The sequence below is a fragment of the Pseudomonas sp. KSR10 genome, from assembly GCF_022355455.1.
Taxonomy (GTDB): domain Bacteria; phylum Pseudomonadota; class Gammaproteobacteria; order Pseudomonadales; family Pseudomonadaceae; genus Stutzerimonas; species Stutzerimonas stutzeri_E.
In genome coordinates, this window is the sequence record NZ_JAKOEN010000011.1 from 57,430 (window position 1) to 416,144 (window position 358,715).

Consider the following 358,715-nt stretch of genomic DNA (forward strand, 5'->3'; position numbering starts at 1 on the left):
CGCACGGATGATGGCGAAACTGTGGCGCTGAACGGCGCAGTCGCAAAACCGTGGTCGAGCGGTTGTCTCAACCGCCGCGGGGTCGATGTAGCGCTGCTGCGCTGGACCCCGGCCTTGCTATGGAGGTGTGTTTGGAAGGGCTAGGCTGGTTTGGCTTCCTTGGTCAAAGCGCATGACGGTACTGCAGGAAGCCGGAACGCTCGGCGATGCGCTCGTAAAGTTGCATCCCGGTGTGGTTGCTCTCATGAGTCAGCCAGTGCACTTTCGAGCTGCCAGCGGCGCGGGCCTCGGCGTAGACGTGCTCGATCAATCGACGTCCGACGCCAGTGCCGCGCAGTTCCGGGCTTACGAACAGATCTTGCAGATAACAGCTGTCTTCGACCGTCCAGTTGGAGCGGTGAAAGATCCACTGCACCAGACCGAGCGCTTTTCCATCCTGCCAGGCCAGTGCGGCGTGGGTGGGTTCGGTGGGGTCGAGGAAGCGTTGCCAGGTGTTGGCGCTGGTCTCAGCGGGCAGCTCGGTTTGGTAGAAGCTCAGGTAGCCCAGCCAGAGCGCCAGCCAGGCGTCGTGATCATCGGGCGTTACGGGGCGGATCTGGATAGACGACATGAGAGGGTTCCGTCTGGCGTTGATCGGGACACTGGAAGGCCTACGGCAGGGGCTGGGATGGACTGTGATGATCACCGTCTGCCTGGCGTCTGTAGCCTACGGCGCAATTGGCCGGCGCGGCAATGCACTGGCGTGCCGCGACTTTCTCCACCCATAGGGCCTATATGCAAAGCCTGTTGAGCGAAATCCTCGATGAAGTCCGTCCGCTGCTCGGTCAGGGCAAGGTAGCGGACTATATTCCCGCACTGGCGGACGTGCCGGCCAATCAATTGGGTATCGCCGTTTGCAGCGCGTCCGGCGAGCTCTTCCATGCCGGGGATGCCAAGACACCGTTTTCGATCCAGAGCATTTCCAAGGTATTCAGCCTGGTTCAGGCGATTCAGCATGGTGGCGAGTCGCTGTGGGAGCGGCTGGGCCACGAGCCGTCCGGCCAGCCGTTCAACTCGCTGGTGCAGCTGGAATTCGAGCGTGGCCGTCCCCGGAACCCCTTCATCAACGCCGGCGCGCTGGTGATCTGCGATATCAACCAGTCACGCTTCGCCGTGCCGGCGCTATCCATGCGTGATTTCGTTCGGCATCTGTCGGGAAACCCCTTGATCATCTCCGATACGAAAGTCGCCGATTCGGAATATCAACACCGAGCACGCAACGCGGCGATGGCCTACCTGATGCAGGCGTTCGGCAACTTCCACAACGATGTCGAGGCGGTGCTACGCAGCTATTTTCATCATTGCGCGTTGCGCATGAGCTGCGTCGACCTGGCGCGAGCGTTCGCCTTCCTCGCCCGCGATGGCGCTTGCCCAGAGGGCGGCGCCCCAGTGCTGAGCCCACGGCAGGTCAAACAGGTCAACGCCATCATGGCTACCAGCGGGCTTTACGACGAGGCTGGCAATTTCGCCTACCGCGTCGGCCTGCCTGGTAAAAGCGGTGTCGGTGGAGGAATTGTCGCGGTGGTGCCGGGCCGTTTCACCGTCTGCGTCTGGTCGCCGGAGCTGAACCAGGCCGGCAACTCGCTGATCGGAATGGCGGCACTGGAGAAACTATCGCAGCGCATCGGCTGGTCTATCTTTTGAGGCGCCTCGATATCTGTTCCATCGAGCCGGGAGATGGCTTCCCGGCTTTCGTTACGGTCTGTCACACCTTCGCGGTGTCTGGCCTTGAGCGTGCAACGTCGTATCCAACCAAACCATAAAGAGAGATTGCCATGAGTCTCGAAGACAAGACGACCGAAACGGCGCAGGAGGCGCTCGATAACCTGATCGCGGGGGTCATGCAGTTCCGCGAAGATATCTATCCGCAGCAGCGCGAGCTGTTCAGCAAGCTGGCCAACGAACAGACGCCGCGTGCGATGTTCATTACCTGCGCCGACTCGCGCGTCCTGCCGGAACTGATCACTCAAAGCTCGCCAGGCGATCTGTTCGTTACACGCAACGTCGGTAATATCGTGCCGCCTTACGGAGTCATGAACGGGGGCGTATCGACCGCCATTGAGTTTGCCGTGATGGCCCTCGGGGTCCATCACATCATCGTCTGCGGTCACTCAGACTGTGGCGCAATGAAAGCGGTGCTGAACCCGTCCAGTCTGGACAAAATGCCCACCGTAAGAACCTGGCTGCGGCATGCCGAGGTGGCTCGCACGGTGGTGGAGGCCAACTGTGGTTGCGCTGACCACAATACCCTGGGGGTGCTGATCGAGGAGAACGTACTGGCTCAGCTCGATCACCTGCGCACTCATCCGTCGGTTGCGGCGCGACTAGCCAGTGGTGAGTTGTTCATTCATGGCTGGGTGTACAACATCGGCACCAGCGAGATTCGTGCCTACGATGCGTCGCGCGGTGAGTTTCGCCTGATTGGCGATGGCCCGCTGCCGATGGCCACGCCCAAGTCACGCTACGTTTGACGACTTTCGACCCAAGGCGCCTTTAGGGCGCCTTGCGGTCGCGGATCAGGTAGCAGAGGTCCGGCGTCTTGCTGCAGCCGGCATATCCTTCGCTGATGACCTCATTCAGCGCCTGTTGCAGACGACTTACCGCTTCGTCCGGGGTGTCCTTGTTCAGCGCCAGATAGAGATCGGTCGGTTGGAAACTCAGTACCTGCTGTAAGCCTTCCGCGCCGTGCTGTTTAGCTTGGTAGCGCCAGACCGGATCGGCTGTCGCCCAGAGGTCGATGCGTCCGCTGAGCAATTTGCGCAGGTTCTCTTCCTCGCTCAGGCTGTCGATTGGCTGAAAACCCTGGCTCGTCAGCAGCTGGCTGACGCCGCTGCTTTTCTCGGCGCCGATTTCGTAGTGCTTGGCCTGGCTCAGATCCGTCAACGATATCGCCGCACCCGGCGCGGCGAGCAGAACGCTCTCGTAGCGGGCGAGCGGTCCGACCCATTTGAATTGCGACTGGTTCTGCGGTGTGCGGGTAACCGAGAACAGCCCATGACCGGTGTCGCTCAGGGTCTGGGTGTAAATACGGTCCCAGGGCGAACGTAGCGTCAGGCTGTAGGCAATCCCGGCGCGCTTGAAGATTTCCCGCACGGTGTCCGTGCTGATGCCCTCGACTTCGTCGCCACGGGCAAAACTCTTGTGGTTCGGCCCCATGTTGAACGGCGGGAAGTTATCGGTCTGCAGGATGATTTTATAGTTGCTTGGCAGTTCAGCATAGGCAACGCCCGTTCCGGCGAGCAGAACAGCGAGCAATAGCATGAATTTATGAAGATGGCCCATGGTATCGGCTTCCTTGACGCTGTTTTTATTGTTGGCCCGCCAAGGGTAGTCGCGCGATGTCTGCGTTGCTAGCGCGGAGGCCTCTCGACGTGAGCCAAATCGAAACGCTCCGCCATGCGCCTCTCGACGGCCGTCGAGGCGAGTTGAAACAGGCGAAGGATGCGGGACGCGGTACGTAAGGGCTGCGGAGTGGACGGTGCCGTCTGGCTCGACACGCTGGCGGTGCGCCGCACGGAAAGTCGGCGCACCGATTTGGAGCGGATCGCGGTGGGGGTGCTACTTGTGCAGGACGAACTGGCCGGTAAAACGCACGGCGTCGCGGCCGTCGGCGGCGAGGATCCGGCTGGTCAGCGTGAGACGAGAGCGGCCACGTCGACGATAGATGGTTTCGAAGCGATTCCAGGCCTCGTCGTCCGGTGCGGAGCAGATCGCGGTGGCGTCGTCTACAACCGGGAGCGGATAGTCGATCTGACCCTCATGAATGACGATGTGGCCGTCCTCGATCCCTGCCTCGCGCAGGCGCAGATGCAACCAGCCCCAGCCAGCCAGCACCGACGCACAATACAGGCTGCCGCCGAACATGCTGCTCTTGTGGTTGATGTTCGCTTGCAGCGGGACCTTCAGGCGCAGCTCGTGATTTTCCCATTGCTCGACACGCAGGCCCATCGCCCGGGTCAGTGGGATGTCGTGATGCAGAATGGCTTCCAGGTAGCGGCTATCGCGGCTCATGCCGGGTGGATTCCTAAACGTTTGCAGATACAGGCAGACGTCAAGCATGACTGCTGAGTCACGAGATTGCCAGTTTCCACATGCGCTTTTTTCCCGGTTTCCAGGCGCCACTCGACGGTCGGAGGAGGTGCGTAGGTAGCCTGCTTCAGCGAGCGGCGGTTTTCTGCTGGTAGGCGCAGTAGCCGGGGCGCGGGCCGATCCTGGGATGGTTGCGGCAGGTGTCCGGGCGCTTGGCATAGACCGTGCACAAGCGTGTCTTGCGATCGAGGTAGAGACAATCACCGTTGGCCAGCCGCGTCAGGGTGAAAATGCCATGCTTCTGATTGAAGTGCTCGACGATGCCGGCTTTGCTCAGGCGCTTGGCGACGTTTTTCGGCGGCTCGTCACGCTCGAAGGCATCGACCAATTCCAGGCGGATCAGGTCATCGATGCGCACCTCGACCGGCAGCGTGCAGCACGTGGCCTGGCAATCGCGGCACAATCCGTTGCTGTAGCGGGCCCAGGTTTCCAGGCGGTCGGGGTCGGCGGAAGCGATCAGTCGGGTCTTCAATGCGGCGGTATCGGTAATGGCGGCGCGCGATGATAACGGCCCACGGTGGAATTTCCAGCGATTCCGACGAGTCGAACGCCGGACAGACGGTCGCGCAGGTTCAGTTGAAACCTGCAAACCTGTCTGTATTGCCCTTTGTAGCGGTGAGTCGGTGCCGCCAAGAACCCTCATCCCCTATTCCCAGCTTCACGAGGTCTGTCCATGTCGCAAGAATCGACTGCTCCCAATGCCGATGACGTAGCTACCTTTCGCAACGCGATCATCAGCAAGCTGACCTACTCGATCGGCAAGGATCCAGAACACGCCTCCAACCATGACTGGTTCGAGGCAGTCGCACTCGCCACTCGCGACCGTATGATCGATCAGTGGATGGATCGTACGCGCCAGGGATATCGCGAAGGCAAGAAGCGGGTGTATTACCTCTCGCTGGAATTTCTGATCGGCCGGCTGCTCACTGACAGCCTGAGCAACCTCGGGTTGCTGGACGTGGCTCGCGAGGCGCTGGCTGGCGTGGATGTGGATTTCGAGCGCATCCGCCTGGCTGAGCCGGATGCTGCGTTGGGCAATGGCGGTTTGGGGAGGCTGGCGGCCTGCTTCATGGAAAGCATGGCGACGCTGGGCATCGCGGCGCATGGTTATGGGATTCGTTACGATCATGGGCTGTTCCGCCAGGCCATCGTCGACGGCTGGCAGCACGAGCAGACCGAAACCTGGCTGAATTTCGGCAACCCCTGGGAATTCGAACGCCCCGAAGTGAGCTATCTGATCGGCTTTGGTGGCAGTGTCACGGCCATGCCGCACGACGCTACCGGGCCGGACCAGCCCAAGCATTTCTGGCACTGGGCCGAAGGCGTGCGCGCCATCGCCTATGACACGCCGGTAGTCGGCTGGCGCGGGGCGAGCGTCAATACGCTGCGATTGTGGCGGGCCCGCGCCGAGGCGGATTTCCATCTGGAGCGCTTCAACGCCGGTGACCATATCGGGGCTGTCGCCGAGGAAGCCCGTGCCGAAAGTATCTCGCGAGTGCTGTATCCCGCCGACAGCACCGAAGCCGGTCAGGAGCTGCGCCTGCGTCAGGAGTACTTCTTCGTCGCTGCCTCGTTGCAGGACCTGATACGGCGTCACCTGGACCAACGCGGTACGCTACTGAACCTGCCGGAATTCGCTGCCATCCAGCTCAACGACACGCATCCCGCTATCGCCGTGGCGGAGCTGATGCGGCTATTGGTCGACGTGCACGACATACCCTGGCGCAAGGCGTGGGAGCTGACCGTCGGTACGCTGTCCTATACCAACCACACCCTGCTGCCGGAGGCATTGGAAACCTGGCCGGTGGGGCTGATGGAGCGCCTGCTGCCGCGTCACATGCAGATCATCTACCTGATCAATGCGCAGCATCTCGATGCCTTGCGGGAGCGGGGCGTGCATGACCTCGACCTGCTGCGCTCGGTATCGCTGATCGAGGAAGGGCACGGTCGGCGGGTGCGCATGGGCAACCTGGCATTCCTCGGTTCGCATTGCATCAACGGCGTCTCGGCGCTGCACACCGGACTGATGCGCGAGACGGTATTCACCGATCTGCATTCGCTGTACCCGAAACGCATCAGCAACAAGACCAACGGGATCACCTTCCGTCGCTGGCTTTACCAGTCCAATCCGCAGCTGACCCGGTTGCTAGTCGACCACATCGGTGAGGAGCTGCTCGACGCGCCAGAAACAATGTTGCGGAAACTGGAGCCCTTCGCCGACCAACCGGACTTCCGGGCGCGGTTCGCTGCCCAGCGGCTTGGCAACAAGCAGCTGCTGGCGCGGATGATTCAGGAGCGGCTGGGTATCAGTGTCGATCCGAATGCGCTGTTCGATGTTCATGTCAAACGCATCCACGAATACAAGCGGCAGCTGCTCAATTTGCTGCATACCGTGGCGCTGTATCAGGCAATTCGCTCCGACCCGGGCGGCAGCTGGGTGCCACGTGTGAAGATCTTCGCCGGCAAGGCAGCCGCCAGTTACCACACGGCCAAGCTGATCATCAAACTGACCAACGACATTGCTCGGACCATCAATGATGACCCGACAGTGCGCGGCCTGCTCAAGGTGGTGTTCCTACCCAACTACAACGTCAGCCTGGCCGAGCGCATCATTCCCGCCGCCGACCTGTCCGAGCAGATTTCCACTGCGGGACTCGAGGCCTCGGGCACCAGCAACATGAAGTTCGCCCTCAATGGCGCGCTGACCATCGGCACGCTCGATGGAGCCAACGTCGAGATGTGCGAGCAGATCGGTGCCGAGCACATGTTCATCTTCGGCATGACCGCCGAGGAGGTCGAGGCACGCAAGCAAGCCAACGAATACAACGCCGAAGCCATCATCATCGACTCTCCGCGGCTCAATGAGGTACTGATGGCGATTCGCAACGGTGCCTTCTCAGCCGATGATCCGGCCCGTTACACAGCGCTGATCGATGGCCTCAAATGGCATGACACCTTCATGGTCTGTGCCGATTTCGAGGCTTACTGGAAGGCGCAGTTGGACGTCGAAACACGCTGGCGCGACGCTGATAGCTGGTGGCGTTCGGCTGTGCTGAATACGGCGCGCACGGGCTGGTTTTCGTCCGACCGGACCATCCGCGAATACGCCGAGGAAATTTGGAAGGTGCTCTGAGCGAAGCGGGGCGATCGTCTGCAGCAGTCCTACGCGCACTGCAGGCGCCCGGCTCGTCAGGGGAGCAAAGCGCCCGCCAGAGCGGCTGCTTGATGAACGCTGCAGGCACTTTGCCGCTGCGCTGAACTCTGCCGCCCCTGGGTGGGTCTGAGGGAGGGTTAGTTTCCCCCTGGCCTGCTAAACTGCGCGGGTTTTTCCATCCTCCGGAGTCATTTTCATGTCACGCGTAACCCTGAGTCGCTACCTGATCGAGCAGACCCGCAGCAACAATACTCCTGCCGATCTGCGTTTCCTTATCGAGGTAGTGGCCCGAGCGTGCAAGGAAATCAGCCACGCCGTTTCCAAGGGCGCATTGGGCGGCGTACTCGGTTCGACCGAAACCGAGAACATTCAGGGCGAAGTGCAGAAGAAGCTCGACGTGCTGTCCAACGAAATCTTGCTCGAAGCCAACGAGTGGGGTGGCCACCTGGCCGGCATGGCGTCGGAGGAAATGGACAACGCCTACCAGATTCCCGGCAAGTACCCGAAGGGTGCTTATCTGCTGGTCTTCGATCCACTGGACGGTTCCAGCAACATCGATGTCAACGTCTCGGTCGGCACCATTTTCTCGGTGCTGCGCTGCCCCGGTGAATGCTTCAGCCAGAACGATGCGCTGGGCGAAGAAGCCTTCCTTCAGCCGGGCACCAAGCAGGTCGCGGCGGGGTACGCCATCTATGGTCCGCAGACCATGCTGATGCTCACCTTGGGCAACGGCGTGATGGGCTTCACCCTGGACCGCGAGCTGGGCAGCTTCGTGCTCACCCATGAAAACATCCGTGTACCGGAAAGCACCGCCGAGTTCGCGATCAACATGTCCAACCAACGCCACTGGGAAGCACCGGTGCAGCGCTACGTCAGCGAACTTCTGGCTGGTGCCGAAGGCCCGTTGAACAAGAATTACAACATGCGCTGGATCGCTTCGATGGTGGCTGACGTGCATCGCATCCTGACCCGCGGTGGCATGTTCATGTATCCCAAGGATGCACGCGAGCCAGGCAAGGCCGGCAAGCTGCGATTGATGTACGAAGCCAACCCGATGTCCTTCATCATCGAGCAGGCCGGCGGCGCGGCAACGACAGGCACTCAGCGTATCCTCGATGTCCAGCCCGAATCGTTGCATCAGCGCGTGCCGGTCTTCCTGGGTTCTAAGGAAGAAGTCGAACGCATCACCGGCTACCATCAGGGCTAACCGATGCAGCGGATGCCCTGGCTGGAATTGCTGAACTGGTGGTTCGGCGAGGGCGTCACCGTCAGTGAAATTTCTGAACAAAAAAATGGCTTGTGGTTCGGCTACAAGCCCGAGCAGGACGCCGAAGCCCGAGCCCGCTTCGGTGAGTTGGTCGACCGGGCGCTGGCTGGCGAGCTGACCGACTGGGCTGAGTCGCCCCATGGCTGGTTGGCGCTGGTGCTGTTGCTCGACCAACTGCCCCGCATGATCTATCGCGGGACACCGCAGGCATTCGCCGGGGATGAGCGCGCCCTGCAGCTGGTGCGCGACGGCATGGCCCATGGCGGCGATGTGCTGCTCGCCCCGATTCAGCGCGTGTTCATTTATTTGGTGCTCGAGCATGCGGAGGATCTTCGGGTACAGGATCAGGCCGTCGCGCAGTTCCAGATGCTCCACGGCCTCGTCGGGACCGAAGACCAGGCGCTGTTTGCCGATTTCCTCGACTATGCAGTGCGCCATCGCGATGTGATTTCCAGATTCGGCCGCTTTCCCCATCGCAATGAAGTGCTCGGCCGGGAAACCACCGAGGCCGAGCAGGTATTCCTGACCAAGCCTGGATCCCGCTTCTAGGCGATGCACGCGCCGCCTTACGACCCGCTCCGAATCGTTAATTTGACCGGCGTGGCCAAGCAGGGCCAGCCACCGACCGACCCAAGGAAATCTGCCATGTCGTTGCGTTATCTATCATTAATCGTCGCCGTTGTGCTGGTGGCTGCCTGTAGCCCGATCACTCAAGAGAACTTCGCCAAGCTGAAAGCCGGCATGCCCCGCTCGGAGGTCGAAGAGTTGTTGGGTAAGCCGGGCGAATGCGCTGGTGCGCTGGGCATGTCCAGTTGCACCTGGGGCCAGAAGAACAGTTTCATCAGTATTCAGTTCGCCGGCGACAAGGTGATGATGTTCTCCGGCCAAGGCCTGAAATAGGACCCTCTATGCGTCTCGTCGTGACCCTGTGCTGTGTCTTGTCGATCATAGGCTGCGTACGTCAGGATGCGCGTGAAACGCCCGAAACGACCGGGCAGGTCGACCTCCAGCGCTATCAGGGGACCTGGTATGAACTGGCGCGTCTGCCGATGTTCTTCCAGCGTAACTGCGTGCGGTCCGAGGCCCATTACGAGCTACGGGACGATGGCCGCGTGGCGGTGACCAACCGCTGTGAAACCGCTGATGGCGAATGGCAACAGGCTCAGGGCGAGGCGGCACCTCAGCAACCAGGACACACCGATAAGCTCTGGGTTCGTTTCGACAACTGGTTCAGCAATCTCTTCCCGGGGCTAACCAAGGGCGATTACTGGATTCTTTACCTCGACGATGACTATCGCGTGGCGCTGGTGGGGAGTCCGGATCGCGACTACCTCTGGCTGCTGTCACGGGAGCCGGAAGTCGACTCGGCGATGCGCGACAGGCTGCTCGATGAAGCCCGTAGGCGCGGCTACGACGTCAGTGGGCTGATCTGGCGCGGCAAGTCTTGACCCCCTGGGCGTCGGGCCCGCTGAGCGGCGCCGCTCTCGCTCTGGCAAGCGAGTTGCCATTATTCCCAGTGCAGCCGTGCCAACAGCCACTCGCCGTCCTCCCGCCACCACTCGAGTCTGACTTGATAGTGACCGACGCGTTGGGGAAGCCAGCGCTCGGCACCGGTTAGCGCCACCTGTGCCTCGCTGTAGCCCTTGTTCGAATAGTTTGGGTCGATCCAGCTATGGCGGTTGAGCGCAATTACCCGCACATTTTCATGACGTAGGAACATCAAGCCGGCCGTGCGCCGCACCCAGTCTCGATCGAGGTGCTGATTGGCGCTGAACTCAGGATGAATCCGCGCGATCAGTTCGCCGGCGTCCTTGTTCTCGATACTGTCCTGCAGTGACTGCGCGGCGATATTCAGCGCGGCTTGCGGATCATCGCGACCACAACCGGCCAGCAGCACCAGTGCCACGGCAGTTGCGGCTAATTTCCATAGGGGCATGCCGAACCTCTCGAACCTCGTTATGATGCCGGAAACGTCAGGCGGGCCGTTGAGCCCGCGCCACGACTATGGAGTGTGCCATGCAGACCTTGTACCCGGAGATCAAACCCTACGCCCGGCACGAGCTGGCGGTCGAATCACCGCATGTGCTTTACGTCGACGAGAGTGGATCACCGGAGGGGCTGCCCGTGCTGTTCGTGCATGGTGGCCCAGGCGGCGGTTGTGATGCGCTAAGCCGGCGCTTTTTCGATCCCAACCTGTACCGCATCATTACCTTCGACCAGCGTGGTTGTGGTCGCTCCACCCCCCACGCCAGCTTGGAAAACAACACCACCGCTCACCTTATCGCCGATATGGAGCGCATTCGTGAATCCCTCGGTGTCGATAAATGGGTACTGTTTGGCGGTTCCTGGGGGTCGACACTGTCCCTGGCCTACGCTCAGGCCTATCCCGAGCATGTACATGCGTTGATTCTGCGCGGGATATTTCTCTGTCGTCCGAAGGAGTTTTCCTGGTTCTATCAGGAGGGCGCCAGCCGCCTGTTCCCCGATTACTGGCAGGATTTCCTCGCTCCGATTCCGCCGGAAGAGCGTGGGGATCTGATGCAGGCCTATTACAAGCGCCTGACGGGCACCGATCAGATCGCCCAAATGCACGCGGCCAAGGCCTGGTCCTGCTGGGAGGGCCGCACCGCCACACTGCGCCCCAACACCCAGGTGGTCGATCGCTTCTCCGACACTCATCGGGCGCTGGCGATGGCGCGCATCGAATGCCACTACTTCGTCAACAACGCCTTTCTCGAGCCCGACCAACTGCTGCGTGATATGCACAAGATCGCTCACCTGCCAGGCATCATCGTACATGGGCGCTATGATGTCATTTGCCCGCTGGAAAACGCGTGGGAACTGCACGAGGCGTGGCCCAACAGCGAGCTGCAAATCATCCGAGAGGCGGGCCACTCGGCGTCGGAATCAGGCACCTGTGATGCATTGGTCCGAGCCGCCACTGACATCGCCCAGCGATTGCTCCACCTTCCCCCCGAGGAGGCCTGATGAAGGGACTGATCCAGCGCGTGCGGCATGCGCGGGTCGAGGTGGCGGGCGAGGTGGTCGGCAGCATCGATCAGGGGTTGCTGGCGCTGGTCGGTGTTGAGCGTGAAGACGACCGTGCCCGGGCCGACAAGTTGTTGCACAAACTGCTGCGTTACCGGGTATTCAGCGATGAGCAAGGCAAGATGAATCGCTCCTTGAGCGACATCGGTGGCGGCCTGCTGCTGGTTTCACAGTTCACCCTGGCGGCCGATACGCGCAGCGGTCTGCGGCCCAGCTTTTCCAGCGCAGCGCCGCCCTCCCTCGGCGAAGAGCTCTACGAATACCTGCTCGCCCAGGCGCGCCGGCAGCATTCGCAGGTCGCCGGCGGCCGTTTCGGCGCCGAGATGCAGGTCCACCTGCAGAACGATGGGCCGGTGACTTTTCTGCTGGAAAGCTGAGACGCCCCGCCGCGGTGGCTCAGCGCTTCGACGGCTCCAGGCCGTTCTCATGCAGCCAGGTCATCGCATACTCGCGCAGCTGTACGGTCTGGTAATCCAGCCAGGCCTGGCGAACCTCGGGGAAGTCTTCCAGCTTGAAATCGAAGGTTCGCAACGGCTTGCGACCCTGCAAGGCATGGCTCAGCACGGCATGGGCGTTGGGATCGTGCTGGGTGAACAGGAACGCTTCACGCATGGCGATCGATTGCGCGAGCCCGAGCGGCTCGATATGCAGAAACCGATCTTCCTGTACGTCGTATTTCTCGTCCGCGCCCGGCACGGTTTCGCCCGGAAACACTGCGAGGATTTGGCCGGACTCCAGATCGAGGTAATGCTCGCTGGCGTCGCGGCTGTCCAGCGCGTATTCCAGGCGGTGAAGATCAATGGTCAAAGGTCGCATGGCAGTTGCCGCTGTCTTGGGGTTCAGTAGCTCTGACCTGCATGTTCCAGATGGGTGCATTACGTTCATCGGTCGCATGGTGGCAGCCGGTCTGAAGTGCCGGGCCGCGATCAGAACAGACGCGCCAGCAACGCGCTGACGGCGGTTTCCACGCGCAGGATTCGCTCGCCCAGTTGGACCGGCTGTAGCCCTGCCTCGGTGAGTTTGTCGACTTCGTAAGGAATCCAGCCACCTTCCGGTCCGATCGCCAGCGTCACCGAGTCGGAGATGGCGCGCGGACAGTCCGGATAGTCGCCTGGATGACCGACCAGCCCGCGAGTGCCAGCGGCCAGCTGCGGCAGACGATCTTCGACGAAGGGTTTGAAGCGCTTCTCGATGCTTACCTCGGGCAGCACTGTGTCACGTGCCTGTTCCAGACCGAGCAGCAGTTGTTCGAGAATCGCCGCCGGTTCGAGGAACGGAGTCTGCCAGAAGCTCTTTTCCACCCGGTAACTGTTGAGCAGCACCAGTCGTGGCACGCCCATGCAAGCGACGGTCTGCAGCACTCGGCGGAGCATCTTCGGCCGGGGCAGCGCCAGCAGCAGGGTGACCGGCAGCTTGGCCGGAGGTGGTTGGTTCAGCTCGACGTCCAGCTCGGCTTCGTCGGTGCTCAGTCGCAGCAGCCGACCCTGGCCCATCTCACCGCCTAGCAGGCCGACGCGCAGGCTTTCGCCCGCCACGGCACGGTGCACGTCCTGGATGTGTTTGAGGCGGCGATCACGCAGGACCACGCGGTTGGCGGCCACAAAATCGGCCGCCTCCAGCAGCAACAGATTCACGGGCGGGGAGCGGGTGGCTGGTCACCGCTATGCACCTGGCTGTCGTCAGCATCCCCGCGGAATTCCTCTTCGCGCTTCTTGACCATGCTGCCGCAGATCAGTCCGGCTTCGAACAGCAGCCACATCGGCACGGCCAACAGTGCCTGGGAAAACACGTCTGGCGGGGTAAGGACCATGCCAACCACGAAACAACCAACCACCACATAGGGCCGACTCTTGCGCAGCGTGGCGACGTCGACGATGCCCACCCAGATCAACAGGAAGGTCGCCACCGGGATCTCGAAGGCCACACCGAAGGCGAAAAACAGCGTCAGGACGAAATCGAGGTACTGGCCGATGTCGGTCATCATCGCCACGCCTTCGGGCGTCACGCTGGCAAAGAAACCGAACATGATCGGGAACACCACGAAGTAGGCGAAGGCCATGCCGCCGTAGAACAGGAAGATGCTGGAGATCAGCAGCGGCACCGCCACCCGCTTTTCATGCTTGTACAATCCCGGTGCGATGAAGCTCCAGATCTGATGCAGGATCACCGGCATCGACAGGAACAGCGCCACCATCATGGTCAGCTTGAACGGCGTCAGGAATGGCGAGGCCACTCCAGTGGCGATCATCGTGGCTCCTTCCGGCAGATAGGCGCGCAGGGGGGCTGCCACCAGCGCATAGATCTGCTGGGAGAAATAGAACAGCCCGCCGAACAGCAACAGGATCGCCACCACGCAGCGCAGCAGGCGCTTGCGCAGTTCCGTCAGGTGGGCAACCAGCGGCATTTCCTGATCATCGATGGAGTTATTGCTCATGGCTCAGCGGGTCTGTCCGGGCGGGGTACGGGGGCCGTTTCGGCGGGTTTGGCTTCGCTGGGCGCCGGCACATCGAGCGTGCCCGCCTCCGGTGCAGGCGTGGCGGACTGCGGAGAGGCGCTGCCGCTGGCGGTCGGTGAGCTGGGCATGATGCTCTGCTTCATTTCCCGCTCGAGGTCGAGGATGCGCTCGTTATGCAACTGACGGCGAATCTCGTCGGCGCCAATTTCGCGCTCGACCTCGGACTTGATGTTGGCAAAGCTGCGCTTGGCCCGGCCGATCCAAAGCCCGGCAGTGCGTACGGCACCCGGCAAGCGTTCCGGGCCGAGCACGAACAGCGCGACCAGGCCGATCAGCAGCAGTTCGGTGAAGCCGATATCGAACATGGCGCCTCAGTTCTTCTTCGTCGGATCTTCGACCTTGCGGGCCTCGGCATCGATGGTGTGGTTCTGCTTCTCCTCGACACTGGGCTTTTCCTCATCGGTGCCCATGGACTTGCGGAAGCCCTTGATCGCATCGCCAAGGTCAGAGCCCAGGCCCTTGAGGCGCTTGGTACCGAAGAGCATGACCACGATGAGCAGAATGATCAGGAGTTGCCAGACGCTGATTCCACCAAAACCCATGCTGCGTTACTCCAGTTGAATGTCAGGATTGTGGGCGCGCGGCTTTTTCCGCGTGCCCGGAGAGGCCGAAACGTCGGTCCAGTTCGTCCAGTACCGCCTGCGGGTGCTGGTCAAGTGCGGCCAGCATCACCAGACTGTGAAACCACAGGTCGGCGGTTTCGTAGATCAGATCGCTGGCGTCGCCACTGACGGCGGCGTCCTTGGCGGCCAGGATGGTTTCCACCGATTCCTCGCCGACTTTCTCGAGGATCTTGTTCAGGCCCTTGTGATACAGGCTGGCCACATAGGAGCTGTCCGCAGCGGCGCCCTTGCGGGCTTCCAGCACCTCGGCCAGACGGGCGAAGGTGTCACTCATGTGTGTGCTCCGCATAGATCGCGCCCGGGTCCTTGAGGACCGGCTCGACGGTTTTCCATTCGTCGTTCTCGAAGACCCGGTAGAAGCAGCTTTCGCGGCCGGTATGACAGGCGATGCCGCCAATCTGCTCGACCATCAGCACGATCACGTCGGCGTCACAGTCCAGGCGCAACTCATGCAGCTTCTGCACATGGCCGGACTCCTCGCCCTTGCGCCACAGCTTGCCACGCGAACGTGACCAGTAGATGGCGCGGTGTTCCGCTGCGGTCAGGGCCAGTGCTTCGCGATTCATCCAGGCCATCATCAGGATGCGCCCGGTCCGATGGTCCTGGGCGATGGCCGGTACCAGGCCGTCTTCGTTCCAGTGTATGTCGTCCAGCCAGTTCATCGAATTCTCCGCTCAATGCGCCAAGTGTGCCAGCCTCACCGACTGCTGGCTATCGGCGCACCACGATGTAGATGCCGGCGCTCAGCATCACCCAGGCCGGCCAGGTGGTGACGGCGGTAATACTGTCGGCCGTGGCGGCCAGGGTGGCACCGCCACCCAGCAGCACGGCACCGACGAGGCGCAACGGCCAGTTCCGATGATGCTCGTGCCACGGCGGCGGCGGGTTGTTCGCGTGGGGGTTGGACATGCGTTCGAGCAGCTCGCGGGTCATGCCGGCCAGGTGCGGCAGCTGCTCGATCTGTGCCTGAGCGTTCTTCAGCAGCTGCTTGGGGCTCATGCGCTCGCGCATCCAGCGCTCCAGGTAAGGCTGTCCGGTGGCCCAGAGATCGAGCTCGGGATACAGTTCTCGGCCGAGCCCCTCGATGTTGAGCAGCGTCTTCTGCAGCAGCACCAATTGAGGCTGGACCTCCATGTTGAAGCGCCGCGCGACCTGGAACAGGCGCACCAGCAACTGGCCGAAGGAAATGTCCTTCAGTGGCTTCTCGAAGATCGGCTCGCAGACGGTGCGAATCGCCGCCTCGAACTCGTTCACCTTGGTTTCCGCCGGCACCCAGCCCGAGTCGATGTGCAGTTGCGCGACCTTGCGGTAGTCGCGCCTGAAAAAGGCCATCAGGTTGCGCGCCAAGTAGTCCTGGTCTTCGGGCGTCAGGCTGCCGACGATGCCGAAATCTACGGCGATGTACTGCGGATTCCAGGGTTGATGGGTACTGACGAAAATGTTGCCGGGGTGCATGTCGGCATGGAAGAAGCTGTCGCGAAAGACCTGGGTGAAGAAGATCTCCACGCCACGCTCGGCCAGCTGTTTCATGTCGGTGCGCTGTTCGGCCAGCCGCGCCATGTCGGTCACCGGCACGCCGTAGATGCGTTCCATCACTAGCACCTGGGGCCGGCAGTAATCCCAATGGACCTGGGGCACGTAGAGCAGCGGCGAATCTTGGAAGTTGCGCTTGAGCTGGCTGGCGTTGGCGGCCTCGCGCAGCAGGTCGAGCTCGTCATAGATGGTCTTGGCGTAGTCCTCGACTACTTCCACCAGGTGCAGCCGGCGGGCTTCGGTGGACGCGCGCTGGGCGGTCTTGGCCAGCAGGAACAGCCAGGCGATGTCCTGGCTGATCACCGGGCGCAGGTTGGGTCGCACCACCTTGACCACCACCTCTTCGCCGCTGCGCAGCCTGGCGGCGTGGACCTGGGCCACCGAGGCGGACGCCAGCGGCTTGCTGTCGAAGCGGGCGAAGATCTGCCCCACCGGTGCACCCAGCTGGCGCTCGATCAAGGCCGTGGCGACGGCCGAGTCGAAGGGCGGTACGCGGTCCTGGAGCATCGCCAGTTCCTCGGCGATATCTGGCGGCAGCAGGTCGCGTCGCGTCGAGAGGATCTGGCCGAACTTGATGAAGATCGGGCCGAGGCCTTCCAGGGCCAGGCGCAGGCGCGCGCCACGGGACAGCACGGTACGCCGGCGTGGCAGCCAGCGCCAGGGCAGCAGGTAGCTGGTCGCACGCAGCCACCAGGGCATCGGAAGATCGAGGATGATGTCATCCAGGCGGTAGCGGATCACCACCAGCAAGATGCGAAACAGGCGGCGGGCGGCGGCGAACAGCTTCATTCGGGTTGGTCTGGTTTCAAAGATTGGTTGAGCCGTTCGACTCGGGCTTCGAGTCGGTCGAGGTCGAGCTTGAGACGATCGAGTTCGACGAAGCGTGTTTCGGCCTCGGCGATGCCGACCAGAGCCCGTGATTCTTCGCTGAGGTAGTCCGCCAGGTCCTGGCGCAGGCTGTGCGCGCTTTGCCGTGCCCAGGCGGCCTGGCCACGGACACCGCTGCCGAGCAGCTGAGCAGCGACCGGTCCAAGCCAGCGCGAGACTTCGTACTCCCAGTCCAGCTCCAGGTCCTGCAATACGTCGGCGAGATTCATCAACGGCGCGCTGTCACCTTCGATCTCGACGTCAGGCCCGTGCAGGATGGCGGTCTTGTTGCGGCTGGTGGCCAGGCGCATCAGGCTCGCGGCCGAGGCACGCAAGCGGCAGTCCGGCTCGATGCCCCAGTCTTCGGCGAGTCTCAGCCCTTCGGCATCGGCGAGGATGAACAGCCGCCAGCCCGGCGCGATACAGTCGACTTCGATGATCTGCCCGCTGAGTTTGGCCAAGCGTGGCAACGCCGTCGGATCCAGGCGCAGCACGCGGTTTATTCCGCGCTCGGCGCCGGCCAGGAGGGCTGCGCGCAGCATCAGGGCTTGATGCCGCGATGCAGGGCGACGATGCCGCCGGTCATGTTGTGGTAGGTGACGCGCTCGAAACCGGCGTCGGTCATCATGCCCTTCAGGGTTTCCTGGTCCGGATGCATACGGATCGACTCGGCGAGGTAACGGTAGCTCTCGGAATCGTTGGTGATCAGCTTGCCCATCATTGGCAGCAGGCTGAACGAATAAGCATCGTAGGCCTTGGAGAGCATCGGGTTGGTCGGCTTGGAAAACTCCAGCACCAGCAACCGGCCGCCGGGCTTGAGCACGCGCAGCATGGAGGCGATGGCGTCTTCCTTGTGCGTCACGTTGCGCAGGCCGAAGGCGATGGTCACCACGTCGAAATGGTTATCCGGGAAGGGCAGCTTCTCGGCATCAGCCTGGACGAACTTCACGTTGCCCGCCACGCCCTTGTCGAGCAGTCGGTCACGGCCGACCTTGAGCATCGAGGCATTGATGTCGGCCAGCACCACTTCGCCGGTCGGCCCGACGATGCGCGAGAACTGACGCGTCAGGTCGCCGGTACCGCCGGCGATGTCCAGCACGCGGTTGCCGTGGCGTACGCCGGACAGCTCGATGGTGAAACGCTTCCAGAGGCGATGCACGCCGGCGGACATCAGGTCGTTCATCAGGTCGTATTTGGCGGCCACAGAATGAAACACCTCGGCCACCTTCTGCGCTTTTTCGCTCTCCGGCACGTTCTTGTAGCCGAAGTGGGTGGTGGGCTCTGCGTCACGCTCTTTGCGGGGATCGGTCATGTCACTGTCACCGGAAGAATGTGCCGGCATTCTAAACCTAAAAGGCCGAAAGCCGACAAAAGCCGAAGCGCGACAAAAGCGCTGGTCGGCAAGAATCCGCGCCGTAGGATCTCGCGGAGATTGCTTCCGTCGACACCATCCGGCGCGTTGCGGGGGGCGGATGGGGCAGGCGCCGTGATTGACCCGGGTGTATCGCCAGCCGGTAGCCGCCAAGGAAGGTGCATCGACATCACTGCCAACAGGGTCACGGCTGGCTATGCACCCGCCCCAGGAAGTCTCTGGACAGCTGGGCGACCTGCTCCAGATGGGTTTCCAGGAGCCAGTGGCCGCCGTCGTCGAACAGATGCAGCTCGGCGTCCGGCAGGTCACGCAGGTAGGCTTTCGCCGAGCCCTGCGGCATATAACCGTCGCGAGGACCCCAGACGATCAGGGTGGGCGGCTGATGCTCGCGCAGATAGGCCTGGTAGCGGGGAAACCAGGCAAGGTTGTCCTTGAGCCCCGCGATCACTTGCGTTGCGATTTCGTGGCGACGAGGCGTCATCAGCGCCCAGTGCAGGTGCCAGAGGTCGGGGGGGATGCGCAATGCCGTCGCGGGATCCACCTCGTTGAGGAATTCTTCCTCGAACCCTTTCAAGCTGACGGCCTCCACCAGCCCTGCGCGGGCCTGCGGCGTCGGATTGGCGAAGAACTGCTGCAGCGCGGCATATTTCGGGCCTAGCTGATCTTCGTAAATATCACCATTCTGCAGGATCAACGCGGCGATGCGCTGCGGCTCGGCAATCGCCAGGCGCAGGCCGATCTGCGAGCCGAAGTCGTGCAGGTAGAGCGCGAAACGCTCGATGCCCAGGCGCTGGATAAAGCGTGCGAGGAAGTCGGCGTAACCGTCGAAGTCGTAGGAGAATCCTTCCGGGGTCGCGCTGTAGCCGCAGCCCGGGAAGTCCGGCGCGACCAGCCGCCAGCGGTCGGCAAGCAGCGGCATGTAAGCCCTGAACTCATAGGACGAGCAAGGATAGCCGTGGGGCAGCAGCACCACGGGCGCGCCTTGCGGTCCGGCGGCCCGGTAGAACACCTCGATACCGTCGAGGTCCAGGCGGTGATGGGTGACACTGCTGGCGTGCATGGCGATCGCGCTCCCGGCAGCTCGTGGTGGATGATCCGTCGATACGCAATCTTCGACCGTACCGCCACCCGCGTGCTCCGCCATGGGACTGCCGTTGGGCGGAAAGCCGATGCCGCCTCGCCCGGGGCCCGCTCGTCGAGGCGGCGCTGCTAGAGCATCAGCTTGACGGGGGAAATGTCAGGATCGCGCGACTTGCCGGCTTTGGCCAGCGCCTCGAGATACTCATCCCACAGCTGTTGCTGGTTGCTGGCCAGGTAATGCAGGTAATCCCAGGTATAGAGTCCGCTGTCGTGGCCGTCGCTGAAGGTCAGTTTCAATGCGTACTGCCCGGCCGGCTCGATACCCTCGAGCGCGACATTGATCTTGCCCGTCTGTAGGATCGGATTGCCATGGCCCTGCACCTCGGCGGACGGCGAGTGCACCCGTAGAAATTCGGCGGGCAGGACGTAGCGCTGTTCGGCGCCATACTCCAGCTCCAGCGTTTTCGACATCTTGTGCAGCTTGATCGCGGTAGGGATGCGCATCGGGTACTCCGGGTGCCGACGCCGGGCGCTCATGGTGCCCAGTGTCGGCCGCGTGCTTGCGTTTAGAGAATGTAGCGCGACAGGTCTTCGTCTTCGGCCAGTTCGCCGAGATGGCTGTTGACGTAGGCGGTGTCGATGCGGATCGGCTCGCCGTTCTGCTGGCCGGCCAGGTCGCCGGCGCTGAACGAAACCTCTTCAAGCAGCCGCTCGAGCAAGGTGTGCAACCGGCGTGCGCCGATGTTCTCGGTCTTCTCGTTGACCTGCCAGGCGATCTCGGCCAGACGCTTGATGCCGTCCTCTGCGAATTCGATGCCCAGCCCTTCGGTCTTCAGCAGCTCGCGGTACTGCTCAGTGAGCGAGGCGTGCGGCTCGGTCAGAATCCGCTCGAAGTCCTGCGGTGACAGGGCCTTGAGCTCGACGCGGATCGGCAGGCGGCCCTGCAGTTCGGGCACCAGGTCGCTGGGCTTGGACAGATGGAAAGCACCACTGGCGATGAACAGGATGTGGTCGGTCTTGACCATGCCCAGCTTGGTGTTGACCGTGCTGCCTTCGATCAGCGGCAGCAAGTCGCGTTGAACGCCTTCGCGGGACACGTCGGCGCCGCCGGTATTGCCGCGCTTGGCGACCTTGTCGATCTCGTCGATGAAGACGATGCCGTTCTGCTCCACCGCTTCGAGGGCGCGGGCCTTGAGCTCTTCCTCATTGACCAGCCGTGCCGCTTCCTCGTCACGGACCAGCTTGAGCGCGTCCTTGATCTTCAGTTTGCGGCTCTTCTTCTTGCCCTTGCCCATGTTGGAGAACAGGTTCTGCAGCTGGCTGGTCATCTCTTCCATGCCGGGCGGTGCCATGATTTCCACGCCGCCAGGGTTATCCGCGACCTCGATGTCAATCTCCTTGTCGTCCAACTGGCCTTCGCGCAGACGCTTGCGGAACAGCTGGCGCGTGTTGGAATCGTTGCTGTGCACCGGCTCTTCGCTGAAGCCGGTGGGGCGCGCCTGCGGTAGCAGGGCGTCGAGGATGCGCTCCTCGGCGGCATCCTCGGCGCGATGACGCATCTTGCCGACTTCCTGCTCGCGCATCATCTTCAGCGCAGCATCGGCGAGATCACGGATGATCGATTCTACATCGCGTCCGACGTACCCGACTTCAGTGAATTTGGTGGCTTCGACCTTGATGAAGGGCGCGTTGGCCAGTTTGGCCAGGCGGCGAGCGATTTCGGTCTTGCCGACGCCAGTCGGGCCGATCATCAGGATGTTCTTGGGGGTGACTTCCGGGCGCAGCTCGGCGGACAGCTGCATGCGCCGCCAGCGGTTGCGCAGGGCGATGGCAACGGCACGCTTGGCGTCGTCCTGGCCGATGATATGGCGATTGAGTTCGTGGACGATCTCGCGGGGCGTCATGGACATTTTTTCGTTACTCCCGAAGCTGGGCAGGATACAAACAGGCCGTTTGAAAAACGTAGGCGAGGCCGGCAAGTCGAGGCAAAAACAGGCGAGGAAGCGGAGTTTAGTGGTCTAAATGAGCATTCCGAGCCTGTTTTTAACGAAGGATTGCCAACGCAGGTAGTTTTTCATCGACCTGTCAGATCGCGCTGTCCAGTTCCTCGATGGTCAGATTCTGGTTGGTGAAGACGCAGATGGTGCCGGCAATGTTCAGCGCGGTTTCGGCGATGTCCTGTGCGGACATGTCATCGCCGCCTTTTTGCATCAGGGCCATGGCGGCGGCCTGGGCGAAACCTCCGCCGGAGCCCATGGCGATCAAGTCGTTTTCCGGCTGGACCACGTCACCGTTGCCGGTGATGATCAGCGAAGCGTCCTTGTTGGCCACGGCCAGCATGGCTTCCAGGCGGCTCAACGAACGGTCGGTGCGCCAGTCCTTGGCCAGCTCGACGGCGGCACGCACGAGATGGCCCTGGTGTTTTTCCAGTTGGCCTTCGAAGCGTTCGAAAAGAGTGAAGGCATCGGCGGTGGCGCCGGCGAAACCAGCCAGTACCTGGCCGTGATACAGGCGCCGGACTTTTTTGGCATTGCCTTTCATGACGGTATTGCCGAGGGAAACCTGGCCGTCGCCGCCCATGACGACTTTGCCGTTGCGGCGTACTGAAACGATGGTGGTCAAGGGAAAATCTCCACGCAGCGGGGCGATGAATGCCCGAATGCGCTTGATATGGGGGACGCTGCCGCGCATTTCAACCGACACTCGGCCTGCCAGCCGAATAGACCGAAACCCGGCCGGCCCGAAGGCGGGTCATCGGGTCGAGCGCCGCCTGCCTCGCGTCGTATGTTTGCGCGCCTGCCGCCGATACGTGGCGGCGAGGTGTCTGGCTATGACGTGCCCTGAGCTGGCCGGCTGTCGTGCGGATGGCGGGTTTCAGCCAGACGGCGCTTCACTCGAGCGCAAAATCCAGCTGTCGCCAGGCCTCGTATACCGCGACGGCGACGGTGTTGGACAGATTCAGGCTGCGGCTGTTCGGCCGCATCGGCAGGCGCAGGCGCTGCTCGTTTGGTAATGCGTCGCGAATCTCCGCTGGCAGGCCGCGGCTTTCCGGGCCGAAGAGAAAGGCATCGCCGCGCTGGAACTGCACCTGATGGAAGGGTTGTGAACCTTTTGTGGTGAACGCGAACAGTCGCGGCTGGTTGAGGCTTGCCAGGCAGCTGTCGAGGTCGGAATGACGTTTGAGCGGCGCATATTCGTGATAGTCCAGGCCCGCGCGGCGCAGACGCTTGTCGTCCAGCTCGAAGCCCAGCGGCTCGATCAGGTGTAGGCTGCAACCGGCATTGGCACAGAGCCTGATAATGTTGCCGGTATTCGGCGGTATCTCCGGCTGAAAAAGGATTACATGGAACATGCGCGTCACCGACTCTGAAAACGACCGGCATTCTACTGCGGCAGGCGACCCTGCGGCAGGCGCCCCTGCGCGGCGCGATCCGCTACCTCGCCTGCGTCGGCGCTTTTTTGGCTCGCTGATGCTGATCGGGTTGCTCGTGGGTGCCATGATCGGTCGGGTCACCGCACCCGGTCCGGTGCAGCTACTGCGTGTCGAGCCAGCCACCGATGGTTTGCAGCTCTGGTTCGATCGTGAGCCGGAGCTGTACAGCCAGGATGTCGATGGCGCGGTCGGTATGTTGTTTCAGGCACAGGGCCGCGACGGTAGTGGACGGCTTGATCCGGGCGGCACGAACATTGGTTGGCGCCTGCAAACGACCGAGAAGGGGTTGCTGCTGCACTTCGTGGCGACCCGACCGCTGGCAGCCGAGTGGGACGCCGAGAAGCGGGACGGCGATTGGCTATTGAAGGTGCGAGTCGCACCGCGTTGAGTGCGACCCTCGGCGCACCGGCGGTCAGGTGTCCTCGCCTTCGTCGTCGTCGGCTCCCTCCACGCCCATGCCCAGCTCCTTGATCTTGCGCGTCAAGGTATTGCGCCCCCAGCCGAGCAGCAGCGCCGCATCGCGACGGCGCCCGGCAGTGTGCTTGAGGGCGGTCTCGATCATGATCCGCTCGAAAGCCGGTACCGCTTCATCGAGCAGGTTCGATCGGCCGCGCGCCAACGCCAGGTCGGCCCACTGGTGCAGCGCCTGCTCCCAGTTGTTCGCCGGCAGGGCGTCGGCGGGCTGGTTGAGCAGCTCGGGCGGCAGGTCGCTGACATGCACTTCGCGCCCAGAGGCCATCACCGTGATCCAACGGCAGGTGTTCTCCAACTGGCGAACGTTGCCCGGCCAGGGCAGGTTTTTCAGGTAGTCCTCGGTTTCCTGCTTGAGCAGCTTGGTCTCGACGGAAAGCTCCTGCGCGGCGCTGGCGAGGAAATGCCGGGCCAGCGCGGGGATATCTTCGCGCCGATCGGACAGACGCGGGATGTGAATGCGGATGACGTTCAGGCGATGGAACAGGTCTTCGCGAAACTTGCCGGCCTGCACCAGGGTTTCCAGGTCCTGGTGGGTGGCGGCGATGATCCGGACATCGACCTTGACCGGCGTATGACCACCGACGCGATAGAACTCACCGTCGGCCAGGACCCGTAGCAGACGGGTCTGGGTGTCGGCCGGCATATCACCGATCTCGTCGAGGAACAGGGTGCCGCCATCGGCCTGCTCGAAACGCCCGCGGCGCTGGTTGGCCGCGCCGGTGAAGGCGCCTTTCTCGTGGCCGAACAGCTCGGATTCCATCAGGTCCTTGGGGATAGCCGCCATGTTCAACGCGATGAACGGCGATGCCGCACGCGGACTGTGGCGGTGCAGGGCGTGCGCCACCAGTTCCTTGCCGGTGCCGGACTCGCCATTGATCAGCACGGTGATGTTGGAATGGCTGAGGCGGCCGATGGCGCGAAAGACTTCTTGCATCGCCGGCGCCTCGCCGATGATTTCCGGCGTCTGGTGCTGGTTGGTCGGCTCCTCCAGATGCTGCTGTTCCTGCGCATGCTGGTTGGCCCGCTTGACCAGCGACACGGCGTCGTCGACGTCGAACGGCTTGGGCAGGTATTCAAAGGCGCCACCCTGGTAGGACGCCACCGCGCTGTCGAGGTCTGAATGCGCGGTCATGATGATCACCGGCAGGCGCGGGTGTAGTTCGCGGATCTGCTTGAGCAGGTCCAGGCCGCTGGTGCCGGGCATGCGGATGTCGGAGATGATCACGTCCGGTTGTTGCCGCGCCAGGCGGGCGAGCACGCTGTCGGCGCTGTCGAAGCTCTGCGTGGCCATGCCTTCCTGCTGCAGCGCCTTTTCCAGTACCCAGCGGATGGAGCGGTCGTCATCGACGATCCAGACGTTTTCGCTTCGGCTCATAGGGAAGAGGCTCCTTGTTCCAGCGGCAGGAAGATCGAGAATGCGGTGTGGCCGGGATGGCTTTCGCATTCGATCAGGCCCTGATGCTGACTGATGATGTTCTGGGTGATGGCCAAGCCAAGTCCGGTTCCGTCCGGACGGCCACTGACCATCGGATAAAAGAGGGTGTTCTGCAGTTCGGCCGGGATTCCCGGACCGTTGTCGATGATTTCGAGACGCGCGACCAGACGATGCCGGACGTGTCCGATGGTGAACTGGCGCAGGGTGCGGGTGCGCAAGGTCAGGCGACCGAGGCCCAGCTCGCACTGTCCGGCCAGTGCTTGCATGGCGTTACGCATGATGTTGAGCACGGCCTGGATCATCTGTTCGCGGTCGAGCAACACTTCGGGGATGCTCGGATCATAGTCGCGCACCAAAATGAGGCTTCCCTGGCTTTCAGCCTCGATCAGGCTGGCCACATGCTCGAGCACTTCGTGGATGTTCGTCATTGACAGGGAGGGCAGCTTATTCGAGCCGAGCATCCGATCGACCAGGTTCCGCAAGCGGTCGGCTTCCTCGATGATCACCCCGGTGTAGTCCTTGAGATGCTCTTCGGGCAGCTCTCGCGATAGCAGCTGTGCGGCGCCGCGGATGCCGCCTAGCGGATTCTTGATCTCATGAGCAAGGCCGCGTACTAGCATCTTGGTGGTTTCGTGAGCGGACACCTGCGCTTCTTCCTTGGTGATGCGCAGCAAGCGATCGCGGGGCAGCACCTCCAGCAGCAGCATGGTTTCCTGGCGGGTCAGTATCGGCGTGACGGCGTAATCGACGGTCAGTGTCTGGCCATTGGTTGAGGTCAGCGTCGCTTCGCGCTTGGTAAACGGATGTGCCTGTTCCACGGCCTGGCGCAGCGCGGCCAGCGCTTCGGCTGATTCGGTGAAAAGCTCGCTGATGAACTGGCCGTGGCTACGCTGGCCGCTCACGGCGAGCAGCATCTCTGCAGCCGGATTCATATATTCCAGCCGCAAGCGCGAGTTAAGCAGCAGCGTCGCGGTGGTCAGGTTCTCGATCAGCAGGCGCTGTAGGGCTTCGTTGATCATGGCTGTCTGCATCCGATGGGTAAGACGGGAAATGCAAGAAGCAAACCAAGGCGCTCTTTTTCGGCGCGGCGGCGTGCGCGCTAGCGCTCCAGAGCGGGGCGTCGTGAAAAACGAGTGAAGCGGATCGGATCGGTCCGGCTTATGCACCATTCAGGTGCATAGCATGGTCACAGAAAGGGCACGAAGGGAATATCTTTCTTTTCCTTGGGTTTATCCTTCAGCGGGCATTCGGGGCGGACGCCGTAATCGTCCTTCTTGCAGGGATTGACCATGCGTCGCTGGGCCAGCGAGGTGCGCATCATATGAAAGGTGCGCGGTAGGCTGCTCTGCAGGGGCTGGCCGTTCTCATCGATCACTTCCACAGTGAGCTGGTGGGTGCCGCGATCGATGTTCTGCAAAACGAACTGCGAGCCGCCATCGGCCAGGCCGGCGGCGTAGCCGTCCATCAGCAGGCGGTAGCGGTGGCCCGGCAACAACCCAGGCGTGCTGGCGACCTTGACCAGCAGGCCGCCGGCATTGTCGCGAATCGTGGCGTCTGGTTGCGGCGCAAGGATCTCGAGCAGGCTGTAGTGGTGCTTCGCAGTGTCGACCGTCGGCGCCGGCTCTGGTGCTTGCGGACGGTGCGTTTCGACTGCGGGCATGCGGTTGGTCGGCCCGGGTTTCACCGACTCGACCGCCCGCCCGCCGGGGCGATCGGTGAACACGCGGTTGCCCTGTTCGTCCGTATAGCTGTAGATCTCGGCGACAGCAGGCAGGGCGCAGGCCAGCAGGGCGGCCGCGAATATTCGATGACTGACGTTCAAGACGCAGGTTTCGGTTTGGGGGTGGGTGTCGGTTTGGGTTTCGGCGGAACTGTCGGTTTGGGTCGCAACGCGGGGCTGGAGGTGTTGACCCGCTGCACGGTGAACTGCTCCTGGGCACGCTGAATCACCTGTCCGCCGCTCAGCACTTCGGCTTCGATGACATGGGTGCCGCGATCGACGTTGGTCAGCTGCAGCGACGTATTGCTGCTCGGTTCTCCCTGGGGCTCGCCATCGAGCAGAAAGCGGATCCGATGATTCCTGCGCAGTGGTGGATCGAGTTGAGCATTGACCACGAAGGTGCCGTTGTTCGCCCGCAGCGCCTGTTCGTCCGGTATGCCGCCGATGGACAGGCTGCGGTAGGCCTGCTGTCGGTCCGTGCCGTTCTGCTCTTCGGGTAAGGGTGGCGGTGCGTTCGGCACCTTGATGTCCACGGTATTGGCAGGCGGCAGATCGATGGTCTCCGCCGTCACGCCTTCCGGTGGCTGGTTGGTGAAGACCGTGTTGCCCTTGTCGTCTGTGTATTTGTAGATCTGCGCCATGGCCGGGGCCGTTAGCAGTACGAGCAGGCTGAACAATGCGATGCGCATGGGAAGCTCCGCGGAGTGAATGCGGGAAGCCTTGCACTGTGTTGGTGGACAGGCAAGTGCCAACGTTGCGATTTGCGATCGATGCCCGCCGGTCGCAGCGCAAACGCATGTTGTCCTGCCCTGCGATATCGCAGATATAAAAAAGGCCTCCCGAAGGAGGCCTTTTCTATCATGCGGACTGGCTTAGACGCTGTAGTACAGGTCGTATTCCAGCGGGTGCACGAAGGTGCGGACTTTGATTTCTTCCTCGCTCTTGAGCTCGAGGTAGGCGTCAATGAAGTCGTCGGAGAACACGCCGCCCTTGGTCAGGAATGCACGGCCCTTGTCCAGCTCTTCCAGAGCTTCCTTCAGGCTGCCGCACACCTGCGGGATCAGCTTGCCTTCTTCCGGCGGCAGATCGTACAGGTTCTTGTCAGCTGCATCGCCAGGGTGAATCTTGTTCTGGATGCCGTCCAGGCCAGCCATCAGCAGTGCGGCGAAGCACAGGTAGGGGTTGGCAGCCGGGTCCGGGAAGCGCGCTTCGATACGGCGGGCTTTCGGGCTGGATACGTACGGGGTACGGATCGAGGCGGAGCGGTTGCGGGCCGAGTAGGCCAGCATCACCGGTGCTTCGAAGCCCGGAACCAGACGCTTGTAGGAGTTGGTCGACGGATTGGTGAAGCCGTTCAGCGCCTTGCCGTGCTTGATGATGCCGCCGATGAAATACAGGGCGGTATCGGAAAGGCCGGCGTAGCCTTCGCCTGCGAAGGTGTTCTTGCCATCCTTGGAGATGGACATGTGTACGTGCATACCCGAACCGTTGTCACCGTACAGCGGCTTCGGCATGAAGGTCGCGGTCTTGCCGTAGGCATCGGCGACGTTGTGTACGCAGTACTTCAGGGTCTGAACTTCGTCAGCCTTGTTAACCAGCGTGTTGAACTTGACGCCGATTTCGTTCTGGCCGGCAGTGGCCACTTCGTGGTGGTGCACTTCAACGACCAGGCCCATCTCTTCCATGGCGTTGCACATGGCGGTACGGATTTCGTGGTCGTGGTCGCACGGCGGAACTGGGAAGTAACCGCCTTTGACGGCCGGGCGATGGCCCTTGTTGCCGCCTTCGATGTCTGCGTCGGTGTTCCAGGAGCCTTGCTCGGAGAAAATCTTGAACATCGAGCCGGAGATGTCGGACTTGAACTTCACTTCGTCGAAGATGAAGAACTCAGGCTCCGGACCAACGAATACGGTGTCACCGATACCGGTCGACTTGAGGAATTCTTCGGCGCGCTTGGCGATCGAGCGAGGGTCGCGGTCGTAGCCCTGCATGGTGCTCGGCTCGACGATATCGCAGACCAGGATCAGGGTCGGCTCTTCGGTGAACGGATCCAGTACGGCGGTTTCATCGACCGGCATCAGGATCATGTCGGAGGCTTCGATGCCCTTCCAGCCATGAATGGACGAGCCGTCGAACATTTTGCCGTGCTCGAAGAAGTCTTCGTCCTGAGCGTCACGCGCCGGAACGGTCACGTGGTGCTGCTTGCCTTTGGTGTCGGTGAAGCGCAGATCAATCCACTTCACATCGTAATCTTTGATCAGTTGAAGCGACTTCGACATGGTGCTCTCCAAGTGGTGGAAGCGTTGGCAGACAAAGCTTCCGAAATCTAGGGGTGAAGCCGAGCGGGGATACTCCGTCAAGGCGACCTGCCTCACAAGGGAGCAAATTGCATGCCAGTGCTCCGTGATGGGTCCGGACGCCTGAAAACGGCGGCTCCCTGACAACTTGGGGCGTTTGGCCAGCCGTATTCTCATTATTGCGCCCCATAGTGGTGCGATATGGAGTGGCGTCGTCCTGTTTTGGTGCAACTCGTGTGGCATTGAGAAAACTGACTAAAGCTTGATCAATTTCCGATATACTCCGCCCCCCTCTTTTTACGCCTTGCCGGCGCTTGCGCTGTTTTCCATGAAACTGATCGTCAAAGTATTCCCAGAAATCACCATCAAGAGCCCGCCGGTGCGAAAGGGGTTCATTCGCCAGTTGGCGAAGAATATCCGCACCGTGCTGCGCGACCTCGATCCCGACTTGCGGGTGGAAGGGGTGTGGGACAACGTCGAGGTGGAAACGGCGCTCAGCGATTCGAAGTTGCTGAAGGAAATGATCGAGCGCCTCCGCTGCACGCCGGGCATCGCCCATTGCCTGGAAGTGCATGAGTACCCGCTGATCGGTCTGGACGACATCGTCGACAAATGCAAGGCGCACTTCGCCGACCGGCTGGCCGGCAAGATATTCGCCGTGCGCTGCAAGCGTGCCGGCAAGCATCCGTTCAGCTCGATGGACGTCGAGCGTCATGTCGGCAGTGAGCTGCGTGTGCACTGCGGCGCCGCCGGCATTTCGCTGAAAGCGCCGGAAATCGAAGTGCGGATGGAGATCCGCGACCAGCGCTTGTTCATCGTGCATGCCCAGCATGACGGCATTGGCGGCTATCCGCTGGGTGCGTTGGAGCAAACACTGGTGTTGATGTCCGGTGGGTTCGATTCCACCGTGGCCGCCTACCAGATGATGCGCCGCGGACTGATGACGCACTTCTGCTTCTTCAACCTCGGCGGTCGTGCCCATGAGCTGGGTGTGATGGAAGTCGCCCACTATTTATGGAAGAAGTACGGCAGCTCTCATCGCGTGCTGTTTATCAGCGTGCCCTTCGAAGAAGTCGTTGGCGAGATTCTCGAGAAGGTCGACAACAGCCAGATGGGCGTGGTGCTCAAGCGCATGATGCTGCGCGCCTCGACCGAGATTGCCGAGCGTCTGCACATCGATGCACTGGTGACCGGTGAGGCGATTTCCCAGGTGTCGAGCCAGACGTTGCCGAACCTGTCAGTGATCGATTCGGCCACCGACATGCTGGTGCTGCGCCCGCTGATCGCGAGCCACAAGCAGGACATCATCGACACCGCTTTCGAAATCGGCACGGCCGAGTTCGCCAAGAACATGCCCGAATATTGTGGCGTGATCTCGAAGAATCCGACCACCAAGGCCAAGCGCTACCGTATCGAACACGAAGAGAAACAGTTCGACATGGCAGTCCTCGAGCGTGCCATGGCCAACGCCCGTCAAGTCGCCATCGACCGGGTGATCGACGAGCTGGGCCAGGACCTGCAAGTCGAAGAAGTCGCCGAGGCTTCTGCAGGCCAGGTGGTGCTGGACATCCGTCATCCCGATGCAGCCGAGGACGAACCCCTGCAGCTGGATGGCATCGAAGTGCAAACGTTGCCGTTCTATGCGATCAACAACCGCTTCAAGGAGCTGGACGTGAATCGCCAGTACCTGCTGTATTGCGATAAAGGTGTCATGAGCCGCCTGCATGCTCATCATTTGTTGAGCGAGGGGCATATCAATGTGCGCGTTTATCGTCCGGCATAAGATGCCCGGGCTGAATGGCGGCAGTATCCGTCACCGCCCTCCCGACCCGCACCGCGGCCTGTAACGGCCGCGACACCTCGTCAATTGTCAGCTTTTATCAAACCGATTTTTCGCGTAGGGCGCTGAACGCATCCGCTCCACCGCCCGACCCAACTACGAGACCACTACTGTGATCGAGAATCTACGTAACATCGCCATCATCGCTCACGTTGACCATGGCAAAACCACCCTGGTCGACAAGCTTCTGCGTCAGTCCGGCACCCTGGAGCGCGGCGAGCTCAACGACGAGCGCGTGATGGACTCCAACGACCAGGAAAAAGAGCGCGGCATCACCATCCTGGCCAAGAACACCGCCATTCGCTGGAACGAATACCGGATCAACATCGTCGACACCCCCGGCCACGCCGACTTCGGCGGTGAAGTAGAGCGTGTGATGTCGATGGTCGACTCCGTGCTGCTGCTGGTCGACGCCCAGGACGGCCCGATGCCGCAAACCCGCTTCGTGACCAAGAAGGCCTTCGAAGCCGGCCTGCGCCCGATCGTGGTGATCAACAAGGTCGACCGTCCGGGCGCGCGTCCGGACTGGGTGCTGGATCAGATCTTCGACCTGTTCGACAACCTGGGCGCCACCGAAGAGCAGTTAGACTTCCAGGTCGTCTACGCCTCGGCCCTGAACGGCATCGCCGGTCTGGACCACACCGACATGGCCGAAGACATGACCCCGCTGTATCAGGCCATCGTCGACCACGTACCGGCCCCGCAGGTCGATATCGACGGCCCGTTCCAGATGCAGATCTCCGCACTGGACTACAACAGCTTCCTCGGCATCATCGGCGTAGGCCGCATCGCCCGTGGCCGCGTCAAGCCGAACACCCCGGTCACTGCCATCGACATGCATGGCAAGAAGCGTAACGGCCGTATCCTCAAGCTGATGGGCCACCACGGTCTGCACCGCGTCGACGTCGACGAAGCCACCGCTGGCGACATCGTCTGCATCAGCGGTATGGATGAACTGTTCATCTCCGATACCCTGTGCGACCAGAACCACGTCGAAGCCATGAAGCCGCTGACCGTTGACGAGCCAACCGTATCCATGACCTTCCAGGTCAACGATTCGCCGTTCTGCGGTAAGGAAGGCAAGTTCGTCACCAGCCGTAACATCAAGGAGCGCCTGGACAAGGAGCTGCTGTACAACGTGGCCCTGCGCGTCGAAGAAGGCGACTCGGCTGACAAGTTCAAAGTCTCCGGTCGCGGCGAGTTGCACCTGTCGGTGCTGATCGAAACCATGCGTCGTGAAGGCTTCGAAATGGCCGTGGGCCGTCCAGAAGTGATCATCCGTGAAGTCGACGGCGCCAAGCATGAGCCGTTCGAGAACGTCACCATCGACATCCCTGAAGAAGCGCAGGGCAAGGTGATGGAAGAGATGGGCCTGCGTAAGGGCGACCTGAGCAACATGGTGCCGGATGGCAAGGGCCGTGTTCGCCTGGAGTACAACATCCCGGCCCGTGGTCTGATCGGTTTCCGTAACCAGTTCCTGACCCTGACCAACGGCGCAGGCATCCTGACTTCGATCTTCGACCGCTACGACGTGATGAAGTCCGGCCACATGTCCGGCCGTCAGAACGGCGTACTGGTATCGGTCGAAACCGGCAAGGCGCTGACCTATTCGCTGGAAACTCTGCAGGCGCGCGGCAAGCTGTTCGTCGAGCATGGCCAGGAAATCTACAACGGCCAGATCGTCGGCCTGAACAGCCGTGACAACGACATGGGCGTGAACCCCACCAAGGGCAAGAAGCTCGACAACATGCGTGCTTCGGGCAAGGACGAAACCATCGCCCTGGTTCCGCCGGTCCGCTTCACGCTGGAACAGGCTCTGGAATTCATCCAGGACGACGAGCTGTGCGAAGTGACCCCGAAGTCGATCCGTCTTCGCAAGAAGATCCTCGACGAAGGCGAGCGTAACCGCGCTGCGAAGAAAGCCAAGGCTTGATTCCGGCTTAGCTACAACGAAAAGGCGCCTTAGGGCGCCTTTTTGCTGTCTGTAATTCCCGGCTGGACGTTAGTCGTTTCGCCTTTCCCCCCGTATAGAGATCAGGGGCCTGCTCATCATTGCAGTTCGCGATAACTAGAGCTTCCCTCGCTCCGGCCCCTTCAATGCAAATTGCTTCGGCCAGTCACGATGGTTGAAGACTTGGCCCTCGGCGCGAATGCGGGCGATCTCGCGCAGGTCGACGGTTGCAAAGACCCAGCGGGGCTCGTCGTCCGTGCCTTCCGCCAGGATGCCGTCGTCGGGAAAGCCGTAATCGACTGGCGTGTAGACACTGGCGCGGCCAGTATTGACGTCAACCGCTTCGGACCAGGGGGCATGGCCGACGGTGGGCGCCTGGACCACATAGCATTGATGTTCCAGCGCGCGGGCCTGGCAGCCGATACGTACCCGATGGAAACCCGCCTGGGTATCGGTGCAGCTGGGAACCAGCAGCAAATCTGCTCCGGCTGCAACCTGCTGGCTCGCAATCATAGGAAACTCAGAGTCATAGCAAATCAGGATGCCGATACGGCCCAGTTCGGTATCGATTACCTCAATGTGGTTGCCACCACTGATACGCCATTGCTCAGTCTCGAAGCGAGTCATCATCAGTTTGTCCTGATGCCCTAGCTTTCCTTGCGGGCCAAACAGGGTTGCCCGGTTTACGACACGGCCAGCCTGCAATTCAGTCGGGAAGGAGCTTGCCAGAATCAGGACGTCATAGCGGCTGGCAAGGGTCTGGTGTATTTCGTGCCACTTCGGCAGCAAGGTCTGCATCGTACGGAGCTGCTGCTGCAGGTCGCTGTAAACCGCCTCGCCGAACAGCGAGGCCAGTTCCATGCTGCCGTATTCGGGAAACACCAACAGTTTGGCGCCTTGCTGCGCGGCGTTGGCGATCCAGGTCTCCAGTTTTTCAGCGAACTCATCCCAGTGTGAAAAAAAACCGATATCGTACTGGGCTGTCGCCAGCTTAAACGCGCTCATTGCAAATGTTTCATCCAGAAGATCATGGGTTTGAGTGACTCCCGCCCATCGCCAAGGTCTTTCCAGCTGAAGTGCGTCGTCAGCTCCGGGTGTTTTTTGTACCCACGATGACGCCAGAACTCATCCAGTGGCTGGTAATCGGCAGGGCGAGCAGGATGGGTAGCGGGCCGCTCCACCCCACAGAAGCAGGAATACCTCATGCCGCCAATGGCGCGCGCATGCAGCTCACGTTGTTCAAAAAACGCCACTCCCGCCCCCTGCCCGCGGTATTCAGGCAGTAACACGGATTCGCCGCAGTAAAATATTTCATCAATGTTGTAATCCGCCTCGCGGAAGGGCTGCTGGACTTCATCCGTCTCATGGGACATCGGTAACCCGGTAGACGCACCTACGACCCTGTCGCCATCGAATGCCAGCACCACCACACTGTGCGGTGCTTCGATGTAGGTTTGCAGATAGCGCGCCTCGTAATCCGCGGCACCGTCATACAGGTACGGAAAGTCGCGGAACACGCGCATGCGTAACCGAGCCAGTTCAGGGATGAACCGATGAAGCGCTGCGCCAGACAAGCGCCGGAAGATCAACTTGGCCATTACACGGAAACTTGAGCGATCCAGTCTTCAAGGTTGTAGTAGTTGGTGACCCGCGCCACTTGGCCGTCTCTGATCACGAAGAAAGCCCCAGCCGGAAGGCGGTAAGTCTGGCCCTTCGCTTCGGGCAGCCCTTCATCGGTCGCCAGGTATTCCCCGATGACCGTGAACTCGACCGCTGCTCGGTCGCCGGCTTCATTCGTGGTGATGGAGAGGTCCACGATAGTCTCCCGGTAGTTGCGGTTCATGCGCTCCATGAACTTCGCAAAGGCCGCCTTGCCGACCTCACGTCCACTCTGGTTGATGTCGTGAATGACATCGTCCGTCAGCAGCGAGAGAAAGGTATCCATGTCGCCGGCGTTAAAGGCATCGTAGTAGCGTTGCAGTAGATGTGCGGTGGCCTGATGCATGAGTGAAGTGTCCTGAATTGATACGTCGTCCGATAGTAGTCAGTCGCGGCGGCCAGGCGAAAGAGCATGCGTTCGGGCTGGCAAGATCAAGTATGAGAGGGTCGCAACTGGCTATATCGACCGCTAAGGCTTAGCCGGCTCGGCATTATTTTCCCGGCCTCGCTCAGCGATCCCAGTCCGGCTGTTCAGCAAGCCGCTCGATCAGAAAATCCAGCAAGGCGCGTAGTGCTGGCGGCATTTGCCGGCGTGTGCCATAGAGCGCATGGATACCCAGTTCCTGCGGTTCGTACTCGGGCAGTAGCTGCACCAGTGCCCCGGAACGCAGCAGCGCGCTAACTGAGTAAAGCGGCTGCAAACTGATACCCGCATCGGCCAGCGTGGCCTCCAGCAGCACCATGGACTCGTTGGCGCTGAGGTTACCTCTGACGGCCACGGCGAAGGGCTCGCCGGCGCGTTGGAACTCCCAGATGCTGCGGCCGAAATAGGCGTAGCTCAGGCAATTGTGCTGCGCCAGATCCGTAGGCCGCTGTGGCGTGCCATGGCGCTTGAGATAGGTCGGTGTCGCGCACACCGCCGAACGACATACGGCGAGCTGGCGGGCGATCAGATTGGGGTCGAGCTGGTTGGTGATGCGCAACGCCAGATCGACCCGCGCTTCCACCAGATTGACCGTTTGACTGTCGATCAGCAGATCGAAATCGACCTGCGGATACATAGCCATAAATGCGTTGAGCTGGTGCACCAGCCAGGCCTGGGCGAATGACTGGCTGCAGGCGATACGCAGGTTGCCACGTGGGGCGATATCGCTACTCGAACTGATGCCCTGCATGGTTTCGGCTACGGCGAGCATTTCCCTGCACTGCGGCAATAGCTGCTCGCCAATGCCGGTCAGGCTCAGTTTGCGCGTGCTGCGGTGCAACAGACGCGCGCCGACCCAGCTTTCCAGTTCGGCGAGATAGCGCGAAACCATCGCCCGCGACATTTCCAGCGCCTCGGCAGCCGCTGTTTGGCTGCCTCTGTCCACCACTTCGACAAATACCCGGGTTGCCGTCAGTCGATCCATTATTCGCTCGATATGCGCAACAAATATGCGCGAATTAAGGGGCTTTTTGAGCCATTTAAAGCAACTAATATCCCTCCGTCACTCAAAAACGGAGGCTCTCATGTTCCCAACCCGTATCGTTCGCCAACTTCTCGCCGGTGCTGCTTTGCTCGCCGGTGCCAGCGCCGTCCTGGCGCAACCGCTCAGCGTCGAGGTGTACAACCCCGGCGAAAGTGCCGTTTTTCCAGTCGCGTCTACGCTGATCAGCGGCGAGCGCGACGCGATTTTGGTCGACGCGCAGTTCTCCACTCGCGAAGCCCAGGAGCTCGTCGAACGCATCCAGGCCAGCGGCAAAACCCTGACCACCATTTTTATCAGCCACGGCGATCCCGATTTTTACTTCGGCCTCGATACCCTGACCCGCGCCTACCCCGAGGCCAAGGTGCTGGCGACGGCGGAGACCGTCGCCCATATCGAAAAAAGCCGCGCGCCCAAACTGGCGTACTGGGGCCCGATCCTCAAGGACAGCGCGCCGCAGCGCACCCTGGTGCCGGAAGTTCTGCAGGGCGATAGCCTGACCCTGGAAGGGCAGAGCTTGCAGCTGATCGGCCACGACCCCAAGCACACCAGCCTGTGGATTCCCAGTATCAAAACCGTGGTCGGCGGGGTGCTCACCTACGCCAACATCCATCCCTGGATTGCCGATGCGCAGACTGTCGAAGCGCGCCAGTCCTGGCTCAAGTCCCTTGACGAGCTTGAAGCCCTGCAACCGACCATGCTGGTCCCTGGCCATTACCTGGGCCAACCCAAGCTGAACCTCGACGACCTGCGCTTCACCCGCGACTATCTGCTGACCCTAGAAGCCGAGCTGCCGAAAGCCAAGGACAGCCAAAGCCTGATCGCGGCGATGAAAGCCAAATACCCGGCATTACTCGACGCCAGCAGCCTCGAGCTGAGCGCCAAGGTGCTAAAGGGTGAAATGCAGTGGCCCTGACAGGTCGGTGAAAGAACTACCTGCATTGGCCCTTTTGATAAAAGACAGGGCGTAAACACAGGCTCGGCAAGTCGCTCGCGACTAACGCGCTGCAGCGCGGAGCCGTTGACTGGTATTTCGCTGCGCTGCGTTTCTCGCCTGTTTTTGCGGGCCGCCATCGGTATTATCCTTGGCTACCTCGCCTACGCTCTTCAACGGCCTGCCAGCGGCACGATAACGAGCCGACCGACCAGACGAACATTGCGGCATAGTCGCCGGCCTCGCGCCAATGGATATGTCGCAATTGCCCCGCTCCAATCTGCTGATTTGCCCCTGTTGCGCCGATTAACCCCATCGTCCGCGTCAGCATGAACCTGCCTGCCGAGTGACGCGGAACGCAGCCGTCGCAAGCCCGACGCATTTCTTTAAAGCCTTCGCGGTTATCTCAATGCTTCCTTCCACTATTTCAGCGGTCCGAGCCCCATGAGTCAGGAATGAGACGCTACGCACATGGCCGTGGTCTGGTATTTGCTCAGTCGTGGCTGTTAGCCATCGCTGGGTGGTTAATTCCCAGAATCAGACCGTCACAGAAGGCAGGTGGACTTTATGAAACGTTTAATGGGCTGGATGCTCACGCTTTCCCTGACTTGCGCCGGGAACCTGCAAGCTGCCGAAACAGCGCGCTGTGAGCAGGTCCGGTTGTCCGACGTCGGCTGGACCGACATCACCATGACCACAGCCGTCACGCGGCTTCTGCTCGGCGAGCTAGGCTACCGCACGCATGTCGCGCGGCTATCGCTTCCAGAAACCTACGCTGGCTTGGCAAAGGGAAAGGTAGATGTGTTCCTCGGCAACTGGATGCCAGCGCAGGCCGCGTTGGCCCAGCCGCATCTGGACGCGGGGCTGATCGAAAAGCTGCAAACGAATTTGCCTGTCGTGCGCTATACCCTGGCCGTACTGCAGCCAGGTTACGAGGCCGGGCTGCACGATTTCGCCGATATCCAGCGTTTCGAAAAAGAGCTCGGCGGGAAAATCTATGGGCTCGAGCGCGGGAACGGCGGCAACAAGATGGTGCAGGGCATGATCAAGGACAATGTTTTCGGCCTGAAGGGTTTCACCCTGGTGGAGTCCAATGAAAACGAAATGCTCAATTACGTTGAGCGCGCCCAGCACCTGGGCCAGTTTGCGGTATTCCTGGCCTGGGAGCCGCACCCTATGAATAAACGCTTTCGTCTGTCCTACCTGTCAGGCGGCGACGCCTATTTCGGCCCCAACTACGGTGCCGCACAAGTGAATACGGTGGCGCGCGGCGGCTTCTCTAAAGACTGCCAGAACCTTGCAAGGCTGTTCAGCAACATGACGTTCACCATCGCGTCGGTCAGTGAGCTGATGAGCGCGGTGCAGGAAAGCAACACCAATCGTCGGCGGGTCGCCAAGCAATGGATCAAAGCCAATCCGCAGATTGTTGCCACCTGGCTCAAAGGGGTCACTCACCGCGAAGGCGGACCGGTCACAGCGATATTCGGTGCGTCATTGGCTTCCACTAATTAGGCGTCAACCGCATACGAACGGACGCGGCGCTCGGCCAGGCGGTCCAGTATCCCGATACGGCGTGGGCCGATAGCCGCCGTGCGGCCTGTTACCTTTCGTAATGAAGGAAAGCTAACAGGCGATAGCCCGCCTTTTTGCAGGCGTGAACGTGGTTGACCTGGGGCTCACCTGAGGAGAGGAGAGCCCTATGCGGCATCGAGCAAGGCTGCTGCTGCCCGGGGTGCCGTCGCATTGGAAACAGCGATTCAAAAAGGAGATAGAGCAGGCTTTTGGGCGTCGAGCGGGGCGGGGGCGGCGGGAGGCCGAAGTGCTCGATATGGCTAGACCTTCCGTGAAGTCGTGTCGGCCCTATTACTCCAAACGACACCGCCATTCTAGAAAACGACCCCTTTGAAGCCGATTCAGGCAGTCCAGCTAAAAACAATTGCCATGCGGTCGACAGAGTGAGAGACAGACATCTATGGCCAGTGGCCATTTCATTTGCCACACCTCGAATGGAAGATGACGATGCTCGGTTTCGCAACGGCCAGACTGGCCAATTTGGGAACGGCCACGAAGCTCGCCCTCGGTTTCGGCCTGGTCTTGCTGTTAACCGCCGTGGTCGCCGTCGTTGGACTGACAGCCTTGCGTTCGGTAGATATGCGATTCGACGAACTCAAGCGCGTGTCGTCGATAAAAACCGAGGTCCTGTACATCCGCAGCATCGAGCAGCATTTCACCGCAAGCGGCAACGCTAAGCATGTAAAGGCGCTCAACGACAAAGTCGCCACTACCCTGGCCAACGTCGCGGAACTCAAGTCGCAACTTGGTGAGGCCCAGCAAGAGGGCCTCACCAGCGTTGAGCTAGCGCTCGCTGAATACCAAGATGCATTCACCCGTTTCGTGCAGGTTTCAGACGCCAAGGCCATTGCGCTCGACTCCGCCTACTGGTCAGTGGTGAGCGCTTCCAACAGTCTCGATATCCTGCAGAGTGGGCTGGTGGAAGACGGCCTCTATGATTTAAAGGAATCCCTGGGGCAGCAAGGCGCCGAAATGGTCGGCCAGGGCCAGCAGATCGCTCAGTTGTACAGCTTGATTCTTTCTGCACTGAATGAAGCCCGCCAACGCCTGCAGCAGAGCGACGAAACGTCTGCTACAACCATCCACCAGGCCCAGGCAGCGCTTGACCTCGCTAACTCGCTCATGGAGGCGCTGGACCGTGGCATGTACGGTGCGGTGTTGACCGAGGTGGTGGGCAACATCAGGTCGTTCAACGACAGATTGGGGGATTACACCCAAGCATTGGAAGACGGTGCCCGCCTTTACACTGAAATGAACAATCGTGCGGAAGGCGCGCTTGAGGCTGCGGATAAGGCCTATCAGGCTCAGCAAGACGCCATGCAGGTCGATCTAGTCGCGAGCAGCCGCTTGATTTTGCTTGCTTCCGGATTGGCGCTAATCGTCGGCATTCTCGCTTCGCTGTTGATAACCCGCCTCATCGTCCGCCCCCTGCGCGAAGTGATACAGGCCGCCAATCAAATCGCTCGGGGAGACCTGAGCGCGCAGATTGTGGTTAACCGTCGTGATGAGTTCGGCCAGCTAATGCAGGCGATGCAGGAGATGTCGAAGAGCCTGCGTGGGATCGTAGGCCGCCTGCAGGGCGCGGTGACGCAAATCGCTGACTCTGCGGAGAAGGTCGCGGGCGTTACCGCCAAAGCGAGGGACGGCGTGTTGCGGCAGAGAGTCGAGATCGATCAGGTTGCCACCGCGATGAACGAGATGTCCGCTACCGTTCACGAAGTGGCTCGCAACGCCGAGGAGGCGGCTGGTTCAACTCGAATGGCCGACCGCACGGTTGGCAACGGGCATGCGATGGTCAAACAAAGCCTGGAGCGGGTGACTCAATTGGTCGACTCGGTCCAGGAAGCGGTCCGAGGCATCGATGCGCTGAGCGAAGAAAGCCAAAACATCGGCGCTGTGCTCGACGTCATCAAGAATGTTGCCGAACAGACCAACCTGCTCGCGTTGAACGCCGCCATCGAGGCGGCGCGCGCCGGCGAGCAAGGGCGGGGCTTTGCCGTGGTGGCCGATGAGGTCCGCTCGCTCGCCCGACGCACCCAGCAATCGACGGCCGAAATCCAGCATCTGATCGATGCGCTGCAGAACGGCGCGAAGGTGTCGGTGCGGCAGATGCAGCACAGCAACGATCTTGTCCAGTCGACCGCCACCGACGCGAACCAGACGGCACTCGCTCTGAGCGAGATCGCCGCCGCGGTATCCATCATTCAGCAGATGAACCAGCAGATCGCCACGGCCGCCGAGGAGCAGACCGCTGTGGCCGAAGAAATCAATCGCAGTGTCATCAGCATCCGGGACGTCGCAGACCTGTCGTTCACGACGATGGAAGAAACGACAAACTCGCTCGATCAGTTCAGGGAACTCAGCCATGAACTGCAGACGCTGACGGGACATTTCCGTGTGAATTGAGCGTTGGGCAGCGGGCCCTAGGGGTGCTGTAGCCGGAAAATACGGCACGCCATGGGCATTGTTTCAGCTGTGACCACAATCACGTCGCGCCTGGACTCACCGACTAGTGGCGATTGAGTATCACAGTGTTATCCGCAAGTATGCGCCCCTCTTTGACCCGTGCTGACAAGCAAGTCAGCGCATGTCGTCTGTAATCATCGAACGGATGCCTTTCCCCATGTCTCGTCTTGTTGCGCTCGCGATTGCTTTTGTCTTGCTCAGTGGTTGTGCCTACGGTCGAAAGGCCGATTACGCACATAGCTATCCGACCCTTTCAGCCGCTCCCGTCCAGGCGGTCGAAGTGCAGGTGACGGACGCACGACCGTACGTGCTATCAGGTAACAAGAAAGGCACCTTCGTTGGCCTTGTGCGCGGCAGTTATTACATCCCCTACGACGTGAACACCCGCTCGGGTCTGCCATTGGCCGAAGATCTGCAAGCTGCGTTGGTCGGTGGGTTCGAGCGCAAGGGCGTCTCGACGCACTTGGCTGAGGCAGACGCACGAAAGGCATCGAAATCGGAAACCTTGCTGCTTGCCGTCTTTGTACACGAATGGAAAAGCGAAGCCGCCTTTGGAGAAATCCTGACCTACTCGCTACGTGCGGAGCTGATCGACCAATCCGGACAGCGCCTGGCGACGGCACAGGCCAGCGGGTCGGACCGTGTTTACGACTACACTCAAGCAGGCCAGGCGGCGCTCGCTTCGCTCCTGGCGCAGCCAACGCTCATGCAGGTGTTCGGCGGTGATGCCGTGACCGACACAGCACAAGACGAGCCGGTACAGATCGCGCCGGTGCGCAAGGCGGCGGCCGAACTGTATATACCGGGCTTCGGGCGGGATGGCGTTTATTGATCGTCGCCGGCGCCTGCTTCACCGACCATCTGCCATCATCCAAGCGCCCCGCGCCAGTAACGGAACGGGGTGCTTACAAACAACCGAATGTTCGGCTACCCCGAGCCGGTCGCGCCGAGCCGCCAGCCAGGGGGCCTGCCAGGACGCCCCGGTAGAGGTTTAAGCTTACTGGCGAACCCAGGTCTGGGTGCGGCCCAGCGCTTCAATGCCGACGTACCCGCGCATCTCCAACTTATCTCCGCCTTCGAGCAGCGTCACCTTGGCGCGGTAAGTCTTGCCTTTGGCTGGATCGAGGATGGTGCCGCCGGTCCATACACGTTCGCCGTCGGGCTTGAGACCCCAGAGAATGGTCATGCCGGTGATCGGCTGGTCTTTGCGCTCGCCGTCGCAGGCACTGCATATCGGATTCTGACCATGGTCCGATTGCAGGATGTCCGCCACTTTACCGCTCAGTGTTCCGTCGGCGGCCTCTTGAATGTCGACGATGGACTTGGGCTTGCCGGTTTCGTCATCGATGGTCTGCCAGCGGCCGGCGGGTGACTCGGCGGCAAGGGCCAGTGACGAGAGCGAGAGTGGCAGGGCCAGCAGCAGGGCATTGAAAAGAGGACGCATGGTGTCTCCAGTGATGGAAAAGGCAGCGCCGACTCTAGCATCGGACATTTGCCTGCACTTGCCCTGGCCGGCTGACCGGTCGGTTCTCGTCGCTTTCGTCATCTTCAGTCGTCCTGATCGCGGGATGGCTGGCGTCCGATCGCGGCCGCCAACACCAGTGCCACGACCGAGCTGTGTGCGGCGTTGGTGCCGTGGTTGGCTCCCGGAAACAGCTGGAATGCGCTGTTCAGGCCGTGGCCGGACAGCCGCTGCAGACGGTCGACCAGATCCCGGGCATTGCCGACCATGCGCCGCTCGGCCATATGGCGCTGGCGCGGGTCGTCCATGTCGGCATCCGCCGCGGGCTCTTCGGCACCGCCAGCGGTGACCAGCAGGCGCGCGGCGACAGGCTGGTCCGCGAGCTGCCATTCGAATGCGGCGAGTGTGCGTTCGACATAGCCCTGGTACCACCAGATCGACGGACTGGCGGCCACATAGCCCTGAAATGCCTGCGGATTGGTGAACAGTGTGTAGAGGGTGAACAGGCCGCCGTAGGAATGGCCGAACAGGGTCTGCCGTCGGGCGTCTACCGGGTAGCGCTTGGCGATCACGGGTTTGAGTTCGTGCTCGATAAAGGCCAGAAAGTCATCGGCACCGCCCGATGGCGGTGGTTCGCGGCCCGGCAGGCGCTGGCGATCGTCGGCTTTGGGCGTGTAATCCTCGGCACGCGCCTTGAAGTCGTACAGGGCCTCGCCGGTGTAGCCGATGCCGACCACCAGTACCGAATCGCGAAGATTAGGGGCGGGCCGATCCTCTAGGGCCTGGGCCTGGATCGCCAACCCCGGAAACAGGGCGTTGCCATCCAGCACATAGAGCACCGGATAGCCACCCGGCGGTGGCGCGTGTCGCGGCTCCGAGACGAAGATGCGGTAGTCCTTGCCAGTGCGTTGCGAATGCAGGTCACGCTGGCTGCTGTGCGGTAGCTGAACTGGCTGCCAGCCGGCTTGTTCCCTGGCGTGTGCCTGTACGGCGGCAAGTCCCAGAATGGCGAGCAAGGCGAGCAGGGCGCCTTTCATGGCTCGGCCTGCCTGTGGCTTGGCGGTAGCGGCCCGTCCAGCCAGTTCACCTTCAGTGCTTCGTCGCCCGAGAAGCGATGGAGGTGGTCGTCGATGACGAAGCGCAGGCGCTTTTCCGCCTCGCCGGCCTCGGCCTGGCAGTCGATCAGCAGTCGCTCGTCATCGGCGAGCATCCGGCACTGGCCGAAGGCGAATTCGACCTGCGCCTGACGCTCATCCAGCTGGACTTCGGCCTTGTGCGCGAAGTGTTTGCACAGCCGCATCATGTTGCGGGACGCGCGGGGTGTCGCCACCTGGGCGTGAAAATGGGGCATGGTGATCTCCGGAAGTCAGCCGCCGACGCCTACGGGCGCAGGCGGCCAGGTGGATCAGAACTCGTAACGGGCGCCCACCGTGAAGCTGCGTGACGGCCCGTAGAAGTTGAAGGTGCCGACGCTGCCAACTCGCGAAACGTATTTGCGGTCGAGCAGGTTGTTCACGTCGAAGGTGCCGGTCAGCTTGTCGGTGATCGGGTAGGACAACTTGGCATCCACCACTGCATATCCCGGTGCGCTGAGGCGCGGGCTGCCGGCGCGTTCGATGTAGTAGTCGCTCATCGCGGTCACGCCACCACCGATCCCCAGGCCGCGCAGGGCACCGCCGGGCAGGGTGTACTTGGTCCACAGCGAGGCCTGGTGCTGGGGCATCAGCGCGAAGAGCGCGTTGTCGTCACCGGCCAGGTTCTCGGTCTTCATGTAGGTGTAGCCGGCCAGCACTTCCCAGTCGGAGGTCAGGTAGCCGCTGATTTCCAGTTCGCCACCGCGGATGCGGGTCTTGCCGGTGGCCTCGTAGACGCCGCTGATCGGCGCGCCACTGTCATCGATGGCGCCGGCCGCGCGGTTCTCGTCGGTGAGCTGGAAGGCGGTGATGCGCGCGTTCAGGTCGCCGCCGAAATAGCTGCCCTTGATGCCTACCTCGTACTGCTCGCCTTCGCGCGGGTCGATGATGCGGCCGTCGGCACCGGCCTCGCTCTGTGGCTTGAATACCTGCGAGTAGCTGGCGTAGAGGGAGTGCTGGTCATCCAGATCGAACACCAGGCCGCCGTAGGGCGTGATATAGCCGGACTCGCGCACATCCTGCGTGGCGCTGCTGTTCTCGCCTTCGAAGCTGCTGACCCGCGCGCCACCGATCAGCGCCAGGCGCTGGATCGGGCGGAAGGTCAGCTTGGCGTAGAGGCCGGCTTCGCGCTCATCGGTTTCGGTCGGTGTGCCGAAGGTGACGTTCGGCTTGCTGGTGTCGCCCGGCTGGTAGCTGGCGACGTCGATGGCGCCGAGATTGCCGCGGGCGTCCGCGTACTCGGTCTCGTAGCGTTTGAAATCGCTGCCGATGACGAACTCGCTGACCTGCCCGAGCAGCTCGAACGGCTGGCTGTAGTTGGCATCGACGGCGAGGGTGTCCTGCTCCAGATCGCGGGCGGTGTAGGCCAGGCTGGTGGCGCCGCTGTTGACGTTGCGCGCGGTGAAGGCATAGAGGTAATCGGTCGCGCGCCTGGAGCCGCGCACCGCCACGCGACCGTAGCCGCCATTGTCGAAGCGATGGGTCAGCTCGGCGACGACGTCGGTGCCGCGACTGTCGAAATCACCCCAGTCGGCGCCCAGGTAGGTCGAGCGGCTGAAGTCTTCCAGGCTGCCGTCGATGGCGGCCGGATAGCCGTTGTGCGGAAGGATGTCCTTGGTCTGGTGGATCAGCCCGAAAGACATGACGGTGGCGTCGGACAGGTCGATGTCCAGTGCGCCATAGAAGCTCTCGCTGGTGTTGGCGTTGTAGTCGACCTCGCCGTTGGTGTCGGCGCGGGAGATGACCGTACGGCCGCGCACGCGCCCCTGCTCGTCGAGCGGGCCGGACAGGTCCGCTTCCAGGTAATGGGTGTCCCAGCTGCCGTAGCGCCCGGTCAGGCTGCCCTGGACCTCGCGAGTCGGGCGCTTGCGCACCATGTTGACGATGCCGCCCATCTCGCTGGTGCTGTTGAACAGCCCGGACGGCCCGCGCATGACCTCGACCCGATCGAACGGCGACAGCGACGGCAGCGTGCCGTTGATGCTGGCCATCGGCGCGGGCAGTCCATCGATGTTGAATTCGTCGTACTCGTAGCCGCGTGCATAGATCGACGAGCGCCCGCTGTCGTTGCTCAGGGTGCGCAGGCCGGTGGAGTACTTAGCCAGGTCATCCAGGTTCACGAACTGGCGGTCGCGGATGTAATCGCTGGTGTACACGCTGATCGACTGCGGGATGTCGCGCAGTTCGGCCGGCGTCTTGGTGCCGACGGTGGCGGCCGGCACGGTGTAGCCGCCGCTTTGCTCCGAAGACGGCATGTCGTACAGGCGGTTGCCTTCGACGGTGATGCTCTCCAGCTGCACCGGTTCGGCCTGAGCGGCGACACTCTGCGCCAGGGCGCTCAACGGAAACGGGGCGAGCAGGCCGGCAAGCAGCAATGGCCTGAGGCTTGAGGTGCGGAGAATTCTGTCCATGGGCGGCTCCTGTCGCAGCGGCGGCGACGTGTTGGCAAACGTTCGCGCTGCTTAATGATAATTATTTGCATCAAAAGATGTCGACGCGTAGTCTGCCACCCAGTCGCTTCGCGAACCTTTGCGGGGCCGAACATTTGCTTTGCAATCCCGTCAGTTCGAGGCGCAGCGCCGCATGAATCAAGCTGATCACATCATTCGTGGCGATGAGTTGCCGGCCATGAGCAGGCCGGGGCTGCGCCTGTCCAACGAGGATGACGACCGCCTGCTCTACGGCCGAGTGAAGTGGGCGCAGCTGCGTGATGGCCTGTCGCTGCACTGGTCCGATTGCGAAGAGCTGCAGGATTTCGTCACCGAAAACGTGGTTGGTCCGCGGGTATCGTTCGTGCTCTTTCTGCAGGGCCAGAGCCGGGTCAGCTATGGCGATCTGCCGCTGACGCTCGGTCAGCCGGCGTCGCGGCAGGCACCCGAGGGCGTGGCGGTTTCGATGAACGAACCGGTGCTGTTCCGCCGCCAGGCGCGCCGCGGCAGTCATATCCGCAAGCTGGTGGTGAGCCTGACGCCGGACTGGTTCGAAGGGCGCGGGGAGGGTGTCGGCTCGAGCGATGGCGCGATCCGTCGCTTCATGGATAGCCACCTGGCGCCGCGTGTCTGGATGCCCTCGGCGCGGCTGCTGACGTTGGCCGACCAGATGCTCAACCCGCCCGGCTACGACACGCTGCTTCAGGGCCTGTACCTGGAAAGCCGCGCACTGGATATCGCCTGCGAGGCACTGATCAGCCTGGGTGATCGCTCGGCGTCGGTGGAACAGGGCCTGCGCCCGCAGGAGTACCGCCGTCTGCAACGCCTCCTTGCGCTCCTCGACAGCGGTGAGGCTGACGACTGGACGCTGGAGCGCATCGCCCGGGAGGTAGGCGTCAATGCCACCACGCTGCAGCGGCAGTTTCGCCTGTTCAAGGGCATGACCGTGTTCGAGTACCAGCGTGCCCGCCGGCTGCAGCTGGCGCGGGAGGCTTTGGAGCGCGAAGGTGCCAGCGTCAACGAGGCCGCCTGGCGCGCCGGCTACAACAGTCCGGCCAACTTCGCCACGGCATTCAAACGCCAGTTCGGCATCAGCCCGCGGCAGGTGCGGGCGCGGGTTTGAATGCTCGGAAGGTGTGCCGTAAGACTTTTGCCCGCGGCCACATCTCGCGGCTGCTTGTTAAGCCGCCACCGCCGCGCCATGCTCGCCACCGGTATTCAAAGGAGCGATTCGATGAAACAGGGATTGTTGGCTACGGTGCTGCTGGCTGTGTTAGTGACACAGGCGCAGGCCGGTTTCCAGAAGGACAGGGAGGCGTTCGACATGCGCCAGGCCGAGCTCGACCAACGTTGCGAGTCGGCCCGGGAGGCGAAGCTGGCGCCGCTGCGCGAAGCGGCGTTTCAGGACTGCATGAGAACGACCCGCAACAGTCGCGCCGAGACCGAGTGTCGGCGCAGGACCGCCGGTGAAAACGGCAACCGGGCCGGTGGTGCGCCTCGCTTCTATGACGCGCCTGCCTGTGTAGAGGCGTTCGAGCACAAGCGACAGCGGCCCTGAGCGGGAACCGCGGGCGTGCCGCGTAACGCGTAATATAGCCCGGCTGACGATTGAACAAGCTGGCCCGGCGATCTACGCCATGTGAGCGGCGTCTCTTCCCCCACATTCCCGCCCCCATCGGGCTCGCCATACGTCGGAGAGCTGTGGACGGGCACGCCCATCTGCTCAAGTGTGATGGGCTGGCGCCGACAAAGGGGGTATCTGATTGATTCTAGTGGCCTGCCCCCGATGCCGGCCCGGGTTCCTTGATCCCTCCGAGGACACTGCATGCGTTCGTCCTGTCTCCGCGATCTGAGCGTCGCCCTTGTCCTGCTAGTGTCCGGGGCCTATAGCGCGCTCACCTATGCCCATGCAATCACCGCGGTCACCGAAGAGCTGCCCCCCTACAACATGACCATCGACGGCAAGCTGACCGGCATGGGTACCGAGGTGGTAGAGGCTGTTCTGGAAGAGGTTGGGGAAACCGCGCACATCCAATCGATGCCCTGGGCGCGCGCCTATGACATCGCGCTCAATACCGAAAACGTGCTGATCTATTCAATTGCCAGAACTCCGCAGCGCGAGGCGCTGTTCAAGTGGGTGGGCGTCATCGCGCCGACGCGCTGGTACCTGTTCTCGCTACCTGGCATGCACTTCAATCTGAAGAGCCTTGAGGACGCAAAGCAATATCAGATCGCTACGGTCAAGGAGGATGTCGGAGAGCAGTATCTGATCAGCAACGGCTTTGCCGTGGGGCGCAATCTGCAGTCGAGCAATAAATACGAACACAACTACCAGAAGCTCAAGGCCGGGCGGGTAGATCTATGGATTTCCAACGAGCTCAACGCCCACTATCTGGTGCGCCAGGGCAGCGGTAATCCAAACGAAGCTGCCGTCCCTCAGTTAAGCCTGGACGACCTCGGTGGCACCAATGGACTGTGTTTGGCGTTCAGCCGCAAAACCTCGGATGAGCGCGTCGAGCAGTTCCGCCAGGCTTTGGCGCGTGTACGCGCTGATGGTCGCTATGACGCGATCGCCGCTAAATGGCTGAAATGAACGCGCACGACAGTCCTGACCCCGCAGCCCTTTTGCAGCGACGGACTGGCTCGCTCGGACGTCGTCTGGTGCTGGCCACGCTCGGTTTTTGCCTGCTGTTTACGCTGGTCACTGTCGGGGTGCGGACCTGGTCGGCCTGGCAGACCAGCCTGGCGGCGATGAATGCGGAGCTGGTGCTGATCGACCAGGTGTTTCAAAGCAACCTGGCCAAGGCGATCTGGGAGATGGACAGCGATGCACTGCGGACGCAGATCGACAGCGTCGCCAAGGCAGCCCCGGTCGGTCGCGTCGAATTGCAGATCATCCGTGCCGGGCGCGAGCCGCAAATCATTCAGCGCGAGCGCGCGCAGCAGCAGGTTCGGCACCGAGCGCCGACGTTGCAGCATTCCCTGACGTACGAGCCTTATCCGGGGGCCCTTGAGACGGTGGGCGAGCTGAAGCTGGAAGGCAATGAAGGACTGCTCTGGGAGCGGTTGATTGATGAGATCACCAACATTGTCATCACCCAGATCATTCAGTCGCTTTTGCTGGCCGGGTTGATCATGTGGATGTTCAATCGCAGCGTCACTCTGCATGTGCGCCGGATTGCCCGTCACCTGACTCGCCTGACGCCTGAGAATCTGGATCAGACCCTGCGACTCGAGCGCCCCTTGAAGCGCCACGATGAGCTGAGCCTGCTGGAATCCGGCGTCAACGGCCTGCAGGCGAAACTTTCGGCATACCTCGAACGACAACATCTGGATGAGCTGGCGCTAGCCGCGCATCGAGATCGCCTGGCCGAATTGGTCGAAGAACGTACCATCGAGTTGAGTGCCGCCAACGTGTTGCTCGAAGAGCTGTCGCGCAGCGACCCGCTGACCGGGCTGGCCAATCGTCGACATTTCGACGAGATCAAGGAGGTCGAATTTCGTCGTGCGCTTCGGTTGGGCCAGCCCCTTGCGGTGCTGATGTGCGACGTCGACCATTTCAAGCGCTACAACGATGCCCACGGCCACGCCTCCGGTGATCGCTGCTTGCAGATCGTGTCCGAGACCCTGACGAACACCTTTGGTCGGGCCGGCGAGTTAGTTGCGCGCTTGGGTGGCGAGGAGTTCGTGGTGCTCCTGCCAGGCTCGGATCGGGACAGTGCCAGGCGCGCGGCTGAACGCCTGCAACAACGGTTGGCCGAGCGGGCCCTGCCCCATGGCGACTCACCGGTTTCGTCACAGGTGACGCTGAGCATTGGCGTTGCCGCACTCGATGCCGAAACCATGGATCATTTCGACCTCTTGCTGCACAGCGCCGACGAGGCCCTCTATCGGGCCAAGGCGCAGGGCCGCGATCGGGTTGCCGACTAAGATACCGAGGCTCATATGATGCTCCCGTTTGTCGTTCGTATCGCCTTGCTGTGGACCTGTCTGGTGCCCTGCGTTCAGGCAGAGACAATCCGTGTAGTCACAGAAGAGACGTCGTTCAGTTACCTGCGACAGGGCCGGGTGGTCGGTCCAGCGACCCAGGTGGTGGAGGCAACCCTTGCGCGTGCGGGTCTGGATGATTACCGCATTGGCCTGTACCCCTGGGCACGGGCCTATGACATGGCGCTGCGCGAGCCGAACGTGCTGATCTATCTCATCGCTCGCACCCCCGAGCGCGAAGGTCAGTTTCATTGGGCCGGAGAAATCCTGCGAATCGACTACCACCTGTACCGGCTGCCCTCACGGAAAGACGTCCAGATCGCGCAGCTGGAGGATGCCAAGCAGTACCGTATCGGGGCGTTGCGCGGGGATGTCCGCTATCGCTATCTGCAGGACGAGGGATTTACCAAACTGGTGGTAACTGTCTCGAACGCAGACAGCTTCAAGCTCCTGAGCAACGGTCAGGTCGATTTGGTACCGATGTCGGAACAAGGCGTCAGGATGTTCTGCACTGAGGAGGGGCTCGCTGATGGCTGTCTGGAGCGCGTCCTTACTCTCAACACCGCCACGAGCCTTTATATGGCTTACAGCCTGCAAAGCGGTGAGGACGTGGTGCTGCGCACCCAGGCGGCTTTCGAGTCTCTGCAAGCGGATGGGACAGTAGCCCGCCTCATGGCAGGGCAGCGCTGAACGAGGCCGGCGCTGCCGACGTTACGCCCGTCTCGCTCAGCCCTGCAGGTCGGCCAGCATCGCGGTGGCCACCGCTTCGGCGACCTTGATGCCATCGACACCGGCGGAGAGGATGCCGCCGGCGTACCCGGCGCCTTCACCGGCCGGGTACAGGCCGCGGGTGTTGATGCTTTGCAGGGTCTCGTTGTCGCGCTTGATCCGCACCGGTGAAGAGGTTCGTGTTTCGATGCCGGTAAGCACCGCATCGGCGCGATCGAAACCGCGGATCTGCTTGCCGAAGGCCGGCAGTGCTTCGCGAATGGCCTCGATCACGTAGTCGGGAAGCGAAGGTGCCAGGTCGCCCAGCCGAACGCCCGGCTTGTAGGACGGCTCGACCTCACCGAATGCGCTCGACGCCCGGCCACGAATGAAGTCGCCCACCAGCTGCCCCGGCGCGCAGTAATCGCTACCGCCCAGCTCGAATGCGCGCGATTCCAATCGTTCCTGCAGCTCGACGCCAGCCAGCGGACCGCCGGGGAAATCTTCATCCGGATTGATGCCGACGACGATGCCGGCGTTGGCGTTGCGCTCGTTGCGCGAATACTGGCTCATGCCGTTAGTGACCACGCGGTTGGGCTCGGAGGTCGCCGCCACCACAGTGCCGCCCGGGCACATGCAGAAGCTATAGACCGCTCGGCCGTTCTTGGCGTGGTAGACCAGCTTGTAGTCGGCCGCGCCCAGTTCCGGGTGCCCGGCATATTTGCCCAGGCGGGCCTGGTCGATCAGTGACTGCGGGTGCTCGATACGAAAGCCCACGGCGAAGGGCTTGGCCTCGATATAGACGCCGCGCTCGTGGAGCATGCGGAAGGTGTCGCGTGAGCTGTGGCCGAGCGCCAAGACGACATAGCGGCTGCGCAGCTCTTCGCCGCTGGCCATGCGCACGCCCTGGATGCGGCCGTCTTCGATGATGAAATCGACCACGCGGCTGTCGAATCGCACCTCACCGCCCAGCGCCTTGATTTCTTCGCGCATGGTCGAGACGACGCCGGTCAGGCGGAAGGTGCCAATGTGCGGTTTGCTGACGAACATGATCTCTTCCGGCGCGCCGGCGCGGACGAACTCGTGCATCACCTTGCGGCCGTAGAACTTCGGGTCCTTGATCTGGCTGTAGAGTTTGCCGTCGGAGAACAGCCCGGCGCCGCCTTCGCCGAACTGCACGTTGGATTCCGGGCTCAGCACTTTCTTGCGCCATAGTGCCCAGGTGTCCTTGGTGCGGCTGCGTACATCACGCCCGCGTTCCAGCACGATCGGCCGGAAGCCCATCTGCGCCAGCGTCAGCGCGGCGAACAGGCCACACGGGCCGAAACCGATCACCAGCGGACGTTCGTTCAGCCCCTCGGGTGCCGTGCCGACAGGGTAATAGCCGGTGTCCGGCGAGACGCGGATATTTCGGTCATCGGCCAGGCGTTCGAGCACTTTGTCTTCGTTCGCTACGCTTGCGTCGATGATGTAGACGAAGGTGATCTCGCTGTTCTTCTTGCGCGCGTCATAGCTACGCTTGAATACACTGAAGTCGAGCAGCTCGTTGTCGCTAATCTTCAGGCGCGCAACGATGGCTTGGCGCAGGGCCTCGGCGGGGTGATCGAGCGGCAGTTGCAGTTCGTTGATGCGAATCATGGCGAGTCCTGGCCGGTAGCCCCGGCAGAGGTGAGGTGAGCGGGCGTAAACCGACGATTTGCGCGGCGCGCAGTGTAGCGGTGACGGCTCCCACTGTCATGAATTCGGAATGCCACGAACGAGCCGGCCATCGCTGATGCGACGCCCGGCTGAGCGAGTTGATCTATTGCAGGATCGTTCGCGCGTTAACGGGTTGTAGCGGACGGTTGTTGGCATGTCCGACGGCCTTCGTGAGGGCTTCGATCTGTGCATGGGATGCCGCGATAGGTTGCTTGAGAACCAGCCAGCGGACCCCTTCCGAACAGGGCGGCGTGGTGAGTGAGCCGTTGAAGCGGTAGTAATCCAGATCGGCTGGCAGCATGTCTCCGATATTCACTCGCTGCGGCAAGAGCTGCTTCGCGCCTTCGGCCGGCGGGGTGTTCCAGAGGCTGGCCAGCACGGTGTTCTGCTTGCCCTCCTTGAACATCACTGCGAGCACGACAAGGTGTCCCATCTCATCGGAATGAACCAGATGCCCTTCTAACGGATAAGAATGTCCCTTGATCTGGTTTTCGCTGGGCATGTGGAAGTGGAACTGGATGAGCTGATACTGCTTGCCGTCCAGGGTGAGGGTGCTCCCCGGCTCGTAAGCCACTTGTACGGTGTGACCATTATTGACGACCTCGCTCGCACCAGCGGTGTAGTCCAGCTTCAATGGCGTAAGTTCTGCCTCGATGAATCCGTCCAGGTTGACGGGCGATTGGTTCTGCCCCGCACAGGAATGGAATTCAGGAGTTAGTTTCGCCCAGTTCTGCGGACCTACTTCGCCCGAATAACCCCAATGCGTACCTGGCGTGACGGCCCAGGCATTGGCGCAGGCAATCATTACGCCGATCGCAAGTGCGGCTTTTCTCATGCTCATTTTCCTTTTCTGGTTATTGATTCAACAAGCTCGAAGCGGCAGCTCTGAAATAATTTGAAATAGGACATTGCAAGCTTGACGGACCATTTACTGAGCAGCAGTCGTCTTCGACGCAATTGCTTTAGGGTCGAGGAGCAGCAGGAGCGCTGATGCAGTCGCCTGGTAATGGCCTGGGATGACGCTACGCTGTGATATAGCTCACGTTTCAATGTAGTTCATGCGCGCAGCTGCGCAGGCGCCGAGCACAACAATAAACCTCGTCCAGCGAGACGATTCCTCAATGAGGTTGGTGCCCATGAAATATGCTCCCGTTAGCTTGATCGCCTTTGCCATGTGTGTGGCTGGAGCTGCCTTGGCTGCGCCCACCAGCGACGAAGCGTTGGAGCGCATGCGGTCGATGAAGACGACCGGCCAGTCGCTCGACATGAAGACCGTGCCGCAGGACGGCGAGATCGCCGATGCCATTCGCCAGAACCTTAAGCGCATCAAATTACCGGAAGGCTTCAAGATCGAGCTGTACGCGGTGGTACCCGGCGCGCGGCACATGGCGGTGGGACCGTCCAGCGGCGTGGTGTTCGTCGGCACGCGCAAGACCGATCTCTGGGCGGTCACCGATCGCACCAAGAACCGCACCGCCGATGAAGTGAAGCGCTTCGCCCCGGCGATTTCCTTCACGCAGCCAGGGCCCTGTTTCAGTCCGGACGGTTTCCTTTTCGTCGCCGAGCACAACCGCGTACTGGTGTTTCCGGCGGCGGAATTTTTCTACGAAGGTCCGGATGTCGCGGCCGACATCGTGGTGCCGACCGGCGAGCTGATCCCGACCGACGAGGAGAGCTACAACCATGGCGCGCGGGTGTGCGCTGTGGGGCCGGACAACAGACTCACCGTCTCTCTGGGCCAACCGCATAACGTGCCGCCGAAAGACAAGCTCGAGCTGTACAACCAGCACGGCATTGGCGGCATCGTGCGCATGGAGCGCGACGGTAGCAAACGTGAGGTTTATGCCACCGGTATACGCAACTCGGTGGGGATCACTTACCACCCGACCAGTAAAGAGCTGTGGTTCACCGACAACCAGGTGGATGGCATGGGCGACGACAGTCCGCCCGGTGAAATCAATCACGCGCCGAAGGCTGGGATGAAGTTCGGTATGCCCTGGTACGGCGGCGGTCAGGTACGCACCACTGAGTACGCCGACGAGACTCCGCCGGAGGGCCTGACCTTCCCGGTGGTGGAAACCGTGGCCCATGCGGCCGACATGGGGTTGCTCTTCTATACCGGCAAGATGTTTCCAGAGAAATACCGCGGTGGCCTGTTCAGCGCGCAGCGGGGCAGCTGGAATCGCACCGTGCCGGCTGGTGCGCGGGTGATGTTCACCCCATTTCCCGCCGACGGCTCGGCACCGGCCGGCGAGACGCAGCCCTTCGCTGAAGGCTGGCTGGACGAGGAAACCGGCGAATACTACGGCCGCATCGTCGATGTGGCGCAGCTGAAGGATGGCTCGCTGCTGGTCAGTGACGACACTGCTGGGGCGATCTATCGGATTTCCTACGAGGGCGGTTCGGACTGACGTCAACCTTTTCTGCCTGGCCGTCTGGTTCGCTCATCCGAGCTCGGCGGCGTCGTTCACGGGAGACACTCGTATGGTTAGAAATCGTCGCGGCGGGATGCTCGTACCCTGGCTGATGCTGCTGACGCTGCTGTTCACGACCGAGGCGAGGGCGGCGGATATCAATGCTGGGCAAGCCAAGGCCGGGATGTGCACGGCCTGCCATGGCCTCGACGGATTGAGCAAGGTCGCCGATGCACCGAATCTGGCGGGCAACGGCGAGCTCTATCTGGTACGGCAGCTCAAGGCCTTTCGCAGCGGTGAGCGCAAGCATCCACAGATGTCGCTCGTCGCCGCCGGCCTGAGCGATGACGACATCGCCAATCTGGCCGCCTGGTACGCGGCGATCAAGGTCAGTGTCGAGCTGCCGCAATAGCACGCGCGCGCATTGCCCAGCCGTGGGCATTGATCGCAGCATTTTCCTGAAATGCCCTGCCTATCCTCTATACTCGCGGCCCATTCAGGCCGGCCTGCTTTCATTGCTGGCATCAGACCGACCCGCCGGTGACCGTTTGACGGCCGCTCGCAACGAATCAACAGATCGAGCCGCGGCGTCGCGCGCTCTCATCCACGAAGAAGGATTGCCCATGGTCAATAACGATGTGTTGCGCAGCCTGCGTTACATCCTGAACGTAAGCGACGCGAAGCTCGTCGAGATCACCCGTCTGGCCGGCTACGAAGTTGGCGAAGCCGATATGGTCGCCTTCCTGAAGAAAGATGACGAGGAGGGCTACAAGCTCTGCAGCGACGAAGTCATGGCGCACTTTCTCGATGGCCTGGTGATCTACAAGCGCGGCAAGGACGAAAGCCGTCCGACCCCGCCGATCGAGTTGCCGGTGACCAACAACATGGTGCTGAAGAAGCTGCGCGTAGCCTTCGAGTTGAAGGAAGACGACATGCACGCAGTCCTCAAGGCGGCCGACTTTCCGGTATCCAAGCCGGAGCTCAGCGCGCTGTTCCGCAAGGTCGGGCACAGCAACTACCGGGTCTGCGGCGACCAGCTGCTGCGCAACTTCCTCAAGGGGCTGGCGCTGCGCGGTAACTGATCGGACGGTTTGTTCGCCGGGCCATTTCCCGGACCGAAAAAGCCCCGCCGATGCGGGCGGGGCTCGTTGAACCTGCGATCGCTTAGTTCTGAACCATCGCAATGACCCGGTCACGCAGTTGCGGGTCGTTTTGTACCGCCTGGTTGATGGCGTTGTATTCCTCGATGCTGAGGTCGTTTTCCACCACGGTGTTCATCATTTTCTCGTTGGCTTCTTGCTGCAACTGCTGGGCCTCGGCTGGGTCACCGGTCTTTTCCAGCTTGGCGGTGAAATCCTCGCGGATCTCCATGATCTCGCCCAGCGAGTCGGCGAACTTCTCCAGCTTCTTGTCGCTGATGTCTGCTGCCTGCACCCCGGGTGCGGGTTGTGTGGCCGGCGCCTGATTCGCTTCCTGCGCCACTACCTGAGAGGCACCGGCGGCGATAAGAAGGGCGGCGAGGCTGGAAACGAGGCGGGCGTTTAGCTTGGTCATGTGCGGTTCATCCTGCGATTTAAAAGACACAAGGCGCAGTGCATCAGCCATGCCAGACCGGGTCGTTAGTTCCAAGCTATTGATACCAAAAACATTTCTCCATCCGTCCTGACGCCCTCGACGCTGTGGGACACGACCTGTATCGTGCCAGAATGGCACATGTAGCAGTTTGGCAAAGAACTTCGACGTTACGCGGCGCGCTGTTGTTGAAGGTAGTGGTGCCCCTGGTGGCGATCATGCTCGGCTTCAGCTATCTGCTGCTGTGGACGGTCGAGCGCAACAGCGAGCGGCGTTTGCAGGAAGAGGTCGAACTGGTGGCGCGGGCGGTTCGGCTGCCACTCAGCGACAGCCTGGAAAAGCAGCACGACCGCACCTCACAGCAGGTATTGGAGTCGGTGCTCGGCGTCGGCCGCGTCTACGGCGCCTATCTCTATGACGATCAGGGCGAGCTGGTGGCTTTTGCCGGGGCCATCGAACCGGATCAGGATCAGTCCTCCATTCAGGAACTCACGGCCGACGGTAAGCGTCGCGGTGGTTATCAGCGCATCCGCGGGCGCGAGGTCTATTCCTATTTTCTCCCACTTGAACAAAGTGGCGGGCGCATCAACGGCCTGTTGCAGGTCACCCGGCGCTGGAACGATTTCGAGAGCGATACCCGGCGCTTGCGCATGATCGCGGGTATTTCCGCCGCGGTGCTGGCGCTGGCCGCGGTCTGCATCGTTCTGCTCGGCCACTGGTCGGCGATCGGGCGCCACTTGCAGCAACTGACGCAGAGCATGGCGAGGGTCGCCTCCGGTGATCGTCAGCATCGCGCGCCGCGCAGTGGCCCGCAGGAAATCGCCGTGCTCGGCCGCGCACTGAACCGCATGCTCGACAGTATCGCCGACGCGGAGCAGCGCATGGCCGAGCAGAAGGCGCGCGAGGCGGAACTCGAGAGTCGGTTGCGGCGCACTCAGCAACTGGCGGCGGTAGGCCGCTTGGCTGCAGGCGTGGCGCATGAACTGGGCAGCCCGCTCAGCGTCATCGATGGCAAGGCCCAGCGCGTCTTGCGCAGTGAGACGCTGGAGGACGGCCAGCGCAAGGGGCTGCTGCAAATCCGCAGTCAGGTGCAGCGGTTGAGCGAGATCGTCCGTCAGTTGTTGGACTTTGGCCGCGCTGCCGGCCGCCCGCCACGGCGCATGCCCGCCGATGTGCTGGCGCATTCGGCGGCCGCCGCGGTGGCCGACGAGCTGGCCACGTTGAAGGTCGAGCTGCAGCTCCAGGCACCAGCGGCTGCCCTGTATTGCGAGGTGGACCCGCCACGTTTCGAGCAGGCGTTGACCAACCTGCTGCGCAACGCGGCCCAGGCCAGTCCGGGCGGACGGGTGGTGCTGCGCTGGTGGCAGGAAGCCGATTGCCTGATCTTTCAAGTCGAGGACGACGGGCCGGGTGTGGCCGAGCAACACCGCGCCGCGCTGTTCGAGCCGTTCTTCACCACCAAACCGGTGGGTAAGGGCAGTGGGCTCGGACTGGCCGTTGCGCATGGCGTAGTGGCCGAGTGCGGTGGCCGTCTCGAGCTGGTCGAGAGCCCGCTGGGTGGCGCGGCGTTTCGTATTTCCCTGGCGCTCGCCAATGAGGATGACACTCATGCAAATGGATGAAATCGCCCCGCAGCGGGTGTTGGTCGTGGAGGACGACGACAGCCTGCGTCAGTTGCTGGTCGAAGAACTGGAGGATCGCTCACTGCAGGTGCGTGCCGTGGCGAGCGCAGAGGACGCCGTGCCGCTGCTCGACAGTTGGGAGCCGGAACTGCTGATAAGTGACCTGCGGTTGCCGGGCGCTGATGGTATGGCGCTATTGCGGCGGGTCAAGGCGATGCAGGCCGCGCCGGCGTTTGTGGTGATCACCGCGTTCGGCAGCATCCAGCAGGCGGTGGCGGCGTTGAAAGAGGGCGCCGATGAATTCCTCACCAAGCCGCTGGATCTCGAACACCTCGGGCTTGCCGTGTCGCGCGCGCTGGAGACGCGGCGGCTACGCGACGAGGTGCGGCGCTTTCAGCAACTGCTCAGCGATGACCGCTTCCACGGCATGCTTGGCCGCAGTCGGGTGATGCGGGAACTGTTCGACCAGATCAGGCAGTTGGCGCGTGCCGCCGGGCCTGTGCTGGTGATTGGGGAAAGCGGCACCGGTAAGGAATTGGTCGCTCGCGCTGTGCATGCTGAGAGCGAACGGGCGCAACGACCCTTCCTGGCGATCAACTGTGCAGGCTTGCCGGCCGAGCTGCTGGAAAGCGAATTCTTCGGTCACGCGGCCGGTGCCTTCACCGGTGCCAGCCGCGCGCACAAAGGGCTGTTCCAGCAGGCCGACGGTGGCACGCTATTCCTCGACGAAATTGGCGAAATGCCGTTGCCGCTGCAGGCCAAACTGCTGCGCGTATTGCAGGAGGGCACCATTCGGCCAGTGGGCGGCGAGCGCGAACTGAGCGTCGATGTGCGCATCATCGCGGCCAGCAACCGGCCGCTGGAAACCGCTGCCGGCCGCGAGTCGTTTCGCGAAGACCTTTTTTTTCGCCTGGAAACCTTCATCCTCCAGGTGCCGCCGCTGCGCGATCGCGAGGAGGACCGCGAGTTGCTCGCCGCCGGCTTCGTCGCCCGCTTCGCTGCGCGCGACGGTCGGCCGGTGCGCGGTCTGTCGCGCACAGCCCTGGAACAGCTGAGGTGCTACCCCTTTCCCGGCAATGTGCGAGAGCTGCAGAACGCCATGGAGCGGGCGGTCACCTTCTGTCATGGCCGCAGCATCGAGCTGGAGCACCTACCAACGCGCATCGCCAGCTACCAGGAGACCGCGCCCGAAGCCCGCTCGGATGAACTGCTCGGGCTGATGATCGACGGGCCCTTGCTGCCTACGCTGGACGAGCTGGAAATGCGCTACATCCGTCACGTGCTGGAGCGGGTCGAGGGCAACAAACGACGTGCCGCTGCATTGCTTGGGATCGGTCGGCGCACCCTGTATCGCCGGCTGGGCGAGAAGGAGCAGGACGAGGCGTAAGTCAGCCGTTAACTTCGCCCATGGTTCGCGGCTTCGAGCGGGGCTCGGCATCCTGATGCCGCACCCGATTAGCCCCCCTGCGCCTGTCAGCGCAGGGCGACCATCTGCGGTTCCAGCTGCAGTTCGGCCGAGCGATTGCGGATCGCCACCCATTCAAGCAATGCGGTTACCGAGCGCGGCGGTGAAATCAGGTAACCCTGAAACAGATCGCAGCCGGCCTGCAACAATGCGGACTGCTTTTCCAGCGTATCCACGCCTTCGGCATTGACCCGTTTGCCCTGGGCCTGACAGAACGCGATGATCGCCTTCAGGCTCTCCTGCATTTCAGTACGGGTCAGACGTTCGACGATCGCCATGTCCAGCTTGATGGTATCGGCCGGGTATTCGAGCAATTGCTGGATCGACGTGTAACCGACACCGAAATCGTCGATGGCCACTCGGAAGCCGGCCATGCGGATCGCGTGCACCACTTCCATGGTGTTACGGCTCAGCTCGGCGGCGTAGGTCTCGGTGAGTTCGATCTCGATGCGGTTCGGGCAGATGCGGTAATGCGCGGCGCGCTCTATCAGGTAGTTGCACAAACGGTCATCGGTCAGCTGCGCCGAGGACACGTTGATCGCCAGAATCACCCCCTCGCCAAACAGACGAACCAGTTCTGGGTAGCCCGCCAACGCATTGTCGATCACCCAGCTGTCGATCTTCGGAAACAGCCCGGCGCGCTCGGCGATGGGAATGAACTCTCCCGGCGATACCGTGCCCAGCAACGGCGAATGCCAGCGCAGCAACACTTCGCAGCTGGCCACGGCCCCTTGGCGATCCACCGCAGGCATGTAAACCAGGCGGAACTGCTCGTCGCCATCGAGCAGGCGCAACTGTTCCTCCACCAGGCGGATGCGCTGGTTGCGTTGCTCGAGCTCCGCCGAAAAGGCCACCGCGACGTTCTTGCTCTCGGCCTTGGCCTGATACATCGCGGTGTCGGCACGGGTCAGCAATTGGGTGATCGTGTTGGCATCGGTGGGATAGCGGGCAGTGCCGATACTGACGCTCACCGGATAGATGCGATCGTCCAGGTGGAAGCCGCCTCGGCACAGGCCCAGCAACGCGTCGGTGAGTGCCGGCAAGGTATCGTTGCCGGCATCGGCCATCAGCAGTACGGCGAATTCGTCGCCGGAAAGGCGTGCGAACGCGGCCTCGGTGTCCGGGTGGGCCTGGTGGTGATGTTCGAGCACGCCCTGCACGCGTTTGGCGAAGATTTGCAGCAGCGCATCGCCTGCATCGTGGCCGTGCTGGTCGTTGACCTGCTTGAAATCGTCCAGATCGAGAAACAGCAGTGCCAGTTGTCGACCGCTTTGTGCGCACTGATCGTACATGGCGGTGGCCAGTACGCCGAAGTGGGCACGGTTGCTGATGTGGGTCAGGCTGTCGGTCCAGGAAATCTCCTGGATACGCTGCAGCGCGGCGGTGTTGCGCTCGTGGAGGGTCTTCATGTTCAGTGTCAGGCGACCGATCTCACCGCCGTCGCTGGGCTCGTCCAGGGCGTCGCGCTTGCACAGCAGCAGGTCGGTGAGCTGGCTGTCGAGGTGGCTGATGGGGTCGGTGATGTAGCGGCGGATCAGCAACAACAAGAGCCCGATGGATATCAGGCAGATGAGCGAGCCGCCGACCAGAAAGGCCAGGCTCAGCGTTTGCAGACGTGCGGCAATGTAATCGGCCGGCGGCGTCAGCCGTGCATGCAGCGAACGTGACAGCTCGATATCGGCTGACAGACCCGGCGGGGCCGACGGCAATTTGGAGGCGATCTCGATTTGCGCGCCGTATTCCTTTTCCAGGCGCTGCTTCAGCGCGACGAAGCGGTCCGGTCGCACGGCCAGTTGCACGGCAAAGGCCTCCGTGCGCTGGCTTGGTAATGGCCGGCTGTTGGACGCCGACAGCAGAAAGTCGGTGTCCAGCAGTAGCGGTCCGCCATCGGCGCCGTCCAGGTAGCTCATAATGCCCGTGTCGGCAGCCTGCCTGGCCTCGCGAACGAGCTGTTGCTGCCTGGCGCTCATGGTGGCGAATGGCGACAGGCTGCTTTCGAAGTAATACGCCGCCTCACCGTCGGGCTGGACGATGGCGAACGAGACGAAGGACAGCCGGCTTGTGGACAATGAGCGGATGCTTTGTTGAATACGCAAGCCCAGTGTCTCGTTGCGGTAGCCGGTATTGGTCTCGCGCAGAAACAACAATAGCGCCTCGCTCTCCATGATCGAGTTGAGCACGCTGCGGTTGAACGCCTCGTAGTCCAGGTACGCGGACTTCAGCATGGACAACTGTTGTGCCAGACGCGCCTCTTCGAGGCCGAACAGGGAAGCCCGCTGGGTCAGGTAGGCAGTGGTCGCGGCCAGCAGCTGAATGATCAGGATGACCGGAAAGATCACCAGCAGCGCGCGCTTACCGAGCGTCATGGGCGTTTATCAGTGCGCTGATGATGCGCCGCCGCGTCTGCGTGGCTTGCGGTGGGCGCGTCTCGAACGTCTGGCTGCGCTCCAGTACGTCCTCTGGCGGATAGATGGTCACATCCTGGCGGATCGCGTCCGGCAACAGGGCTCGGGCCGCGGCGTTGGGAGTCGCGACGCCCAGTTCGGTGGCGTTCAATGCGGCGATCTCGGGATCGCTGATGAAGTTCAGGAAGCGGTAGGCCAGGTCCTTGTTCGGCGTGCTTGCCGGAATCGACAGGCAATCGACCCACAGCAACGTGCCTTCTTGGGGCACTACATAGCGCCAGGGCTCCCCTTCGATGCCCTCGGTCTGGTTGAGTACCTGCTGATCGCCGCTGTAGGCCAGCGCCATGTCGGCCTGGTCGAGGTAGCGCCGCCGCCCCAGCGAGGTGATTGCGTATTCGTAGGTCAACACAGCGCTGGCCTGCGCCCGGAGCAGCTCGAACGCCGCCTTGAGTTCGTCATTATTCGAGGTGTTGATTGAGCGCCGTTGGAAGAGTAACGGTGCGGCGAGAATATCCTCGTGATCTTCCATCATGATGATGTGCGGCTTCTCGCGTTCGGTCGGCTGCAACAGTTCAGCCCAGGATTGCGGCGCCTCGGCGAGGCGATCCGCGCGATAGGCGATGCCCAGGGTGCCCCACAGGTAGGGCATGCTGTAACGCCCGCAGCTGTTACGCCAGCGCTGCGAGACGTTGCTCAGATTGGGTAGTGGCGTGTCGCTGATGGGCTCGAGCAGCCCGCGTTGGCCGAATCGATCGGAGCTGATCAGCTCGGTCAAGGCAATGTCGATCTGATGGTCCGGTTTGGCAAGGATCTCGTCGCGCTTGTCCCCGCTGTCGAAATAGATCTGCTGGATGCCCACGCCGGTTTCATCCTGCCAGCGCTGTATTACTGCTTCGCTCAGGTATTCCTCCCAGTTGAGCAGCGTCAGGGTCTGCGCCGCGCGAACGCCGGTCGATGGAAACATCAGGCCGAGGGCGACCAGCGCCGCGACGCCGAGGCGTCGGCTGTAAGAAGAGCCCAGGTTCTTGTTGTTCATCCATTGCTCCATTCGCTATGGCACTGCCCGACCTCGCCCTTGGTTTCCCGGCGGGGCGTGGCGGTGCTCGCCTGCTTTCAAACACCTGCGTATCGGCTCGAGAAGTACCGAGGGCTGAGCACGCGGGCATCAATCGGCTATCGGCTCACCTAGATGGCACTTTAATGGCGTCAGACGAATGGCGACAATATCTTTGTGGGCTGTTCCGATCAGCGGACAGGAGCCGCTTGTTTGCCGTGGCGAACGCGCGGGCGAGGCGGTGTCTGTAGCCAGGCGGTCAGCAGGCGGGTGGAGAGTGGGATGAATAGATAAGTCATCAGCGGCGTCAGCGCCAGCGTGGAAACCAGGATGCGCATTACCAGGCTGAGCTCGCTGAGTGCGCCGCCAAACAACAGGTTGAACAGCAGCGACACGGGAAAGAACGCCAACCAGATCGCCACGCTCTGCTTCCAACGAGGCGGTGTTGGGCTGTCGACGCCGCCGAACCAGGCGTCGATGCCGCGAGCGCGTTGCTCGTGGGGCTGGCCGAACAATTCGCCACCACGCTGCAACCAGGCCCGGCGTGAAGCGGAGTGCTCCCAGGTGTCGAGGGTTTGTTCGTCGGCGAAGCGGAAGACGATCTGGAATTCGTCGTCTCCGGGCGGCGGGGCCAGCACGCCGGAGCCGAGGTAGCCGGGAAAATCCGCAGCCAGCTGTTCGCCTTCGTGCAGCCAGGCGAGTAGATCTTGGTAGCGGCCATCACGCACACGGCGGGCCACCATCAGGGTGACGGGTTCGGTAGACATCGTGTATCTCCAGCATCGGACCGGCTGCCCGGATAGGGTTTTCGGCAAACGCAGCGCCGGGGTGATGGGCTGCGTTATGGCTCAGGCAAGGATCATGCCCTGGTCTTCAGCACGCGCCAGACCTTGTGAGGTCGGCGCATCCGAAGGCGACGGCGCACTATACGGAGAATTTTTGCACTTGGAAGGGGCGTTCACGCCGAGGAATGGGGCGGCGGCACCCAGCGTCTCGGGCCAGTACCGATTCCGCTACGCGTTTCGGCGAGATGTTCGCCGGTAAACCAGGACCGCCCCGCCTCCGCGTGCTGCTGGATACATCGCGGAACCGCAACGTCGGATGCGCACTTTGTGAACGACGCGCTTGAAACGACGCCTGCGCTCAGTCCTACTAGCAGCCATGGCGCGTGCCTATCCGGTGACGCCAACCGACGCCCTGCAATGGGCGGAAACTTCCAACCAAGGATGGTGGAAACAATGAGTGGTTACGTACCCAATATCCCGAGGGCCAAGCGCGACGCCGAGCTGAAGGAGGTCCAGCCCACCGAAATTCATGCCGAGCGCTGGGCCGAGTACGAGCTCCACAGCAGCCAACCGGCCAAATCACCCGAGAAGATCAAGCTGGCCTTGCGTATCGGCGTGTTCTTCGACGGCACGCTCAACAACGCCACCAACGCCGCGCTCGGTCTGGCATGTGGCGCCCATCACCCGATAGCGGCCGAAGATCTGAATTCCACCTGCAAGCCATATATGGCCGAGCCGGACAGCAGTTACGGAAATGATGTGACTAATGTGCGGAAGCTGATGGACTTGTATTGGGTACCGTCCACGCTGGAAGGCGCAGGTTCCAACAAACAGGGGTATCGCAAACTATACGTAGATGGAGCGGGCACCGAGGCCGGCAAACAAGACAGCAGTCTGGGCGCTGCGGCGGGCCGCGGCGGTACAGGCGTCGCGGGACAGGTTCAGGACGCGTTTAACCGGATCAGCGAACTTATTCAAACCACGCATCAGGACTATCCGGACCTCGAAATTAGTTCGTTGATCTTCGACACCTTTGGCTTCAGCCGCGGTGCTGCTGCGGCCAGGCACTTCGCCAACGAGGTTGTCAAAGGCAAGCAGGGACCTCTCGGTGCGGCATTGCAAAGCAACGCGGGTGCCTTCAGTAGAGGCTTCGTCGACCGCTACGGACGCGATATCAACGTTGGCTTTATCGGTCTGTTCGATACCGTCGCTTCTGTTGGCGGCTTGAAGAACATAGGCAATATCCGAAGCTCTATCACGCCTTGGCTGAATCTCTATTTACCGCGTAAGTACTTCGCGAATGTGGTTCAGTTAGTGGCGCGCGACGAGATACGCGCGAATTTTCCACTGAGCGAGGTCAGTCCGGACCACCCTGAGATCGTTCTGCCGGGCGTGCACTCAGACATCGGCGGAGGCTATCTGGAAGATGCCGAAGCGCGAGTGCTGGTCAGCCCGATGCAGGCGCTGGTGGTGGGTCAGCGCGTCGATGTGGCGACAACGTCCATCTACCAGGACGCGGTCGAGGCCAGGCAGCGGATGCTTGCCGAGGGTTGGCCGTCGGCCATGCTGGAGATCATCACCCCGGAGGCGCTACTACTGCCGGTCGATCCGCAAGATCGGTTGGCGCCTCGGCAAAAGCGGGTATATGTCGGTCTGCAACTCAAGCGCAGGGTGAGTAATGCGCTATCGCGCGTCTATCTCCGAGTCATGCACGAGTTGGCAAGAAAGAATGGCGTTAGGTTTGATGATATTCCCGATGAGCCGCAATATCTCATTCCCGATGAGTTGTCAGCGATGTCTGACCGGTTTATTCGGGGCGACTACGCTCTGGCTGATGAGGAAGAACGTATTCTTAAATATCGTTATATACATGTTTCCGCCCATTGGAATAACCCGCGGGGGAAGCGAACTCCGAGCGGTCTTAAGGTGCTTTATATCAATGCTCCAAATTCTGGGGGTGTTCGCAATCGACACCCTCATGCTCCTAACTGGACTCTATTTTGAACAAGTCATTTTTTTTTCTCATCCCGATACTGCTGTTGATCGGCTGTAAGGCATTAGGGCCAGTAAACGAGTCGAACGGTTCAAAGTCTCCTTGGTGGAGTTTGGAATTTGTTGCGCCCCCCTACATGGTAGGTTGGGTTGAGGCAAGCATCGTCGAAGACGTTGAAGGCAGGCTCTTCGATCATGGTGGAGGCGGTGTTGTGGGGAGCGGTGACCCCGGATATGCAACCGAAGTAGCCCGGGGGTGGCCACATGGGTTGGCGGGCGGCCAGCGGGCGGTAGTGGGCGCTGGCTTGCCCAAACGAATCTTTGTCCGCTGGCAATCGGTGGTGGAGCCGCAGACATATAGAGGGTGGATTGAAATACCCGATGATGCTCGGAAAATCATGCAGGACTCGACAAATCATCGCTGTTCTGCTGAACGGCCCGCGCGTTATATGGCTTCACTCTACTTAGGGCTGGCGCCGGGAGGGGTCGTGCAGGCATGGGTCAGAGATCAATGTCACAACGCTGTCAAAATCGCCCGTGCGCAAGCTGAAATCGAGCCGCTCGGTCCTTCGCAAGGGAAGACTGATGGGCGATACGCTTACAAGATCAATGAAAAAACCAAGCGATACATCGACAAGTACGGCATTCCTTACGGAAGTTGGTAAGAAGAAAGGGGTCAGGTTCAACGAGATCGATGGGAATGATCCAAGTTATTCGATTCCAGCCGGTCTAACTTCTCTTTACGAACGGTTTAATAATGGCAACTATCAGGTTTTGCCTGCTGAGGAGCAACTGCTGAAGACGCGTTATATTCATGTCTCTGCGAATTGGAACAGCCCGCTCAAGGAGCAAACGCCCAGCGGCCTCAATCAACGCGCCGAATGCTGGCGAGGTTCGCCAGTTCCAACCTCATGTCCCTGAATGGACTTTATTTTGATCAAACAAATCTTGGCGCTGTTGGGCGCATTGGTTCTGAGCGGCTGCCAAATCGCAGATCCGCTATCTGGTGATAAGGATCCCAAGGATCCGTGGTGGAGCCTGGAGTTCTTCTCACCGCTCTACATGGTGGGGTGGGTCGAGGCGAGTCTGGTCGAAGATATCCAGGGCAGAATGTTCAATAAAGGTAGCAGCGGTATCGTCGGCACCGGCATTGATAATTACGAAACCGACTTCGCGAGAGGTTGGCCAAGAGGCAAGTCCGGTGGAATTGACGGAGTAGTAGGTGCGGACCTGCCGAGACGTGTCTACATACGGTGGCAGTCGGTGGTGGAGCCGCAAACCTATCGGGTATGGATCGATATCCCCGAAGAAGCTCGGCAGCTCATGCATAGATCAACCCATCGACGCTGTCCGGAAACACCGGAGCGACCAGCGCTCTATCTAGCGGCGTTGCATATTGGGCTGGCGCCGGGCGGTGTCGTCCAGGTCTGGACACGCGATGAGTGCAACGTGCCAGTTGTAGTCGCTCGCGCTCAGGCAGAGGTAGAGCCACGTGGTCCACACCTCGGAAAATCAGGCGGAAAATACTACCCGTTATCAGACGACTCCAAGCGCTATATCGACAAGTACGGCATTCCATACGGAAGTTGGTAGTAAATATAAGGGTGCGCAAATAGGTATGCCTTTCTTCTTTGAAACGGCATGACTAACCGGGCTGGGCTGGGCACTATTTTCAATAGAAGCCAGATACAGCCGTCGCTGTAAATTCAAACATCGATAACTATCAGGTGAGGGAACACCGAATGCAAGACAACCGAAGACCCGTTACATCTCGATCTCAGCGTTGGGCAATGAACCTTGCCACGCATCTGATCAACCAAGGCGTCTCCCCTAATCAAATTTCAGTTGCGAGTATCGGATTCGCGGCAGCGGCGGCTGCCAGTATGGCGGCGTCTATCGGTGTACTCGCTTCGCTTGTGGCGATCACATTCATCCAACTCAGGCTGGTATGTAACCTGCTCGATGGGATGGTGGCCATCGAAGGCGGGAAGCAATCGGCGCTGGGCAGCCTGTATAACGAATTTCCGGATCGCATCGCAGACAGCCTGCTGATCGTTACGTTTGGGTATGCAGCGGCCAATCCTTCGCTTGGCTGGTTTGCCGCGCTCGCCGCTGCTTTGACTGCCTATGTGCGGGTGTTTGGCGGAGCGCTAGGGCTTAAGCAAACCTTCGTCGGTCCCATGGCCAAGCAGCATCGCATGGCGGTCATGACGGCTGGCCTGGCGCTTAATATTCCAGAGTCTCTTTTGTTCTCCACACACCATAGCCTGTTTGTCGCGCTGATCACTATCGCGGCGGGCTCCGTCGTGACTTGTATCTCCCGCACCCGAATAATCGCTGGTCAGTTGAAGGAGGCCCAGTGATGTGGATCTCCGCCCTGTTGATTTCGATTTTGCGGCTACTGCTGGGGGCCAGCGCTCGCTTCGAAAGCACGCCAGACCTGTCCGGTCAGCGCATCTATTTCGCCAATCACACAAGCCATATCGACACGCTGGCGATCATGGCGGCCCTACCGAAGGAGGCGAGGCTCAACACGAAGCCCCTTGCGGCAGCCGATTACTGGGGCAAAAACAGGTTTCTGAGATACATCGCAACGCGTGGGCTCAACTCGGTACTGATCAATCGCCAATCGAAAGACGGTGAAGATCCGCTGGAGCCGGTGCGTCAGGTGATGGAGCAGGGTTGCTCGGTCATCATCTTTCCGGAAGGGACACGCAGTTTTCAGGCACTTCCCGGCGAGTTTAAATCCGGTCTTTACCGACTCCATAGGGCGTTTCCGCAGGCGCACCTGGTCCCCATCTATCTGGACAACCTTTATCGCTCGATGCCGAAGGGTAAGCACGTGCCCCTGCCGATCATCTGCACCATTCGGATCGGCGATCCGCTTGCGGTTCTAGAGAACGAAGAGATCGGCGACTTCTTGAACAGAGCCCGCGAAGCGGTGGTGAGGCTTGCCCGATGATGATCGAGAACAAGTTCTACCTGTTGATGGCCGGGGTCGTTTCCCTTTTGGCGGTCGCCACCGTCACGGGGCTGATCCTGAAGCGCTTGGTCAAGACGGAAGGCTCGATTGCGACCGTCGACAACCTGAATCTGAGAGTCAACGCCTGGTGGTCGATGATCGCGATTTTTGTCGCCTCATACCTGATGGGCAACACGGCGACGGTGGTGCTGTTCGCATTCGTGTCGTTGTTTGCCCTGCGAGAGTTCATCACCCTGACTCCTACCCGGCTAGGCGATCACAATGCGCTGTTCGCAGCCTTCTTTATTCTCATCCCCTTGCAGTACGTCTTCATCGGAATCCACTGGTATTCGATGGTCACGTTGCTGATTCCGGTTTATGCGTTCCTTTTCCTGCCGTCGATTGCCGTGCTGTCACAAGAAACCGATGGCTTTCTCGAGCGCGCGGCCAAGATCCAATGGGGCGTCATGATTACGGTGTATTGCATCAGCCATGCGCCCGCGCTGCTCATACTCGACCTTGAGGGGTTCGAGGGGCAGAACGCCCTGCTGCTGTTCTACCTCATGTTCGTCGTTCAGATCAGCGACGTATTGCAGTACGTGTTCGGAAAACTGTTCGGGAAAACCAAGGTTGCGCCTGTCGTCAGCCCCTCCAAGACAGTTGAAGGGCTGGTTGGCGGCGGCTTGGCGGCAACGCTGGCGGGCGGCGGCATGTACTGGCTCACGCCGTTCAGCTTCTATCAATCGGTAGCCATGTCCTTCGTGATCGTGGTGATGGGTTTTCTGGGCGGCCTGACGCTCTCGGCGATCAAGCGCAGCCTGCAAGCCAAGGATTGGGGCACCATGATCAAAGGCCACGGGGGCATGCTGGATCGGATGGACTCGGTGTGCTTTGCCGCGCCGGTATTCTTTCATCTCACCCGTTATTTCTTCTCGGTTTGATGTCCATCCGCATCTGCAGTGACGGCCTTTTTCGGTTTGGATTGATCACTGCGTCGTGATGCGCTGTCGGGCGGTATCGTTCTATTCCAACAGCCTGCCGAACGATCGAGCGCCGTCCCGCCGGGCCACACGTCACGGCTGACGGACGCGACCTGACTGGACTGCCGCGCTCAGCGAAACGCGAACCCTGGGCGACGGTTCAGGTCCGTTGAAGGACGAGCCTGATTCACCGGAGCCTGTCATGGACCGCCTCACGCTGCTGTCGCTGGGCAGCATTAACGCCGATTTCCAGGTGCGAGTCGATGAGCCGCTTGGCCATCGCGAAACCCTGCTGGCCCATGATCTGTGCCGCCTGTCCGGCGGCAAGGCCAGCAATACCGCCTACCTCGCGGCGGGCTTCGGCCACCGCAGCATCCTGCTAGGCCGAGTGGGTGACGACGCATTGGCCGAGCAGGCGCTTGGGCCGCTGCGCGAGGCTGGCGTTGAGGTGAACTGGGTCGGGCATGCCGAAGGGCGATCCACCGGCGTGTCGATGATCATAGTGCCGCCGGACGCGAAGAAGCAGATCGTCCTGGCCACGGAGGCCAACGACTGCTGGGATGACGCGGCTGCCGACGCCATGGCCGCCTGCATTGACGGATGCGAAACGCCGGCCAGCCTGGTGCTCGATTATGAAATTCCGGGTTGGGTCGTACGACGCGCCATCGAGGCTGCGGCACGCAAGGGTGTGCAGACGGTGCTCGATCCGTCCTTCCCCGTTCGTCTCGAGCGCGACCTGTTGGGCAAGCTGCACGCCATCACGCCGAACCTGGCCGAAGCCGAGGGGTTGGTTGGACGTGCCATCGGCTCGGTAACGGAGGCTGCCAGCGCTGCGCGCGAACTGCAACGGTCAGGCACGCCCATCGTCTGCATCAAGTTGGCCGATGGCGGCTGCGTGCTAGCCCACGAGCAAGAACTGCTGCATATCCCGCCGGGCGAGGTGGAGCCGGTGGACACAACCGGTGCTGGGGATGCCTTCACCGGCGTCTTCGCCATCGCGCTGCTGGAAGGCCGGTTGCCTCGAGAGGCCGCTGCCTGGGGCGTGGCGGCGGCCAACCTGGCGGTCACCGGCTATGGCTCGCAACCGAGTTACCCGGCACGTAAACAGGTGGAGCAGATGGCGAACGGTCTGCTGGAGCGAGCGAGGGCAGTCGATGGGTAATCGGCAGGTGCCATGCAAGCTGCTCTTCGATCATTACGATCCGGCCGATGAGCGCCGCCGCGAGGCGCTGTTGGCCCAGGGCAACGGCCTGTTGTCCTGCCGCGCCAGCGCACCGGAAGCGTCTGCGTGGCCTGCTGCCCGCGAGGGCGATCACTACGCCGGCTTCTATCGCGCCGGCTGGTATGACCAGGCGCCGCGGGAGGTCAACGGCAGCGAGGTGCAGATGGCGGCGCTGGTCAATCTGCCCGATCCCTTCGGACTGAGCTTTGCGCTAGATGGCGGCGATTGGTTCCGCCTCGATGGCGTCGAATTGCATGAGTATCGCCAGTCGCTGGCGTTGGACAGCGGGCTGCTCGAACGCGAGCTGGAATTCGAGCTGGGTGGTCACAGGTTGCGTCTGCATGAAACCCGCTTCGTCAGTATGGCCGCCTCGCAGCTCGTGGTGTTGCGTTGGGAGCTGAATATCCCGCCGCAAGTCGGCCGGCTGCGCTTGCGCACTGTCCTGAACGGCGGCGTCACGAATGCCGCTATCCGGCGCAATCAGGCTTATGAAGGGCCGCGGCTGCGTGACGTCGTGCTGCAGCACGAAGAGGACGGGCGCGCCGCGCTTGGCGCCGGATTGGCCGATGATCAGCGCCGGCTGGTGATGGCCACCCAGGTACTCACGCCGGGGATGGATCTGCGTTGGCAGGGCCGGCAGGCCGAGCAGAGGCTGCAGCAGGAGGCCGAATGCCGCCGTCTCGCTGACGGCCGGTTGATCATCGAGAAACGGGTACTGGTTCGGGTCGATCAGGAGCGGCCGGCGGAGGATCGCGTGGCGCTCGCGCAGCTACTCGAGCAACTGCCGGGCGACAGCTTCATCCATTTGCAGCGGGCGCACAGCACTGCCTGGGCACGGCTCTGGCAACGGATGCGCATCGATGCCGATGACGCGCGGCTCGAGCTGACGCTGCGCTTTCATGCCTTCCATCTGCTACAAACGGTGTCTCCACACAGCGTCGGGCATGACATCGGCTTCCCACCGCGCGGATGGACGGAGGGCTACTACGGTCAGGTGTTCTGGGATGAGCTGTTCGCTTTTCCGTTTCTCGTCACACACTTCCCAGAACTGGCGCGCAGCCTGCTGGATTACCGCCATAGACGCCTGGATAAGGCCCGTGAGCGGGCGCGTCGGGCCGGACTGCGGGGCGCCCTGTTTCCCTGGCGCAGCGCCCACAGTGGCGAAGAGGAAACGCCGCCCCGGCAGTTCAATCCGATGTCCGGGCGCTGGATGGCCGATCACACCTACCTGCAGCGACACATCGGCTCCGCGGTGGCCTACGACGCCTGGCAACTGTACCTGGCGACCGGCGACGAGGCGCTGCTGGCCGGGGCTGCCGGGGAAATCATCATCGAAGTTGCGCGTTTCTGGGCCAGTCTGGCGCGCTTTGACCCGGCGCGGCAGCGCTACCTGATCGGCGGCGTGATCGGCCCGGATGAGTACCACAACGGCTACCCCGACGCCGCCGAGCCCGGCCTGGATAACAACGCCTACACCAACCTGATGGCGGTCTGGACCCTATGCCGTGCGCTGCAGGTACTGGAGCTGTTGCCTGAGTCCCGGGCTGCCGAATTGGCCGATCGGCTGCAATTGACTGCGGATGAGCTCAGTCAGTGGACGCAGATCAGCCGTCGCATGTACCTGCCGTTCATCGACGAGGATGTGCTCAATCAGTTCGACGGCTTCGAGCAGCTGCAAGCGCCGCCGCAGCAGTGGCTGCACGGGGATCGGCCGCGTCTGGATTGGATGCTCGAAGCACGCCACGACAGCAGCGACCGCTACCAGCTGACCAAGCAGGCGGATGCGCTGATGGCTTATCACCTACTGTCGCCGCCGGCACTGGAGGCGTTGTGCGAACGGCTCGGCTATCACCATGACGAAAAGAGCCAGCGGCGCACGCTTGCCTATCACCTGGCGCGTATCACCCATGAGTCGAGTCTGTCCAATGTGGTCTGTGCCGGTGCCCTGGCGGCGGTCGACGGGCCGGCGTCGTGGACCTATTTCCAGCAGGCGCTGAACACCGATCTGCATGCGCCGGGCAACTCGGGGACCCAAGAGGGCGTGCATCTGGGAGCGATGTGTGGCGCGTTGGACGTGTTGCAGCGCCACTATCTCGGGGTTCGCCTGGAACTCGATGGGCTGCACATCTTTCCGGCAGCGCCGCCAGCATTGGGTGATCTGACCTGGCAGTTGGTCTACCGCCAGGCCTGGATCGAACTGCAATTGCGCGGTGGACAGCTGCGGGTGACTTCCCATGGCGACAATCAGCGGTCGGTACCGGTGCAGCACGCCGCGGGGCTGTCGCTGCTTGAACCTGGCCAGTCGCTGCTGGTGCCATGTCGGGTGGACGTGTGAGGCGCGGCATGCGGCCGTCTTGCCGACAACGCAGCGATCCCAGCCAGCGCCAATCTCGACAGAGCGCCGCGGCGACCCTTTCGGAGTCGGCCTGCTGCAAGGAGCAACAGTGATGGTACAGATCGGGATAGGCCGCTGGGTCGATGGGCTGGGTTGGGCGCTGCTCTACGCGGCGCTTTGGGCGCTGTTCGCCGAGGGTGGCGGTTGGGCGCTGGGGGTGCCGAGCATTCTGCTCGCTGTCGCGCTGTCACTTCGGCTTGGTTCGCGGCCCTGGCAGCCCGCCTTGCGGGCGCTGCCGGGCTTTGCCTGGTTCTTCCTCGGGCGCATGACGCTGGGCGCCTGGGACGTGGCGGTGCGCGCGCTGCACCCTCGACGGTCATTGCAGCCGGCCTGGCTCGACTACCGGCTACGCAGCGAATCGCCACGGGTACGGCTGCTGCTGTCGGCATTGGTCGGGCTGCTGCCGGGCACCCTGGCTTCGCGGATCGATGCCGACTGCATGCGCGTGCATGTACTGGATCGACGGCAGCGGTGGGAGCCGACGGTGATCGAACTCGAGGATCGTCTGATGCGACTGGTCGGCGACGGAGACAACCGCTGATGGCGTTGTACTCGGCGCTGTTGCTGCTGACCATCGTCGTCGGCCTGGGCCGCGTGGTGCTGGGGCCGGGGCGGGTGGACCGGCTGCTGGCGATCCAGCTGTTCGGCACGGCCGGCACGGCATTGTTGCTGGTCCTGGCGCAGTGGCAGGAGCAACCCGCACTGCGTGACGTGGCGCTGCTGCTGGGCTTGCTGGCGGCGGTCGCCAGTGCCGCACTGGTGCAGCTGCTGCGACGGAGCCGTCATGATTGATCTGCTGCTGGCAGTGTGGAGCTGGCTGCTGCTGGTTGGCGGCCTGCTTTTCTTCGCGGCCGGTAGCATCGGTCTGCTGCGTTTTCCCGATACCGTCAGCCGCCTGCACGCCCTGACCAAGGCCGATACGCTTGGCCTGGGGTTGGTGATCGCCGGTCTGTCGCTTCGCGCCGACAGCCTGCTGGAAGTCGGCCAGATGCTGTTGATCTGGCTACTGCTGCTGGCCTCCAGCGCCACCGCCTGCCAGCTGCTGGCACGCCAGGCTGGCGAGGAGCCGGACGATGACTGAGTGGCTATTCGACGGCGCGCTCGGCCTACTGTTGCTCGGCCTTGCCTTTGGTGCGCTGCATGGACGCAACCTCTACGCCAGCGTGCTGCTGTTCATTGCCTTCGGCTTGGCGCTGGCGCTGATCTGGGCGCGCCTGGGCGCGGCAGACCTGGCCCTGGCCGAAACGGCCATCGGGGCGGGGCTGACCGGGGTGTTGCTGTTCGCAGCGTTGGCACGCCAACCGGGGCCGGCGGAGCTGCCGGATATCACCCCGGTCCGGAAGCGCCTCGCCGCGTCGATGGTGGTGCTGCCCTTGCTGATCATGCTCGTGCAGGGGCTCGCGCCGATGGCCGATCGCACATCGGCGCTGCCGGCAGCCATTGACCGCGTGTTGCCGCAGACCGGTGTCAGCCATCCGGTCACCGCCGTGCTGCTTAACCTGCGCGCCTGGGACACGCTGCTGGAACTGGCAGTCCTGCTGCTGGCGCTGCTCGGCGCGCGCCAGCTGGGGCCGCGCAGCCTCGATCTGGCTGAACCCTGGCCGCTGTTGCGCGCCTGGGCGCGGGTACTGGCGCCGTTGCTGGTGCTGGCGGCGGGTTACATCCTTTGGCGTGGCGCCAGCGCGCCGGGCGGTGCCTTTCAGGCGGGTTCGTTGCTCGCGGCCGGGGTGGTGTTGCTGCGCTTGTCCGGGCTGCTGCCGAGGTTGCGCTGGTCCTTCGCGCCGCTACGGCTGCTGGTGCTGGGCGGCCTGCTGGTATTTGTCGCCGTGGCCGTCAGCACTGCCTGGCTGGGGGAGGGCTGGCTCATCTACCCGGACGGATCGGCCAAGTACCTGATCCTGCTGGTCGAGGCGATGGCGACCCTGTCGATCGCGGCCAGCCTCAGCTTGTTGGTGATTGGTGACGGCGAGGAATCACCATCATGAGCAGTGCGCTGTTCTGGATGGGTGTCGGCGCCGCGCTCTGGCTGCTCGGGCTGCATGGCCTGCTGACCCTACGCCAGGCGCTGAGGCGGATCATCGCCTTCAATCTGATGGGCAGCGGCGTGTTTCTGGTGATGATTGCGCTGGCAACGCGTAGCCAGCCGAGCGATCCGCTGCTGGTGGCATTGGTGGTGACCGGCCTGGTGGTGGCGGTCAGCGCCACGGCATTGGCTTTGCGGCTGGCTGGGGTGGTGCAGGGCGATGGGGAGCGGCGCCTATGAGCCTGGCGCTCCTGAGCCTGATCCTGCCCTTGCTCGGCGGACTGCTGCTGGTTCTGCTGCAGCCGCGGCATAACGGCCTGTGGGTGATCGCCATCAGCCTCGCCAGCCTGCTGGCCGCGTCTGCCGCACTGCACCAGGCGATGCAACTGGGCCCGCAATTGCTGCACGTCGGTGGCTGGGATACGCCCCTGGCGATCCGCTTCCAGCTGACTCCGCTGACCGCCTTGCTGATGGTGTTTACCGCAGGGTTGCATTTGCTGGTGGCGCTCTATGCCGCGCGCAGCCCGCATGCCACTGGCAGTGAGGATTATTGGCCGCTGTCCTGCCTGTTGCACGTCGCGCTGGTGGCGCTGTGGCTGTCAGCGGATCTGTTCAATCTCTACGTCACGCTCGAATTGCTCAGCCTCACGGCGGTTGCGCTGGGGGCGCTGGCCGGGCGCAAGGCCTACCGGCCGGCGTTCAATTACCTGATGCTGTCGCTGGCCGGATCGCTTGCCTATCTGTTCGGTGTCGCGCTGTTCTACGGCCGCTACGGCGTGCTCGATGTGCTGTTGCTGGCGGAACTGGCCGAAGCGGACGCCAGCACGCGACTGGCGCTGCTGCTGATGAGCGTCGGCCTGATGCTCAAGGCGGCCCTATGGCCGCTGCACCTGTGGCTGCCGCCGGCACATTCCGGCGCACCGACGGCGGTCAGCGCGCTGCTCTCGGCGTTGGTGGTCAAGGGCCCGATCTACATTCTGTGGCTGGTCTGGAGCCAGATCGCCCCGCCGGAGCTGGGCCGCCAGGCGGGTGGGCTGTTCGCGGCCGCCGGCATCCTTGCGCTGATTTCCGGCGGCTGGTCGGCGTTGCGCGCGCCGCGGCTGAAGATGCTGGTGGCTTATTCGACCGTCGCGCAGCTGGGCTATGCGTTGCTGGCGCTGGGACTGTTGTTGCGGTGGCAAGAGCCGCGCATGACGGCGGCGCTGTGGCTGTTCATCCTTGCCCACGGCCTGGCCAAGGTCTCGATGTTTCTTGCCGCGGGTGAGTTGCAGCGGGTGCTCGGCACACGTCGGGTGCGCGCGCTGAAGGGCGCCAGTCAGAACATGCCGGTGGCCATGGCGGCTTTCGCGGTGTCCGGCGCCAGCCTGATCGGCTTGCCCCCCAGCGGCGGATTTCTCGCCAAATGGCTGTTGCTGCAGCCGCTGTTCGAGCAACCGCAGCACTGGCCCTGGGCCTTTGGCGTACTGCTCGGCACGCTGATGTCGGCCGCTTACGTGTTTCGCGTGGTGGCGCTGGGGTTCGATCGCGCCAAGCCGAATCCGCCGAGTGTCGTGCCGGACCGCCTGGCGCAATGGCTGGCCATGCTGCCGGCCCTGCTGGTGCTGAGCCTGGCGCTCATCAGCGAACCGCTGCTGCTCTGGCTTGGTGGGGTGGCGCGATGAGCTGGACCAACTGGCTGCCGTTGACGATCGTGCTCAGCTCATTGCTGCCGGGACTGCTGATATTCACCCTGCGCGAAGACCAACAGCGGACCCGAGTGGCGCTCAACCTGTGCGGAGTCGGCGTCAAACTGGTGCTGGTGGGAGCGATGATTTACGGGGTCAGTCGCGGCCTGGAGTTTCGCTTCAGTCTGCCGTTCCTGCCCGGCGCGCCGCTGGTGTTGCAAGGCGATGCGCTGTCGCTGCTGTTCGTTGCGCTGTCCTCGGTGCTGTGGATGGCGACCACCGTCTACGCCATCGGCTATCTGGAAAAGTCACCGCTGCGCTCGCGCTTCTTCGGCTACTTCAGCCTCTGCGTCAGTGCCACCGTGGGGCTGGCGCTCGCGGGAAATCTGGTCAGCTTCCTGCTGTTCTACGAGATGCTGACGCTGGCCACCTTCCCGCTGGTGGTGCATCGCGGCACGCCCGAAGCGCTGCGCGCCGGGCGGGTCTATCTGGCCTACACGGTGGGCGGCGGTGCGCTGGTGCTGATGGGTGTGGCGCTGCTGCATGGGCTGGCCGGTGGACAGGATTTCCAGCCCGGCGGCTATCTCCTGCAGGCGGTGGGCGAGCACGGTCTAACGCTGCGCGTCGCCTTTGTCCTGTTGGTCGCCGGGCTCGGCGTCAAGGCGGCGCTGATTCCGCTACATGGCTGGCTACCGCAGGCGATGGTGGCGCCCGCGCCGGTCAGCGCGTTGCTGCATGCAGTGGCGGTCGTCAAGGCCGGCGCTTTCGGTATCGTCCGGGTGGTCTATGACGTGTTCGGCGCCGAGGCGCTGTTAAAACTGGACATGGCCGGGCCGCTGCTCTGGCTGGCCGCGGCGACCATCCTCCACGGCTCGTGGCGGGCATTGCAGCAGCAGGAACTGAAGAAACGCCTGGCGTACTCGACCATCAGCCAGGTGTCTTACGTGACCCTTGGCGTAGCGCTGCTCGGGCCGATTGCGGCGGTCGGTGGCCTGGTGCATCTGGTGCATCAGGGCCTGATGAAGGTGACGCTCTTCTACTGCGCCGGCAATTTCGCCGAAACCTTGGGGATTCACCGCATCCGCGAGATGGATGGCGTGGGCCGACGCATGCCGCTGACCATGACCGCCTTCAGCATCGGCGCCCTGGGTATGATCGGCATTCCGCCGATTGCCGGTTTCGTCAGCAAGTGGGCGCTGGGGATGGGCGCACTGGAGGTCGGCCAGGACTGGGTGCTGCTGGTGCTGATGGGCTCGGCGCTGCTCAATGCCGGCTATTTCCTACCGCTGCTGTGGCGCGGCTGGTTTGCCGCCCCGGCCGACTGGCATGAAGACAACTGGCGCGAGGAGCGCTGGGAAACGCATTGGATGTTGTTGCTGCCGGCGTTGTTCACCGCAGCGCTGTCGGTGGTGGTCGGGTTGCTTGCCGGCACCGCGCTAAGCCCGCTGGGCTGGGCGCAGCTGATCGTCCGGCGGGAGTTCGACATATGAGTTCCTGGCTGTGGCTCCTCGTCCCGCTGGCTCCATTGCTGGTCGGCTTGGGCCTGCTGATCTGGCGCGAGCGGGCCCTCGGCTGGCTCTGGCTCGGTTGTGGGCCGGCGCTGGCGATGGTCGTCTGGCCGATGCCGACGCTGGATCTGCCAATGCTCTGGGAAGGCGTACGCTGGGGGGCGGATGATGAGCTGAGCCGCGCCTGGCTGGGCTTCACAGCGCTACTCTGGGGATGCGCCGGGGTATTTGCCGTCAGCAGTCAGCGGGACGACCCCAAGCGAATGCGTTTCTGGACGTTCTGGCTGCTGGCGCTGTCCGGCAACCTGCTGCTGATCATCGCCACCGATGCGCTGAGCTTCTATCTCGGTTTCAGCGCCATGAGCCTTTCCGCTTACGGATTGATCGTGCATCAGGGCGGCCCGGGTCCGCGCCGTGCCGGACGGCTGTACCTGCAACTGGCGATCTGTGGCGAGATGGCACTGTTGGCAGGGCTGATGCTGCGCAGCCATGCCGCCGATGGCGACTTTGCCTTTGCCGCCTGGCGGACACTGCCGATTGATGGTCTGACGCTACTGCTGTTGCTGATCGGCCTCGGGCTGAAAGCCGGGTTCTGGCCGCTGCACGTGTGGCTGCCACTGGCGCACCCGGCGGCGCCGGCACCGGCCAGTGCGGTGCTCTCCGGGGCAATGCTCAAGGCGGGCTTTCTCGGCCTCTGGCGCTGTTTGCCGGAAGCGGATCCGTTGCTGTCCGGTTGGGCCGACGGGCTGCTTGCCGTCGCTATTTTCGGCGCCCTCTACCCAGCACTGCTGGGCCTCTGTGCAGGTAAAGCCAAGGCGGTTCTGGCCTATTCCTCGGTCAGCCAGATGGGCTATCTGCTGATGCTGCTGGCGCTGGTTTGGCGTCACCCGCAGCAAGTGCAGGCGCTGACTATCGTGCTGGTTCTCTACGGCGTGCACCATGGGCTGGCCAAGGGGGCGTTGTTTCTCGCGGCCGGCCTGATCCATGCCGGACGGCTGCCCCGTACCGGCTGGCTGCTGCTGGCCGTGCCGGCACTGGCGATCATCGGGCTGCCCTTGACCAGCGGCGGGGCGGTGAAGACGGCACTGAAGGAGGCCTGGCACGGCGGTTCGTTCGAGGCCTGGCTGCCCTGGTTGAGCCTCAGCAGCCTGACCACCGCTCTATTGCTGACGCGCGCCCTGTGGCTACTGCGCCGAGATGCAGCAGATGCGCCGCCGTCGCGGCCGCCGTTGGCGCAGCTGTTGCCCTGGGCACTGCTGAGCGGCCTGGCGCTGCTGCTGCCCTGGTTCTGGCCCGCCTTGCGTGCGCCCATGTTGCATGGCGTTTATCCAAGCGGCGTCTGGTCTGCGCTGTGGCCGCTGCTGTTGGCGCTCACGTTGGCGATGCTGGCGTTGCGGCTCGGCTGGAACGTCCCGTCACGGCTGGCTGCCGGTCCGAAGCTGACGCTCTGGTTATCGCTATGGCTCAAGCGGCTGCTGCAACGGCCGCCCTTGGTGGTGCCGAACGCGAACCCGGATCGGCCCCGTTGGCGGCGGCGGGAGCGACGCTGGAACCGCTTGTGGAATACCGGCACGCTCGCCATCAGCGCCTGGTTGCTGATGGCGCTGCTGTGGTTGGGATGGTTGTGGTGAGTCTTCTCACTATACGGGGGATGATGGGCATCCTTTTTTCATAATGTGACAAACTTGCTGAAGGCAACATTCGTTGTTAGGCCGATAACTATGTTTCGTTGCCGCTACGTTAGTTGCATATTCCTATGGCTCTAAATTCTATAACCCTAAAGTAATTATGCGTTTCAAAATGTTAATAACGCATCCGCAATAAAAAAGGCGCCAACGGCGCCTTGAGTGAATCGTTTGTTTCATGTCCGTCCCAAGTGGGTTCGGTCACTGCCATCTTCTGCAAGCAGCTGACCCAGCGGCGTACGGTCGAAACCATCGTCCGCCAATCGATCGGCGTGTGGAGTCAGATCGAAACCGTCCTCGGCAAGCTGTTCGCCAAGTGGGGTAAGATCAAAGCCATCTTCTGCCAGTTGTTGCCTTAGCGGCGTGCGTTCGGAGCCGTTTTCCACCAACGTGCGATCGCTCTCAACATGCTGGCGCACGGTGTCGCTGTCATGAGCTTCACCCAGCAGGGGTTGCGGATGGCTCGGCGGAACAGCGAAGGCGGTGGAGGCGGCGCTCGCCAGAATCAAACTTGCAAGTAACGTTTTCATAAGTTGTCCTCGGTAGGAGCTAGGTACGGGCCTATGCTACGGGCGAGAACTACATGGGCAAACGCGAGCGTATCAATAGTGAACATCGACAGTCGTGATAAATCGATTGATCTTTATATATATCGATTCGGCTAATTATATAAATCGATCGAGGCGATAGTTAAACGAGTGGCCGAATTAACTGAATTGCGCTGTGTACGTTTCTTTTAATTAGGCGAGAGAGGTTTATAGCGGCTATGCATGCGAACCGGAAGCGGATCGCGAAACCGAGGCGAAGACTGCCACGAAGGGGATAAAGCGTCGGGTTGTGGTTGACCGTGTCAGTCAGGGCAGGGCTTTTTCAGCGTAGGTGCGTGTCGGCAGTCCGAGCTGAGAGCGGAAGCTTTCCATGTCGAACATGGTGCAGATGTCGCGAATCTGCCCGCTCGGTGTCAGGGTCCAGAACGCCATGGCCGAGATGCTCAAGACCTTGTCGCTGGGCGGATATCCCAGGGCTGGATTCTCGATGGTGCCGATCAGCGTGCTCCAGGTGACCACTTTGTCGTCCTCGGCGATGCAGTCCTCTATCACCACTTCGAGATCGGGCATGGCGGTGCGGATCTGCATGATCATCGCGGCGAACTCGGCGCTGCTCAGGGGATGGCCAACGAACGAGCTCTTGTAGAGAAAGTCCTTGCTGTGGAACTGCTCGGCGAGGGCCATGTGGCCGCGGTTCCAGGACAGCTCGATGTGTTTGCGAACCAGCTTTTTATTGTCGCTCAATGACATTTCGATCATCCGTTGCGCGGCGGTGGTTCTACTGTAGCAGCCACTGGCGACGGGCAGCCACCGCATGCGCTTCGGCAAATCAGTCGATAGGCAGACTAAGCCTGAACGCAGCGCCGCCCAGGCTGGAATCGTCGAGCCGGAGCTCACCGCCATAGCTGTCGAGAATGTCCTTGACCACCGCCAGGCCGATACCCTGGCCGGGGTGCTGGGCATCCAGACGTTCGCCGCGACGCAGGATACGTGCGCGTTGATCGACCGGCACGCCTGGGCCGTCGTCTTCGATGCTCAGCCACAGCCGATCAGCGTCCTGCTTCAAGCTGACGCGCACCTGATACAGGCAGAGGCGGTAGGCGTTTTCGAGCAGATTGCCGAGCAGTTCCATCAATGCACCCTGCTCCAGCGGTAGGGTCGCATCCTGCGGCAGCTGCAGGTCGATCTGCACCCGCTTGTCCTGGTAGACCTTGTCCAGCGTGCTGCACAGCCGTACCAGCAGCGGATGCAGAGGGACTCGGTGACGCACCAGGCCGCTCTGGCCCAGGCTCGCACGTTGCAGCTGATAGCCGATCTGTTGGCTCATTCGCTCGATCTGCGCATGCATGACGCGGGCTTGCTCGCGATTGCCCGGCTGCGCGCTCATCACCTCGCCCACGCTCTGCAGCACGGTCAGCGGGGTTTTCAGGCTGTGCGCCAGATCGCCGAGCGAGTTGCGGTACTGCTCACGCTGGCGGCGCTCGCCGACGAGCAGTCTGTTCAGTGACCGGGTCAGACGCAGCAATTCTTTTGGATGCTGTTCGCTGAGTCTGTCCAGCCGGCCGGACTCGACCTGATCCAATTCGTGGCTCAGTCGCCTCAACGAACGGAAGCCCCAGGTCAGGCCCAGCCAGAGCAGCGTCAGCAACACCAGTAAGCCGCCGCCCAGCCACAGATAGAGCTGTTGGCGGAATTCCTCGAACAGGCTGCGGTATTCGCTGGTGGGCTGCATGGTGACGAAGCTGAACGCCTGGCGCGGCTCATCGGTCAATCGCAGCTCGACGTCGTAGACGAAGTACTCGAGGCCATCGGCGTCTCGTACCCGTTTGAACTCCGTGAGGTCGCCGCCCGGGCGCGGCTGGTAGTCGATGCTTTCGTCCTCGGCCGAGCGCGACTGCCAGAGCCGCTTGCCTTGCGGGTCGAAGATGTAACCGAGCAGCTTGGCGTTCGGCAGGTTGAATTCCTCGTCCGGCAGCCGATCGGGCATCACCAAACGTCCATTCTCCAGGTGCGATGCGGTAATCAGGGTATTGGCATCGGCAGCCAGACGCTCCTCGATGACGCGTTCGAAGGCGAGGCTAAATGCCGCTTGCAACACCGGAAGCAGGGCCAGCATGAACAGAATGGCCAAGCAGGTGGCGCCGAGCATGAGCCGCAGGCGCAGCGACAGGCTGCCTCGACGGGAGGTACGCGCCAACACCCGCCAGCGGCGCCAGCGCCGACTCACCGGCAGCGCTCGGTAAACAGATAACCCAGTCCGCGCACGGTATCGATCGGTTTCAGTCCGCCGTGGGCTTCCAGCTTGCGGCGCAAACGACCGACCAGCACTTCGATGACATTGGCATCGCGCTCGTTGTCGTCCGGGTAGAGCTGCTCCATCAGTCGCTCTTTCGCGACTACCTGCTGCTGGTGGCGCATCAGGTATTCAAGAATGCGGTACTCGAAGGCGGTCAGTGCCAGCGGCTCGTCGTTGACCAGCGCCTGCTTGCGGTTGAGGTCGAGCCTCAGCGGGCCAGCCTCGATGCTGGCCTGGGTAAAGCCGGACGAGCGACGCAGCAGCGCGTTGAGCCGTGCCTCGAGCTCCTCGAACTGGAAGGGTTTGACCACGTAATCGTCGGCGCCGGCGGCGAGTCCTTCGACCTTGTCCTGCCAGTTGCCGCGCGCGGTGAGGATGAGGATGGGGAAGCGCTCGCCATTGCTTCGCAGCTGCCGGATCAGGTCTAACCCGCTGATATCAGGCAGCCCGAGATCAACTATCGCCAGATCATGGTTGTATTCGCGGGTCTGATACAGCGCCTCTTCGGCATTGGCCACCGCATCGACGATATGGCCGCTTTCGCTCAGGCGAGTCAGTAGGTGGTGGCGCAGCAGCGCCTCGTCTTCCACCACCAGCACTTTCATTGATTACTCCCGTCATGAAAACGGCCGGGACGATCCCGGCCGTGGCTCTTCTTGAGGCAAACCGTGCGGCTTAGAAGTGATAATTCACGCCGAGGTAGGCCTGCTTGCTGCTGTGCACATCGATCGACCCGACCTTGCCAACGCCACGCTCGGACACCTCGGTGCCGGCATTGCTGCGCAGGTAGCGGTAGCCGGCCTCGATTGACGCGTTACTACCGACCTGCTGCAGCACGCCGGCTTGCAAGCCGACCAGGTAACCGATGTCGCTGTCGCGGCGGTAACCGCTGGACTCGTTCTCAAGCTTGGTCACACCGGCACTGGCACCGCCGAACAGGCGGGGGTATCGCCCACCGGCAGAAACAGGTCGTAGCTGCCGATCAGGTTCTGCTGGCGTAGCTTGAGCGAGCTGCCGTAGTCGTCGGAGACGTTTTCGTAGGTGGCATAGTAGCGCGCTTCGTCGGTCATCTGACCGGCACGGACACCCCAGGTGCCGCTGTTCTTGATGATGTCATCGAAGCGATCCGGGCCCATGTTCTGTTTCAAAGTGCTGGAACGGTCGACATTGACCGTGCTCTCGCCCCAGGTGAGACCGGCGAAGTTATCGGCGGCGTGGGCGCCAAGGGTGAACAGGCTCAGGCTGGTGGCGATGGCCAGGGTATGCAGTTTGTTCATGTGTCGCTCCTTTGCAGGCATGGATAAGTCACGTATCCATCCTGCTTGCGACCCCCTGAACCGCGCCTGAACCCTGGCTGAACCTGAGCTGAACGACCGAGAAAAACGGCGCAGCGGGCGCGGCGCCGTCCAATTGATCAGCGGCTGCGGCGCCCTAGCAAGGCGACCAATGCGGCGGCGCCTACCGCCACGGCCGCCGTGGTTGCCACCGGGTGTTGCGTGGCGCGGGTATAGAGGCTGCGCGTCAGCACTCTGCCGGGATAGTCTCCGCTGGCCTTGCCGTCACCCGCTCGACCGACGTCGCCGGCGTACAGCGCGCCGTCGCGGTGGCGGTCCGGGCGGTCGCTCTGAAGGGCGTCGTAAACGAAGGTGCGGTTGACCCAGTCGGCCAGTCGCGGCGCATTCTGGGCCAGCCTCGACAACAATTTGGCATTGCCGATATAGACGTCGCGTTGCGGGTGCTCGGCTGCATGCAGAATCGCCCGGGCAACCACCTCTGGCGCATAGACCGGCGGTGGGAAGACCGGGGCGCTGGGGAGGTAATTCTTCGAGTGATCGATGAACATCGTATCTGTGGAGGAGGGCCGAACCAGGGTCACAGAGATCGGTGTGCCGGATTTCTGCAGCTCGACCCGCAACACGTCTGTCATGGCCTTGATCGCGTGCTTGCTGGCGCTATAACTGCTATGAAACGGCAGAGCATTGGCGGACTCGACACTGCCGATGTTGATCAGCGCACCGCCCTTGTCGCGCAGATGCTTCACCGCGATCGAGGAGCCGTAGTGGGTGCCCCAGAAGTTGGTCTGCATGACCTGCTGGTGATCGGCGTCGCTGACCTCGTCGAAGCGTCCCCAGACCGAGCTGCCGGCGTTGTTGATCCAGGTGTCGAAACCGCCAAAACGGGCAATGGTCTCGCTGGCGACGCGTTCGAGCTGCGCGCGATCACCCACATCGGCCATCACGTGCAACACGCGGTCGCTCGCATTGAGGTCGCGCTCGATATCCGCCAAGGTCATTTCGTTGCGTGCGACCAGCACGACGCGGGCACCTTGCTCGACGGCGAGGCGGGCGGGGGCCAAGCCGATCCCGCTCGAGGCTCCGGTAATGACGATGACTTGTTCGTGCACGGGTTTGAGAGCAATGCGCATCGGGATCTCCTCGGATAGCGGTGATGTGGGTTGGCTCGGTAGAAGCCATATCGCCGCTTCCGGTTCCGGGCAAGCGATGGATGGCAGCGGCAACCGTAACGATCGCCGTGCTAAGCGCTCGCTGTGCGAGCAGACGTTCAATCGAGGCGGATGGTGGTCCCTGCTGGCAGATGTTTGATCATTCGATTGCCTTCGAGCAGGCTGCCGATCTGATGGACGTTGCGGACCTTCGCCTCCGTCGGCAGTTGCAAGCTGATGCCGTCGATGGGCTCGATGGCATTAAGGCTGATAACGATCGCGGACTCGTCGCGTTCGACATCCAGGCTCAGCTGATCACGAGCAGCCCACCACTGGCCTGCCGAACCAAGCGAGGGGCTTGAGGCGCGGCATCCAGCGCAGCCAGACATCTATCGAGGGTTCGTAGCCATTGGCATAGCGGCGATAGCTTTGATCATTGCGGTCGCCATGGGCGCGCATGATGTAAGAACCGGTTATGGACCGTACGGGTAAACCGTGCCGGCGTCCAGCCTGAGCCTTTCGGAAAATCCGCAGCTCGCTATCGAAAACCCGGAACTCTTTTGATGGCCAATTGATCTCAGTCTGGCTCGGAAGTTTCCGGCGTTTATTTCGTTGGCTAGGAAGCCTGCACAAGCATAGTGCAGCGGTATGTCTCGACGTCGAGAAAGGTGAAGGAATGAAGCGCTTTGTCGCATTGGATAGCTTTCGTGGTGTTTGTGCCGTTGCGGTGGTGTTGTTCCATACCCAGATTCTGCTGAGTTTCTCCGAGCTCAGCTTCTTTCGGCACGCTGATTTATTCGTCGAGTTCTTCTTCGTGCTCAGTGGTTTCGTCATGTTCCATGCGTACGGTACCCGCGAGTTCGACCCACCGATGCTGAAACGCTTCGTCATCAGCCGGACATTCCGCCTGTATCCGCTGCATCTCCTGATGCTGGTCGTCTTCATAGGCTTGGAGTTCGGCAAGCTCTGGGCCGAGCACCATGGATTCTCGTTCAACGACCCGGCGTTCAGCGGCAAGACCGCCCCGAGCGAAATCCTGCCCAATGCCTTGCTGCTGCAAAGCTGGATCAGCAATTTCAATAGCCTCTCGTTCAATACCCCAGCGTGGAGCATCAGCATCGAATACTACCTGTACATGCTGCTGGGCTTGGTGATGTTGTGCGCTCCACGTTACTGCGGGCAGATACTGGCGTTGGCCACGCTGGTGTCCTTCGCGGCCCTGTATGTCGAGCTGGATGTGATCAAGCCATTCATCTGGCGTGGCGCTTCGTGCTTCTTCGCCGGCGCCCTGACCTATCGGCTCTATCGACGTCTGGAGCCGGCGATCAGTCGTCTGGACGACCGGCTATTCTTCAGCGTGCTTGAGTTGCTCTGCCTGCTGCTTGTATACCGCACGCTCACCCACGAGGCACCGCATCAGGGCATCATCGCCAGTTTGCTGTTCTGCCTGGTGGTGCTGGTATTTGCCCATGAGCGCGGCGCGGTGTCGCAATTGCTGCAGCGGCGTGGTTTCGCCCGCCTGGGAGAGTTGTCCTTTTCCATCTACCTGACCCACGCGGCGGTAATCTTTGCCTTCACCAGCGCCGCGGTGGTGTTGTCCAAACTCACCGGAGCAGACTACACGGTCATCCTGCATCAACCGGACAGCGACCAGATCATGCGATATATCAGTTCGGGTAGCCTGCTAATTGATGATTTGCTGACGCTGCTGGAGTTGGCGATGGTGCTGGCGGTATCGACCTTGACGTACCACTACGTCGAGTTGAAGGGCATCGAGGTCGGACGCCGTCTCACGCGCAACGAGTCGCTGCGGCTATCGCAGGTGTGAGTCGGTGTCGACAAACAATTCGTCAGGTGCCTGCGGTTGTTCGATCGGCGTCGGGGCCGGTTCAGGAGGTGCCGGGCCGGTCGGTTGAGTCGAGGGGTAGGCCTGGTGCAGCGGTGGCTGTTCTTCGCCATCGACGGACCAGGTCAGCGTCGCCTCGATTCGACTATCGTCTGATAAACCGAGACGATTATTCAGTGGACATTGCGCCACGGGTCCGCTGACAAGCTCGCCTGATTGGCGGCTGCGGCTGGTACCGGCGCGCCCGCTAGTACGCACTTCGAGCTGGTAGGTGAGTGGGCGGGGTTCCGAGCTGCTGAAGCACAATCGCAACCGAAGCCGATCGTCGTCAGGGCTCAGCTCCAGATGCGCCTGGACCGGCGCGGCGGCTGTGAGCATCAAGGTCGCCAGGGTGAGCGTAAGCATGGATGGACGACCCGCGGTTCAGCCAATGCGGCTTATTGCTGAACGATGGTGGCTTGGTTGCCGCTGCCCGACTGCTGGATCACGGCGTGCATGCCCGCGGCGCTCTGAATGATTACCGCCTCGTTCGCCGTCCCGATCTGGCTGACGCGGGCTTCGTTGTATTCGGCCAGTTGGCGGACATCGGCCAGGTTGCCGTCGCCGTTCTGTACGACGCTTGCCTGGTTGCCATCGAACCATTGCACCAGTTCGACGCTATTGCCATTCCCGGTCGTTGAACCCCTGAAATCATGGCCTCGCCCGCTTTGTTCGATGACCAGCAGGTTGTCGTCGCCCGCCTGATTGAACATGACCTCGCCGAACAGCGTGTTCTGGCTGATCTGCGCACTGTTCCGATTGCCATTTTGGGCGAGTGTCAGGTGGCCAGCGTCGCCCTGGTCGATGGTAGCCCGGTTTTCGTCACCGACCTGGTAAACGGCCAGCTGGGTGCCGTGGTAGATGCCGTCTTGGGTAAATGTCACCGAATTGTCGTTACCGATCTGACGCGCTTCGGCCTGAGCGAATCCTTGTTGGACGCCGGATACGTAATTACCGTCGCCGATGCTGCTGATCTGCAGCTCGTTGGCATACCAGGTTTGCTCGACCTCGGCGCGGTTACCTGTGCCTTGCTGATACACGCTGGCACTGGCGAAGTGACTTTCAGGCCCCTGATAGATGGACGCATCGTTGTCGCTGCCGAGCTGCACGATAGCGGCTTGGTTCGACTCGCCGGCCTCGAGCTGGTAGATCGTGCCGGTATTGCTCGTGCCGTTCTGCCTGATCAGCGCTTCGTTGAGCGAACCGGTCTGATCGACGATGGCGGAGTTATCCGTGCCGGTCTGATCGATATGTGCGCTGTTGTCAGCATGGAGTTCGCTGGTAGCAGCCAGCAGGAGGGCGAGTGCAACGAGTGGCAGGCGGCTGCGCATGGAAATTCCCTTTGTTCTAGTGTTGGACGATCTGAATCTGCTGACCGCTTCCGTATTGAATGACGCTGCTGCTCAGGCCACTGCCCACTTGTTCGATGCTGGCGTTGTTGTTGGAACCGACTTGGGCGATTGCGGCTTGGTTGTCGCTGCCGATCTGGGTGATCTCGGCCAGGTTGCCCTGGCCGATCTGGAGGATGCTGGCGAGCTGGTTTTCGCCTTGCTGAAGAATGAAGGCCTGCTGATCGCTGCCCTGTTGGACAATGCTGGCCAGTTGGTGTCCGCCGATCTGCCTGAGATCGGCCAGATTGTCGTTGCCTTGCTGCAGTACTTGGGCGGCCTGGCCGGCGGGCAGCTGAAGCGTAAGTGCTGCCGGGTTTTCCAGGCTGAGCGAGCCCTCGGCGAGATCGCCATTGTCCAGCAGGTCCGCTGCATGAAGCGAGGCGTGGCCAGTAAGCAGCAGGGCGGCAAGCAAGCCGCGGCGAAACAAGGCTAAACGATCCATGCGGGCACCTCGAAAGATTGCTCGGATTCTTGACTGAACACGAAGCGGTGAACATCCATCGAACGGTTCAAAGCAGCCGTTGCGCGATGAGTGGGACGGATTAATCCTTCTGTCAGTTCAGAGTTCATCGCGATCCATGTCGAACGTGTCTTGGAGCAGATTCTGCAGTTTGCTGCGGTTGATCTCTTCCAACACGAGTTGTGCCGCCTGCTCGGCGATCGACTCGATCTCCGCAACGTTGGGCTGCAGGAATCGGCGATAAACGGTGCGCTGGCCGTACTCCACCCAGACCAGGCTGCCCCAGCGCGCCGAGGGGCGTTCACGAATCACCAGGTCGTTTTCGAGCTCACTGGCGTCTTGCAGCTGGAAGCTCAGGTAACGGTGAAAGTCATGGCCGAAGCGGGTGATCGTGTTATCGATAATCAGGCCGCTCAGCTCCGCCTCGGCTTCCGCCTGTTCCTGCGGCTCCTCCTCCTGCGCCTGTAGCGGGCTGAGCAGCAGGCACAGGAGCAGGCCGAGCGTCAGGCGTGGCACGACTCGGACCAGTCCAGCCTGCCGCGCAGCAGGAAGGCCGCTTCGGCACGGTTGGAGGCGCCGATCTTGCGCAGCAGGTTGTGAATATGGCTCTTGATAGTGTGCGGACTCAGGCACAGCTGCTCGGCAATTTCCGCGTTGGATAGTCCCTTGCCGGCGAGGCTGAGAATCTCGCGCTCGCGTAGGGTCAGCGACGGTTTGCTACCGGCCAGCTGGCGCATGCGCCGCCATTGACCGAGCAGGCGCTCGGTCAGTACTCGTGGCAACCAGTCGCCACCATCGAGCAGTACCTGAATGCCATCGAGCAGATGTTCGCGGGTAGCATGGCTGTAGAACACACCGCGAATGCCGGGGTGCTTGTCCACCAGGTGCTCGGCCTGTTCGGGTGCGATATTCACCAGCGCTACGGGCGTCTGCTCATCGAGCCGATCGAGCAGCGCCGAGAGTTGCTCGGTCTGGCTATTGCCCGCGTCGACCAGATAGAGATCGGTGGTCTCTCTGGCGGTCTTTTCGAGCCCGGCCAGCGCCACGTCCAACTGAGCCTGTTCGCCAAGAAAATGTTTGAAAAAAAGCCCCAGCAGTTCGTTGCCGGTAAGCAGGGTGACGGTGGGCCGGTTACGTTCCTGGTGGGTGAGATCCGCTTCGTCCATGTTCAATCCTTGGTTTGGGTGCCGTTATACCGCGTAGAAAAGTTACTAAACGACCGACGTAAAATGATGAAGTTCAGCGTTTACGCTGCGATTGAGGGTCGATCTGCGCTGGCGCGAAGACAAACCGACGAGTGGTTGTTTAGGCGGTCGGGGGGACTGGATGGGCTAAGGTGAGTCAATCACCCATTCGATGGAGCCGGCATGAGCGAAACCCCACGCGAACTGACTCTCCGTGCATTGCTTACGGGCCTGCTGCTCGGCGCCCTGCTGACACCATCGAACGTCTATTCGGGACTCAAGATCGGCTGGTCTTTCAACATGTCGATCATCGCGTTGCTGATCGGCTTCGCCTTCTGGCAGAGCCTGGCGCGAGCCATGCGGCGACCGGCCTGGTCGCTGCAGGAGAGTAATATCAACCAGACCGCCGCTTCGTCCGCGGCCTCGATCATCTCCAGCGGGCTGGTGGCGCCGATACCCGCTTACACGATGATCACCGGTCAGCAACTGGACACGTTGCCGTTGATGGCCTGGGTGTTCTCGGTGAGCTTCCTCGGCATCTGGGTGGCCTGGTATCTACGGCCATCGCTGATCGTTGAAGGTGGTTTGCGGTTCCCCGAGGGGATGGCAACGTTGGCGACCATGCAGCAGATCTATAGCCACGGCGCCGAAGCGACGAGACGTCTGCTGGTGCTCAGTGTCGCCGCATTGCTGGCGGCGCTGAGCAAACTGGTCGACAGCCTGCTGTGGTCGTTGCCGCGCTGGGCACCGGGACCCCAGCTGGAGCGGTTGACGTTCAGCCTCGAGCCATCACTGCTGCTGCTGGGCTTCGGGGGGATCATCGGGCTGCGGGTCGGGTTATCGCTGTTGCTCGGCTCCGTATTGGCCTGGGGAATGCTCTCGCCCTGGTTGATCGCCGAAGGACTGGTGGCGATGCCGGCGAATGCCAGCGGCCCACAGTTCGCGTTGTTGATCGAATGGTTGCTCTGGCCGGGTGTGAGCCTGATGGTGTGCGCTACTTTGACATCGCTTGGCTTGCGCATGCTGCAAGCGCACCGGGAAGATTCGACACGGCGAGTGAAGCTGACTCGACCCGAAAAAGTGCCACTGCTTGGCCTGGCATCAGCCGCGCTGTTGGTGGTAGCCATGCAAATCATGCTGTTCGATATCCATTTGCTGATGGCGGCATTGTCCATTCCGCTGGCCGTCCTGCTGGCCATGGTGGCGGCGCGGGTAGTGGGGAGCACAGGCATTCCTCCGATCGGCGCCATCGGTCAGTTGTCGCAACTGAGCTTTGGCGTGATCGCGCCCGGCCAGGTGGCAATCAATCTGATGAGTGCCAACACTGCTGGCGGTGCGGCAGGGCAGTGCACAGATCTGCTCAACGACTTCAAGGTAGGCCATGCCATCGGCGCGGCGCCGTCGCGCCAGGCCGTTGCGCAATGCTTGGGGATTCTGGTTGGCAGTCTGGTCGGGGTAACCGTCTACCAGCTGCTGATCCCTGATCCACAGGCGATGTTGATCACCACCGAATGGCCCGCGCCTGCGGTGGCTACCTGGAAGGCCGTGGCCGAAACCCTTACCGCCGGAATGGACTCGATCGGCACCGACATACGCTGGGCGATGGCGGTCGGCGCGCTGATCGGTTCCGTGCTCGGAGCACTGGAAGGGCTGTTGCCCATCTCAAGGCTGCGTTGGTTGCCGAGTTCCGCGGCGCTGGGGCTGGCCTTCATCATCCCCGCGTCGATTTCGCTGATGATGGCGTTCGGCTCGCTATTGGCTTGGCTGTTCGCCGCGCGTTGGGGCAGCCTCGCCGAACGATTCGTGATCGTGGCCGCAGCCGGGCTGGTTGCTGGAGAAAGCATGGCTGGCGTGGGCATTTCGTTGTGGCAACTGCTGCGCTGAAGCGAGCGTGGAGGGTTCTCCAAGGCGATATTGGGGCGACGAGCGGTCGTGGCCGTAATTTGACGACGAACGGTAGGCGTGCCGAGGGCAGCTGACACGGCCGTTTGGACCGGTCGAGGCAGAAATTCCATGGCCTCCGATGCAACCCCTGCGGTAGCCGGATGCTCGAATAGATGTAACCCATGGAATGAGGAGAGCGAAATGCAAATGTCAAAAATAGCTGCTTTAACTCTGGCGGGTCTGATGTCCACGGGTGTCTTCGCAGCGGGCACAGCTGACAACGACAGTGCCACCAGCAGCGAAACCATGCAGGAGTCGATGGATGGCAAAACCACCGACGACACCAACCGCTCGGGCATGACGACCGGTGCAGGTACTACCACCGAGTCCGGAGCCGAAGCAGGGCCCGGCACTGGCACCGGTACCAGCGTGGGCAACACCACGGGTACTGGAAACAGTGCAACCGGTACGGGAACTGGTTCCGGCACTGGCAGCTCTGGTGGCACGGGCAACTGATGCGGTGCAGCTAGATCAAAGCCCCGGCCACTGGTCGGGGCTTTTTCGCTTTCAGGCAGCGCTGATGACTGGCGATCTGTTCCACTGACGCGAGGCGCCCAAGCTGCCTTATTTTCAGGAGGTGAGCCATGGATCTGCGTCTTCCGATCTTGGTTGCGGGCCTGGTATTGGCATCTGCCGTGTTGGCAACCGGCACCGGCCCGACCCTGCCGGAAAAAAGCCGCGAGCATCCGCTGGACAATCGCGAGCCGCGACAGGAGGTCATCGAGCGTCAGGACGACACCCCGAGCCAGCCACGCCCGCCGACTCTCGATGCGCCGCCCGCAATGCCACCGGTGGAGCCCATCGAGCGTCGGTCCCCCTCGGAACGGCCCGAACCCCGCGGCACTGGTGCCGGCACCAAATCCGCGCCAGCCAGCTGATAGCAGAACAACTGGTAATAAAAAGGGAGGCCGAAGCCTCCCTTTTTCGCTGGCGTTCCGCTTAGAACAGGACGCGGCTGCGGATGGTGCCGTTGACTTGCTGGAGCTTTTCCAGGGCCAGATCCGAATATTCCGCATCGACGTCGATCACCACGTAGCCGACGCGCTCGTTGGTCTGCAGGAACTGGCCGCAGATGTTGATGCCGTTGTCGGCGAACACCTTGTTGATTTCGCTCATCACGCCGGGGATGTTCTCGTGGATGTGCAGCAGGCGATGCTTGCCCGGGTGCGACGGCAGGGCCACCTCCGGGAAGTTGACCGAGGACACCGAGGTGCCGTTGTCGCTGTACTTGACCAGCTTTTCGGCGACTTCCAGGCCGATGTTGGCCTGTGCTTCGGCCGTTGAGCCGCCGATATGCGGGGTCAGGATCACGCGATCCAGGCCACGCAGTGGGCTTTCGAACTCTTCTTCGTTGGACTTCGGCTCGACCGGGAACACGTCGATCGCGGCGCCGATGAGGTGTTCGTCCTTGATCGCTGCGGCCAGGTGATCCAGCTCGACCACAGTGCCGCGGGCGGCGTTGATCAGGATGCCGCCCTTTTTCATCGCGCGGATTTCCTTCTCACCGATCATCCACTGGGTAGACGGCAGTTCCGGCACGTGCAGGGAGACGATGTCGCACATGCCCAGCAGTTCGTACAGCGAGCCGATCTGCGTGGCGTTGCCCAGCGGCAGCTTGGTCACCACGTCATAGAAATAGACCTGCATGCCGAGGCTTTCGGCCAGTACCGACAGCTGGGTGCCGATGGAGCCGTAACCGATAATGCCCAGCTTTTTGCCGCGAATCTCGAAGGAGTTGGCGGCGGACTTGATCCAGCCCCCGCGGTGGCAGGAGGCGCTCTTCTCCGGGATGCCGCGCAGCAGCAGAATAGCTTCGGCGAGCACCAGCTCGGCCACCGAACGGGTATTGGAATAGGGCGCGTTGAACACCGCGATACCGCGCTCGCGGGCGGCGTTGAGGTCGACCTGGTTGGTGCCGATGCAGAAACAGCCGACGGCGATCAGCTTCTTGGCGGCATCGAAGACTTCCTCGGTGAGCTGGGTGCGCGACCGGATGCCGATGAAATGGGCGTCGGCGATCTTCTCCTTCAGCTCCGCATCGGTCAGCGCGGTCTTGAGGTACTCGATGTTGGAGTAGCCGGCGGCCTTGAGGGTGTCGACAGCGTTCTGGTGAACGCCTTCGAGAAGAAGGAACTTGATCTTGCTCTTGTCGAGTGAGGTCTGGCTCATCTGCATTTAAACCTTAAGGCCGAAGGGTAGGACGAAGTGTCCAGCGAAGGCTGGCCGACCCGGTATCAGCGGTGTCGGGAGTCTGCCGAGGCACGTTTCAAAAGGGTGCGTATGCTAGCATACGGGCCCCTCGAAACACCCTATGTCCTGAGCTGAAGCGTACTCAGGATGACCATGAATCGAATGAGAGTTCCCAAGATGACCGATCCCGCCCTGATCGACGAGCTGAAGACCCTGGTCGAGCCCGGCAAGGTGCTGACCGATGCCGATTCGCTGAATACCTATGGCAAGGACTGGACCAAGCAATTCGCTCCGGCACCCTCGGCTATCGTGTTTCCGAAAACGGTCGAGCAGGTACAGGCTATCGTGCGTTGGGCCAACGAGCGCCAGGTCGCCCTGGTGCCCTCCGGCGGGCGTACCGGCCTCTCCGCCGCGGCGGTCGCCGCTAGTGGCGAGGTGGTGGTCTCCTTCGATTACATGAACCAGATCCTCGCCTTCGACGAGATGGACCGCACCGTCGTTTGTCAGCCGGGTGTGATCACCGCTCAGCTGCAGCAGTTCGCCGAAGACAAGGGCCTCTACTACCCGGTGGATTTCGCCTCGTCCGGCTCGAGCCAGATCGGCGGTAACATCGGCACCAATGCCGGCGGGATCAAGGTGATTCGCTACGGCATGACCCGCAATTGGGTGGCCGGGCTGAAGGTCGTCACCGGCAAGGGCGATCTGCTCGAGCTGAACAAGGACCTGATCAAGAACGCCACCGGCTACGACCTGCGTCAGCTGTTCATCGGCGCCGAAGGCACGCTGGGTTTCGTGGTCGAGGCGACCATGCGCCTGGAGCGTCAGCCGACCAACCTCACCGCCATGGTGCTGGGCACGCCTGACTTCGAATCGATCATGCCGGTGCTACATGCCTTCCAGGACAAGCTGGACCTGACCGCCTTCGAGTTCTTCTCCGACAAATGCCTGGACAAGATTCTCGGCCGTGGCGACATCCCGGCGCCGTTCGAGACGCGCACGCCGTTCTATGCGCTGCTGGAATTCGAAGCGACCACCGAGGAGCGTGCCGAACAGGCGCTGGCGACCTTCGAGCACTGTGTCAACGAAGGCTGGGTGGTTGATGGCGTGATGAGTCAGAGCGAGCAGCAACTGCAAAACCTGTGGAAGCTGCGCGAGTACATCTCCGAGACCATCTCGCACTGGACGCCCTACAAGAACGACATCTCCGTGACCGTTTCAAAGGTGCCGGCCTTCCTTGCTGACATCGATGCCATCGTCACCCGCAACTATCCTGATTTCGAGGTGCTCTGGTACGGCCACATCGGCGACGGCAACCTGCACCTGAACATTCTCAAGCCCGAGGCGTTGGCCAAGGAAGAGTTCTTCGACAAGTGCGCAGCGGTCAACAAATGGGTGTTCGAGACAGTCGAGAAATACAACGGCTCGATCTCCGCTGAACACGGTGTCGGCATGACCAAGCGCGATTACCTGACCTACAGTCGCTCCGAGGCGGAGATCGGCTACATGAAGGCGATCAAGGCGGCATTCGACCCGAATGGCATCATGAACCCGGGCAAAATTTTCAGCCTGAAGCCTGAAGCCTGAAGCCTGCGCTTGGCCATTCGCTTCCAGCTTGCTGCTCCCTGAGGAATCCGCAATGAACTACAAGCATCAATACACCGACGGCACACCTATTCATTACCCACTGGGCAAGGTGGTCTGCATCGGCCGCAACTATGCCGAGCATGCCAAGGAATTGAACAATCCGGTGCCGACCGAGCCGCTTCTGTTCATCAAGGCCGGCAGCTGCACGGTGCCGCTGGAAGGCGGCTTCAGCGTTCCGAGCGATCGTGGTGCGGTGCATTACGAGGCGGAGATCGCGGTGCTGATCGGCAAGCCGCTGTCGCGAAAGCCGAACGAGGAAGAAGTACGCGATGCGATCTCCGGCTTCGCCCCGGCGCTGGACCTGACCTTGCGTGACGTACAGGCCAAGCTGAAGGAAAAGGGTCATCCGTGGGAAATTGCCAAGAGCTTCGACGGCGCCTGTGTGTTGGCGCCCTTCGTGCCAGGCGATGCGGTAAGCGACCTGACTGATATCGGCATTCGTCTGACGATCAACGGTGAGGTGCGCCAGGACGGTAACAGCAGTCAGATGCTCAATGCCATTCTTCCGCTGCTGCAGCACATCGCCGGTCATTTCAACCTGCAGCCGGGCGACGTGGTGTTGACCGGCACGCCCGCTGGCGTAGGCCCGCTTGGTCAGGGTGACCAACTGACGCTGGAGCTGGTCGGGCTGTCGCGTTTCGAAAGCCGCGTGCTCTGAACCGTCTGGCCGGATGGGTGCAACACCCCTCCGGCTGCGTTTTGCCAGTATCGCCCGTCTGATCCCCGTGCTGTAATCCGTGCCTCGCTTCGGATCAGCCTTCCATGTCAGCCAAGCCTTCTCGTCGTCCACGTCTGCACTGGTTTCTCTATACCCTGCTTGCTTTCTGCGTCGCCGCCGCCGCGATAGCGGGTGCGCTGTTGCATTGGGACAATCAGCTGGAACTCTACTGGCAAGAGCAGTCGGTGAATGCCAAACAGCGCGCGGCCAGCATCTGGTTGCCAGACTACGAGCTGGTCCTGGAGACGACACTGGTGGGGCTGGACGACGACCAGACCTCGGGGCTGACCTGGAACCCTGCGACAGGCACTCTGTTTACCGTAACGGGGCGGAACCCGCAGCTGATCGAGTTCTCCCCCGGTGGCGTGGTGCTTCGGCGTGTTCGGTTAATCGGCTTCTCCGATCCCGAAGCGGTCGAGGCGCTGGACGATGGACGCATGGCCATCGTCGATGAGCGTCGGCGGCTGGTCGCGGTGTTCCGATTGTCCCTGGACGTAGAGAGCGTCGATCTCGCGGATATAGCCAGCTATGACCTGGGCTTCGAGGGCGCCGGCAACAAGGGCTTCGAGGGGCTGGCATGGAACCCGCGCACCCGGCGCCTGCTCCTATCCAAGGAGCGCGATCCACAGGGTCTGTTCGAGCTGTCGATACCGGATGACGGTGGACTCGCCGGAGCCCTGAAGTCGCTGCCGGATCAGCCATTGTTGGTGCGCGACATCTCATCGGTGGCTGTCGATCCACGCACCGGGCATACGCTGATGCTGTCTGACGAGTCGCGACTGCTGGTCGAGCTCGATCTGCAGGGCCGGCCACGCAGCTTCATCAGTCTGTTCGGCGGGCTCAACGGGCTGGTGGACGGCATTGACCAAGCCGAGGGTGTAGCTATGGACGAACGCGGCGATATTTACGTCGTTGGCGAGCCGAATCGCTTCTACGTCTTCAGCCGCCGGCGGTGACACCGGCGCGCCGTGTGCTCATGGCGTTTCGCTTCGCCCGTTAAGTTTCGGGTAAGCGAGGCGGTGGATAATCGCGTTTCCCTTCCGGCTACTGAGTGGCTCCATGCGTCGTACTTCCAAGATACTGGCTGCGCTGGCCAGCCTCGCTCTGCTAGTAGTCATCGCGGCTGGCCTGCATTACCAGTCGTTCGAGCGTGCCTGGTTCAACCTTGCCCAGTGGTACCACGCCGATGCGCGCCAAGCGGCTTCACTGTGGCTCCCTGACTACCGGGCGGTCATCCAGGCCCGGCAGGTCGAGGGTATCGCTGACGACCTGTCGGCGCTGACCTTCGATCCCGACCGCGACAGCCTGATCGCCATCACCAACGGCACGCCACAGTTACTCGAACTCAGCCTTCAGGGGGAACTGTTGCGAGCCATTCCGCTGACGGGATTCGGCGATCCGGAGGCGATCGAATATATCTCCCGTGGCGTCTATGTAATCAGTGACGAGCGACTGCAGCGCCTGTTGCGCGTGGAGGTTGACGAGCGCACCGAGCGGATCGACGCGGCGGCCAGCCAGCAGTTTTCGCTCGGTATCGGGCAGAACGGCAACAAGGGCTTTGAGGGATTGGCTTATGACGTCGCCGGCAATCGGCTTTTCGTCGCCAAGGAGCGCGACCCGGTACGCATCTACGAGATCCAGGGCTTTCCCTATGCCGAAAATGGCCAGCCACTGGCCGTGCACGTCAGCGAGGATCCCGAGCGCGATGCCGGTTTGTTCGTACGTGACCTTTCCAGCCTGCAATACGACGAGCAGACCGGTCACCTGCTGGCGCTGTCGGACGAGTCGCGCTTGATCGTCGAGCTGGATACTCGCGGCAAACCCATCAGCACACTGTCGCTGAGGGCCGGCGAGCACGGGCTTGAAAAGCACGTGCCGCAGGCCGAGGGCATTGCCATGGGGCCTGACGGCACCTTGTATCTGGTGAGCGAACCGAATCTGTTCTACGTATTCCGCAAGGGCGATTAGCCGTGCTGCCCCTGCTTACTCTGCCTTCAGCGTCTGTACGCCATCCTTGGTGCCGAGTAGCAGAATATCGGCGGGGCGCGCCGCGAACAGGCCGTTGGTGACCACGCCGACGATGTTGTTGATCTGCGCTTCGAGATCCGGGGCGAAGCCGATCACCAGGTTGTGCACGTCGAGGATGATGTTGCCGTTGTCGGTCACCACGCCTTCGCGATAGACCGGATCGCCGCCCAGCTTGACCAGCTCGCGAGCGACATGGCTGCGCGCCATGGGAATGACTTCCACCGGCAGTGGGAAGGCGCCGAGGCGATCGACCAGCTTGCTGCCATCGGCGATGCAGACGAAGGTCTTGGCCACTGCCGCGACGATCTTCTCCCGGGTCAGCGCCGCGCCACCACCCTTGATAAGCTCCAGATGGCTGTTGGTTTCGTCGGCCCCATCGACGTAGAACTCCAGCTCGGACACCGTGTTCAGGTCATACACCGGAATGCCGTGGCCTTTGAGGCGTTCGGCCGTGGCGTCGGAACTGGCCACCGCGCCGTCGAAGACGCCCTTGTGCTTGGCCAACTGGTCGATGAAGTAGTTGGCGGTGGAGCCGGTGCCGACGCCGACAATGCTGCGGTCATTGAGCTGCGGGACGATGAGGTCGACGGCGGCCTGGGCGACGGCCTGCTTGAGTTGGTCCTGGGTCATGGCGTAAGGGTCCGGGCGGAGAGGAATCGAGGTGCGAAATTATAGCGGGGCCGCGACGACGGGTCTTGTGCAGTGAGCTGTACCTGTATTTTGTGTCCTGATTGCCGGTGGTCGTCGGGTTTTCCGCAGAGTAGACTCGATGGCCCCGCAAAGCCCGCCAAGATAGCCCACGATGCTCGAACAGTACGTCAAGAAGATCCTCACCTCGCGCGTCTATGACGTCGCGGTGGAAACCCCCTTGCAGCCCGCGCGCCAGCTTTCCGAGCGACTCGGCAATCAGATTCTGCTCAAGCGCGAGGATCTGCAGCCGGTGTTCTCGTTCAAGATTCGCGGCGCCTACAACAAGCTGGCGCAGCTGTCGCCCGAGGAGCTGGCGCGTGGCGTGGTGACCGCCTCGGCCGGCAACCATGCCCAGGGCCTGGCGCTGGCGGCTCGCGAACTGGGCATCAAGGCCACCATCGTCATGCCGCGCACCACGCCGGAGCTTAAGGTGCAGGGCGTACGCGCCCGCGGCGGAAAGGTCGTGCTGCAGGGCGATGCCTTCCCCGAGGCGCTCGCCTATTCGCTGAAGTTGGTCGAAGAAAAAGGCTACGTCTACATCCACCCGTACGACGATCCGCACGTGATCGCCGGGCAGGGCACGGTGGCGATGGAAATCCTCCGTCAGCACCAGGGCCGGCTCGATGCGGTGTTCGTGCCGGTGGGCGGCGGCGGCCTGATCGCGGGCGTGGCCGCGTACATCAAATACCTGCGCCCGGAGGTCAAGGTCATCGGTGTCGAACCGGACGATTCCAATTGCCTGCAACAGGCCATGGCGGCCGGCGAACGCGTGGTGCTGCCGCAGGTGGGACTGTTCGCCGACGGCGTGGCCGTGGCGCAGATCGGTCAGCACACCTTCGATATCTGCCGACACCATGTCGATGAGGTGATCACTGTCAGCACCGACGAGATCTGCGCGGCGATCAAGGACATCTACGATGACACCCGCTCGATCACCGAGCCGGCCGGCGCGCTGGCGGTGGCCGGGATCAAGCGCTACGTCGAACGTGACGGTGTGGCGAATCAGGTATTGGTGGGCATCGATTCGGGCGCCAACGTCAATTTCGACCGCCTGCGTCATGTCGCCGAACGCGCCGAGCTGGGCGAGAAGCGCGAGGCGATCATTGCCGTGACCATCCCCGAGCAGCCGGGCAGTTTCAAGGCCTTCTGCGAGGCGCTGGGCAAGCGTCAGATCACAGAGTTCAACTACCGTTACCACCAGAATCGCGAGGCGCATATCTTCGTCGGCGTGCAGACCCATCCGGAAAACGATCCGCGTGCAGCCTTGGTCGAAGGTCTGCTGGCCAAGGGGTTTCCGGTGCTCGACCTCACCGACAATGAACTGGCCAAGCTGCATACCCGTCATATGGTCGGCGGGCATGCGTCCGGCGTCAGTGACGAAGTGGTGTTTCGCTTCGAATTCCCGGAGCGGCCGGGGGCGCTGTTCAACTTCCTCAACAACCTGGGCGGGCGCTGGAACATCTCGATGTTCCATTACCGCAACCATGGCGCGGCCGACGGTCGCGTGGTCGCCGGCTTGCAGGTGCCGGCCGAGGAGCGTCATCTGCTACCGGCCGCGCTGGACAAGATCGGCTATCGCTACTGGGACGAGACGGACAATCCGGCCTACCAGCTGTTCCTCGGCTAGCGCCGTGTGGCTGTAGCCGCTGGAGCCAGACAGGCGCCGACCCACTAACCGAACAGAGCACTGGCGAGAACAATGGAACACTATCAGCTGTTGAATATCGCCCACGCCGCGCTGGCGATTCTCCTGACACTCGGGCTGATCGCCCACATCGCCATGCTGTGGAAGGCCTGGCGCCGCGCCGATACAGCGGTGCTGCAGCAGAAGCTGCGACGCACGCGGCTGTTTTCCCTGCCCCTGTTGGCGGCCCTGGCGTTGCTGCTGCCGCTGACGGGCTGGTGGCTGGTGCATCTCGCCGGTTTCCCACTTGGGCAGCTCTGGCTGCTGGCCAGCTCGATCCTGTTCCTGATCATGGTGCCCCTCGCGTTGCTGCTCGGAGGACGTTTGCGTGCCTGGCAAGGCCTGGGTGATACACCGGCACCGGTCAAGCTGCCGCGCTTCGCGCTGGTCTACGCCGGGCTGATTCTGCTGATACTCGTCGCGATCATGGGGCTGATGGGCGCCAAGCCTGTCTGATCCGGGGACGCAGGGCGATCAGGCAGCCTCTCCGGTAGTCGAGCGATACCACCAATACCCCGCGAGCAAGGCGAACAGCAGGCTGCCGCTTGCGTAGAGCCAGCCAAAGCCGCCGGTCAGGCTGAACAGAATGTACGCCAGTAGTGGACCGCAGGCGGCACCGAGGTCCTGGCCGATGGAATAGCGGGTCATGAACCGCACCGCATCGAGGCGGCTGGCGGTCTCGGCGGCGAGCGCATCGCCGAGCGTGGTCAACGCCGTAGCGGCCAGCAAGGCCAGTAGCGCCACCAGCAACCATAGGGACAGTGGCAGGCTCAGTGCCATCGGCGCGAAGCTGGCTGCTCCCAACAGAAGGGTGCCGACCAGCAACGGCAGGCGTCGCTGCGGCTTGTCCGACCAGCGTCCTATCCGGCGAGCCAGCCAGGGCTCCCAGGCCCAGCGCAGCGCTTGCAGAACGCCGGCCGCCGCGGTGGCGCTGAGCAGCAGGCCGAACAGTTCCAGTTCCACGCCTTGGTAATGGCCGATCAGCGCGCTCAGCGTCGAGGCGAAGATGCCTTGTATGAGCAGGGCGATCACGAGTCCGGTGAACATCACCGGCCAACTACGCCCGCGGCTGCCGAAGCGGCTGCCGGATGTCTCGGTCGTCCGTGGCTGCACATCGACCGCGGCGGGCAGGTTAAAGCCGAACAGCAGCAGCGGCAGCCCCAGCAATGACAGCAGGCCAAAGGCCCAGGCCAGGGCCGGCAGCCCGATGAACGCCACCAGCAAGCCGCCCAGCAGCATGCCGAACAGGCTGCCCAGACGATACAGGCCGTTGTATAGCCCGATCGCATGACCCTGACCGCAAGGTTCGGCGCAGCGCACCACGGCGGTCAGCCCGCCGATGCGAAACAACGACCAGGCGACGCCCCAGAGTGCGCGTAACAGTAGCCAGGCGACGAAACCCTGGGCCCAACCGTAGCCGCAGGTGCTGATGGCGCCGAGCAGAACGGCGAGCAGTAGGCCGGTACGCAACGAGATTCGCTGGTAGAGCAGCCCGATCAGCGGATTGATGGGCAGACGAACCAGGCGATTGATCGCCAGCAGCGCGCCGACCTGCCACAACGAGTCCAGCCCTGCTTCCTGCCAGTGCAGGGGCAGAGCGATGTAGAGCATCGAGTCGCCCAGCAGGCTGAGAGCCGTGGCCAGCGACACCATCACCACGGGCTGCATGCCCGGTTTCCTTGTGTCTGAGCCGATCATGGAGCCTCCTCGATCAGCGCAGGCTGATGACCTCCCAACCACGCTGTTGGGCGATTTCGCGCAGAATCGGGTCTGGATCGACCGCAACCGGATGACTGACCCGCTCGAGCAGCGGCAGGTCATTGCGCGAGTCGCTGTAGAAATAGCTGCCCTCCAGGCTCTGTCCGGTCTCCTTCAGCCAACGTTCGATGCGCGTGACCTTGCCCTCCTGAAAGCAGGGCACATCGGTGAGACGACCGGTGTAGCGGCCGTCTAGCATCTCGCACTCCGTGGCGAGCAGCGTGTCCACGCCCAGTCGCGCAGCAATAGGTCCGGTAATGAAGCGGTTGGTCGCCGTGATGATCACCACGCGGTCGCCGGCTTCATGGTGCTGGCGCACCAGTGCCTCGCCCTTGGCTAGCACGATGGGCTCAATGAAGTCGCGCATGAATTCGCCGTGCCATTGCTCCAGCTGTGCCATCTCGCTGCGACCGAGCAGTTCCTGGCAGAAATTCTGGTAGGCCTCGACATCCAGCGTGCCCGCGAGGTAGTCCTGATAGAAGGCATCGTTACGCGCCCTGTAATCGGTGGCGTCGACCAGGTCGCGTTGGCAGAGGAATTCACCCCAGGCATGGTCGCTGTCACCGGCCAACAAGGTGTTGTCGAGATCGAATAGAGCCAGGCGCACGCCGCGTTCCTCGGAGCGATAAAAGGGACGCGAAGCATAGCGGGATTGCCCGGTGCATGGCACCCTCAAGGCACCAAACCGCAGTCTGGAGCCGGTTGATCAACGGCGGTGCAGCGTGCTTTCTGCTTTTCGCCTTTTTGTGGAACAATGCCGCGACATGCGTTTGCGAGGTTGTATGCCGTGATCGACTCCGATGGTTTTCGCCCCAACGTCGGCATCATCCTGACCAATGATGCCGGGCAAGTACTATGGGCTCGACGGATTAATCAGGACGCCTGGCAATTCCCGCAGGGCGGCATCAATCCGCGCGAGACACCGGAAGAAGCGCTTTACCGTGAACTCAACGAGGAGGTAGGGCTGGAGCAGCAGGATGTGAAGATCCTCGCCTGCACCCGGGGCTGGTTGCGCTATCGTCTGCCGCAGCGACTGGTACGGACCCATAGTCAGCCGCTGTGCATCGGGCAGAAGCAGAAGTGGTTTCTGTTGCGCCTGACCGGCACCGAGGACCGAGTACGCATGGATCTCACCGGCAAGCCCGAGTTCGATGGCTGGCGCTGGGTCAGTTACTGGTACCCACTGGGTCAGGTCGTCACCTTCAAACGCGAGGTTTATCGTCGCGCCTTAAAAGAACTCGCCCCGCGCCTATTGGCGCGGGACTGACGGGAGAAAGCCCCTGAGCATGCTCGGCACGCTGCGCAAGATTGTCCAGGAAGTAAACGCCGCCAAGGACCTCAAGGCGGCCTTGGGCATCATCGTGCTGAGAGTCCGGGAGGCCATGGCCAGCCATGTTTGCTCGGTCTACCTGCTCGATCCGGAATCCGGCCGATTTGTCCTGATGGCTACCGAAGGTCTGAACAAGAAGGCCATCGGCAAAGTCAGCATGGCGCCCAACGAGGGCCTGGTCGGTCTAGTCGGCACGCGGGAGGAACCGCTCAACCTCGAGCACGCTTCCGAACACCCACGTTACCGATATTTCGCTGAAACGGGTGAAGAGCGCTACGCGTCCTTCCTCGGTGCGCCGATCATTCACCATCGGCGGGTGATGGGCGTTCTGGTCATTCAGCAGCGAGAGCAACGCCTGTTCGACGAGGGCGAAGAAGCCTTCCTCGTGACCATGAGCGCGCAGCTCGCTGGCGTCATCGCCCATGCAGAGGCGACGGGTTCGATACGCGGCCTCGGCCGGCAGGGCAAAGGCATTCAGGAAACCCGCTTCATCGGAATCCCCGGTGCGCCCGGCGCTGCCGTGGGTACTGCGGTAGTCGTGCTGCCACCTGCCGACCTGGATGTGGTGCCGGACAAGACCATCACGAACATCTCGGCCGAACTCGAACTGTTCGAAGCGGCGCTCGAAGCCGTGCGTGCCGACATGCGCGCATTGTCGGAGAAGCTCGCCACGCAGATGCGCAAGGAAGAACGCGCACTGTTCGATGTCTACCTGATGATGCTCGACGACTCCGCCCTCGGCGGCGAGGTCTCCAAGGTGATCCGCACCGGCCAGTGGGCGCAGGGTGCCTTGCGCCAGGTGGTCAGCGACCATGTTGGCCGCTTCGAAATGATGGACGACGCCTATCTGCGTGAGCGTGCCTCTGACGTCAAGGACATCGGCCGCCGCCTGCTCGGCTATCTGCAACAGGCCCGCCAGCAGACGTTGACCTATCCGGATAACACCATTCTGGTCAGCGAAGAGTTGTCTCCGGCGATGCTCGGCGAAGTGCCCGAAGGCAAATTGATGGGCATGGTTTCGGTGCTCGGTTCGAGCAACTCGCATGTGGCGATCCTGGCCCGCGCCATGGGTATTCCCACGGTGATGGGTGCGGTCGATCTGCCTTACTCGAAGGTCGATGGCATCGAGATGATCATCGACGGCACGCGCGGCGAGATCATCACCAACCCGGCCAAGGTGCTGCGCGAGCAATACCTGGTCCTGGCCGAGCAGGAACGCCAGCTCTCCGAAGGCTTGGACATCCTGCGTGAGCTGCCTTGCGAAACCACCGACGGTGTGCGCATTCCGTTGTGGGTCAATACCGGGTTGCTGGCCGATGTGGTACGGGCGCAGGAGCGCGGTGCCGAAGGCGTGGGCCTGTATCGCACCGAAGTGCCCTTCATGATCAAGGAGCGCTTTCCCAGCGAGAAGGAGCAAATGGCGATCTATCGCGAACAGCTGCAGGCCTTCCACCCGCTGCCGGTGACCATGCGTAGCCTCGACATCGGCGGAGACAAGAGTCTGCCGTACTTCCCGATCAAGGAAGAGAACCCCTTCCTCGGCTGGCGCGGCATCCGCGTCACCCTGGACCACCCCGAGATTTTTCTGTTGCAAACCCGCGCCATGCTCAAGGCCAGCGCCGGGCTCGACAACCTGCGCATCCTGCTGCCGATGATTTCCGGCACCCGCGAACTGGAAGAGGCGCTGCACTTGATCCATCGCGCCTGGGGCGAGGTGCGGGACGAGGGCACCGACGTCGAAATGCCCCCGGTGGGCGTGATGATCGAAGTCCCGGCGGCGGTCTACCTGACCCGGGAGCTGGCGCGTCAGGTGGATTTCATTTCGGTCGGCTCGAACGACCTGACCCAGTATTTGCTGGCGGTCGATCGCAACAACCCACGCGTGGCCGATCTCTACGATTACCTGCACCCAGCCGTACTCGAGGCGCTGCAGCGCATCGTTCGCGAGGCTCATGAGGAAGGCAAGCCGGTGAGTATCTGCGGCGAGATGGCCGGTGATCCGGGCGCGGCCATCCTGCTGCTGGCGATGGGCTTCGACAGCCTGTCGATGAACGCCACCAACCTGCCGAAGGTGAAGTGGATGCTACGCCAGATCAGCTCGGCGACGGCGCGTGAACTGCTGGCCAAGGTGATGGTGATGGACAGCCCGCAGGTGATTCATGCCACGGTGCAACTGACCTTGCGTAACCTCGGTCTGGACCGCATGGTCAATCCTTCGGCGGCGCTCTAGAGACGAATCAAACGTGCATCGGACCGCTCACCTGGCTGAGCGGCGGCAGGTTGATGCGACTCTCCCCCAACCGGCCAGCAGGGCCGAAGCAGCGCTCGATGAGCTCCGTCGAGCCATCCGCGCGGCGGATCAGGACGGTACTGGCACGGGTTCCGTACTCGGCGCTGGCGATAAACACGCTCGATAGCCGCTTTTCCCACTCATATGGCACGCCGGTGCTGGGCAGTTCGGCGTCCGCAGCGGGCTGTGGATCGCTCAGTAGCTGTAGCAGCTTTTCCGCTTCCGGTGTGCACAGACATTCTTGCAGTGCTGAGCGTGCGCGCACGAGTTTCGGCCATGGCGTGTCCAGAGCCGCATTGGACAAACCGTAGATTCCGGGCAGCAGCTGTTCCGGTGCACCTGTGGCCGAGTTGAGATACCACAATTCGCGCGTATCGCCGACCAGCAGATTGAAGCCTGAATACTGCTGCAGGCGACCTGTCAGTTCCGTCAGATACGCCTGGGGAGACAGCTGGCCTCGCAGATAACGCTCGGGCAGCTCGCCCCGAGAGCGAGCCCCGAGCGGTGCGCCCGGTGCGCGAATGTTGGTCAGCGCGGCGAAGCGACCGGCAGCTCCGATCCCCATCCAGGTGCCGCCGGCCTGCAGGTCACGTCCGGCAATGACGTGGGGCGCGTCTTCCCAGACAGCTAACGGCAGGCTGGGACGTGCATGGAACTCATCGCGATTGGCGGCGACGATCAGTGGCAGCGCCTGGTTTGGGCGCCAGGCGAAAACGATCAGGCACATAGGTATGTTCAGCTGGAAGCTCGAAGCCGAAAGCTTGAAGCCAAGCACCCTGGCTCGGCAACCTCTTCCAGCTTCCAGCTTTTCCGCTACCATGCCGCTTTGTTTTCCAGGGTGGCCTGATGGAGTTTGTGCTTTATCTGCTTCTCGGCGGATTTGCCGGTGTGCTGGCCGGGCTATTTGGCGTGGGCGGTGGGATGATCATCGTTCCGGTGCTGGTCTTCAGCTTCACCCTGCAAGGCTTCGATCCGCTGGTGCTGACCCATCTGGCCGTGGGTACGTCGCTGGCCACCATTATCTTTACCTCGCTGAATTCGGTCAGGGCCCATCACCGCCGGGGCGCGGTGCGCTGGCCTGTAGTGCTGTGGATGACGGTCGGGATCCTGCTCGGCGCGGCATTGGGAAGTCTCACCGCGGCCGCGATCCAGGGGCCTATGTTGCAGAAGATCATCGGTGTGTTCGCCATCGCCATGGCGATCCAGATGGCCTTTCCACTGCAGCCCAAGGCCAGCCGCGGCGTGCCCGGCAAGCCAGGCCTCACGCTGGCGGGCATCGTGGTTGGCTGGGCTTCGGCGATCTTCGGTATTGGCGGCGGTTCCCTGACAGTACCCTTTCTCAGTTGGCGCAGCGTGCCCATTCAGCAAGCGGTTGCGACGTCTGCGGCTTGTGGTATGCCGATCGCCATTGTCGGCGCGTTGAGTTTTGTGATGGTCGGCTGGCAGGATGCGCATCTGCCGGAATGGAGTCTGGGCTTCGTTTATTTGCCGGCGGTGCTGGGCATTGCCCTTACCAGCATGTTCTCCGCGCGCATCGGTGCCCAGCTGGCACATCGGCTGTCGGCCCTTATGCTTCGGCGCCTGTTTGCACTGTTACTGCTCAGCGTTGGTATCAACTTTTTGATCTGAGGAAACCCGGATGCTGCCTTACCCGCAGATAGACCCTGTGGCCGTTTCGCTAGGCCCACTACAAATCCACTGGTATGGCCTGATGTATCTGATCGGCATCGGTGGCGCCTGGCTGCTGGCGTCGCGCCGGCTGCAGCGCTTCGAACCCAGCTGGGACAAGGACAAGCTCTCCGATCTGGTGTTCTGGGTCGCCATGGGCGTGATCGTCGGTGGGCGGCTGGGCTACGTGCTGTTCTACGATTTGTCGTCCTACCTCAGCGATCCGACACTGATCTTTCAAGTGTGGAAGGGTGGCATGTCGTTCCATGGCGGGCTGCTCGGCGTGCTGCTGTGCACCTGGATATTCGCCCGCCGCAACGACAAGAAGTTTTTTGAGTTGATGGACTTTATCGCGCCCTTCGTTCCGATCGGATTGGGCGCCGGACGTATCGGCAATTTCATTAATGCCGAGCTCTGGGGCAAGGCGACTGATGTGCCTTGGGCGATGGTATTTCCGACCGACCCGCAGCAGCTGGCGCGGCATCCGTCGCAGCTCTATCAGTTCGCGCTGGAAGGGGTGGCGTTGTTCGTTATCCTCTGGATTTATTCCAGCAAGCCGCGACCGACCATGGCGGTGTCCGGCCTGTTCGCCGTCTGCTATGGGATCTTCCGCTTCATCGTCGAATTCGTGCGAGTCCCCGATGCCCAACTCGGCTACCTGGCGTTTGGCTGGTTGACCATGGGGCAGTTGCTCTGCGTACCCATGGTGCTGCTCGGCCTCGGCATGATCGCCTGGGGCTATCGTCACGAGACGGCCAAGGCGCCGGCCTGATCGGAGCCATCCGGCTTGTCGCCTAGTGCGCGACAAGCCGGACGCCGCCTTTTACTATGTCCTGCTTCCTTGTCACCGCGCCTCGGCGCCCGCTTCGAGCCCATCGATGAAACAGTATCTCGACCTGATGCGCCACGTGCGCGAGAACGGAACCTTCAAGAGCGACCGCACCGGCACCGGCACCTACAGCGTGTTCGGCTACCAGATGCGCTTCGACCTGGCTGACGGCTTCCCGCTGGTGACCACCAAGAAGTGCCACCTCAAATCCATCATTCATGAGCTGCTGTGGTTCCTCCAGGGCGACACCAATATCAAGTACCTGCAGGAAAACGGCGTGCGGATCTGGGACGAGTGGGCCGACGAGAACGGCGAGCTCGGCCCGGTCTACGGCTACCAGTGGCGCAACTGGCCGGCCCCCAATGGGGAGTCGGTGGACCAAATCGCCAAGCTGGTAGAGATGATCAAGAGCAAGCCGGACTCACGCCGGCTGATGGTGTCGGCCTGGAACCCGGCACTGGTCGATCAGATGGCACTGCCGCCGTGCCACGCACTGTTCCAGTTCTACGTTGCCGAGGGCAAGCTCAGCTGCCAGCTGTATCAGCGCTCGGCGGATATATTCCTTGGCGTCCCCTTCAATATTGCCAGCTATGCGCTGCTGACGCTGATGGTCGCTCAGGTCTGCGATCTGCAGCCGGGTGACTTCATCTGGAGCGGCGGCGACTGCCATCTATACGCCAACCATCTGGAACAGGCCGATCTGCAGCTGACCCGCGAACCGCTGCCACTGCCGACGATGAAGCTCAACCCGGCGGTAAAAGATCTGTTCGCTTTCCGCTTCGAGGACTTCGAGCTGGTGGGCTACGAAGCCCATCCGCACATCAAGGCTCCTGTCGCCGTCTGAATGCGGCTTTGGTCGGGTTTGTCCCTGCGGGTAACCCGACTGTCACATTTGCCGTATAGACTCGACCGTTCAGGGTTTCGAGGGTTTGGCATGCGCAGGGTCGTATTCAATCAGAAAGGCGGCGTCGGGAAGTCCAGCATTGCCTGCAACCTGGCGGCGGTGAGCGCGGCGCAGGGTTATCGCACGCTGCTGATCGATCTTGATGCGCAGGCCAACTCCAGCCACTACCTGTCAGGCCTGACGGGAGAGGCGTTGCCCACTGGCATCGCCGACTATTTCAAACAAGTGCTGGCGGGCGGCGCGTCCGGCAAGAAAGCACGGCCGCCGATCACCGAGACGCCATTCGAAAACCTGCACCTGATCACCGCGACGGCGGAACTGGCCGACCTGCAACCCAAGCTCGAAGCCAAGCACAAGATCAATAAGCTGCGAAAGCTGCTGGAAAGCCTTTCCGAAGAATACGAGCGCATCTATCTGGACACGCCACCGGCGCTGAACTTCTTTACCGTCTCGGCGCTGATTGGTGCCGATCGCTGCTTGATTCCTTTCGACTGCGACAGCTTTTCCCGCCAGGCACTGTACAGCCTGCTCGACGAAATCGAGGAGTTGCAGGAGGACCACAACGAGGGACTGATGGTCGAAGGCATCGTGGTCAATCAGTTCCAGCCGAGAGCGGCGCTCCCGCAGCAGATCATCGACGAGCTGCTGGCCGAGGGGCTGCCGGTGTTGCCGGTGCACCTGATGAGCTCGGTGCGGATGCGCGAGTCGCACCAAGTCTGCACACCGTTGATTCACTTCGATCCGCGGCACAAGTTGACCCAGCAGTTCGTCGAATTGCACGAGTACCTGGAACGCCAGGCCTGAAGCGATTCAATCGTCGCGCGAGCGCTCGATCTTGCGGCCCAGGCGTGAGGCATAAAGCTCGCCGATGATGCCGCGGCGGAAGATCAGTACGCAGACCATGAAGATGATCCCGGTCACCAGGGTGACGGGCAACTCCGAGGTCGCAAAATAATTGCCCAGTGTGGTCACCAGCGCCGCGCCGAACACAGGGCCTACCAGGGTGCCGATTCCGCCGAGCAGCGTCATCAACACCACCTCGCCGGACATCTGCCAGCTGACGTCCGTGAGGGTCGCGAACTGGAACACCAGAGCTTTGAGCCCGCCAGCCAGCCCCGCCAGGGTCGCCGACATGACGAAGGCGCCGAGCTTGTAGCGCGACACCGTGTAGCCGAGGGAAATCGCCCGGTTTTCGTTCTCGCGAATCGATTTGAGGATCATGCCGTAAGGCGAGTTGATGATTCGCCAGATCGCCAGCATGCCGAGCAGGAACACCGTCAACACGAAGAAGTACATGTTCAGCGGCTCTTTCAAATCGATCAGGCCGAACAGGTGACCACGTGGAATGCCCTGAATGCCGTCCTCGCCATGGGTGAAGGGTGCCTGCAGGCAGAAAAAGAAGAACATCTGCGACAGCGCCAGGGTGATCATCGTCGAGTAGATGCCTTGCCTGCGGATCGCCAGGAAGCCGATCACCAGCCCCAAGAAGGCGGCGCCGACCACCCCAACGAGAATGCCCAACTCCGGCGTCAGTCCCCATTCTTTGACCGCGTGCGCGGTGAAATAGGCGCCGCCACCGAAGAACGCGGCGTGCCCGAACGAGAGGATGCCGGTGTAGCCCAGCAGCAGGTTGAACGCGCAGGCGAATAGCGCGAAGCACATCACCTTCATCAGAAACACGGGATAGAAATGCAGAGGAGCGAGGACCAGGCCGAGGATGCCGATGAGGATCAGGATCGTCTCGGCATTCCAGCGCTTTCGCTTTGCTGCGGAAATTGCGGTCGTTTGCTGCATGTCAGCCATCCCTTCCCATCAAGCCCGCAGGGCGCACGAGCAGCACAATCGCCATGACCACGAAGATCACGATATTGGATGCCTCGGGGTAGAACACTTTGGTCAGCCCCTCGAGGATGCCGAGCATGTAGCCCGTGATGATCGCTCCCAGAATGGAGCCCATTCCTCCGACCACCACCACGGCGAACACGACGATGATCAGGTTCGAACCCATCAGCGGACTGACCTGATAGATCGGCGCCGCGAGTATTCCCGCCAGCCCCGCCAGGCCGGCGCCCAGCCCGTAGGTGAAGGTCAGCAGCAGGGGTACGTTGATGCCGAAGGTGCGCACCAGTGTGGGATTCTCGGTGGCGGCGCGCAGGTACGAACCGAGTTTGGTCTTTTCGATCAGCAGCCAGGTGCTCAAGCAGATCAACAGTGACGCCAGCACGACCCAGGCACGGTATTTCGGTAGAAACATGAAGCCCAGGTTGTAGCCACCCGACAGCAGGCTCGGTACCGCATAGGGTTGTCCGGACGAGCCGTAGTAATAGCGGAAGGCACCTTCCAGCGCGAGGGCCAGGCCGAACGTGAACAGCAGGCCGTAGAGGTGATCGAGGTTGTACAGCCGAGACAGCGCCAGCCGCTCGACGGCCGCGCCGGCGAGGCCGACGATCAGCGGCGCCAGGATCAGCGCCGGCCAGTAGCCGATGCCGAGCACCGCCAACAGAAGGTAGCCGGCGAAGGCGCCCATCATGTATTGCGCGCCGTGGGCGAAGTTGATCACCTTGAGCAGGCCAAAAATAATCGCCAGGCCCAGGCTGAGCATGGCGTAAAAGGAGCCGTTGATCAGGCCGATCAGCAGCTGCCCGAGAAAAGCCTGAATAGGTACGCCGAAGATCTCCGTCATCAGACCCCCAGGGTTTCGTTGAGTATGGTCATGCGATCCGACAGCTCGCTGACATGGAAGCTGTCGACGATCCGCCCGTGGTCGACGAGGTAGAAGCGGTCGGCGACTTTACTGGCGAAGCGGAAGTTTTGCTCCACCAGCAGGATGGTCATGCCGCGTTGCTTGAGCGTCAGCAGTACGTCCCCGATGCGCTGTACGATCACCGGCGCCAGCCCCTCGGTGGGTTCGTCGAGCAACAGCAGCTTTGCCCCGGTGCGCAGTATGCGTGCGATTGCCAGCATCTGTTGCTCACCGCCGGACAGTTTGGTTCCAGCGCTGTTACGACGCTCCTTGAGGTTGGGGAACAGCTCGTAGATCTCGGCGGTGGACATGCCACCCTTGGCGATGATCGGCGGCAGGTTGAGGTTTTCGTCCACCGTCAGGGTGGCGAAGATACCGCGTTCCTCCGGCACGAATCCCATCCCGGTGTGGGCGGCTCGGTGCAGCGGTACACGCATCATGTCATGGCCATCGAAGTGGATGGTTCCGGTCCGTTTGCGGATGATGCCCATGATCGAGCGCAACGCGGTGGTCTTGCCGACCCCGTTGCGGCCGAGCAAGGTAACCGTCTCGCCCTGATGGACATCCAGATCGATGCCGTGCAAGGCGTGGCTTTCGCCGTACCAGGCGTTCAGCTCGCGAACGCTCAGCAGCGGGGTGGCGTCATTCATCTTCCGTCCCCATATAGGCTTCGCGTACACGTGGGTCCTGACTTACGCTGCGGTAGTCTCCAGAGGTGAGAATTTCCCCACGCTGCAGCACGGTGACCTGATCGCAGAGATCGGCGACGACTTTCAAGTTGTGTTCGACCATCAGCACGGCTCGATCACGGGCGACCTCGCGGATCAGGTCGGACACGATGTGCACGTCTTCGTGACCCATGCCGGCCATCGGTTCGTCGAGCAGCAATACGTTCGGCTCCAGCGCCAAGGTGGTGGCGATTTCCAGCACCCGCTTGCGGCCGTAGGAAAGATCCGCCGCCGGACTTTTGTACGCATCCTGCAGGCCGACCGACTCGATCAGCGCCATGGCCCGCTCGTTCAGCCGGTTCAGCGAGCGCAGCGGCAACCAGAACTGGGTCGCCAGTCCGCCGGGCCGTTGCAGCGCCACGCGGACGTTCTCCAGCACGCTCAGGTGCGGAAACACTGCAGATATCTGAAAAGAGCGCACCAGTCCCATACGCGCCACCTTGGCCGGGTCGGTGCGGGTGATGTCATGACCGAGCAGGCGAATGGTGCCGCTCGACGGTTGCAGAAATTTAGTCAGGAGGTTGAACACCGTCGTCTTGCCGGCGCCGTTAGGTCCGATCAGCGCATGGACCCGGGCGTGGTGTACGTCCAGGTCGACATTGTTCACCGCCACGAAACCGCCGAAATCGCGGCGCAGCCCACGCGCCGAAAGGACGACGCGCGGCTGATCGCCAGTGGCCGGGGACGCCGCGGCGTCCCCGGCGATGCTGCCACTGATGGTCGCCATGCTATTGCTTGGCCAGGTCGCAGCCGCTCTCGGCTGGCTTGATGTAGGCCTCGTCGCCCGGAACCGTGGCGAGCACCTTGTAGTAGTCCCAGGGCTGCTTGCTTTCGTCGGGCTTCTTCACTTCCATCAGGTACACGTCGCTGATCAGACGGCCGTTGGCGCCGACCTTGCCGTTGCGGGCGAAAAGGTCGTTCACCGGCATCTCGTGCATGGCCTTGGCCACCGCTTCGGTTTCATCTGTGCCGACCTTGTCGATCGCCTTGAGGTACTGCATCACGCCCGAATAGGTGGCGGCGTGGACCATGTTGGGCATGCGCCCGGTGCGTTCGAAGAAGCGTTTGCCGAATTCGCGGGACTGCTCGTCGCGATCCCAGTAGAAGCTTTCGGTGAGGGTCAGCCCCTGCGCGGCTTCCAGGCCAAGACCATGAACTTCCGAGAGGGTGAAGAGCAACGCCGCCAGACGCTGACCACTGGCGACAATGCCGAATTCAGCGGCCTGTTTGATGGCATTGGCGGTATCCAGCCCGGCGTTGGCCAGTCCGATGACCTGGGCGCCGGACGACTGCGCCTGTAGCAGGAATGAGGAGTAATCGTTGGTTGCCAGCGGGTGGCGCACAGCGCCCTTGATTTCGCCGCCCTTGGCTTTGACGAACTCGCTGGTCTGCTCTTCCAGCGAATAACCGAAGGCGTAATCGGCGGTGAGGAAGTACCAGCTGTTACCGCCTTGAGACACTAGCGCGCCACCGGTGCCGACCGCCAGTGCATGGGTGTCATAGGCCCAATGGAAGCCGTAGGGCGAGCACTGCTTGCCGGTCAGCTCCACTGTCGCTGCACCGGTCACCAGATCGATCTTCTTCTTTTCCTTGGAAATACCTTGGACCGCGAGCGCTACGGAAGAAGTGGTCAGTTCCATGATGGAGTCGACCTGCTCGCGGTCGTACCACTGACGGGCAATGTTGGAGGCGATGTCAGGCTTGTTCTGGTGGTCGGCGGTCACGATCTCGATAGGGACGCCTTGCACTTTTCCACCGAAGTCCTCGGCCGCCATCTTCGCCGCTTCGTAAGACCACTTGCCGCCAAAGTCGGCGTAGACGCCGGATTGGTCGTTGAGAATGCCGATTTTTACCTTGCCATCGGATATCTCGGCAGCCGTCGCGGGTATCGCCGCCGCGGCGCTCAATGTTGCCGTTGCAATTGCCAGAAGCTTCATCATCGCCTATCTCCTTGCAGGGGTTGACCGCTTACACGACGGCCCATGCTGGGCTGCCACACTGGACGGTGCGGTGGTAACGGGGACCGGCAGACAGGGCTGCCGACCATCAACGATCTGGCGCCGGTTGGCGCTGCGGTAACGGTTCAGAGCGCGATCGACGAGATCCATCGGTCGCGGAAAATGGGGGTGGCGGCAATCGGGGTGGTACCGAAAGAAATGGTTTGGCGTCGTGCCGGGCGCGCACTGAAGGTCGAGGGGGTCCGGTGTTGTGCTCATTCGGCCTGGCATAGGGTTTTTCTAGTTATTGTTCAGCACTAAACGTAGCAGGGGATCGGCCAGACGCAACTGGCCAATTCGGAGGAACCGAGCGGCCTCGGCTGCTTGCTCGGCGCAGTGCGCGAGCTTGACGCTCCCGTTAAGGGTAAGCAGGAAAGCAAATAGGCGCGGCGTTTTCCGTGTGCGTCGTGTCGAGCTGCTGGCAAGGTTGCTTTGTCCAACACATGAAGCCTGAGTCAGTCGAACGTCCCTTCCGGTCGCGAGCGACGGGCGAATGGCGGCTGATGGGCACGCGAGGGCATAGTGCCACGTTGGTCGGCTGTGCTTTGTTCATCCGGCCGCTAACGCTATGCTGACGGCCATTCAGGCAGGAGCAATAGATGAGCAAGGTCAGTGTGCTGGTGGTGGATGACGCGCCCTTTATCCGGGATCTGGTGAAGAAGGGGTTGCGTAGCCATTTCCCCGGTATCCGCATCGAAGATGCGGTGAACGGCCGCAAGGCCCAGCAAATGCTCGATCGCGAAAGCTTCGATCTGATTCTCTGTGACTGGGAAATGCCCGAGATGTCCGGGCTCGAGCTGCTCACCTGGTGTCGTGCACACGAAAAGCTCAAAACCACACCGTTCATCATGGTCACCAGCCGTGGCGACAAGGAGAACGTGGTCCAGGCGATCCAGTCCGGTGTTTCCGATTTCATCGGCAAACCGTTCTCCAACGAACAGCTGACCACCAAGGTGCGCAAGGCGCTGGGCCGCGCCGGCAAGCTCGATGCGCTGGCCGCCAGCGCGCCGGCTCGGCCAACGAACACCGGGATGGCCAATGACTCGCTGGCCGCATTGACCGGTGGTAAGGCCGACGTGATCAAGCCCGCGTCCGCTGCACCGGTCGCATCGCCGGCACCCGGATTCGCTGCGCCGTCGGTTCAGCCGGGCGCCGCCAAACCGACGGCGGCCAATGGAGGCCGCGGCCAGGGCCAACTGCGCCTGCCGAGCGGGACGCTTCCCTGCGTGATAAAGGCGTTGAGCCTCAAGGAGGGCCTGCTGGTAGTCAAGCGCAGCGAGAACCTGCCGCAGGTGCTGGAAAGCGCGGTACTCGATCTAGAGCAGGGGGAGGGCGGCGAAGTGGCTCGTCTGAACGGCTACCTGCATGCCGTGGCGGCATTGGAGCCGAAGCCGGACAGTGAGTGGCTGCAGCTGACCTTCCGTTTCGTTGACCGCGACCCACAAAAACTCGACTATTTATCGCGGCTGATTGCCCGCGGCACCGCGCAGCGGCATTTCGTGCCGGGTGCCTGACCCGGCTCCATAACGATTCAGGTGGATGGCGCAATAGGCCGTTCATCCGAAAAGAGGCGTATCGAGGGAACGATTTCACAGCCCGACAGTCGGTGGCTCGCGCATGCCCCGTTGCGCTGCTAGTCTGCATCGCTCTGAACACATAACCACATGAAGTCTGCCGTTATGTTGGGGCGCATCATTCTTAGTTTCGGGTTGTTCTGGCTGGCCTCGTCCGCCTCGGCCCTGACCATCTACAAATACACCGACGCCAACGGCGTGGTCACCTACAGCGACCAGGCCGCGCCGGGCGCGCGGGTATTCACCTTCAACGATCGCATGGTCGAGAAGCTCGACACCCAGGTAAAGCTGGAAACCCGCAAGCATGCCGCCGGCGAGACCCTGCTGGTGCGCAATGACCTGTTTGCGCCGGTGGACATCGAGCTCAAACTGACCGGTGTGAAGAACGCCGTCGGCGCGCCGGACAAGCCGATCCGCTGGGTGCTGCCCCCGCGCAGCCAGATTCGCCTGGCGACGCTGGCCCCGCTGGACCCGACCCAACCACTGAAATACACCCCCAAGCTGCGCCACGCCCTCGGCGATCCGCGCCTGCTACCCAAACCCTACAAGTATCCGCTGCCCTGGCGCGGCGGCCCGTTCCGTCTGACCCAAGGCGCCAACGGCAAATATAGCCATTTCACCCCGAAGGGCCGTTATGCGGCCGACATCGCCATGCCCGAGGGCACGCCGATCATCGCGGCGCGCGGCGGTATGGTGGTCAAGATCGAAAACAGCCAGAGCGGGCGCGGTAACAACCCCTCCGGCAACTACGTGCGGATCCTCCACGACGACGGCACCATGGGCGTTTATCTGCATCTGATGAAGGGCTCGGTCGATGTGCGTGAGGGTCAGCGTGTCGAAACGGGAGCCCGCATTGCGCGCTCCGGCAATACCGGCAACAGCACCGGCCCGCACTTGCATTTTGTGGTGCAGCGCAACGTTGGGCTGGCGATCGAATCGATTCCCTTCGACTTCTCCCAGCCGGTCAATAGCCTGCCGAATTTCGCTGTCGGCGGAGATTGACTAGAAGCCACTAGCCGGACGGGTGATATCGGAAAATAAAAAGGCACCTCAAGGGTGCCTTCTGCGGTCTGTCACCTGGCTAGCTTTTCAATACCTTGGCCAGCACGATCTTCGGGCCACGCATCTTCTTGATAACGATCTGCAGACCCTCGATGTATAGCACTTCGTTTTCCTCCGGCACCCGCTTCAGGGTTTCGTAGATCAGGCCAGCCAGCGTATCGGCCTCGATGTGGTCAAGATCGACGTCCAGCAGCCTTTCGACCTTGAACAGCGGCGTGTCGCCGCGGACCAGCAGTTTGCCGGGCTGATAGGCGAGGATGCCGCGCTCTGTCTTGCGGTGCTCGTCCTGGATGTCACCGACCAGCACTTCGAGCACGTCCTCCATGGTCAGGAAGCCGACCACCTTGTGATCGCCTTCTTCCACCAGCACGAAATGCGCGCCGCCCTGGCGGAACTGGTCCAGCAGTGCGTTCAGCGGCAGGGGCCGGGGTACCCGTTCCAGCGGACGCAAGAGAGCTGCAAGTTCGAAGCGCTGCGCCAGTTGCTCATCGCCGGCCAGCGCCAATAGCAGGTCCTTGATATGCAGCAGGCCGATGTAATCGCCCTGCGTGCTATCGAACACCGGGTAGCGGCTGTATTTGTGTCGGCGGATCACTTCGAGGATCTCCGCCAGCGACGCGTCGTGCTCCAACTGCAGCAGGTCTTCACGCGAGTTGGCCCAGTCGGCCACTTCCAGTTCGCTCATTTCCACCGCGGACGCCAGCACCTTGATGTCCTGATTGGCCGGGTCCAGCGCGCGGTTCGAGTGAAGGATCAGCTTCAGCTCGTCGCGGCTGTAGTGATGTTCGTGGTGCCCCCCCGGCTCCCCCTGGCCGGCCACGCGCAAAATGGCGTTGGCACTGGCATTGAGCAGGTAGATCGCCGGGTACATGGCCCAGTAGAACAGGTACAGCGGCACGGCCGTCCACAGCGACAGCAGCTCGGGTTTGCGGATTGCCCAAGACTTGGGTGCCAGCTCGCCGACGACGATGTGCAGATAGGAAATGATGAAGAACGCCGTGAAGAAGGCAATGCCATGCACGACGGCTTGCGACTGGATGCCGACCGCAGCCAGTAGCGGCTCGAGCAGATGGGCGAAGGCCGGTTCACCAACCCAGCCAAGGCCCAGCGAGGCCAGGGTGATACCTAGCTGGCAGGCCGACAGGTAGGCGTCCAGCTGGCTGTGCACCTTGCGCAGGATATGCCCGCGCCAGCCGTGCTGCTTGGCAATCGCCTCGACCTTGGTGGCGCGCAGCTTGACCATGGCGAACTCGGCGGCGACGAAGAAGCCGTTGAGCAGAACCAGAAACAGAGCGAAAAGGATCAGGCCGAAATCGGCGAAGTAGGAGGAGGCGGCGTAGCTGCTTGCGAAACTGGGGGAAGGGTCCATTGATGTGTCAGGTAGTCGAAGACGGCCTCAAGGATGGGGCCGGCTCCCGGTTATTTCAAGGCGCCAGCGGTAACGCCGGTCGCAGCTGATGGACGGTGCTTAGCGAACGGTGGCTTGGGTCAGTGGGAAGTGGCAGGTGAAAATGCTGCCCTTGTTCGGTGTGCTGTTGACGTCCAGGCGGCCCTGATGGCGCAGCAACACATGCTTGACGATGGCCAGGCCCAATCCGGTACCACCGGTATTGCTGGCGCGACTCGAATCGACCCGATAGAACCGCTCGGTCAGGCGCGGCAGATGCTTGGATTCGATACCGATTCCCGAATCCTGCACCGCGAGATGTGCGCCATGTTCGTTGCACCACCATCGAATTCGAATTTCACCACCATCCGGGGTGTATTTCACCGCGTTGAAGATCAGGTTGGAGAACGCGCTGCGCAGTTCGGCCTCGCTGCCCTTGAGCAGCAGGGTGGGATCGGCTTCGAGGCTGATGACATGGTTGCGCTCGGCGGACAGCGCCTGGGCGTCACCCTTGATCGATTGCAGCAGGGTGGCGACGGCCACCGACTGGGTGTTGGTTGGCGGGCTGGTGGCTTCCAATTTCGCCAGTAATAGCAGGTCGTTGAGCAGGTGTTGCATGCGCCCAGCCTGTTGATTCATCTGGTTCAGCGCGCGTGGCCAGCGTGCTGGCATCTCGTCGGTGTGCTCGATCATCGTCTCCAGATACCCGGCGATAACCGTCAGCGGTGTGCGCAGCTCGTGGGATACGTTGGCCACGAAGTCTTTGCGCATCTGCTCCAGCTGGTGGAGCCGGGTGATATCGCGCACCACCATCAGGTGTTCGCTGTTGCCGTAGCGGGTGATGGTGACTTGTAGCCAGAGTCGATCGTTGACCGGCGAAGACAGCTCCAGCGGCTCTTCGTGGCGGCCGCTGTCGAAATATTCCTTGAAGCTTGGATGGCGTACCAGGTTGGTTACCGGGTGGCCGGTATCCTGCGGCTTCTTCAGGCCCAGCAGGCGCTCGGCGGCGGGGTTCCACCATTCAAGGTTGCCGTCGCTGTCGAGCATGATCACGGCATCCTTCAGCGCCGCGGTCGAGCCTTGGACCCGGTCGATCACTGACTGCAGCTGCCCGCGCTGGCGTAGGTCACGGCGCTGCATCTGATAGAGATTGTCGAAGATGTCTCCCCAGGGGCCATGGCCGTCCGGCGGCGGCTCGTCCGGCTGGCTGCGTTTGAGCCACTGCTGCAGGCGTCGCATCTGATGCAGGGTCCAGCCGAGATAGCCGGTCAGGCCTGCAACCAGCGCCCAGGCGTACTCGCCGGTGATCAAGCCGACCAGCAGGCAGCCGGCTAACAGCAGAAGCAGCTGGCGCACCAGCGCGCCTTGCCAGTCTTGGTTCACCGCTAACGCTCCTTGAGGCAGCTTGGGGCCGGCCGGAAATGACGCTGTGAAACGCCGGCACAGGCTCGGCGGCTCGGACCTGAGTGAACGGCTGCCTGATGCTGCAGCGTTTCACCCGGTCGCAGGCGGTTTCGTTCAGCTCTTGGTGGAAAAGCGATAACCGGTGCCGCGCACGGTCTGCACCAGGTTTTCGTAGGTTTCGCCGAGCGCCTTGCGCAGGCGCCGAATATGCACGTCCACGGTGCGCTCCTCAACATACACGTTGCCGCCCCAGACCTGGTCGAGCAACTGCCCGCGGGTGTAGGCGCGCTCCTGGTGGGTCATGAAAAACTGCAGCAGACGATACTCGGTCGGGCCCATGTCGGCTGGCGTGCCGTCGATGGTGACGCGGTGGCTGATGGGGTCGAGCAACAGACCCCCGATCTCGATCGGCGTTTCGTTGTCGCTGGGCGCGGCGCGGCGCAGCACCGCTTTCAGGCGCGCGACCAGTTCACGGGGCGAGAACGGCTTGGTGATGTAGTCGTCGGCACCCACCTCCAGACCCTGGATCTTGTTGTCCTCGGCATCCTTGGCGGTGAGCATGATGATGGGCGTATTGGCCGTCATTTCGTCGCGCTTGAGGCGTCGGGCCAGCTCGATGCCGGAGGTGCCGGGCAGCATCCAGTCGAGCAGGATCAGGTCGGGTTGACGGTCGACGATCAGCGCGTGGGCCTGCTGGGTGTTTTCCGCTTCGAGGCATTCGTAGCCGGCCATTTCCAGCGCCACCACGATCATCTCGCGGATCGGTGCTTCGTCATCGACGATCAGTATGCATTTGCCGTTCATGTCCGCTCTCGGTCCGTTTCTTGTCGCTCGGCATTAGATAACGGAAATATTGCAGGGATGTGACAGAAAAGCGTTTCGCCGTCTCAGTGGCCGCAGGCGAGGGCTGCTCTAGCTCGCCTTCGTCGCATAGTCGAGGATGATCCCGACGAGGATCGCCAGCCCGGCACAGTGGTTGTGCAGAAAGGCCTTGAAGCAGGCCTGCGGCTTGCGCGAGCGAGTTTTCCAGAACTCCCAGGCGAAACAGGCCGCGGCGATCGTTAGCCCGAGGTGGAACCATTGCCCCAGCTCGAAACGCACGCCAGCCAGGATCAGGCAGAACAAGGCGAGGCCCTGAAGGGTGGCAATAATCACCCGGTCGGCTTCGCCGAATAGGATGGCGGTCGATTTGATGCCGATCTTCAGATCGTCCTCGCGGTCGGCCATCGCATAGTAGGTGTCGTAGCCCACCGTCCAGACCACATTGGCGATAAACAACAGCCAGGCTTCGGGCGGCAGCTCACCGCGTTCGGCGGTAAAGGCCATCGGCATGCCCCAGGAGAACGCCGCGCCTAGCACCACCTGCGGGTAGTAGGTGTAGCGCTTCATGAAGGGGTAGAGGGCGGCGACGCCGAGCGCGCCAAACGACAGCCAGATGGTCGCCGCATTGGTCAGCAGCACCAGGCCGAAGCTCAGTGCAACGAGGATAGCGAAGAGGATCCAGGCTTCCTTGGGGCTGATCTTCCCGGTGGCCAGCGGACGGCCCTTGGTGCGGCTGACATGGCCGTCGAAGTTGCGATCGGCGAAGTCGTTGATCACGCAGCCGGCGGCGCGCATCAGCACGACGCCGAGCACGAAAATCACCACGTTCTTGACGCTGGGCGAGCCCTCGCCAGCGATCCACAGGGCCCACAGCGTTGGCCATAGCAGCAGATAGGTGCCGATCGGGCGATCCAGGCGCATCAGCTGAATGAAATCCCAGGCGCGCGGGTGGAGGCGATTGCTCGATTGCAGAAGCTTCTGATACACGGCGGTCTCCGATCGGTGGGCGGGTAAGGGGCAGTCTGTGCCGGGCTCAGGTCACAATCCGTGCGGCTCGCCACAGGGCGGGCAGAAAGACCTCGGCGACCAATACGCGCAGGTCACCCTGGCTGAAACAGGAGCGACGCGCCCAGAGCCGGGCTTGATGAACATCCTGCGGCAGCCAGCTTTCGGGGTATTGGCGAGCCTGCAGCGGGCCGCGGCTGAACGCTGGATCGGTGAATAGCAGTTCGCCCAGCGAGCGGCTGCCCAGGTGCAGGAGGTCCAGCCCGGGCTGCTCCAGCGCGCTGCGCGCGGCGACGCTGCGGGCGAATACCCAAGGCTCTTCATGCCCGCACAGATAGACCTCGCGAACCCAACCCTGGCTCCCCTCGGCTATACCCAGCGCGGCACACTCGTCATCGCGCAGCCGCTGCCAGCCTTCGTCGAGCGGCATCACACTGAAGGCGCCTTCCGCCAGCGCGGTGAGGCGCCGTGTCAGCGAGCCTTTGTCCACGAAGAGCCAGTCGTGCAGGGCGGGATCGAGCGGGGCGGGAAGACGGTCGGCGGGTAGCCAGGCTTGAAAGTCGGACACGAGCGATAGCGGCAGCGGAAAAAAGAAGCGGCGAGTCTAGCAAGAAAGCCGAGGCAGGCGCTGGAGGCTGAACCAGCAGAGCACCCCAGCACCCCGCCCACCCTGAAGTGCCGAGCCTGAAGCGTCTTATCAGGCCCAGCCTTCCAGTCGCATGGTCGCGCGCACCAGGCGTTGCTCCTCCTGCTCGATCTCCTTGAGGTTGTCGCGAATGCTGTGGATGTGATCGCGTGCGGCGCGCTGGGCCTGGTCCGGCAGGCGCTCGGTGATGGCGTGAAACAGCCGCGAATGCTGCCGGTCGATCTGCCGTTTCTGCATCGGCCGGTGGTAGAGGTTGTTCACCGAGGCGAAGACGGTGGAGAGCATCAGGTCGGTCAGCGACTGCAGCGTATGCACCAGCACCGGGTTGTGCGAGGCCTCGCTGACGGCCAGGTGGAAGGCGTGGTCGAGGCGCGCATGCTCACGCGGGTCGGCCTCTTCGGCGGTGTGGGCTGCGAGCATTTCCTCGTAGCGACGGCGCAGCAGGATGAAATCGGCATCGGTGCCGCGCAGTGCCGCCAGTCGCGCCGATTCGCCTTCCAGCAGGGCGCGTACTTCGAGCAGATCGTAGAGGGTGCGCGGCTGCGAGTTGAACAGGTGCATCAGCGGGCTGGCATCCTGCTCTCCGGACAGCCTCGCCACGTGCGATCCGCGGCCCTGCGCGGTCTCGATGATGCCGCGACCGCGCAGCACACGCAGGCCTTCGCGCAGCGCCGAGCGCGAGATACCGAGCTTTTCGCATAAGCGGCGCTCCGACGGGAGTGTCTGGCCTACCTTAAGTACGCCGTCGACGATCAGCCGCTCGATACGCTCGGCCACCACGTCCGCCAGCTGGCGGCGCTCCGTATTTTCGATCAACATATTTCAGCCTCCGTAACTGGTAGGACCAGTTTGGTGGAAGTCTAGCGCAACAGACGTTCGTATTGTGTGGGGCCATAATATCAGGGCCATTCGGCTCGATCAGTTGAAAGCTTGTTGAAAGAAACTGGTAGGACCAGTGGTTTTCGAGATGGACGAAAAGGCGTAGTCGGGCTAATGATGCGTCAAACCACCGCAGCTGGCCGTGCTGACGGTGAACGAAAGAAGAGCCCCGATTGCCATGAATATCCTCTACGACGAACGCGTCGACGGTGAGCTGCCCAAGGTCGACAAGGCGGCGTTGCTCGCCGAGTTGCAGGCGCGGCTGCCGGACCTGGACATCCTCCACCGCGGCGAAGACCTCAAGCCCTACGAGTGTGATGGTCTGTCTGCCTACCGCACCACGCCGATGCTGGTGGTGTTGCCCGAGCGCATCGAACAGGTCGAAACCCTGCTGAAGATCGCTCACAAGCGCGCCGTGCCGGTGGTGGCGCGTGGCGCCGGGACCGGGCTGTCGGGCGGTGCGCTGCCGTTGGAACAAGGCATCCTGCTGGTCATGGCGCGCTTCAACAAGATTCTCGAAGTCGACCCGGCCGGTCGCTTCGCTCGTGTCCAGCCCGGCGTGCGCAACCTGGCAATCTCCCAGGCCGCGGCGCCCTATGATCTTTACTACGCGCCCGATCCTTCTTCACAGATCGCCTGTTCCATCGGCGGCAACGTCGCCGAGAACGCCGGCGGCGTGCACTGCCTGAAATACGGGCTGACGGTGCACAACCTGCTCAAGGTCGAGATCCTTACCGTCGAGGGCGAGCGCATGGTGCTGGGCTCCGATGCATTGGATTCGCCGGGCTTCGACCTGCTGGCACTGTTCACTGGCTCCGAAGGCATGCTCGGCATCGTCACCGAGGTCACGGTCAAGCTGTTACCCAAGCCCCAAGTAGCCAAGGTGCTGCTGGCGGCGTTCGACTCGGTGGAGAAAGCCGGGCGCGCCGTGGGCGACATCATTGCCGCCGGAATCATTCCCGGCGGGTTGGAGATGATGGACAACCTGTCGATCCGCGCGGCCGAGGACTTCATCCACGCCGGTTACCCGGTGGACGCCGAGGCGATCCTGCTCTGCGAACTGGACGGCGTCGAGGCTGACGTCCACGACGACTGCGCCCGTGTGGGCGAGGTGCTCAAGTTGGCCGGCGCCACGGAAGTGCGGCTGGCCAAGGACGAATCCGAGCGCGTCAAGTTCTGGGCCGGACGCAAGAATGCCTTCCCAGCGGTCGGGCGGATTTCGCCCGACTACTACTGCATGGACGGCACCATTCCGCGCCGCGAGCTGCCCGGCGTGCTCAAGGGCATCAGCGATCTGTCGGACGAATACGGCCTGCGCGTGGCCAACGTGTTCCACGCCGGCGACGGCAACATGCACCCGCTGATCCTCTTCGATGCCAACACCGAGGGCGAGCTCGAACGCGCCGAGGCGCTGGGTGGCAAGATTCTCGAACTGTGCGTGAAAGTCGGTGGCTCGATCACCGGTGAGCACGGCGTTGGGCGCGAGAAGATCAACCAGATGTGTTCGCAGTTCAATGCCGACGAACTGACGCTGTTCCATGCGGTGAAGGCTGCGTTCGATCCAAGTGGCTTGCTCAACCCCGGCAAGAACATTCCCACCCTGCACCGCTGCGCCGAATTTGGCGGCATGCATGTACATGGCGGGCAGTTGCCCTTCCCTGAGCTGGAGCGTTTCTGATGACGGTTTCCTTCGACGACAGCCAGCAGCTGCTCGACCAGGTCAATCAGGCGTTGGCCAGCAACACCCCGCTTCATATCCACGGCGGCGGCAGCAAGGCGTTTCTCGGCCGCGAGGTGCAGGGCACGCCGCTTGATACCCGCGCGCATCGCGGCATCGTGACCTACGACCCGACCGAACTGGTCATCAGCGTTCGCGCCGGCACGCCGCTGGCGGAACTGGAAGCTGCGCTCGACGAGGCCAACCAGATGCTGCCCTGCGAGCCGCCGCACCTGGGTGAAGGCGCCACCGTGGGCGGCATGATCGCGACCGGTCTGTCCGGCCCGCGGCGCCCATGGTCCGGCTCGGTACGCGACTTCGTGCTGGGCTCGCGGGTCATCACCGGCCATGGCAAGCACCTGCGTTTCGGTGGCGAGGTGATGAAGAACGTCGCCGGTTATGACTTGTCGCGGCTGATGGCCGGCAGCTTCGGCTGCCTCGGCGTACTCACCGAAGTCTCGTTGAAGGTGCTGCCCAAGCCGCGCCTGTGCCGCAGCCTGCGGGTCGAGATGCCGGTCGACCGCGCGTTGCTCAAGCTCGCCGAGTGGGGGCAGCAACCGGTGCCGATCACGGCGGCCAGCCATGACGGTCAGGCCCTTCACCTGCGCTTGGAAGGCGGTGAAGGCTCGGTCAACGCCGCCTGCGACCGTATCGGCGGCGAGGCGCTGGATGTCGGTTACTGGAATCAACTGCGCGAGCAACGCCTGGATTTCTTCGGTGATGCCCGTCCGCTCTGGCGTCTGTCGCTGCCTACCGATACCCCGGTGCTGGCGCTACCCGGCGAGCAGCTGATCGACTGGGCCGGCGCCCAGCGCTGGCTGAAATCCGATGCCGATGCGCAAACCATCCGCGCCATCGCCAGCGAAGTCGGCGGTCATGCCACCTGTTTCACCGCTGGCGCCACGGCGAGCCCGTTCCAGCCGCTGGCCGAACCCTTGCTGCGCTACCACCGCCAGCTCAAGGCCGCGTTGGACCCGCAGGGGATCTTCAACCCTGGCCGCATGTATTCCGAGGTCTAGGTCGTGCTCAGCGCGATTGGCCGCTGCGACGCTGCGCCAGAAGGCGCAAGACAAGGCGTGAGGAGAGAAGTTTGGTAACTCCAAATGAACGACGAACAACGATGGATTGCGCCTTCTGGAGCGCGTCCCAACGGGTTGGCGCGAAGCGTCAACGCAAAGAGTCATTCGCGTTGAGAACGACCTCATGCAAACCAATCTGAGCGAACAAGCCAAACTTCACCCGCGTGCCGAGGAAGCCGAGAGCATCCTGCGCTCCTGCGTGCACTGCGGCTTCTGCAACGCCACCTGCCCGACCTATCAACTGCTCGGCGACGAGCTGGATGGCCCGCGTGGGCGTATCTACCTGATGAAGCAGATGCTCGAGGGCGGCGAAGTCACCGAGGCCACCCAGACCCACCTGGACCGTTGTCTCACCTGCCGCAACTGCGAAACCACTTGCCCCTCCGGCGTGCAGTATCACAACCTGCTGGATATCGGTCGTGACTTCATGGAGCAGCAGGTGCCGCGCTCGGCTGGCGAACGTCTGCTGCGCACGGGCCTGCGCACGGTCATTCCGCGTCCAGGTCTGTTCAAGAGTCTGCTCAGCACCGGCAACATGCTGCGTCCGCTGATGCCGGCGACGCTCAAGGCGCACATGCCGCGCAAGGTCACCCCGGCGAAGCCACGGCCCCAGGTGCTGCACGCTCGCCGCGTCTTAATTCTGGAAGGTTGCGTACAGCCGAGCCTGTCGCCCAACACCAACGCCGCGACGGCACGGGTTCTAGATCGTCTCGGCATCAGTGTGACGACCGCGCGTGAAGCCGGCTGCTGCGGCGCGGTGGACTACCACCTCAATGCCCAGGAAGCAGGGCTCGACCGCGCACGACGCAACATCGACGCCTGGTGGCCAGCGATCGAAGGCGGCGCCGAAGCCATCGTCCAGACGGCCAGCGGTTGCGGTGCCTTCATCAAGGACTATGGTCATCTGTTGCGGAACGACCCGGCCTACGCGACCAAGGCCGCGCGGGTGAGTGCGCTGGCCAAGGATCTGGTCGAAGTGATGCGCAGTGCCGAACTAGAGCGGCTGAAGGTCGAGACTGACAAGCGCATGGCCTTTCATTGCCCTTGCACGTTGCAGCACGCACAGAAGCTCGGCGGCGCGGTCGAAGACGTGCTCACCCGGCTCGGCTTCCATCTCACGGCAGTACCGGATGCGCATCTGTGCTGCGGTTCTGCAGGCAGCTATTCGATCACCCAGCCGGAGATTTCTCATCAGCTGCGCGACAACAAGCTCAACGCGCTGGAAAGCGGCAAGCCGGAAGTGATCGTCACCGCCAACATCGGCTGCCAGACGCACCTCGACGGTGCTGGCCGGACGCCGGTGCGGCACTGGATCGAGATCGTCGAGGAGGCGATGCAGTAACCCCTAACCCCAATCGCGCCGTGACGCACATCGAATCGACAGGAGAGAACATGAAAACCAAAGCCATGCTGACCCAGACCGAAGTGACCGCCATCCTGGCCGCCGCGCGCAGCGAAGCGCAGAACAACGGCTGGGCCGTGACCATCGTGGTCGCTGATGACGGCGGCCATCCGCTGGCGCTGGAGCGTCTGGACGGCTGTGCGCCGATCGCCTCCTACATCGCCACCGAAAAAGCGCGTAGCGCCGCGGTGGGCCGTCGCGAAACCAAGGGCTACGAGGACATGGTCAACGGCGGCCGCAATGCGTTCCTGTCCGCCCCGGTGGTCTGCTCGCTGGAAGGCGGCGTGCCGGTGATCGTCGATGGACAGGTGATCGGTTCGGTCGGCGTTTCCGGCGTAACCGCTACCCAGGATGCCCAGGTCGCCAAGGCTGGCGTCGCCGCTGTCGCCAACTGATTCGGATAGGAGAACAACATGACCGAGCGTGTAACTCTGGGCCGTCTGCAAGTGGCGGCCAACCTGCAACGCTTTATTGAGGACGAGGTCCTGCCCGGCACTGGTGTCGAGGCCGCCGCTTTCTGGAAAGGTTTCGACGAGCTGGTGCATGACCTGGCGCCGAAGAACCGCGCCCTGCTCGCCGAGCGCGACCGTCTGCAGGTGGAACTGGATAACTGGCACCGCAGCAACCCCGGCCCGATCAGCGACATGCCGGCCTACCGCAGCTTCCTCGAGTCCATCGGCTACCTGCAGCCCGAACCGGGCGAAGTGAAGATCAGTACCAGCAACGTCGACAGCGAAATCGCCACCCAGGCCGGCCCGCAGCTGGTGGTGCCGATCGGCAACGCCCGCTATGCGCTGAATGCCGCCAACGCCCGCTGGGGCTCACTGTATGACGCGCTCTACGGCACCGATGCCATCAGCGAAGAGAACGGTGCGCAGAAGGGTCCGGGCTATAACGAAGTACGCGGCGCCAAGGTCATCGCCTTCGCGCGCAACTTCCTCGACCAGGCCGCCCCGCTGGCCGAGGGCAGCCACGCCGATTCGGTCAGCTACCGCGTGCAGGACGGCCAGCTCAAGGTCACCCTGGAAAACGGCAGCGTCACCGGCCTTAAGCAACCTGAAAAATTTGTCGGCTATCAGGGCGAGGCCGTGGAACCGACTGCGGTGCTGCTGAAGAACAACGGCCTGCACGTCGAAATCCAGATCGATCCGAACAGCCCCATCGGCCAGACCGATGCCGCCGGGGTGAAGGATCTGCTGCTCGAAGCGGCCGTCACCACCATCATGGATTGCGAAGACTCCACTGCCGCAGTCGACGCCGACGACAAGGTGCTGGTCTACCGCAACTGGCTGGGTCTGATGAAGGGCGATCTGGTCGAAGACCTGGAGAAGGGCGGTAAGCGCATCACTCGTCGCCTGAACGACGACCGTGAGTACACCGCTGCCGACGGCTCCAACCTGAAACTGCATGGCCGTTCGCTGCTATTTATCCGCAACGTCGGTCATCTGATGACCAACCCGGCGATCGTCGATGGCGAAGGTCACGAGATTCCCGAAGGCATCATGGACGGGGTGGTCACCAGCCTCATCGCCTTGCATGACCAGCAGCGCAAGGGCAACTCGCGCACCGGCTCGATGTACATCGTCAAGCCGAAGATGCATGGCCCGGCTGAGGTGGCCTTCACCGACGAACTGTTCGGCCGCGTCGAGGATCTCATCGGCCTGCCGCGCCACACCCTGAAGGTCGGCATCATGGACGAGGAGCGCCGGACCAGCGTCAACCTCAAGGCCTGCATTGGCGCCGCGAAGAACCGCGTGGCCTTCATCAACACCGGCTTCCTCGACCGTACCGGCGACGAGATGCACACCATCATGGAAGCCGGCGCCGTGCTGCGTAAGGGCGACATGAAGAGCACCGCCTGGATCCAGGCTTACGAGCGCAACAATGTGCTGGTTGGCCTGAACTGCGGCCTGCGTGGCAAGGCCCAGATCGGCAAGGGCATGTGGGCCATGCCGGACCTGATGGCCGCCATGCTGGAGCAGAAAATCGCCCATCCCAAGGCTGGTGCCAACACCGCCTGGGTACCGTCGCCGACCGGCGCCACGCTGCACGCGCTGCACTACCACCAGGTCGACGTACAGGCCGTTCAGGCCGAGCTGGAGAAGATCGACCTGGCGGGCGAGCGCGACAAGCTGACCAACGATCTGCTGACCATCCCGGTCGCGCCGGAGCGCAACTGGTCGGCCGATGAGATCCAGCAGGAGCTGGACAACAATTGCCAGGGCATCCTCGGCTACGTGGTCCGTTGGGTCGAACAGGGCGTCGGTTGCTCTAAAGTGCCGGACATCCACAACGTCGGCCTGATGGAGGACCGCGCCACGCTGCGTATCTCCAGCCAGCACCTGGCCAACTGGCTGCGCCACGGTGTGGTCGACGAGGCGCAGGTTCGCGAGACGTTGGAACGCATGGCCAAGGTGGTCGACCAGCAGAATGCAGGCGATCCGGCTTACCGCCCGATGGCTGCGGACTATGCGGGCTCGGCGGCCTTCCAGGCGGCTTGCGACCTGGTGTTCAAGGGGCGCGAGCAGCCGAGCGGCTACACAGAGCCGTTGCTGCACGCCTGGCGTCAGCGCTTCAAGCAGCAGGTCGGTTGAGCGGTATCAGCAGGACAGCCGGCAGTCAGCGTGAGCTGACCACCGGCGCGATTTGACGAGCCCCGGGCGCCTCTAGCGCTCGGGGCTTTCGAGCAAGTGGGGGCAGCTAACGTGACCCGTTAGTCAGTTCCTCGGACTGGAGTGAGCGGATCATTCCAGTCATGCGTGGGACCGGGTTTTCCCGGAAAGAAGTGGTTCACAACAAAAAACAAGGAACCCAACAATGAGTCAGACACTGCTGTCCATACTGGCCTTCGTGCCGCTGGTGCTGGCGGGGGTACTGCTGATCGGCTTTCGCTGGCCGGCCAAGTACGCAATGCCGCTGGTTTTCGTCCTCACTGCGTTGATCGGCCTACTGGCCTGGGACATGACCTTCAACCGGGTCCTGGCTTCCACGCTGCAAGGTCTCATCCTGACCGCCGCGATCCTCTGGATCATCTTTGGCGCCATCCTCCTCCTGAACACGCTCAAACATTCCGGGGGCATCGCCTCGATTCGCCGCGGCTTCGCCAACGTGAGCCCGGACAAGCGCGTCCAGGTGCTGATCGTGGCCTGGTTGTTTGGCTGCTTCATCGAAGGCGCTTCGGGCTTCGGTACGCCGGCTGCGGTGGCGGCTCCGCTGCTGGTCGCATTGGGCTTCCCGGCGCTGACGGCGGTGGTGCTCGGCATGATGGTACAATCCACACCGGTCTCATTCGGTGCGGTGGGTACGCCGATCCTGGTGGGTGTCGCCGGTGGTCTCGACCAGGCTACCCTCGGCGGTCAGCTGGCGACGGTGGGCAGTAGCTGGGAGGTGTTCTTCCATCTGATCTTCTCCCGTGTAGCCATCATCCATGCGCTGTGCGGCATCCTCATGCCGCTGATCATGATCTGCATCATGACGCGTTTCTTCGGCCGCAACCGCTCCTGGAGCGAAGGCCTGGCGATGGCGCCGTTCGCCATCTTCACCGGTCTGGCGTTCGTCATCCCGTACGCCGCGGCCGGTGTGTTCCTCGGCCCGGAATTCCCGTCGATGATCGGTGCGCTGGTGGGCCTGGCCATCGTGGTGCCAGCGGCGAAGGCGGGCTTCCTGCTGCCCAAGTCCAGCTGGGATTTCGCCCCGGCCAGTGAATGGCCGGTGGAGTGGATGGGCAAGATCGAGATGAAAATCGACGATGTCGCAGGACGCACACCGATTTCCGTCCCGATGGCCTGGGCGCCCTATCTGCTGCTGGCGATCTTCCTGGTGATGTCGCGGGTGTTCCCGCAACTGAAAGCTGCGCTGATGTCGGTCAGCTTCGGTTGGAAGGACATCCTCGGTGAAACCGGTGTGTCCGGCACCCTAGAGCCGCTGTACCTGCCGGGCGGGATTCTCTGCATGGTGGTACTGGTGACCTTCTTCCTGCATCGGATGAAGGCCGCCGAGCTGGGTGCCGCGATTTCCGAGTCGAGCAAGACGCTGCTGGGCGCAGGTTTCGTGCTGATCTTCACCATCCCGATGGTGCGCATCCTGATCAACTCGGGCGTCAACGGCTCGGACCTGGTCTCGATGCCCGTGGCCATGGCACAGCTGGTGGCCAACAGCGTGGGCAGCGTGTATCCGTTCTTCTCGCCTGCCGTCGGTGCATTGGGGGCGTTTATTGCCGGTTCCAACACGGTCTCCAATCTGATGCTCTCGCAGTTCCAGTACAACACCGCCAGCTTGCTGGGCATTTCCGGTGCGCTGATGGTGGCACTGCAGTCGGTGGGTGCCGCGGCGGGCAACATGATCGCCATTCACAACGTGGTGGCGGCTTCGGCCACAGTCGGTCTGCTCGGGCGCGAAGGCATCACGCTGCGCAAGACCATGCTGCCGACGCTGTATTACCTCGTGCTGGCCGGTAGCATTGGCCTGATCGGCTTCTACGTAATGGGTATCAGCGATCCGCTGGTGGGGGTTGCGACCGCCCGCTAAGCAGGCGGTGAACGACTACGCTTGGTCAGGCCGCGTTTTTGCAAGGCTTTGATCGGCGCAGGTGAACCCGAACGGGCGGCTCAGGCCGCCCGTTCTGTTTTGTCCTGGATCTTCTGCAGGTCTATCGTCGGGTGCAGGCGTTTGGCGGTCCGTCGCGTTCTGGTATAGCGTGCAGCGCAACCGAGACTGATCGAGGTGAACAATGAAAAAATGGCAATGCGTGGTGTGCGGATTCATCTATGACGAAGCCGAGGGCTGGCCGGACGATGGCATTGCCCCGGGAACCCCCTGGGAAGATGTGCCGGAAGACTGGCTCTGCCCCGACTGCGGCGTCGGCAAGATGGATTTCGAAATGATCGTGATTGGCTGATATGAACGACTCGAACCATAAAGGCGCGCCGCTGGTAATCATCGGCACCGGCCTGGCGGGCTACAACCTGGCCCGGGAATTCCGCAAACTCGACAGCGAGACGTCGCTGTTGCTGATCACCGCTGATGACGGCCGCTCCTACTCCAAGCCGATGCTCTCTACCGGCTTCGCCATGAACAAGGATGCCGATGCTCTCGGCATGACGGTCGCCGGCCCGATGGCGATTCAGCTCAATGCCGAAATCCGCACCCATACCCGGGTCACGCGTCTCGATCCGGCGAACCGGCGGGTCTGGATCGACAACGAGCCCGTGCCTTACCGCGATCTGGTCATCGCCTGGGGTGCGCAGACAGTGAACGTGCCGGTTGCCGGCGATGCGCAAGATGCAATCTTCCCGATCAACGATCTGCTCGACTACGGCCGTTTCCGCGAGGCGGCCCATGGCAAGCGGCGCGTGCTGATCCTCGGCGTCGGGCTGATTGGCTGCGAATTCGCCAACGACTTGTTGCAAGGCGGCTATGAGGTCGAACTGGTGGCGCCTTGCGAGCAGATCATGCCTTCGCTGCTACCAGTCGAGCCGGCGGCGGCGGTGCAGCGTGGGTTGGAATCGCTGGGCGCGCGCTTTCATCTGGGGCCGGTGCTGAAACGTCTCGAACGACAGGGCGAGGTCCTGCAGGCGCAGCTGTCGGACGGCCAGCGAATCGAATGCGATCTGGTGGTCAGTGCCGTAGGCCTGCGTCCTCGCACCGAGCTGGCCGAGGCAGCCGGCTTGCAGGTCAATCGTGGGATCGAGGTCGATCGCCTGTTGCAGACGTCGGTCGAGCACGTCTATGCACTGGGCGACTGCGCCGAGGTCGAAGGGCTCAATCTGCTCTACGTGATGCCATTGATGAGCGGTGTGCGTGCGCTGGCCAAAACCCTGGCCGGCCAGCCTACGCCGGTCACCTACGGGCCCATGCCGATCACGGTGAAAACCCCGGTTTGTCCGTTGGTGGTATCGCCACCCGCCGCGGGCAGCGAGGGCCGCTGGAGCGTGGAAGGTGAGGGCAACGATCTGAAAGCATTGTGCCGCGCCGCCGACGGCCGGCTGTTGGGCTATGCGCTAACCGGAACGGCCGTGCGAGAGCGGCTGGCGTTGAATAAACAGCTGCCGCCGGTGTTGGCGGAACTGCCTCAAGTTCTGTCGCTAAAGTCTCCAGAATGATCCGGTAAAGCGCTGGCGGGGGCTGGCGCGAGTGCTAGCAGCGTGCCATGCTCCCTGTGGCGCTGCCGCAGTGTAGAGCTGTTGTAGTGCGTCGGAACGCTGTTCGGAGAACAGCGAACAAAAACAATAAAGTCTTAGAGGCTACCCATGCGCAAACCGGAACTCGCAGCCGCCATCGCCGATAAGGCCGATCTCACCAAGGATCAGGCCAACCGTGTACTCAACGCCGTACTGGATGAAATCACCAACGCGCTCAACCGCAAGGACAGCGTGACTTTGGTCGGTTTCGGCACCTTCATTCAGCGTCACCGAGGTGCTCGTACGGGCAAGAACCCACAGACCGGAGAGCCCGTAACCATCAAGGCCAGCAACACCGTGGCTTTCAAGCCGGGAAAGATGCTGAAAGACGCGATCAACTGACGCCGCGTCACCCGGGGCCGACCAGGCTCCGGGTCAGCCTGACTGCATAGTCCCCTCCAGACCCGTCTGTTCTGCTGCTTCCGCCATTCAGACCAGCCGTTACAATGCCGCTTTTTCGTCAACGGTCGGCTAACTTCATGAAATTTCGCTTTCTTCTCTGGATGCTTGGTCGCCTGATGGCCAAGGCCAGCCGCAACAACACCGAATTTCAGAAACAACTCGGCGACAAGGACCTGACCTTCCAGCTTCACACCCTGGACGGCAAGGTGGCTCGCCACTACAAGGTCACGAATCAGCGCGTTACCAGCCACGGCGGCCCCGCAACCGAACCGGCCTTCGCAATCGGCTTCAAGGACAGCGCTTACGGCTTCGCCACCATGAACGCGAAGAACAAGCAGCTGGCCTTTATGCAGGGCATTCAGAACAAGGACATCCAGATCCAGGGCAACCCCGCGCTGGTGATGTGGTTCCAGGGCCTGACCAAGTACCTCAAGCCGCGGAAGAAGAAGCCGGAAGCGGCGTGATTATCCGGCTTTGCCTGCCCGGCGAGGCGGCGAAGAGCATCAGCTCAAGTGATCGGTGAAGCGCCTCTGTCGGTCGGTGGCGACTATTGCTGCTGCGCCATCCAGGCTTGCGCTTCGTCCAGCAGCCAGTCGCGAAAGGCATTCATGGCCGCCGACTCCACCCGCCGTTCGGGAATCATCAGGTGATAAGCCTGATCCTCGCGGCGATAAGCGTGCGGATGCGCGATCACCAGGCGCCCCTCAGCCAGTTCGCGCTGGATCAAAAACGCTGGGATCAGCGCCACGCCCATGCGGTGTTCGGCAGCCTGGGCCAGCATCGAAAACAGTTCCAGGCGTGGGCCGGTCATGTCGCGCGCGATCTTCATCCCCAGCGAGTCGAACCACTGCCGCCAGGCGTAGGGGCGAGTTGTCTGCTGCAGCAAGGGCATTTCAGCAAGAGCCTGGGCACTCAGCTGGCCGGTTTCGCCCAGTAACACCGGACTGCAGACGGGCAGCGAATGCTCCGGCATCAGCGGATGGGCGACGGTCCCGGACCATTCGCCGTCGCCGAAGTAGATCGCCGCGTCGAATTCCGTGTCGGCGAACAAGAAGGGGCGGGTGCGGTTGGTCAGGTTGACGGTGATTTCCGGATGCAGCGTCTGGAACTGCTGCAATCGCGGCAGCAGCCACTGGGTGCCGAACGTCGGTACCAGCGCCAGTTCGATGGTTTGAGCGCCCTGTTGTCCCATCACAGATAGGGTGTCGCGCTCTACCGCGTCCAGTTGCGTGGCGACCCGCCGTGCATAGGACTGGCCGGCCTCGGTCAGTTTCACGCCACGGCGCGAGCGGCGGAACAGCTCCAGCCCGAGAAATTCTTCCAGCCCACCGATCTGACGGCAGATCGCGCTCTGGGTCAGCGCCAGCTCTTCGGCGGCACGGGTGAAGCTCTGATGGCGCGCTGCGGCTTCGAAGGCGACCAGCGCGGCGGTACTGGGAATCTTACGGCGCATTATGCGGCTACCTCACTAATGAATGGGCATTAAGGCCGTTCAGCATACCTTTGGAGTGACTAAATCGCACAGGTCATTGCGAATTACTCGTTTGCCGCCAGGCGCTGCAGCTTCTAGGATCAGCTCATTCCGAATGCTGCATCGGGCACTGCGCCCGGTTCACCGTCTACGACAAGAGGACCACTCATGGCCGGCAAAGCAAGCTTCAACTGGATCGACCCGCTGCTGCTTGATCAGCAGCTCACCGATGAAGAGCGCATGGTGCGTGACAGTGCCCAGCAGTTCGCCGCCGACAAGCTGGCGCCGCGGGTGCTTGAAGCGTTCCGCCATGAGCGCACCGATGCGGCAATCTTCCGTGAGATGGGCGACACCGGCCTGCTTGGCGCGACCATTCCCGAAGCCTATGGCGGCAGCGGCCTGAACTACGTCTGCTACGGCCTGATCGCGCGTGAGGTGGAGCGCATCGACTCCGGCTATCGCTCGATGATGAGCGTGCAATCCTCGCTGGTGATGGTGCCAATCAATGAGTTCGGCAATGAGGCAACCAAGCAGAAGTACCTTCCCAAACTGGCCAGCGGCGAATACATCGGCTGCTTCGGCCTGACCGAGCCGAACCACGGTTCCGACCCGGGCTCGATGGTCACCCGCGCGAAGAAGGTCGACGGCGGCTATCGCCTGTCCGGCGCCAAGATGTGGATCACCAACAGCCCGATCGCCGATGTCTTCGTGGTCTGGGCCAAGGATGACGAGGGCGCGATTCGCGGCTTTGTACTGGAGAAGGGTTGGGAAGGACTGTCTGCCCCGGCGATCCACGGCAAGGTCGGCCTGCGTGCGTCGATCACCGGTGAGATCGTAATGGACAATGTGTTCTGCCCGGAAGAGAACGCTTTCCCTGATGTGCGCGGCTTGCGTGGTCCGTTCACCTGCCTGGATTCAGCCCGTTACGGCATCAGCTGGGGCGCGCTGGGCGCCGCCGAATTCTGCTGGCATACGGCACGTCAGTACACATTGGACCGTCAGCAGTTTGGCCGCCCGCTGGCTGCCAATCAGCTGATCCAGAAGAAGCTGGCCGACATGCAGACCGAGATTACCCTGGCCCTGCAAGGCTGCCTGCGCCTCGGCCGGATGAAGGATGAAGGCACCGCGGCGGTGGAGATCACCTCGATCATGAAGCGCAACAGCTGCGGCAAGGCGCTGGACGTGGCGCGCCTGGCCCGCGACATGCTGGGCGGTAACGGTATCAGCGACGAGTTCGGTGTGGCGCGGCATCTGGTCAATCTCGAGGTGGTCAACACCTACGAAGGGACCCACGACGTGCACGCGCTGATTCTCGGTCGCGCGCAGACCGGTATCCAAGCGTTTTACTGAGCCGTGGCCGTAGGGTGGAGGACGCTCTTTTCATCCACCTTCCGCTCCGCCAATAGCCCCAACTCCGATTGGTGGATGGGTGAAGCGTCATCCACCCTACGTAGTCGACCGGTCTGGTAGGCGCGAGCAAGCTCGCTCCTACACGAAACCCAACGCCCGTAGGCGGTAACCGTTTGGGTTTGCCGCTTTAGCGCTTCGTCCATCTCAACCGCCTTACCGAGAAATAGCCATGTCTGGTGCCTTGTCTCATATCCGCGTCCTCGACCTGTCGCGCGTGCTCGCCGGCCCTTGGGCTGGGCAGATCCTGGGTGATCTTGGCGCCGAGGTGATCAAGGTCGAGCGCCCGCGTACGGGCGACGACACCCGTCACTGGGGACCTCCGTACCTGAAAGACCAGCAGGGCGAGAACACCTCAGAGGCGGCCTATTACCTGTCGGCCAACCGTAACAAGCAGTCGCTGACGCTGGACTTCACCCAACCCGAAGGCCAGCGGATCATTCGCGATCTGGTCGCCAGCTGCGATGTGCTGCTGGAGAACTTCAAGGTAGGGGGCCTGGCGGCTTACGGGTTGGATTATGAAAGCCTCAAGGCAATCAATCCGAAGCTGATCTACTGCTCGATTACCGGCTTCGGCAGTGATGGCCCTTATGCCAATCGTGCCGGTTACGACTTCATGATCCAGGGCCTCGGCGGCCTGATGAGCCTGACCGGGCGTGCCGTGGACGAGGAGGGTGCCGGGCCAGTCAAGGTCGGCGTGGCGCTGACCGATATCCTGACTGGGCTCTATGCGACCGTCGGCGTGCTGGCGGCACTCAACAGTCGCGAGCAGACGGGTGTGGGCCAGCATGTCGAGCTGGCGCTGCTGGACGTGCAGGTCGCCTGCCTGGCCAACCAGGCGATGAACTACCTCACCACCGGCGTGGCGCCCAAGCGCATGGGCAACGCGCACCCGAACATCGTGCCCTATCAGGATTTCCCCACCGCCGACGGCGATATCATTCTCACCATCGGCAACGACGGACAGTTCCGCAAGTTCGCCGAAGTCGCCGGGCATCCGGAGTGGGCGACCGATGACCGTTTCGCCAGCAACAAGGCGCGCGTGGCCCATCGCAAGGAGCTGGTGCCGCTGATCCGCCAGGTCACGGTGTTCCGCACCACGGCCGAATGGGTCACGCTGCTGGAACAGGCCAGTGTGCCCTGCGGCCCGATCAACGACCTGGCCCAAGTATTTGCCGACCCTCACGTGCAGGCGCGCGGATTGCGCCTGGACATGCCGCATCCGCTGGCGGGCAGCGTGCCGCAGGTGGCCAGCCCGATCCGCCTTTCGGAAACCCCGGTGGCCTATCGCAAGGCGCCGCCGGTACTGGGCGAACACAGCGAAGTCATCCTGCAAGGGCTGCTTGGCCTGAGTTTCGACAAGATTCTTTCCTTGCGACAGTCCGGCGTGATCTGACGAGCGGAAGCCGGGCAGCCTGTAGCCCTGCAGGCTGGGATCCTTAGCTGGACCGGTTGTGGCTGAACTCTCTCGCCGTCAGGCCATCCTTATTGCTGTACCCTGGCTTTTTGGATGGACGAGCGAATCATGCAGACGCAGCGTTTACGTACTACCTGGCAACTCACGGTTGTCCTGTTCATGTCCTGGCTGCTGGCCGGTTGCGGCATCAACAACATTCCTCAATACGACGAACAGGTCAAAGCGGCCTGGTCACAGGTGGAAAACCAGTACCAGCGCCGCGCCGATCTCATTCCCAATCTCGTCGAGACGGTGAAAGGCTTTGCCCGTCAGGAGCAAGAAACCCTGACGGCCGTTACGGAGGCGCGCTCCAAGGCAACCTCCATTCAGATCAGTGCCGAGGATCTCGACAATCCTGAAAAAATGCAGCAATTCCAGCAGGCACAGAATCAGCTGACCGGCGCTCTGAGCCGGTTGATGGCGGTTTCCGAGCGTTACCCGGACCTCAAATCCAACCAGAACTTCCTCGCCCTGCAATCGCAGCTCGAAGGCACCGAGAACCGTATCTCCGTGGCGCGTCGGGATTTCATCACCGCTGTCGAGCGATATAACACCGAGATTCGCACCTTCCCTGGGCGTATCTGGCACACCTTGATGTACAGCGACATGCCGATCCGCGAGAACTTCGAGGCGACGGCCGAGAACGCCGATCAGGCGCCAAAAGTGCAGTTTCAATGACACGAACGCTACCCCTGTTCCTAGCACTGCTGTTCTGGGCCGGCAGTCTGCTGGCCCAGACGTTCGAAGTGCCCGCGTTGACAGGCCGGGTGGTGGATCAGGCTGAATTGCTCGATACCCAGACCAAGGCGAGACTGACCAGTATGCTTGCCGCCCACGAGCAGGCCACCGGTGAGCAGGTGGTGGTGGTGACGCTGCCCGATTTGCAAGGTCGCAGTATCGAGGAGGTTGGCCTGCAGCTGGGACGCGAATGGGGGATCGGTCAGAAGGACGAGGACAGCGGCGCGCTGCTGATCGTCGCCCGGGATGATCGGAAAATTCGTATCGAGGTGGGTTATGGGCTCGAGGGACGCCTGACCGACGCGCAGTCCTCGGTGATCATCAACAGCATCATTGCCCCCGCTTTCCAGCAGGGCGACTTCGCTCGCGGCATCACCGATGGCACCGCGGCGATCATTCGCGTGCTGGGTGGCGATCCACTGCAAACGGCCGGCATGCAGCCGGCGATGCCCATGGGTCAGCAGGAGCCCGGCGGGCTCGGCATTCTTGGCTTCTTCCTGATGCTGGTGGCGATCTTCATGATCGGCGGTGGGCGTGGCGGACGCGGCGGTGGTCGTGGCGCAGGTCGCGCGCTGCTGCTCGGCGCGTTGCTGGGCGGTATGGGCCGTGGCGGTGGCGGTGGCGGTTTCGGAGGCGGTGGTTTCGGCGGCGGCGGTGGCGGCTTCGGCGGAGGGGGTGCTTCCGGTGGCTGGTGAGATGACGGGCCGCGCGGCGAACCCCAACGAATCACGGACAGGATCGCATGGCGGGCTGGCATCCAGCCACCGAGTCCTCGAACCGATCAGCGCAGCACAACGAGAATCCTCATCGATGATGACCAGGCAATGACCCTACTGACCGAAAGCGAACTGCAACAGGTCGCCGAGGCGATCGACCGAATTGAACGCGACACCGATGCCGAACTGGTGACGGTGCTGGCGGCCCAGGCCGACGACTATCGCTACATCCCGCTGCTCTGGGCCAGCCTGCTGGCATTGCTGCTGCCGGGCGCGCTGCTGTTCTTCAGCGGATGGCTGGCGGCCTGGCAGATGCTGCTGGTGCAATGGCTGACCTTCATCGTACTGGCGGCGGTGTTCCGCGTCCCGAGTCTGACCAGCCGGCTGATTCCACGCGGGGTGCGGCACTGGCGAGCCTGCAACCTGGCGCGGCGGCAGTTCATCGAGCTGAACTTGCACCACACCGCTGCGGGTACCGGGATGCTGATCTTCGTCTCCGAAGCCGAGCGCTACGTAGAAATCCTGGTGGACCGTGGCATTTCCAGCCGTATCGATGACAGTGTCTGGCAGTCGATCGTCGACGCCTTCTCCGAAGACGTGCGCAACGGCCAGGTGCTCGAAGGCTTCCTTCGTTGCATCGAGACCTGCGGTTCACTGCTCAAGCAACACGTGCCGGCGACCCACGAGCGCAACGAACTGCCGAACCATCTGGTGGTGCTGCCGTAACGGAGGGCGGCATGGCCGCCGCCCCCTTGGCTTACTGCATGCGACGCTGCTGGGCGAGCAGCTCGCGCTCACGGATGAGGGCACGCGCCAGGCTGTTCTGCCCGCTGCGGCGCGCGGCGTGGATCAGCGTCTGGTCCAGCAGGTCACGCTGGGCGTGGCTGCCACCGAACAGATGAGCCTGACTGCGAACGGGCCGCAGCCGCTCCACACACTGCCCATATTGCCCGGCCACGAACGCCACGACGGCGTCCACTCCTGGCTCGCCGACCAGGCGGGTGAAGCGGGCGTTGTCGTCCTCCCGACTGCAGGCGCGCCGCTGTGCCTCGCGCAGCCGCTCAAGCAGGTCATCGCGGCCGCTACAGGCGAATGCCATCGCGGCATGAAAATCGTTGAAGGCGTAATTGCCGTCCGAGGCCATCGCGGACCAGCGCTCGGCCACAGCGCTCCAGCGATTACCGACGTCAATGTCCAGCAGGTGCAAGCGCCACAGTAGCGCGCTGGCATCGATCAGCTCCAACGCCAGCGTACCCTCACTGCCTGCGATGGGGCCGTCGAACAGGGCCAGTACCCGGTCGGATTCGCCCTGCTCCAGATAATGCAGCGCCAGGTGCCACCAGTTGTGCACGGCGAGCATGCTGTCCTGTTGCCAGGCCGAATTGCCATGCATCCACGCAATGCCTTCTTCTCGCCGGTCCTGCATTTCCAACACATGCGCGACGGCATGCTGAGCCCAGGCATCGTCGGCTTGCAGCGAAATCGCCTCACGGCCGAAGCGTTCCGCGTGGCGATAGTCGCCGGTCTCTTCTAGGCCGAAGGCATACATGCCGAGCAGCGCGTGGTAGCCGGGCACGTCCATGGACCAGTCCGGCAGCACCCGTGCGACACGATCGCGCAGCATGCGCGCGTCACCGGTGAAGAAATCCAATTGGTGCCCGGCCTGCAAGGCCAGCAGGTCATGCGGATACTCAATGCTGAGGTCTTCCAGCGTGCGGCCGGCCGCGTGCCAGCGCCCGCCGATGAGCTGCCCCAGCGCCTGAAGATGACGGGCCTCGCGGTCGTTATGCGGCAACGCCAGGGCGCGCTCCAGCGAGGCTTGCGCCACCGGTAATGCGGCGGCTTCGGTACCCAACATATATAGCCAGGCACGCAGGATGTATCCCATCACCAGTTCGGGGGACGCTTCGAGCGCGGCTTCGGCGGTGGCCAGCGGATCGGTGCGAAGGCAGCGCAACTGCGTGAGACCGAGGTCGAGCAGGACCTGCGCCTCACTGTTGCAACCGGTCAGTTGGTATCCATGTGCGTCTTTCATTGTTCTATGCTCCAGGAGTCCAGTTCGCTGGCAGGGGCCAGCGGAGCCATAGTCGTGGTTACGGGCGAGTCGGACCAAAGCCATCCTGGAAACAAAACGGCCATTTCCGCCATGACTCGTTCAGATAATGCTGAAAGCCTGCCACCCCTCACTGTTGCCCTGCTGGCAACTCCGGATACCACTGCCTCGACGCTGTTCGGACTCTACGATTTGCTGCTGGGAACCCGCCGTGACTGGCAGCAGTTGATGAACCAGGATGACGTCGAGTCGCCTTTCGCTCCGCTGATCATCAGCCGAGACGGCTTGCCGTTGCAGGTGTACAACGACGTGCCGGTGCATCCTCATGCGAGTCTTGACAACGCCCCGCCGCCAGACGTGGTGATCATTAGTAATCTGGCAATCAGCCCTTGGGAGCCGCTGGATGATCGTTATGATCGCGAGGCGCGTTGGATGTGTGAGCGCTACGAGGCCGGCGCGACACTCGCGGCCGCTTGTTCCGGGGCGATATTGCTGGCGCGTACGGGGCTGCTGACAGGTTGCGAAGGCACTTCTCACTGGGGCTACTGCGAATGCCTGCGGCGGGAATATCCGGACGTTCACTGGCAGCCGGACAAGGCATTGGTCAATGCCGGTATCGGGCAGCGGCTGGTAATGTCCGGCAGCGGTAGCAGCTGGCACGCGCTGGGGCTGTTTCTTATCGCCCGCTTCGTGGGCGCCCGGGAAGCCATGGAGGTGGCGCGAATGAACCTGTTCGACTGGGATGCGACCAGCCCGTTGGCCTATGCCGCGATGATGCGCAGCGGTCAGCTTTCCGATCCGGTCATCGCACGTTGTCAGGAATGGGCGGCCCAGCATTACGAGGCCGACGCGCCGGTGGCGGCGATGGTGCGGATCAGCGGACTGCCGGAGCGGACCTTCCAGCGCCGTTTCGCCCAGGCGACCGGCCTGTCGCCGCTGGATTACGTGCACACCCTGCGGCTAGAAGAGGCCAAGCAGTTGTTGGAAAGCGGTGACCTGCCGGTGGAGGCGATCGCCTGGGAGGTGGGTTATCAGGATGCCGGCTTTTTTGGCCGCCTGTTCCGACGCAAGGTCGGCTTGACGCCCGCCCAGTACCGCCGACGCTTCGGTGTGTTGGCGCGGCGTCTGGCCGGCGTGGCGACACTGCAAGATACGGCACTGGGTGCGCACTGAGGGTGAAGGGCGGTAGGGCGTGTCGTTTGTACGGTACCGATTGATGATCTGAGCCAGGCGCCCGCCGTCGTTACCGGCGGCGGGCGTCTGCGTCAGAGCATGCCCGGGCCGTCATCTTCGGGTTGCTCAACCGGAGTCAGGTCGAGGAATGGGGCGTTCTCCATGGCGCTGGCCGCGACGCGATCGATGCTGCTCATGGCATGGCCGATGATCGAGCTGACGCTGGCTTCGTGATGGTGCTCGGGCAGCCGGTCGATGGCCGCGAGTACCTCTTCGCCGGGCACCGTTTCCTCGGCCAGCAGACGCTCGGCGATTTCGTCCAGTGCAGGCTTCAAGCGCTGCAGCAACGCCATGCAGTCGCGGTCCAGCTGCTTGAGCAGGGTGTCCGCCGCGCGGATGGATTCGCCCGAATCGTATTCGATATGGGCATCACGTACTGCCTGCAGGCTCAGCAGCGAACCGTTCGGGCCCATGCCCAGCGCACCGACCATCGACAGAGCGATCTTCGAGGCCTCCTGCAGATCCTGACCGGCGCCGGACGACACCTCATGGAAGTACAGCTGCTCGGCGCCACGGCCGGCCAGCAGCATCTGGATGCGGTTGCGCAGCTCGGACTCCATGTGCAAGCGCTTGTCTTCCACCGGCGTCACCAGCGTCACGCCCAATGCCTGGCCGCGCGGCAGAATGGTGACTTTTTCAACCCGGCCGACTTTCAGCGCGGCGGCCACCAACGCATGACCGGCCTCGTGCACGGCGATGCGCTTGCGATCGTTGGCCGACATCGGTGTGACGCCCGATGGTTGTTCGCCAATACGACAGGTTTCCACGGCATCAACGAAGTGCGACATGCTGACTTCGCTAGCGCCGCCACGCGCCGCGAGCAGGGCGGCGTGGTTGGCGATATAGGCGATGGCGGCGGGCGTCAGGCCGACGGTGTTGCGTGCAAGCTGAGGGAAATCCAGGTCCTGGCTGGCGCGGATCTTCCCGGCGTAGAGGCGGAACAGCGCTTCCCGATCACCGAGCCCCGGCAGGCCCACCGCAATCGAACGGTCGAAGCGGCCTTCGCGGACCAATGCCGGGTCCAGCGAGTTGGGGAAGTTGGTCGCGCCCAGCACCAGCACGCCGCTGGCGCCGTCGAAGCCATCCATCTCGGCAAGGAACTGGTTGATGATGCGGTTGCTCTCGGCGTCGCTGGAGCGCTGTTGCTCGGCGCGCTTGCCGATGCCGTCGATTTCGTCGATGAAGATGATGCACGGCGCCTGCTTGCGCGCGGTGCGGAACAGCGCCTTGACCTTCTGGATGCCAACGCCGAAATACATCGAGGAAAAGTCGCTGCCAGTGACTTGAATGAAGCTGGCATTGGACTCGGTGGCCAGGGCCTTGGCCAATTGCGTCTTGCCGGTGCCGGGCTCGCCGGTGAGCAGCACGCCCTTGGGCGGGCGGGCGCCCAGCGCGACGTAAGCGGCGGGGTCGCGTAGATAATCGGTGACGTCGGTGAGCGCCTGCTTGGCTTCGCTGGCGCCGATCACATCGGCGAACCCGATGCCGCTGCCTTTACGCTGCACGGGGAAGGCCTGGCTCTTGAATGCCAGGTAGCTGAGCGCACCGACCAACAGAAGAATAAAGGGGGCATAGGGCACCAGCGCCTTGTACCAGGGCGCCTCGCCATCGGTTTCGAACAACGTCAGCGGGAACAGTTGGCCTTCGTTGCTGACGTAATGATTAAGCAGCAGTTGGGCTACACGGCCGGACTGGTCCGGTATCCAGTAACGCAAGCCGTCGTTCAGGCTGACATAGACGGCGTTCTTGCCCAGCGCAGCGCTGGCGATGCGGTCGCCGCGCAGGTCGGCCATCAACACCGAGAGATCCTGACGATTGGCTTCCCAGGGGTCGGTGGATGCCTGAAGCGCTTCGAGCATGCTGGCCGCCGCACCTGTGGCAGGTGCGGGTGGAGCGGCGGATTTGAATTGCCAGTAGGCCAGGCAAGCGGCAACGGCGAGTACCAGCAATACGGAGAGCACAGGGCCGCGGCGACCTTGTAGCAGACGTGGTGTTTTCATTTCACATCCAATCGGGGAAGCCCGATGTTTTGACAAACAACCGCCTTGGGCGGACCACAGTTGTTCACGGGGAAGTCCCGTTAGCGCCAATTGGGTGACGCTGGGCAGTACGGGCTTGCGGGATGCGATTTATATGCCGGACTGCGATTCGGGCGCTTCGGCTCCGATAGCCGGCGAGGATACGGCAAGTGCCATCATGCGCGCGGCTTCGCGACGAATGGCGGTCTGGTTTACGACGAATGACCGCCCGGGCGCGGAACGAAGCGGCAGCAATGAACTACGCGTTGCGCGGGTGTGGTGGGGCTCGACGGGGCTTGTCGGCCCGCTCGGAAACGCCGTCGGCAAGCCTCTCCGGGATGAACAGCAGGACGTCCCTGGCGTGACCGCGAGATGGCCGTGTGCCAGGTGACGTTCAGCGTCAGGAAGTGCGGTCCCCGCACCAGCGCATGCAAGGGGCCTCGGCGCCATCGGCGCCGAGACCGGATCCCATGCCGAGCTTTGCCTGGTTCAGTGCTTCTCCTGGCGTCGCTCGGCAATAGTCTCGGGTGTCAGGTCGCCCGGTTGCGAGCCGAAATGGCTGAGCATGAAGTTGCTCAGGGCCGAGACCTCACGATCATTGAAGTGGCGATCGAAGGCGGGCATCAGATGATGCCCGGTCGGCCCGTACAAGGCATCGCCTTTGAGGATCACCTGGACCAGATTCAGCCCCTGCGGATCGTTCAGCGTGCGTAGGCCACGCAGCGCGGCGTAGTCGCTCTGGCGGCCACTGCCGTCCCACTGGTGGCAACTGGCGCAGGTGTCGGCGAACAGCTTCTGCCCCAATGGATGTTCGGTCTCGGCCGGCGGCTCGTTCGCCAGTGGTTTGTTCTGCGGCCGTTCGACATCGGCCGGCTGGCCGGGCACGGACTTCAGATACACCACCATCGCCTGGATGTCTTCCGGCGTCAGGTAGCGCAGGCTGTGGTTGACCACTTCGGCCATCGGCCCACCCGCCAGGCCGTAACCCGGCGCGGCGCCGGTCGCCAGGTAACGCGCCAATGCCTCGTCCGGCCAGCCGCCGATGCCGCTCTGTTGGTCGCCGGTGATGTTCCATGCCGCCCAGCCCTGGATGGTGGCGCCACCGAGCGCTTTGGACCCGCTCTTGGCTTGCAGCAAATTGCGCGGGGTATGGCATTCGCCGCAGTGACCGGGGCCCTCGACTAGGTAGGCGCCACGGTTCCACTGCCCCGTTTGCTCAGGGTTTGGCTCGAAGCGTTCGTCATCCAGGAATAGCAGGTTCCACAGGGCGATGCCCCAGCGCTGATTGAACGGAAAACCGATGTCATTTTCCCGATTCGGCTGGCTCACCGGCTCCAGGCTGAACAGGTAGGCCTTGATCGCCAGAATGTCTTCGCGTGGCATCAAGGTGTAGGAGGTGTACGGAAAGGCCGGGTAGTAGTGTTTGCCGTCCGGGCCAACGCCCTGCTGCATGGCTTCGACGAATTCGTCGTCGCTCCAGTTGCCGATGCCGGTCTCCTTGTCCGGGGTGATATTGGTCGTGTACAGCGTGCCGAACGGCAGCTTTACCGGCAGGCCGCCGGCATAGGGCTCGCCGCCTTCGGTGACGTGGCAGGCTAGGCAGTCGGCGGCGCGAGTCAGGTACTCGCCGCGCTCGATCAGCGCCTGATCAGCGGGCTGCGCCAGCACGGCCGCAGTGGAAGTGGCAAGCGCGACACCCAGCAGGCCGCGAAGGGGGACTCGAATCGTCATACTGGGCTCCTCAGATCACGTAATAGCCGGCGCGCGCCAACGGCAGGCGACGGATGCGCGTGCCGTTGGCGGCCGCCAATGCATTTACCAGCGCCGGCGCGATCATCGCCGTGCCTGATTCGCCGACCCCGCCGGGCGCCTCGCGGCTCTCGACGATGTAGGTTTCCACTGGCGGTGCTTCGCTGATGCGCAGCTGGCGATAGTCGTGGAAATTGCTCTGTTCAACGCGCCCTTCGCTGACGGTTATTTCGTTGAACAGCGCGGCGGACAGCCCGAACAGCGTGCCGCCCTCGATCTGCGATTTGACCGACACCGGGTTCATCACCTGGCCGCAATCGATCGCTACCACCAGACGCTTGAGCTTGATGCCCTTGTCCTCGCTCACCTGCAACTCGACGACCGTGGCCAGGAAACTGCCGAACACCTCCTGCACCGCCACGCCGCGGCCATGCCCCGCCGGTAGAGGATCGCCCCATCGGGCCTTTTCCGCGGCAAGGCGCAATACCTGCTGGGCGCGCGGGTGGCTGCCCAGCAGCGCCATGCGGTATTGCACCGGATCGCGGTCGACGCTGCGCGCCACTTCGTCGATGAAGCTTTCCAGCATGTAGGTGCTGCGCAGCGCTCCGACACCCCGCCACCAGGACTGATGCAACGCCTTGGGCGGGACCGGCACGTAGTTCACGCGCAGATTCGGCAGGGCGTAGATCGGGTTCTGAGCCACCTCGACGGCATCGCTGTCCAGACCGCTTGCTGGAACCGCTGCAGGGGCGAAGCGCGCCAGCACCGAGGCACCGGCAATGGTGTGGCGCCAGCCTTGCAGTCGCCCCTGATCGTCCAGCGCCGCCGCAAAACGGTCGATGTAGTACGGGCGGTACATGTCGTGAGTGGTGTCTTCCTCTCGACTCCAGGTCAGCTTGATCGGGTAGTCCACTTTCGCCGCGATGGCCACGGCCTGGCTGATGAAATCCACTTCCAGACGCCGACCGAAGGCGCCGCCGATCAACTGGTTGTTAACGATGACCTGCTCCGCCGGTCGCCCGGAGGCTTCGGCGGCCGCGGTCTGCGCACGTACCGGTACCTGGGTGCCGACCCAGAGCTCCACGGCATCGGGGCGGACCTGGGCCACGCAGGTCATGGGCTCCAGCGCCGCATGGGCGAGAAAGGGCATTTCGTATTCGGCCTCGAAGGTTTTCGTCGCATCCTTCAGCGCCTGGTCGATATCGCCCTGTTCGGTGGCCACGGCGCCGGGCTTGTCCAGCGCCTCCTTGATCTCGCGCTCCATCTGCGCCGAATCGATGCCGGCGTTGTCGCCGTAGTCCCATTCGATTTCCAGGGCCCGCAAACCAGCGAAGGTGGCCCAGGTGTGTTCGCCGATCACCGCCACGGCATTGTCCAGGCGGATCACGTCGATCACCCCACGAACCTTGCGTGCGGCCCGATCATCCAGGTTGAGCAGGGTGCCGCCGATGACCGGGCAGGCGCGTGCCGAGGCGTACTTCATGCCGGGCAGCACCAGATCAATAGTGAAACGCGCCGTACCATTGACCTTGGCCGGCGTGTCCAGACGGCGGGTCGGCTTGCCGATCAGCTTGAATTGTTCGGCGGGCTTGAGCGGGATGTTTTCCGGCACGGGCAGCTTCGATGCGTCATCGACCAGCTCGCCATAGCCAAAGCTTCGTCCGTCCGGCCCGAGCACCCGCCCATTGTCGGCACGCAACTGGTCGGCGCCGATCTGCCAGCGCTGCGCGGCGACCTGGATCAGCAGGAGCCGCGCCGCCGCCCCGGCCTGACGCAGCGGTTCCCAGTTGCTGCGGATCGAGGTCGAACCGCCGGTGGCCTGGAAGTTGAGCAGCTTGTCGTTATAGATCGCCTCGTTCGGCGGCGCTTCCTTGAGCGTGATCTGATCGAGGCCGATCTCCAGCTCTTCGGCCACCATCACCGCCAAGCCGCTTTGCGCACCCTGTCCCATCTCGATCTTCGGCACGGTGAAGGTCACCTGCCCGTCGCGGTCGATGCTGATGAAGGCATCCAGCGCCGTAGCGTTGGACATCGGCTGATCTTCGGGGCCCTCGTTGAGCACTTGCTCGGCGAAGCTTCGGCCGGCGAACGGCATGCTGAAACCGATCACCAGACCGCCCAGGGCGAGGCTGCCGACCTTCAACAGATGTCGGCGCGAAGGGGATTGCAGCCTGTTGTCAGGGTTGGCCATCTTGCGCCTCCTCATGCCTGGGCGACGCGCTTGATGGCGCTGCGAATGCGGGTGTAAGTGCAGCAGCGGCAAAGATTACCGGCCATGCCCTGATCAATGGCCTTGTCATCGGGCTGCGGATTTTTCTCCAGCAGCGCGACGGCCGACATGATCTGCCCGCACTGGCAATAACCGCACTGCACGACCTCGTTGTCCAGCCAGGCCTGCTGTACCTGCTGGCCGAGCTCGGTGTTGCCGATGCTTTCGATGGTCAGGACTTTGCGATCCTTCACCTCACCGACAGGCAGCACGCACGAGCGTGCTGCCTGTCCATCGAGGTGAACCGTGCAGGCGCCGCATTGGGCGATACCGCAACCGTACTTGCTGCCCGTCAGCCCCAGCACATCGCGTAGGACCCAGAGCAGGGGCATGTCTTCGGGAACGTCGACCTCCAGGTCGGCGCCGTTGATCGAAAGTGTCAGCATGAATCGGGACCTCGCATCAGGCTCTAAAGCGAGCGCGCGTTATGGTTGGTTTGGTGCGCGCCTTAGAACGAGACAACGGGAGAAGCGAAAGTTGCCCACATCGAGGCAACTAATTGGCTCGCGGAGCACGGGCCGGTTCAGGCCTCGACCACCGCTGGCAACGCCGCCGATGCCCGCTGTGACCGCAGCGACAAGCACACCATCATCGGCACCAACGCGAATACGCATATCCAGCGGCAGCTCGCTGAGCAGCGACGGCCGGGGGCCCCCGTGGGTGGCGGATCGACAGCGAAAAAGGAAGCAAAAAGGCCTATCCGATGAACGGTCTGCTGAGCGTCGGACCATCAGCGAAATCATCGAGGATTCGTAGTAAATAGCCTGCCTTTCGCATTCAGAGCAGTACCCGGCCCATGTCCACCCTCACCGAACTGGCGCAGCAGATCGCCGCGTTGTACCCCCTTCAAGACAAAACCGCCGGCAAGCGCTATCGCATCGTCAGCCAACTGGCCGGCATGACCGAGTTGGAAGAGATCAATGGCGTCCCGCGCTATGTCGACACTCGTCAGCTCGATGATCGACAGCTATGGGACAGCGCGCCTGCGCGGCCTGTTGATCGAGTCGCCAGCGTCTAGTCGAAATACCGTTCCCAGCGTAACGAGACTGAGCAAGACGGCGCTCTGCGGGGCAGGCCTCCCGTTGCGCTTGTATTTGCCGAAGGCCATCCGGCATTCTGCGACGTCAGCCTGACGGGCGTGTCAGGCCAAGGCATGGGCCTGAGCGGGCCTTACGGAGACGGGAATGATGATGTGCGAAAGCGGCTTCACCGTGCTGCAGGGCGTCCGGCCATTGTTGATTGCCGGCTTGCTGACGTTGGCCCCGGTGGGGCAGGCGCAAGAGTTGATCGAGCCGATCGGCTACATCATGAAGGTGCAGGGCGAAGCGACGGTCACCAGCCGCGGCCAGACCATCGATGCGGCCCTCGGCCAGGCGGTGATCCTCGGCGCGGTCCTGCGCACCGGTGCGCAAGGCTCTATGGGCGTGACGCTCAGCGACAATACGGTGCTGTCCTTCGGTCCCAACAGCGAATTCGCCGTCGACGAGTACGCGTTTGAGCCGGCCCGCGAGGAGCTGCGGCTGAGCGCCCGCATCACTCGCGGTACGCTGAATTTCATTTCCGGCGTGATCGCCAAGCTCAGGCCGGAGGCGGTCGAGTTGAAAACGCCCACCGGAACCATCGGTGTTCGCGGTACGCATTTCCTGGTAAAGGTCGGCCAGTGACCATGGCGCGCCGACTAGCCCTGGCGTTGCTATGCAGTGTGCTGCTGTCAGGTTGCGTGAGCGGAGATTACGTAGTGCTGCTGGAAAGCCCTGACGGCACCACCGGCGCGGTTCTGGTGGAGGACGCCAGCGGCCAGACCCGGCTCGACCGTTCGCATCAGGGTGTAACGATTGGCAGCGGCGGGGCCGGAGCCAGGCCGTTCACCGTCGGTGAGCTACGAATCTCCCGCGACTTCTCGGCGGCGCTGGCGGCGCAGCCGGCCTTGCCACAGCGCTTCCAGCTCTATTTCAAGATCGGCAGTGCCGAGCTGACCGAGGAGTCGCAGCGAGCCTTCGAGCAGGTCGTCGAAGCGATCCGTCTGCGCGGGCCCTCCGCCGTCTCGGTCATCGGCCATACCGATACGCTCAGCGGCCCGATCTGGAACGAGCAGCTGGGGCTTATCAGGGCTAAGGCCGTGGCTCACAAGCTGCGCGGCCGAGCCATCGAAGTGATCGACCTGAGGGTGTCTTCCCATGGCGAGCGCAACCTGCTGATCCAGACGCCGGATGGTGTGTCCGAACCGCGCAATCGTCGGGTCGAAGTCAGCGTTCGCTGAGCCGCCTCACTTATCCGTCATCAATATCCGCTCGCCACGCTGTCCGGTCCGTAGCCGCTGCAGCTGATAGCGCACCAGGGCATCGTCCGGTCGCTCGGCATGTAGCCGTTCGAAGGCCTCGGTAGCATCTTCGTGTTCGCTGGCGAGCAGCCTGTAGGCCGCGTCGTAATCGTTATCTTGCGTGGCTTCGCAGGGTTCGTAGAGGCGGATCGGTCGGCTCTTGCCCTTGAGCAGCACATGGCCAATGTCCCGCATCGGTACGCTCGGATTGGCCGCGCGGACCGTTTCCGAAACGCAGAGATCGGTGCCCAGGTACCGGTTCAGGCCTTCCAGACGCGCCGCCACGTTGACCGCATCTCCTAGCGCACGGTAGTCGAACAAAGTGGCACCACCGAAATTACCGACGACCACCTCGCCGCTGTGCGCGCTGATGCGCGTGCGCCCCAGAGGAATGCCGAGGGCATGCTGGGTGGCGGTGTAAGTTCGGGTGAAGCGGCGAATCTCCATGGCGCAGGCCAGGGCGCGGCGTTGGTGGTCGGCCTGCATCAGCGGCGCTGAGAAGAGAATCGCCATGCCGTCGCCGACGATGCGCTCGAGCGTGCCCTCATAGAGGAAGGCAATCTGAATGATGCCCTCCAGGTACTCGTTGAGCATGCCAACCACCTGTTCTGGTGACTGACGCTCCATCAGGGTGGTGAAGTCGGTGATATCGGTGAAGACGAAACTGCAGCAGCGCCTTTCGCCGCCGAGCTGCAGCTGTTCGGGGTGGCGCACCAGATGCCTGACCAGGTTCGGTGAGATGTAGCGCGAAAAGGCCTCACGCAGCCAGCGCTGTTGATGCTCGCTGGCGCGGTGCCGCGCCAGGCTGACGCCGAGGTAGACCAGCAGCAGGCCGATCGACAGAGTGAGGGCATCGAGCAACAAGCCGTGACGCGAATAGGCCCACCAGGCGAGGACGTTCAGTGCCGTCAGCATGATCGCGACGACCCAGGCCCCGGTGAGCGCCCCGCTACCGAGCGTGAGGGCGCCGAGCAGTAATCCAGCGAGCAGGAGCGTCAGCGCTTCCAGTGGACTGGCCCAGAACGGGCGTTGCAGCAGCGTGCCGTCCAGCACCTGCTCGATTGCCTGGGCATGTATCTGGACACCAGGAAGTATTTCGCCGAGCGGGCTGAAACGCAGGTCCTGCAGGCCCTGCGCCGAGCTGCCAATCAGCACGATGCTGCCTTGGAACCGCGCAGCGGACGCCTCTTGCAGCACGCGCCACGCCGGTACGCTCTGACCGCTCGGGTCGCGACGATAGTGCAGCCAGAGTTCACCCTGACGGTTGGTGGGCAGCGTCAGCGGGCCGATGCCGACCTGCTCGACTGCGCCACCGTCAGTGGTTTCGATGCGGTAACGATTCTGTCCGAGGTAGATTCGCAGCGCTTCGGCAGACAGTGAAGGAAACAGCTGTTCACCGACGCGAATCATCACCGGCACGCGTCGCACCACGCCATCCGCATCGGGCTGAAAGGTCATGGCACCGCTGCCGGCTGCGGCCCTGTCGAGCAACGGCAAAGCGCTGACGGTTCCTGCGTAGGTGGCAAAACGGGGTTGCTCGGCCTTCGCGCTCGACTGGACGCCGAAGCGACTCGACGGTGAGGTTTGCGAAGGCGAGCGTGTGGAGGCGAAACCCAACACGCTGGGCTGCCGTGCGAGCGCGGCGGCGAACAGCTGATCATGATCGGGCAGGGCGCTTAGCTGTCTGGCCAGTTCAGGCGAGAGCGTCGGCAGGCTCAGAAGCCGCCGCGGTGAGCTGCGGTCCGGCTCGGCGAAGAGCACATCGAACACCACTACCGCGGCGCCGGCCCGGTGCAGGTGCTCCAGCAACTGGGCCAGCAGATCGCGTGGCCAGGGCCATTGGCCAAGGCGGGCGAGGCTGGCTTCGTCGATATCCACCACCCGGACCGGCGTCTGCGCCGGCGCCGCTCGCGGCTGCCAGCGTTGGTATTGATCGAACAGGCTGTTGCGCAGGCTTTGCAGCATCAGCGGTTCGGCTAGGTACAGCGCGCAGGCGGCGAGCAATCCGGCCATTGCCAACAGCAGGCGCGGGGCCAGGGCGCGGGGCGATATCATCAGCCGCGCTCCCTGCAACCGCTCGTGTTGGCTAGCCTGCCGAGGTTCAGTCGAGTACCAGAATCGCGTCCATTTCCACCTGTGCGGCCTTCGGCAGCGCAGCGATGCCGATGGCGGCGCGAGCAGGATAGGGCTGTTGGAAGTAGCGGCTCATGACCTCGTTCACCGTGGCGAAGTTGCCGAGATCGGTGAGAAAGATGTTCAGCTTGACGATGTCTTTCAGCGAGCCACCGGCGGCTTCGGCCACGGCCTTGAGGTTCTCGAACACCTGCACGGTCTGTGCTTCGAAGCCTTCCACCAGCTCCATGGTTTTCGGATCCAGCGGGATCTGGCCGGACATGTAGACGGTATTGCCAGCCTTGATTGCCTGGGAGTAAGGGCCGATGGCGGCGGGGGCGTTGTCGCTGTGAATCACGGTCTTGCTCATGGGGTGCTCCGATAGAAGAGTGCGGTCCCAGAGGATACGGGCTGAAGCGAGCGGGCAAAAGCCCCGTGACGAGGGTGGAACTGGCGGAGTCGCTAGGCCTTCATCCGGGTGATACGCATGACGCCCTTGATCGCCCGCAGCTTCTTGATCACCCGGGCCAGATGCACGCGGTCATGCACGCTGACCACCAGTTGAACGACGCTGATCCGGCCGTCGCGCTCGTCCATACCGATCTTCTCAATATTGCCATCGGCGGCATTGACGCTGCCGGCCAGCAGGGCGATCAGGCCGCGCTGGTGCTCCAGCTCGACGCGCAATTCGACGTTGAACTCGCCGGTGACGTCCTTGGACCAGGACAGCTGAATGCACTTGTCAGGGTTGTGCCGAACATCGGCAATGTTCCGGCAGGTATCAAGGTGCACCACCATGCCTTTGCCGGCAGACAGATGACCGACGATCGGGTCGCCTGGGATCGGTGTGCAGCATTTGGCGTAGTTCAGTACAAGACCTTCGGTGCCTCGAATCGCCAGCGGTCCCTCGGCGCTGGGTGCTTGTTCGCCTTCGCTTGCGAGCAGTCGGCGGGCGATGACGTAGGCCATGCGATTGCCTAGCCCGATGTCTTCGAGAAGATCCTCGACGACATCCATGTGATATTCATTGAGCACGGCCTGGATACGTTCCGGCGAAACCTTCTGCAGACTGGTTTCGAAGCCGGTCAGCGCTTTGTTCAAAAGTCGTTCGCCGAGGTTGATCGACTCAGAGCGGCGCTGCAGCTTGAGCGCGTGACGAATGTGCGTGCGTGCCTTGCCGGTGACCACGAAGTTGAGCCAGGCCGGGTTCGGGCGTGCGCCCGGCGCGGTCACGATCTCCACAGTACAACCGCTCTCCAGAGCTTGTGACAGCGGTGCCAGGCGACGATTGACGCGACAGGCGATGCAGGTATTGCCGACGTCGGTGTGCACCGCGTAGGCGAAGTCCACCGCGGTCGAGCCCTTGGGCAACTCCATGATGCTGCCCTTGGGTGTGAAGACATAAACCTCGTCCGGGAACAGGTCGATCTTCACGCTTTCGATGAACTCCAGCGAATTGCCGGCCCGCTCTTGCAGTTCCAGCACGCCCTTGACCCATTGCCGTGCGCGGGCATGGGTGCCCTTGGGGGCTTCCTCGTCGTTGGATTTGTACAGCCAGTGCGCGGCGATGCCGTTATTGGCCATCTCTTCCATTTCGCGGGTGCGGATCTGGATTTCGATGGGCACGCCGTGCATGCCGAACAATGTGGTATGCAGCGACTGGTAGCCGTTGGCTTTGGGAATCGCGATGTAATCCTTGAACCGACCGGGCAACGGCTTGTAGAGGCTGTGCACCGCCCCGAGCACGCGGTAGCAGGTGTCGACCTTGTCGACCACGATGCGAAAGGCGTAGACGTCCATGATCTCGTTGAACGCCTTGCGCTTGCCGCGCATCTTCTTGTAGATGCTGAACAGGTGCTTTTCGCGGCCCACTACTTCGCCGCCGAGGCCTTCGCGTTCGAGGCAGTGGATCAGTGACTGCTCGATCTTTTCGACGATCTCGTTGCGGTTGCCCCGTGCGCGACGGACCGCGGCGCGGATGCGCTCCGAACGCATCGGATGCATGGCTTTGAAGCCCAGATCTTCGAATTCCACGCGCATGGCGTGCATGCCCAGCCGGTTGGCGATGGGCGCATAGATTTCCAGGGTTTCCTTGGCGATCCGGCGGCGTTTCTCGCCCGCCAGCACCTCAAGCGTGCGCATGTTGTGCAGACGGTCGGCGAGCTTGACCAGGATCACACGAATGTCGCGCGCCATGGCCATGGCCATCTTCTGGAAGTTCTCCGCCTGGGCCTCAGCCTTGGTTTCGAATTTCATCTGGGTCAGCTTGCTGACCCCATCCACCAGCTCAGCGACGGTTTCGCCGAACTGCGCGGTGAGCGCTTCCTTGGCGATGCCGGTGTCCTCGATGACGTCGTGCAGCATCGCGGCCATCAGGCTCTGATGGTCCATGTGCATGTCGGCGAGGATGTTGGCTACCGCGAGGGGGTGGGTGACGTAGGCTTCACCGCTGCGTCGACGCTGGCCGTCGTGGGCCTGCTCGGCGTAGAAATAGGCTCGGCGCACCTGGTTGACCTGGTCTGCGCCGAGGTAGGTCGACAGGCGATCGGCAAGAGCGTCTATGGCTGGCAAGGGATTGCTCCTTGCCGGCTGGGCGCTGTGTTTGCGGTTCGACTTCGACCTGGCATTTAATCAGAGGGCCTCGTTGGACTCTTCCTCGTACTGCACGAACAATGGCTCGTCGTCGACGATGTCGTCTTGGGCAATGACGTCGTAGTCCACCAGCCCGGAGGCGATTTCACGCAGAGCGACCACGGTCGGCTTGTCATTTTCCCAGGCCACTTTAGGCTCCTTGCCGCCAGTAGCCAGCTGACGCGAGCGCTTGGTGGCGAGCATGACCAGCTCGAAGCGGTTATCTACGTTGTCCAGACAGTCTTCAACGGTAACGCGGGCCATGGTGTTCCTCATCAATAACGGTAAAGCATGCCCGAATGGGCGAGCGGACGGGATAGTCTAAAAAATCACCAGCCATTAGGGAAGCGGTAAAACGTTTCCGCAGCTGCGCTGGCGGGCAGCCAAGCCTCATCAGCACTCGCGTAGCCGGCTGCTGCGGCCGGCCACCGCGACAGGTTCAGGCCAGCAATTCTTCCAGGAGGCCGCGAAAACGCTGCTGCTGTGACGCTTGCAGCAGCTGATTGGCGCGGAAGATCGCCTGCAGATCGATCAGGGCGTGAGCGAAGTCGTCGTTGATCACGAGGTAGTCATATTCGACGTAATGGGTCATTTCGCTGACCGCCTCGCGCATGCGTTTTTCGATTACCTCATCACTGTCCTGGCCGCGGTTGGTCAGGCGTTGGCGCAGTGCTTCCTGGGTGGGAGGAAGAATGAAGATCGACTTGGCCTGCGGCATCAGTCGACGGACCTGCTGGGCGCCCTGCCAGTCGATTTCCAGGATCAGATCGTAACCTTCGCCCAGCGTCTGTTCGAGCCAGCGCTGCGAGGTGCCATATAGGTTGCCGAAGACTTCGGCATGTTCGAGAAACTCGTCGTGTTCCAGGCGTTCGAGAAACTCTTCCCGGCTGACGAAGTGGTAGTTGACGCCATCCACCTCGCCCGGGCGCATGGGGCGAGTGGTGTGCGAAACCGAGACTCGGACCTGCGGTTGCGCATCGAGTAGGGCTTTGACCAGGCTGGTTTTGCCGGCCCCGGAAGGCGCGGAAACGATGTAGAGCGTACCGGTGGAGGCTGACATGGGGTTCTCTGTACGGTTGCTGGGGTATGCCTGGCGGCCTATCGCCATTCAAGACCAAGCGTAGTTGCTATTCGATGTTCTGGACTTGTTCGCGCATCTGCTCGATGAGCACTTTCAGGTTCACCGCCGCTTGGGTGCTGCGCGGATCGAACGCCTTGGAACCGAGAGTATTGGCCTCACGGTTGAGTTCCTGCATGAGGAAGTCGAGACGCCGACCGGCGGCGCCGCCGGACTTCAACACTCGTCGCACTTCGCTGACGTGTGTGCTGAGGCGATCCAATTCTTCGGCGACGTCGCTTTTTTGTGCGAGCAATACCAGTTCCTGCTCGAGCCGTTGCGGGTCCAGTTCGACACGCATCTCGGCGCAACGATCGAGAATTTTCTGTCGCTGAGCGGCGAGCATCTGCGGGACCTGGGTGCGAAGCGTGGCTGTCTCTTCGGCGACCGCGTCGAGGCGCTCGTTGATCAGGCGGGCCAGTTCCTCGCCCTCGCGCTGGCGCCCGCTCTTCAGCTCCGCCAGCGTAGCGTGGAACAGCTGCAGGGCGGCGCTGTTGAGCGCCTGAGGATCGGCCGAGTCGCCGACCAATACGCCCGGCCAGGACAATATCTCCAGGGGGTTGAGGGGCGCGGGCTGCTTGATCAGTGCGGCGACGCTCTCCGCCGCTGCTATCAACTGGCTGGCGCGCTGGCTATCCACCTGCATCGAGCGTCCGGCGGCGTCCTCGGCAAAACGCAGCGTGCATTCGACCTTGCCGCGCGATAAACCCTTGCGCAATGTCTCGCGGACAAGACCTTCCAGATCCCGGAAGGCTTCCGGGAGACGCAGATGCGGTTCCAGATAGCGATGGTTTACCGAGCGGATCTCCCAGCTGAGGGTGCCGTGGTCGCCGGCCTGCTCGGCACGTGCGAAGGCGGTCATGCTGTGGATCATTGGGTAACCCCTCGGTACGGTGCGAAAGGCGAAGGATTGTAAAGGAAAAACCAGATATTGGCGTCGCGCATCGTCTTCCGTCGTGTCGGGCCGATGGCGTGATGGCGGGGGTCTTTACGTACGCGACTGCCGAATGGCTCGGCAGTGGCCCTTATTGTTGGCCGGGACCTCTATAATGGCGGCTACTCATTCCCAGAAGCAGGACAAGCCTCATGAAACGACCCAGTGGCCGCACCGCCGACCAGCTGCGTTCGATCCGCATCACGCGCAATTACACCAAACATGCCGAGGGGTCGGTGCTGGTGGAGTTCGGTGATACTAAGGTGATCTGCACCGCCAGCATCGAGAACGGCGTGCCGCGTTTTCTCAAGGGGCAGGGGCAAGGCTGGTTGACCGCCGAGTACGGCATGCTGCCCCGCGCCACGGGCGAGCGTAACCAGCGCGAAGCCAGCCGTGGCAAACAGGGCGGTCGCACCTTGGAAATCCAGCGGCTGATTGGGCGTTCGCTGCGTGCATCGCTGGATATGAGCAAGCTGGGCGAGAACACCATCTACATCGACTGCGATGTCATTCAGGCCGATGGCGGTACCCGCACTGCTTCGATTACCGGCGCGATGGTGGCGCTCGTCGATGCCCTGAAGCTGTTGAAGAAACGCGGCGGACTGAAAGGCGGCGATCCGCTCAAACAGATGGTCGCGGCGGTTTCGGTGGGTATGTACCAGGGCGAGCCGGTGCTCGATCTGGATTATCTGGAAGATTCGGCAGCCGAAACCGACCTGAACGTGGTGATGACCAGTGCCGGTGGTTTCATCGAGGTGCAGGGCACTGCCGAAGGCGCGCCGTTCCAGCCGGAAGAGCTCAACGCCATGCTCGCGTTGGCGCAAGAAGGCATGAAAGAGCTATTTGCGCTGCAGTTGGCCGCGCTCGCCGATTGATCTGAGAAAGGAGAACGCCATGTCTGGTCAGGAGCTGATACCTCAACCCTCTTCGCAAGCGCGGCAGTGGGCGATGTTCTGTCATTACTCGGCGTTCTTCTGGTTTCTGGTGCCGATGATCGGCAACGTGCTGGGGCCGCTTATCGTCTGGCAGCTGAAGAAGGACATGGATCCTTTTGTCGACGAGCAAGGCAAGGAGGCACTGAACTTCCAGATCACCTTCAGCATTCTGCTGATGATCTGCGGCGTGCTGGCCTGGATCCTGATCGGTTTTCCGCTGATGGCGTTGATCAGCGTGGTAGCGTTGGTGCTAGTGGTGATTGCCGGCATCCGTGCCAATGGAGGCAAGCCTTATCGCTACCCGTTTTGCTGGCGGATCGTCAAATGAACGCTGGCGTCTGTCTATAGACGAAGAAAGAACCGGGTAGACGGCCCTGCGCTTTCCGGCAGCGTCCAGCTTGGGCTTAAAGGCTCAGGGTCCAGTCGTAATCCACCACCAGCGGGGCGTGCTGGGAAAAGCGCGGCTGCCGGGGCAGACGGGCGTTACGCACGAAGCGGCGCATGCCTGAGGTGAGGATCTGGTAATCGAAGCGCCAGCCCAGATTGAGCATCTGCGCCTGCTCGGTGTCAGGCCACCAACTGTAGAGGTCGCCCTCCCGGCTGGCTTCACGCAGGGCGTCGACATAACCCATGTTGCCGAATATCTCGTCGAGCCAGGCGCGCTCAGGCGCCAGGAAGCCGGTGGCCTGCTGACAGTCGCGCCAATTCTTCACGTCCAGCTTCTGGTGAGCCACGTACAGCGAGCCGCAATAAATGTATTCGCGACGCTTGCGACGTTGTTTGTCCAGGTAGTGGGCAAAGTCGTCCATGAACTTGAATTTCTGGTTCAGGTCTTCATCGCCGCCGCGGCCGGTTGGCAACAGCAGACTGGCGATGCTGACCTTGTCGAAGTCGGCCTGGAGGTAGCGACCGTAACGGTCGGCCGTTTCGAAACCGAGCCCCATGATTACGGCCTTGGGCTGCAGTCGGGAGTAAAGCGCAACGCCACCCTGTTCCGGGATTTCAGCGTCGACGGTATAGAGGAAATAGCCGTCGAGCTGGTAGGCCGGATCATCGAGTTCTACTACGGAGGCGCGGGTATCCTGCAGGCAGATGACATCGGCATTCTGCGCTTGCAGCCAGCTGAGAAGACCCCGCTGTGCCGCCGCTTGAATGCCATTCACGTTGACGCTGATGATCCGCATAAATGGCCCCTAAAAACACGTGCGTGTATGATAACCCAAGCTCTTCGCAATTAGCTAAGCCAGTGTCTTCCGGGAATATTCTTCATGCAGGCGTACCAGCGCGACTTCATTCGCTTCGCCATCGAGCGCGGGGTTCTGCGCTTCGGTGAGTTCACTCTGAAATCCGGGCGCACCAGCCCCTATTTCTTCAATGCCGGTTTGTTCAATACCGGCTCGGCGCTGGCGCAACTGGGGCGCTTCTATGCAGCCGCCGTGGCTGACAGCGGTATCGATTTCGACGTGATCTTCGGTCCGGCGTACAAGGGCATTCCCCTTGCGGCAGCGACGGCGATTTCGCTGGCCGAACATCATCAACGCGATCTGCCCTGGTGTTTCAACCGCAAAGAAGCCAAGGATCATGGCGAAGGCGGCACCCTGGTGGGGTCGCCACTCGCTGGTCGCGTGCTGATTGTCGATGATGTGATTACCGCCGGCACGGCGATCCGTGAGGTCATGCAGATCATTCGTGCCCAAGGCGCGGAAGCGGCTGGCGTGCTGATCGCGCTCAATCGACAAGAGCGTGGTCAGGGCGAGTTATCGGCCATTCAGGAAGTTGAGCAGGACTATGGCATGCCCGTGGTGAGCATTGTTTCGTTGGCTCAGGTGCTGGAGTTTCTGGCTCAGGATCCGCAGCTCAGTCAGCACCTGCCGGCGGTTGAAGCGTACCGCGATCAGTACGGGATCTAAGCTTTGCGCCGATCAGTCATCGGCTTCGAAGACGTGGTCGTGTGTGATCGCCTTGGAGGTTATCCAGTCTGCTGGTCTGCTTTTGTCAGCAACTGACGAATTGCGACGGTTCGCGTCTCAAAATCGAGTGGTGGTGCGGATTTTCCGTTTGATTTTTTCAAAAATCGAAGCTGAGCGCGCGCTTCGTTCTGGCCATATCCGCGCGATTATGGATCGGGCGATCTCTGCGTGGCGGCAGCTCATACAGGTCGGTCGCTCAGTTGGTGTGCTTATTGCTGCACGAGTGTGACGGGTTTTGTATAAGCTGAGTCCCTTCGGACATTAAAAGAATCAGGCGTTTCGAGTGGCTGTGCCGAACGCACCGAATACGGAAGAGGCTGGAATATGCATAGAGGGAGCCGCGCGCTGTTGCTGTTGGGTCTGTTGGGAGCGGCGGTTGCGCAAGCTGACCTGTATCGCTATGTCGATGACAAGGGTGTCGTGGTGCTCAATCGTCAAGGCGTTCCGCCCCAGCATATCGGCAAGGGTTATGAGGTGCTCAATGACCAAGGTCGCGTGACCAGGGTGGTGCCGCCTGCACCTACCCCGGAAGAGCGCCAGCGCTTGCTCGAAGCCAAGGCGCGCGCCAGCTCGGATGCCCAGCTGCTGCGTTTGTATGCCAGCGTCGAAGATGTCGAGCGCGCCAAGGTGCGAAAGCTGTCGGAGCTCGACAGCGTAATCGGTATCACCCACGGCAATTTGCAGTCGTTGCGCGATCAGCAGGCCAATCTGCAGAGGGAGGCTGCGAATCACGAGCGCGCCGGTCGAGAGGTGCCCAAACAGCTGCTGACTCAGATCCATAACCTCAACAAGGAACAAGCCAGTCTGCGGCGTGACATCGATCGCTACAAGCAGGCCCGCACGCAGGCTGAGGTCAGTTTCGCTAAAGAACGCCAGCGGCTCGGCGAGCTGCTCGGGCAATCGGAATAGATCCGCGAGCAAGCCGAAAATAAAAACCCCAGCGCTTCAAAGAAGGCTGGGGTTTCTATTGGTGGCCCGAAAGCTACTTGCGGTTGGTGATCAGCGTGCCGACACCAATGTCGGTGAAGATCTCCAGCAGCACTGCGTTGGGTACGCGACCATCGATGATATGGGCACTGTGTACCCCGCCCTGCACCGCTTCGAGTGCGCAGCGGATCTTCGGCAGCATGCCGCCGTAGATGGTGCCATCGGCGATCAGTTCGTCGACTTGCGTCGTGGTCAACCCAGTCAGTACCTGACCCTGCTTGTCCATCAGGCCGGCAATGTTGGTCAGCAGCATCAGCTTCTCGGCTCTCAATGCTTCGGCCACTTTGCCGGCGACCAGGTCGGCGTTGATATTGTACGACTCGCCATCAGCGCCGACACCGATCGGGGCAATAACCGGAATGAAGTTGCCATGAACCAGCATCTCCAGCAGCTCGGTGTTGACGCCAGTGACTTCGCCGACATGGCCGATGTCGATGATCTCCGGTGAGGTCATCTCCGGTGTCTGACGGGTCGCCCTGAGCTTCTTCGCGCGGATCAGTTTTGCGTCCTTGCCGGTCAGGCCGATGGCCGCGCCGCCGTGCTGGTTGATCAGGCTGACGATGCTCTTGTTAACCTGCCCGCCGAGTACCATCTCCACCACGTCCATGGTCTGGCTGTCGGTGACCCGCATGCCGTCGATGAAGTGGCTTTCGATGTTGAGGCGCTTGAGCAGATCGCCAATCTGCGGGCCGCCGCCGTGCACCACCACCGGATTGATGCCCACCGCCTTCATCAGCACGATGTCGCGGGCGAAGCCGGTTTTCAGCTCCTCGCTTTCCATCGCATTACCGCCGTACTTGATGACCAGCGTCTTGCCGACGAACCGGCGAATATAGGGCAATGCTTCGGATAGAACCTGGGCGAATTGGGTGGCGGCTTCACGGCTGAGGGTCATGCAGGGCTCCGCAGGTCAGAACGGCAGGGTGAGATCAGGCGCGACAGTATAAAGCTGGGCGCGGAAGACTTCCTGTATGCGTTTGAGCTCTTCCTCGTTTTCAGCCTCGAAACGCAGCACCAGCACCGGCGTGGTGTTGGAAGCGCGGACCAGCCCCCAGCCTTTTGGATAGTCGACACGCACGCCGTCGAGCGTGGTGATGTTGGCCTCACCCCAATGGGCGTCGCGGTGCAACGCGTCGATGATGGTGAACTTGCTTTCCTCGGTGACCTTGATGTTGATCTCCGGGGTGGACAGGTCGTTGGGGAATGCCGAGAACACCTGTTCGGCATTGCGCTTGTCCTGGCTGAGAATCTCCAGCAAGCGAACGGCGCTATAGATGCCGTCGTCGAAGCCGTACCAGCGCTCCTTGAAAAAGATATGGCCGCTCATCTCGCCCGCGAGCAGGGCGCCGGTTTCCTTCATCTTTTTCTTGATCAGCGAATGGCCGGTTTTCCACATCACCGGACGACCGCCGTAACCGCTGATCAATGGCGTCAGGCGGCGCGTGCATTTGACGTCGAAGATAATGTCCGCACCCGGGTTGCGTGACACCACGTCCTTGGCGAACAGCATCAGCAGGCGATCAGGGAAGACCACGGTGCCGGCATTGGTCACCACGCCGACACGGTCACCGTCGCCGTCGAAGGCCAGGCCCAGGTCGGCGTTTTCCGATTTGACCTTGGCGATCAGGTCTTCGAGGTTTTCCAGCTTGCCCGGGTCCGGGTGATGGTTGGGGAAGTTTCCGTCTACATCGCAGAACAGCGGGATGACGGTGCAACCCAGGGCTTCGATCAGCTGCGGCGCGATGACGCCGGCGACGCCGTTGCCGCAGTCGACCACTACCCTGAGCGGCTTGGCCAGGGCGATGTCGTCGCGGATACGTTTGAAATAGCTCTCCAGTACGTCAACCTGTTCGGCCTGGCCAACGCCTTCGCTGAGGTTGCCGGTTTCGATGCGCTGGCGCAGAGCCTGAATCTGCTCGTTGGCCAGAGTGTCGCCGGCGATGACGATCTTGAACCCGTTGTAATCCGGTGGGTTGTGGCTGCCGGTGAGCATCACCCCGGACTTGCCGGCCAGAACGTTGGCCGCGTAGTAGAGCACAGGGGTGGGCACCATACCGACATCACTGACGCTGCACCCGCTGTCCACAAGGCCTTGGATAAGGTGTTCGACCAGCTCTGGGCCGGACAGACGGCCATCGCGGCCGACCGACACATTCGGCTCGCCTTTAGCCAGGCTTTCGGAACCGACCGCGCGGCCTATCCAGTAGGCGGTGTCGTTGGTCAAGGTGTCACCGACTACGCCACGGATATCGTAAGCACGAAAGATGCTGGCAGGCAGTTGCGGGGCTTTGGGGGCACTCATTGCGGTTTCTCGCTCCTTGGGATCGAGGCCAAGCCAGTCCTGGTCCTCGTCGAGAATGTCGATGTCGAGAATATCGGTGTCCTGGTACAAAGGGTCGACGTACTCGGTGGATTGGGATTGCTGAGCTGCCGGCTGCGGTGTGGCAGAGGCTTTGGTCGTCACCGTTCCGGCGGTTCGCAGCGGCAGGCGAACCAGACTCTTGGCCAGCGCGTCGAGCGCCGGCAGGCTCAAAGTCGGTGTTTTGATGGTTCTGCCGGCGGAGAGTTCCTGGACCATTCGACCCAAATGCATGACATCGTCGCGAAGCCTTCGCTGCTGCGTGCTCAGTACCAGTTGCAGGCCCAGCAAAAGGCCACCGAGTGCTGCGAGAGCCGCGGCCAGCAGCAGAAGCGGAGGCAGCGTCGTGGTACTCAGCGCTGCGCCGGGCAGAAAGCTGAGCTTCCAGTTCGGATTGGCCGAAGGCAGGCTGATAGCCTCGCTTTCCAGGCCCGCACCGCCGCGTTGGGCGAGCAGTTGCGCGGGGCTGTTGCTGAATTGCTGAACCAGCCGCAGTTGGCCGGCGTTGGCGGGCAGCTTCGGCAGCGTAGCCAGGAAACGATCCAGGCTGGTCACCAGCAGCAAAGTGCCTTCGGCCGGCTGTTGCGGGTTGGAGCGCAGTGCTACGGCGCTGTACAGCAACCATTGTTTACCGACCCGGAACGCCTCGGGCGGCGGTGGGGTACCGTTTTCCGCCCGTTGCAGCAGGTCGAGTGCGGCGAAGTTCAGAGGGGCCTGGCGCCCCGTATTCTGTTGGGCCCGGCCGCGCAGGTTGATATGTGCATCGACCACGCCGTCGCGATAGCTCAGTTCACGCTCGGCCGCCCGCACCCGTTCGGGTTGTTCGCTGCGCAGGGCCTCGAGCAATTGAGGGTCCCGAGCCGCCGCCTGGGTGTCCTCTGCAAGCTGCTGCAGCGCCTGCTCGACTGCCGAAGCCTGGCTCTGGCCCCAGGCCTGGACCAGCTCGGACGCATGTTCTTTCTGGCTGGATTGATAAGCGATCCAGAGCAGCACGCCAGCGACGACGAGTCCCAGCAAGCCGGGTAGCACGCCTGGTAGCAGCGTCCCCAGACCGGCGCTACGGCGACGTTGTGATGATGTTGTTTCGGCGGGGTTGAATACACCGGCGTCCCTGGCGGTGCGCTTGAAGAGTTTCATGGAGCTCCTCGATCGTCCTGAAAAAGCGAATCTGAATCAGTGGCTACCAGAGTGGCCGAAGCCGCCAGCGCCACGGTCACTGCTGTCAAACTCGTTGACCAGTTCGAACTGTGCCTGGATCACCGGCACCAACATCAGCTGCGCGATGCGCTCGCCTACTGCGATATTGAAGGGCGTCTGGCCGCGGTTCCAGCAGGACACCATCAGCTCTCCCTGGTAGTCCGAATCGATCAACCCGACCAGATTGCCGAGCACGATCCCATGCTTGTGTCCAAGCCCCGAACGCGGCAATACCAGCGCTGCCAGGTTCGGATCGGCGATATGAATCGACAGGCCGGTGGGAATCAGCAGGGTCTGGCCCGGCTCGAGCATGGTGTCGTTTTGCAGCATGGCGCGCAGATCGAGCCCTGCGGAGCCGCTGGTGGCGTATTCAGGCAGGGGAAAATCCCGGCCGAGGCGTGGATCGAGGATTTTCGCTTGGAGTTTGTGCATGGTCGGTCAGGCCTGGTGGAAGCGGTCGGCGATAAAGGCAATCAGTTGACGGGCAATATGCCCCTTGCTGGCCTGGCTGAAGCGGGTTTCGTGCTGCTGACGGTCGATGACCGTCACGGCGTTTTCTTCGCTGTTGAAGCCGATGCTGGGGTTGGCCACGTCGTTGGCTACGATGAGATCCAAGTTCTTGTCCCGCAGTTTGCGCGTTGCGTACTCCAGTAGATTCTCGGTTTCAGCGGCGAAGCCGACGCTGAACGGGCGGTCTTCGCGGCCGGCCAGCGTGGCGAGAATATCGGGATTGCGGACCATCTGCAGGAGTAAGCCGTCACCTTTGCTGGGGTCTTTCTTCAACTTGTGCGGTGCGATCATTTCCGGGCGGTAATCGGCGACGGCGGCCGCGGCAATGAACAGGTCACAGGGCATGGCGGCTTCGCAGGCGGTAAGCATATCGCGAGCGCTGACCACGTCGACGCGTTGTACGCGGTCGGGTGTCGGCAGGAACACCGGGCCGGCTACCAGCGTTACCCGGGCGCCGGCTTCGGCGGCGGCTTCGGCCAGGGCGAAGCCCATCTTGCCGGAGCTGTGATTGGTGATGTAGCGCACCGGGTCGATATTTTCCTGAGTCGGCCCGGCGGTGATCAGCAGATGCAGCCCGGTCAACAGGCTGCGCTCGAAGCAGTCGGCAGCTGCCTGGGCCAGATCGTCCGCTTCCAGCATGCGGCCCATGCCGACGTCGCCGCAGGCCTGGCTGCCGGACGCGGGACCAAACAGGCGTATGCCCCTCTGCTGCAGCAAAACGCGGTTGGCCTGGGTCGCAGGATCAGCCCACATTGCCTGGTTCATTGCCGGGGCCAGGGCGATGGGCGCATTGGTGGCCAGCACCAACGTCGTCAGCAGATCGTTGGCAACGCCCTGCGCCAGGCGCGCCATCAGATCGGCCGTGGTGGGTGCGATCAGCACCAGGTCCGCCCAGCGTGCCAGCTCGATATGGCCCATGGCGGCTTCAGCGGCCGGATCGAGTAGGTCCAGATGGACCGGGTGGCCGGAAAGGGCCTGGAGTGTCAGCGGGGTGATGAATTCGCGACCGCCGCTGGTCATCACGACGCGGACTTCGGCGCCCTGGTCGCGGAGCCGGCGAACCAGCTCGGCACTCTTGTAAGCAGCGATGCCGCCGCCGACGCCCAGGACGATGCGTTTACGATAAAGCCGCTGCATAGGCCTGCCTTGTTACGGGTGAGAACTGGTTCCGGCAGGGGCCGGGTACCGTGAATAAAAGGCCGCTAAGATAGCACAGCGCCCTCAGCGGACGAGGGCCACGCTCGACAAGGAGGTGACATGAGCATTCGTGATTGGCCTGCGGCGGAACGACCGCGGGAAAAACTCCTCCAGCAGGGTGCGATGGCCCTGTCGGATGCGGAGCTGCTGGCCATTTTTCTACGCACCGGCGTGGCTGGCAAAAGCGCGGTGGATCTGGCGAGGCATCTGCTCAGTGAGTTCGGCAGTCTGCGGGCGCTGCTCGAAAGCGATCTCGAGCAGTTCAGTGGTCACCTGGGCTTGGGCCCGGCCAAATTCGCTCAACTGCAGGCGGTGCTGGAAATGGCCCGACGGCATCTGGCCGAGCGTATTCGCCGCGACTCTGCACTGGAAAGTCCACAGGCGGTGCGTGACTACCTCAAGGCGCGGTTGCGGCACGAGCCGCATGAGCTGTTCGCCTGCCTGTTCCTCGATTCGAAGCACCGGGTGTTGGCCTTCGAAGTGCTGTTTCACGGCACCATCGACGGGGCCAGCGTCTACCCGCGGCAGGTGGTCAAGCGGGCGCTGGCGCAGAATGCGGCGGCGGTCATTCTGACCCACAATCACCCCTCGGGTGTCGCTGAGCCGAGCCAGGCCGATCGGCAACTGACCCGTAAACTGACCGATGCGCTGGCGCTGGTCGACGTGCGAGTGCTCGATCACTTCATCGTCGGCGATGACGAGCCATTGTCCATGGCCGAATACGGCTGGATGTGAGGCCCGATGCTCACGCCAGCAGCGGTATCAACAGTAGCGGGAGCAGAACCCTGAGCACGAAACGGCCGTTCCAACCGACAGCGATGCGCCAGGGCGACAGCTGGGCGTGACGTGCCAGCAGCAAGGCTGAGGGGCCGTATGGCGAGAGCAGCATCGCCAGGGAAAAGCCGAACAGCAGCGCTACCGCCGGTTGCATCACCGCCAGGCCCTGGCTCGCCAGCTGCGCCAGCAGGGCCGCACACAGATTCAGCGAAATCAGCGGGGCGACACCGAGCAACGCCAGCGCCATCACCGCCAGTGCACCGAAGGCCCCCAGTGCGAACAGCGCCAACGGTGTACTGCCGAGCTGGTCTGCCAGATGATGCACCGGCAGAACCGCCGCGACGAGGCCGGCGAGCAAGGCCGCGCTGGCGAAAATGAAAGTCTCGTTGCGCATGCCGATGAGTGTTTCGCTGACCTCGCTGAACACTTGCCGCGGCGCGATCCCTTGCCAGAACAGGATCACGATCACCGCCATCGGCACCAGCAGCATGGCGGCCTGGGTGGCGGACAGCCAGGTCAGCGCTGCGAGCAGGGCGATCAGTAGGATGCCAATCAGGCTGCCAAAGAGCAGCCCGCGCAAGCTGCCACTGGCCTGGCGTGAATCCGCCCCGGGCTCGACGGGCGGCTGGTCGGTCAGTTGTAGCAGGCGACGGTTTTCGGTTGGCCAGCCGAACAGCAGTAGAAGCAGGCCGCCGAGCAGGCCGAACGGTAGCAAGGTGCTCCAGCTCAGACCGGGAAGTTCGCGGGTCAGAATCGCCACCGCGACGCTGGTGGGTGCCAGCAACGGGACCAGGGCGAACCCGCGCAGCGCGGTGACCATAACGCCGCGGCGGCCTTCGCGACGTTGGCTGTCGCTATACGGGCGGCGCTCGAGGTGGCTCTCCAATGATCCGCAAATCAGGTTGAGCATGCCGAAGCTGAGCACCGAGCTGATTGCGAAGGTACTCATCAGGTAGCCGGGATAGAGCCACGCGCGCGGCCCTGACAGCAGCAGGCGATGCAGCTCGCTGAGCTGTTTCAGGCGCTTGACCAAGCAGTGCATCAAGCCCAGAGCGCCGATGAAGGCCGCGTAATACGCCGCCGACGACAACAGACGCGCGCCCTGTTGCCAGTTCGCCTCGTCAGACAGCAGCCAGTAACCGAGCACGGCCAAAGTGACCATCCCGAGCCGCCGCGGATAGGGCATCAGCGAACGCCAATGGCGGACAAAGAACAGTACCAGCAAGGTGCCGCTGATGACGCTCAGCGGCTGCAGTTGGGTGAGCAATGCCAGGAGCTCGAACAGCAGCGCCAGTGGCAATAGCACGGTCATCTAGGCAGGCAGCTCGCGCCGTCGGGCGCCACGCTTGAATACACCTTCGCCGAAGGCAATCAGCCGGTCCCCTTCATCCAGCAGGTCGCAGCTGGCCATGAATACTTTCTGCCCGGCGGAGCGGCACCGGGCGACGGCTCTGATCCGGCTACCCGCAGCGGCGGGGGCGCTGAAGTTGATGTTCATCGACAGGGTTAATGCGACTCGGCGTTCCGTCGGGTCCGCCTCCCAGGTGCCGCATAAGCCCATGGCGACATCTATCAGGGTCGCCATGACGCCGCCGTGCATGTTGCTGGCATTGTTCAGGTGCCGCGGCAGTAGATCCAGTGCGAGGGTGGCATGCTGTGGTTCATAGGCCAGCAGCTCGCAGCCGACATCTTGAAAGAATCCGGTCACGGAAGCATGGACCTGCTGCAACTGTGCGGGTGAATAGTCGGAAGTGGGCATGGTGGTTGGTCACGGATGGCTTGCTAAGCAGACTGGCAGTCTTTAGGCTCTTGGTCAATAAAGGCGGAATGTCATTTCGCACTGCGGAATGCGAGGATCGGTTCAGGTAGACGCAACGCCATCCATTGAGGAGGTTCGCATGTTTTCCCGTATTGGCATCATCGGCGCCGGCGCCATGGGGCGCGGTATCGCGCAATTATTCGCCAGCGCCGGCCAGCAGGTCTGGCTGTACGACAGTCGCCCCGAAGCCATCGAGCAAGCCCTGCAATTCAACCGTGAACTGCTCGAACGCAGTGTCGCCAAGGGCCGCTTGAGTGCCGATGAGTTGACTGCGATTCTGGCGCGCATGCAGCCGGCTCATCAACTGGCCGAGCTATCCGCCTGCGATTTGCTGATCGAAGCCATCGTCGAGAATCTCGAGGCCAAACAGAGTCTGTTCGTTGAGCTCGAAGGGCTGGTCGCTGAGGAAGCCGTGCTCGCGACCAATACCTCGTCCCTCTCGGTGACCCGCATCGCCAGTGCCTGCGCCCGTCCCGAGCGGGTGGCGGGCTACCATTTCTTTAACCCAGTGACGTTGATGAAACTGGTCGAAGTGGTCCGTGGCGAGCGCACCGATCCGGGCGTGATCGACCGTCTGGTGCAATTGGCCGAGCACGCCGGACACTTCCCCGCCATCACCCCGGACACGCCCGGTTTTCTGGTCAACCATGCCGGCCGTGCATATGGTACCGAGGCCCAGCGGATCCTCAGCGAGGGGATCGCCACGCCGGAGCAGATCGACCGCATCCTGCGCGATGGCCCCGGCTTTCGTATGGGGCCGTTCGAGCTGTTCGACCTGACTGGCCTGGACGTCTCCCATGCGGTGATGGAGTCGGTGCACGACCAGTTCTACTACGATCCGCGCTATACGCCGTCTTACCTCGCCGCGCAGCGGGTGGCAGGAGGCTTGCTCGGTCGCAAGACCGGTCAGGGTTTCTACCGTTACGAGGATGGCCAGCAGATCCGCCCGCCGGAGCCTCGCTTCGAGACGGTCACCATCGATCGGCCGTTTTGGCTCGACAGCATCGAGCCCGAAGTACGCAATTATCTCGGCTCGATACTGCAGCAGGCCGGTGCGCTGCTTGAAGAGGGCGCCGAACCGTCGAGCCAAGCGATCTGTCTGATCACTCCACTGGGTGAGGATGCCAGCAACTGCATCGAGCGCCTGGCGCTGCCGGCGGTGCGCACCATCGCCCTGGACCTGTTCAGTGACCTCGACAAGCGCCGCGTGCTGATGCGCCAGCCCGCGCTGGATCCGGCGCTTGAGGCCCAGGCGCGCCAGGCGCTGGGAGCCGATGGGGTGCCGGTCGAGGTGATCAACGATTCTCCAGGCTTCGTCAGCCAGAGAATCGTCGCCAGCATCGTCAACCTTGGCTGTGAGATCGCACAAAAGGGCATTGCCTCGCCAGAGACCCTCGACCGCGCCGTGACGCTTGCGCTCGGCTATCCGAAGGGCCCGCTGGGGTTCGCCGATTATTACAACCCCGCTCGAATTCTCAACATTCTGGAAGGCATGCAAACCTGCTACGGCCATGAGCCTCGCTATCGCCCCAGCCCCTGGCTGCGGCGACGGGTGCAGCTCGGGCTGCCGCTGACGGCGCCGGATGCGTCGCGCTGAGGCGAAGCGAGCCTGGTATCAGCAGCGTCAGCGCGATTGAAGATTGGCGGTATACGGCCGTTAACCCGGTAAACCCGGCCTTCCGGGCGATAAAAAACGCTTGCACATCGTTTTTATCGCCCGGTAAAAGCCGTTTGCCACCAAGGAACAATGTTCATGGGTGGCAGAGGTGGTACAACACCTTTTTATCGGATGAAAACAAGAGGCCACCGATGCGCCCTTCCTTCCGCCTTCACCCCAAGGCCTGCCTGCTGCACGCAGCCGCCTTGCTGGGGCTGTTGTTGTTTCATGACTGGATGGGACTGCCGTTCTATCTGACCGTGATCTCGATCATGCTGCTCGCTCTGTGGCCCTGGCTAGGTCCATGGCGTGCCGGTAGCACCGCCCCCGCTTCGGTCGATACCGGCCTGCAGAGCTCCGCCGCGCTGAGCAAGAGCCTTTCTCGTCATACCTGTCACAACGCACTATCGGCCGCGCAAGTATCGTTTAGCGCCGAGCAGTTGGCCGCGCGCCTGCAGTCGCAGCTGACAGCGATCAGTGAGGTTGCCAATGGCGCAGAAGCGATGACTGCGACCGAGCAGGGCAGTGCCTCCCGGGCCCGCCAGGCGCTGGAAGCCGCGGAAGCCGTCCGCCGTAGCAGCGACAGCGGGCGCGCCGAGCTGCAGCATGCAATCGAGCGTATGCAGGCGCTCAGCGCGCAGACCCAAGCCAGTCGTGAGCTGCTCGACGGGCTCTCGGCGCGCACTGAAGAAATACGACGAATCACCGATGTGATCCAGTCCATCGCCAGCCAGACCAACCTGCTTGCGCTCAACGCCGCGATCGAGGCTGCGCGTGCCGGAGAGGCTGGACGCGGCTTTGCGGTGGTAGCCGACGAGGTGCGCAACCTCGCTGGGCGTACCAGCAGTGCCACCGACGAAGTCGGGCGGATGGTCAGCGATATCCGTGAACAGAGCGGGGCGGTGGTGAGCCACATCCAGAAACAGGCAAGCGAACTCGACGAAGCCGCGGCGCAGATCGCCGGTACCGGGACCCAGCTCAGCGGTATCGCCGACCTGGCCGGCAATGTCGAAACCCAGGTGGCGGAAATCACCTCCGGCACGGCCAATAACCATGAGCGGCTCGCACAGCTGTTCGTGGCGCTGGACCAACTGCGCGGAGACGCGCTGGAGAGCGAAGCTCAGACTCGCCAGCTGGAACAGGCGGCAGAAGCTCTCGTCGGTCAGGCAGAAGCCGTCAGCGAGCAGCTCGCCGAAGTGCAGCTCGATGACTATCACCAGAGCATCTTTGACCTGGCGCGTGAAGGCGCAGCCGCCATCGGTGCGCGTTTCGAGGCTGATCTGCAAGCCGGACGGCTCACGCTCGATGACCTTTTCGATCGCAATTACCAGGCGCAGCCGGGGACCAATCCGGTTCGCTACAGCACCCGCTTCGACCGCTATGCCGACGAAGTCCTGCCGGCGATTCAGGAGCCACTGCTCGAGCGTAACGATGCGCTGGTCTATGCCATCGCGACTACACCGGACGGCTACGTACCGACCCACAACCGCGCCTTCAGTCAGCCCCCGGTTGGCGACCCGGAGATCGATAAGGTCAAGAGTCGCAGCAAGCGGCTGTTCAATGACCGCACCGGTGGGCGCTGCGGCAGCCACCAGCGCAAGGTGCTACTGCAGACCTACAGCCGCGACACCGGTGAGCTGATGCATGACCTGTCGGTGCCGATCATGGTGGGCAACCGTCATTGGGGTGGCCTGCGATTGGGCTACCGCCCCGAGCCCTAGCGGGTTAATGGTGTGTTGGCACAAGCGCCTTGGCCTTTGGCAGCCATCTACCATAGGCGGCCCCCCTACAGATCGACAGGCTGGCTAAGCTTGCAGCACAAGGCCTTCCGGAGCGCACCCATGAAAACCCTGACTGATCACCTGGCGCAGTACGCCGCTTATCACCGTGATCCGCGCAATCTGCTCACGCATTTCATCGGCATCCCGATGATCGTGCTGGCCGTCGCGGTCCTGCTGTCGCGACCCGGCGTAGAGGTTTCCGGGCTTTGGTTGAGTCCGGTTGCTGCGGTTGCAGTGGGCGCCACCTTGTTCTATCTGCGGTTGGACTTACGCTTCGGCGTACTCATGGGGGCCCTGCTATTACTTTGCGTCTGGATCGGCGCGCAGCTGGCGCAGGCGTCGACGACGCTTTGGCTGAGCGCGGGGATCGGGTTGTTCGTGGTGGGTTGGATCTTCCAGTTCGTCGGGCATTACTTCGAAGGGCGCAAGCCGGCGTTCGTCGATGATCTGAGCGGGTTGATCATCGGGCCATTGTTCGTCGCGGCTGAACTGGGTTTCATGCTCGGCCTGCGTGAGCCGCTGCGTCAGGCCATCGAGGCCCGGGTCGGGCCGGTACGGCTGCGCCAGCGTCCGATCGACGCCTGAACGTTTAATCCGGCGCGAGCGCCATCCACTGATCGCTGAGGCTGCGGGCATGGCGATCAACCATGATCGGCGCAAAGGCCCGGCCCGAGGCCGTGTTGAAACTGTTGTTGCCACTGTTCATGTCTTCGAGCGCCACCTTGAGAAAATCCCAGCGGGTCTTCAGCTTGGCGATAGCCGGATTCGACTGGCCGTCCAAGGCGGCGAGCTGCTTGTCGATCGAAGGCACCAGGAGCCGTTCATCCTGGCCGAGGTAAGTGTCCGGTTGCTCCCGGGCGGTTTCGAAGGAGCCGACGTAGGCACGGCTCAGGTACTGAACGGTCAGGTATTCCACCTTGGCGGGCAGTTCGGCGCGGACATCGGCGCCCTGCTGGCTGCGCACCGCCGTCAGGAAGTCGCGCAGCGCCTTGCTCATGTGCAACGGCCAGCCCCAGGGCACATCGTCTTCTTCGTAACCGAAGCCTGCTCCCTCGCGCAGTGTGGCCTGCAAGGCCTGATGCAGTTCGCGCAGTTCGTTGCTGGCGCCGGGGAAGTTGTCTACGGTGTCGGCCAGCGCCTTGAGGTCGCTTTCCATGCGGGCCAGGTGTGCTTTCTGAAAGCCTTCGCCGCGGTAGAGAAGGAGGCTGCTGGTGGCTCGGTTGGCATGAATCTGCATGCTTTCCAGCGCGGTGAACGTCTGCGCCTGCGCAGAGTTGAGCAGTGCTGGGAACCAGCTCGCCAGTACAACCGCCATCCATATCCATCTGCGATGCATGTCGCGCTCCTTTTTTATTCTTATAGAAGCAATGTGCCGTACTCGGCATCGGTACGGCAGCCTATCCAGCTGAAGGCATCTTGGTATCACTCGAAGGGGTGAAATCAAGCGGAGCGGCCATTTGGCCGGCAATCTTGGCCGGATCGCCATGAAACGCTGTCGATGTGCCGCTGTCGCCTAGAGCATTCGCTCCAGCCCGATAAGCTGGCTGAACCAGGCATTGATCCGCCGCCAGGTGCCGCCGGGCTCATTCAGCAACACCTTGCGTCGCTCGTTGTCTTCGGCAATCCAGGCCAGTCGCTTGCGGCCGTCAACCTCGACCAGCCGCACTTCGTAGCTCACGGTGGGCGAGGTGCCTTCGAGGGTCAGCCGCTGTACCTCGCTGGCCAGCTCGCGACTTTTGATCAGGACGCCGACTTCGGTATTCCAGAGAATCGAACGAGGATCGAAATTCAACGAGCCGAGGAAGACTTCCTGCCGGTCGAACACCGCGGCCTTGCTGTGCAAGCTCGACTCCGACTCGCCGCCCAGGTTGTACGAGGCCTCTTGATCGGGTTGCCGGCGCAGCTCGAACAACCGCACCCCCGCCTCGAGCAGTGGGCGACGATAGGGCGCATAACCGCCATGGACCAGAGGCACGTCAGTCGCTTCCAGAGAATTGGTCAGGATGCGGATTGCTACACCACTCTCGGCCTGGCGACTGAGGTAGTCCACGCCGTCCTCCGTGGGGACGAAATAAGCGGAAATCAGCGTCATCTCGCGGGTTACGGCTTCCATGCTCGGGCGCAGGCGAGCGGTCAACAGCAGGTGCTCATCGGGAATCCCGCTGGCGTTGATCTTATCCGGGTGATCCCACATCGCCTCTCCGGGCGCCCAGATCAGATCCTGCAACCACTGCGTGGACGCCGGTCCCTCCAGATCGGCCATCAGATGATAGTAGCGTCGCGGGTCCTTCTGCCGCTCGGCGTCGAGATAGCGTGTGATCTGCCGACGGGCCTCATCCAATGCCTCGGTACGAGGCGGGCTGCGCAGAAAGTGCTGAATAGGGATGCTAAGCGGATGGTTCCAGTATTGGTCGAAGCTAATCGCCAGCTGCCGGGCAACCGGTCCGGCACCGAGCAGGTCGATGTCGGTGAAGTTCAGGCCTTTGTCGGCATCGAAATATTCGTCGCCGAGGTTGCGACCACCGACGATGGCGAGGCTGCTGTCGGCCAGCATTAACTTGTTGTGCATGCGTCGGTGCTGTTGCGAGAGGTGCAGCAGCCGCCCGAGGGAGCGGGTGATGAAGTTGCTGCGGCCGAGATGCAACGGGTTGAATACGCGGATAAGGATGTTCGGATGCGCCGCCAGGGTTGCGATCTGGTAATCGCTGCCATCGCTGGCGGTGTCATCGAGGAGCAGACGGACCCTGACGCCGCGGTCGGCAGCCTCGAGCAATTCATCGATCAGCGCCCGGGTGCTGAGGCCGTCGTGAACGATGTAGTACTGCACGTCAAGGCTGGTCTCGGCCGCCCGAATCATCCTCACCCGCGCCGCGAACGCTTCGGCACTGGTCGGCAGCAGGCGGAAGCCAGAATGCCCGACCGGCTGGCGCGCGGCCAGCGAATCGACTTGTCGGGTCAGTTCAGAATCCTGACTCGACAGTGCATAGGACGGGGGTGCGGGCACAATCTGCCCGGCGCAGCCAGCCAGCAACAGCATTGCCACAAGCACCAAATGTATGCGCAAGGTCCGCTCCTTTTCGTTGTTGTCGGTCCTTGGCAATTGGACGCCAGCGCAACGGCGAAATTCAGAACTGGTCCTTGAGCCGGTACCACAGCATGCCCAGCGCCAGCAGGGGTGAGCGCAGCCGCTGACCGCCCGGGAAGGTCGGGTGCGGTACGCCGGCGAACAGATCGAAACGGCCCTGGGCCTGGCCGCTGATGGCCTCGGCGAGCAATCGGCCGGCCAGGTGGGTGGCGTTCAATCCATGGCCGGAATAGGCCTGGGCGTAATAGACGTTGGGGTGATCCGACAGCCGTCCGATCTGCGGCAACCGGTTCGCACCGATGCCGATCATGCCGCCCCATTGGTAATCGATGCGGGCGTCCCGCAACTGCGGGAACACCTCGAGCATCTTCGGCTGCATGTAGGCGGTGATGTCTTTCGGATCGCGACCGGAATAGTGGCAGGCACCGCCGAATAGCAGGCGACCGTCGGCCGAGAGACGGAAGTAATCGAGCGCCACCCGCTGATCGCAGACCGCCATGTTCTGCGGCAGCAATTCGCGCCTTAACGTCTCGGGCAACGGCTCGGTGGCGATGATATAGCTGCCGGCGGGCAGCACTTTGCCTGCCAATGTCGGGTTGAGGTTGCCCAGATAGGCATTGCAGGCCAGCACCAACTGTCCCGCGCGGACACTGCCCTGTGCGGTATGCGCGCGCACCGTGGGACCGTATTCGATGCGCTCTACCGCCGAGCCTTCGAACAGTCGCACGCCCAGCGATTGCGCCGCGGCCGCTTCACCCAGCGCCAGATTGAGCGGATGCAGATGCCCAGAGCCCATGTCGACCAGTCCGCCGAGATAGCGATCGGAGCCGATCACTTGGTGTATTTCGGTCCGAGGAACCAGGCGCAGCGAATGCTGATAGCCGAGGCGTTCGAGATCGGCATGCTCTGCCTTGAAACCTTCGACATGCCGTGGCTTGGTCGCCAGATCGCAATAACCCCAGGTCAGGTCGCAGTCGATGGCGTAGCGCTCGATGCGTTGGCGAACGATGTCGACGGCTTCGAAACCCATGCGTTTGAGCGCGTCTACGCCATCGGCTCCCAGCACCGGTTGGAACTGCTCCACATCGTGGCCAACGCCGCGGATCAGCTGGCCTCCGTTGCGGCCGCTAGCCCCCCAGCCGATCCGATGCGCTTCCAGCAGGACCACCGAAAGGCCGCGCTCGGCCAGTTCAATGGCCGTATTGAGGCCGCTGAAGCCCCCGCCGACGATGCAGACGTCCGCCTCCTGCTCGCCCTGCAGCGGGGCGAAGTCGAGCGCGCGATTGGCGCTGGCAGCGTAATAGGACGGGGCGTGTTGCAGCGCCTGGACGATCGTGTGCCGGGTCATGATGGTCGAGCCTTGGACTGGGTGCCTGGCCCGAAGGGTAGACCGGGGCGTGACCTCGAGGCAAAGCTGCGGACTCGCTGTCGTCAATCCGGTACCGGCAGTTCGAGTGACTCCTTCACCTCTTCCATGACGATGTAGCTTTTCGATTCGCGGACATGCGGCAGCTTGAGCAGGATGTCGCCCAGCAGTTTTCGATACGACGCCATTTCCGAGATGCGTGCCTTGATCAGGTAATCGAAGTCGCCCGATACCAGATGGCATTCGAGCACGTGCGGCAACTTGAGCACGGCGCGGCGGAACTCTTCGAAGATATCCCCGGATTTGTAGGCCAGGCTGATCTCGACGAATACCAGTAGCCCGCCCTTGAGGTGCTGCGGGTTCAGTCGCGCGGTGTATCCCATGATGATGCCCTCGCGCTCCAGGCGGCGCACGCGCTCGGTGCAGGGCGTTGTGGACAGGCCGATGCGCTCGCCAAGCTCGGTGAAGGGCATACGTCCTTCGGCTTGTAGCAGGCGCAGGATCTGGCGGTCGAGTTTGTCCAATTCTCGGCGGGTCTGATGCTTGGTGCGCATAGGCGTATCGCCTCCAAATAAGGCTTTTCTGGCGTGAATAAATCGCAAAGATAGCGTTTTATATGGTGAATACCACTAGGTTGCGCTTTTTATACTCCGCATTAATAGTGACTCGAACAGTCCGGTCGAGGCCGGGCGGGAGGCGGCGATGCGTGTTCTGGTGATGGGTGGCGGCGTAATTGGCACTACCAGTGCCTATTATCTGGCGCGTGCGGGGTTTGAAGTGGTGGTTGTCGACCGCCAGCCCGCCGTGGCGATGGAGACCAGCTTCGCCAACGCCGGCCAAGTGTCGCCTGGCTATGCCTCGCCCTGGGCTGCACCGGGTGTGCCGCTGAAGGCCATGAAATGGTTGATGCAGCGCCATGCACCGCTGGCCATCAAGCTTACCGGTGATATCCAGCAGTACCTGTGGATGGCGCAGATGCTGCGCAATTGCACGGCGGCGCGCTACGCGGTGAACAAGGAGCGCATGGTACGGCTGTCCGAATACAGCCGTGATTGCCTCGACGAGCTGCGTGCCGAAACCGGTATCGACTACGAAGGCCGGCAGTGCGGTACCACCCAACTGTTCCGCACCCAGGCCCAGCTGGATAACGCGGCCAAGGACATCGCCGTCTTGAAAGCATCGGGCGTGCCCTACGAGCTGCTCGATCGGGCCGGCATCGCCCGGGTCGAGCCTGCCCTGGCGCGTGTGGCGGACAAGCTCAGCGGCGCGCTGCGTCTCCCCAACGATCAGACCGGCGACTGCCAGCTGTTTACAACCAGGCTGGCGGGGATGGCGCGCGAGCTGGGCGTGGAGTTCCGCTTCAACCAGGACATTCAACGTCTGGAATACTCAGGCGACCGCCTCGACGGTGTCTGGATCGACGGCAGGCTGGAAAAGGCCGATCGCTACGTGTTGGCGCTGGGCAGCTACAGCCCGCAGATGCTCAAGCCATTGGGCATTCATGCTCCGGTTTATCCGCTCAAGGGCTACTCGCTTACCGTACCGATCAGCGATCCGGCCATGGCGCCGGTGTCGACGGTGCTCGATGAAACCTACAAAGTCGCCATCACCCGCTTCGATCAGCGGATCCGCGTCGGTGGCATGGCCGAAATTGCCGGGCACGATCTGTCGCTGAACCCGCGCCGGCGCGAAACCCTGGAGATGGTAGTCGGTGACCTGTTCCCGCTGGGCGGCAATCCGGGCAGCGCTGAGCTCTGGACCGGTTTGCGCCCGGCGACCCCGGACGGCACGCCGATCATTGGCGCCACCGCCTATCGCAACCTGTATTTGAACACCGGACACGGTACCCTTGGCTGGACCATGGCCTGTGGTTCCGGGCGCGTGCTCGCCGACTTGTTGGCGAAAAAACGCACCCAGATCAGTACCGATGGTCTGGATATCTCTCGTTACGGCACGACCAAGGAGTCCCGCAAGCATGCCCATACAGCGCCTGCACACTAATTCACGCATGAGTCAGATCGTCATCAACCGCGGAACCGTCTATCTGGCCGGACAGGTGGGTGAAGACATGAGCGCGGGCATCGAACAGCAGACCCGCGAGACACTCGATAACATCGAGCGGCTGCTGCGCCAGGCCGGTACCGACAAGCAGCACATCCTATCGGCGACCATCTATCTCAAGGACATCGAAGCCGATTTCGCCGGCATGAACGCAGTATGGGACACCTGGTTGCCCGACGGGGTGGCGCCGGCCCGCGCTACCGTCGAAGCCAAGTTGTGCGAGCCGGAGATTCTGGTCGAGCTTTCGGTGGTCGCCGCGCTGCCGGAATAAGTGGTCTGGATCTAACCCGTCAGCATTTCGTCCTGGTGTGTTGAAAATACTGAACGCCCTCGCCATCATAGCGCCTCTGTTTATCGCGCTTGATTGGGGGCTCCCGTATTGGACGTCGGCGTTCGACTGCAAACCATCCGCAAACTCAAGGGCCTGTCCCAGCGTGAACTCGCCAAACGTGCAGGCGTCACCAACAGCACGATTTCGATGATCGAGAAGAACAGCGTCAGCCCTTCGATCAGCTCCCTGAAAAAGGTCTTGAGCGGCATTCCGATGTCGCTGGTCGAGTTCTTCTCGCCCGATTTCGAGCAGGAAAGTGACACCCAGGTGGTCTACAAAGCGGGCGAGCTGATCGATATTTCCGACGGCGCGGTAAGCATGAGATTGGTGGGCAAGGCCCATCCAGGACGTGCCATCGCCTTTCTAGCCGAGACCTATCCGCCCGGTTCGGATACCGGAACGGACATGCTTTCACACCAGGGCGAAGAGGCGGGGATGCTGGTCGAGGGGCGTCTGGAACTGACCGTGAACGGCCAGGTATATGTGCTGGAAAGTGGTGACAGCTACTACTTCGAAAGCAGCAAGCCTCATCGTTTTCGGAACCCGTTCGAGGCGCCCGCCAAGCTGATCAGCGCCACGACACCGGCCAATTTCTGAGCCTCGGCGGACGTTTCGCTGCGGCAAAGCGTCGCTGAGGATGGCTGGGTCGTTCGTATTGTTTCGGCCAGCATGGCTTGCCGTTATACTGACCGCCGCTCGCGATACCGTGGCCGCGGGCGTGTCTAGCCACATGAGGGTATAAGGTGAACCTGATTAAGAAGATCCTGGTAGCACAGACTGCCGTAGTGGCCCTGTGGGCAGTGAGCGCTCAGGCTGCGACCAACGACGACATCGCCGAGCGACTCAAGCCGGTGGGCGAAGTATGTATTCAAGGTGAAGAGTGCGCGGCTGCTGGTGCCGCTACAGCTGCCGCTGGCGGCGGAGCTCGCAGCGGTGAAGACGTGGTCGGCAAGTTCTGTACCGCCTGCCATGGCACCGGTCTACTGAACTCGCCGAAAGTGGGCGACACGGCCGCCTGGCAGGCGCGCGCTGACAAGGAAGGCGGTCTCGATGGCCTGCTGGCAAAGGCCATCAGCGGTATCAACGCCATGCCGCCGAAAGGCACCTGTGGCGACTGCTCGGATGACGAGCTGAAGGCCGCCATCCAGCATATGTCCGGCCTGTAAGCGTCAGCCGGTCAGCAAGCAAAGCCGCCTTCGGGCGGCTTTGTCGTTTCCAGAGGGGAGAAAAACCACGGGGCGCCGGGTCGAATCTTGAAACCCGATCCTGGGCTACGGCGACATCGGTCCAGGCAAGCTGATGAGGTGCCCATGACCAGTTCCGCCCCGCAACCCGAGCAGTTGCGCTTTTCCAGTGACGGCCGCACCCCCAACAGTCCGCATCCGGTACTGATATACCGCCAGCTGCTGTTGGCCGGTGGTGATTATGCCGACGCGTTCGAGAATCTGTTCGGCAGTCACCTATGGCCGGCTCAGTGGCGTGCTGGCGTTTACGACTATCACCACTTTCATTCCACCGCACATGAGGTGCTCGGCGTTTCACGCGGTTCGGCGCGGCTGATGCTTGGCGGCGAGCAGGGCCAGGAAGTGGCCGTGCAGGCGGGAGATGCGCTGGTGTTGCCAGCAGGCACCGGCCATTGCCAGCTCAGCGCCAGTGAGGATTTCGAGGTGGTGGGCGGCTATCCGGTGGAACAACAATACGATCTGCTGCGTCCGGACGAAGCCAGCCATGACGAGGCGCAGGCACGCGCGCTAAAGGTCGGCGTGCCGGTGAGCGATCCGATTGCCGGCACCCAGGGCGCGCTGGTCGATCTATGGCGCAAGGAGTAGCGTGGGGCGCTTACTCGACGAACACCACCTGGCCATCGCTGAGCGCGGCGACGCGGGCCAGCGACTCGACGCGAAATCCCGCTTCTTCCAGTTCCTGGCGGCCCGCCTGGAACGACTTCTCGATGACGATCCCCAGTCCGGCGATGCTGGCGCCGGCCTGTTGGATGATCGAGATCAGGCCCTTGGCGGCTTTGCCGTTGGCCAGGAAGTCATCGATGATCAGTACCCGATCGGCGCTGGACAGGTGATTGGTGGAGATCGCGATGGTGCTTTCGACCTGCTTGGTGAACGAGTACACCGAGGCGGTCAACAGGTGGTCGGTCAGCGTCAGCGACTGGTGTTTGCGGGCGAAGATCACCGGCACGCCGAGTTCCAGGCCCGCCATGATTGCCGGGGCGATACCGGACGCTTCGATGGTGACGATCTTGGTGATGCCCTCGTCGCGGAACCGCCGGGCGAATTCCTGGCCGATCTGCTGCATGAGCACGGGATCGATCTGGTGGTTCAGGAAGGCATCGACCTTGAGTACACGGTCGGAGAGTACGATGCCTTCATTGCGGATCTTCTGTTTCAGCTGTTCCACGAACGCGCTACCTCAAGCGTGGGCGGCCCGGTGCCGCTGACGATTCGCCGTCCCGAAAACCGACTGGGCGCTGCGCCATGATGGCGAGCGCCCAGCCCGTTTCGATCCTGCATCCATTCGCCCGCGTTTCCCGCAGCCTGGAAAGCCGCGCATTCTCGCTCAAATCCGTGCCGCGGTCCAAGTGGGTCGTTCAGTCAGGCGTTTCGATCGACAAGCGGCGAAAGCGCGCGGCCTCGCCGTGGTGCTGCAGCACGATATGGCCTTCAACTGCCTGGGCGAAGCGTGGAAAGGCGGCGAATTTGCTGCGGGCGATGCCGGCGTGCAGTGCTGGATCGTCGAGTCGAAAGCGGACCACGCAACGGCCACGCAACCAGTGCTCGACCACAGCGCCACGGACGATCAACGCCGCCTCAATGAATTCGCCAGGCTCCAGCGATGTTTCCGGCTCGGCCGCCAGCAACCCGTACAGCGCGCCGTTGCGCGTGGTGGGTTCATTGCCGTCGGCATGGCCGGCATGGCCGGCATGGCCGGCATCGTCGAGCAGCTGCATCTCTGGGCCGCTGTGCCAGCTGAGCTCGACCGCTTCTTCGACCCGGTAGAGCACGCCGGAATTCCCGGCGATGGGCAGGGCGAATTCGAAGCGCAAGGCGAAGTCCCTATAGCGCTGCAGAGACACCAGATCGACCCTCGGGGCACCGGCGATGGCCTGCAATTCATCGTCACTGCGCCGCCAGCTACCCGAAGGGAACGCGTCGGCATGCCAACCGCGCCACTGCTCGGCATCAAGCGTCCGTTTCATCTAGCCGAACAACTGCTGTTTGCGGCGCAGCCAGCGATAGCCATAGCCGGTCAGGCGTATCCGCAGCGGATGGCCCTGGGGTTGTTCGTAGTCGCTGTCGGCCAAGACATCGACCATGTCCTGCAGGTCCTCCTCGACGATTTCGACTTCCACCTCCTGATCCGCCAGGTTCACGAGCATCAGCACGGTCGAGTCGTTGTCATGGCGTATGGCGAAGACCGACGGGCAATGGGTCTCGACGGGGCGATGCTGGCCGCCGCCGATCTCGCGCAGACCGATACGGGTGCGAATCATGGTGCCGGTTCTGGATAACAGAGAGTCGTCGCGCAGGGTCTGGGCGTAGACGTTTCTCTGTTCGTAACCGAACTCATCTCCGTCAATCAGCGGAGCGGCAAGCTGCGGGGCCTCCGCGCAGGAGAACCCGGCATTGGGCTCGTTGGACCATTGCATCGGCGTGCGTACCGCCAGGCGCTCGGGTCGCGACAGATCGTCCCCCATGCCGATCTCTTCGCCATAACGAATGATCGGCGTGCCGGGTAATGCGAAGAGCAGGGCATGGGCCATGGCGATGCGCCGTTCATTACCGTCGAGCATCGGCGCCAGGCGTCGGCGTATGCCGCGGTTGTAGGCACGCATGTCGGGATCGGGGGCGAAGGCTTGCATGACTTCCTCGCGGTCCTCATCAGTCAGCCGCTCCAGATCCAGTTCGTCATGGTTGCGCATCCAGATGGCGTACTGCGCGCGCTCGGGCGGTTCCGGCTGGCGCTCCAGTGCCTGATGCAGAGGCGCTGCCTCGCTGCGTGCAAGCGAAAGGAAGAAATGGTTGTTGGCCCAGAAGTTCAGCAACAGGGTCAGCCGATCGCCTTCACCGAAATAGCCGCGGTACTCTTCCGGTTCCACGTCGACCTCGCCCAGCAACACCGCTTCCGGACGGCGCAGGGTGACGAAGTCGCGCATGTGCTCGAGCAGCCAGTAGCCGTCCTCGCTGTCGCCGTGGCCGGCCTGTTCGATCAGGTGCGAGGCGGCGTCGACACGGAATCCCGACACCCCCAGGCGCAGCCAGAAGGCGATGATCCGCTCGATCTCCTTGATCACCTTCGGGTTGCCCAGGTTCAGGTCCGGCTCATGGTTGTAGAACAGGTGGCGGTAGTACTGCCCGGCGTTTTCGTCCCAGGTCCAGACGCTTTTTTCCACCGTGGGAAAGATCGGCTCGATGCTGTCATCCGGCTCGTCCGCCCAGATGTAATAGTCCCGATAGGGCGACTGCGGGTCGCGGCGCGCCTCCTGAAACCAGCGGTGCTCGATCGAGGTGTGTTGCACCACCAGTTCGATCATCACGTGCAGGCCCAGCTCCTCGGCCTTCTCCAGCAGATAGACGACGTCAGCGAGATCACCGAAACGTGGGTCGACCTGCAAATGATCGCTGACATCGTAACCGGCATCGCGGAACGGCGATTGGTAGAACGGCATGAGCCAGATGGCCGTGGCGCCCAGACCGCGGACGTAATCCAAGCGCTCGGTGACGCCGCGCAGGTCGCCGCAGCCGTCGCCGTTGACGTCGAGGAACAGTGATGGATCGATCTGATAGATCACCGCGTTGCGATACCAGAGTGGGCGCATGTCAGTGTTCCTCCGGGCTGAGAATCAGCGCCTGGCCCGCCGCCAGTTCGCCGCAGTAGGGTTCGCCTTCGTTCTGCGCATCGCTGGCAACTTCGATCTGCCAGTGTCCGTTGATTGGAAATGCATGAGGTTGGTCGGCGAAGTTCAGGCAGACAACTCGCTGGTCTTCGCCCAGCTGTCGCCGGTAGGCCAGCACGTTGGGATGTGATGGCAACTCTTCCCAGTCGCCCTCACGCAGTGCCGGGCTGCGCTTGCGCGCGCTGATCAAACGTCGATAGAGCTCAAGGGTCGAGCCCGCTGCACGCACCTGACGTTCGGCCGCCAATTCCTCGCTTTCCGGCGGGAAGGGCAACCACGGCCGGTTGCCCTCCCACCCGTGGGGTGGCGCACAGAACCAGGGGATGGGCGCACGGCAGCCATCGCGACCACCGGGATCGACCTGTTCGTCCGGTTCGATCACCGCATCTTCGAGCCCCAACTCCTCGCCCTGGTAGATGAAAGGCGTGCCGCGCAGGGTCAGCAAGAGCACCGCGGCGGCATGGGCGCTGCGCAGTGAGCCGTGATAGCGGCTGCGCTGGCGACGGTTGTCATGATTGGACAGCACCCAGGTCGGCCAGGCGTTGGCCGGTTTCAATAGCGCCTCGACGTCGCGGATGCAGGTGCGGAACATCACTGGCTCCCAGGGCGCGTCCAGCGGCTGGAAATTGAACGACATATGCAGCTCGTCGCCGGCTCCGTAGTACTGCAGGACTCGCTCGGTGGCGCGGATGTTGACCTCGCCGACCAGCACACGCTCTCCAGGGTAGCTGTCGACCAGCCGGCGCAGACCACGCAGTACTTCGTGGCTGTAGGGCTGATCGTTGAACTCCACCAGAGGCTGGCCGCCCAGACAGCGCGAGTCGTCGGCGAAACTGGGGTCCTTGCCGGTGCAATGAATGACATCCACACGAAAGCCGTCGATGCCCCGGTCGAGCCAGAAGCGCAGCACCCCATGCATCGCCTCGACCACTTCGGGGTTTCGCCAGTTCAGATCCGGCTGCTCGGGCAGGAACAGGTGCAGGTAGTACTGCTGGCTGCCTTCGTCCCAGGTCCATGCGCTACCGGCATTGAGGGCGGCGCGCCAGTTGTTCGGCTCGTCACGCCAGATGTACCAGTCGCGCTTCGGATTGTCCCGCGAGCTGCGGGACTCGACGAACCAGGGGTGCTGATCCGAGGTGTGGTTGGGGACGAAATCGAGCAACACGCGAATGTCGCGTGCATGCGCCTCGGCGATTAGCCGGTCGATGTCGGCCAGCGAGCCGAACAGCGGGTCGACGTCGCAATAGTCGCTGATGTCGTAACCGGCATCGGCCATCGGTGAACGGAAGATTGGCGACAGCCACAGGGCGTCGACGCCCAGATATTGAAGGTGATCGAGGTGACGCAGCACGCCGTTGAGGTCGCCAACGCCGTCACCGTTGCTGTCGGCGAAGGATCGCGGGTAGATCTGATAAATGGTGGCGACTTTCCACCAGGGTGGCTGGGTTGACTCGCTCATGCTCGTGCCCCTTTTCCGCTGTTCGGCAGGCCCGGCGCAACGGGCCTGTGAGGTGTACGACTGACGAGCGGCGCCTGGGTTCGCCCATTCATTGATCTCCGTCGGACGGTACTGAACGTCGACGCCCATACTCCGACTAACCTTGCACTGCCTCAAAGACCCTGGGAGGACCGCCATGTTGCGTATTGCTATCAATGGTTATGGCCGTATCGGCCGAGCCGTGTTGCGAGCCCTGTTCGAGCGAAATCTGGACCATCAGATCCACATCGCGGCCATCAACGACCTCAGCGACCGGAGCGCGATGGCGCACCTGACGCGTTTCGACAGCACCTTCGGCCGCTTCAACGAGCAGGTAGAGCTGCATGATGACGCGATGCAGATCCGCGGCCAGTCGATCCGCTTGTTGCAGGAACGTGACCCCAGCCAGTTGCCGTGGAAGCAGCTGGGAGTCGATGTGGTGCTGGAGTGCTCGGGCAAGTTCAAGAAGCGCGCCTTGATCGACCAGCACCTGGAAGCCGGGGCCGATCGGGTGTTCGCCTCGCATCCGCTGGACGGTGCCGACCTCACCGTGGTCTACGGCGTCAACCATCAACTCCTCAACGCGGAGCATCGGGTAATCTCCAACGCTTCCTGCACGACCAACTGCCTGGCGCCCCTGGCCAAGGTGCTGCATGAAGCGGTGGGGATTCGCCAAGGCCTGCTCAACACCGTGCATTCCTACACCAACGACCAGAACCTGCTGGACAAGGCGCACAAGGACCTCTACCGCGCCCGGGCCGCGTCGGAGTCGATGATTCCATCGACCACCGGTGCGGCCAAGGCCATCGGCCTGGTGCTGCCGGAGCTGGCCGGGCGCTTGGATGGGCTGTCCGTGCGGGTGCCAACGCCCAACGTCTCGCTGGTCGACCTCACTTTTACCGCCGAGCGGCCGCCGGCGAATGTCGAGGCGGTGAACCGGATATTGCGCGAAGGGGCGCAGCAGATGCCGCTCGGGGTGATGGAGTGCAACGACCTGCCGCTGGTTTCGCGGGACTTCTTTGGCCATCCGACCTCCTGCGTCGCCGACCTCAGCCATACCCGGGTGCAGGGTGATCTGGTCAAGGTGCTGGCCTGGTACGACAACGAGTGGGCGTTCTCCAATCGCATGCTCGACGTGCTGCTGGCCTGGGGAGACGACGTCGCGAATGCGTCCTGAGCGGAACTCGGTCTGGACGCAGCCGTTGGCGACTTTTCGCGACGCGACTGCAGCCGCTCGACCGACGCCCGGCTGCGGAGCGGCCGCCGCCGTCAGCGCCGAAATCGGCGTGGCGCTGGTGCTCAAGGGATTGCGGATCAGCGACGCGCACGGGTCCGAGCCGGAGCGCCTTGAGCGGCTGCGCGCCGCCGAGGCCTTGCTCGGTCGAACGGGCGCTTTCGCTGACGACGATATGCAGGCCTTCGATGATTACCTGAGTGCGGCACGCGACAACGAGCCCGAACAAAAACAGGCGGCGGCGCGGCAGGCCTGTGCGGTGCCGCTGGCGCTGGCGCACTGTTGTCTGGAGGCGCTGGAGTTGGCGGTCATCGCCTGGCCGCTTTGCGCCGAACGGCTGCGCAGCGATGTCCAGGCCGGCGCCTTCCTCATCCATGCGGGGCTCAGTGCGGCCTTGATCAATGTCGATACCGATCTGGCCGGGCTCGATGACCAGACAGCCCGCGAACAGGCCAGGGCAGCCCGCGCGCGGTTGCAGGCGGAGGGGGATGCGCTCCTGCGGCAACTGCTCGAGCGGGTTCGATCGGTCGGCTCGGGTTCGCTTGATCCGGGATCCTAGCCAGGCTGAACGGTGAACCGCCCTTGTTTCTGAATGAGCGAGATGTTCTCGACCGGCCTTTCCCGCAGACGTTCGGCGCCGCTCCCCGATGATCAGCCGCGGCGACACCGTCGCTTTCTAACAGTAATGAGAAAAAACGTCTCGTTATCGCTTGACGGTCGGCCGCGGTGTTTCTAGTCTCGAGTGACGGGTTGAGACGAAAAGTCTCAAAATAACAAACGAGACCTTCAGGTCCTGACCTTCAAGTCGCTCGCGTCTGTGCTTCGTCTGGCTGCCGTCCGGCGTCCATAGTGCCTCGAGCGCCCATCGGAGAGCCCCATGAGCCATCGCATCGTCCTGCCGCGCCTGATGGAAGTCGGCGCTGGCGCCAGCCAGCAGATCGTCTCCGTGCTGAACAACCTGGGCTGCAAACGACCGTTGATCGTCACCGACCGGATGATGGTCGAGTTGGGCTATGCCGCGCGGATCAGCGAGATTCTGAGCAAGGCCGATATCCCCAGCGACTGCTTCGCCGATACTCTGCCGGAGCCGACCGCGGCGTCGATTCGGGCAGGCGTCGAGATGGTGCGCCAGGGTGACTACGACTCGATTATCGCCCTTGGTGGCGGCAGCCCCATCGACTCGGCCAAGGCCATCGGCATCCTCGGCAAATTCGGCGGCGAGATGCGCGACTACCGTTTCCCGCGCGATGTCAGCGAAGCCGGATTGCCGCTGATCGCCATCCCCACCACCGCCGGCACCGGGTCGGAAGCCACGCGCTTTACCATCATCACCGACGAAACCAGTGACGAGAAAATGCTCTGCGCCGGCCTTGGCTTCATGCCGGTAGCCGCGCTGATCGACTACGAGCTGACGCTGTCGCTACCGCCGCGGGTGACCGCCGACACCGGCATCGACGCGCTGACCCATGCCATTGAGGCTTATGTCAGCCGCAAGGCCAGTCTCTACAGCGATGCCCAGGCACTGCAGGCCATGCGTCTGCTGGCGCCCAATCTGCGTGCCGCTTACCACGAGCCGGGCAATCGCCAGGCCCGCGAGGCGATGATGCTCGGCGCGACATTGGCCGGTATCGCCTTCTCCAACGCCTCGGTGGCGCTGGTGCATGGTATGAGCCGGCCGATTGGTGCTTTTTTTCATGTGCCGCACGGGCTGTCCAACGCCATGCTGCTGCCAGCAATCACGGCGTTCTCCATTCCCGCGGCGCCCGAACGTTATGCCGATTGCGCACGTGCCATGGGCGTGGCGGGTGAAGCCGACAGCGTCGATGCGGCCAATGACAAGCTGCTCACCGAGCTACGCGCGATCAACAAAGAACTGCAGGTACCCAGCCCCGAGCAGTTCGGCATCACCCGTGAACGCTTTTTCGAGCTGCGCGAAACCATGGCGAAGCAGGCCCTGGCCTCGGGTTCGCCCGGTAACAACCCGCGCGTGCCCAACGAAGCGGAAATCATCGACCTCTACGAAACCGTCTGGAACCAGGAGTGAGTCCCATGCAGACCCTCGGCAACCTGATCAACAACGAGGCCGTCGCTGGCCGCTCCGAACGCCACGCGACCGTCTACAACCCGGCTACCGGTGAGCCGCGCCTCTATGTGTCGCTTTCATCGGCTGACGAAACCCGTGAGGCCATTGCCGCCGCCCAGGCCGCCTTCGAAGGTTGGTCGAAGACGCCGCCGCTGGTGCGCGCCCGCGTCATGTTCCGTTTCAAGGCGTTGCTCGAGGAGCGGCGCGACGACGTGGCGCGGCTGATCTCGCTGGAGCACGGCAAGGTGTTCTCCGATGCGCAGGGTGAAGTCACTCGCGGGCTGGAAGTGGTGGAGTTCGCCTGCGGCATCCCGCATCTGCTCAAGGGCGAGTTCTCGCCCAACGTCGGGCGCGACATCGATTCCAACTCGCTGATGCAGCCGCTGGGTGTCTGTGTTGGTATTACGCCGTTCAACTTCCCGGCCATGGTGCCGCTGTGGATGCTGCCGGTGGCCATCGCCTGCGGCAATACCTTCGTCTTGAAGCCGTCGGAGAAGGACCCGAGCGCGACGATGTTGCTTGGTGAACTGCTGGCCGAAGCCGGACTGCCGGCGGGCGTGCTGAACATCGTCAACGGGGACAAGGAAGCGGTGGACGTGCTGCTCACCGACGAGCGCGTGCAGTCGGTGAGCTTCGTCGGCTCGACGCCTATCGCCGAGTACATCTACAGCACCGCGTCGGCCCACGGTAAGCGTTGCCAGGCCTTGGGCGGCGCTAAGAACCACATGGTGATCATGCCCGACGCCGATCCGCAGCAAGTGGTTGGCTCGCTGATGGGGGCCGCCTATGGCTCTGCCGGTGAGCGTTGCATGGCGATCTCGGTGGCGGTCTGTGTCGGCGACGAGGTGGCGGACAATCTGGTCGAGATGCTCAAGGGCGAGATTGCGCAGATGCGTACTGGTCCGGGCACGGGGGTTGAGCCTGAGCCGCACATGGGGCCGCTGGTCACCCGTGAGCATCAGCAGAAGGTCGTCAGCTACATCGACCTGGGCGTGGAAGAGGGCGCGACTCTGGTCTGCGATGGCCGTGAGTTGAAAGTTGATGGCTACGAGAACGGCTTCTACGTCGGCCCGAGCCTGTTCGATCGGGTGACGCCCGAAATGCGCATCTACAAAGAAGAAATCTTCGGTCCGGTCTTGGCGGTCGTACGCGTCAAATCCTTTGACGACGCGTTGAAGCTGGTCAACGACCACGAGTTCGGCAACGGCACCTCGATCTTCACCCGTGATGGGGACACCGCGCGGCAGTACGAGGAAGAGGTCAAAGTCGGCATGGTCGGCGTCAACGTGCCGATCCCGGTGCCGATGGCGTTCCACTGCTTCGGCGGCTGGAAGCGCTCGATCTTCGGCCCGCTGAACATGCATGGTCCGGACGGCGTGCGTTTCTTCACCCGGATGAAGACCGTGACTCGGCGCTGGCCGACCGGTATCCGTGCCGGCGCGGATTTTTCGATGCCGACAATGAAATAAGCCGCAGGGCCGGGACGATCACCCAGGCAACTGCCGGTGCTGGCCCCGGCTCATTTCGATTAAGCTTCTCCGCCCCCCTGGGGCGGCCGTTTTATTCATCTACCGTAACGGGCTTCGCCATGCGCAGTACCCCCCGTGAAAAAGGCTCCTCCATCACTCGCGTGCTGGAAATCATCGAAGCTGTGGCCGGCGCCGCGGAGCCGCTGACGCCCAGTGCGCTGGCGGACAAGCTGGACATTCCCAAGGCCAGCGCCCATCGCCTGGTACAGACACTGGAAAAAGAAGGCTTTCTGCAGTTCGGCTTGCGTGGCGGCCTGCTGCCGGGCGATCGGTTGCATGTCACCGCGGTGAATATCCTTGGCAGCGGCCGACACAAGGCGCTGCGTCAGGCAATCCTGCGCCAGCTGTCCGAGGAGATCGGTGAAACCTGCGGCTTGTCCGTACCTGATGGCCTGGACATGCTCTATTTCGACCGCGTACAGACCAACTGGCCGCTACAGATCAATCTGCCCATCGGTAGCCATACGCCGCTCTGGTGCACCGCCAGCGGCAAGCTCTATCTCGCTTCGCTACCTCAGGAGCAGCTGGACAAGATCCTGCCGCGCCTGCCGATCCGGCAGCTGGCACGCAATACCCTCACCGATCTCAGTGCCTTGCGCGACGACCTTGCACGGATCCGCGAAGAGGAGCTGGCCACCGATTCGGAAGAATTCATCGACGGTATGGTGGCCTGCGCCGTGCCGGTGCGCGACGGCCGCGGTGAGCTGAGTGCCTGCTTGTTCACTCATGCGCCAGTGATTCGTTGCTCGATGGAGTCGCTGCTGGCATTCGTGCCGCGCCTGCGTGCGGCGGCCAGAGAGCTGGAGGCCATTGTCAGCGGTTGAAGCGTACTGCTTGGGTTTCGTCTCTGGCAGGCCTTCGGCCTGCATGCGCCGCGAGGTCGCGGCTCCCACGAAGCGTCGCGGGTTGGTGGGAGCGCCGACCTCGGCGCGAAGCTTTTCAGGCTTCGGTAATAGAGCGGATGACGCTCTTTTCATCCACCGTGCTCCGCCTCGGTGGCCGTCACCGGGTGGACCGTCACCGGGTGGACCGCCACCCGGTGGATCGCCACCCGGTGGATCGGTGAAGCGTGATCCACCCTACAACTGCTTTGTTTCGTCCCTGGCAGGCCTTCGGCCTGCATTCGCCGCGGGGTCGCGGCCCCCATGAAGCGTCGCGGGCTGGTGGGAGCGCCGACCTCGGCGCGAAGCTTTTCAGGCTTCGGTAATAGAGCGGATGACGCTCTTTTCATCCACCGTGCTCCGCCTCGGTGGCCGTCACCGGGTGGACCGCCACCCGGTGGATCGCCACCCGGTGAATCGGTGAAGCGTGGTCCACCCTACAACTGCTCGGATTTCGTCCCTGGCAGTCCTTCGGCCTGCATTCGCCGCGGGGTCGCGGCTCCTACGAAGCATTGCGGGCTGGCCTAGTTACTTCTTCAACATCGCCCGCATCGCCGCCAATGCATCATTGCCGCGGGCCGCTTTCACTTCTACCGGCGCGTCTTCCTGGCCTTCCCACTCCAGGTCCTCCTGCGGCAGTTCGTCGAGGAAACGGCTGGGCATGCATTCGATGATTTCGCCGTACTGCTTTCGCTTGGCGGCAAAGGTCATGGCCAAGTTCTGCCGCGCGCGGGTGATGCCGACATAGGCCAGACGGCGTTCCTCTTCGATGGTATCGGCCTCGATGCTGGAGCGGTGCGGGAGGATTTCCTCCTCCATGCCGAGGATGAACACGTAAGGAAACTCCAGCCCCTTGGAGGCGTGCAACGTCATCATCTGCACGCCATCGGCGCCTTCTTCCTCTTCCTGCTGGCGTTCGAGCATGTCGCGCAGGACCAGCTTGGCGATGGCCTCCTCGATGGTCATTTCGCCTTCTTCGTCTTTCTCCAGCGTGTTCTTCAACGCATCGATCAGAAACCAGACGTTGCCCATGCGGAAGTCGGCGGCCTTGTCACTGGAGGTCTGCCCGCGCACCCAGGTCTCGTAGTCGATGTCCATGACCATGCTGCGCAGCGCGGCGATCGGGTCGTTCTGCGCGCATTGCTGGCGCAGGTTGTCCATGTAACGCTTGAAGCGCGACAAGCGATCGGTGAAACGGCTGTCGAGATGTTCGGCCAGACCCATCTCGTCGCAGGCCTGATACATCGAGATTTTGCGCGTGGTCGCGTAGTTGCCGAGCTTCTCCAGTGTGGTCGAGCCGATTTCCCGGCGCGGCACGTTGATCACGCGTAGAAAGGCGTTGTCGTCGTCCGGATTGACCAGCAGGCGGAAGTAGCTCATCAGGTCCTTCACTTCCTGACGGGCGAAGAAGCTGGTGCCGCCGGACAGCCGATAGGGAATCTGGTGGTGCTGCAGCTTCAGCTCGATCAGCTTGGCCTGGTAGTTGCCGCGATAGAGGATGGCGAAATCGCTGTAGGGCCGTTGGGTCTTCAGGTGCAGGGTGAGGATTTCCATCGCCACCCGCTCGGCCTCGGCTTCCTCGTTGCGGCAGCGGATCACGCGGATCGGATCGCCATGGCCCATTTCCGACCACAGCTGTTTCTCGAAGGCGTGCGGGTTATTGGCGATCAGGATGTTCGCGCACTTGAGGATACGGCTGGGGGGGCGGGAGTTCTGCTCGAGCATCACCACCTTGAGCGAGGGGAAGTCCTCCTTCAGCTGCATCAGATTTTCCGGCCGCGCGCCGCGCCAGGCGTAGATCGACTGGTCATCGTCGCCCACCACGGTGAAGTGCGCGCGCTCCTGCACCAGCAGTTTGACCAGCAAATACTGGCTGGCGTTGGTGTCCTGGTACTCGTCCACCAGCATGTAGCGCACCTTGTTGCGCCACTTCTCCAGCACCTCGGGGTGGTTCTGGAACAGCTTGACCGGCTGCATGATGAGGTCGTCGAAATCCACCGCGTTGTACGCCTTGAGCGTGCGCTGGTAGTGGGTGTAGACGATAGCGGCGGTCTGCTCCTTGGGGTTGCGTGCGTTTTCGAGCGCCTCTTCAGGCAGGATCAGGTCGTTCTTCCAGTTGCCGATGTAGCCCTTGATCTCGTCCACGCCGTCGTCACCGGCGTATTCCTTCTGCATGATGTCGGTCAGCAGCGCCTTGATGTCGCCCTCATCGAAGATCGAGAAGCCGGGCTTGTAACCCAACTTGGCGTATTCCTTGCGAATGATGTTCAGACCGAGGTTGTGAAAGGTCGAGACCGTCAGGCCGCGGCCTTCCCCGCCGCGCAGCAGGCTGCTGACGCGCTCCTTCATTTCACGGGCGGCCTTGTTGGTGAAGGTCACGGCGACGATGTACTGGGCGCGGATGCCGCACTGCTGGATCAGGTAGGCGATCTTGCGGGTGATCACGCTGGTCTTGCCGGAGCCGGCGCCGGCGAGCACCAGCATGGGGCCGCCGACGTAGTTCACGGCTTCCTGCTGCCGGGGGTTGAGTCGGGACATTCTCGTTCGGTCTGTTGAAGCGGGGGGCGAGAGTTTAGCAGGGCAAGCCCTGCCAGATGACGTTGACCAGGCTTCGTGCCTACCAGTCGTCGCCCGCCGTACTCAGTTTTGGACAGGAATGCTCTAGTCTATGCGCGCCGTGACCGCCTTAGGCTGTTCAGTCACCGCTCCGCTTCGCACAAGGAGGTGTGCCGTCGAGGTGGCCAACCATCCTCTTGCTCCGCACGAACCGGGGACACACCGTGACAGCGCCCATCCAACCCATGCGTCTGGTTCTGCTGGCAGACGAGCCCGAGTGGGGCGAACGTTTGCACGCCGCGCTGGTCGCGTTGCGTAGCCAACACCTGCTGCTGATCGCCGATGACTGGCCCTCCGCCGCTGCGCATCTGGCTGAAGCGGGTCACGTCTTGCTGCTCACCACGCCGCGCCGCCGTCCGGCTTCGGGCCGTTTTCCCATTCCTACCATGCTCCTGCTCGACGAAGAGCCGGACGAGGCGCCCGATGGCGTTGTCGACTGGCTGGTCGGTTCGCAGTTCAGCGCCGATGTGTTGCGCCGCAGCCTGCGTTATGCACGAGAACGGTGCGCTCTGCATGCGGCACTGCAGCGCCTGTCCGAGCAGGACCCGCTGACAGGAGTCGTGAACCGCCAGGGATTCCAGGCGTTGCTTGCGGGAGAGCTGGCGGAGCACGACGGCGGGGGGTTGGCCCTGGGACTGCTGGACCTGGACAATTTTCGCCGGGTCAACGAGGCGCTGGGGCACCAGGCCGGTGACGGGCTGATCCTGCAAGTGGTGGCGCGCTTGAAGGCGCAGCTGGAGGTTGGCGACCGGATCGCGCGGCTGGGTGGCGACGAATTCGGCCTGCTACTGGATACCGGGCGCCGCTCCGGGCGCGCCGAGCAGGTAGCCGATCGGGTGGTGGAAGCCTTGGCCGAGCCTTACTGGCTCGACGGCGAAAGCCTGATGCTCGGCTGCAGCCTCGGGCTGGCCCACGCCAAGGCCGATACCGATGCCGATCAGCTGCTATGGCTGGCGCAGGTTGCCATGCGGCAGGCCAAGGCCAAGCAAGGGTGTACCTGGTATCTCTACAACGAGCGGGTCAATCGCAGCGCCAGCAGCCTGGCGGACCTGGAAGGTGAGCTGCGCCGTGCGCTGCGCCGCGATGATCTGGAATTGCACTATCAGCCGCGGCTGTGCATGGAGACCGGCCGCATCGTCGGGCTGGAAGCGCTGGTGCGCTGGCCGCATGCCTCGCGCGGTCTGCTGGCGCCGGACGAGTTCATCCCCATGGCCGAGGAAAGCGGGCTGATCGTTCCGCTGGGCTATTGGGTCATTTCACGGGCGCTGCGCGACATGCAGAGCCTGCGTGAAAAGGGCTCCGGCGAGCTGCATATGGCGGTGAATCTGTCGTTTCGGCAATTTCAGGACAGCCAATTGCTGGTCACCCTGCAGCGACTGATCGAGGAGCGCGGTGTGGACCCGCGCTGGCTTGAATTCGAGCTCACCGAGACCGCGGTGATGCGCCGCAGCGATCAGGTCAGCGGGACCATGAGCGCGCTGGCGGAGCTGGGTGTGCGCTTCTCGCTGGACGATTTCGGCACCGGATTTTCGTCGTTCGTGCACCTGAGCCGGCTTCCTATCAGCCTGCTGAAAATCGACAAGAGCTTCGTCGATGGGGTCAGCGCCAAGGCGGACAACAGCCTGGTCCAGGCCATGATCGGTCTGGCTCATGACCTGGGGCTAGAGGTGGTGGCCGAAGGCGTGGAACGGGCCGGTCAGTTGAAACTGCTGGAGCGCTACGGCGCCAATCAGGTGCAGGGCTACCTGATCAGCAAGCCGCTGCCACTGGCGGAGCTGGAGCGCTTCCTGGATCAGGAGCATCAGGCCCAGCTCAGCGGCTGAGGCGAACGCCGGGTGCGGCACCCGGCGCCCAGCCGGCTAGCGCACCATGTGCAGGAAGTGCATGTGTTTCTCGTACTGGTCGAGGATGTCGCCGATGACGCCCTCGCGGCTCCAGCCCATCACATCGTAGTTCTGTCCGCCTTCCTTGAGGTGCACCTCGGCGCGGTAGTAGTTGCGCTCGTCCTCGTCACCTTCTTCGGAGACGACGAAGCTCGGCATCGGATAGCCGCGCGGACGGATCTGGTAGATGAAGTCGGGAGCGCCCTCGTGGGTGATCGCCAACCCGGTACGGTTGTCCTCACCGCTGGTCAGTTCTACGCTGTAGCCCTGCTGGCGCAGCTCCTCGGCCACTGCAGTACAGGCCGGGGCCGCAACTTCCCTGATGAAGCGCTCCACATCGCGGCGGCGCGGGTACTTGGTCAGGTTCTGCACGCGTCGCCGCCAACCGCCTTCCTGCGGCGCGGTGGGCGTGGTGCTGAGTGACTGATAGCGCAGGCCTTGCTTGGTGGCATCGACGCGCAACGCCTTGAGCAGCCCCCACATGGCGCAGAGCAGTACCAGGGTGAAGGGCAGCGCGCTGGCGATCGTGGCGGTCTGCAAGGCCGTCAGGCCATCGGCGAGCAGCAGCGCGATGGCCACCGCGCCCATGGAACCGGCCCAGAACACGCGCTGCCAGACGGGCGTCTGGCCTTGGCCACCGGAAGCGAGCATGTCCACCACCAGCGCACCGGAGTCCGCCGAGGTAACGAAGAACACCACGACCATGATGATCGCGATCAGCGATAGCAGCGAGGCAAAGGGGAAGTGCTCGAGAAAGGCGAACAGTGCCAATGAGCTGTCGCGCTCGATGGCTTCACCCAGACTGGTTACGTGGTCCCAGAGAATCATGTGAATCGCGGTATCGCCGAACACCGTCATCCAAAGCAACGTGAAGGCAGTCGGCACCAACAGGACGCCGGTGACGAACTCGCGAATGGTGCGGCCACGTGAGATCCGCGCGATGAACAGCCCGACAAAGGGCGACCAGGCCAGCCACCAGCCCCAGTAGAACAGCGTCCAGCCGCCTATCCAGTCGTTCGGCTCGTAGGCGTAGAGATTGAAGGTAGCGGTGACGATCTGGGAGAAGTAGTTACCGGTGTTCTGCACGAAGGTCTGCAGGATGAACACGGTGGGGCCGGCGATCAGTACCAAAAGCAGCAACAGGACCGCCAACGTCAGGTTCAACTCGGACAGCCGGCGTACGCCCTTGTCCAGCCCGGTGACCACGGAAATGGTCGCCAGCAACGTGGTGCCTGCGATCAGTGCGATCTGTACCGGTATCGATACCGGCAGCCCATAAAGATGGTTCAAGCCGGTGTTGATCTGGGTGACCCCAAGACCCAGAGAGGTGGCGACGCCGAGTACGGTGCCAATGATGGCGAAGATATCCACCGCGTGGCCGATCGGGCCATGAATACGTTCACCGATCAGCGGGTACAGGGCCGAGCGCAGGGTCAGCGGCAACCCTTGCCGATAGCTGAAATAGGCCAGGATCATCGCGACGATGGCGTAGATAGCCCAGGCGTGCAGTCCCCAGTGGAAGAAGGTGATTTTCATCGCTTCGCGTGCGGCGTCTACGGTGCCGCCTTCGCCGACCGGGGGGGATAGAAAGTGCATCACCGGCTCGGCGACGCCGAAGAACATCAGACCGATACCCATGCCCGCCGAGAACAGCATCGAGAACCAGGTGAGGTAGCTATAGTCCGGCTCGCTGTGATCGGGGCCGAGCTTGATCTCTCCGTACCGGCTGAGGGCCAGCAACACGACCATCAGCAGAATGATCGCCACGGCAAGAATGTACAGCCAACTGACATTGGCGATGATCCAGGCCTGGACATCGCTGAAGACGCGCTGAGCATGCTCCGGGGCGGCGACGCTGTAGATCACCAGCATCAGGATCAGAACGGCAGAGCCGTAGAAAACGGGGGGGTTGAGGGTAGGGGAAGAAGACTTGTTGGCCTCCATGCTGCGCTCCTTTGATAACCGATTAGGGAGTGGCCGCCTGTGGCGAAGAGGACGCAATCTAACATATCGGTCAGCTTTCGACCGGACACGCAGGTCGTCCACTGCCTCGCTTCGCTGGTTGGGCCGCCTGGAAATCCGGTTTGCAATTGAATTACCGATTCCAATCGATCGCCGTTGGAGGGGGCGTAACTCAGCCGCCCTGGCTGCCGGGTCTGTACTGCAGGGCTTCGGCCAGGTGCGCACGGCCGATGGCCGTGTGCTGCTGCAGGTCTGCCAGGGTCCGCGCGACTTTCAGGATCCGGTGCGCGGCGCGCAGCGAAAGTCCGAGTCGCTCGCAGGCGCGTTCCAGCCATTGCTGGTCCTCGGCTTGCAATTGGCAATGGCTGCGCAGACCGCTGAGGTCGAGAAATGCATTGGCGCAGCCTTGGCGCTGCAACTGGATGCGTCGCGCTTCGGCGACCTGGGCCGCGACCTGTGCAGTGGTTTCGCTGCCGGCCAGTGGCGCGTTCAGTGCCGTGGCTTCGCGTGCCACGGTGAGGTGCAGGTCGATACGATCGAGCAACGGCCCGGACAGCTTGCCGCGGTAGCGCTGAATCTGATCGGGTGAACAGCGGCAGCGCCCGCTCGGGTCTCCCAGGTAGCCGCAGGGGCAGGGATTCATCGCCGCGACCAGTTGAAAGCGAGCCGGGAATCGCACCTTGTCCCGTGCCCGGGCAATAACGATGCAGCCTGATTCCAGTGGCTCGCGGAGCACCTCCAGGACTTTGCGATCGAATTCCGGCAGCTCATCGAGAAACAACACGCCCTGGTGCGCCAAGGTGATTTCGCCCGGCCGCGGTCGGCTACCACCGCCAACCAGAGCCGGTCCCGATGCACTGTGATGGGGCTGACGGAAAGGCCGCTGCGGCCAATGCTCGAGCGGTGACTGGCTGGCGACCGAATGAATCGCCGCGACTTCCAACGCCTCCTGCTCTTCCAGAGGCGGTAGCAGGCCCGGAAGACGGCTGGCGAGGAGCGTCTTGCCGGTGCCCGGCGGCCCGGAAAACAAAAGGTTGTGCGCGCCCGCCGCAGCGACCAGCAGGCCGCGCTTGGCAGCAACTTGGCCTTGCACCTCGGCCAGGTCGGGATAGGGCAACAGTTGACGCAGCAAACCTTGGGCTTCGAACGGCGCAAGAGGCGCGACGCCATTGAAATGCGCTGCGACCTCGAGCAAATGATCGGCGGCGTAGACCACCAGGCCAGAGGCCAGGCTGGCTTCCTCGGCATTGGCGCGTGGTACCAGCAGAGCACGTCCGGCTTTGCGTGCGGCTAGTGCGGCGGGCAGAACGCCCTGAACCGGGCGTAGCGCTCCAGACAGTGCCAGCTCGCCCAGGCATTCGAGGCTATCGAGGCGGTCCGGGGGAATCTGACCGCTCGCCGCGAGAATACCCAGGGCGATGGCCAGATCGAAGCGGCCACCGTCTTTCGGCAAGTCCGCCGGGGCGAGATTGAGGGTTATACGGCGGGCAGGAAAGTCAAAGTCGGAGGTCAGAATCGCGCTGCGCACACGATCCTTGCTTTCCTTGACGGCGGTCTCCGGCAGCCCGACCAGCGCCAGCGAGGGCAAGCCGTTGGCCAGGTGGGCTTCCACGGTGACGCTGGGCGCCTCGACGCCCACCTGGGCGCGGCTATGAACAATGGCAAGGGACATTCGATCACTCCTTTGATCGTGTCGCCACCGGGTTTATTCGGAGGCGGGGGGCACCAGTCTTTCTTCCAGCTCGGCGACCTTGGCCTCGAGCGCTTCGAGCCGCGCCCGTGTGCGGGCCAGGACGACCATCTGGCTGTCGAACTCGTCACGACTGACGACATCCAGCTTACTCAGCGCGCCCTGCACGATCCCTTTCAGCTGGGCTTCGATTTCCGGGCGGGGTAGTGGCGTTTCGCCGTTGAACAGGCGCGAAGCCTGGGAGCCGATGGCGTCGAGAAAAGCTTTGGGTGGAAACATGAGCATCACCTGTTTCTGAGCGGCGGGCAGTGTAACACGGGCCGTCCGCGGTCATTTTTTACCAGCATGCACGATTATGGGCAGACGCCTGCGTCGTTGTGCGCGGTATTGGTGCGCGGTTGCGCTGGTTCGCTACAGGCACCACGGCATCCCGGCGTCGCGGAACGCACCAGACCGCGCTTTCCAGCAAACTGGCACCGATTCTGCTTGGAGGGCCATGACGATGCACCAGAGCGTTGCGGTGCGCAGGCGATTCGGGACGTTTCGTCGGATCGGTTGATGGTGTCGGGAGTCGCTCGGCCACGCCGGCGCGTTACAAGAGCCAGACACTGAGCTTAGACTTGAGCCGGGTTCGTACTTCTGGGGCAAGTCCACCTAACGGGAGAGTTTCATGAAACTAGTCACTGCCATCATCAAGCCGTTCAAGCTGGACGACGTACGCGAGTCGCTGTCCGAGATCGGTGTTCAAGGCATCACAGTCACCGAGGTCAAGGGTTTCGGGCGCCAGAAAGGCCATACCGAGCTGTATCGCGGTGCCGAGTACGTGGTCGATTTTCTGCCGAAAGTGAAGATCGACGTGGCGATTGCCGACGATCAGCTCGATCGGGTGATCGAAGCCATCACCAAGGCGGCCAATACCGGCAAGATCGGTGACGGCAAGATTTTCGTCGTCAATTTGGAACAGGCCATCCGCATCCGGACAGGCGAAACCGATACCGACGCGATCTGATCGGCTTCGTCGCGTAGGGAGCGATTGACCGGGCGGAGACGCCCGAGTTCGCCGAAATCAGCCAAGCCAACCGAGTCTGATTTCTCGCTGCCACGCACGATCTCGATCGTTTTGCGATTGCCTGCCTAGCAGGCCTACGAACCCCACGCCCCAGGAGTAAAACCATGACTCTGCGAAAATTCGCAGGGCTAGGAGCCCTTTTGTCTCTGATCAGCCCCGGCATCGCCATGGCGCAGGAGGCAACGCTTGATTCAGGTGACACGGCATGGATGCTCACAGCCACTGCGCTGGTGCTGTTCATGACGATTCCAGGCCTGGCACTGTTCTACGGCGGCATGGTCCGTTCCAAGAACATTCTGTCGGTCATGATGCAGTGCTTCGCCATCACTGGCCTGATGAGCATCCTCTGGATGGTCTACGGTTACAGCCTGGCCTTCGACACGGCTGGCATGGAAGCGGGGGTCACCAATCTCAATTCCTTCGTTGGCGGTCTGGGGCGTGTCTTCCTCAGCGGGCTGACGCCGGACAGCCTCACCGGTACCGTGCCGGAGAGCGTGTTCATCACCTTCCAGATGACCTTCGCCATCATCACTCCGGCGCTTATCGTCGGTGCCTTCGCCGAACGTATGAAGTTCTCCGCGATGCTGGTGTTCATGGGTGTCTGGTTCACCCTGGTCTATGCGCCCATCGCGCATATGGTTTGGGGTGGCGACGGCGGCCTGATGTGGGATTGGGGGGTGCTCGACTTCGCCGGCGGCACCGTGGTGCACATCAATGCCGGTATCGCAGGCTTGGTGGCGTGCATCGTGCTCGGCAAGCGCAAGGGCTTCCCCACCACGCCGATGGCGCCGCATAACCTGGGCCTGACCCTTGTTGGTGCAGCGATGCTGTGGGTCGGTTGGTTCGGCTTCAACGCCGGGTCCTCACTGGCCTCCAACGGCACCGCCGGCATGGCCATGCTGGTTACCCAGATCGCGACGGCTGCCGCGGCACTGGCCTGGATGTTCGCCGAGTGGCTGACTCACGGCAAACCCAGCGCGCTGGGCATCGCTTCGGGCGTGGTTGCCGGTCTGGTTGCCGTTACCCCGGCTGCCGGCACCGTGGGCCCGATGGGTGCGCTGATCATCGGTCTGGCCTCTGGCGCCATCTGCTTCTTCTGTGCCACCAGTCTGAAACGCAAGCTCGGTTACGACGACTCCCTGGACGCCTTTGGCGTGCATGGCGTCGGCGGCATCGTCGGTGCGTTGTTGACGGGTGTGTTCGCGGCTCCGGCGCTGGGCGGCTTCGGTGAAGTGGACAACATCGCGCTGCAGCTGTGGATCCAGTTCAAGGGTGTGCTGTTCACCGTCGTGTACACCGCCATCGTCACCTTCGTGATTCTCAAGGTGATCGATGTGGTGATGGGGCTGCGGGTCAGCGAAGAAGAGGAAACCATCGGCCTCGACCTCAGCCTGCACAACGAGCGTGGCTACAACCTGTAAGCACACGGAGTGCGCCCGGAGCCAACCCGGGCGCCTTTAACCGAACAGCGTCGTGAGGCGCTCGGCAAAAGGTGATAACAAATGGATAGCACAGCACTGATACCCGTTCAGTACGGACTCGATACCTTCTACTTCCTTATCTGCGGCGCGCTGGTGATGTGGATGGCGGCCGGTTTTTCCATGCTCGAAGCCGGTCTGGTCCGGGCGAAGAACACCGCCGAGATACTCACCAAGAACATCGTGCTCTACGCCGTGGCGTCGATCATGTATCTGCTGATCGGCTACTACATCATGTATTCCAGTCCGGACGGCGGCATTCTGCCGAGCCTGGGCTTTCTGATCGGCGATGAGAACGCGGTAGACGTGGTCGCCGCCGGCGGCGAAGACGCGCCTTACTACTCGACGCGCGCGGACTTCTTCTTCCAGGTGGTATTCGCTGCGACCTGCATGTCGGTCGTTTCTGGTGCGGTGGCCGAGCGGATGAAGCTCTGGGCTTTCATCGCCTTTGCAGTGGTGATGACCGGCATCATCTACCCGGTGCAGGGTTTCTGGAAATGGGGCGGTGGTTTCCTCGACGCGGCTGGTTTCCTCGATTTCGCCGGTTCCGGTCTGGTGCACATGGCCGGCGCTTCCGCTGCTCTGGCTGGCGTGCTGCTGTTGGGGCCGCGCAAGGGCAAATACGGCCCGAACGGTCAGATCAACGCGATCCCCGGCGCCAACCTGCCGCTGGCGACCCTCGGTGCGTTCATCCTGTGGATGGGGTGGTTCGGCTTCAACGGCGGTTCGCAACTGAAGATGAGCACCATCGAAGACGCCAACGCGGTCGCTCAGGTGTTCACCAATACCAATATGGCGGCTGCCGGTGGCCTGGTTGCGGCACTGATCACAGCGCGCCTGCTGTTCGGCAAGTCCGATCTGACCATGATCCTCAACGGTGCACTGGCCGGTCTGGTCGCCATCACCGCCGAGCCGCTGACCCCGAGCGCGCTGCAGTCCGTGTTGATCGGTGGTGTGGGCGGCGTACTGGTAGTGTTCAGCATCCTTGGCCTGGACAAGCTCAAGCTTGATGACCCTGTCGGTGCTATATCGGTGCATGGTGTTGTCGGCATGTGGGGCTTGCTGGCCGTACCGCTGACCAATGCGGACGCCTCGTTCGGAGCGCAGCTGCTGGGTCTGGTGTCGATCTTTGCCTGGGTGTTCATCGCCAGCCTGATCGTCTGGGGCATCATCAAAGCCGTGTTCGGCCTGCGTGTCAGCGAAGAGGAGGAATACGAGGGTGTTGATGTGGTCGAGTGCGGCCTCGAAGCCTACCCGGAGTTCACCAGTAAACGTTGACCTGCAATCTAATGACGAGGGCGCCTATGGCGCCCTTTGTTTTTTCTGGCGCCGCGCTAGAATGCGCCCGTTCAGGTGATCGCAGAGGCTCCGGCATGTGGCAACAGACGATGATCACGCTGCGCCCGAAATCGCGCGGTTTTCACCTGGTTACCGACGAGCTGCTTGCACAACTGCCGGAACTGCAACAATGCCCGGTCGGTCTGTTACACCTGTGGCTGCGTCATACATCGGCCTCGCTGACCATCAACGAGAACGCCGACGGCGCGGTTCGGCGCGACTTCGAGCGGTTCTTCAACCGCCTGGTGCCGCAGGGTCAGGATGGTTACGAACATGATTACGAGGGGCCGGACGATCTGCCGGCACACTTCAAGGCGAGCCTGCTCGGTTGCCAGGTGAGTTTGCCGGTCAGTGAGGGGCGATTGGCATTGGGGACTTGGCAGGGTATCTATCTGGGCGAGCACCGTGATCAGGGCGGCGCCAGGCAGATCCTTGCAACGCTGTACGGAATGGCAAGTTGAATTTTTTTTGGCGATGGCGAACAAATCACATCGCTGGGCTATAACTTCCGCTTTGGCAAGGTACGAGGTTGAACATGAGCGACGAAGAATTAGAACAAGACCTGGACGTTAACGACGAGGAAGATGACGAGGAGCTGGCTGCTGCCGACGACGGCGACGATCTCGCTGATGAAGAGGGGACCGACAGCGAGCGCGCCACTCCAACGACCAAGAAGGCCAAGGCCAAGGCTGTCGTCGTCGACGAGCTGCCAAGTCTGGAGGCCAAGCAGCGCGAACGCGATGAGCTGGCGCGCGCCATGGAGGAATTTTTGGCGCGGGGAGGACGTGTGCAGGAAGTCGAACCCAATGTAGTCGCCGATCCGCCGAAAAAGCCGGACAGCAAATACGGCAGTCGGCCTATTTGAATCGCCGCCCATGAAAAAGCCCGCGCTATTGCGGGCTTTTTTGTGAATCAGGATGTCGCGTTTTGATCGCGCTGCGCTCAGTGCCAGCGGTCGAGCAATGGCGGCAATTCGGACAGGCTGCCGATTTCAGCGTCGGGTCTGCCGGCGTGTTGCCACTCAACTCCGCCGGGGTTGAACCAGATCGCACGCATGCCGGCGCGCTGGGCGCCGCCGATATCGTCGCTGGGATGGTCGCCGATATGCACCGCGTGGGTGGCCTCCACGCCGCCCCGCTTGAGCGCTTCGCGGAACGGATGTGGGTCGGGCTTGCCGACCCCGAGCTCCTCGGCGCAGAGGGCGAAGCGGAAGTAGTCGGCCAGCCCCAGCCGGCTGACGTCGGCGTTACCGTTGGTCAGCACGCCGAGCATGTAGCGATTGGCGAGCAGCTCCAGTGTGGGGTGCACCTCGGGAAATAACTCGACAGCGTGTCTCGCCTCGAGAAAGACCCGGAAACCCGCTTCGGCCAGCTCTTTGGCTTCGCCCGGCGGGTAGCCGGCCTGCTCCAGTGCGTTGAACAGTATCTGCCGGCGCAGCTCGCTGAGGCGATGCTTGAGCATAGGGTCGGCTTGCAGCAGCCGCTCACGGATGGCCCACAGCGCTTCAGTGGTGAAGTCGCCCAGGCGTGGCGCATTGCGTCCTAGCCAATCGCGCAGGGTCGCTTCGGCGCCGCGCATGACGGGCGCGACATCCCAAAGCGTGTCGTCGAGGTCGAAGGTGATCAGCTGAATACTCATGGCTCGCTGTCCTGTTTGCGGCGCGCTCGCGGGTGCGCCTGATCATAGACCTTGGCCAGATGCTGAAAGTCCAGGTGGGTATAGATTTGCGTGGTGCCGATGTCGGCATGACCGAGCAACTCCTGCACCGAGCGCAAGTCTTGGGAGGATTCCAGCATGTGGCTGGCGAAGCTGTGCCTGAGCATGTGCGGGTGAAGATGCTGGCCGAGCTCTCGCACGCCGGCTTGGCGTACCCGCAGCTGTACCGCGCGAGCCCCGAGGCGCCGACCATGCTGGCTGACGAAGACCGCGCCATCGGCTGGATTGCTCAGCGTCCTCAGTGGTAACCAGGCCTGCAGCGCTTCACGGGCCTTGCGACCGATGGGTAGCACACGCTCCTTGTTGCCTTTGCCATGAACCTGAACCAGACCGGCCGGCAGATCGAGCTGATCGAGGTTGAGACCGACCAGCTCGGCCAGACGCAGACCGGACGAATAGAACAGTTCGAGCATGGCCTGATCGCGATGGCCGATGAAATCGTCCTCAATCCCGCCGTCGAGCAGCTGCATCGCTCTATCGGTATCGAGCAGGCGCGGCAGACGCTTCTCGCCCTTGGGCGCGGAGATACCGGCCGCCGGATCATGGGCGCAGCGCTTTTCCTCGTTGAGATAGCGATAAAGGCCCCGCAACGACGACAGCAGACGTGCCAGGCTGCGGCCGGATTGACCTTGGCGATGCTGTTCGGCGATAAGCTGGCGAACCTGAGGACTTTTCAGTTCGGCCCATCGCTCGAGGTGCTGCTTGTGGCAGAAGTTCATCACCTTGATTAGATCGCGCCGGTAACCATCGAGGGTGTGAGGCGACATCTGCCGCTCGCTGCGCAGGTGTTCGAAATAGGCGTCGAGATCGTTCTGCATCAGGGCTCACTTCGATAAGAGGCAGCCATCAGCTGGAAGCTGAACGTAGAAGCCGGACGAAGTGCTCGTGGTTCGTGCATTGGCTTCCAGCGTCCAGCGGCGTCTAACGTACCGAGCGCAGCGGTGCTGAGTAGTGCGGCAGGACGCGCGTCAGCACCTCGGCGATATAGCCGAGAAACAGCGTGCCCAGCGAACTCTTGTAATGCTGCGGGTCCTGGCTGCCGATCGCCAGGATGCCTTGCTGCTGGTTGAGCGCAACCACCGCGGCCGAGCCGATGCCGCTGCTTTCTTCTTCGCCAAACAAAAACGCCAGCTCATGCGGGCGCAGTACACCGCAGACGGTTTTGCCGGTGCCGAGCAGGCCGCCAATGGCCTGCTGCGCGTCGGCGGCGGTCACGCTGCGGCCAACCGGCAACGGCGAATCGCTGAACAAGATCAGGCTGACATAGGGCACCTGGAACTCATGCCGAAGGCTTTCATCCACCGCGCCGATGATTTCTTCCAGGCTGTTGGCGTCCAGCAGGTCGAGGACCAGCCGGCGCGTTTTGTCGAACAGCCTGTCGTTGTCGCGAGCCACATCCATCAGCTGCGACAGGCGATGGCGCATTTCGATGTTGCGTTCACGTAGCAGCTTCACCTGCCGCTCGACCAGCGACACGGCGCCGCCGGGCAGGTGGGGGATGCGCAGCTCGGGAATCAACTCGTCGTGATCGACAAAGAATTCCGGATGGGCGCGCAGATAGGCCACGACGGTTTCGGCGTCCGGCAGGTGCGGCTTATCCTGGTTTTGCTCGGTCATAGGCGAACTTGTCCTTCGAAAACGCGAACGGCGGGACCGGTCATCATAACCGGCTGCCCTGGTCCTGCCCATTCGATGGACAAACGGCCACCCGGTAGATCGAGTTGTACGGGTGAGTCCATCCAGCCCTGGCGAATCGCAGCGACCGCTGCGGCGCACGCGCCGGTGCCGCAGGCTTGGGTTTCGCCAGCGCCACGTTCCCAAACCCGCAGTTTCGCGTGCTGGCGGTCAACCACCTGCAGAAAACCGGCATTGACTCGCTGCGGGAAGCGCGGGTGGTGCTCGATCTTCGGCCCCAGTTCATGCACCGGCGCGGTGGTGACGTCATCCACCCGCAACACGGCGTGTGGGTTGCCCATGGACAGCGCGGCGATCTCTAACTGCTGGCCGTCGACATTCAACGGATAGCTCAGGGCTTCGCCATCAGCCAGGAACGGAATATCGGCCGGCACCAGACGTGGAGGGCCCATGTCGACACTGATCTGCCCGTCGGGGCGGATGTCCAACTCGATGATCCCGCCTTTGGTCTCGACGCGAATCTGCCGCTTCATGGTCAGACGCTTGTCGAGCACGAAGCGTGCGAAGCAGCGCGCACCGTTGCCGCATTGCTCCACTTCGGAACCGTCCGAGTTGAAGATGCGGTAGCGGAAATCAACATCGGGATCGTGCGGCGGCTCGACCAGCAACAGCTGATCGAAGCCCACGCCGGTATGCCGATCGCCCCATTGCTTGGCGTGTTTCGGCTGGATATGCGCGTGCTGGCTGATCAGGTCGATGACCATGAAATCATTACCCAGGCCGTGCATCTTGGTAAAACGCAAAAGCATCGTCGTGGCCTCAGGCAGGCAGCAGGCTTTCGCCGGCGTATAGCTCCTGCACGCTCTCGCGGCGGCGCACTTCGTAGACTTCGTCGCCATCCACCAGCACTTCGGCGGCTCGGCCGCGGGTGTTGTAGTTGGAACTCATGACAAAACCGTAGGCACCAGCCGAACGAACCGCCAGTAGGTCGCCTTCGGCCAGGACCAGTGGGCGTTCCTTGGCGAGAAAATCACCGGTTTCGCAGATCGGGCCAACGATGTCGTAGTGACGCGCATCACCCTCGCGTGGCTGCACGGGCACCACGTCCATCCAGGCCTGATACAGCGCCGGGCGGATCAGATCGTTCATCGCCGCATCGACGATGGCGAAGTCCTTGTGTTCGGTGTGCTTGAGGTACTCCACACGCGTCAGCAGCAGACCGGCGTTGGCCACGATCGAGCGACCGGGTTCGAACACCAGCGCCAGGTCGCGCCCGTCGATGCGCTTGCGCACCGCCTGTATGTAATCGCCGGCCAGCGGCGGTTGCTCTTCGCGATAGCGCACACCGAGCCCGCCACCCAGATCCAGGTGCTGAATGCGGATGCCCCGCACGGCCAGACGATCGATGAGTGCCAGCAAGCGGTCTAGCGCGTCGAGAAACGGTGGCAGCGTGGTGAGCTGCGAGCCGATGTGGCAATCGACGCCGATCACGTCAATGTTGCTCAACGCGTGAGCGCGGCCGTAGACCGCGTCGGCGTCTGCAATGGCGATGCCGAACTTGTTTTCCTTGAGGCCGGTGGAGATATACGGATGGGTGCCGGCATCCACATCGGGATTGACCCGTAGCGACACCGGCGCCATTACACCGAGCTCGGCAGCGACCTGCTGCAGACGTTCGAGCTCGTCGGTGGATTCTACGTTGAAACAGTGCACGCCGACTTCCAGCGCGCGCCGCATGTCATCACGGGTCTTGCCGACGCCGGAAAACACGATGCGCTCAGGCTGCCCGCCTGCTGCCAGCACGCGCTCCAATTCACCGCGCGACACGATATCGAAACCGGCACCGAGGCGAGCCAGTACGTTGAGCACGCCTAGATTCGAGTTAGCCTTGACCGCGAAGCAGACCAGGTGCGGCATGCCTTGCAGCGCGTCGGAATAGGCGCGGTACTGGGCCTCGATATGGGCGCGCGAATAGACGTAGGTAGGGGTGCCGAAGCGCTGCGCGAGAGCGGGCAGCGCCACGCCCTCCGCGAAGAGTTGACCGTCGCGGTACGAGAAGGCCTCCATGGAATGCCTCCTTTACAGTTCGAAACGGTCTTTGGAACGTTCGTTGGCGGTTGCTTCGTCGTCCGGATGATACAGCGGGCCTTTCTGGCCGCAGCCGCTAAGTGCGGAAGCGAGAACCGCGAGTGCAATAAGTGGAAGCAGTAGACGCTTCATTGGGGGCAATCCTTGAAAATCGATGGGCCGGAGTATACCCAGCACCTACCGGATTGCCTATGTGGCCGCGCTCGTCGGCAGCCACATCGGGCGACCGCTCCGACAGCCGCTCGCTAGACGCGGCGGTGGCCTGCTAAGCTCGTCGGCATCGTCGGCGGCCCTGTCCCGCCGTACAAAACCGCACCGAGGAAAACGATTCATGAGTCTGAGCGAAGCCCGCTTTCACGATCTTGTCGATGCCGCGCAGGAAGAAATCGAGGATGTGTTCGATCACAGCGGCATGGATGTCGATCTGGACAATTCCGGTGGCGTTCTCACCGTGCGTTTCGAAAACGGCACGCAGTTGATCTTCAGCCGTCAGCCGCCGTTGCGTCAACTGTGGGTGGCCGCGCGTTCGGGCGGCTTCCACTTCGACTACGACGAAGCCGCGTCGTTGTGGATCTGTGACACCAACGACGAGCGACTCGGTGAACTATTGGCCCGGGTTACGCAGGAGCAGGGGGGCGAGGCGCTCGAATTCGAAGACTTGTGATGCGAGACGCTGCCTGAGCCGGGTCGCCGTACCTGGGCCGTGATTTTTCCGGCACCCTTGCTTATTTAATGAGCTGTGATAGGGTCGAGTGCAGGTTAAAAAACCCCGCCTTCGGGCGGGGTTTTGCTTTTTTACCCACCGACGTTTTTTACAGGAGCTCACCCGGAACCATGGCCAGTGCACCGCCCATTATCATCACTCAACCTGATTTGCAGCGGCTCGAGCGGCTGCTCGACAGCCTGGCTGACTACGGTGCGGCCGCCGAGGCGCTCGAAGAAGAGTTGTCGCGTGCCCAGGTGGTCGAGCGTAGCGAGCTGCCTGCTGGCGTGGTGTCGATGAACTCGCGCGTCCATTGCCGCGAGGAGGGGAGCGGCAAGGACTACCATCTTACGTTGGTCTTCCCGCAGGATGCCGGGAAGGAGGGCACCGTATCGGTATTGGCGCCGGTAGGTACCGCCCTGCTGGGCATGAGTGTCGGCCAGCACATCGATTGGCCGACCCCTGGCGGCAAGGTGCTCAAACTCACGTTGCTGGCGGTCGAGTACCAACCTGAAGCGGCCGGCGACGTTGGTCTGTAACGAGCGTTTTAGTCCTCGCGTCGCGTCCGTTCAGACCGACCCCAGTGCCTGATTGAGCGCTGCTTCGAGATGCGCTTTGTAGCGCAGATGCTGCACGGTCTGGGTTCTCCCCCCACCGTGCAGACCGGACAGATCCAGGTCGGTGATGTAGCAGGGATAACGTTCGCCACCGCTCCGTTGGGCGAGGATGTAGCGAGCTACCGCGGCGAAGAGCCCGGCGCCATATTCCAGGCTGGAAAACTCCTGATGGTTGCAATACAGCGCTACCTGCGAGCGGCCCTTTTCGCTGGGTTCGATGATCGCTTGGATGTCGTAGAGCGGATCGCTGGCTTCCTCGCGCGGTGCCGCTCGGCGCTCGACAGCCAAGGGGCGATCCGGCGAAGCCTGTTGTAGCCGGTAGAAGAGGATGTCCATGGCCGCCAGACGGCTTTCTTCGAACGGCAGCTGAGTGGTGCGGCGGTAGCTCACCGACTGAAGGAAGCGCAGCAATGGCGTCAGCAGGGTCTGCTCGTCGCGATACGGCACCTGCTGACGCCACAGGGCATTGAATTCGTCCAACACCGTCAGCTCCGCCATCGCTCCCTGGATGCGATAGAACACCTGTAGGCATTGCGCTCTGGCCTGGGCCAGGATCAGCGCCAGGTCCTGGCCTTCCAAGGCATGTCGATCCACGCGCAGCGGGCGAGCGCGCTGGTGTGCCTCGCCCAAATGTTCGACCAGGGCCTGCAGGTCGCTCAGCTTCGTGTGATGGACGTTGCCTGCAGTCAGGTCGAGCACGTGAAAATGCTGGCGTACCTGCAGCAGGTAGCGGCCGTCGCTCGCTTCGTCGAGGCCGCTCTGAGCGTCGCTGAAGAGCGTTTCCACCCGCCGTGCGATGGCCAGGCCGGAGTGGCGACAGAAGCAGCGCACCTGCAGAGCGGGGCGAACACCGCGCGCGGGCAGTTCGTCAAGGTAATCGCGCAGGCAATCGGGCAGTGCCGAAGCGCCCTCGTAGCGACTGACGATCAGCTCGTTCCAGCTATTCAGGGTGAGGCGATCGATGCTCAGGACAAGATTTTCCCGCGCTGCGCCATAGCCGAACGGATCGTTGCGCTCGTCGGGCGAGAGCGGGTGCTCAGGGCTGAACGGGTCGAGTCCGATATTCACCAGCAGCAGCACCTGGGTCGGTACCGCCGCCGTCAACAGTGCATCCTCGGCTACGGCAGGGGGCGGCATGGGAAAGGCCTGACGCAGATCGGTCAGCAAGGAGAACAGCTCGGCTTCGCTCAATCCGCTATCGCCCGGGTGTAGCGCGACGTGGGTGGCGCTATCGACTATGCCGTTGCGATGACACCACCCGAGCAGCGGTATCAGATCACGCGAGCGCTTCAGCGGCGAGTGGTTCGTGACTTCCCGGGCGTTCAGATTGCCCTCATAGAGCGCCCAAGAGATATCGGAGGCCGCGTCGTAGCCCTGCACCAGCGTCAAGCTGTGCTCGGCCATGTCAGGCGAGATGCCCAGATTGATCGCTTCGATCTTGCCCGCCTTGCGCTCGATGGCTGCATGCAGGCGCCGGCCGAGCACGCCGAAATCACGCCCGTTGATGCTGCTGGTGATCTGCAGGCGTCGGGCGAATTCGCTGAGGAAGCGATAGCCATAAGTCAGCTCGTTGACCAGCGCTCGGCGCTCCTGATCAACCTGTCGGGTTTTCCACTGGCTGCGACGATCGAGCAGGGCGAACTGTCGCTCGTCCCAGCCCCAGTCGCGGGTGAGGCGTTCAAGCAGGTGTCGCTTCCAGCTCTTGCGGCGACCGATTGGCGGATTGCTCAGGGGCTTGTTGACCTTCAAATACAGGCAACGCCGTAACAGGGCCATGCGTTCCATGTCGCCGCGTTCGACCAGATAGGCTTCGATCCGGCGGTACGCGACGATATAGGGATCGAGGTCGTCCAGTTCCAGGCGGTTGGCGTAAACCGCCTGTTTGAAATCAAGGCTCAGGCATCGCACCTGAGGATGCTCGCTGGCGTAGACCTCGACCAGCAGCAACTTGAACAGTGACTTGTAGGGCGATTCGATGGCCTTGTACAGCTGCCAGAGGCCCGCACCTAGGTATTCGCCCGGCGGGATATTGCCGAGGCTGCCGAGATCCAGCACCTCGTCGCTGCGCACGAAGCGTTTATCTAGCAGGGTGCGGACGTAATCCTGGTAACGATGCTCTTCGTAATCCGGCACCAGCCACCAAAGCGGTGTGCGGCCACCGAGCCAGATGGCGGTGCGGTAGAACTCGTCGAGTAGCAGGTAGTGTTGGGTGGTGCCGCAGTCATCGGAGGTCAGTTTCGCTTCGCGCGCACCCTGGGTGAAACGCACCGGGTCGACCAGAAAGAAATGCGCCTCGCTACCTTGGGTCGCGGCCCAGGCCTGCAACTGCTCGCACTTTCGCTGCAGCTCATCGAGCCGAGGTGCAGGCAGCTCTGGATCATGGCAGACCCAGACATCCAGATCGCTTTGCTCGCCCTGGGCAACGGTACCCAGGCTGCCCATAAGGAACAGGCCGAGGATCGGCTGCGGTGGTTTGCCGCGCAGGGGCTTGTAGGCGAACGAGCGGCTCAGGCGCTGAGCTTCGGCGAGGGTTTCGGCGTCCGGTTCGAAGCCGGCCAGTCCAGCTGGCGTGGTTCCCGACACATACCCCGGGAGAATCGGGTGATTGACATGAAACAGCAGCGGCAACAATTTGAGCACCGCTTGCTGACGTGGCGACATCGCCAGCCGGGTACGCTCCAGGCGTCCGGCATTCACTGACAGAAAGCGGTCGCGCAGGACGCCGAGTACCTTGCGGTCGATACCCTCTTCGAGAACGGGGCGGATTTCCTGGTGGCGGGTCATTCAGATTGTTCGTGAAAGCGATTGGGATCCGCCTGTTGAGCGAGGCAGAAAGGGCGGAAAAATAACATGGCTGAAGGCCGGAGGAAAAACGCAAGGCAGGAAGAGGAAGAACAGCAACAATCGCTGCCGGCCGACAGAACGGTTGCGCTATGGCGCAATTCAGTCGGCGCGGTGCTCTCGCGAAGAACCGAACGAATTCAGGCCGGGACGGTTTCCGAAAGGATCGTCAGCAGCGCTTGCGCGTGCTCGGCTGCGTCACGGCCGAGGCTGGTCAGATAGCCGCCGTCGGGTTGAGTGGTCAGGCCTTTGGTATGCAGCCGGCGAGCAGCGGCGATCGCTGCCTGATCGGCGTCTTGATGGACTTTCAGACCTTCGAGTGTGTTGTCGAGGTTGAACAGGCTAAGGATTTCCAGCTCGGCTACCAGTTCGGGGGTATAGGACATGACTGTTCCTTCGGGTGGTGGGCCTTGGCCCGGTTTGCGAAGTGTAGATGCTGTGCGCCGCGACGTGCCGCACTCTTCGCCTATTCGGCGAGATCAGGCAGATTGCGCAGCTGCGTTTCGTAGCTCTCGACGTCGAATGCGCGGTCTTGCTCGAGCATCTGCCGAATCTCGCGGGCGAGGACGAGGGCCATCAGCTTGAGAATCTCGTCGCGTTCGTAGCCGACCAGGGTCAGTTTGTTCAGCGTAGCCTGCGCGGCGGCAGGCTCGCCGGCTTCGAGCTGGTTTTCGATCGCCTGGATCAGGGTTTCTTCGGCGAAGCTTTCATCTTCATCGGACGTGGCATCGTTCATGTCGCAACTCTCGTCAGGAAAAATCTCGATAGCGGGTTTCGGCGAGTCCCGGCAAGCTGGCGCCAGCCGCGAACCTCTGAACGCTTCGCTTGGGCCGGTCTCTATTTCTACTATGGACCATCAAGGAGCACGACCGCAGCAATGATCACTCTGTACTGCCTTGAAAATGGCGCGCTGGTGCGTCGCGTTGCCGAAAGCCTGCAGACGCTGCCCGATAACGTGCTGTGGATCGACCTGTTGTCGCCTGATCAACAGGAAGAGCGCTTTGTCGAGTCGGAACTGGGGCTGGATATTCCGACCCGCGAAGAACTGGCGGAAATCGAGGATTCGTCGCGGTTCTACGACGAGGACGGCGCCATCTTCATGACCACCACGGTGGTGATGGGGATCGCCGATCGGCGCCCGGAAAATGCCGAGGTGACCTTCGTGCTGACCAAGCGCCGCCTGGTGACGGTGCGGTACAGCGAACTCAGCGCGTTTCGCCAGTTCGAATCCAAGAGCTCACGGCAGCCGTCCAACTACGCCACCAGTCATCAGATCTTCCTCGCCTTGGCCGACGCCGTGGTCGATCGCATCGCGGACGTGCTGGAAAGCGTGCAAATCGAATTGCAGGCCTTGTCGCGGCGCATCTTCGATGAAGGAAAGGAGCACCGCAGGGACCTGCAGCAGATCATTCAACAGCTCGGGCAGCATCGCTCGCTGCTGTCGCAGCTGGGCGAAAGCCTGTTCAGTTCGAGTCGACTGATCGCGTTCTATCGTCTGCATGCCGACGAGCCCAAACAGGGCGTCGCCAAGGGCCTATTGAAGGCGCTGGAGCGGGACGTGCGATCACTGGGCGAGCACCAGGCACGCCTGCTCGGCGATATCGCGTTCCTGCTCGATGCCACCCTGGGCCTGATCAATATCGAGCAGAACAGCATCATCAAGGTGTTTTCGATCGCCGCGGTGCTGTTCCTGCCCCCTACGCTGGTGGGGACGGTTTACGGCATGAACTTCGAGCGCATGCCCGAACTTGGCTGGTCGCTCGGCTACCCCATGGCGTTGGGCATGATGGTGGTCTCCGCGATCATTCCCTATGCCTGGTTCAAGTTCCGCGACTGGCTCTGATCAGCCGAAGAAATAAAGAACGATGCAGAATGCGCCCAGCAGCGCCCAAACGGCGCCAAAAATGACGGGCGTGCGCAGCGAGAACAGCAGTGTACGTTTGTAGCGCTCTCCTCCCGGCGGGCTATTTCCCTCGCCGAACAGGGCAGAATCGTGGTTGGGTAGCAGGCCGACATTGCCTTCGGTCTGCAGCAGCTCGGCCTGCTTGCGATGCCAGCGCTCTATCACGTCGAAGCTCGCCCGGATGCCGGGTATCGCATGCAGCGAGGTGAGCAGTCCAAGCAGCGCTAGCACGCTCGGCACAACCAGCCTGAACAGGCTTCCCCAGTCGGGATTGGTATTGGCCATGGAAGAGGCGAAGGCAATCATCAGAAACGACTGCGAAGACAGGTAGCCGCTGGTGCGGCTGGCCAGTAGCGTCGACTCGAAATGAATCTCCGAACGATAGAAATTCAACCGCTCCTTCGGCGAGTCGAAGACTTCAGCGCCTACGGTGTCCTGATTGAGCAACAGCGTTTTGAGGTCGGTCATAAGGGAGAGCAACTCGGGCATTAACGCGTTTGGCGCTATCCGGTCGGTCGAGTTCCCCCTTGAGTCGATCTTAGACCTGCTCTGCCAGCGCCTGCAGCGCGTCGCCCGTCAGGCGATAGGTCGTCCATTCGTCCTGCGGGCGCGCACCCAGTGATTCGTAAAAACGAATCGCCGGCTCGTTCCAGTCCAATACCGACCACTCGAAGCGCCCGCAACCACGGGACACCGCAAGGCGCGCGAGATATTTGAGGAGCGCCTTGCCGGCACCGGTGCCGCGAGCCTCGGGGGTGACGTAAAGATCTTCGAGGTACAGGCCGTTGCGGCCGAGCCAGGTCGAGTAGTTGAAGAAATACACCGCATAACCGATCGGTTGGCCATCGCTCTCGCAGATCAGCGCACTGGCGCTGGCATTCTCTGCGAACAGGCTGGTTTCGATGCCAGCGACGTCAGTCTTGACCTCGTGCTCGGCGCGCTCGTAGATCGCCAGTTCGGTGATGAAGCGCAGGATCAACGCTGCGTCTTCTCGGGTGGCATGACGGATATTCAAGGGCATGTACAGACTTCCAGCTGAACGTGTGGCTTGGACGGGCGGCGGAGCGTACTTCAGCGCCTGGCCACGATGATGGGCAATCGGCGCAGCCAGGGAATTGACCACGCTGGGACAGCCGACGAACGAAGTCGTCGACTGTTCTTCAGGTTGCGTATCAACGCGAGGCGAGCAGTTCGCGGCCGCGCTGGACGGCCGCGCGAACCTGCGCCGGGGCGGTGCCGCCGATGTGGTCGCGGGCATTCACCGAGCCTTCTAGGGTCAGCACGGCGAAGACATCCTCGTCGATCTGGTCGCTGAACCGGCGCAGCTCGTCGAGGCTCATTTCGGCCAGATCCTTGCCGCTGTCGACACCGTATTTCACTGCATGACCGACGATCTCGTGGCAATCGCGGAAGGGCAGCCCCTTGCGCACCAGGTAGTCGGCCAGATCCGTCGCGGTGGAGAAGCCGCGCAGCGCCGCTTCACGCATGATTTCGCGCTTCGGCTTGATCGCCGGGACCATGTCGGCAAAGGCGCGCAGCGAGTCGCGCAGGGTGTCGGCGGCGTCGAACAGCGGCTCTTTGTCTTCCTGGTTGTCCTTGTTGTAAGCCAGTGGCTGGCCTTTCATCAGCACCAGCAGGCCGCTCAGCGCGCCGAACACGCGTCCGGTTTTGCCGCGAACCAGCTCCGGCACGTCCGGGTTTTTCTTTTGCGGCATGATCGAGGAGCCGGTGCAGAAGCGGTCCGGCAGGTCGATGAACTGGAACTGCGCGCTGGTCCAGAGCACCAGCTCTTCGGAGAATCGCGACAGGTGCATCATCGCCACCGAGGCGGCGGCGCAGAACTCGATGGCGAAGTCGCGATCGGAGACGCCGTCCAGCGAGTTGCCGGAGATCGCATCGAAACCCAGCAGTTCGCAGGTGATTTCCCGCTGAATCGGGTAGGTGGTGCCGGCCAGTGCGGCCGAGCCCAGCGGCATCCGGTTGGTGCGCTTGCGGCAGTCGACCAGGCGTTCGTAGTCGCGCGAGAGCATCTCGAACCAGGCCAGCAGGTGATGCCCGAAGGTGACCGGTTGTGCCGTTTGCAGGTGAGTGAAACCGGGCATGATCGTATCGGCTTCCGCTTCCGCCAGTCCGAGCAGGCCCTGCTGCAGGCGGGGGATTTCGCCGAGGATGGTGCCGATTTCATCCCGCAGCCACAGGCGGATGTCGGTGGCGACTTGATCGTTGCGTGAGCGTCCGGTGTGCAGCTTTTTGCCGGTCACGCCGATGCGGTCGGTCAGTCGTGCTTCGATGTTCATGTGCACGTCTTCCAAATCGACGCGCCAGTCGAAGCTGCCAGCCTCGATCTCGCCCTGGATGTCCTTCAGATTGGCGATGATCTCGTCACGTTCGCCATCGCTCAGCACTCCGGCCTTTGCCAGCATGGTGGCGTGGGCGATGGAGCCCATGATGTCGTGGCGGTACAGGCGCTTGTCGAACTCGACGGAGGCGGTGAATCGGGCGACGAAGGCGTCGACGGGCTCGCTGAAGCGGCCGCCCCAGGACTGGTTGGTCTTGTCGGTGCTCATGAATGCGCTCGCAGAATCGGAATGGGCGAAAGAAAGGCCGAATAATAACAGGGTTCAGTGGCCCCTCATGCGCTCCCCGGTCTTTGGCCAACCGGGGAGCCGCCCGGAAGCGACGTCGGCTAGGATCGCGCTCAAACCTGAGCGACTACCCGGCACGATTTCCCGTCACGCCCTGAACTGACCCAGGCTGGCTTCGAGCCGGTCTGCCAGATTGCCTAGCGCTCGGCCACTGGTGGCGGTGGCGGTAACCGCGTCGGCCGATCGTTCGGCCTCGGTCAGGATCACCTGCACCCGGGCGCGGACATCGGACGCAGTACTGGCCTGCCGTTCGGCACCCGCTGTCGCTTCCTGTACGGTGTCATGCACCTGCGCCACGGCGAGCTGGAGCGTGCGCTGCAGCTCGCGGCTGGTCGTGAGCGAAGCCAAGCCGCTGTCGGCCTGCTCGCCTGTGCTGCTGATGGTCGATACGGCAGTCCGCGCACCTTGCTGCAGGCTCTCGATATGCGCCCGGATGTCGCCGGTGGACTGTTGGGTCTTGCTGGCCAGCGCTCGTACCTCATCGGCCACGACGGCAAAGCCGCGGCCGCTTTCGCCGGCACGAGCTGCCTCGATGGCCGCATTCAACGCGAGCAGGTTGGTCTGTTCGGCAATGCCTTGGATCACGGTCAGCACGACGTCGATCTGTTCGCTCTGCTTGGCCAGCTTCTCGATCACCTCGGTGCTGCTGCGTACGCCTTCGCCGAGTGCTGCGATGGTTTTTTCGACCTGGTCCGAGATGGCCTCGTTGTCGAGAGCCGCCTTGCGGATCGAAATCACCTGCTCCAGCGCAGCTTGCATTGCCTGGCTTTCTTCCTGGGCGCGGTGCGTCATGTCCGCAAGCGCCTGTAGGCTGCCGGCCACCTCATCGCGCTGGCGCTCGGCAGCGGTCGCTGCGGCAGTGCTGCGGCTGCTCAGCGCAGCGATTTCAGTACCGGTCTGCACGGCGATCGCGCGCGCTTCCTGGACGATGGGCTGAAGTTTGGCCAGGAAGAGGTTGACGGCATCGGCCATGTCGCCCACTTCGTCCGTGCTGTGAATCTTCACGCGTTGGGTGAGGTCGCCGTGGCCGGCCGACAAGTCGCGCAGCGCCGTCACCAACAGACCCAGGCGCCGCAAGACCCGACGGCCCAGCACCAGCGTCACGGCAATCAGCAGGAGCGCGCCAGTTATCGCGAGGCCGAGGCTGATTTTCCACAGCAGGCTGGTCGCCGACTGTTTCACGGCCTTCTGGCTGTTCGCATCGAGGGCTTGCGCCACTTCCGCAGCAGCCGTCAGGCGCGCAGCCAATACCTTTGCGCTGTCGCTGGCAGTGGCGGCAAGGCCGGTTTCGACCAGTTTCACGGTGCCCTCGATCAGCGTCTGGAACCGGCTGTCGAAGGCGGCGAGCTCGGCGTCTACCGCCGATGTGGACAAGCCGAGAACAACCTGGCCAATGACGGCGCCCTTGGGGTTGATGGCGGCCTTAGCGAGGTACAGCGCCGGGTCGTTCGCGGCTGCGGACAGAACCTTGTCGAAAGCGGATCGACCGTTGCCCTTGTCGAGCAGTGCCTTGATTCTCGGGTCCTTGCGATTCAGATGACGGGTGAGTTGATTGCCGCCGGCATCGAAATAAACGACGAAGACGACCGCCGGGTTTCGGTGCGCCATCCTGACGAACTCGGTCAGCGCGGGAATGTCGTTGTCCCAGATCGCCGAAGGCGCGACGCCAGCCAGCAAAATGGCCAAGTCATCGCCGGATTGCTTGAGGTGGCGTTCGAGCACGTCCTGCAGCTGTGCCTGTTCGCCGGTAAGGCGCTGCGTCAGGCCTTGGGCGAGATCGCCTCGCATGCGCTCGGACAGACTGGAAAGACCGCTTCGCACTTCCACATCAGCGGATTGAAGTTCGCCCAGCAGGCGCGCGGCGTCCTGGTCCAGGCTTTTCCGAATTTCCTGCTCCAGCGCGCCGATAGTGCCCCTCGTCAGTGCGAGAGCGACCACAACCTGCACCACCACCGCCGCACACAATGTGAGAAATACCGGACGCAGCAAACGGCTACGCAAAGAGGAAAACAGCAGCACGGCTCATACTCCTGCCGCCCCGGGCGGCCAATGGTCGGTAGGCGCAATGCAATCATTAAGCCACTATTTCGGTATCGGCCAGGCCGTTCGTGTCTTTAACCGCCCCGATGAACCGTCGCCAATTCGATTCCGCGCGCAAGTTGCGAAGGCTTAGTACTTCCGGTTCTTGAGGCGTCGATAGACTAAGGCGTTTACAGATGCGGTGGCAGCCATTCGACCTTCCCCGGTCTGCTCATTGCTTTGTGTCCTAGCCGCGCGGAAACTCACTCCATGCAAATAAAAACCTCCAGCCGGTCACGCCCAGCTGCCCAGACCGATGACTTCTTCGTGCCCGAATTGTGCGAGCCAGAAGCGCTTCTCGGACTGGTTTTGCTCGCCGAACTACTGGTGCTGGTATTGGTGCTGGCCGAGCCGATGCAGCCGAGCTTCAACTGGATGCGTCTGGCGCTGACATCGCTGTTCGTGCAGTGGGTGATGCTGCTATCGGCCGGCCTGACCTGCCAGTTGAGGCCGTTACTGGCGCGATTGTCGCCCTGGCTGGCGGGCCTGGCCTGCTGCGCCTTGGTGGTTGGGCTGACGCTGGCTTGCACGGCGGTGGCCGATATCTACCAGTTGGGCGGGCCGCTGACTCGTGTCGGTGAGGTCAATTTGTACCTGCGACATGCATTGATCAGTCTGATCATGTCGGGGCTGCTGTTGCGCTACTTCTACCTCCAGAGCCAGTGGCGGCGACAGGAGCAGGCCGAGCTCAAGGCGCGCATCGAGTCGCTGCAAGCGCGCATTCGTCCGCATTTTCTGTTCAACAGCCTGAACAGTATCGCCAGTCTGGTCGCGACGGATCCGAGCAAGGCCGAGCAGGCGGTGCTGGACCTGTCCGATCTGTTTCGCGCCAGCCTGGCGCGTCCCGGAACGCTGGTGCCCTGGAGCGAGGAGCTGGAGCTGTCGCGCCGCTACCTGTCGATCGAGCATTACCGTCTTGGCGAGCGGCTGCAGATCGAATGGCAGGTGGAGGGCGTTCCGGATGATCTGCCGATTCCTCAGCTGACTTTGCAACCGCTACTGGAAAACGCGCTGATTCATGGTATTCAGCCTCGGATCGAGGGAGGAATGGTCAGCGTGGCGGCGCATTATGCCGATGGCGTGTTTCATTTGGAGGTCAGCAATCCCTTTGATGAGGCCGCCCAAACGCCGCCATCCCGGGGCACGCAGCAGGCCCTGCACAATATAGACGCACGACTAACGGCACTTTTCGGTCCCGCAGCGAGTCTCAGCGTGAAGCGGCATAACGCCCGTCACTACACCTGTCTACGCTATCCGTGTGCGACACAAAAGCAGGAAGCCAGATCCATATGAATGTGCTGATTGTCGATGACGAACCTCTAGCCCGCGAGCGCCTTAGCCGACTGGTAGGTGATCTTGACGGCTATCGTGTCCTGGAACCTTCCGCCGCCAACGGCGAGGAGGCGCTGTCCCTGATCGAGGAACTGCGCCCCGATGTCGTGTTGCTGGATATCCGTATGCCAGGCCTCGATGGTCTTCAGGTCGCTGCCAAGCTTTGCGAGCGCGATGCCCCTCCGGCCGTGATTTTCTGTACGGCCCATGACGAATTCGCGCTGGACGCGTTCCAGGTCAGTGCGGTCGGCTATCTGGTCAAGCCAGTGCGCCCGGAGCATCTGGCCGAGGCGCTGAAGAAGGCTGAGCGCCCGAACCGGGTCCAGCTTGCCGCACTCACACGTCCTGCGGCGGTTTCTGGGACCGGACCTCGCAGCCATATCAGCGCCCGGACTCGCAAGGGCATCGAGCTGATTCCGCTGCCCAAGGTGATTTATTTCATCGCCGATCATAAATACGTGACCCTGCGTCACGAGGGCGGCGAGGTGCTGTTGGACGAGCCGCTCAAGGCGCTCGAGGACGAGTTCGGCGACCGCTTCGTACGCATTCATCGCAACGCCCTGGTGTACCGGGACCGCATCGAACGCCTACAGCGCACGCCGCTTGGTCATTTCCAGTTGTTTCTCAAGGGCCTAGAAGGTGAGCCGCTGACGGTCAGCCGGAGACATGTCGCCGGTGTGCGTAAGCTGATGCAGAACCTTTGAGGCGCAGCTTTGAGTCAGAAGCTGATTGGTGGCCGCAGGGCCGTGAGCGAGTGCTGCGCGGTGGGGGCTGGGTTGATGCAGGGACGCACCATGCTGCGCCGTTTCTAGCTTTTAGCTTCTAGCTCCACGCTACTTTCCTTGATTCCTGCCAATCCAGCCGGGTTGCCCGGCCTGTTATCATCGGCGGCAGTTCATTTGCCAGGAATTGCCCATGTCCCGCGAAATTCGCATCGCCACCCGAAAAAGTGCCCTGGCCCTGTGGCAGGCCGAATATGTCAAGGCGCGCCTTGAGGCTGCTCATCCCGACGTGTCCGTCAGCCTGGTGCCGATGGTCAGTCGCGGTGACAAGCTGCTCGATGCTCCGCTGGCGAAGATCGGTGGCAAGGGGCTGTTCGTCAAGGAGCTGGAAACGGCGCTGATGGAGAACCAGGCAGATATTGCCGTGCACTCTATGAAAGACGTGCCGATGGAGTTCCCCGAAGGGCTCGGCCTGTACTGCGTTTGCGAACGTGAAGATCCCCGCGACGCCTTTGTTTCCAATCGCTTCGAGAATCTCGATGCATTGCCGCCGGGAGCGATCGTCGGTACTTCCAGCCTGCGGCGTCAGGCGCAATTGCTGGCGCGCCGCCCGGATTTGAAGATTCAGTTCCTGCGCGGCAACGTCAACACCCGTCTGGCCAAGCTCGATGCCGGCGAGTACGACGCCATCATCCTCGCCGCGGCCGGTCTCATCCGCCTTGGTTTCGGTGAACGCATCCGCTCCAGCATCGGCGTCGAAGACAGTCTGCCAGCAGGAGGCCAGGGTGCAGTCGGTATCGAATGCCGGACTGGCGATACGGAGCTGCATCAACTACTGCAGTGCATGAACGATCCGCAGACGGCGTTGCGTGTCAGTGCTGAGCGTGCACTGAATCGTCATCTGAATGGCGGTTGCCAAGTACCGATTGCCTGTTATGCAGTGCTTGAAGGCGATCAGTTGTGGTTGCGCGGCCTGGTCGGACAGCCGGATGGCACCTTGCTGTTGCGCGCCGAAGACCGTGCTCCGGCCACCGATGCGCAAACGCTCGGCGTGCGCGTTGCCGAAGCGCTGCTGGCACAAGGCGCGGCCAAGATCCTGCAGGACGTTTACGGTGAGGCCGGCAAGGCGTGAGCGGCTGGCGTCTGCTGCTGACGCGTCCGGCTGAAGAATGCGTCGCCTTGGCTGCAGCGCTGTCTGAGGCGGGTATCCACAGCGCGAGCCTGCCACTGCTCGCGATCGAAGCATTGGACGAGACCGTGGGGCAGCGCACCACGATACGCGAGCTGGATCGTTATGGCGCGGTGGTGGTAGTGAGCAAGCCAGCGGCGAGGCTGGGTCTGGCATTGCTCGATCGCTATGGGCTGCAGCCATCGCCTGGCCAAGCTTGGTTCAGCGTTGGTGCTGCTACAGGGGCCATCCTGAAAGACCATGGCGTGAATGCCTGTTGGCCTGATCGTGGCGACGACAGCGAGGCTCTCCTGTCGCTGCCGCGTCTGACTGCGGCGCTCGACATAGCGGACCCGAAAGTCTTGATCCTGCGCGGTGAAGGCGGTCGCGAACATATTGCCGAAACGCTTCGCCACCGCGGTGCCCAGGTCGACAGCCTTGAGTTGTACCGGCGCTGCCTACCCGACTATCACCCAGGCGCACTGATCGAGACCCTTCGTTCGGAACGGCTGAATGCCGTGGTGGTCAGCAGTGGGCAGGGTTTAGAGTCCCTGCACGAACTGGCAGGGGACGACTGGCCCATGCTGCGTGAGCTACCCTTGTTCGTACCTAGCCCTCGGGTGGCCGGAATGGCTGCGTCTTTGGGCGCCAAGAGAATAGTGGACTGCCGTGGTGCCGGAACCGCGGCTTTGCTGGCGGCGCTACGGGGCAATCCCGAGCCCGCCTCCTGATGCAAAGGATGGAAACGTGAGCGAAGCAGATTCCGATAAGACAGCGAAACAACCCACGGGCAGCGATCCCGTCACCCCACCGAAGCCCGTCGAGAAAGAGAACACGAAAGATTCGAAAGAGCCACCCAAGGCTCCGCCACCCAAAACCACCCCTGTTGCGACCGATTCCCGCGGCGGTAAAGCGCTGGCCGGCCTGGCTCTGCTGGTCGGCCTGGCCGGTCTGGCTGCTGGAGGCTACAGCGTCTGGCAGACCCAGCAATTGGCTGAGCGGGAGCGCCAGCAGCTCGATGCGGTACAGGCGACCCGTGAGCAGGCGAGTCAGTTGGACACGCGCAATCAACAGCTGGCCAGTCGTCTCGGACGGTTGGAGCAGCTGCCTTCGGCGGAACAGCTGGAAGACCGGCGTCGCCTGCTTTCCGAGTTGCAGAGTGATCAGCAGCGGCTCGCGGGGCGGGTGGAGCAGGTGCTGGGGGCGAGCCGAGAACAGTGGCGGTTGGCTGAGGCCGAACATTTGTTGCGTATGGCGATGTTGCGTCTGTCGGCCATGCAAGACGTGAACAGTGCGCAATCCTTGATTGCCGAGGCGGATCTGATTTTGCGCAAGCAGGACGATCCGGGCGCGTATGGTGCACGTCAGAAACTGCTGGAGGGGCTCGAGGCCTTGCGCAGCCTGCCGGATCTGGATCGGACCGGCCTGTTCATGCAACTGGGCGCGCTGCGTGGACAGGCCAATCAGCTCAGCGGCCTGGCCCCTGAGTTCGAAAACGGCCCCGGCACGCCAGATATGCAGAACGAAAGCCGCTGGCGGCAATGGCTGGACGAGCTGACGCGCTACGTGCGGATCGATTTCAATGCCGGGACCGATGTCAAACCACTGCTGGCTGGCCAGAGCCTGGCGCAAGTGCGGCTCGCCCTATCGTTGGCCATCGAGCAGGCGCAGTGGGCGGTGCTCAATGGCAACGAACAAGTCTATCGGCAATCGCTGGATCAGGCCGCCCGGCTGATCGAAGACCACTTCAGCGAGGAAAACGGCCAGAGCCGAGGTTTGCGTGATCGCATCGAGCAGCTGGCGAAGCGGCAGGTGTCGGTCACCCTGCCGGATCTAGCGCCGGCGCTACAGGCCATGCAGGCCTATGTGCAAAAGCGTGAATCGTCCCAAAACAGCGAACCTGCTGCCGCTCCTGCCGAGCGCGGTGAGCCGGCCGGCGAGGCCGACCAAGCGGCCGAAGGGGATCTGCGCACATGAAGCGACTGGCCTTTGTTGTTCTTATCCTGCTAGTGGTGGTCGGCTTTTTCGGCTGGGCCATTTACCAAGACCCCGGCTACGTTCTGATCAGCTATGACCGCTTTCGCTATGAATCGAGCTTCTGGATATTTTTGGGCCTGATCGCCTGTCTCTGGCTGTTGGCGATGGTGGTTCACTGGGTTATCGGATTGCTTCATGCGTCCGGCGCACTGGTCAATCCCTGGTCCCGGCGCCATCGCGCGCGCCGTGTAGCCAAGGCCTCGCGCGCGGGATTGCGGGAGCTGGCCGAAGGACAGTGGGGGCTTGCGCTCGGGCACCTGCGTATCGCCGCCGAGCATGATCGCCAACCGCTGGTGCACTATCTCGGTGCCGCCCGTGCCGCGAGCGAGCTGGGCGAGTATGAGCAAAGTGATGAGTTGCTGCGCAAAGCCCGCGAACGCGAACCCGAAGCCGGCCTGGCTGTAGGACTGACACAGGCCCAGTTGCAAATCGCTCGCGGCCAGTACGATGCGGCGCGTGAGTCCCTGAATGCATTGCACAGCGATCACCCGCGCCATCCCTATGTGCTGACCTTGCTTCAGCAGCTTTACGTGCAACTGCAGGACTGGCCTGCCCTGTGCCGGCTGCTACCAGAGCTGCGCAAGCACCGCGTGCTGCCTCCCGCTCGGCTAGATGAGCTGGAACGGCTGGCCTGGACCGCCGCTCTGGAGCAGGTGGGGCAGGTGCAAGCCGCGACCTCGGAGGGCGCGCAGCAGGCGCTGAATCAGCGCTGGCAAACCGTACCGAGTAAATTGCGTAACGAACCGCTGCTGGTACGTGCCTATACGGATGGCTTGAGCCGGCTGGGCGTGGAGGAAAAGGCGGAGGAAATCCTGTATGCCGCGCTCAAGCGCCAGTTCGACGACCTCCTAATCGAGCGCTACGGTCGCGTTCGTGGGCGCGAGCCTTCACGCCAATTGGCCCATGCGGAGGCCTGGCTCAAGGCGCATCCGGACAACCCCGAATTGCTGCTCGCGCTCGGCCGCCTGAGCCTCCGCAACGAGTTCTGGGGCAAGGCGCGGGACTATCTGGAAGCGAGCCTGCGGCTCGAGCATCGTCCGCAAACCTGCGCCGAGCTGGCGCGCTTGCTGGCCCAGCTGGGTGACAAAGAGCGTAGCAATCGCCTATTTCAGGAAGGGCTCGGGCTTCTCGATCAGTCCAGCAACAACCGGTTGCAAGTGGTCAACGGCAGCTAGCAACCAGTGGGCGCGTGGCGTGACGGCCATCCCGTGCCGTTGCGCCGATTTCCGTATGGCTTGCAGCTCGCCGCGCGCAGCACTACCGTAGCGAACTTTTCCTGTCTGCGGAGTCACCATGAACCTGGCCAGCCCACGTTCGCTGTTTCTTCTGGCATTCATCGGCTGCGTGCTGATGATGATCGCTGCACTGTATCTCGAGCATGTGGTCGGGCTCGCGCCATGCCCCCTGTGCATCGTTCAGCGTATTTGCGTTATCGGCTTCGGCCTGGTCTGCCTGATTGCCGCGCTTCACGGGCCGCACAAAACCGGTCGCCGCGTATATTCGGCGGTGGCGCTGCTGTTCGCGGTGGCAGGCGGTGCCACGGCCATTCGTCAGATTTGGCTGCAGAACATGCCTGCCGACCAACTGCCGAGCTGCTTGCCCAGTCTCGAGTACATGATGGATGCGTTACCGTTCCAGGAGATTGCCCGTCTGGTGCTCCATGGTACGGCCGAATGCGCTGAAGTCAGCTGGACATTGCTGGGGATGAGCATCCCGGAATGGACCTTGTTGGCGTTCATCGGGATGGTGGTTTTCTGTCTCTGGCAGCTGTTGCGACGCGATTGAGGCTTTTCGTCAGGGTGAGCGAATGATCGCTGCGCTTGGTGGTCAATGATCCAGAGCGAAGCGATGGACATTTGATTGCTCGGAGTAATTTGGTCTGTGCTGCTTGATGCATCGATCGCCTCAGCTTAGTCTGCTCTGGCAGCGTCGGTTTCCGTCCGTCGCTGTCACTCACCCAAGGCCGATATCCCAAGACAATAACCGTCTCGGAAGGCGCAACAGGCATCATCGATTAGGGAAGTGAGGTCATCATGCTCGAGAGCTGTCGGAACGCCCAGGAACGCTGGGGAGGTGTGCACTTGCTGATCGACCGCTGGCTGCAAGAACGCCATGCATTGATCAACGCATTCGATGGATTGCATGTCGGTGAGGCTGTTGCCAGCCGTTCCGCCTTGCAGAAATTCTGCGAAATTCTGCTCGACTACGTGTCGGCCGGTCATTTCGAAATCTACGAGCAACTGCTCAATGAGGCCGAAGCGTTCGGCGATGAGCGCGGCCTCGAACTCGCCCGTCAGATCTATCCGCGAATCGAAGCCATTACCGAGGTAGCGGTGGCCTTCAATGACCGTTGCGATAAAGGCGATTGCTTGAGCAGCCCGGATTTGCCCGATGAGCTGAAGCGACTGGGGCCGTTATTGCATGAGCGCTTCGAGTTGGAAGATTGTCTGATCGAAGTCCTCCACACCGCGCATAAACAGACCGCCGCTACCGCTTGAAGCTGGTCCTGTATAGAGTGGCTGCGGTTTTAGCCGCGGCCTATGGCGATTGCCTGGGAACCTTATTTGGTGGCTGCATCCATTTCGTCAGGAGACGTCTTCATGGCTGCAAAGAAAAACCCCGTCAGCACTCCGCTGCATCTGTTGCAGCAGCTTTCGCACAGTTTGGTGGTGCATCTGCAGAAGGCCTGTAGCGAGGCGCAGAGGGACGCTGAAGTTCTGTTGGCGCAGCTCGAAAAACAGCGTGGCAAGACGCAGGAGAAAATCGTCAAGGCGCGCGCCAAGCTTGATGACGCCGGTAATGCTGGCAAATCGAAGGCGCAGACCAAGGCTCGCGCCAAACTGGCCGAGCTGGACGATGTGCTCGCCGTGTTGCAGGCGCGGCAGAGTGAAACGCTGAGTTACCTGGCTGAACTGAAACGCGACGCGGAACAGAGCCTGAAACTGGCTCAGGGCGTTACCCAGGTCGAAAAAGCCGCCGCCCAAGCGCTGGTGTCGCGCGACAAGCCCGCCGCCCCTCGTGTTGCGAGCCGAACCAAAGCTACTCCCAATGTAGCCAAACCGGCCGCCGACGTCTCAGCAGATAGCAAGGCAGCGTCAGGCAAGGTGCCTGCACGTGCGGCGCGAGCCAGACCGGCCAGCGCCAAAAGCAGCGCCACGGATAAGCCCTCCGAAGCCAAGGCGCCCGTAGCGAAAGCGGCGAATGCTGCGCGCCGGCCCGCGAGCACAGCTGCCAAGTCTGGCCCTGCCAAACCGGCTTCGGCAGCCAAGCCGACGGCTGCGAAGAAACCGGCAGCACGCAAACCGACCGCGGCCAAACGCGAAACAAGCGGTCAGTCTTCGCCCGCTGCGAGTTGAGCCGCTGCTGCACGTCGCAGGATGGCTATCGGCATGCGTGTCTCGCCGCGCAAGTCGATGGAGAGTCGTTCCAGCCAGTCGGCTGGCCTGCAGCCTGTCGGCCAATGTCGCGCTGCATCCTGCAAACGCTGGAGCTGGACTTGTTCGGCGTCCAGTTCCAGCCTCTTCACGCGTGCGCGCAAACCCGCCAGATCGTCGTCCGAAATGGCCTGTTGGCGCCAGCCCTGGCGCAGGTTGCGTAGCGGGGCGACCACACTGGTCCGCCAGTCGTCGCTGATATTTTTCAATTGAGCAAGCCGCGCGTCATCACAGCCGACGCTGCGGCATTCCAGCCAGGCGCCGGTCAATAGCAGGCAAACATCAGCACCTGCAGCTTGCAGTTCAAGACAGGTTGCCTCCACACCGGGCTGTGCATAGCAGCTGAGGGCGAAGGTCCAGAGATCGTCATGGATCATGAGTGTCGGTTTTTTTCGTAAGAGCCGGATGGATTTCCGGGCGACCTGATAAACTCCGCCGCCATTATGATCCGACTTCAGAACCTGACTCTACAGCGCGGGCCTCAGCGACTGCTGGAAGGCGCCGAGCTGACCCTTCATCCTGGCCAGAAGGTGGGGCTGGTAGGTGCCAATGGCGCCGGCAAATCCAGCCTGTTCGCGCTACTGCGTGGCGAATTCACTGCAGACGGCGGCGATTGCCAGCTGCCGCCGGATTGGCGTATCGCCCACATGCGCCAGGAGGTCGACACGCTCGATCGCCTAGCCGTCGATTATGTCCTTGATGGCGACACCGAGTTGCGCCGTGTCCAGACCGAGCTGGCCATCGCCGAGTCCGCTCATGACGGCACCGCCTTGGCGCGTTTGCATACCGAGCTGGACAACGCCGATGGCTATTCCGCCGATGCCCGAGCGCGCAAGCTGCTCGCCGGCCTGGGGTTCGCCAACGAACAGATGGATCTACCGGTCAGCAGCTTCTCCGGCGGTTGGCGGATGCGCCTGAATCTGGCACAGGCCTTGATGTGTCCTTCGGATCTGCTGTTGCTCGACGAACCCACCAACCACCTCGATCTGGATGCCATTCTCTGGCTGGAGACCTGGCTCAAAAGCTATCCGGGCACCCTGATGCTGATTTCCCACGACCGCGACTTCCTCGACGAGGTGGTCGGCCACGTGGTGCATGTCGAACAGCGCAAGCTGACCCTCTATCGTGGGGGGTACTCGGCATTCGAGCGTGCCCGTGCCGAACGCCTGGCACAGCAGCAGCAAGCGTTCGAAAAGCAGCAGGCGCAGCGCGAGCACATGGAGGATTTCATTCGGCGTTTCAAGGCGAAGGCGAGCAAGGCGCGCCAGGCACAGAGTCGAATCAAGGCGCTTGAGAGATTGGAAGAACTGGCCCCGGCGCATATCGATTCGCCGTTCGACTTCATGTTCCGTGAAGCGGACAAGGTTTCCAGTCCGTTGCTGGATCTGGCCGAAGGGCGTCTCGGCTATGGCGACAGGCTGATACTGGACAAGGTCAAGTTGCAGCTGGTGCCTGGCGCACGGATCGGCCTGCTCGGTCCCAACGGTGCGGGCAAGTCGACGCTGATCAAGACGCTGGCCAACGAGTTGCAACCACTGGGCGGTCGTCTGCAGCGCGGTGAGAATTTGGTGATCGGCTATTTCGCCCAGCATCAACTCGACGCATTGGATGCCAAGGCCAGCCCGCTGTTGCATTTGCAGCGCGTCGCGTCGGGTGAGCGCGAACAGGTGCTGCGCGATTTTCTCGGTGGTTTCGATTTTCGCGGCAATCGTTGTGACGAGCCAGTCCTGAATTTTTCCGGCGGAGAAAAGGCGCGACTCGCGCTGGCGTTGATCGCCTGGGGCAAGCCCAACCTGTTGCTGCTCGACGAGCCGACCAACCATCTGGATCTGGAGATGCGTCTGGCTCTGACGCTGGCGTTGCAGGACTTCGAGGGGGCTGTGTTGGTGGTGTCGCACGATCGCCATCTGCTCAAGAGCACGACCGATGAGTTTCTCTTGGTGGCCGATGGGCGAGTCGTCACCTTCGACGGAGATCTGGAAGATTACGCTCGATGGTTGGTGGACTACCGCGCCCGTCAGCAACCGTCCAGCGCAGCCGAGCCCGCCGGTGATAAGACCGACAAGCGTGCCTTGCGTCAGGCGGCGGCTGCGTTGCGCCAACAGCTGGCGCCGCTCAAGCGCCAGGCCGACAAGCTTGAAAACGAGCTGGCCGGAGTTCAGGAAAAGCTGGCCGTGCTGGAACAGCGCTTAGGTGATGCCGCACTCTACGAGGCTGCGCGCAAAGATGAGTTGCGCGAGCTGCTGGCCAAGCAGGCGGAGCTGAAAGTGCGCGAGGGTGAGCTGGAGGAGGCCTGGCTGGTCGCACTGGAAGCGCTGGAAACTTTGCAAGTGCAGCTCGAGGGCAGCGTATGAGCGAGCAATTGTTACTGCTTTCCCAGCAATGGCGCGACCCGTTGCTGCTCGGGCTGCAGGTTTTGCTGATCCTGTTCATCGCTTACCTGTTGCAACGTCTGGTGACGCGTGGGCTAGGTCGACTTGGCAGCCGTTATCCATTGCCGCCTGAGTTGCTGCTGCCGCTGCGCGGTGGCGTTCGCTGGCTCATCATCGGCGGCGCGCTGATCATGGTGCTCGAGCGCTTCGGGGTGTCGGCGACGGTGCTCTGGACAGCGTTCTCCGGTTTCGTTGCGGTGGCGGCAGTCGCCTTTTTCGCTATCTGGAGTGTTTTGTCCAATCTGCTCTGCGCCGTGCTGATCATGACTGTGGGGCCCTTTCGGCTGGGCGATCTGGTGGAGTTGGTCGAGAGCTTCGACAAGCCGATCGTCAAAGGCCGGGTCATCGACATCAACATGCTCTACACCACGTTGGAGGAAGTCTCCGAGAGTGGAACCGGTGCGATCGTTCAGGTGCCAAACAGCTTGTTCTTCCAGAAAGTCTTGCGCCGCTGGCGTGGGACCGATATCCAAACCTCCAATCACAGCACACACGAGTAACACTCATGGAATGGCTTAGCAGCCCAGAAATCTGGGTCGCGTTTCTGACCCTGACCGCCCTGGAAATCGTCCTCGGCATCGACAACATCATCTTCATTTCCATTTTGGTGGGGCGCCTGCCGAAGGAGCAGCAGCCCAAGGCACGCTTCTTCGGGTTGGCCCTGGCGATGGGCACGCGGATTCTCTTGCTGCTATCCATCGCTTGGGTGATGCGTCTGACCAACGAGCTGTTCACCGTGTTCGAGCACGGCGTGTCCGGGCGGGATTTGATTCTGTTCTTCGGCGGCTTGTTCCTGCTGTTCAAGAGCACCATGGAAATCTGGCACAGCGTCGAAGGGGAAGAGGCGCAGGACGGCACCACCGCAGGCGCGGCCAAGGCCGGTTTCGTTGGGATCATCCTGCAGATCGCGGTGATCGATATCGTCTTCTCGCTGGACTCGGTGATTACCGCGGTGGGGCTGGTGGACAACGTGCAAGTTATGATCGCCGCGATCGTCATCGCCGTCGGGGTGATGATGCTGGCGGCCGGCACCATCAGCGATTTCATCGACAAGCATCCGACACTGAAGATCCTCGCGCTGTCGTTCCTGATCGTAGTGGGCACGCTGCTCGTCGCAGAAGCGTTCGGTGCACACGTACCCAAGGGTTACGTGTACTTCGCCATGGCATTCTCGTTGACGGTCGAAGCCCTCAACATTCGCATGCGCAAGGCAATGAATCGCAAGTTGAAAGAGCCGGTGAAGCTCGGCAAAGACATACCGGACTGAGGCCTATCGCCGGCTGCGCCTGCTCGGTGCAGCCGGTGGTGTGAGGATTCAACATGACGTTCGAAACTTGGCTTGCCTTCTTTGTTGCCTGTTGGGTCATCAGCCTGTCGCCGGGCGCTGGGGCCATCGCCTCTATGTCCTGTGGGTTGCGGTACGGCTTCTGGCGCGGCTACTGGAACGCCATTGGCCTGCAAATCGCGCTGGCGTTGCAGATCGCAGTCGTGGCGGCGGGGGTGGGCGCCGTCCTGGCGACCTCCTCACTGGCCTTCAGCCTGATCAAATGGTTTGGTGTCGCCTACCTGCTATGGCTCGCTCTGAAGCAGTGGCAAGCGGTGCCCTCGGTGCTTGACGATAGCGCTGGGCCACGGCCAATCGGGCAGCCGCTGGCCCTGATTTTCCGCGGGTTTCTGGTCAATGCCAGCAACCCGAAGGCCATCGTGTTCATTCTTGCCGTGTTGCCGCAGTTTCTTGATCCGCATCGGGACCTGGTGGTGCAGTACCTGCATATGGGGACCACCATGGTAGTGGTCGACCTGATCGTCATGGCTGGCTATACCGGGCTGGCAGCCAAGGTATTGAGGCTGCTGCGCACGCCCCGCCAGCAGCGCTTGGTCAATCGCAGCTTTGCCGCCATGTTCGCCGGCACGGCGGCCTTGCTGGCGACGGTGCGGCGGGCTGCGGTATGACGGCGATCGAACCGTTGCGGGTGTGGGTCGACGCCGATGCCTGTCCAAAGGCGGCGAAAGAGCAGCTGATCAAGTTCGCCCTCAAGCGCAAATTCGACGTGTTGCTGGTGGCGGGGCAGAGTCAGATCAAACCAGCCTTCGCCTGTGTTCGCCTGATCGTAGTACCCAGTGGTCCGGACGCTGCGGACGATTATCTGGTCGAGCACGCCCAGCCCGGCGAGCTGGTGATTTGCAGCGATGTTCCGTTGGCTGATCGTCTGGTCAAAAAGGGGGTAGCTGCGCTCGACCCGCGCGGTCGCGAGTTCGATGAGCGCAACATGGGCGACCGTCTGGCGGTGCGCAATCTATTCACCGACCTGCGTGAACAGGGCCAGGCCAGCGGTGGTCAGGCGGCCTATGGCGAAAGGGATCGCCAGGCCTTCGCCAATGCCTTGGATCGCCTGCTGACCCAGCTGATGCGAGCCAGAGCCCGCTAGGCGAAACAATTAGCGGCCGACCGTTCCCCTTCGGGTGTGCCGCGCGCATGGCTCAGCCGCAGAGATAGGTGCCTGTACCCACTGCCACCAGTACGCCTTCCTCGTTGTGCAATTCAGAGCGAACCACCGCCACCTTATTGCCTGAGCGCAACAGCGTTCCGCTGGCGCTGAAGCGCTTGCCTCGTCCCGGGCGCAGATAGTCGATGCGCAGATCAATGGTGCCGAGACGCGAGAGACGCAGAGCGCGTTCTTCAATGGTTAGGTGCTGATGCTTTTCGAACGCGCCGATCATTGCCATGGCGCCACCAACGACGTCGAGCAGCGAGGCGATCACGCCACCATGCAGAATGCCATGAAAGAAATTGCCGACCAGTTCCTGTTTCATCGGCAGATGCATCACGACGCGCTCGCGAGACACTTCGTCAAGCTCGATGCCCAGATACTCGTTGAACGGAATGCGCTCGAAAAGCTGGCGTACGGCCTGCTGTTGCTCTTCGATTGTGTCGATTTTGTAGGGGGGCATGAGCAGCGGCTTCCTGGCAGATCAGCCAAAGCTGCCGGAGCGAGGCAAGATTGACCAGTGGTGCGGCGGGAGCACCGGTACGATTGGCCGTATAGCCACAGGCTTAACGAAAATCCCGAGCCGGGGCTCGGGATTGGGGCGTCGCGAGGGATGCTTATTTATTGGTCAGCTCCAGAACCCGATCGACCAGCTTGTAGATGCCCGACGCCGCCTCGCTGATCGATTGCGCGAGCATATATGCAGGTGTTGTCACCAGCTTGTGCTTGGAATCTTCGACGATCTCCGTGACTTCGCATGCCTGGTGTTCGGCGCCCATTTCCCGTGATGCGGCTGCGGCTGGGTCGTCATCATTGCCCAGCGTGCAGACCACGCCGGGACCGAAGATTTGTGCGGCCATCGTGGGGGCGATACACATCATGCCGACCGGCTTGCGGGCCTTGGCGAAGGCCTGTGCGATCGATATCACGTCCGAAAGAATCGTGCAGTCTGCTCCTTGGGTGGCGAAGTCGGAGAGGTTCTTCGCCGCACCAAACCCGCCTGGCATGATCAGCGCATCGAAGTCTTCGACGTTCGCGTCCTTCAGATCCTTGATCTGGCCGCGAGCCAGCCGCGCGGATTCGATCAGCACGTTGCGGGTCTCCGGCATCTCGTCGCCGGTCAGGTGATTGATCACGTGCATCTGTTCAATGTTCGGCGCGAAACATTGAACCGTGGCGCCCCTCTGATCCAGGCGCAGCAGAGTAATCACGCTCTCATAGATTTCCGAGCCGTCGTAGACGCCACAGCCGGAAAGAATCACGGCGACTTTTTTGTTCATCGGGTACTCCTGGTCAGATTCAGCGGCCCAGCAACAGAGCCGGACGAAGGCGATCGATGCTAATCCTTGGCGAGGTTCAAGGTAAGCCCACGCCTCATAGGCTTGGATGCTCCATCGCGACGGGTGTTCAGTCGATGCAGACTCCGGCCGAGATGCATTCGCGCGAGGATTGGTCGCTCAAAGCACTGGCAGTGCACGCCTTGGGTGGCGACAATGACGTCATTCGGTGGCTGGTGTGGATGCCGCTGTCATCAACTGGTCACGAAGTCGGCCTATAAACGTCATATTCGCCCGCGTTGCGGGTCAGGAGTCCGTTGTGAGTTTCGTTCCTGCCAATCGATTGTTTCCCGCTACTCGCCTGCGTCGTAACCGTCGCGATGAGTTTTCTCGTCGGCTGGTTCGCGAGAACGTGCTGAGCGTGGACGATCTGATCCTGCCGGTATTCGTCCTCGACGGCGAGAATCGTCGCGAGCAGGTGCCGTCGATGCCAGGTGTGGAGCGTCTGTCCGTCGACCTGCTGCTGCAGGAGGCTGAGGAATGGGTGGCGTTGGGGATTCCTGCGCTGGCGCTGTTCCCGGTTACTCCGCTGGAGAAGAAATCGCTCGATGCCTCTGAGGCGTGGAATCCGGACGGCATCGCCCAGCGTGCGACGCGAGCGCTGCGTGAGCGCTTCCCGGAACTTGGCGTCATCACCGATGTGGCCCTCGACCCGTTCACGACTCATGGCCAGGACGGCATACTCGACGAGCATGGCTACGTGCAGAACGACGTTACCGTCGATGCGCTGGTACGGCAGGCGCTGTCCCCTGCCGAAGCCGGCGCCCAGGTGGTGGCACCGTCAGACATGATGGACGGGCGTATCCAGGCGATTCGTGAAGCGCTCGAAGTCGCCGATCACCACAACGTGCGCATCATGGCCTACTCGGCTAAGTACGCCAGCGCCTATTACGGCCCGTTCCGCGATGCGGTGGGATCGGCGGCGAACCTCGGCAAGGGCAGCAAGAACACCTATCAAATGGACCCGGCCAACGGGGACGAGGCGCTGCATGAGGTGGGAGCCGATCTCGCCGAAGGCGCCGACATGGTCATGGTCAAGCCCGGGATGCCCTATCTGGATATTTTGTGGCGCGTCAAAGATGCCTTTCGCGTGCCCACGTTCGTCTATCAGGTCAGCGGTGAATATGCAATGCATATGGCGGCCATTCAGAACGGCTGGCTGAGCGATGCGGTAATTCTCGAATCGCTGACTGCCTTCAAACGCGCGGGCGCCGATGGCATCCTGACTTATTTCGCCAAACAGGCGGCACAACAATTGAAACAGGGGCAATAAGCCCTTCCGAGGCAGATTGATGACTACTCAGGGACTCAGCGAGAGCGAATTGCAGCTGGCCTCCGCCGATGAGGCGCCATTGCCACTGGAGCTTCCGCAGGAAGCGGAGAAAGTGGAGGAGGTGCCCGCGCCGCCGGTACAACCAGTGCCGAATCTGGACGACAACAGCCTCTATATCCATCGTGAGCTGTCGCAGCTGCAATTCAATATTCGAGTGCTGGAGCAGGCGCTGGATGAGTCCAATCCATTGCTGGAACGGTTGAAGTTCCTGCTGATCTTCTCCAGCAACCTTGATGAGTTCTTCGAAATCCGTGTCGCCGGGCTGAAGAAACAGGTCACCTTCGCTCGCGAACAGGCAGGTGCCGATGGTCTGCAGCCGCACCAGGCGCTGGCGCGGATTTCCGATCTGGTGCATGAACAGGTCAATCGACAGTATTCGATTCTCAATGAGGTGCTTCTGCCGGAATTGGCCAAGCATCAGGTGCGCTTCATTCGTCGGCGGCACTGGACGACGAAGCTCAAGACCTGGGTGCGTCGATATTTCCGAGACGAGATCGCGCCGATTATCACCCCGATCGGCCTGGATCCGACCCATCCGTTTCCCTTGCTGGTGAACAAGAGCCTGAATTTCATCGTTGAGCTGGAAGGTATCGATGCCTTTGGCCGCGACTCGGGGTTGGCGATCATTCCGGCACCCAGGCTGCTGCCGCGGGTGATACGCGTCCCCGAAGAGGTGGGCGGTCCCGGTGCCAATTATGTGTTTCTGTCCTCCATGATCCATGCGCATGCGGACGACCTGTTCCACGGCATGAAGGTCAAGGGCTGCTATCAGTTCCGCTTGACGCGAAATGCTGATCTGTCGGTGGACACCGAGGATGTTGAGGATCTGGCACGAGCGCTGCGTGGTGAATTGATTTCCCGCCGCTATGGCGATGCGGTGCGGCTGGAGGTGGTGGACACCTGTCCGCCGCACCTGGCGGATTTCCTGCTCAAGCAGTTCAGCCTGAGCGAAAGCGAGCTCTATCGGGTCAATGGTCCGGTCAACCTGACCCGGCTGTTCGGCATCACCGGTCTGGATAGCCACCCGGAGTTGCAGTACACGCCATTCACACCGGCAATCCCTAAGCTGTTGCAGAACAGCGAGAATATTTTCAGCGTCGTCGGCAAGCAGGACATTCTACTGCTGCATCCTTATGAGTCGTTCACGCCCGTGGTCGACCTTCTGCGCGAGGCTGCCAAGGATCCGTGCGTGCTGGCAGTCAAACAGACGCTGTATCGCTCCGGCGCCAATTCGGAAATCGTCGACGCGTTGGTGGAAGCGGCGCGTAACGGTAAGGAAGTCACTGCGGTGATCGAGCTGCGGGCGCGCTTCGACGAGGAGTCCAATCTTCAGCTGGCGAGCCGACTGCAACAGGCCGGTGCTGTGGTGATCTACGGTGTGGTTGGCTACAAGACCCACGCCAAGATGATGCTGATCCTGCGCCGCGAAAATGGCGAATTGCGGCGCTACGCGCATCTCGGGACCGGCAACTACCACGCCGGCAATGCCCGGCTGTACACCGACTACAGCCTACTGACTTCTGACGATGCGCTATGCGAAGACGTGTCGAAGCTGTTCAGCCAGTTGATCGGCATGGGCAAGACCATGCGCATGAAGAAGCTGCTGCATGCGCCGTTCACCCTGAAGAAGGCGCTGCTCGACATGATCGCCCAGGAAACCCAGCACGCCAGCGAGGGGAAGCCGGCGCATATCATTCTCAAGATAAACTCGCTGACCGATGCGAAGATGATTCGCGCCCTGTACAAGGCCAGCCAGACCGGCGTGCGGATCGATCTGATCGTGCGCGGTATGTGCTGCCTGCGCCCGGGGGTCGTTGGTGTTTCGCACAACATTCAAGTGCGTTCGATCATTGGCCGCTTCCTTGAACACAGTCGGGTCTTCTACTTCCTCAACGGCGGCGACGAGAAACTTTATCTGTCCAGTGCGGACTGGATGGAGCGCAATCTGGACCGTCGGGTCGAAACCTGTTTTCCAGTGGAAGGCAAGAAGCTGATCACACGGGTAAAAAAGGAGCTGGAAGGCTTCCTCACCGACAATACGCAGAGCTGGGTGCTGCAGCCCGACGGTGGTTACCTGCGCAACAGCCCGAGTGGCAACCAGAACCCGCGTAACGTTCAGAATACGCTGTTAGAGCGTCTAGGTAGCCCGACGGCACGCTGAGCAGTCCGCCGCGTGCCTTGCCGGCCGCTATACGGTCCGGCACGGCGCGATCAGCGTACCGTCAGGGTGAAGTCGATCCGATTAAGCCACTCTGCCTCCAGGGCGAAATCGGCTTGGGTCAGCGGATTGTTCTCCAGCCAGCCCTCGGGAAAGGCCACATCGAGACTGTTGTCGCCTGCCTTGAGCGTGAACGCTGGCGCCTGCTGCGGTCCGCGGATGTGGTGGAACAGGATGGCGAAGCGCAACAGCACGCAGAGCCGGGTGAGCTTTACGCCGTCTTCGCTCAGTTCTTCGAACTTCTGGCTCGGTATGTTGCGGCGATGGCCGCGCACGAGCAGTGCGAGCATTTGCTGGTCCTGACGAGAAAATCCGGGAAGATCGGAGTGCTCAATCAGGTAGGCGCCGTGCTTGTGATAATGATAGTGCGCGATATCCAGACCTACTTCGTGAATCCGCGCGGCCCAGCTAAGCAGCTCACGGTGCCAATCCTCGTCCAGCCCCCAGTCGGTCGACACTTGATCGAGCGCTTCCAGTGCCTTGCTTTCGACCCGCGTCGCCTGCTCGAGATCGACGTGATAACGCTCCATGAGAAAGCTCAGCGTGCGATCGCGGATATCCTCATGATGATGGCGGCCGATGAGGTCGTAGAGCACGCCTTCACGCAGGGCGCCCTCGGAATGAGCCATGCTGGTGAGCTCCAGCGCATCGAAGATCGCTTCGAGGATGGCCAGACCTGCCGGGAAGATGGCCCGACGATCCGGCTTGATGCCGTCCATGTCGAGCTTGTCCACGTCGCCCAGCTTGAATAGCTTGCGCTTGAGCCAGCCAAGCCCTTCGCTGGTGACCTGACCGTTGCTCAACCCGGCACCCTTGATGGCGAGACCAATGGCGCGGATGGTGCCGGACGCACCCACCGCATCCTGCCAGCCGAGCCGACGCAAACCGTGCTCGATGCTCATCAGCTCCAGCCGCGCCGCCGTATAAGCCTGGGCATAGCGCGCAGCGGTAATCTTGCCGTCACGGAAGAAGCGTTGGGTGAAACTCACGCAGCCCATCTGCAAACTTTCGCGTAGCAGCGAATCGAAACCCTGGCCGACGATGTACTCGGTGCTACCGCCGCCGATGTCTACGACCAACCGCTTTCCGGCGGCCGCCGGAAAGGTGTGCGATACGCCGAGATAGATCAGTCGTGCTTCCTCGCGGCCGGAGATCACCTCGACCTGATGATCGAGAATCGCCTCGGCCTGACGGATGAACTGCGCACGGTTACGGGCTTCGCGCAGGGCATTGGTGCCGACCACCCGTACAGCGCCCTGAGGCAGATGATTGACCAGTTGCGCGAAGCGGCGCAGACAGTCGAGGCCGCGCTGCATGGCGTCATCATCGAGCATCCGATTTTCGTCGATACCGGCGGCCAGCTGGACTTTCTCACCGAGCCGCTCGATGATGCGCATTTCGCCGTTGCTGGTGCGGGCCAGGACCATGTGGAAGCTGTTCGATCCGAGATCCAGGGCGGCGATCATCGGAGAAGGTTCGGCGACTAGTGGGCGCATGGGACAGTCTCTGTGCAAAACCCCGACATCCTGACATGATCATCGACATCCGCCAACGCGCAACGCCCATACGAAGCGTCTGGATATCGCGCCCATAGCTTGCACCCGTTGCCATTTGGCGATTGTCCAGGTGACAGGCTGCGGCTTTCGGTCCGCACCAAGCCGGGCTATGATGGCGTCACTTTCTGTTTTGACCCTGGAGAAAATCCATGAGCGAATACATCAATAATGTCAGCGACAGCAGTTTCGAGCAGGACGTGCTCCAGGCTGACGGCCCTGTGCTGGTCGATTACTGGGCCGAGTGGTGTGGCCCCTGCAAGATGATCGCTCCTGTGCTCGATGAGATTGCCAAGGAATACGAGGGTAAGCTCAAAGTCTGCAAGCTGAACATCGACGAGAACCAGGAAACCCCACCGAAGTATGGTGTGCGCGGCATCCCGACGCTGATGCTGTTCAAGAACGGTAATGTCGAAGCCACCAAGGTTGGCGCTCTGTCGAAGTCGCAGCTGGCTGCGTTTCTCGACAGCAACATCTGAATCGAAGCTCCGTCTTTAAAAGACCCTCGCGAATGCGGGGGCTTTTTTTAACTGCAGAGTGGACGCTTCGTCTGCGCAGTGCTAAATTCGGACTCGCGACGCTTCTCCCGTCGCCCTCTGCATGCCGTCGCCGACGCACTTCCGCCTCATAAAGCACAACGAACTCCGTTCGTCTCTTGCTGCGCGGCTTCTCAAGCTAATCGCTTTCTTCATCCTTCCTGACTCTTTCTATGAATCTGACCGAACTTAAGCAAAAGCCCATCACCGAACTGCTGGAAATGGCCGAACAGATGGGCATCGACAACATGGCCCGTTCGCGCAAGCAGGACGTGATTTTCTCGCTGCTGAAAAAGCACGCCAAAAGCGGTGAGGAAATCTCCGGTGATGGCGTGCTGGAGATTCTCCAGGACGGCTTCGGCTTCCTGCGCTCCGCGGATTCTTCCTATCTCGCCGGGCCTGACGACATTTACGTCTCGCCAAGCCAGATTCGCCGCTTCAACTTGCGTACCGGTGACACCATCGTCGGCAAGATCCGCCCGCCGAAAGAAGGCGAGCGCTATTTCGCGCTGCTCAAAGTCGACACGATCAACTTCGATCGGCCGGAAAATGCCAAGAACAAGATCCTGTTCGAGAACCTGACACCGCTATTCGCCAACAAGCGGCTGACGATGGAGGCCGGCAACGGTTCCACCGAAGACCTGACCGGCCGGGTGATTGACCTTTGCGCGCCGATCGGCAAGGGGCAACGTGGTCTGATCGTCGCACCGCCGAAGGCGGGCAAGACCATCATGTTGCAAAACATCGCCAGCAATATCACCCGCAATAACCCCGAGTGCCATCTGATCGTTCTGCTGATCGATGAACGCCCGGAAGAGGTGACCGAGATGCAGCGCACCGTGCGCGGTGAGGTGGTCGCTTCCACCTTCGATGAGCCGCCGACCCGTCATGTGCAGGTGGCTGAAATGGTGATCGAAAAGGCCAAGCGCTTGGTCGAGCACAAGAAAGACGTGGTCATCCTGCTGGACTCCATCACCCGTCTGGCCCGTGCCTACAACACTGTGATCCCAAGTTCCGGCAAGGTGCTGACCGGTGGTGTCGATGCCCATGCGCTGGAGAAGCCCAAGCGGTTCTTCGGTGCGGCGCGCAACATCGAGGAGGGGGGTAGCTTGACCATTCTCGCCACCGCGCTGGTCGAAACCGGTTCGAAAATGGACGAGGTAATCTACGAGGAGTTCAAGGGTACCGGTAACCTGGAGCTGCAACTGGATCGCCGCATCGCTGAGAAACGTGTGTTCCCGGCCATCAACATCAATCGCTCGGGCACCCGTCGCGAAGAGTTGCTGACCAGTGAGGAAGAGCTTCAGCGCATCTGGATTCTGCGCAAGCTGCTACACCCGATGGATGAAAGTGCCGCCATCGAGTTCCTGCTGGACAAGCTCAAGGACACCAAGACCAACGAAGAATTCTTCATGTCGATGAAGCGCAAGTAAGCGACTGGTTGTACCGTCGAGGCCGGGGAAACCCGGCCTTTGGCTGTCTGCAGGTTTCGGAATCGGCGGCGCCAAGGCTAAACTCTGCGCCCTCGACACTTGCCGGCCCATGCGAGGCTCAAGCATGCAGTACCGCGATTTGCGCGAATTTATCAGTGGTTTGGAACAGCGCGGTGAGCTCAAGCGCGTTTCGACCGCTGTTTCTCCCGTTCTGGAAATGACCGAAATATGCGATCGCACCCTGCGCAAGCAGGGACCGGCGTTGCTCTTCGAGAATCCAACCGGCTTCGACATGCCCGTGCTCGGCAACCTGTTCGGTACGCCCAAACGTGTCGCGCTGGGGATGGGCGCCGAGGAGGTGTCGGAGTTGCGCGAGATCGGTAAGCTGCTGGCCTTCCTCAAGGAGCCAGAGCCACCGAAGGGGCTCAAGGACGCTTGGAGCAAGCTGCCGATCTACAAGAAAGTTATCAGCATGGCGCCAAAGGTGCTCAAGGACGCGCCCTGTCAGGAGGTCATCGTCGAGGGTGACGACGTCGATCTGTCAGCGCTGCCGATACAGACTTGCTGGCCGGGTGATGCTGGACCGTTGATCACCTGGGGACTGACTGTCACAAAGGGGCCGAACAAAGAGCGTCAGAACCTGGGTATTTACCGTCAGCAGGTGATCGGCCGCAATAAGGTGATCATGCGTTGGCTTAGTCATCGAGGCGGCGCGCTGGATTTCCGTGAGTGGTGCGAGAAATACCCGGACAGATCCTATCCGGTCGCGGTGGCGCTTGGCGCCGATCCGGCCACCATCCTCGGCGCGGTCACGCCGGTACCCGATTCGCTGTCAGAGTATGCCTTTGCCGGTCTGTTGCGCGGAAGCCGCACCGAACTGGTCAAGTGCCGCGGCAACGATCTGCAGGTGCCGGCTGGTGCCGAGATCGTGCTCGAGGGTTATATCCAGCCCGGCGAAATGGCGGACGAGGGCCCCTACGGCGACCATACCGGCTACTACAACGAAGTCGATCGCTTTCCGGTATTCACTGTCGAGCGCATCACCAAGCGCCGCGACGCCATTTATCACAGCACTTACACCGGTCGTCCGCCGGATGAGCCGGCAATCCTCGGCGTGGCGCTCAATGAGGTCTTCGTGCCGATTCTGCAGAAGCAGTTTCCGGAGATCACCGATTTCTACCTGCCACCGGAAGGCTGCTCCTACCGTATGGCGGTGGTTACCATGAAGAAGCAGTACCCCGGCCACGCCAAGCGCGTGATGTTGGGCGTATGGAGCTTCCTGCGGCAATTCATGTACACCAAGTTCGTCATCGTCACCGATGACGACATCAACGCACGGGATTGGAACGACGTCATCTGGGCGATCACCACGCGTATGGATCCCAAGCGCGATACGGTGCTGATCGAAAACACCCCGATCGACTACCTCGATTTCGCCTCCCCGGTTTCCGGTCTGGGCAGCAAAATGGGCCTCGATGCCACGCACAAATGGCCGGGCGAGACCAGTCGCGAATGGGGGCGTGCCATCGTTCAGGACGAGGCGGTCAAGCGGCGTATCGACGAACTCTGGGCCGGGCTGGGTATCGACTGATGACTGGCCGTCGTTATTTCAGGTTTTTGAATAAATGAAAGTTACGCTGCAACCCTCCGGCGCGGTGCTTGAAGTTCAACCTGGCGAGCTGATTCTCGATGCGGCTCGGCGCCTAGGCTTCGACTGTCCGCAGGCCTGTCGCAACGGCAATTGTCTGATCTGCGCCGCCTTGCTGGTAAACGGTCGAGTGCGCCAGCGTGGCGAAAGTCGCGACCATGGGGAGGTCTTCGCCTGTCTGGCTGAGCCCGAGGAAGATTGTGTTTTGCTGTGGGATGGTGTGCTGGCCCCGGGCGAACTGCCGGTGCGGACCCTCAGTTGTCAGTTGATCAGCTGCGAAGCGGTGGGTGGCGACGTGTTCCGGCTGCGGCTCCGCGCGCCCGCCGGCAAACCACCGCGCTATCACGCTGGCCAATATCTGCTACTAGAGCGCGAAGATGGCGAGTTCAGCGCCTTTTCCCTGGCGTCCGCGCCTGGGCGGGGGCGTGAGCTAGAGCTGCATGTGCTGGCGCGCGAGCCGTCCGCGATCGGGCTGCTTGATTTCATCAGACGCAATGGCATGGTCAAAGTGCAGATGCCGTTCGGCGACACCCATCTGGCCGAGCTGCCGGATGGTCCGCTGGTACTGATCGCGGCGGGAACCGGCATGGCGCAAATGCACAGTCTAATTGAGCACTGTCGAGCCGAAGGCTTCGCTCATCCCGTGCACCTGTATTGGGGCGTAAGGCGTCCGGAGGACTTCTATCAGCTACCGCATTGGGATGAGTGGCAGCACATGCCGAACCTTTCGCTCCATCAGGTCGTCAGTGACGTCTGCGGCTGGCAGGGACGTTGCGGCATGTTGCATGAAGCGGTCTGCGAGGACTTCGCTGACCTCAAGCCGGTTCATGTCTATGCCAGCGGTTCGCCAGCGATGATCTATGGCACGCTGGATGCGTTGGTCGAGGCGGGAATGGATGCGACTCAGATGCGCGCAGACGTGTTCGCCTACGCGCCGCGCGAGCGATAGCGGGCAGCAACTTCGTAGGGTAAGGCCTGAGCCCGGGGTTGGAGCACCGCAGGCGTTTATGGCGCGCTGCGGTAGGGGCATCGGCTCAGCGAGTCTGCCGCTGCTGCAGCAACAGGTTGTTATAGCCGCTTGACGAAAGCGTCTTCTGAGCCTGGCCAAGCTGCTCCCGGTTGGCGTAGGGGCCGACCAACACCCGATACCAATCCTCGTCGCGGACGGTGACGTTCTCGACCCGCACATCCTGACCCAGCAGGATGATTTGAGCCCTGACTCTTTCTGCTTCGGCTTGCTTGCGGAACGAGCCTGCCTGCAGGAAAAACTGGGTAACCGGTGCTTTGGCCACCATCGGCGGAGGTGGCGGTACCTGGCCATTCAAAGCGGCTTCGGCACGCGCCGCATCGATTTTGGCTGCCTCTTCTGCGGTGACCGGTTTCGGAGGCTCCGGTTTCGGTGCTTCAGGCGGCAGGATCACTTCGGATTCGGGCAGCAGCGTATAGAAGTCGTATTTCGGCTTCACCGGTTGGCCTGTAGTCGGCGGATGGCGCTTCGGCTGCTCCTTGGGCTTGGGCGTGTCCTTGGCACGCTTGATCTCGTCCCCGCCGGGTTCGAGGTTCATCAGAAACATGATGAAGCCGCCGATGACCAAGCCGCAAACCAGCCAGATCCATCCGGGCACGGGTTTCTTAGCGGGCGCTTGGTAGCGGCTCGCGCCACGCTTCGGTGCAGGTTTCTTCCTGGCTGCCACTTACATCCGCTCCAGCGTTTCCAGGCCAAGCAACTCCAGACCCTGCTTGAGGGTCTTGCCGGTCAGGGCAGCTAGACGCAGGCGGCTCTGTTTCACGGTTTCGCTTTCGGCGGTGAGTATTGGACAGTGCTCGTAGAAGCTGGAGAAAAGCCCGGCCAGCTCGTACAGGTAGCTGCACAGTAAATGCGGGACGCCCTTTTCGCCGACGCCGTTCAGCACCTCGGTGAACTGAGCGAGTTTTGCGCCCAGCTCTTGTTCCTGTTCGGCTTCCAGCCGTATCTCGCCTACAAGCCCGTCCATACCGGTGCCCAGTCTGCGAAATACGCTGGCCACGCGAGTGTAGGCATAAAGCAGGTAGGGCGCGGTGTTGCCTTCAAAACTGAGCATCTGCTCGAAGTTGAAACTGTAGTCGCTGGTGCGGTGCTTGGAGAGGTCCGCGTATTTAACGGCGCCGATGCCTACAGCGCGAGCGATCTGCCGCAGTTCGGCTTCGCTCAGGTCCGGATTCTTACCCTTGACCAGGCTGTAGGCGCGCTGCTCGGCCTCGTCGAGTAGATCGACCAGCTTCACCGTGCCGCCATCGCGAGTCTTGAACGGGCGGCCATCGGCACCGTTCATGGTGCCAAAGCCCATATGTTCGAGTTGCATTCCCTCATGCACGAAGCCGGCGCGGCGCGCGACCTCGAAGGCCATCTGGAAATGCAGCGCTTGACGCTGATCGACAAAATACAGGGCGCGATCGGCGTTGAGTTGCTGGCTGCGGTAACGCATGGACGCCAGGTCGGTGGTGGCGTACAGGTAGCCGCCACCAGCCTTCTGGACGATCACCGGTAAGGGGTTGCCTTCGGCATTCTTGAACTCATCGAGAAAGACGCACTGGGCACCGTTGCTTTCGCTCAGCAGGCCTTTGGCCTTGAGCGACTCGACGATGTCGCCTAGCTCGGCGTTGTAGGCGCTCTCGCCCTTGACGTCGGCTGGTGTCAGCTTGACGTTGAGGCGGTCGTAGACCTTCTGGCAGTGCGACAGGGATATCTCGTTGAAGCGGGTCCACAGGCGCAGGCAGTCGGCATCGCCTGCTTGCAGTTTCACCACCAATTCACGGGCCCGATCGGCGAAGTCGGTGGATTCGTCGAAGCGCCGCTTGGCCGCGCGATAGAACTGCTCGAGGTCGGACAGCTCGCTTTCGGCCGCGGCGGGGTTCTCCTCCAGATAGGCGAGCAGCATGCCGAACTGAGTGCCCCAGTCGCCGACGTGATTCTGCCGGATCACCTCGTCGCCAAGGTACTCAAGCACCCGCGCCACGGCATCACCAATGATGGTGGAGCGCAGGTGGCCTACGTGCATTTCCTTGGCGAGATTCGGCGAGGAAAGGTCGACCACGACCCGCTGGGGTGGGCTTGCCTTGCTGACGCCCAGGTGCGGGTCGGCAAGCGCAGTGTCAAGGCGCTGGGCCAGCGCGGCGCTGTTCTGGAAGAAGTTGAGAAAGCCTGGGCCGGCGATTTCCACCTTGCTGACGCCGGGATCGGCCGGCAGCGCCTCGATGAGTTTCTGTGCGAGGTCACGAGGCTTCATCCCGGCAGGCTTGGCGAGCATCATGGCAATGTTGCTGGCGAAATCGCCGTGAGCCTTGTCGCGGGTGTTCTCCACCTGAATGGTCGGGCTCAACCCTTCGGGCAGCACGCCTTCAGCGGTGAGACGGGTCAGGGCTTGCTGGATCAGGTGGCGGATGCTGTCTTTCATCGTGAGCTCGGTCGGCCCGAAGGCTTTGGTCGAAAACTGGGCATTATCGACGTCCGAGGGGCGAACCTTCAAGGCTTAAGGTGCTTGGTTGCCGGTTAAGGCCGGATTCATCCAGCGTCAGAACAGGTCAATCGGATCGACATCCAGCGACCAACGTACCGTACGGCTGCCCGGGAGCGCTTCCACCAGGGGCAGCCATGCACTCATCAGCTTGTGCAGCGGGGCTCGGGCATTGGCCTGGAGCAGCAGCTGGGCGCGGAAGCGCCCGGCGCGTCGCTCCATCGGTGCGGGCACCGGGCCGAGCAATTCAACCCCGCTTAAGCCGAGTTGCGTCGTCAGGTGTTCGGCTTGGCTGCAGGCCTGGTCGAGGAAGTCTTCAGCCTGGCCGGGCTTTGCCGCTTCGGCGCGTAGTAAAGCAAGATGGCTGAACGGTGGCAGGCCCGCGGCGCGGCGCTCGCTCAATGCCTGGTCGGCGAAGGCGAAATAGCCTTGCTCGGTCAATTGAACCAGCAGCGGATGGTCGGCCAGATGGGTCTGGATGATGACCTTGCCAGGCTCTTCGGCACGGCCTGCGCGCCCCGCCACCTGTACGATCAATTGGGCCATTCGCTCGCTGGCGCGAAAGTCTGCAGAGAATAGGCCGCCGTCCGCATCGAGGATCGCGACCAGGGTGACCCGAGGGAAATGATGTCCCTTGGCGAGCATCTGGGTGCCCACCAGCAGGCAGGGTTCGCCACGGTTGATGGTAGCCAGCAATTGCTCCATGGATCCCTTGCGTGACGTGCTGTCGCGGTCGATGCGCAGCACCGGATAGTCCGGAAAGAGAATGCTCAGACGTTCTTCCGCGCGCTCGGTGCCAGCACCTACAGGACGCAGGTCGAGTTTGTTGCACTCCGGACAATTGCGGGGTGGACGCTCGGAATGCCCGCAGTGGTGACAGCGCAGCTCATTGTGGCGTTGATGCAGAGTCATTCGGGCGTCGCAGCGCGGGCATTGACTGAGCCAGCCGCAATCATGGCACAGCAGCGAAGGGGCGAAGCCGCGGCGGTTCAGGAACACCAGCACCTGCTGCCCGGCGGCGAGTGTCTGTGCCATGGCTTGTTGCAGCGGGCCGGAGATGCCTGAATCCAGCGGGCGGCTTTTCACGTCGAGGCGCAGGAACCGGGGCGCTTGGGCACCACCGGCACGCTGGGTCAGCTTCAGCAGCGCGTAGCGACCGATGTGCGCATTGTGCAGGCTTTCCAATGACGGCGTTGCCGATCCCAGCAGGATCGGGAGGTTCTCTTGGCGGGCCCTGACCACAGCCAAGTCGCGAGCGTGATAGCGCAGGCCTTCTTGCTGCTTATAGGAGGCGTCGTGCTCCTCATCGAGAATGATCAGCCCTGGGTTCTTCATTGGGGTGAACAGCGCCGAACGGGTGCCAATGATGATGTCCGCCTCGCCATCGCGTGCCGCCAGCCAGGCGTCCAGGCGTTCGCGGTCGTTGACATTGGAGTGCAGCAGGGCGATACGCGCATTGAAGCGTTTTTCGAAGCGCGCCAGGGTTTGCGGGCCGAGGTTGATTTCAGGAATCAGTACCAGCGCCTGCTTGCCGGCTTCGAGCACCTGATGGATTAGCTGAAGATAGACCTCGGTCTTGCCGCTGCCCGTGACGCCGGCCAGCAGGAACGGCTGGAAGCCATCGAGGCCGGCACGGATGGCTTCGAAGGCTGCGCGTTGTTGCTGGTTCAGCGGAAGCTCCGGCTGCAGTAGCCAGCTACCCTGGTGCCGCTGAGTCCGATGACTGCGGCGTGTCTCGACGCGCAAAAGGCCCTTCTGTAGCAGCAGATCGAGACTGTCCTTGCTCAATTGCAGTTGGGTCAACAATGAATGCGCCACGCCGTGCGGATGTTGGCCGATGGTCTTCAGTGCCTCGCGTTGACGTGGCGCCCGGCTAAGGCGTGGATCCTCCGGTCGTGCTCCATTGACAACATGCCAGAAGCGCTCCTGCCTGGCCTCGGCAGGCTCGCCCTGGCGTAGTAGGACCGGAAGCGCCCAACTGAGCGTGTCGCCGAGGCTGTGCTGGTAATACTGGGCGGTCCACAGGCACAGCTTGAACAGCGGCGACGGTAGCGGAGGGCGCGCATCCAGCAGCTCCAGGGCCGGTTTGAGCTTCGCCTCGGGGATCTCGCTGTGGTTGGCCACTTCCACCAGAACTCCAACGATCTCGCGTCGCCCGAAGGGCACCCGCAACCGCATACCCGGCTGCAGCGATGCGTATGGAATGCCGGTTGGGGGGAGGTAATCGAAGAGTCTGCGCAACGGGGAGGGTAGCGCGAGGCGAAGTATGGGTTGGGGCACACGAAAGTCCTTGGAGGCGAACGCCGATGTTAAACGATCCAGCGCTGCAACAGACCGGCATGCGTTCAAGAGTCGGTTCGATAGCCAGATGCCTGTGATCGGGGGCTGTCGCCGATCGATCAGCTGCCCTTGCATCACTAACGGTCTCTGGTATCATTCGCGCCCTTCCGTGCGGTACTCGACATAGGGTCGGGTGGCGGCACAAGTCCTAGAGGATTTTTCCATGAAAGCCGATATCCATCCTAACTACGTTGAAATCGAAGCCACTTGCAGCTGCGGCAACGTCATCAAGACTCGCTCCACGCTGGCCAAGAACCTGAACATCGACGTGTGCTCTGAGTGCCATCCGTTCTACACCGGCAAGCAGAAAGTGCTGGACACCGGCGGCCGTATCGACCGCTTCAAGCAGCGTTTCGGTGTGTTCGGCGCGAAGTAAGCTGTCGCCGCGACGGGAATCCCATGAGGTTTTCCGAGCACCTTAAAAAGGCGTCCCTGGTGGGCGCCTTTTTCGTTTCCGTCTTCTTCAGTCTGCAGGCGCAGGCGCTTTGTCCTGTTAGCGGCCCGCTGCCGTCAGCGAAGGTCGCAACAGTCATCGACGGAGATACTCTGCGCCTGGTCGATGGGCGTCGCGTACGCCTCATCGGCGTGAATGCCCCTGAAGTCGGCCGCAAGGGGCGCAGTGCCGAACCGTTCGCGGAGGCGGCCAAGCGTCGGCTGCAAGCACTTGTAAACGCCAGCGGCGGACGCGTGGGGCTGCGGCTCGGTCAGGAGGCCAGTGATCATTACGGCCGACTGCTGGCCCATGCCTTCGACTCGCACGGTGAAAATCTCGAAGCTGTTCTGCTTGCCGAAGGGCTGGGCTTTTTTGTCGCCATCGCACCGAACACGCTGCTGGCTGAATGTCATCTCGCCGTGGAGCAGCAGGCTCGGCTTGCCGGCAAAGGTGTCTGGCATCAGCCCCCGATCGCCTCGGCTGAGCGCCTGCGCCGCGGTGGTTTTGCACTGGTCAGGGCGCGGGTCGATCGACTGGAGACCAATCGTGGTGGCGTCTGGTTGGAGCTGGATGGCCCTCTGGTGATTCAGGTTCCCCGTGAAGCCGTTGCGTCATTCGCCGATTCGCTGAAAGACCTGCCAGGCAAGCAGGTCGAAGCAAGGGGTTGGGTGATCGATCGCAAGGGGCGTGCGGATTTGTCGCGTCAGGCTCGCTGGCTACTGAGAGCAAGCCACCCGTCCATGCTTGTTCCGCTGCCGTAACTCGTCGTTAGCTGGCGGGGCGGGAAAATTTTTGGCTCGGCTTAACTGAAAGTCGTAGGGCCAGGTCTTGACAGTCACCTTTCCCGTTGGCTTGTGACGGCGCTCGGTCTTGGCGTATGCTCGGCCCCCTGTCTGTCCCAGTAAAATAAGCGGAATGCCTCATGACTGACCTGAAAACTGCCGCTCTCGACTATCATTCCCAGCCTCGTCCGGGAAAGCTGAGTGTCGAGCTGACCAAGCCCACTTCCACCGCTCGTGATCTGTCACTGGCCTACAGCCCTGGCGTGGCGGAACCGGTTCGAGAAATCGCCCGTGATCCGGAGCTGGCTTACCGATACACCGGTAAAGGCAATCTGGTCGCGGTGATCTCCGACGGCACCGCGATTCTTGGTCTGGGCAATCTGGGGCCGCTGGCATCCAAGCCGGTTATGGAAGGCAAGGGCGTTCTGTTCAAGCGATTCGCTGGTGTCGACGTGTTCGATATCGAAGTCGATGCGGAAAGCCCTCAGGCTTTCATCGATACGGTCAAGCGCATTTCCATTACCTTCGGTGGCATCAACCTGGAAGATATCAAGGCGCCTGAATGCTTCGAGATCGAGCGGGCGCTGATCGAGCAATGCGACATTCCGGTATTCCATGACGACCAGCACGGCACCGCTATCGTTACTGCGGCGGGCATGCTCAATGCATTGGAAATCGCTGGCAAGACGCTGGAGCAGGCCAAGATCGTCTGCCTCGGCGCCGGCGCTGCGGCGACCTCTTGCATGAAGCTGCTTGTCAGTATGGGGGCGAAGGTCGAGAACATTTTCATGATTGATCGCAAGGGTGTAGTCCATGCTGGTCGTGACGATCTGAATCAGTACAAGGCGGTGTTTGCCCATGAGACAGACAAGCGCACGCTGGATGATGCCCTCGATGGCGCTGACGTCTTTGTAGGCCTGTCCGGCCCCAATCTGTTGAGCGCCGAAGGCCTCAAGCTGATGGCAGCGAACCCGGTAGTGTTCGCCTGCTCGAACCCCGATCCGGAGATCAACCCAGAGCTCGCTCACGCGACCCGTCCCGATGTGATCATGGCTACTGGCCGCTCGGATTATCCGAACCAGGTCAACAACGTGTTGGGCTTCCCGTTCATTTTCCGTGGGGCGCTGGATGTTCGTGCGACGCGCATCAATGAGGAGATGAAAATCGCTGCTGCGGTGGCTCTGCGTGAGCTGGCCAAGCTGCCGGTTCCGGCTGAGGTGGCTGCTGCTTATGGCGTTGAGCAGCTTCAGTTCGGACGTGAATACATCATTCCGAAACCGATGGATCCTCGCCTGATCACCCTCGTTTCCGACGCGGTGGCCAAAGCAGCGATCGAAAGCGGCGTGGCGACACTGCCGTATCCGTCGAATTACCCGCTCAAGTCGGTTCACGACGTGTTCAATGGCTGATTAGCTCGGCCATAGCCCCGCTTCGGCGGGTGCGCGGCACTCGGAAAAACCCCAGCCCCGGCTGGGGTTTTCTATTTCGGGCTATGGTAAGAAGCTTGGCGCACTGGAGCGCGCTTGCGGCCTGTGATCCCCCGAGTTCGCTGCTATCAGGAGCGGGCGTCGGGGGATGCAGAAGATCTAGAACAGATCGATCGGTGCGGCTTCGGATGCTGGTAGCGGGCTGTCGGGCAACATTGAGCCTGGAATCATCTCGTCATTCATGTCAGGCGGTGAGTCTTCGCTTCGAAAGATCTCAAAGTAAGCGTCAGGTGTGCCTGGGGCTGCCGCTCGGCCGCTTTTGGGATCGATTCGCAATGTCAAAATGCCTTCCGGTTCGGCGGGCGCATGCTCGGGGGCGCCGTCCAGCACGGCGCTCATGTACTTCATCCAAATCGGCAGCGCTACCGTTCCGCCATATTCCCGCCGACCGAGCGTTTGGGGCTGATCGAAGCCTGTCCAGACCGTGGTCACGATGTCAGCGTTGTAGCCGGAGAACCAACTGTCCTTGGACTCGTTGGTCGTGCCGGTCTTTCCTGCAAGATCCCCGCGCCCCATCGCCAAAGCCCGTCTGCCTGTGCCGCGCTTGATGACGTCCTGCAGCATGCTGGTCATGATGTAGGCGGTGCGCTCGTCGATGATCTGCTCCGCATACGCGGGCGTCGGCCTGGCTGGCTGCGAGTCGCTCGTCAGTGGCGTGTCGAGCTGTGCGTAGGCGGTGGCCGCTTCATCCTTCGCTGCTGTGTCGCCTTGCTCCGGTACGCGCACCGGGTTCGCCTCGAAGATGATTTTTCCGTCTCGATCCTCGATGCGCTCGATCAGATAGGGTTCGATCTTGTAGCCCCCGTTCGCGAATGCTGTCCAACCGGTAGCGATTTCCATTGGCGTCAGGGTTGCCGTACCAAGCGCCAGCGACAGGTTGGCAGGCAGGTCTTCGGATTTGAATCCAAAGCGTTTGATGTAGTCGAGGGTGTACGGAAGGCCAAGCGTCTGCAGCAGGCGAATCGAGACTAGATTGCGTGATTTGTAAAGCGCCTCGCGCAGCCGGATCGGGCCTAGAAAGGTATTGTTGTCATTCTTGGGGCGCCAAACGCGGTCCAGGCCTTCCTCGACGAAGACGATAGGGGAGTCGTTGACCAGAGTCGCAGGGGTGAATCCGGCATCCAATGCGGCGCTATAGATAAAAGGTTTGAAGCTTGAGCCGGGCTGACGCTTGGCCTGGATAGCGCGGTTGTAGTTGCTTTGCCCAAAGGAAAAACCACCGGTCAACGCTTCGATGGAGCCGTCAAGCGGATCAAGGGATACCAGTGCGCCTTGAGCCTGGGGTATCTGGCTGAACAGCACTTCGTCATCCCGGATCTGAACGCGGATGACATCTCCTGGCTTGACGATTTCCGATGGTGACTTGGGTTGGGGCCCCAGGCTGTTGGTATTAATGAACGGGCGAGCCCATTTCATGCTTTCCCAGCTGATGCTGCGCTCGCTGCCGTCACGAAGGAGGACCTTGATCCCATCTTTGGAGACGGCACTTACGGCAGCAGGGAGCACGCCGGCCTGGCTGCGATAGTTGCCCAATTCCTTCAGCCAGCTCTCCCGGTCGGTGCCGGTCAGCCGAGCTTCCGGGCCGCGATAGCCGTGACGCTGGTCGTACTCGATCAATCCCTGGATAAGCGCCTGGTTGGCAGCGAGCTGACGCTCACTGGTGGCGGTGGTGTAAACGCGGAATCCATCGGTGTAAGCAGCACTACCGAAACGACCGACCATTTCGGCACGTGCCATCTCCGCTATATAAGGTGCGTCAAGTTCCGGCGATGACCCGTGATAGGACGCATCGACAACCTCTGTCAGCGCTTGCTGATAGCGGGTCTCGTCTATTTTTCCGAGCCGGTACATTCGTCCAAGAATCCAGTCACGCCGCTCCTTGGCGCGCTCTGGGTTGGCCAGTGGGTTGAATGCAGACGGTGCTTTCGGTAAGCCTGCGATCATGGCCATCTGCGCGAGGCTCAGCTCGCCGATGGGTTTGCCGTAGTAGACCTGCGATGCCGCTTCGATACCGTAAGCTCGGTTGCCCAGATAAATTTTATTGACGTACAGCTCAAGGATCTCATCCTTGCGCATTTCCCTTTCGATCTGAAGGGCTAAAAGGATCTCGTTGATCTTCCGCGAAAAGCTTCGCTCGCTGGTGAGGAAGTAATTCTTCGCCACCTGCATAGTGATGGTGCTGCCGCCGGTCTGAATATGGCCGGTTTTCAATAATTGCGTGGCAGCGCGCATCAGACTGGAAACATCGACGCCATAATGATTCGCGAAGTTGTCGTCTTCGGCCGCCAGTAATGCGGCGATGAAATCCTTGGGTATCTCGTCGAAGCCGATGGGGGAACGACGCATTTCGCCATACTCGGCGATCAGCTTGTCGTCATCGCTGTAGACGCGCAGCGGAATCTGGAGCTGTATGCTGCGTAGCGAGTCGACCGATGGCAGGTTGGGGCTGAGGTAAAGAAACGCGCCACTGAGACTGAGTAAAAGTCCACAGAAAACAGCCAAGCACGACCATAGGAAAAACTTCAGAAAACGCATCGGGGTTTATTGAATCCAGGGTGGGAAATGAGGTGTAAGCCGCAGACAGTGCTGAAAAGAAAAACCGTTCACATTATAAGCGGTTTTTTTGCTGGGGAGCCATTTGCGCTTCTGTCAAGGCTGTTATTTAATGCGGACAAACATAATTAATCCGTAAGTAGCGGATAAAGATAGGAAATCGGCCGTGCTAGGGCTCTTCACTAAGAAAGCGAATACGCTGCTTGGGATCGACATCAGTTCGACGTCTGTCAAGCTGCTCGAATTAAGCCGCTCAGGCTCCCGGTATCGGGTTGAGTCATTTGCGGTCGAGCCGCTTCCGCCGAACGCTGTGGTAGAAAAGAACATCGCTGAACTGGACGGTGTGGGCCAGGCGCTGTCTCGGTTGTTAGCTAAAGCGAAAACCGGTGTGAAATCCGCCGCAGTAGCGGTTTCCGGTTCGGCGGTCATCACCAAGAGCATCGAAATGGACGCCGGGTTGAGCGACGACGACCTGGAAAATCAGCTGAAGATCGAAGCGGATCAGTACATTCCTTACCCGCTGGAAGAAGTCGCTATCGACTTTGAAGTGCAGGGGCCGGCCGCTCGCGCCCCGGGACGCGTCGAGGTGCTGTTGGCGGCGTGTCGCAAGGAAAACGTAGAGATTCGCGAAGCGGCTCTGGCCCTGGCTGGACTGACGGCCAAGGTTGTCGATGTCGAAGCCTATGCGCTGGAGCGTTCATTTGGTTTGCTAGCGCCCCAGCTGGGTGCCGGTCACGACGAGCTGACCATTGCTCTGGTCGACATCGGTGCGACCATGACCACGCTGAGCGTGTTGCACAACGGCCGCACGATCTATACCCGCGAGCAGTTGTTCGGTGGGCGTCAGCTTACCGAAGAGATTCAGCGTCGCTACGGGCTATCGATGGAAGAAGCTGGCCTTGCCAAAAAGCAAGGAGGCCTCCCAGATGACTATGACAGCGAAGTATTGCAGCCGTTCAAAGAAGCGGTCGTTCAGCAGGTGTCGCGCTCGCTCCAGTTTTTCTTCGCCGCCGGGCAGTTCCATGACGTGGACTACATCCTTCTGGCTGGCGGGACGGCATCGATTCCGGGGCTGGATCGGTTGATTCAGCAGAAAATCGGGACTCAGACTTTAGTCGCCAATCCGTTTGCCGATATGGCGTTGAGTAGCAAGGTCAACGCTGGCGCGCTCGCCAGTGATGCGCCGTCCCTGATGATTGCCTGCGGGTTGGCCTTGAGGAGTTTCGACTGATGGCCCGGATCAACCTATTGCCCTGGCGCGAGCAGCTCCGTGAAGAGCGTAAGCAGCGCTTCCTGGTGTCGCTCGCCGGTGTGGCTGTCGTGGCGGTGGGCCTGCTGTTTCTCGCGGATCAGTACTTCACCCATGCCATTGAACGGCAGAACGCGCGAAATGACTTCATCCGCAAAGAGATTGCGGTGCTGGATACGCGTATCGCGGAAATCAAAGAACTGCGTGAGCGTCGGCAGCAATTGCTTGAGCGTATGAAGATTATTCAGGATCTGCAGGGCAATCGCCCCATCATCGGCAGGGTTTTTGATCAGCTGGTACGCACGCTTCCCGATGGCGTGTATTTCACCGGATTGAAAATGACTGGCAAGAACATCGCCATTGTCGGTGGCGCTGAATCCAACAACCGGGTCTCTAACCTGATGCGCAACTTGGATGGTTCTGAATGGCTGGAAGCGCCAAACCTGAACGAGGTGAAGGCTGTCACGGCGGGTGCGGTCGATCAGGAAAACGTGTTTCAGCTAACGGTTCAGCAGACGCAGCCGGCTGTCGCAGCCGAAGGAGATAAGCCATGAGTCTGGCGAACTCCTTAGAAAGTCTGCGTAGCGTCGACCTGAGCGACTTGGACATGAACAACGTGGGCTCCTGGCCCGCTGCGGTAAAGGTGATAGCTGCAGTATTGCTGATGATGCTGGTGCTCGGAGGTGGCTATTACTTCTACCTCAGCGACATGCAAGTCAGCCTGGAGCAACAGCAAGCGCAGGAGGAAACGCTAAAGCAGCAATTCTCCACGAAGGCGTTTCAGGCAGCGAATCTGGAAGCGTACAAGGCGCAGATGGTCGAGATGGAAGCATCGTTTGGTGCCTTGTTGCGTCAGTTGCCGAGCGATACCGAAGTGCCGGGTTTGCTCGAAGACATTACCCGCACCGGCCTGGGCAGTGGGCTGGAGTTCGAAGAGATCAAGTTGCAGCCGGAAGTGACGCAGCAGTTCTATATCGAGCTGCCGATACAGATCAAAGTGGTCGGTGGCTATCACGACCTCGCAACGTTTGTCAGCGGCGTGTCGAGTTTGCCGCGGATCGTTACCCTGCATGATTTCGAGATAAAGCCTCAGAGCAAGGATTCCTCTTCCAAGCTGCACATGAGCATCCTGGCCAAGACCTATCGCTATAACGACAAGGGGCTGCAGAAATGAATGGAGCCCGACTTATCGCGCTGAGCATGGGCTTGGTGTTACTGGCCGGATGTGGCGCTAACGGAGATTTCGACGATCTACGTGCTTACATGGACGAAGTGCGCGCCAAGCCCAAAGGATCGATAGAACCATTGCCAGCGTTTCTGCCATATGAGGCGTTTACCTATAGCGCTTCATCGCTGCGCCATCCATTCCAGCCGCCAATGAAGATCGATCTGACTCAGCGGCAGAAGGGTTCAAAAGATATTCACCCTGACGAGACGCGCATCAAGCAGTTCCTCGAACAATTCAATATCGAAAACTTCGTCATGGTCGGCACGTTGACCAACGACGCAGGTAAGTACGCCTTGATCAAAGGCGGCGATGGGGTTCACCGAGTCAAGGTCGGTGACTATCTGGGGCGCAACCATGGTCGTATCGTTGAAATCAGCGAGGCCGAGGTGGATGTGCTTGAAATCGTTCCGGACGGAGAGGGTGGGTGGCTTGAGCGCCCGCGTAGCCTGACCTTGAAAGAGCGCTCCTGAGTCATGGCAAAAATGGAAAACCTATACCGGTCTGCACAACGGAAGCCTTTTATGAATACCACTCTCTCTCGTCTCGGCTTGTCTTTGCTGGCAGCGGTTATTTCGCCCGCGCTGCTGGCCGCGAATCTGAATACGCTCGATGTCGCGTCACTGCCAGGGGACCGTGTTGAGCTGAAGTTGACCTTCGATGAGCCGGTGCCTGCTCCGCGCGGATACACGCTTGACCAGCCCGCTCGCATCGCCCTTGATCTGCCGGGTGTCTCCAGCAAGCTGGCGTCCAAAAACCGAGAACTCGGCGTTGGCAATGCGCGGAGTGTAACGGTCGTCGAGGCACAGGGCCGCACCCGACTTATCGTCAACCTCACCTCTTTGGTTCCCTATTCGACCCGAGTCGACGGGAGCAATGTGTTTGTCGTTCTGGGCGAAAACGGCGCATCACCCGCTGCGGTCCCGGCCGCGCCGGTTGCACCGGTTGATAGGCGCGCGCCGGTCGCCTCAATGGCCACGGGCAAGTCGATTAGCAACATCGATTTTCGTCGCGGGGAAGACGGTGCCGGTAACGTAGTCATTACTCTGTCGGACCCATCGATCAGTCCGAGTATCGAGGAGCAGGGCGGCAAGATCCGCGTATCGTTCGCCAAGACGCAATTGCCGGAGTCGCTGCGGGTCAGGTTGGACGTGCAGGACTTCGCCACGCCCGTCAAGTTTGTCGATTCGAGCAGTAAGGCCGATGGCGCAAGCATTGCGATCGAGCCTAGCGGGCGATACGACTATCTGGCGTACCAGACCGACGACAAGCTGACTATCAGCGTCAAGCCGCTTAGCGAAGCCGATGTCGAGAAGCGCAATGCGCAGCATTTCACCTATTCTGGAGAGAAGCTGTCGCTGAACTTCCAAGATATCGACGTTCGTTCTGTTCTGCAGCTGATTGCAGACTTCACTGATTTGAATCTGGTAGCGAGTGATACCGTACAGGGCAATATCACGTTGCGTTTGCAGAACGTTCCGTGGGACCAGGCGTTGGATCTTGTCTTGAAAACCAAGGGCCTCGACAAGCGCCAAGTGGGCAACGTCCTGCTGGTTGCTCCAGCGGACGAAATTGCTGCACGTGAACGTCAGGAGTTGGAATCCAAGCGGCAGATTGCCGAGCTGGCGCCCCTCCGTCGTGAAGTCGTGCAGGTGAATTACGCTAAAGCTGCGGATATTGCGAAGCTTTTTCAATCGGTGACTGCAGTTGATGGGCAGGCTGACGAGCGTGGCTCCATCGCGGTTGATGATCGCACAAACAATATAATCGCCTACCAGACTCAAGAGCGTTTGGATGAATTGCGCCGTATCGTGACTCAGCTGGACATCCCGGTTCGTCAGGTCATGATTGAGGCTCGGATTGTTGAGGCAAACGTTGGCTATGATAAGGCGCTTGGGGTTCGGTGGGGCGGGAACATTGTGAACGACCAATGGAGTGCCTACGGCAAGGATGGCGCCCGAGCCGTCGACGACGATGGGATTTTGAGGCCGCCAGGCACGAAAAAAATCGGTAATTATACTCTTGAGGACGGCACGGCGCCGGTTCCTTTTGTCGACATGGGAGTACTAAATAGCACGTCCGGTGTAGGCATTGGTTTTATTTCAGATCACGTTCTTTTGGACCTTCAGCTCTCTGCTATGGAGAAAACCGGAAATGGAGAAGTCGTATCCCAGCCGAAGGTGATGACCGCGGACAAAGAAACAGCGAAGATTCTGAAAGGCACAGAAGTTCCTTATCAGGAGGCTAGCTCCAGCGGTGCGACGAGCACCTCTTTCAAAGAAGCAGCTTTGTCCTTGGAGGTTACGCCCCAGATCACGCCGGATAACCGCATTATTATGGAAGTCAAGGTCACTAAAGATGCACCAGACTTCCGCAACGCAGTCAATGGCGTGCCACCAATCGATAAAAACGAAGTCAACGCCAAGGTACTGGTGAACGATGGCGAAACAGTAGTGATCGGTGGTGTATTCTCCAACAGCCAGTCGCAAAGCGTCGACAAGGTTCCGTTTCTTGGCGACGTACCTTATCTTGGACGGCTGTTTCGTCGTGATGTTGTGACAGATGCCAAGTCTGAGCTGTTGGTATTCCTTACCCCTAGAATCCTGAATCACCAGGCCATTGCAGTGAATCGTTAAATCGGTGGAAAACATTATCCTCGTGGGTCCGATGGGTGCCGGTAAAAGCACCATCGGGCGCCTGCTTGCCAAGGAGCTTCGTCTTCCCTTTCGGGATTCCGATAAGGAGATCGAGCAGCGCACGGGTGCAAGTATTCCGCTGATATTCGATGTTGAGGGTGAGCAGGGGTTTCGCGAAAGAGAACACGCGGCCATCATTGATTTGTGCCAGATGCGTGGCGTCGTGTTGGCAACCGGCGGTGGTGCTGTGCTGCGGCCGGATAATCGTCGACTCTTACGCGCGGGTGGTCGGGTGATCTACCTTTGCACCTCGGTCGAGCAGCAGCTCGACCGCACCTCTCGCGATCGCAATCGTCCACTATTGCAAAAACCCAATCCTCGCGAGACGCTCACGAATCTGATGGCTGAGCGGGATCCTCTGTACCGTGAGGTCGCGGACATGATCATCCAGACGGATGAGCGCCCCCCGCGGCTGGTTGTGGTTGAAATTCTCGCTCAACTCCAATCCTTAGCACCTCGTGAAAGCCTGGGGCGATCTGCGCTATCCTAGCTCCCTTTAAGCGTGGGGGCCCTATGCAGACTCTACATGTCGATCTCGGCGAGCGTAGCTATCCGATCCATATTGGCGAGCAGCTCATTGATCGCGGTGAGCTGTTATCCCGCCATATCCGCGGCAAGCAAGTCGCCATTGTTACCAACGACACCGTTGCGCCGCTCTACCTTGAGCGTCTTTCACGCAGCCTGGCCGGGTACGCCATCACGCCGATCGTGCTGCCTGATGGAGAGGCATACAAGGACTGGCAGACGCTGCAGTCGATCTTCGATGCGTTGCTGACAGCCAGGCACGACCGGAACACCACTATTATCGCGTTGGGTGGTGGGGTGGTTGGCGACATGGCCGGTTTTGCGGCTGCTAGTTACCAGCGTGGAGTCGATTTCATCCAGGTACCGACAACGCTCCTGTCACAGGTCGATTCTTCGGTCGGTGGCAAGACTGGTATCAATCATCCGCTCGGCAAGAACATGGTCGGTGCCTTCTATCAGCCGCAAGCAGTACTGATTGATACCTCTACGCTGGCAACGTTGCCGGTGCGAGAGCTGTCGGCTGGCTTGGCTGAGGTAATCAAGTACGGTTTGATCTGCGACGAGCCGTTCTTGGGGTGGCTAGAGGAGAATATCGACAAGCTACGTGGGCTGGATCAGGCGGCGCTTACCGAAGCGATAAGGTGCTCTTGTGCGGCCAAAGCGCGCGTGGTTAGCGCAGATGAGCGAGAGTCGGGCATTCGCGCAACGCTGAATCTTGGTCATACCTTCGGTCATGCCATCGAGACCCATCAGGGTTACGGTGTCTGGCTGCATGGTGAGGCGGTATCGGCTGGCACAGTCATGGCCCTCGAGATGTCTCGGCAGCTTGGATGGATCACTGTCGGTGAGCGAGACCGCGCCGTGCGCCTCCTGGCGCGTGCTGGTTTGCCAGTGGTGCCTCCGAGCAACATGCGAGCCGAAGATTTTCTCCAGCATATGGCGGTCGACAAGAAAGTCCTGAACGGGCAGTTGCGGTTGGTGCTGCTCAAGCGGTTGGGTGAGGCGTTGGTCACCGGCGATTTCCCTCGCGAGCTGCTGGAAGCCACATTGAACGTCAATTACGACGCGCTTACGCAAGAGTTAAGAACCTAAGAGATTTCCATGACCAGTTTGTCTGCCGACGATTCGTATCTGAACCATTACGGGTTCAGTCATGACCCTTTCGCTGCTCGCGTGCCTGGCTTCAAATTCTTCCCGGCCCAGCGCAAGCCGGTGCTGGGGCAATTGCACCATCTTGCTCGCTACAGCCAGTTGCTATTGGTGGTAACCGGGCCTGAAGGGAGCGGCAAGACGCTCGTGCGCCAGGCGCTTGTTGCCAGCAGCAACAAGCAATCCGTACAAAGCGTGATCATTTCGCCGCAGGAGACCATTGACTCGAATGTGGTGCTGCAGCAAATCGCGCAGGCGCTCGGCAGCCAAGGTGCCGACTTCGAATCGATCATGGCGCAGATCGTCCAGTTGGCATTGACTGGCCAAGAGGTCTACTTGCTGGTCGATGATGCCGAACGACTGACTGGCGCAGCTGTCGAGACATTGTTGCGATTGGCCCAAGGCAGCCCCCAAGGCCGGCCGCACGTATTCCTGTTCGGTGAGCATGCTTTGGTAGGGCGTCTTGAGGCTCTGGTAGAAGGTGAGGAGCGCTTCCATGTGATCGCGCTTCAACCCTACGAGGAGGACGAGACTCGTGAGTACCTGGCGTTGCGCCTCGAGGGTGCCGGGAGCGGGCTGGACTGTTTCAGTGAAGAACAGATCCTTCGTATCCACGAGCATTCTGGTGGCTGGCCTGGTGCTATCAATCAAGCGGCCCGTGATGAGCTTCTCGATACGATGCAGCATTCGAAGGGGCGCCGAAAGTCCGCTGGATGGCGTTTGCCGCTGCCGATGAAACACCTGCTGGCCTTGGCTGCGGTCGTTTTTGTCGTCGTGATTGCGTTGCTTATGCGTGACTCGAGCGATGAGCCTTTGGCGCCCACGACCACCAGCTTGCCGCTGGGTACGGCCGGACCTGCTTCATCCTCGCAGGAGCCGGCGTCGAATGCGCCTGGCAATCCTGGGGAGGCGACGCCTGATCCCAATCCACCCCAGCCAGAGCAGCCACTTGTTCGCGAACCTTTAGCTGCAGCCGGTAGTGCCGAGCCGGATGACGCATCGGGTGCGTTGGTAGAGGAGCCGGTAGTGAGCGGCGAGCCGGTGCGCGACGTCGCCCAAGCGCCCGCTGAGACTGCGAGTCCTGCTCCTGTGCAAGGCTCGACGGTCGAGCCGGCTCCGAAACCTGAGTCTCCTCCAGAAGCGGTGCGGCAAGTTGTCGCGACACCCGCTGCGGTTGCGCCTGCGGCCAGCTGGTACGCCAGCCAGCCTAAGGGCAATTACCTGGTCCAGGTGCTGGGAACGCGTACTCGGAGCAATGCTGAAGCGTTGGTGAAGCAACACGGCGATGGCTTCAGGTATTTCGTCAAGCAGCATGAGGGCAAGCCGCTATACGTTGTCACCCATGGTAGTTTCCCAAGCCGAAATGCCGCGCTAGAGGCCATCAAGGCGTTGCCGGCCTCGCTGAAGGTAGGCAAGCCATGGGCTCGGAGTTTCGCCAGTGTGCAGCAGGAAATCACTAACGCGCGCTAGCGGATGCCCCAAAAAAGTGCGCAATGCACCTTTTTGGGGCTTGCAAAAATAAAATTGTGTCGTTCTACCGGGCTTTGTAAACTGCTCCCCCTTTTGCCCACGTGTATGACGGGGCGGTTCCGTGCGCCGTCAATAAGGGGTTGATTTACAACGCATTTAGCTGGTGGAGTGCCTATGAGAGCAGGTCTGTTTCGTCCTGAAGAGTTCAAGGATAACTGCGGCTTCGGTCTGATCGCCCACATGCAGGGCGAGGCAAGCCATCACCTGCTTCAGACCGCTATTCAATCCCTCACCTGCATGACCCACCGCGGCGGCATCAACGCCGACGGCAAAACTGGCGATGGCTGTGGCCTGCTGATGCAGAAGCCCGATGCGTTCCTGCGCGCCATGGCCAAGCAACATTTCGATGCCGATCTTCCGGCGTTATACGCCGTCGGCATGATCTTTCTCAGCCAGGACGCGGCCAAGGCGGATGCGGCCCGGATCCAGCTCAACGAACAGATCGTAGCCCAAGGGCTGACACTGGTCGGCTGGCGCGAGGTTCCGGTCGATACCACCGTACTGGGTCGTCTGGCGTTGGAGCGCCTGCCGCGCATCGAGCAGGTGTTCGTCTCCGCTGATGGTCTGTCCGAGCGCGAGTTCGGCATCAAGCTGTTCTTCGCGCGCCGCCGCGCGGAAGTCGCGCTGGCCGCGGACAAGGAATTCTACGTCTGCAGTTTTTCCGACAAGGACATCATCTACAAAGGCCTGATGATGCCGGCCGACCTGGCGCAGTTCTATCCCGATCTCGGCGACGAGCGCCTGGCGACTGCCATCTGCGTATTCCATCAGCGTTTCTCCACCAACACGATGCCGCAGTGGCCTCTGGCGCAGCCGTTCCGCTTTCTCGCCCATAACGGCGAAATCAACACCATTACCGGTAACCGCAACTGGGCTCAGGCGCGTCGACTGAAATTCGCCAACGAGCTGTTGCCGGACCTGGAAAGCCTCGATCCGCTGGTCAACCGTACCGGCTCCGACTCTTCCAGCATGGACAACATGTTGGAGCTGTTGGTCACCGGTGGGATGGATTTGTTCCGTGGTCTGCGCATGATCATTCCGCCGGCCTGGCAGAACGTCGAAACCATGGACCCCGACCTGCGAGCCTTCTACGAATTCAACTCCATGCATATGGAGCCGTGGGATGGCCCGGCTGGTGTGGTGCTCACCGATGGTCGCCATGCGGTCTGCCTGCTCGACCGCAACGGTCTGCGTCCGGCGCGTTGGGTGACCACGACCAATGGTTACATCACCCTCGCCTCCGAAGTCGGTGTATGGGATTACAAGCCGGAAGACGTTATCGCCAAGGGGCGTGTGGGGCCGGGCCAGATCCTCGCGGTGGATACCGAAACGGGGCAGGTCCTGCATACCGATGACATCGACAACCGCCTGAAGTCGCAGCATCCGTACAAGAAGTGGCTGCGCCAGAATGCGCTGCGTATCCAGTCGACCCTGGACGATAACGATCACGGCTCGGCCTTCTACGATGCCGACCAGCTCAAGCAATACATGAAGATGTATCAGGTCACCTTCGAGGAGCGTGACCAGGTGCTGCGTCCGCTGGCCGAGCAGGGCCAGGAAGCGGTGGGCTCCATGGGCGACGACACGCCCATGGCCGTGCTGTCGCGCCGGGTGCGCTCGCCGTACGACTACTTCCGTCAGCAGTTCGCGCAGGTGACCAACCCTCCGATCGACCCATTGCGTGAATCCATCGTGATGTCGCTGGAAACCTGCCTGGGTGCCGAGCGCAATCTCTTCGAAGAAACCGCCGATCACGCCAACCGCGCGATTCTGACCACGCCGGTAATCTCTCCGGCAAAATGGCGGACGATCATGGAGCTCGATCGTCCCGGATTCGAACGTCAGCTGATCGATCTCAATTACGACGAATCCCTCGGCCTGGAAGCCGCGGTCCGCAATATCGCCGACCAGGCTGAGGAAGCCGTACGCAGCGGCAAAGTCATGCTGATTCTCAGCGACCGCGCTATCCAGCCGGGCAAGCTGCCGGTGCACGCGTCGCTGGCGGTCGGTGCGGTGCATCATCGTCTGATCGAAACCGGCCTGCGCTGCGACTGCAACATCCTGGTGGAAACGGCTACCGCGCGAGACCCGCATCACTTCGCGGTCCTGATCGGCTTTGGCGCGACGGCGGTGTATCCGTTCCTCGCTTTCGAAGTGCTCGGCGATCTGATCCGCACCGGCGAAGTGCTGGGTGATCTGTACGAGGTGTTCAAGCACTACCGCAAGGGCATTTCCAAGGGGCTGCTGAAAATCATCTCGAAGATGGGCATCTCGACCATCACCTCGTACCGCGGGGCCCAGCTGTTCGAAGCAGTCGGTCTGTCCGATGAGGTCGTCGACGTCAGCTTCCGCGGCGTTGCCAGCCGCATCAAGGGTGCACGCTTCGCCGATCTGGAAGCCGAGCAGAAAGCCCTCGCGGCAGAGGCCTGGAGTACCCGCAAGCCGATCCAGCAAGGTGGCCTGCTGAAGTTCGTTTACGGTGGCGAATACCACGCCTACAACCCCGACGTGGTGGCGGCGCTTCAGGTTGCGGTGCAAGAAGGTGACTACAACCGCTTCAAGGAGTACACCGCGCTTGTCGACCAGCGTCCCGTGGCGATGTTGCGCGATCTGCTCAAGCTCAAGGTGTCGGACAAACCGCTGGCGCTGGAAGAAGTCGAGCCCCTGGAACAGATTCTTAAGCGCTTCGACTCGGCCGGCATTTCGCTCGGCGCGCTGTCGCCGGAGGCCCACGAAGCCATCGCGGCGGCAATGAATCGCATCGGCGCGCGTTCCAACTCGGGAGAGGGTGGCGAAGACCCTTCGCGTTACGGCACCGACCGCAGCTCGAAGATCAAGCAGGTGGCGACCGGCCGTTTCGGCGTGACGCCGGAGTATCTGGTCAATGCCGAGGTGCTGCAGATCAAGGTTGCCCAGGGCGCCAAGCCCGGCGAGGGCGGCCAGCTGCCAGGCGGCAAGGTCAACGGCCTGATCGCCAAGCTGCGTTATGCAGTGCCCGGCGTAACATTGATTTCACCGCCGCCGCATCATGACATCTACTCGATCGAAGACCTGGCTCAGCTGATTTTCGACCTCAAGCAGGTCAATCCCAAGGCACTGGTATCGGTCAAGCTGGTGGCCGAGCCTGGCGTTGGCACCATTGCCGCCGGGGTCGCCAAGGCTTATGCAGATTTGATCACCATCTCCGGCTATGACGGCGGCACCGGCGCTTCGCCATTGACCTCGATCCGTTATGCCGGCTCGCCTTGGGAGCTCGGTCTGGCCGAGACACACCAGACCCTGCGCGGCAACGACCTGCGTGGCAAGGTCCGGGTGCAGACCGACGGTGGTCTGAAGACCGGTCTCGATGTAGTCAAGGCCGCCATCCTGGGGGCCGAAAGCTTCGGCTTCGGTACGGCGCCGATGATCGCGCTGGGCTGCAAATACCTGCGCATTTGCCATCTGAACAACTGCGCTACGGGTATCGCAACGCAGAACGATCAGCTGCGCAAGGACCATTTCATTGGGACCGTCGACATGGTGGTCAACTTCTTCAGCTTCGTCGCTGAGGAAACTCGTGAATGGCTGGCCAAGCTGGGCGTGCGCAGTTTGCAGGAACTGATCGGGCGTACCGACCTGCTTGAAATGCTGCCAGGCGAGACCGCCAAACAGAACCATCTTGATCTGACGCCTCTGCTCGGCAGTGACTACATACCTGCCGACAAGCCGCAGTTCTGCGAAGTGGAGAAGAACCCGCCGTTCGACCAGGGGCTGCTGGCCGAAGAAATGGTCAGGCTCGCGCGCTCGGCTATCGACGCCAAGAGCGGCGGCGAATTCGAACTGGATATCTGCAACTGCGACCGCTCCATTGGTGCCCGTGTTTCCGGCGAGATCGCCCGAGTGCACGGGAACCAGGGGATGAAGGATGCGCCAATCACCTTCCGTTTCAAGGGCACTGCGGGTCAGAGCTTCGGCGTTTGGAATGCCGGCGGCCTGCACCTGTATCTGGAAGGCGATGCCAACGACTACGTCGGCAAAGGTATGACCGGCGGCAAGCTGGTCATCACCCAGCCGAAGAGCAGCGGGTTCGAGTCGCAGGATTCGGCCATCGTCGGCAATACCTGCCTGTATGGCGCCACTGGCGGCAAATTGTTCGCTGGCGGCACGGCCGGGGAGCGCTTCGCCGTTCGTAACTCCGGCGCGCATGCAGTCGTGGAAGGTACCGGCGATCATTGCTGTGAATACATGACCGGCGGCTTCGTCTGCGTGCTAGGCAAGACCGGCTACAACTTCGGTTCCGGTATGACCGGTGGTTTCGCCTATGTCCTCGACATGGACAACAGCTTCGTCGATCGGGTGAACAACGAGTTGGTAAACCTGCAGCGCATCACGGGTGAGGCGATGGAAGCCCACCGTAGCCATCTGCAAGAAGTGCTGCGCGAGTACGTCGCCGAAACCGGCAGCGCATGGGGAGAGAAACTCCTGGAGAATCTCGACGACTACCTGCGTCGCTTCTGGCTGGTCAAGCCGAAGGCGGCCAACCTGGCGTCGTTGTTGTCGACCACTCGGGCCAACCCCCAATAAAAAGCAGATTCAAGCGGCAAGCCTCGGCGATCAGTCCGAGGCCCGCCCCGCTCCGTGATTGTCATGCAGCTAGCAGCCTTGGGCTTGCGGCTGCCGCTAAGAGGTTTTGAAATGACTGAACGTCTGAATAACGACTTCCAGTTCATCGAAGTCGGGCGCAAGGATCCGAAAAAGAAGCTGCTGCGCCAGCGTAAGAAGGAGTTCGTCGAAATCTACGAACCCTTCAAGCCGCAACAGGCCTGCGAGCAGGCCCATCGCTGCCTGGGTTGCGGCAACCCTTATTGCGAGTGGAAGTGCCCGGTTCACAACTACATTCCCAACTGGCTCAAGCTGGTCTCCGAGGGCAACATTCTCGCCGCCGCCGAACTGGCGCATCAGACCAATACCCTGCCGGAAGTCTGCGGGCGCGTCTGCCCGCAGGATCGTCTGTGCGAGGGTGCCTGTACGCTCAATGATGGTTTTGGCGCGGTCACCATCGGCTCGGTGGAGAAATACATTGCCGACACCGCGTTCGCCATGGGCTGGCGCCCTGACATGTCCAAGGTCAAGCCGACCGGCAAGAAGGTCGCGATCATCGGTGCCGGCCCGGCCGGTCTCGGTTGCGCCGACGTGCTGGTGCGCAGCGGGGTTACCCCGGTGGTCTTCGACAAGAATCCGGAAATCGGCGGCTTGCTGACCTTCGGTATTCCCGAGTTCAAGTTGGAGAAAAGCGTTCTCAGCCGTCGCCGTGAGATTTTCACCGGGATGGGTATCGAGTTCCGCCTGAACACCGAAGTCGGTAAGGACGTGACCATCGACCAGCTGCTGGCCGACTATGACGCGGTGTTCATGGGCATGGGCACCTATACCTACATGAAGGGCGGCTTCCCGGGCGAAGACCTGCCGGGCGTGCACGATGCGCTGGACTTCCTGATCGCCAACGTCAACCGCAACCTCGGCTTCGAGAAATCGCCGGAAGACTTCGTCGACATGAAGGGTAAGAAGGTCGTTGTGCTCGGCGGTGGCGACACGGCCATGGACTGCAACCGCACCTCGATTCGCCAGGGCGCCAAGAGCGTGACCTGTGCCTACCGGCGTGACGCAGCGAACATGCCGGGTTCGCGCAAGGAAGTGAAGAACGCCAAGGAAGAAGGCGTTAAGTTCCTCTTCAACCGCCAGCCCATTGCCATTGTCGGCGAGGGCAAGGTCGAAGGCGTCAAGGTGGTCGAGACCCGTCTCGGTGCGCCGGATGCGCGTGGCCGGCGCAGCCCCGAGCCGATCCCGGGCTCCGAGGAAGTGCTGCCGGCCGATGCGGTGGTCATCGCCTTCGGTTTCCGTCCGAGTCCGGCCGAGTGGTTCGAAGGCCAGAACATCCAGACCGACAATCAGGGGCGTGTCGTCGCGCCGGAAATGGGTCAATTCAAGCACCAGACCAGCAACCCGAAAATCTTCGCGGGTGGCGATATGGTGCGCGGCTCCGATCTGGTGGTGACCGCGATCTTCGAAGGCCGCCAGGCGGCAGAAGGTATTCTGGACTATCTGGACGTTTGATTTCGCCGGGTGGGTCGAGGCTCTGCAATCACCGAGCAGTCTTAAGGTGGATGGAGAAAGCGTCATCCACCCTACGACTGGCTTGCCAGCCCGGACGCCCGTCAAAGCCTGATCAGAATCAAGCCCATGGATGAAAGGCACGGCGCTCGCCGTGCCTTTTGTTTTCCGCTTTGCGACAATGCCGCCACTCTTTTGCTGGAACCCAGACATGACTGCCTTGAAGAACGATCGCTTCCTTCGCGCCCTGCTCAAGCAACCTGTCGACGTCACCCCGGTGTGGATGATGCGTCAGGCCGGACGCTACCTGCCGGAATACCGGGCCAGCCGCAGCAAGGCGGGCGACTTCATGAGCCTGTGCATGAACCCGGAGCTGGCCTGCGAAGTCACTTTGCAGCCGCTGGAGCGTTATCCGCTGGATGCCGCTATCCTGTTTTCCGACATCCTCACCGTGCCCGACGCCATGGGCTTGGGCCTGTATTTCGAGACCGGCGAAGGGCCGCGCTTCAAGAAGGTTGTCAGCAGTATGGCTGACATCGAGGCGCTACCGATACCAGACCCGGAAAAGGACCTGGGCTACGTGATGAATGCGGTGCGTACCATTCGCCGTGAGCTGAACGGCCGCGTGCCGCTGATTGGCTTCTCTGGCAGCCCCTGGACCCTGGCGACCTACATGGTCGAAGGCGGCTCCTCGAAAGATTTTCGCAAATCCAAGGCCATGCTTTACGAAAACCCGCAGGCCATGCATGCGCTGCTCGACAAGCTGGCGCAATCGGTGACCAGCTACCTCAACGGGCAGATCCTGGCCGGTGCCCAGGCGGTGCAGATCTTCGATTCCTGGGGTGGCAGCCTGTCGGCGGCGGCGTACCAGGAATTTTCCCTGGCCTATATGCAGAAGATCGTCGATGGGCTGATTCGTGAGCACGACGGCCGCCGTGTGCCGGTGATCCTCTTCACCAAGGGTGGCGGGCTCTGGCTCGAGTCGATGGCCGAGAGCGGCGCCGAGGCCCTGGGCCTCGATTGGACATGCGACATCGGTGCCGCGCGTGCTCGTGTTGGTGACAAGGTCGCGCTGCAGGGCAACATGGACCCCAGCGTACTGTTCGCCAAGCCCGAGGCGATCCGTGCCGAGGTCGGGCGCATCCTCGCAAGCTTCGGTCATGGCGAAGGGCATGTGTTCAACCTGGGTCATGGCATCACCCCGGAAGTGGATCCCGCCCATGCCGGTGCCTTCATCGAATCGGTCCACGAGTTGTCGGCGCGGTATCACGGCTGATCTGTCGACCAAAAAAGAGCCGCACTTGCGGCTCTTTTCGTTTAGGGCTGCTGATAGTGACCGGGCGTGGTACCGGGTTCGTGTTCATGAACCAGTTTGGTCACGCGAATATCGGTGATGCCGATCACCTCGGCCTGCTCCAGCACCTTGGCCTCATCGGCGCCCGCTTCGGGCATCACCAGGCTGTTCTCGGCATCGCCATTATGCAGCTCGATCAGGTGCCGGGCGGCGCTGCCCTGTGACATGCGCTCATCATCCGACTCGATGATCTGCACGCGCGGATCGTTCTGAAAGATGTAGTTGATTTCGAACTTGTGCGATGACTTGTCGAACATGGGCAGCTCCTTCAAGGGTGGAAAGGTCTGCTCTGTTGACTCGCGGGTCCAGTTATTCGTTCGGCAAAAGGCGACGGAGGGGACCTCGGTGGGCGATTGGGGGCGCCCGGCGTAACCGAGCGCCCCGGTGCGTTACTTGATCTTCGCCAGGTCGCCCTTGAGCGCGACGCCTGCCATGATCGCGCCGGCGTGGCATTCGTAGTTCTGGCTGTCTTTGTACTCGACGTGCTTGTAGTTGCTGGCGATGTCCACCACGGCGTTGGCGCCGGCAGCCTTGGCCGCCTGCTGCATGCCAATCAGCGCCGATTGCAGGGCCCAGCTGCACGCACCTTCGTCAGTCTTGTTGAAGGCATTGGTCTTCTTGCTGGTGGTCACGCCGCTGCGAATGATCTGCGCGCCCTTGGGGGTCTTGCCTGCGAGGTAGAACTTCACGCTGCCGTCCAGCTTGCCGGATGCGGTGGCTTCGGCCACCACCTGATCGAATGGCAGGTAATGGGTGGTGTCGCGGGCCTGGCTGATTCCTGGCAAAGCACAGAGCACCAGTGCAACGCCAATCCATGTGTTTTTCTTCATTGCATTCTCCTTGCGGTGTTTTGGGGGGATTCAGGCCCAGCGGCGGAATATCAACGAGGTGTTTATGCCGCCAAAGGCGAAATTGTTGTTCATGACGAATTCATGTTGCATCGAACGTGGCGCCCCGACGAGGTAATCCAGCTCGCCGCAGCGCGGATCGATGCTATCCAGATTGAGCGTATGGATATAGCGGTCGCGGTTCATCATTTCGATGCTGAACCAGGACTCCAGCGCGCCACAGGCGCCCAGAGTGTGGCCGAAGAAACTCTTTTGCGAGCTGATCGGCATGGCTGAACCAAACAAGGCTTGCGTGGCCAGGGTCTCGGCGATGTCGCCCTGTTCGGTGGCGGTGCCGTGGCCGTTGACGTAGCCAATGGCTTCGGGCTGCAAGCGGGCATCTTCCAGGGCGAGCTCCATGGCGCGGCGCATGGTCAGCTGTTCGGGCTTGGTCGCGTGCTGGCCGTCGGCATTACTGCCGAACCCCACCAGTTCGGCGTGGATGGTGGCACCGCGGGCGAGCGCGTGTTCGAGCTCTTCGAGCACCAACATGCCGGCGCCCTCACCAATCACCAGGCCGTCGCGGTCGGCGTCATAGGGGCGCGGTGTGGTATGCGGTGCATCATTCTTCAGGCTGGTCGCATAGAGTGCGTCGAATACCATGGCCTCGGTGGCACACAGCTCTTCGGCGCCACCGGCGAGCATCATCGGCAATCGGCCGAACTTGATCGCCTCGTAGGCATAGCCGATACCCTGGCTGCCACTGGTACAGGCGCTGGAGGTGGGGATCACCCGACCGGTAAGCCCGAAGAAGATGCTGATATTCGCCGCTGTGGTGTGCGGCATCATGCGGATGTAGGAGTTGGCGTTCAGTCCGTCGGCCACGGAGTTGAGTAGCATATTGCCGAAGGCTTTGATCTCTTCTGTGCTGCCGGTGGACGAGCCACATGCGACGCCCATGCGACCGTCGCGGATCGATGCATCATCGAGCAGGCCCGCATGTTCGAGTGCCTGCTCGGCGGCCTTTACCGACAGCCGAGAGACTCGACCCATGCTGCGCAGCTGTTTGCGCGTCCAGTGGCTGGGCACGACGAAATCATCCACTGGCCCGGCCAGGCGGGTGTTGAGTTCGGTGAAGCGATCCCATTCGTGCATGTAGCGGATGCCGCTGCGGTTGCCGCTGAAGTTTGTCTCGATGGACGCCCAGTCGCTGCCCAGTGATGTAATACCAGCCATGCCGGTGACGACGACGCGTTTCATCAGCACAGCCCGCCGTTGACCGCCAGAACCTGACGGGTGATGTAGCTGGCTTCTTCCGACATGAGGAAATTCACCGCGCCGGCGACTTCTTCGGGCGTGCCCATGCGTTGAGCGGGAATCATCTTGAGCATTTCCTCGATAGGCAGATCGTCGTTGAGCATATCCGTATCGATCAGTCCCGGTGCGACGCAGTTGACGGTGATACGTCGTTTACCGAGCTCGACGGCGAGCGCCTTGGCGGCGCCGATCACGCCGGCCTTGGAGGCGCTGTAGTTGACCTGGCCGCGATTGCCGATTAGCCCCGACACTGAGGTGATGCAGACGATTCGCCCCGGTTGGCGACGACGAATCATCGGCATCGTCAGCGGCTGCAGAACATTGTAGAAGCCATCCAGGTTGGTGCGCATGACCAGATCCCAGTCGTCCTCGGTCAGCGCCGGAAACGCGCCGTCGCGAGTGAGACCGGCGTTGCAGACCACGCCGTAATAGGCACCGTGCGCTTCGATATCGGCTTCCAGCTGCGTGCGGCATTGAGCGCGATCGGCGATATCGAACTGCAGGATGCGCGCCTGGCGACCCATATCCTGGATCTCTGCCTGGACGGCCTCTGCCTCGTCCCGTCGAGTGCGGCAATGCAGAACGATATCGTGACCGCTACGGGCCAGGCGCAAGGCGATGGCGCGGCCAATGCCTCGGCTGGAGCCGGTGATGAGGATACTGTTACTCATGGGCTGGGCTCTTGAAGGTAGCTCGCCACTTCAGGCGGGCGAAAAACGTTGAGACGCGCCTCGGCATGGATGCCGGGCCCGTCGAGATGGCATTCGAACACGCCCATGCCGTTGTCGTCCTGCAGCGAGCGCAGCGCGCGAATGCGCAGCGCAGTGCCAACAGGAAATCGCTCGACATCGCATTGAAAGCGGCGGGTGCCGAGCAGAAAGCCCAGCTCCACCGGCAGCCCGGCCTGACGTGCCTGGCAGCCGGCGAACGCGGCGACCGTCTGCGCCATGATTTCGATGCCCACCCAGGCGGGCAGGCTACCGTCGGGCAGGTTGTACAGTCCGCCGGGCCTCACCTTCAAATGAGCATCGATGCTGTCCGCGTCGAATGCCTCGACCGCATCGAGCAGGATCATGTCTCCCGCATGGGGTATCAATTCGGCTACTGGCCAATCGATCATGGCGCGTCTCCCAGGATCAAGCTGATGTTATTGCCGCCGAAGGCGAAGGAGTTGCTCATCATGCGACGTGGGCCTGCCGCCGCCATCGTCGTGCCGGCAGCGATCAGATCCAGGCGTGGCAGGTCGGCATCTCGCTGGCCGTCCCAGCGATGCGGTGGCAGCCGTTGGGCAGCGTTGTGCTCGGACAGGGTCAGCCAGCAGAACGCGGCTTCCAGCGCACCGGCGGCGCCCAGAGTGTGTCCGGTCAGCGGCTTGCTCGACGAACAGGCCACGCCAGCCGGAAACACCGCGGCGACTGCCAGGCTTTCCATGGCGTCGTTGTGCCAGGTGGCGGTGCCGTGAAGGTTCAGATAGCTGATTTGCTCCGCTTGGGTTGCCGTCGATGAGAGCGCCTTGCGCATCGCTTCGATGGCGCCCAGGCCCTGCGGGTCAGGGGCAGAAATATGGTGTGCATCGGAACTGGCACCACCGCCGAGCAGGGCGATCGGCGCCGGGTCGCGGGTCATCAGGAAGAGCGCGGCGGCCTCGCCGATATTGATACCGTCGCGGTTGATCGAAAACGGATTGCAGATGCGCTCGCTGGTCGCTTCCAGGGCGCTGAAACCCTGTAGCGTCAGATCGCAAAGACTATCAACGCCGCCACAGATCACCGCATCGCAAATGCCCATATCCAATAGCCGCTTGGCACTGAGCAACGCTCGAGCGCTCGAAGTGCAGGCGGTGGAGATCGAATAACTCGGACCGCTCAGCTGCAGCCGCTCGCTGAGAAAGCTGGCGGGAGCACAAAGCTCCTGATGACCGTAGTGATAGCTGGCCGGTAGCTGCCCGTGACGCACCAGGCCGGTGATGCCCTGAGTGGCTTCCTGAATGCCGGTGGTGCTGGTACCCATTACCACGCCGATGCGGGATGGGCCGAAGCGGGCAACGGCCTCATGCAGCTCGGCTTCGATCTGCTCGACCGCCGCGAGTAGCAGCTGATTGTTGCGCGTGGTGTGACGCAGCGGAGTGTCGGTGAGAGTGGGCAGTTCGCCAGTGACCGCGCCGACCGGCAGCTGGCGGCCGACGACCGCTTGCGCATAGGGCTGCATGCCCGAACCGTCACCGTCCAGCAGGCGCCGGGCTACCTCAGCCTTGCCGCGACCCAGCGCGCAGACCAACCCCAGGGCATTCAGGTAGGCAGTCATTGCTGGCGGGCTCCGGCAGGCGCGATGGGGGCGACACCATAGGACAGCCTCGGCCCGACGTCGAGTTCGAAACGGCCCTTCTTCAAATACCGAACCTGCCAGGCGGCCCCGTCGGCTGTGAGTGATCGCCCGTCCGACTGCTGAGTCCAGCGTGTATCGGCGTAGAGCTCATCCATCTGCTCGGCTGGGCTCAGCGCGAACAGCAATGCCGCGAAGAGCTCGCGTGCTTCGGGGTTAGGTGGCAGCAGGCCGTCCGCCTGCCAGTGACCATCGCGCAGCAGCTGGCGCGCCAGCGGAACGCCCAGCGGATCGAGCAGTGACCAGCGCACGGCGGTGCCTTCCCGCTGGATGACCAACAGCCAGTCGCGTGTCTCGTCCGCACTCCGGCGCTGGATATGCAACTGCATCGGCAACGTTAGCTGCGCCGTATGTGTCGGCAATGGCAGATGCTGGGCGCAGGCGCCGAGCATCAGCAGCAACGCGAGCCAGGCCAGGTGCGGTGTATGTCTTGCGATCATGCCGGACAACTCACGCCGGCACCGAGGGGCCGCACAGCTCGGCCAGCACCCGCAAGCGGCGTTTGGGTTCAGCGACATAGGGGTTAGCGGTGTCCCAGGCGTAGCCGGCGAGGATCGAGCTGATCATCCTGCGAATCTCCGGCTGGGCGTGTTCGTAATAGATTACGTTCTGGAAACTACTGTCGTACCAGCCCTCGACATAGGTTCGGAAGGTGTCCACGCCTCGCTTGAGCGGTGCGGCGAATTCGGTTTCCCAATCCACCGCTTCGCCCGTCAATTGGCGATGCAGAACGGCGGCCGCCATGCTCGCCGAGCGCATCGCGATGGTGACACCGGAAGAGAACACTGGGTCGAGGAATTCCGCCGCATTGCCCAGCAGGGCGAAGCCCGGACCGTGCAGTGCCTTGACGTTCGCCGAATAGCCGCCGATCAGCCGTGCCGGGGTGTCCCACTCGGCGTGCTGGAGGATGCGCTTGAGGTTGGGCGCCTCCAGCACGAATTCTCTGAGGCATGCGTCCAGATCCAACGGACGCCCTTCGTAGCGTTCGGCGCTGGCGACGACACCCAGGGAACAGCGGCCGTTACTGAATGGGATAGTCCAGAACCAAACGTCACGCAGCTCGGGATGGGTGGTAATGAGGATTTTTTCCCGATCGAACCGCGGATCGTCGATATTGTCCTGGATGTGGGTGAACACGGCACGACGCAGCGGAAAGCTCGACGGTGCCTCCAGCTCGAGCAGACGCGGCAGCACGCGACCGTAGCCGCTGGCGTCGAGAACGAAGTCCGCTTCGATGGCATATTCGCTGCCGTCCAGCCGACGCACCTGCAGACGCGGGCGCGAGCCATCGAAGTCGGCGGTGGTGATTTCCTCCTCGTAGCGGATCTCTACACCCTGCGATTCAGCCTGGTCGGCCAGCAGCTTGTCGAAATCGGCGCGTTGAACCTGATAGGTGCTGCCGTGGCCTTCGGTGAATTTGTCACGGAAGTCGAATTCGGTGTAGCGCTCGCCCCAGCCGAAGGCCGCGCCGTGCTTGGTCTGAAAGCCGGCGGCCTGTACCGCTTCGAGCATGCCGGCTTCCTCGATGAAATCCAGGCAATGCGACAGCAGGCTTTCGCCGATGGAAAAGCGCGGAAACCGCTGCCGCTCGATGATCAAGACGTCATGGCCCTTGCGCTTGAGCAGGGCGGCGGCGATAGCGCCGGAAGGCCCCGCGCCGATGATGACGACGCTACGGTGTTCTGAGTTCACTTAGACCTTCCTTGTTCGACGCGATGGAATGGATGGCTAGCAGGCGTGCCCGGCGGCCAGGACGGAATATCTGTTGCCAATAAGTCGGGGTGGCGCTCAGCCCGCTGAGGCGTCGACGCAACAATTCGTGAAAGCTGCGCCAGCGCTAGTTGTTGTTCGATCAACATCTGGCCTCCGTGTCCGGCTCGGCGGCCCAGGGCGCTAAAGCGAAGGCGAACACCAGGCCGAGCCCCACCGCCAGACCGAAGTTACTTACCGCGGGGGTGCTCGACAGGGCCAGCAGGCCGAACGACAGCCAGGTGGTTACCGCCGCCAGCAGGGTACCGACCAGACTCACCGCGGCGCCGCCGATTCGCTCGCGCATGAGGATGGCGTAGTCCACGCCGATCGCGGTGACCAGCAACAAGCCGAACAGGCCGAACAGGGTCAACGGCTGACCCAGCCAGCCCAGGCACGCCAGGCTGCCGAGCGCCGCCAGCAGCGGCACGGCCAGACAGCGCAACGCACCGCGCCAGCCGAACGGCAGACACAGCAGGGCGAAAATGAGCACGGCGGCGCAGAGTTTGAGCAACGCAGCCTGGCGCTGGGTCTCGGCAAAAAGGCGGTTCAGCTCCGCTGGCCGGTCGACCAGGCTGACCCCGCCGATGCCTTCGGCCAGACCGTGCAGCGCCGAGCTGTCGCGAAGCCCTTGCAGGCTGACCAGGCCGGCGACCGAGCCGTCACTTCGGGTGCCCAGCCACAAGGGGCGCCAGGGTTCGGCAAGTGGCCCGGCCAATACATCCTCGAGACCGATCACGGGTTGCGCCAGCAGGTCGGCGAGTTCCTTTTCCAGGATGTCGGCGGTGACACCGAGTTTCAGCAGGGGTTGGCTGGCTTCCAGCAAACGCGGCAGCGCGAGATGCAGACTTTCCTGGACGGTCGTCGAGGCGACCAACTGGCTCAGCGCGAGATAGCCGTGCAGTTTCTGCTCCGCCACCAGGTCATCGAGCCGCGCGGCGAGTTCGTCCTGGCGCTCCAGCAACTCATCGGGCGTTGCCGCGCGCACCAGAAAATACTGGCTGGTCGGCTCGAACCCCGTGATCGCGCCGATACGTTCGGCCTGCTGCTGCAGCGCGGGCGCGCGGCTGACCCACTGGCGCAGGTCATCCTTGAAGGACAGCTGGCTGATGCCGCCAATGCAGAACAGCACGAAGCCGGCCAGCAGCCAGGTCGAGGGAACCCGGCGCAGCAATGCCCTGCGCAGCGTCAATCCACGCTGAGCCCAGCCCAGCGGAGCGGCCCAGGGGCGCAGCGGCGCGTTCAGCAGCGAGGGCAACAGGCAGGTCGCACAGGCGAAGGCGCCGAGCAGGCCCGCCGCGGAAAACACCGCCACCTGGCTCAGCGCCGGGAACGGGGTGAAGCCCATGGCCAGGTAACCGATGACATTGGTCGCCAGCGCCAGCGCCAGGCCAGGGAGCGTCAAGCGCAGAGCCCGATAGGCGTGCCATGGCCGCAGGGTCCAGCTCTTGGAGAGGTAGTGCAGCGGAAAATCGATGCTGACCCCGACCAGACTGGCGCCGAGTACCAGCGTCAACACATGGATCTGACCGAACAATGCAATGCATGCGGCAGCACCGCTCAGTGCGCCGACCACCACGGGCAATGCCACCAGCAGGACACGCGGCGTACGGAACAGCAAATGCAGCACCGCCAGTGTGGCGACGAGCGAAACGCTGCCGATCAGGCTGGCTTCCTCACGTGCCTGGCGCTGGCCATACGCGGCATGCAGCATGCCGCCAGCGGCGAGCAGTTCGCCTTGTTCGGTCTCTACCCGATGGTGTGCAGCGCGAATCTGATCGTCCACCAGCAGAGGCAACTGATCGTCAAAGGCATCACCGTGGGTCTGCGCGTGAATCACCGCCCAGCGCTGGCCATGATGTTCGGCCACCAGTAGGCCATCGAGACGTGGATGGATATGGCCCGGTTGCGGCAGTTGTCGCTGCGCCAGATCGGCGAAACCGAACCAGTCCTGCTCGACCGGCACCAGGCTGGTACTTTCGAATGGGCTGTAAAGGCGTTGCAGCCGCCCTTGAACGAAGTCCTCGGGCGAGGCGATGAAGGCTTCTCGACTTGCCCGATCGAGCAGTGCCAAGCGCTGATCGAGCAACTGCTGACGCACCGCCGGCAGGTCGGCTTGCACCGAGCGGCGAACCTGGGCGAACAGGCCGCTGCCTCGGAGGTTGTCGGCGACTTCATCGGCCAGCGCGAAGGCCGTCGCTTCATCCGCATGATGAATCAGCACCATCAAATCGCGGTTCAATGGTTGCTGTACCCGTTGCTCGGCCAGTTGCTCCAGTTCGCCGGGTGCGCTGCTGGGCAGCAGTTTCAGCAGGTTGGCCGTGACCGGCGGGCCGCCGCGCCATTGCCATGCGGTCAGCGCCACCAGCCCGAGCAGTGCGATGAAGAACAGCCAGGAAAGCCAGGCCGGGAGCCTGAGCGCTTTGTCAGTCGGCGAAATCATGTTGCTCGCTGGGGCTCAACTGTTCGTCGACCTGGCTGTCGGTCAGCAACAGCAGGGTGCTGTCGCCCTGGGTTTCGAGCAGCTCGATGCGTTCGGCCGTCGGGCCGCCTTGAATGAGAATGCGGGCGAAAATCTGCCCTAGCAGTTTCGATCGAGGGGTTAGTGACAGCGCCCAGTTGTCCGCGGTGCCGCTGAGCTCCAGCTCGAAGTCGCGTTGCAGGGCCTCTGTGTCACCTCGCAGCACGGCGAGGAACAGATCGTTCTGACGCGCGGCGGCGCCCTGTTGATGGGTCGAGTGCCAGCCGCTGGCGTCGCGTCGGGCAACCCCCGAAGCGCTGATGCGGTAGTCCTGCTGCAGCGGTTCGCGCAAGAACCAGAGCAGGCCGTGGTCACGCGCCAGAACAAAGGCACCGGTACTGACGAGCGGCTGGGGCAGCGCGCGCAGGTATTTCTCCTGGGTGAAGTTGCCGCGAATGACTTCGGGCTCACTCAATTGGCGGCTGAGTTGCGTCAGATCGAAGGTGTCGGCGCGCGCGACCGCCGCCAGCAGCAGGCTCATGGTTAAGAGACTCGCAAGGCGCCTGGACAGTCGGATCACGATAGGGCTCGCTCCACGGCGTCGACGAAGACGATAGGCGACGCCAGCAGCATCTCGCGACTGGCGATCTCCACCGCGACCTGCACGGTGCTGCCGCGGGTCATGCGCTCACCGGTCTCGGCATCGCTGATCAGGTAATTGATCTTCAGCCGGTTCTCCCATTCCACCAGATCGGCACGAACGACGATGCGCTGGTTGAAGCGGGCGCCACGTATGTAGCGCAGTTGGACATCGATGATCGGCCAGGCATAACCGGCGTCGCGCATCTGTGTGTAGTTATGTCCGATCCGCTCCAGCAGGGCGCAGCGTGCGACTTCGAAGTACTTGATGTAATGGCCATGCCAGACCACGTCCATCGAGTCGACGTCGAAGAAGGGCACCAGAACCTCGACCTCTGCTTGCAGCACGCCGCCCTTACGCATAGAGCCCCCAGTGTTGCGCACGGATGCGTTGCAGGCACAGGCGCAGCTCGCCTTCCATCGCGCGGTCCTCGATCAGTGGCGGGAAATCCTCGCCCAACGCGGCGTGCATGGCCTGCAGCGGCGCGGGCAAGGGGCGTGTGCCCTGACTCCGTTGGCGCAGCCAGACACCTTGGTTGGCGGCGATCAGCGTGGCGGCGGCGACCTGCTCGGTCAGTTCCAGGCTGCGCAGCGCATCGCGCGCGGCGATGGTGCCCATGCTCACCTTGTCCTGGTTATGGCACTCGGTGGAGCGCGAGAAGACGCTGGCTGGCATGCTGTTCTTCAGCGCCTCGGCGGCCCAGGCGCTGGTGCCGATCTGCACCGCCTTGAAACCATGATTGATCATCGCCGTGGCGGCGGGCGCGCCGGAGAGGTTGCTCGGCAGGCCGTGGTTGTAGCGACTGTCGACCAGCAAGGCAAGCTGGCGATCGAGCAGATCGGCGACGTTCGCCACCAGATTCTTCAGGCTGTCCATGGCGAAGGCGATATGGCCGCCGTAGAAATGCCCGCCGTGCAGCACGCGCTCGTTGTCCGCGTCGATGATCGGGTTGTCGTTGGCGCTGTTCAGTTCGGTTTCGATGAACTGCCGCAGCAGGCCCAGGCTGTCGGCTAGAACACCCAGCACGTGCGGTGCGCAGCGCAGCGAGTAACGGTCCTGCAGGCGATGCAGCGGTGCGGTCGGCGCCTCGATGGCGAGGTCCTGGCGAATCCAGGCGGCCACCTGCGTCTGCCCGGGGTGCGGCTTGGCGGCGAACAATCGTTCATCGAAATGCTCGGGATTACCTTCCAGCGCGACGACATTGAGCGCTGTGATGCGGGTGGCCAGTTTCAACAGGTAGTCGGCACGGGCATAGGCGAGGCAGGCCAGGCCGGTCATCACTGCAGTGCCGTTCATCAGCGCGAGGGCTTCCTTCGGGCGCAGGGTCAGCGGTGTCCAACCAAGGTGACGATGCACCTCGGCGGCGCTGCGGCGTTCGCCGCCAAACATCACGTCGCGCTCGCCGGCCAGCGCCGCGGCGACGTACGACAGCGGCGTCAGATCGCCGCTGGCGCCCACCGAGCCTTCCTCCGGGATCAGCGGCAGGACGTCGAATTCGAGGAAGGCCTGCAGGCGATCGAGCAGCTCGATGCGCACCCCGGACATCCCGTGGGTCAGCGAACGCAGGCGCGCGGCCAGCACTGCGCGGGTGGCTTCGGCGTCGAGCAGCTTGCCGAGGCCGCAGCCATGAAAGGTGAACAGGTGCTGCGGCAGCGCTTCGACCTGATGCAGCGGTACCGCCACCACGCAGGAATCGCCGTAGCCGGTGGTCACGCCGTAGATCACACCTTCGCGATCGAGCAGGGTGTCGAGAAATTGCGCGCCGCGCGCGATGCGCTCACGGAAGGCCTTATCGGGCTGCAGCCGCGCCGGCGCGCGGCTCTGGGCCACAGCCAGCAGGTCTTCGATGCGCAGGTGGTTTTCGCCAAAGATCACGGGCTCAGCGTTGGTCATGGGTGTTCCAGAAAGGGTAGAAATTGAACCATTGCAAGGGGGCCTCCACGCAGCGTGCCGCCAAGCGGTCGGCATAGCGCTGTACCCACTGCTGCACCACTGCATCGCGCTCGCCGCGGCGCCATTGAATGCGTGCGGCGAAAGTCTCCAGGTGGACATGGAACTGCTCGCCGTGTTTCAGGCAGAACAGCAGGTTGGCCGGGCATTGCAGTAGGCCGGCCAGCAACCAGGGGCCCTGAGGGAAATGGGCCGGCTGGCCAAGAAAATCGGCAGTCGCGATGCGTGTGCCGTGCAGCGGCACGCGATCACCGGCGATCGCCAGCCATTCACCGGCATCCAGCCGCCGTGACAGTTCCATCATGATCGCCGGGTCCAGCTCGCTGACCTGGATCAGCCGCAGGTGGCTGGCGCCCGACTGGTCCAGTAACCGGTTGAAGCGCTCGGCATGGCGTGTATGCACCAGCACGTTCATCTTCACCTTGCGGCCCATCTCGGCCAGCGCCCGGCAGATTTCCAGATTGCCCAGATGCGAGCCGACCAGCAGCTGGCCGCGCGGTGCGTCGAGTTCGGCATGCAGGTTCATCGGGTCGTGCAGAACCAGCCGGTCGAGACCGAGCCGGCCGCCCCAGACGTCGAGCTTGTCCAGCAAGGCGTCGGCGAACGTGACGAACTGGCCGAAGACGCTGCGCCAACTGGGTGTCAGATCGCGGCGACCGCTCCACTCGCTGAGGTGACGTTGATAGGTCCAGGCGCTCTGCCGGGCGCTGCGGCCGAACAGATAGAAATACAGCACGATCAGGTACAGCAGCGGCGCCATGACACGTCGGCCGAGCAGGCGCACGGCCGCCGCGGTGAGCTTCATCAAGGCGAAGCTGCCGCGTTCGCGATGTGCCGCCCAGTGGGTGCCCACGGCTTTCTCGCTCACCCGCGCCACCGACGCCGGAGCAGGGCCGGCGCACGCAGAAGCATGCCGCCGAACAGCCGCGCATGCATGGAGGAGATCAGCAGGTTGTCGCGCCACAGGCGGAAGTGCGATATGCCATCGGCCGGATAATGCACGCGCGTCGGCAGCCAGACCATCGGTTGCTCACGCCAGTGCAGGCGCACCAGGATTTCCGTATCGAAATCCATGCGCTGGCCCAGCGTCGTCGAGTCGAGCAGGGCCAGGGTTGGCTGCAGCGGGTAGACACGAAAGCCGCACATGGAGTCGCGAATCGACAGCGACAGGGTGTTGATCCAGACCCATACATGGGTCAGATAGCGCCCGTAGAGCCGACTTTTCGGCACGCTCGAATCGTACTCGGGGTAGCCGCAGACCAGCGCATCCGGGGCCTGGCTGGCGCGATCGAGAAACAGCGCCACGCCTTCCAGGTCGTGCTGACCGTCGGCATCGACCTGCAGGGCGTGGCTGAAGCCTAGGCGATACGCTTCACGCAACCCGGAGGCCACCGCCGCGCCCTTGCCCTGGTTTTCGTCGTGCCGCAGCAGATGCACCGACGGATGCTGCGCCAGCTCGTCGATGACCTGTGCCGCGGCGGGGCGGGAGGCATCGTCGACGAGCACGCAGTGCAAATCTTCGGCGAGCAGCGCGCGAACCACTGACGGCAGGCTGCGCTCGTGGTTGTAGACCGGTACCACCGCGCAGGGCTTGAACCAGTCGTCGTCGACGGCCAGCGACAGCTGTTGATGGACGCCTGGCTGCGTGGGCGAGGCGTCAGTGGCGGGGGGGATCGGGGTGAGGGTGGTCACGGGTGTTCTCCCAGCAGAATGCGGCCGGACGAGCAGGGCGCATCGCCGTTGCGGTAAGCGAAGTGCAACTTGCTGCGCTCGCGGTCGAAACGCAGGGTCAGCTGCAGCTGATCGCCCGGGCGGGCGAGTTGCTGGAACTTGAGGACTTCCATGCCCTGAAAGCGCGGCGGCAGGTCGTCGATCAGCTCGCGGGCTAGGTCAATGGCCCAGTCTATCTGCACGACTCCAGGTAGCACCGGCGTCTGCGGGAAATGGCCGGTGAAATGCGCCAGGTCCAGCGGTACGCCCAGCTCGACGTGCCACTGATCATCGTGCCTGGACACGCCGAGGCGCTCGGGCTGCAGCGGGCGGGGCGCCTGCAGCAGCGTTTCAAGTTGCGCCTGCGGCAGCTTACCTTGGGCGTTGTAGGGCAGCTGTCGCACCAGTCGCCAGCGGCGCGGCAACGCCAGCGTCTCGCAGTGACTCGCCAGGTGGTTGCGCAGGGCCTCGGTCAGGGCGCGGCGGCCGCCGTTGCGCAGCGCATGCAGCCCGGCCTCGCTGAGGGCGACCAGCGCCGCGAGGTACGCGCGGTTGTCGACGACCACGCCGAGGCGCGCTTCACTGACGAAGGGGTGTGTGGCCAGGGCCGCTTCCAGCATCGGCAGGGAGACGCGTTTCTCTTCCAGCTTGACGATGCGGTCCAGCCGGCCGAGCAGTTCGAAGCGCCCATCGGACTCGATACGCGCCGCGTCAGCCGTCTGCTCGACATGGCCTGGCGGCAGACAGGGTGAGGCGATGCGCAGCGCGCCTTGTTCGTCCAGACTCAGCTGCACGGCGGGGAATGGCTGCCACAGGCTGCCTCCCTGTCGCCAGGCGATGCCGCCGGTCTCCGAGCTGCCGTAGATTTCCGTCGGTGCTTGACCGAGGCGCTGCTCCAAACGCTGCGCGGCCTGCGCGTCGAGTGGTCCGCCGGAGGAGAAAACCCTTCGCACGCTGCGCAGGGCTGGCCAGTCGAGGTTGTCGCCCATCCGCTTGAGCAGCGCCGGGCTGGCCACCCAACAGAAGCTCGCGTGCTGACGGCTGGCCAGTTGGATGTCTTCGGAGAAGGGCCGCGCACGGCGCAGAAAGGGGCGGCCGGCGCACAGCGGCCAGAGCACTCGGAACAACAGGCCGTAGATGTGCTGGGCGGCGACACTGGCAATCATGCAGGCATCGCCAAGATCGGCCCCCCAGCAGGCTTCGAGTACCTCCACTTCGTTCGCCAACTGACGCAGGCGCTTGTCGATCAGTTTCGGTTCGCCGCTGGAGCCCGAGGTGCAGAGCAGCAATCGACATTGATCCAGGTCCAGCTTCGCCCCTTCGAGCGGCTCGGCCATGAGGTCGGCGATCCGCGCGTCGCCGTCCTGATCCGTCAACCAGAGATCGGCCTGATGGGCCAGCCGCGCGCGGCTCGCGGGCTGCATATCGGCCGGGAGTAATACCGTCACGCCGGCTCGCCAGGCGCCCAGCAGGGCAATGGCCAGCTCGCCCGCATCCTCCAGATGAATCGCAAGGCGGGCGACACCGCGGTTACGCAGCCCAGCGGCCAGGCGCAGCGCTTGCTGTCGCAGCCCGGCATGGTCCAAGCCGGGGTCCAGTGTGACCGGGCGTGACTTGGGCGTTTGATCGAGCAGATGTTCGAGGGAAATCCAGTTCATTTAGCATTCCTGATGCGCTGGCGTACCAGCCACTCACCGGTGAAGAGCAGTCCCATCAGCAGATAGGCGATCAATCCGGTGTACAGCGTCCACCAGCTCAGCGGCGCCCAGAGCGCTAGACCGCTGGCGATGCTGGCGTTGACGACGAAATATCCCACCCAGACCCAGGTCACCCGCCGCGTGTAGCGCACCGCCGCAGGGGGAAGCTCCGGCTCGCTCAGCCGTGCGAAACGCTCGATGATCGGCATGCCGGAGCAGAGGCTGCCGGCAAACAGGCCGAGCAGCGCTAGGCTGATCAGCACCGGGTACCAGCGCAGCAGCGCAGGCTCGCCGGCTAATCCGAGCAAGAGGCAGAACAGCAGGGCTGCGGTTGCCAGTGTGCGGTTCAGAGGCGTTTGCTTGCCGCTGAACATCCGTGCCAGCCACAGCGCGCCGAGCAGCAGGGCGAACAGTCGCGGCGACAGATGCTCAAGACCCAGGTACACGGCGAACGGATAGGCGAGGCCAGCCAGCAACAGGCCGAGCGCAATCAGCCGGCTGGCGTTCGCCTTGCCTGTTCGTACGGGTGCTTGCATCCTGTGCTATCCGTTTGCGCGTTGGGCAGAATCGGAGCCGTTGCCCGGCCGCATGGGCGGGTGACGGCTGGCTTCCTTGACCGTGCGGCTCAAGCCGTTTGTGGATTTACCAGGCGATATACCGCCTCGACGACATCACCCACGGTGCGTACCGACTTGAATTCTTCTGCGGCGATCTTCTTGCCGGTCTGACGCTTGATGTGGTCGATCAAGTCGACGGCATCGATGCTATCGATTTCCAGGTCCTGATACAGGTTGGCCTCGAGGCTGATGCGCTCGGGGTCGAGTTCGAAGAGTTCGACCAGCGCATCGCGCAGGGTCTGGAAGATCTCGTTGCGACTGTTCACGTTGGGCTCCTCCTCAGGCTACGGCGCGGTTGGCGCTGACGTAGGCGGCCAGGCTGTCGACACTGGCGAAATGCTTGCGGGTGTCCTTGGCGTCGGCGTCGATCTTGATGCCGAAGCGCTTTTGAATCGCCAGACCCAGTTCCAGCGCGTCGACCGAGTCCAGCCCGAGCCCTTCGCCGAAGAGCGGCTGATCGGCCGCGATGTCATTCGGGCCGAGGTCTTCCAGACCCAGGGCGTCGATGATCAGTTGCTTGATTTCAAGCTGCAGTTGGCTCATCGAGTGCGAGCTCCTTTATGAAGTGTCGGTGCAGATGGTCGTTGAGTCGCCGCGAGGCGATGGGCGCCGCTCCCTGTGCGGCGAAGGCCTGTGGGTCGATATCCTCACCGACGCGCAGGTGGAAGTGAAAACGTCTTGCCGGAATGCGATACCAGGGCTCGGCCTTGGTCAGGGTCGTTGGCGTCACGCTGATGACCACGGGTGTCACCAGGCGCGCGCCACGCAGGGCGATGGATGCCGCGCCGCGATGGAACTGCGGTGCCTGCCCAGGCGTGGTGCGAGTGCCTTCGGGAAAGATAATCAGCGTCTGGCCCTGTTGCAGTGCTTCGGCGGCTTCATCGAGCATCTCGGCGCTGCCGTTGTTGCTGATGTATCGCGAGGCACGGATCGGCCCGCGAGTGAAGGGGTTGTCCCAGAGGCTCTGCTTGACTACGCAATTGGCGTCGCGGATCAGCGCGATCAGCACCACCACGTCGATCAGCGACGGATGGTTGGCGATCACCAACTGTCCAGGGCGGCCGAGGCGCTCGGCGCCTTCGACTTCGTAGGTCAGCACGCCGCTGCGATACATGAACTGGACGAATAGCCAGAACAGCCGGCTCACGGTCTGACGTGCCCGACGGCGGCGCGTGGCGTGATCGCCAGGCAGCAGGCCAAGCAAGGGAAAGACGAGTAGCCGCAGACAGAGCCCGCCGAGACCGAACAGGGCGAACGATAATCCGGTCGCGATCAGACGCCATAGCCATGGCGCGCTGGGACGCTTGTTCAATGAGTCTGCTGCCAGTTCCATTGGCGTCTCTTCCATTGATGTTTGAAGGTGGCTTGGCCGTTGAGCAGTGCGCAGACCAGCTCGATTGCGTGCGGTCGCGGTCGCGGAGTGGCGTCGTCACCGGCGGCTTCGAGGCTCAATTGCCAAGAGCGGCCCGGCTTGAGCAACAGCGCCACGGCATAGGGAAAACTGACGTCGCTGATCCAGGGTCGATAGACGGCGGGAGTTTGGTCTTCGGCAACTACCACCAGCACGGCCGGCGCGCCTTCGCCGAGCAGCATGGACGCCTCGAGCACTGCATGTTCCAGGCCGTCGCCTTCGGCGGCGAGCGCGGTCATCTCGCTGGTGTCTTGCTGCTGAATCGACCAGAGGCCGATGACCGCGTTGTGCACCGACAGGCTGAATTGAGTGGGAGAAAGGGGTTCGCCACCTGCCAGATCATTGAGGATGGCAAAAGTGCGAGCGGTTTCTCCGTGGCGCGAGGCATACACCATGGGCATCGGCGGCTGCCCGGCCGCCAGCGGTGCAGCCACGGCGAACACCATGCGTGCCAATCGGCTGAGCCGTCGACGTTGCATGGCGGGCAGGAAGCTGACGTCCGGCTGTGCGTCGCTGCTTTCGAGGTCGTATGAATCCCGAGCCCAAATCGCCCAGTCATCAGCGAGTGCCAGACCTGGAGCCCAGGCCTGCCATTGATCGATATCGAATTGAATCACGCGTGAACTCACCGGCTCGTCCTCGAGCCTTGTTATTGGCGTGTCGACGTCCCTGTAAAGCGACTATCGGTAAATGTCTGCCGTGAAAATGGCGGCATTATCCGATCGTGATCGGGCTGAGGCAAACGTTGCTTGAAATATCCTGATAAGAGGTAGGCTGCATTCCCGGAACCAGAAGCCAAGCCTGTGGTCTGTAGCTGGTTTTACGTGCCTTCGCCGTTACGCAGGGTGCATCGGACTTGCACGTTAGGTGGTCCTCAGGACGTGATCACGCCCTGCTGCTGGAGCCACGCCAGCAATTGCGGCAACGGCAGTGCGCCGCTTTGGCGTGAAATCTCCCGCCCTTGCTTGAACAGGATCAGACTCGGAATCGAGCGAACGCCGAGCTGGGCCGACAGCTGCGGGTTGGCTTCGCTGTCCAGCTTGGCCAGCCGGCAGCGGCCCCGCAACTGCGCAGCAGCCTGTTCGAAGATCGGCGCGAAACTGCGACACGGCCCGCACCAGCTCGCCCATACGTCCACCAATAACGGCAAGTCGCCCTTGATTTGATTGGCGAAGCTCGCCTGGCTCAGTTCGAACGGGCTGTCGCTCAATACCGCGGCTTTGCAACGGCCGCAGCGCGGTCCCTCAGCCAATCGGGCGGCGGGGATGCGGTTGAGCCCAGCGCAGTGCGCACAGGGGACGACGAGGGCACTCATAGATAACCTCCACACGGTGACATGCCGACTATTTTAAGTGGAGGCGTGCGGTGGGATATCAAGTCTGCGGCTGAAATCCAGATGGCTGGTTCGCTGTCGCCTGCGGCGCCATGGTTGCCTCACGTTCAGTACCAGCAGTGCTAGTTAGCCCGACCGCCTCCGGTAGCGCATTGCTCTGGCACCTCAGGACCTGCGCTCTCCTGATGATGCCCGATGCATCCCGGTGAGCAGCGGCATGCGCTGGCGGATCAGTTCGCCGAACAACCGCAGTTTCGCGGGATAGCGGCGGGCATAGGGGTAGATCAGGTATACCGGCAACGGCGCCGCCTGCCATTGCGGTACCAACTGCACCAAACGACCTTCGGCAATGTCCTGGGCCACGATCCAGGCCGAGCAGACGCAGGCGCCGAGTCCCGCCAGTGCCGAGTTGCGCAAGGCGTAGAGGCTGTCGGTGCTCACGCGGGGTTGGATGGTGAAGCGATGGTGCTGGCCGTCGGTCAAACAGGTCAGGGCGACCTCGTCGTGGTAGTAGGTGCGCAGAGCTAGCCACGGCAGTTGCGCGAGTTCCTCGGCGGATGCTGGCATAGGCCGGTCGCCCAGCAGCGTCGGCGAGGCGACCACGATCCGTGGAACCTCGCCGAGAGGGATGGCCACGACGGCGGGATCATCCACCACTCCGACCTGAATCGCGCAATCGATGGCCTCGGCAACGAAGTCCGGTCGTCGGTCGTGGAGCAACCATTCGACCGCCACTTTCGAATGGCGACCCAGGTATTCGCTCAGCGGCGCGATCAGTTGGTCCTGGCCAAAGGCGTGCGGGACCTGGACGCGCAGCGTGCCACGCGGCTCGTCTCGGGCGCCCTGCAGCTCGGCCTCCATCTCCTGCCAGCTTTCCAGCAACGCCTTGCCGTAGCTATAGCAGCGCTCGCCATCACCGGTCAGCTGCATGCTGTGGGTAGATCGCTGCAGCAGCTGTAAGCCCAGCGATCGCTCCAGGGCCTGGAGGCGGCGGCTGATGGTCGGTTGGGTGGTCTTGAGCTGCTCGGCGGCGGCCGAGAGGCTGCCGGCCTCGACGATCCGAACGAAGGTACGCAGCAGTTCGAGTCGGTCGATTGATGTGTTTCCAGTCATGCGCGTGACGTATATCAGATTTGCCGTGAAGCCTACTACAGGGCCCTGCTTCACGCTAAGACAATGACACCCTCGCAAACAGAACGGATTTTGCCATGACTTCCATGCAGAAGGCGTATGCACCCGCCCCGCTCAAGGAACCATCCCGCGCCATGGTCGCCCTTCTGGCCACCGGAGCCGGGCTTAGCGTCGCCACGCTCTATTACAGCCAGCCGATGCTGGGTGTGCTGGGGCCTGACATAAACGCCAGCGAAAGCGCCGTCGGCATGGTGCCGATGCTTACCCAGCTAGGCTATGCGTTGGGGATCCTGCTGCTGGCTCCGCTGGGTGATCGTTACGATCGGCGAAAGATCATTCTGTTCAAAGCCGTGGCGTTGACGCTGGCGCTGCTGCTCAGCGGTTTTGCGCCCGGGGTCGGCTGGTTGCTGATCGGCAGTCTCGCCATCGGATTGTCGGCAACCGTCGCGCAGGACATCGTGCCAGCGGCGGCAACGCTGGCGCCCGAAGCCCAGCGCGGCAAAATCGTAGGAACGGTAATGACCGGCCTGTTGCTGGGCATCCTGTTGTCCCGGGTGATGAGCGGCGTGGTGGCGGAGCAGTTCGGCTGGCGTACGGTATATGGACTTGCCGCGGTTTCGATCTCGCTGGTCTGCCTCGGGGCCTGGCGCAGCCTACCGCGTTTTGCGCCGACCACCTCGCTGGGTTATGGCGCACTGCTTGGGTCGATGTTTCAGCTCTGGTTGCGCCATCCGGCGCTGCGTCGTGCCGCCTTTGCCCAGGGCTTGTTATCGGTGGCATTCAGCGCATTCTGGTCGACCCTGGCGGTGATGCTGCACGGCAGCTTCGGATTGGGTAGCGCGGCGGCTGGCGCCTTCGGTTTGGCTGGTGCGGCTGGCGCCCTGGCCGCACCCTTGGCCGGGCGACTGGCCGATCGCCGCGGCCCGGAGCGTGTCACCCGCCTGGGAGCGGGCTTGTCCGCCGCGTCGTTCGCAGTGATGGGATTGGCGGGGGCACTACCTTTCGACGTGCAGTTGGGACTGATCATACTGGCCGCCATCGGTTTCGATTTCGGCGTACAGGCGACACTCGTGGCTCACCAGACGATGGTCTACGGAATCGAACCGGCTGCCCGCAGCCGTCTGAATGCGGTGTTGTTCACTGGCGTGTTCATTGGCATGGCCCTGGGTGCGGGACTGGGTAGCCTCGTGTTGGCTCAGTGGGGATGGTGGGCGGTGATGGTGGTGGCGACCCTGGCATCAGTTGGTGCGCTGGTCGTACGGCTGGGGGCTGGCAATAAGCGGCACAGCTAGACGGCAAGGGGGGCGTGTGTCTCGGCAGTCTCCAAAGCAGGACTTCTTGTCGATGCCGCGCTCTTCTCGAGCAAAGATTCGCTGCCCGGTACGGTCCAAGCCCTCGAGCCTTGATCGAGCGTCATCTAAGTCGCGCAACGGACAGAGTGTAAGCGAGGCAAAAGAAGAGCGCCTGGGTGGCTTGCTCGATCGATCAGATGGTGCCCTCTAGCCACATGCCAGAGCCAGCTCGCTGAACAGCATTCCGCACGACACTCGGAAAAGCTGATCGCCCCGCCTGATCGTGAGTGGCCGCCTAGCCGCAATCACTGCGCCGCTATCGAGCATGCGATCGATGTGAGTGCGCAACTGATGATATTGCCTGGTGTAGTCCCGGTTCATGTAGCCCTCCGCTGCTATGCCTAAATCGGTGGCCCGCGAAATAGGACAAACAATGAACCGATTCGTTGACGCGCAAACCGATATTTGCTTTTTGTCATTCGTCGGGGCATTGGCGAGCACGCATCCGCAGCGTTGGTATCAGAACCAATAATCTGTAATATCATTTCGCCATCGCGGCCGAAAGGCCACCCACTCGACTGAGACAAAACGCTATGAATGCTCAAGCTATCCCAGTGTTGATCGCTTTCCTGGCCATAGCCTGTGTGGCGGCGTTCTTGCTGCGCCGCGCATTCACCGTATTGAATCGCCAACAGATCAAGCCCGGCGCTGAGCGCATACAGACGCCGCACACTCGTGGCGGGCGGCAAGACAACCTCATGGACTCCCGTTCTGCTCCGTAGAAAAAACGCCCCAAGCCTGGACTTCGTGCGAACACTCGCATTGGCCCATCGACGCTGTGCTCAGTCGCCTGTTTACTGGGTGCGGTCGTCAGAAAGCGGTGATCTCCCCACTTTGACTCATCTATGCGCGGCTTTGGATGTGGTGGCCCCACGGACTCGAGCCCTGGACCAAAGGATTATGAATTGCCTGGAAACGCTACAAGCTTAGTGGAATCGTGCGTAGCTTGGCGCAGGTACAATTAGCTGAAAGTAGCGTGGTTACTGGGCTTGAACGTAATTTTGCAAAAGTGACAGAAGTTAGGCACTGGGCCTCCAGTGTACTGTTTTTGTACCGCGAAACGGTTAGCTCGTCAGCCTTGCAGTTGCAATCCTGCAATCCTGCAATGTTCATCTAAGCGGGTAAGAGCGGCACGCAAAAAAAAAGCCCCGCCAATGCGGGGCTTCCCTTGTCAGCCTTACAGGCTGTCGCTGATCCAATTCCAAGCGTGGTAGGCGAGCCTACCTGCGCTAGCAATCTTCACGGCGAGATCCAGCATGCGTTTGAAACTGCGCATACTCCGGCTCCCATGTTGGCGTTAATAAAATGAAAAACGGCGAGAAATGGGTCATCAAAAAACCAGATGGCGAGCTGCTTCAGAGCTTCGCGATCGATCCAGGTCAAATCAGCCTTGGGTGGTTTCGCCCCGATGCTCCAGGTAAGACGCGGGAAGGCAAAAAGGGACCGCTCACCTTCCAACAGATATCTAAAGCTCAGTCGTTAATGACCACGATGTTCGCTTTGCTTCCTAAAGAATTTTCGGATGCTGAGGTGGCTAGTTTCGAGGCGTCGGCAGCTGCGATAAAGGGTTAGATCAAGCCTAGCGTGTTCAGTATTTGACTCTCAAGATTGGCGAATCCTCCGGACGATGTGCCTTCGGCGATCGCTGGCGTGCCAGTTCTTGTCGGCTGTCAGCAGAATCTGTCCGGGCTTAATCAAGCTGTGTGCAATGCTCGACGGCAGCTAGAACCACATCCCAGATTACCTGACAGCCCTTCTATCCAACCCCCACGACCATTCACGAGCTAGACTGGACCCACCGACCTACTCGACGAGCTCCGTGCAGCGCCACAGCTCACTCCTTGTGAATTTTGTTATGGAGAATGAATGCTGCGCACAGCAGAACGCGAGGCGCAGAGCCTGATCTTCATGGAAGACATCTGCCATGCATACCGTATGGGTGAGCAATGTCTGTCCATACTCGATAACATCAGCCTAACGATCCGGCATGGAGAAAGCTGCGCTATCTTAGGCTCTTCTGGCTCAGGCAAAAGCACGCTGCTGAACATCCTGGGGTTGCTTGATCGACCTACATCCGGGCGTTTCCTGCTCAATGGCCGTGACATGGCAAACGCGACGCCCGACGAATGTGCTGGGATACGCAATCGCCTGATCGGCTTTGTGTTCCAGAACTTCAATCTATTGCCACGACTCAGCGCGCTCGATAACGTCGCCCTACCGCTTCGCTATCGTGGCTACTCCCGCAACCAATCTAGGCAGTTTGCGCATCGCCAGATCGAGCTGGTCGGGCTCGCAGACCGGCTCACACATCGCCCCGCGGACCTTTCCGGCGGGCAACGGCAGCGCGTCGCCATCGCGCGCGCTCTGGCCGGTGAGCCCGCTCTGATTCTGGCCGATGAGCCCACCGGCAATCTTGACGCAGACACAGCGCAAGAGATTATGGGGTTACTGCTGGAGCTCAATCGCACTCAGGCCGTAACCCTCGTCATGGTGACTCACGACGCGACGCTCGCGAAGCAGCTTGATCGTCGCCTTCACGTCCAGAGTGGACGGATAATCGAAGCGTTACCTACAGGAAAAGGTCGCGGTGACTGAGCTCAATCAAGTCCGCACCGGCTCGTTTCTCATCGAGACCATGATCGAATCATTGGTCAGTCTACGTCTGTTAGGTCATCGCTCCGTGCTTGCGTTGCTTGGCATAGCGGTCGGCTGCGCCTCGGTCATCGCACTGCTCAATATCGGCCACAACGCTGCCAACGAATCAATCAATAGCTTCAAGGGGCTGGGCAGCAATACCGTGATAGCCACGTTCCCCGCCCAGCCCGGTAGCAACCGCCCAGCCCCCTCAACCCTGGACATACAAGCGCTGATAGCCGCCCTGCCGATGATCAAGCACGTTGCTCCGATTACTCTGCAGACAGTTCGCATTACCGACGAAGGTCGAACTGCTGACGCCACAATTGCTGGCACCACTGACGGCCTGGCTGCATTGCTGGGAATACGATTGGAAAAAGGACGCTTCCTGTCCGGCTTCGATAGCCATGCCACCTATGCCGTCGTTGGAGCTCGGGTGGCCCAAGATCTGGGCCGGCCTAACCTCCCCCTACTACTCGGCGACCGACTGCCGATTGAGGGGTATCTATTCGAGGTAGTAGGTATTGCGGAAAGCTTATCGCCCAATCCCTTGATCCCCGTTGCCGCAGACGAATCGATATTCGTGCCCATCGAGGGTATGCGCCGGTTACGCCCCAAGCCAGAGATCGACAGCGTTATCGCGCGGACGTTGAATAATGCCGACCTGAACACCACGGCAGATGCTCTGAAGACGCATCTGGATACTTTCTCCCATGGTCGCGCGGCTCGAGTACAGGTACCTCAGCACTTGCTCGACGGCCTTGCACGTCAGGCCAATACCTTTGCCTACTTGCTAGCCGGCCTTGGCGGCATCTCTCTGCTGGTCGGCGGTGTAGGCGTTATGAACGTCATGCTCATGAACGTAGCCGAGCGACGCCGCGAAATCGGTATTCGCATGGCTCTCGGGGCCCGCGCCTCCGACATTCGCAACCTGTTCCTTATGGAGGCCGCTATGCTATCCATTGTCGGCGCCTTGTTGGGGGCAAGCATTGGCTTCGCCGCCGCATACACCTTCGTTCGGTTCTCCGGCTGGTCATTTTCCATGGCCCCGCTTTCGCTTCCCCTAGGCATCTGCAGCGCCTTGGCGATTGGCCTGTTCTTCGGCCTCCATCCAGCCTTGTCGGCCGCACGCCTGCAACCCGTCCAGGCCTTGCGCGATGATTAGAGTAGCCTGTTCCCTCGCCGCTCTGTGCCTATCTGTCTCGGTTCACTCCGCTGTGGTGAATCCGCTGTCTCCAACTCAACCTACCATGCCCGGTGATGCTACCTCGCTAAGGGAACAGATCATTGACCTGACCCTAAGCGAAGCCGTGTTCTTGGGGCTGCGCGACAACCGCGCTATCCGTAGCGCATACCTCAACCGAATCGCAGAGAAGTTCGATCTGCGAGTGGAGGAAGATCGTTTTGCACCAAAAATCGTGCTCAGCAGCCGCTACCTCGCCGCTCGCAACGAAGGAGACCGCTATCGCCACACCGAACTCATTCCCCAAACCACCATGCTCGGCAAATACGGAACCAGGTTCAGTCTGGCTTGGACAAATCAACTCACCCAGGCGGATCGCGCGGGTCGCACTAGCAACGATGGCGCGACATTCACCGTCATTCAGCCCTTGCTACGCGGTGCAGGACGTGACGTGGCCACAGCGCCTGTACGTCTGGCCCGGCTCATTGAACAGGCCAACCGTCTGGCTCTAAAAGCCACGGTCTCGGACACCATTACCCAAGTCATCACCGCTTATCGCGAATTGCTGCGCTCCCAGGAGCAGGTGCGCATCGCACACGCTGCTCTGGAGCGCTCACGCCAGTTGCTAGAAGCGAATCGAGCCATGATCGCCGCCGGTCGTATGGCCGAATTCGAGATTGTGCAGACCGAAGCTGACGCTGCCACCCAGGAACTAGCGGTAGAAGAGGCCGTCAACCAGCTTGATGCCAGTCGCTTTGAGCTGTTGCGCTTGCTCGCTCTGGATCTGAACACGCAAATACAGGCAGTCGAAACCTTGGAAGCCAATCGCATCGAGGTCAGCCTGACTCAAGCCCTCGTCGCTGCGCAGGAGCAGCAGCCGGCCTATTTAAGCCAACTGATCGCTACAAAACAGGCCGCAATCGGTCTTACCGTCGCCCGTAACGAAAGGTTGTGGGATCTCTCGCTAGTGGGAGGGGCCAGCCAAGTCCGCGACCAATATCCAACCACCTCTGGGCGCGAAACCAACCGTACGTGGGAAGGCTACGCGGGTATCCAGCTCGACATCCCCATCGGCGACCTCAGCCGCCGCCAGGCCGAAGTGCGAGCCCGTGTCGAAGTCGAGAATCAGGGCATTCGCCTGGACGAGGCTCGCCAATCGCTCGAGCGCGAAGTTGGCGATGCCGTGCGTAACATTGGCACGCCGCTGGCGTCAGTACGAAATATCCCAGCGCGCACTTGATCTGTCGCACCGCAAGTTGGATATCGAGCGCGAAAAGCTACAGTCTGGGCGCTCAAGCAACTTCCAGGTATTGAGCTTCGAGTCGGATCTACGCAATGCCGAAAGCGCTCGACTCAACGCACTCATCGCCTACCTCGACGCCCAAGCCAGCCTGGATCAGACATTGGGCACAACTCTAGAGAGCTGGGACATTGACCTCAACGATTAAGCGCCTCGCAGTCCCGCACTGGCGTGGCTGGCTCGCCGGCGGAGCTATTCTGGTCATCGCTATCGCCGCCCTGCTTGCCTTCCAGGCTCAACCCAGGTCCACGCAGCCAAATATCCGGTGGCTGCATGTGCAGCCGCAACTACTGGAAAACCAGTTAGGTTTAGTTGGAAAGATTGAAGCGGCGAAACACTCAATCCTGGCTGCTCCCTTCGACGGCCTCGTGCATGTTCTCGCAGTCACCGAGGGCCAGCGGGCCGAGCGCGGCCAACGCCTGCTTACACTCGATACAACACAGCTAGACATTCAAATACGCGAGGCCCTGGCCGTGCAGTTGAAAGCACGGCGCACCGTGCAGGATATGCAGAACTGGGAGCAAAGCGAAGAGGTATCTCGCGCGCGCCGCACCCTAACTAACGCACGTTTGAATCTAGAAGACACCGAAGCCAAACTCGGCGACACCCGCCGCCTCTTCGAGCGCGGCATAGTCGCACGTATGGAAGTCGACTCCTTGGAGCAACAGGCCAAGACTCAACGGCTCGACTTCATTGCTGCACAGGCTGAACTGCAGGCGGCGCAAAACAGAGGCCAAGGCGAAAGCCGTCAGATCGCAGACATGGAATTAGCCAATGCGCAAGCGCGTCACCAAGCACTGCTGGCACTGCATGCGCAGCGCGAACTTTCTGCACCTTTCGCTGGCATTGTCTTGCCGACAAAAAATTCAGAAGACGGCGGCGACACGCCCCCAATACAACCTGGTATATGGGTAACCCAGGGCACCCCTCTGTTCGAACTGGCCAGCCTAGAACGAATTAAGGCAGTCGCCCGCATCGAAGAAGCCGATCTGCATCAATTGGACGAGGGTATGTCGGTGGAGATTACCGGCGATGGCTTCGCCGGCATTACTCTGCACGGTCACATCTCCAGTATCGGGATACAGGGAATTTCTAGCACGTACGGAGGCAGCACTACCTATGAGGTAATCGTCGCCGTAGATCCGCTCACGCCGGAGCAACGACAGCGTATACGTTTGGGTATGAGTGCACGGTTGGTCATCGTCACCTATCGCTCGGAAAGTGGGCTGGCACTTCCAGCCGAAGCGCTTCACCGCGACGACGAAGGAAACACAACCGTTGAATTTCGTGAAGAGATGAACGAAGCCCCACAACGGCTTAACGTGAAGCCCGGTCGGGCGGTTCCGCAGGGGGTAGAAGTTTTTGGGATAGGACCTGGTTATGTCGCAGTGCCGTTTCCAGCACTCTAGGCACCGCATTTCTAAGACGGATAAGACGGACAGAAATACGCGGCAGGCGTAGCTACTACACCTTTTCTGCCGGCGCATAAAGAAATTAAAGATTTGCCAAGGGCAGTCGATAAATCCAATAAGTGATTTTTTAGCGGGGCGCAGAAATGAAAATTGGCATTGATACTAGTAATTCTATGCTGCAAAACCTCTCAGATAATTCTAGGATTAATCAGACAAGTCTAGCTAAAACAGACCTTTCAGCTCTTCAAGTTAAGAATGATAAAGAAGCATCGACAGCTCTGGGAACCAGCGACGCAAAGAGCTTGGCTAAGATCAAAGAGATTGTGAAAGAATATGATTTTACGTCCATAACTCAAAAAGAATTAGCCGTGCTTAGTTTGGAGTTGTATGAAAATGAATTAATAGACCTTCAGACGGCTTCGCACTTATCACTAGGTGATGCAAAGTTTAATGCAGACGGTACGCAGATAACCGATACAAAGTTTAACGCTTTAGAATTGTTTGCAAATACTCTCGAGGGGCAGCAAGGCTGGGCCTCTGGTGCGAGCACAGCCGAAGGCATTTACAATGCCAAAGCTGAGGTGGCAAAGACAAACAAAGCAGTGGGTGCGCTATTCAGCTTTGCATATTTCAGTAATTCAGACGCAACCAGTATCGGCGTCAACGAGAAGGCATGAAGAGGGAGCCACACATAGCATGGCCCCTCAGAACGCCACTATGGAACGTTACGCTTAACAGTGCCCCTGACGGAAATCGGGCCAGGGTATCGGACATTTTGGATAAGTAGACGGAACTGGCCGGCTGTTTCCGAACCACTCGTGGAAACTGTACTCCAAGTCGATGAACTCACTGTCTGCCAACTGCCTCCTACCATTTTCTGAATAAATAGACTCGGCGCATAAACATTGCCGTCGGGTGTTACTGTAGCGTCAACCATTGCATAGCAACCTGCATTGCCTACGGTTGTCGGGCCCCAACCTACCACCGCCTCATTAGGTTGAATAGTCGTGTAGGGGATTTGATTCGTTACGTTCGTACAAGCAGCATTATGTAGTGGTCAACCCATCCCGGACAGTGGGTTAAGTTTTTCTTCGGCAACGGCGGGCGGCAGCCCGTCGTTGAATTGATGTGGCCTGATCCAGTTGTAGCGATGCATCAGGTAGTGGCTGATGTCCCGTTGTGCCTCCTGGGCTGTTGGATAACCGGTCGGCGGAACCCACTCCGACTTCAAGCTGCGGAACAACCGTTCCATCGGTGAATTGTCCCAGCAGTTACCTCGACGGCTCATGCTCTGTTCCATCCGATATCGCCACAACCGCTGCCGAAACAGGCGGCTGGCGTACTGGCTGCCCTGATCGGAATGAAACAGCACCTGCTGCGGTTTGCCTCGTTGCTCGTAGGCCATATCCAGCGCCTTGATGACCAACTCCGCATCGCCTTCCCATCAAAGACTGAGATTCCATCTTGCCGTGAGGCCAAAAATATAATGTATTGGTGGCCATTGGTAACTATCGCAAGAGGAGCGCCCCGCTGACTGCAATACTGCTGCGCTTGTTTTATAGCTTCTGATGCTTCGCTACTGCAACGGATTAAGGACTTCAGGTCCGTGACCAAGTTCTTCGGAAGCTCTGCAGGAATTTAAAAAGTCCTCCCTTCTCGTTTGGCTTCGAGAATAGCTATTCTTGGTGTGCCTAGCTCATAATCACTAAATGTACCATCCTCCGACTTTCTACTTCACACGTTTTGTCGTTCCCAATTTAGGCAATCAAATAGGACTTTATCGATAATATGAAACCTGATTTGGGCTTCATTCATGTTGCTGTTATTTGCTAAAGAAGTTATAAGTTCGCCTAGGGCTTTTTCGCCCTCGCTGAGAGTCGTCATTCTGTTCCCTTTTATAAATTATGAGCTTTTCCTCTCGCCCGCAATCTATGCGGCAACCTAAACTGTGGTAAGCCAGCCTACATACTGCCGCAAGGTGCCAAGTATCAGAGGCTTACCGCTTCGGAGTAGGTAACGCAGGGTTGGCTCAGTGACGTCTTAGGTAGGTACGGGCATTATGATTCCAGGCGCAGGATTGATGTTGAGGCTGCTGCTAAAGACTTTGCATGGTTTTGCACTTGGGGAAGGTTGAGCAGCCCCAGAGTCGCTGCCCCGCTTTCGCCCCAGATCTAACGGTACGAATCAGCAGCGCGCTGCCGCATTTCGGACATTGTCGCTCGGCTGTCGGATCGCTACGGCGCTTAAGGTTTTGCACATGCTCGCGGTGGGTGGCGAGGGTAGGCGTGCGGCGGCCGGTTTGCAGAGCGTGCAGCATGGCGTCGACCTCGGCCTCGCTGAATACCGGCTGCTGGAATGAATGGATATAGCGGATAAAGCCTATGCCCTGGGTGACGTTTGCCGGCACTTCGGTCTTGAAGATGCTGCCGCCGACAAAAGTGACAACCGAGCGCAGGTGCTCGGGACCGACGCCAAGTGTGGCTTCCAGGGCTTTGAGGTGCTTGTAGTTCTGCCGCAGCGGGTTCTGGAATTTGAAGGTGCGTTTGTAGAGCTTCTGCGTCCACTGCGCCTGTTTCTCGCTGCCGAAGATCCAGCCGCTCATGTTCTTCGTTTCCAGCACGAAGATGCCGTAAGGCGAGAGGAATACGTGGTCGATCTGCGTGGTGCCGTCCGGCGTGTTCAGGGTGACGTTGTGCAGGCGGCGGTAGGTTTGCTTGTCCAGCTGCCAATGGGCGAACAGGCGCACCAGCAGTTCACCGATCTGCCCCTTGGCCCAAGGCGATTTGAGCAGACCGATCAGCAGCATCAGCGGGATAACCCAACCGAGTGTGCCCCAGACCTGCGCGATGATCGGAGTGAAGTCCATTTCCTGTCCTAGTAATCCAGAATTAACCGGATAGTACCGAAACCTGGCGTGATGGCACTACAGCATTACGACGAGCCCGATGTGCTGCTCTGCTTTGTCGCTTCGGGGTTAGCCGTGAGCGTTTGCCGAGTGCTGTATTTGGTACCGCGTGCTGCGCCCGCCGCCTGGTAGTCGTGAAAGGCAGCCCTTCTCGACAAGATCGCTCAGATGACGCGTGGCGGTGGCCTTCGAGACCTTGGCCACGGCCTGGTATTGGGCGGCGCTGATGCCGTTCTCGAAACCTCTCTCGCCGCCATCGAGTAGGCGGTTAAGCACTTTGATCTGCTCGGCAGACAAGGCTTGGCTACGGTGAGCCTGCCAGAAGCGCGTCTTGATCAGCACGCGGTCGATACGAGCAAGGGCCTGCTCCAGGCTCTTGAACAGCGTTGCGAGGAACCACTGCAGCCAGGCGGTGATATCCAGCGTGCCTTTCTGGCTCGCTTCCAGGATGCGGTAATAGCCGGCGCGGTCGTCGAGGATGCTCGCCGACATGGCGTAAAAACAGATGGCCTGCTGCTCGCCCTGAGCCAGTGCCAGGTCGGTGATGGCGCGCGTAAGGCGGCCGTTACCGTCATCGAAGGGGTGCAGCGTAACGAACCAAAAGTGCGCAATGCCGGCCCTTAGGAACGGGTCGAGGCTGGCATCGCTGCGGCTGCTCTCGAACCAGGCAAGGAAATCGTCTAGTTGCTCCTCCAGCCCGGCGCGGGGTGGAGCCTCGAAATGCACAGTAGGGCGGTCGAGTCTGCCGGAAACTACCTGCATGGGTTCTTCGCCGCGCAGCATGCCGATGCGTAGCGGGCGGGTCAGCAGGTGGTCATCGCTGGGGAACAACCAGCCATGCCATGTGAACAACCGCTGTAGATCGAGCGGCGGCTGATAGGCGCGGGTGGCATCGAGCATTAGTTCCGCCAGGCCTTCGGATCGAGAGGTGGTGCGGCCTTCTTCGTTCAGCCCCAGGCGCCGTGCCAGTGATGAGCGCACCGAGCCGACATTCAGCTGCTCACCCTCAATGGCGGATGAGGTGACGATGTTCTGCAGCATGGCATCCAGGCTGCTCTGCACCTCGGTGTCACTACCCACAGCGCCGAGCATCCCGAGTAGGCGGCCCTGAGCCTGGGCGCACGCGCGCAGCAGCGGGGCTAGCGGTTCGGCTTGCCAGCTGAATTGCGGCCAGTTGGGTTGCTGCCAAATCCAGAGCGGGTCATTCATGAGGGCTGCTCGTCTGTGAGCCGATTAGCGAGCTTATTCGGCTCATTTGATGAGTCGATAATGCCGGCTATTCGGCTCACTGTCTAATCCACAAGCCCGGAACTCACGTCTGCGAATCCGGCACGGCGTGGCTAGTGCATCAACCCGACGGGTTGATCGAGCGTTGGGATTTGCTCATTCGCTGCAGGCAGCCGGAGCCAACCCTGCACCCGGTCATTCTCGATATACCAGCGGCCTTCACGGTGGCCGAGAGGTAGGTTTTCCCTTGCGCTGGCGAAGGGGCCTGGGTTCTGTTGGGCTATTTGCAGCATGTCGCTGCCGACGCTGGCAATGATCGCAACGTGCCCATAGCGTTGAGCAGCGAGGGGGCGAACACCAGCAGGTCGTCCGCTTGCGGCAGCGCGGTACTGCCGTTGGTGAATTGCAACAGGCCGCGCCTGGCATTCAGGGCGCCGTCACCGACCTGTGGATCGAAGAAGTCTTTGGCATGCCCGTAGCTGTCCGGCATATGGTGGCCGTGGCGCTCGAAGTAGTAGCGTTTGACGAACTCAACGCACTGATAGCGAAGGCCCAGGTTGTAGCCGTCCTGCGTCAGGTTACGGCCTTGCACCGTGTTGACCCCACCGTTGTAGTAATGGCTACGCCGTTTAGCTCATTGAGCGGCTCGCCCACGGCATGCTGGGGGTTGGGATCAATTCGGGTAGCAGCAGAATAAAGTCCCAGGGTAACCAGTGGCAGAACGGCCAGGCCTATGAGAGAGGCGCGTCGAAGGTTATTCATGGGTTTTATTATTTCTTCGCTTTATTTTGTAGACGTGCGCCACGTTCTGGTTGGCGCACTGGGGCGGTTATTCCGCAACTTCAAGCGTGTAGACGCGACGTGCCCTGAGGCTGGCGCACTGGGTGCCATAGGTGCCGGCGGATATATGCACTTCATAGGCGCCAGCCTTGATCGGAGTACCGTTGATGTGCCCCGTCGGTTCGCGGTTTTGGTGATGGATACTCAGTCCATCGGGTAAGGGGTGGGCGTCACTTACATAGATGCCGTGGACAGGTGAAGAAGTATTGGTCACGCTGAGCTGTACGCTGTACGGGACTCCGACTTTGGCGGTTGGCAAGGCCTCCGGCAGCAGGGTCGGTTCGGGCCGCATTGCGCAGCTACCGACCACTCCACCGGACACGACTGTTTCACATCCCGCCAGCTGCAGCATTAAGCCGATGACGCAAAGTGCTTTCCGTAGCATATGGGGCGCTTTCCTCGTTATGGGGTTTTGCTGAATACGTCCCCGCCGTATATGTCATTGACGAGCTGACTAAGCGTATACGCGTGTCGTCCGCCCAGCTTTTGTCGCCTTCGCTAAATTGTGGCAATGATCACTGTCTGCTTTAAGCATCTGGCAGAGCGGGTAATAGTCGCGCCAGGCCACGATGCCATTTCTCCCTCATAGGCGGAAGACAAACCTGTACACCGGGTCGATCATTGGAAACCTTTCTCAAAGCCGTGCTGAGCATTCCCCCGAGCAAGTAGGCTGCCATGGTTGAGCAACCCTGCGAGTCCGCGGTAGAGGTCGGCAATGAAGTTATCGAAGCCGCGAAAACGAGCCCGCCTGGCGTGATGTAGCCAAACATATGGTGCATGTCTGGATCAAAAGGCATGGAGACATTGCGCAACCCCAAAGCCGCTCCGCATGTTCACGGCGTGGATACCGCTATCGAAGAAACAGGTTAGTCAGGACCGTGCAAGCCGGAGCACAGCCGAGAGGTGACCGGTCGCTCTGAATTACTGGCAACGGAGACTGAAACCATAATGCGCAGCTAATCGGCCAGATCCCCCGCAGCTGGACAAGCCAGCGGCTGCTGGCGAAGCGTGGGTAAGCTTAAGGCCATAGACTGGGTCAGGGCAGCATCAGCACGCGAGGTGTAAAACAGCGCGATGTTCTTCGAGTGGCAGTCAGCATTGCGCAGCACGTAGTTGGTCAGCAACTGCCAGCCCAGGTGTTCGCGTTGCGCTTGCAGACGCTCAGCAGGGATGTAGTGACGCTTGGCACTCCACGCCCGCTCGGTGGTGGGCGTACTTTTCGTGGGTGGCAAGCCCGGGAGCCCACAGGCGTCTTAGACGTCGCAGCGGGGGATGCCTTGCTCGCCGACGTCCCTACGCCTGGCTAAGAAAGCGGTACCCGTAAAAATATTTTCGGACCAGAAAAAGAAAAGGCCAGCTACGAAAAGCTGGCCTAACTCTTTGATTTTTTTTGGTGGGCCCACACGGACTCGAACCGTGGACCAAAGGATTATGAGTCCTCTGCTCTAACCAACTGAGCTATAGGCCCTCAGAGGCCGGCGGATTATACCGGTGCTGCTGCTGATGCGCCAAGCGAAGCTGAGCGTACGTCGTTGTTTTGTCTGGCCTTGAATGCAAAACCCCCGGCACGGGCCGGGGGTTTTGGTTTTACTCGTCGAGGAAGGAGCGCAAGTGCTCGCTTCTCGTCGGGTGGCGCAGCTTGCGTAGCGCCTTGGCTTCTATCTGACGGATCCGCTCGCGGGTTACATCGAACTGTTTGCCGACTTCCTCGAGGGTGTGGTCGGTGTTCATGTCGATGCCGAAGCGCATGCGCAGTACCTTGGCTTCACGGGCAGTGAGGCCGGAGAGCACTTCGCGAGTGGCTTCCTTGAGACTCTCCACAGTCGCCACGTCGATCGGCGATTGCATGGCGGAGTCTTCGATGAAGTCGCCCAGATGCGAGTCTTCGTCGTCACCGATCGGGGTTTCCATGGAGATCGGCTCTTTGGCGATCTTCAGTACCTTACGGATCTTGTCCTCGGGCATTTCCATGCGCTCGCCAAGCTCTTCAGGTGTAGGCTCGCGGCCCATCTCCTGTAGCATCTGACGGGAGATGCGGTTGAGCTTGTTGATCGTCTCGATCATGTGCACCGGGATGCGGATGGTCCGCGCCTGGTCGGCAATGGAGCGAGTGATCGCCTGGCGAATCCACCAAGTGGCGTAGGTCGAGAACTTGTAGCCGCGGCGGTATTCGAACTTGTCCACCGCTTTCATCAGGCCGATGTTGCCTTCCTGGATCAGGTCGAGGAATTGCAGGCCGCGGTTGGTGTATTTCTTGGCGATGGAGATCACCAGGCGCAGGTTGGCCTCGACCATCTCTTTCTTCGCCCGGCGAGCCTTGGCCTCGCCGATGGACATGCGGCGGTTGATGTCCTTGATGTCCGTGATCAGCAGAGCGCACTCTTCTTCAAGTGCGAGCAGCTTTTCCTGGCAGCGCTGGATATCTTCCTTGCGTGCGGCGATGGCTTCGGCGTACTTGCTTTTGCCGCTAGCCAACTGATCGGCCCAACCCAGGTCGGTCTCGTTGTTCGGAAACTGACGCAGGAAATCGGCGCGAGGCATGCGCGCGTCACGCACGCAGATCTGCATGATGGCGCGTTCCTGGGCGCGAACCTGGCCCAGGGCGCTGCGTACGCGTTCGACCAGCGCATCGTATTGCTTGGGGATGAGCTTGATCGGCATGAACAGCGTGGCCAGCTCCTGCAGCGCGTCGGTCGCTTGCTGACTGCCGCGGCCGTGCTTCTTCAGCGCTTTCTTGGCGGCTTCAAGTTGCTCAGCAACCGCGCCGAAGCGAACGCGAGCGACTTCCGGATCCGGACCGCCATCGCCTTCCTCTTCCTCGCTGTCGGAGTCGTCCTCTTCGTCGTCGTCCTTGTCATCTGCAGCCGGCTTTGCCGCTGTCTGCGGAGTGGCGGGTTCGACTTCCTGTTGCGGGCCGGCGGCGCCGTCGTCGTCAGGGTCGATATAGCCACTGAGGATGTCGGACAGACGGCCGCCTTCGGTGGTGACGCGCTCGTAGTCGGCGAGAATGCTGTCTACGGTGCCCGGAAAGTGGGCGATTGCGCTCATCACTTCGCGAATGCCTTCCTCGATGCGTTTGGCGATTTCGATTTCGCCTTCGCGGGTCAGCAGTTCGACGGTGCCCATTTCGCGCATGTACATGCGCACGGGATCTGTGGTGCGGCCGATGTCGGTTTCGACAGCGGCAAGCGCTGCTGCGGCTTCTTCGGCTGCGGCTTCATCGGTATCGGCTTCGGCCAGCAACAGGGCATCGGCATCCGGGGCGACCTCGAATACATTGATACCCATGTCGTTGATCATGCGAATGATGTCTTCCACCTGTTCCGGATCGGAAATATCCTCCGGTAGGTGGTCATTGACCTCGGCGTAAGTCAGGTACCCCTGCTCACGGCCACGCTGGATCAATTCTTTGAGACGGGACTGCTGTTGCGCTTTTCCGGACATATAACCCTATCCACTGACGGTTCTGGCGGGTTGAAAACAAGCTGACCATTATAGCCGAGCAAGGACCTCACGCGCCAGTTGAGGTCGATATAGCGGGTGTTGAGTTGCGATTTAACAAGTTGCGCAGCTGTTCTTTCTCCTCCGCGCTGAGTTCTCCCTGACGAGCTTTGCGGAGCAACGATTCGAGGCTGCGCTCGCGTTGCCTGGCGGCCAGGGTTGTTATGGTGTCGAAAAACTGTTGTTCAAGGTTATCGGCCGAGATCAGCCATTCTTTCTCGGCAAGTGCGCGTAAAAGGCGCCCTTGGTCGGTTCCGTGCCAGCGTGCGATCAACTGCAGGCTGCGCAGCTTGGGATTCTTTTGCAGTGTTCCAAGGAGCGCGACAAGGAGTTGCGCATAAGTGTCATCTTCTGCTGCGAAATGGCTAGCATCTTCGACTTTCTGGGCAAGCTCTGGATGGTGCAGTAGTGTCCGCAAAGTGGTCAGCGCCGGCGGTTCTACCGTGGCGGGCGTTCTCGGTTTGCGTGACTTTAAGTCTGGACGCTGGCCGGGTTTTTTCCAGTCTTTCTTCCATTCTTTCTTGTCGCTGCGCTTCGGTTGGGTAGCTTCCGGCGGTGCGTAGTAATCGCCTTCGTCATTCCCGGAGCCCGTGTCGTAATAGATGCTGTCATCGTATTCTGGAGCGGCGCTTGGTGATGTCGTGCTCATCTGTTGCAGAGCTTCGCTGTGCAAGCCCGTTATTTCGCCGAGGCGCTGGCGCATCAGTGCGCGCAGGTTGGCGCCGGGAATCTTCTCGATGAGCGGCGCCGCAAGCGTGGCCAGGTGGGCCTTGCCTTCCAGCGAGCGCGGATCGGCTTCTTCGCTGAGCTGCTGAAAGAAGTAGTCGGCCAGGGGTTGGGCCTGTTGCTGTATCCGTGCCATGAAGGCATCGGTGCCTTCGCTGCGCACCAGGGTGTCTGGATCTTCGCCTTCGGGCAAAAACAAAAAGCGTGCGCGACGGCCATCTTGCAGGTTTGGCAGCGTCGACTCCAGAGCGCGCCAGGCGGCCTTGCGCCCGGCAGCATCTCCGTCGAAGCAGAACAGCACGCTCGGCACGATACGAAATAGGCGCTTGAGATGCTCGTCGCTGGTGGCGGTGCCGAGTGTGGCAACGGCGTTGCGCAGACCCTGTTGGGCCAATGCGATCACATCCATGTAGCCTTCGACAACCATGATCTCGTCCAGGTCGCGGTTGGCCTTGCGGGCTTCGTAGAGGCCATACAGCTCCTGGCCTTTGTGGAACACTGGTGTTTCCGGGGAGTTCAGATACTTTGGCTTATCGTCGCCCAGTACACGACCGCCAAAGGCAATGACGCGGCCACGGCTATCGCGGATCGGAAACATCACTCGGTCGCGGAAGCGGTCGTAGCTCCTGCCGGTTTCGGCGTTTTCGATCAGCAGGCCGGCGTCGATCATCGCCTTCTGCTGGAGGGTATCGCCGCCCAGGTGTTTCATCAGGTTGTCCCAGCCGGGCGGTGCGAAGCCGAGGCCGAAATCCCTGGCGATAACCCCGGACAATCCGCGCCCCTTGAGATATTCCACGGCAGCCTTGCGGGCCGGGTGTCCCTTGAGGGCCTGGCGGTAATATTCGGCGGCGGCCTCAAGCAGCGGGTAGAGCGGCGAGTCTACGGGCTGACGCGGCTTGCGCCCCGGTCCGCTTTCCTCGCGAGGAACCTCCATGCCGGCGCGCTTGGCCAATTCCTCGACGGCCTGGGGGAACTCCAGGCTGTCGTGATCCATGATGAAGCCGAGCGCATTGCCGCCAGCGCCGCAGCCGAAGCAGTAATAGAACTGCTTGTCGGGGCTGACGCTGAAGGATGGGGTCTTTTCCTTGTGGAACGGGCAGCAAGCGGTGTAGTTCTTGCCCGCTTTTTTCAATTGGATGCGCGAACTCACCACCTCGACAATGTCGGAGCGGTTGAGCAGGTCATCAATGAATGATTGCGGGATCAAGCCGGCCATAGGGGTATGAGAATACGCTCGCGGTGTTCGGGCCGGAATGAAAAAAACTCCGGCCATTCGCCAGCTGGCGAAGCGGAGTCTATTTCAATGCAAAGCCCGACATATGCCGGGCTTGATGCAGCTTCAGTTGTACTGGATCAGTACAGGCGAACGCTGCGGCGCTGTTCGCGCTGCACTTTCTTGGCGTGACGCTTGACTGCGGCAGCAGCTTTACGCTTGCGCTCGGCAGTGGGCTTTTCGTAGAACTCACGGCTGCGGACTTCAGCCAGAACACCGGCTTTTTCGCAAGAACGCTTGAAGCGACGCAGAGCTACGTCGAATGGTTCGTTCTCTTTAACTTTAACGTTGGGCATCCAGGACGTACCTTCACTTGTTTACCGGTTACAACGCGCTTCGGCAAATATCGCGAGCACGCTGGTTTTAAGGGTTGCGGATGTTAACGCCTTGCCGCATGGAATGCAAAGCCCCCTTAGCGAAAAGCGCTGGTCGGTCGCCGCTTGCGACGATTAATATGCACGGCTTCATTCGCTTCTCTGGAAGGTTGTACCCATGCTGGTGCTGGGGCTGGAAACTTCATGCGACGAGACCGGTGTCGCGCTGTACGACAGTGAGCGCGGCCTGTTGGCCGACGCTCTGTTCAGTCAGATCGACCTTCACCGCGTCTATGGTGGGGTGGTGCCGGAGCTGGCCTCGCGCGATCACGTCAAGCGGATGCTGCCGCTGATCCGCCAGGTGCTAGCCGAAGCCGACCGCGAGGCGAGTCAGATCGATGCGGTGGCCTACACCGCTGGTCCTGGCCTGGTCGGTGCGTTGCTGGTCGGGGCCTCCTGCGCGCAGGCGATGGCGTTTGCCTGGGGTGTGCCGGCGGTCGGCGTGCATCATATGGAAGGGCACCTCTTGGCGCCAATGCTCGAAGAGCAGCCGCCAGCGTTTCCGTTCGTCGCGCTGCTGGTGTCCGGCGGGCACACGCAACTGGTTCGAGTCGACGGGATTGGTCGCTACGAGCTGCTGGGCGAGTCGGTGGACGATGCGGCCGGTGAGGCGTTCGACAAGACGGCGAAGCTGATGGGGCTGCGTTATCCCGGAGGTCCCGAAATCGCGCTACTCGCCGAGCGCGGTACGCCAGGCCGCTTCGTCTTTCCCCGCCCCATGACTGATCGGCCCGGGCTGGATTTCAGTTTCAGCGGCCTAAAGACCTCGACCCTTACGACCTGGCAGCAATGCCGTAACGCTGGCGACGATGGTGAGCAGACGCGTTGCGATATCGCGCTGGCCTTCCAGCAGGCGGTGGTCGAAACGCTGACCATCAAATGCCGACGCGCTCTACAGCAGACGGGCCTGAAGAATTTGGTGATCGCCGGTGGCGTGAGCGCCAATCTGGCGCTACGTCAGAGCCTGGAAGGAATGCTCGGTGAGCTGAAGGGCCAGGTGTTTTATGCGCGGCCCCGCTTCTGTACCGACAATGGTGCGATGATCGCGTATGCCGGTTGTCAGCGCTTGCTGGCAGGGCAGCAGGACGGGCCGGAGATTTCCGTTCAGGCGCGCTGGCCGATGGAGACACTCGCGGCGGTATGAACGGCTTGTCGCTTAGAAATGCCGCTCTGTGCCGGCGAACAGGTCGCGCAGATTGCTCCGATGACGCCAGGCGATCAGGGCGGCTAGTAGCGCCATGGGCAAGAACGCGTCAGGCTGTTGCCAGGCCAGCAGCGGCAGGCAGAGCGGTAGTGCGGCAAGTGCGGCCAGTGAGCTGGTTCGGGTTATCTTGAATACCACCAGCCAGATGGTCAGAGCCAGCAATGCGGTCGGCGGGTTCAATCCGAGCAAGGCGCCAGCGGCAGTGGCAACGCCCTTGCCGCCACGAAAGCGAAAATACAGCGGATACAGATGGCCCAGCACCGCCGCGAGGGCAATCCAGGCTTGTTGTTCGATAGGTAGGCCTAGCGCTTGGGCGAGCAACACTGGCAGAAGCCCCTTGAGCAGGTCGCCGAATAAGGTGCCGATTGCCAGGCGTCTGCCGGCGAGTCGCAGCATATTGGTGGCGCCGGGATTACCGGAGCCACTGGCTCGCGGATCGGGTGCACCGGTCAGGCGACTTAGTAGAATGGCGAACGACAGCGAACCGGTCAGATAGGCGAGTAGTGTCAGTTGCCAGAACATGGCATCCATCCGGGGCAGGGAGCTCCTGAGTCTAACGGCGCGCACCGAAGTTGTCGTGTCGTGGGAGAGAGTTGCGTGGATACAGTTTTCATCGAGGGGCTGGAAGTGGATACGCTGATCGGCGCCTATGATTGGGAGCGTGGCATTCGACAGTGCCTGCGTCTGGATCTGACCCTCGGCTGGGACATTCGTCCCGCCGCGGAAAATGACGAACTGGATAAGGCCCTGGACTATGCAGAAGTGACTGCCGCCATCGATCGGTTCGCGCAGGCTTCGCGCTTCGAGCTGGTGGAGACCTTTGCCGAGCGGCTGGCTGCTGACCTGATGAGCCAGTTCGGCATCCCCTGGCTGCGGCTGCGGGTCACCAAACCGGGCGTCAATACACGCGCTTCGGCGCTGGGCGTGGAGATCGAACGCGGATGTCGCTGACTCGTGTACTGCTAGGGCTGGGCAGCAATAACAAGCGCGAGCAGAATCTGACTGCCGGTCTCGATGCGCTGGCGCAACTGCTTGGCGACATGCGTTGCTCTGCCGTCTTCGAAAGCCTCGCAGTGGGCTACAAGGGCGACAATTTCTACAATCTGGTCGTGTCCGGAACCACCGAACTGCCGTTGATGGAGTTGGATCGTCGGCTCAAGTTCATCGAGGCGGACAACGGCCGCTACGCGCCTGACCGAAAAGGTCTACCGCTGGACATCGATGTATTGATGTACGGCGACCTGACGGGCAATTTCAATGGCTTGGAACTGCCGCGTCCAGAGACGCTGAAAAATGCCTTCGTGCTCTGGCCACTGGCGCTACTGGCGCCAGATGTGATGCATCCGCGTGCGGGGCGGAGCTTCGCCGAGCTGTGGCGCGACTCGACCATCGAGCAGCAGCTCTGGCCGGTGCCGTTCCAGTGGAAAGGCACGCAGCTGACGCCTATGGCGCTGATAGCGTCAGCGCCTCGCGCAGACACCTGAAGGCGGCTGTGATCAGCTAGCCGCTGTACGGGTCGCTCGGTGCTTCGCCAGCGTTGCTCTGCTGCCTCCGCTGATAGGCCTGCACGGCCAGCAGACGTGCGCGTTTGAGCGCCTCGCCCAGTTCCGCTGCCTGATAACCCTGCTCGATCAGTGGTTTCGCCTGTACGCCGCGAGCCGCCTCGGCCGCACCGCGCAAGTAGTCGGCCTGAAGGTAGTCAGTAGGTTCGGGGGCGGCGCGGCCACGCGCATCCATCTCGCAGGCGGCAATGAACTGCTCGAAGCGCTCCGGGCGACGGTAGATGTCGAAGTGCTGAAGCATTTCGAACAGCGCCTGGGCGGACAGCTCCGGTGCCCGGTGCGCGCACGGGCAAAACTCCCCGACCAGCATGGCCAGATCCTGGCAATCGCGTGGAACCTTGTATCGAGCGCTGAGCGCTGCGATCAGCGGCAGGCCCGCCTTGTCGGCCGGCGGATCCCGGTCATCCATTGCCGTCCCGCCCAGATGCTGCAGCAGGCAGGCCCAACGCACCGTCAGCGGTTGTGCGTGCATTGCGTTCTGCCGCAGCACCTCGAGCACGTGATCACCGAGGGAGGCTTCAGCGTTACCTGAGCGCGGTTGCGACACGCTGAATAATCCATCGATCTCCGGGAAAAGCTCCTTCAAGGCGCCGCAATCGCGCAGCACCTGCACGAACACATCGGGGCGGGGCTCCATTAGCGCGCGCGAGATTTCCTTCCAGCTACGCTCCGGTGTCAGCGCCTGGAGCTCCCCCGATTCGGCGAGCTGTCGCATCAGCGCTTGGGTTTCAGCGGCGACGCTGAAACCGAGTTCGGCATAGCGGGCGGCGAAGCGCGCCACGCGCAGCACCCGCAAGGGATCTTCGGCAAAGGCGGGGGACACGTGTCTGAGCTGGCGCGCGGCCAGGTCGGCCTGGCCGTCGTAGGGATCGATCAGATGACCCCGCTCATCCTCGGCCATGGCATTGATGGTCAGGTCGCGGCGGGCGAGGTCTTCCTCGAGCGTGACGTCAGCGCTGGCGTAGAAGGTAAAACCGCCGTAGCCGCGTCCGCTCTTGCGCTCCGTGCGGGCAAGCGCGTATTCCTCGCCGGTAGCAGGGTGCAGAAACACCGGGAAGTCCGCGCCCACCGGGCGAAAGCCCTTGGCCTGCATTTCCTCGGCGCTGGATCCGACCACCACCCAATCCACCTCGGTGACGGGCCGTCCCAGCAACCGATCACGTACCGCTCCGCCGACTTTGTAGATCTGCATGTAGTCCTCCGTTCCGGCGGAGGATAAACGAAAGCCTCGCGGCAGCAAGCCGCGAGGCTCCTGAGGGGCACTGCGCCGAGTCGATCAGATCGGTGGTAGCGCCAGATTCATGCCGGGGAATTTGCCTTCGGCCTCCGGGTCGACGACCCTCGGCGGCATGTGATGAGTCGTGACCAGCTTGTCGTCTTGCATCGATTGCAGATGCACATCGAAGCCCCAGAGCCGGTGCAGGTGCTTGAGCACCTCATCGGTCGAGCTGCCCAGGGGTTTGCGGTCGTGTTGCTGATGACGCAGGGTCAGCGACCGATCGCCGCGACGATCAACGCTCCAGACCTGAACGTTGGGTTCGCGATTGCCCAGGTTGTACTGCGCCGCCAGTAATTCGCGGATGGCGTGATAGCCATTCTCGTCATGGATGGCAGGGACCAGCAGCTCGTCCTTGTGATCATCATCGAGGATGCTGAACAGTTTGAGGTCGCGAATGACCTTCGGTGACAGGAATTGCAGGATGAAGCTCTCATCCTTGAAGTTGTTCATTGCGAATTTCACGGTGGTCAGCCAGTCGCTACCGGCGATATCCGGGAACCAGCGCTTGTCTTCTTCCGTGGGTTTTTCGCAGATCCGGCGAATATCCTGATACATGGCGAACCCCAGGGTGTAGGGATTGATGCCGCTGTAGTAGGGGCTGTCGAAACCGGGTTGATAAATCACGCTGGTATGCGACTGGAGAAACTCCATCATGAAGCCGTCGGTTACCAGTCCTTCGTCGTACAGATCGTTGAGCAAGGTGTAATGCCAGAAGGTCGCCCAGCCTTCGTTCATCACCTGGGTCTGGCGCTGTGGATAGAAATACTGGGCGATCTTGCGCACGATTCGCACCACCTCTCGCTGCCAGGGCTCCAGCAACGGTGCGTGTTTCTCGATGAAGTAGAGGATGTTCTCCTGCGGTTCGGCCGGGAAGCGCTGGTCGCGTTTGCGCTCGTCGCCTTTTTCACCAAATTTTGGAATCGTTCGCCAAAGGTCGTTGATCTGCTTTTGCAGGTGCTCTTCGCGATCCTTCTGCCGCCGTCGTTCTTCCTCGGCAGAAATCGGGTAGGGGCGCTTGTAGCGATCGACACCATAGTTCATCAGCGCATGACAGGAGTCGAGCAGATCCTCCACTGCATCGATGCCGTGGCGTTCCTCGCACTGCATGATGTACTGCTTGGCAAACACCAGGTAATCGATGATCGAGCTGGCGTCGGTCCAGGTGCGGAACAGGTAGTTGCCCTTGAAAAAGCTGTTGTGGCCGTAGCTGGCATGGGCAATCACCAGCGCCTGCATGGTGATGGTGTTCTCTTCCATCAGATAGGCGATACACGGATCGGAGTTGATCACGATCTCGTACGCCAAGCCCATTTGGCCTCGGGTATAGGATTTTTCAGTGCTGAGAAAATGTTTGCCGTAGGACCAGTGGTGATAGCCGAGCGGCATGCCTACCGACGCGTAGGCATCCATCATCTGTTCGGCCGTGATGACTTCGATCTGGTTTGGGTAGGTGTCCAGCGCATAGCGCTCAGCGATGCGACCGATCTCGCGGTCGTAGGCGCGGATCAGCTCGAAGGTCCATTCCGAGCCGGTGGAAATGGGCTGTCGTTTCATGCTGCGTACCTCAGCTAGCCATGCGCCGCTGGAAAAGCTCGCGAAACACCGGATAGATGTCTCCCGCGGTCACCAGTTGCTGCTGGGCGAACGAGTCACCGAAGGCTTCGGCCACCTGGTTATATTCGTACCACAGCGCCTGATGTTCGCGAGGGGTGATTTCGACATAGGTGAAATACTGGACGAACGGCATGATCTGGTTGACCAGGATGTCTCTGCAGATCGGCGAATCGTCGTTCCAGTTATCGCCGTCCGAAGCCTGCGCGGCGTAGATGTTCCACTCGTTAGCCGGATAACGCTCGGCCATGATCTCCTGCATCATTTTCAATGCGCTGGAGACGATGGTGCCGCCGGTTTCCCGCGAGTAGAAGAATTCCTCCTCGTCGACCTCTTTGGCGCTGGTGTGGTGGCGGATGAACACCACGTCGATCTTGTCGTAGTTCCGCTTGAGGAACAGATAAAGAAGGATGAAGAAGCGCTTGGCGATGTCCTTGGTGGCCTGGGTCATGGAGCCGGACACGTCCATCAGACAGAACATCACCGCCTTGGAACTGGGGTTGGGGTGCTTGACCAGCAGGTTGTACTTGAGGTCGAAGGTGTCGAGAAACGGAACACGGTGAATGCGTGCGCTGAGCCGCTCTATTTCTTCCTCGGCGGCCTGGATGTCGGTGAAATTGGCAGGCTCTTCGAGCTTCAGGCGTGCCAGTTCGGCCTTCACCTCACGCAGTTTGGCGCGACTGCTGCCCGACAGCGCGATGCGGCGCGCATGGGCCGAGCGCAGCGTGCGCACGATATTGATACGCGACGGATTGCCTTCGTTGCTGATGCCGGCGCGGACCGTCTTGAAGGTGTCGGTGCCGGTCAGGTGGCGTTTGACCAGATTGGGCAGCTCCAGGTCCTCGAACATGAAGTCGAGAAATTCCTCCTGGGTAATCTGAAACACGAAGTCATCCATGCCTTCGCCACTGTTGCTGGCCTTGCCTGCGCCCTGGCCTGCGCCGCCACCCTGCGGTCGGGGGATGCGTTCACCGGCGACGAATTCCTTGTTGCCGGGATGCACGATGGTCTGCTTCCCGCCGCGACCGTGGTGGAGTATCGGCTCATCGATGTCACGACCAGGAATGCTGATCTGCTCGCCGTGCTCCATGTCGGTGATGGAGCGACGACCCACGGCCTCCTCCACGGCCTTCTTGATGTGTCCTCGGTATCGCTGCAGGAATCGTTGGCGATTCACTGTGCTTTTGTTCTTGCCGTTCAGACGGCGGTCGATCACGTAACTCATAGGCCCCTCCGGGGCAGCTTCAAGCGGGAAGCCAGAGGCTGGAAGCGCCAACAACGCCGCAAGCGCACGCTTTGCTTGTGCTTCCGGCGTTCAGCCATCCAGCTCCGGCTGCTCTTACTGCGATTTACGTACCCGCAGATACCATTCCGATAGCAGGCGTACCTGTTTTTCGGTATAGCCGCGTTCGACCATGCGCACGACGAAATCGTTGTGCTTCTTCTGATCCTCCTTGCTGGCTTTGGCGTTGAAGCTGATGACCGGTAGCAAGTCCTCGGTGTTGGAGAACATCTTCTTCTCGATCACTACCCGCAGTTTCTCGTAGCTGAGCCAGGATGGATTCTTGCCGTTGTTGTTGGCGCGAGCACGCAGTACGAAATTGACGATCTCGTTGCGGAAATCCTTCGGATTGCTGATGCCAGCTGGTTTCTCGATCTTCTCCAATTCTTCGTTGAGTGCAGCCCGGTTGAGAATTTCGCCGGTTTCGGGGTCGCGGTACTCTTGGTCCTGAATCCAGAAATCGGCATACAGCACGTAACGGTCGAAAATGTTCTGGCCGTACTCGCTGTAAGACTCCAGATAGGCGGTCTGGATTTCCTTGCCGATGAAGTCCACGTAGCGCGGCGCCAGGTATTCCTTGATGAAGCGCAGGTAGCGCTCGCGCACCTCGGCAGGGAACTGTTCCTGCTCGATCTGCTGTTCCAGCACATAGAGCAGGTGCACCGGGTTGGCGGCGATCTCGTGCGGATCGAAGTTGAATACCTTGGACAGGATCTTGAAGGCGAAACGGGTCGAGAGCCCGTTCATGCCCTCGTCGACACCGGCGGTGTCACGGGATTCCTGGATCGACTTGGCCTTGGGGTCGGTGTCCTTGAGGTTTTCGCCATCGTAGACCCGCATCTTCGAGTAGATGTTGGAGTTTTCCGGCTCCTTCAGCCGGCTCAGCACCGAGAACTGCGCCAACATTTTCAGCGTGTCGGGCGCGCAATGGGCTTTGGATAGCGAGCTATTGAACAGCAGTTTGTCGTAAATCTTGATCTCGTCGGTGACCCGCAGGCAGTACGGCACCTTGACGATGTAGATGCGGTCGATGAAGGCTTCGTTGTTTTTGTTGTTGCGGAAGGTGTGCCACTCCGACTCGTTGGAGTGGGCCAGCAGGATGCCGTTGTAGGGAATCGCGCCGAGGCCTTCGGTGCTGTTGTAGTTGCCTTCCTGGGTCGCGGTCAGCAGCGGATGCAGCACCTTGATCGGCGCTTTGAACATCTCGACGAACTCCATCATGCCCTGGTTGGCACGGCAGAGGGCGCCCGAGTAGCTGTACGCGTCGGCATCGTTCTGTGGGAATTCCTCCAGCTTGCGGATATCCACCTTGCCCACCAGGGCGGAAATGTCCTGGTTGTTCTCGTCACCGGGCTCGGTCTTGGCAATGGCGATCTGATTGAGAATAGAGGGATAAAGCTTGACCACACGGAACTGGCTGATGTCGCCGCCGAATTCCTGCAGGCGCTTGGTCGCCCAGGGTGACATGATCGAGCTGAGGTAGCGACGCGGAATGCCGTAGTCCTCCTCAAGGATCTGTGCATCTTCAGCCGGGTTGAACAGCCCCAGGGGCGACTCGAACACCGGCGAGCCCTTGATCGCATAGAAGGGTACGCGCTCCATGAGCTGTTTGAGCTTTTCGGCGAGAGAGGACTTGCCGCCGCCCACCGGGCCGAGCAAGTAGAGAATCTGCTTCTTCTCTTCCAGCCCCTGCGCGGCATGCCGGAAATAGGACACGATCTGATCGATGCAGTCTTCCATCCCGTGGAAATCCTCGAACGCGGGATAGCGACGGATCACCTTGTTGGAAAAGATCCGCGACAGTCGCGGGTCAGTCGAGGTGTCGATCAGTTCGGGCTCGCCGATCGCCATCAGCAGGCGCTCGGCCGCCGTAGCGTAGGTACCCCGGTCTTCCTTGCACAGGTCGAGGTATTCCTGAAGCGAATATTCCTCCTGGCGAGTTGCTTCGAATCGTTGCTGGAAATGGCTGAAAATGCTCATGACTTCACCTCGGACGATGCTCGGAGCCGGTGTTGTCATCAGGCATTCAGGTGCGGCCGACTTGTCGGCCTTGGAGTCCCCCCGAACACCTAATGGTCGAAAACCTGAGGCCCGGTAGCCGGTACACGGCTTTCATTTGTTTGGATGGCCTGAACTGAAGGATAGTTCGGATTCAGCAAATTCAAGGGAAGAGAGACGTTTTTACCGCTGCGTTTCGTCGGATTGGCCGCGCAAGGCCGCGCCATGCGCGGCGTTCGGGGCCGATGTTTTTTTACTGTGGATCGCCTTGCTCGACGTCCTGTGGAAAAGTCTGGCGCCACAGCTCGAAGCCGCCGTCGAGGCTGTAGACGTCGGAGAAGCCCTGGTTGATCAGGTAGGCGGCGGCACTCTGGCTGGAGTGGCCGTGGTAGCAGGTGACGACGAGCGGGTGGTCGAGATCAGCGGCCGCAATGAAGTCCGGCAAGGATTGATTGTCGAGATGTGTCGAGCCGGTGATATGACCGCTGGTGTAGCTGTGCGCGTCGCGAATATCGACGATCACACCGCCATTGTTGCGCAGCGCCTGGGCCTGCTCCGGTGAGATGCGTTTGAAGTCAGTCATGGGTCGCCTCGCAATCGCAGCGGTGCATTTCTCCGCTGTCTAGATTCATTAGAGTCATGGTGTTGCCCCACACGCAACCGGTATCCAGTGCATACACATTGGGCTCGTCGCAGTGACCTTCCAGTGCAGCCCAATGGCCGAAGATGATCTTGCAGCCACGGGTCTTGCGAGTGGGATGGCTGAACCAGGGCGCGAAGCCCGGTGGGGCCGAGTCGAGTCCTTCCTTGGCTTGCAAGTCGAGCGTACCGTCGGCTTTGCAGAAGCGCATACGGGTGAAATAGTTGGTGATCAGGCGCAGCCGCGGCACGCCGTGCAGTTCCTTGTTCCATTTGGCGGGCTGGTTGCCGTACATGCCGTCGAGGAAGGGCGGCAGCATGGCGTCATCGCGCAATGCCTGTTCCACCTCGGAGGCTCGCCTCAGGGCCTTCGCCAGCGTCCATTGCGGCGGGATGCCGGCATGGACCATGGTCGTTTCCCGCCCGGTATCGTGATGGATCAGCTTCTGTTGACGCAGCCAGTCGATCAGGTCGGCTCGGTCGGGTGCATCGAGGATCGGCTGGAGCGTGTCGGATCTTTTCAGCCGCTCGACATTGTGCGCAACGGCCAGCAGATGCAGATCGTGATTGCCCAGCACCGTGACGCCCGAACTACCCAGATCGCGTACGAAACGCAGTGCTTCGAGCGATTGCGGACCGCGGTTGACCAGATCCCCGGCGAGCCAAAGACAGTCGCGAGAGGGGCTGAAGTCGACCTGCTGCAGCAGGCATCTGAGGGGTTCGAGGCAACCTTGCAGGTCGCCGACAGCATAGGTAGTCAATGCAAGGCTCCGGGAACGGCCAGCCGGAAGGGGGCGATCTCGGCTTCGAAGCGGTGTCCGTCTTCGGCGAGCATCTGGTAGCTGCCCTGCATGGTGCCGACGCGGGACGTCATCAGCGTGCCGCTGGTATAGACGTGACGCTGACCCGGTGCGATCACCGGCTGTTCGCCGACGACGCCGGCACCGCGCACTTCCTGCACCTGACCGTCACCATCGGTAATGATCCAGTGGCGAGACAGTAGCTGGGCAATGAGCTGGCCCTTGTTTTCGATCGTTACCCTGTAGGCAAAGGCATAACGGTTTTGTTCCGGCTGCGACTGGTCGGCGAGGTAGGTTGGGCTGACGCTGACGTCGATCCGGTAGCGCTGGTCTTCAGGCATGGGGTCTCCTGCGGATGGGGTCGCCTTCAGACGCGGGCGCAGCTGTGGGCGGAAAGTTGATCTGACAATCTTACGAACGCCGCGAGATCCAGCTGTTCCGGGCGCAGGCTGCCATCGACATCGGCCGCGGCGATCGCGTCTGCATCGAGCAGGCCTTTGAGTGTATTGCGTAGCGTCTTGCGACGCTGATTGAAGGCCTGGCGAACCACGGTTTCCAGCTGGCGATGGTCGCGCGCCGGATGCGGCAGTACCTCATGCGGCACCAGGCGCACGATGGCCGATTCCACCTTCGGCGCTGGGTTGAAGGCGCCGGGGCCGACGTTGAACAGATGTTCGACGCGACAGTGGTACTGCACCATGATCGACAGGCGTCCCCAGTCGCCACCACCTGGCTGCGCTGCGAGCCGTTCGACCACCTCCTTCTGCAGCATGAAATGCATGTCGCGGATCAGCGCGGCGTGGTCGAGCAGATGAAAGATCAGCGGTGTGGAGATGTTGTAAGGCAGATTACCGACGATGCGCAAACTCGCCGGTTCCCGGCTCAGCTTCGCGAAATCGAACTTCAAAGCATCGCCCTGATGCAGTGAGAAATTGTCTCGGTAGGCGAATTTCTGCTGGAGGATCGGGATAAGGTCCAGGTCCAGTTCGACCACGTCCAAGTGTGCGCCACTGTCGAGCAGGCCTTCGGTCAGGGCGCCCTGGCCCGGTCCAATCTCCACCATGCGCTCACCCTGCTTGGCATGGATGGCGCGCAGGATGCGATGAATCACGCCAGCATCGTGAAGAAAGTTCTGACCGAAGCGCTTTCGCGCGCGGTGTTGATAGTTCTCGGACATGGACAGCAGTACCCAGGAGCAGCTTGAAGCAGGAAGCTTGAAGCGAAAGGTGCGCAGTTTAACAGGCTGGGGTGGCTGTCGCTTTTTGCGTCGCCTCGAACCCATGCTCGGTGAATGCGATCGACCCCGCGTTGGCCAAGTGGAATAGGGCGGATGTTACGTTCATATCCACCTGGCATCGCTGGGGCGTGAATCATCGACAGGCGTCGAACAGCATCATAGAGCTATTCGCCATACCGAGCTTCCAGCTATCTAGCCATCTGATAGGCCGTTTCCAGCGCCACCTGCAGGCTGCCGGTATCGATTCGGCCGGTGCCGGCGAGATCCAGCGCAGTACCGTGATCGACCGAAGTCCGTACGATCGGCAGACCGAGGGTGACATTGACGGCCGCACCGAAGCCCTTGTATTTGAGTACCGGCAATCCCTGGTCGTGATACATCGCCAGCACTGCATCGCAGTGATCGAGGTGCTTGGGGGTGAACAGAGTGTCGGCGGGCAGCGGGCCGATCAGGTCGAGCCCCTCGCGACGAAGCGCTTCCAGGGTCGGCTCGATGATTTCGATTTCTTCGCGACCCAGATGCCCGCCCTCGCCAGCGTGAGGGTTGAGCCCGCAGACCAGAATACGGGGATGGGCGATGCCGAACTTCTCCACCAGATCGCTGTGCAGAATGCGTGTCACGCGCTGCAGGCGCTCGGAAGTGATGGCGTCAGCGACTTCCTTGAGCGGGAGATGCGTGGTCACCAGTGCGACCCGCAGCCCGTGGGTGGCGAGCATCATCACCACCTGCTCAGTGCTTGTCAGCTCCGCCAGAAACTCGGTGTGCCCAGAGAATGGAATACCCGCCTCGTTGATGACCCCCTTGTGCACTGGCGCGGTGATCATCCCGGCGAAACTGCCATCTAGGCAGCCCTTTCCGGCGCGTTGCAGGGTGGTAAGCACGTAGTGGGCGTTGGTCGGGCTGAGCTGACCGCTGGTTGCGGCAGAGGCCAGAGGTGTATCCCAGACATACAGACTGCCCGCTGGTGCCGGCTGGTCCGGCCAGTGCAGGGGTGTCACCTCGATCAGCGTGATGTTCAGCCCTAGCTCGGTAGAGCGGGTACGCATCAGCTCAATGCTGGCGATGGCGATCAGGACGTGAGGCTGACTGTCGCGCGCGAGCAACAGGCAGAGGTCGGGACCGATGCCGGCGGGCTCGCCGGGGGGCAGGGCGAAGCGTTTGACGGTCATGTCGATCTGCCTTCAGAGGTAAAAAAAACGGGCCGGCCAAATTGGCAGGCCCGCTGTGGCGTGCACCGACCCAGTCGGTATCAGATCTTGATTTCGACGTAGGCCTCATCGCGTATCTGGCGCAGCCAGGCTTGCAGCTCTTCTTCATATTTGCGGTTGCGCAGCAGTGACAACGCCTGTTGCTCGCGGAACTCCTCGCTGGAGTCGGTGGCGCGGCGCCCAAGCACCTCAAGGATATGCCAGCCAAAAGGGCTCTTGAAGGGTTCGGACAGCTGGCCATTCGGGGTGTTAGCCATGACTTCGCGGAACTCGGGGACCAGCGAACTCGGATCGATCCAGTTCAGGTCGCCACCGTTGAGCGCCGAGCCCGGATCTTCAGAGAAATTTTTTGCCAGTTCGGCGAAGCTCTCGCCAGCCAGTATACGATCGCGCAGGCGCTCTACCAGGCGACGGCTTTCCTCTTCGCTGCGGATCTGGCTCGGCTTGATCAGGATATGACGGACATGGACCTCGTCGCGTACCTGGGTATCGCCGCCGCGCTTGTCCAACACTTTGAGCAGAATGAACCCTGGCGGCGTGCGGACTGGTTGGGTGAAGTCACCGACGTTCATGGCTCTGACTTCGGTGTCGAACGGCGGAGGCAGCTGAGCGGCTTTGCGCCAGCCCATGTCGCCGCCCTCCAGTGCGTTCTCGCTGGCGGAACGAGACACCGCCAGCTTGGCGAAGTCCGCTCCATTCTGCAGTTGTTCGTAAGTATCCCGGGCGGTTTTCTCCGCGGCCTGGATGGCAGCTGAGTCGGCTGATTCCGGCACGGGAATCAGGATGTTGGCCAGTCGGTATTCCTCCGAAAGCTGCAGCTTGCCCAGGTCAGATGCCAGAAAGTTTTCCACTTCCTGGTTAGACACTTGAACACGCTCGGCAATGCGGCGTTGGCGCACGCGGCTGATGACCATCTCCCGGCGAATCTGCTCGCGGGCGGTGTCCAGGCTCAGCCCGTCGCGCTCGAGGGCGGCGCGGAACTGGTCGAGGCTCATGTTGTTGCGCTGGGCGATGGTGGCCATGGCCTGGTTGAGCTCTTCATCCGAGATGCGGATGCCTGAGCGCTCACCGATTTGAAGCTGGAGGTTCTCGGTGATCAGGCGCTCGAGCACCTGCTGCTGCATGACGTCGCGCGGGGGCATTTCGGCGCCGCGCTTCTCGATTGTCTGCTCGACCTCGCGAATGCGCTGGTCCAATTGGCTCTGCATGATGACGTCGTTATCGACGATGGCGACGATACGGTCGAGTGCACGCACCTCGGCGCCGGCCGAGGCGACGAGCGTGGCATTGCCTAGCAAGAACGCGCCCACCAGCAGTGGGCGCAGGTAATCAGAAAGCTTGATCTTCACGTTCACGGTAACCTTGTATGCCTTCGTCGAGGAATGTCTCGGTCGAGCTGCCGAAGACGCCGCCGAGTCCCTTGAGGACGATTTGCAGGAAGATGCCGTTGTCCGGCTCGTCGTTCTGCGATGGGTTGAGACTGGTTTCGTCGTAATCGATCCAGTAGCGGTTGATCAGACGCAGCTTCCAGCAGCAGCTGTCGTACTCGAAACCACCAAAGGCTTCCAGGGTACGGTTGCGGCTGTAGTCATGCTGCCAGCGTGCGATCACGCTCCACTGTGGCAGGATCGGCCAGATGGTGGAAATGTCGTGCTGGTTGATCTTGTAGTAGTCCTTGATGTATTCGGGTGTTCCCGGCGTGCCGTAGTCACCGCCGTAGGTCCACAGACCCGTGGCCTGGTCGAAACGGACGGTGTCGTTGCGGTAGCGGTAGCCAATATTGACGATCTTGTTCGGATTGTCGGCCGGCTGGTAGTGCCACATCGCGCTGCCGGAACGGGTGCTGTGAGTATCCGGGTCCCAGTTGAAGGTGGACGTGAAGCGCCAGTCCCGGTTGTAGCGGTACATGTATTCCAGGGCATAAGGCGATACCGACGAGGTCGCATTGGAACGCGTGCGATAGTCGATGCCGCGCAGCTGGACCTTGCGGTCTTCGAAGTAGAAGGCCTGGCCGATGCTCAGGCGCTGGCGCTCGAACCCGTTCGGTTCGATCCAGCGATTGGTCACGCCAAGCGATACCTGGTTGGCGTCACCGATGCGGTCTTTACCGGAGAACCGATTGTCACGCCACAGCGAGGAGTAGTTGAAGGTGCTTTCGCCAGTGTCGAAGATCGGAATATCGTCCTGGTCCTCTTCCGGCACATAGAGATAGAACAGCCGCGGCTCGAGGCTCTGACGATAGTCCTTGCCGAACCACTGGGTGTCACGATCGAAATAGAGGCCGCTGTCGACACTGAAGATCGGCACGCTGCGGTTCTGTGACTGGTCGAACGATTCGTAGGCTGCCAGGGTTTGCCGGCCACGCGCGTCAAGGTCCAGATCGTATTGGGTATAAGCGTACTTGAGCGAAGGCTTGACGAAGCCCCAAGTCCAGTCGAGCGGCAGGCTGACGCCCGGTTCCAGATGCAGACGCTCGCCTTCGGCACGGGCCAGGCCTCGCAGGCGATCGTCGTACCAACGATGCTCCGGCAGACCGGTGTTGCCATCCTCGTCAGTGAAAAAACCGTCGCGCAAGCTGCGCTGGAAACTCACGAACTCGGTGTTGTAGGCGAAGCGCAAACCCCCTGGCTGGAACGGCAGCGCGCCATTGAGCGTCAGCTGAGGCAGGCGTTCATAAGGCGTGACGTCGGCGATGGTGGCGCGTTCGTAAGCGTGCACGTTCAGGCGAGCGGTGTAAGTTTCGCCGCGATAGCTCAGGGTGCCACGCTGGTCGAGGTGGTCTGGCTGATCAATGCCCAGCTGGGTGTCCAGATCCTGGAAATAATACGGATCGCTGATGTCGGTATAGTCGACTTCTGCCAGCCAGCGACGATCCAGGCCGGTCCGGTGCTGCCAGCTGTACATCCAGCGCTGATCTTCGTATTCGGACTGCAGCTCGCGATCGTCGTTACTGTCATCCAGATAAGCCGCGCCGAACTGCCCTTCGCTGCTGCGGGTCAGGTAGCGGAACTCGCCCTCCATCAACAGGCCGCGATCGGTCATATAGTTCGGATAGAGCGTGGCGTCGAAGTTCGGCGCCAGGTTGAAATAATAGGGCGTGATCAATGACAGCCCGGTATCGCTGGATGAGCTGATGCTGGGTGCGAGGAAGCCGGATTGGCGGCGATCGTCGATCGGAAAATAAATGTAAGGCGTGTAGAACACCGGGACGCCCTTGACCCGGAGCGTCACGTTGGTCGCCGAGCCAAAGCCGGTCGCTGGGTTCAAGGTGACGTTGTTGCCTTGCAGATACCAGTCGTTGTCGCCTGGTTCACAGCGGGTGTAGGTCCCGTCCTTGAGGCGGATGATGGCGTCTTCGGTGCGCTTGGCGTACTGCGCGCTGCCGCGGACTTTGCCTTCATGGACCACGTATTCAGCGTTCTCGACCTGGGCTTCACCGGTATCGAGGAAGAGTTCGGCGCGGTCGCCGACCATGAGCGCGCCGCGATCACGCAGACGAACGTTGCCTTTCAGCTCGCCGCGGTTCTCCAACTGATACAGGCTGGCTTCGTCGGATTCGGCCTGGATGCTGCCTTGACGCAACACCACGTCACCGGCCAGCGTTGCGACCTCCTGCTGTTGTTCGTAGCGCGTCGCTTTCGCCGAGACGTAAGTCGGCGCGTCGCTCATCGGGGTCTCATCGAACCGACCAGGACGGTTCGGTTCAACATAAGTACCGGCACAATAGGGGCCGGCCTCGGCCAGTTGCGCATTGGTCAGCTGGTCACGCGGGACCCAGTCCAAGTGGCTGTAATCAGCGCTGCGCGAGGCCAGCGCGCGACCTTTGCTCTCGGTCACCAACTTGGTGGTGGCTACCTGGGGCTCACCCTTGCTGCTGCGCGGTTGTGTAGCGCTGGCGGTGTCGCTCGCAGCGCTACCGCGATGAACGGGACGAGGCGGCAGCTCGGGGTTGGCGGCATCGGAGGTGCAGCTCCAGCCTCCACCCGCACCAGGCTGGCAGGCAAACTGCTCGGCTGCGATTACAAGAGGAGTCGCTACGGGTTGCAATGCGAGCAAGCCGCCGGTAACCAGTAGGGGGAATTTTTTACGAAAAGCGGGATATTTGACTGCCATCTTGTTTTTTGGGTCCGTGCTTGCGGCGAGCCATCGGCCGGGCTGGGCCGCACGCCTCTCGATGGGCTGAAAAAGATGCTGGATAATAAAGCATGACCCGCCTATCGGCTAGCGCCGTGGAGAGCACTGATATGCCGCAACACGATCAACGTCTGCAGGACCTGAGCGCCTGGCTAGAACCCCAGCTGCGCGAGCTTTTCGAGCGCAAAGGTTGGGGTAGCGTACCCGAGGTGGCACTGGTTCCGGCCAGCAGCGACGCCAGTTTTCGTCGCTATTTTCGCTGGGAGGCGCAGGGGCGCAGCTTCATCTTGATGGACGCGCCGCCGCCACAGGAAAACTGCCAGCCGTTCGTTGCGATGGCGGAGCTGCTGGCCGGGGCGGGCGTGAACGTGCCGGCGATTCTCGCCCAGGATCTGCAACGAGGATTCCTGCTGCTGAGCGACCTGGGGCGGCAAACCTATCTCGATGTCATCGACGAAACCAACGCCGACGACTTGTTCGCCGACGCCATCCACGCCTTGCTCGCCTTTCAGACCCAGCCGCTGGCGGCATCGCTGCCGGGCTATGACGAAGCCCTGCTGCGCCGTGAGCTACAGCTGTTTCCGGAGTGGTATGTGCAGCGCCACCTGGACCATCGTTTCAGCGCCGCCGAACTGGAGGTCTGGGAACGGACCTGCCGACTGCTGATCGACTCGGCATTGGCGCAGCCAAAGGTGCTGGTGCATCGCGACTACATGCCACGCAACCTGATGATCAGCAAGCCGAACCCTGGTGTATTGGATTTCCAGGATGCGGTCATCGGCCCGGTGACTTACGACATCACCTCGTTGTTCAAGGATGCCTTCCTCAGCTGGCCGGAGGAGCGGGTACAGGGTTGGCTGCAGGGTTACTGGGACGCCGCGCGCGCTGCGGGCGTTCCGGTCCAGCCCCGGTTCGATGAATTCCAGCGTGCCAGTGACCTGATGGGACTGCAGCGACACCTGAAGGTCATCGGCATCTTTGCGCGGATCTGCCATCGCGACGGCAAACCGCGCTATCTGGCCGACGTGCCACGTTTCTTCGCCTACATCGAGACGGTGACCGCGCGCCGCCCGGAACTGGCTGAACTGAGCGCGCTGCTGCAGGGCCTGCCGCACGCGAAGGTACAACCATGAAGGCAATGATTCTTGCGGCGGGAAAAGGCGAGCGTCTGCGGCCGCTGACCTTGCATACACCCAAGCCGCTGGTGCGGGCGGGTGGAGTGCCGCTGATCGAGTACCACGTGCGTGCGCTGGCCAGGGCGGGCATCACCGAACTGGTGATCAATCATGCCTGGCTGGGCGAGCAGATCGAGGCATACCTGGGAGCGGGGGATCGGTTCGGCGTGCGCATTCAATATTCGGCTGAGGGTGAGCCGCTCGAAACCGGAGGCGGGGTCCATCGCGCGCTGCCGTTGTTGGGCGATCAGCCGTTTGTGGTGGTCAATGGCGATATCTGGACCGACTACGATTTTGCGGGCCTGGCGCAGCCACTGGTGGGGCTTGCGCATCTGGTGCTGGTGAGCAATCCGCCGCATCATCCGGCCGGTGATTTCGTGTTGGTCGGCGACCGGGTCATCGAAGCCGATGCGTCGGCTGCAACCTTCACCTACAGCGGCATCGCTGTGCTGCACCCGCGGCTGTTCGAAGACTGCAGCGCCGGTGCATTCAAGCTCGCGCCGCTGCTGCGTCAGGCGATGGCGGCCGGCCAGGTCAGTGGTGAGCATTACAACGGGCGCTGGGTCGATGTCGGCACCCACGAACGCCTGGCCGAAGTCGAGGCAATTCTGGAGGCGCAGCGCTGAATGTTCTGGCCCATTACGCTATTGGGTGCGCTGATCGGCTGGCTGATCGCAAGTATTCCGGGAGCGCTGCTTGGCGCACTGCTCGGGCAAGTGCTCGATCGCCGGCTCGGGCTGAATTCCTGGGCCAGGCTGCGCGAGAGGATGGGCGGCGACAGAGCCCTGATGCAGGGCGACGAATTGCTGTTTTTCCTGCTCGGCCGCCTGGCCAAGAGTAGTGGGCGAATCAGCGAGGCACATATCCAGGCCGCGCGCCAAGAAATGCAGCGGCGGCGTCTGAACCCGGCGGCGCAGCGCCTCGCCATCGATGCGTTCTACCGGGGCAAGTCCAGTGGGCAGGGATTGCGCGATCCACTGCAGCGCCTCAAGGGGCGCCACGACGAGGCAAAGGGGGTGCTTCAGGCCTGCTGGCGGATGGCCCGGGCGCAGGGGCAGATCGACGCGCGTGAACACGAACTGGTGATGCTCTGGGGGCGATGGATGGGCTGGGATTCAGCAGCCATTGCGGCGCTGGATCCAAGCGGTGGGCGGCGCCAGGGGGCGCCGAGCAACCTCGGTGGCGCCTATGAACAAGCTCTGCGACTGCTTGGCGTGCGCGCAGACAGCGAGCCTCAGGCGATCAAGCGTGCCTACCGTCGATTGCTCAGCAAGCATCATCCGGACAAGCAAGCCGGTGCCGGCGCGACGGCGCTGCAGGTCCGTGAAGCGACCGAGCGAACCCGTGAGTTGCACAATGCCTATACCTTGATCCGCGAGCGGCGCGGCTTTCGCTGAGGCCGCACTGATGTGCTGGGCATCGGGCCGCTACGTCTGCTTGGCCAGCCAGCCGCGAATCCGGCGCAGAAGCTGCTCCTGCTCGATTTTTGAATCGCCAGTCAACCGCTGCAATCCGACTTGCAGATAAGCAGGGTGCTTGTTTCGACGGCTTGCGTTGAGCCGTTCGCGTGCCGCCGAACGCTGACCGATATCGTCCTTGTAATAGAAGTCCCCCGTTGCCAGCTTGAGCGCCGGGACCAGGCGCGCAAGCGGCTCATCCTGTCCTTCGGGTTGGCGCGGCTGGATGACCAGTAGACGCCGGACATCGGCCGGCGCCAGCTGCTGGAGATAGCGCGCCGCCCAATAGCTACCGGTGCCATGGCCGAGGAACACGATGGTCGCCGGTTGCTTGCTGCGCGCAAAGGCGAGAGCCGCCTCGATACGTTCAGCGATCTGCTCGGTCTGGGTAGCCTCCGCTGGTGGCGGCTCGGTGGGCTCGCCCGTCGCTGCGTCATCCGTCAGAGACTCATCCGGCAGCGCTGCCGTTTCTTCTGGAAGGTACCCGGCCTCACTGGGTGTTTGTTCGTCCGTGGGCTGAGGTGGTTCCGCTTCGGCGGGCTCGGCTGGTGGTTTTGTCGGCTCTTTCGCGCCTGCCAGTGGGATCAGGTTGGGTGAGTCCGGCAGGCTGAGACTCAGAGTGTGCCAACCGTAATCGGGCAGACCGCGACGCAGCGGGCCGATGCCGCGCGGCCAGTCAGCCGTCTCTCCCTCTCCGGGCAAGAGGATGATGATCCCCTTGGGTTCGCCGACATTGGCCGGTCGCCAGAGCGCGATGAAGTCCTTGCTGCCGGCCTTTAGGTTGACGAATTCGCTGTTGGGCAGCTGGCGCAGCAGGTCCGCTGCCATCGTGTCGCTGCGTGGCGGCAGCTTAGGTCGCTCGGCTGGAATCGGCGCGGGAGTGGGTTCCGTCGTGGCCGGCTCATCCGCTGCGGAGGTCGTCAGAGCCGTCAAGGTCGCGGACAGGAGGACAACCCACCGCAGTGAATCGCGAAAACGAGGCATTGGATTTCCTTGGTGTCTGGCCGGCAGGACGTAACGGTGCTGGCGCGGGCGGTGCAGATGCACTACAAAACGTTTTCGGCATACCCGCCGATTATGTGAGGTTTATGTTGTCATCTCTGCTGCGTTATTGCTGCCTGTTATTGGCACTGGTTCAGCTACCGGTGTCGGCCGCGAGCGTTCCGCTGAGCGACGCGCAGCTGGCCTGGCTGGACGAGCATCGGCTATGGCGCGTGGGCGTGGTAATGGCCGCGCCCTATGCCGAGTATGACCAACGTCAGCGGCGACTGTCCGGATTCAATGTGCAGTTCATGGAAAAGCTCGCGGCCAACCTCGGTGTGGCGTTGCAGTGGCATCGCTATACCAACGAAGCCGCGCTGGATCAGGCCATGCACGCCGGTGAGATCGACCTCGCGCCCGGCCTGCGGCAGACCCGCGATGGTCTGCATGTCTGGCGTTACAGCGATCCCTTTCTCCGTGTGCCACGGCTGATCATCGGCGACGTCAACGGCCCGCGTGCGATAGATCTCGAGCGGCTGGACAACAGTGATCTGATCGCGCTGGAAGGGCCCGGAGCGGTCGCCGACTACATGAGCAGCAACTACCCGAGCCAACCGGTGCTGGAGGTGGACAGCCAGATGGAAGCGCTGCGTCAGCTGCTCGAGGCGCGGGTGCGTTTCGCCATCGTAGACGAGCCGTTGTTCGGCCGGCTTTCGCAAAAAGCCGAGTACGCCTCGCTGGACGTGGTGGGCGATCTCGGCAATCCACAGCTCCTGCGCATCGGCTCGCGTCGCGACAGTCCGATCATGAGCGCCATCATCGACCAGGCGTTACGCAACTTTCCCGCGCAGGAGTTCGGTCGGTTGCAGGAACAGTGGTTGAAATCACGCAGCATCGATCAGTCGCGACGCATCAGCTACTGGCGCAGTCTCAGCTTGCTGTTGGCCCTCTTGCTGGTGGCAACAGTGGTCATGCTGGCCTGGCAACGGCGTCAACAGGGGTTGCTCGAAACCCGGCTGAAGTCGGCACGGCGAGACATCGAGCTGCGCGAGACGGCCGAAGAGGCGCAACGCCTGACGCAATTCTGTCTCGATCACAGCACGGTGGGCATCCTCTGGCTGAACTGGGACAGCCGTGTGCGCTACGCCAACCAAGCCGCCGAAGAACTCCTGGGATACGCCTCGGAGCGGTTGCTCGATCAGCCCTTGCAGGCACTGGAACCGGGTCTGGGAATGGACGACTGGCTGCAGCTCTGGCGCGACGCCCGTAGCGGCGTCGACGACCACCGGGTGCACGAATGCGAGTGGCAGCGTGTCGACGGAAGCCGGTTTCCTGCCGCCGTGACCCTGAGCTTTCTGCGCCTGGGCAGCAAGGAGTACTTGGTGGTGTTTCTCGCCGACATCACCGAACGCCGCCGCGCCAGTGCCGCGCTGCAGGAGAGCGAGGCACGGCTCAAGGCGATGGCGGGCAACGTGCCCGGCCTGGTTTTCCGTCTGGAGCGGCAACACGCCGGTGCACCGGTCAGCATTGCCTACATCAGCGAGGCCAGTCAGCGGCTGGTGGGTTACTCAGCAGAACTGTTGCTCCAGCCAGGCCGCGGCATCCGCAGCCTGGTCCATCCCGAAGACGAGCCAGGTTACTGGAGCAGCCAGCAACAGGCGCTGGACAGCATGAGCGACTGGCGCTGGCAGGGGCGCATCTTTACGCGCTCCGGAGATATCCGCTGGGCCGATATTCGGGCATCGGTGCGCGGCCAGCTGCAGGGACGGCAGGTCTGGGACGGCATCGTCTGGGACATCACCGACAACAAGCGAATAGAACTGGAACTGGATGCCTCGCGTGCGCAATTGCGCAAACTGGCGGCGCACGTTGAAACCGTGCGCGAGGAAGAGAAGGCCCACATTGCCCGCGAAGTGCATGACGAGCTGGGGCAGATGCTCACAGTACTGAAGCTGGAAATCTCCATGTGCGAGATCAGCTTCGCCCAACTCGACCCCGGCCTGGCGGCGCGACTGCAGGGTATGAAACGACTGATCGCCCAGCTGTTCCAGCAGGTACGTGACGTCGCGACCGCCTTACGCCCGCCGATCCTCGATGCCGGTATCGCCTCGGCCATCGATTGGCAGGCACGGCGCTTCGAGGAGCGCACCGGCATCGCCTGCCTGGTAGAAGTGCCGGAATGTCCACCGCAACTGAGCAATGCAAAGGCCATCGGCCTGTTCCGCATCCTTCAGGAGGCACTAACCAACGTCATGCGTCACGCCAATGCGCAAACGGTGAGCCTCCGCCTCGAGCGGCAGGGGGATGTGCTGTGCCTGAGCATCAGCGATGATGGCCAAGGATTCGCCGTCCAGCCGGGCCGGCATGGGCCCTCGTTCGGTCTGGTCGGCATGCAGGAACGGGCGCAGATGCTCGGCGGCACGCTGCTGCTGGAAAGCCAGCCGGGCGAGGGAACTTCGATTCATGTCTCGGTTCCGCTGGATGCCCCGGCTGAACCCGCGACGCTGATCAGCACATTGGAGAGCTAACGCCATGATTCGGGTAATCGTCGCTGAAGATCACACCATCGTTCGCGAGGGCATCAAGCAACTGATTGGGCTGGCCAAAGACATGCAGGTGATCGGCGAGGCCGGAAATGGCCAACAGTTGCTCGACCTGCTGCGACAAACGGCCTGCGATGTCGTCCTGCTGGACATCTCCATGCCCGGCGTCAACGGACTCGAAGCCATCCCGCGGATCCGTGCGTTGAGCGAGCCGCCGGCGATTCTGGTGTTGTCGATGCATGACGAGGCGCAGATGGCGGCGCGGGCGCTGAAGATCGGCGCGGCCGGCTACGCCACCAAGGACAGCGACCCGGCGCTGCTGCTCACCGCCGTGCGCAAGGTTGCCGCCGGCGGGCGCTATATCGATCCCGAACTGGCCGACCGGATGGTCTTCGAGGTCGGTCTGACCGACTCCCGACCACCCCATGCGCTGCTGTCCGAACGTGAATATTCGGTGTTCGAACGCCTGGTGCATGGCGATTCGGTCAATGACATCGCCACCAAGCTGGCACTCAGTAGCAAGACCATCAGCACCCACAAGGCCCGGCTGATGCAGAAACTGGTCGCTCATTCGGTGGCCGATCTGGTGCGCTATGCCATGGAACACAAGCTGGTCTGAAGGGGGCGTTGCAGCTTGCTGACAGCTCTGCAACAGCCCTTTTAAGACGTTTGCCCGGTTCCAACGTCTTGCTGCGAGTTGGCACTTTGTAGGGCGATCCCTACAACAGCCTCTCCGTTACGCTGAGTCCAATCACTCCGCTGCGCCGATGTGCGACGTTATTCCAGGCTCCTAACCTGTGGCCACGGAACAACGGAACACAGGTGCGGCATGCTCGATTCTCAAGCGAACAATGTACTGGTCAGCTTTCGTGGCATCCAGAAAAGCTATGACGGAGAAGCGCTGATCGTCAAAGACCTCAACCTGGACATCCGCAAGGGCGAATTCCTCACGCTGCTCGGCCCATCTGGCTCCGGCAAGACCACCAGCCTGATGATGCTCGCCGGTTTCGAGACGCCGACCGCTGGCGAAATCCTGCTCGACGGGCGCTCGATCAACAAGCTGCCGCCGCACAAGCGTGACATGGGCATGGTGTTCCAGAACTACGCCTTGTTCCCGCACATGACGGTGTCTGAAAACCTCGCCTTCCCGCTGAGCGTGCGCGGCATGGCCAAGCTCGACGTCAAGGAGCGGGTCAAGCGCGCCCTGGCGATGGTTCAGCTCGAAGGCTTCCGTAATCGCTACCCGGCACAGCTATCCGGTGGCCAGCAGCAGCGCGTGGCGCTGGCCCGGGCACTGGTGTTCGAGCCTCAGTTGGTCTTGATGGACGAGCCGCTGGGTGCGCTGGACAAGCAATTGCGCGAGCAGATGCAGATGGAAATCAAGCATCTACACCAGAGCCTGGGCGTCACCGTGGTGTATGTCACTCACGACCAGGGCGAGGCGCTGACCATGTCCGACCGGGTGGCGGTGTTCCATCAGGGCGAGATCCAGCAGATCGATGAACCGCGCGCGTTGTATGAGAGACCTGCCAACACCTTCGTCGCCAATTTCCTCGGCGAGAATAACCGGCTGCCAGCGCGACTGATCAGCCGCAACGGCGACAACTGCACCGTTGAACTCGGCCGTGGGGAAAGGGTCGAGGCGCTGGCGGTCAAGGTCGGCGATCCCGGCGCACCGGTCAACCTGTCAATTCGCCCCGAGCGGGTTCGCTTGAACAGCGCCAGCGCCAGCTGCCCGAACCGCTTCACCGGGCGCGTCGCCGAGTTCGTTTATCTCGGCGATCACATCCGTATCCGCCTTGAGGTGTGCGGCATCAGTGACTTCTTCGTCAAGCAGCCGATCGCCGAATTCGATCCCGCCCTGACGGTTGGCGATGTCGTGCCGATCGGCTGGCAGGTGGAGCACGTCCGTGCACTGGACCCGCTGCAAGCGGCTTGAGCAGGGGCAAGCAAGAAAGCTGTTTTCAACCGCATCATGGAGCGAATAACAATGCTGAAATCTCTGAAACTGACCGCCCTGAGCCTCGGCCTGGTTTGCGCGGCGCAGGCCACGGCGGAAAGCCTCACGGCGGTCACCTTCGGTGGGGCGAACAAGCAGGCGCAGATCAAAGCCTTCAACCAGCCGTTCGAAGCCAAGACTGGTCATAAGATCATCGCTGGTGAATACAACGGCGAGATGGCCAAGGTGAAAGCCATGGTCGATACCAACAGCGTGTCCTGGCACCTGGTGGAAGTCGAATCGCCGGAACTGTCGCGCGGTTGCGACGAGGGGCTGTTCGAGGAAATCGATCCCTCAGTGGTGGGTAACCCGGCCGACTTCGTCGAGGGTGCCGTGCAACCTTGCGGGGTCGGATTCTTCGTCTGGTCGACGGTGCTGGCCTATAACGCCGACAAGCTCGCCAGCGCACCGACCGGCTGGGCGGATTTCTGGGACACCGAGAAATTCCCGGGCAAGCGCGGCCTACGCAAGGGCGCCAAGTACACGCTGGAGTTCGCGCTGATGGCCGACGGTGTCGCCCCGAAAGAGGTGTACGAAGTGCTGGCCACCAAAGAAGGCCAGGATCGCGCGTTCAAGAAGCTCGATCAGATCAAGTCCAGCATCCAGTGGTGGGAAGCCGGTGCTCAGCCGCCGCAATTCCTGGCCTCCGGTGACGTGGTCATGAGCAGTGCCTACAACGGTCGCATCGCCGCGGTACAGGATGAGAGCAACCTGCAGATCGTCTGGGACGGCGGCATCTACGACTTCGACTCCTGGGCCATTCCGAAAGGCGCGAAGAATCAGACGGAGGCGCTCGAGTTCGTCGCCTTCACCGTGCAACCGGAACAGCAGAAGACTTACTCGGAAAACATCGCCTATGGTCCGGCGAACAAGAAGGCCGTCGAACTGCTCGACCAGAAACTGCTGAAAAACATGCCGACCACGCCGGAAAACATCGCCAACCAGGTGGCCATGAATGTGACCTTCTGGGCCGACTACGGCGAGCAACTGGAACAGCGCTTCAACGCCTGGGCCGCACGCTAAGCGTCAGCCGCACGACCGGCGAGTGGATTCGCCGGGCTTGCGGCGCTGGAACCCTCTCACCTCGCGGAGTACACCATGGCGACTGCCATCACCCTGCCTGTCCCCGCGCTCGCCGAGCCAACGCTGAAGCGGCGATTGGCACGCGCCGAACGCATGAATCGTCTCAAGTCCAAGGCGCTGATTCTGCCGCTGCTGGTGTTTTTACTGCTGACCTTCGTGCTGCCGATCGCCTCGCTGCTCTGGCGCAGCGTCGACAACCCCGAAGTGGTTGGCAGCCTGCCGCGAACGGTGGAGGCGATCGCCGCCTGGGATGGCCGCGGTTTGCCCGACGAGCCGGTGTACCGCGCGCTGAGCGAGGATTTAATCGAGGCTCGTCGCAATCAGTCCCTGGGCGATCTGTCCAAGCGCCTCAATATGGAACAGGCCGGTTACCGCAGTCTATTGACCAAGAGCGCGCGGGCGCTGCCCTTCAAGGAACAACCGTCCTCTTACAAGGACGCGCTTGAGGCGCTCGATGAACGCTGGGGCGATCCAGCCTACTGGCAGGTCATCCGCCGTAACAATAGCGCCGTCACGCCGTATTACCTGCTGGCCGCGCTCGACCATCGAATTGACGATATGGGCGAGCTGGCGCCGGTCTCGCCTGACCAAGCGGTATACCTGGATATCTTCGCCCGTACCTTCTGGATGGGCCTGGTGATCACGGCCATTTGCCTGGTGCTGGCTTACCCGTTGGCCTATCTGCTGGCCAACTTGCCGGCGCGCAAGAGCAATCTGCTGATGATCATGGTGCTGCTGCCGTTCTGGACGTCGATTCTGGTGCGCGTCGCGGCGTGGATCGTGCTGCTGCAGTCGAGCGGCCTGATCAATGGCGCGCTGCTGAAGATGGGGCTGATCGACGAGCCGCTGCAGCTGGTGTTCAACCGCGCCGGTGTCTACATCGCCATGGTGCACATCCTGCTGCCGTTCATGATCCTGCCGATCTACAGCGTGATGAAGAACATCTCGCCTAGCTACATGCGTGCAGCGATCTCACTGGGCTGCCACCCCTTCGCCAGCTTCTGGCGGGTGTATTTTCCGCAGACGCTTGCCGGCGTGGGTGCCGGTTGCCTGCTGGTGTTCATCATTTCCATTGGCTACTACATCACGCCGGCGCTGCTCGGCAGCCCGAACGATCAGATGGTCAGCTACTTCGTCGCCTTCTACACCAACACCACCATCAACTGGGGCATGGCCACGGCGTTGGGTGGTCTGCTGCTGCTCGCCACCATGCTGCTCTACATCGTCTACAGCTGGCTGGTCGGTGCCAGTCGGCTGCGGTTGGGTTGAGATGGCGGCGCAGCTACGGCAAACACGGCCATCCCTTCGTTTATCCGGGCAGGAGACCTTTACATGCTGAGCCCCTACATGTCGCCCATCGAGCGCGTCTGGTTCTACACCTTGCGCATCCTTTGCGCGTTGGTGTTGCTGTTTCTGATCGTGCCGGTGCTGGTGATCGTGCCCTTGTCGTTCAACTCCGGCTCGTTCCTGGTATATCCGCTGCAGGGCGTTTCGCTGCGCTGGTACGAGGCGTTGTTTACGTCTGCCGATTGGATGCGTTCGCTGAAGAACTCGTTGCTCATCGCGCCCGCGGCAACGGTGCTGGCAATGGTCTTCGGAACCCTGGCTGCGATCGGGCTGACCCGCGGCGAATTCCGCGGTAAGGCGCTGGTGATGACCCTGCTGATCTCGCCGATGGTCGTGCCGGTGGTCATCGTCGGCGTGGCCAGCTACCTGTTCTTCGCGCCGCTGGGCATGGGCAACAGCTACCTTTCGCTGATCCTGGTGCACGCGGTGCTGGGCGTGCCCTTCGTAATCATCACCGTCTCGGCCACGCTGCAGGGCTTCAACTACAACCTGGTGCGCGCCGCCGCCAGCTTGGGTGCCTCACCGCTGACCACCTTCTTCCGGGTGACCTTGCCGTTGATCGCACCGGGCGTGATCAGTGGTGCGCTGTTCGCCTTCGCCACGTCTTTCGACGAGGTGGTGGTGACGCTGTTCCTTGCCGGCCCCGAGCAGATCACATTGCCGCGGCAGATGTTCAGCGGTATCCGCGAGAACCTGAGTCCGACCATCGCTGCTGCTGCAACCTTGCTGATCGGTTTCTCCATCGCCCTGTTGTTGACCCTGGAATGGTTGCGCGGTCGCTCCGAGAAGATGCGCACCCATCAACCTGCCTGAACAGCCCGCGCGATAACGCAGGCATTGGGCAGCGATTCAAATTGAGCGTGCAAAATAACGAACAGCCATTTACTGTAATCCGAACGCCTGGAGGGTGCGGCAGTCGATCATCGTATGCTGCGGCGCTTGGTTCCTGACGTTCATTCCGACCCGTGCCGACGATGAGTGGCTACCGAGGAGCTTATGAGCAAGACCAACGAATCCCTGATGCAACGCCGTGTCGCCGCCGTTCCCCGTGGCGTCGGCCAGATCCATCCGATTTTTGCCGATCACGCGAAAAACAGCAGCGTGGTCGACGTGGAGGGTCGCGAGTTCATCGATTTCGCCGGTGGCATCGCCGTGCTGAATACTGGCCACCTGCACCCCAAGATCATCAAGGCAGTGGAAGAGCAGCTGCACAAGCTAACCCATACCTGCTTCCAGGTACTGGCCTACGAGCCCTATGTTGAACTGTGCGAGAAGATCAACGCCCGGGTGCCCGGTGATTTCGCCAAGAAGACCCTATTGGTCACCACCGGCTCCGAGGCGGTGGAAAACGCGGTGAAGATCGCCCGCGCCGCCACCGGTCGCGCCGGGGTGATCGCATTCACCGGCGCCTACCATGGCCGCACCATGATGACCCTCGGGCTGACCGGCAAGGTCGCGCCGTACTCCGCCGGCATGGGTCTGATGCCGGGCGGCATCTTTCGCGCGCAGTATCCATGCGCGATTCACGGTGTCAGCGTTGACGAGTCAATCGCCAGCATCGAGCGCATCTTCAAGAACGACGCCGAGCCACGCGACATCGCCGCAATCATCATCGAGCCGGTGCAGGGCGAGGGCGGCTTCAATGTCGCGCCGAAGGAGTTCATGGTCCGCCTGCGTGCGCTTTGCGACCAGCACGGCATTCTGCTGATCGCTGATGAAGTGCAGACCGGTGCCGGGCGCACCGGCACCTTCTTCGCCATGGAGCAAATGGGCGTGGTGGCTGACCTCACGACCTTCGCCAAGTCGGTCGGCGGTGGCTTCCCGATTGCGGGCGTCTGCGGCAAGGCCGAGATCATGGATGCCATCGCCCCGGGCGGCTTGGGCGGCACCTACGCCGGCAACCCGCTGTCCTGTGCGGCGGCGCTGGCGGTCATGGAGATTTTCGAGGAGGAGAAGCTGCTCGACCGCTGCAAGGCGGTGGCGGAGAAGCTCACCACTGGCCTCAAAGACATCCAGGCGCGGCACAAGGAAGTCGGCGAGGTGCGCGGGCTCGGCGCGATGATCGCCATCGAGTTGTTCGAAGACGGCGACCATGCGCGTCCTGCGGCGGCGCTGACCTCGCAGATCGTCGCCAAGGCCCGGGACAAGGGCCTGATCCTGCTGTCCTGCGGTACTTACTACAACGTGCTGCGCGTGCTGGTGCCTTTGACCGCCGAGGACGAGCTGCTCGAGCGCGGCCTGGCGATCATCGCCGAGTGCTTCGATGAGCTGACCTGACCCGCTGCGGCGCGTCGGCATCCACAACGGATGTCAGGCGCGCCGCCACTCCGGCCCTCGGGTACAATGCGCGGCATTCCGCCGTGCTACCCGAGGTCGTCATGCAGCCGTTCGCCATCGCTCCCTCCATCCTCTCCGCCAACTTCGCCCGCCTGGGTGAGGAAGTGGACAACGTGCTCGCCGCTGGCGCAGACATCGTTCATTTCGATGTGATGGACAATCACTACGTCCCCAACCTGACCATCGGCCCGATGGTCTGCTCGGCGCTGCGCAAGCACGGCGTCACCGCGCCCATCGATGTGCACTTGATGGTCCGCCCGGTGGATCGCATGATCGGCGATTTTCTCGAGGCCGGTGCCAGCTACATCACCTTTCACCCGGAGGCTTCGGATCACATCGATCGATCACTGCAGCTGATCAAGGACGGCGGCGCCAAGGCCGGGCTGGTGTTCAACCCGGCCACACCGCTCGATGTGCTCAAGTACGTGATGGACAAAATCGATATGGTCCTGCTGATGAGCGTCAACCCAGGTTTCGGCGGGCAGAAGTTCATCCCCAACACGCTGGACAAGTTGCGCGAAGCACGTGCGCTGATCGATGCCAGCGGCCGCGAGATCCGCCTGGAGATCGACGGCGGTGTTAATCCGAAGAATATCCGCGAGATCGCCGCCGCAGGTGCCGACACCTTCGTTGCCGGCTCGGCCATTTTCAATCAGCCGGATTACAAGGCCGTGATCGACCATATGCGCGCCGAACTGGCGCTGGCGCGGCCATGACCCTTCTGGAACAGCTTTTCGACGGTAAGCTGCCACGGCTGGTGATGTTCGACCTGGACGGCACCCTGATGGATTCGGTGCCGGACCTGGCTGCCGCGGTGGACAAGATGCTGATGCTGCTGGGCCGCGAACCTGCCGGCGTCGCACGGGTACGTGACTGGGTCGGCAACGGTTCGAAGGTGCTGGTACGCCGTGCACTGGCCGGTCAATTGCAGCATGACGGCGTGGCCGATGAGTTAGCCGACGAGGCGCTGGCGCTGTTCATGCAGGCCTATTCTGGCGGCCACGAACTGACCGCTGTCTATCCGGGTGTCCATGAATGTCTGGATTGGCTGTGCGAGCGCGATGTGAAGCTGGCGATCATCACCAATAAGCCGGCGCAGTTCATCGAGCCGTTGCTCCAGGAGAAAGGGCTAGCCGGTTACTTCCAGTGGCTGGTCGGTGGCGATACCTTGCCCCAACAAAAGCCTGATCCGGCAGCGTTGCTGTGGGTCATGAGCCAGGCCGGCGTCGAGCCCGGTGCGTCGCTGTTCGTCGGTGACTCGCGCAACGATGTGCGCGCGGCGAAAGCGGCGGCGGTTCCCTGTGTCGCGCTGACTTATGGCTACAACCACGGCGAGCCCATCACTAACGAGGAGCCGACACTGGTGCTCGATGACCTGCGCGAGCTGGTTGCTTCGGTCTCGGGGCTGCGCTAGTGTGGCTTCTGTTCCGCACACCCGCAGACGAGATCAGATCGTGGTGGTCACCCGCAAACAATGGATGAATGTCATCAAGGCCCTGGCCCGTTGGCGCTGGCGCGCCTGATATTTCCTGCCGGCTCGGCCGGTACGTTTGCAATCGACCCAAGTAGCTCCCTCCGACCACGAGGCTGATATGACCCGCGAAGAATTCCTGCGCTTGGCCGCCGAAGGCCACAATCGCATTCCCCTGTCGTTCGAAACCCTCGCCGACTTCGACACGCCGCTCACGCTGTATCTCAAGCTCGCCGACGCGCCCAATTCCTACCTGCTCGAGTCCGTGCAAGGCGGTGAGAAGTGGGGCCGTTATTCGATCATCGGCCTGCCGTGCCGCACCGTGCTGCGTGTGCATGACCACCGCATCAGCGTCACCACCGATGGGGCCGAGACCGAGGCCTGCGAGGTCGAGGATCCGCTGGCATTCGTCGAGGCGTTCCAGCAGCGCTACCGCGTCGCGCCGGTCGAAGGGCTGCCGCGGTTCAACGGTGGTTTGGTGGGCTATTTCGGATACGACAGCGTCCGCTATGTCGAGCGCAAGCTGGCGAACTGCCCCAATCCCGATCCGCTGGGCACGCCAGATATCCTGCTGATGGTCTCCGATGCTGTGGTTGTGTTCGACAATCTGGCCGGCAAGCTGCACTGCATCGTGCTGGTCGATCCGGAGCAGCCCGACGCCTACGAGACGGGGCAGGCGAAACTGCAAGCGCTTCGCGAGAAGCTGCGTCAGTCGATCAGGCCGCGCCTGGGGTTGGATTTTGAAAAGGGCGGCGGCGCCGAGCCGACCTTCCGCTCCAGTTTCAGCCGCGAAGATTATGAGCAGGCGGTCAACCGCATCAAGGACTACATACTCGCGGGCGATTGCATGCAGGTAGTGATCTCCCAGCGCATGTCGATCCCCTTCAAGGCAGCGCCGATCGACCTCTACCGCGCACTGCGCTGCTTCAACCCGACGCCTTACATGTACTTTTTCAACTTTGGCGATTTCCACGTGGTGGGCTCGTCACCCGAGGTGCTGGTGCGTGTCGAGGAAGGGCTAGTCACCGTCCGGCCGATCGCCGGTACCCGTCCGCGCGGGGCTAACGAAGAGGCTGATCTTGCGCTGGAGCAGGATCTGCTCAGCGACGCCAAGGAGCTGGCCGAGCACCTGATGCTGATCGATCTGGGGCGCAACGATGTCGGTCGGGTGGCCGAGACTGGCTCGGTGCGGCTGACCGAGAAGATGGTCATCGAGCGCTATTCGAACGTCATGCACATCGTGTCTAACGTCACCGGCCAGCTCAAGGCGCCATTGACCGCCATGGATGCGCTGCGTGCGATCCTGCCGGCGGGCACCTTGTCCGGCGCGCCGAAGATTCGTGCCATGGAAATCATCGACGAGCTGGAGCCGGTCAAGCGCGGCGTATACGGCGGCGCAGTCGGCTATCTGGCTTGGAACGGCAACATGGACACTGCCATCGCCATCCGCACGGCGGTCATCAAGGACGGTGAACTCCATGTGCAGGCCGGCGCCGGTATCGTGGCCGACTCCCAGCCCGCGCTGGAGTGGGAAGAAACGCTCAATAAACGCCGCGCCATGTTCCGTGCGGTGGCGCTGGCCGAACACGACCAGCAGGAGAACTGATCATGCTGCTGATGCTCGATAACTACGATTCCTTCACCTACAACGTCGTGCAGTATCTCGGCGAGCTGGGCGCAGATGTCAAAGTGGTGCGCAACGACGAGTTGAGCGTTGCCGAAATCGAAGCCCTGAACCCTGAACGTATCGTCGTCTCGCCCGGCCCCTGCACGCCGAACGAGGCGGGCGTCTCGTTGGAATTGATCCGTCATTTCGCCGGCAAGCTGCCGATCCTCGGCGTATGCCTTGGCCATCAAAGCATCGGCCAGGCCTTTGGTGGCGATGTGGTTCGCGCGCGGCTGGTCATGCATGGCAAGACCAGCCCGGTCTTTCATCACGACCTTGGCGTATTCGCCGGCCTGAACAACCCGCTCACGGTGACGCGCTACCACTCGCTAGTGGTCAAGCGAGAAACGTTGCCGGCCTGTCTGGAATTAACGGCCTGGACGCAGCACGCCGACGGCAGCGTCGACGAAATCATGGGACTGCGGCACAAGACGCTGAATGTCGAGGGGGTGCAGTTTCACCCCGAATCCATCCTGACCGAGCAGGGACACGAGCTGTTCGCCAATTTTCTGAAGCAAACCGGAGGCGTGCGCTGATGGACATCAAGGAAGCCCTCAACCGCATCGTTGGTCAGCTGGATCTGAGCACCGATGAAATGAAAGCGGTGATGCGTCAGATCATGACCGGCCAGTGCACCGATGCGCAGATCGGCGCGTTCCTCATGGGCATGCGTATGAAGAGCGAGACCATCGACGAGATCGTCGGTGCGGTACAGGTGATGCGGGAGCTCGCCGAGCCGGTGCATTTCGATACCCATCGCCTGGTGGACACCTGTGGCACCGGCGGCGACGGCATGAATATCTTCAACGTCTCCACTGCCGCGGCCTTTGTCGTCGCGGCCGCCGGCGGCAAGGTCGCCAAGCACGGTAATCGCGCAGTCTCAGGCAAGAGCGGCAGCGCCGATCTGCTGGAGGCGGCGGGGGTTAATCTGGACCTGACGCCTGAGCAGGTGGCACGCAGCGTCGATGCCGTGGGCGTGGGCTTTATGTTTGCCCCGGCGCATCACGGCGCGATGAAACACGCCGCTGGGCCCCGGCGCGAGCTGGGGCTGCGTACCTTGTTTAACATCCTCGGCCCGATGTCCAACCCGGCGGGCGTCAAACATCAGGTGCTGGGCGTGTTCAGCAAGGAGCTTTGCCGTCCGATGGCCGAAGTGCTCTCGCGTCTGGGCAGCCAGCATGTGCTGGTGGTGCATGCCCAGGACGGGCTGGACGAAATCAGCCTGGCTGCGCCGACCTACGTGGCCGAGCTGAACAAGGGCGAAATCAGTGAGTACCGCATCCAGCCGGAGGACTTTGGCATCAAGAGCCAGAGCCTGATCGGCCTCAACGTCGACAACGCCCAGGGCTCGTTGGAGCTGATTCGAGACGCGCTGGGCCGTCGCAAGACCGAGAATGGTCAGAAGGCGGCGGATATGATCGTACTGAACGCCGGCGCTGCGCTTTACGCCGCCGATGTGGCCAGCAGCCTGAAGCAGGGCGTCGAGATCGCCCATGACGCGTTGCACACCGGCCTTGCACGGGACAAGTTCGAGGAGCTGGTGTCCTTTACCGTGGTGTTCAAGCAGGAGAAGGCGCAATGAGCGTGCCGACGGTTCTGGAAAAGATCATCACGCGCAAACGCGAGGAAGTCAGCGAGCGCCGTGGCCGCATCGGTCTGGCCGAGCTGGAACAGCGAGCGGCTGCGGCGGATCCGGTTCGTGGTTTCGCCCGCAGCTTGCAGGAGCAGGTACGCAACAAGCAGCCCGCGGTCATCGCCGAGGTGAAGAAAGCTTCGCCCAGCAAGGGTGTGCTGCGCGAAGACTTCGTGCCCGCCGACATCGCCAGGAGCTACGAGGCGGGCGGCGCGACCTGTCTTTCGGTACTGACCGACATCGATTTCTTCCAGGGCGCCGATGAATACCTGCAGCAGGCCCGCGCCGCCTGCAAGCTGCCAGTGATTCGTAAGGATTTCATGGTCGATCCCTATCAGGTGATCGAGGCCAGGGCGCTGGGCGCCGACTGCATTCTGCTGATCGTCGCTGCGCTGGAAGACGCGCAGATGGCCGAGCTGGCCGACGTGGCGAAGGCTCAGGGGCTCGATGTGCTGGTAGAGGTGCATGACGGCGCAGAGCTGGAGCGGGCCTTGCGCCTGGAGACGCCCTTGCTCGGAATCAACAACCGTAACCTGCACACCTTCGAACTCAGCTTGGAAACGACGCTGGATCTGCTGCCACGCATTCCCCGGGATCGCTTGGTAGTGACCGAGAGCGGGATCCTTCATCGTGCCGATGTGGAGTTGATGGAGATCAACCAGGTCTACGCGTTTCTGGTGGGTGAGGCCTTCATGCGTGCCGAGCAACCCGGCGTCGAGCTGCAGCGCTTGTTTTTCCCTGAGCGCGCCCGTCCGCGGCTGGCTGGCGATCCGGACTGATCGAAATTGAAAAAGCCGGCAAATTGCCGGCTTTTTCAATGGTGCAGACTCGATATCAGCGAGTTCCGAACACCACCATGGTTTTGCCCTTCACATGTACCAGGCCTTGAGATTCCAGGCTTTTGAGTACACGGCCGACCATTTCCCTCGAACACCCGACGATACGGCCTATTTCCTGACGGGTGATCTTGATCTGCATGCCGTCCGGATGGGTCATCGCGTCCGGCTGCTTACAGAGGTCGAGCAGAGTGCGGGCTACCCGGCCGGTCACATCGAGAAATGCCAGGTCGCCGACCTTGCGCGTGGTATTGCGCAAACGTTCGGCCATTTGACTGCCGAGCGCATAAAGGATGTCGGGATCCTGCTGTGTCAGTTCACGGAACTTGGCGTAGCTCAGTTCGGCGACTTCGCACTCGGTCTTGGCGCGGACCCAGGCACTGCGCTCTTTCTCTGAACCTTCCTTTTCGAATAGCCCCATCTCTCCGAAGAAGTCTCCGGAGTTGAGATAGGCAATGATCATTTCTCGGCCGTCATCATCCTCGATCAGGATGGTGACCGAGCCTTTGACGATAAAGAAGAGCGTTTCGCAGCGATCGCCTGCATAGATGATCGTGCTCTTGGCTGTATAGCGCCGACGATGGCAATGCGCGAGTAGTTTGTCGATGTTCTTAATCTTGGGCGTGAGTGTAATAGCGACCATGCTGTAGTCCCGGAAGATGTGTCCAATAGAAGGCAGTTCTTATTATGTATGACTGAGTTCTGTAATCAGGCTGAGGGAGCTTAACAGACCGGTCCGTGTCGACAACAAAACTGCGACACGAATATCAACTTCAAAGCATTCATTTCGTCGGATTGCACCCTCCAGTCGCATTCGATGGTCATGCTAAGCTGCGCTCCTTTTTAACCGGAGTCTATCGATGAAAGCGCGCATTCAGTGGGCCGGCGAAGCGATGTTTCTTGGCGAGTCGGGCAGTGGTCATGTCGTGGTGATGGACGGTCCGCCGGAAAACGGCGGGCGCAATCTCGGTGTTCGCCCAATGGAAATGCTCTTGCTGGGGCTCGGTGGTTGCAGCAACTTCGATGTGGTAAGCATCCTCAAGAAGTCCCGTCAGGCGGTGGAAAGCTGCGAAGCCTTTCTTGAGGCGGAGCGGGCCAGCGAGGATCCCAAGGTATTCACCAAGATCCATCTGCACTTTGTCGTCAAGGGCCGCGCCTTGAAGGACGCTCAGGTCAAGCGGGCTGTAGAGCTTTCGGCCGAGAAGTACTGCTCCGCCTCGATCATGCTTGGGCGAGCAGGCGTGGCAATTACCCATGACTATGAGATTGTCGAGCTGGGCTGAGTAGCTCGGGTAAAAGCCGCTAGCGCTCAGGCTCGGTGCGTCGAGGCTAAATGTAGGCACCAAAGCCAGTGATCGACGCTCTTAGCACTGGAACCTGGCGTCATCAATCTGCATAATGCGCGCCCCGTTTTTAACGGGGCCGTTTCATTAGAACAGCACAGCCACGGTCGCAAATGCGAAGAGGTGTATACGGTCCTACGCAGGTACAGCGTATCTGACGGGCATGCTCAATCACGCGGTGAGCCGCATCAAAGAGAGTCTCCAATGGTGAAAAGCAAACTCAAGCTCCACGGGTTCAACAACCTGACGAAGTCCTTGAGCTTCAATATCTACGACATCTGCTATGCCGAAACCCAGGAAGATCAGCAGGCGTACGTAGAGTACATCGACGAACAGTATGACGCGGAGCGGCTGACGCAGATTCTGACCGATGTTGTGGATATCATTGGTGCGAATATTCTCAATATTGCTCGGCAGGATTACGAACCGCAGGGCGCGAGCGTCACCATTCTCATCTCGGAACAGCCTGTTACGCCGACCGATAGCCAGATTGAAGAATCGCCCGGTCCTCTGCCCGATACGATTCTGGCGCACTTGGACAAGAGCCATATCACGGTTCACACCTACCCCGAGATTCATCCCGTCGAAGGCATTGCAACCTTCCGCGTGGATATCGATGTATCGACTTGTGGCGTTATCTCGCCGCTAAAGGCGCTCAATTATCTGATTCATCAATTCGATTCGGATATCGTCACCGTCGATTATCGCGTTCGCGGTTTCACCCGTGATGTGGAAGGCAAGAAGCACTTCATCGATCATGAAATCAATTCGATTCAGAACTATCTGTCCGATGACACGCGGTCGGCCTATCAGATGACCGATGTAAACGTTTATCAGGAGAACCTCTTCCACACCAAGATGCTGCTGAAGGAATTCGAGCTGGAGAATTATCTGTTCGGTGACGCCACCAGTAATCTCTCTGCGGAGCAGCGTGAGCAAGTGGAAGACCGTCTGCGCCACGAGATGCTGGAGATCTTCTACGCGCGCAATATGCCGGGTAAACCGTAAGAAATAGAAGGGCGCCCATACGGCGCCCTTTTCGTTCCCGCTGGTTAGATCCGGTAGGTGGTTTTCGTCATCACCTTGGCCATTAGACTCATGCCAAATTTGATCGGTGCCGGAAACCGCAAGCCACCGGCATCGAGGGCAGCGGTCGAGTGCTGGGCCTCGTCGGTGCGCATTTGCTCGAGAATGGCCCGCGACTTCTCGTCGCCAGGTGGAATCTGCTGCAGATGTTCATCGAGATGCTTGCAGACCTGATCTTCGGTCGCGGCAACGAAGCCCAGACTGATGCGGTCACTGATCAGCCCGGCGGCAGCGCCGATGCCGAACGACAACCCGTAGAAGACCGGATTGAGCACGCTGGTATGGCTACCTAGTTGGTGGATGCGCTGTTCGCACCAGGCCAGATGATCGATCTCTTCGTCGGCGGCTTGCTCCATCGCCTCGCGAACCTTCGGCAAGCGTGCCGTCAGTGCCTGCCCCTGATACAGCGCCTGTGCGCAGACCTCGCCGGTATGATTGATGCGCATAAGGCCCGCTACGTGACGCGCTTCGCTGTCGCTCAGATCGGTCTCGTTCTTCAATACTGCGGGCGTCGGCCGGTGAGGCTGGCCGCTGAACGGCAGCAGGGTTCTTAACGCGGCATCGGCCTGCATCAGCAGGCGGTCGGCGGGAGAGTATTCGCGTCGGTTGGGCATGTCGCCTCCAGTGTTTCGGAGCAGCCATGGGGCTGCGCTGTACGTCTCGAGTGGGTTGTCGATCAGCCCGGTGGCCAATGCATCTGACGCTGGCCGAGCACATGCATATGTATGTGGTAGACCGTCTGGCCACCCAGGTCGTTGCAGTTCATGACGACCCGGAAGCCTTCCTGGCAGCCTTGCTGTTCAGCGAGGCGCTGGGCGGTGAAGAGGATGTGGCCAGCGAGCGCCTTGTCGTCTTCTTCGCTCAGGTCGTGGAGGGTCGCGATGTGCTTCTTCGGGATGACTAGAAAATGCACCGGTGCCTGGGGTGCGATGTCGTTGAATGCGATGACTTGATCGTCTTCATATATCTTCTGTGCGGGGATGTCCCCGGCCACGATCTTGCAGAACAGACAATCCATGGCGTTTCTCCAGCAAGTGGAACGATCAATCAGTGTAACAGGCCAATTTGAGCCCGGTCAGCCTGCACAGGGGGATAGGGAATGAAGAACGATATTCGTGATCTGGTGTTGGTGCTTGAATCAAGGTTCAGGTTGGTAGTAATCGAGTCCTGGGACGAACGGCGGGTACTGGAAACCTTGACTGGGTTGGCCGTCAGTCGTGGCCTGGTGATGTACGTCTGGTCCGCGACGGAAGGGCTCAGGCATTTGTCGTTTGGCGGCGAGGCGTTGGACGCGGGTGAGAGCTGCGCAGCCGAGGTCGCGCTGAAGCAGGTCAAGCATGATCCGCTTGGCAATCTCTACGTTTTCTGCGACCTGCATCCGTTTCTCGATGAGCCGCGTCTGGTGCGGCTGTTGAAGGAGATCGCGATGACGCAAGAGCCGTCGGCACCGACGCTGGTGCTGGTCTCCCATGCACTCAAGCTGCCGGCGGAGGTCCAGCGATATGCGGCACGGTTCAGTCTGACGCTGCCGTCTGAGGAAGAGTTGCTGGGCATCGTGCGCGATGAGGCGACCCGCTGGAGTGAGCGCAATCGCGGTGCCCGGGTGCGTACCGACAATCGCACGCTGCAACAGGTGTTGAAGAATTTGCGCGGCCTTAGCCATGCCGAGGCCCGCAGCTTGGCGCATAGCCTGATTTGCGACGACGGGGCGATCACTCAGGACGATTTGCCGGAGCTCAACCGCAAGAAATTCGAGCTGCTGGATATGGAGGGCGTGCTCGGTTTCGAATACGAAACGGCGCGGTTCGCCGATGTCGGTGGTTTGCAAAATTTCAAGCGGTGGCTGGGCGAGCGTCAGGGCGCCTTTCTTGCCGGCAGCCGCACGGACATGCCGCGCGGCGTAATGCTGGTTGGCGTGCAGGGAGGCGGCAAGAGCATGGCGGCCAAGGCGGTGGCCGGGCTGTGGGGCTTGCCGTTGCTGCGCCTGGATTTTGCCTGCCTATACAACAAATTCTTCGGAGAGACCGAGCGCAACCTGCGCGAGGCCCTGAAGCTGGCCGAGCAGATGGCGCCGTGCGTGCTGTGGATGGATGAGTTGGAAAAGGGCCTCGCCACGGGCGAAATGGATGGCGGTGTCAGTCAGCGCGTATTGGGTACCTTGCTCACCTGGATGGCCGAGCGTGATGCGCCAGTGTTCATGGTGGCAACCGCCAACGCGGTCGATCGTCTGCCGCCGGAATTGGTGCGCAAGGGCCGCTTCGATGAATTATTTTTCGTTGACTTGCCCGACGAATCGACCCGCGCCGAAATTTTCCGCATTCACCTGGCTCGGCGTGAGCTGAGCGCCGATAGCTTCGATCTGTCAGCACTGGCTGGCGCATGTGATGGCTTCTCCGGCGCAGAGATCGAGCAGGTAGTAGTGGCGGCTGTTTATGCCGGACAAGCTCAATTACGTGAGCCGGACCAGGCGATGCTGCTGGAATGCATCAGAGCGACCTCGCCGCTCTCGGTTGTGATGGCGGAAAAGCTGGACGCTTTGCGAGGCTGGGCTTCTGGGCGCGCGGTGCTGGCCTGATAAGCGCTCGCTTCTATTACGTTTGCTGATATGCCGGCAGGGCAATAGCGGCCAGGATGCCAATGACGGGCACGAGTAGCCAGAGCGAGGCGAGAATTTTTACCGCTCTACTGTTTGGTGGTTGCGGCGGGCCGAAGCGATTCATGCCGTCGTTGCCCGGCATCAGCAGCATTGCCAGTGAAAATAGATTGCCGACTATCGGTACCAGATTGAGCAGTATGAGCCAGCCGGACCACCCGATATCATGCAGACGCTGCACGCAGATTTGTGTGCTGATGAACAGGAAGCCCAGGCCAACAACTCCGATGAGTATCCATCCGAGTATCTCGGAAACGGCTGACGCCATGCTTGCAACGAGGAATAACCCGAGCACTGCGGCCATCAGCGCCATTGACCATGCGAGGTAGCGCAAGCGCCCAATCCGGCCCTGTACGGTAAAGACCTTGAGCTCGCCGTACTCCGGTGTCGGTTCGCCGACCTGAGCTCGGGGTGGGGCATAGGGTTGTGCCGCAGCGAGAATTTCGCCCTGTTTTAATGCTTCGGCCTGCTGCGCCTGGCGTGCCAAATACTTCTGAATAACTACACCACAGCTTCCGCACTGGATGGCGGTTGGCTGCGAATGCCCGCACTTGGGACATTCCATCTGATCGGCAGTCGTTGAGGGCTGGCTTGACAATGTCGATGCGTCGTCAATGAGGCTCAGCGTTAAACCTTTGCTTGCCTCCGGCTCCTTGCGGGCCCGCGCTCCAGCACGTAGCAACGCCTCCAGGTATCGATCGGCTTCGAGCGCACTCAGATTTCGCTTGATATTGACCGAGCCGCGACTGAAGAGACGTTCGACCTTGTCGGCGTCGCTCTTGAACAGTCTGGCCAGGTTACTCTTGACGGTGTCGGCTGACATTCCTGGTTCGAGCTCGCCATCGAAGACGATTCGGTAATGGTCGGCACTCATGCAACATCCTTGTTCCCGGGGGATTAGCTAAAGCCTAAAGCGCTGCTGTGCCGCCAACAAGTTGCAGCGGAGAGCTGGGCATGGCGGTGATGCGAAATGAGATGCGCGTCACGGTTGCCGCAGCCAGCGTTGTGAGAGCTGTGCGGCTTGACCATGGGCGGCCCGGTATTCGCGATCCAGGCGGGCGATCAGCTCTTCGGCGCCCGGTAGATCATGTATCTCGCCCACGCCCTGCCCAGCCGACCAGACGGTCTTCCATGCCTTTGCCTCATCACTGACAGGTTTGAGTTTTTCCGCGTAGTTCATTTTCCCCGTGCCGTTCAGGCGCGCTTCGTCGTAGCCAGCCTGTTGCAGACTCTGGCGCAGAAAGCTCGCCGGCACGCCTGAAACTGCGGCGGTGTGGACGATATCCGCTGCGTGGGCCTGCAGCAGCATTTGTTTATATTCATCCGAGGCCTGGCTCTCGCGGGTGGCGATGAAACGCGTCCCCATGTAGGCGAGATCCGCGCCCAGCAGCTGCGCTGCGAATATTTCGTGGCCGTGGTTGAGGCAGCCTGAGAGCAGCAACGTTTTGTCGAAGAACTGACGAATTTCGGCAATCAACGCAAACGGACTCCAGGTGCCTGCGTGGCCACCAGCGCCGGCGGCAACTGCGATCAGACCGTCGACCCCGGCTTCGGCGGCCTTTTCCGCGTGCCGGCGTGTGGTGACGTCGTGAAAGACCAGGCCGCCGTAGCCATGGACGGCGTCTACCACTTCCTTCACGGCGCCAAGACTGGTGATGACGATTGGGACCTGCTGCTCAACGCAGATCGCAAGATCTGCCTGTAGGCGGGGATTGCTGTGATGCACGATCAGATTGACGGCGTATGGCGCGGCTGCGTGCAGGCCCGACAGCTGCTGGCCTATCTCCAGCAGCCAATCTCGAAGTCCACTGCTTTCCCGCTGATTCAGAGCAGGGAAGCTGCCTACGATGCCGCTACGGCAACATGCGGTAACCAGCGTTGGATTGGACACCAGAAACATCGGCGCGGCGACCAAAGGCAGGCGCAGGCGTTTTTCGAGGAGGGCTGGCAGCGACATGACAGGTTCCTTCAATATGTTCAGAACGGTTTGACGACCACAAGAATGACGATGGCCAGCAGTAGTAACACGGGAAATTCGTTGAACCAGCGGTAGAACACATGGCTGCGGGTGTTCTCGTCGCGCGCGAAGCGCTTCAGTTGCGCGCCGCAAACGTGGTGATAGCCGATCAACAGGACGACCAGCGCCAGTTTGGCGTGTAGCCAACCGCCGCTGCTGAACAATGCGGGGTTCAAAGCGATCATGCCTATCCCGAAAAGCAGCGTGGCGATCATCGAGGGCATCATGATCCCCCGATAGAGCTTGCGCTCCATGACCCTGAATCGCTCGCGACTGGTCGCGTCCTCGCTCATGGCGTGATACACAAACAACCTCGGCAAATAGAACAGCCCGGCGAACCAGCAGACGATCGCAACGATGTGCAGGGCTTTCAGCCAGAGATAGAGCATTCGAGGGTTCCTTGGTTTTCAGAGTCCGACTGATAGTAGAGGCTTGGGGCCCCGCGCGTCATCTAGGTGGTTGGCCCTGGAGGCAGGCACCTTTATCATCAGCGTTCTTTATCGTTTCAATGCGCGAGGCAGCTCATGGTCAAGGTCGGAATCGTTGGCGGCACAGGCTACACCGGGGTTGAACTGCTGCGTCTGTTGGCACAACACCCCCAGGCCGAAGTCGCGGTGATCACGTCTCGTTCCGAGAACGGGGTCAAGGTGACGGATATGTTTCCGAACCTGCGCGGTCATTACGATGAACTGGCCTTTAGCGTGCCGGACACCTCGACGCTGGGCGCCTGCGATGTGGTCTTCTTTGCGACTCCCCATGGCGTTGCCCATGCGCTGGCGGCAGAGCTTTTGGACGCGGGCACTCGAGTCATCGACCTGTCTGCGGACTTCCGTTTGCAGGACGCCGATGAATGGGCTAAGTGGTACGGGCAGCCGCATGGCGCGCCAGGGCTACTGCCAGAGGCCGTATATGGCCTGCCAGAAGTCAACCGCGAGCGGATCAAGGGCGCCCGGCTGATTGCTGTTCCTGGCTGTTATCCGACCGCGACCCAGCTTGGCTACCTACCGCTGCTAGAAAATGGCTTGGCCGATACATCGCGACTGATCGCCGATTGCAAGTCGGGTGTCAGCGGCGCCGGTCGGGCGGCGAAGATAGGGTCTTTGTTCACCGAGGCGGGTGAAAGCATGATGGCTTATGCGGTCAAGGGACATCGCCATCTGCCTGAGATCAGCCAGGGGCTGCGCCGCGCAGCGGGGGGAGACGTCGGGCTAACCTTCGTGCCGCACCTGACGCCAATGATTCGCGGCATCCATGCCACGCTGTACGCGACCGTTGCTGACACCTCTGTGGATTTGCAGGCTCTTTACGAGCAGCGTTACGCCAATGAGCCGTTCGTCGATGTCATGCCGGCAGGCAGCCACCCTGAGACACGTAGCGTGCGTGGCGCCAACATGTGCCGTATCGCGGTTCATCGTCCTCAAGGCGGGGATCTGGTGGTGGTGCTGTCGGTCATCGACAACCTCGTCAAGGGCGCGTCCGGTCAGGCACTGCAGAATATGAACATCGCCTTCGGCCTGGATGAGCGGCTTGGCCTGGCTAACGCGGCGCTGCTGCCCTGAAATGGCGGACGTCAGGCTCGCTGCTCGGAAGAGCACCGCTTCTATGGAATCGGTGTCTGATGAATAGTTGACCAGTTTCGTAGGAGAAGCCGATAATGCGGCGTCAACGCAGTAATGTGCGCTCCCGCGCCAGGAGAACCAAATGAGTGTCGAGTCCTTCACGCCCACCGCGATTCAGTTCAGTCAGGGTGCCGCGAGCAAGGTGAAGAGCCTGGTCGATGAAGAGGGGAATCCGCGGCTGAAGCTGCGCGTCTTCGTTACGGGTGGCGGTTGCTCTGGTTTTCAGTACGGCTTCACCTTCGATGAGGATTTGGCAGAAGATGACACCATCATTGAGCGTGAGGGTGTGAGCCTTGTGGTGGACCCGATGAGCTACCAATATTTGGCTGGCGCTGAAGTCGACTATCAGGAAGGACTGGAAGGGTCTCGCTTCGTCATCAAGAATCCGAATGCCACGACAACTTGTGGTTGCGGTCAGTCCTTCTCGATCTGAAAACGCTTTGCTGAACTGAAACAAGAACACCGCGCCGAGGCGCGGTGTTTTTGTTTGTACTCGTACGCAATGAACATCGCAGATTCAGGCGGGATAGATTGCGCCCAGAACGCGAGGCCCTCGTGCGCCTGTCACGCTAGGTCGGTTGGCAGCGATGCCTTCGAGGCAGCAATGTGCCAGCCAGGCAAAAGCCATGGCTTCTATCCAGTCTGGCTCTACCCCGTACTCTGCGGTGCTGGTCACTTGGCATTCCGGCACTAGCGCTTGCAATCTATGCATCAGCGCAGTGTTGTGCGCGCCGCCGCCGCAAACCAATACTTCCTTTGTCTCGGGTTGGGTGGCAAGCAATGCATCGCAGATACTGCGGGCGGTCAGCTCCAGCAGGGTAGCCTGGACATCTTCTGGGGCAACGCTGGTACACGAGGTGAGGTGGGCATCCAGCCAGGACAGGTTGAACAGCTCTCGTCCCGTGCTCTTCGGTCCTTGGGTGGCGAAGAAGTTGTCGCTGAGAAGTGCTGTGAGTAATCGGGGGTTGACACTGCCGCTTGACGCCCAATCCCCGTTTCGATCGTAGGGACGATTCTGGTGGCGCTGGGTCCAGGCGTCGAGCAGCACATTGCCTGGCCCGCAATCGAAACCACGCGTCGCTTTACCGGGGCAAAGCAGGCTGAGGTTGCTGAATCCACCGATATTGAGCACCGCTCTGGCGCGAGCTGCATCGCTGAACATCGCCTCATGGAACGCTGGTACCAAGGGCGCCCCTTGGCCGCCGGCGGCCATGTCGCGCCGCCGGAAATCAGCTACTACGCTGATGGTTGTCAACTCCGCCAGCAGCGAGGGGTGCCCGATCTGGATAGTGAAGGCGCGTTGCGGCTCATGCCGTACCGTCTGCCCATGGCTGCCTATGGCACGAATGGCTGTTGCGTCGGTCTGCGCCTTGCCGAGCAATTTCTGTATCCCATCGCTTGCCAACTCAGCCCAGGCTTGCTCAGCCATCGCGGCTCGGGCTAGTTCGTCCGGGCCGCTAGAGCACAGGTCGAGCAAGTCTTGCTTCAACTGCGAAGGCATCGGCTCGTAATGCGTGGCAAGCAGGGTCGTCCGCTCGTTCTGCTCGATCAAGGCAAAGTCCAGGCCGTCCAGACTGGTACCTGACATGACCCCGATATAGCGCGGCATTACTCGCCCTTCATGGCCAGCATGGTCGCCCGTTCTTCATCCATGCGCGCCATCAGGGGCTTGCTCAACTGCATGAAGCGCTGTTGTTCGTTTTTTGCAATCGGGTCCGCCATGGGGAGTTTTAGCCCCAGTGGATCGACGTGCACACCGTCGACTTGGAATTCATAGTGCAGGTGCGGGCCGGTGGACAGGCCTGTCGTGCCGATATAGCCGATAATCTGACCTTGTTTGACCGCTGAGCCGTTGCGCACGCCTTTGGCGAAGCCCTGCATATGAGCGTAAAGCGTACGGTAGCGGTTGCCGTGCTGAAGCACCACGGTGTTGCCATATCCGCCCTTGCGGCCCGCTAGGAGCACTTTACCGTCACCGGCGGCCTTGATAGGCGTGCCCCGTGGCGCGGCATAGTCCACACCCTTGTGGGCACGGATCTTGTTCAGGATCGGATGCTTTCGACCGTTTGAAAAGCGTGAGCTGATGCGGGCGAAATCCACTGGCGTGCGAATGAAAGCCTTGCGCATGCTTTTACCATCGGCTGTGTAGTAGCTGCTGCCACCCTGCTTGTTGGTATAGCGAACAGCGGTGTAGCTTTTGCCTCGGTTAGTAAAGCGGGCCGCGAGAATGTTCCCTGTTCCGACTTTCTCACCGGCAACGGTCTTCTGCTCGTAGATGACTTCGAACGAGTCGCCTTTGCGTATATCCATGGCGAAGTCGATGTCGTAACCGAACACGTTGGCTAGATCCATCGTGAGGTTATGGCTGAGGCCTGCGCGCTTGGCGGCAAGAAACAGGCTGCTTTCTATCTGGCCGAAGGCGTAGGCGGTGCTGACGTCCGGCTTGAGTTGTTCTTTCTTGAATACATAGCCTGTGCTAGACCGCTCTAGGTGCACGCTTTCCAGTTTGTTCAGTGGGCTGCGCAGCTGAGCCAGGTTGCCTTGCTCATCCAGTTCGATCTCGAGACGCTGACCAACTTTGAGGTGCGCAAGCTGCTTCGCCTCCTTGCTGCTTGTCAGTACCTCATGGACTGTGGATTGCGGCAGGCCTACTTTTGCGAATACGGTCGATAGCGTATCTCCATTGGCAACGACCACTTCTTTCGAGAGAGGCTTTGCCTCGACGGCTTTTTCTTCGTCTTGTTTCGGCTCGGGCAGCGATACCTGAAACTCAGGCTCGTCAGCGTTTTCGATCGAAGCGAACGGCGTCTCCGAGACATCGCTTACGAGAGGCTCTTCGCTTACGGTTGCGAGCTCTGCGGCGGTATCGAGGCTAAGATCGAGAAAGGTCTTTTTCGCTTCGACTTCTCGGGATGGAAATACAAGAAGTGCCAGGCTCAGAAGCGCAGCTACACCGCTTGCAGCCAGGAGATGGCTCTTCGGGTAGAGAGGGGCTTTCGATTTTGAATAGGTCATTAGATATCTAGAGAATGTCTGGCGATATTTTGTACAGAGAAAATATCTGTCTAAAATATAACCAAAGTGCTGTTGAGGCAACCCTGAATTCCTGTCCCCACCTGTTGGTTCACATTCGCTGCCGTTGAATTTTCCCGGCGTTCTTGTAAGGTTGACCCCCTTTATTTCCTGGTATGGGGCCTCCAATGAAGTCGGTTCAAGAGCAGTTGTCGGTGATCAGGCGGGGCGCTGACGAAGTGCTCGTCGAGGCGGAGTTGGTCAGCAAACTCAATCGCGGCCTTCCACTTCGAATCAAGGCTGGTTTCGATCCAACAGCCCCGGACCTTCATCTTGGGCACACGGTGCTTATTAATAAGCTGCGTCAGTTCCAGGACCTGGGGCATCAAGTTGTCTTCCTTATAGGCGATTTCACCGGGATGATCGGTGACCCGAGCGGCAAGAGCGCAACGCGGCCGCCCTTGACGCGTGAGCAGGTTTTGGAAAACGCAGAAACCTATAAGAACCAGGTATTCAAAATCCTTGATCCGACCAAGACTGAAGTCGCTTTCAACTCATCCTGGATGGATCAGCTGACCCCGTCGGACTTCATTCGTCTCGCCTCGCAGTACACCGTAGCTCGTATGCTGGAGCGAGATGATTTCAGTAAGCGCTACTCGACCAATCAATCTATAGCGATTCACGAATTCCTCTACCCGCTGGTTCAAGGGTATGACTCCGTTGCGCTACGCGCGGACGTGGAGCTTGGTGGGACGGACCAGAAATTCAACCTCCTGATGGGGCGTGAGCTGCAGCGTTCTTATGGGCAAGAGTCTCAATGCATTGTCACCATGCCTCTTCTTGAGGGATTGGACGGTGTGAAGAAGATGTCCAAGTCACTTGGCAACTATGTTGGGATCCAGGAAGCGCCGGGTGTTATGTACAGCAAGCTGGTATCGATCCCGGATGTACTGATGTGGCGTTACTTCGAGTTGTTGAGTTTTCGCGACATGGCTGAAATCGAAGAGTTTCAGGCGGACGTGGCGCGTGGCGCGAATCCGCGCGACATCAAGATCAAGCTCGCCGAGGAGATCGTGGCTCGTTTCCATGGCGAGGAGGCCGCCGCGACAGCTCACCGATCGGCGGGTAATAGAATGAAAGAGGGCGAGCTTCCTGAAGATATTCCCGAGATCGAACTGCAATCTGCCGAAGATATGCCCATCTCTTCGGTGTTGAATCGAGCGGGCCTTGTAAAGAACGCGGCAGTGGCTCGTGATCTGCTGGCCTCGGGCGGGGTTCGGGTGGATGGCGACGTCGTTGATCGAACCTTTATCGTTAGGCTTGGTAGTACGCACGTGTGCCAGGCGGGCAAGAAGTCCTTTGGGCGGGTTTCGCTCAAGGCTGAACAAAACTGAAAACAACCGTTGACGTGGTTTTGTGAGTGCCTATAAT

At 61.7% G+C, this 358,715-nt stretch carries 342 protein-coding genes, 1 tRNA gene and 4 pseudogenes; 174 read left to right on the forward strand and 173 right to left on the reverse strand.

Features of this window, described 5'->3' with window-relative positions:
• Positions 1 to 163 precede the first annotated feature (163 nt).
• The gene (locus tag MCB86_RS04055; RefSeq protein ID WP_045160203.1) at positions 164 to 610 is read right to left on the reverse strand and encodes a GNAT family N-acetyltransferase; all 447 of its coding nucleotides are present in this window, start codon (positions 608 to 610) and stop codon (positions 164 to 166) included.
• 164 nt (positions 611 to 774) lie between these two features.
• On the opposite strand from MCB86_RS04055, the gene glsB reads away from it, so the two are divergent.
• Positions 775 to 1,683: a glutaminase B gene (glsB, locus tag MCB86_RS04060; protein ID WP_045160205.1), complete on the forward strand. Its 909-nt coding sequence runs from the start codon at positions 775 to 777 to the stop codon at positions 1,681 to 1,683.
• A 131-nt stretch (positions 1,684 to 1,814) separates the two neighbouring features.
• On the forward strand, positions 1,815 to 2,510 hold the full coding sequence (locus tag MCB86_RS04065) for a carbonic anhydrase (protein ID WP_045160206.1): 696 nt from the start codon (positions 1,815 to 1,817) through the stop codon (positions 2,508 to 2,510).
• Positions 2,511 to 2,532: 22 nt separating this feature from the next.
• On the opposite strand, the gene MCB86_RS04070 is transcribed toward MCB86_RS04065, so the two are convergent.
• The 3 genes from MCB86_RS04070 to MCB86_RS04080 form a co-directional block, all read right to left on the reverse strand.
• Complete coding sequence (locus MCB86_RS04070) at positions 2,533 to 3,300, reverse strand: ABC transporter substrate-binding protein (RefSeq protein ID WP_239610267.1); 768 nt, start codon at positions 3,298 to 3,300, stop codon at positions 2,533 to 2,535.
• Positions 3,301 to 3,597: 297 nt separating this feature from the next.
• Positions 3,598 to 4,050, reverse strand: coding sequence for a thioesterase domain-containing protein (locus tag MCB86_RS04075; protein WP_045160208.1), 453 nt, complete (start codon positions 4,048 to 4,050; stop codon positions 3,598 to 3,600).
• A gap of 145 nt (positions 4,051 to 4,195) precedes the next feature.
• A complete protein-coding gene (locus MCB86_RS04080; RefSeq protein ID WP_239609940.1) occupies positions 4,196 to 4,600 on the reverse strand; it encodes a YkgJ family cysteine cluster protein in 405 nt (134 codons plus the stop codon).
• Between the two features lie 201 nt (positions 4,601 to 4,801).
• On the opposite strand from MCB86_RS04080, the gene MCB86_RS04085 reads away from it, so the two are divergent.
• The 5 genes from MCB86_RS04085 (at position 4,802) to MCB86_RS04105 (ending at position 9,997) form a co-directional block, all read left to right on the forward strand.
• On the forward strand, positions 4,802 to 7,261 hold the full coding sequence (locus tag MCB86_RS04085; RefSeq protein ID WP_045160212.1) for a glycogen/starch/alpha-glucan phosphorylase: 2,460 nt from the start codon (positions 4,802 to 4,804) through the stop codon (positions 7,259 to 7,261).
• Between the two features lie 217 nt (positions 7,262 to 7,478).
• Positions 7,479 to 8,489: a class 1 fructose-bisphosphatase gene (locus tag MCB86_RS04090; RefSeq protein ID WP_045160213.1), complete on the forward strand. Its 1,011-nt coding sequence runs from the start codon at positions 7,479 to 7,481 to the stop codon at positions 8,487 to 8,489.
• Between the two features lie 3 nt (positions 8,490 to 8,492).
• On the forward strand, positions 8,493 to 9,098 hold the full coding sequence (locus MCB86_RS04095; RefSeq protein WP_045160214.1) for a DUF924 family protein: 606 nt from the start codon (positions 8,493 to 8,495) through the stop codon (positions 9,096 to 9,098).
• A 96-nt stretch (positions 9,099 to 9,194) separates the two neighbouring features.
• Positions 9,195 to 9,449: a lipoprotein gene (locus MCB86_RS04100; RefSeq protein ID WP_045160215.1), complete on the forward strand. Its 255-nt coding sequence runs from the start codon at positions 9,195 to 9,197 to the stop codon at positions 9,447 to 9,449.
• Positions 9,450 to 9,457: 8 nt separating this feature from the next.
• Positions 9,458 to 9,997: a lipocalin family protein gene (locus MCB86_RS04105; protein ID WP_045160216.1), complete on the forward strand. Its 540-nt coding sequence runs from the start codon at positions 9,458 to 9,460 to the stop codon at positions 9,995 to 9,997.
• Positions 9,998 to 10,056: 59 nt separating this feature from the next.
• Here MCB86_RS04105 and MCB86_RS04110 read toward each other — a convergent pair whose 3' ends face one another.
• A complete protein-coding gene (locus tag MCB86_RS04110) occupies positions 10,057 to 10,485 on the reverse strand; it encodes a hypothetical protein (protein ID WP_045160217.1) in 429 nt (142 codons plus the stop codon).
• A gap of 80 nt (positions 10,486 to 10,565) precedes the next feature.
• Between MCB86_RS04110 and pip the strand changes: the two genes are divergently transcribed.
• On the forward strand, positions 10,566 to 11,537 hold the full coding sequence (gene pip, locus MCB86_RS04115; RefSeq protein WP_045160218.1) for a prolyl aminopeptidase: 972 nt from the start codon (positions 10,566 to 10,568) through the stop codon (positions 11,535 to 11,537).
• On the forward strand, positions 11,537 to 11,974 hold the full coding sequence (gene dtd / locus MCB86_RS04120) for a D-aminoacyl-tRNA deacylase (RefSeq protein ID WP_045160219.1): 438 nt from the start codon (positions 11,537 to 11,539) through the stop codon (positions 11,972 to 11,974). The genes pip and dtd overlap by 1 nt, the downstream gene beginning before the upstream one ends.
• 19 nt (positions 11,975 to 11,993) lie before the next feature.
• Here dtd and MCB86_RS04125 read toward each other — a convergent pair whose 3' ends face one another.
• The 15 genes from MCB86_RS04125 to trmL all read right to left on the reverse strand — a co-directional run bounded on the left by MCB86_RS04125 (position 11,994) and on the right by trmL (position 22,939).
• Positions 11,994 to 12,413 (reverse strand): UPF0158 family protein, encoded by a 420-nt coding sequence (locus MCB86_RS04125; RefSeq protein ID WP_045160220.1) that lies wholly within the window; start codon positions 12,411 to 12,413, stop codon positions 11,994 to 11,996.
• Positions 12,414 to 12,523: 110 nt separating this feature from the next.
• The gene (locus MCB86_RS04130) at positions 12,524 to 13,231 is read right to left on the reverse strand and encodes a 16S rRNA (uracil(1498)-N(3))-methyltransferase (protein ID WP_239609944.1); all 708 of its coding nucleotides are present in this window, start codon (positions 13,229 to 13,231) and stop codon (positions 12,524 to 12,526) included.
• A complete protein-coding gene (tatC, locus tag MCB86_RS04135) occupies positions 13,228 to 14,031 on the reverse strand; it encodes a twin-arginine translocase subunit TatC (RefSeq protein WP_045160222.1) in 804 nt (267 codons plus the stop codon). Before tatC ends, MCB86_RS04130 begins: the two co-directional genes overlap by 4 nt.
• Positions 14,028 to 14,417: a Sec-independent protein translocase protein TatB gene (gene tatB, locus MCB86_RS04140; protein WP_045160223.1), complete on the reverse strand. Its 390-nt coding sequence runs from the start codon at positions 14,415 to 14,417 to the stop codon at positions 14,028 to 14,030. Before tatB ends, tatC begins: the two co-directional genes overlap by 4 nt.
• 6 nt (positions 14,418 to 14,423) lie before the next feature.
• Positions 14,424 to 14,654: a twin-arginine translocase TatA/TatE family subunit gene (tatA, locus tag MCB86_RS04145; protein ID WP_045160224.1), complete on the reverse strand. Its 231-nt coding sequence runs from the start codon at positions 14,652 to 14,654 to the stop codon at positions 14,424 to 14,426.
• 22 nt (positions 14,655 to 14,676) lie between these two features.
• Complete coding sequence (locus tag MCB86_RS04150) at positions 14,677 to 15,009, reverse strand: phosphoribosyl-ATP diphosphatase (RefSeq protein ID WP_045160225.1); 333 nt, start codon at positions 15,007 to 15,009, stop codon at positions 14,677 to 14,679.
• Positions 15,002 to 15,397: a phosphoribosyl-AMP cyclohydrolase gene (gene hisI / locus MCB86_RS04155; protein ID WP_239609946.1), complete on the reverse strand. Its 396-nt coding sequence runs from the start codon at positions 15,395 to 15,397 to the stop codon at positions 15,002 to 15,004. Before hisI ends, MCB86_RS04150 begins: the two co-directional genes overlap by 8 nt.
• Positions 15,398 to 15,446: 49 nt before the next feature.
• Positions 15,447 to 17,057, reverse strand: a complete 1,611-nt coding sequence (gene ubiB / locus MCB86_RS04160) for a ubiquinone biosynthesis regulatory protein kinase UbiB (RefSeq protein ID WP_045160227.1) — start codon at positions 17,055 to 17,057, stop codon at positions 15,447 to 15,449.
• Positions 17,054 to 17,677, reverse strand: a complete 624-nt coding sequence (locus MCB86_RS04165) for an SCP2 sterol-binding domain-containing protein (RefSeq protein WP_239609949.1) — start codon at positions 17,675 to 17,677, stop codon at positions 17,054 to 17,056. Before MCB86_RS04165 ends, ubiB begins: the two co-directional genes overlap by 4 nt.
• A complete protein-coding gene (gene ubiE / locus MCB86_RS04170; protein WP_239609952.1) occupies positions 17,677 to 18,447 on the reverse strand; it encodes a bifunctional demethylmenaquinone methyltransferase/2-methoxy-6-polyprenyl-1,4-benzoquinol methylase UbiE in 771 nt (256 codons plus the stop codon). Before ubiE ends, MCB86_RS04165 begins: the two co-directional genes overlap by 1 nt.
• 244 nt (positions 18,448 to 18,691) lie before the next feature.
• A complete protein-coding gene (locus MCB86_RS04175) occupies positions 18,692 to 19,567 on the reverse strand; it encodes an alpha/beta hydrolase (protein ID WP_239609954.1) in 876 nt (291 codons plus the stop codon).
• A gap of 149 nt (positions 19,568 to 19,716) precedes the next feature.
• Positions 19,717 to 20,091: a DUF971 domain-containing protein gene (locus tag MCB86_RS04180; protein ID WP_045160230.1), complete on the reverse strand. Its 375-nt coding sequence runs from the start codon at positions 20,089 to 20,091 to the stop codon at positions 19,717 to 19,719.
• 62 nt (positions 20,092 to 20,153) lie between these two features.
• Positions 20,154 to 21,497 (reverse strand): ATP-dependent protease ATPase subunit HslU, encoded by a 1,344-nt coding sequence (hslU, locus tag MCB86_RS04185; protein ID WP_045160231.1) that lies wholly within the window; start codon positions 21,495 to 21,497, stop codon positions 20,154 to 20,156.
• A gap of 175 nt (positions 21,498 to 21,672) precedes the next feature.
• Positions 21,673 to 22,209: an ATP-dependent protease subunit HslV gene (gene hslV / locus MCB86_RS04190; RefSeq protein WP_045160342.1), complete on the reverse strand. Its 537-nt coding sequence runs from the start codon at positions 22,207 to 22,209 to the stop codon at positions 21,673 to 21,675.
• Between the two features lie 268 nt (positions 22,210 to 22,477).
• Positions 22,478 to 22,939, reverse strand: a complete 462-nt coding sequence (gene trmL / locus MCB86_RS04195; RefSeq protein ID WP_239609956.1) for a tRNA (uridine(34)/cytosine(34)/5-carboxymethylaminomethyluridine(34)-2'-O)-methyltransferase TrmL — start codon at positions 22,937 to 22,939, stop codon at positions 22,478 to 22,480.
• Between trmL and MCB86_RS04200 the strand changes: the two genes are divergently transcribed.
• A complete protein-coding gene (locus tag MCB86_RS04200) occupies positions 22,938 to 23,408 on the forward strand; it encodes a hypothetical protein (RefSeq protein ID WP_239609958.1) in 471 nt (156 codons plus the stop codon). The genes trmL and MCB86_RS04200 overlap by 2 nt on opposite strands.
• Positions 23,409 to 23,432: 24 nt before the next feature.
• On the opposite strand, the gene ntrC is transcribed toward MCB86_RS04200, so the two are convergent.
• The 5 genes from ntrC to glnA all read right to left on the reverse strand — a co-directional run bounded on the left by ntrC (position 23,433) and on the right by glnA (position 28,928).
• The gene (gene ntrC / locus MCB86_RS04205) at positions 23,433 to 24,869 is read right to left on the reverse strand and encodes a nitrogen regulation protein NR(I) (RefSeq protein WP_239609960.1); all 1,437 of its coding nucleotides are present in this window, start codon (positions 24,867 to 24,869) and stop codon (positions 23,433 to 23,435) included.
• Positions 24,866 to 25,948, reverse strand: coding sequence for a nitrogen regulation protein NR(II) (gene glnL, locus MCB86_RS04210; RefSeq protein WP_239609962.1), 1,083 nt, complete (start codon positions 25,946 to 25,948; stop codon positions 24,866 to 24,868). The genes ntrC and glnL overlap by 4 nt, the downstream gene beginning before the upstream one ends.
• A 167-nt stretch (positions 25,949 to 26,115) precedes the next feature.
• Positions 26,116 to 26,751 (reverse strand): DUF4124 domain-containing protein, encoded by a 636-nt coding sequence (locus tag MCB86_RS04215; RefSeq protein ID WP_239609964.1) that lies wholly within the window; start codon positions 26,749 to 26,751, stop codon positions 26,116 to 26,118.
• Entirely contained in the window at positions 26,748 to 27,338 is a 591-nt protein-coding gene (locus MCB86_RS04220) for a DUF4124 domain-containing protein (protein ID WP_045160238.1), read from the reverse strand. The genes MCB86_RS04215 and MCB86_RS04220 overlap by 4 nt, the downstream gene beginning before the upstream one ends.
• Positions 27,339 to 27,521: 183 nt before the next feature.
• Positions 27,522 to 28,928 carry a glutamate--ammonia ligase gene (gene glnA / locus MCB86_RS04225; protein WP_239609966.1) on the reverse strand — a complete coding sequence of 469 codons (1,407 nt, stop codon included), beginning with the start codon at positions 28,926 to 28,928 and terminating at the stop codon, positions 27,522 to 27,524.
• A 346-nt stretch (positions 28,929 to 29,274) separates the two neighbouring features.
• On the opposite strand from glnA, the gene thiI reads away from it, so the two are divergent.
• Complete coding sequence (gene thiI / locus MCB86_RS04230) at positions 29,275 to 30,729, forward strand: tRNA uracil 4-sulfurtransferase ThiI (protein WP_239609969.1); 1,455 nt, start codon at positions 29,275 to 29,277, stop codon at positions 30,727 to 30,729.
• A gap of 169 nt (positions 30,730 to 30,898) precedes the next feature.
• The gene (typA, locus tag MCB86_RS04235) at positions 30,899 to 32,719 is read left to right on the forward strand and encodes a translational GTPase TypA (RefSeq protein ID WP_239609972.1); all 1,821 of its coding nucleotides are present in this window, start codon (positions 30,899 to 30,901) and stop codon (positions 32,717 to 32,719) included.
• 135 nt (positions 32,720 to 32,854) lie between these two features.
• On the opposite strand, the gene MCB86_RS04240 is transcribed toward typA, so the two are convergent.
• The 4 genes from MCB86_RS04240 to MCB86_RS04255 all read right to left on the reverse strand — a co-directional run bounded on the left by MCB86_RS04240 (position 32,855) and on the right by MCB86_RS04255 (position 35,805).
• A complete protein-coding gene (locus MCB86_RS04240; protein WP_045160242.1) occupies positions 32,855 to 33,742 on the reverse strand; it encodes a carbon-nitrogen hydrolase family protein in 888 nt (295 codons plus the stop codon).
• Positions 33,739 to 34,335, reverse strand: a complete 597-nt coding sequence (locus MCB86_RS04245; RefSeq protein ID WP_045160244.1) for a GNAT family N-acetyltransferase — start codon at positions 34,333 to 34,335, stop codon at positions 33,739 to 33,741. Before MCB86_RS04245 ends, MCB86_RS04240 begins: the two co-directional genes overlap by 4 nt.
• Positions 34,335 to 34,742: a ketosteroid isomerase-related protein gene (locus MCB86_RS04250; RefSeq protein ID WP_045160245.1), complete on the reverse strand. Its 408-nt coding sequence runs from the start codon at positions 34,740 to 34,742 to the stop codon at positions 34,335 to 34,337. Before MCB86_RS04250 ends, MCB86_RS04245 begins: the two co-directional genes overlap by 1 nt.
• A gap of 163 nt (positions 34,743 to 34,905) precedes the next feature.
• Positions 34,906 to 35,805: a LysR family transcriptional regulator gene (locus tag MCB86_RS04255; protein ID WP_239609975.1), complete on the reverse strand. Its 900-nt coding sequence runs from the start codon at positions 35,803 to 35,805 to the stop codon at positions 34,906 to 34,908.
• A gap of 100 nt (positions 35,806 to 35,905) precedes the next feature.
• Here MCB86_RS04255 and MCB86_RS04260 point away from each other — a divergent pair, with 100 nt between their 5' ends.
• From MCB86_RS04260 to MCB86_RS04275, 4 genes are all read left to right on the forward strand, one after another.
• Positions 35,906 to 36,778, forward strand: a complete 873-nt coding sequence (locus tag MCB86_RS04260; RefSeq protein WP_239609977.1) for an MBL fold metallo-hydrolase — start codon at positions 35,906 to 35,908, stop codon at positions 36,776 to 36,778.
• Positions 36,779 to 37,375: 597 nt separating this feature from the next.
• Positions 37,376 to 38,308 carry a glycine betaine ABC transporter substrate-binding protein gene (locus MCB86_RS04265; protein WP_239609978.1) on the forward strand — a complete coding sequence of 311 codons (933 nt, stop codon included), beginning with the start codon at positions 37,376 to 37,378 and terminating at the stop codon, positions 38,306 to 38,308.
• 507 nt (positions 38,309 to 38,815) lie between these two features.
• Positions 38,816 to 40,774, forward strand: a complete 1,959-nt coding sequence (locus MCB86_RS04270; protein WP_239609980.1) for a methyl-accepting chemotaxis protein — start codon at positions 38,816 to 38,818, stop codon at positions 40,772 to 40,774.
• 181 nt (positions 40,775 to 40,955) lie between these two features.
• A complete protein-coding gene (locus tag MCB86_RS04275) occupies positions 40,956 to 41,666 on the forward strand; it encodes a hypothetical protein (RefSeq protein ID WP_239609982.1) in 711 nt (236 codons plus the stop codon).
• Positions 41,667 to 41,831: 165 nt separating this feature from the next.
• Here the strand turns inward: MCB86_RS04275 and MCB86_RS04280 are convergent, their stop codons facing one another.
• From MCB86_RS04280 to MCB86_RS04295, 4 genes are all read right to left on the reverse strand, one after another.
• The gene (locus tag MCB86_RS04280) at positions 41,832 to 42,278 is read right to left on the reverse strand and encodes a DUF2147 domain-containing protein (protein WP_239609985.1); all 447 of its coding nucleotides are present in this window, start codon (positions 42,276 to 42,278) and stop codon (positions 41,832 to 41,834) included.
• Between the two features lie 104 nt (positions 42,279 to 42,382).
• Positions 42,383 to 43,333, reverse strand: a complete 951-nt coding sequence (locus tag MCB86_RS04285) for an alpha/beta hydrolase-fold protein (protein ID WP_045160259.1) — start codon at positions 43,331 to 43,333, stop codon at positions 42,383 to 42,385.
• Complete coding sequence (locus MCB86_RS04290; protein WP_045160262.1) at positions 43,330 to 43,647, reverse strand: DUF2218 domain-containing protein; 318 nt, start codon at positions 43,645 to 43,647, stop codon at positions 43,330 to 43,332. The genes MCB86_RS04285 and MCB86_RS04290 overlap by 4 nt, the downstream gene beginning before the upstream one ends.
• Positions 43,648 to 43,701: 54 nt before the next feature.
• Positions 43,702 to 45,840: a TonB-dependent siderophore receptor gene (locus tag MCB86_RS04295; protein WP_045160263.1), complete on the reverse strand. Its 2,139-nt coding sequence runs from the start codon at positions 45,838 to 45,840 to the stop codon at positions 43,702 to 43,704.
• 172 nt (positions 45,841 to 46,012) lie between these two features.
• Here MCB86_RS04295 and MCB86_RS04300 point away from each other — a divergent pair, with 172 nt between their 5' ends.
• From MCB86_RS04300 to MCB86_RS04320, 5 genes are all read left to right on the forward strand, one after another.
• The gene (locus MCB86_RS04300) at positions 46,013 to 46,981 is read left to right on the forward strand and encodes a helix-turn-helix transcriptional regulator (RefSeq protein WP_239609987.1); all 969 of its coding nucleotides are present in this window, start codon (positions 46,013 to 46,015) and stop codon (positions 46,979 to 46,981) included.
• Positions 46,982 to 47,092: 111 nt separating this feature from the next.
• Complete coding sequence (locus MCB86_RS04305) at positions 47,093 to 47,416, forward strand: hypothetical protein (RefSeq protein ID WP_052679263.1); 324 nt, start codon at positions 47,093 to 47,095, stop codon at positions 47,414 to 47,416.
• A gap of 267 nt (positions 47,417 to 47,683) precedes the next feature.
• Entirely contained in the window at positions 47,684 to 48,451 is a 768-nt protein-coding gene (locus MCB86_RS04310; RefSeq protein WP_045160265.1) for a transporter substrate-binding domain-containing protein, read from the forward strand.
• Positions 48,439 to 49,788: a diguanylate cyclase gene (locus tag MCB86_RS04315; RefSeq protein WP_155397583.1), complete on the forward strand. Its 1,350-nt coding sequence runs from the start codon at positions 48,439 to 48,441 to the stop codon at positions 49,786 to 49,788. The genes MCB86_RS04310 and MCB86_RS04315 overlap by 13 nt, the downstream gene beginning before the upstream one ends.
• Positions 49,789 to 49,803: 15 nt before the next feature.
• A complete protein-coding gene (locus tag MCB86_RS04320; protein WP_080890533.1) occupies positions 49,804 to 50,535 on the forward strand; it encodes a transporter substrate-binding domain-containing protein in 732 nt (243 codons plus the stop codon).
• A gap of 36 nt (positions 50,536 to 50,571) precedes the next feature.
• On the opposite strand, the gene MCB86_RS04325 is transcribed toward MCB86_RS04320, so the two are convergent.
• A complete protein-coding gene (locus tag MCB86_RS04325) occupies positions 50,572 to 52,191 on the reverse strand; it encodes an NAD(P)/FAD-dependent oxidoreductase (RefSeq protein WP_045160267.1) in 1,620 nt (539 codons plus the stop codon).
• Positions 52,192 to 52,354: 163 nt separating this feature from the next.
• Complete coding sequence (locus MCB86_RS04330) at positions 52,355 to 53,086, reverse strand: carbonic anhydrase family protein (protein ID WP_239609989.1); 732 nt, start codon at positions 53,084 to 53,086, stop codon at positions 52,355 to 52,357.
• 301 nt (positions 53,087 to 53,387) lie between these two features.
• On the opposite strand from MCB86_RS04330, the gene MCB86_RS04335 reads away from it, so the two are divergent.
• From MCB86_RS04335 to MCB86_RS04345, 3 genes are all read left to right on the forward strand, one after another.
• Positions 53,388 to 54,662: a PQQ-dependent sugar dehydrogenase gene (locus tag MCB86_RS04335; RefSeq protein WP_045160269.1), complete on the forward strand. Its 1,275-nt coding sequence runs from the start codon at positions 53,388 to 53,390 to the stop codon at positions 54,660 to 54,662.
• 97 nt (positions 54,663 to 54,759) lie between these two features.
• Positions 54,760 to 55,077 (forward strand): cytochrome c, encoded by a 318-nt coding sequence (locus tag MCB86_RS04340; protein WP_045160270.1) that lies wholly within the window; start codon positions 54,760 to 54,762, stop codon positions 55,075 to 55,077.
• A 211-nt stretch (positions 55,078 to 55,288) separates the two neighbouring features.
• Positions 55,289 to 55,747, forward strand: coding sequence for a DUF1456 family protein (locus MCB86_RS04345; RefSeq protein ID WP_045160271.1), 459 nt, complete (start codon positions 55,289 to 55,291; stop codon positions 55,745 to 55,747).
• A gap of 82 nt (positions 55,748 to 55,829) precedes the next feature.
• On the opposite strand, the gene MCB86_RS04350 is transcribed toward MCB86_RS04345, so the two are convergent.
• Positions 55,830 to 56,219, reverse strand: a complete 390-nt coding sequence (locus tag MCB86_RS04350; protein ID WP_045160272.1) for a DUF4168 domain-containing protein — start codon at positions 56,217 to 56,219, stop codon at positions 55,830 to 55,832.
• Between the two features lie 152 nt (positions 56,220 to 56,371).
• Here MCB86_RS04350 and MCB86_RS04355 point away from each other — a divergent pair, with 152 nt between their 5' ends.
• On the forward strand, positions 56,372 to 57,859 hold the full coding sequence (locus tag MCB86_RS04355) for an ATP-binding protein (protein WP_239609991.1): 1,488 nt from the start codon (positions 56,372 to 56,374) through the stop codon (positions 57,857 to 57,859).
• Positions 57,852 to 59,246: a sigma-54 dependent transcriptional regulator gene (locus MCB86_RS04360; protein WP_239610268.1), complete on the forward strand. Its 1,395-nt coding sequence runs from the start codon at positions 57,852 to 57,854 to the stop codon at positions 59,244 to 59,246. The genes MCB86_RS04355 and MCB86_RS04360 overlap by 8 nt, the downstream gene beginning before the upstream one ends.
• An 86-nt stretch (positions 59,247 to 59,332) precedes the next feature.
• Here MCB86_RS04360 and MCB86_RS04365 read toward each other — a convergent pair whose 3' ends face one another.
• From MCB86_RS04365 to MCB86_RS04375, 3 genes are all read right to left on the reverse strand, one after another.
• Positions 59,333 to 61,690 (reverse strand): bifunctional diguanylate cyclase/phosphodiesterase, encoded by a 2,358-nt coding sequence (locus MCB86_RS04365; protein ID WP_239609993.1) that lies wholly within the window; start codon positions 61,688 to 61,690, stop codon positions 59,333 to 59,335.
• A complete protein-coding gene (locus tag MCB86_RS04370; protein ID WP_045160276.1) occupies positions 61,677 to 62,765 on the reverse strand; it encodes a spermidine/putrescine ABC transporter substrate-binding protein in 1,089 nt (362 codons plus the stop codon). Before MCB86_RS04370 ends, MCB86_RS04365 begins: the two co-directional genes overlap by 14 nt.
• Positions 62,766 to 62,974: 209 nt before the next feature.
• Entirely contained in the window at positions 62,975 to 63,550 is a 576-nt protein-coding gene (locus tag MCB86_RS04375; protein ID WP_045160277.1) for an antibiotic biosynthesis monooxygenase, read from the reverse strand.
• Positions 63,551 to 64,021: 471 nt separating this feature from the next.
• On the opposite strand from MCB86_RS04375, the gene MCB86_RS04380 reads away from it, so the two are divergent.
• From MCB86_RS04380 to MCB86_RS04455, 16 genes are all read left to right on the forward strand, one after another.
• Positions 64,022 to 65,572, forward strand: coding sequence for a DUF2235 domain-containing protein (locus tag MCB86_RS04380; protein ID WP_239609995.1), 1,551 nt, complete (start codon positions 64,022 to 64,024; stop codon positions 65,570 to 65,572).
• Complete coding sequence (locus tag MCB86_RS04385; RefSeq protein WP_239609998.1) at positions 65,569 to 66,225, forward strand: DUF2931 family protein; 657 nt, start codon at positions 65,569 to 65,571, stop codon at positions 66,223 to 66,225. The genes MCB86_RS04380 and MCB86_RS04385 overlap by 4 nt, the downstream gene beginning before the upstream one ends.
• Before the next feature lie 271 nt (positions 66,226 to 66,496).
• Positions 66,497 to 67,153, forward strand: coding sequence for a DUF2931 family protein (locus MCB86_RS04390; protein ID WP_239610269.1), 657 nt, complete (start codon positions 66,497 to 66,499; stop codon positions 67,151 to 67,153).
• A 197-nt stretch (positions 67,154 to 67,350) separates the two neighbouring features.
• Complete coding sequence (locus MCB86_RS04395) at positions 67,351 to 67,923, forward strand: CDP-alcohol phosphatidyltransferase family protein (protein WP_239610000.1); 573 nt, start codon at positions 67,351 to 67,353, stop codon at positions 67,921 to 67,923.
• Positions 67,923 to 68,522, forward strand: a complete 600-nt coding sequence (locus tag MCB86_RS04400; RefSeq protein WP_239610002.1) for a lysophospholipid acyltransferase family protein — start codon at positions 67,923 to 67,925, stop codon at positions 68,520 to 68,522. Before MCB86_RS04395 ends, MCB86_RS04400 begins: the two co-directional genes overlap by 1 nt.
• Positions 68,519 to 69,463 carry a phosphatidate cytidylyltransferase gene (locus MCB86_RS04405; RefSeq protein ID WP_239610004.1) on the forward strand — a complete coding sequence of 315 codons (945 nt, stop codon included), beginning with the start codon at positions 68,519 to 68,521 and terminating at the stop codon, positions 69,461 to 69,463. Before MCB86_RS04400 ends, MCB86_RS04405 begins: the two co-directional genes overlap by 4 nt.
• 241 nt (positions 69,464 to 69,704) lie before the next feature.
• Positions 69,705 to 70,664 (forward strand): PfkB family carbohydrate kinase, encoded by a 960-nt coding sequence (locus MCB86_RS04410; RefSeq protein ID WP_239610007.1) that lies wholly within the window; start codon positions 69,705 to 69,707, stop codon positions 70,662 to 70,664.
• The gene (locus MCB86_RS04415) at positions 70,657 to 73,059 is read left to right on the forward strand and encodes a glycoside hydrolase family 65 protein (protein ID WP_239610009.1); all 2,403 of its coding nucleotides are present in this window, start codon (positions 70,657 to 70,659) and stop codon (positions 73,057 to 73,059) included. The genes MCB86_RS04410 and MCB86_RS04415 overlap by 8 nt, the downstream gene beginning before the upstream one ends.
• A 112-nt stretch (positions 73,060 to 73,171) precedes the next feature.
• On the forward strand, positions 73,172 to 73,660 hold the full coding sequence (locus tag MCB86_RS04420; protein ID WP_045160284.1) for a Na+/H+ antiporter subunit E: 489 nt from the start codon (positions 73,172 to 73,174) through the stop codon (positions 73,658 to 73,660).
• Positions 73,660 to 73,911 (forward strand): monovalent cation/H+ antiporter complex subunit F, encoded by a 252-nt coding sequence (locus MCB86_RS04425; protein WP_045160285.1) that lies wholly within the window; start codon positions 73,660 to 73,662, stop codon positions 73,909 to 73,911. Before MCB86_RS04420 ends, MCB86_RS04425 begins: the two co-directional genes overlap by 1 nt.
• Positions 73,904 to 74,200 carry a monovalent cation/H(+) antiporter subunit G gene (locus MCB86_RS04430; protein WP_045160286.1) on the forward strand — a complete coding sequence of 99 codons (297 nt, stop codon included), beginning with the start codon at positions 73,904 to 73,906 and terminating at the stop codon, positions 74,198 to 74,200. The genes MCB86_RS04425 and MCB86_RS04430 overlap by 8 nt, the downstream gene beginning before the upstream one ends.
• Positions 74,193 to 75,104 (forward strand): hydrogenase subunit MbhD domain-containing protein, encoded by a 912-nt coding sequence (locus tag MCB86_RS04435; RefSeq protein WP_239610024.1) that lies wholly within the window; start codon positions 74,193 to 74,195, stop codon positions 75,102 to 75,104. Before MCB86_RS04430 ends, MCB86_RS04435 begins: the two co-directional genes overlap by 8 nt.
• Positions 75,101 to 75,382 (forward strand): NADH-quinone oxidoreductase subunit K, encoded by a 282-nt coding sequence (locus MCB86_RS04440; protein ID WP_045160288.1) that lies wholly within the window; start codon positions 75,101 to 75,103, stop codon positions 75,380 to 75,382. The genes MCB86_RS04435 and MCB86_RS04440 overlap by 4 nt, the downstream gene beginning before the upstream one ends.
• Positions 75,379 to 76,803: a proton-conducting transporter membrane subunit gene (locus MCB86_RS04445; RefSeq protein ID WP_239610026.1), complete on the forward strand. Its 1,425-nt coding sequence runs from the start codon at positions 75,379 to 75,381 to the stop codon at positions 76,801 to 76,803. Before MCB86_RS04440 ends, MCB86_RS04445 begins: the two co-directional genes overlap by 4 nt.
• Positions 76,800 to 78,296 carry a proton-conducting transporter membrane subunit gene (locus MCB86_RS04450; RefSeq protein ID WP_239610029.1) on the forward strand — a complete coding sequence of 499 codons (1,497 nt, stop codon included), beginning with the start codon at positions 76,800 to 76,802 and terminating at the stop codon, positions 78,294 to 78,296. Before MCB86_RS04445 ends, MCB86_RS04450 begins: the two co-directional genes overlap by 4 nt.
• Entirely contained in the window at positions 78,293 to 79,945 is a 1,653-nt protein-coding gene (locus tag MCB86_RS04455) for a proton-conducting transporter membrane subunit (RefSeq protein ID WP_239610031.1), read from the forward strand. Before MCB86_RS04450 ends, MCB86_RS04455 begins: the two co-directional genes overlap by 4 nt.
• Before the next feature lie 230 nt (positions 79,946 to 80,175).
• On the opposite strand, the gene MCB86_RS04460 is transcribed toward MCB86_RS04455, so the two are convergent.
• The 7 genes and pseudogenes from MCB86_RS04460 to MCB86_RS04490 form a co-directional block, all read right to left on the reverse strand.
• Positions 80,176 to 80,529, reverse strand: coding sequence for a hypothetical protein (locus MCB86_RS04460; protein ID WP_045160293.1), 354 nt, complete (start codon positions 80,527 to 80,529; stop codon positions 80,176 to 80,178).
• Positions 80,530 to 80,853: 324 nt separating this feature from the next.
• Positions 80,854 to 81,297 carry a ketosteroid isomerase-related protein gene (locus tag MCB86_RS04465; protein WP_045160294.1) on the reverse strand — a complete coding sequence of 148 codons (444 nt, stop codon included), beginning with the start codon at positions 81,295 to 81,297 and terminating at the stop codon, positions 80,854 to 80,856.
• 79 nt (positions 81,298 to 81,376) lie between these two features.
• Positions 81,377 to 82,774, reverse strand: coding sequence for an ATP-binding protein (locus tag MCB86_RS04470; protein ID WP_345772237.1), 1,398 nt, complete (start codon positions 82,772 to 82,774; stop codon positions 81,377 to 81,379).
• Positions 82,771 to 83,448 (reverse strand): response regulator, encoded by a 678-nt coding sequence (locus MCB86_RS04475; RefSeq protein ID WP_045160296.1) that lies wholly within the window; start codon positions 83,446 to 83,448, stop codon positions 82,771 to 82,773. The genes MCB86_RS04470 and MCB86_RS04475 overlap by 4 nt, the downstream gene beginning before the upstream one ends.
• Positions 83,449 to 83,518: 70 nt before the next feature.
• Positions 83,519 to 84,120, reverse strand: a pseudogene (locus MCB86_RS04480) (hypothetical protein).
• Positions 84,121 to 84,257: 137 nt separating this feature from the next.
• The gene (locus MCB86_RS04485; RefSeq protein ID WP_239610033.1) at positions 84,258 to 85,268 is read right to left on the reverse strand and encodes an SDR family oxidoreductase; all 1,011 of its coding nucleotides are present in this window, start codon (positions 85,266 to 85,268) and stop codon (positions 84,258 to 84,260) included.
• Between the two features lie 137 nt (positions 85,269 to 85,405).
• On the reverse strand, positions 85,406 to 85,675 hold the full coding sequence (locus MCB86_RS04490) for a hypothetical protein (protein ID WP_045160299.1): 270 nt from the start codon (positions 85,673 to 85,675) through the stop codon (positions 85,406 to 85,408).
• Positions 85,676 to 85,962: 287 nt separating this feature from the next.
• On the opposite strand from MCB86_RS04490, the gene MCB86_RS04495 reads away from it, so the two are divergent.
• Positions 85,963 to 87,114: an acyltransferase gene (locus tag MCB86_RS04495; RefSeq protein WP_239610035.1), complete on the forward strand. Its 1,152-nt coding sequence runs from the start codon at positions 85,963 to 85,965 to the stop codon at positions 87,112 to 87,114.
• On the opposite strand, the gene csgH is transcribed toward MCB86_RS04495, so the two are convergent.
• From csgH to MCB86_RS04520, 5 genes are all read right to left on the reverse strand, one after another.
• Entirely contained in the window at positions 87,100 to 87,537 is a 438-nt protein-coding gene (gene csgH / locus MCB86_RS04500) for a curli-like amyloid fiber formation chaperone CsgH (RefSeq protein ID WP_239610037.1), read from the reverse strand. The two genes, MCB86_RS04495 and csgH, sit on opposite strands and share 15 nt — an antisense overlap.
• 32 nt (positions 87,538 to 87,569) lie before the next feature.
• Complete coding sequence (locus tag MCB86_RS04505; RefSeq protein WP_239610039.1) at positions 87,570 to 88,502, reverse strand: hypothetical protein; 933 nt, start codon at positions 88,500 to 88,502, stop codon at positions 87,570 to 87,572.
• A gap of 16 nt (positions 88,503 to 88,518) precedes the next feature.
• The gene (locus tag MCB86_RS04510; RefSeq protein ID WP_239610041.1) at positions 88,519 to 89,004 is read right to left on the reverse strand and encodes a curli production assembly protein CsgB; all 486 of its coding nucleotides are present in this window, start codon (positions 89,002 to 89,004) and stop codon (positions 88,519 to 88,521) included.
• Between the two features lie 117 nt (positions 89,005 to 89,121).
• Positions 89,122 to 89,538, reverse strand: coding sequence for a curli production assembly/transport protein CsgE (locus tag MCB86_RS04515; protein WP_045160304.1), 417 nt, complete (start codon positions 89,536 to 89,538; stop codon positions 89,122 to 89,124).
• Positions 89,526 to 90,188 carry a response regulator transcription factor gene (locus MCB86_RS04520; RefSeq protein WP_196298626.1) on the reverse strand — a complete coding sequence of 221 codons (663 nt, stop codon included), beginning with the start codon at positions 90,186 to 90,188 and terminating at the stop codon, positions 89,526 to 89,528. Before MCB86_RS04520 ends, MCB86_RS04515 begins: the two co-directional genes overlap by 13 nt.
• Before the next feature lie 201 nt (positions 90,189 to 90,389).
• Between MCB86_RS04520 and MCB86_RS04525 the strand changes: the two genes are divergently transcribed.
• The 3 genes from MCB86_RS04525 to MCB86_RS04535 all read left to right on the forward strand — a co-directional run bounded on the left by MCB86_RS04525 (position 90,390) and on the right by MCB86_RS04535 (position 93,028).
• Complete coding sequence (locus MCB86_RS04525; RefSeq protein WP_239610043.1) at positions 90,390 to 92,090, forward strand: OPT family oligopeptide transporter; 1,701 nt, start codon at positions 90,390 to 90,392, stop codon at positions 92,088 to 92,090.
• A gap of 201 nt (positions 92,091 to 92,291) precedes the next feature.
• The gene (locus tag MCB86_RS04530) at positions 92,292 to 92,606 is read left to right on the forward strand and encodes a hypothetical protein (RefSeq protein ID WP_155397584.1); all 315 of its coding nucleotides are present in this window, start codon (positions 92,292 to 92,294) and stop codon (positions 92,604 to 92,606) included.
• 128 nt (positions 92,607 to 92,734) lie between these two features.
• A complete protein-coding gene (locus MCB86_RS04535; protein ID WP_239610046.1) occupies positions 92,735 to 93,028 on the forward strand; it encodes a hypothetical protein in 294 nt (97 codons plus the stop codon).
• A gap of 61 nt (positions 93,029 to 93,089) precedes the next feature.
• On the opposite strand, the gene serA is transcribed toward MCB86_RS04535, so the two are convergent.
• A complete protein-coding gene (serA, locus tag MCB86_RS04540) occupies positions 93,090 to 94,319 on the reverse strand; it encodes a phosphoglycerate dehydrogenase (RefSeq protein WP_045160351.1) in 1,230 nt (409 codons plus the stop codon).
• Positions 94,320 to 94,517: 198 nt separating this feature from the next.
• On the opposite strand from serA, the gene MCB86_RS04545 reads away from it, so the two are divergent.
• The 4 genes from MCB86_RS04545 to MCB86_RS04560 all read left to right on the forward strand — a co-directional run bounded on the left by MCB86_RS04545 (position 94,518) and on the right by MCB86_RS04560 (position 98,670).
• Positions 94,518 to 95,924 (forward strand): FAD-binding oxidoreductase, encoded by a 1,407-nt coding sequence (locus MCB86_RS04545; protein WP_239610048.1) that lies wholly within the window; start codon positions 94,518 to 94,520, stop codon positions 95,922 to 95,924.
• Between the two features lie 52 nt (positions 95,925 to 95,976).
• A complete protein-coding gene (locus MCB86_RS04550; protein WP_045160309.1) occupies positions 95,977 to 96,642 on the forward strand; it encodes a fumarylacetoacetate hydrolase family protein in 666 nt (221 codons plus the stop codon).
• Positions 96,643 to 96,746: 104 nt separating this feature from the next.
• Entirely contained in the window at positions 96,747 to 97,658 is a 912-nt protein-coding gene (locus MCB86_RS04555; RefSeq protein WP_239610051.1) for an SdiA-regulated domain-containing protein, read from the forward strand.
• Between the two features lie 103 nt (positions 97,659 to 97,761).
• Positions 97,762 to 98,670 carry an SdiA-regulated domain-containing protein gene (locus MCB86_RS04560; protein WP_239610053.1) on the forward strand — a complete coding sequence of 303 codons (909 nt, stop codon included), beginning with the start codon at positions 97,762 to 97,764 and terminating at the stop codon, positions 98,668 to 98,670.
• A gap of 15 nt (positions 98,671 to 98,685) precedes the next feature.
• Here the strand turns inward: MCB86_RS04560 and rpiA are convergent, their stop codons facing one another.
• A complete protein-coding gene (rpiA, locus tag MCB86_RS04565; RefSeq protein WP_045160312.1) occupies positions 98,686 to 99,360 on the reverse strand; it encodes a ribose-5-phosphate isomerase RpiA in 675 nt (224 codons plus the stop codon).
• Between the two features lie 172 nt (positions 99,361 to 99,532).
• Between rpiA and ilvA the strand changes: the two genes are divergently transcribed.
• Together ilvA and MCB86_RS04575 are read left to right on the forward strand one after the other, a co-directional pair.
• Positions 99,533 to 101,047: a threonine ammonia-lyase, biosynthetic gene (gene ilvA, locus MCB86_RS04570; RefSeq protein ID WP_045160313.1), complete on the forward strand. Its 1,515-nt coding sequence runs from the start codon at positions 99,533 to 99,535 to the stop codon at positions 101,045 to 101,047.
• Positions 101,048 to 101,119: 72 nt separating this feature from the next.
• Positions 101,120 to 101,560 carry a DUF2269 family protein gene (locus MCB86_RS04575; RefSeq protein WP_045160314.1) on the forward strand — a complete coding sequence of 147 codons (441 nt, stop codon included), beginning with the start codon at positions 101,120 to 101,122 and terminating at the stop codon, positions 101,558 to 101,560.
• Positions 101,561 to 101,578: 18 nt separating this feature from the next.
• Here MCB86_RS04575 and MCB86_RS04580 read toward each other — a convergent pair whose 3' ends face one another.
• A complete protein-coding gene (locus MCB86_RS04580; protein WP_239610056.1) occupies positions 101,579 to 102,772 on the reverse strand; it encodes an MFS transporter in 1,194 nt (397 codons plus the stop codon).
• Between the two features lie 43 nt (positions 102,773 to 102,815).
• On the reverse strand, positions 102,816 to 103,469 hold the full coding sequence (locus MCB86_RS04585) for an HAD family hydrolase (protein WP_045160316.1): 654 nt from the start codon (positions 103,467 to 103,469) through the stop codon (positions 102,816 to 102,818).
• Between the two features lie 180 nt (positions 103,470 to 103,649).
• Between MCB86_RS04585 and MCB86_RS04590 the strand changes: the two genes are divergently transcribed.
• Positions 103,650 to 104,129 (forward strand): RNA pyrophosphohydrolase, encoded by a 480-nt coding sequence (locus MCB86_RS04590; protein WP_025240063.1) that lies wholly within the window; start codon positions 103,650 to 103,652, stop codon positions 104,127 to 104,129.
• 19 nt (positions 104,130 to 104,148) lie between these two features.
• Positions 104,149 to 106,422: a phosphoenolpyruvate--protein phosphotransferase gene (ptsP, locus tag MCB86_RS04595; protein ID WP_045160317.1), complete on the forward strand. Its 2,274-nt coding sequence runs from the start codon at positions 104,149 to 104,151 to the stop codon at positions 106,420 to 106,422.
• Between the two features lie 7 nt (positions 106,423 to 106,429).
• Here the strand turns inward: ptsP and MCB86_RS04600 are convergent, their stop codons facing one another.
• Positions 106,430 to 107,209: an NRDE family protein gene (locus MCB86_RS04600; RefSeq protein WP_239610058.1), complete on the reverse strand. Its 780-nt coding sequence runs from the start codon at positions 107,207 to 107,209 to the stop codon at positions 106,430 to 106,432.
• 119 nt (positions 107,210 to 107,328) lie between these two features.
• On the opposite strand from MCB86_RS04600, the gene MCB86_RS04605 reads away from it, so the two are divergent.
• The 4 genes from MCB86_RS04605 to MCB86_RS04620 all read left to right on the forward strand — a co-directional run bounded on the left by MCB86_RS04605 (position 107,329) and on the right by MCB86_RS04620 (position 110,687).
• A complete protein-coding gene (locus tag MCB86_RS04605; RefSeq protein ID WP_239610061.1) occupies positions 107,329 to 108,111 on the forward strand; it encodes a sulfite exporter TauE/SafE family protein in 783 nt (260 codons plus the stop codon).
• Between the two features lie 10 nt (positions 108,112 to 108,121).
• Complete coding sequence (gene lgt / locus MCB86_RS04610) at positions 108,122 to 108,922, forward strand: prolipoprotein diacylglyceryl transferase (RefSeq protein WP_239610063.1); 801 nt, start codon at positions 108,122 to 108,124, stop codon at positions 108,920 to 108,922.
• Positions 108,923 to 109,028: 106 nt separating this feature from the next.
• Positions 109,029 to 109,823 (forward strand): thymidylate synthase, encoded by a 795-nt coding sequence (locus tag MCB86_RS04615; protein ID WP_045160320.1) that lies wholly within the window; start codon positions 109,029 to 109,031, stop codon positions 109,821 to 109,823.
• A gap of 90 nt (positions 109,824 to 109,913) precedes the next feature.
• On the forward strand, positions 109,914 to 110,687 hold the full coding sequence (locus MCB86_RS04620; RefSeq protein ID WP_045160321.1) for a ParA family protein: 774 nt from the start codon (positions 109,914 to 109,916) through the stop codon (positions 110,685 to 110,687).
• 6 nt (positions 110,688 to 110,693) lie between these two features.
• Here the strand turns inward: MCB86_RS04620 and MCB86_RS04625 are convergent, their stop codons facing one another.
• The 5 genes from MCB86_RS04625 to MCB86_RS04645 are packed head-to-tail and all read right to left on the reverse strand — an operon-like array spanning position 110,694 to position 115,291.
• Positions 110,694 to 111,677 carry a branched-chain amino acid ABC transporter permease gene (locus MCB86_RS04625; protein ID WP_239610066.1) on the reverse strand — a complete coding sequence of 328 codons (984 nt, stop codon included), beginning with the start codon at positions 111,675 to 111,677 and terminating at the stop codon, positions 110,694 to 110,696.
• 1 nt (position 111,678) lies between these two features.
• Complete coding sequence (locus tag MCB86_RS04630) at positions 111,679 to 112,566, reverse strand: branched-chain amino acid ABC transporter permease (RefSeq protein WP_045160323.1); 888 nt, start codon at positions 112,564 to 112,566, stop codon at positions 111,679 to 111,681.
• Positions 112,566 to 113,276 (reverse strand): ABC transporter ATP-binding protein, encoded by a 711-nt coding sequence (locus MCB86_RS04635; RefSeq protein WP_045160324.1) that lies wholly within the window; start codon positions 113,274 to 113,276, stop codon positions 112,566 to 112,568. The genes MCB86_RS04630 and MCB86_RS04635 overlap by 1 nt, the downstream gene beginning before the upstream one ends.
• Positions 113,269 to 114,081 (reverse strand): ABC transporter ATP-binding protein, encoded by an 813-nt coding sequence (locus MCB86_RS04640; protein WP_239610068.1) that lies wholly within the window; start codon positions 114,079 to 114,081, stop codon positions 113,269 to 113,271. The genes MCB86_RS04635 and MCB86_RS04640 overlap by 8 nt, the downstream gene beginning before the upstream one ends.
• 1 nt (position 114,082) lies before the next feature.
• Positions 114,083 to 115,291: an ABC transporter substrate-binding protein gene (locus MCB86_RS04645; protein ID WP_239610271.1), complete on the reverse strand. Its 1,209-nt coding sequence runs from the start codon at positions 115,289 to 115,291 to the stop codon at positions 114,083 to 114,085.
• Positions 115,292 to 115,950: 659 nt separating this feature from the next.
• On the opposite strand from MCB86_RS04645, the gene MCB86_RS04650 reads away from it, so the two are divergent.
• Entirely contained in the window at positions 115,951 to 116,865 is a 915-nt protein-coding gene (locus MCB86_RS04650; RefSeq protein ID WP_045160326.1) for a response regulator, read from the forward strand.
• 165 nt (positions 116,866 to 117,030) lie between these two features.
• Positions 117,031 to 117,927 (forward strand): peptidoglycan DD-metalloendopeptidase family protein, encoded by an 897-nt coding sequence (locus MCB86_RS04655; protein WP_239610272.1) that lies wholly within the window; start codon positions 117,031 to 117,033, stop codon positions 117,925 to 117,927.
• Between the two features lie 79 nt (positions 117,928 to 118,006).
• Here the strand turns inward: MCB86_RS04655 and MCB86_RS04660 are convergent, their stop codons facing one another.
• From MCB86_RS04660 to glcC, 6 genes are all read right to left on the reverse strand, one after another.
• Positions 118,007 to 119,356 (reverse strand): hemolysin family protein, encoded by a 1,350-nt coding sequence (locus MCB86_RS04660; protein WP_239610069.1) that lies wholly within the window; start codon positions 119,354 to 119,356, stop codon positions 118,007 to 118,009.
• Between the two features lie 99 nt (positions 119,357 to 119,455).
• On the reverse strand, positions 119,456 to 120,757 hold the full coding sequence (gene phoR, locus MCB86_RS04665) for a phosphate regulon sensor histidine kinase PhoR (protein WP_239610071.1): 1,302 nt from the start codon (positions 120,755 to 120,757) through the stop codon (positions 119,456 to 119,458).
• 135 nt (positions 120,758 to 120,892) lie between these two features.
• A complete protein-coding gene (gene phoB / locus MCB86_RS04670) occupies positions 120,893 to 121,582 on the reverse strand; it encodes a phosphate regulon transcriptional regulator PhoB (protein ID WP_045160331.1) in 690 nt (229 codons plus the stop codon).
• A gap of 108 nt (positions 121,583 to 121,690) precedes the next feature.
• Entirely contained in the window at positions 121,691 to 122,587 is an 897-nt protein-coding gene (gene ubiA / locus MCB86_RS04675; protein WP_239610073.1) for a 4-hydroxybenzoate octaprenyltransferase, read from the reverse strand.
• A 46-nt stretch (positions 122,588 to 122,633) separates the two neighbouring features.
• Positions 122,634 to 123,173, reverse strand: coding sequence for a chorismate lyase (locus MCB86_RS04680; protein WP_239610075.1), 540 nt, complete (start codon positions 123,171 to 123,173; stop codon positions 122,634 to 122,636).
• Positions 123,174 to 123,302: 129 nt separating this feature from the next.
• The gene (glcC, locus tag MCB86_RS04685) at positions 123,303 to 124,070 is read right to left on the reverse strand and encodes a transcriptional regulator GlcC (protein ID WP_045160354.1); all 768 of its coding nucleotides are present in this window, start codon (positions 124,068 to 124,070) and stop codon (positions 123,303 to 123,305) included.
• A 238-nt stretch (positions 124,071 to 124,308) separates the two neighbouring features.
• On the opposite strand from glcC, the gene glcD reads away from it, so the two are divergent.
• The 10 genes from glcD to MCB86_RS04735 all read left to right on the forward strand — a co-directional run bounded on the left by glcD (position 124,309) and on the right by MCB86_RS04735 (position 135,373).
• Positions 124,309 to 125,808, forward strand: coding sequence for a glycolate oxidase subunit GlcD (gene glcD, locus MCB86_RS04690; RefSeq protein WP_045160355.1), 1,500 nt, complete (start codon positions 124,309 to 124,311; stop codon positions 125,806 to 125,808).
• Complete coding sequence (gene glcE, locus MCB86_RS04695) at positions 125,805 to 126,866, forward strand: glycolate oxidase subunit GlcE (RefSeq protein WP_239610273.1); 1,062 nt, start codon at positions 125,805 to 125,807, stop codon at positions 126,864 to 126,866. Before glcD ends, glcE begins: the two co-directional genes overlap by 4 nt.
• 184 nt (positions 126,867 to 127,050) lie before the next feature.
• Positions 127,051 to 128,268, forward strand: a complete 1,218-nt coding sequence (gene glcF, locus MCB86_RS04700) for a glycolate oxidase subunit GlcF (RefSeq protein WP_239610077.1) — start codon at positions 127,051 to 127,053, stop codon at positions 128,266 to 128,268.
• 50 nt (positions 128,269 to 128,318) lie between these two features.
• Complete coding sequence (locus tag MCB86_RS04705; RefSeq protein ID WP_239610079.1) at positions 128,319 to 128,723, forward strand: heme-binding protein; 405 nt, start codon at positions 128,319 to 128,321, stop codon at positions 128,721 to 128,723.
• A gap of 18 nt (positions 128,724 to 128,741) precedes the next feature.
• On the forward strand, positions 128,742 to 130,922 hold the full coding sequence (locus MCB86_RS04710) for a malate synthase G (RefSeq protein WP_239610081.1): 2,181 nt from the start codon (positions 128,742 to 128,744) through the stop codon (positions 130,920 to 130,922).
• 223 nt (positions 130,923 to 131,145) lie between these two features.
• Positions 131,146 to 132,855 (forward strand): L-lactate permease, encoded by a 1,710-nt coding sequence (locus MCB86_RS04715; RefSeq protein WP_045160360.1) that lies wholly within the window; start codon positions 131,146 to 131,148, stop codon positions 132,853 to 132,855.
• A gap of 202 nt (positions 132,856 to 133,057) precedes the next feature.
• A complete protein-coding gene (locus MCB86_RS04720) occupies positions 133,058 to 133,225 on the forward strand; it encodes a rubredoxin (RefSeq protein ID WP_239610084.1) in 168 nt (55 codons plus the stop codon).
• Position 133,226: 1 nt separating this feature from the next.
• Positions 133,227 to 134,429, forward strand: a complete 1,203-nt coding sequence (locus MCB86_RS04725; protein WP_239610086.1) for an FAD-dependent oxidoreductase — start codon at positions 133,227 to 133,229, stop codon at positions 134,427 to 134,429.
• 147 nt (positions 134,430 to 134,576) lie between these two features.
• On the forward strand, positions 134,577 to 134,849 hold the full coding sequence (locus MCB86_RS04730; RefSeq protein ID WP_021207208.1) for an HU family DNA-binding protein: 273 nt from the start codon (positions 134,577 to 134,579) through the stop codon (positions 134,847 to 134,849).
• A 137-nt stretch (positions 134,850 to 134,986) separates the two neighbouring features.
• The gene (locus tag MCB86_RS04735; RefSeq protein WP_239610088.1) at positions 134,987 to 135,373 is read left to right on the forward strand and encodes a helicase; all 387 of its coding nucleotides are present in this window, start codon (positions 134,987 to 134,989) and stop codon (positions 135,371 to 135,373) included.
• Positions 135,374 to 135,456: 83 nt separating this feature from the next.
• Here MCB86_RS04735 and MCB86_RS04740 read toward each other — a convergent pair whose 3' ends face one another.
• Positions 135,457 to 136,362: a LysR family transcriptional regulator gene (locus MCB86_RS04740; RefSeq protein ID WP_045160364.1), complete on the reverse strand. Its 906-nt coding sequence runs from the start codon at positions 136,360 to 136,362 to the stop codon at positions 135,457 to 135,459.
• Between the two features lie 186 nt (positions 136,363 to 136,548).
• Here MCB86_RS04740 and MCB86_RS04745 point away from each other — a divergent pair, with 186 nt between their 5' ends.
• The 5 genes from MCB86_RS04745 to MCB86_RS04765 all read left to right on the forward strand — a co-directional run bounded on the left by MCB86_RS04745 (position 136,549) and on the right by MCB86_RS04765 (position 141,423).
• Positions 136,549 to 137,730: an acyl-CoA dehydrogenase gene (locus MCB86_RS04745; RefSeq protein ID WP_239610089.1), complete on the forward strand. Its 1,182-nt coding sequence runs from the start codon at positions 136,549 to 136,551 to the stop codon at positions 137,728 to 137,730.
• A gap of 229 nt (positions 137,731 to 137,959) precedes the next feature.
• Positions 137,960 to 139,183: a CaiB/BaiF CoA-transferase family protein gene (locus tag MCB86_RS04750; RefSeq protein ID WP_239610091.1), complete on the forward strand. Its 1,224-nt coding sequence runs from the start codon at positions 137,960 to 137,962 to the stop codon at positions 139,181 to 139,183.
• Between the two features lie 114 nt (positions 139,184 to 139,297).
• A complete protein-coding gene (locus MCB86_RS04755; RefSeq protein ID WP_196298629.1) occupies positions 139,298 to 139,921 on the forward strand; it encodes a LemA family protein in 624 nt (207 codons plus the stop codon).
• Complete coding sequence (locus MCB86_RS04760) at positions 139,918 to 140,676, forward strand: TPM domain-containing protein (RefSeq protein WP_239610093.1); 759 nt, start codon at positions 139,918 to 139,920, stop codon at positions 140,674 to 140,676. The genes MCB86_RS04755 and MCB86_RS04760 overlap by 4 nt, the downstream gene beginning before the upstream one ends.
• Before the next feature lie 129 nt (positions 140,677 to 140,805).
• A complete protein-coding gene (locus MCB86_RS04765; protein WP_239610095.1) occupies positions 140,806 to 141,423 on the forward strand; it encodes a TPM domain-containing protein in 618 nt (205 codons plus the stop codon).
• A gap of 31 nt (positions 141,424 to 141,454) precedes the next feature.
• Here MCB86_RS04765 and MCB86_RS04770 read toward each other — a convergent pair whose 3' ends face one another.
• Positions 141,455 to 142,732 carry a tetratricopeptide repeat protein gene (locus MCB86_RS04770; RefSeq protein WP_052679268.1) on the reverse strand — a complete coding sequence of 426 codons (1,278 nt, stop codon included), beginning with the start codon at positions 142,730 to 142,732 and terminating at the stop codon, positions 141,455 to 141,457.
• A gap of 111 nt (positions 142,733 to 142,843) precedes the next feature.
• Between MCB86_RS04770 and MCB86_RS04775 the strand changes: the two genes are divergently transcribed.
• A complete protein-coding gene (locus MCB86_RS04775) occupies positions 142,844 to 143,923 on the forward strand; it encodes a helix-turn-helix domain-containing protein (protein WP_239610097.1) in 1,080 nt (359 codons plus the stop codon).
• Positions 143,924 to 144,015: 92 nt separating this feature from the next.
• On the opposite strand, the gene MCB86_RS04780 is transcribed toward MCB86_RS04775, so the two are convergent.
• The 4 genes from MCB86_RS04780 to MCB86_RS04795 form a co-directional block, all read right to left on the reverse strand.
• Positions 144,016 to 145,983, reverse strand: a complete 1,968-nt coding sequence (locus tag MCB86_RS04780; protein WP_239610099.1) for an AAA family ATPase — start codon at positions 145,981 to 145,983, stop codon at positions 144,016 to 144,018.
• Positions 145,984 to 146,490: 507 nt separating this feature from the next.
• Entirely contained in the window at positions 146,491 to 147,732 is a 1,242-nt protein-coding gene (locus tag MCB86_RS04785) for a cytochrome c (protein WP_239610101.1), read from the reverse strand.
• A 10-nt stretch (positions 147,733 to 147,742) separates the two neighbouring features.
• On the reverse strand, positions 147,743 to 149,941 hold the full coding sequence (locus MCB86_RS04790; RefSeq protein ID WP_239610103.1) for a molybdopterin cofactor-binding domain-containing protein: 2,199 nt from the start codon (positions 149,939 to 149,941) through the stop codon (positions 147,743 to 147,745).
• 11 nt (positions 149,942 to 149,952) lie between these two features.
• Positions 149,953 to 150,405, reverse strand: coding sequence for a (2Fe-2S)-binding protein (locus MCB86_RS04795; RefSeq protein ID WP_239610105.1), 453 nt, complete (start codon positions 150,403 to 150,405; stop codon positions 149,953 to 149,955).
• A gap of 410 nt (positions 150,406 to 150,815) precedes the next feature.
• Here MCB86_RS04795 and MCB86_RS04800 point away from each other — a divergent pair, with 410 nt between their 5' ends.
• The 3 genes from MCB86_RS04800 to MCB86_RS04810 all read left to right on the forward strand — a co-directional run bounded on the left by MCB86_RS04800 (position 150,816) and on the right by MCB86_RS04810 (position 152,279).
• A complete protein-coding gene (locus MCB86_RS04800) occupies positions 150,816 to 151,037 on the forward strand; it encodes a hypothetical protein (protein WP_239610107.1) in 222 nt (73 codons plus the stop codon).
• Positions 151,038 to 151,203: 166 nt separating this feature from the next.
• Complete coding sequence (locus tag MCB86_RS04805; protein ID WP_239610109.1) at positions 151,204 to 151,683, forward strand: FecR family protein; 480 nt, start codon at positions 151,204 to 151,206, stop codon at positions 151,681 to 151,683.
• 2 nt (positions 151,684 to 151,685) lie between these two features.
• On the forward strand, positions 151,686 to 152,279 hold the full coding sequence (locus MCB86_RS04810; protein ID WP_239610110.1) for an OmpA family protein: 594 nt from the start codon (positions 151,686 to 151,688) through the stop codon (positions 152,277 to 152,279).
• A gap of 6 nt (positions 152,280 to 152,285) precedes the next feature.
• On the opposite strand, the gene MCB86_RS04815 is transcribed toward MCB86_RS04810, so the two are convergent.
• The 6 genes from MCB86_RS04815 to MCB86_RS04840 form a co-directional block, all read right to left on the reverse strand.
• Positions 152,286 to 154,394: an adenylate/guanylate cyclase domain-containing protein gene (locus tag MCB86_RS04815; protein WP_239610112.1), complete on the reverse strand. Its 2,109-nt coding sequence runs from the start codon at positions 154,392 to 154,394 to the stop codon at positions 152,286 to 152,288.
• Between the two features lie 46 nt (positions 154,395 to 154,440).
• Positions 154,441 to 154,821 carry a RidA family protein gene (locus MCB86_RS04820; RefSeq protein WP_045160378.1) on the reverse strand — a complete coding sequence of 127 codons (381 nt, stop codon included), beginning with the start codon at positions 154,819 to 154,821 and terminating at the stop codon, positions 154,441 to 154,443.
• Positions 154,822 to 154,913: 92 nt separating this feature from the next.
• The gene (gene spoT, locus MCB86_RS04825) at positions 154,914 to 157,022 is read right to left on the reverse strand and encodes a bifunctional GTP diphosphokinase/guanosine-3',5'-bis pyrophosphate 3'-pyrophosphohydrolase (RefSeq protein WP_045160379.1); all 2,109 of its coding nucleotides are present in this window, start codon (positions 157,020 to 157,022) and stop codon (positions 154,914 to 154,916) included.
• A gap of 60 nt (positions 157,023 to 157,082) precedes the next feature.
• Positions 157,083 to 157,346, reverse strand: a complete 264-nt coding sequence (rpoZ, locus tag MCB86_RS04830) for a DNA-directed RNA polymerase subunit omega (protein ID WP_025240123.1) — start codon at positions 157,344 to 157,346, stop codon at positions 157,083 to 157,085.
• A gap of 175 nt (positions 157,347 to 157,521) precedes the next feature.
• Positions 157,522 to 158,142: a guanylate kinase gene (gene gmk / locus MCB86_RS04835; RefSeq protein WP_045160380.1), complete on the reverse strand. Its 621-nt coding sequence runs from the start codon at positions 158,140 to 158,142 to the stop codon at positions 157,522 to 157,524.
• Positions 158,143 to 158,209: 67 nt separating this feature from the next.
• Positions 158,210 to 159,073: a YicC/YloC family endoribonuclease gene (locus tag MCB86_RS04840; protein ID WP_045160381.1), complete on the reverse strand. Its 864-nt coding sequence runs from the start codon at positions 159,071 to 159,073 to the stop codon at positions 158,210 to 158,212.
• Between the two features lie 212 nt (positions 159,074 to 159,285).
• Here MCB86_RS04840 and rph point away from each other — a divergent pair, with 212 nt between their 5' ends.
• Together rph and MCB86_RS04850 are read left to right on the forward strand one after the other, a co-directional pair.
• Positions 159,286 to 160,008: a ribonuclease PH gene (gene rph, locus MCB86_RS04845; RefSeq protein WP_045160382.1), complete on the forward strand. Its 723-nt coding sequence runs from the start codon at positions 159,286 to 159,288 to the stop codon at positions 160,006 to 160,008.
• Between the two features lie 19 nt (positions 160,009 to 160,027).
• A complete protein-coding gene (locus tag MCB86_RS04850) occupies positions 160,028 to 160,396 on the forward strand; it encodes a DUF4870 domain-containing protein (RefSeq protein WP_239610114.1) in 369 nt (122 codons plus the stop codon).
• A gap of 76 nt (positions 160,397 to 160,472) precedes the next feature.
• Here the strand turns inward: MCB86_RS04850 and MCB86_RS04855 are convergent, their stop codons facing one another.
• Entirely contained in the window at positions 160,473 to 161,252 is a 780-nt protein-coding gene (locus tag MCB86_RS04855) for an exodeoxyribonuclease III (RefSeq protein WP_045160384.1), read from the reverse strand.
• An 84-nt stretch (positions 161,253 to 161,336) separates the two neighbouring features.
• On the opposite strand from MCB86_RS04855, the gene pyrE reads away from it, so the two are divergent.
• The 3 genes from pyrE (at position 161,337) to MCB86_RS04870 (ending at position 162,947) form a co-directional block, all read left to right on the forward strand.
• The gene (gene pyrE, locus MCB86_RS04860) at positions 161,337 to 161,978 is read left to right on the forward strand and encodes an orotate phosphoribosyltransferase (protein WP_239610117.1); all 642 of its coding nucleotides are present in this window, start codon (positions 161,337 to 161,339) and stop codon (positions 161,976 to 161,978) included.
• 43 nt (positions 161,979 to 162,021) lie between these two features.
• Positions 162,022 to 162,267: a hypothetical protein gene (locus MCB86_RS04865; protein ID WP_239610119.1), complete on the forward strand. Its 246-nt coding sequence runs from the start codon at positions 162,022 to 162,024 to the stop codon at positions 162,265 to 162,267.
• Between the two features lie 95 nt (positions 162,268 to 162,362).
• On the forward strand, positions 162,363 to 162,947 hold the full coding sequence (locus MCB86_RS04870) for a DUF4124 domain-containing protein (protein WP_239610121.1): 585 nt from the start codon (positions 162,363 to 162,365) through the stop codon (positions 162,945 to 162,947).
• 73 nt (positions 162,948 to 163,020) lie between these two features.
• Here MCB86_RS04870 and argB read toward each other — a convergent pair whose 3' ends face one another.
• The 4 genes from argB to coaBC form a co-directional block, all read right to left on the reverse strand.
• Positions 163,021 to 163,920 (reverse strand): acetylglutamate kinase, encoded by a 900-nt coding sequence (argB, locus tag MCB86_RS04875; RefSeq protein WP_239610123.1) that lies wholly within the window; start codon positions 163,918 to 163,920, stop codon positions 163,021 to 163,023.
• Positions 163,921 to 163,935: 15 nt separating this feature from the next.
• Positions 163,936 to 165,327 carry a phosphomannomutase/phosphoglucomutase gene (gene algC / locus MCB86_RS04880; protein WP_239610274.1) on the reverse strand — a complete coding sequence of 464 codons (1,392 nt, stop codon included), beginning with the start codon at positions 165,325 to 165,327 and terminating at the stop codon, positions 163,936 to 163,938.
• Positions 165,328 to 166,557: 1,230 nt separating this feature from the next.
• Positions 166,558 to 167,013, reverse strand: coding sequence for a dUTP diphosphatase (gene dut / locus MCB86_RS04885; RefSeq protein ID WP_239610125.1), 456 nt, complete (start codon positions 167,011 to 167,013; stop codon positions 166,558 to 166,560).
• 6 nt (positions 167,014 to 167,019) lie between these two features.
• On the reverse strand, positions 167,020 to 168,228 hold the full coding sequence (gene coaBC / locus MCB86_RS04890; protein ID WP_239610127.1) for a bifunctional phosphopantothenoylcysteine decarboxylase/phosphopantothenate--cysteine ligase CoaBC: 1,209 nt from the start codon (positions 168,226 to 168,228) through the stop codon (positions 167,020 to 167,022).
• 120 nt (positions 168,229 to 168,348) lie between these two features.
• Here coaBC and radC point away from each other — a divergent pair, with 120 nt between their 5' ends.
• On the forward strand, positions 168,349 to 169,023 hold the full coding sequence (gene radC / locus MCB86_RS04895; RefSeq protein ID WP_045160391.1) for a DNA repair protein RadC: 675 nt from the start codon (positions 168,349 to 168,351) through the stop codon (positions 169,021 to 169,023).
• A gap of 10 nt (positions 169,024 to 169,033) precedes the next feature.
• On the opposite strand, the gene MCB86_RS04900 is transcribed toward radC, so the two are convergent.
• Both MCB86_RS04900 and MCB86_RS04905 read right to left on the reverse strand, forming a co-directional pair.
• On the reverse strand, positions 169,034 to 170,377 hold the full coding sequence (locus MCB86_RS04900) for a hypothetical protein (RefSeq protein ID WP_239610128.1): 1,344 nt from the start codon (positions 170,375 to 170,377) through the stop codon (positions 169,034 to 169,036).
• Entirely contained in the window at positions 170,378 to 170,824 is a 447-nt protein-coding gene (locus tag MCB86_RS04905) for a PaaI family thioesterase (RefSeq protein WP_239610130.1), read from the reverse strand.
• A 139-nt stretch (positions 170,825 to 170,963) separates the two neighbouring features.
• Between MCB86_RS04905 and MCB86_RS04910 the strand changes: the two genes are divergently transcribed.
• The 3 genes from MCB86_RS04910 (at position 170,964) to MCB86_RS04920 (ending at position 174,907) form a co-directional block, all read left to right on the forward strand.
• Positions 170,964 to 172,481 carry a 3-hydroxyacyl-CoA dehydrogenase gene (locus MCB86_RS04910; RefSeq protein ID WP_239610132.1) on the forward strand — a complete coding sequence of 506 codons (1,518 nt, stop codon included), beginning with the start codon at positions 170,964 to 170,966 and terminating at the stop codon, positions 172,479 to 172,481.
• A gap of 212 nt (positions 172,482 to 172,693) precedes the next feature.
• On the forward strand, positions 172,694 to 174,262 hold the full coding sequence (locus tag MCB86_RS04915; RefSeq protein ID WP_239610135.1) for a methyl-accepting chemotaxis protein: 1,569 nt from the start codon (positions 172,694 to 172,696) through the stop codon (positions 174,260 to 174,262).
• Positions 174,263 to 174,382: 120 nt separating this feature from the next.
• Positions 174,383 to 174,907, forward strand: a complete 525-nt coding sequence (locus tag MCB86_RS04920; protein WP_045160396.1) for an Mpo1-like protein — start codon at positions 174,383 to 174,385, stop codon at positions 174,905 to 174,907.
• Between the two features lie 4 nt (positions 174,908 to 174,911).
• Here MCB86_RS04920 and MCB86_RS04925 read toward each other — a convergent pair whose 3' ends face one another.
• From MCB86_RS04925 to MCB86_RS04940, 4 genes are all read right to left on the reverse strand, one after another.
• Positions 174,912 to 175,637 (reverse strand): hypothetical protein, encoded by a 726-nt coding sequence (locus tag MCB86_RS04925; RefSeq protein ID WP_045160397.1) that lies wholly within the window; start codon positions 175,635 to 175,637, stop codon positions 174,912 to 174,914.
• A 198-nt stretch (positions 175,638 to 175,835) separates the two neighbouring features.
• On the reverse strand, positions 175,836 to 177,386 hold the full coding sequence (locus tag MCB86_RS04930; RefSeq protein WP_045160398.1) for a phospholipase D family protein: 1,551 nt from the start codon (positions 177,384 to 177,386) through the stop codon (positions 175,836 to 175,838).
• 61 nt (positions 177,387 to 177,447) lie between these two features.
• Positions 177,448 to 178,755 (reverse strand): FAD-binding oxidoreductase, encoded by a 1,308-nt coding sequence (locus MCB86_RS04935; protein ID WP_045160399.1) that lies wholly within the window; start codon positions 178,753 to 178,755, stop codon positions 177,448 to 177,450.
• A gap of 83 nt (positions 178,756 to 178,838) precedes the next feature.
• Complete coding sequence (locus MCB86_RS04940) at positions 178,839 to 179,327, reverse strand: Lrp/AsnC ligand binding domain-containing protein (RefSeq protein ID WP_025240144.1); 489 nt, start codon at positions 179,325 to 179,327, stop codon at positions 178,839 to 178,841.
• A 148-nt stretch (positions 179,328 to 179,475) separates the two neighbouring features.
• Here MCB86_RS04940 and dadA point away from each other — a divergent pair, with 148 nt between their 5' ends.
• From dadA to MCB86_RS04965, 5 genes are all read left to right on the forward strand, one after another.
• Positions 179,476 to 180,774: a D-amino acid dehydrogenase gene (dadA, locus tag MCB86_RS04945; RefSeq protein WP_045160400.1), complete on the forward strand. Its 1,299-nt coding sequence runs from the start codon at positions 179,476 to 179,478 to the stop codon at positions 180,772 to 180,774.
• On the forward strand, positions 180,749 to 181,105 hold the full coding sequence (locus MCB86_RS04950) for a RidA family protein (protein ID WP_239610137.1): 357 nt from the start codon (positions 180,749 to 180,751) through the stop codon (positions 181,103 to 181,105). The genes dadA and MCB86_RS04950 overlap by 26 nt, the downstream gene beginning before the upstream one ends.
• Positions 181,106 to 181,213: 108 nt before the next feature.
• The gene (locus tag MCB86_RS04955) at positions 181,214 to 181,762 is read left to right on the forward strand and encodes a cupin domain-containing protein (protein WP_045160402.1); all 549 of its coding nucleotides are present in this window, start codon (positions 181,214 to 181,216) and stop codon (positions 181,760 to 181,762) included.
• 146 nt (positions 181,763 to 181,908) lie between these two features.
• Entirely contained in the window at positions 181,909 to 182,331 is a 423-nt protein-coding gene (locus MCB86_RS04960; protein ID WP_045160403.1) for a c-type cytochrome, read from the forward strand.
• 144 nt (positions 182,332 to 182,475) lie between these two features.
• A complete protein-coding gene (locus MCB86_RS04965) occupies positions 182,476 to 182,994 on the forward strand; it encodes a cupin domain-containing protein (RefSeq protein ID WP_239610139.1) in 519 nt (172 codons plus the stop codon).
• A 10-nt stretch (positions 182,995 to 183,004) separates the two neighbouring features.
• On the opposite strand, the gene xpt is transcribed toward MCB86_RS04965, so the two are convergent.
• The 4 genes from xpt to MCB86_RS04985 all read right to left on the reverse strand — a co-directional run bounded on the left by xpt (position 183,005) and on the right by MCB86_RS04985 (position 187,533).
• Positions 183,005 to 183,577, reverse strand: a complete 573-nt coding sequence (gene xpt / locus MCB86_RS04970) for a xanthine phosphoribosyltransferase (protein WP_045160405.1) — start codon at positions 183,575 to 183,577, stop codon at positions 183,005 to 183,007.
• 190 nt (positions 183,578 to 183,767) lie between these two features.
• A complete protein-coding gene (locus tag MCB86_RS04975; RefSeq protein ID WP_239610142.1) occupies positions 183,768 to 184,376 on the reverse strand; it encodes a DUF1080 domain-containing protein in 609 nt (202 codons plus the stop codon).
• Positions 184,377 to 185,996, reverse strand: a complete 1,620-nt coding sequence (locus MCB86_RS04980) for an alpha-amylase family protein (protein WP_239610143.1) — start codon at positions 185,994 to 185,996, stop codon at positions 184,377 to 184,379.
• A gap of 1 nt (position 185,997) precedes the next feature.
• The gene (locus tag MCB86_RS04985) at positions 185,998 to 187,533 is read right to left on the reverse strand and encodes an alpha-amylase family glycosyl hydrolase (protein ID WP_239610145.1); all 1,536 of its coding nucleotides are present in this window, start codon (positions 187,531 to 187,533) and stop codon (positions 185,998 to 186,000) included.
• 175 nt (positions 187,534 to 187,708) lie between these two features.
• On the opposite strand from MCB86_RS04985, the gene gap reads away from it, so the two are divergent.
• From gap to MCB86_RS05010, 5 genes are all read left to right on the forward strand, one after another.
• Positions 187,709 to 188,728 (forward strand): type I glyceraldehyde-3-phosphate dehydrogenase, encoded by a 1,020-nt coding sequence (gene gap / locus MCB86_RS04990; RefSeq protein ID WP_239610147.1) that lies wholly within the window; start codon positions 187,709 to 187,711, stop codon positions 188,726 to 188,728.
• Positions 188,718 to 189,344, forward strand: coding sequence for a cyclodeaminase/cyclohydrolase family protein (locus MCB86_RS04995; protein ID WP_239610149.1), 627 nt, complete (start codon positions 188,718 to 188,720; stop codon positions 189,342 to 189,344). Before gap ends, MCB86_RS04995 begins: the two co-directional genes overlap by 11 nt.
• Before the next feature lie 318 nt (positions 189,345 to 189,662).
• Positions 189,663 to 190,829, forward strand: coding sequence for an iron-containing alcohol dehydrogenase (locus tag MCB86_RS05000; protein ID WP_239610151.1), 1,167 nt, complete (start codon positions 189,663 to 189,665; stop codon positions 190,827 to 190,829).
• Between the two features lie 5 nt (positions 190,830 to 190,834).
• On the forward strand, positions 190,835 to 192,337 hold the full coding sequence (locus tag MCB86_RS05005) for a CoA-acylating methylmalonate-semialdehyde dehydrogenase (protein WP_045160412.1): 1,503 nt from the start codon (positions 190,835 to 190,837) through the stop codon (positions 192,335 to 192,337).
• 119 nt (positions 192,338 to 192,456) lie between these two features.
• The gene (locus tag MCB86_RS05010; protein ID WP_239610154.1) at positions 192,457 to 193,221 is read left to right on the forward strand and encodes an IclR family transcriptional regulator; all 765 of its coding nucleotides are present in this window, start codon (positions 192,457 to 192,459) and stop codon (positions 193,219 to 193,221) included.
• A gap of 585 nt (positions 193,222 to 193,806) precedes the next feature.
• Here the strand turns inward: MCB86_RS05010 and rep are convergent.
• Positions 193,807 to 195,816 carry a DNA helicase Rep gene (gene rep / locus MCB86_RS05015; RefSeq protein WP_239610156.1) on the reverse strand — a complete coding sequence of 670 codons (2,010 nt, stop codon included), beginning with the start codon at positions 195,814 to 195,816 and terminating at the stop codon, positions 193,807 to 193,809.
• 263 nt (positions 195,817 to 196,079) lie between these two features.
• On the opposite strand from rep, the gene MCB86_RS05020 reads away from it, so the two are divergent.
• On the forward strand, positions 196,080 to 197,717 hold the full coding sequence (locus tag MCB86_RS05020; protein ID WP_045160417.1) for a bifunctional diguanylate cyclase/phosphodiesterase: 1,638 nt from the start codon (positions 196,080 to 196,082) through the stop codon (positions 197,715 to 197,717).
• A 36-nt stretch (positions 197,718 to 197,753) separates the two neighbouring features.
• On the opposite strand, the gene betT is transcribed toward MCB86_RS05020, so the two are convergent.
• From betT to MCB86_RS05035, 3 genes are all read right to left on the reverse strand, one after another.
• Positions 197,754 to 199,721 carry a choline BCCT transporter BetT gene (gene betT, locus MCB86_RS05025; RefSeq protein WP_045160418.1) on the reverse strand — a complete coding sequence of 656 codons (1,968 nt, stop codon included), beginning with the start codon at positions 199,719 to 199,721 and terminating at the stop codon, positions 197,754 to 197,756.
• 190 nt (positions 199,722 to 199,911) lie between these two features.
• Entirely contained in the window at positions 199,912 to 201,411 is a 1,500-nt protein-coding gene (locus MCB86_RS05030; RefSeq protein ID WP_045160419.1) for a YifB family Mg chelatase-like AAA ATPase, read from the reverse strand.
• A 33-nt stretch (positions 201,412 to 201,444) separates the two neighbouring features.
• Positions 201,445 to 201,708 (reverse strand): accessory factor UbiK family protein, encoded by a 264-nt coding sequence (locus MCB86_RS05035; RefSeq protein ID WP_045160570.1) that lies wholly within the window; start codon positions 201,706 to 201,708, stop codon positions 201,445 to 201,447.
• Positions 201,709 to 202,099: 391 nt separating this feature from the next.
• On the opposite strand from MCB86_RS05035, the gene glnK reads away from it, so the two are divergent.
• From glnK to sutA, 5 genes are all read left to right on the forward strand, one after another.
• On the forward strand, positions 202,100 to 202,438 hold the full coding sequence (gene glnK / locus MCB86_RS05040) for a P-II family nitrogen regulator (protein WP_003096476.1): 339 nt from the start codon (positions 202,100 to 202,102) through the stop codon (positions 202,436 to 202,438).
• 164 nt (positions 202,439 to 202,602) lie between these two features.
• Positions 202,603 to 203,919 (forward strand): ammonium transporter, encoded by a 1,317-nt coding sequence (locus tag MCB86_RS05045; RefSeq protein ID WP_045160420.1) that lies wholly within the window; start codon positions 202,603 to 202,605, stop codon positions 203,917 to 203,919.
• Positions 203,920 to 204,000: 81 nt separating this feature from the next.
• Positions 204,001 to 205,254 (forward strand): ammonium transporter, encoded by a 1,254-nt coding sequence (locus MCB86_RS05050; RefSeq protein WP_045160422.1) that lies wholly within the window; start codon positions 204,001 to 204,003, stop codon positions 205,252 to 205,254.
• Positions 205,255 to 205,349: 95 nt separating this feature from the next.
• Positions 205,350 to 205,775 (forward strand): secondary thiamine-phosphate synthase enzyme YjbQ, encoded by a 426-nt coding sequence (locus MCB86_RS05055; protein WP_239610158.1) that lies wholly within the window; start codon positions 205,350 to 205,352, stop codon positions 205,773 to 205,775.
• 74 nt (positions 205,776 to 205,849) lie between these two features.
• A complete protein-coding gene (gene sutA / locus MCB86_RS05060) occupies positions 205,850 to 206,179 on the forward strand; it encodes a transcriptional regulator SutA (RefSeq protein ID WP_045160425.1) in 330 nt (109 codons plus the stop codon).
• 77 nt (positions 206,180 to 206,256) lie between these two features.
• Here the strand turns inward: sutA and MCB86_RS05065 are convergent, their stop codons facing one another.
• From MCB86_RS05065 to MCB86_RS05090, 6 genes are all read right to left on the reverse strand, one after another.
• Positions 206,257 to 206,952, reverse strand: a complete 696-nt coding sequence (locus tag MCB86_RS05065) for an HAD family hydrolase (protein WP_045160426.1) — start codon at positions 206,950 to 206,952, stop codon at positions 206,257 to 206,259.
• Complete coding sequence (xerC, locus tag MCB86_RS05070) at positions 206,949 to 207,848, reverse strand: tyrosine recombinase XerC (protein ID WP_045160428.1); 900 nt, start codon at positions 207,846 to 207,848, stop codon at positions 206,949 to 206,951. The genes MCB86_RS05065 and xerC overlap by 4 nt, the downstream gene beginning before the upstream one ends.
• A 103-nt stretch (positions 207,849 to 207,951) precedes the next feature.
• Positions 207,952 to 208,647, reverse strand: a complete 696-nt coding sequence (locus MCB86_RS05075) for a DUF484 family protein (RefSeq protein ID WP_239610160.1) — start codon at positions 208,645 to 208,647, stop codon at positions 207,952 to 207,954.
• Positions 208,644 to 209,474, reverse strand: a complete 831-nt coding sequence (gene dapF, locus MCB86_RS05080; RefSeq protein WP_239610163.1) for a diaminopimelate epimerase — start codon at positions 209,472 to 209,474, stop codon at positions 208,644 to 208,646. The genes MCB86_RS05075 and dapF overlap by 4 nt, the downstream gene beginning before the upstream one ends.
• Before the next feature lie 10 nt (positions 209,475 to 209,484).
• Positions 209,485 to 210,732 carry a diaminopimelate decarboxylase gene (gene lysA / locus MCB86_RS05085; protein ID WP_045160433.1) on the reverse strand — a complete coding sequence of 416 codons (1,248 nt, stop codon included), beginning with the start codon at positions 210,730 to 210,732 and terminating at the stop codon, positions 209,485 to 209,487.
• A 12-nt stretch (positions 210,733 to 210,744) separates the two neighbouring features.
• On the reverse strand, positions 210,745 to 210,885 hold the full coding sequence (locus tag MCB86_RS05090) for a lipoprotein (RefSeq protein ID WP_045160435.1): 141 nt from the start codon (positions 210,883 to 210,885) through the stop codon (positions 210,745 to 210,747).
• A gap of 199 nt (positions 210,886 to 211,084) precedes the next feature.
• On the opposite strand from MCB86_RS05090, the gene cyaY reads away from it, so the two are divergent.
• Both cyaY and rnk read left to right on the forward strand, forming a co-directional pair.
• Positions 211,085 to 211,417 (forward strand): iron donor protein CyaY, encoded by a 333-nt coding sequence (gene cyaY / locus MCB86_RS05095; protein WP_045160437.1) that lies wholly within the window; start codon positions 211,085 to 211,087, stop codon positions 211,415 to 211,417.
• A gap of 170 nt (positions 211,418 to 211,587) precedes the next feature.
• Positions 211,588 to 211,995, forward strand: a complete 408-nt coding sequence (gene rnk / locus MCB86_RS05100) for a nucleoside diphosphate kinase regulator (RefSeq protein ID WP_239610165.1) — start codon at positions 211,588 to 211,590, stop codon at positions 211,993 to 211,995.
• Positions 211,996 to 212,025: 30 nt separating this feature from the next.
• On the opposite strand, the gene MCB86_RS05105 is transcribed toward rnk, so the two are convergent.
• The 3 genes and pseudogenes from MCB86_RS05105 to MCB86_RS05115 form a co-directional block, all read right to left on the reverse strand.
• Positions 212,026 to 214,857 carry a class I adenylate cyclase gene (locus MCB86_RS05105; protein ID WP_239610167.1) on the reverse strand — a complete coding sequence of 944 codons (2,832 nt, stop codon included), beginning with the start codon at positions 214,855 to 214,857 and terminating at the stop codon, positions 212,026 to 212,028.
• A gap of 197 nt (positions 214,858 to 215,054) precedes the next feature.
• Positions 215,055 to 215,300 carry a TIGR02647 family protein gene (locus MCB86_RS05110; protein WP_045160442.1) on the reverse strand — a complete coding sequence of 82 codons (246 nt, stop codon included), beginning with the start codon at positions 215,298 to 215,300 and terminating at the stop codon, positions 215,055 to 215,057.
• A gap of 80 nt (positions 215,301 to 215,380) precedes the next feature.
• Positions 215,381 to 215,638 (reverse strand): annotated as a pseudogene (locus tag MCB86_RS05115) (hypothetical protein); the annotation flags it as partial.
• A gap of 153 nt (positions 215,639 to 215,791) precedes the next feature.
• On the opposite strand from MCB86_RS05115, the gene MCB86_RS05120 reads away from it, so the two are divergent.
• Complete coding sequence (locus MCB86_RS05120) at positions 215,792 to 216,757, forward strand: magnesium transporter CorA family protein (protein ID WP_045160445.1); 966 nt, start codon at positions 215,792 to 215,794, stop codon at positions 216,755 to 216,757.
• On the opposite strand, the gene MCB86_RS05125 is transcribed toward MCB86_RS05120, so the two are convergent.
• From MCB86_RS05125 to MCB86_RS05140, 4 genes are all read right to left on the reverse strand, one after another.
• A complete protein-coding gene (locus MCB86_RS05125; protein ID WP_045160447.1) occupies positions 216,758 to 217,285 on the reverse strand; it encodes a hypothetical protein in 528 nt (175 codons plus the stop codon).
• A 70-nt stretch (positions 217,286 to 217,355) separates the two neighbouring features.
• The gene (locus MCB86_RS05130; RefSeq protein WP_239610169.1) at positions 217,356 to 217,838 is read right to left on the reverse strand and encodes a GNAT family N-acetyltransferase; all 483 of its coding nucleotides are present in this window, start codon (positions 217,836 to 217,838) and stop codon (positions 217,356 to 217,358) included.
• A 151-nt stretch (positions 217,839 to 217,989) separates the two neighbouring features.
• A complete protein-coding gene (argH, locus tag MCB86_RS05135; RefSeq protein WP_239610171.1) occupies positions 217,990 to 219,384 on the reverse strand; it encodes an argininosuccinate lyase in 1,395 nt (464 codons plus the stop codon).
• A gap of 165 nt (positions 219,385 to 219,549) precedes the next feature.
• Positions 219,550 to 221,481, reverse strand: coding sequence for a methyl-accepting chemotaxis protein (locus MCB86_RS05140; RefSeq protein ID WP_239610174.1), 1,932 nt, complete (start codon positions 221,479 to 221,481; stop codon positions 219,550 to 219,552).
• A gap of 270 nt (positions 221,482 to 221,751) precedes the next feature.
• On the opposite strand from MCB86_RS05140, the gene MCB86_RS05145 reads away from it, so the two are divergent.
• The 9 genes from MCB86_RS05145 (at position 221,752) to MCB86_RS05185 (ending at position 230,156) form a co-directional block, all read left to right on the forward strand.
• Positions 221,752 to 222,834 (forward strand): sensor histidine kinase, encoded by a 1,083-nt coding sequence (locus MCB86_RS05145; protein WP_045160453.1) that lies wholly within the window; start codon positions 221,752 to 221,754, stop codon positions 222,832 to 222,834.
• On the forward strand, positions 222,831 to 223,577 hold the full coding sequence (locus MCB86_RS05150; protein WP_045160455.1) for a LytTR family DNA-binding domain-containing protein: 747 nt from the start codon (positions 222,831 to 222,833) through the stop codon (positions 223,575 to 223,577). The genes MCB86_RS05145 and MCB86_RS05150 overlap by 4 nt, the downstream gene beginning before the upstream one ends.
• A 211-nt stretch (positions 223,578 to 223,788) precedes the next feature.
• Positions 223,789 to 224,727, forward strand: coding sequence for a hydroxymethylbilane synthase (gene hemC, locus MCB86_RS05155; RefSeq protein ID WP_045160458.1), 939 nt, complete (start codon positions 223,789 to 223,791; stop codon positions 224,725 to 224,727).
• Positions 224,724 to 225,494 (forward strand): uroporphyrinogen-III synthase, encoded by a 771-nt coding sequence (locus MCB86_RS05160; RefSeq protein ID WP_239610176.1) that lies wholly within the window; start codon positions 224,724 to 224,726, stop codon positions 225,492 to 225,494. The genes hemC and MCB86_RS05160 overlap by 4 nt, the downstream gene beginning before the upstream one ends.
• A 16-nt stretch (positions 225,495 to 225,510) precedes the next feature.
• Positions 225,511 to 226,740, forward strand: a complete 1,230-nt coding sequence (locus tag MCB86_RS05165; RefSeq protein ID WP_239610177.1) for a uroporphyrinogen-III C-methyltransferase — start codon at positions 225,511 to 225,513, stop codon at positions 226,738 to 226,740.
• A complete protein-coding gene (locus MCB86_RS05170) occupies positions 226,737 to 227,975 on the forward strand; it encodes a heme biosynthesis HemY N-terminal domain-containing protein (protein WP_239610179.1) in 1,239 nt (412 codons plus the stop codon). Before MCB86_RS05165 ends, MCB86_RS05170 begins: the two co-directional genes overlap by 4 nt.
• 118 nt (positions 227,976 to 228,093) lie before the next feature.
• Positions 228,094 to 228,585 carry a disulfide bond formation protein B gene (locus MCB86_RS05175; protein WP_045160464.1) on the forward strand — a complete coding sequence of 164 codons (492 nt, stop codon included), beginning with the start codon at positions 228,094 to 228,096 and terminating at the stop codon, positions 228,583 to 228,585.
• A gap of 248 nt (positions 228,586 to 228,833) precedes the next feature.
• Positions 228,834 to 229,298 (forward strand): Rsd/AlgQ family anti-sigma factor, encoded by a 465-nt coding sequence (locus MCB86_RS05180; protein WP_045160465.1) that lies wholly within the window; start codon positions 228,834 to 228,836, stop codon positions 229,296 to 229,298.
• 102 nt (positions 229,299 to 229,400) lie between these two features.
• Positions 229,401 to 230,156 carry an AlgP family protein gene (locus tag MCB86_RS05185; protein WP_239610181.1) on the forward strand — a complete coding sequence of 252 codons (756 nt, stop codon included), beginning with the start codon at positions 229,401 to 229,403 and terminating at the stop codon, positions 230,154 to 230,156.
• Here MCB86_RS05185 and MCB86_RS05190 read toward each other — a convergent pair.
• Positions 230,132 to 230,611 (reverse strand): TIGR02444 family protein, encoded by a 480-nt coding sequence (locus MCB86_RS05190; RefSeq protein WP_239610183.1) that lies wholly within the window; start codon positions 230,609 to 230,611, stop codon positions 230,132 to 230,134. The two genes, MCB86_RS05185 and MCB86_RS05190, sit on opposite strands and share 25 nt — an antisense overlap.
• A gap of 66 nt (positions 230,612 to 230,677) precedes the next feature.
• On the opposite strand from MCB86_RS05190, the gene MCB86_RS05195 reads away from it, so the two are divergent.
• Genes MCB86_RS05195 through MCB86_RS05215 form a run of 5 tightly spaced genes read left to right on the forward strand, consistent with a single transcriptional unit; the run spans position 230,678 to position 235,095 of the window.
• Positions 230,678 to 232,588 (forward strand): ATP-binding cassette domain-containing protein, encoded by a 1,911-nt coding sequence (locus MCB86_RS05195; RefSeq protein ID WP_239610185.1) that lies wholly within the window; start codon positions 230,678 to 230,680, stop codon positions 232,586 to 232,588.
• Entirely contained in the window at positions 232,585 to 233,166 is a 582-nt protein-coding gene (locus MCB86_RS05200; protein WP_045160471.1) for a mechanosensitive ion channel family protein, read from the forward strand. The genes MCB86_RS05195 and MCB86_RS05200 overlap by 4 nt, the downstream gene beginning before the upstream one ends.
• 5 nt (positions 233,167 to 233,171) lie before the next feature.
• Positions 233,172 to 233,933 (forward strand): TerC family protein, encoded by a 762-nt coding sequence (locus tag MCB86_RS05205; protein WP_239610187.1) that lies wholly within the window; start codon positions 233,172 to 233,174, stop codon positions 233,931 to 233,933.
• Between the two features lie 53 nt (positions 233,934 to 233,986).
• Entirely contained in the window at positions 233,987 to 234,619 is a 633-nt protein-coding gene (locus MCB86_RS05210) for a LysE family transporter (protein WP_045160474.1), read from the forward strand.
• Positions 234,620 to 234,633: 14 nt separating this feature from the next.
• Positions 234,634 to 235,095, forward strand: coding sequence for a YaiI/YqxD family protein (locus MCB86_RS05215; RefSeq protein ID WP_239610275.1), 462 nt, complete (start codon positions 234,634 to 234,636; stop codon positions 235,093 to 235,095).
• 52 nt (positions 235,096 to 235,147) lie between these two features.
• On the opposite strand, the gene MCB86_RS05220 is transcribed toward MCB86_RS05215, so the two are convergent.
• Both MCB86_RS05220 and elbB read right to left on the reverse strand, forming a co-directional pair.
• Positions 235,148 to 235,618: a thioesterase family protein gene (locus MCB86_RS05220; protein WP_045160475.1), complete on the reverse strand. Its 471-nt coding sequence runs from the start codon at positions 235,616 to 235,618 to the stop codon at positions 235,148 to 235,150.
• Positions 235,619 to 235,772: 154 nt separating this feature from the next.
• Complete coding sequence (gene elbB, locus MCB86_RS05225; RefSeq protein ID WP_045160476.1) at positions 235,773 to 236,435, reverse strand: isoprenoid biosynthesis glyoxalase ElbB; 663 nt, start codon at positions 236,433 to 236,435, stop codon at positions 235,773 to 235,775.
• Between the two features lie 134 nt (positions 236,436 to 236,569).
• Between elbB and MCB86_RS05230 the strand changes: the two genes are divergently transcribed.
• The 3 genes from MCB86_RS05230 to ppk1 are packed head-to-tail and all read left to right on the forward strand — an operon-like array spanning position 236,570 to position 239,986.
• Positions 236,570 to 236,713, forward strand: a complete 144-nt coding sequence (locus tag MCB86_RS05230) for a hypothetical protein (protein ID WP_239610189.1) — start codon at positions 236,570 to 236,572, stop codon at positions 236,711 to 236,713.
• A gap of 38 nt (positions 236,714 to 236,751) precedes the next feature.
• On the forward strand, positions 236,752 to 237,765 hold the full coding sequence (gene hemB, locus MCB86_RS05235) for a porphobilinogen synthase (protein ID WP_239610191.1): 1,014 nt from the start codon (positions 236,752 to 236,754) through the stop codon (positions 237,763 to 237,765).
• 16 nt (positions 237,766 to 237,781) lie between these two features.
• The gene (gene ppk1 / locus MCB86_RS05240) at positions 237,782 to 239,986 is read left to right on the forward strand and encodes a polyphosphate kinase 1 (protein WP_196298633.1); all 2,205 of its coding nucleotides are present in this window, start codon (positions 237,782 to 237,784) and stop codon (positions 239,984 to 239,986) included.
• Between the two features lie 50 nt (positions 239,987 to 240,036).
• On the opposite strand, the gene ppx is transcribed toward ppk1, so the two are convergent.
• Complete coding sequence (gene ppx / locus MCB86_RS05245; protein WP_239610192.1) at positions 240,037 to 241,539, reverse strand: exopolyphosphatase; 1,503 nt, start codon at positions 241,537 to 241,539, stop codon at positions 240,037 to 240,039.
• A 209-nt stretch (positions 241,540 to 241,748) separates the two neighbouring features.
• On the opposite strand from ppx, the gene trxA reads away from it, so the two are divergent.
• The 4 genes from trxA to MCB86_RS05265 all read left to right on the forward strand — a co-directional run bounded on the left by trxA (position 241,749) and on the right by MCB86_RS05265 (position 246,162).
• Positions 241,749 to 242,075 (forward strand): thioredoxin TrxA, encoded by a 327-nt coding sequence (trxA, locus tag MCB86_RS05250; RefSeq protein WP_019341284.1) that lies wholly within the window; start codon positions 241,749 to 241,751, stop codon positions 242,073 to 242,075.
• Positions 242,076 to 242,305: 230 nt separating this feature from the next.
• Positions 242,306 to 243,565, forward strand: a complete 1,260-nt coding sequence (gene rho, locus MCB86_RS05255; protein ID WP_019341285.1) for a transcription termination factor Rho — start codon at positions 242,306 to 242,308, stop codon at positions 243,563 to 243,565.
• Positions 243,566 to 243,689: 124 nt separating this feature from the next.
• Positions 243,690 to 245,156, forward strand: a complete 1,467-nt coding sequence (gene ubiD, locus MCB86_RS05260; RefSeq protein ID WP_239610195.1) for a 4-hydroxy-3-polyprenylbenzoate decarboxylase — start codon at positions 243,690 to 243,692, stop codon at positions 245,154 to 245,156.
• Positions 245,157 to 245,190: 34 nt separating this feature from the next.
• The gene (locus tag MCB86_RS05265; protein WP_239610197.1) at positions 245,191 to 246,162 is read left to right on the forward strand and encodes a CDP-6-deoxy-delta-3,4-glucoseen reductase; all 972 of its coding nucleotides are present in this window, start codon (positions 245,191 to 245,193) and stop codon (positions 246,160 to 246,162) included.
• Between the two features lie 85 nt (positions 246,163 to 246,247).
• Here MCB86_RS05265 and MCB86_RS05270 read toward each other — a convergent pair whose 3' ends face one another.
• The 3 genes from MCB86_RS05270 to MCB86_RS05280 form a co-directional block, all read right to left on the reverse strand.
• The gene (locus MCB86_RS05270) at positions 246,248 to 246,907 is read right to left on the reverse strand and encodes an SPOR domain-containing protein (RefSeq protein ID WP_045160483.1); all 660 of its coding nucleotides are present in this window, start codon (positions 246,905 to 246,907) and stop codon (positions 246,248 to 246,250) included.
• Positions 246,908 to 248,647 (reverse strand): arginine--tRNA ligase, encoded by a 1,740-nt coding sequence (gene argS, locus MCB86_RS05275; RefSeq protein WP_045160484.1) that lies wholly within the window; start codon positions 248,645 to 248,647, stop codon positions 246,908 to 246,910.
• Between the two features lie 117 nt (positions 248,648 to 248,764).
• Positions 248,765 to 250,987: a primosomal protein N' gene (locus MCB86_RS05280; protein ID WP_239610199.1), complete on the reverse strand. Its 2,223-nt coding sequence runs from the start codon at positions 250,985 to 250,987 to the stop codon at positions 248,765 to 248,767.
• A 223-nt stretch (positions 250,988 to 251,210) separates the two neighbouring features.
• Here MCB86_RS05280 and rpmE point away from each other — a divergent pair, with 223 nt between their 5' ends.
• From rpmE to MCB86_RS05295, 3 genes are all read left to right on the forward strand, one after another.
• Positions 251,211 to 251,423 carry a 50S ribosomal protein L31 gene (gene rpmE, locus MCB86_RS05285; RefSeq protein WP_045160485.1) on the forward strand — a complete coding sequence of 71 codons (213 nt, stop codon included), beginning with the start codon at positions 251,211 to 251,213 and terminating at the stop codon, positions 251,421 to 251,423.
• A 23-nt stretch (positions 251,424 to 251,446) separates the two neighbouring features.
• On the forward strand, positions 251,447 to 252,241 hold the full coding sequence (locus MCB86_RS05290; RefSeq protein WP_239610201.1) for a thermonuclease family protein: 795 nt from the start codon (positions 251,447 to 251,449) through the stop codon (positions 252,239 to 252,241).
• 161 nt (positions 252,242 to 252,402) lie between these two features.
• A complete protein-coding gene (locus MCB86_RS05295; protein WP_045160487.1) occupies positions 252,403 to 253,671 on the forward strand; it encodes a malic enzyme-like NAD(P)-binding protein in 1,269 nt (422 codons plus the stop codon).
• A 177-nt stretch (positions 253,672 to 253,848) separates the two neighbouring features.
• Here the strand turns inward: MCB86_RS05295 and MCB86_RS05300 are convergent, their stop codons facing one another.
• Positions 253,849 to 256,284 carry a penicillin-binding protein 1A gene (locus MCB86_RS05300; RefSeq protein WP_239610203.1) on the reverse strand — a complete coding sequence of 812 codons (2,436 nt, stop codon included), beginning with the start codon at positions 256,282 to 256,284 and terminating at the stop codon, positions 253,849 to 253,851.
• A 184-nt stretch (positions 256,285 to 256,468) separates the two neighbouring features.
• On the opposite strand from MCB86_RS05300, the gene MCB86_RS05305 reads away from it, so the two are divergent.
• From MCB86_RS05305 to hemE, 11 genes are all read left to right on the forward strand, one after another.
• Positions 256,469 to 257,533 carry a pilus assembly protein PilM gene (locus MCB86_RS05305; protein ID WP_239610205.1) on the forward strand — a complete coding sequence of 355 codons (1,065 nt, stop codon included), beginning with the start codon at positions 256,469 to 256,471 and terminating at the stop codon, positions 257,531 to 257,533.
• Positions 257,533 to 258,105 (forward strand): type 4a pilus biogenesis protein PilN, encoded by a 573-nt coding sequence (pilN, locus tag MCB86_RS05310; RefSeq protein ID WP_045160490.1) that lies wholly within the window; start codon positions 257,533 to 257,535, stop codon positions 258,103 to 258,105. The genes MCB86_RS05305 and pilN overlap by 1 nt, the downstream gene beginning before the upstream one ends.
• Positions 258,102 to 258,725, forward strand: coding sequence for a type 4a pilus biogenesis protein PilO (pilO, locus tag MCB86_RS05315; RefSeq protein WP_045160491.1), 624 nt, complete (start codon positions 258,102 to 258,104; stop codon positions 258,723 to 258,725). The genes pilN and pilO overlap by 4 nt, the downstream gene beginning before the upstream one ends.
• A complete protein-coding gene (pilP, locus tag MCB86_RS05320; protein ID WP_045160492.1) occupies positions 258,722 to 259,249 on the forward strand; it encodes a type 4a pilus biogenesis lipoprotein PilP in 528 nt (175 codons plus the stop codon). The genes pilO and pilP overlap by 4 nt, the downstream gene beginning before the upstream one ends.
• A 51-nt stretch (positions 259,250 to 259,300) precedes the next feature.
• Complete coding sequence (gene pilQ, locus MCB86_RS05325; protein ID WP_239610206.1) at positions 259,301 to 261,412, forward strand: type IV pilus secretin PilQ; 2,112 nt, start codon at positions 259,301 to 259,303, stop codon at positions 261,410 to 261,412.
• A gap of 4 nt (positions 261,413 to 261,416) precedes the next feature.
• On the forward strand, positions 261,417 to 261,962 hold the full coding sequence (gene aroK, locus MCB86_RS05330; RefSeq protein WP_239610208.1) for a shikimate kinase AroK: 546 nt from the start codon (positions 261,417 to 261,419) through the stop codon (positions 261,960 to 261,962).
• Between the two features lie 23 nt (positions 261,963 to 261,985).
• On the forward strand, positions 261,986 to 263,089 hold the full coding sequence (gene aroB / locus MCB86_RS05335) for a 3-dehydroquinate synthase (protein WP_239610210.1): 1,104 nt from the start codon (positions 261,986 to 261,988) through the stop codon (positions 263,087 to 263,089).
• A gap of 9 nt (positions 263,090 to 263,098) precedes the next feature.
• Entirely contained in the window at positions 263,099 to 264,616 is a 1,518-nt protein-coding gene (locus tag MCB86_RS05340) for an AAA family ATPase (protein ID WP_239610212.1), read from the forward strand.
• A 174-nt stretch (positions 264,617 to 264,790) separates the two neighbouring features.
• A complete protein-coding gene (gene gltB / locus MCB86_RS05345) occupies positions 264,791 to 269,239 on the forward strand; it encodes a glutamate synthase large subunit (protein WP_239610215.1) in 4,449 nt (1,482 codons plus the stop codon).
• A 111-nt stretch (positions 269,240 to 269,350) separates the two neighbouring features.
• On the forward strand, positions 269,351 to 270,769 hold the full coding sequence (locus MCB86_RS05350) for an FAD-dependent oxidoreductase (RefSeq protein WP_045160498.1): 1,419 nt from the start codon (positions 269,351 to 269,353) through the stop codon (positions 270,767 to 270,769).
• A gap of 208 nt (positions 270,770 to 270,977) precedes the next feature.
• Positions 270,978 to 272,042, forward strand: a complete 1,065-nt coding sequence (hemE, locus tag MCB86_RS05355) for a uroporphyrinogen decarboxylase (RefSeq protein ID WP_239610217.1) — start codon at positions 270,978 to 270,980, stop codon at positions 272,040 to 272,042.
• Positions 272,043 to 272,083: 41 nt separating this feature from the next.
• Here hemE and MCB86_RS05360 read toward each other — a convergent pair whose 3' ends face one another.
• From MCB86_RS05360 to MCB86_RS05470, 23 genes are all read right to left on the reverse strand, one after another.
• The gene (locus tag MCB86_RS05360) at positions 272,084 to 272,377 is read right to left on the reverse strand and encodes a hypothetical protein (RefSeq protein ID WP_239610218.1); all 294 of its coding nucleotides are present in this window, start codon (positions 272,375 to 272,377) and stop codon (positions 272,084 to 272,086) included.
• A 132-nt stretch (positions 272,378 to 272,509) separates the two neighbouring features.
• Positions 272,510 to 272,950: a hypothetical protein gene (locus tag MCB86_RS05365; RefSeq protein ID WP_045160501.1), complete on the reverse strand. Its 441-nt coding sequence runs from the start codon at positions 272,948 to 272,950 to the stop codon at positions 272,510 to 272,512.
• A 30-nt stretch (positions 272,951 to 272,980) separates the two neighbouring features.
• Positions 272,981 to 274,207 carry a beta-ketoacyl-ACP synthase gene (locus MCB86_RS05370; RefSeq protein ID WP_045160502.1) on the reverse strand — a complete coding sequence of 409 codons (1,227 nt, stop codon included), beginning with the start codon at positions 274,205 to 274,207 and terminating at the stop codon, positions 272,981 to 272,983.
• Positions 274,207 to 274,935, reverse strand: coding sequence for a 3-oxoacyl-ACP reductase FabG (fabG, locus tag MCB86_RS05375; RefSeq protein ID WP_045160503.1), 729 nt, complete (start codon positions 274,933 to 274,935; stop codon positions 274,207 to 274,209). Before fabG ends, MCB86_RS05370 begins: the two co-directional genes overlap by 1 nt.
• The gene (locus tag MCB86_RS05380; RefSeq protein ID WP_045160504.1) at positions 274,932 to 275,384 is read right to left on the reverse strand and encodes a hotdog family protein; all 453 of its coding nucleotides are present in this window, start codon (positions 275,382 to 275,384) and stop codon (positions 274,932 to 274,934) included. Before MCB86_RS05380 ends, fabG begins: the two co-directional genes overlap by 4 nt.
• Positions 275,381 to 276,568 (reverse strand): beta-ketoacyl-[acyl-carrier-protein] synthase family protein, encoded by a 1,188-nt coding sequence (locus tag MCB86_RS05385; protein ID WP_045160505.1) that lies wholly within the window; start codon positions 276,566 to 276,568, stop codon positions 275,381 to 275,383. Before MCB86_RS05385 ends, MCB86_RS05380 begins: the two co-directional genes overlap by 4 nt.
• On the reverse strand, positions 276,565 to 277,086 hold the full coding sequence (locus tag MCB86_RS05390) for a DUF3261 domain-containing protein (RefSeq protein WP_045160506.1): 522 nt from the start codon (positions 277,084 to 277,086) through the stop codon (positions 276,565 to 276,567). Before MCB86_RS05390 ends, MCB86_RS05385 begins: the two co-directional genes overlap by 4 nt.
• A 10-nt stretch (positions 277,087 to 277,096) precedes the next feature.
• Complete coding sequence (locus tag MCB86_RS05395) at positions 277,097 to 278,338, reverse strand: NAD(P)/FAD-dependent oxidoreductase (protein ID WP_045160507.1); 1,242 nt, start codon at positions 278,336 to 278,338, stop codon at positions 277,097 to 277,099.
• Positions 278,335 to 278,505 (reverse strand): hypothetical protein, encoded by a 171-nt coding sequence (locus MCB86_RS05400; protein ID WP_239610220.1) that lies wholly within the window; start codon positions 278,503 to 278,505, stop codon positions 278,335 to 278,337. Before MCB86_RS05400 ends, MCB86_RS05395 begins: the two co-directional genes overlap by 4 nt.
• Entirely contained in the window at positions 278,499 to 280,838 is a 2,340-nt protein-coding gene (locus tag MCB86_RS05405) for a hypothetical protein (RefSeq protein WP_239610222.1), read from the reverse strand. Before MCB86_RS05405 ends, MCB86_RS05400 begins: the two co-directional genes overlap by 7 nt.
• Positions 280,822 to 281,397, reverse strand: a complete 576-nt coding sequence (locus tag MCB86_RS05410; RefSeq protein WP_045160509.1) for an outer membrane lipoprotein carrier protein LolA — start codon at positions 281,395 to 281,397, stop codon at positions 280,822 to 280,824. Before MCB86_RS05410 ends, MCB86_RS05405 begins: the two co-directional genes overlap by 17 nt.
• Before the next feature lie 35 nt (positions 281,398 to 281,432).
• Entirely contained in the window at positions 281,433 to 281,858 is a 426-nt protein-coding gene (locus tag MCB86_RS05415; RefSeq protein WP_045160510.1) for an acyl-CoA thioesterase, read from the reverse strand.
• Complete coding sequence (locus MCB86_RS05420) at positions 281,851 to 283,389, reverse strand: aromatic amino acid ammonia-lyase (protein WP_239610224.1); 1,539 nt, start codon at positions 283,387 to 283,389, stop codon at positions 281,851 to 281,853. The genes MCB86_RS05415 and MCB86_RS05420 overlap by 8 nt, the downstream gene beginning before the upstream one ends.
• The gene (locus MCB86_RS05425) at positions 283,376 to 284,314 is read right to left on the reverse strand and encodes a glycosyl transferase (RefSeq protein ID WP_239610226.1); all 939 of its coding nucleotides are present in this window, start codon (positions 284,312 to 284,314) and stop codon (positions 283,376 to 283,378) included. Before MCB86_RS05425 ends, MCB86_RS05420 begins: the two co-directional genes overlap by 14 nt.
• On the reverse strand, positions 284,311 to 285,069 hold the full coding sequence (locus tag MCB86_RS05430) for a glycosyltransferase family 2 protein (RefSeq protein ID WP_230623566.1): 759 nt from the start codon (positions 285,067 to 285,069) through the stop codon (positions 284,311 to 284,313). The genes MCB86_RS05425 and MCB86_RS05430 overlap by 4 nt, the downstream gene beginning before the upstream one ends.
• Positions 285,070 to 285,134: 65 nt before the next feature.
• A complete protein-coding gene (locus MCB86_RS05435; RefSeq protein ID WP_239610228.1) occupies positions 285,135 to 286,814 on the reverse strand; it encodes an acyl-CoA synthetase family protein in 1,680 nt (559 codons plus the stop codon).
• A complete protein-coding gene (locus MCB86_RS05440) occupies positions 286,811 to 287,389 on the reverse strand; it encodes a membrane protein (RefSeq protein ID WP_045160514.1) in 579 nt (192 codons plus the stop codon). Before MCB86_RS05440 ends, MCB86_RS05435 begins: the two co-directional genes overlap by 4 nt.
• 89 nt (positions 287,390 to 287,478) lie before the next feature.
• Positions 287,479 to 287,736, reverse strand: coding sequence for an acyl carrier protein (locus MCB86_RS05445; RefSeq protein WP_021207071.1), 258 nt, complete (start codon positions 287,734 to 287,736; stop codon positions 287,479 to 287,481).
• Positions 287,737 to 287,749: 13 nt separating this feature from the next.
• Positions 287,750 to 288,013 (reverse strand): phosphopantetheine-binding protein, encoded by a 264-nt coding sequence (locus MCB86_RS05450; protein ID WP_021207070.1) that lies wholly within the window; start codon positions 288,011 to 288,013, stop codon positions 287,750 to 287,752.
• Positions 287,994 to 288,803: a lysophospholipid acyltransferase family protein gene (locus tag MCB86_RS05455; protein WP_045160515.1), complete on the reverse strand. Its 810-nt coding sequence runs from the start codon at positions 288,801 to 288,803 to the stop codon at positions 287,994 to 287,996. Before MCB86_RS05455 ends, MCB86_RS05450 begins: the two co-directional genes overlap by 20 nt.
• Positions 288,779 to 289,498, reverse strand: a complete 720-nt coding sequence (locus MCB86_RS05460; protein ID WP_239610276.1) for a beta-ketoacyl synthase chain length factor — start codon at positions 289,496 to 289,498, stop codon at positions 288,779 to 288,781. Before MCB86_RS05460 ends, MCB86_RS05455 begins: the two co-directional genes overlap by 25 nt.
• A gap of 257 nt (positions 289,499 to 289,755) precedes the next feature.
• Complete coding sequence (gene trxC, locus MCB86_RS05465) at positions 289,756 to 290,196, reverse strand: thioredoxin TrxC (protein WP_239610231.1); 441 nt, start codon at positions 290,194 to 290,196, stop codon at positions 289,756 to 289,758.
• Between the two features lie 183 nt (positions 290,197 to 290,379).
• Positions 290,380 to 291,327 carry a LysR family transcriptional regulator gene (locus MCB86_RS05470; protein ID WP_239610233.1) on the reverse strand — a complete coding sequence of 316 codons (948 nt, stop codon included), beginning with the start codon at positions 291,325 to 291,327 and terminating at the stop codon, positions 290,380 to 290,382.
• 95 nt (positions 291,328 to 291,422) lie between these two features.
• Between MCB86_RS05470 and MCB86_RS05475 the strand changes: the two genes are divergently transcribed.
• The 7 genes and pseudogenes from MCB86_RS05475 (at position 291,423) to MCB86_RS05505 (ending at position 299,903) form a co-directional block, all read left to right on the forward strand.
• Positions 291,423 to 292,637 carry an MFS transporter gene (locus MCB86_RS05475; RefSeq protein ID WP_239610236.1) on the forward strand — a complete coding sequence of 405 codons (1,215 nt, stop codon included), beginning with the start codon at positions 291,423 to 291,425 and terminating at the stop codon, positions 292,635 to 292,637.
• Between the two features lie 1,365 nt (positions 292,638 to 294,002).
• The gene (locus MCB86_RS05480; protein ID WP_239610237.1) at positions 294,003 to 294,269 is read left to right on the forward strand and encodes a hypothetical protein; all 267 of its coding nucleotides are present in this window, start codon (positions 294,003 to 294,005) and stop codon (positions 294,267 to 294,269) included.
• Positions 294,270 to 294,563: 294 nt separating this feature from the next.
• Positions 294,564 to 295,292, forward strand: coding sequence for an ABC transporter ATP-binding protein (locus MCB86_RS05485; RefSeq protein ID WP_239610239.1), 729 nt, complete (start codon positions 294,564 to 294,566; stop codon positions 295,290 to 295,292).
• A gap of 40 nt (positions 295,293 to 295,332) precedes the next feature.
• Entirely contained in the window at positions 295,333 to 296,496 is a 1,164-nt protein-coding gene (locus MCB86_RS05490) for an ABC transporter permease (RefSeq protein ID WP_239610277.1), read from the forward strand.
• 85 nt (positions 296,497 to 296,581) lie between these two features.
• Positions 296,582 to 297,962: pseudogene (locus tag MCB86_RS05495) on the forward strand (TolC family protein).
• Positions 297,946 to 299,223 (forward strand): HlyD family efflux transporter periplasmic adaptor subunit, encoded by a 1,278-nt coding sequence (locus tag MCB86_RS05500; RefSeq protein ID WP_239610240.1) that lies wholly within the window; start codon positions 297,946 to 297,948, stop codon positions 299,221 to 299,223. Before MCB86_RS05495 ends, MCB86_RS05500 begins: the two are co-directional and overlap by 17 nt.
• Positions 299,224 to 299,369: 146 nt before the next feature.
• Complete coding sequence (locus tag MCB86_RS05505; RefSeq protein ID WP_239610241.1) at positions 299,370 to 299,903, forward strand: hypothetical protein; 534 nt, start codon at positions 299,370 to 299,372, stop codon at positions 299,901 to 299,903.
• Positions 299,904 to 300,283: 380 nt separating this feature from the next.
• On the opposite strand, the pseudogene MCB86_RS05510 reads toward MCB86_RS05505, so the two are convergent.
• The 10 genes and pseudogenes from MCB86_RS05510 to rpsU all read right to left on the reverse strand — a co-directional run.
• Positions 300,284 to 300,661: pseudogene (locus MCB86_RS05510) on the reverse strand (DDE-type integrase/transposase/recombinase); the annotation flags it as partial.
• Between the two features lie 660 nt (positions 300,662 to 301,321).
• Positions 301,322 to 302,092 carry a nuclease-related domain-containing protein gene (locus tag MCB86_RS05515; protein WP_239610242.1) on the reverse strand — a complete coding sequence of 257 codons (771 nt, stop codon included), beginning with the start codon at positions 302,090 to 302,092 and terminating at the stop codon, positions 301,322 to 301,324.
• Positions 302,093 to 302,200: 108 nt separating this feature from the next.
• Positions 302,201 to 303,340 (reverse strand): Fic family protein, encoded by a 1,140-nt coding sequence (locus MCB86_RS05520; protein ID WP_239610243.1) that lies wholly within the window; start codon positions 303,338 to 303,340, stop codon positions 302,201 to 302,203.
• A gap of 298 nt (positions 303,341 to 303,638) precedes the next feature.
• Positions 303,639 to 303,950, reverse strand: a complete 312-nt coding sequence (locus MCB86_RS05525; protein ID WP_239610244.1) for a hypothetical protein — start codon at positions 303,948 to 303,950, stop codon at positions 303,639 to 303,641.
• Positions 303,951 to 304,187: 237 nt separating this feature from the next.
• Entirely contained in the window at positions 304,188 to 304,583 is a 396-nt protein-coding gene (locus MCB86_RS05530) for a putative Ig domain-containing protein (protein ID WP_239610245.1), read from the reverse strand.
• A gap of 571 nt (positions 304,584 to 305,154) precedes the next feature.
• Positions 305,155 to 305,430 carry a HipA domain-containing protein gene (locus tag MCB86_RS05535; RefSeq protein WP_239610246.1) on the reverse strand — a complete coding sequence of 92 codons (276 nt, stop codon included), beginning with the start codon at positions 305,428 to 305,430 and terminating at the stop codon, positions 305,155 to 305,157.
• A gap of 159 nt (positions 305,431 to 305,589) precedes the next feature.
• Positions 305,590 to 305,666: transfer RNA gene (locus MCB86_RS05540), tRNA-Ile, on the reverse strand.
• A 119-nt stretch (positions 305,667 to 305,785) separates the two neighbouring features.
• Positions 305,786 to 307,642 carry an RNA polymerase sigma factor RpoD gene (gene rpoD, locus MCB86_RS05545; protein ID WP_239610247.1) on the reverse strand — a complete coding sequence of 619 codons (1,857 nt, stop codon included), beginning with the start codon at positions 307,640 to 307,642 and terminating at the stop codon, positions 305,786 to 305,788.
• Positions 307,643 to 307,709: 67 nt separating this feature from the next.
• Positions 307,710 to 309,641 carry a DNA primase gene (gene dnaG / locus MCB86_RS05550; protein WP_239610248.1) on the reverse strand — a complete coding sequence of 644 codons (1,932 nt, stop codon included), beginning with the start codon at positions 309,639 to 309,641 and terminating at the stop codon, positions 307,710 to 307,712.
• Positions 309,642 to 309,778: 137 nt separating this feature from the next.
• Positions 309,779 to 309,994 carry a 30S ribosomal protein S21 gene (gene rpsU, locus MCB86_RS05555; protein ID WP_003283508.1) on the reverse strand — a complete coding sequence of 72 codons (216 nt, stop codon included), beginning with the start codon at positions 309,992 to 309,994 and terminating at the stop codon, positions 309,779 to 309,781.
• A 196-nt stretch (positions 309,995 to 310,190) separates the two neighbouring features.
• On the opposite strand from rpsU, the gene tsaD reads away from it, so the two are divergent.
• The gene (gene tsaD, locus MCB86_RS05560; RefSeq protein WP_045160529.1) at positions 310,191 to 311,216 is read left to right on the forward strand and encodes a tRNA (adenosine(37)-N6)-threonylcarbamoyltransferase complex transferase subunit TsaD; all 1,026 of its coding nucleotides are present in this window, start codon (positions 310,191 to 310,193) and stop codon (positions 311,214 to 311,216) included.
• A 12-nt stretch (positions 311,217 to 311,228) separates the two neighbouring features.
• Here the strand turns inward: tsaD and plsY are convergent, their stop codons facing one another.
• Complete coding sequence (gene plsY / locus MCB86_RS05565) at positions 311,229 to 311,798, reverse strand: glycerol-3-phosphate 1-O-acyltransferase PlsY (RefSeq protein WP_045160578.1); 570 nt, start codon at positions 311,796 to 311,798, stop codon at positions 311,229 to 311,231.
• Between the two features lie 75 nt (positions 311,799 to 311,873).
• Here plsY and folB point away from each other — a divergent pair, with 75 nt between their 5' ends.
• Both folB and folK read left to right on the forward strand, forming a co-directional pair.
• Positions 311,874 to 312,227, forward strand: coding sequence for a dihydroneopterin aldolase (gene folB / locus MCB86_RS05570; RefSeq protein ID WP_045160530.1), 354 nt, complete (start codon positions 311,874 to 311,876; stop codon positions 312,225 to 312,227).
• Positions 312,218 to 312,760 (forward strand): 2-amino-4-hydroxy-6-hydroxymethyldihydropteridine diphosphokinase, encoded by a 543-nt coding sequence (gene folK, locus MCB86_RS05575; RefSeq protein ID WP_239610249.1) that lies wholly within the window; start codon positions 312,218 to 312,220, stop codon positions 312,758 to 312,760. Before folB ends, folK begins: the two co-directional genes overlap by 10 nt.
• A 16-nt stretch (positions 312,761 to 312,776) precedes the next feature.
• Here folK and MCB86_RS05580 read toward each other — a convergent pair whose 3' ends face one another.
• From MCB86_RS05580 to MCB86_RS05630, 11 genes are all read right to left on the reverse strand, one after another.
• The gene (locus MCB86_RS05580; protein WP_045160532.1) at positions 312,777 to 314,030 is read right to left on the reverse strand and encodes a multifunctional CCA addition/repair protein; all 1,254 of its coding nucleotides are present in this window, start codon (positions 314,028 to 314,030) and stop codon (positions 312,777 to 312,779) included.
• Positions 314,031 to 314,114: 84 nt separating this feature from the next.
• Entirely contained in the window at positions 314,115 to 315,671 is a 1,557-nt protein-coding gene (locus MCB86_RS05585; RefSeq protein ID WP_045160533.1) for a SpoVR family protein, read from the reverse strand.
• Between the two features lie 10 nt (positions 315,672 to 315,681).
• Positions 315,682 to 316,953, reverse strand: a complete 1,272-nt coding sequence (locus tag MCB86_RS05590) for a YeaH/YhbH family protein (protein WP_045160534.1) — start codon at positions 316,951 to 316,953, stop codon at positions 315,682 to 315,684.
• A 114-nt stretch (positions 316,954 to 317,067) separates the two neighbouring features.
• Positions 317,068 to 318,990 carry a PrkA family serine protein kinase gene (locus tag MCB86_RS05595; RefSeq protein ID WP_239610250.1) on the reverse strand — a complete coding sequence of 641 codons (1,923 nt, stop codon included), beginning with the start codon at positions 318,988 to 318,990 and terminating at the stop codon, positions 317,068 to 317,070.
• Between the two features lie 271 nt (positions 318,991 to 319,261).
• A complete protein-coding gene (glpE, locus tag MCB86_RS05600; RefSeq protein WP_045160536.1) occupies positions 319,262 to 319,591 on the reverse strand; it encodes a thiosulfate sulfurtransferase GlpE in 330 nt (109 codons plus the stop codon).
• Positions 319,584 to 320,408 (reverse strand): symmetrical bis(5'-nucleosyl)-tetraphosphatase, encoded by an 825-nt coding sequence (locus MCB86_RS05605; RefSeq protein ID WP_045160537.1) that lies wholly within the window; start codon positions 320,406 to 320,408, stop codon positions 319,584 to 319,586. Before MCB86_RS05605 ends, glpE begins: the two co-directional genes overlap by 8 nt.
• On the reverse strand, positions 320,405 to 320,788 hold the full coding sequence (apaG, locus tag MCB86_RS05610; RefSeq protein WP_045160538.1) for a Co2+/Mg2+ efflux protein ApaG: 384 nt from the start codon (positions 320,786 to 320,788) through the stop codon (positions 320,405 to 320,407). The genes MCB86_RS05605 and apaG overlap by 4 nt, the downstream gene beginning before the upstream one ends.
• A gap of 26 nt (positions 320,789 to 320,814) precedes the next feature.
• Complete coding sequence (rsmA, locus tag MCB86_RS05615; protein WP_045160579.1) at positions 320,815 to 321,624, reverse strand: 16S rRNA (adenine(1518)-N(6)/adenine(1519)-N(6))-dimethyltransferase RsmA; 810 nt, start codon at positions 321,622 to 321,624, stop codon at positions 320,815 to 320,817.
• Between the two features lie 248 nt (positions 321,625 to 321,872).
• Positions 321,873 to 322,853, reverse strand: coding sequence for a 4-hydroxythreonine-4-phosphate dehydrogenase PdxA (pdxA, locus tag MCB86_RS05620; protein WP_239610251.1), 981 nt, complete (start codon positions 322,851 to 322,853; stop codon positions 321,873 to 321,875).
• Positions 322,854 to 322,933: 80 nt separating this feature from the next.
• Complete coding sequence (locus tag MCB86_RS05625; protein WP_045160580.1) at positions 322,934 to 324,241, reverse strand: peptidylprolyl isomerase; 1,308 nt, start codon at positions 324,239 to 324,241, stop codon at positions 322,934 to 322,936.
• A complete protein-coding gene (locus tag MCB86_RS05630; protein ID WP_239610252.1) occupies positions 324,222 to 327,005 on the reverse strand; it encodes an LPS-assembly protein LptD in 2,784 nt (927 codons plus the stop codon). The genes MCB86_RS05625 and MCB86_RS05630 overlap by 20 nt, the downstream gene beginning before the upstream one ends.
• Positions 327,006 to 327,136: 131 nt before the next feature.
• Here MCB86_RS05630 and MCB86_RS05635 point away from each other — a divergent pair, with 131 nt between their 5' ends.
• The 3 genes from MCB86_RS05635 to MCB86_RS05645 are packed head-to-tail and all read left to right on the forward strand — an operon-like array spanning position 327,137 to position 329,598.
• Positions 327,137 to 328,159 carry a phosphotransferase gene (locus MCB86_RS05635; protein ID WP_045160541.1) on the forward strand — a complete coding sequence of 341 codons (1,023 nt, stop codon included), beginning with the start codon at positions 327,137 to 327,139 and terminating at the stop codon, positions 328,157 to 328,159.
• The gene (gene murU / locus MCB86_RS05640) at positions 328,156 to 328,827 is read left to right on the forward strand and encodes an N-acetylmuramate alpha-1-phosphate uridylyltransferase MurU (RefSeq protein WP_239610253.1); all 672 of its coding nucleotides are present in this window, start codon (positions 328,156 to 328,158) and stop codon (positions 328,825 to 328,827) included. The genes MCB86_RS05635 and murU overlap by 4 nt, the downstream gene beginning before the upstream one ends.
• Positions 328,828 to 329,598 (forward strand): DnaJ domain-containing protein, encoded by a 771-nt coding sequence (locus MCB86_RS05645; RefSeq protein WP_239610254.1) that lies wholly within the window; start codon positions 328,828 to 328,830, stop codon positions 329,596 to 329,598.
• Positions 329,599 to 329,628: 30 nt separating this feature from the next.
• Here MCB86_RS05645 and MCB86_RS05650 read toward each other — a convergent pair whose 3' ends face one another.
• Positions 329,629 to 330,642 (reverse strand): alpha/beta hydrolase family protein, encoded by a 1,014-nt coding sequence (locus MCB86_RS05650; protein ID WP_239610255.1) that lies wholly within the window; start codon positions 330,640 to 330,642, stop codon positions 329,629 to 329,631.
• Between the two features lie 104 nt (positions 330,643 to 330,746).
• On the opposite strand from MCB86_RS05650, the gene MCB86_RS05655 reads away from it, so the two are divergent.
• The 13 genes from MCB86_RS05655 to trpC all read left to right on the forward strand — a co-directional run bounded on the left by MCB86_RS05655 (position 330,747) and on the right by trpC (position 345,497).
• A complete protein-coding gene (locus MCB86_RS05655) occupies positions 330,747 to 333,167 on the forward strand; it encodes a sensor histidine kinase (RefSeq protein ID WP_239610256.1) in 2,421 nt (806 codons plus the stop codon).
• Between the two features lie 4 nt (positions 333,168 to 333,171).
• Positions 333,172 to 333,801, forward strand: a complete 630-nt coding sequence (locus MCB86_RS05660; RefSeq protein ID WP_239610257.1) for a response regulator transcription factor — start codon at positions 333,172 to 333,174, stop codon at positions 333,799 to 333,801.
• Between the two features lie 210 nt (positions 333,802 to 334,011).
• Positions 334,012 to 335,121: an ABC transporter ATP-binding protein gene (locus tag MCB86_RS05665; protein WP_045160547.1), complete on the forward strand. Its 1,110-nt coding sequence runs from the start codon at positions 334,012 to 334,014 to the stop codon at positions 335,119 to 335,121.
• 51 nt (positions 335,122 to 335,172) lie between these two features.
• Positions 335,173 to 336,204 (forward strand): ABC transporter substrate-binding protein, encoded by a 1,032-nt coding sequence (locus MCB86_RS05670; protein ID WP_045160549.1) that lies wholly within the window; start codon positions 335,173 to 335,175, stop codon positions 336,202 to 336,204.
• Between the two features lie 75 nt (positions 336,205 to 336,279).
• Positions 336,280 to 337,533 carry an ABC transporter permease gene (locus MCB86_RS05675; protein ID WP_239610258.1) on the forward strand — a complete coding sequence of 418 codons (1,254 nt, stop codon included), beginning with the start codon at positions 336,280 to 336,282 and terminating at the stop codon, positions 337,531 to 337,533.
• 63 nt (positions 337,534 to 337,596) lie between these two features.
• The gene (locus MCB86_RS05680) at positions 337,597 to 338,424 is read left to right on the forward strand and encodes an ABC transporter permease (protein WP_045160551.1); all 828 of its coding nucleotides are present in this window, start codon (positions 337,597 to 337,599) and stop codon (positions 338,422 to 338,424) included.
• A gap of 183 nt (positions 338,425 to 338,607) precedes the next feature.
• A complete protein-coding gene (gabT, locus tag MCB86_RS05685; RefSeq protein ID WP_045160553.1) occupies positions 338,608 to 339,888 on the forward strand; it encodes a 4-aminobutyrate--2-oxoglutarate transaminase in 1,281 nt (426 codons plus the stop codon).
• Positions 339,889 to 339,989: 101 nt separating this feature from the next.
• On the forward strand, positions 339,990 to 340,664 hold the full coding sequence (gene rpe / locus MCB86_RS05690) for a ribulose-phosphate 3-epimerase (RefSeq protein WP_045160554.1): 675 nt from the start codon (positions 339,990 to 339,992) through the stop codon (positions 340,662 to 340,664).
• Positions 340,661 to 341,362, forward strand: coding sequence for a phosphoglycolate phosphatase (locus MCB86_RS05695; RefSeq protein WP_239610259.1), 702 nt, complete (start codon positions 340,661 to 340,663; stop codon positions 341,360 to 341,362). Before rpe ends, MCB86_RS05695 begins: the two co-directional genes overlap by 4 nt.
• 178 nt (positions 341,363 to 341,540) lie before the next feature.
• On the forward strand, positions 341,541 to 343,025 hold the full coding sequence (gene trpE / locus MCB86_RS05700) for an anthranilate synthase component I (protein ID WP_045160556.1): 1,485 nt from the start codon (positions 341,541 to 341,543) through the stop codon (positions 343,023 to 343,025).
• A 2-nt stretch (positions 343,026 to 343,027) separates the two neighbouring features.
• Complete coding sequence (locus MCB86_RS05705; RefSeq protein WP_045160557.1) at positions 343,028 to 343,621, forward strand: aminodeoxychorismate/anthranilate synthase component II; 594 nt, start codon at positions 343,028 to 343,030, stop codon at positions 343,619 to 343,621.
• Positions 343,621 to 344,667 carry an anthranilate phosphoribosyltransferase gene (trpD, locus tag MCB86_RS05710; RefSeq protein ID WP_045160558.1) on the forward strand — a complete coding sequence of 349 codons (1,047 nt, stop codon included), beginning with the start codon at positions 343,621 to 343,623 and terminating at the stop codon, positions 344,665 to 344,667. The genes MCB86_RS05705 and trpD overlap by 1 nt, the downstream gene beginning before the upstream one ends.
• Positions 344,664 to 345,497: an indole-3-glycerol phosphate synthase TrpC gene (gene trpC, locus MCB86_RS05715; RefSeq protein ID WP_045160559.1), complete on the forward strand. Its 834-nt coding sequence runs from the start codon at positions 344,664 to 344,666 to the stop codon at positions 345,495 to 345,497. The genes trpD and trpC overlap by 4 nt, the downstream gene beginning before the upstream one ends.
• A 55-nt stretch (positions 345,498 to 345,552) precedes the next feature.
• On the opposite strand, the gene crp is transcribed toward trpC, so the two are convergent.
• Positions 345,553 to 346,197 carry a cAMP-activated global transcriptional regulator CRP gene (gene crp, locus MCB86_RS05720; RefSeq protein WP_045160560.1) on the reverse strand — a complete coding sequence of 215 codons (645 nt, stop codon included), beginning with the start codon at positions 346,195 to 346,197 and terminating at the stop codon, positions 345,553 to 345,555.
• 217 nt (positions 346,198 to 346,414) lie between these two features.
• Between crp and MCB86_RS05725 the strand changes: the two genes are divergently transcribed.
• Together MCB86_RS05725 and speD are read left to right on the forward strand one after the other, a co-directional pair.
• Positions 346,415 to 346,837, forward strand: coding sequence for an OsmC family protein (locus MCB86_RS05725; protein WP_045160561.1), 423 nt, complete (start codon positions 346,415 to 346,417; stop codon positions 346,835 to 346,837).
• Positions 346,838 to 347,104: 267 nt separating this feature from the next.
• Positions 347,105 to 347,905: an adenosylmethionine decarboxylase gene (gene speD / locus MCB86_RS05730; protein ID WP_045160582.1), complete on the forward strand. Its 801-nt coding sequence runs from the start codon at positions 347,105 to 347,107 to the stop codon at positions 347,903 to 347,905.
• Positions 347,906 to 347,949: 44 nt separating this feature from the next.
• On the opposite strand, the gene coq7 is transcribed toward speD, so the two are convergent.
• Positions 347,950 to 348,597, reverse strand: coding sequence for a 2-polyprenyl-3-methyl-6-methoxy-1,4-benzoquinone monooxygenase (gene coq7 / locus MCB86_RS05735; RefSeq protein WP_239610260.1), 648 nt, complete (start codon positions 348,595 to 348,597; stop codon positions 347,950 to 347,952).
• 62 nt (positions 348,598 to 348,659) lie between these two features.
• Positions 348,660 to 349,001, reverse strand: coding sequence for a histidine triad nucleotide-binding protein (locus tag MCB86_RS05740; RefSeq protein WP_025240292.1), 342 nt, complete (start codon positions 348,999 to 349,001; stop codon positions 348,660 to 348,662).
• 81 nt (positions 349,002 to 349,082) lie between these two features.
• Here MCB86_RS05740 and MCB86_RS05745 point away from each other — a divergent pair, with 81 nt between their 5' ends.
• Positions 349,083 to 350,558 carry an AAA family ATPase gene (locus tag MCB86_RS05745; RefSeq protein ID WP_239610261.1) on the forward strand — a complete coding sequence of 492 codons (1,476 nt, stop codon included), beginning with the start codon at positions 349,083 to 349,085 and terminating at the stop codon, positions 350,556 to 350,558.
• Between the two features lie 16 nt (positions 350,559 to 350,574).
• Here the strand turns inward: MCB86_RS05745 and MCB86_RS05750 are convergent, their stop codons facing one another.
• From MCB86_RS05750 to hemJ, 3 genes are all read right to left on the reverse strand, one after another.
• The gene (locus MCB86_RS05750) at positions 350,575 to 351,510 is read right to left on the reverse strand and encodes a DUF805 domain-containing protein (protein WP_239610262.1); all 936 of its coding nucleotides are present in this window, start codon (positions 351,508 to 351,510) and stop codon (positions 350,575 to 350,577) included.
• Positions 351,511 to 351,618: 108 nt separating this feature from the next.
• Positions 351,619 to 352,593 carry a nitronate monooxygenase family protein gene (locus MCB86_RS05755; RefSeq protein ID WP_239610263.1) on the reverse strand — a complete coding sequence of 325 codons (975 nt, stop codon included), beginning with the start codon at positions 352,591 to 352,593 and terminating at the stop codon, positions 351,619 to 351,621.
• Positions 352,594 to 352,613: 20 nt separating this feature from the next.
• The gene (gene hemJ, locus MCB86_RS05760; protein ID WP_045160566.1) at positions 352,614 to 353,042 is read right to left on the reverse strand and encodes a protoporphyrinogen oxidase HemJ; all 429 of its coding nucleotides are present in this window, start codon (positions 353,040 to 353,042) and stop codon (positions 352,614 to 352,616) included.
• Positions 353,043 to 353,177: 135 nt separating this feature from the next.
• Here hemJ and argC point away from each other — a divergent pair, with 135 nt between their 5' ends.
• The gene (gene argC, locus MCB86_RS05765) at positions 353,178 to 354,212 is read left to right on the forward strand and encodes an N-acetyl-gamma-glutamyl-phosphate reductase (RefSeq protein ID WP_239610264.1); all 1,035 of its coding nucleotides are present in this window, start codon (positions 353,178 to 353,180) and stop codon (positions 354,210 to 354,212) included.
• Positions 354,213 to 354,354: 142 nt separating this feature from the next.
• Entirely contained in the window at positions 354,355 to 354,705 is a 351-nt protein-coding gene (erpA, locus tag MCB86_RS05770; RefSeq protein ID WP_014851496.1) for an iron-sulfur cluster insertion protein ErpA, read from the forward strand.
• Between the two features lie 84 nt (positions 354,706 to 354,789).
• On the opposite strand, the gene MCB86_RS05775 is transcribed toward erpA, so the two are convergent.
• Both MCB86_RS05775 and MCB86_RS05780 read right to left on the reverse strand, forming a co-directional pair.
• The gene (locus tag MCB86_RS05775) at positions 354,790 to 355,881 is read right to left on the reverse strand and encodes an anhydro-N-acetylmuramic acid kinase (RefSeq protein ID WP_239610265.1); all 1,092 of its coding nucleotides are present in this window, start codon (positions 355,879 to 355,881) and stop codon (positions 354,790 to 354,792) included.
• On the reverse strand, positions 355,881 to 357,287 hold the full coding sequence (locus MCB86_RS05780) for a peptidoglycan DD-metalloendopeptidase family protein (protein ID WP_239610278.1): 1,407 nt from the start codon (positions 357,285 to 357,287) through the stop codon (positions 355,881 to 355,883). Before MCB86_RS05780 ends, MCB86_RS05775 begins: the two co-directional genes overlap by 1 nt.
• A 185-nt stretch (positions 357,288 to 357,472) precedes the next feature.
• Here MCB86_RS05780 and tyrS point away from each other — a divergent pair, with 185 nt between their 5' ends.
• Positions 357,473 to 358,678, forward strand: a complete 1,206-nt coding sequence (gene tyrS, locus MCB86_RS05785) for a tyrosine--tRNA ligase (protein ID WP_045160569.1) — start codon at positions 357,473 to 357,475, stop codon at positions 358,676 to 358,678.
• Positions 358,679 to 358,715: the final 37 nt, after the last annotated feature.

What these genes read in the sequence shown, in the direction of transcription:
- MCB86_RS04520 (WP_196298626.1), bottom strand. Translation starts at nt 90,188, where the DNA reads ATGGACGAAGCGGATCTCACCCACCAGGAACGTAACCGGCCCACCGTC.
- MCB86_RS04245 (WP_045160244.1), bottom strand. Translation starts at nt 34,335, where the DNA reads ATGGCCAAGTTGATCTTCCGGCGCTTGTCTGGCGCAGCGCTTCATCGG.
- MCB86_RS04620 (WP_045160321.1), top strand. Translation starts at nt 109,914, where the DNA reads ATGCGCAGGGTCGTATTCAATCAGAAAGGCGGCGTCGGGAAGTCCAGC.
- betT (WP_045160418.1), bottom strand. Translation starts at nt 199,721, where the DNA reads ATGGAGGCCAACAAGTCTTCTTCCCCTACCCTCAACCCCCCCGTTTTC.
- MCB86_RS04980 (WP_239610143.1), bottom strand. Translation starts at nt 185,996, where the DNA reads ATGCGCCCACTCTGGTATCGCAACGCGGTGATCTATCAGATCGATCCA.
- MCB86_RS04755 (WP_196298629.1), top strand. Translation starts at nt 139,298, where the DNA reads ATGGACGAGCGAATCATGCAGACGCAGCGTTTACGTACTACCTGGCAA.
- MCB86_RS04530 (WP_155397584.1), top strand. Translation starts at nt 92,292, where the DNA reads ATGCAAATGTCAAAAATAGCTGCTTTAACTCTGGCGGGTCTGATGTCC.
- pdxA (WP_239610251.1), bottom strand. Translation starts at nt 322,853, where the DNA reads ATGACCGTCAAACGCTTCGCCCTGCCCCCCGGCGAGCCCGCCGGCATC.
- argH (WP_239610171.1), bottom strand. Translation starts at nt 219,384, where the DNA reads ATGAGCACCGACAAGACCAACCAGTCCTGGGGCGGCCGCTTCAGCGAG.
- MCB86_RS05145 (WP_045160453.1), top strand. Translation starts at nt 221,752, where the DNA reads ATGCAAATAAAAACCTCCAGCCGGTCACGCCCAGCTGCCCAGACCGAT.
- murU (WP_239610253.1), top strand. Translation starts at nt 328,156, where the DNA reads ATGAAGGCAATGATTCTTGCGGCGGGAAAAGGCGAGCGTCTGCGGCCG.
- MCB86_RS04110 (WP_045160217.1), bottom strand. Translation starts at nt 10,485, where the DNA reads ATGCCCCTATGGAAATTAGCCGCAACTGCCGTGGCACTGGTGCTGCTG.
- MCB86_RS04070 (WP_239610267.1), bottom strand. Translation starts at nt 3,300, where the DNA reads ATGCTATTGCTCGCTGTTCTGCTCGCCGGAACGGGCGTTGCCTATGCT.
- MCB86_RS04770 (WP_052679268.1), bottom strand. Translation starts at nt 142,732, where the DNA reads ATGAAAGACGCACATGGATACCAACTGACCGGTTGCAACAGTGAGGCG.
- MCB86_RS05705 (WP_045160557.1), top strand. Translation starts at nt 343,028, where the DNA reads ATGCTGCTGATGCTCGATAACTACGATTCCTTCACCTACAACGTCGTG.
- MCB86_RS04915 (WP_239610135.1), top strand. Translation starts at nt 172,694, where the DNA reads ATGCGCCCTTCCTTCCGCCTTCACCCCAAGGCCTGCCTGCTGCACGCA.
- MCB86_RS04750 (WP_239610091.1), top strand. Translation starts at nt 137,960, where the DNA reads ATGTCTGGTGCCTTGTCTCATATCCGCGTCCTCGACCTGTCGCGCGTG.
- MCB86_RS04715 (WP_045160360.1), top strand. Translation starts at nt 131,146, where the DNA reads ATGAGTCAGACACTGCTGTCCATACTGGCCTTCGTGCCGCTGGTGCTG.
- MCB86_RS04100 (WP_045160215.1), top strand. Translation starts at nt 9,195, where the DNA reads ATGTCGTTGCGTTATCTATCATTAATCGTCGCCGTTGTGCTGGTGGCT.
- tatC (WP_045160222.1), bottom strand. Translation starts at nt 14,031, where the DNA reads ATGAGCAATAACTCCATCGATGATCAGGAAATGCCGCTGGTTGCCCAC.
- MCB86_RS04175 (WP_239609954.1), bottom strand. Translation starts at nt 19,567, where the DNA reads ATGCACGCCAGCAGTGTCACCCATCACCGCCTGGACCTCGACGGTATC.
- MCB86_RS04850 (WP_239610114.1), top strand. Translation starts at nt 160,028, where the DNA reads ATGTCTGGTCAGGAGCTGATACCTCAACCCTCTTCGCAAGCGCGGCAG.
- MCB86_RS04855 (WP_045160384.1), bottom strand. Translation starts at nt 161,252, where the DNA reads ATGCGGATCATCAGCGTCAACGTGAATGGCATTCAAGCGGCGGCACAG.
- MCB86_RS04345 (WP_045160271.1), top strand. Translation starts at nt 55,289, where the DNA reads ATGGTCAATAACGATGTGTTGCGCAGCCTGCGTTACATCCTGAACGTA.
- MCB86_RS05020 (WP_045160417.1), top strand. Translation starts at nt 196,080, where the DNA reads ATGCGTCTGGTTCTGCTGGCAGACGAGCCCGAGTGGGGCGAACGTTTG.
- MCB86_RS05670 (WP_045160549.1), top strand. Translation starts at nt 335,173, where the DNA reads ATGCTGAAATCTCTGAAACTGACCGCCCTGAGCCTCGGCCTGGTTTGC.
- MCB86_RS04635 (WP_045160324.1), bottom strand. Translation starts at nt 113,276, where the DNA reads ATGAATGACGCCACCCCGCTGCTGAGCGTTCGCGAGCTGAACGCCTGG.
- argB (WP_239610123.1), bottom strand. Translation starts at nt 163,920, where the DNA reads ATGACCCTCAGCCGTGAAGCCGCCACCCAATTCGCCCAGGTTCTATCC.
- MCB86_RS04575 (WP_045160314.1), top strand. Translation starts at nt 101,120, where the DNA reads ATGGAACACTATCAGCTGTTGAATATCGCCCACGCCGCGCTGGCGATT.
- ilvA (WP_045160313.1), top strand. Translation starts at nt 99,533, where the DNA reads ATGCTCGAACAGTACGTCAAGAAGATCCTCACCTCGCGCGTCTATGAC.
- MCB86_RS05470 (WP_239610233.1), bottom strand. Translation starts at nt 291,327, where the DNA reads ATGACTGGAAACACATCAATCGACCGACTCGAACTGCTGCGTACCTTC.
- MCB86_RS05645 (WP_239610254.1), top strand. Translation starts at nt 328,828, where the DNA reads ATGTTCTGGCCCATTACGCTATTGGGTGCGCTGATCGGCTGGCTGATC.
- MCB86_RS04430 (WP_045160286.1), top strand. Translation starts at nt 73,904, where the DNA reads ATGATTGATCTGCTGCTGGCAGTGTGGAGCTGGCTGCTGCTGGTTGGC.
- MCB86_RS04965 (WP_239610139.1), top strand. Translation starts at nt 182,476, where the DNA reads ATGACCAGTTCCGCCCCGCAACCCGAGCAGTTGCGCTTTTCCAGTGAC.
- rpe (WP_045160554.1), top strand. Translation starts at nt 339,990, where the DNA reads ATGCAGCCGTTCGCCATCGCTCCCTCCATCCTCTCCGCCAACTTCGCC.
- MCB86_RS04600 (WP_239610058.1), bottom strand. Translation starts at nt 107,209, where the DNA reads ATGTGCCTGATCGTTTTCGCCTGGCGCCCAAACCAGGCGCTGCCACTG.
- MCB86_RS04425 (WP_045160285.1), top strand. Translation starts at nt 73,660, where the DNA reads ATGGCGTTGTACTCGGCGCTGTTGCTGCTGACCATCGTCGTCGGCCTG.
- MCB86_RS05680 (WP_045160551.1), top strand. Translation starts at nt 337,597, where the DNA reads ATGCTGAGCCCCTACATGTCGCCCATCGAGCGCGTCTGGTTCTACACC.
- rsmA (WP_045160579.1), bottom strand. Translation starts at nt 321,624, where the DNA reads ATGTCCGAGAACTATCAACACCGCGCGCGAAAGCGCTTCGGTCAGAAC.
- MCB86_RS04090 (WP_045160213.1), top strand. Translation starts at nt 7,479, where the DNA reads ATGTCACGCGTAACCCTGAGTCGCTACCTGATCGAGCAGACCCGCAGC.
- rpoD (WP_239610247.1), bottom strand. Translation starts at nt 307,642, where the DNA reads ATGTCCGGAAAAGCGCAACAGCAGTCCCGTCTCAAAGAATTGATCCAG.
- MCB86_RS04405 (WP_239610004.1), top strand. Translation starts at nt 68,519, where the DNA reads ATGATGATCGAGAACAAGTTCTACCTGTTGATGGCCGGGGTCGTTTCC.
- MCB86_RS04495 (WP_239610035.1), top strand. Translation starts at nt 85,963, where the DNA reads ATGAAGCGCTTTGTCGCATTGGATAGCTTTCGTGGTGTTTGTGCCGTT.
- MCB86_RS04840 (WP_045160381.1), bottom strand. Translation starts at nt 159,073, where the DNA reads ATGATCCACAGCATGACCGCCTTCGCACGTGCCGAGCAGGCCGGCGAC.
- glcC (WP_045160354.1), bottom strand. Translation starts at nt 124,070, where the DNA reads ATGTTGATCGAAAATACGGAGCGCCGCCAGCTGGCGGACGTGGTGGCC.
- MCB86_RS04095 (WP_045160214.1), top strand. Translation starts at nt 8,493, where the DNA reads ATGCAGCGGATGCCCTGGCTGGAATTGCTGAACTGGTGGTTCGGCGAG.
- MCB86_RS05635 (WP_045160541.1), top strand. Translation starts at nt 327,137, where the DNA reads ATGCCGCAACACGATCAACGTCTGCAGGACCTGAGCGCCTGGCTAGAA.
- argS (WP_045160484.1), bottom strand. Translation starts at nt 248,647, where the DNA reads ATGAAAGACAGCATCCGCCACCTGATCCAGCAAGCCCTGACCCGTCTC.
- MCB86_RS05005 (WP_045160412.1), top strand. Translation starts at nt 190,835, where the DNA reads ATGCAGACCCTCGGCAACCTGATCAACAACGAGGCCGTCGCTGGCCGC.
- MCB86_RS04240 (WP_045160242.1), bottom strand. Translation starts at nt 33,742, where the DNA reads ATGAGCGCGTTTAAGCTGGCGACAGCCCAGTACGATATCGGTTTTTTT.
- MCB86_RS04795 (WP_239610105.1), bottom strand. Translation starts at nt 150,405, where the DNA reads ATGCTGACACTTTCGATCAACGGCGCCGACCTGGAGGTCGACGTTCCC.
- MCB86_RS04485 (WP_239610033.1), bottom strand. Translation starts at nt 85,268, where the DNA reads ATGCGCATTGCTCTCAAACCCGTGCACGAACAAGTCATCGTCATTACC.
- MCB86_RS04435 (WP_239610024.1), top strand. Translation starts at nt 74,193, where the DNA reads ATGACTGAGTGGCTATTCGACGGCGCGCTCGGCCTACTGTTGCTCGGC.
- MCB86_RS05580 (WP_045160532.1), bottom strand. Translation starts at nt 314,030, where the DNA reads ATGCAGATCTACAAAGTCGGCGGAGCGGTACGTGATCGGTTGCTGGGA.
- serA (WP_045160351.1), bottom strand. Translation starts at nt 94,319, where the DNA reads ATGAGCCAGACCTCACTCGACAAGAGCAAGATCAAGTTCCTTCTTCTC.
- MCB86_RS04940 (WP_025240144.1), bottom strand. Translation starts at nt 179,327, where the DNA reads ATGCGCACCAAGCATCAGACCCGCCGAGAATTGGACAAACTCGACCGC.
- MCB86_RS04365 (WP_239609993.1), bottom strand. Translation starts at nt 61,690, where the DNA reads ATGACGCTCGGTAAGCGCGCGCTGCTGGTGATCTTTCCGGTCATCCTG.
- MCB86_RS04330 (WP_239609989.1), bottom strand. Translation starts at nt 53,086, where the DNA reads ATGAGAAAAGCCGCACTTGCGATCGGCGTAATGATTGCCTGCGCCAAT.
- lysA (WP_045160433.1), bottom strand. Translation starts at nt 210,732, where the DNA reads ATGGAGGCCTTCTCGTACCGCGACGGTCAACTCTTCGCGGAGGGCGTG.
- MCB86_RS04310 (WP_045160265.1), top strand. Translation starts at nt 47,684, where the DNA reads ATGCGTTCGTCCTGTCTCCGCGATCTGAGCGTCGCCCTTGTCCTGCTA.
- MCB86_RS05120 (WP_045160445.1), top strand. Translation starts at nt 215,792, where the DNA reads ATGATCACTCTGTACTGCCTTGAAAATGGCGCGCTGGTGCGTCGCGTT.
- MCB86_RS05725 (WP_045160561.1), top strand. Translation starts at nt 346,415, where the DNA reads ATGAAAGCGCGCATTCAGTGGGCCGGCGAAGCGATGTTTCTTGGCGAG.
- MCB86_RS04650 (WP_045160326.1), top strand. Translation starts at nt 115,951, where the DNA reads ATGAGCAAGGTCAGTGTGCTGGTGGTGGATGACGCGCCCTTTATCCGG.
- MCB86_RS04280 (WP_239609985.1), bottom strand. Translation starts at nt 42,278, where the DNA reads ATGCGTCCTCTTTTCAATGCCCTGCTGCTGGCCCTGCCACTCTCGCTC.
- hemE (WP_239610217.1), top strand. Translation starts at nt 270,978, where the DNA reads ATGACTGCCTTGAAGAACGATCGCTTCCTTCGCGCCCTGCTCAAGCAA.
- MCB86_RS04315 (WP_155397583.1), top strand. Translation starts at nt 48,439, where the DNA reads ATGGCTGAAATGAACGCGCACGACAGTCCTGACCCCGCAGCCCTTTTG.
- MCB86_RS05370 (WP_045160502.1), bottom strand. Translation starts at nt 274,207, where the DNA reads ATGAAACGCGTCGTCGTCACCGGCATGGCTGGTATTACATCACTGGGC.
- trpE (WP_045160556.1), top strand. Translation starts at nt 341,541, where the DNA reads ATGACCCGCGAAGAATTCCTGCGCTTGGCCGCCGAAGGCCACAATCGC.
- hslU (WP_045160231.1), bottom strand. Translation starts at nt 21,497, where the DNA reads ATGTCCATGACGCCCCGCGAGATCGTCCACGAACTCAATCGCCATATC.
- MCB86_RS04580 (WP_239610056.1), bottom strand. Translation starts at nt 102,772, where the DNA reads ATGCAGCCCGTGGTGATGGTGTCGCTGGCCACGGCTCTCAGCCTGCTG.
- fabG (WP_045160503.1), bottom strand. Translation starts at nt 274,935, where the DNA reads ATGAGTAACAGTATCCTCATCACCGGCTCCAGCCGAGGCATTGGCCGC.
- MCB86_RS05400 (WP_239610220.1), bottom strand. Translation starts at nt 278,505, where the DNA reads ATGTTGATCGAACAACAACTAGCGCTGGCGCAGCTTTCACGAATTGTT.
- MCB86_RS04905 (WP_239610130.1), bottom strand. Translation starts at nt 170,824, where the DNA reads ATGCCCACTTCCGACTATTCACCCGCACAGTTGCAGCAGGTCCATGCT.
- MCB86_RS04450 (WP_239610029.1), top strand. Translation starts at nt 76,800, where the DNA reads ATGAGCTGGACCAACTGGCTGCCGTTGACGATCGTGCTCAGCTCATTG.
- rpmE (WP_045160485.1), top strand. Translation starts at nt 251,211, where the DNA reads ATGAAAGCCGATATCCATCCTAACTACGTTGAAATCGAAGCCACTTGC.
- phoB (WP_045160331.1), bottom strand. Translation starts at nt 121,582, where the DNA reads ATGAACGGCAAATGCATACTGATCGTCGATGACGAAGCACCGATCCGC.
- ptsP (WP_045160317.1), top strand. Translation starts at nt 104,149, where the DNA reads ATGCTCGGCACGCTGCGCAAGATTGTCCAGGAAGTAAACGCCGCCAAG.
- MCB86_RS04535 (WP_239610046.1), top strand. Translation starts at nt 92,735, where the DNA reads ATGGATCTGCGTCTTCCGATCTTGGTTGCGGGCCTGGTATTGGCATCT.
- glnA (WP_239609966.1), bottom strand. Translation starts at nt 28,928, where the DNA reads ATGTCGAAGTCGCTTCAACTGATCAAAGATTACGATGTGAAGTGGATT.
- MCB86_RS04415 (WP_239610009.1), top strand. Translation starts at nt 70,657, where the DNA reads ATGGGTAATCGGCAGGTGCCATGCAAGCTGCTCTTCGATCATTACGAT.
- MCB86_RS04075 (WP_045160208.1), bottom strand. Translation starts at nt 4,050, where the DNA reads ATGAGCCGCGATAGCCGCTACCTGGAAGCCATTCTGCATCACGACATC.
- MCB86_RS05000 (WP_239610151.1), top strand. Translation starts at nt 189,663, where the DNA reads ATGAGCCATCGCATCGTCCTGCCGCGCCTGATGGAAGTCGGCGCTGGC.
- MCB86_RS04270 (WP_239609980.1), top strand. Translation starts at nt 38,816, where the DNA reads ATGCTCGGTTTCGCAACGGCCAGACTGGCCAATTTGGGAACGGCCACG.
- MCB86_RS05175 (WP_045160464.1), top strand. Translation starts at nt 228,094, where the DNA reads ATGAACCTGGCCAGCCCACGTTCGCTGTTTCTTCTGGCATTCATCGGC.
- MCB86_RS04455 (WP_239610031.1), top strand. Translation starts at nt 78,293, where the DNA reads ATGAGTTCCTGGCTGTGGCTCCTCGTCCCGCTGGCTCCATTGCTGGTC.
- MCB86_RS04605 (WP_239610061.1), top strand. Translation starts at nt 107,329, where the DNA reads ATGGAGTTTGTGCTTTATCTGCTTCTCGGCGGATTTGCCGGTGTGCTG.
- tsaD (WP_045160529.1), top strand. Translation starts at nt 310,191, where the DNA reads ATGCTGGTGCTGGGGCTGGAAACTTCATGCGACGAGACCGGTGTCGCG.
- erpA (WP_014851496.1), top strand. Translation starts at nt 354,355, where the DNA reads ATGAGTGTCGAGTCCTTCACGCCCACCGCGATTCAGTTCAGTCAGGGT.
- MCB86_RS04380 (WP_239609995.1), top strand. Translation starts at nt 64,022, where the DNA reads ATGAGTGGTTACGTACCCAATATCCCGAGGGCCAAGCGCGACGCCGAG.
- rep (WP_239610156.1), bottom strand. Translation starts at nt 195,816, where the DNA reads ATGTCCCGACTCAACCCCCGGCAGCAGGAAGCCGTGAACTACGTCGGC.
- MCB86_RS04545 (WP_239610048.1), top strand. Translation starts at nt 94,518, where the DNA reads ATGACCGATCCCGCCCTGATCGACGAGCTGAAGACCCTGGTCGAGCCC.
- MCB86_RS05180 (WP_045160465.1), top strand. Translation starts at nt 228,834, where the DNA reads ATGCTCGAGAGCTGTCGGAACGCCCAGGAACGCTGGGGAGGTGTGCAC.
- MCB86_RS05295 (WP_045160487.1), top strand. Translation starts at nt 252,403, where the DNA reads ATGACTGACCTGAAAACTGCCGCTCTCGACTATCATTCCCAGCCTCGT.
- MCB86_RS05585 (WP_045160533.1), bottom strand. Translation starts at nt 315,671, where the DNA reads ATGAAACGACAGCCCATTTCCACCGGCTCGGAATGGACCTTCGAGCTG.
- MCB86_RS04560 (WP_239610053.1), top strand. Translation starts at nt 97,762, where the DNA reads ATGCGTCGTACTTCCAAGATACTGGCTGCGCTGGCCAGCCTCGCTCTG.
- MCB86_RS05695 (WP_239610259.1), top strand. Translation starts at nt 340,661, where the DNA reads ATGACCCTTCTGGAACAGCTTTTCGACGGTAAGCTGCCACGGCTGGTG.
- thiI (WP_239609969.1), top strand. Translation starts at nt 29,275, where the DNA reads ATGAAACTGATCGTCAAAGTATTCCCAGAAATCACCATCAAGAGCCCG.
- MCB86_RS04745 (WP_239610089.1), top strand. Translation starts at nt 136,549, where the DNA reads ATGGCCGGCAAAGCAAGCTTCAACTGGATCGACCCGCTGCTGCTTGAT.
- MCB86_RS04055 (WP_045160203.1), bottom strand. Translation starts at nt 610, where the DNA reads ATGTCGTCTATCCAGATCCGCCCCGTAACGCCCGATGATCACGACGCC.
- dtd (WP_045160219.1), top strand. Translation starts at nt 11,537, where the DNA reads ATGAAGGGACTGATCCAGCGCGTGCGGCATGCGCGGGTCGAGGTGGCG.
- algC (WP_239610274.1), bottom strand. Translation starts at nt 165,327, where the DNA reads ATGAGTGCCCCCAAAGCCCCGCAACTGCCTGCCAGCATCTTTCGTGCT.
- gap (WP_239610147.1), top strand. Translation starts at nt 187,709, where the DNA reads ATGTTGCGTATTGCTATCAATGGTTATGGCCGTATCGGCCGAGCCGTG.
- trxC (WP_239610231.1), bottom strand. Translation starts at nt 290,196, where the DNA reads ATGAGTGCCCTCGTCGTCCCCTGTGCGCACTGCGCTGGGCTCAACCGC.
- MCB86_RS04460 (WP_045160293.1), bottom strand. Translation starts at nt 80,529, where the DNA reads ATGAAAACGTTACTTGCAAGTTTGATTCTGGCGAGCGCCGCCTCCACC.
- MCB86_RS04640 (WP_239610068.1), bottom strand. Translation starts at nt 114,081, where the DNA reads ATGGCGACCATCAGTGGCAGCATCGCCGGGGACGCCGCGGCGTCCCCG.
- MCB86_RS05435 (WP_239610228.1), bottom strand. Translation starts at nt 286,814, where the DNA reads ATGAACTGGATTTCCCTCGAACATCTGCTCGATCAAACGCCCAAGTCA.
- MCB86_RS04295 (WP_045160263.1), bottom strand. Translation starts at nt 45,840, where the DNA reads ATGGACAGAATTCTCCGCACCTCAAGCCTCAGGCCATTGCTGCTTGCC.
- rpiA (WP_045160312.1), bottom strand. Translation starts at nt 99,360, where the DNA reads ATGACCCAGGACCAACTCAAGCAGGCCGTCGCCCAGGCCGCCGTCGAC.
- MCB86_RS04925 (WP_045160397.1), bottom strand. Translation starts at nt 175,637, where the DNA reads ATGGCGGTTGTACTGGCGAGCTGGTTCCCAGCACTGCTCAACTCTGCG.
- MCB86_RS05265 (WP_239610197.1), top strand. Translation starts at nt 245,191, where the DNA reads ATGAAAGTTACGCTGCAACCCTCCGGCGCGGTGCTTGAAGTTCAACCT.
- ntrC (WP_239609960.1), bottom strand. Translation starts at nt 24,869, where the DNA reads ATGAGCCGAAGCGAAAACGTCTGGATCGTCGATGACGACCGCTCCATC.
- MCB86_RS05530 (WP_239610245.1), bottom strand. Translation starts at nt 304,583, where the DNA reads ATGCTACGGAAAGCACTTTGCGTCATCGGCTTAATGCTGCAGCTGGCG.
- MCB86_RS04220 (WP_045160238.1), bottom strand. Translation starts at nt 27,338, where the DNA reads ATGCGCATCGCATTGTTCAGCCTGCTCGTACTGCTAACGGCCCCGGCC.
- rpoZ (WP_025240123.1), bottom strand. Translation starts at nt 157,346, where the DNA reads ATGGCCCGCGTTACCGTTGAAGACTGTCTGGACAACGTAGATAACCGC.
- MCB86_RS05420 (WP_239610224.1), bottom strand. Translation starts at nt 283,389, where the DNA reads ATGACCAACGCTGAGCCCGTGATCTTTGGCGAAAACCACCTGCGCATC.
- MCB86_RS05220 (WP_045160475.1), bottom strand. Translation starts at nt 235,618, where the DNA reads ATGCCCCCCTACAAAATCGACACAATCGAAGAGCAACAGCAGGCCGTA.
- glcF (WP_239610077.1), top strand. Translation starts at nt 127,051, where the DNA reads ATGCAAACCAATCTGAGCGAACAAGCCAAACTTCACCCGCGTGCCGAG.
- pilN (WP_045160490.1), top strand. Translation starts at nt 257,533, where the DNA reads ATGGCCCGGATCAACCTATTGCCCTGGCGCGAGCAGCTCCGTGAAGAG.
- tyrS (WP_045160569.1), top strand. Translation starts at nt 357,473, where the DNA reads ATGAAGTCGGTTCAAGAGCAGTTGTCGGTGATCAGGCGGGGCGCTGAC.
- MCB86_RS05455 (WP_045160515.1), bottom strand. Translation starts at nt 288,803, where the DNA reads ATGGAACTGGCAGCAGACTCATTGAACAAGCGTCCCAGCGCGCCATGG.
- MCB86_RS05110 (WP_045160442.1), bottom strand. Translation starts at nt 215,300, where the DNA reads ATGTCCTATACCCCCGAACTGGTAGCCGAGCTGGAAATCCTTAGCCTG.
- MCB86_RS04410 (WP_239610007.1), top strand. Translation starts at nt 69,705, where the DNA reads ATGGACCGCCTCACGCTGCTGTCGCTGGGCAGCATTAACGCCGATTTC.
- MCB86_RS04065 (WP_045160206.1), top strand. Translation starts at nt 1,815, where the DNA reads ATGAGTCTCGAAGACAAGACGACCGAAACGGCGCAGGAGGCGCTCGAT.
- ppx (WP_239610192.1), bottom strand. Translation starts at nt 241,539, where the DNA reads ATGCGCCCACTAGTCGCCGAACCTTCTCCGATGATCGCCGCCCTGGAT.
- elbB (WP_045160476.1), bottom strand. Translation starts at nt 236,435, where the DNA reads ATGAACAAAAAAGTCGCCGTGATTCTTTCCGGCTGTGGCGTCTACGAC.
- MCB86_RS05350 (WP_045160498.1), top strand. Translation starts at nt 269,351, where the DNA reads ATGACTGAACGTCTGAATAACGACTTCCAGTTCATCGAAGTCGGGCGC.
- MCB86_RS04125 (WP_045160220.1), bottom strand. Translation starts at nt 12,413, where the DNA reads ATGCGACCTTTGACCATTGATCTTCACCGCCTGGAATACGCGCTGGAC.
- MCB86_RS05595 (WP_239610250.1), bottom strand. Translation starts at nt 318,990, where the DNA reads ATGAGCATTTTCAGCCATTTCCAGCAACGATTCGAAGCAACTCGCCAG.
- MCB86_RS05190 (WP_239610183.1), bottom strand. Translation starts at nt 230,611, where the DNA reads ATGATCCATGACGATCTCTGGACCTTCGCCCTCAGCTGCTATGCACAG.
- MCB86_RS04810 (WP_239610110.1), top strand. Translation starts at nt 151,686, where the DNA reads ATGGCGCGCCGACTAGCCCTGGCGTTGCTATGCAGTGTGCTGCTGTCA.
- MCB86_RS04355 (WP_239609991.1), top strand. Translation starts at nt 56,372, where the DNA reads ATGGCACATGTAGCAGTTTGGCAAAGAACTTCGACGTTACGCGGCGCG.
- MCB86_RS04375 (WP_045160277.1), bottom strand. Translation starts at nt 63,550, where the DNA reads ATGTCTACCGAACCCGTCACCCTGATGGTGGCCCGCCGTGTGCGTGAT.
- MCB86_RS04105 (WP_045160216.1), top strand. Translation starts at nt 9,458, where the DNA reads ATGCGTCTCGTCGTGACCCTGTGCTGTGTCTTGTCGATCATAGGCTGC.
- MCB86_RS04445 (WP_239610026.1), top strand. Translation starts at nt 75,379, where the DNA reads ATGAGCCTGGCGCTCCTGAGCCTGATCCTGCCCTTGCTCGGCGGACTG.
- argC (WP_239610264.1), top strand. Translation starts at nt 353,178, where the DNA reads ATGGTCAAGGTCGGAATCGTTGGCGGCACAGGCTACACCGGGGTTGAA.
- ubiB (WP_045160227.1), bottom strand. Translation starts at nt 17,057, where the DNA reads ATGAAGCTGTTCGCCGCCGCCCGCCGCCTGTTTCGCATCTTGCTGGTG.
- MCB86_RS04290 (WP_045160262.1), bottom strand. Translation starts at nt 43,647, where the DNA reads ATGCCCCATTTTCACGCCCAGGTGGCGACACCCCGCGCGTCCCGCAAC.
- MCB86_RS05440 (WP_045160514.1), bottom strand. Translation starts at nt 287,389, where the DNA reads ATGCAAGCACCCGTACGAACAGGCAAGGCGAACGCCAGCCGGCTGATT.
- MCB86_RS05010 (WP_239610154.1), top strand. Translation starts at nt 192,457, where the DNA reads ATGCGCAGTACCCCCCGTGAAAAAGGCTCCTCCATCACTCGCGTGCTG.
- MCB86_RS05050 (WP_045160422.1), top strand. Translation starts at nt 204,001, where the DNA reads ATGGATAGCACAGCACTGATACCCGTTCAGTACGGACTCGATACCTTC.
- MCB86_RS05665 (WP_045160547.1), top strand. Translation starts at nt 334,012, where the DNA reads ATGCTCGATTCTCAAGCGAACAATGTACTGGTCAGCTTTCGTGGCATC.
- MCB86_RS04180 (WP_045160230.1), bottom strand. Translation starts at nt 20,091, where the DNA reads ATGCGCATCCCTACCGCGATCAAGCTGCACAAGATGTCGAAAACGCTG.
- MCB86_RS04525 (WP_239610043.1), top strand. Translation starts at nt 90,390, where the DNA reads ATGAGCGAAACCCCACGCGAACTGACTCTCCGTGCATTGCTTACGGGC.
- MCB86_RS05415 (WP_045160510.1), bottom strand. Translation starts at nt 281,858, where the DNA reads ATGCGTAAGGGCGGCGTGCTGCAAGCAGAGGTCGAGGTTCTGGTGCCC.
- crp (WP_045160560.1), bottom strand. Translation starts at nt 346,197, where the DNA reads ATGGTCGCTATTACACTCACGCCCAAGATTAAGAACATCGACAAACTA.
- MCB86_RS05780 (WP_239610278.1), bottom strand. Translation starts at nt 357,287, where the DNA reads ATGACCTATTCAAAATCGAAAGCCCCTCTCTACCCGAAGAGCCATCTC.
- MCB86_RS04335 (WP_045160269.1), top strand. Translation starts at nt 53,388, where the DNA reads ATGAAATATGCTCCCGTTAGCTTGATCGCCTTTGCCATGTGTGTGGCT.
- MCB86_RS05185 (WP_239610181.1), top strand. Translation starts at nt 229,401, where the DNA reads ATGGCTGCAAAGAAAAACCCCGTCAGCACTCCGCTGCATCTGTTGCAG.
- MCB86_RS04775 (WP_239610097.1), top strand. Translation starts at nt 142,844, where the DNA reads ATGACTCGTTCAGATAATGCTGAAAGCCTGCCACCCCTCACTGTTGCC.
- dut (WP_239610125.1), bottom strand. Translation starts at nt 167,013, where the DNA reads ATGCACAAACTCCAAGCGAAAATCCTCGATCCACGCCTCGGCCGGGAT.
- MCB86_RS04555 (WP_239610051.1), top strand. Translation starts at nt 96,747, where the DNA reads ATGTCAGCCAAGCCTTCTCGTCGTCCACGTCTGCACTGGTTTCTCTAT.
- MCB86_RS05090 (WP_045160435.1), bottom strand. Translation starts at nt 210,885, where the DNA reads ATGAAGCGTCTACTGCTTCCACTTATTGCACTCGCGGTTCTCGCTTCC.
- MCB86_RS04400 (WP_239610002.1), top strand. Translation starts at nt 67,923, where the DNA reads ATGTGGATCTCCGCCCTGTTGATTTCGATTTTGCGGCTACTGCTGGGG.
- MCB86_RS05590 (WP_045160534.1), bottom strand. Translation starts at nt 316,953, where the DNA reads ATGAGTTACGTGATCGACCGCCGTCTGAACGGCAAGAACAAAAGCACA.
- MCB86_RS05660 (WP_239610257.1), top strand. Translation starts at nt 333,172, where the DNA reads ATGATTCGGGTAATCGTCGCTGAAGATCACACCATCGTTCGCGAGGGC.
- pilO (WP_045160491.1), top strand. Translation starts at nt 258,102, where the DNA reads ATGAGTCTGGCGAACTCCTTAGAAAGTCTGCGTAGCGTCGACCTGAGC.
- MCB86_RS05075 (WP_239610160.1), bottom strand. Translation starts at nt 208,647, where the DNA reads ATGACCGAGCAAAACCAGGATAAGCCGCACCTGCCGGACGCCGAAACC.
- MCB86_RS04900 (WP_239610128.1), bottom strand. Translation starts at nt 170,377, where the DNA reads ATGACCGTGCTATTGCCACTGGCGCTGCTGTTCGAGCTCCTGGCATTG.
- MCB86_RS04320 (WP_080890533.1), top strand. Translation starts at nt 49,804, where the DNA reads ATGATGCTCCCGTTTGTCGTTCGTATCGCCTTGCTGTGGACCTGTCTG.
- gabT (WP_045160553.1), top strand. Translation starts at nt 338,608, where the DNA reads ATGAGCAAGACCAACGAATCCCTGATGCAACGCCGTGTCGCCGCCGTT.
- MCB86_RS05450 (WP_021207070.1), bottom strand. Translation starts at nt 288,013, where the DNA reads ATGAGCCAACTGCAGCTTGAAATCAAGCAACTGATCATCGACGCCCTG.
- MCB86_RS04985 (WP_239610145.1), bottom strand. Translation starts at nt 187,533, where the DNA reads ATGAGCGAGTCAACCCAGCCACCCTGGTGGAAAGTCGCCACCATTTAT.
- lgt (WP_239610063.1), top strand. Translation starts at nt 108,122, where the DNA reads ATGCTGCCTTACCCGCAGATAGACCCTGTGGCCGTTTCGCTAGGCCCA.
- plsY (WP_045160578.1), bottom strand. Translation starts at nt 311,798, where the DNA reads ATGTTCTGGCAACTGACACTACTCGCCTATCTGACCGGTTCGCTGTCG.
- MCB86_RS05205 (WP_239610187.1), top strand. Translation starts at nt 233,172, where the DNA reads ATGGAATGGCTTAGCAGCCCAGAAATCTGGGTCGCGTTTCTGACCCTG.
- MCB86_RS05505 (WP_239610241.1), top strand. Translation starts at nt 299,370, where the DNA reads ATGAAAATTGGCATTGATACTAGTAATTCTATGCTGCAAAACCTCTCA.
- MCB86_RS04285 (WP_045160259.1), bottom strand. Translation starts at nt 43,333, where the DNA reads ATGAAAGGCGCCCTGCTCGCCTTGCTCGCCATTCTGGGACTTGCCGCC.
- MCB86_RS04305 (WP_052679263.1), top strand. Translation starts at nt 47,093, where the DNA reads ATGAAACAGGGATTGTTGGCTACGGTGCTGCTGGCTGTGTTAGTGACA.
- pilP (WP_045160492.1), top strand. Translation starts at nt 258,722, where the DNA reads ATGAATGGAGCCCGACTTATCGCGCTGAGCATGGGCTTGGTGTTACTG.
- aroB (WP_239610210.1), top strand. Translation starts at nt 261,986, where the DNA reads ATGCAGACTCTACATGTCGATCTCGGCGAGCGTAGCTATCCGATCCAT.
- rpsU (WP_003283508.1), bottom strand. Translation starts at nt 309,994, where the DNA reads ATGCCCAACGTTAAAGTTAAAGAGAACGAACCATTCGACGTAGCTCTG.
- MCB86_RS05130 (WP_239610169.1), bottom strand. Translation starts at nt 217,838, where the DNA reads ATGCCCTTGAATATCCGTCATGCCACCCGAGAAGACGCAGCGTTGATC.
- MCB86_RS05055 (WP_239610158.1), top strand. Translation starts at nt 205,350, where the DNA reads ATGTGGCAACAGACGATGATCACGCTGCGCCCGAAATCGCGCGGTTTT.
- trpD (WP_045160558.1), top strand. Translation starts at nt 343,621, where the DNA reads ATGGACATCAAGGAAGCCCTCAACCGCATCGTTGGTCAGCTGGATCTG.
- MCB86_RS04370 (WP_045160276.1), bottom strand. Translation starts at nt 62,765, where the DNA reads ATGAACAACAAGAACCTGGGCTCTTCTTACAGCCGACGCCTCGGCGTC.
- glpE (WP_045160536.1), bottom strand. Translation starts at nt 319,591, where the DNA reads ATGACTGACTTCAAACGCATCTCACCGGAGCAGGCCCAGGCGCTGCGC.
- hemJ (WP_045160566.1), bottom strand. Translation starts at nt 353,042, where the DNA reads ATGCTCTATCTCTGGCTGAAAGCCCTGCACATCGTTGCGATCGTCTGC.
- MCB86_RS04165 (WP_239609949.1), bottom strand. Translation starts at nt 17,677, where the DNA reads ATGCTGCGCGCAGCCCTCCTGGCCGGCGCCGAGCGCGGAATAAACCGC.
- rnk (WP_239610165.1), top strand. Translation starts at nt 211,588, where the DNA reads ATGGCCAGTGCACCGCCCATTATCATCACTCAACCTGATTTGCAGCGG.
- glcD (WP_045160355.1), top strand. Translation starts at nt 124,309, where the DNA reads ATGAATATCCTCTACGACGAACGCGTCGACGGTGAGCTGCCCAAGGTC.
- pyrE (WP_239610117.1), top strand. Translation starts at nt 161,337, where the DNA reads ATGCAGGCGTACCAGCGCGACTTCATTCGCTTCGCCATCGAGCGCGGG.
- MCB86_RS04805 (WP_239610109.1), top strand. Translation starts at nt 151,204, where the DNA reads ATGATGATGTGCGAAAGCGGCTTCACCGTGCTGCAGGGCGTCCGGCCA.
- csgH (WP_239610037.1), bottom strand. Translation starts at nt 87,537, where the DNA reads ATGCTTACGCTCACCCTGGCGACCTTGATGCTCACAGCCGCCGCGCCG.
- sutA (WP_045160425.1), top strand. Translation starts at nt 205,850, where the DNA reads ATGAGCGACGAAGAATTAGAACAAGACCTGGACGTTAACGACGAGGAA.
- MCB86_RS04815 (WP_239610112.1), bottom strand. Translation starts at nt 154,394, where the DNA reads ATGATATCGCCCCGCGCCCTGGCCCCGCGCCTGCTGTTGGCAATGGCC.
- gmk (WP_045160380.1), bottom strand. Translation starts at nt 158,142, where the DNA reads ATGTCAGCCTCCACCGGTACGCTCTACATCGTTTCCGCGCCTTCCGGG.
- MCB86_RS05300 (WP_239610203.1), bottom strand. Translation starts at nt 256,284, where the DNA reads ATGCGTTTTCTGAAGTTTTTCCTATGGTCGTGCTTGGCTGTTTTCTGT.
- MCB86_RS04085 (WP_045160212.1), top strand. Translation starts at nt 4,802, where the DNA reads ATGTCGCAAGAATCGACTGCTCCCAATGCCGATGACGTAGCTACCTTT.
- MCB86_RS04995 (WP_239610149.1), top strand. Translation starts at nt 188,718, where the DNA reads ATGCGTCCTGAGCGGAACTCGGTCTGGACGCAGCCGTTGGCGACTTTT.
- tatA (WP_045160224.1), bottom strand. Translation starts at nt 14,654, where the DNA reads ATGGGTTTTGGTGGAATCAGCGTCTGGCAACTCCTGATCATTCTGCTC.
- MCB86_RS05410 (WP_045160509.1), bottom strand. Translation starts at nt 281,397, where the DNA reads ATGAGCCTGCTGCTGGCGGCGGTCGCGCGCGCCGACACCTTCGATCTG.
- MCB86_RS04730 (WP_021207208.1), top strand. Translation starts at nt 134,577, where the DNA reads ATGCGCAAACCGGAACTCGCAGCCGCCATCGCCGATAAGGCCGATCTC.
- MCB86_RS05475 (WP_239610236.1), top strand. Translation starts at nt 291,423, where the DNA reads ATGACTTCCATGCAGAAGGCGTATGCACCCGCCCCGCTCAAGGAACCA.
- MCB86_RS04420 (WP_045160284.1), top strand. Translation starts at nt 73,172, where the DNA reads ATGGTACAGATCGGGATAGGCCGCTGGGTCGATGGGCTGGGTTGGGCG.
- folK (WP_239610249.1), top strand. Translation starts at nt 312,218, where the DNA reads ATGTCGCTGACTCGTGTACTGCTAGGGCTGGGCAGCAATAACAAGCGC.
- MCB86_RS05035 (WP_045160570.1), bottom strand. Translation starts at nt 201,708, where the DNA reads ATGTTTCCACCCAAAGCTTTTCTCGACGCCATCGGCTCCCAGGCTTCG.
- hisI (WP_239609946.1), bottom strand. Translation starts at nt 15,397, where the DNA reads ATGAACTGGCTGGACGACATACACTGGAACGAAGACGGCCTGGTACCG.
- MCB86_RS05755 (WP_239610263.1), bottom strand. Translation starts at nt 352,593, where the DNA reads ATGTCGCTGCCAGCCCTCCTCGAAAAACGCCTGCGCCTGCCTTTGGTC.
- MCB86_RS04655 (WP_239610272.1), top strand. Translation starts at nt 117,031, where the DNA reads ATGTTGGGGCGCATCATTCTTAGTTTCGGGTTGTTCTGGCTGGCCTCG.
- MCB86_RS05125 (WP_045160447.1), bottom strand. Translation starts at nt 217,285, where the DNA reads ATGACCGACCTCAAAACGCTGTTGCTCAATCAGGACACCGTAGGCGCT.
- MCB86_RS05775 (WP_239610265.1), bottom strand. Translation starts at nt 355,881, where the DNA reads ATGCCGCGCTATATCGGGGTCATGTCAGGTACCAGTCTGGACGGCCTG.
- MCB86_RS05290 (WP_239610201.1), top strand. Translation starts at nt 251,447, where the DNA reads ATGAGGTTTTCCGAGCACCTTAAAAAGGCGTCCCTGGTGGGCGCCTTT.
- MCB86_RS04725 (WP_239610086.1), top strand. Translation starts at nt 133,227, where the DNA reads ATGAACGACTCGAACCATAAAGGCGCGCCGCTGGTAATCATCGGCACC.
- tatB (WP_045160223.1), bottom strand. Translation starts at nt 14,417, where the DNA reads ATGTTCGATATCGGCTTCACCGAACTGCTGCTGATCGGCCTGGTCGCG.
- MCB86_RS04255 (WP_239609975.1), bottom strand. Translation starts at nt 35,805, where the DNA reads ATGGATCGACTGACGGCAACCCGGGTATTTGTCGAAGTGGTGGACAGA.
- MCB86_RS05490 (WP_239610277.1), top strand. Translation starts at nt 295,333, where the DNA reads ATGATCGAATCATTGGTCAGTCTACGTCTGTTAGGTCATCGCTCCGTG.
- MCB86_RS04785 (WP_239610101.1), bottom strand. Translation starts at nt 147,732, where the DNA reads ATGACGATTCGAGTCCCCCTTCGCGGCCTGCTGGGTGTCGCGCTTGCC.
- MCB86_RS04950 (WP_239610137.1), top strand. Translation starts at nt 180,749, where the DNA reads ATGCCCATACAGCGCCTGCACACTAATTCACGCATGAGTCAGATCGTC.
- MCB86_RS05520 (WP_239610243.1), bottom strand. Translation starts at nt 303,340, where the DNA reads ATGAATGACCCGCTCTGGATTTGGCAGCAACCCAACTGGCCGCAATTC.
- MCB86_RS05485 (WP_239610239.1), top strand. Translation starts at nt 294,564, where the DNA reads ATGCTGCGCACAGCAGAACGCGAGGCGCAGAGCCTGATCTTCATGGAA.
- MCB86_RS04780 (WP_239610099.1), bottom strand. Translation starts at nt 145,983, where the DNA reads ATGAAAACACCACGTCTGCTACAAGGTCGCCGCGGCCCTGTGCTCTCC.
- MCB86_RS05405 (WP_239610222.1), bottom strand. Translation starts at nt 280,838, where the DNA reads ATGATTTCGCCGACTGACAAAGCGCTCAGGCTCCCGGCCTGGCTTTCC.
- MCB86_RS04265 (WP_239609978.1), top strand. Translation starts at nt 37,376, where the DNA reads ATGGGCTGGATGCTCACGCTTTCCCTGACTTGCGCCGGGAACCTGCAA.
- MCB86_RS04975 (WP_239610142.1), bottom strand. Translation starts at nt 184,376, where the DNA reads ATGAAACGGACGCTTGATGCCGAGCAGTGGCGCGGTTGGCATGCCGAC.
- ubiD (WP_239610195.1), top strand. Translation starts at nt 243,690, where the DNA reads ATGCAGTACCGCGATTTGCGCGAATTTATCAGTGGTTTGGAACAGCGC.
- MCB86_RS04340 (WP_045160270.1), top strand. Translation starts at nt 54,760, where the DNA reads ATGCTCGTACCCTGGCTGATGCTGCTGACGCTGCTGTTCACGACCGAG.
- MCB86_RS05365 (WP_045160501.1), bottom strand. Translation starts at nt 272,950, where the DNA reads ATGAAGAAAAACACATGGATTGGCGTTGCACTGGTGCTCTGTGCTTTG.
- MCB86_RS04630 (WP_045160323.1), bottom strand. Translation starts at nt 112,566, where the DNA reads ATGACGGAGATCTTCGGCGTACCTATTCAGGCTTTTCTCGGGCAGCTG.
- MCB86_RS05170 (WP_239610179.1), top strand. Translation starts at nt 226,737, where the DNA reads ATGAAGCGACTGGCCTTTGTTGTTCTTATCCTGCTAGTGGTGGTCGGC.
- MCB86_RS04705 (WP_239610079.1), top strand. Translation starts at nt 128,319, where the DNA reads ATGAAAACCAAAGCCATGCTGACCCAGACCGAAGTGACCGCCATCCTG.
- MCB86_RS04920 (WP_045160396.1), top strand. Translation starts at nt 174,383, where the DNA reads ATGAAAACCCTGACTGATCACCTGGCGCAGTACGCCGCTTATCACCGT.
- MCB86_RS05195 (WP_239610185.1), top strand. Translation starts at nt 230,678, where the DNA reads ATGATCCGACTTCAGAACCTGACTCTACAGCGCGGGCCTCAGCGACTG.
- MCB86_RS04475 (WP_045160296.1), bottom strand. Translation starts at nt 83,448, where the DNA reads ATGAAAGTGCTGGTGGTGGAAGACGAGGCGCTGCTGCGCCACCACCTA.
- glnL (WP_239609962.1), bottom strand. Translation starts at nt 25,948, where the DNA reads ATGATCAACGAAGCCCTACAGCGCCTGCTGATCGAGAACCTGACCACC.
- pilQ (WP_239610206.1), top strand. Translation starts at nt 259,301, where the DNA reads ATGAATACCACTCTCTCTCGTCTCGGCTTGTCTTTGCTGGCAGCGGTT.
- coq7 (WP_239610260.1), bottom strand. Translation starts at nt 348,597, where the DNA reads ATGCCCAACCGACGCGAATACTCTCCCGCCGACCGCCTGCTGATGCAG.
- MCB86_RS05380 (WP_045160504.1), bottom strand. Translation starts at nt 275,384, where the DNA reads ATGATCGATTGGCCAGTAGCCGAATTGATACCCCATGCGGGAGACATG.
- MCB86_RS04820 (WP_045160378.1), bottom strand. Translation starts at nt 154,821, where the DNA reads ATGAGCAAGACCGTGATTCACAGCGACAACGCCCCCGCCGCCATCGGC.
- MCB86_RS05150 (WP_045160455.1), top strand. Translation starts at nt 222,831, where the DNA reads ATGAATGTGCTGATTGTCGATGACGAACCTCTAGCCCGCGAGCGCCTT.
- apaG (WP_045160538.1), bottom strand. Translation starts at nt 320,788, where the DNA reads ATGCCTGAAGACCAGCGCTACCGGATCGACGTCAGCGTCAGCCCAACC.
- dnaG (WP_239610248.1), bottom strand. Translation starts at nt 309,641, where the DNA reads ATGGCCGGCTTGATCCCGCAATCATTCATTGATGACCTGCTCAACCGC.
- MCB86_RS04735 (WP_239610088.1), top strand. Translation starts at nt 134,987, where the DNA reads ATGAAATTTCGCTTTCTTCTCTGGATGCTTGGTCGCCTGATGGCCAAG.
- MCB86_RS05200 (WP_045160471.1), top strand. Translation starts at nt 232,585, where the DNA reads ATGAGCGAGCAATTGTTACTGCTTTCCCAGCAATGGCGCGACCCGTTG.
- MCB86_RS04440 (WP_045160288.1), top strand. Translation starts at nt 75,101, where the DNA reads ATGAGCAGTGCGCTGTTCTGGATGGGTGTCGGCGCCGCGCTCTGGCTG.
- MCB86_RS04150 (WP_045160225.1), bottom strand. Translation starts at nt 15,009, where the DNA reads ATGAGTGACACCTTCGCCCGTCTGGCCGAGGTGCTGGAAGCCCGCAAG.
- MCB86_RS05650 (WP_239610255.1), bottom strand. Translation starts at nt 330,642, where the DNA reads ATGCCTCGTTTTCGCGATTCACTGCGGTGGGTTGTCCTCCTGTCCGCG.
- MCB86_RS04350 (WP_045160272.1), bottom strand. Translation starts at nt 56,219, where the DNA reads ATGACCAAGCTAAACGCCCGCCTCGTTTCCAGCCTCGCCGCCCTTCTT.
- MCB86_RS05515 (WP_239610242.1), bottom strand. Translation starts at nt 302,092, where the DNA reads ATGGACTTCACTCCGATCATCGCGCAGGTCTGGGGCACACTCGGTTGG.
- MCB86_RS04710 (WP_239610081.1), top strand. Translation starts at nt 128,742, where the DNA reads ATGACCGAGCGTGTAACTCTGGGCCGTCTGCAAGTGGCGGCCAACCTG.
- MCB86_RS04765 (WP_239610095.1), top strand. Translation starts at nt 140,806, where the DNA reads ATGACCCTACTGACCGAAAGCGAACTGCAACAGGTCGCCGAGGCGATC.
- glnK (WP_003096476.1), top strand. Translation starts at nt 202,100, where the DNA reads ATGAAACTAGTCACTGCCATCATCAAGCCGTTCAAGCTGGACGACGTA.
- trmL (WP_239609956.1), bottom strand. Translation starts at nt 22,939, where the DNA reads ATGTTCCATGTAATCCTTTTTCAGCCGGAGATACCGCCGAATACCGGC.
- MCB86_RS05030 (WP_045160419.1), bottom strand. Translation starts at nt 201,411, where the DNA reads ATGTCCCTTGCCATTGTTCATAGCCGCGCCCAGGTGGGCGTCGAGGCG.
- MCB86_RS05480 (WP_239610237.1), top strand. Translation starts at nt 294,003, where the DNA reads ATGAAAAACGGCGAGAAATGGGTCATCAAAAAACCAGATGGCGAGCTG.
- MCB86_RS05385 (WP_045160505.1), bottom strand. Translation starts at nt 276,568, where the DNA reads ATGACTGCCTACCTGAATGCCCTGGGGTTGGTCTGCGCGCTGGGTCGC.
- gltB (WP_239610215.1), top strand. Translation starts at nt 264,791, where the DNA reads ATGAGAGCAGGTCTGTTTCGTCCTGAAGAGTTCAAGGATAACTGCGGC.
- radC (WP_045160391.1), top strand. Translation starts at nt 168,349, where the DNA reads ATGAGCATTCGTGATTGGCCTGCGGCGGAACGACCGCGGGAAAAACTC.
- MCB86_RS04260 (WP_239609977.1), top strand. Translation starts at nt 35,906, where the DNA reads ATGTTCCCAACCCGTATCGTTCGCCAACTTCTCGCCGGTGCTGCTTTG.
- coaBC (WP_239610127.1), bottom strand. Translation starts at nt 168,228, where the DNA reads ATGCAGCGGCTTTATCGTAAACGCATCGTCCTGGGCGTCGGCGGCGGC.
- pip (WP_045160218.1), top strand. Translation starts at nt 10,566, where the DNA reads ATGCAGACCTTGTACCCGGAGATCAAACCCTACGCCCGGCACGAGCTG.
- MCB86_RS04800 (WP_239610107.1), top strand. Translation starts at nt 150,816, where the DNA reads ATGTCCACCCTCACCGAACTGGCGCAGCAGATCGCCGCGTTGTACCCC.
- MCB86_RS05745 (WP_239610261.1), top strand. Translation starts at nt 349,083, where the DNA reads ATGAAGAACGATATTCGTGATCTGGTGTTGGTGCTTGAATCAAGGTTC.
- MCB86_RS04935 (WP_045160399.1), bottom strand. Translation starts at nt 178,755, where the DNA reads ATGACCCGGCACACGATCGTCCAGGCGCTGCAACACGCCCCGTCCTAT.
- MCB86_RS04740 (WP_045160364.1), bottom strand. Translation starts at nt 136,362, where the DNA reads ATGCGCCGTAAGATTCCCAGTACCGCCGCGCTGGTCGCCTTCGAAGCC.
- MCB86_RS04250 (WP_045160245.1), bottom strand. Translation starts at nt 34,742, where the DNA reads ATGCATCAGGCCACCGCACATCTACTGCAACGCTACTACGATGCCTTT.
- MCB86_RS04325 (WP_045160267.1), bottom strand. Translation starts at nt 52,191, where the DNA reads ATGATTCGCATCAACGAACTGCAACTGCCGCTCGATCACCCCGCCGAG.
- ubiE (WP_239609952.1), bottom strand. Translation starts at nt 18,447, where the DNA reads ATGACCGATCCCCGCAAAGAGCGTGACGCAGAGCCCACCACCCACTTC.
- MCB86_RS04550 (WP_045160309.1), top strand. Translation starts at nt 95,977, where the DNA reads ATGAACTACAAGCATCAATACACCGACGGCACACCTATTCATTACCCA.
- MCB86_RS04510 (WP_239610041.1), bottom strand. Translation starts at nt 89,004, where the DNA reads ATGGATCGTTTAGCCTTGTTTCGCCGCGGCTTGCTTGCCGCCCTGCTG.
- MCB86_RS05210 (WP_045160474.1), top strand. Translation starts at nt 233,987, where the DNA reads ATGACGTTCGAAACTTGGCTTGCCTTCTTTGTTGCCTGTTGGGTCATC.
- MCB86_RS04300 (WP_239609987.1), top strand. Translation starts at nt 46,013, where the DNA reads ATGAATCAAGCTGATCACATCATTCGTGGCGATGAGTTGCCGGCCATG.
- MCB86_RS04625 (WP_239610066.1), bottom strand. Translation starts at nt 111,677, where the DNA reads ATGCAGCAAACGACCGCAATTTCCGCAGCAAAGCGAAAGCGCTGGAAT.
- MCB86_RS04910 (WP_239610132.1), top strand. Translation starts at nt 170,964, where the DNA reads ATGTTTTCCCGTATTGGCATCATCGGCGCCGGCGCCATGGGGCGCGGT.
- MCB86_RS04645 (WP_239610271.1), bottom strand. Translation starts at nt 115,291, where the DNA reads ATGAAGCTTCTGGCAATTGCAACGGCAACATTGAGCGCCGCGGCGGCG.
- MCB86_RS05675 (WP_239610258.1), top strand. Translation starts at nt 336,280, where the DNA reads ATGGCGACTGCCATCACCCTGCCTGTCCCCGCGCTCGCCGAGCCAACG.
- MCB86_RS05045 (WP_045160420.1), top strand. Translation starts at nt 202,603, where the DNA reads ATGACTCTGCGAAAATTCGCAGGGCTAGGAGCCCTTTTGTCTCTGATC.
- MCB86_RS05105 (WP_239610167.1), bottom strand. Translation starts at nt 214,857, where the DNA reads ATGACCCGCCACCAGGAAATCCGCCCCGTTCTCGAAGAGGGTATCGAC.
- MCB86_RS05390 (WP_045160506.1), bottom strand. Translation starts at nt 277,086, where the DNA reads ATGATCGCAAGACATACACCGCACCTGGCCTGGCTCGCGTTGCTGCTG.
- MCB86_RS05750 (WP_239610262.1), bottom strand. Translation starts at nt 351,510, where the DNA reads ATGAGTGCCGACCATTACCGAATCGTCTTCGATGGCGAGCTCGAACCA.
- MCB86_RS05360 (WP_239610218.1), bottom strand. Translation starts at nt 272,377, where the DNA reads ATGTTCGACAAGTCATCGCACAAGTTCGAAATCAACTACATCTTTCAG.
- MCB86_RS05230 (WP_239610189.1), top strand. Translation starts at nt 236,570, where the DNA reads ATGCAGACTCCGGCCGAGATGCATTCGCGCGAGGATTGGTCGCTCAAA.
- dapF (WP_239610163.1), bottom strand. Translation starts at nt 209,474, where the DNA reads ATGCTTTTGCGTTTTACCAAGATGCACGGCCTGGGTAATGATTTCATG.
- dadA (WP_045160400.1), top strand. Translation starts at nt 179,476, where the DNA reads ATGCGTGTTCTGGTGATGGGTGGCGGCGTAATTGGCACTACCAGTGCC.
- MCB86_RS04660 (WP_239610069.1), bottom strand. Translation starts at nt 119,356, where the DNA reads ATGGACCCTTCCCCCAGTTTCGCAAGCAGCTACGCCGCCTCCTCCTAC.
- trxA (WP_019341284.1), top strand. Translation starts at nt 241,749, where the DNA reads ATGAGCGAATACATCAATAATGTCAGCGACAGCAGTTTCGAGCAGGAC.
- xerC (WP_045160428.1), bottom strand. Translation starts at nt 207,848, where the DNA reads ATGCAGAACGATCTCGACGCCTATTTCGAACACCTGCGCAGCGAGCGG.
- MCB86_RS04395 (WP_239610000.1), top strand. Translation starts at nt 67,351, where the DNA reads ATGAACCTTGCCACGCATCTGATCAACCAAGGCGTCTCCCCTAATCAA.
- MCB86_RS04465 (WP_045160294.1), bottom strand. Translation starts at nt 81,297, where the DNA reads ATGTCATTGAGCGACAATAAAAAGCTGGTTCGCAAACACATCGAGCTG.
- MCB86_RS04200 (WP_239609958.1), top strand. Translation starts at nt 22,938, where the DNA reads ATGCGCGTCACCGACTCTGAAAACGACCGGCATTCTACTGCGGCAGGC.
- MCB86_RS05630 (WP_239610252.1), bottom strand. Translation starts at nt 327,005, where the DNA reads ATGGCAGTCAAATATCCCGCTTTTCGTAAAAAATTCCCCCTACTGGTT.
- MCB86_RS04490 (WP_045160299.1), bottom strand. Translation starts at nt 85,675, where the DNA reads ATGTCTGGCTGCGCTGGATGCCGCGCCTCAAGCCCCTCGCTTGGTTCG.
- glsB (WP_045160205.1), top strand. Translation starts at nt 775, where the DNA reads ATGCAAAGCCTGTTGAGCGAAATCCTCGATGAAGTCCGTCCGCTGCTC.
- MCB86_RS04275 (WP_239609982.1), top strand. Translation starts at nt 40,956, where the DNA reads ATGTCGTCTGTAATCATCGAACGGATGCCTTTCCCCATGTCTCGTCTT.
- hemC (WP_045160458.1), top strand. Translation starts at nt 223,789, where the DNA reads ATGTCCCGCGAAATTCGCATCGCCACCCGAAAAAGTGCCCTGGCCCTG.
- MCB86_RS05340 (WP_239610212.1), top strand. Translation starts at nt 263,099, where the DNA reads ATGACCAGTTTGTCTGCCGACGATTCGTATCTGAACCATTACGGGTTC.
- MCB86_RS04720 (WP_239610084.1), top strand. Translation starts at nt 133,058, where the DNA reads ATGAAAAAATGGCAATGCGTGGTGTGCGGATTCATCTATGACGAAGCC.
- MCB86_RS04505 (WP_239610039.1), bottom strand. Translation starts at nt 88,502, where the DNA reads ATGCGCAGCCGCCTGCCACTCGTTGCACTCGCCCTCCTGCTGGCTGCT.
- MCB86_RS04360 (WP_239610268.1), top strand. Translation starts at nt 57,852, where the DNA reads ATGGATGAAATCGCCCCGCAGCGGGTGTTGGTCGTGGAGGACGACGAC.
- MCB86_RS04760 (WP_239610093.1), top strand. Translation starts at nt 139,918, where the DNA reads ATGACACGAACGCTACCCCTGTTCCTAGCACTGCTGTTCTGGGCCGGC.
- MCB86_RS04615 (WP_045160320.1), top strand. Translation starts at nt 109,029, where the DNA reads ATGAAACAGTATCTCGACCTGATGCGCCACGTGCGCGAGAACGGAACC.
- MCB86_RS04870 (WP_239610121.1), top strand. Translation starts at nt 162,363, where the DNA reads ATGCATAGAGGGAGCCGCGCGCTGTTGCTGTTGGGTCTGTTGGGAGCG.
- MCB86_RS05655 (WP_239610256.1), top strand. Translation starts at nt 330,747, where the DNA reads ATGTTGTCATCTCTGCTGCGTTATTGCTGCCTGTTATTGGCACTGGTT.
- rph (WP_045160382.1), top strand. Translation starts at nt 159,286, where the DNA reads ATGAAACGACCCAGTGGCCGCACCGCCGACCAGCTGCGTTCGATCCGC.
- cyaY (WP_045160437.1), top strand. Translation starts at nt 211,085, where the DNA reads ATGAGTCTGAGCGAAGCCCGCTTTCACGATCTTGTCGATGCCGCGCAG.
- rho (WP_019341285.1), top strand. Translation starts at nt 242,306, where the DNA reads ATGAATCTGACCGAACTTAAGCAAAAGCCCATCACCGAACTGCTGGAA.
- MCB86_RS05740 (WP_025240292.1), bottom strand. Translation starts at nt 349,001, where the DNA reads ATGGATTGTCTGTTCTGCAAGATCGTGGCCGGGGACATCCCCGCACAG.
- MCB86_RS04790 (WP_239610103.1), bottom strand. Translation starts at nt 149,941, where the DNA reads ATGGCCAACCCTGACAACAGGCTGCAATCCCCTTCGCGCCGACATCTG.
- MCB86_RS05065 (WP_045160426.1), bottom strand. Translation starts at nt 206,952, where the DNA reads ATGAGTATTCAGCTGATCACCTTCGACCTCGACGACACGCTTTGGGAT.
- trpC (WP_045160559.1), top strand. Translation starts at nt 344,664, where the DNA reads ATGAGCGTGCCGACGGTTCTGGAAAAGATCATCACGCGCAAACGCGAG.